This is a genomic window from Cedecea neteri, assembly GCF_000758325.1.
Lineage (GTDB): Bacteria > Pseudomonadota > Gammaproteobacteria > Enterobacterales > Enterobacteriaceae > Cedecea > Cedecea neteri_B.
The window spans coordinates 3,491,471-3,952,843 of record NZ_CP009459.1 but is presented as its reverse complement, the minus strand read 5'-3'; the positions used below and the strand labels follow the sequence as shown (position 1 = coordinate 3,952,843).

The following is a 461,373-nucleotide window of genomic DNA, read 5'->3' as shown; positions in this document are numbered from 1 at the left end:
TCTTGCGCTAAACGGGCGTGTACTGGGGCGGCTGGAAAACGGTTTCCGCCTGCTGGGTAAACCCGTGGAACGCCTTCGTCACTGGACGCGGCGTAATCACCGGGAGCAGGCGCGGGAAAACATCGCCGCACATTATGATTTGGGCAATACCTTTTACTCGCTATTTCTCGATCAAGAGCTGCTCTACTCCAGCGCGCTGTTTGCCTCTGAGGAGCAGGATCTTGTTCAGGCCCAGCGTGCAAAAATGGCGCGCCTGTGTGAACAGCTGACGTTAAAGGCAAGCGATCATCTGCTTGAGATTGGCACCGGTTGGGGAGCGATGGCGGAGTACGCCGCTTCTCACTATGGCTGCCGGGTTACCACCACCACGCTGTCCCAGGAGCAATATGACTGGGCGAAGGCACGTATCGCCCGAGCCGGACTGCAGGACAGGGTCGAGGTGCTGCTTTGCGACTACAGGGATTTGACCGGGCACTATGACAAGCTGGTTTCGATAGAAATGATTGAGGCCGTAGGCCAGCGCTATCTGCCTGCGTTCTTCCGCACCTGCCAGGCACGTCTGCGCCCGGGGGGAAAAATGGCGATACAGGCCATCACTATTCAGGACCAGCGCTACCGGGAATACAGCAAAAGCGTGGACTTTATTCAGCGCTATATATTCCCCGGCGGTTTCTTGCCGAGCGTGACGGTGATGAGCGACCTGATGACCCGCCACACCGACTTTGTTGTGCGTAACTTGTTTGATATGGGGCCCGATTATGCCCGCACGCTGGCGCACTGGCGGCAGCGTTTTGTTCATGCCTGGCAGGAAATTGAGGCGCTGGGATTTGACGACCGCTTCCGTCGCATGTGGCTCTATTACTTCGGCTACTGTGAGGCTGGGTTCAACGCCCGCACCATCAGCGTGGTGCAGTTGACCGCAGAGCGGGTATGAAACGTTATCTGCAAGTGTTCCTGCTGCTGTGCCTAAGCACGCTTTCGTCAGCCGCCCACGCTGCCGACTGGCTTAGCTGGCACAAAGTGGGGGACGCGACCCTGACCTGGGGGCCGTTTACCGTCTATACCTCTCAGTTGCGCACGCCGGACGGGCGCTATCAGGGGCTGACGCAAGATCAGGCGCTGATCATTACCTATAAGCGCGATATCGACCGACAGGCGCTGGTGGATGCCACCCGCGAGCAGTGGCAGGCGCAGGGCATCCTCAGTGAACCGCGAAGTGAGGCCTGGCTGCGGATGCTGCAAACGCTTTGGCCGGATGTCACGGCAGACACGCAACTGGCTTTTGTCCTGACTGACGGCCAGGGCCAGTTCTGGTATCGAGCTTCTGCGGCGCAAAAAAGCTTTACGCCATTAGGGTCACCCCAGACTGCAGATTTCAGCAGGTGTTTTCTGGCCATCTGGCTGGGGCCCCGGACGCAATATCCTGAGCTGCGTCAGCAGCTGACTGGAGGTGAAAAATGAAACGCATACTGTTACTCGCGCTGGGAGGGCTGATGCTGTTGGCTGGCTGCAGCACCGAGATTACTGATTATCGTCACCAGCAGCCCTCGCTGGACATCTTTCATTATTTCCAGGGCAAAACTGAGGCGTGGGGCATGGTGCAGGATCGCAGTGGGAAGCAGCTGCGCCGCTTTCACGTTGAGGTCGACGGCGATGTGGTGGGGGATACCCTGACGCTGAATGAGCACTTCATCTATGACGATGGCGAAAAGCAGCAGCGGGTGTGGCACATCCGCCGTCTTAGCGCGGAAAACTACGAAGGTACGGCCGGAGATATCGAAGGTGTGGCGACGGGCCAGGCCGCAGGCAACGCTTTTAACTGGCGCTACAGCATGAACGTCAAAGCCAACGGTAGCACCTGGCTGCTGCATTTTGACGACTGGATGTACCTCCAGGACGACAAACATATTTTCAATAAAACCGAGATGAAAAAATTCGGGGTTACCGTAGGCACCGTCACGCTTTTCTTCACCCGTAAAGCGTAGTCAGAGAGGATAAAACCATGAGCACCAAACCTGTGATTGGGATCAGCGGCTGTTTAACCGGTTCTGCCGTGCGATTTGATGGCGGGCACAAGCGCATGGCCTTTGTCATGGAAGAACTGGCGCAGAGTGTGACCTTCAAACCTGTTTGCCCGGAAATGGCGATTGGGCTGCCTGTCCCCCGGCCTGCACTGCGCCTGGTGAAACTGGGCGAAGGGGAGATCAGAATGCGTTTTAGCCAGGCGCCGCATGATGACGTCACGGAAAAAATGGCCGATTTCGCCACGAACTATGTCTCGGGGCTGGATGGGCTGGCTGGATTTATCGTTTGTGCTAAATCGCCGAGCTGCGGGATGGAACGCGTCAGGCTGTACGACGTGAAGGGCAATCCGGGCCGCAAGGAGGGCGTGGGGACGTTCACTAAAGCGTTGCTGGAAAAATTCCCCTGGCTGCCGGTCGAAGAAGATGGACGCCTGCACGATCCGATGCTGCGGGAGAACTTTGTGGAGCGTGTTTTCGCGCTGCATGAGCTGAACATGCTGCGGGCTAACGGCCTGAGCCGCCGCGCGTTACTCGATTTCCATAGCCGGTACAAACTTCAGCTGCTGGCCCATCATCAGGCGGGCTACCGCGAGATTGGGCCTTTTGTCGCCTCCTTGCATCAGTGGGACGATCTGGACAGCTTCTTTGTGGCCTACCGTGAGAAGCTGATGGCAATTCTTAAAACGCCCGCTTCTCGGAAAAATCACACCAATGTGTTGATGCATATTCAGGGGTATTTTCGTCCCAGGCTGAATGCTCGCCAGCGCGGTGAGCTGCGGGATGTGATCCTGCATTATCGGGATGGCTTGTTGCCGATTCTGGCCCCCCTGACGCTGCTGAAACATTATCTGGCGGAATACCCGGATCGCTATCTGCTGACGCAGAACTACTTCAACCCTTATCCGGATTATTTAGCGCTTCGGCTTGGCGTGAATTAACCGGCGAAATGGAGGAGACCGAGCTTGTTTTCGGTCTCCACTTAACGCTGCGGCTGCAGCTGATAAATCCAGGCGCTGACGGTGTGGCCATCATTCGTTGTGACCCCGACTTTTACACGATCGTACCCGTCTTCAAATTCGTCCAGCATGGGCCAGTGTTCTTTCAGGTTTTGGGATAAAAACAGATAGCCGTGAACCTCCGGGCCATTTTTATCCAGCACGATGCCGGGGAAGTCGGCGGCCGCTCCCCAGCCGCGTTCGTAAAAAGTGCCGTGCACATAGCCCGGCAGCCACTCGCCGCCAATATTTTCCATTATGTGGGCGTTGACGTGGCCGGGACGAAGTGTGCCGTAGACAAACAGTGATTCCATTTTTCCTCAACGCGTAAAGCCGCTAAATCAGGAGTAGAGCAGGGGATTCAACATACGGTGTATCGGGGCGGCTGGCAACGGGAAGGCAGGGGATTAATTCAAGGGATGCATGCTGATGAAAATCGTCGGCATCCCGGTACTGTTCAGTGGTTGTGTTCTGATAGCCACTCTGTTTATTTAACCCCTAGCCAAGAACATAAACATCACCCGTTGCCGGAGAGGCTGCTTCCGGCAACCACAAGCGGCCCCATTTACCAGTACAATGACAACCCAGTATTTTATCTGGTTTATGGAGGTGTAGAAATTGCCTTACCTTCCAGAGCTTAAGGGGTGACGCACAGCGTAGATGAAAACCACCGAAAATAGCATGAATATGATTTATCCCGGTTATATTCTGGCAGTGGCGTACGATATCAATCAACCCACGGTGACCACAGCCGATAAAAATGATCAGCCCAACGTCGGATTTATAAATTAAAACCCCTTCATCTTTTACATAATCCGTTTCCGTATTTTTACGACCGAGAACACCGTAGGCATGCGGTTTGGCTACAGGGATCTCTCCTGACCACATAAAACGTTCCCCGATATGTAGTGGGGTTCTGCTGTACTCCATGCGAAAACGCGAAAAATCATTATCCAATGATAATTTTTTTATTCTGGCGGTATAGCCTGAAAACCTTACTGCCGAGTAGCGCTCATTCGCCACCATTGGATGGCATATTATCCGGCATGCATCAGAGAGCCACGGAACACCGCCACAATGGTCATAGTGACCGTGGGAAAGTACAGCCGCGGTCAGGTTTGTCAAATCGACGCCCATTAAACCTGCGTTATGCATGAAGCTATCATCAGGGCCGGTATCAAACAGAATTGAATCATTTTCATCCTGTATCAACAGACTAAGTCCGGCCTTAGCACGCAGCAAATTTTTAGCTCCGGGCTTAAGTCGGTTTTCCAGCAGGACGCTGACGGTTATGGACATGTTCGCTCTTCCCTGAAGTGATTCGTTACCGCCCGGCGGCGATAACTCTGTGAGACGCAGTCAATAATACTTCATTCCTGGAGTGGAGCACGATTTATATACAGGCAGCTTTTGCTCATCTGAAAGCAATGTATGAGGAGGAAGAGATTACCTGACTAAAGCTGGGATGCTTCAATGACCACAAGTTTTTCCCGATTCCGAGACGTATGATAAGCAAAAAGCCCGCTTAAGTTTCCTTAAGCGGGCTTCTTAAATATGGCTCCTCTGACTGGACTCGAACCAGTGACATACGGATTAACAGTCCGCCGTTCTACCGACTGAACTACAGAGGAATCGTGTGAACGGGGCGAATATTAGCGTTAGCCATAAAACCTGTCAACAGTAAAAGTAACGTATTAATTCATATGGTTAAATTTACGCCTCGTTGACGATTTAATGCACCGTATTTCCGGCAGTGCCGGGGAAGTTTTCACGCTCAACCAGCCGTTGGAGTGGATCTTGCCCGTAGAACTGGCAAAAGCGCTGGTAAAGAGAGGCGAAACGCGGTGTGAAAAGCTGCGGCGCGCTGAAGAAATATTCGGAAAGCACGGCAAAGCATTCTGCCGGATCGGTGGCGGCATAGGCGTCTATACTGGCGGCATTTTCGCCCACCATGTCGATTTCATCCTGGATACTGTCCATCGCGGCGTGGAGGTCGTGCTCCCAGCCCGCCACGTCCCGCAGCGCAATTAACGGCACACCGCTGGCGCGGTCGCCGTTGCGGCTGTCCAGCTTGTGAGCTACTTCGTGAATAATCAGGTTAAAGCCGGAGGCGTCGAAGGAGTCCTGCACGTCCAGCCAGTTCAGAACGATAGGCCCCTGCTGCCAGCTTTGCCCGGACTGCACCACGCGCTGGCTGTGCACCAGGCCGAAGTCATCCTGCCATTCGTCATCCACAATAAACGGCGCGGGGTAGAGCAAGATTTCGTGGAAACCGTCCAGCCATTCAATGCCCAGTTCCAGCACCGGCAGGCAAAACAACAGCGCAATACGCGTGGATTTCAAATCATCCAGCTCAAAACCCTGCAGCGGCACCAGCCGTTTTTGCTGTAAAAAACGATCCGCAAGGCCAATTAATTTCTGCTGCTCGGTTTCACTGAGTGATGCCAGTACGGGAATGGCTAACGCTTGCTCCCACGGTAACGCGGGAGCGGCGCTTGAATCACTTGCTTTCCAGGGCCACTTAATCATGTTACTTGCTCGCAAAGTCATCGTTTGAACTGAAACGAAAGAACCCAGACTGTTAAAATGCCGCATAACCGGGCATGATGGCAACCACCAGAACGGAGAGATGCCGGAGCGGCTGAACGGACCGGTCTCGAAAACCGGAGTAGGGGCAACTCTACCGGGGGTTCAAATCCCCCTCTCTTCGCCAATTATTCAAGCACTTATCGCATTTCATTTCAGTGACCAATCTCTCGCTCCCGCAATACAGGTAACCCTATGTGTAACAGTAACGCCTGGCATCGGCTGCGATTTCCCTGTTGTTGAAATACCGCCGCGCATTAAGTTCTATACTCTCCCGAGGATTTTGTACAACGGGAAAAAATATGCTTAATACTTACGTTATCCTTGCCATCTCTATATGTGCAGAGACGCTGGCGACCACCATGATGAAAGCCTCTGACGGGTTCAGCCGTCTGGTTCCCAGCGTGGTGGTGGTTGTGGGCTATGCAATTTCATTCTATGGCCTCTCCCAAGTGGTGAAAACCATGAATATTGGTATCGCCTATGCGATCTGGGCGGGGATGGGAATCTTCCTGGTTTCGGTGATGTCATTTCTGTTTTATAAACAAAAACTCGATCTTCCGGCTATCGCAGGCATGTTGTTTATTGCCGTGGGCATCATGATTATTCAGCTTTTCTCAAAGTCTGTTACCCACTGACCGTCGTTAATAACGGCTATTCCCCGGCCTTACTGCTGTCGCGCCACTTGAAGGTGACGCGCTGATACCATGGCTCGGGGACAGGGTGAACGATGCTGCGTAGTGCTCTGGCGTAATCCATCACCAGCCCCGGAGTCCAGGCCATAGAAGTGGCACGTTTACGCACCTGGGCGGCTATCCAGAGCTCGGGCATGGCGAGCGTTCTGAGTATGGACAACCAGCTTCGCGTATGTTTTGAAAGCACGCCATCCAGCGACGCTTCAAGAGCGTAAGCAACGCTGCTCGAGCAATTACGGTAGGTGAGGTTGTAAGTTTTTGTCAGCTTGTAGGCACTCCAGAAACGCTGTAAGGCTTTGCCATTGTAATGATGGAAATAGATCTTGCGATCTGACTGGCACCACTCTGCGGATTCAGTGGCATAGTCAGGCTGATACGTTCCCGGCACATCATTGTCGCGTGTGGCCTTAAGCGTATTTAAAAACTCGGCAGGCGATCTATCAATGTCTTCTGCAGGATAAAGGCTGATGTAAAGATCAGGCGGGACTTCAAGCGCGGCGTGGCCCGTCGATATAACACCTTCGGAGTCTACTGCGGCGATATAGCGGTTGATGACCGGGCGTGGAATTGTTGACGCGCTGGCTGTACCTTCCGGGGTCCAGATATGTACGGTTAGCGGTTCACGAAAATCAACGTTCGCGGGTTCGGCGAGGTTAGGCTTGATATTCGTGCCTTTTTTCACTTCAACACCTATTCCTGCAGGCACTAAAAGGTCGAAGACCGAGGTACCTTCTCGCAGCCTTGCAACGCGAAGTGCAAGACGTACGGTATGGATCCCGCTGAAAATCATCAGCGTTCCCAGGAAGAACGATACCGTAGCTTTATAATGCGTAGGCCAGGGGCTGAACATAAAAAAGGCGAATACAATTTGCGCTAAACCGGTGGTCAGGGTGCCCTTCCAGTGGGGGAAACGTACAATCCACGCCGAGAAAATAACGAACAGGCCAATGACGAAATACGCAAAACCAAACACGATGGCCAGCAGCAAATTGCTGTAGGGCTGATTGGATAAGATAAGCAGCGAGACGAAACAAAAAATCCCCCCCTTAAAGTAAAGCACGGCTTTTTGCGCTCCGACTCCGCCGGAAGCGATGCTCAGCGTTACCAGACTTTCCAGCAGCAAAAGCAGGCCAAAAAAGCGCAACGGGAAATACGTCACGCCGTCCAGACCGTCCAGGAAAATAGCCAGTCCGAGCAGGCTCCAAAGACTCCCCAGCAGGATCAGATATTTAACCCTGGAGCGCATAAAGTCGACGCCGAACAGTAACAACGCAATCTGAATCACAAATTTGTCTCTCCTTAAAAAGTGCTCACGTCCGTGTTTAGATAGCCAGATCGTAATGGCTGACCTGCCAGTTTCCGACAATAATGCTGGTCCCGCCGTTGGACATAGCAACGCCGCCGCTGTCAACCAGCGTGAGCCATTCATCCTCATTCACCTTGATACGAAATATCAGGGGTTTGCTTTTGTTCGGAACAGAGGAGAGCCAGTGCTGCCGAAGTTTTTCCCGATCTGAGGGATGTACCTGCGCCAGGACTCGCTCGATGGTGTCGAACGCCTGGGAGGAAGTCGAACCCAGGAGTGAAGAGAGATCGTTTTCCCAGTTGAAAATACCGGTTTCAGGCTCCAGTCGATAAAGTATGCCGTTACCCGCCAGTCGGCCAGTGTCCGGATTGAAACGCGTCGTAGAGCGGCTTAACACTCGCACAAAGACGACCAGTAAGGCGGTCGCAGAGAGATAGCTCAGCGCCAGCAGCAGGGATTCGGTAAAGCTAAGGCCGTGGAGAAAGAAGGGCCCCTGATGCTGGTCGGTAAAGTGGATAACAATCGCCCCCAGTGTCAGCAGGCCAATGGAGCCTCCACGATTCCCCCAGACCAGGGAAAGCATTAGCGTCAGCACAATCGGTAAGCAAGAAAGGGCAAAATAGAGCGCGGCGGCCTCGGTTCTGAGCCAGGTCCCGCTGTAGTCGAAAATAAACACCGTTGCGGCACAAATCAGCAGTAACAGCGCCAGACCTGTCAGACGGGAAGACCAGGTAAGAGCGGCCTGGAGGCCACGCTTATTCACGAAGCCCATGACGACGGTCGTTGCGAAGAAAATCCCGGTCACGTCGGCAACGAACCCATTCCAGATGGTCTTTGTTATCGGCTGGTCGGTGAAATACGCGTAGCCTCCGCCGACGATTAGCGCATCGAACAGGCTGACAATAAAGGTGGCGCAGATCCACAGCAGGATGACGTGCAGATCGTCATTGGGCCGAGAGAAACGGCGTACCAGCCAGGCAATAAGCACGTTGGCAGGCATCGCCAGCAGCGAATAACTCAGCGTGGTTAAAAAAAGAGGCAGGCTGTGCCAGGCTTCGTCCTGCAGGATGCTTGTTACCGCGAAGATAAGGATAAGAGCAGGATAGTCACGCCAGCGGGCAGACAATAAAGCCGCTACGGCAACGCCCGATGGGAACCAGACAATCGCTATTGCGGAGTTCGGGTCGTCAAATTTTAGCGAGATAAGCCCGGACAGATAATAGACCAGCCCCCACAAAAGCAGGATAGCGGTTTGCTGCAGCCAGGAAGGGAAATACGTTTTCATTTCTCGTCCATTTTTGATTCAGGAAAGCGCGCAGCATTCCGCTGTCGGGCGTTATTTTACGTAAAGGCTAACAACCCTTGGCTGAAAACACAAAATAGGGCCATTTACTAGCCTTCAGACTGCATGCCGCGCATCGACTTTCTCTGCTGAGAAAATAGTCCTGATGTTAGCCGCTGAAGATTGAATTTGCCCTTCATGTTGTTGATTGTCTTCTATATCTTGCTCGTGGGTCTGCCCCTGCAACCCGGTTTCTGCCACGATGCTTTGCTTATAAAGATCGGGGCGTTCTTCGGCTCCCGGGCATACACAGTGGGGAGCGGGAGAGGGGATCAAAGCGGTACGCAGAGATTCCCGAAGTTCGCGTTGCACCCATTTCATGGCCTGATTTGGCATCGCTGAGACGGACATTTTCCCCGCCAAAAGACAGGGCTTCACGTTCCAGACCATCAATAAAATGTCCTTGCGGGTCCCTGTATCGGTCGAATGATATATTTTCGCGGACGTCAGGTGCGAGCTGGCCTGAGCTTCCCAGCTATAAACCAGCAGGGCAACAGTATCACTTCGGTCATTCAGCGGCTTTACCGTGGGTTTAAAAATGCCGATGACAATCAGTGCGGCCAGCATACTAAGCAGTAAGCCACTGCACAATAACAGCAGGCGTTGGCTGTTTTTATTAAGCAAAAATAAGCGTGTTTTGAACCCGGACATCCTAACCAACTCCAGGGCTGAATCGGTCGTTTCCAATAAGAAAATGCCACTCATCTAACCCGAATTTAATAAGCGAAACAGCAAAACCTTTATGTAAAAATTAGATTAATTTATTGTGAATAAAATGCTCTGAAAGCAGAGGGTTATTACTATTAATCCTCCACGATCATCCTCCTTAAGAGTAAATGATGGTTCAATGATAAGGAATAAACCCAGATTTATACTGGTTATTTGCCGCTGCCCTTTCCTTTTTTGGAGTTAATGATTTAAATGGTGATGTATTTAAGGGGGATATTCTGTTGGTTTACTGTTGGTGGGCATAAATTATCTGTTTTTTCCCTGCAGACGCTACGCAGCGATCAGACGCTCATCCACTGGCGCAGGTTTTCCAGCATCGCCATGCATTTTTGCAACTGTTCTTCGGCGACAAACTCATCGGGCTTGTGCCCTTGGTCCATGCTGCCGGGGCCACAAATCAGCGTGGCGATCCCGGCTTCGTCAAAAAGCCCGCCCTCGGTGCCAAACGCCACGGTGCTGAAGTCAGCGCTGCCGCACCACTGCGCCAGCCATCCGGCAAATTCGGACTGGGCGTCCGTCAGCAGGCCCGGGTACTGGCTCAGGGGAGTAAACCGGATGGTACTTGCCGGGGAAACACGTTGCATGGCGGGCACCAGGTTTTGCTGCGCATAGCCCTGAATGTCGGCGATCGCCGCGGTGGCCTCAACGCCCGGCAGGTAGCGGATTTCAAAATCAAACTGGCATTCCTGCGGGACAATGTTCAGCGCGTTGCCGCCGTGAATGGTGCCAACCTGGAGCGTACTGAACGGGGGATCAAAGCGGGTATCCGTTTTTTGGGTCAGCGCCTCGCGAACTTCTCCCAGTTTGCCGATAAGCCGGGCGGCATATTCAATGGCGTTCACGCCTTCTGGCGCATAGGCAGAATGGCAGGCGCGGCCGTGTACCTCGCAGCGCATGGCGATTTTGCCTTTGTGCCCGTAAACCGGGCGCATTTCGGTTGGCTCCCCGACAATGCAAAGCGCGGGTTTCTCTTTGGAAGCACGGAGGTGCTCCACCAGGCTACGCACGCCGAGGCAGCCGACCTCTTCGTCGTAGGAGAAGGCGAGGTGCAGCGGCATTCTCAGCGGCTGTGCAAGAAACGCCGGAACGGAGGCCAGCACGCAGGCGATAAAGCCCTTCATGTCCGCCGCGCCGCGCCCGTAGTAGCGGCCCTCCCGGTAAGTCATATCGAATGGAGGGACGCTCCACTGTTGCCCGTCCACCGGCACCACGTCCGTATGGCCAGACAACATCACGCCGCCACCACCTGCCGGGCCAAACACTGCATAAAGATTGGCTTTACGCCCGTCTTCACTGTGAAACAGCTCCGCACTGATACCCCATTCGGCGAGATAATCATGAATATCCTGGATCAGCGCCAGGTTCGACTCGCGGCTGGTGGTGTCCCGCGCCAGCAACTTCTGCAATAAAGGAATCAGTTGGCTATTCATCGCCTGGCACACCGTAGCTGGGGGCTTCGCGCGGATCGAGCGCGCGGATCAGGTAATCCTGCATTTGTGGTTTATAGGCCAGCCAGAGCGAATGCAGCGCGGCAATCGGGTTTTCGTCCACCCAGTCCACGCGCAGGTCGATAACCGGCCAGGCGACGGTGTCCACCACTTTTAACGCCGCCGAATGCACTGGTCCGGCTTCGCCACCTTTTTCCAGGGCCGTTTCAAGGGCGGCCATCAGTCTGTCCGCCAGCGGGCCGGGGCTTTGTTCGAAGCGGTAGATCATGGCGTTAATAACTGACTTATCGGCCAGCATATTGCCCGCCGCCACGCAGTTGTCTCCCTCCACTGCGTGGTAAATGCCCAGGGAATTAATGCCACTGTGGCAGGCGGTTTTACCGTTACTGTCGATGGCCGTCACCTGGCGGTAGTCGCCGTGCAAATGTTCACTGGCGACCAGCTTTAGCGCCTCCTGCGGCGTGACACCTTCGCCCAGCTTTGACAGCACCATCGGGCCCAGCGCGGGCAGGGTAATGTTCTGGCTCGACACCGCGCCCACGCCCGGCACCAGCCACGGGCAGCGAGCGCCCACCGCGATGCTGGATGAGCTAATGGCGATGCCAAGCTGGCCGGTTTCCCGGCAGCGTGCGGCGATGGAAAAGGTCATTTTTCCCCCTGAGTCTCGTCCGGGATCACCGCGATAACGTCGATTTCCATCAGCCACTGCGGCTGGCCGAGGGCAGAAACCACGAGGCCGGTGGAGATTGGAAATACGCCTTTCAGCCATTTGCCCACTTCCTGATACACCGGCTCGCGATAGCGCGGGTCGATAATATAGGTGGTGGTTTTGACGATGTGGGAAAGGTCGCTCCCGGCTTCCTCCAGCAGTTGCTTAACGTTCTTCATCGCCTGCTCAGCCTGTGCCTGCGGGTCGCCCAGTCCAATCAAATTGCCTTCAAAATCTGTCCCGACCTGGCCGCGCACATACACGGTGTTCCCGGCGCGCACCGCCTGGCAGAGATCGTTGTTCAGCGACTGGTTAGGGTAAGTCTCTTTGGTGTTAAACATGCGAATACGGGTATGCGTGGGCATCGGTTAATTCCTTGTTGGCAAAAAGGTTAGCGCTGGGAAGCGTCGAGATAGCGGCTGTATTTGCGCTGGGTTTCAATGTGGTCGGCGACGTATTTCGCGTCATGCCACACGCCCCAGATAAACGTTGAGCCCCGGCGGGAAAGCCACGGCAGGCCGAGGAAATAGACGCCCGGCTCGCTGGAAACGCCGCGCTGGTGGCGTGGTTTGCCCTGAGCATCAAAAGCATCCACCTGCAGCCAGCCATAGTCCGGGGCGTATCCTGTCGCCCAGATAATCGAGGTGATACCTGCTTCGGCCAGGTTCAGTTCAAGCGTGGGCTGGGTGACACAAAGAGGATCGGCCGGGAAGACACGAGCTTGCGGCTCTTCGGGGAGATCTATCCCATTGCGGGCAATCCACGCATCGGCGGCGTCCAGCAGGGCCAGATAGCTTTCGTCGCCCTGGCGGATGTTGTGCGCCAGGTTATCTTCAAAAAAGACTTTGCCATCGGCGAAGCGCTGGGTCAGGCCGACGAGGTGAATGCCCTGGTGTGCGAGAGCCCGGAAATCAACGGTGTGGCCGCCGCGAGCGCCGCTCACCGCAATGGTGACGTGTTCTTTGCCCGGCTGATTGGCCGCCGCATCCCACAGCCCAAGCACACCCAGCCACCAGCAGAAGTCCCGGTTACGGTAGGCGCGGGGAGGGCGATCGTGGGCACCCACGGACAGGTAAACCTGCTTGCCCGCGCGCTGTAGCTCATCGGCGATTTGCACCCCGGAAGAGCCTGCGCCCACGACAAGCACTGCACCAGCCGGAAGCTGAGCCGGGTTTTTGTAGGCGGCAGAATGAATCTGATGCAGCCCGTCATCTGCCGGAGCAATGGCCGGGACGATCGGGCGCTGGAAAGGCCCGGTGGCGGCCACGATATGCTTTGCTTCGACAATACCATCGCTGGTTTCCACCGTGAAACCCGGCCTGCCGTGATTGCGCGTCACGCTTTTCACTTCCACGCCCGTTTTGACCGGCGCTTCAAATTTCCGGGCGTAGTTTTCGAAGTAGTTCGCCACCTCGTCTTTGGGGATAAAACTGTCCGGATCGGCGGCGTCAAACTCAAGGCCAGGAAAGCGGTCGTGCCAGGCCGGGCCGTTGGCGACCAGCGAATCCCAGCGGCCGCTGCGCCAGGCTTCGGCAATGCGGTTTTTCTCCAGCACCAGATGGGGAATGCCGAGGCGCGTCAGGTGCTCGCTCATGGCGATCCCGGCCTGGCCGGCACCAATCACAAGGGTATCTGTCAGTGTTTTTATTTCGGTCATGTCTGTTTCCTTGGTGCTCGGGAAATAAGGTTCAGCGCAGCTTCGCTATGGCACAAGGTTATTAAGCGGCAGACATTCCGTAAAATATTATAAATCTAGGGATAAGGCATAAATAAAGTAGCCTCAATCTGGAGGCTATGAATTGCTTGTATGTTAAGCCCGCGGTCCTGTTTTTTTTAATCTTCTGCCAGCACCTCCGGCATTAGCTCAAAGGTGCGGCAGTAATCCATAAATAAACGCGTTGGCCGGGTCGGCTCGTTATTGCGTAAATAAGCCATCACCAGCGTGGAGTCCGCCATATCATCAATGATTTCCACCTGCTTAACGCGCTGGCCGTCGTAGGTTACGTCGGTGCAGGGGCGGGTCACCAGCACCGAGAACCCCATGCCCTGGCCGACCATGCAGCGCACCATTTCAATCGACGGCGAACTGTAGGCCACCTCCGGGTGCAGCCCTTTGTCGGTGAAAATGTTCATGAAGTAGCTTTTGCTGGGAATAACGTCCAGCAGGATCATCGGTTCACGGCTGAGTTCTTTGAGTGTCACGGATGTTTTCCCCGCCAGCGGATGCGCCGCCGGGAGCAGGGCGTAAGGCTTTTGTGGGGCGTTCAGTTTTTCGGTGTGCAGCGTGCTCTCTAACTCCAGGTTGTACATAAAGGCCAGGTCGAAGCGGCCGCGGTGCAGCCCGTGGGTCAGCTCGTTTTGCTCCCCGTCGTACAGCCGGATAGTAATGTCAGGATAAAGCTTGCGAAACCCGGCGATAAGCCTCGGCAGATAGAGCGGGGCCGCGGACTCGAAGCAGCCGATGGCGATAGTGCCGGAAACCAGGTCGTTATCCGCTTTGGCATTTTGCTCAAACTGGTATGAAAGCCGCAGCAGTTCGCGGGCTTTTTCATAAAACCGCAGCCCGCCGGGCGTGAGTGAAACGCCCTGGGCGTGGTGGCGAATAAAAAACTGCTGCTCAAAGGTATCTTCCAGGTTTTTGATGGCTATAGAAACGGAAGGCTGGGCGATATGCAGCTGCCTTGAGGCTTCGGCGATGCTCTGCGCCTCCACGACGGTGACAAAGTACTTGAGCTGCTTGAGCGTGAAATGTGTCATGGCGCTAACCCCGCTTTTTTATTGTCAATGCAGCCTCGAAGAGAGTTTCAGGCTATTCAGTCAATCTGCAGCAAGGCCCATGCCAGGTACCTGTGTGGTCGTCGCAAACGGTAAAAAACCTGCGCTGAAAAAATATTTTCGCTTTTATTGGCCACGAATTATCCCCAAAAAGTGGCAAGAGAAAATTAAACTGCACTTTTTTGGTGCGGGCGAATATTTCAATGTTCAATTATCTGCCTGAAATATGTCTTTATTGGCTTTCTTTTGGGGAATTAATGTTTTGCGCTTCGCTGGTGCAAAAAAAACGGCATTGCATTAAAACAATTTTTTATAGAGGTAAGGCATATTTTTCGTCCTTTATCCCGACGCGCTTCTCCTGCAGCATGGCCTCATCGCAAATGCTCATCGAGTGATTATCGTTCTGGCGAATATATTGCAAGACATTCCCTGGCGCGAAAATCATACGTTGTTAAAGGTGCCTCCATTTTGGCATCCATAAAAATGATTAACCACCTGCACTGGAGTCATCGCATGTTTACATCCTCACACAGCAAGGCGTTATTTACCTGCATGGCGGCGGCGCTGCCTTTACTGCTCAGCGGCGGGGCTCAGGCGGCCGTGATGACCCCCGGGCAGCTTACGGTGGGTAGCGACATTACCTTCCCGCCTTACGAATACCTCGACGGCAAAACCCCGGCGGGCTTCGATATTGAATTTATCAACGGCGTGGCCGAAGCGATGAAGCTGAAGCCTAATTACGTGGATACCCGTTTCACCAGCCTGATCCCCGGCCTGCAGGCGAAGCGCTTCGAGCTGATTGCGTCCGCGCTGTTTATCACCCCGGAGCGCCAGAAGGTGATCGACATGGTGCCGTACCTGAAAACCGGTGAATCGCTGCTGACGCTGAGCAACGCCAGCTTCAAGCCAACCAAGCCGGAGGAGTTGTGCGGGCATAAAGTCGGCTCGATGCAGGGTACTTACTGGCTGGAAAAACTGCACACGCTGTCGGCGGATTATTGCGTGAAGCAGGGACTGAAGCCGATTACGGTCAGCGAATTCTCAACCGACCCGCAAACCACGCAGGCGCTGCTTTCCCACGCGGTTGAAGTGCAGATGACCGACGCCGCCGTGGCAAGTCAGGTGGTGGATAAGATGAAAGGGCGGCTGGCGGTAACCTCGACTGAACTGCTGTACCCGGTGCTGGTAGGGCTTGGTGTGAGTAAAACCAACCCTGAATTGAAAAAAGCGCTGAACGACGGCATTGCGGCCTTTAAAGCGAGCGGCAAATACTCGGCCTTAGTGAAAAAGTATCACCTGGCGGAGCCGTCCGAAGCCGAAATTCAGGCCAGCAGTTTGTAATATTCATCGCCGGGGAGTACTGATATGTCTTTTGACTGGAACTATTTATTCAGCCTGTTTAGCAACGCCGATTTTTGGCAGGCAACCTGGACCGTGATTAAGCTGAGCCTGCTGAGCTGGGTAATCAGCATCGGGTTTGGTTTTCTTCTGGCGCTGGGCAAACAGGCGGCGTCTCCCTGGCTTTCTTTACCGGCGCGGGCTTATATCTGGCTGTTTCGCAGCCTGCCGCTGCTGGTGTTGCTGATTTTTGTCTACAACCTGCCTCAGGCGCTGCCCGGCAGCTCGGCTTTGCTGAGCGACCCGTTCTGGGCCGGGCTTATCGCGCTGGTGCTGAGTGAAACGGCCTACATTGCCGAGATTCACCGTGGCGGCCTGCTGGCTATCCCGCGCGGGCAGCGTGAAGCCGCCCATGCCCTAGGGCTGCGCTACGCGGGCATTCAATGGCTGGTTATCGTGCCGCAGGCGCTGCGGGTGGCGCTGCCGTCGCTGGCGAACGAATACATCTCCATCGTGAAACTTAGCTCGCTGGTTTCGGTGATTTCGCTGACCGAGATCCTTATGGTCGGGCAGCGGCTTTACTCGCAAAACTTCCTGGTGATGGAAACCATGGCGGCGGTGGCTTTCTATTATGTGTTTATCGTCACGGTCTTTGACTTCCTGCTGAAGCTGCTGGAAAAAAGGCTGGATGTTACCCAGCGTAAAACGACTCGCTTGCCGGAAGCCGAACTTGAGGCGATGGCGGCGCAGGAAAGCGGGCTGGTTGCTCGCCCGGCTCTGGCCGCGAATACGCCCGCCCTGCAGGCCCGCAAGCTGCACAAGGCCTATAACAACGTGGAGGTGCTTGGCGCTGTGAACCTGGATATCAAGCCCGGTGAAGTCGTGTCCGTCATTGGTCCGTCTGGCTCCGGTAAAACCACGCTTATCCGCCTGTTGAATGGCCTGGAGCAGTTGGATAACGGCGAGATCCTGATCAATGGCCAGCCGTTTATTCGCCTGGAAAAACATGGGGCCCAGAAGCCGCAGTATGTGGAAAACGCCGCGCACCGGCTGAACATCGGCATGGTGTTCCAGGGCTTTAACCTGTTCCCGCACTTAACGGTGATGAAAAACCTGATGCTGGCGCCGCATTATCATCGCCTGGCGACGGATGCAGAGCTGAAGCGCGAGGCCTGTGTATTGCTGCGTAAAGTCGGCATGCTCGAGCACGCTCACAAATACCCGCACCAGCTTTCCGGCGGGCAGCAACAAAGGGTGGCGATTGCGCGGGCTTTAATGATGCGTCCGCAAATCATGCTGTTCGATGAGCCTACCTCGGCGCTGGATCCCGAAAAGGTGAATGAGGTGCTGCAGGTGATTGAGAACCTGGCGGAGGAGGGCATCACAATGGTGATCGTCACCCACGAAATGAACTTCGCGTTCGGCGTGTCGGACAGAATTGTGTTTATGGAAAAAGGGCGAGTCGTTTGCGACGACTCTCCGCAGGCGCTACGCAGCGGTGAGAACCCACGTATTACCGAATTCCTGAAAGACGTAAACTTGGCACCGGTCGCGGCATGAAAAAACGGGCTGCGATAACATTTCCCAGCCGCAGCCCGGGTGGATTAAATCTCTATTACCTTCACGCCGGAACTGCGCGCCATTCGCACGCACTCTGCCGTGTCTTCTCCCCCGGGAAACGCCAGCAGCACGTCGGGGCGGCTGTCCTCCAGCATAAACAGATTACGGCGGGTTTCCGCGTATTTACCGTGCAGCGCCCAGTTGGCCGGGTAGCGAATAACGTGCACGTCGGTGCCGCGTGCCCAGGTTTCAATGGCCCCGCCGAGCGACTGATGCCCCCCGTGGATCAGCACATTCATTGTCTGCGTGCTGGCATATAAATCCAGCACGCGGGTGAGGGTGTGGGTGTCGGCATAAAACCGACCTGCGCAGATTAAAACTCTCACTTTTCTGTACCTTAACGTTGCTTTCCTTGAAAAGATGCTTCGTCCACCTTGCGGCGGTTATTGTTTTTTAAGCGTCCGGCGGCGTTTCGATAAAGCGCAGCGACTTATCGCCAAGTCGGTCGATCACCGGGTAGGCCACGGCCGCAATGTGGTGATGCACGCGGCGGTAGTCCCGCAGTACTCGCTGGAAAATGTCGCCGGATTCCGCCCAGGCATTTTTGTCCTCTCGCAGTTTTTTGAAGTGCTCGCGGCTGGCGGAAGCCTCGAGCTGACGAATGGTTTCTTTGCGCTGTACTAACTGATGGGCTGCGGATAAGTCTTCACGCATAAACGCGGCGATGCCGAGGCGCAGGCTGGTGAGGATCTCCGCGTGCAGCAGGCGAATATTGTGTAACTCAAAGTCGCTGAACAGTTCGCCCCGGCGCGCGCGGCGTGTCGCCAGTTGGGTCAGGTTGCTGGAAAGAATGTCTCCCGCATGCTCGAAGTTGATGATGAACATCAGGATCTCCTGGGCGCGATCGGCATCCGCGTCATTCAGCCCGTCATGGCTGATATCGGCCAGGTAAGCACGCACCGCCGCGCTGAGCAGATCCACCGACTGGTCAAGCTGGCGAATCTCATCAGCGGCCTGCTTTTCCTGGGTGACAAACAGCACCAGCAGGCGGTCCAGCATGATGGTCAGCATGTCGGCGGCGCGCAGCGATTCACGGACTGAGTTGGACAGGCCGATATAAGCCACCTCGAGGCCGGCATCGTCCAGATACATCGGCATCCCTGGGTCGCCCACGCGCTCTTCTTCCGGGAACAAACGCTCCAGGAAACGCGCCATCGGCGCGGTCAGGCCGATAAACAGCAGCGCGAGTACGGCACTAAACGCGGTGTGGAACGACACCACCAGCTGAGGCGTGCTCAGCCCGGACTTCTGCGCGAGATCCGTCAGTAGTGGAAGCAGTAACAGTGCCAGCGCACAGCCGGCGAGGCGAACCATAAGGTTGCCCACCGGCAGGCGACGAGCCACGGCAGAGCCTGCGTTTAGCACCGGCGGTAGCGCCCCGCCAATATTGGCCCCCATCACCAGGATCAGAGCTGTTTCTGGCCCCATCGCGCCGGTAGCCGCAAGGGAAGCGATCAGCAAAATGATTGCCACGCTGGAGTGGCACAGCAGCGTCAGGATCGCGGCCACCAGCAGGGCGATTAAGATATCGCCCTGCAACCCCTGCATGACGGCGTGAAACACCGGGGTGACTTCGATTTCCGCCAGCGTGCCGCTCAGTAAATGCAGGGCAAGCAGCATCAAACCGAGGCCAATCAGGGCGCATCCCACGCTCTCAAAGTTGGAATGGTCGCGCAGCTTAAAGACCACAAACCCTGCCAACAGCAGCAGCGGGATGGCCATTTCCATGTTGAAGCTCATCAGTTGCACCACCAGCGTGGAGCCGATGTTAGCGCCGAGCATCACCGCCAGGGCAGGGGCAAGGCTCAGCGTCCCGGCGGCGGTGAACGACGTCGCCATCATGCTCACCGCGGTGCTGCTTTGCAGAACGCCGGTAATGCCGATCCCGGCGAGCAGAGCCGTCCAGCGGCTGGTAAGGTGGCGTCCCATCCAGTTGCGCAGCGGCGTGCCGAAGCCGCGCTGCAGCGCAGTCGAAATCATATGGCTGCCCCAGAGCAGCAAAGCGATGGCGCCAGCCAGGTTAATTAACAGAGTAGTTCCGGACATAATCAATTCCCCCTCTTCAGGGCGGGTGGTGTAACAAAACGCAGTAACCTGATCGAAAAACGATGTATGGCGCTGGCGAGGTTCAGTAACGCTTTCGCGTGTTGGTAGTTGATTTTCCCTCCGGCGAACCAGGCCAGGGCGTGGACGCGAAGGGTGCGGGTTATTTTCATTAAAAATAAGACAACCAGTGCGATGGTCTTATTTTTAATCAGGAAAATAATGGAATGTTGCTTTTCCATAATGCTTTCCAGCTTGTGTTACTTGCCTGAAGGGTGCCGCCGAAGCGGCACCTTATGCAGTTTTTAACGCAGCGTTAGTGCCACTGCTTGAAGCGACGCATGTAGAACGTTTTCATGCCCTGAGCCACGCAGCAATAGGCCAGCAGGGTAGCGACCAGCCACGGGAAGTACTGCCACGGCAGCGCCTGCAGCCCAACCAACGGCCCGAGCGGAGAGAACGGGACGTAAATCCCAATCGCCATAATCAGCCCGGTCATCATCATCACCGGCCAGGCGGCGGTGCTCTGAATGAACGGAATTTTCTGGGTACGCAGCATGTGTACCACCAGAGTCTGCGACAGCAGGCCTTCAACGAACCAGCCGGACTGGAACAGGGTCTGCATGTGCTCGCTGTTGGCGCTGAACACAAACCACATCAGCGCGAAGGTGGTCATGTCAAAAATGGACGACGTCGGGCCAATCCAGACCATGAAGCGGCCAATGTTTTTGGCATCCCACTTGCGCGGCTTGCTCAGGAACTCTTTGTCCGTTTTGTCCCACGGCAGCGCGAGCTGGGAGATGTCGTACATCAGGTTTTGCAGCAGCAGCTGGATCGCAAGCATCGGCAGGAACGGGATGAATGCGCTGGCGACCAGCACCGAGAACACGTTGCCGAAGTTGGAGCTGGCGGTCATGTTCAGGTACTTCATGATGTTGCCAAAAGTCTCGCGGCCTTTGATGACGCCTTCTTCCAGCACCATCAGGCTCTTTTCCAGCAGGATGATGTCGGCGGATTCCTTGGCGATATCGGTGCCGCTGTCGACCGAGATACCCACGTCGGCATCGCGCAGGGCAGGGGCATCGTTAATTCCGTCGCCCAGGAAGCCCACGGTATGGCCGTTGGCCTGCAGCGCCTTCAGCACGCGGGATTTCTGCAGCGGAGTCAGCTTGGCAAACACGGTGCGCTCTTCCACCAGTTGCTGGAGGGAGGCGTCGCTCAGTTGCTCAATCTGCGGGCCGAGTACCGGCTCGCCCGGCTCCAGCCCGACCTGGCGGCAGATGCGGGTGGTGACGATGGCGTTATCGCCGGTCAGCACTTTTACCGCTACACCAATGTCCATCAGCGCAGCAATTGCCGGGCCTGCGCTCTCCTTCGGTGGATCGAGGAAGGTGAGGAAACCGCGGATAATCAGATCGTGCTCATCGTCGGTGCCGTACTGTTTTTTCGCCTCGGCTTTAGGAATGTCGCGAGTGGCTACCACCAGGACGCGGAAACCGTCTTTGTTGTAGTCATTGGTCATTGCCAGCATGGCGTCACGACGCTGATTATCCAGCGCGACAACCTTGCCGTTTTCTTCCATGTGGGTGGCAATGCTCAGCATCTCTTCCACGGCGCCTTTGCACACCAGCAGGTGGTTGCTCTGGCTGTCCTTCACCACAATCGACAGGCGGCGGCGGACGAAATCAAACGGCATCTCGTCGACTTTGCTGTAGCCCTGCGGTTTGACGAAATTGGGCTCATTGTCAGAGAAGTAAATGACCGCCTGATCCATCAGGTTTTTGATGCCGCTCTGGTGGTAGCTGTTAAGCCAGGCCAGCCCCAGCACTGACTCGTTTTTCTGGCCGTTGGTGCCCACGTGGTGCTCGAGGATGATCTTATCCTGCGTCAGCGTCCCGGTTTTGTCGGTGCACAGTACGTCCATTGCGCCCAGGTTCTGGATAGCGTTCAGACGCTTAACCACTACTTTGCGCTTCGCCATCGCTACCGCGCCTTTGGCGAGGTTGGCGCTGACGATCATTGGCAGCATTTCCGGCGTCAGGCCCACGGCCACCGCCAGAGCAAACAGCAGGGCATCCCACCATTCGCCTTTCAGCAGGCCGTTAATCAGGAACACCACCGGCACCATCACCAGCATAAAGCGGATCAGCAGCCAACTGACGCTGTTCACGCCGCGGTCGAAGGCCGTTTGTGCGCGGCTCCCGACAATCGCTTTAGCCAGCGAGCCAAAGTAAGTCCGTGGCCCGGTCGCGACCACTACAGCCTGCGCGGTACCGCTGACCACGTTGGTGCCCATAAAGCAGATGTTCGGGATATCCAGCAGGTTTTCGCTGTCGATCGCCTTATCGTGCGCGGACTTTTGCGCCACATCGCCCAGGGTGTCGTATTTCTCAATCGGCAGCGCTTCACCGGTCAGCACGGCCTGGCTGATAAACAGATCCCGGGACTCAATGAGACGCACGTCTGCCGGGATCATGTCCCCTGCATAAAGTTGCACGATATCGCCCACGACCAGCTCGCGCATCGGGATTTCACGCGGAGTTCCTTTTTGCCCAGCGTGTTCACGACGAACAACCGTGGCGGTGGTACGAACCATCGCTTTCAGCGCCTCGGCAGACTTCGCCGAACGGTGTTCCTGCCAGAAACGCACCAGGCCGCTGAGTGCTACCATGGTGCCGATGATAATCACCGTCGTCAGGTCACCGTCTTCGCCGTGGCTGGTGGGCAGCCAGTAATCGGTAAAGAAGCTGATCCCGGCGAGAATGCCGAGCACGTAGATAAACGGGTTATTAAATGCCATCAGCAGCTGAACCAGCGCGTGAGGCGGCTTGTCATGGGCAACTTCGTTCAGGCCATCCCGCTCCAGCCGGGCGCTGGCGTGGGCTTCCTGCAGCCCTTCCCGGGTGGTGTTCAGGTTGACCAGGGTTTCTGCGATGCCGTTTTTGGCTTCCTGGGCGGCACGCATAGACAGCGTGCTTTTTTTATTACGGTTCTTGGTTTGTACAGTCATGGTGGTGCTCCTGTCGCCGGACGGCAGCAGACTTTTTTGCGGCGGTCGCCAGATTAAGGGCGGCCGAAAATAGCCCGATGTCGCATGAGCGATCGGTTTTAAATTAATTTCGCACAGGGTTTCTCGCTATTTATTTATTAAAAATAAACAGGTGAGAAATTTATATTTTCTTTTCTTGGGACGTGTTTGTTCCTGCTGATAAATATGCCGGAAGGCATCAGCGAATAAACAGGTACCAACAGTGACGTAACTCAGCGTGGCGCACGGAAGCGGGCTGCGGCATAGCGCGCAGACGAACCTACGGCGTAACGGCTGAATCAGGCTACGAAGGGTCGACTTTGTGGGTCTTCGCCATCAGAGAAGCTGCAACGACGCTCCAGCTGGCCGGTGACAGGACTGACACGCCAGTTGGTGATGCGTTGATTCAACTCACTGATTTTCGAAGAGAAAATTGAGTTTGACTGTTTTTTACGTGCGGACAACACCCGATCGCGGGGCGGCCGGACACGCAGCGTTGATGTCACTGTTTTGACACCAGGAAAAAGGGTAGATTTGAAGTTCATAACACACCTCGGGACCGTGAAAACCCTGGTCGAGGTGGGACAACACGAGAGCATCAGGCTCCGGCGAGACACACCAAAACGAAGAAGTGATCACAATCGATTTCATGTTTACTTTCCCGAACCGCCATTAAGGCCATGTTCGGGCAGCTACTAAATTCAGTATCCATTAGTCTCTTATGTCAGGTTAGGAAAGGCCGCAACTTCGGCCCGTGAAATCTACCCATGGGCAATACTATTGTCAACCCGCCAGTGTAAATTAAATGTGTTCGTTTATATTTCAGTGAGGGAATATTGAGGGAAAGGAATAAAGAGTATTTTTTAGGGTGATTTCGGGGGGGAGCGTTTTGTCATGTTAGCACAATGAAATTCCATTCACTTTTAGTTCTTTGTCATATGCTGACACCATTCCAGTGAACGTGTCAGGGGGCATTGCGCCATGTCCCCTGACAACCCCCGGCGCCCGGCGAGCTCATCGCCGCTGAAGCGGTGAACCCACCGGCTATCACCCAAACATTCGGGGTCTTTGAAAAAGAACCGGAAACACTTCTTTCCCCTCACCCCGACCCTCTCCCCAAAGGGGCGAGGGGGAAAACAACAGGCATAACAGTACGCAATCTATTCCCTCTCCCTCTGGGAGAGGGTTAGGGTGAGGGTAATAAAACCTGAAGCGACATTGTGATTGAGGGACACGTTAGTCGTAAAGCGGGGCTCGGTTCCGGCTTAAATCGCCTCCGTTTTCTCTCCGACTGGCCAGGGTCCGGCCGTCGGGAACGGCCGGAGGCTGAGAGCGTCGGGAACGCATCTCAGCCGACCCAGGACTGGGAGATAAAACGGAGGTCTGCCGCTTCAGCGGTCGATTTATTTGGCCGGGAGTCCGGGGGCTCGGGGGAGTGACGGTGACTCCCCCGAGTCGTTCACCGGTAAAGTGGCTGTATATGAAACAAGACTAGAAGTGAACGGAATATTCGCCAGCCCGCATGAGTGCGGATATCTCTCCAGAGGCCTCACCGCGATTAAGAATTTTCCTTAAGCTAAATCAAACCCCACTGGCAAAGCCGATTTATGCCCCACAGGCTTTGATTTGAAACAAAATTTAACGCTTATAGCGGTTCGTCTAATGCGTTAGTGTGATAAAAATCACATTCAGGCGGCAGTGGAAATGCCGTCGACACCCGTTTTTGTTCCAGTTGAAAAGTTAGGTCGAACGTTATGGATGCGAAACCAACTCGCAGCCCCGGCGGAAAAATTGCGCTGTGGCTGTTTTATGCTTTTTGTTTGTACATCGTTTGGGCGATGGTGCGTTACTTTTGGGTCGTTAGCGGGGTAACCAGCGGCGATTTAGGCACCTTCAGCGGTAAACTCCTCGGGGCGCTGATGGGGTTGCTGGTGCTCGGGTCCGTGGCGGCAGTACTGGGCTGGATAGCGTGGTACACGAGGCCGCGTGCTTATCCCGTTCGTGCCAGAGAAAACCGGCTGCGTTGAATCCAGATTGCCCGATGAGCCACCTGCCTTTGTGTGGCTCAGGATGTATTCCTTCCCGCCTTAAAACTCTTCGCTGGTCTCAGCCTGTTTATTTCATTCTCTTCCCTGACATCATTTAATTTTTTTGTGTATTTCAATACTATTTATTCCTCATAAAAAAGAGGGTTTATTGTATTTATATAACTGTGCGTAAAGTCACGTTTGTTATTTTTCGAACTGTCTACACTGCGGGAAGGTTTATGGGGGAAACTATGTGCGTTTATATTGTTCGGATCATAACGCTTTTTCGCTTTATGTTGCTGATGCTCGGCAACAAGGCGCGCGTTTGGCTGAATAATAGCTGCTGGTTTAATAGCATGAGTGAACTGGAAAAAGACGACTCTGTTTATTCTGATTCGCTGGATAACGTCTGTGCCGTAAATTGGTCCCGGCTCTGGTGCAGCGCTGGAGCTCTATATCATTCACTTCGCTACTCACATTCTCCGTCATTAAAAAGAGGGCATAGCGTAGCACGCCCGCATCGTCTGGCTGTTCGCAAACGCTATGAACTCTCGTTCTTATGCCGTATTTCCAGCCTGCATCAGCTGATGATGTGTCTTCACGCCGGTGGTGATGCCGGAGACGCCGCGATGCTGGCCACTGTTCGTTCCCAAAGCACAATGCGCTTTTCAGCCATTGTGCTTTTTTATTGCCATTATTCAGCCAGATAAGGAGTTGTTATGTATATCGTTTGTGTTGCAGCTTGCCCTACGGGCGTCGCCCATACCTACATGGCTGCGGAAGCCCTGGCCCTGGTGGGCCAGCAGCGTGGGCATGAAGTGAAAGTCGAAACGCAGGGCAGCATGGGCGTTGAAAACGAAATTACCGCCGACGATCTTGCCCGGGCAGACGCAGCGATTCTCGCGGCGGATGTGGTGATTACCGGCAAAGAACGTTTTGACGGCATGATGAAACTGGAGTGCAGCGTGGCCGATCCTATCAAGTTTAGCGAGGCCGTATTTGAGGCGATAGAGGCGGAGATAGCAAATGGCTAAATTCAGGGCAGAGGCGGGGATGTCGACCGGTAAAGAGGTCAAAAATGCCATTATGACCGGGGTGTCATGGATGCTGCCGTTTGTCATTGCCGGGGCGGTGATCATGGGCATTGCACGCATCGGCGCTTCGCTCTACGGCATCGATAATATCTGGGATGCCAGCCACGCCCAGGCGGCGAGCATCATTGTGCAGATGTTACATAAATTTGACGGGTTTGGCGGCCTGGCGCTGTCGCTGATGCTGCCGGTGGTCGCCGGGTACATCAGCTTTGCTATCGCCAATAAGCCAGGTCTGGCGCCGGGAATGGTGGGCGGGCTGCTGGCCAGCAGCCTGGGAACCGGCTTTCTTGGGGCGCTCGCCGCCGGTTTTGTCGCGGGCTACATCGTGCGGGCGCTGGCAACCTGGATCAAACTGCCCGCTGCACTGGCCTCGGCTGGCCCTATTTTTATCCTGCCCGTGGGCGGCACGCTGCTGACCTGCATGGTGATGGCGTTTATTATCGGCGGCCCGCTGGCGGCGCTGAATCATGGAATGGAAACCTGGCTGCTGGCGATGTCCGGGACTAACAAAATCATTCTGGCGGCCGTCGTGGGCGGGATGGTGGGCTTTGATCTGGGCGGTCCGGTGAACAAGGCGGCGGTGACCACCGCGATGGCACTGCTAGCTTCCGGGATTTACGACCCCAACACCGCCGCACAGGTGGCGATTATCGTTCCGCCGATTGGCCTCGGCGTCGCAACGCTCATCTGGGCCAAACGCTTCCCGGTTTCGCTGCGTGAGGCGGGTAAAGCCTCGACGCTGATGGGCCTGATTGGCGTCTCCGAAGGGGCCATTCCCTTTGCGCTGGCAAACCCCAAAATTATCGTCATCAACGTGGTTGGCTCGGCCACCGGGGCCGCGCTCGCCGTCGGGCTGGGGGCGGTAAACCATGCACCGATTTCGGGTTTTTACGGCTGGCTGGCGGTAGATAAATGGCCCATTTACGTGCTGTCTATTGCTGTCGGTGCGGGGATTATTGCCGTGGGATCGTTATTAGTGTTTCGGGGTGAAACTGTCGTTGAAAATAAACCTTCGGCAGCCGTGCCTAAATTTAAAGTAGGGCGCTAGCCGCCCGGTTAATTTATTTCAGGCTGTATGGGTTGTGCTTTCACGGTATTTCATGCCGGGGATAGTCACGCCTTAAATATTTCTCCTCAGCCGTCAATAAGGTGATGTTATGAAGACTGTGCATTTAATTCAGCACACACACTGGGACAGAGAGTGGTATTTCACTGAGAACGACTCAAAAGTCTTGCTCTATTATTTCATGCTGGACTTAATTACCCGGCTGGAACAAAACGAAGCGCTGGGGCCGTTTATTTTAGATGGCCAAACGGTGATGCTGGAAGATTTTTTGCAGGTGGCGCCAGAGCACCGGGCACGCCTGCAAAAATTAATTACCGACGGGCGGGTACTGATTGGCCCGTGGTACACGCAAAGCGACTTTTTGGTCGTGGGCGCGGAGTCAATTACGCGCAATTTGCTGCTTGGGCTGGCGGATTGTAAAGCCTGGGGCAGCTATATGCCGGTGGGCTATGTGCCTGACTCTTTCGGGCAAAGCGCGCAGCTGCCGATGTTTCTTAGCGAGTTCGCTATCGACAGTGCGGTACTCTGGCGCGGGTGGAGCGAGCATGATGTGCCGACCAGTGAATTTAACTGGCTGGCGCAGGGCGGACAGCAGGTGCTCACCGCCGTGCTCCCCTGGGGCTATGGCTGTGCGAAGTGGCTGCCTGTCACCCCGCAGGAGCTGGCTGAAAAATTACCGCCGATTCTGGAAAAACAGGCGCGTTTTTCCGCCACGGATCACCTTTTGCTCCCCAACGGAAACGATCAGTCGCCGTTCGAATATGCGGTACCTGACGCGCTGGAAAAACTGAATGCCAGCCAGAGTGAATATGACTTCAGGCGTAGCAGCTTCAGCGATTTCTTCACCGCTCTGCGGAACGACGAGCACAAGCTGCCTGTTTTGCGCGGCGAGTTGCTCAGCCCCAAATACATGCGTATTCATCGCGGCATTTTCTCTACCCGAATGGATATCAAGCAGCTTAATGCCTCGCTGGAACAGTTTGTCAGCCAGACGCTGGAGCCTTTACTGGCGCTCAACTGGCGGCTGGGGTTGCCTTACCCGCAACAGGCGGTGGAGCACATTTGGCGGGAGGCGATGAAATCTCACGCTCATGACAGCATTGGCGGCTGCAATTCAGACCGGGTCAACCAGATGGTGAAGGGGCGTTTGCAGTCCGGTAAAGAGAGCGCCGGGCAGCTGTTTGAGCTGAACATGAAAATGCTTGCGGAAGGAATTACCGCGAGCCAGCAGGGGAAAAAAATCGTGGTCTTTAATCCGCTACCTGCGCGGCGCGATACGCAGGTGAGCCTCACGCTGTACACGCCGAAAGAGGACTTCCGCATCGTGGATGGCGAAGGTAATCCGTGCCGCTGGCAGCTGCTGCACGAAGAGCCGCAGGACATGTCGCTGGTGGTGCAGGAGCTGTCCAACAGCACCACAACCACCTGGTATCGTAAATGCCATATTTTGCTGGAGGCGAGGGCGCTGCCCGCCTGTGGCTACAAGACCTTTTACCTGCAGGAAGGCGAAGCCGCTGGGTTTGAGATCCCTGCGAGGGAGGGCGACTGTCTGGAAAACGCCTGGCTGCGGCTGGAGCATAAAGCCGGAGAGCTTACGCTGATCGATAAACGCACTGGCGAAGTCTACCCGCACATCCTGCGGCTGGTCGACGGCGAAGACGCGGGGGACAATTATAACTATTCGCCCCCGGCGGCTGACTGGAAGATTGACGGCGAAGGCTGCCTGCAGCAGGCCATGTTGACGCGCGGCGTGCTCAAAGACACCATGCAGCTAAGGCTGCATATTCCTGCCCCGGCTGATGCCGATGCACGCCAGGCCAGGCGGCTTGATGCCCGTCTGGACGTGGTGATGACCATCTCCCTGCCGCATGAAAGTGCCTGGCTGGATGTCGCCGTTGAAGTTAACAACACGCTGCGTGACCACCGTTTACAGATTGAACTGCCCACCGGCGTACATCAGGCGACCCATTTTGCCGATCAGCCTTTTGGCCTGATCGAGCGTGAAAATGTCCCTCGTGCGCTTGAGATCTGGCAGCAGGAAAACTGGACGGAAGCGCCCGCCTCGCTGTGGCCGATGCAGAGCCTGGTGATGATGCACCAGGCACGGCGCGGCCTGGGCGTGGTGACCGCCGGGCTGAGGGAGTACGAAATCCCCGAGGGGCAGCCGGATACGCTGGCGATTACCTTGTTCCGCAGCGTGGGCTGGCTTGGACAGCCCGCGCTGAAATGGCGGCCTGGACGGGCATCGGGCATGGTGCTGCCTTCTCCTGACTCGCAAATTCCCGGCCGCCACGCGTTTCATTTTGCCGTCATGCCAATGAACGACGGACAAAGCCCTGCGTTCTGGCAGGCCGTCGAACAGTGGCGTACCCCGGCATCGGGTTACCTGGATTCTGGCTGGTCGCGTTTTCGCACCAATCCGCATGGCAAATCCTTCCCGCCGCACTTCAGCGTCTTGAGCTGGGAAAGCCCCCTGCATTTCAGCACCCTGAAAAAAGCGCAAAACGAAGAGGCGCTGGTGCTCAGGGGCTGGAACCCAGGCCTGACGCCGCTCGAAAACGTTCCTCCGACAACAAACGGCACGCTGGAGCAGGTCACGCTGGCGGAAATACCGGGCAAGCCAACGGACTCCATCGCAGCAGGCACGCCGGTGTCCTGGCTAATCCGTTCATTTGAATAAGGCGCTATCCCTATGCAGACATTGTTATTTCGTTGCCCGCTGATGAACGGGCTTCACGCCAGACCGGCCAGCGCGCTTGAGCGGCAGGCTTCACGTTTTATTTCTTCGGTGACGCTAGTGAACCAGACCAAATCACGTCAGGGAGATGCAAAGAGCGTACTGGCGCTGGTGGGGGCAGATGTTGCCGGAGGCGATGAGTGCCGGTTGCTGATAGAGGGGCCAGACGAGCAGGCGGCCCGGCAGGCGCTCGGCCATTTTATTGAGCATGAATTTGCGCAAAGTGACACGCCGCTAGCCGCCGTTGAAGAAGAGCAACCGCTGCCGGTGTTCCTTTCCCGAAGTCTATCTCCTGTCTGGCAAGGGAAGAGCGTTAGCCCGGGGGCGGCGCTGGCAAAGGCCGTTTTTGTTGAGCAGATCGATCTCCACGCGCTGGCGCATCAGCACGAGGAGGAACCTTTTCCCCTGCAGCAACAGCGGTTGATCGTCGCCCTGCAGGCTGCGCGGCAGCGTTTACGGGAAGATATTAGCCAGCATGCGGGTGAAGTTGCACAGATCCTGGATGCGCAAAGCCAGCTTCTGGAGGATGAAACCATTGAAGAGTGTCTGCTGGAAGAGCATTACGCACGCAATACGCTCGCCGCGCTGGCGAAAGCGGTGGACGTACTGCGAGAGCCTTTCCGGCAAAGCGACAGTGAATATCTGCGTCAGCGGGAGCTGGATGTTTTTGACCTGGGCCTGCGGATTGCGGCTGAACTGACCGGTGACCCGCGGCTGGGGCTGCCGCAGCTGATTGATAACGCGCTGATAATTGGCGATGGCGTGCTGACGCCGGGCCAGTTACTCATGCTGCAGGGGCCATTTCTGCGGGGGATTGTGATGCCGACAGGCGGCGAAACGTCCCATACCGCAATACTCGCCCGGGCGTTTGCGACACCGCTATTATGCCTGTCCTCAACGCAGCCGCTTTTTGCCGCCGGAGAGGGGAAGTATTTGCTGGGGGCCGGGCACGGGTTTGTACTGGCGGCTCCCGATGGTATAGCGCAGCGCTGGTATGAGCTTGAGTGCGAAAAGCGGATTACTGTGGCTGCGGGCGAAGAAGAAGGCATGTTTAGCCCGGCCCTGGTATTTCTGGATGAAAAACTGGGTGATAAGCATGAGGTGATTAAGCGGCTGACGGATAACCTTGCCGTTCAGCGGCGAGCGCACTCCGCGACGCTTGCCGAACAGGCTATCTGGCAGCGTGAAGTGGTCTTTACCACCGCGCTGGGCTTTTCCATCGCCATTCCGCACTGCAAATCTGTTGCGATTTCCCGCAGCAGTATTTCCGTACTGCGCCTGGCAGATCCGCTGGACTGGGGAGATAGCGTTTCCGTGCAGTTGGTGATTATGCTCACGCTCAGCGAACAGGAGCAGGCACAGCATATGCGGATATTCTCAGTTTTAGCCCGACGACTGATGCATGAATCCTTCCGCGAGAAGCTGCTGGCTGCGGCGACGGCGCAGGCCGTGGTGGATGTGCTCCGCGAAGAGGTCATAATCCTGTCATAAATCTGGTTATACTCAGACTGGCGCTTTTCACGAGAAGAGGAGTACGTGTATGCCGATTGCCCGCTGGCAGCAGCAGTTTGAGCAGTATTTGATTGAGAACTGGGCGCAGGATGACAAAGCCCATGACGTGGCGCATTTTCGGCGCGTATGGAAAACCGCCCAGCATATTATGGAAGGGACGGAGGCGGACAGGCTGGTGGTGCTGACCGCCTGCTATTTCCATGACATCGTTAACCTGCCCAAGAACCACCCGGAGCGCCATCTGGCCTCAACGCAGGCCGCGCAGGAGACGCTGCGTATTCTGGAAACGCACTTCCCGGATTTCCCCCGCGAGCTGTATGACGCGGTAGCCCATGCGGTGCGGGCCCACAGTTTCAGCGCCGCTATCGCACCGCAGACGCTGGAGGCGAAAGTGGTGCAGGATGCGGACAGGCTGGAGTCTCTGGGGGCGATAGGTCTGGCGCGGGTGTTTTATGTCTCCGGCGCGTTAGGGCGTTCGCTGTTTGACAGCGACGATCCGCTGGCGGATCGTCGGGAGCTGGACGATACGCAGTATTCGGTGGACCATTTCCAGAAAAAGCTTCTGCGCCTGCCTGAATCAATGCAAACCGAAGCCGGGCGCGCGCTGGCGCGGCACAATGCGGATTTCCTCGTCGGCTATATGGCCAAACTGTGTGCCGAGCTGAAAGGTGACTACCTGCAGGTGGACGAGCAGGTCCTGCAGCGTTTTAAATCACAGGCTTAATCCTTCCGGCCCGCATTTGTGCGGGCTGTTTTCATTCTTTCTGGGTCAAATCAGTGATACAGTTTCACTCCCTTTTCCCATTTTTGGTTCACGATGAACGATCTTGACGCGATAGCAGAACACCTCTCCCTTCAGGCGCAGCGCCACAAACAAACTCAGCAAGAAGAAGACAATGCGCTGGTCAGCCGTTTACTTGAAATCTACGATCAAAAAACCGTTGCGCTCCGCCTGCGTCAGGTCGGAGGCGACTGGACGCGTGAGTCGCTGAACCGCTGGTATAACGGCAAGTCCGCGCCACGCGGTTTAACCGAAGTGGAAGTGCAGATGCTGCAAAGTATGCTGCCGTCACCACCGGCGCATCACGGGCGCTATGCTTTTCGTTTTATCGACCTGTTTGCCGGCATAGGTGGGATCCGCAGCGGCTTTGAGGCCATCGGCGGCCAGTGCGTGTTTACCAGCGAATGGAACAAATACGCGGTGAGGACCTACAAAGCAAACTGGTACTGTGACCCGGCAGAGCACCAGTTCAATGAAGATATCCGAGACGTGACGCTCAGCAACCGGGGCGACGTCACGGACGAGCAGGCGACGGCCCACATCCAGGCCACCTTGCCCGACCATGATGTGCTGTTGGCCGGTTTCCCCTGCCAGCCGTTTTCGCTGGCGGGCGTGTCGAAGAAAAACGCCCTTGGGCGCGCGCACGGTTTTGCCTGCGAAACGCAGGGCACGTTGTTCTTCGATGTGGCGCGGATCATTGCCGCCAAACGCCCTCCTGTTTTTGTGCTGGAGAACGTTAAGAACCTGAAGAGCCACGATAAAGGCAATACGTTCCGCATTATCATGCAGACGCTGGACGAGCTGGGTTACGACGTGGCCGATGCTGCTGTTTCCGGGCGTGACGATCCGAAAATTGTCGACGGTAAAAACTTCCTGCCGCAGCACCGGGAGCGCATTGTGCTGGTCGGCACGCGCCGCGATTTGAAACTGGATACGGCGGTGACGCTGGCGAAACTGAGCGATTTCTATCCGGCCCGCCGCCCGACCTTTGGTGAGCTGCTGGACGATGAGGTTGACGCGAAATATGTGCTGACCCCGACGCTGTGGAAATACCTCTATAACTACGCGAAAAAGCATCAGGCCAAGGGCAACGGCTTTGGTTACGGCCTGGTTGACCCGAAGAACCCGGCCAGCGTAGCAAGAACGCTGTCGGCTCGTTATTTCAAAGATGGCGCGGAGATTCTGGTCGATCGCGGCTGGGACATGGCGCTGGGCGAGGCTGATTTTAACCATCCTGATAATCAGGTGAACAGGCCGCGTCGCCTGACGCCGCGCGAGTGCGCCAGGCTGATGGGGTTTGAAGCGCCGAAAGGAAAAGCGTTCCGCATCCCGGTGTCTGACACTCAGGCTTATCGGCAGTTTGGCAACTCCGTCGTCGTTCCCGCGTTTGCCGCAGTGGCTAAGCTGCTGGAGCCGGTGATCAAGCAGGCGGTGAAAAAGCGCTAAGCGGAGAAAAAAATGGCGGATGTACACAGCAAAGCGATACGCAGTAAAAACATGCGGGCGATTGCCACGCGTGACACCGCCATTGAAAAACGTCTTGCCGGGCTGCTGGCCGAGTGCGGGTTTAGCTTTCGCGTGCAGGATGCCGCGCTGCCCGGCAAACCTGATTTTGTGGTGGATGAATACCGCTGCGTTATCTTTACCCACGGCTGTTTCTGGCATCATCACGACTGCCATCTGTTTAAAGTCCCGGCCACGCGCACCGAGTTCTGGCTGGAAAAGATAGGGCGCAACGTTGTGCGGGATAAGCGAGACACGGCGCTTTTACTGGCGCAGGGCTGGCGGGTTTTAATTGTCTGGGAATGCGCTCTGCGTGGCCGTGAGAAAATGAGCGGCCGGGCGGTATGTGAACGTTTGGAAGAGTGGATTTGCAGCGGCGGGCATAGCGCGGAAATTAACGTGACCGGGATTCATCAGCGAAACGATAGCGGCCAGCAAGGGCTGGCCGCTGAATAGCTATTTTTCTACTTCACATGCCTCAACCACCGGTTTGGCCGGGAACAGGTATTTCCCCAGCGTGACCAGCACCACGGCAAAAATAATGATCCCCAGCGCCAGCCATTCAATCGCCGACAGGTTTTCTCCCGCAAAGGTGGTGCCCAGCAGCACGGCCACCACCGGGTTAACGTAGGCATAGCTGGTAGCCACCGCCGGGGAGACGTTTCGAATCAGGTACATATAGGCGCTGATGGAGATCATCGAGCCAAACAGCGCGAGATAGCCCAGCGCCAGCCAGCCGGAGGTGTCCGGCATCGTTGTCAGCCGTTCGCCGGTGAGCGCCGCGAGGCTGAGCGCCACAATCCCGGCCGCCAGCATTTCCACCGCCCCGGCCATCATGCCTTCGGGCAGTTCAATGCGCGACCCGTAAACCGACCCAAACGCCCAGCTCAGGGAGCCAATCAGAATTAAAACAGCGCCGAAGGGATTGCCACTGAGATTACCGCCGCTGTTCAGCAGCACAATACCAGCAAGACCAATGGCAATGCCGAGCCACTCCAGCTTGCGCGTTTTAATGCCAAACAGGCGGCTGAAGCAGAGGGTAAACAGCGGCACTGTGGCGACCATGACGGCGGCAATGCCGGAAGGGACGTGCTGGTGCTCGGCCACCGTGACGCAGCCGTTGCCGACGGCCAGCAGAAGCACGCCGATCAGGGCGGCGTTAAGCGTCGGGCGTAGTTTGGGCAGCTTATGGCCGCGAAGCAGCAGAATGCCCATCAGCAGCGAACCAGCAAGCATAAATCGCGTTCCGGCGAGGATAAACGGCGGCCAGGTTTTTACCCCGATTGCCAGCGCCAAATAGGTTGAACCCCAGATGATGTACAACGCAAACAGCGCCGCTATCAGCGGCACTAATTGACCAGAACGAGCTCGCATAATCCCTCACCAGACACCAGTTTCAGGCCGACAGTTAACGCCAAAAGCGGGCGGATAGCGAGCTTTATACTTGTTGATGTAATGTTAATTTTTATTGACAAGCGCGGCGATTTTTCGCGGCGCGCTTTTTGCTTCATACTCTTGGGTATCGACATCAATAAGGACAGATATTTTGGCTGGAAGTAGCTTACTCACTTTGCTCGACGACATCGCCACGCTGCTGGACGACATTTCCGTTATGGGCAAACTCGCGGCAAAAAAAACGGCGGGCGTCCTGGGCGATGACCTCTCGCTGAATGCTCAGCAGGTTTCTGGCCTGCGCGCGAATCGGGAACTGCCCGTGGTCTGGAGCGTGGCAAAGGGCTCGTTTCTCAATAAGCTTATCCTGGTGCCGCTGGCGCTGGTGATCAGCGCCTTTGCGCCCTGGGCAATTACGCCGCTTTTGATGGTGGGCGGGGCGTTTCTCTGTTTTGAAGGTGTGGAAAAGGTGCTGCACAGCCTGCAGGCGAGAAAGCACAAAGAAAGCGCGGAGGAAAAGCAGGCGAGGCTGGAAGTCGTTGCCGCCCAGGACCCGATGGCCTTTGAAAAAGATAAGGTGAAAGGGGCGGTGCGCACGGACTTTATTCTTTCGGCGGAAATCGTCGCCATCACGCTTGGTATTGTGGCGGAAGCGCCGCTGCTGAATCAGGTACTCATCCTGGCGGGTATCGCCATTCTGGTGACTATCGGCGTGTACGGCCTGGTCGGGATGATCGTGAAAATTGACGATCTCGGATACTGGCTGGCGGATAAGCGTGCGGCGCTGGCACAGGCCGTGGGGAAAGGGCTGCTTATTCTTGCTCCCTGGCTAATGAAGATCCTCACGTTTGTCGGGACGCTGGCGATGTTCCTCGTCGGCGGCGGTATCCTGGTGCACGGCGTGCCGGTGCTGCATCACGGTATTGAGCAATGGATGGGGCAGTTTGGCGGCGTGGTTGAGTTTGCCGGCCCGACGCTTGCCAACCTGGTGCTCGGCTTTATTGCGGGCGGGATTGTGCTGCTGGTGGTGAACGGCATAAATCACCTTCGCGGCGGCACTTCACACTAAGTTCGAGATAAAAAATAACGCTTTAGCCAGGAAAAAACGCTGACCATTGGCTATACCTTTAGAGGTTTTCACCCCTAATGCCGGAGGCGGCTATGGTTTATGTGGTCAGCGATGAAGTCCGGCGTAAAAACGGTGGTCCGCGCATGATTGTCACGGGTTATTCCAGTGGCATGGTGGAGTGCCGTTGGTACGACGGGTACGGCGTAAAGCGCGAGGCGTTTCGTGAGGATGACCTTGCGCCAGCGGAAACCAGAGAGCATCAGCAGGCGTGATGTGTCTGGTTTTTTAACGGAACCCGGCTTTGCCGGGTTTTTTTACGCCCACGGCGTGGGCCAGCTTCGACAAAGCGCTGTCGAGGTGGCAAAATCTGCAAAGACTTCATTCTTCCGGGGTTTTTGGAAGGAACTGATAACCGCGGCCAGGGAGTATCCCCCTTGATCGGTAATACATTTGAGCGGTTTATAAGCCGCTATAAAAGACCGCAGCGGGTGGTAAACCTCTGTTTTATCGTCGTGTTTCTTTGCTCAACGCTGCTGACCTGGCGTGAGGTGGCGGTGCTGGAATCCGCCTATATCTCTAACCAGCGTAATAGTCTCGATAATATTGCCACCGCGCTGGACCGGCAGCTGCAGCACAGCATTGATAACCTGCTGTTTTATCGCAACACCATGCACTATGCGCTGCAGTCTCCTATTTCCACCGATATTTCACGTCAGACGGTGGCGGATTTCGCCGTCCAGCGAACGCAGCCTTACTGGCAAATAAAGCTGGATATTAATCGCGGGATGCCGATTAACGGCGTTTCCGACGAGTTTGTCAGCCACAGCCACGTGCTCGAGCGGGATGAGCGCTGGCTTTATCCTGAGCTGGAGGCGGCACTGGAATTCAGCTACATCATGCAGCTTGCCGACGACAAACGAGACTTGCAAAGGCGCGTGTTCTACGCTTCGCGAGCGGGCTTCTTCCTCTCAAGTACGCCGCCGGAAAACGATCCGGGCCTTGTGTCGCTCTATTATCGGCTCATTGCTCAGCCTTATTTTGGCGCCCAGTCGCCGCAAAACAACCCAGGCCGTGGTCTGCAGTGGACGCATACCTATAACCCAGGCAGCCCAAATGGGCAGATTATTACCGCCTCTGTTCCGCTGGATCTTAATCAGCGTTGGTACGGCGTGCTGGCGATGGATTTTCCTGTCAGCGGGATGCATGCATTCCTTCAGGAGCTGTCGCACGATCGCTATGAAGGCACAGTGATGCTGTTTGACAGGCATTTCTCGCTTATTGCCACCGCAGCGGACGGCGCGCCGCTGGGGCCTATGTTTAATGCCAAACAGCAGGCTGAGATTGCCCGATCCATGGAAAGCGGAGAAGAAGGCGAGCTGCGGATGGACAGCCGTTTCGTGACGTGGGCGAAGCTGATGAACTTTGACGGCGTGCTGATCAAAGTGCATACCCTCGGCGAGGGCGTGCAGGGGGAATTTGGTCGAATCAGCATTGTGCTGACGCTGCTCTGGCTACTCTTTACGCTGATGTTGTTCATCTCCTGGCGGGTGATTCGGCGGCTGGTGAGCAATATGTTGACGCTGCAGCAAACGTTAAGCTGGCGCGCAAATTACGATACCCTGACCCGGCTCTACAATCGCGGAGCCTTCTTCGATATCGCCCACGGCATGGCGCTGGACTGCCAGCGCGAGGATAAACCGTTCTCTGTGATCCAGATGGACCTCGATTTCTTCAAAGGCATTAACGATCGCTACGGGCATCACGCCGGCGACAAGGTGTTGTCTCATGCTGCTGCGCTGCTGGCTTCCTCCCTTCGGGAAGAGGATGTTGCCGGGCGCGTGGGCGGGGAAGAGTTCTGCGTGCTGCTGCCGGGCACGAAGCTTCCAGAGGCGGCAGCCGTTGCCGAGCGGATCCGGCACCGTATCAATACCAAAGAGCTGCTTTTGCAGGCCGGGCAGAGCCTTAAAATCAGCGCTTCGTTTGGCGTGAGCTGCGCCCATGAGCGCCATGATTATGATTTTGAACATTTGCAGTCCATTGCCGACCGACGGTTGTACAAGGCGAAGCAGAACGGACGCAACCAGGTTTGCACCCAGGACTGATTATCTCGTCGGGCGCGGCCGCTATATCATATAAGCGATGCTGATGTTTTATTCGATTGTCGAAGAAGGATCTCGCTCAAGCAGGCGTAATATTTCTGTTACGCAGTGGGCGAGGCAGAGACGCGTTTATTTTTTATTCATCCTGGACTGGCGAGTGAAAATAAGGCAGCTAATTTAGGATAAATCTCAATTTTTTCAGTGCTCAAATGGCTTTGTCATGCGGGCGTCAGGTTAAAAAAAACGATTTAACAAGGCATTGGATTCTAATTGATTGCGTAAATAGGTACAGTGGCAAACATTCTTGAAAAGAATATATCCTTGTATTCAATAAAATTTAAGGTAAGGTGGTCAACACATCAGATTTCCTGATGTAACGAATTTCAAGTGCTTCTTGCATTGGCAAGTTTTCATCCCGGCTCCCCGGCCGGGATGTTTTTCTTAGCGGTTAATTTCGTTCACGCTAAAATCCCGAATATCCAGCTCAAAAGCATCCGCCAGCTCCTTATAGCTATGCCAGTCTCGCCCATCCACGCTCACTCGCTGCGGGTGTTCCTCGCTGCTGGCATGCCGGATATCGCTTTCGCTAATTTCGTTGATGGCGGCAAGCAGTGCGTCAACATCCACTTCCGTTGTCTGATGCGCCGCGCTGCCGCTGATTTTCACGGTCTTCATCACTTTGCCCTCGCTGACTACCACCCTTAAGTATAGCCGTTTCAGATAATGCGCCAGGTGGCCCGGAGTAAGGGCGCTCAAGGGGTTTTTGATCTACAATGGCAGGCAATGTCTCTGGAGGAAATAACCATGAAAATCAATGATCGGGTGACCGTGAAGACCGATGGCGGCCCGCGGCGTTCGGGCGTCGTTCTGGCGGTGGAGCCGTTTAACGAAGGTACGATGTATCTTGTGTCGCTGGAGGATTATCCGCTGGGGATCTGGTTCTTTAATGAGTCAGGCCACCCGGACGGGATTTTTGTGGAGAGCGAGGAGTAGGCTTTTGGGGTCTGACCCTCACCCCGGCCCTCTCCCTGGAAGGGAGAGGGGGAAATCTAACAGTCTTGCTCTGGATAGTCCCCTCTCCCCTATGGGGAGAGGGTGAGTGGCAATCTTTACAGCACGCTTGGCACAATCACTGCCGCAAAAATCAGCGTAATCACCGAATATTTCATCGCGTAATACACCTTACGGTTTCGCTTTTTCAGGTGTTGCCCGCGGTCGCGCAACGCGTGAACATATTTGAAGATGCGGTTCAGCCCGCCGGTACGGTCGCTGTCGCTATTTGGCGAGCTGGCGGCTGACATCAGCGTGGTGCCTACCCAGTGGTTAACAGTCTGTGCCCAGCGCCATTTCATCGGGCGTTCAATATCGCAGAACAGAATGATTCGGGTCTGTTCGCTCTTGTTTTCTGCCCAGTGCACATAGGTTTCGTCAAAAATCACGGCTTCACCATCGCGCCAGCTGTGGCGCTGTCGGTCGACCTCAATAAAGCAGCGGTCGTCGTTGGGCGTGGCAAGGCCAAGATGATAACGCACCGAACCAGCATACGGGTCACGGTGCTTGCCCAGGTAAGATCCTGCCGGGAGTTCGGCGAACATCGCCGCTTTAACGGACGGAATTTCGCTAACCAGCTTGGTGGTGATTGGGCAAAGCTCATGCGCCGACGGGTGCGCATCGCTGTACCACTTCAGGTAAAAACGCTTCCAGCCCCGCTTGAAGAATGTGTTGAACCCGGCATCGTTGTGGCTTTCTGCCGCTTTGATGTGGCCCTGCAGGCGCAGCGCTTCCTCTCGAATGACTTCCCAGTTGTCCGTCAGCTTTTGCAGTTCCGGGAAGTCACTGGTCGGGAAATACGGCTGTTCAGGCGGCAGACGCGAGAAACGCGTCATGAACATATTGACCGGAGCCATAAAGGTCGAATGGTCAAAAAGCTGGCGGGAAAACTTCTGTTTTTCGACACCGCGGGAGTGGGCGTAGAAGACGCTGATAATAAAAATACCAAGAATAATAACGGCTACCATAGCAACAAATCTCTCCATGAATAATGGTAAGGCGTAAGTCTAGTGAGATTTATCTGCTTTTTTTGGCAAAGGTTGCGGTTTTGTTACGGAAAAGGGTGTCGTTTAACTTGTATTTAATCTCTGACGGGCGTCAGAGATTAAATACTGCGGCCAAAGCGGCGTAGGGATGCAGAGCGTAAGTCAGCTACCGGAGGTTAACAAAAATACCGTTGGTGACGTTGTCGGTGAGGCGGACTACATGATATATCACCTGCTTGTTGTGGGTCTTGATTTTGCGTTTTATATTTCCTTTATGCGACGAAACGGTTTTTGCCTTGATGTTCATTTGGTCGGAGATTTGAATCGTTCCTTGTCCTGACATCCACATTTTAAGCATGCTGGACTCTGTGCGACTAAGAGAAAGTGTCGGCAAATTAATATGTCCAATACATTGTGCATTTTTTGCTAAGTATTCCGATAAAATATCGTCTAAAGATTCTGGCTTGATGGATTTCGAGCTGATCAGCAGATTTTCTCTGACCAGAAGATATTCATCAAAGTGAATATTAGCAATTGCCATAAAGACTAAAAATAGCGTCCCTGGATGTTGATTAATGATCTGCTTAATTCGCTGACTGCTTTCCGGGTCATGAATAAAACAGTCTTCGTTTATAAACACCACGCTGGGTGCCTGAGACTGGCATGCCTGTGCCAGTTGTTCTACCGTTTCTACATCTGCAATATGCCGTTTTCTAACCCCGCGGCTGGCTAAGTAGCCGACAAGCCCCAGCCGGGTATAGCTGCATAAGTCCATAATAATCGTTGACATAGCAAACCCTCACTAAGCGCGTTATACCCGTAATAATCAGGAGCGCAGATTGAAAGCTGTACTGGTTTGACCACGAGTGACAATGTCAGTCCCAGGGCAAAGCCAGTCCGCCGCATTTTCCGCAGTTCTAATTATTTATGGGTAACCATTATTAATAATTTAAAAGGCGAAATCACTATCCCGGAAAGTTGCCTATAATTTGCCAGGAATGTTCTTAAAGTAAAGTGAATGTTGCGTATTGTGAGCAAGGTAAAAACTTATATTCCGCGCCAGATATATCTTGGCGGATGTTATTAACATATTTTTTTAGGAATATCCTCAGAGAGGCATTATAAAAATTATGGATATTAATTTGCGGGGATTTCACTGACTATATCCGCGAGCAGATCAAAAATCTCGCCGAATAAATGTTCGGTAAAGGGGGCGATAAGCGGCATCATTACCATAAAAATGAGCATGCCGATAGACAGGGTAACCGGAAAACCGATAACAAATACCGATAGCTGGGGTGCCATACGGTTTAACAGACCCAGCGCGATGTTAAGCGTCAGTAACAAAGTGATTAACGGCAGCGCCAGCATCAGGCCATTGAGAAAGATCAGGCCGCCTGCCCGGGTCAGCGCCATAAATGCGTTACTGTTTATCGGATTGCCGCCGATGGGCAGGGTATGAAAAGTATCGACCAGCATCGAAATCAGCCATAAATGACCGTTAAAGGTCAGGAACAGCAGCATCGCCAGAATATCAAGAAAACGGGCCAGCACCGGCATATTGAGGCGGCTACCGGGATCGAAGAAGGTCGCGAAAGAAAGCCCCATTTGCAGGCCGACAATTTCCCCGGCGGTACGCACGGCAGCAAAGGCAAACTGCATCGTAAAGCCCAGCGCCACACCGATAAGAATTTGTTGTATTGCAAGCCAGAAACCGGCGGCGGAAAAAATTGTTACCCCGGTTGCCGGTAAAGAAGGCGCGATGATGAAAGTGATCATCAACCCCAGCCCGAGCTTGACCCGCTTGGGAATCGAGCGCTCGCTCAGGATCGGGGCCGTCATGATCAGCGCCAGCACGCGCAGCAGCGGCCAAAAATAAAGGCTTAACCAGTGAAGCCACTGGGTGCTGTCAACGTGGATCATCCAATGGTGTTCGGCAGATTGGTCAGCAGGGAACGCATGTAATCCAGCAGCAGGTTAAGCATCCACGGCCCGGCAATAACGATAGTCACGAACACGGCCAGAATTTTTGGAATAAACGACAGCGTCATTTCGTTGATCTGCGTCGCTGCCTGCAGCAGGCTAATGACCAGGCCGCTTATCAGCGCAACCAGCAGCAGCGGGGCCGCAAGGGCAAGGGCCACCTTCATCGCTTCGGTGCCCATCATCATGACCGATTCTGGCGTCATTTTCTTTCTCCGCTAGCTGTAAAAACTTTGCGCTAATGAACCCACCAACAGCTGCCAGCCGTCGACCAGCACGAAAAGCATCAGCTTAAAGGGCAGGGCAATTGTCGCGGGGGGAACCATCATCATCCCGAGCGCCATCAGGACGCTGGCGATTACGAGGTCGATAATCAGGAACGGGATAAATACGGTAAAACCAATCTGGAACGCAGTTTTCAACTCGCTGGTGACATAGGCAGGCAGCAGGATACGCATTGGCACGGCTTCCGGCCCCTGCAGCGGTTGCGTATTCGCCAGGCGTGCAAACAGGGCCAGATCGGCTTCACGGGTCTGGCGCAGCATAAACTCGCGCAGCGGCTGAGCGCCTTTATCCATCGCCACTTCCATCGAGATCTTATCTTCGCTGAAAGGCTGGTAGGCGTCGGTATAAATTTTGTCGAACACCGGCGACATAATAAAAAAGGTCAAAAACAACGCCAGACCAACCAGCACCTGGTTAGGCGGTGCGGACGGCGTGCCCAGGGCGTTACGGAGCAGGCCAAAAACGATGATGATGCGCGTAAAGCTGGTCATCATCAGCAAAATGGCCGGCAGGAAGGTCAGGGAGGTAATAAAGACCAGCGTCTGCACCGGCAAGGACCAGCTTTGCCCGCCGTTAGCGAGAGGCTGGCTTATCAGGCCCGGTAATTGTGCGAAGGCGGCCGCAGGGAGGAGCAAAAATAGGCCCGGTAACGAGAGCGTCAGCAAACGTTTCATCAATCTTTCCCGTTACGTTTAAGCAGGTTCTTCATCAGTTTCTGGAAATCGGCGGGCGCAGGGGGTTTTTCAACCGCCTCCGAGACCGGCGCTGGAGGCAGCGTGTGCAGGTGCGTGATTTGGCTGGCGGTGACACCGAGGACCAGACGAGCGTCTTCGACGTCAACCACCACCACGCGCTCGCGCGGGCCTACGCTCACGCTGGCGCTAATGTTCAGCGACTTCTTTACGCCGACGCCCGCGCCGTGAAAACCAAAGCGCTTTGCCAGCCAGGCGGCCACCAGAATAAAAATAACAATGCCGGCCAATGCTCCGCTCACCTGAACTAGCGGTGAGCTGGCGTTGACGCTGGGCTGAGTGACGGTGGCCTGGGTTGTCATTTAGCGGCTCAGGCGACGCATACGTTCTGATGGGGTGATGATGTCGGTAATTCGCACGCCGTATTTGTCGGCGACGACAACCACTTCACCCTGGGCAATCAGGTAACCGTTGATCAGAATATCCAGCGGCTCGCCGGCCAGTCCGTCAAGCGCGACCACGGAACCCTGCGTCAGGCGCAGCAGCTCTTTGATGGTCATACGGGTACGGCCCAGTTCGACGGTCAGCTTGACCGGAATGTCCATGATCAGGTCGATATCCTGCACATTGCCGGCAATATCATTACCTTCCAGCGCGCGGAAGACGTTATCCGCGGTACTTTTCCCGGAACTTTTCTGCTCGTTTAACGCATCAGCCCACAGATCGTCCACTGAGCCTGCATTGTCATCGGACGGTTGATTAATATCACTCATTTGGGCTGTTCCTCATTCAGCGAATTCAATATCGGGTTGATCAAATGTTCTACGCGCAGGGCATACTGGCCGTTGATCGTACCGTACTGACTGGTCAGAACCGGTACGCCGTCTACGTGCGCGATAATACGATCTGGCTTTTCGATGGGCAGCACATCGCCAGGTTTCAGTTTTAGGATTTGGGACAACCGAAGCGGAATATCGGCGAAATTCGCCACCAATTCCAGCTCGGAATGCTGCACCTGGCGCACCAGGGTGTCGCGCCAGCTTTGATCTTCCTGACGGGAGTTCTCCAGCGGAGGGTTCACCAGCAGCTCGCGCAGCGGTTCAATCATGCTGAACGGCAGACAGATGTTGAACTCACCGGTCAGGTTGCCAATTTCGACGTGGAACGGGGTGTTAACCACGATGTCGTTAGGCGACGTGGTGATATTGGTAAATTTGACCTGCATTTCCGAACGAACGTATTCCACGTCCAGCGGATAAATCGCCTTCCACGCATCGCTGTAGGATTCCAGCGCCAGCTTCAGCATACGGTTGATCACGCGCTGTTCGGTGTGGGTAAACTCCCGGCCTTCCACTTTCGTTGGGAAGCGGCCATCCCCGCCAAACAGGTTGTCTACCGCAATAAACACAAGGCTGGGTGAAAACACGAACAGCCCGGTGCCGCGCAGCGGTTTCAGGTGGATCAGGTTCAGGTTAGTTGGCACCGGCAGGTTGCGGGCAAACTCATGGTAAGGCTGGATACGGATGGCCCCGACGGTGATGTCAGGGCTTCGACGCAGCAGGTTAAACAGCCCCATACGGAACTGACGAGAAAAACGCTCGTTAATAATTTCCAGCGCCTGCAGGCGCTCGCGCACTACGCGACGCTGGGTATTCGGGTCATAGGGACGAATATCGGATTCGCCCGGCGCCCTGGCCTTCGGCTCGTCGTTATTCTCACTGTCGCCGTTTAACAGCGCATCGATTTCGGCCTGAGAAAGAATACTGTCGCCCATGGACTTACCGCAAAATAAAGGCGGTATACAGCACGTCGCTGACTACCTGTTGAGGTTGCCCGGCGACCAGAGGCGGCGCCAGAGTAGTTTTAATCGCTTCCACCAGCTTCTGCTTACCGGCATCGGTGGCAAGCTGATTGGCGTCCTGGCGAGAGAACAGCAGCAACAGACGGCTGCGGACTTCCGGCAGGAATTCGCTCAGGCGCTGGCGGGTCGCTTCATCTTTCAAACGCAGCGTGACGCCGATGTACAGCACGCGATCCGCATCACCCAGATTGACGGTAAACGTATCCAGAGCGAAGAACACTGGCGCAGGCGGCGGCTCAGGCGTTTTTGCCTGGGCTGTGGCTGGCGTTTGCTGCATGCGCCAGTAGCTGTAGCCTGCGGTGGCGCACGCGGCGAGTGTGATAAGAACCAGTATCGGCACCCAGATGGCGCGCTTACGGCCTTTCGTGATAGCGGTATCAGTCATTGAACGCTTTATTCCTGTATCGGTACTGCTGAAGAGCAATTATCCCGTGTCTCCGGGCGGTCAAAGCCCGGAAAACACACGTTTATTGTCGCTAGCTCTGGCGTTTACCCTTGAACGGGGCTCAGGCGAAGATATCCACCGCGCCGTTGCTGCTTGCCAGACGCTGCAGGCTATCGGCCACCGGCAGCGGCTCGGCGTCGTTACCGCTCAGGGAGAAACGCTCTCCGCTGCGGGCGCTTTGCTGCTGTTGCTGCTGGCCGGACTGCTGCTGAGCGAAGCTTTCGCTGCTGATGTTGCTCTGGCCAAGCTGGATGCCGCTTTCAGCCAGCGCAGTGCGCAGTGAAGGCAGCGCTGCTTCAAGCGCAGCCCGTACGTGACTGTGCGGCGACATCATCTGCAGCTGTGCCTGGTTATCTTCTAGTTTTAGACTAATTTGCACCTGACCGAGATCTTCCGGGTGCAATCTCAGCTCGGCGCTGTGCTGGCCCTGACGGGTAAACAGCGTAACGTGCTGAGAAATCTGCTGTTGCCACTCATGGCTGCCCAACTGGGCGCTGATCATCGGCGCCGTTGGGGTGGCGATGTGCGTTGTCGTTGGGGTCGCAACTGTGGTGCTGCTGATGGCCGGAGTTATCTGCGCGGTGACAGGGGCGGTGTTATTTGCCTGTGGAGCCGCGTTGTCGCGACCGTCAGGCGTGTTGTTAGCGACCAGTTGCGCTTTGTCATCCACGTGCTGCTGGACCGCTGCCGGGCCGGTGGCTGCAACAGATTTACTGTCTGCAAGCGTCGCCCCCGCAGGCGTAGCTTTTTTGCCGCTGGCGTCAGCAGGCAGCAGGCTGTCCGCGGTGTTTTTGCCTGCGGTGTTGCCTGCTGCAGAGGTCAGGGCGGACAGCGATGCTGTGTCGGTTGCTGTTTTAGCTAGCGTCACGGGCTGCGCAGCGGTTACGGGCTGCGGCAACATAGCGAACAGCGCGCTAAGCGTTTGCAGCTCAGCGTCGCTCAGGGGCTTATCTGTTTTTGCGTCTTTCAGCGCCGCCTCGGGCTTATCACCCGTTTCTGTTTTGCCGATGGAGGCGAGCAGGGCGGAAAGCGCTTCAGGCTGTTCCGGCGAGTTTAGCAGCTCCGTCAGGGCCGCCTGGTCGTCTTTGGTCTCGCCTTTTGCCGCATTGGCTGCGGCAACTTTGCTTAATGCCGCGCCCAGAGGCAGCGATTTACCGTCTTCCAAAACGACGTTTCCCGGCAAAGCTTTGCCCAGCAGCGTCAGGAAGTCTTCACCGAAGCCTTTGCCGTCCGCGCCTTTTGCATCCCCGGCGGCAGCGGTGTCGGCCCCGGGGTTTAACAGAATTTTTGGCAATGTGATCATTCACCTTTCCTCAATGTGGCCCGCTGGGCGTATTCGTCCATCTGCTTCTGATCGAGTCTGTTCTCTGCGAGCAACAGCTCCGCTGCCTTTCTGTCCTGCAGGGTTTGCCATGCCTGCAGGCGCTTTTGTTTTTCCTGCCATGCGCCCAATGCCTGGTCAACTTTATTGCTCCACTGCATCAGCTGCTGGCGGTGCTGTTCGATGGCTTTTTCCAGCGTGCGTATAAACTGCTGGTAGTTCTGCCAGCGCGTGCTGGCGATCCCCTGGCTCATGTTGTCATTCAGGCTGTTGCTGTACTCAAACTGATAGTTAATCAGCATGTTGAGTTGCTCTTCCGCCTGCTGGCAACCCCGGCGCATCTCCCCTAAACGAATCGCTGCTTTTTCTACTTCCTGGGCGGCGAGTTCACGCAAAGTATCCAGTGCGCTGTTTTGGTTCATGGTCACCTCTCATCAAACGGTGGGGAAAAGCGTCTCCAGTGCGAGGCTGGCTTCTTCCCAGTTTGCGCGTTCAAAAATGCCTTGTTGCAGGAAGGCTTCAAGATGCGGCCACAGTTCAATGGCCTTATCGAGCATCGGATCGCTGCCTTTGGCGTAAGCCCCCACGCTCACCAAATCACGGTTGCGCTGGAAGCTGGATAACAACTGTTTGAAACGACGTACCCGGGCGTAATGCTGCTCGGTAATCAACGATGTCATGGCTCGGCTGATAGAAGCTTCGATGTCGATGGCCGGGTAGTGGCCCGCTTCTGCCAGGCGGCGTGACAGCACAATGTGGCCGTCAAGAATGGCTCGCGCGGAGTCGGCAATCGGGTCCTGCTGATCGTCGCCTTCGGTGAGTACGGTATAAAACGCGGTAATCGAGCCGCCGCCGTGAATGCCGTTCCCCGCACGCTCAACCAGCGCCGGGAGCTTGGCAAAGACCGAAGGCGGATAGCCTTTGGTCGCCGGAGGTTCGCCAATGGCGAGGGCGATTTCACGCTGGGCCATGGCATAACGCGTCAGAGAATCCATAATCAGCAGGACGTGCTGGCCGCGATCGCGGAAGTCTTCGGCGATTCTTGTCGCGTAGGCGGCACCCTGCATACGCAGCAGCGGAGAAACGTCCGCCGGGGCGGCAATCACCACCGAACGGGCACGGCCTTCGGCACCGAGAATATTCTCGATAAAGTCTTTTACTTCGCGACCACGCTCGCCAATCAGTCCCACGACGATCACGTCAGCCTGGGTGTAACGCGCCATCATGCCGAGCAGGACGCTTTTCCCCACGCCGGAACCGGCAAACAGGCCCATACGCTGCCCGCGACCTACCGTCAGCAGGGCATTAATCGGGCGAACGCCAACGTCAAGAACATGTTCAATCGCGGTACGCTGGAGTGGGTTAAACGGGGCTGCACCCAGCGCGCCCATCAGGTCGGAATCCGGCGAAGGCAGCCCGTCGAGCGGGCGGCCGCTGCCGTCAAGTACGCGGCCCAGCAAGGCCGGGCCAAGCGGCAATTTTTTACCGCTGTGCAGGCCTTCCGATGTCGCAGAGCGGGCATAAACCCGGGCGCCGGGAAGAATGCCTTCGACTTCTTCCAGCGGCATCAGAAACAGTTTGTGGCCGTTGAAGCCCACGACTTCACATTCGACTTCCCGGTCGTGCTGCTCAATGATGCAGGTCGCGCCCAGCGCCAGCTGCAGGCCGGTGGCCTCCAGGACCAGGCCGGTGGCGCGGGTCAGACGGCCGTAGCGGCGAACGGACGGCAGTTCGACCATCCGCGCTTCAAAATTGTCGAGCGTGGTCAGCCAGCGGGTCAGGCGCGCGGTCATCAGAGCACTCCCGGCGCGGCCAGGCGGCACAGCTCTTGCCAACGAGTGGCCACGCTGGCGTCAAGGTCGCCTTCATCGGCGGAGACTTTGCAGCCGCCCTGGTGCAGGCTTGGGTCGCCGCGCAAACGCCAGCCGTGCAGGCTCAGCGTGGCACCCAGCATCTCTTCAACTCGCTGTAAGTCATCCGGGTGTACGCGCAGCTGTGGCTTACCGCTGAACAGCGGTTCCTGCATCAGCAGGCCCTGAATCTGTTTGATCAGCGCGTTGTTATCCACGGCAGGCGTCTGGCCAATAACCTGCCGCGCGGCTTCCAGCGCCATTTGCATCAGGCGGGAGGCAATTACGCTGTCCAGCGCATCCAGCGTGTACTGGAATTCGCTCACCAGCTGCTGCATGCGGGCGTGCACCGGTGCCTGTTGCTGACGGGCTTCATTGATGCCCTGTTCAAGCCCTTGCTGGAAGCCCGCTTTACGGCCTTCTTCTACGCCCTGATCGTGCCCGGCGGCAAAGCCTGCGCTGTGACCCTGTTCACGGGCCTGGGCCTGCATCATCGCCAGCGTTTGCTGCAGGTCCGGCTCGTTTTCCGGCTCTTCCTGCTCCGCGGTGGTTTCCGGCATCAGAATCTCTTCGAACACCGGCGTAGGGAAGGCGAGATCTTCAGGCGTCCAGCGTTTCCATGGCAGCGTATTAGACATAGGTATCCTCGCTGGTGCCGATCACCATCTCGCCGGTCTCCGCCAGGCGACGCACGATAAGCAGGATAGCTTTCTGTTCGTTTTCCACCTGCGACAGACGCACCGGGCCACGGTTGGCGAGGTCGTCGCGCAGGATGTCCGCAGCACGCTGGGACATGTTGCGCAGGAACTTCTCGCGCAGCGCCTGCTCTGCACCTTTGAGGGCGATAAGCAGAGATTCGGACTCCACTTCCTGCAGAAGACGCTGAATGCTGCGGTCGTCCACGGCCACGAGGTTTTCGAACAGGAACATCTCGTCGATGATTTTCTGCGCCAGTTCGCCGTCGAAGTCGCGCACGGCGGTAATAACGGCTTCTTCCTGCTGAGTTTTCATCAGGTTGATGATTTCCGCCGCCGTTCTCACGCCGCCCATTTTGCTGCGCTTGAGGTTCTGGCCGTCGAGCAGGTTGTTCAGCACTTCGGTCAGTTCTGCCAGCGCGGCCGGCTGGACGCCGCCAAAGGTGGCGATACGCAGCATGACGTCGTTGCGCAGGCGCTCGTCGAACAGCGCCAGAATATCCGCCGCCTGGCCACGCTTGAGGTGAACCAGAATGGTGGCGATGATCTGCGGGTGCTCGTCGCGAATAAGATCGGCGGCGCTCTGCGGCTCCATAAAGTTGAGCGTTTCGATGCCGCTGGTGGTGTCGCGGGTTTCGAGAATATCTTCCAGCAGGCTGGAGGCACGCTCTTCGCCCAGCGCTTTGATAAGCACAGTGCGCAGGTAGTCGTTGGCGTTGATGCTCAGCGCCGCGAACTGTTCGGCCTCTTGTTCAAACTCGGCAAGCACTTCGGTCAGCAGTTTGTTTGAGATTTGATGGGTGTTCGCCATCGCCGCACTTAAATGCTGCACTTCACGCGGGCTGAGGTGTTTGAACACCTCGGCGGCGCGGTCTTCACCAATGGTCATCAGCAGGATGGCGCTCTTTTCGGTTCCGGTAATACTCATATTTCAGTACTCATCCATTGGCGGATCACCAGCGCAACTACGCGAGGATCGTTGTCGGACATATCACGAATACGCTGACTCATGACTTCGGCGCTCAGGCGCTGGTTAGCTTTACGCTGCTGTTGTTGCTCATCGCGGCTAAGCGTTACGGCGACGGCTTCTTCTTCGGCTTTTCGGTTCTCTTTCGCTTCGTTAGACGCTTTCAGAATTTCCGCGCGGCGGGTGAGCTGCGGACGAATCGCTTTCCGCCACAGCACCCAGGCCACAATCAGCACAATCAGCCAGCGACCCGCAGAGAGCAGCATGTCGAAGAAGGCCGGGGACTTCCAGAACGGCAGGCTGCTGCCAGCGTCGTCTTCGGTCGCGGTAAACTGCGAGTTCACCACATTCAGGGTGTCACCGCGGGTTTCGGAATAGCCCATCGCTTCACGCGTCAGGTTTTCAATCTGCTTCATCTGGTCGGCAGTGAGCGGCAGAGGTTTCCCGTCGGCCAGTGTGCGGTAGTTCACCACCACGGCAACGGACAGACGCTGAATATCCCCCACGTTCAGCTTGGTGTGACGAATGGTACGGTCCACTTCATAGTTGGTGGTTTCGTCACGCGAAGTGTTGCTGCTGCCGTTCTGACTGGTGGTGCTGGTCTGGTTCTGCTGGCCGTTGTTGGCCTGCTGATTCGCCTGGTTGTTCTGCGGCGGCGTCGAAATCGGTGCCGTGTTGGCCGGCGCTGGCTGGTTGGAGAGCGCGCCCGGCACGCCGCCCGGGAACTGGCCATTGACCTGAGAGGTCTGGTTCAGCTGGCGAGAACGGACTGCGGTCTGAGCCGGATCGCCATTAGGGCGATACTGCTCTTCGGTTTGTTCTTTGTTGGCAAAATCAATCTGCGCGGTGACCTGGGCATGCACGTTGCCGTTGCCCACAATCGGGCCAAGGATAGATTCAATGCGGCGCTGGTAGCGGCTCTCTACGTCGGTGGCGTACTTGAGCTGGGCGTCGTTAAGGTCGCGGCCTGCGTTGTTGGACTGCGTCAGCAGATGGCCACCCTGATCGACCAGCGTGACGTTACCCGGTGGTAAACCAGCCACGGCGCTGGAAACCATATGCACCACGGCATTAATTTGCCCTTCATCCAGCGCGCGGCCAGGCTCGAGGCTCAGGGTAACGGAGGCAGAAGGGGACTTTTGTTCACGCACAAACAGGGAAGGTTTTGGCATGGCGAGGTGTACGCGGGCGTTCTTCACCGGGCCAAGCGTTTCAATGGTGCGGGCCAGTTCGCCTTCCAGCGCACGCTGGTAGTTCACCTGCTCGCTAAACTGACTGATACCAAACTTTTCCTGATCCAGCAGCTCGAAGCCGACGGCACCGCCTTTAGGCAGGCCCTGCTGAGCCAGACGCAGACGCAGGTCGTAGACGTTGTCTGCCGGGACCATGATGGCGCTACCGTTGTCTGAGAAACGGTAGGGAATATTCATTTGTTGAAGCTGGGTAACAATCGCGCCGCCGTCCTGGTCGGCGAGGTTGCTGTAAAGCACGCGGTAATCAGGAGATTTTGCCCAAAGTACCAGGGCCACCAGCACGGCCACGGCGGCGGAGCCGCCCACAATCAGCGGGATCCTTGGATTAGCGCGAAGGCGATTTAACCACTCAAGTGTCTTGTTTTGCGGCGTTTGCGCCTGAGCAGCAGTGGTCATTCCACACCTCGCGGCTTAGCGTTGACAGAATTTTTAGAGTAATGAGTGAACAAGACTGACTCCCGGGTCGACAAACACGACAAAAGTTCCATATGGATGGCAGTGTCATTATTTTCGTTTCACGAAATTTCGATGGCTGAATTAGCTCTATTTTTTACGTCTATTTAACGCCTTTATCCTATTGACAGGGTGGTAATCTTCACTCGCTTAATCAATGTGAGGCGAAAAAATGGCAATTCAGGGTATCGAAGGCGTACTGCAACAACTTCAGACGACCGCGCTGGCGGCGACCAATCCTGCCGCGTCGGCTGCTGCGCCAACGGTGAGCTTTGCTGGAGAGCTGCAGGCCGCTTTAGGGCGGATTAGCGAGACGTCCAACAGCGCACGCGCTCAGGCGGAGAAATTTGCGCTTGGCACGCCAGGCGTTGCCCTGAACGATGTCATGGTAGATCTGCAGAAATCCTCCGTTTCCCTGGCGATGGGGATTCAGGTACGTAACAAGCTGGTTGCGGCTTACCAGGAAGTGATGAACATGCAGGTGTAGTTGATTAAGCTATTTGATTTAACTGAATAAATTAATCAAATCACTTTTGCGTGGGGCATGGATGGGGCAAATGACGATAATTTCTGGTTCAGAATGGCAAGTTGTTCACGGTCATTATCAGTCATCCATTTACCGTAAACCTGATAAACCATCTGGGCATTGGCGTGTCCCATTTGAGATGCGATGAAATTCGGGTTTGCTCCTGCGGTAAGTGACCAGCATGCGTATGTGTGTCTGGATTGATATGCTTTCCGGTATCTCAGTCCAGCTTTGCCCATGGCAGCTTCCCAGCTTTGGTTAACTGAACCGACTGCATAGTGATAACCTGATCGACCATTCTTTGCGTGTAAAGATGGGTTAAACACAAATGTGCATTTGTGGACTTCCTTCTTTTTGTACTCCCTCAAGACCACATCAATCTCATGCTGTTTTCCTAATCTGGTAAGTTCCGCCTGATCGCGAAGAACTTCCAGAGCAGCATCAATCAGTATTATCTCCCTGTCTGTTCCCGCATCGGTTTTTGGCGGGGTGAACTATGGCTTTTTTATTTGTATTTATTGCTAGTAGCCATGGAAAAAATATCGAACTTTTAGCCCGATAAATCTTAATGCAGGCCAGACATAATGCTTAGCTGCATACATGGATGGTAGGGTAACCACGACAGCAAAAATGCAGCAGATTCCGTACACTGCGCTGTTGGTCGCGATCTCTGAGTAGTCGATATCAAATGACCAATAGTGAATCCAACTGATGACGGAATTGCCGGTAAATCCAGCCCCGAATACAGACAAGAAGATGACGATAAGCCCATAAATTATATTAATAATTTTTTTTATCCAACTCATCTGTAACCTGTTTACATGGTTGTTAATTTATTCAAGAGGCTTAGATTAAGTGATACTTGGCAATAAATCTCATGATTTTATGCGCCATCCTCCAGGGTGGCTTTTTTATTTGCATGATTAGCTCAGATGGTAGAGCGTCTGGCTTTCAATCAGGAGATCTGGGGTTCGAATCCCTCGGTCTGCACCATATTCAAGCCCCTGCAGAAATGCCGGGGCTTTTTGTTTTATGGCTTGAAAATCTCAATTCTGTTAAATGACTGGTTCGTGAAGGTCATGTCTTCTTGCTCAAGAATGTGACCTACCAAACTGCTAATCATGGCCTTCCAGATTGCATCATCATAGTGGACGTTATTACTGTCTTCGAGAATTACATGTGTAGGATTTTCTTCAGGCAGTAGCTGCGTATAGAAGATATCCTTTGACTCAAATAAATCGCGGTACTTCTCAAGTATTCCTTCTGGCGCGACAATGCCAAATTCAAAGCTCATATGGCCTCCTTTGTTTAGGTCTTTAGCCAGCTCGCTAATCACCCACGGCATCATCGGCAAAGCCAAAGTACGAAAGTTGCAGCGTAACGAATCAGGCCAGATGACGCGAGAGTTTCACGCCATTGAGTACATTAACGTTCGGTATCTCGAAAGACGAAGCGATGAAGCTGACCATGACCGAGTTTCAGCTACTCCAGAACACCAAATACCCAGAGCAGAAAGGCTTCACGAAAGAAGAATATGGCACTGTTATCGATGACTATTTCGCGAAGAAGAAACGCAAGCTGGATAAGGCTGCATAATGGCTATTTTGCATTGCCTTGCGCACCTCTTCTGCTAACATTTCCTTACTTTTAATTGTGGGGATAGGGATGTGAAGAAGGTTTTATTGTTAGCTATGTTGTTGGCCTCCAGTACTGTGAAGGCTGGCAACATGGAAGCATCAGCGGAAAAATTGACAGGCTGTCTTTTCAGCTATGCTGACTCCCAGATCGGCACACAATCAGCGCCAAAGGATATATCTTCCAGGGCGTTTAATCATTGTGCTAATGAGCTAAAAGATTACCGAAACTCTATCGGCCCCGATGAATCTCAGTGGGACAGGCTTGATGAAGGACAAAAGCAAGCCATTGATAAAATTAGGGATAATACTACATCTGGACTTTCTGAAAACTTATCAAAGCAGATTGCGGATTACGTTATGGAGCAACGTAAAGGTAGTTGATTGCCGATACCGGATACTGCCTGGCCGAGTTGATATCAGTGCAGAAAATCCTGAGTGGCCGCAGCGACCTTGAAAATCCATGGGGCACTGATGGGACAAAAAACTAGCGCGAGATTGTGTGAACTTACCAACAGCCCAAACAGTCTCGCGCTAAATCTCTGTCTTGAATCGTGATGTTTCCCGTTCTTTCTCTATCTTACAATTAGACTCCTCATATGATGAACATGCAGGTGTAGTGCATGGGTCGACTGATTTCAGACTGGAGCAAGCTTTGTTTGCTCCAGTCTGGCATTTGGCCGTGCGTTGTGTTTTTGTCCCGCCTTTAATCTTTGACTCTTTTATTCATTCAACTCGCGTCTTACCTGCACGTTAATCTACGCACCTCTTAGTTTTCACGGCATTAGTATGTTAAGTAAAACAGCGTTTTAACGCTGATCTCTGGCTGATACCCTTATTTATTTGACGCCTAAAGTAATTTCACTGCACTATCAGGTCGATACCTTCAAGACCCCGGAAGGGATTTCCGGTCTAAACGGGAGCGTCCTGTCAGCCTATGACCCCGCAACAAAAGCTAGAAGAACATTACGAGACATTAACTCCCGAGCTGCAGCGGGCCGCAGAGTTGAGCCTGCATAATATGAAAGACTTAATTGCGCTTTCGATGAGGGCGTTTGCCGCGCGCATTGGCGTCAAGCCCGCCACGCTGCTGCGTCTGGCTCAGCGTCTGGGCTATGGCGGCTGGGGAGAGTTCAAAGCCGCCGTTATCCAGGAGTTTGGCCTGAATAATGAAACCCATCAGGCAAGGGCCGAAAAGCTGGTCGATAAGGGCAGCACGGCGTCGCTCTATCAGGAAGTGTTTGAGGCCCATGCGGGAAATCTTTCCCATACCGAGGCTGAAAATCCGCAGGCAATGGAACAGGCGGTTGATGTCCTGGATGCGGCCGAACATGTGTATGTGTGCGGTTTTCGGGCCAGCTATTCGGTGGCCTATACGCTGTTTTATATCTATCGCCTGTTTAATAAGAACGTGTCGCTCATCGACGGCCAGGCGAGCAATTACGAAATTTTTACCCGTGAGCTGACGCCAAAAGATGTGGTGTTGATGATTGGTTTTGCGCCGTATTCGCGTGAGTCGCTTGATGTGCTGGGCGCGGCCAGGCAGGCCGGGAGCAAAATTGTTGCGCTGACGGACTCCCCGCTCTCCCCACTTGCGGAACACGCCGCCAGCACGCTTTATTTCTCCGCGCACAGCCCGTCGTTCTTTCCTTCCGTCGTGTCGGCCATGGGCATTGCCGAGTGCTTGCTGGCGATGCTGGTGGCTAAACACGGGGACAGGGCGGTACAGAAAATTGCCAGCGCAGAACGTTTCCTGCTGGATTCCGGGGCGTGGGTAAAACCGGTTCGTTGATAAAAGGGGCTGTTTTGCCCCTTTCATGATTAGCGCTGGATAAGATAGCGAATGGTGGGGCCGTCCTGCTGAATATCCAGCACCGTGTAGCCGTGGTTTTTGGCGTCCAGCGGGATGTTATTGATGGACTGCGGGCAGTCGCTGACCACTTCCAGGATCTCGCCTTTTTTCAGCTGCGGCATTGCCTCCAGCGTGGCAACAGCCGGGTAAGGGCAGGGCTCACCTACCATGTCCAGCCGGTAATCCGGGACAATGTTCTGACTCATGCTGTTTCTCCTGTTGTGGTGCCGATAGCCTGGTTTTTACGGCGAAAGAAGCGTTTTTCCCAACCGACAATCAGCAGATAAGCGGCGAGCAGCATCAGGTAGGTCACCAGCAGCCCACCCAGCGGCCCAAAGGTATTCAGCAGGTTGACTTTGTCCCAGCTGGTGGCCAGGGAGGGGGAGATGTCATCCCAGAACCAGGCCAGCAGCGTAGAGCCAATCACGTTGCCAAGACCCACCCACCAGTAATGCACCTGGCCTTCAACTGCGCGGTACATCCAGCCCGTTTCGCAGCCCCCGGCTAGCACGATACCAAACCCGAACAACAGCCCGCCGATGACGGCGTTTGGCCCTGCCCACATGATTTTGGCTTCTACGCCCAGTTGCACATAGCTAAAGATGCCAATGGCGCTGACCGCCATGCCCAGAATAATCGCTTTGGCCATGTGGGTGCGGCCGGTGATCCACATGTCGCGGAAGGCGGAGGTGAAGCAGATCTGTGCGCGTTCGATCAGCAGGCCAAAGCCGACGCCAAACAGCATGGCGAGGCCAAGCTTAGGCTGGTTTATGGCGGTCAAACCGCCCCAGCCCAGCATGCCGATAAATACCAGCATTCCCATGCGGAAACGGCGCTTAGCGCGATCCGGCTGCTGGGTGAGTGGGGAGGCAGCGGAGACTTTTTGCAGTTTGACCGGAATGCGGAACATCGGCAGCAGCGTGAAGCGTGCGCCAAACCAGCAGCCGATGGCGGTGGCAAGGGCGAAGAACCAGGCGTGCAGAGAAAACTGTGGGATCCCGGTAAAGAACGCCGCGAGGTTACAGCCCATTGCCAGCCTCGCGCCGAAGCCAGCAATAATCCCGCCGAGTACGGCCTGAATGATGCGGATACGGTGCTGGGGCAGGCGAAGCTTGACGTTATTGGCCCACAGCGCGGCGGCGAAACAGCCGCCAAACATGCCGATGATCATCATGCCGTCGATACGGGTCAGCGGGCTGCCGTCAAGGTGAATCAGCTTGTAGTAACCCCATTCTTCGGCGTGTATGCCCATCAGCTGCAGGAGCTGGCCGCCCCAGCGGGTGAATTCGCCGGTCACGGCCCAGAAGGTGCCGGTAATGCCAAAGTAATAGGTGGAGAGGATCCCGGCCGCGATCACCGCGGGCATCGGTTTCCAGAAGGTTACCAGGTATTGGTGTTTAAAGGAGTGCCAGGTCATTGTTTTCGCCTCTGAACTCAGAAGAACGTGCCGCTATGGGCAAAAGAAGGCGCAATCATACGCCCATCGTTTAGGCTTAACAGGCTGAAAAGATGAAAAAATAATCTGGATCAATTTTTATGCCCCAGGCGGAATTGCTGGCAGGCATCGGGCTTTAATGCCAGAATTATTTTTTCTCCGCAGTCAGGATAGACGATGAAGAAGCTTTTAGTATTGGCGGCGCTGGTGGCACTGAGCGGCTGCACCGAGGTCAGAGATTATAAGCAGGTCGTGCGTACCGAAGCGCCGGCCGGTATGGCGGGCTACTGGCAGTCCAGCGGGCCGCAGAGCGAGCTGGTTAGCCCGGAGGCGATTGCTTCGCTGGTGGTCACGCCGCAGGGCGATACGCTGGACTGCCGACAGTGGCAGCGGGTAATTGGGGTACCGGGTAAGCTGACGCATTTGTCTGGCGATCTGCGCAACGTCACCGTTAAACGTGAGATTTACGACATTGAGCTGAGCGGTGACACGCTGGAGTACGCCGGGATGACGTTGAAGCGCGTTGACCGTTTGACGCCTGAATGCGCTGATTTTCTGGCTAAGAATCCTTTGGATAGCCAACTGTCGAAATAAGAAATCCCCTCACCCCGGCCCTCTCCCCAAAGGGGCGAGGGGGAAAACAGGTGCTGTGAACACGGTTTATTCCCTCTCCCTTTTAGGAAGAGGGTTAGGGTAAGAAGCGACGCTGCGTTTTAAGTCAGCGTTAAACATAAAGCGAGGCACGGTTCCGGCTTAAATCGCCTCCGTTTTCTCTCCGACCCAGGACTGGGAGATAAAACGGAGGTCTGCCGCTTCAGCGGTCGATTTATTTGGCCGGGAGTCCGGGGTCTCGGGGAAGTGACGGTGACTTCCCCGAGTCGTTAACAAGTTCTGTGGTGACATGTGAAGCAGGACTGGAAGTGAACGGAACCTTAGCCAGATCTACATATTCGTGGGCATTCAGGACTAAGAAGCAGCCTACGGGATAAAACTAAATCACAGCACATCCTCCAGCACCCAAACGCTAACGCTGCCGCCTTGACAGGTAAAGGTTGCGCTCCCTGCCGCGTCGGTGTGAATCGTTTCCTCGCGATTGCCGAGATAATCACGCCAGTTTTTCTCAGCGAAATTTTCCCCTAAGGTGACGTGCTTTTCGCCGTTATCGCCGTTGGACATGATAACCACGCAGCCTGGGGCTTCCGCCGTGCCGCTTCTGCTAAAGCCAATGCAGTTAGGATGATCGAACCACAAAGTCTGCACGCCGTGGGCAAAGCGTTCCCGGGCGTGGATCAGGTCATCCAGTTGTTCGATGACCGGCATATCAATGTGGTAGTTCTGCCCGTCGCCGCCTTCATCGTCGTAGCTTGCGCCGAAAAGGTCCGGGTAGAACACCGACGGTACGCCGTTTTCGCGCAGCAGAATTAGCGCATAGGCCAGCGGTTTAAACCAGGCTTCTACGGGGGCTTCGAGCGCCTGCAGCGGCTGGGTGTCGTGGTTAGCCACCAGCGTGACGGCGTGGAACGGGTCGGCCTCAACCAGCGTGCCGGTGAAAATCTGACTCATGTCGTAGTCACGCCCAAGCCGGGATGCCTCATGGAATTTCATTTGCAGAGGGGCATCAAACAGCATCGTTTTGCCCTCTACCAGGGCGATGTATTCCAGCAGTTTATCCACTTCATGGGACCAGTATTCCGCTACGATAAACAGCGGCGTTTCCGTCACGTCCTGGACGTGCTCAATCCACTCTTTATAAAACCAGGCGGGAATGTGTTTGACGGCATCGAGCCGGAAACCGTTACACTGCGTTTCCGCCATGACCCAGCGCGCCCAGTATTTAAGTTCTTCTGTCACCGCATGGTTGCGGAAGTCTATATTGGCACCCATCAGATAATCGAAGTTCCCCAGCTCGTCGTCCACCTGGTCGTTCCAGCCCTCGCCGGTGTAGTCATTGACGATTTTGAAGATGCCGTCTTCATCGGGGTTTTCTATATGATCCACGCCGCTGAAGCATTTGTAGTCCCAGATGAACTGTGAGTATTGCCCGGCGCGGGCAGGGAAGGTGTAGCGGGTCCAGGCCTCGCAGTCGATAACCTCAGGCGAGATCTCGTTGCGGTTATCGGCATTTACCCTGTTGACGCGGATGTGTTCTTTTTCGTCGGCGCCCATTTTATGGTTCACGACCACGTCCAGCAGCACTGAAACGCCGTTATCCCTTAAGGATTGTATGGCCGCCAGCAGCTGTGTTTTATCCCCATACTTGGTGGCGATGCTGCCTTTCTGATCAAATTCCCCGAGGTCGAAGAGATCGTAGCTGTCGTAGCCGACCGAATAACCGCCCGCGCTGCCTTTATACGCCGGGGGAAGCCAAACCATGTTGATGCCGATGTCGCTGAGGCTGGCCGCACGGTCGGCAACTTCTGACCAGAGCGTGCCGTTGCCTGGGGTGTACCAGTGGAAAAACTGTAACAGGGTGGGGTTCGTCATCTTGTCCGCGCTCCAGAAGTCATTTAGCTGACCTCTGGAGTATGGAATAAGATGTGAAATACGACAGGTTTACTGGTTCAAATCGCTTGGCGTTAAGACATTGCCGGAGAGAAAACCATAAGTATTGTTCAGTGATTTTTGGCGACCGCTTTGGTCAATCAGGTCGCGAAGCTCGCTCAGGCGACTGTTTAGCAGCCCTTTGATCTCATTTTCATTGGCGAGAATGATATCAAGCAGCGCCTTCGCTTCTTCCTGGCTACGCTGACCGGCTTGAGCAATAGGATTACTGGCAATCGCCTCTACCAGCTGAACGTATTTAACCTCATGATCAATCAACTCATCCCATTTTCCGCTATGGGCAAGGTCAAGCATGGTTTGACTGAGGGCGTGCAGGGCACGCCATCCATTGAGGGATGAGATGAAATCATTCATCAGATAGCATCCTGAAATGTAGGGGAAGTAGGGCCGATTTGCTTCCATGCATCCGCGATGTTTGCAAGTAATCTTTCGACTTCGGCGATGGCCTCTACGTCATTACGCAAATTAGCGTGCAGGAGACGCCTGACCATGTAGTCATAAAGATTCGCGAGGTTAACGGGCAAATCTCCTCCGACATCCATATTCAGGCCGGCTTTCAGTCCATTATCAATAATGTTAATGGCTTTTGAGAGCGCCTCGCCTTTTTGCGGCATTTGTTCCTGTTCAAGAAACAAGCGTGCACGAACCAGGGCACTGAGTGCCCCATCGAACAACATCACCACGAGCTGGTGTGGACTGGCACTCATAACGGCGCTTTCCAGACCGACCTGTTGATAGGCTTGTACACCAGAACTCTTGTACATACAAAATCCTTAGCTTTTGTTGAACTGCTGCGACAGATAGTTCCCCATGTTGGTCATCGAGCTAACAAGGCTTGCCAGAGAAGTAAACTGTGCCTTATAACGCGCCATGGTTTCGTCGATACTGTCACTCATCGCTTGTTTGCGATCGGCCACGGTTTTCAGCGTGGAAGTGATGCCGTCCTGCGCGTTCTTAATGACCCCAGCATTGATTGAGCTGGTACTCAACATATTGTTCAGTTTGGTATCCAGCTGCGTCGCAAACCCTGTCGTTTTACCGTCGCCTACAAAGTAGTTAATAACGCCCTGCGGGTTGTCGCTTAACGCTTTGGTTAATTGGGTATCATTGACTTTTAGCTGGCTGGAGCCATCCGGGGCCAGTACGGGATCCTGGGTAATGCCCAACTGCGCCATAATGCTGTAATCGCCGCCCTGTACCTGGGTCAGCATGCTACGGATATCAGCCTGGATACCGCGTACGGTACTGTCACCGACGAGTGCGCCGTTGTTTGGATCCTGGGCGGCGCCTGGGTCAACTTTTACATATTTGGTGACGGTAGCAATCGTTGACTGAAGGGTGTTGTAGGCTTTTACCCAGTCATTAATCACTTTCTTGCTGGCATCGCTGGTGCGCGACACGCTCAGCGTTTCATCCGCCGTGCTCTTCGCCTTCAGGTTCAACGTTACGCCCGGCATGGCATCAGAGATGGTGTTGCTCTGGCGCTCAATCATGACGCCGTTCACTTTCACCTGAGCATTTTGCGAAGCAGTTTGCTCTGTTAAAGCACCGGTCTTGCTCGTTGAGTTGTACCCAATCACGCCCTGGAGCTGGTCATCACCGGTGACGGTGATGGTCATATCTGACTGCGTGCCGGTGCTCTTTGAGGCAATCATCAGGCGATAGTCGCCGTCGTTAGCTTTAACAACGGATGCCGAGACGTTTCCGCCCGCGGCGTTAATCGCTTTTGCAATACCGTTTAATGAGGTATCGCCGTCGGCAAGCGTCACGCTCAGTGGCTTAGTGGTGCCAGGCTGAGTAATCGTTATCGTACGTGTACCACCAGTGGTCGCACCCTGCTGCGCTGTGTTGCTGCTGATGCTGCCGGTTGAGAGCACCTGAGCCTTCGCCATCTGCTGTACGTTAATTGTATAGTCAGCAAGGATAGCGTCACTGGTCGTGGTCGCGCTAAAAGCGGTATTGGTACTGGTGACGGAGGTAGACACCAGAGAACCCTTCGCTGTTAACGCAGCGGTAGCCGTTTCCAGTCCGGAAATCGCGGTTTTCAACTGACCAAAGGCGCTAAACTGGGCTTGATAAGTCTTTGTTTGTGTATCAAAGATGGTTAATTTTGTTTGTTCAGCCGTGTAAAGCTTATCGTAAGTATCCTGGAGGTTCAGGCTGGTACCTGCCCCGAGGCTTGAAATCGATGCCATTGATGTCTTCCTTTAAGTCGCTGGTAGTTTCATTCACTTATCGGCTGACTCAATGAAAAGTTTACAGCCGGGGAAAAAAAATAATCAGCCGAATAGCAGGCAGTGGATCGGCCTTATATGACGATTGTCGGAAAAGACGGTGACATTAATAGCGTGGCCGATGGCGTAAAGGGAGGCAAAGATATATTTGCTCAAATGCGATAAGCCGCGTTTGAAAGTGTAGGAAAGGTTAAGTTTAGCGCTGGTTGTAAATTTAATTTCTTTATAATTCAGTTATTTGATTTTTTTTTATCATTAATTCTAAAGTTGGCACAGAGGGCGTCGATAACCTTGTTGACGGTGAGAGACGCCGTGAGTGTTAGGCACCGAACCTAAACCCAATTTTTAAGGAATTAATACTATGTCCGTAATCAATACTAACCTGCTGTCCCTGACTACTCAGAACAACCTGAGCAAATCTCAGTCTTCCCTGGGTACCGCTATCGAGCGTCTGTCTTCCGGTATGCGTATCAACAGCGCGAAAGACGATGCTGCTGGTCAGGCGATTGCCAACCGTATGACTTCCCAGGTTAAGGGTATGACTCAGGCGGCTCGTAACGCTAACGACGGTATCTCTCTGGTTCAGACCGCTGAAGGTAACCTGAACGAGATCAACACCAACTTACAGCGTATCCGTGAACTGTCCCTGCAGGCTGCTACCGATACCAACGGCACCACTGACCTGAAATCCATCCAGACTGAAATCACCCAGCGTCTGTCTGAAATCGACCGCATCGCAGGCGGCGCTTCTTTCAACGGCAAAAACCTGCTGGATGGTTCCGTAAGCACCGGTCTGAACATTCAGGTTGGCGCTAACACCACCGCTAACGATACCATCGTTATCGGCAGCGACTCCCTGATCAACGCATCTTCCGGTAGCCTGAGCGCTGGCCTGAGCACTGCAATCGTTGACCACTCTACTGCACAGGCAGTTGTTTCTGCTGCTGATGCTGCTATCGCGAAAATCGATACTGCACGTTCTAACATGGGTGCGATTCAGAACCGTTTCGAATCTACCATCAACAACCTGAACAACTCCATCACCAACCTGTCTGCTGCTCAGTCCCGTATCCAGGACGCTGACTACGCGACCGAAGTTTCCAACATGAGCCGTGCGCAGATCCTGCAGCAGGCTGGTACTTCTGTACTGTCTCAGGCAAACCAGGTTCCACAGGCAATGCTGTCCCTGCTGCGTTAATTTCGCAGACTGCTACAAGAAAGGTTGCTGGAAACAGCAGCCTTTTTTTGTTTTTGCCGAAAGGTGAGGCGCAGAGCGATTTTAATATGAAGGTTAAGCCGTTAATTTCGGTTTTGTTCAGCGCATTATGCTTACTGGCCGGGTGCTAGCATCAGACAATCACCCGTCTGGCAAAATATCGCAACCTAAAGGACAGTTATGAACAGTTTCTCCCGCACTCGGGCAATGCATCAATACTATCGCGATCTGTTTACCCGAGCGATTCACCTGCCGGAGGCCGATGTTTTACCAGCCTGGCTGGTGACCGAAGTCCTTAATTTTGCCAATCCTGATTTTGCTGCCCTCGAAGATAAATTAAACCTGGCGCAGACGGGGTTGAATCCCGAGCAAGACAGAGCGTTAAAGCTGATAATGGGGGCGATTATTCTGGCCAATGCGGCGCTCTGCGGCCCGTCTGGAGAAAAGTCTAAGGCGATTGAGGCGGAGAACGTTGAGAAAATTACGCAATGTATCGTTGAAGCGCTTAAGCTTGACGGGAATAAAAATTACCTGGTTGTTGCCGTTCAGATCCTGTTCCGCATTAATGAAATAAATTCCGCCGTTTTCCTCATATCTAATAATCTTTCCGAGCTCAGTGAGTCACCCGTTGCGCTAAAAATTCTCTTGCTCATCTGCCTGATGGAAGAAGATTTTAATCAGGCATATGTCATTATTCAGCAGCTTACTGAGAACATGGCGCTTATCGGGGAAGATCCTATGGCGCTGTTGATGGTCGTCACGGCTATCTACAAGCTGGGTGGACGCCCGGATTCCTTTATCGATTTCAGCCCGCTTGACGTGCTTGACTGGCAGCCTGACGCTGGCCGTTATAGTTGGTTAATTGAGCCGGTGAACAACCATAAAACGACCGTGCTGGTTGCGTGCGGTCGCGCTGATTTTTCCGCTCATGGCCTGCCGCTGTTGCTTTCTCTCTTCGACACCAATTGCGACGAGCTTAACGTTCATTTCCATATTTATAACTGTGATGCTGGCCTGGCTCAGCAGATTGCAGGGCTTCGCAACGCGATGCCTGAGCTGCCTATTTCGTTAAGCAGCGAGGCCGTGGCTCCGGGAACGGCTGCGAATGCGCACTATGCCGGTCGCCGGCTGGTCTTTTTATCTCATGTGCTGGAAAAAATGACCACGTCTGTCCTGCTGCTTGAGGCTAACAGCCTCGTCAGGAAGTCGTGGGCGGGGATGAAAGGGCAGCCAGCGGTGAAAGACTTAGTGCTGGCCTGGGATGATACCGCGCCGTTCTGGGCGTCGATTCTGGCGACAGGTCTCTATTGTGAAGGGGGCGAGCTGTCGACGAAATATCTGGCAGCCGTGGCCCGGTTTATCGATCTCAATTTACAACACAACAATGCCGAACGGTTTCTCGATCAGGTGGCACTGGCCGCTGTCGAAAATGAGCTTAGTGCGCTGGACAAAATGGCGATAGGCCGCATTCAGGTAGACACGCTGGTGGATGCGGAGCACGGCGAGGATGCGTTTAGTTGGATACTGGCTCACTCCGGGGTTGAGAGTGAGGATTACCGTCGATACAAAGCGTCGCTGTTGGAAAAGTACAGCGCGTTAATCGGTTGAGTCTGCATTTTTTTCTTCAAAATAATGGATAAGCATAACGTGAGTCAGTATTACCCGGATCATCGTATTTCGCCCGTTGCTATTCAGTCTGCGGCCTGCGTCTACCATCTTTCTACGGTGGAGCCTGCGCACGCGCGCGTGCTGGAAATAGGGTGCGGCGAGGGAGGATGCATTACGGCCCACGCGCTGGCGTGCCCGGAAAGCCAGGTGATGGGGATTGATATTGATGAAAACTTGATTGCCGCAGGGCAGCGCCATACTCAGGCATTAGGGCTCAGCAATATTGAGCTGTTCACCGCCGGGCTGGGGGATATTCTCGCCACCGAAGGCGGGCAGTTTGACTACATCGTTATTCGCGGTGTTTTCTCTTTACTCGGCCGCCAGGAACGAGAGGCACTCTTGCTTTGGTGCCGCCAAAATCTTTCTGCCTCCGGCGTGGTCTGCCTGCACTGGTATCCCTCCACCGGCGAACCCGACACCACGGCCATTCGCGAGGCGCTTAGCTACCATGCAGCCCGTGACGCGAATGCCGATCCTGAGTCTCAGGTTAATGCAGCGCGAGGCATGCTGAGCTATCTGGCGATGACGCTACCGGCAGGGACACTTAAATCCCAGGTTGAAGAGGCTGAGAAAGAGAGCGATCTTGCCCTGACCCTGCGTTATCTCTCTCCGACCACGACAGCCTTGTCTTTTACTGAGTTTTGCCATCAGGTCAGCGACCTGGGATTGTACTATGTTGGCGATGCCGTGCCTCAGTATGAGCTGCCGCGCGCTTATGGTGAAAAGGTCGCAACGCTACACGCTCTCGTCGCCGGGCAGCAGCGCATCGCCGCCCAACAATATCTTGATTTTGCGGTATCGCGTACCGAACGCTTTAGTCTGCTCAGTGCGACCAGAGCCGAAGAGCACTTCCCGGCATTGCCTGACAGTTCGCGCCTCGAATCACTTCATTGGGCGGGAAACTTTAGCCGCAAAATGAACGAGAATGGGGCGATATACAACGGCCATATTGGCGGGGATGGGCAACAATCAAGTAGCGAGAATCCGATCACTTTACGCATTCTGGATCTGCTCGGGGCGGCCTGGCCATTCAGCCTAAGCGTTGAACAGTTGGTCATTAACTGCCGCAAGCCGGAAGACAATACCGACGTGCGGGAGGCTGTCCTGAAAGTGCTGGAAGACCTGTATCTCACGCAGCCTGCCGGTCTCTACTGGCGCTGTACGCGAGGTGCCTATGATCGGGCTGAAAATGACTCGCTACAGCCAATTTTATCGCTGAAAAACGGCGGGCCAGAAGGGAATGCCTTACAAGTCTACAGGAACCTCTGGGGCGACGAGTTTTCTGTCACGCCGGAAGAATGGCGCTATTTGCAACAGGGTTTAACCGGTGTGGATGCCGAGGCGTGGCAGTGTTTTATGTCGCTACGTAAAAAAGGCGCGTTAACGGGCTCTCCGGTGGCCTGGAAAAAGCACTACCAGCTTTTTTTACGCACGGGGAAAACTCAATTTTTGCTACCGCTGTTGAACAATTTGCTGCTGCTGAGTGTTTCGATATCGCGAGGTGGCTTGCTTAGCAAAGATGTTAATGACTTACCCCAGCGTGAATCAGAACACGGGGAAGACACTTACGACCGGATTAACCGTTTAATTCGTGAGAAAAAGATTCAGGATGCGAAAACCTGTGCTGAGACGCTGCTGAAAGAAAATCCGGAGGATATTGCCGCGCTGCGCTGTTATTCGCGAACGCTTGTGCTGTCCAATCGCTGGGATGAAGCTAAAGAAGTGCTTTGTCGGCTGATGGGACACTATTTCTCCAGTCTGGATATTTATTACGATCTGGCGACAGGGCTGCAGAAAACAAACCAGCATTATTACGCAATTCTTCTCCTGCAGGGGTTGTTAAGGCTGGAAGATAAAAACGTCAATTTCTGGCATAGCCTTGCGTACTCATATTATCAGCTGGGTGAAATGTCCCTGGCGGAAAAGTGTTCTCGTGTTTCGTTGCGCTGCGACGAGGTGAAAGCGGTTCACTATGCCACGATGGGCGTTATTCTCAGCGATAGCCAAAAACTTGACGAGGCCGCCTGGTTTCTTAACAAAGCGATTGCGCTGGAACCGAGTAATTTTGATTACTTTACCGCGCTGCTGTTTGCAATGACCCACGACCACAAGGTAACGGCAGAGCAGCTTTACCAAAAACATCTGCAATACGGTGAGACGGTAGGAGCATGGGCTGCGGCTTGTCATCTGCAGCTGCCTTATCGGGGTATAAAGAATCCTGATAAAAAACTGCGCGTGGGCTTTGTGTCGGGAGATTTACGCAAGCATCCCGTCAGCCACTTCTTAGCGCCGTTCTGGGATGGGCTGGACAGAAATCATTTCGAGCTGGTGGGTTACAGCACCTCTTATGTTCATGACGAGGTCACTGAACATTTTGCAGCCGGTTCCGTGCTATGGCGGCAGGTAGACAAGTTAAGCAACCAGCAGCTTGCCGAACAAGTTTATCATGACGGGATTGATATTCTGTTCGACCTCTCGGGCCACACTTCTGACAACCGTCTGCCGGCGTTTGCGCTTCGCCCTGCGCCGGTGCAAATCTCCTGGATTGGTTACCCCGGCACAACCGGTTTGAAAACAATGGATTACCGCATTGTGACCGCGACGCTCGCTGAGCCAGCCGATCTTGAGCAGCAGCTGACCGAAAGCATCATGTTTATTGAGATGCGTAAGTTCTTTGAGCCGGATCCGCAAAGCCCCGATATCGAACCTCTCCCGGCGCTTAAAAACGGTTACCTCACTTTCGGCAGCTTTAATCGTCCTAAAAAGATCAACGATGAAGTTCTTAGGGTGTGGGCCACTATCCTGGCGCAGTCTCCTGGAGCCAAATTTGTTATCGGTTTTATGAACGATGAAAAAATGGTGGCCGAGATGACGAGGAAACTCGAGCTGCTGGGTATTGAACCGTCGCGCCTGATATTCAAGAAAAGAGCACCGCTGCTTGATTATCTGGCTTATCACAATGAAATCGACATTTTACTGGATGCATTCCCTTACTCTGGTGGTACCACCAGTAACCACGCCTGCTGGATGGGCGTGCCAACGCTGACGCTGTGCGGTGCCACGATGGCTGCCCGACAGGGCGTCGATATTATGCGCATTCATGGGCTGGAAAACTTTATTGCCTACAGCGAAGAGGATTACATCCAGAAGGCGCTGAGCTGGTGCGACCGACTCCCTGAACTGAATGAAATACGCATGACAATGCGTGAAAGAATGCCGGCGGAAACCGCGGACGGCTTCAACGTGGCTGGCACTTTTGGACGAGCGTTGCGGGAAGCATGGCGAATTTACTGTGCCGGTGAAGCGCACCGTACGTTCACAGTATTGGAATAAGGCGCAGGCCGCGCCAACTGGTTTCACACCGAGGTGTACTATGAAAAATATTTTTGTCACCAGCCCTCTGCTTCCGCCTCTGGAGGAGTTTGTTCCTTACCTCGAGCAGATTTGGGGGAATAAATACCTGACCAACAACGGGCCATTTCATCAGCAGCTTGAGCAGGCGCTGGCCGATTATCTGGGCGTAAAATATCTTTCGCTGTTTTCTAACGGCACGTTGGCATTGCTGACGGCATTTCAGACGTTGCGATTGAGCGGGGAAGTGATAACCACGCCTTACTCTTTTGTGGCGACATCGCACAGCCTGTTGTGGAACGGCCTGACGCCGGTATTTGCCGACATTGATCCGCTGACATTCAATATTAATGCGGACGCCATTGAAGCGCTGATCACCCCGCAAACGACGGCCATTATGCCGGTGCACTGTTATGGTATTCCCTGCGACGTGGATAAAATTCAGCGTATCGCCGATACCTACGGGCTGAAGGTCATTTATGATGCCGCCCACGCGTTTGGCGTGAAGCAGAACGGCAGCAGCATCCTGAACTGTGGTGATTTGTCTATCCTGAGTTTCCACGCCACCAAAGTGTTTAATACCATCGAAGGCGGGGCGATTATCTGCCCGGATGCCAGAACCAAGAAGCGCATTGATTACCTGAAAAACTTTGGCTTTGCCGACGAAACGACGGTGATTGCGCCGGGCATTAACGCGAAAATGAATGAAGTGCAGGCGGCGTTTGGCCTGCTGCAGCTGCAGCATATTGACGGTGCCTTAAGCGCCCGGGCCGACATTTATCAGCGCTACTGTGAAGGTCTGGCCGATATTCCTGGTCTTGAGTTTTATACCCAGAAAAGCGATTACGAGTGGAACCACGCCTACTATCCCGTGCTGATAGATGAACGGTTCCCGGTGAGCCGCGACGCACTTTACGACGCGTTAAAAGAAGAGGGGATTTATTCCCGCCGCTATTTCTATCCGCTCATCAGCTCCTTCGCGATGTACCGGCATCTGCCGTCCTCCGCAGCGGAGCATTTACCGGTGGCCAATGACCTGGCCAACAAGGTGCTGTGTTTGCCGATATTCCCGGACCTTGAGGAAGAAGAGCAACTGCGTATTATCGCGGCAGTCAGGCGAATTGCTCAGGGGCAAAGCGTCGCTGCCTGACAGGGTGATTGCGGGAATAAAAAAGGGCTTTGTCTTGTGACAAGGCCCTTTTTACTATGTTGAACGTGCTGCTATAGCTCGGCGATACACATCAGGCGCTCGCTGCGCTCAAGGTAGCGCTGGCCGGACAATTTGAACATGCCGTTAATCAGCAGTGGATTATGCAGGCCGTGGCGTATCAGCCAGTCTTCGTGCGTTTTTTTTCCTTTGCCGACAGGGATGATGGTGACTTTGCGGGCGACTTTGCCGAGGATTTCCTGCATCTGTTCGACGGTAAAGAAACGGATGTTAAACAGCGAGTCGGTTTCTTTTTTCGAGTTGAAGTAATTAACGAACGACTGGTTATGGGCGTTATGCACCGTGACGATCATTCTGCCGCGAGTGATTCGGGCCTGCTCAAGCGCCATTTTTTGGATATCCTCATCCGCAAATAGCCCCCAAAACCCATTGTGGTAACTGATGTCAAAATGCTTGTCCGGGTACTGCAGCTCGAAGGCATTCATCACGGAAAAACGATCCTGCAGGGAGGGATAAAGCTTTTTTGCAAGACTCACGGATTCCGGCGAAAAGTCTATTCCGTGGCCCTCTGCGCCACGCTTTGTCAACTGGACGATATCGCGAAAGCTACCGGCAGCAATCTCCAGAACCCGCGTTTCACGGCTTTTTCTGACCGCATCAATATAGTAGGCGTGGCGAAGATCGTTTTGGTAATGGTCGAAAATACCCTGCCATTTATGGTCCCAGTCCTCGGCCGTGGTGAGCTTTTCAGGCCCTGTAGTTTGGCTCATATCTCTATCCTGTGAATGATTTCTCAGCGACGTAGTGGCGCGTAAAGACGGCGTTTTGTACGGCAACTGCGGGTTGTATAGGCTGGCGGGTGAAACAGTGAAGATGATTGATAATCATGTCGTAGCCTGCCATGACCGAAAATTCGACTCCGGCGGAGAAGCGGGGGTTTATGTCCATCAGGTAATCCCCGGTGGAATGGCGCATAAATTCAATATTGATGCAGCCGTTCAGGTCGAGGAGGCGGGCAACTTCCGCCGCTTTGGCGAGCAGCGCATCATCCTGAAGTATTTCAACGGTTAATCCGGCGCCGTTCGCGGTGCGCAACAGCTCTTTGCGGGTAACGCCTGCCCATTCGCCCGTCTCGCGCTGGCGGACAATATCAATGACGTGAACATCTCCCGGCAGATACGGCTGGACAATCCAGTCGTTGCCGTTCAGCCGCTCGCGTAATGCGTTAAGCTCGGATTCTGTCTCCACGCGGCGAAGCCCTTCGCTGCTACGGCCATTCCTCTGCTTGAGAATGACCGGGAAGCCAAATGAAAGCGTTTGGGACTCAGCGAGGGCGGCAGTGGGTAGCGAGAGAAACGCTTCGTTATGGGAAAATCGTTTGCTCCAGGCCAGCTTATCCCGGGCAAGCGCGATAGACTCTGCGGACATCAGCGCCAGCATGGAGGACGAACACAGTTCACCACGGGCATCAGAAAGCGTGTCAACTTCGACATCGGTTAGTGGAATGATGGCGTCAATGCGATGCTGGTCGCAAATCGCATTGATACTTTCGATAAAGGCCTGGCTATTCGTTGCACGCGGAACCTGAACAAAATTGTCGACCAGACGAGAGGCATACACCCATTGCTCGGGGTAGATATCACACCCGATGACGGTGTGGGAGGCGCGTTTCAGCGCATTTATCACGGCTGGCGCAGACATTGACCCTATAGCCGTAATTAAAATGTTCATGTAAATGACCTGTCTTGTAATCTGCTTCGCCTGACGGCGGGGGGAGTTTGCCGCAGAGAAACGACGCGTATATTTATCACTGTATGATAAACCCGCCAGAGATCAGGCCTGGAATAACAGATGATTTTATCCTTTTTTTGCAGGATAGATTCTCCGGCTTAATTTCTCCGGTTTCGCTATAGTATGTGACGTTAATATTTAACAACCAATTGATACTTTTAAGTAAGCCGAAACATGATTTGCCATACATTATGGTTAAAATTCGAGGGGTTTATTTCTTCATAACCTCCAAATAACCCCCCATTTCACCCACTATTCATCCGATTAAAACCCCTGCAGAAACGGATAATCATGCCGATAACTCAACTAACGCAGGGCTGTTTATCGTGAATTCACTGTATACCGCTGAAGGTGTAATGGATAAACACTCGCTGTGGCAGCGTTATGTACCGCTTGTGCGTCACGAAGCATTGCGCCTGCAGGTACGTCTGCCGGCGAGTGTGGAGCTCGACGATCTGCTACAGGCAGGCGGCATCGGGTTGTTGAATGCAGTCGAACGTTACGATGCCCTGCAGGGAACGGCATTTACTACCTACGCGGTGCAGCGCATCCGTGGGGCGATGCTTGATGAGTTGCGCAGCCGTGATTGGGTGCCGCGAAGCGTCAGGCGTAACGCTCGCGGTGTGGCACAGGCGATTGGTCAACTGGAGCAAGAGCTGGGGCGTAACGCTACCGAGACGGAAGTCGCGGAGCGGCTGGACATCCCGCTCGAAGAGTATCGCCAGATGTTGCTCGACACCAATAATAGCCAGCTCTTCTCTTATGACGAGTGGCGGGAAGAGCATGGCGATAGCATTGAACTGGTCACCGAGGAACACCAGCAGGTAAACCCGCTACAGCAATTACTGGACAGCAATCTTCGCCAGCGCGTAATGGAAGCTATTGAGGCTTTACCGGAACGTGAACAACTGGTGCTGACGCTCTATTACCAGGAAGAGCTGAATCTCAAAGAGATTGGCGCGGTGCTTGATGTGGGTGAGTCACGGGTTAGCCAGTTGCATAGCCAGGCGATCAAGCGTTTGCGCACCAAACTGGGTAAGTTGTAGGGAGTGCCGCACAATTATCTGACGACCTGGGAATTATCATGACGGTGCAGCAGTCAAAAAGACGGCCATTAAGCCGCTATCTCAAAGATTTCAAACACACCCAGACACATTGTGCACATTGCAGTAAGCTGCTCGACCGCATCACGCTCACGCGCAGCGGGGTGATTATTAATAAAGCCACCATCGCTCAATTAGATACGCTTATTGATGAGGCCACCTGGCTTATCGAGCAGAAAGAATGGATGGCGCTGTGTCGTTTTTGCGGTGATTTACACTGCAAAGAACAAAACAACTACTTCGATATTATTGGCTTCAAACAGTATCTGTTTGAGCAAACCGAAATGAGCCACGGCACGATCCGTGAGTACGTGGTTCGTCTGCGCCGCCTGGGTAACCATCTCAGTGAGCATAAAGTCCCGCTTCCCGGCTCGCTGCAAGGCCTGCTGGACGAGACGCTGGACGCCTGGCTGCCCCGCACCAGCACCAATAATTACCGCATTGCGTTACGCAAATATTGGCAATTCCAGGTGCAGGGACATGCGATCTCGAGCCAGGAAATTAGCGCAACCTCCGATATATACTAAATTTGCATAAGTTGTAGCGGACTGGTTTTGATATATCCCGAAGCCGCCCGCTACACTACAAAAAAACGTAAATAATCGGGGTAAACATGAAATTAAAAATGATCGGGCGTCAGGCGCTGATGGGCGTCCTGGCCGTTGCTCTGGTGGCCGGCGCAAGCGTGAAAACCTTCGCGGCAGAAAATCTTCTGAATAAAGTCAAAGAGCGCGGCACGCTGCTGGTGGGGCTGGAAGGCACTTATCCGCCGTTCAGCTTCCAGGGCGATGACGGCAAGCTGACCGGCTTTGAAGTCGAATTTGCCGAGCAGCTGGCTCAGCATCTGGGTGTTAAAGCCGCGCTGAAGCCGACCAAGTGGGACGGCATGCTGGCGTCTTTAGATTCTAAACGTATTGACGTGGTGATTAACCAGGTCACCATTTCCGACGAACGCAAGAAAAAATACGACTTCTCCACCCCTTACACCATCTCCGGTATTCAGGCACTGGTGAAAAAGGGCAATGAAGGTGGGATTAAAACCGCCGCCGACCTGAAGGGCAAAAAAGTTGGCGTAGGCCTCGGGACTAACTACGAGCAGTGGCTGCGTGAAAACGTACCGGGCGTAGATATCCGTACCTATGATGATGACCCGACTAAATATCAGGATCTGCGCGTGGGCCGTATTGACGCGATTCTGGTTGACCGCCTCGCCGCGCTGGACCTGGTGAAGAAAACCAACAATACGCTGGCGGTAGCGGGGGATGCGTTCTCCCGTCAGGAAGCAGGCGTTGCCGTGCGTAAAGGTAATGAAGATCTGCTGAAAGCTATCGACGCAGCCATCGCTGAGATGCAGAAAGACGGCTCTCTGACTAAGCTGTCCGATAAATGGTTCGGTGCGGACGTCACTAAGTAACCCGATATCACAGTGAAAAGGTGCTGATTTCAGCACCTTTTTTTATTTATCCCAGAGAATGAAGCCTTCTCTCTGGTGCATAATAAAACTGAATATTGATATCGGCTCAGGAGGCCCTATGTCACTGCATCATCTAACGCGTTTTCCTCGTCTGGAATTTATTGGCGCGCCGACGCCGCTGGAGTATTTACCGCGCTTTTCGGACTATCTTGGCCGTGAAATTTATATTAAACGTGATGATGTGACGCCGATGGCGATGGGCGGCAACAAGCTGCGCAAGCTTGAGTTTTTAGCCGCTGACGCGCTGCGAGAAGGCGCCGATACGCTGGTGACCGCGGGCGCTATCCAGTCTAACCACGTTCGCCAGACGGCGGCGGTGGCGGCAAAGCTTGGGCTACATTGCGTGGCGCTGCTTGAAAACCCTATCGGGACAAAAGCCGAAAACTACCTGACCAACGGCAACCGCCTGCTGGTTGATCTTTTCAATGTCGAAGTCGAGATGTGCGAGGCCCTGAACGCCCCGGATAAGCAGCTGGAAGCGGTGGCTACGCGCCTGGAAGCGCAGGGATTTCGGCCTTATGTTATTCCGGTCGGCGGCTCTAATGCGCTGGGTGCGCTGGGGTATGTTGAAAGCGCGCTGGAAATTGCCCAGCAGTGCGAGAACGCCGTGAACCTGTCGTCCGTTGTGGTTGCTTCCGGCAGCGCGGGGACGCATGCCGGTCTGGCTGTCGGCCTTGAGCAGTTAATGCCGGACGTGGAGCTGATTGGCGTCACTGTTTCCAGAACAGTGGCACAGCAAAAACCAAAAGTTGTCGCCCTGCAGCAGGCCGTGGCGAAGTCGCTTGAGGTTAGCGCGACCAGCGAAATTATCCTGTGGGATGATTATTTCGCGCCAGGCTACGGCACGCCGAATGAAGAGGGGATGGAAGCAGTGAAGCTGCTCGCCAGGCTTGAAGGCATCCTGCTTGACCCGGTGTACACCGGCAAAGCGATGGCCGGACTCATTGACGGCGTGGCACAAAAAAGATTTAAGGATCAGGGGCCCATTGCCTTTATTCATACCGGCGGAGCGCCGGCGCTGTTTGCCTACCACCCGCATCTGTAAGCTGTGGGTCAGGTCTTAATCATCGGGAATCACCATGCAAGAAAGTTTGCAACTGGTGCTGGATTCAGCACCGTATCTGCTTAAAGGGGCGGTTTTCACGCTCCAGTTGAGTATCGGCGGGATGTTTTTTGGCCTGATCCTCGGTTTTATGCTGGCGCTGATGCGCCTGTCGGCGTTTTGGCCTTTTTCGCTGCTGTCGCGTTTTTATGTTTCTATTTTTCGCGGGACGCCGCTTATCGCCCAGCTGTTTATGATTTATTACGGGCTGCCGCAGTTTGGCATTGAGCTGGATCCTATTCCGTCGGCGATGATTGGCCTGTCGTTGAACACCGCAGCTTATGCCTCTGAAACGCTGCGGGCGGCCATTGCCTCTATTGATAAAGGCCAGTGGGAAGCTGCGGCCAGTATCGGGATGACTCGCTGGCAAACGCTGCGCCGAGCGATTCTGCCGCAGTCTGCCCGCGTGGCGCTGCCGCCGCTGGGGAACAGCTTTATCAGCCTGGTGAAGGACACCTCGCTGGCGGCCACCATTCAGGTGCCGGAGCTGTTCCGCCAGGCGCAGCTGATCACCTCCCGCACGCTGGAAGTGTTCACCATGTATCTTGCCGCATCCCTGGTCTACTGGGTGATGGCGACGGTGCTCTCTACGCTGCAAAACTATTTTGAAAACCAGCTTAATCGCCAGGACAGGGAGCCGAAATGAGCGCCATTGACGTTAAAAAACTGGTGAAAAAATTCCACGGGCAGACGGTGCTGCACGGCATTGACCTGGACGTTAAACCCGGCGAAGTGGTGGCGATCATCGGCCCGAGCGGCTCGGGGAAAACCACGCTATTGCGCAGTATTAACCTGCTGGAAGAGCCGGACAGCGGCACGATTCAGGTGGGGAAAATCACGATTGATGCCGGACAGTCCCTGGCAAAGCAGAAAGAGAAAATTCGTGCGCTGCGCCAGCAAGTGGGGTTTGTCTTCCAGAGCTTCAATCTTTTTCCACACCGCACGGTGCTGGAAAATATTATTGAGGGCCCGGTCATCGTTAAGGGCGAGCCGAAAGCTGAAGCCATTGCCCGGGCGCGCGAGCTGCTGGAGAAGGTGGGCTTAAGTGGAAAAGAGAACAGCTACCCACGTCGTCTGTCTGGCGGCCAGCAGCAGCGGGTGGCGATTGCCCGTGCGCTGGCCATGCGGCCGGAAGTTATTTTGTTCGATGAACCGACTTCGGCGCTGGATCCTGAGCTGGTGGGAGAGGTGCTGAATACTATTCGCCAGCTGGCGAATGAGAAGCGCACCATGGTCATTGTGACGCACGAAATGAGCTTTGCTCGCGATGTTGCTGACCGGGCTATATTCATGGATCAGGGCAAGATTGTGGAACAGGGGCCAGCAAAAGCGCTTTTCGCCAGCCCACAGCAGCCACGCACGCGGCAATTTCTGGAGAAGTTTCTGACCCAGTAAGCCGCGCAGGTTACGCCGGTTTCACTCCCAGGCGGCTTTCGCGGAGCCGAGCGCCATCGGGGGTGTGCTCCAGATAACCGGCGTGCCTGCCAGCCTCAGCGGGAAGTTCAATCGGTTTCCCAGGCCAAAGGCAGACCACTCCATCATCGGCTGGTAATCATGCGGGCCGATAGCGGCAAGCGCGGATTGACCTCCAGCCTGGCAAGACATTAATAATGCCGCCGTTCGGGCGAGCGACAGGCGTGCGCTATAGCCTTGTTTTTGCAGATGCCGAACTTTCAGGCCTTTCAGCACGGCGGCTGCAAGCAGGTAACCCGTGGCGTGGTCCAGTGCCTGAACGGGGAGCGGGTGAGGCCGCACGGTATTTTGCCAGCGCATTCCCGCTTCGGCGATGCCGCTGGACATCTGGACCAGACTGTCGAAACCTCGGCGATTACGCCACGGTCCGTGCCATCCCCAGGCGTTGAGCGACACGTCTACCAGACCGGGAGAGATCTGCTGCCGGGTTTCGGCATTAAAGCCCAGGGCTTCCAGAGCATCCGCCCGGTAGCCATGGACCAGCACATCGGCGTCGGCGAGCAGGGCCTTGAACTGCTCTCTGCCTTCGGTAGATCTGAGGTCGAGCCTTGCGCATTTTTTCCCGAGGGTGACTTCCTCAACCAGCGTCGGCTCTTCCCATTTTGGGGGATCAAGGCGCAGCACCTGCGCCCCTAGCCCGGCCAAAAATCGGGTGGCAACCGGGCCGGCAATAATACGGGTGAGATCCAGCACCCGGATGCCTGCCAGCGGGCGGGCAGGTGACAATGCTAATGCTGTACGAGGAGCTTCGGCGTGGAACTGCTGCCAGAACAATGGCTCTGCCGCGACGGTTTTCCCATGTGGATGTTTCAGCCATTCGGCGTGGCTTAACATCGCGGCCGCGCATCCACCCGCGGCAACGATCGCCGCTTCAAGCTCAGTTTTTCCCCACGCGGTAACTCGCTGGGCGAGCGCTGATTTATCCTTGCTCACACCCAGGACGCTTTCCATGGCCTGGCGGTGATGCGGCGCGTTGGTATGCAGGCGGATCCAGCCGTCCCGCGTGGCGTAATCCCCGGCAAATTCATCCCACAGCGCGGCGGGAGCGCGGTTCACGGGGAAATGGCTGGTTGAAAACCAGTATGAGGTCAGCCGCTGGTCTATATAAAGCGGTGCATCCGGGCGAGCAAGCAGGGCTCTCAGGGCACAACCCGCCGTCGCCAGGCTGGCGGTGGCGAATTCGGTCACAGGAAAACGGGAACTGAGCTCTCCTTGACCCGTCACGGTCACTGACGGCTGAGCTATTTCCAACCCCAGATCCCGGGCCATTGCATCGAAGAGGAGGGGAAACGAAGATTTAACCATACAGAGCTCCAGTAAATTTTTCCTGACATATGTAAAAACCGAAGAATTGTGGCGGAAAAACCATAAATCACATTAATTACTTTAATAAATGTGTTAGCTTATTACATTCTATTAATGAAATACTTTTTAGCGCCAGGAGAGACGCCAGATATAATGCTGGAACGTAACTTTTTTAGCTGGCGACGGGAAGCGCTCGAACTTTTCCTGTCAATTACTGAAGCCAGCGAATTACAAACTTTAGTTCAACAACAAACTCAACACCTGGGCTTTGATTATTTTTCACTGTGTGTTCGGCACCCGGTGCCTTTCACGCGGCCTAAATTATCATTGCAGAGTTCTTATCCGCAAAAATGGCTAGAGTGGTACGTCACAGAAAACTATTTTGCTATTGACCCGGTATTGAAACAATCTAATTTCATGCGCGGTGAAATAATCTGGAGCGACGCCCTGTTTGCTGAATCTCGTGAGCTTTGGGATGCCGCGCGCGATCACGGTCTCGCATCAGGGCGGACTCATTGCGTCATGGCGCCTAACCGTACGGCTGGTTTTCTCTCCGTTTCACGCTCAAATGTTCGTACAGAAATTGTTGCGGAAGATGAGCTTGGGCTGCGGCTGAGTTACCTTGCCGAGCTGAGTATGGCGACGTTAAATCGGCTGGACGATCCGTCGGTCGAGATGATTGACATGAAACTCAGCAAGCGCGAGAGAGAGATTCTTCAGTGGACCGGAGAAGGGAAAACGTCGGCAGAAATTGCGATTATCCTGTCCATTTCTGAGAACACGGTGAACTTCCATCAGAAGAATATGCAGAAGAAATTCAACGCGCCAAACAAGACGCAGATAGCCTGCTATGCGGCGGCGATGGGGATTATCTGAACCTGGAGGGCAACTGCTGCGTCAGGTACTGACGGCTGGCGAACCCGGATTCTGCCAGCCGCCCCGGCTTATTGACGGTAAGCCTGTTTAATTTGCTTAACGGTATTGCTGAATACTTCCGCCTGAGTTGGGTCTTCCAGTTGAGCGATCTGCTTTTCCATTTTCAGGATAACGCGGCCCGCATCGGCCTGGCCCATAGCCTGCAGCATCAGGGTTAACAGCGTCTTCAGACAGGTGACTTCTTGTGCCAGTTCACGGGTGTTTTCGGCGGTGGAAAAATCTGGAGTGCTCATTTACTTTCCTCAATGCTTAGTTAGTACGCTGCCATTATGCACAGTGATATTCATAAGGCGGCGGAGTATACCATAACATTCATCAGAATTATTCATGTTCGATGGGTGAGAATGCGTTTGACTGTTTATGGTAATAAACAACCCCTGCGCAGGGTTATTCCCACAGGGAAAGCTGAGAATTAAAAACAAATTGTTTCGCTCTCGTTTAACTAACGTTAAATAAAGAGAGAGAATAAGGTTTTTATTCTTGATGCTGGTCGCATTTTGATAATTAGCTGTTTTTTAATCAGAGAATAATCGGCTGAACACGATGTTTAGAATGTTGAGGTATGCCGCAGAAACAAGCCTGAAAGTAAAGATATATTCTTCTTAAGTGTTAACAGAATGTGCTGACCGCAATTTGGATTTTAATGTTGCCGGAAAAACGTTAATATATGCTCAATTAGCTATCAGCAGCGTTATCCCTTTCTGGAGAATAGCCCTTTGATCAACGTTCTTCTTGTTGATGACCACGAACTGGTGCGCGCAGGGATACGACGCATTCTGGAAGAGATTAAAGGCATCAAAGTCTCGGGTGAAGTGAACTGCGGTGAGGATGCCATCAAATGGTGCCGCAGTAACCCGGTCGATGTCGTGTTAATGGATATGAATATGCCGGGGATCGGTGGCCTGGAAGCCACCCGCAAAATTGCCCGCTACTCTTCAGATATCAAAGTTATCATGTTGACTATCCACACCGAGAACCCGCTGCCTGCCAAAGTCATGCAGGCCGGTGCGGCCGGGTATTTAAGTAAGGGCGCAGCGCCTCAGGACGTGGTAAATGCCATTCGTTCCGTTAATGCGGGCCAGCGTTACATCGCCTCCGACATTGCTCAACAGATGGCCTTAAGCCAGATAGCACCAGAGGCTGAATCCCCTTTTGCCAGTTTGTCTGAGCGTGAATTACAGATTATGCTGATGATCACCAAAGGCCAGAAGGTCAATGAGATCTCTGAGCAGCTTAATCTCAGCCCTAAAACGGTGAACAGTTACCGCTACCGCATGTTTAGTAAACTGAATATCAGCGGGGACGTAGAGCTGACGCACCTGGCAATTCGCCACGGGTTATTCAATGCGGAGACGTTAATCAGCAGTGAGTGAACCTTTTGATTCCCGGGCTTTTCTCAAGACGGTAACCAGCCAGCCCGGCGTCTACCGCATGTACGATGCCGGCGGCACGGTTATCTATGTCGGCAAAGCTAAAGACCTGAAGAAACGCCTCTCCAGTTACTTCCGCACGAATCTTGCCAGCCGTAAAACTGAGGCGCTGGTGGCGTTGATCCAGCATATTGATGTCACGGTGACCCACACGGAAACCGAGGCTCTGCTGCTGGAGCACAACTACATCAAGCTCTATCAGCCGCGCTACAACGTGCTGCTGCGAGACGACAAATCCTATCCCTTTATATTCCTGAGCGCCGACAGCCATCCGCGGCTGGCGATGCACCGCGGCGCGAAGCACGCCAAGGGCGAATACTTTGGCCCGTTTCCTAACGGCTATGCGGTGCGGGAAACGCTGGCGCTGCTGCAAAAAGTCTTTCCGGTTCGCCAGTGTGAAAACAGCGTGTACCGTAACCGCTCGCGACCTTGCCTTCAGTATCAAATCGGCCGCTGCCTTGGGCCCTGTGTTTCAGGCCTGGTCACCGAAGAAGACTATGCCCGGCAGGTGGACTATGTTCGCCTGTTTTTAGCGGGGAAGGACGATCAGGTGCTGACGCAGCTTATTTCCCGTATGGAAGCGGCGAGCAAAAATCTTGAATTTGAAGAGGCCGCGAGGATCCGCGATCAAATTCAGGCGGTTCGACGTATTACCGAGAAGCAATTTGTCTCCAACACCGGGGACGATCTGGACGTGATTGGCGTCTCCTTTGATGCGGGCATGGCCTGCGTGCACGTCTTGTTCATTCGCCAGGGAAAAGTATTGGGCAGCCGCAGCTACTTCCCGAAAGTCCCGGCAGGCACCGGACTCAGCGAAGTGGTAGAGACCTTTGTCGGGCAGTTCTACCTGCAGGGCAGCCAGATGCGCACCCTGCCTTCTGAAATCCTGCTCGACTTCGCGCTGGCGGACAAATCTCTGCTGGCGGACTCGTTGAGCGAGCTGGCCGGGCGTAAAGTGAACGTGCAGACTAAACCTCGTGGAGACCGGGCGCGTTACCTGAAGCTTGCCCGTACCAATGCGGCCACGGCGCTGGTGACAAAGCTTTCACAGCAGTCCACCATTCACCAGCGCCTGAAAGCGCTGGCCGAAGTGTTAAAACTTCCGGAAGTGAAGCGGATGGAGTGTTTTGATATCAGCCATACCATGGGGGAGCAAACCGTCGCTTCCTGCGTGGTGTTCGACAGTAACGGCCCGCTTCGGTCGGAATACCGCCGCTACAATATTACCGGTATTACGCCGGGAGACGACTACGCCGCCATGAATCAGGTGCTGCACCGCCGCTACGGTAAAGCAATAGAAGAAAGCAAAATCCCGGATGTGATCCTGATTGACGGCGGGAAAGGGCAACTGGGGCAGGCGAAGGCGGTGTTTGCCGAGCTGGACGTGCCCTGGGATAAACACCATCCTTTATTGTTGGGCGTGGCCAAAGGCAGCGACCGCAAAGCCGGGCTGGAAACATTGTTCTTTGAGCCGGAAGGGGAGGGATTCTCTTTACCGCCGGACTCTCCAGCTCTGCATGTGATCCAACATATTCGCGATGATTCACACGATCATGCGATCTCCGGCCACCGTAAAAAACGGGCGAAGGTGAAAAGCACCAGTTCGCTGGAGACAATTGAAGGCATCGGGCCAAAACGCCGCCAGATGCTGCTGAAGTATATGGGCGGATTGCAACCGTTAATCAATGCCTCCATCGAGGAGATCGCAAAAGTGCCGGGCATCTCGCAGGCATTGGCAGAAAAGATCTACTACTCGTTGAAACATTAAGGGCTCTGTAGCAACATAGAGACAATTTCCACTTATGACAGATAGTTAACTGGCACTATGCGATTCAATATCCCAACACTGCTCACGCTGTTTCGTGTCATCCTTATCCCGTTCTTTGTGCTGGCGTTTTATCTGCCATTCAACTGGGCCCCGTTCCTTTGCGCTTTCATTTTTTGGCTGGCAGCCATAACCGACTGGTTTGACGGTTTTCTCGCGCGTCGCTGGAACCAAAGCACCCGCTTCGGTGCGTTTCTCGATCCCGTTGCCGATAAAGTCATGGTGGTTGTGGCGCTGGTGCTGGTGGCGGAACACTATCATGCCTGGTGGGTGACGTTGCCTGCGGCCACGATGATCGCCCGCGAGATTATTATTTCCGCGCTGCGTGAATGGATGGCGGAAATTGGTAAGCGCAGCCGCGTGGCGGTTTCCTGGATCGGTAAAACCAAAACAATGGCGCAAATGTTGGCGCTGATTGGCATGCTGTGGCGACCAAACATGTGGATCGAGTACACCGGTATCGCGCTTTTCTTCGTCGCGGCGGTACTAACGTTCTGGTCAATGTTCCAATATTTGGCCGCTGCACGCGGTGATTTGCTCGAACCGTGATCTATCCGGCGCAAAATTCAGCAAACGATTCGTGGTGTTAGAAAATTTCATTGACTCATTGCGTCAGGTAAGTAGAATGCAACGCATCGAAAGGCAGCAACGTTTGCCGGAAGATAATAAAATCAAGTGATTAGCTTAATAGCCACCAACAATCACTTGTACAAAAAGCGGGAATAGCTCAGTTGGTAGAGCACGACCTTGCCAAGGTCGGGGTCGCGAGTTCGAGTCTCGTTTCCCGCTCCAAATTCAGGTAATAGAATTTCTGTTGCCTGCCTGAAAAGGCAAAAGATTTTGGCGCGTTAGCAAAGCGGTTATGTAGCGGATTGCAAATCCGTCTAGTCCGGTTCGACTCCGGAACGCGCCTCCAATTTCTTCCCGAGCCCGGATGGTGAAATCGGTAGACACAAGGGATTTAAAATCCCTCGGCTTATGGCTGTGCGGGTTCAAGTCCCGCTCCGGGTACCATGGGAATAAAAAGAATAAAATCAATGATAAGCAGTGTCGTGTAAACCACCTTCGGGTGGTTTTTTATTGCCTGCGATTTGGCGTTGTGAACATTATCCTGTCTGTTCCCCTAAAAGAATGCCATGCTAAATCCTTCACTGGCATTCCATCAGGCAACCATGAACACTTCTTCCCGACACGCATTTGATGTCGCTTTTCAGGGCCGCAGGCTCAAGGCTGACAGTATTTTTGCCAGTAAAGGCCACGTCCTGATGATCCACGGAGGTTCAAAAGACCGCGAGGCGAGCCTTCGCTACCGACACTTAATGGCGGAGCTCGGTTTTGGCAGCACGGCTTTTGATTGCATCGGCCACGGGGAAACTGGCGGCGATCTCTCACACTCTTCTTTAATCAGCCGCACCGACCAGGCGCTGGCGGTTGCCGAGCATTTAGGTGCTCAGCTGACCGGCTGCATGGGCGTCAGCATGGGGGCGTACAACGCTTTGCAACTGAGCCAATCCGTGTCTCTGCGTTCCCTTATCCTGATGGTGCCGGGCGTGTATCATCCTTCGGCTTACCGGGTAAACTTCGGGCCTGAATTTTCCGCCATCATCCGCCAGCCGCGAAGCTGGGCTGAGAGTGACGCCTGGCAGGCCGTGGCTGAGTTTGGCGGTAATGTCCTGATCATCGCCGCGGCTGAAGACCGGGTGATCCCGGCGGAGATCCCACAGCGGCTTTATGATTCGGCGTCAGGGCAGGGCAAACATGCTTTGCTGACCGTGCCGGGTGCCGACCACAACAGCGTCTGGCAGGCGCTGCAACACGATCCCTCGCTCTACGACAAAACCTGTCAATTGTTGGTGGAATGCCTGACGAAAGCGGAATGAAAATGACTCGTCGCGCGTAGAACGGGTACACTACGCCAAATTTTATTCAAAACGCGAGACGAGGAAGCCAAAAATGACCCAGGGCCCGCTGAACGAAGACGAAATTATCTGGCTGGATGACATCCTGCTGAAGTATGGCACCGCGCATTCGGTGATCGATGTAGCCGAGCTGGATGGGCTGCTCACGGCGCTGCTGTCGGGGCTAACTGTGACCGAACCTGCTACCGTGCTGCGGGCGGTATGGGGCGGCGATGTCGAGCCAGAATGGGAAAGCAAAGAAGAGCTGACGCGCTTTAGCGTGCTGGTATTCCAGCATATGAACGACATTGCTGAACGCCTTGCGGAGTATCCGGGGCAGTTTGAGCCTCTGTTTGGTACCAGCGAAGTGGATAACCGCGAAATCACCATTGTGGAAGAGTGGTGCTACGGCTATATGCGCGGCGTGGCGCTGGAAAGCTGGCCTGCGCTGCCGGCAGAGCTTCAGCCAGAGCTGGAGGCGATTGCCCTGCATGGGCTGGAAGAGAATGAAGCGAAGTTTGAAAGCCTGACGCCGGAAGCATTTCTGGCAAGCATTGAAGCGATTAAACCTGCGGCACTGGCGCTATACGGGTACTGGCACAGCCAGCGAAACGGCGGGGCACTGCACTAAAATAAAAATAGCAGGCCGCAATGGCCTGCTACTTCACGGCAATTAAGCCTGAGCGTCCAGCGTGGCCAGCTCTTTATCGACAAAGTACAGGCCTTCACCACTTTTGCCCACCAGGCTGAGTTTATCCAGCACGGATTTAAACAGTTTCTCTTCTTCATGCTGCTCGGCAACATACCACTGCAGGAAATTAAAGGTTGGGTAATCCTGAGAGGTCATTGCGGAATGAACCAGAGCATTAATCTGATGGGTAATTAACTGCTCGTGCTCGTAGGTCGCTTTAAATAATTCGTCCAGTGAAGCGTATTCTAAATACGGGGACTGAATGGCGTTAATACGCGGCATGCTCCCGGTATCACTTAAATAGGCAAACAGACGCTGCATGTGCTCCATCTCTTCCTGAGCGTGGCGACGCAGGAACGCGGCAGCCCCTTCGAAGCTGTGATAGCTGCACCAGGCGCTCATCTGCTGGTAAAGCAGGGAGGAGTAGAGTTCAAGGTTCATCTGCTCGTTCAGTTTTTCAATCATTTCCGTCTTCAGCATCACAGGCTCCATATTTTTTGAGGGGCGTTAATATGGCGCTACTTTAATTATTAATTTTCCATAATGCAAAGAAATTGTTAATTATATTAGTGTAATGAGAATGGTTGTTACTATTATTTTATTTGTGACAAAATGGATTAATAATGAGAATTAATCTTGTTCCGCTTCGCTATTTTATTGCCAAATAAAGTGTCATGAATTAGTCATATTTAATTGCGTAAAATGGTAACCATGCTAAGAGTAAGTCTATGTTGTCATTGGAAAATCTTATGGCTAAATATTCTTATGTCCGCCATTTACCTGACGCGGGAGCTGTGGCTAAATACGTTTCTTTCAAAATTAGACTGCACATGAACATTCTTCATTTTCTTCTCGCACTTTTTGTCATCATGGGACTGGCGTGGCTGGTGAGCTTCGATCGTAAAACCATCCGCATCCGCTATTTGTTACAACTTATCGTCATTGAAGGCCTGCTGGCGTTCTTCTTCCTGCACTCCGACAGTGGGTTGTGGGTGATTAACGGCGTGTCCGGTTTCTTTGGCCATCTACTGACCTTCGCGGGACAGGGTAGCGACTTCGTCTTTGGCGGCATGAGCAAAGCGGGCCTGGCCTTTATCTTCCTCGGCGTACTGTGCCCGATAATCTTTATTTCGGCGCTGATCGGGATCCTGCAGCACTTCCGCATTCTGCCGATCATTATTCGCATCGTCGGCACATTGCTTTCTAAAGTGAACGGCCTGGGCAAGCTGGAATCATTCAACGCCGTGAGCTCGTTGATTCTGGGGCAGTCCGAAAACTTCATCGCCTACAAAGGCGTGCTGGGCGATCTTAGCTCTCGCCGCCTGTTCACCATGGCCGCGACGGCGATGTCCACGGTTTCGCTGTCCATCGTCGGGGCCTACATGACGATGCTGGAGCCGAAGTATGTGGTGGCGGCGCTGATCCTGAATATGTTCAGCACGTTCATTATCCTGTCTATCATTAACCCGACTCGTCCGGGCGCCGAGCCAGAAATCAAGCTTGAGAAGCTGCACGAATCTCAAAGCTTCTTTGAAATGCTGGGGGAATACATCCTCGCAGGCTTCAAAGTGGCGATGATTATTCTGGCGATGCTGATCGGTTTTATCGCGCTTATCAGCGCCATCAATGCGCTGTTCGCGACAGTCTTCGGCCTGAGCTTCCAGCAAATTCTGGGCTACGTTTTCTATCCGTTTGCCTGGCTGGTGGGTATTCCTCAGGCGGATGCGCTGAAAGCGGCCGGGATTATGGCTACCAAGCTGGTGGCGAACGAATTCGTGGCGATGATTGAGCTGCAGAAGATCATGGCGACGCTGTCGCCGCGCGGGCTGGGGATCCTGTCGGTCTTCCTGGTGTCGTTCGCTAACTTTGCTTCCATCGGGATTGTGGCCGGGGCTATCAAAGGATTGAACGAAAAGCAGGGGAACGTGGTTTCTCGCTTTGGTCTTCGCCTGGTGTACGGCGCGACGCTGGTCAGCCTGCTGTCCGCGGCGTTTGCCGGGCTGGTGCTGTAAAAACAAAAACGGCGGATTTCCCCGCCGTTTTTGTTGCTGACAAAGAGAGAAAAAGCGTGGTTTTCCCCTCTTGGTAGTTATCAGCCGAAAATCAATGAATTGATTTTCCTGTTTTTTTAAACGTACCGTCTGGTATTTTTTCTATCACCAGAGGTTTGTCAGTACTCTGAGACGGCGGGTTTCCCCGCCGTTTCTTTAAGGCAAAATCATCAGAACGCGGCGCAGACCGGCTGGTCAACGCGCATCACGGATTCCTGCGCAAAGCGAGTTTTATAGATAGAGCGCAGTTCGTCTACCTTTTTGCTGCTCTCCGCATCGCTGCCACGAATCAGCATGATCGCTTTACTCGGTTCGTGGGTCACTTCACCCTTAGCATTCAGCCACTGGCCTTTGGCATCATATTCAGTCAGCCCTTCGCGGAAACGTGGGGTCACGTCTTTATCCACAAAGCTACGCCATTCATTGGCGGTAATTTCCGCCCCGGATGGGCGGCTGATGCCGAAATAGAGCGTGGTTTGCGTCATCTGATCGCCAGCCTGGCACTGCTTAGCCGGGGCGGTTACTGCCGATGTGGTTTTCGCTGGCGCGACGCAGCCCGCCAGAGCCAGAGCCAATGCCCCGGCAAGTGTTGCTTTATAAAATCCCATTATCCACCTGTCTTACTGTCATCATCATTATTAAAATTAAATGCGGAATGATTCCGCCGCGATATCAAATTACAATTCCGTACTTTTCGCAAGTCACCGAGCATCAACAGGGCAAGAATAATCCCGCAGATGCCGCTGCCGGGCAGTACCCACTGCGCCGGGAAGTATCCGGCAATCATTCCCGTGACCAGCGGGGCGACTAACGTAATACCAAGCTGCAGTCGCCAGGTGGCTGCCATGGCGGCACCAACCTGCTGTCTGGGGAAACTGTCCATTACGTTGAGCGTGGCGACAAGATAGAACCAGTTACTGAACAAATGCGCGAGAACGATCAGCGGCGCGGCCAGCCACAAAGATCCCGAGTACGTTACGGCGAAATAACACAAAGTGAAAAGCAGCAGCGCCAGCATCAGCCGGAAGGTTTTGCCTGCCCGGTTGCGGACCTGTTTTTCGCTGAGCAGGAGCGGGGCGAGCAGTTGCCCAGCGCTGCGGGCAAACAGCAGCGCCAGGCCATTGGCCGCGTTATCGCCCGGCAACGCAGGGGCCAGAGCCGGGAGCAAAGCCATCACGGGCGCGCCGACCAGGGCAAGACTGGGCAGCAGCAACAGGCTGCGCTTCTGCACCGGGGTAACGTTCCGCCAGCTAAATGCTTCGCTTTCGCCGGGGGCATTGTCTTCTTCTCCCGAGACAACAAAAGCCGCCGAGGCGCGCCAGAGTAGCCCTATGGCAAAAATGAAACTAAGCGCATCCAGCAGCAGCATCAGCCAGAGGCTGACGTGGCCATATAATAATGTCCCCAGTCCCACGCCGAAGATAACGTTGGCGGCAAATACCAGCGTTTCAATGCCTGCGGCGGCGGGCATCAGCGCTTTGGATAAGCCTTGTTTGAACAGCTGGCTGAGCACCGGTACCGTGAGGCCGGTGCTAAAAGCGGCGGCGGCCTGGCTTAACAACAGCATCGCCGGGTGGTCACTCAGCAGCGCAAGGCCAGGCAGAACCAGACCCGTAAGGCCTAAAACTTCGCCGAGAAGCAGGACGGAAAACGCCGGCCAACGCTTTAATAACCACACGCCAACAAAGCTGGCGGGTAAGCCGGGGGCTAAGGCGAGGACATAAGCAAGAGAAAGCCAGGCGGGCGTAGCGTGGCTGTTTAGCAACTGACTGAAGACCAGAACGTAGGTCAGGCCGTTACCCACTGAAGAACACAGCAGCGCCAGCCCGAGCAGCGTGAACCAGCGGTGCTGGCGCAGGGCGCGCAGTAATAAAAGAAGCATATTAAGTTCCTGATGAACAAATAGAGTCAAGCCGCCGTGGGAAAACGGCAGCGCGAGATATTTATCGTCAGGAACGGGTTACATTGGCGTCAGGCTTCTCTTTGCGCAGATGTCTCTAAAAATAGAGAAGTATTCACAAATTACCAGTTACTGGTGACGCCCGCATACTGTGGCCCGGTCACGCCCCGGCACTGGTACTCCAGCACCACCTGCGTGTTCAGGCAAAGGGTGCCGCTATAAGTGGTACAGGTCTTGATATCGCTGCCGTAAGGGAGTGCGCTGGCATAGCCCCATTGCTGGCACTGACGTGAAGCCGTGGACTGGGCGAGGAATTTATCCACTTTGGCCGTTTGCAGCGGCGGCAGGCTATAGGCGAGGCGAACAACACCGGCAGGCTCATTGGCATTGAGCGGAACAGGGGTTTTGCTTACGGTGCATCCTCCCAGTAACAGGGTGAAAACGGCCAGAGAAATGCGCTTCATCTTTATTCATACCTCATACTTAACCGCTTTCATGGTAGCACGCGGGGCGGGCAGAAAAGCCTGTTCGATTAAGCGGGCCGTAAATTCCATAAATTTCGAATTTTAAATAATCCTTAATTCAAATTACGAAACAAAAACGTCTTACCTAACGTAAATTCCCCACAAAATGCGCGGCGATTTTTTGATCAAAAACGCGTCAAGTTTTGCTGAACCGTGCCGACAATAGCGCTACGGCGCGATTTAATTTCACTTATGCAGGTATACAAGGGAATAAATCAGGACGCGCGTCGCTAAAGCCGCACAGGAAGTGCATTTTGTTTTTTACCGGGGAACCAAAAAATGAACATTATTCGCAATATTAAAATTCGCGCGATGGTGGTGCTGATACAAATTTTTTCAACGCTGGCATGGATCTGCGTGGCGGGCGCGACGCTGTGGCTATTACATAATCTCAAACAGCAGCTTGCCCTGAGCCCGGATCAGCTGACGTGGATTAACACGGCTCAACTGATGCTGATGTTCTCCATCGCCATCAGCATCGCGATCGTCATTTTTACAGAGCGCTACCTGTGGTTTTGCCTGGTGAAACCGGTCAATACGATCCGCCACCACATGCATGTTCTGGCGCAGGGAGAACTGGCTGCCGCGCTGCCGGATTTGGGGCGTAACTGTATTGGCCTGATGGTGCCGCCGATTCAAAAAATGCAGGAAAACTGGCAAAGAGCGGTGAGCCGCATCCGCGACAGCGCTGAGGCTATTCGCACTAATGCCACCGAAGTGTCCGGGGTGAACACCGACCTGTCATCCCGTTCGGAACAGCAGGCCGCCGCGCTGGAGCAAACCAGCGCCAGCATGGCGCAGCTGAACAGCACGGTGAAACTGAATGCTGACAATGCGAATCACGCCAGCCACCTCGCGCAGAATGCCACCAATACAGCTGTAAACGGCGGGGATTCGGTCAAGCAGGTGGTGAAGACGATGGACGTGATTGCCAGCAGCGCGAATAAAATCGTCGATATCACCACGGTGATTAACAGCATCGCGTTCCAGACTAACATTCTGGCGCTAAACGCCGCGGTGGAGGCGGCAAGGGCGGGAGAGCAGGGCAAAGGCTTTGCGGTCGTCGCCAGCGAGGTTCGTAACCTGGCCAGTAGAAGCGCCGGGGCCGCCAAAGAGATTGAAACGCTGCTCAACGACTCGGTCAGTAATATTCACACCGGGTCTCAGCAGGTGCGCAAAGCGGGGGAGGCGATGGATGAGATCCTCCGCGCCGTGAAGCAGGTGAACGACATCATGGGGGAGATTGCCAGCGCCTCCCTCGAGCAAAGCCAGGGCATCGGTCAGGTCGGGATCGCCGTTCGGGAAATGGACAGCGTGACGCAGCAGAATGTGAACCTGGTCCAGAAGTCGGTGCTCTCCTCCGTTGAACTGGAGAAACAGGCGCACCATCTGCATGACGCGGTGGCAATGTTCCGCCTCAACGCAGTCTGAAAACCACGCATGTGACAAAGCAGCCTCCGGGCTGCTTTTTTTACGTCTTAAACAGGCGCGGAAACAAAAATTTGTGACGCAGCTTGGTTTAATAATATTCCCCGCAGGCATTGGCGTCAGGCTCCATGCGGATAGTTAAAAATCGGCTAAGCTTATGCTTTTTAGGCACATTTACAAGCGATCGCGAGTGTCGCACTATGCGGGCTCTTATTGAGTAAGGAGTTTCTGAAGCAATGCGTAAACCTCTGGTATTGTCGGCGCTGGTCGCCGCGCTGGCCCTGGCCTTAAGCGGCTGTGATGACGCTAAAAAAGAGACCGCGGCGGCACCCGCCCCGGCAAAAGAAGCGCAGCAGGGCGGCAGCCTGATAATTGGCATCACCTCCGGCGATCCGCTGGCCATGAACCCGCTGTACGCCAGCGATCGGACTACGTTAACCATCATGCAGGCGCTTTACTCGCCGCTGTACAGCTACAACGGCGACAAGATCGAATGGGGCCTGGCGGAAAGCCTGACGCCGTCAGCCGATAACCTCACCTGGACGCTGAAACTCAAGCCCGGCCTGAAATGGCAGGATGGGCAGCCAATTACCGCCGATGACGTGGTGTTCACCTTTAATAAACTGCTGGATGAAAAGCAGCACAGCTTCTTCCGCAGCATGTTTGTTTATGGCAACAAGCCCCTGAGCGTGAGCAAAGTAGATCCGCTGACGGTGAAATTTACGCTGCCGCAGGTCAGCGCTGCCTTTGCCGGTACGCTGGTGCAAATCTTCCCTATCCCACAGCATATTTTCGGCAGCGAAGCGGGCGATCTGGAAAAAAGCACCCGCAACGATGCGCCCGTCGGCTCCGGCCCGTTCAAGTTTAAAGAGTATCGGGCAGGCCAGTATTACGCCCTGACGCGGTTTGATGATTACTGGAACGGCAAACCGAAACTCGACTCGGTCACCTACCGCTTCGCGAAGGACGCCAACTCGGCTAACCTCGCGCTGCAGAACGGCGAAATCAATCTTAAGATGGTCGATCCGCAGGATGTTTCGCGCCTGAAAGCCACCGGCAAGTTTGATTTTGTTATTTACCCGGAAGGCCGCCTGGCCTACATGACGTTCAACCAGAACGTCGACAGCATGAAGAGCAAAGATCTGCGCCAGGCTATCGCCTACGCGCTGAATAAAGATGACCTTGTGCAAACGGCGTTCACCTCTCTCGATTACGCCAAACCTGCGGCATCTATTCTGACCCCGGATACCCTCTACCAGACCAGCGATGTGGAACCGTACAAGTTCGATCCCGAAAAAGCCAAAGCATTGTTTAAAGCGTCCGGGCAGCCGGAGGGCCTGAAGCTGCGCCTGGCTTACATCAACAGCAATAAAACCCAGGAAAGCATGGGGCTCTACATTCAGCAGCAGCTGAAGGCGATAAGCATCAACGTTGAACTGCTGCCTCTGGATGCGAACGCGATGTCTCAGCGCAGCCAGGACATGAAAAACACGGCCTATGAGCTAAGCCTGGGTGGTTACATTATGGGCTCTGAGCCGGACGGCTATAAGTCGCTGTATATGAGCAACGAAGCCTATAACTACGCGCACTATAAAAACCCGGCGTTTGATGCGCTGTGGGAACAGGGCGCAACGGAAACGGATGCGGCGAAACGCGCGGCTATCTACAAGCAGATCCAGCAAACCGTCGCCAGCGATATGGCCTGGTACCCGATTGCCTACACCAACGCGGTTGTGGCGGTGGACAAGCGTTTTGGCGGCACAAAAGAAGCCGAGCCTAAGCCTGTGTATATGTTCCAGGATCTGTCGAAGATTTATCAACAATAACAATGAGTGACCCTCCGCCCGGCCCGTTTTGTGCAGCCGGGCGGAGGAAGGCGAAAATATGAATAACCTTCTTTTCCGGCGCTTACTGCAGCTGCTCCCGATGCTGCTGTTTATCTCGCTGGTCTCTTTTTTACTGGTAAAGCTGGCCCCCGGCGATCCTGTGCAGGCGTATATCACCCCGCGGATGAGCCCGGAGGATATCGAGCGCATCCGCCAGAGCATGGGGCTGGATAAACCGCTGCCGGTGCAGTACCTACTGTGGCTGAAAAATCTGCTGCAGGGCGACCTCGGCTACTCCCTGATTTACCACCGCCCGGTGCTGACGATGATCGGCGAGCGTATCCCGGCCACGCTTGGCCTGATGGGCGCGTCCTTGTTGTTAGCTATTCTGCTGGCGATCCCGCTGGGGTTGCTGGCGGGGGCATTCAAACACCGCTGGCTCGACCATGTTCTGAACCTGTTCGCTTACGTCGGGATTTCGGTGCCGATCTTCTGGTTTGGCATCCTGTTGATTACCGTGTTCTCGGTGCAGCTGAACTGGCTGCCGAGCATGGGGATGCGAACCATCGGCGTGGAGGACTCCTGGCTCGATGTGATCCGTCACGGCATTCTGCCCTGCATCGCGTTGACGTTTTACAATCTCTCCAGCTACGTGCGCTACATTCGGTCGAACACCATTAGCCAGCTGTCCGCCGACTATGTACAAACCCAACTGGCCTACGGGGCAACCCGCCGCACTATTCTGTTCCGCCATGTGTTGAAGAACGTACTGCTGCCGGTGATCACGCTGTTTGGCCTCTCTTTTGGCGAGCTGGTGGTGGGCGCCTACGTGACGGAAAGCGTCTTTTCCTGGCCGGGGATGGGGCTGCTTGGGATCCAGGCCATTACCTCCCTCGACTATCCACTGATCATGGCCATTATTCTGCTCTCAGCGTTGATGCTGATTGTGGGGAATCTGCTGGCCGATCTTCTGTATCGCGTGGCGGACCCGCGTATTAAGGCGCTGAGGTAACCATGAGCAGAAGATGGAATCAGGTTAAACAAGGCCTGAAACACAGCCGCCCCGCGCAGCTTTCTCTGACGGTACTGGTGATTTTTGCGCTGGCCTCATTATCGTCCTTTTTAAGTCCGTGGGATCCCAATCAGATGTCGCTTCAGGGAAGAATGCTGCCGCCGGATGCAAGCCACTGGTTTGGCACGGATGAATATGGCCGGGACTACTTCACCCGCGCGCTTTACGGCGGACAAATTTCCCTGATGGTAGGGTTTTTAGCCATGCTGTTTTCCACGCTGATTGGCACGCTGGTGGGCACCGTCAGCGGCTACTTTGGCGGCAAAATAGATAACCTGCTGATGAGGCTGGTGGACATTTTGATGGCGATCCCGGCGTTTTTCCTGCTGCTGGTGCTCAATGCTTATCTGAAGCCCGGCATCGCTAACATCATTTTGATTATCAGCGCGCTGACCTGGATGAATATGTCGCGGCTGGTGCGGGCAGAAACGTTGACGCTGAAAGAGCGGGAATACGTGATTTATGCCCGGGCTTCGGGGGAGCATCCGCTGAGGATTATCGCCCGGCACATCATCCCGAATATTTTGCCGACGATTATTGTGGCGGCCACTTTGAATATCGCCTCGGCGATTTTAATGGAGTCTACATTGAGCTTTCTTGGTCTCGGCGTGCAGCAGCCGGATGCCTCCTGGGGCAGCATGCTGAATAACGCTCAGTCCTACATCGGAGAAGCCTCCTGGCTTGCCATGTTCCCCGGTGTGCTGATCCTGTTGACGGTGCTGAGCTTTAACGTGCTCGGCGATGTGTTCCGTACCGCTTTCGAGCCGGGGGCAAATCGCGATGCGTAATTTGCTGGAAATCGAAAACCTGAAAACTTCTTTCTTTACCCGCGAGGGTGAAGTTCAGGCGGTGCGCGGCGTCACCTTCAGCGTGCAGCGGGGGGAGGTCGTGGGCATTGTGGGTGAATCGGGCTGCGGTAAAAGCGTCACCTGTAAATCGGTAATCAATTTGCTGGGCAGTCACGGCAAGGTTGTGGGCGGTCATATTCGTTTTCAGGGAGAAGACCTGGCGCGTAAAACGGCTGAACAAATGCGCCACCTCCGCGGCAGCGAAATTGCGATGATTTTCCAGGACCCGATGACGGCGTTAAACCCGGTGCTGACCATCGGGCGGCAAATGAGCGAGATCCTTATTCGCCACCAGAGCCTGAGCAAAAAATTGGCGAAAGAGAAGGCCATAGCGATGCTCGGGCAGGTGGGTATCAGCCAGCCGGAGAAACGCTATTACCAGTATCCACACGAGTTTAGCGGCGGGATGCGCCAGCGGGTGATGATCGCCATCGCGCTGTCGTGTCATCCGTCCTTGCTGATTGCCGACGAGCCGACGACCGCGCTGGACGTGACGATTCAGGCGCAAATTCTGCGCCTGCTGATACACCTGCAACAGCAGACGGACACCGCCATATTACTGATCACTCACGACCTGGGCGTGGTGGCACAAGTCTGTTCCCGGGTGGTGGTGATGTACGGTGGGCTGGTGATGGAGCAGGGCAGCGTTGAGGCGATTTTTTATCGGCCAGCTCATCCCTACACGCGTGGTTTGCTGGCTTCGCTGCCTCGGCCTGACGGCAGCGCAACGCGCTTGTCGCCGATTGACGGCAGCCCGCCGGGTCTGCTCAATCCGCCGCCCGGCTGTCCTTTCGCCGCACGTTGTCCGCAGCGCATGGCCATTTGCAACACGGCGGCACCCAAACACACGCTCGCCGACGGGCATGAAGTCAACTGCTGGCTGTGGGACAAAGAGGCCGCTCATGCCTGACATTACTCCTTTGATTCGCGTGCGTAATCTGCACAAACATTTCACCGCCAATCGGGGCTGGTTCGGGCCCGGGACCACGGTAAAAGCCGTGGATGGCGTAAGCTTCGATATTTTTCCGGGGGAAACTTACGGCCTGGTGGGGGAGTCCGGCTGCGGAAAGTCGACGCTCGGGCGAAGCCTATTGCGGCTGTTTGAGGTGACCGACGGTGCAATCGAGTTCGACGGGCAAAATATTGCGGCGCTCAACGAGCGTCAGCTAAAACCCATCCGCCGCCGGATGCAGGCCGTTTTCCAGGATCCCTATTCGTCGTTAAATCCCGGCATGACGGTGGCACAGCTGATCGCTGAGCCAATGCGTATTCACGGTTATGATGCGGCACGGCGCAGAGCCCGCACTCTGGAGCTGCTCGGGCAGGTGGGATTAAATCAGGAGCATCTGGACCGCTTTCCCCATGAGTTCAGCGGCGGCCAGCGGCAGCGCATCAGCATTGCCCGGGCGCTGGCGGTGAATCCTGAATTTATTCTTTGCGATGAGCCGCTCTCGGCTCTCGATGTCTCTGTGCAGGCGCAGGTGGTGAATATCCTGCAGGATTTGCAGCAGACATTGGGGCTGACGTATTTGTTTATCGCCCACGATCTATCGATGGTTCGCCACATTTCTGACCGCATAGGAGTGATGTATCTTGGATCGCTGGTGGAGGAGGCGCCTGCGGAAACGCTGTATGACCAGCCCGCTCATCCTTACACTCGCGCGCTGCTTGCGTCTATTCCCATTGCCGACCCGCATGTTCAGATGCTGGAACAGGGTGGATTAAAAGGCGAAATCACCGGTGATACGGGGGAAAGCGTTGGCTGTAAGTTTGCCAGCCGCTGCCCGCGAGCAATGGGCCAGTGTCACCAGCAATCTCCCCGAATGCAGGAGATCTCACCGGGGCACCGGGTGGCCTGCTGGCAGTTTGAAAAATGAGTCGGTGGGGGCATTTTGCTCCCGCTTCTTCTCTCTACCAGCGAATGGGCTGTTGCCTCGTACGGAGGCGCGCAGGTAGACTGTCGCGCAAATAAAACAGGAGATTAAAATGGCCGAACAACTCTCTGCCGATCAGGAACTGGTTTCCGATGTCGTGGCGTGCCAGCTAGTGATTAAACAAATTCTCGACGTGATTGATGTGATTGCGCCCGTTGAAGTCCGCGACAAGATGGCGGAACAGCTGAAAACCATCGATTTTACTACCCACCCTGCGGCCGTTGACCCGGTCACGCGCCGGGCGATTCAAAAGGCCATCGCTCTGATTGAGCTAAAATTTACGCAACAGAAAGAAGCGCACTGAAGCTTTTATCCGCTGCCAGAAAGTAAAAGCACCGCCATTTGCGGTGCTTGAGACTGCTGACAAAGTTCATTGACCTTAAAAGATCTGAGCTTTGGTCTAATAAAAGCAATGAATTATGTTCTCTGGTTTGCCCCAAACACCCGAAAACCACGTTTTTCGGGTGTTTGTCATCAATCTGAAGCACCGCCATTTGCGGTGCTTTTTATCTGAGTCGATGCTTCTCAGTGATAGTCTCGTTCGACAAAGCTGAGTACGCGTCTGTCGGTCTGGCTCATGCACAGGCCTGCCTTGTTGGCATCACGCACCTCTTCGAGAATCGTTTTCAGCCGCTCTCCCTCCCGATCCTGTTCTAAGCCTAGCGCCATCAAAAAACTCACAACTCTACCGGCATTGACGGCTTTAGCTTCTTCCTTAAGCTCGATCAGCGTTTTATGCCTGAGATGGTAATCGTCCAGCGTTTGTTGAAACAGTTCTTCCAGCGTCAGGCAGTGGCAGTCAGGTGGAGACATAGTGCCGACGCTGGGCATGCCGCCGGACTGCTTCATAAAATTGAAGACCCGCATCATGTGGGTCACGTTATTTTGTGCCTGACTGCGCAAAAAATTCGCACTCCCTGTCAGGCTGTGTTTGGCGCACCAGGCGCTCAGGTGCAGACACAGATGGGAGGCATAGAATTCACGGTTAATTTGCGCATTAAGTTTCTGGATCATGCTGGCAGTAGGCATATAAATATCCTTATTTCATGAGCACTTTTATGAAGAGATGAAATAAACATACGCTGCTATCACGAACGGGAAAAGTCCTGATTCAGGCTATCTTTAATTTTTTTTGATTTTTTAAAGATAAAAAGATTATGAAGTTATCCATGTTTGTATTTTTCGTAACTCACTGTATTTGATATAAAATATATTTATCGCCTTTTTCTGGTTATCCCTGCTTTGCTTTATATCAGAAATGAGGCTTGTTCAGTCTGTGAATTGTTTTTAATGTGCATCATTTTTTGAGTTTTGGGTTTGTTTTAATTTTGTCGGTTTGACCGTGTCGAGGTCATGTTTGTGTTTTCTGTCTCTTGGGTGGGAATTTTTTTATCCGGCTTTAAAACAAAATTTGCGCTCGCTGAGCATGAGCGGTTTCTATGAACCAGGCCTCAGTTGTGCAAAAAAACACTTGGGCATAAAAAACAATCAAATTCAGGGGAGGGAATGTAGCAGGATCCGCTGATACGGCTAATGAATTGATTTTTTACCAGACGCGGCCAAATGTGGCGCTGTTGGAAATAATGTACGGTTAAAAGAAGCCGACATCCCCCCGGAGAGGTATCTCCAGCCAGAAACTGCGGAGCAGCAGGCACGGCGCAATGCGAAAATGCTGCTGCAGGCGTGAACGTATTCATTCTTAATTAAAGCGGTCGATAAAAAACAGGATAAAAAGTTGTTTTTTCAGAAACTGGCGTAATTAGTCACTAAGGAATAATCAAAAAAGTGGCTGAGTTGAGGCCGAAAAAGCGGAGCGGGCCCCGCTTTCTGACGGGAAGGTGATTAAAGTGGGACCAGCAGTACATCAACCTGGCTTGACGCCACGACAGCCTTGGCTGAACACATAACCTTGCCAAAGAAACTCTGATTATGATTGCCGCAAAGCACCAAATCAACGTCCTGCTTTTCACAGATATCCAGAATGTGCTCGCTTAGTTCCCCGGTGGAAATAATTACCTTTTCAATAGGATATTGCGCTTTCTCTTTCAGCTCAGTGAGAAAAAGATGGGTTTCTTCCAGCATCAGGTCGCGGAGGTTTTCCATCATTGGGGCGGCAAGCTGATTATACAGTTCGGGATCGGACGCGAGCGTAACCAGCGTAATTTTGCCGTTGACAGGTTTGACGATGGAGACGGCCTTTTGCACCAGACGATGGCTTTCAGGCGTGATAGCAACGGCAACCAGCACATGACGATAGCTCATATAACCCCTCCACACTTAGTATGAATTGTTAACATTTTCTTACACCAGTTGTGACTCAGGCGCAACGCGTGTCGCGGTACGAAATGTGAAGCCACTCATAGAAATTGTTTAGTTATTCTTATGAAACGAATTTGCAACATTGTTTCGTAGACGAAATGTGAAAATTTTCCATCAGACGAACGGATTAATTTGAGAACCTGGATCGAGTGATAACTTTCGGTAACTGACGCTTTTGAAATCATAACGCTCGGTTAAAATGCCGCTATAATTTCACTTAAGTCCATGAATAACAGCAGATTACTCTTAACGGTTTTCATAAAGTGTGATCGCTCAGGCATTCCTGGCCGCCAGTATCAGATAAAAAGCAATGACAACTCATGGAGTTGTGATCTTTCCGTGTCACTATTCGTCTGCCGGCTTCGGTAAAATTCTTAATCAGATGAAAAAGTAAGCAAATGAAAAGCGATTCTGATGCTTTTCACTCCGAAGGATGATGTATTTATGTGATCTGCGTCACATAAATTCCAAAATCGCAGGTGGCCGCATTGTATGTGCCAGGGGCTGCGAGTAGAGTTTGCCCGAATTAGGAAAAATCTTAGTTTTTTGTAATAAAATGATGAACGACAACAGGCGTTCGGGCTCTGTCAGGGAAATGGCTTCTACGTGGGATGCGGAGAGGTTTGGTCAGAGCTGAAGATTTATCCGTGCATTTTGGCCGTAACGATTGTTTTAATTTAACCGGGGCAACCCGGCGACATCGCGGGGTGCGGTAACAACCCCCTAATAGTTCAGAAAACAGTAATGGCGCGAAAGATGCGCTTCGGCTTCTTACAACTGTAAGTTTCTGGAGAATTTACTCGCGCTGACACGTTACTGTCATCCGACATATTTAGGCTGGGCCGCATACAATAATAGTTGGTTATTCGGGATGGAAAAAATGCATACTTCCGAGTTGCTAAAACATATTTACGACATCAATTTGTCGTACTTATTGCTTGCACAGCGTCTTATTAGTCAGGACAAAGCTTCGGCTATGTTTCGCTTAGGTATCGCTGAAGATATGGCAAATACGTTAGGGGAACTAACGTTGCCCCAAATGGTGAAATTGGCAGAAACTAACCAATTAGTTTGTCAGTTCCGTTTTAGCGAAAGTCAGGCAATTACTCGCTTAACACAAGACTCCCGTGTGGATGATTTACAGCAAATTCATACCGGTATTTTGTTATCTACCCGTTTATTGAGTGAGGTGTCGTCGCCTGCCGAGGCACCTAAGAAAAAAAGGGCATAACAAATGAGCGAGAAAAGTATTGTCCAGGAAGCTCGCGACATTCAGCTCGCTATGGAGCTGATAACACTGGGTGCCCGACTGCAAATGCTGGAAAGCGAAACGCAGTTGAGCCGTGGTCGCCTGATCAAACTCTACAAAGAACTCCGTGGAAGTCCTCCTCCAAAAGGGATGCTGCCTTTCTCTACTGATTGGTTTATGACCTGGGAGCAAAATATTCATGCTTCCATGTTCTGTAATGCCTGGCAGTTTTTACTCCGTAGTGGGCTCTGCACCGGCGTTGATGCGGTGATTAAGGCTTATCGACTCTACCTTGAACAATGTCCTTCCCAGTCAGACGGTCCGCTATTGGCGCTGACTCGCGCCTGGACACTGGTGCGTTTTGTTGAGAGCGGCATGCTCCAACTGAGCCAGTGTAACTGCTGTGGGGGCAATTTTATTACCCACGCACATCAGCCGGTCGGCAGCTTTGCCTGCAGTCTGTGCCAGCCGCCATCGAGGGCGGTAAAAAGACGTAAACTTTCCCAGAATGCTGCCGATATTATTCCACAACTGCTGGATGACCAGGTGGAACAGGCTGTGTAACAGATTCTGTGTTTGCGTATTCCAGCAGCGGTGAGTGATTACCGCTGCTTTTTTTATGCCCAAACACGACGCTGCACCTGCCTCCTGGGCATCCTCGCTACACTCAACGGCGTAAGGATGATCTCGTGCTGATTTTAATAGGTTACCTGGTTGTTTTAGGGACAGTGTTCGGCGGTTACATGTTGACCGGCGGCCACCTTGGCGCACTTTATCAACCTGCTGAATTTGTGATCATTGGTGGGGCGGGTATTGGGGCGTTCATCGTAGGGAATAACGGTAAGGCGATTAAGGGAACCTTAAAAGCGCTGCCGCTGCTCTTTCGACGTTCAAAATATACCAAAAGCATGTATATGGATTTGATGGCATTGCTTTATCGTCTGATGGCTAAGTCGCGTCAGCAGGGTATGTTTTCACTCGAAAGAGACATCGAAAACCCTAAAGAAAGTGAAATCTTCGCCAGCTACCCGCGTATTTTAGCGGACACCATGATGCTTGATTTTATTGTCGATTATTTGCGTTTAATCATCAGCGGAAATATGAATACCTTCGAAATTGAAGCGCTGATGGATGAAGAAATTGAGACCCATGAAAGCGAAGCGGAAATACCGGCCAATAGCCTTGCGTTAATGGGGGATTCATTACCAGCCTTCGGTATCGTTGCTGCGGTAATGGGTGTTGTGCACGCTCTGGCATCTGCCGACCGTCCCGCTGCGGAATTAGGCGCATTAATTGCGCACGCTATGGTGGGTACTTTCCTCGGTATTTTACTGGCCTATGGTTTTATTTCCCCATTAGCGAGCGTGCTGCGCCAAAAAAGTGCTGAAACGACTAAAATGATGCAGTGCGTGAAGGTGACTTTACTCTCCAGCCTCAACGGTTATGCCCCGCCAATCGCGGTGGAATTTGGCCGTAAAACGCTTTACTCCAGCGAGCGTCCATCGTTCATTGAACTGGAAGAGCACGTCAGAGCGGTACGTTCCCCGAACGCGCAGCGCGCGACGGAAGAAGAAGTATGAAAAATCAGTCCCATCCCATCGTTGTCGTAAAGCGCCGCAAGCACAAGGGACACGGCGGGGCGGCCCACGGCTCCTGGAAAATTGCCTACGCGGACTTTATGACCGCGATGATGGCTTTCTTCCTGGTTATGTGGCTGATTTCCATCTCCAGCCCGAAAGAGCTGGCGCAAATTGCTGACTACTTCCGCACCCCTCTGGCGCAGGCTATTACCGGGGGCCAGCGTATCGCCGACAGCGATAGTCCTATTCCGGGCGGGGGCGATGACGTCACCCAGCAGCAGGGCGAAGTGAAAAAACAGCCCAACATTGAAGAGCTGCGCAAGCGCATGGAAGCCAACCGCCTGAAGCGCATCAAAGGGGATTTGGACCAGCTGATTGAGTCTGACCCTAAGCTGCGTGCGCTACGCCCGCATCTGCAAATCGACCTGGTGCAGGAAGGGTTGCGTATTCAGATTATCGACAGCCAGAACCGCCCGATGTTTAAAAACGGCAGTGCCGAAGTGGAGCCTTACATGCGCGACATCCTGCGCAAAATTGCCCCGGTGCTGAATGGTATTCCTAACAAGATAAGTCTGTCCGGCCATACCGATGACCTGCCTTATGCCAACGGCGAGCGTGGCTACAGTAACTGGGAGCTTTCCGCCGACCGCGCGAATGCTTCCCGCCGTGAGCTGGTCGCCGGCGGCCTCGACGACGGCAAAGTGCTGCGCGTCATCGGGATGTCCTCGCAGATGAGCCTCTCCAAACGTGGAGGCGGGGACGCCATTAACCGTCGCATCAGTTTGCTGGTGCTTAATAAACAGACCGAAGACGCCATCATGCATGAGAACTCCGAGAGCGAGAACCAACCTCTCAGCGTTCTGCAGCAGGATCCTACGGCGGCTCCGGCGAATAACACAGTTGCGCCACAACCAGGCACGAGGTGATAGCGTGAGCATGGATATTAGCGATTTTTACCAGACATTTTTTGACGAAGCCGACGAGCTGTTGGCCGATATGGAGCAGCATCTCCTGGATTTGGTGCCCGAGGCGCCGGATTCTGAACAGTTGAACGCTATTTTCCGTGCGGCCCACTCCATTAAGGGCGGGGCCGGCACGTTTGGATTCTCCATCCTGCAGGAAACGACCCACCTGATGGAGAACCTGCTCGACGAAGCGCGGCGCGGTGAGATGCAGCTCAACACCGATATCATCAACCTGTTTTTGGAAACCAAGGATATTATGCAGGAACAGCTGGACGCCTATAAAAATTCTGAAGAGCCGGATGCCGCAAGCTTCGACTACATCTGCAAAGCGCTGCGTCAGCTGGCTCTGGAAGCCAAAGGCGAAGCGCCATCGGCGCCAGCCAAACTCTCCGTGGTAGAAACCGAACAGCCTGCGTCTGCCCCTGCCGACAACGGCGGCAAGCTGCGCGTGGTGATTGACGGCCTGAAAGACGCTGAACGTGACCTGATGCTCGAAGAGCTGGGGAACCTGGGCACCCTGAGCGAAGTGGTCAAAGACGCCGCATCTGTGGCGGCCACGCTGGAAACCAGCGTCAGCGAAGACGATATTACTGCCGTACTTTGCTTCGTGATTGAGCCCGAGCAAATCAGCTTTGTGCCGGTTACCGCAGCCAGTGCGCCAACGGTGGCAGAAACCACTTCGGTGGCGGTGCCGGAAGCACCCGCTCAAACGGCTGTCGCCGTGCAAAAAGCTGGCCTGCCTGAGCCGCTAACCCCTGCGACAGGTCGCGTTGAGCGCGATAAACCTGCCGCACGTGCATCTGAATCTACCAGCATCCGCGTGGCGGTAGAGAAAGTTGACCAACTGATCAACCTGGTCGGTGAACTGGTGATCACCCAGTCCATGCTGGCCCAGCGCTCTAACGAGCTTGACCCGGTCAACCACGGGGATTTGATCACCAGCATGGGGCAGCTGCAGCGTAACGCGCGCGACCTCCAGGAATCGGTGATGTCTATCCGTATGATGCCGATGGAATACGTTTTCAGCCGCTTCCCGCGTCTGGTTCGTGACTTGGCCGGGAAGCTTAACAAGCAGGTGGAACTGACGCTGATGGGCAGCTCCACCGAGCTGGATAAGAGCCTGATCGAGCGCATTATCGACCCGTTAACGCACCTGGTACGTAACAGCCTTGACCACGGTATCGAGTCGCCGGAAAAACGCCGTGCGGCCGGGAAGTCGGAAGTCGGCAACCTGATTCTGTCTGCGGAACATCAGGGCGGCAATATCTGTATCGAAGTGACCGATGACGGGGCAGGGCTTAACCGCGAGCGTATTCTGGCGAAGGCCATTTCCCAGGGGATGCCGGTCAGTGAAAGCATGACCGACGACGAAGTCGGAATGCTGATCTTCGCGCCGGGCTTCTCCACCGCTGAGCAAGTCACCGACGTGTCTGGCCGTGGCGTAGGTATGGACGTGGTGAAACGTAACATCCAGGAGATGGGCGGCCACGTCGAAATCCAGTCGAAAGCCGGGGCAGGGACGACCATTCGCATTCTGCTGCCGCTGACTCTCGCTATCCTCGATGGCATGTCGGTCAAAGTGAGCGACGAAGTCTTTATTCTGCCGCTGAACGCGGTGATGGAATCTCTCCAGCCGCAGGAAGAAGATCTGCACCCTCTGGCGGGCGGCGAGCGCGTACTGGAAGTACGTGGGGAATATCTGCCGCTGGTTGAGCTGTGGAAAGTCTTTGACGTCCAGGGCGCAAAAACCGAAGCCACGCAGGGCATTGTGGTGATCCTGCAAAGCGCCGGACGCCGCTACGCGCTGTTGGTCGACCAGCTGATTGGCCAGCATCAGGTGGTGGTGAAAAACCTTGAAAGCAACTACCGCAAGGTGCCGGGCATTTCTGCAGCCACCATTTTGGGGGACGGCAGCGTGGCGCTGATCGTCGATGTTTCTGCGCTGCAGGGGCTAAACCGTGAACAACGTCTGGCGCTAACCGTCGCCTGATTAACCGCTTAAAAGAATAGGTACGCAAATGACTGCACTAACGAATGTGACAAAACTGACCGGGGAAAACGTAGGCCAGGAGTTTCTGGTGTTCACCCTCGGCGCTGAAGAGTACGGCATTGATATCCTGAAGGTGCAGGAGATCCGCGGTTACGATCAGGTGACGCGCATCGCGAATACACCTGCCTTTATCAAAGGCGTCACCAACCTGCGCGGCGTGATTGTGCCGATCATCGACCTGCGCCTGAAGTTCGAGCAGGATGGCGTGGAATATAACGACAATACCGTGGTTATCGTGCTGAACCTGGAAAAACGCGTGGTCGGTATCGTGGTTGATGGCGTGTCCGATGTGCTGTCGCTGACCGCCGACCAGATTCGCCCTGCACCAGAGTTCGCTGTCACCCTGTCGACTGAATACCTGACAGGCCTTGGCGCGCTGGGCGAACGTATGCTGATTCTGGTCAACATCGAGAAGCTGCTGAACAGCGAAGAGATGGAGTTGCTGGATTCTGCGGTCGCTTAATCGAATTTAATCGAAAGGAAAGAAGAAGGGCTACCCGAGGGTAGCCCTTTTTTTTATGCCTTAACTTCTTCCCCCGGCACGGTGTCAGTTTCTTCCAGCATGCCTTCGTTCTTGGACAGCATCGCGGTTGCCACGCCGTTGCCCAGCACGTTGATCGCCGAGCGACCCATATCCAGGAAGTGGTCAATCCCCATCAACAGCAGGATACCCGCTACCGGAATATTGAAGCTTGGAATTGTTGCCGCCAGCACAACCAGCGCAGAGCGAGGCACGCCTGCAATCCCTTTGGACGCCAGCATCAGCGTCAGCATCAGCACGGCAATCTCAGAGAAGGAGAGGTGCACGTTGTAAGCCTGGGCAATAAACATGGACGCAAAGGAGCAGTAAACCATCGACCCGACCAGGTTAAAGGAGTAACCGATCGGCAGCACAAACGAGGCGATGTTACGGGAGCAGCCAAAGCGGGTCAGCTGATCCAGCGTTTTCGGATAGGCAGCTTCAGAGCTGCTGGTGGTAAAGGCCACCAGAACGGGATCTTTCAGCATCGCCAGCAGGCGGAACACATCGCGCTTCAGCACCATATAGCCCACGCTAATCAACACGACGCAGGTCAGCACGATAGCCACATAGTAGCCACCGATAAACGAAGCGTAGTTGAGCAAAATGCCCAGGCCCTGGGTGGCAATCACCGAAGAGATAGCGGCGAAGATAGCCAGCGGCGCGACATACATCACGTAGCCGGTCACTTTCAGCATGATGTGCGACACAACGTCCAGAGCGCTTACCAGCGGGGCGTTAAATTTCTCACCCAAAGAAGCGCCGGCAATCCCGAAGAACATAGAGAACACCACAATCTGCAGGATCTCGTTGTCCGACATCGCCCCGGCAATGCTGGTCGGGATGGTGTGGGAAATAAAGGCTTTCAGAGTCATCCCGCTGACGGCAAGGCCCGTCTGCACGGCTTCAGCCGGCACTTCCAGGTTCATGCCCGCCCCTGGATGCTCCAGGGTGACAATAAACAGGCCGACCAGAATAGACAGCACGGAAGAAGAGACGAACCAGACCATCGCCTTACCGCCTACGCGGCCAATGGTGGAGGTTTCGCCCAGCTTCATGATACCAACCGTCAGCGTGCTAAAGACCAATGGCGCAATCACCATCTTGATCAGTCGCAGGAAGATATCGGTAAACAGCGTGATGTTATCGGCGTAGCTTTTGATAACGTCGGCGGCGGCGTATTCATGGATGGCCGCGCCGGTGAAGATCCCCGCTATCATGAACAGAATGATGAATAGCGTGAGTTTGTTTGAACTTGCCACTGACTTAGTAACCCCGTAGTTGACTGTAGTTAATGTGTGTTTTTTTGTAACTTACTGACCCCTATATAATTATTGTTTCCGGGCCGTAAATGCGCGGAGCATAAATTGAATCAAACCGCGCCGATATACAACTCTTTTTTATAAATTCTGTTAATTGTTAATTAAGCAGCACTTAATCATTATTTGTGAATGATGTCACAAAATTGCGGATATATTCTTTGCACTTTGCAGGCCCCTGAGGTGTGTAGTGATTAACGACTTGTTTTGATTGGTAATAATGTGTCAATCGGCCGCTAAGGCGAATTTTGGGGGGGAGTCTGGTTATTTCCCATTCTCTAAACTAAATTTCAACTAAGTGATGGCGTAACGTACTGATTTTTTTCTTACCGAGAGGTCTATAAAGGGTGCGGTCAGACACTGTTTTGCCTGCTTGTGAAGTGAACGATTGGGATTAATTTGTGGGCAGAACCATGCTCCCCGCAGCATGAACGGTATTTAGAGGCAGCCATTTGGCTTCATGACGAATTATATAAACGACAAGTTATGGTGTCCGCCGTCTTTATTGGCGCGGAATACAGGCTAACGTTAAATCATCCCGTGCCGCTTCGCTGAATATTCGCGAAGCATGATTGAGTCATTTGAATGAGGGTAAGGATATGAATTCAGCCACTGCAGCACGCTTAATTCTCTCTTGTACTGCGTTTGCGATTATTCCATCGGCTAATGCGGCGGTGGCAAACGGTACATTTCAGGTCCTCATTACTATTACAAAGTCCTGTGCAGTAACGGCGGGTACGGCCTCGAATATTAACCTGGGTTCGGTTGCAGCTAGCGCAGTAAACACCTCGCAAAGTAATACTTTCACCGTTAACTGCTCCAAGGCAACGCCCTATTTTATTGGGCTTGCGCCTTCTGCGGCCAACGGCGGAACCACCACCGGTTCGGGGGCAATGTCGTCCGTGCTTAACGCCGCAACCAACACCGACAAAGTGCCTTATCAGTTGAACCAAACCTCGGCTACCGGGCCAGTTTGGGGTAACACTGCTACCACAACGACAGTGGGTAACGGCGTGGCGGGGGTGGGCACAGGGCTTGCTATCTCGTATACGGTTTATGCCACTGCGGCGAGCGCCAACTACACGCCAGACAGCTATGCGGATACTGTGACCGTCAACGTTAACTACTGATTTCAGGACAACGGATGAAAATGAAATTAGGCGGACGCCCGGCCTGCGCATGCCTGTTGCTGGCGCTGGCCGTGGGACAAAATGCGTTGGCCGGTGGCCTGCAAATATCGCCGGTTAACCTGACATTGACCGCCGGACAAAACGCGGACGGTATCTGGTTAAGTAATGAAGGGACTGCGCCGCTCAACGCGCAGGTACGTGTTTTCAACTGGCAGCAAAGCGGCAATGCCGACAAGCTGTCAACCTCTCAGGGGCTGGTCATTAGCCCACCGATGGTGACGCTGCCCGCCGGAGAGCGCCAGCTTGTCCGCGTGATCCGCACGACGCCTGCCACCAATCAGGTGGAACAGGCCTACCGTTTGTTTATTGATGAACTTCCGCCTGCCAAAGTGCAGAAAAATACCCTTCAATTTGTTATGCGCTATTCCGTCCCGGTGTTTTTGCAGCCTGTCGGGCAGGCTGAAAACACAGCGAAGCTAAAATGGGCATTGGTGCAAACCGATGGCAAAACATTTGTCGATGTGAGTAATCAGGGAAACAGCCACGCCCAGCTTTCTGCCATGACATTTATTCAGGCTAATGGGGCGCGAAAAACGATTACGCCAGGTCTGTTAGGTTATGTTCTTCCCGGTTCAACTATGCGGTGGATAATATCTTCGTCTGCCAGTGATGCTTATCACAGTGGAAAGGTTGAAGTCACTATCAATGGTCAAAAAACAGAACAAAATCTATGACTGGCCATATTCTTTGGTAAATATTGTATTGCTTAATGGTTTATTTTTCTCAGGCATGACAGCAGCACAAAATACTAATAATGACTTACCTCAGAATGCGGCCAGCAATGATACAGCTCAGCCTGTAGGCGTGGATTTATATCTGGACACGACGGTGAACGGGAATGCCGTGGGTCTGGTTCATCTTGGCTACGCGCAGGGAAAACTTTACGGCGACGCAATGGCCCTGCGTCAGTTGGGATTTCGCCTGCCGGAAAATGCAAAGCCGCCGTATTACCTGGATGACATTGCTCAGGTCAAAGTTGACTATAACGTCCAGCAACAAACCCTGGCCCTGACCGCACCGCTAAGCCTGTTAGATCTGAAAACCACCCAGCTCAACCAGTCCGACATGTCCGCGCCGAAGGCCGCCAATGCCTTTGGGGCATTGCTGAATTACGACCTCTACGGCGACAGTGGCAAGAGCAACAACTTCAATACGTTCAGTGAGTTCCGGGCGTTTAACTCGGCAGGTGTCCTGAGTTCGACCCAGCTTACCCGCTACAGCACGGAACAGAATAGCAATCAGTCTTTTAGCCGCCTGGACACCAGCTGGCGCTCCTCCTTTCCCGATAAAATGCTGGCGGTAACCCTCGGCGATACGCTCACCAGCTCGCTGTCATGGTCCCGCCAGACCCGCATTGCCGGGGTGAAAATTGGGACGGATTTTGGCCTCAACCCTTATATGCCAACGACGCCGCTGCCGGCGTTTCTGGGTTCGGCCACGCTGCCCTCAAGCGTTGAGCTGTATGTCAACGGGGTTAAATACTATAACGGCGAGGTTCCGGCGGGCAGTTTCCAGTTAAATACGCTGCCAAACATCACCGGCGCAGGGGATGCTCAGGTGATGATGACCGATGCCCTCGGCAGAACCAGCGTGCAGAACTTCTCTTTTTACAACGATCAGCTTCTGCTGAGGGAAGGATTGACGGACTGGTCGCTTGAGCTGGGCGTGGTCAGAAAAAACTACGGCTATTCCTCTTTCGATTACGCCAGCGAACCGGCGATCAGCGGCACCTGGCGACGCGGGTTCAGCAACAGCCTGACTGCAGGCGGCCATATGGAGGCCAGCGACAGCCTGGTCAACGGTGGTGTTAGCAGCGACTGGATCCCCTGGAGTCAGTCCGGGACGATTTCAACCTCGCTGGCGGCAAGCTCGGACGCCGGGGAGAGCGGCTATTTATATAGTCTCGGGTACCGCTGGTCCGGCGGGCGCTTCAACTTTAGCTCCAGCGCCACGGCTACCTCCGGCGACTATCACGATGTGGCGACGCGGTATGGTGCCCCGCCGGCTGCCTTCAGCGGCAGCGCGGTGGTGGGGTATAACTTTGGCGTAGGGGGGAATCTCAGTCTGAGTTACCTGCAGTTTCGCTACCCTGACCAAAGCGCTATTCGTTACGCCAACGCCAGCTGGTTTAAACCGATCACGGAAAACATCTCTTTAAGCGCCAGCTTTAACCAGAACATTGATGATACCCGCGACCGCAGCGTCTACCTGATGTTGACCGTCAGTACCAGCAATAGCCTGACGGCCGGCGCGACGGTGCAGCGCACCGGTGACAAGATGGGCTACCAGCTCAATGCCAGCCAGAATCCACCGTCCGAGGGCGGTGTCGGCTGGAACGTAGCTGCCAGCCAGCAAAGTTCCCAGCAAACCGGGCAGGGCGAAGTGGGTTACCTGGGGCGCTATGGCCGCGTATATACCGGCTTCCGCAGCATTCCTGACAACAATTATGGCTATGCGGGGGCGACGGGGTCGCTGGTGATGATGGGCGGCGGCGTGTTTGCCGCCCGGGAGATCAACAACGGGTTTGCCGTGGTCTCTACGGACGGGATCCCGAATGTCCCGGTCAAGCTGCAGCATAACCTGGTGGGCAACAGCGACAGCGGCGGACGGCTGCTGGTGACGCCGCTCAACAGCTACCAGAACAACCTGATCAGTATCGATCCGATGAACCTGCCGGCCAACATGCGGATCCGCAGCGTTAGCCTGAACGCGACCCCAGCCGACCGCTCCGGGACGCTGGTGAATTTTGATATCAAGCCGGTTCGCGCTGCCCAGATAAGTCTGGTTGACGCTAAAGGCAAAACTATCGCCGAAGGCAGCCCGGTCAGGCTGATGACGGGCATCGGGCAGGACTCGATTGTCGGGTTTGATGGCATGACCTATTTCGATGCGCTTGAGCTACATAATCAGCTCCGGGTGACGACAGGAAGCGGAATTTGTGTGGCTGAGTTTGACTATCCAGAGAATCAGAAAAACGTACCGACTATTGGCCCGGTCGTGTGCCGATAGCGTAACTGTGGACTTTGCTACAGGAGTGAACCGCATGAGATTAAAACAATTGTTGCTGCTGGCGGTGCTCTTGCTGTCCCCCGGGATTAGCCATGCGGTCGTGTGCTCGGTGAGTAACGTGCAAAACGTTAACTTTGGCACCCTCAACCCGCTGGCGACAGGCACGCCGAACACGTCGATGACCTTCGATTACAGCTGTACCAAGCAATTGGGCGATCTTCTTGCCGGGGTGACGCTCTGCTTCAATATCGACGGGGCCGGGGTAGGGAACCACAAAATGTCCTTTGCCGGGCCACCGGCCAGTACGCTGTCCTATGAGCTTTATCAGGGCACATTGAGCGGGGGGGCGTGGGGAAGCCAGTTCCAGTCGGGAACAACGTACCCGGTGGTGCAGCTCAATTTGCTTAACCTGACGCCCGTCACCGGCAGCCTGACGGTCTACGCCCAAATGACGCTGCCGCAAATATCCGCCGCGCCAGGCGGCTATCAAGATACTTACACCAGCGGCATGATGACAGTCACAATGAACACCGGCCTGTTGGCGCCGCCCGCAAGCTGCGGCACGGGCGTGACGGCAAACTTTCCCTTCAACGTGGTGGCGACAGTGGGCAAGCAGTGCAACGTCAGCTATGCCAATAACGTTAGCTTTGGGCCGGTGACGGCCACGCAAACCAATGTGGCTTCGAATAACACCATCGGGATTGCCTGCACCAACGGCACGCTTTACACCGTGGGCCTGACGCCATCGAACGGCAACACGGGCGGCACCGGGGTATTGTCAGGCACGGGAAGTAATACCGATCAGGTGCCTTATCAGCTAAGACAAGCCACCGGAACATCCGGGGCGGTGTGGGGCAACACGTCGCAGAACATGCCTTCCAGTACCGGCACCGGGGCTGCACAGCAGTTCCCGGTCTATGTCACAATTCCGAGCACCAATTACACGCCAGATAGCTATGCCGACACGGTGACTATCACCGTAACCTATTGATCGTTCCCCTGCCTGACAGATAGCCGGTTGCCATAGCGCAACCGGTTAATTTCCCTGTGACTTAACGTAAAGTTCCCGTGAGCGGTGCCGATAACCTCGGGAACAAGTCGTTAAAAGGGCGTCCTATGTTAAAGCGTATTCGCGTTGTCACCATGCTGATGATGGTGCTGGTGGTGTTCGCGCTGCTGCAAATCATTTCCGGTGGAATGTTCTTTAATTCGTTAAAAAACAACAATGATAACTTCAAAGTCTCCCGCGAGCTGCGGGTGCAGCAGGCCGAATTAAATCAGGCATGGATCCTGATGTTGCACACGCGTATTAACCTTAGCCGCTCTGCCGCGCGCATGATGATGGATCCGGCCAATAGCCAAAGCGCGGCCAAAACCGATCTGTTGAACAATGCGAAGAAATCCCTCGCCAGCGCCGAGCAGCACTACAACAACTTTAAACAGGTTGCGCCCATTTCCGCCGAAATGAACACCGTGGTGAAAGATATCGACGGTGATTACCAGACCTACCATCAGGCGCTGGCGGAGCTGATTGGCTACCTGGAAAGCGGCAACATGGATGCCTATTTCGGCCAGTCGACCCAGGGCATGCAGAATGCGCTTGAAAAAGCCTACGACGGTTACCTGGCGCTGAACGATCGCATGTACGAAGCCTCGTACGTCGACAGCCGCGACGGCTACACCTTTGCCATCTGGCAGCTTGGCATTTTAGCCCTGGCGCTGGCCGCAGTGATTCTGCTGGTCTGGGTCGGTATGCGTCAGATCCTGCTTAAGCCGCTGAACGTGGTGATTGGCCATATTCGCGAGATTGCGGCCGGTAACCTGACGGAAAAAATTAACGTTGAAGGGAAAAACGAGCTGACCCAGCTTGCCTCCAGCGTGCAGCACATGCAGCAGGAACTGATTACCACCGTCAGCAGCGTGCGCGAAGGATCGGATGCCATTTACAGCGGCACCACCGAAATTGCCGCAGGCAACAACGACCTTTCATCCCGCACCGAGCAACAGGCGGCGTCCCTGGAAGAAACCGCCGCCAGCATGGAACAGCTCACCGCCACCGTGAAGCAGAACGCCGAAAACGCGCGCCAGGCCTCTCAGCTGGCGCTGAATGCGTCCGAAACCGCCCAGCGCGGCGGCAAGGTTGTGGATGGCGTGGTGAAAACCATGCACGACATCGCGGGCTCCTCCAAGAAAATTGCCGACATCATTAGCGTGATAGACGGGATTGCTTTCCAGACCAACATCCTGGCGCTGAACGCGGCGGTAGAGGCCGCGCGTGCGGGTGAGCAAGGACGCGGCTTCGCGGTTGTCGCCGGGGAAGTGCGTAACTTAGCCAGCCGCAGCGCCCAGGCGGCGAAAGAAATTAAGTTGCTGATTGAAGATTCCGTTTCACGCGTGGATACGGGTTCCGTGCTGGTTGAAAGCGCCGGGGAAACCATGAGCGACATCGTGAACGCAGTGACGCGGGTGACGGACATCATGGGGGAAATAGCCTCCGCCTCTGACGAGCAAAGCCGGGGTATCGACCAGGTCGCCCTGGCCGTGTCTGAGATGGACAGAGTGACGCAGCAGAACGCCTCGCTGGTGGAAGAGTCTGCTGCCGCGGCCGCCGCGCTGGAGGAGCAGGCCAGCCGCCTGACTCAGTCAGTCGCGACGTTCCGTTTGCAAGGGAATGCGGGTAGTAAAAAACCTGCAGTGGCCGCGCCGGTAGCGCAAAGCCCTGTGGTTCATGCCCCGCGTACTCCGGCCCGGGCCGGGGATGACGATAACTGGGAAACTTTCTGATCAGATGAATACCGGCCTGCTGGCCGGCAGAGGGAAGCTTTGATGTTAAACCGTATCCGGATCTCGACCACGCTTTTCCTGATTTTGATTGTCTGCGGCGTTTTGCAGATTGGCAGTAATGGGTTGTCTTTCTGGGCTTTTCGTGACGATTTCCAGAACCTGAAAAGGGTTGAGGTTAGCAATCAGCAGCGCGATGCGTTAACCCAAAGCCGGGCCGCGTTACTGCAGGCCAGCAATGCCTTGAACCGGGCGGGCACGCTGACGGCGCTCAGCTATCCACCGGACGATATTAAGCGCCTGATGGCGGATGCGCGCAGCAGCCTGAAGCAGGCGGATATGCTGTTTAACCAGTTCCTTGAGATCCCGCCGAAAGAAGGTGAAGCCGAGACAATGCTGACGTCGACGAAAGAGAGCTACGCGGCGTTCAGAGACGATCTCCAGCATCAGGCGACGTGGCTCGAGAACAACCAGCTTTCCGACTTTATGACCGCGCCGGTACAGAAATCGCAGGGCGTTTTTGACGCGAACTTCAATGCCTGGCAGCAGAGCATTAATCAGATTGTGCAAACCGCGAGCGGTGACAGCCAGAAAAATTACCATATCTCCGCGGTGATTTTCACCGTGGTGACGATCGTTGCCGTGGTGCTGTTGCTTGGCTCCCTGGCCTGGTCGCGCAAGATGATTGTGCAGCCGCTGGCGATTGTGCGTAGCCACTTTGACAGCATTGCCGCCGGGGACCTGGCGAAGCCGATTTCGGTCTTCGGGCGCAATGAGATCTCGGAGATATTCGCCAGCCTGAAAAATATGCAGGCGGCGTTAAAAGAGACGGTCAGCCAGGTGCGCAGCGGCACCCGCTCTATGCACGCTGGTATCGGCGAGATCGCCGCAGGCAACAGCGACCTGTCGGCTCGCACTGAGCAGCAGGCGGCTTCCCTGGCAGAAACGGCGGCCAGCATGGAACAGCTCACGGCCACGGTGGGGCAGAACGCCGATAACGCTCGCCAGGCGGCACAGCTTTCCCGCAGCGCGGCCGATACCGCGAAGCAGGGCGGGCAGCAGGCAGCGAACGTGGCAAACACCATGCGCGACATCGCGGGAAGTTCGCAGAAAATTAGCGATATTACCAGCGTGATCGACGGGATTGCGTTCCAGACCAATATCCTCGCGCTGAACGCGGCGGTAGAAGCGGCACGTGCCGGGGAGCAGGGGCGTGGGTTTGCGGTGGTTGCCGGGGAAGTTCGTAACCTGGCCAGCCGCAGCGCGCAGGCGGCCAAAGAGATCAAAGTGTTAATTGAAGAGTCCGTTGACCGCGTCCAGCAGGGGTCGAAGCTGGTCGATACGGCGGCGACAACAATGGCTGAAATTGTCCGTTCGGTCACGCAGGTGAACGACATTATGGGCGAAATTGCCTCGGCGTCAGATGAACAGCGCCGTGGGATTGAGCAAGTCGCCCAGGCGGTCAGCCAGATGGATCAAGTCACGCAGCAAAACGCCGCGCTGGTGGAAGAAGCCGCCAGTGCCACCGATTCGCTGGCGGGTCAGGCTGAATATCTTTCCGGCGTGGTCGCGGTATTTAACCTGAGCGGTGCCGATGCTGAGCCCGCAGCCAGTGAATTCGCCGCGACCGGAGAATGGGTAACATCTTGAAGGGAATAAAGAAGGCGCTATGACATCATCTACGCCCACCGGGCAACAGTCATTAATGCTACAGATGACACAGCGTCTGCCGCTGTCCGACGCGCATTTTCGTCGGATATGCCAGTTGATCTATCAGCGCGCGGGTATCGTGCTGGCCGACCACAAACGGGACATGGTTTATAACCGTCTGGTTCGCCGCCTGCGTCTGCTGGGGCTGGATGATTTTGGCCGCTACTTAGGCATGCTGGAGGCCAACTCCAGCAGCGCCGAATGGCAGGCGTTTATCAACTCGCTGACCACTAACCTGACTGCTTTTTTTCGCGAAGGACACCATTTCCCGATCCTTGCGGAGCATGCCCGCAAACGCAGCGGGGACTATAAAGTCTGGAGCGCGGCGGCTTCGACCGGCGAAGAACCTTACTCCATCGCCATTACCCTGGCGGATGTGCTGGGGGCGGCGCGGGCCGATGGAAGGTTTTTGCCAGCGATATCGACACCCAGGTGCTGGAGAAAGCGCAAAGCGGCGTTTATCGCCAGGAAGAGCTGAAAACGCTTTCGCCGGTACAGATGCAGCGCTATTTCATGCGCGGCACGGGGCCGCATGAGGGGCTGGTCCGGGTGCGCAGTGAACTGTCGAATCATATTGATTTTGCGCCGATCAACCTGCTGGACAAGCAGGCACCGGTGCCGGGGCCATTTGATGCCATTTTTTGCCGCAATGTGATGATTTATTTCGATAAACCTACACAGCAGGCGATTTTGCAGCGCTTTGTTCCGCTGCTGAAACCCGGCGGGCTGCTGTTTGCCGGGCATTCGGAGAACTTCAGTAACCTCAGCCGTGACTTCTGGCTGCGTGGTCAGACGGTCTATGGCCTGAGTAAGGAAAGAACATGACGAAAATACGTGTCTTATCGGTCGATGACTCTGCGCTGATGCGGCAGATAATGACGGAAATTATCAACAGTCATAGCGATATGGAAATGGTTGCTACCGCCCCGGACCCGCTGGTGGCGCGCGATCTGATTAAAAAGTTCAATCCGGATGTGTTAACGCTGGATGTCGAAATGCCGCGAATGGACGGCCTCGACTTCCTTGAAAAGCTGATGCGCCTGCGGCCTATGCCGGTGGTGATGGTTTCTTCGCTGACCGGCAAAGGCTCAGAAGTGACGCTGCGCGCGCTGGAGCTGGGTGCGATCGACTTTGTGACCAAGCCGCAGCTTGGCATCCGCGAAGGGATGCTGGCCTACAGCGAAATGATTGCTGAAAAGGTGCGAACCGCCGCCAGGGCTAAGATTGCCGCACATGCGCCAGCCGCTGTGCCTGCGACGCTGAAGGCCGGGCCGCTGCTGAGCTCGGAAAAATTGATTGCCATTGGGGCTTCAACCGGCGGCACCGAAGCGATTCGCCATGTGCTGCAGCCGCTGCCGCTTTCCAGCCCGGCGCTGTTGATTACCCAGCATATGCCGCCTGGCTTCACCCGTTCGTTCGCCGAGCGGCTGAACAAGCTGTGTCAGATCAGCGTTAAAGAGGCCGAAGACGGCGAGCGCGTACTGCCAGGCCATGCCTATATCGCCCCGGGTGATAAGCACATGGAGCTGGCGCGCAGCGGCGCTAACTATCAAATCAAATTACATGACGGCCCACCCGTGAACCGGCATCGCCCGGCCGTGGATGTGCTGTTCCATTCGGTGGCGAAACACGCAGGGCGTAACGCCGTGGGCGTGATCCTCACCGGGATGGGTAATGACGGTGCCGCCGGGATGCTGGCGATGCATCAGGCAGGGGCGTGGACCATCGCCCAAAACGAAGCAAGTTGTGTGGTGTTCGGCATGCCGCGTGAGGCCATCAATTCCGGTGGCGTCAGCGAAGTGGTCGATTTAAGCCAGGTTAGCCAGCAGATGCTGGCGAAAATTAGTGCCGGACAGGCAATACGTATTTAACTGAAGGAGCCCGGATTTTATGGCGGACAAAGAACTCAAGTTTCTGGTCGTAGACGACTTTTCAACTATGCGCCGCATCGTGCGTAACCTGCTTAAAGAGCTGGGTTTTAATAACGTTGAAGAAGCGGAAGACGGCGTAGACGCGCTGAACAAACTGCAGGCCGGTGGTTTCGGCTTTGTGATTTCTGACTGGAACATGCCGAACATGGACGGTCTGGAATTGCTGAAAACCATTCGTGCCGACGGCGCAATGTCAGCGATGCCGGTGCTGATGGTTACGGCAGAAGCCAAAAAAGAAAACATCATTGCAGCCGCACAGGCCGGGGCAAGCGGCTACGTCGTTAAGCCATTCACTGCGGCAACACTGGAAGAGAAACTGGGCAAAATTTTCGAAAAGCTCGGCATGTAAGGAGGCGCAAATGCACTCATCAACAAACCCGGCAACAGAGATACACGAGCATTCACCGACCGATATCATTGCACGTATCGGCAGCCTGACCCGCATGCTGCGCGACAGCCTGCGTGAGCTGGGGCTCGACCAGGCTATTGCTGAAGCGGCTGAAGCTATTCCTGACGCCCGCGATCGCCTGGACTATGTCGTGCAGATGACCGCGCAGGCCGCCGAGCGCGCCCTGAACTGCGTGGAGCTGTCTCAGCCTCACCAGAACCAGCTGGAAAGCGAAGCGAAAGCGCTGAGCGGCCGCTGGGATGCATGGTTTGAAAATCCGATCGAGCTGAAAGATGCGCGCGAACTGGTGACCGACACCCGCAGCTACCTGTCAGACGTCCCGGAGCACACCAGCTTCACCAACGCCCAGTTGCTGGAAATCATGATGGCGCAGGATTTCCAGGACCTTACCGGCCAGGTTATCAAGCGCATGATGGACGTTATCCAGGAGATCGAACGCCAGCTGTTGATGGTGCTGCTGGAAAACATGCCGGAGCCGGACGCTCGCGCCAAGCGCGTGAACGAAGGCTTGCTGAACGGCCCGCAGCTTGATGCTACCGCCGCCGGCGTGGTGGCAAGTCAGGATCAGGTTGATGATTTGCTGGACAGCTTAGGCTTTTAAAATAGCGGCGGCCGCTCTCGCGTGCGTGGGGGAGGCCGCCCGTTAACGTTAAAATAAACGTACAAAAACGTTTGTAATTCCTCTATTAGCCCAACCGTGCTCTGGCATGCTGTCCTTGAAAATGCGGCCACGAGATTGTTGCGGTGTCTGAAGATAGCGATCAGGAAAAAACAGAAGCCCCCACGGCCCACCGACTTGAAAAGGCGCGTGAAGAGGGGCAGATCCCGCGTTCCCGTGAACTGACTTCCCTGCTGATGTTACTGGTGGGGCTGTGCATTATCTGGATGGGCGGGGCGTCGCTGGGCAAGATGCTCGGTGCAATGCTGTCTGACGGCCTGCATTTTGACCATAAAATCATTAACGACCCCAGCCTGATTGTGAATCAGATCAGCCATTTGATTAAGCTCGCCGTGATGGCGCTGCTGCCGCTGATCTCCGGTCTGGTTATTGTCGCGATCGCCGCGCCGATGCTGCTGGGAGGCGTGAACTTTAGCGCCAAGTCGATCAAGTTTAATCTCGGCAAGCTCAACCCGATTGCCGGCATTAAGCGGATGTTTTCCATGCAGACGGCGGCGGAATTGCTCAAGGCGCTGCTGAAAGCGGTGCTGGTGGGCTGCGTGGCCGCCTGGTATTTGTGGCACAACTGGCCGGCGATGATGCGCTTGATGAGTGAGTCCCCGGTGACCGCCCTTGCCAGCGCGCTCAACATGGTGGCGCTTTGCGCCCTGCTGGTGATTCTGGGCCTTATCCCGATGGTGGGATTTGACGTCTTCTTCCAGATTTACAGCCACATTAAAAAGTTACGCATGACTCGCCAGGACATTCGTGATGAGTACAAACAAAACGAGGGCGACCCGCACATTAAAGGGCGTATTCGCCAGCAGCAAAGAGCCATTGCGCGCCGCCGCATGATGGCCGATGTGCCAAAAGCTGACGTTATCGTGACTAACCCCACCCACTATGCGGTGGCTCTGCAGTACGACGAAAACAAAATGAGCGCGCCTAAAGTTCTGGCGAAAGGTGCCGGGCTGATCGCTCAGCGCATTAAAGAAATTGGCAATGAAAACCGCATCCCGATGCTGGAAGCCCCTCCGCTGGCACGTGCCCTGTACCGCCATGCGGAAATTGGGCAGCAGATCCCCGGCCAGCTTTATTCTGCCGTAGCGGAAGTGCTGGCCTGGGTCTGGCAGCTACGCCGCTGGCGCGTGGCGGGCGGCTTAATTCCGAAGAAACCTGAAAATCTGCCGGTGCCTGAGGCGCTGGACTTTGCAAACGAGAAGGACTCCGATGGCTAATCTGGCTGCGATGTTGCGCCTGCCGGGCAACATGAAATCTGGGCAATGGCAAATTCTTGCGGGACCAGTACTGATCCTGCTGATTCTGTCGATGATGGTGCTGCCGCTGCCGCCGTTTGTCCTCGACCTGCTGTTTACCTTTAACATCGCGCTGTCGATCATGGTGCTGCTGGTGGCGATGTTCACCCAGCGCACGCTGGACTTCGCGGCGTTTCCGACCATTCTGCTGTTTACCACTTTGCTGCGCCTCGCGCTGAACGTCGCCTCTACCCGTATCATCCTGCTGGAAGGACATACCGGTGCGGCGGCGGCGGGTAAAGTGGTTGAAGCCTTTGGCCACTTCCTGGTGGGTGGCAACTTCGCCATCGGTATCGTGGTGTTTATTATCCTCGTTATCATCAACTTTATGGTTATCACCAAGGGTGCAGGGCGTATCGCCGAAGTGGGCGCGCGTTTTGTGCTGGACGGGATGCCGGGGAAACAGATGGCTATCGATGCCGATCTGAACGCCGGGATCATTGGTGAAGAAGAAGCGAAAAAACGCCGCTCGGAAGTGACCCAGGAAGCGGACTTCTACGGCTCAATGGACGGGGCAAGTAAGTTTGTGCGCGGCGACGCCGTGGCCGGGCTTATCATCATGGTGATTAACGTGGTGGGCGGCCTGATGGTCGGCGTTATCCAGCACGATATGGCGATGGGCGCGGCGGCACAGAGCTACACGCTGTTGACCATCGGTGACGGCCTGGTCGCCCAGATCCCGGCGCTGGTGATTTCCACCGCAGCGGGTGTGATCGTGACCCGCGTGGCGACCGACCAGGACGTCGGTGAGCAGATGGTGACTCAGCTGTTCAACAACCCGCGCGTGATGCTGTTGGCCGCTGGCGTGCTAGGGCTGCTCGGCATGGTGCCGGGTATGCCGAACTTTGTGTTCCTGCTGTTTACCGCCGCACTGCTGGGCCTGGCCTGGTGGATGCGTGGCCGCCAGATGGCCGCGCCGGAAGCGCCTCAGCCGGTGAAGATGCCGGAAAATAATCAGGCCGTGGAAGCGACCTGGAATGACGTGCAGCTGGAAGATCCGCTGGGCATGGAAGTGGGCTATCGCCTGATTCCGATGGTGGATTTTCAGCAGGACGGTGAGCTGCTGGGCCGTATTCGCAGTATTCGTAAAAAATTCGCCCAGGAGATGGGGTTCCTGCCGCCGGTGGTGCATATCCGCGACAATATGGATCTGCCCCCTGCGCGCTACCGTATTTTGATGAAGGGCGTAGAAATCGGCAGTGGGGATGCATACCCAGGTCGCTGGCTGGCGATTAACCCCGGCACCGCCGCAGGGACGCTACCGGGCGAGGCGACCATTGATCCGGCCTTTGGCCTGGCCGCCATCTGGATTGAGAGCGCGCTGAAAGAGCAGGCGCAGATTCAGGGCTTTACCGTGGTTGAAGCGAGTACCGTGGTGGCAACGCACCTGAACCACCTTATCGGGCAGTTTGCGCCAGAGCTGTTTGGCCGCCAGGAGGCACAACAGTTGCTTGACCGCGTGACGCAGGAAATGCCTAAGCTGACGGAAGATCTTATCCCGGCGGTGGTGACGTTGACTACGCTGCATAAAGTGCTGCAAAACCTGCTGGAAGAGAAAGTGCCGATCCGCGATATGCGCACCATTCTCGAAACGCTGGCGGAGCATGCGCCTATTCAGAGCGATCCGCATGAATTAACCGCCGTGGTTCGCGTGGCGCTGGGCAGAGCTATCACGCAGCAATGGTTCCCTGGCACCGGTGAAGTGCAGGTTATTGGCCTGGATGCGTCTCTTGAGCGTCTGCTGCTGCAGGCGCTGCAGGGCGGGGGCGGCCTTGAGCCGGGGCTGGCGGATCGCCTGCTGGAACAGACTCAGGATGCGTTGCAGCGCCAGGAAATGCTGGGCGCACCGCCGGTGCTGTTGGTGAACCACGCCCTGCGTCCGCTGCTGGCGCGCTTCTTGCGCAGAACGCTGCCGCAGCTGGTGGTGCTCTCTAGCCTGGAGCTGTCCGACAACCGTAACATCCGCATGACGGCGACGATCGGAGCGAAATAAAGAATGAAAGCGTTACTTTTGATGCTGCTGGTGCCATTTGGTGCGCTGGCGTTGGGCGAGGGCTCGTGGCAGGACAGCGGCATTGGCGTTACCCTCAGTAACCGGGGCGTGTCGGCCTCCTCCCGGCCGTTGAAACCGATGCAGCCCGTCAGCGGCAGAATGACGCTGGTTGCCTGGACCTATTCGCTGGACGGCCCGACGCCTGCGGGACTGACCGTCAAACTGTGTTCGCCGACTAATTGCACCCCGCTTGAGGGGGAGAACGGCACCACGCGCGGGCTGACCAACACCGATGCGAATCAGCCGTTGCGCTTTGTCTGGGAAGTGCCGGGCGGCGGTTCGATGTACCCGCCACTGCGGGTGCGCAGTAATCAGGTCATCGTTAACTACGTGCAGTAAGCCGCTTTTTCCGCCATCCGGGATGTATGCGTGTTAATGCATTGTTCTCCGGACGACGTCTGATTCGCCTAAAAAACAAAACCCGGCACGGTGGCCGGGTTTGTTGTTTCTACGTCTGAGACTTACATACGTTCTACGGTGTTGATACCCAACGTATCCAGACCCAGCTTCAGGGTCTTCGCGGTCAGCAGGGCGAGCTTCAGGCGGCTGTTACGGGTGGTTTCGTCAGCTGCGCTCAGGATTGGGCAGTGCTCGTAGAAACTGGAGAACAGGCCGGCAACATCGTACAGGTAGGCGCACATCACATGTGGCGTACCGTCGCGAGCTACCACATTCAGCGTCTCTTCAAACTGCAGCAGGCGGGCGGCCAGCTGAGCTTCACGATCTTCGGTAATGACAACCTTCGCTTTCAGCAGTTCGGCTTCGTCGAGGTCGGCCTTACGGAACACGGACAGCACGCGAGTGTAAGCGTACTGCATGTACGGCGCGGTGTTCCCTTCGAAGGCCAGCATGTTGTCCCAGTCGAAGATGTAGTCGGTGGTACGGCTCTTGGACAGGTCGGCGTATTTCACCGCGCCAATGCCTACCGCTTTCGCCAGGTTTTCCAGTTCGTCCGCAGGCATGTCCGGGTTCTTCGCCGCAACCAGACCGCGGGCGCGTTCCATTGCCTCATCCAGCAGATCGGTCAGTTTCACGGTGCCCCCGGAGCGGGTTTTGAATGGCTTGCCGTCTTTGCCCAGCATCATGCCGAACATCTGATGCTCCAGGGTGACGGACTCCGGCACGTAGCCTGCTTTACGCACGATAGTCCACGCCTGCATCAGGTGCTGGTGCTGGCGGGAGTCGATGAAGTAAAGCACGCGGTCGGCGTGCAGAGTTTCGTAGCGGTATTTCGCACAGGCGATGTCGGTGGTGGTGTACAGGTAACCGCCATCTTTCTTCTGGATGATAACGCCCATCGGGTCGCCGTCTTTGTTCTTGAACTCGTCCAGGAACACCACGGTCGCGCCTTCGCTTTCTACCGCCAGGCCTTTTTCTTTCAGATCGGCCACAATGCCAGGCAGCATTGGGTTGTAGAGGCTTTCGCCCATCACGTCATCGCGGGTCAGGGTCACGTTGAGGCGTTCGTAGGTTTTCTGGTTCTGCGTCATGGTGATGTCGACCAGCTTACGCCACATCTCACGGCAGTATTCATCGCCGCCCTGCAGCTTAACCACGTAACCACGGGCGCGCTCGGCAAAGACTTCGTCTTCGTCGTAGTGCTTTTTGGCCGCACGGTAAAACTCTTCCAGGTCGGCCAGCGCCATTTCGCCCGCGTTTTCCTGCTGCTGTTTTTCCAGGAAGGCGATGAGCATGCCGAACTGAGTGCCCCAGTCGCCAACGTGGTTGGCACGGATGACCTTGTGTCCAAGGAACTCGAGGGTACGCACGGCCGCGTCACCGATGATGGTGGAGCGAATGTGGCCCACGTGCATTTCTTTAGCGACGTTTGGCGCAGAGTAGTCGACGACGATAGTTTGCGGTTCAGACACGCTCACGCCAACGCGATCGGACGCCACGGCGTCATCAATGTTTTTGGCCAAAAATGCCGGGTCGAGGAAAATGTTGATAAATCCTGGGCCGGCAATCTCAACTTTGCTGGCGATCCCGGTCAGATCGAGGTTAGCAATGACCTTCTCTGCAACCTGTCGCGGCGGCATGCCCAGCGTTTTAGCAACGGACATCACGCCATTGGCCTGATAGTCGCCGAACTGGACTTTTGCTGACTGACGAACCTGCGGTTCGCAGTCCGCTGGCGCACCTGCAGCAATCAGCGCCTGGCTGACTTTTTCTGAGAGAAGAGACTGAATATTCACCGGGATACCTTACAATTTGTACTGGGCCGCCACATCAAGGGCAGCCTAAAAATGAGGAAAGAAACAGGGCGAGAGTATAACGTTATTTGCGCTCTGACGTCAGCAAAAGCCTTGCTTGCGGGCGGCGCAATTATTATTAACGGCGCAATGAATAACCATTCATCGGCATTTGGCCCCGGTGGGGAGTTGGCGGCCTGCCAGGAACAGGGTAGATTACGCGGTTTCTAAAAAAGAGGATGGCGGCATGGCACACTGGCAGGCGGTAGATGAACTGCATGATATTTCGGCAGATCTGCCAGGGTTTACGAAAGCGTTAACAGAACTTGCCACCCGGCTTGGGCTGGAGATTGCGCCCCTGGATGCCGATCACATTTCTTTGCGCTGCCACCAGAACGCGACTGCCGAACGCTGGCGCGCAGGGCTGGAAAAATGCGGCACGTTGCTGAGTGAAAATATCATCAATGGCCGTCCGATTTGTTTATTCAAGCTCGATGAACCAGTATGCGTCGAGCACTGGCGGTTTACGGTTGTGGAACTGCCCTGGCCCGGTGAAAAACGTTACCCGCATGAAGGCTGGGAGCACGTTGAGATTGTACTCCCGGGCGCGCCGGAAACGCTTAACGCGCGGGCGCTGGACTTGTTGTCTGACGCCGGGCTGCGTGAAACGGGTATTTCAGTGAAAACCAGCTCCCCGAAAGGCGAGCGCGAAAGATTGCCTAACCCAACGCTCGCGGTCACCGACGGTAAAGTGACCATCAAATTCCATCCCTGGAGCATTGAGCAGATCGTCGCCAGCGAACAGGCCAACTGATTAGCGCTGCCGCACCGCGTTTTGCAGGCGACTGATAGCTTCATTGAGCACGGTGGCCGTGCAGCCAAAATTGATGCGGACAAATTGTTGCTCACCAAAATCTATGCCGGGAGAAAAGCCCAGCCCGGCATTGAGAAAGAATTCTGCCGGGTTCTCTACGCCTAATCCGCTCGCGTCAATCCAGCCGAGATAAGTCGCTTCCGGTGAGATCATTGTTAAACCCGGCGTGGCATTCACGGCCTGCGTCAGCCGATCCCGGTTAGCGCGCAGATAAACCAGCAGTGCCTGTAGCCACGCCTCGCCGTCTCGCCATGCAGCCTCCGCCGCCGTCAGGGCAAGAATATCCACCTCCGGAACAATACCGGCCCGCGCGGCTTTGAATTTGCGGCGCAGGTCAGGGTTGGGAATAACGGCCACCGAGGCGCCAAGCCCGGCAATATTAAAGGTTTTGGACGGGGAGAGTAGCGTCACTGAACGCTGTGCCGCATCTTCACTTAAGGTCGCGAAGGGGATGTGCGTTACGCCGGGCTCAAGCAATAAGTCGCAGTGGATTTCGTCGGAACAAACGACTAAATCGTGGCGTTGTGCAAAGGCCTGATGCTGTTCGAGTTCGTTACGGCGATAAACCGTGCCGCCTGGGTTCTGGGGATTACAGAGCATCAGCAGTTTTTCATTGCCCGTCATGCTGGCCGTTAATGCTTCAAGCTCGAGAATCCAGCGTTTTTCTTTCAGCCTGAGCGGCGCATTAATCTGCGCCCGCCGGGCAAGTTCGGAAGCTTTACGAAACGGCGGGTATATCGGCGTCGGGGCTATCGTCGATTCAGTGGCGGGGGTAAAGGCTCGAACGCAGAGATTCAGGCCGGAAACCACGCCAGGCAAAAAGACCAGCCATTCAGGTTTGATGCGCCACTGGTAGCGGCTGGCGAGTCTTGCGGTCAGGACATCTGTCAGTTCATGCGGGCGTTTGCCGTAGCCAAATACGCCGTGCTGGACGCGCGCCTGAAGTGCCTCAAGGATGCAGGGCGGGGAGCGATAATCCATATCAGCAACCCACATGGGCAGCACGTTTTCAGCAAATTTATTCCACTTCGAACTGTCGCTGTGACGTCTGTCGATCCATTCATCAAAATTGAATGCCATAGTACGCTACCTTTTTGTGAACCTCTTTTAAGATTATCATTCGGTGACAGGGACACAACCGGCGAACTGCAGGTTTTATCAGGAGTAATCAATGGCTTTGCTTGAAATATGCTGTTATGGAATAGATTGTGCTGTTACTGCAGAACAGGCCGGCGCGGACAGAATTGAACTCTGCTCGGGGCCTAAAGAAGGCGGGCTGACGCCGTCCGCTGGCGTGCTGCGTCAGGTGAGACAGAAAGTGTCGATTCCGGTGCATCCGATTATTCGCCCTCGCGGCGGTGATTTTTGCTACACCGACGGCGAATTTGCCACCATGCTTGAAGATATTGCGTTTGTGCGTGAACTCGGTTTCCCGGGGCTTGTTATCGGGATGCTGGATGCAGACGGCAATATTGATTTACCGCGAATGGAGCAGGTGATGCAGGCTGCTGAAGGCATGGCCGTGACGTTCCACCGGGCTTTTGATATGTGCCATCATCCGCTACAGGCGTTTGAGCAACTGGCGGCGTTAGGGGTAGCAAGGATCCTGACTTCAGGGCAGCAGCAAACGGCCGAAGCGGGAATCTCACTTCTTCGGGAACTAAAACAGCATTCCCGTGCTCCAATTATTATGGCTGGCGCAGGCGTGCGTCTTAGCAACCTCGATAAGTTTGTTGCAAACGGTATTGAGGAGCTTCACAGCTCGGCAGGGCGGTCGGTACCTTCTCCGATGCGCTATCGCAAAGCGGGCGTGTCGATGAGCGCCGATGCCGAAGCCGATGAGTTTAATCGCTACTGCGTGGATGCAGATGCAGTAGCGGCCATGAAAAACGCGCTGGTGGACGCAAACCCGCCGCGCTGAAAAGATTTCTACCGCGCATCATGTCGCCCAATATGATGCTTGCTCGTACCAGGCCCCGGCGTATTGCTGGGGCTTTTTTTATTTGTAACCGGCGATGCGTTGCGTAACTATTCCTTCACTTTTTGTACACATTGTTTAACTTCGTTTGCCAGTCACTTACGTTACAAAACACCCTGGGGTGAATAATCCTCTCCGACAACTATCCATGTTAGAGGGAATTAAAAATGAAAAAAATTACTGCAACTGTGATCCTGGCTCTGTCATCCGTCTTTGCATCTGCCGCTTTTGCCGCACCGCTGCCCGAAGTGCTTAACAGCAGCCCGGCAGGACAGGAACAAATTGGCGTTGTGTCCATTCGTGGCGTGTCCGGCAGCACCGATGATGCTATCAACCGACTGCAGGTAAAGGCGGAGAAAATCGGCGGCAGCAAAATTAACATTACTGGCCTGGGCACACCGGGCGACTCCAGCCTGTGGAGTGGCACCGCACAGGTTTATCGCTAAGCGATGGCGAAGATAAATAACCCGGCAATCAGCGCCGGGTTTTTTGTTTATGGGTTATGGCTTGCGGGCCACCAGAACGGCTCGAAGCGGAGCGGGATAACCTTCAATGGTTTTGCTGCTGTCGTTCGGGTTGAGGAAGTCGCCCAGCGATTCGGTGATCATCCACGACGTGCGGCGCTGTTCTTCCTGCGTGGTGACGCAATGGTCGACAATTTTCACGTCGACAAAACCGCATTTCTCCAGCCAGTTTTTCAATGCCAGCGCGGACGGGATGTAGTAAACGTTGCGCATCTGAGCATAGCGCTCGCCCGGCACTAATACGGTATTTTCATCGCCTTCCACCACCAGCGTTTCCAGCACCAGCTCGCCTTCTTTGACCAGCTGATTTTTCAACTGCCAGAGGTGATCCAGCGGCGAGCGGCGATGGTAAAGCACGCCCATCGAGAACACGGTATCAAAGGCGTTTAGCTCCGGAAGTTGCTCAATACCGAGCGGCAGAACGTGGGCGCGCTGATCGTTTCCAAGCAGTTTGCGCACCGCCTCGAACTGGCAAATAAACAGCTGCATAGGGTCAATGCCAACCGCCAGCTGCGCGCCTGCGCCAATCATGCGCCACAGGTGATAGCCGCTGCCGCAGCCCACGTCGAGAATGGTACGCCCGGCAAGTGGCGAAATATGCGGCAAGACGCGATCCCATTTAAGATCTGAGCGCCATTCGGTGTCGATATCCACGCCATACAGCGAGTAAGGGCCTTTGCGCCAGGGCATCAGGTTACGGAGCAGCTTTTCAATGCCAAGCTGCTGGCCTTCGCTCAGCGGCGTGGCGGATTCAGCGGTGACGCTGTGCAGGAGGTCCAGACGATGAGGCGTCATCTCCGGCAGATAGTTCACCGTGTTGTACCAATGCTTGAACTGGCCGTGCAGGGATTCACGCTGCCAGCTGGCAATTTGCGCGGGCAGGGTTTCCAGCCACGGGGCCAGGTGGTTTTTTGCAATCAGCTGATAAAAATTACCGAAATCAATCACGCGACTTCTCCGGATTTGACGGCTACCAGAGAGCCAAAGTTAAAGCACTGGAACCACAGTTCAGCGTGCTCAAAGCCCGCCTGCTTGAGGCGTTTTTTATGGGTTTCGACCGAGTCGGTCAGCATCACGTTTTCCAGCATGCTGCGCTTCTGGCTGATTTCCAGTTCGCTGTAGCCGTTGGCGCGCTTAAAGTCGTGGTGCATGTTAAACAGCAGTTCGCCGACTTCGGCATCTTCAAAGCTGAATTTCTCCGAAAGCACCAGCGCACCGCCGGGCTTCAGGCCCTGCCAGATTTTATTCAGCAACAGTTGACGGTCATCGGGCTCAAGGAATTGCAGCGTAAAGTTCAGCACCACCATTGAGGCATTTTCAATGGCGATATGGCGGATATCGCCTTCGATGACTTCGACGGGCGTTTGCGCCTTGAAGGCATCCAGATGGCGGCGGCAGCGTTCGACCATGGCCGGGGAATTGTCGACGGCAATGATTTTGCAGCCATCGTGATGAATGTTGCGTCGTACCGATAATGTCGCCGCGCCCAAAGAGCAGCCGAGGTCGTAAACCTGACTGTGGGGTTGCACGAAGCGCTCCGCCAGCATGCCAATCATAGAGATAATATTGGAGTAACCTGGCACCGAGCGCTGGATCATATCGGGGAAGACTTCGGCTACCCGTTCATCAAAGGTCCAGTCGCCCAGTTTGGCTATCGGGGCGGAAAACAGCGTATCGCGGTCAGACATAACGTTAAATCCGGAAATTCGAAAGGGGCGTATTTTGCGTTAATGGAGCGAGAAAACCAACTCCCACGGCATATACCATAAGTTGGCCAGCACCATCAGCATCAGCGCGCACCAGGTGGCGCTCATGCCAGAACGACGCCAGCGGATCAGACGATGATGGTATCCGTAGTAATGCAGCAGGCGTCCGGCCAGCAGCATGATACCGCAAATATGCACCATCCAGGTTTCGGCGCCGTCCATTTCCATCAGCAATAAAAGCAGCAGGGAAATGGGAATATATTCCACCGCATTACCGTGAATACGGATGGCGCTTTGGAGTTCACTAAAGCCGCCGTCGCCGTAGGAGACCCGGTACTGCATGCGCAGGCGAACAACGTCGAACGAAAACTTAATTAACAGCAGAGCAGCCAGCACCGCATACAGCGCGCTTACCATATTAACTCCATGTCGAAACAGTTACGGCTCAGGCTATGATAGCTTGCAAGCGGAGTGCTGTCGCTAGTGGTCAGAAAAGAGTGGCCTGCTGCGGGATGGCGGGCGGGGCACCTAATTCAGGGAAAGCGTGCTGCAGCGCGGGCCACAGGGTATGAACCAGCTCCGGCGCCTGGGCGATGTCCGGGGTGTGGAGAAAAAGGTATGGCGTTGTTTTTGTCGCCCATTCAGGCAGCTTTTTTAACCAGACTTCAAACAGCTCGGCATTTTGCGTCATGTCGTCGCTGCCGATAAATCGCACCAGAGGATTACCGGCTGTGACAATGGCATGCACCGGAACTTTGGGCTTTTTACGCTGGGCTTCCCGCACCGCCTCGTTGTGCGGCACTGCGCTGTGAATAGGGCGGCTGTCGAGAATGGCACGATTCACTTTCCGTTCATGCAGGCCACGGTTCAGTGCCTGTTCATCAGCACCTTTGTCGAAAAAGGCAGGGTGCCGCACTTCCACGCCATAGGTGAAGTCAGCGGGTAATCCATCCAGAAAATTCCACAACGCCGGGAGATCGCCAGGCCCGAAGGTGGCCGGTAATTGAAGCCAGTATTGGCCTATTCTGCCCGCCAGCGGCGACATACGGTCGAAAAACTCGGCGGTGAGGTCACCGCAGTTGTGAAGGGCGGCGGTATGGGAAATGGTGGCGGGAAATTTAAAACAGAAGCGAAAACTGTCGCCTGTCATTTCCCGCCAGCGCTGTACGATTTCCGCTTTTGGCAGAGCGTACAGCGTGGTGTTGCCTTCCACACAGTTAAAGTGCCGGGCATAGTCTTCCAGCGAAGTGATGCCCAGCCGGTTCCATTTCGGGTGCTGCCACTGGGGAAGGCCGATGTAAATCATAGCGAAGCGATTATCTCGTCGGTGCTGCGAACGAGGGCGATGCGCGGGAAGATAAACTTCAGGCTGTTATTATGCTGCTCGACGCTGGAGGCGCTGCAGGCATCCTCAGCCAGAACCAACGAGAATCCCATTTCCCAGGCGTTACGGGCGGTGGACTCGACGCCAATATTGGTAGAAATACCGCAAAGGACGATGGTGTCGATGCCGCGGCGGCGCAGCTGTAGCTCAAGGTCGGTGCCGTAAAACGCGCCCCACTGGCGTTTGGTGACTTCAATGTCGCTGTCTTTTTTACCGAGCGCGGCCGGGTAGCTCCACCAGTTTTCAGGCAGGGCATGGCCCGGAGGTGCGGCATCAACAGGTTGTTTGAGGGCTTCGGCGTAATCGGCTGACCAGCCCACTCGCACCATCACCACCGGCGAACCGTTGGCGCGGAATTTCTCAGCCAGGCGAGCTGCACGAGCCACGACGTCGCTGGCGCTGTGGGGACCACCGGCAAACGGTAAAATGCCGTCCTGCAGGTCAATCACCACCAGGGCAGTACGAGATGCGTTGAGTTGTGTCATTGTGACTCCGGTTAACATTGGGGTTTAGGGTCAATACCTTACGCTGGAAGCCAGGTTGCTGAGTTTACAAATTTTGTTAATTTTTGTGAGAATCTGCAATACCGGCGCTGTGATTCGCGCCAGTCGGCGGTTTCGGGGTTATCGCCAGCCATTATTTCCAGTATAATAGCCCCCTTTTTTCATCCAGTTGTGACAGTCGAAATAGCTGCCACCAAAGCGCCTGCCGTCGCAGGTGGCGGGTCGCGTGCAGCTGATTAAGGGATATCTCATGCGTACAGTATATTGCGGGCAGCTCAATCAATCCCATGTGGGACAGCAAGTAACGCTTAGTGGGTGGGTCAATCGTCGCCGTGACCTCGGTAGCCTTATCTTTATTGATATGCGCGATCGTGAAGGCATCGTGCAGGTGTTTTTCGACCCGGACCGTCAGGAAGCGTTCCAGCTCGCCTCTGAACTGCGTAATGAGTTCTGTATTCAGGTTGTTGGCACCGTGCGTGCTCGCGACGAGCGCAACGTTAATAAAGATATGGCGACCGGTGAAGTGGAGGTGTTTGCCACCGAACTGACCATCATCAACCGCTCTGACGTGCTGCCGCTGGACTCCAACCACGTTAATACCGAAGAAGCGCGCCTGAAGTACCGTTACCTGGATCTTCGCCGTCCAGAAATGGCTCAGCGCCTGAAAACTCGCGCAAAAATTACCAGCTTCGTGCGCCGCTTTATGGACGACCACGGTTTCCTAGACATCGAAACTCCGATGCTGACCAAAGCCACGCCAGAAGGCGCTCGTGACTATCTGGTGCCTTCCCGCGTCCACAAAGGCAAATTTTACGCGCTGCCGCAGTCTCCTCAGCTGTTCAAACAGCTGCTGATGATGTCCGGCTTTGACCGCTACTATCAGATCGTAAAATGTTTCCGCGACGAAGACTTACGCGCTGACCGTCAGCCAGAATTTACCCAGATCGACGTTGAAACGTCCTTCATGACCGCGCCACAGGTGCGTGAAGTGATGGAAGACCTGGTGCGCAAACTGTGGATCAACACCATTAACGTTGACCTGGGCGACTTCCCGGTGATGACTTTCGCCGAAGCTGAGCGCCGCTACGGTTCCGACAAGCCGGACCTGCGTAACCCGCTGGAGCTGGTGGATGTGGCTGACCTGGTCAAAGACGTTGAGTTTAAAGTTTTCTCCGGCCCGGCAAACGACGCAAAAGGCCGCGTTGCCGCGCTGCGTGTGCCGGGTGGCGCACAAATCAGCCGTAAACAGATTGACGACTACGGCAAGTTCATTGAAATTTACGGCGCTCGCGGCCTGGCGTACATCAAGGTTAACGAGCGTGCGAAAGGCATTGAAGGCATCACCAGCCCGGTCGCCAAGTTCCTGAACGCGGATATCGTGGAAGCTATCCTGGCACGTACCGGCGCAGCCGATGGTGACATGATCTTCTTCGGCGCGGACAGCAAAAAAGTGGTTGCCGACGCGCTGGGTGCGCTGCGCCTGAAAATCGGTAAAGACTTGCAGATTACCGATGAGAAAAAATGGGCGCCGCTGTGGGTGGTTGACTTCCCAATGTTTGAAGACAACGGTGAAGGCGGCCTGACCGCGATGCACCACCCGTTCACCGCGCCGAAAGACATGACGCCGGAAGAGCTGGCGGCTCAGCCGGAAACCGCGATTGCTAACGCCTACGATATGGTTATCAACGGCTACGAAGTGGGTGGTGGCTCCGTGCGTATTCACAACGGCCAGATGCAGCAGACCGTGTTCGGCATTCTGGGCATTAACGAGCAGGAACAGCGTGAAAAATTCGGCTTCCTGCTGGACGCGCTGAAATACGGTACGCCGCCTCATGCAGGCCTGGCGTTTGGTCTGGATCGCCTGACCATGCTGCTGACCGGCACCGACAACATCCGTGACGTTATCGCCTTCCCGAAAACCACGGCTGCAGCCTGCCTGATGACCGAAGCGCCAAGCTTCGCTAACCCGGCTTCGCTTGCCGAGCTGGGGATTGAAGTCATCAAAAAGGCAGAGAAAAACTGATGCCTTATAAGCGTCCCGTTTCGGTTCTGGTGGTGATTTACGCAGAAGATACGAAGCGGGTGCTGATGTTACAGCGGCGCGACGATCCTGATTTTTGGCAGTCGGTCACCGGCAGCCTTGAAGAAGGGGAAAGCGCGCTGCATGCCGCCCGGCGTGAAGTAAAGGAAGAGGTCGCTATCGACGTGCTCAATGAGCCGCTGCCGTTAGTTGACTGCCAGCGCCGGGTGGAGTTTGAGATATTTACTCATTTGCGTCATCGCTATGCGCCGGGGATCACGCGCAATACGGAATCGTGGTTCTGTCTTGCGCTGCCTCATGAACGCCAGATTACGATTACCGAACATCTGGCCTGGAAGTGGGTGCCCGCCGAAGAGGCGGCCCTGATGACCAAGTCATGGAGCAACCGGCAGGCGATTGAAGAGTTTGTAATTGATGCCGCCTGATACAGGCGCTTTTGGAGATTGTTATGGCAGGTCATAGTAAGTGGGCCAACACGAAACACCGCAAAGCGGCACAGGATGCCAAGCGCGGTAAGATTTTCACCAAAATTATTCGCGAGCTGGTAACGGCTGCCCGTCTGGGCGGCGGTGATGCAGGGTCTAACCCGCGTCTGCGCGCAGCTATCGATAAAGCGCTGTCTAACAACATGACGCGTGACACCCTGAACCGTGCGATTGCACGCGGCGTGGGCGGTGATGATGATGCGAACATGGAAACCATCATTTATGAAGGTTACGGCCCTGGCGGCTCTGCCGTGATGGTGGAATGCCTGAGCGACAACCGTAACCGTACCGTTGCCGAAGTGCGCCACGCGTTCAACAAATGCGGCGGGAACCTGGGCACCGACGGCTCCGTAGCCTATCTGTTCACCAAGAAAGGGGTTATCTCCTTCGAAGCGGGCGACGAAGATCAGATCATGGAAGCAGCGCTGGAAGCCGGTGCTGAAGACGTTGTGACCTTCGACGACGGCGCTATCGACGTTTACACCGCGTGGGAAGAAATGGGCGTTGTGAAAGATGCGCTGGAAGCGGCGGGCCTGAAGGCGGACAACGCAGAAGTTTCCATGATCCCTTCCACCAAAGCAGACATGGATGCGGACACCGCGCCTAAGCTGATGCGTCTGATCGACATGCTGGAAGATTGTGATGATGTGCAGGAGGTTTACCACAACGGTGAGATCTCCGACGAGGTGGCGGCTACCCTTTAATGGCGCAGCCAATATCTGACCTGTACTCAGGAGACGCGTGATGGCGATTATTCTCGGCATCGACCCGGGATCGCGCGTCACCGGTTACGGCGTTATTCGCCAGACCGGGCGGCAGTTGACCTATCTTGGCAGCGGCTGTATCCGAACGCAGGTTGCCGACTTACCCTCGCGTCTGAAGCTTATCTACGCGGGGGTGAGCGAAATTATTACCCAGTTCCAGCCCGAGTATTTTGCCATCGAGCAGGTGTTTATGGCGAAAAATGCGGATTCCGCGCTTAAGCTAGGGCAGGCGCGCGGCGCGGCCATTGTGGCAGCGGTGAATGCTGATCTGCCGGTGTTTGAGTACGCGGCACGTCAGGTAAAGCAAACCGTGGTGGGCATAGGCAGCGCGGAGAAAAGCCAGGTGCAGCACATGGTGCGCACGCTGCTTAAGCTCCCGGCTAATCCTCAGGCGGATGCGGCGGATGCCCTGGCTATCGCCATTACGCATTGCCACGTGACGCAAAACGCGGTTCAGATGAGCGAATCGCGGCTTAATCTGGCGCGGGGGCGATTAAAATAATTAAGGCTGGATATCTATCCAGCCTTTTTTATATCATAGCGTTACTTTTTCGCGCATCAACGTAAATACGCAGGAGCACAATGTGATAGGTCGACTCAGAGGCATCGTTCTGGAAAAGCAGCCCCCATTGGTATTGCTGGAAACCAACGGCGTGGGTTACGAAGTGTATATGCCGATGACCTGCTTCTATGAGCTGCCGGACATTGGCAAAGAGGCGGTGGTGTTTACTCAGTTCGTGGTGCGTGAAGACGCTCAGCTGCTTTACGGGTTTAACAATAAGCAGGAGCGGACGTTGTTCCGTGAGCTGATTAAAGTGAACGGCGTAGGGCCAAAACTGGCGCTGGCTATTCTGTCCGGGATGTCGGCTCAGCAGTTCGTGAATGCCGTCGAGCGCGAAGAAATTAGCTCCCTGATCAAACTGCCGGGCGTGGGGAAGAAAACCGCCGAACGCCTGATTGTGGAGATGAAAGACCGCTTCAAAGGCATGCATGGCGACCTGTTTACGCCGGCGGCCGATCTGGTGCTTACCTCGCCGGATAACGGCCAGACGGACGATGCCGAGCAGGAAGCCGTTGCCGCCCTCGTATCTCTGGGCTATAAACCACAGGAAGCCAGCCGTATGGTCAGCAAAGTGGGCCGTGCCGGTGCCGACAGCGAAACCCTGATCCGCGAAGCGCTCCGCGCGGCGCTATGAGGTAGAGGATGATTGAAGCAGACCGCCTGGTATCCCCAGGAAATATTACCCAGGACGAGTTAATCGATCGTGCCATTCGCCCGAAGCTGCTCGAAGAGTATGTCGGGCAGCCGCACGTGCGCTCGCAGATGGAAATCTTCATTCAGGCGGCCAAGCTGCGCGGCGATGCGCTCGATCATCTGCTGATTTTTGGCCCGCCGGGGCTGGGGAAAACAACCCTGGCGAACATTGTGGCCAACGAGATGGGCGTGAATTTGCGAACTACCTCCGGCCCGGTGTTAGAGAAAGCTGGCGATCTGGCGGCAATGCTAACCAATCTTGAGCCTCATGACGTGCTGTTTATCGATGAGATCCACCGCCTTTCCCCGGTGGTGGAAGAGGTGCTGTATCCGGCGATGGAAGACTATCAGCTGGATATCATGATTGGCGAAGGTCCGGCTGCACGCTCGATTAAAATCGATCTCCCTCCGTTCACCCTGATTGGCGCGACCACCCGCGCGGGCTCTCTGACTTCGCCGCTGCGCGACCGTTTCGGCATTGTGCAGCGCCTGGAGTTTTATCAGGTGGCCGACCTGCAGCATATTGTTGGGCGAAGCGCCAGCGTGCTTGGGCTGGAGATGAGCGAGGACGGCGCTCTGGAAGTTGCCCGCCGCGCACGTGGTACGCCGCGTATTGCCAACCGCTTGCTTCGCCGTGTGCGTGACTTTGCCGAAGTGAAGCATGACGGGGCGATTACTGCTGAGGTAGCAGCACAGGCGCTGGACATGCTGAATGTGGATAGCGAAGGTTTTGACTACATGGACCGCAAGCTGTTGCTGGCGGTAATTGATAAGTTCCTCGGCGGCCCGGTTGGGCTGGATAACCTTGCTGCCGCTATCGGCGAAGAGCGAGAAACCATTGAGGATGTGCTGGAGCCGTTCCTGATTCAGCAGGGCTTTCTGCAGCGAACGCCGCGCGGGCGTATTGCCACGCCGAGGGCCTGGACTCACTTTGGGATTGTTCCTCCGGCTCAGCCGTGAATATTCCACAAAAAAAAAGGCGCCTCAGGGCGCCTTTTTCGTGTCTACGCGAGCCTTAAGCCGGCTGCTTTTTTGCCATGCTCAGAATAAACAGCATAGCGGCGGCCAGTACTACGGATGGGCCTGCCGGGGTATCGTAAAGCGCCGAGAACGCCAGCCCGCCGGTGACGGCAATCATACCAATGAGAACCGCAAAGCCCGCCATTTGTTCAGGCGTGCGGGCGAAGCGCCGTGCGGTGGCGGCCGGAATTATCAGCAATGAGGTAATGATGAGCGCCCCGACGAACTTCATTGCAACGCCAATGGTGAGGGCGGTCACCAGCATCAACAGCATTTTCACGCGCTGAAGATTGACGCCGTCCACGTGGGCCAGATCCGGGCTGATGGTCATCGCCAGCAGGCTACGCCATTGCCATGCAAGCACGCTAAGCACGACGGCCACGCCAGCGGCAATGGAGATAATGTCCGGCGGCGTGACTGACAGTAAATCACCGAAGAGATATGCCATCAGGTCGACGCGGACGTTAGACATCAGGCTGACCACCACCAGACCGAGCGACAGGGCGCTGTGCGCCATAATACCCAGCAGAGTATCAATGGCGAGGTGAGGGCGTTTCTCCAGCCAGACGAGGCCAATAGCAAGCAGTAACGTCACCACGATAACGGCATAAAAGGGGTTCACGTTAAGCAGCAGGCCAAACGCGACGCCCAGCAGTGAGGCGTGAGCCAGCGTATCGCCAAAATAAGACATCCGACGCCAGACCACAAAAGAGCCCAGCGGCCCTGCGGCACAGGCGAGCAAAATCCCGGCCAGCCAGCCGGGCAATAACAATTCAAGCATTACTGTCCATTCCCTCTGCGCAGAACGATGCGACCCTGCAGATCGTGACGGTGGTTATGATGGTGGCGATAAATGCCCAGCTGTTCGGCACCGATGGGCCCAAACATCGAGATAAATTCCGGGTGGGTGGAGACGACTTCTGGCGTACCTGAGCAGCAAATATGGTGGTTCAGGCACAGCACTTCATCGGTTTTGGCCATGACCAGGTGCAGGTCATGAGAAACCATCAGCACCGCGCAGTTCAGCTCATGGCGAAGCTGGTCAATCAGATTGTAAAGCGCCAGCTGGCCGTTGACGTCCACGCCCTGGGTGGGTTCATCCAGCACCAGCAGATGAGGTTCATTAAGCAATGCGCGCGCTAACAGAACGCGCTGATTTTCTCCGCCGGAGAGCTTCTGCATTGGCGCATCTATCAAATGCGCGGCCTGTACACGTTTAAGTGCCGGGAGGATGTCAGCTTTTTTCACCCCAGGGCGCAGGCGCAAGAAACGACTAACCGTGAGCGGCAGCGTGGCGTCCAAATGAAGTTTTTGCGGAACGTAGCCAATACGCAGATGCTGATCGCGCTTGATGACGCCCTGGTCGGGTGTGACCAGCCCGAGCACGACGCGCACTAAGGTAGACTTACCGGCACCATTTGGCCCCAGTAACGTAAGAATACGGCCAGGTTTGAGCGCAAGTGAGATATCGGCCAGCACGCGTCGCTGGCCGAAAGAGACCGAGATATTTTCCAGTTCAACCAAATTTGTCATGACAATTTCAGGGGTTGCATAAGTTAGCGGATGTTATAATATCACAATTATTCTGGTTATCACGATGATAAGTTGCATTATGTTACATAAAAAGACACTTCTTTTCGCTGCATTTTCCGCTGCCCTCTGGGGCTCTGCCGTCACCGGCACCCACGCCGCCGTTGTGGCTTCCATCAAGCCTCTGGGCTTTATCGCTTCCGCCATTGCCGATGGGGTGACTAGCACAGAAGTATTACTGCCTGATGGCGCCTCTGAGCACGATTATGCTTTACGTCCATCAGATGTAAAACGCTTACAGGGCGCGGACTTAGTCGTTTGGGTTGGGCCTGAAATGGAAGCCTTCATGCAGAAGTCTGTGCGTCAGCTTCCCGAGCAAAAACAGCTTGAGCTGGCGGCGCTTGCTGGCGTGAAACCGCTGCTCATGAAAGGCGGTGACGACGACGACCATGAGCACGGCGATGAACACGATCATGGCGCAAAGAGTGACGCAGATCACCATCACGGTGAATACAACTTGCACATTTGGCTCTCCCCAGAGGTGGCGCGGCTGTCGGCGGTTGCAATCCACGATAAATTAGTGGAACTTATGCCCGAAAATCGAGCCAAACTTGACGCCAACCTGAAAGATTTCGAGTCAGGCTTAGCAGACGCCGATAAACAGGTGGGTTCCGTGCTGGCACCGCTGAAAGGAAAAGGGTATTTCGTTTTTCATGATGCCTATGGCTACTTTGAAAAACACTACGGTTTAACGCCGCTTGGCCACTTTACCGTTAACCCTGAAATACAGCCTGGTGCGCAGCGTTTACATGAAATCAGAACACAGTTGGTTGAGCATAAAGCGGTTTGCGTTTTTGCTGAGCCACAATTCAGGCCAGCGGTAATTAACGCCGTTGCCAGAGGCACTAATGTTCGCTCCGGCACCTTAGATCCTCTGGGAATTGAAGTCGCATTGGGTAAAAACAGCTATATGCAGTTTATGACCGGACTTGCGAACCAGTATGCGAGCTGCCTGAAAGGAGATTAACGAGGAAGTGAATACGTGCAACAGATAGCCCGCTCTGTCGCCATGGCATTTGACAATCTATCACGGCCCCATCGCGTTATGCTGGGGTCGCTTACGGTTCTCACTCTGGCGGTCGCGGTATGGCGACCGTCAATTTACCATCCGCAGTCCAGTCCGATAATCAAGACCATCGAACTTCAAAAAAGCGAAATACACTCGCTGCTGCCGGAAGCAAGCGAACCCCTCGATCAGTCCCCGGACGCCGAAGATGACACCCTGCCTCAGGATGAGCTGGATGATAAAACCTCCGGCGAAGCGGGCGTTCATGAATATGTCGTCTCCACCGGCGATACGTTAAGCAGCATTCTGAATCAGTACGGTATCGACATGGGTGACATCAGCCAGCTCGCCTCCGCTGATAAAGACCTGCGAAACATGAAAATTGGTCAGCAGCTTTCCTGGACGCTTAACGCAGACGGTGATTTACAGCGTCTGACCTGGGAAATGTCGCGCCGCGAAACGCGCACCTACGATCGCGCTGATAACGGTTTCAAAATGAGCAGCGAAACCCAGCAGGGCGATTGGGTTAACAGCGTACTGAAAGGTACCGTAGGCGCAAGTTTTGTTTCCAGCGCGCGTGATGCCGGTTTGACCAGCGCTGAAATCAGCTCCGTTATCAAGGCGATGCAGTGGCAGATGGACTTCCGCAAGCTGAAAAAGGGCGATGAGTTCTCCGTGTTAATGTCTCGCGAAATGCTGGACGGTAAGCGTGAGCAAAGCCAGCTGGTCGGCGTACGCCTGCGCAGCGACGGCAAAGATTACTACGCTATCCGCGCTGAAGATGGAAAGTTCTACGATCGTAACGGCTCTGGCCTGGCCAAAGGTTTTATGCGCTTCCCAACCGTGAAGCAGTTCCGCGTTTCCTCGAACTTCAATCCACGTCGGCTTAACCCGGTGACCGGCCGCGTCGCGCCGCACAAAGGCGTTGATTTTGCGATGCCGCAGGGGACGCCTGTGCTGGCCGTGGGCGATGGTGAAGTGGTAATGGCGAAGCGCAGTGGGGCCGCAGGATACTTCGTGGCTATCCGTCATGGACGGACTTATACCACCCGTTACATGCACCTTAAGAAGCTGCTGGTGAAACCTGGCCAGAAAGTGAAACGCGGCGACCGTATTGCACTGTCAGGCAATACCGGGCGTTCTACCGGCCCGCACCTGCACTATGAAGTGTGGATCAACCAGCAGGCGGTTAACCCGCTGACGGCCAAGCTGCCGCGTTCTGAGGGCCTGACCGGCTCCGATCGCAGTGATTACCTGGCGCAGGTTAAAGACGTACTGCCGCAGCTGCGCATCGACTGATTTTCCCCTTTGACGAAAAGCCGGTTCTTGTAACCGGCTTTTTCTTTTGTCTGCTGGCCGCTACCCCGCTAAAATAACGATAAATTTGTCTCGCCAGACCGCTGGCGAACTACTGAGAGCCGCATGGAAAAAGCAAAAAAAAACCACAGTGAGTTTATCCCTGAATTTCAAAGAGCCTTTTTGCACCCGCGTTACTGGGGGGCATGGCTTGGCGTTGGCGCTTTTGTGGGGCTGGCGCTTCTTCCCCCGGGACTCCGGGATCCTTTGCTGGGGAAAATTGGGCGCTTAGCGGGGCGTCTGGGCAAAAGCGCCAGACGCCGGGCGCAAATTAACCTGCTTTACTGCTTCCCGGATTTACCCGAAGCCGAGCGTGAAGCCATCATCGATCGCATGTTTGCCACGGCGCCGCAGGCAATGGTGCTGATGGCGGAATTGGGGCTGCGTGACCCGAAGAATGTCATGGCTCGAGTGGACTGGCACGGCAAAGAGATAGTCGACGAGATCCGGGCGAAAGGGGAAAACGTGATTTTCCTGGTGCCGCACGGCTGGGCCGTCGATATCCCGGCCATGCTGATGGCCTCTGAAGGCCAGAAAATGGCGGCGATGTTCCACAACCAGGGCAACCAGCTGTTCGACTATGTCTGGAATACGGTGCGTCGTCGTTTTGGCGGCCGGATGCATGCCCGCAACGACGGCATCAAACCGTTTATCAGTTCCGTTCGTCAGGGCTACTGGGGTTACTATCTTCCCGATCAGGATCATGGCCCAGAACACAGCGAATTTGTTGATTTCTTCGCGACCTACAAGGCTACGCTGCCGGCCATTGGCCGCCTGATGAAAGTCTGTCGTGCACGCGTGATCCCGCTGTTCCCGGTTTATAACAGCGACACTCACCGGCTGGATATTTTTATTCGCCCGCCGATGGACGACCTGCTCGAGGCCGATGACCATACCATCGCCCGCCGGATGAACGAAGAGGTGGAATTGCTGGTTGGCCCGCATCCGGATCAATATACATGGATCCTCAAGCTTCTGAAGACCCGTAAAGAGGGCGAGATAGAGCCGTACTGCCGGGATGAGCTGTACCCGAAAAAGAAAAAATAGCGCATATTGCGTCATGGAAAACCGCGCCACTGTCTTTCACTGGCGCGGTTTTTTTCACCCTTTCACCAGCACCGGATCTTTGTTCCACAGCGTTGGGAAGAGTTGTTTAAGCTGCTCGACTTTCGGGATGTCGTTGATCGCGATGTAAGGGTAGTTTGGGTTGTCGTTCAGGAAATTCTGGTGGTATTTCTCTGCCGGATAGAACTGGGCATGTTCTTCAATCGTGGTGACCAGCGGCGCACTAAACTTATGGCTGGCGTTAAGCTGCGCGATATACGCTTTTGCCACCTTCGCCTGTGATTCGCTGAGCGGAAAAACGGTAGAACGATATTGCGGCCCGTAATCTGGCCCCTGGCGGTTTAGCTCCGTGGGATTGTGCGCGACGGAAAAGAAGACCTGTAATAGCTGACCATAGGTCACTTTGGTCGGGTCAAAAATAACCTGCACGGATTCAGCGTGCCCGGTCATCCCCATGCTTACCGTCTCATAATTCGCCGTCCGTGCTTTACCGCCCGTATAGCCAGATATTGCGCTGGTCACTCCTTTAACATGCTGAAAGACTCCCTGAACACCCCAGAAACATCCCCCGGCAAAGACGGCGGTTTCAAGATGTTGGCCCGTGGGCGACTCATCCTGCAGTGGCGCAGGGATCGCCACCGCACGCTCGGCTTCGGACCAGGCCGTATTTTGAAAAACAAGTGCCGCGACGATAAGCGCAGGAGCGCTAAACCATGCTACCCGGCGTTTGGTGGACGAAAATAGTGACGGTTTCATCGTAATGCTCCCCGGTTAACCGAACGTGAAGGCATAGGCGTTCACGCCCGGATCTTCAAATTCAATACTGAATGTGTGCTCGCCGCTGCCGCTCGACTGGCGAATCAGCTGGTAAAGGCGTTGTTCCGTCACCGTGCCGCTGCCGTCCGGGTTAACGTCTGAACCGTGGACGCTGCCGGGGGCCTGGCCGTCGATCGTGACTTTAAAACGCACCGGCTTGCCTGCTGCACCCGGGCCAAGAACAAGGTGCAGATCGCGAGCATGGAACTGGTAAACAATGCGGCCATTCGGGCGATTAAGCGTGATGTTCTCCCCGCCGATGGTCCAGTTACCCTCGAGCCCCCAGCTGTCCAGCGGCAGTGCGGAAGGTTTTTTGTAGTCAGCCGGTTTATCCCCGGTGACTTCGCCAGAGGCAAAGTTCTGCGCCCGCATATAGCCCAGGTAGGTCTCTGGGGAGATATCATTCTGGCCACTGGCTGCCTGTTCTACGCCGCTGGCAGAAACGGTGCTGATGCCGTTGTTAACGTTTTTAGCACCCGCCTGACGGAGCAGTTCCTGAATAACGCGTTCGGATTGTGCATAATCGCCTTCGCCAAAGTGCTCGTAGCGAATATGGCCGCTGGCATCAATAAAGTAGTGCGCAGGCCAGTACTGGTTATTGAATGCCCGCCAGATGCTGTAATCGTTATCAATGGCGATGGGATATGTGACGCCTAGTTTCTTTGCCTCTTTGGTGACGTTATTGACGTCACGCTCAAAAGCGAACTCCGGCGCGTGCACGCCAATCACTACCAGGCCCTGATCGCGATATTTTTCGGCCCAGGCTTTCACATACGGCAAAGAGCGCAGGCAGTTAATGCATGAATAAGTCCAGAAATCGACGAGGACAACTTTGCCTTTCAGCGATTCAGCCGTCAGTGGTGGCGAGTTGAGCCACTGCGTCGCGCCGCTCAACGAAGGCATCGCGCCAGCATCGGTCAGCGTTGGAATGGCGTCATCATCTGACGTTTTCACCACGGAAGTGGGCGTGGGGGCATTGGCCGTGGTGCTGTCCGGTGAGAGGCGTTTCACCAGCGCTTGTTCGATGCCGCCGGTTGATGCTGTAGAAAGTCGGGCCAGTACGCCTGTATCCAGGCCAAAAGAAATAGCGACGACGCCAAGTAACATCCCTGCGCCCAGAATGCGACGGATCCATTCCCCTACGCCAAGAGAGCGTTTCATGGCGCTGAATACTTTGCCGCCTATCAAAAGCGCAAGTGCCAGCGAAGTAGCCGCGCCTGCGGCATAAGACAACAGCAGCAGCGTTGAGCCTACATTTGCCCCCTGCAGAGCCGCGCCGGTCAGGACCAGCCCCAGAATGGGGCCTGCGCAAGGCGCCCAAAGCAGCCCGGTTGCAATGCCGAGTAAAAATGAAGCGCCCGGACCTGCTGGCTGGCCCGGTGCCACGCGGTTGGACAGCGAGTTACCCGCGTTAACCAGAGGGTGCATGACGCGCTCAGCCAGGCGAGGGAATAGCAGCGTGATGCCAAAAACCGCCATCAACACTAATGCCACGCCGCGGCCATATTGGTTAGCCGCGACGACCCAACCACCGCCGACGGCAGCCAGAGTAGCGAATAACGTAAAAGTTAACGCCATGCCCGCCAGTAGCGGTAGCCCTGTGCGGACAAACGGCTGGTCGGATCGTGCAAAAACAAACGGCAGTACCGGCAGGATACAAGGGCTGGCAATGGTTAACAGGCCGCCCAGATAAGCAAGAATAATGACCAGCATCATGATGTTCCTGTGTCAGAGTGAGAACGGAGAGCCGGGCGGAATTGACGGGGCTCCTCATGGACATATGCCTGCACTTTATAAAAAGAATACTTACTAAATCCTCCTCAAGAGTTAACAATTTCGTGATAACTCCAGGGAGGATAAAAGGGCATGCGAACGCAGCGGCGAGTACCGTCAGGCACTCGCCGCTGATTTAAGGAGGGTGTCTCTGGGGAAAGCAGGCGGGGGACGCCTGCTAACGTTTACTCAACGCACAAGATACGCGTGGTGTTGGTGGTGCCAATGGTGCTCATCACGTCGCCCTGGGTAACGATGACGAGGTCGCCAGAAATCAGGTAGCCTTTATCACGCAGGAGGTTTACCGCGTCGTTAGCGGCAGCCACGCCTTCGCTTGCGCTGTCAAAGTAAACCGGCGTTACGCCGCGATACAGTGACGTCAGGTTCAGCGTGCGTTCGTGACGCGAGAGCGCAAAAATAGGCAAGCCAGAGCTGATGCGAGACGTCATCAGTGCGGTACGCCCGGACTCGGTCATCGAAATGATGGCGGTAACCCCTTTGAGGTGGTTAGCGGCATACATCGCGGACATCGCGATGGCTTCTTCAACGTTATCGAACTGCACGTCGAGACGGTGTTTGGAAACGTTAATGCTTGGGATTTTTTCTGCACCCAGACAAACGCGCGCCATTGCCGCGACGGTTTCTGCCGGGTACTGACCCGCCGCAGTTTCAGCAGACAGCATCACCGCGTCGGTGCCGTCGAGTACGGCGTTTGCCACGTCCATGACTTCCGCACGGGTTGGCATTGGGTTGGTGATCATCGACTCCATCATCTGCGTGGCAGTGATCACGGCACGATTCAGCTTACGTGCACGACGAATCAGCGTTTTCTGGATGCCAACCAGCTCCGGGTCGCCGATTTCTACGCCCAGGTCGCCGCGGGCAACCATCACCACGTCAGAGGCGAGAATAATATCGTCCATTGCGGCTTCGTCGCAGACGGCTTCCGCGCGTTCTACTTTGGCCACAATTTTCGCATCGCAACCCGCATCACGCGCCAGGCGACGTGCGTAGTTCAAATCTTCGCCGCAGCGCGGGAAAGACACGGCCAGGTAATCAACGCCAATTTTTGCAGCGGTCACGATATCGGCTTTGTCTTTATCGGTCAGCGCTTCGGCAGAGAGACCACCGCCCAGCTTGTTGATCCCTTTGTTGTTAGACAGCGGGCCACCTACGGTGACTTCGGTAAACACTTTCAGGCCCTGGACTTCCAGCACTTTGAGCTGAACGCGGCCATCGTCGAGTAGCAGGATGTCACCTGGGACAACGTCGGCCGGGAGGCCTTTATAGTCGATGCCCACTTTCTCTTTATCGCCTTCGCCTTTGCCGAGGTTGGCATCCAGCAGGAATTTGTCGCCCAGGTTAAGGAATACTTTGCCTTCTTTGAAGGTAGATACGCGAATTTTAGGGCCTTGCAAATCGCCGAGGATCGCCACATGACGCCCCAGTTTCGCGGCAATTTCACGCACTTTATCTGCACGCAGCTGATGGTCTTCAGCTGAACCGTGGGAGAAATTCATTCGCACCACGTTAGCGCCGGCGGCAATAATTTTTTCTAAATTATTATCGCGGTCGGTTGCCGGGCCTAAGGTGGTAACGATTTTGGTTCTACGTAGCCGTCTGGACATGTATTACTCCGTTGACTGAAACAACTTGGTGTTGCGTGAACAAAAACTCGGTAGGTCAGGATGTGCTGTGAACACCCATGACAACGTAACCGAAGAGCCTAATAAGTTACAGCTTTGTTATCAAAATTTAACGTTCATCGCCTGAGAGAAGGCGTTCTTTATCAAAGCGCGATTCTTTGAGCGCTTCCTTGACTCGCTTCAAGTTATCCCTGAATTTTGCCCCTCGGCGCAAAGTAAAGCCCGTTGCCAGGACGTCAATGACGGTCAACTGCGCCAGGCGAGACACCATCGGCATATAAATGTCAGTATCTTCTGGCACATCCAGCAGCAGAGAAAGCGTCGCCTCACGGGCCAGCGGGCTGCCTTCCGATGTGATGGCGAGCACAATGGCATCGTTTTCACGGGCTAACTGGGCCAGCTCAACCAGATTTTTAGTCCGGCCGGTGTGAGAGATAAGCACCACCACGTCCTGCTCGGTACAATTCATACAGCTCATACGTTGCATAACAACGTCATCCGAGTAAATCACCGGGACATTAAAGCGGAAAAACTTGTTGGTAGCGTCGTGCGCGACGGCAGCGGAAGATCCGAGCCCAAAAAAGGCAATTTTCTTTGCCTGGGTAAGCAAATCGACGGCCCGGTTCACTGCAGACATATCCAGCGACTGACGAACCCGATCAAGGCTTGCCATGGCGGATTCAAATATCTTGCCGGTATAGGACTCGACGCTATCATCTTCATCAACATTCCGGTTTACATACGGCGTGCCATTCGCCAGACTCTGAGCTAAATGCAGTTTAAAATCAGGGAAGCCCTTGGTTTCAAGGCGACGGCAAAAGCGGTTCACGGTGGGCTCGCTGACGTCCGCGCTGCGGGCAAGCGTCGCGATGCTGGAGTGAATGGCGTCTTGGGGTGCAGCAAGAATCACTTCTGCGACTTTGCGTTCCGATTTGCTAAGGTGTTCCAGCTGTGACTGGATTTTTTCCAGCATATTCATAAAGGCGGGCACTCATGGGTTTTAGCGATTTCAGCAACAGAAGAAATCGTGGGCCGATTTAGCAAGAATATACGCTTGCTAAAATGTGATAGGGGCGAGTTGCCCAGGTAATGTTGTTGTTTTTTTTCATTACATGATCGGTGTCTAACTTTGGCAACGGTTACATCGCACAAAAAAACGCCAGTAAATGACGCTTTAGTGCGGCATTGTGGGAAAAGTTAGCAATTGAGGCGGTCAAACCGGGGTTAACGGTTGTCCTCAATTCAGCAAAAGCAGTACATTGCAGCGTAATAAAATTACAAGACGTGCCTGGCTTAATGCTATCCGGGCCCCAAAGGGCCGGTAACAGCCGGGATATCCGAAACGAGGAGACAAACATGGCGGTAACGCAAACAGCCCAGGCGTGCGACCTGGTCATTTTCGGTGCAAAAGGCGACCTGGCGCGCCGGAAACTGTTGCCATCCCTGTATCAGCTGGAAAAAGCAGGTCAAATCCATCCGGAGACCCGTATTCTGGGTGTTGGCCGCGCAGAGTGGGATAAAGAGGCATACACCAAAGTTGTCCGCGAAGCCCTCGAAACCTTCATGAAAGAGAAGATTGACGAGAGCCTGTGGGACAAACTGAGCGGTCGTCTGGATTTCTGTAACCTGGACGTCAACGATACCTCTGCTTTTACCAAGTTGGGCAAAATGCTCGACCAGCAGAATCGCGTCACCATCAACTACTTTGCTATGCCGCCAAGCACCTTTGGCGCTATCTGCAAAGGGTTAGGTAAAGCGAAGCTTAACGCCAAGCCTGCTCGCGTCGTCATGGAAAAACCGCTGGGAACTTCCCTCGAAACCTCCCAGCAGATCAACGATCAGGTGGGTGAGTTCTTTGAAGAGTGCCAGGTTTACCGTATCGACCACTACCTGGGTAAAGAAACCGTTCTTAACCTGCTGGCGCTGCGTTTTGCCAACTCCCTGTTTGCTAACAACTGGGACAACCGCACTATCGATCACGTAGAAATCACCGTGGCCGAAGAAGTGGGCATTGAAGGCCGCTGGGGTTACTTCGATCAGGCCGGGCAGATGCGCGACATGATTCAAAACCACCTGCTGCAGATCCTGTGCATGATTGCCATGTCTCCGCCGTCTGACTTGACCGCGGACCACATTCGCGATGAGAAAGTGAAGGTTCTGCAGTCGCTGCGCCGCATTGACCGCACTAACGTGCGTGACAAAACCGTGCGCGGCCAGTACACCGCAGGCTTTGCGCAGGGCAAGAAAGTGCCTGGTTACCTGGAAGAAGAGGGGGCGAACAAATCCAGCGCCACCGAAACCTTCGTGGCTATCCGCGTAGATATCGACAACTGGCGTTGGGCCGGCGTGCCGTTCTACCTGCGTACCGGTAAACGTCTGCCAACCAAATGTTCTGAAGTCGTGGTTTACTTCAAAAACCCTGCGCTGAATCTGTTTAAAGATTCCTGGCAGGAATTGCCGCAGAACAAACTGACTATTCGTCTGCAGCCGGATGAAGGCGTGGATATTCAGATCCTGAACAAAGTTCCGGGCCTGGAGCACAAGCATAACCTGCAGACCACCAAGCTGGATCTGAGCTACTCCGAGACCTTCAATGAGTCTCACCTGGCGGATGCCTATGAACGCCTGCTGCTGGAAACCATGCGGGGCATTCAGGCGCTGTTTGTACGTCGTGATGAAGTAGAAGAGGCGTGGAAATGGGTTGACTCCATTACCGAAGCCTGGGCTGCAGATAACGATGCGCCGAAACCTTACCAGGCTGGAACCTGGGGGCCGGTGGCTTCCGTAGCAATGATTACCCGTGACGGGCACTCCTGGAACGAATTTGAATAACAGGCTGTGAACATGACCGGTAAAAAATTGCTAACAAATGGCCTTCATTTTACCGGTAACATGATCTAACACAGAAGTGGCATAGTTTTTTATGAATAATAGCCCCGCGTGGATTCACCCGCGGGGCTTTTTTATTTACACTAGCTGAAGCGTTTTTGCTCCCGACATCAAGTCTGATGGGCTACAAAGTTACTTTTATCAGCCCCGAACATGACGATATCAATGCGGGAGAACAGCCACTTTCTGAGGAACTTCTATGCATCCAAATTTGTTACGGGTAACATCGCGTATTATCGAACGCTCCCGCCCAACTCGCGAAGCCTACCTGGCACGCATTGAGAAAGCCCGGAGCAACACGGTTCACCGCTCGGAACTTGCCTGCGGTAACCTCGCGCATGGTTTCGCTGCCTGCCAGCCGGACGATAAGGCGGCGCTGAAAAGCATGTTGCGTAACAATATTGCGATCATCACGTCCTACAACGACATGCTCTCCGCCCATCAGCCGTATGAACATTATCCAGAGCAAATCCGCAAGGCGCTGCATTCTGTGGGCGCAGTGGGGCAGGTTGCAGGCGGTGTTCCGGCGATGTGTGACGGGGTGACTCAGGGCCAGGACGGCATGGAACTTTCGCTGTTGAGCCGCGAAGTGATTGCCATGTCTACCGCCGTTGGCCTTTCACATAACATGTTTGACGGCGCGCTCTATCTTGGCGTGTGCGACAAAATCGTGCCGGGGCTGACGATGGCCGCGCTGTCGTTCGGTCATTTACCTGCGCTCTTTGTGCCATCAGGCCCAATGGCTAGCGGCTTACCTAACAAAGAAAAAGTCCGCATTCGCCAGCTTTATGCGGAAGGTAAAGTTGACCGTCTTGCGCTGCTGGAAGCGGAAGCTGCCTCTTATCACGCGCCGGGGACCTGTACCTTCTACGGCACGGCGAACACCAACCAGATGGTGGTTGAGTTTATGGGCATGCAGCTGCCTGGTTCTTCGTTTGTTCAGCCTGATGCTGAGTTGCGTCACGCGCTGACGGACGCAGCGGCGCGCCAGGTCACTCGCCTGACCGGCAACGGCAACGAATGGATGCCTCTCGGGAAAATGATCGACGAGAAAGTGGTGGTGAACGGCATTGTTGCACTGCTGGCTACCGGCGGCTCGACTAACCACACAATGCACCTTGTTGCGATGGCTCGCGCTGCCGGGATCATTATTAACTGGGACGACTTCTCCGAGATCTCTGAAATTGTGCCGCTGCTGGCGCGCCTCTACCCGAATGGCCCCGCCGACATTAACCACTTCCAGGCGGCGGGCGGTGTGCCGGTGCTGATGCGTGAGCTGCTGAAAGGTGGCCTGCTGCACGAAGACGTTAACACCGTGGCCGGTTTTGGCCTGCATCACTACACCATGGAGCCGTGGCTCGATAATGGTCAGCTTGCCTGGCGTGAAGGCGCGAGCCAGCCGTTGGATAGCGACGTTATTGCCACGATGGAAAAACCGTTCTCCCGCCACGGTGGAACCAAAGTGCTGAGCGGGAATCTGGGCCGGGCGGTGATGAAAACCTCTGCGGTGCCGGTAGATAACCAGGTGATTGAAGCGCCGGCGGTTATTTTTGAAAGCCAGCATGACGTATTACCCGCCTTTGAAGCCGGCCAACTGGACCGCGATTGCGTTGTTGTCGTCCGCCATCAGGGGCCAAAAGCGAACGGCATGCCAGAATTGCATAAACTTATGCCGCCGCTTGGAGTATTATTGGACCGCTGTTTCAAAATTGCTCTGGTGACAGATGGAAGACTGTCCGGTGCCTCAGGGAAGGTGCCTTCCGCAATCCATGTTACCCCGGAAGCGTATGACGGCGGGCTGCTGGCGAAGGTGCAGGATGGCGACATTATTCGCGTCAATGGCCAAACGGGCGAGCTAACGTTGCTGGTCGATGAAGCCGTACTTGCGGCGCGCACTGCTTATCACCCGGATCTCAGCGCTGAGCGCGTAGGGACCGGTCGGGAGTTATTCGGCGCATTGCGCGAACAGCTTTCTGGCGCTGAACAAGGCGCAACCTGCATTAAATTTTAAACCCGCGGCAGCACTGCCCGGAACAGATTAAAAGTGGCTAAGAGGCGCTCAGATGAAAAATTGGAAAACTACAGCAGAACAGATCCTGAAAACCGGTCCGGTTGTGCCGGTTATTGTTGTTAACAAGCTGGAGCATGCGGTGCCGATGGCGAAAGCGCTGGTGGCCGGTGGCGTCCGCGTGCTGGAAGTCACGCTGCGTACAGCTTGTGCTATCGATGCCATTCGTGCGATTGCGAAAGAAGTGCCTGAAGCTATCATCGGCGCGGGTACCGTGCTGAACCCACAGCAGCTTGCGGAAGTGACTGAAGCGGGCGCGCAGTTCGCCATCAGCCCGGGCCTGACCGAGCCGCTGCTGAAAGCCGCGACCGAAGGCACTATTCCGTTGATCCCAGGCATCAGCACCGTTTCAGAACTGATGCTGGGGATGGACTACGGCCTGAAAGAGTTCAAATTCTTCCCGGCTGAAGCCAACGGCGGCACTAAAGCGCTGCAGGCCATTGCAGGGCCATTCTCTCAGGTGCGTTTCTGCCCAACCGGGGGGATCTCCCCGGCTAACTACCGCGATTACCTGGCGCTGAAAAGCGTGCTGTGCATCGGTGGTTCCTGGCTGGTTCCGGCCGATGCGCTGGAAGCGGGCGACTACGACCGTATCACTAAGCTTGCCCGCGAAGCGGTGGAAGGCGCTAAGCAGTAAGCCATAAAAAAGCCCGCAGTACGCGGGCCCAATGATTCAATCGCTCTCACTTGAGGGCGATTTTTTATCCTTCAACTTTCACCTGAGCGGCTGACGTCACGGCCCTTGTTACTGCCTCATCGACGCTGTTACCGGTTGCCAGCGCCACGCCCATACGGCGTTTACCCGCAATCTCCGGCTTACCAAACAGGCGAACCTGTAAACCACCGCCCAGCGCCGCGCCTACATTGCTGAACTTAACGTTGTCGCTATGCAGCTCTGGCAGGATCACCGCCGATGCGGCAGGGCCATACTGACGAATTTCGCCGACAGGCAGGCCGAGGAAGGCGCGAACGTGCAGTGCAAACTCAGACAGATCCTGAGAAATCAACGTCACCATGCCGGTGTCGTGCGGGCGAGGGGAGACTTCACTGAAAATCACCTCATCGCCGCAGACAAACAGCTCAACGCCGAACAGGCCGTGGCCGCCCAGAGCGGTAACCACTTTTTCAGCAATCTCTTTCGATTTTGCCAGCGCGATGTCGCTCATCTGCTGTGGCTGCCAGGATTCACGGTAGTCGCCATCCTCCTGACGGTGGCCGATAGGCGCGCAGAAATGCACGCCGTCAACGGCGCTGATGGTTAGCAGGGTGATTTCAAAATCAAAATTGACTACGCCTTCGACGATGACGCGGCCTTTCCCGGCCCGCCCGCCCAACTGGGCGTATTCCCAGGCTTTTGCCAACTGGTCGGCCGTGCGGATGAAGCTCTGGCCTTTGCCGGAGGAACTCATCACCGGTTTAACAATGCACGGCAAACCAATTTCCTGCACGGCCTGGTGGAAAGCGGCTTCACTGTCGGCGAAGCGGTAGCTGGAAGTGGGCAGTTCGAGTTCTTCTGCGGCCAGGCGGCGGATCCCTTCGCGGTTCATGGTGAGTTTGGTGGCGCGGGCGCACGGCACCACTCGCTGACCCTGGGCTTCAAGCTCCAGCAGGGCATCGGTGGCAATGGCTTCAATTTCAGGAACGATAAAATCGGGCATTTCGGCGGCGACAAGCGCTTTTAGCGCCGTGGCATCCAGCATGTTGATGACGTGGCTGCGGTGTGCGACGTGCATTGCCGGCGCATTTGCGTAGCGATCGACGGCGATAACTTCTACCCCGAGGCGCTGGCATTCAATGGCCACTTCTTTACCCAATTCACCGGAACCCAGCAGCATAACTCGCGTAGCTGCCGGGCGCAGAGCGGTTCCCAACGTTGACATGTGATTTAGCCTTAACAAAGAAAAAGACCGCTGCAGTATAAACGAAAACGTTTGCGTTGGCAGCGGCTTTCCGGCTTGTGTGATAAAATGAATGGCGATATACTGGATAAATAAACAGGTAAAACGGAGCTGCAAAATGGCGGTCGAGATTAAATATGTTGTAGTGAGAGAGGGACAAGAAAAAATGGCCTTTGCCAGTAAAAAGGATGCTGACGCTTACGACAAAATGCTGGATCTGGCTGAAGTCCTCGGCGACTGGCTGCAGCAAAGCCCGATTGCGCTGGATGAAGGGCAGAGCGACACCCTGGCGATGTGGATGGCGGAAAACAAGGATCTGCTGGCGGGCGTGCTGAAAAACGGCAAGCTGCCAGAGCCTGAAGTAAGCCAGTCTGAGCCAGACGCGGAGTCCTCAGCGCTTGAACAATCGCCAGCGGCAGAAGACAACGTCAGCGAGCACCCTGGACGCAAGCGCACCAAAGCCGCGTAATACGGTTCTGCGGTAAGCGCCGGGCAGCCGGCGCGATTCTTTTCCCATCTTTAGCGCTGTCCGACGTTTCTTGACGTCCTGTGGCCTACTCTCGACGAGTTAAGTCAACAGAGGATCTCCGTCATGAATAACTGGTTACAGCAGCTTCAGTCGCTCCTGGGGCAATCTAATTCCCCTCAATCTTCACAGCCTGCAGCCGGTCATGGTCCTGAAGGGATCGGTAAACTTCTGGTGCCGGGGGCGCTGGGTGGATTAGCCGGGTTACTGCTGGCGAGCAAATCTTCCCGCAAACTGTTAACAAAATACGGCACCAGTGCGCTTCTGGTCGGCGGCGGTGCCGTGGCGGGGAGCGTGTTATGGAACAAATACAAGGAGCGGGTTCGTCAGAACCAGCCCGCTTCCGCAGGCGGGAGCGAGCCGCACTCGTCGGTTGATGTTCGTACCGAAAGATTAATCACTGCGCTGGTTTTTGCGGCGAAAAGCGACGGCCATATTGATGCAAAAGAGCGTCAGTTTATTGAGCAACAGCTGCGTGAAGTCGGCATCGACGGCGAAGGCAAAGCGCTTGTCGAACGAGCTATCGACAGGCCTTTAGATCCTCACCAGCTCGCGCAAGGCGTGAGAAACGAGGAAGAAGCGCTCGAGCTTTATTACCTAAGCTGCACGGCTATCGATATCGATCACTTTATGGAACGTAGCTATTTAAACGCCCTGGGTGATGCACTAAACATCCCGCCGGATGTCCGCTCCGGCATTGAGCAAGACATTCAGCAGCAAAAACAGCCGCTCCCGGTTTAATCCTCCTGCCATTACTTTGTGCCGGGTCTGTCCCGGCATTTTCTTTTATCTTTCATGTTCCGCTTGCAAGCCCGGCTGAATTTGCCACCCTTACGGGGTGTTAAACGGAAAATGATGAAAGTGATGCCGCCAAAAGCCAAAAAAGTTCCTCACGCTATGACGTTGCATGGCGATACCCGCACGGATAACTATTACTGGCTGCGGGATGATGACCGCACCGATCCCGAAGTGCTGAAATACCTGGAGCAGGAAAACGATTACGGTAAAACGATCATGGAGAGCCAGCGCGCGCTGCAGGATCAGCTGCTCAAAGAGATGATCGCTCGCGTTCCACCTCGCGATGTTTCCGCCCCTTATGTGAAGAACGGCTATCGCTACCGTCAGGTTTATGACAAAGGGAATGAGTACGCGATTTATCAGCGGCAATCCGCGGTCAGAGAAGAGTGGGGCGAGTGGGACGTTTTGCTGGATGCCAACCAGCGTGCAGCCCATAGCGAGTTCTACACCATGGGCGGGTTTGCCATTACGCCGGACAATGCCGTGATGGCCCTGGCGGAGGACTATCTCTCCCGCCGTCAGTTCGGTATTCGCCTGCGTAATTTGAAAACCGGGAACTGGTATCCGGAGTTGCTGAATAACGTCTCGACCAGTTTTGTTTGGGCAAATGATTCCGTCACGCTTTACTACGTGCGCAAGCATCCGAAAACCTTACTGCCTTATCAGGTCTGGCGGCACACGCTGGGCCACCCGGTGGCCGATGACCAACTGGTGTATGAAGAAAAAGATGACGCTTTTTACGTCAGCGTGCATAAAACAACCTCCCAGCATTTTGTTGTCATTCATCTTGCCAGCGCGACGACGAGTGAGGCTTTGTTACTGGATGCCGAACTGGCGGACGCCGAGCCGCAAGTCTTTGCCCCGCGCCGGAAAGATCATGAGTACACGGTCGATCACTACCAGCATGGGTTCTACATTCGTTCCAACAAAGACGGTAAAAACTTCGGACTCTACCGCAGCGCCGTGCGGGACGAAAAACAATGGGAAACGCTGATTGCCGCACGGGAACAGGTCATGCTTGAAGACTTTACGCTGTTCCGCGACTGGCTGGTGGTTGCCGAGCGCCAGCAGGGATTGACCAGCCTGCGCCAGATTAATCGCCATACGCGTGAGTCTACGGGCATCGCTTTTGACGATCCGGCCTATGTCACCTGGCTTGGCTATAATCCTGAGCCGGAGACCTCCCACCTGCGCTACGGTTACTCTTCAATGACGACGCCGGATACGCTTTTCGAGCTGGATATGGACAGCGGTGAACGGCGGGTTATCAAGCAAACCCAGGTTGCCGGTTTTGATGCTAACAATTACCGCAGCGAGCATCTGTGGGTGACGGCGCGGGATGGCGTTCAGGTGCCGGTCTCACTGGTTTATCACCGGAAACACTTTCGCCGGGGTAAAAATCCGCTGCTGGTCTATGGCTATGGATCTTACGGCAGCAGTATGGATGCTGACTTTAGCAGCAGCCGTTTAAGTCTGCTGGACAGAGGGTTTGTCTTCGCCATTGCCCATGTACGCGGCGGTGGTGAGCTGGGCCAGCAATGGTATGAAGACGGTAAATACCTGAAAAAGATGAATACCTTTAACGACTATCTGGACGTATGCGACGAGCTGCTCAGGCAGGGATATGGCGATCCTAAACTGCTTTATGGGATGGGTGGCAGCGCGGGCGGGATGCTGATGGGAACGGCTATCAATCTGCGCCCTGAATTATTCCATGGCGTGGTGGCTCAGGTGCCGTTTGTTGACGTTGTAACCACGATGCTGGATGAGTCAATTCCGCTCACCACCGGAGAGTTTGAAGAGTGGGGCAACCCCCAGGACGAAGAGTATTACCGCTATATGAAGCAATACAGCCCCTACGATCAGGTTCGCGAGCAGGCTTATCCCCATTTGTTAGTGACCACCGGGCTGCATGATTCGCAGGTACAATATTGGGAGCCGGCTAAGTGGGTTGCCAAATTACGCGACTATAAGCGGGATGAGACCTTGCTGCTGCTTTGTACCGACATGGATTCCGGGCATGGCGGCAAGTCGGGGCGCTTCAAATCTTACGAAGGCGTAGCGCTGGAGTTTGCTTTCCTGATTGCCCTGACGCAGGGGACGCTGCCAGGGCGCGTGCATTAATCGGCCGCGCTGGCGGCCAGGTAATGTTTTATTGTCATGCGGAGATCCGGCGTTAGCTCCTTGATGTTGTTGAGCATCCAGCGAAGATAACCCGGATCGTCTTCGGCTATTTCGGCAATGCGTTTGCCCCGGTATTTGCCAAACATCATGGTGGTCACCAGCGCCGGACGCCCGGTAATTGTGACCATATCTTCTGCGGTCCAGCCGGACACATCCATAATTCTCAGCAGCAGGGCGGCGGTGATATAGCAGTCAAACAAGGCGCGGTGATGATGCAGCCCGGCAGGCGTATCCACATGCAGTTTTAGCGATTTATACAAGCCCATGTTGCTGTATTTGATGCCCGGCCACAGGCGCCGCGCCAGCTTCACCGTGCAAATCCAGTCGCCCTGCATTTCCGGCAGCATGCGGCTGTCGAAACTGGCATTGTGCGCCACGTAATAGGGGCTTCCGATATAGCGGGGGATGACGTCTTCAATCCAGGGTTTATCGGCCACCATCTCTTCGGTAATTTTATGGATAGCCATCGCCTGGTGGCTTATTGGCCGGTCAGGACGGACAAGATCGCTCATCGGGTTTACAATCTTGCCGTCGATGATGTCGACCGACGCCACTTCCACTACGCCTCCCTGTAATCCACAGGTTTCCGTATCAATAATGCGCAGCATCGCAGTCTCCGTTAACAGGCTTCAGGCGACTAGCGTAAAGGAATGACCTCGCCGTGCCAACCTCTCTCATCCCGGCGGCCAATCGCCAGCAATTCGCCCTGGTCGGCTCTGACGACGAGCTGGCCTAAATTATCCCAACATGCGCTGCGGCCTGCAGAGCGAAGTTCTGCCCCGGACCAGGCGTAATTGGCCTGCAGAATGGTGAGCCCATATTTATGCGCCCAGCGCTGCATATACATTTCGTCTTGCTGGTAGCTCAGTTCTGTCATCGCGGCGCCGGTAGCGTAAAGATCTGCCCCGATGTTAGCCGCACTTTGCGGCCAGGCTTCATCATCGCTCTGGGCGCAAACGGCCAGCGCGATATTGCGAAAGCGTTGCCCCAAAAGTGGGGGGACGGGAGGCTGCGCGTTGATATCTGCCGCCTCAGAGGGACGTTTACAACAGGCGATACGCGACCCGTCCGGCAGAAAACCTACCATACCGGCTGCGCTATGCGCCTCGTCACTGAGCGACATGCCGACGATCACGGTCATATGGTAGCTGCGAGCAGCCTCGCTGAGCGGGTCGAACAGTGGATCGGTAAACGCCGGAGGGTTATTGTCGAGGCGTAATCCGGATAAAGAGAGATGAGGGAAAACCAGTAGGTCGATGCCTTCTTCGGCGGCACAGCGAATGAAATCGAGGTGGTGGTCGATGTTGGCCTGATAATTTCCGGCAACGGCACCGTATTGCGCAGCGGCAACATTCCAGCGTGGCATAGGTTCTTCCTTAATCTTTCATCCAACGATTGCGTCCTGCAATCGTGAGGGATGAGCCAAAGCTTGTGGTCAACTGAACAAGGAAGAGGGTAGCACTAGTTTTGCATCAAAGAGAAAATTCTTAAGTTTTTATTTTTGCTTTGGTTCATACGGCAAACGGGAAAGATTAACCGAGGCCAGACGATAGGCAATCAGCTTTTCACGGAACCAGGTCCGCAGGTGTTCAGGTTGTTCACGTTCCACCATTTCGGCCACAACGGGCATGTTATAGCGCTCTTTAAACGCCACACCGGCAGCGGCAAGGTCGACGTTAACTTTATCCATTTCTTCCTGGGGTAAATCGGCGAGATTGTAGCTCATCATATCCTCCTGCAATGTCAGCGCAGAAGTTACTGTTTTGCGCCCCGGATGACAAGCAACAATAGCTTTTCCCGTCTCGACTTGGTATTGACGCGGGGGTATCCTTGCCGCCTCAACACATAACAAAAAGGAATAGTTAATATGGCGTTCATCTCCTCCCGCATCGCAACCGTGGCGGCATTTGTCGCTGCTATGGCCGTTTCTCCAGCCGTGTTTGCTCACGCGCACCTTAAGCAGCAGTCTCCTGCGGCAGATTCTGCCGTGACCGCATCGCCGCAGTCGCTGACCCTGAGCTTCTCTGAGGGCGTGGAGCCCGGCTTCAGCGGCGTGACCGTGACCGGCCCGCAGAAATCTGCCGTGAAGACCGGGAAAGTGAAGGTTGCTGAGACCGACAACAAACAGCTGATTGTGCCGGTTGAAGAAGCCCTGAAACCGGGTGATTACTCCGTAGACTGGCATGTTGTGTCGGTCGATGGGCACAAAACCAAAGGTAACTACCACTTCTCCGTGAAATAATCGCCATGCTGTCGGCGTTCTACATCGCGCTGCGTTTTATCCATTTCACTGCCTTGATGGTGCTGCTTGGCAGCGCCATCTGTTGTTCGCTCCTTGCCCCGCAGCAGTTTAAGCCCGTGCTTGTGCGTCGCCTCAGAGCACAGTGGCGGCCTGCCGTCTGGCTGTCGCTCATTAGCGCCGGCCTGCTATTCATGGCCCAGGCCGGGCAAATGGGTGACGGCTGGCGCGATACACTCTCGCCGGATATCTGGCAGGCGGTGTTAACGACTCGCTTTGGCTCGGTATGGATATGGCAGATATTGCTCGGCGTGGCTACGCTGGCCGCTGTGCTGATCGCTCCACGGGCAATGCCGGGTTTATTACTGCTGTTAGCCGCGGCTCAGCTCATTATGCTGGCAGGCGTCGGGCATGCAGCCATGCACGACGGCGCGCTGGGTGTCTTTCAGCGGATGAACCATGCGATTCATCTTCTGAGCGCGGGCTGGTGGGTAGGCGGACTTCTGCCTTTGCTGGTTTGTATGCATATGGCGCATAAGCCGCGCTGGCGTACTCCGGCGATTACGGCAATGATGCGTTTTTCGCGCTACGGGCATCTTGCAGTGGCTGCGGTACTGGTGACCGGCGTGGTGAATAGCTTGCTTATCCTGGGCTGGGCGCTGCCGCTGGAAAGTGGCTATGTTCGATTGCTGGCGCTGAAGGTTGCGCTGGTGCTCGTGATGGTTATGCTGGCGCTGATCAACCGCTATATACTGGTGCCGCGTTTCGACGCTGTTCAGGCCGATGCTCAGCGAAGATTTATTCAGCTTACGTGGCTGGAAGTGATTTTATCGGTAGGAGTACTGCTGCTTGTCAGCATCTATGCTACCTGGGAGCCGTTCTGACGGCGCAAACTGGTTATATGAGAGATTCATGAAAAAGAGCATTTTGACTTTACTGCTGCTGGCCTGCGCGGGTTCTGCGCTGGCTGCCCCGCAAATTATCACCGTGAGCCGGTTTGAGGTGGGTAAAGACAAATGGGCGTTCAACCGTGAAGAGGTGATGTTGAGCTGCAGAGCGGGGAATGCGTTGTTTGCCATCAATCCAAGTACGCTGATGCAGTACCCACTGAACGCCATTGCCGAGCAGCAGATTAAGAGCGGTAAAACGAGCGGGCAGCCCATCAGCGTTATTCAGGTGGACGATCCGCAGCATCCTGGCCAGAAGATGAGTCTCGAACCCTTCATTGAGCGTGCGCAAAAGCTTTGCGGTGAATAAAAAGCACGCATTTTTTGCCATAAAAAAACAGCAATAACCTCAACGGGATATTGCTGTTTTTGCATAAATAGTCACCTTTATTGCGCTTTTTTTCTGACCACTTTTGTTGCGGACTGGAAAACCTGCGCCGGTAATCTATTCTTAAGGGGCAAGGCGATTTAGCCTGCATTAATGCCAACTTTTAGCGCACGGCTCTCTCCCAAGAGCCATTTCCCTGGACCGAATACAGGAATCGTGTTCGGTCTTTTTTTTTATTCGGAAACTAGCCAGCCTGCTTGCGTAAGCGTTTCCCATAACGCTTCGGCTTGACCAGTGCGCTAAAACCATACCACACCTTGATAGCTTGCCGTCCAGCGTTTTTTACTCAATTTGTTAATTTTTTGTTGCGCAAACGAGAGTGCTGAGCAGGCGCGTCATCCAGACTAGTGATGTGAGTCACAAAAACTCGCATCACTGCCGGGACAACGCTACACTTTCGGCCTCGCTGACCGCATTCCTTGAGAAATGCGGCGTTCCTGATAATAAGCCTGCATCCCATTATGACAAATCAAACTGAACTGGCCGCGCAACATGCGCATGAGAATAGCCTGCGCGCCGTGCTTCGCTCACCCCGGCTCATCCAGCGTGAAGTGCTTGCCGGGGTCGTCACCGCGCTGGCCCTGATCCCCGAAGTGATTTCTTTTTCCCTGATTGCGGGCGTGGATCCGAAGGTCAGCCTGATTGCCTCGATCGTGCTTTGTTTTGCTATGTCGATTCTGGGTGGCCGTCCGGCAATGGTCACCGCGGCGGCCGGCTCGGTGGCGCTGGTGATTGCCCCGATGGTTCATCAGTACGGCGTAGGTTATATCCTGCCTGCGGTGGTGCTGGCGGGCGGGATCCAGATCCTGTTTGGCGTGAGCGGGCTGGCGCGAATGATGCGTTATATCCCGCTTTCGGTCATGACCGGGTTTGTGAATGCACTGGGTATTCTTATTTTCTTTGCTCAGGTGCCTCATGTCTGGGGGCAATCGCCTCTCGTTTGGGGCCTGTTCGCCGTGACGCTCGCCGTCGTTTTACTGTTACCGAAAGTGCTTAAATCAGTGCCTTCGCCGCTGGTGGCGATTGTTCTTGTGACCGGGCTGAGCATCGCCATGGGATGGATAATGCCCACGGTAGGTGACAGCGGGCCGATGAAAGCCGGCTTACCTGGATTAACGGAACTGATAGTGCCGCTTAACGTTGAGACGCTGCGTATTATCTGGCCCTGTGCGTTGAGTATTGCTTTTGTTGGCCTGATGGAGTCCTTACTGACGGCCAGGCTGGTGGACGATCTCACCGATACTCCTTCAAGCAAGCGGCGCGAATGCTGGGGGCTGGGTGTGTCGAATATCTTCGCCGGTTTTTATGGCGGCATCGCGGGCTGCGCCATGATTGGGCAAACCATCGTCAACGTTGAGCTGGGAAGAGGGCGTACGCGGCTGTCTACCGTGGCGGCTGCGCTGGTATTATTACTGCTGGTCACCGTGCTGAGTGAAGTGATGGCGAAAATTCCGATGGTGGTGCTGGCCGGGATCATGATGATTGTGGCGGTGAAAACGTTGAACTGGCATAGCATCTCTCCAGTTACACTTCGCCGTATGCCGGTGCCGGAAACGCTGGTGATGCTCACCACTGTCGCGATCACGGTTTATACCGATAACCTGGCGCTTGGCGTTTTGGGGGGCGTTATCTTCGCTATGATGTTATTCGCCCGTCGTATTGCGCATGTGGTGCGTGCTGAGCGGCAGTTGGCAGCGGACGGGAGTGAAGTGACGTACCGGGTTCGTGGGCCGCTGTTCTTTGCGAGCAGCAACGACCTTGTCGAGCATTTTCATTATGCTGACGACCCGGCACGGGTGGTGATCGATCTGAGCCAGGCGCAAATTTGGGATGCTTCCACGGTTGCCGTATTAGATGCCATTGAAACGCGGTATCAGCGTTATCAGACTCAGGTCGAAATTGTTGGTCTGGATACCCACAGCGCCGATTTCCATCAGCGTCTTAGCGGAAAACTGTAGCGATTCTACCGGCGGCGTTCAGCCGCCGGCTCTCCCCAAACATTCTCAGCACGAAATGCCATTTTTTGAGCGGCTGGTCACAATTTCCCACTATTTTTTGCTGCCCGGCTGACGGTTTAAACGACAAGCTGGGGAAATAAACATTTCAGTAACATTTCCGTTGCCAGCCAATACGGAATAACTTATTACTATTTAACCGCTTACTCAGCGTAAGCGGCCCCGCCTCCACTATAACGATAAATAACAGGACACTTTATGACGACAAACGATGCCGTCCGTGAGGACGCTGCGCGCGGTTTTTGGCCGACGGTCAAAACCTTCCCGGCCACGGTAATTGCGCTGCTGTTTTTTACCCTGGTGATTCGCTTTAGCTATTTTATGGCCTGGCCGTTTATGACGGTGATCATGACCCGTAATTATCATCTCTCCCCGATCTCAGTGGGCGTAGCAATGACCAGCAGCGCGCTTCTGGCGGTTGTGTTGGGGATGTATGGCGGGCAGCTGTCGGACAAGCTAGGTCGCCGGGGCGTGCTTTCCCTCGGCTGTGCGCTGTCGTTTGTTGGCTATGCTCTGCTTGGGCTGGCCACAGGAATGGCGTTATTTATCATTGGGCTAATGATTGTTGGTGTCTGTTTTGCGTGGGTAGAACCGCCTACGCGAGCGCTGATGAGTGACTTACTGGGCGATCGCCGTCGTCGCGCTCTGGCTCTGCAGATTCGTTATTATTTGGTGAATGTGGCGGCGGTCACCGGGCCACTGGTCGGTATTGCGTTCGGGCTGACTTCGCAGAAAGGCACCTTTGTGATCACCGCGGTGAGCTATTTGCCTCTGCTTATTTATACCTTACTGTTTATTCCCGCAGGCAAGCTGGTGGCCAACGAAAGCGAGCACAAAGCTGGGGTCAGATTACGCGATGTGATGCTGATCATCGCCCGGGACAAACTGTTTGTCGCGGCGCTGCTTTGCAGCACGTTGTGCGCCGTGGTTTTCGTACATTATGAGTCCGTGGTGCCGCTTTATTTGCTGACGCTGGACGCTGAGGCGGCCGTAAAGTTAATTACGCTGATTCTGGTGTCGAACGCCTGTACGGTACTTATTGCCCAACTTTTCCTGGTTCGCTTCCTGGCTCAGGTGAGTCTGTCTAATCGTATTTTGCTCGGGGGCGCTATCTTCGCGCTTTCGCAGCTTTTGTTCTGGTCCGTCCGTACGCCGGATGCGCTGTTGTGGGTGAGCGTGACGGTTATTTTCAGCATCGGCGAGGCAATTTTGATGCCGAACCTGAATATTTTGCTGGATCAGCTGGCACCGGATGAGCATCGTGGCGCGTACCTGGGGGCATCGACCCTGACGACGTTAGGCATTGCGCTGGGACCGTTGATTGGCGGCGTTATGCTGACCCTGACCGGCGCGGGCGTGTTTTTGGGGACTATGCTGTTTAGCCTGCTGCTCTGCGCTATCATTTACGCCTGCAAATCCGGCCTTAAACAACGACTACAAGAGTAATACTGAGCGGAGTCATGATGATTACTCAAGCCCCCCGTCTTGAAACGGGAACGCCTTATCCTGCGCCATTTTACGCTGGACGACTATGAGGCGCTGGTTGCCTGTTGGTCTGATCCGGAGATGGTGAAGTTTATCGGCGGCGGAAAACCGCAGGATGGTGAAATGAGCTGGGCGCGATTGATGCGTTATATTGGTCACTGGCAGGCGCTGGGCTACGGTTACTGGGCGCTGTTTGAAAAACAGAGCGGGCAATTCGTGGGGTCGTTTGGTTTCCAGGAAGCTAAGCGAAATCTCACCCCGGCTTTGGTACACCCGGAGGCAGGCTGGTCGCTTATTCCTGCGGTACACGGCAAAGGCTATGCGGCGTTATCAGCCCTGAATATTTTGAAAATCAGAATCTCGCTTAACGCCATGTCCACATTACGTGGGTAGAAACAGAAAATCTATTGGAGTCGCCTCAGTTTTAAGACCTTTGATGAGAGCTTCCACGAGGGCGCTGAGTTTCTTGCCACCCATAATTTGCCTGTTTTTGTAGTCAGGAGGTACATAACAAAAACAGGCAATGACAAAATTTTAATTACAATTTCTAGCGCAGACGAGCAAGATTAGTTTCTTGTTCATCAAGGTATTAGCGGCCGTCAGCAGATGTGCGACCTCGGCTACCACCATATCGAGACGAATCTGAGGTTGAGCCTGAATTTCCAAATCCATAGGCCCCACTACCACTTCCTTCGTTCGACAGATTATATGCAGCGCTCTGTATATCCCGACCTCCTCCGTTTCCGTTTGAATTGCTACCTGAACCGCCATTACTTGACGATCTTTTTCCGCTTCCATCTCGATCATTCCATCCGCCTGACACTGCATCCATTTGGTAGCTCAAAATTTCTTTCATTCAAAATCTCCTTTAAAAAGTATCGGTCCTAAAAACTCGCGAGCACTTTGCAAATTACATTACATAGCACCATTTATGCTGTGAAAATATTTTAAATGTGACGCTAAGCACATTGTTTTGTTTTTCGACGTTTTTATGAAATTCACTAAAGGTAGATATGGTTAGTTAAAAAATAAAAATAATTTTCGATTATTTTTTTTAAAATTGCAGCATGTAATATCGATAATTTGAGATGGTGTGGAATATTGCATCTTCAGTAGAAGGGGGGAGGGTTAGACGCTCCTGTCTTTCTTTTGCGGGTGGTTTGGGGATTGAAAAGAACAGTGCTGCAAAGACATTGCACAGAATGTCAGAGTTGCTGTTTTTGTTTTCTCTTCAGTTTCGTTACCCTTATAGTTTTTGATTTTCCACTACTGCTGATGCTCTCAGGTGGCCTAAGGCGCAGCCCGACTGCCATGTGACGTTAATGCTCGAAATTAAGTGCATTAACTACACTGGCAACCAACGGAAAGGCTATTGTAGGGCAATGGCGCAAGAGGTATTTGAGTGGAGTAATTATCATTAATAAAAAATTTACTTTTTTTTACATCTCAACAAATGATAGTGTATAAAGTGAGTAGTTGGATAAAGTGGGTCATAACTTTTAAGGAGAAAACGAATGAAAGAAATATTAAGCACCCAGTGTGATATTGTCTCAGGTGGCTGGGCTGACAAAGATGGAAGTGGGCATAGGTCAGCAGATAATGGCGGTTCTCGTTCTGGAGGGAATAACGGAACTTCTTCTCTGGACAGAGCGGTCTCTGCATATCACAACAGCCCATATGGTAGCGGCGCTGGCGCAAATGGCTTCTTTGGAGGTACTAATGGAATAGGCTCAACAGGCTATAAGTCTGATGGTAGACCCCGTACAGGTACTGATCGCTAAATGACATAGAGGCACAGACGAAATAGCTGTGCCTCTAAGTATAAAAATACAAAATTATCAACTATCTTATTTCATATCATGGAATGCATGTGAAATGAAAAAAAAATTATCTGAAGTTAATCTATCGTATAAAGAAAAAATAGCGGTTCCTGATGTTTTACATTTTGTATGGATAGGAGACCTTAATCTGGTTAATACCGACTATATTAATATATGGAAAAATGCCAATTGTGATAAGGAAATTTGTATCTGGCATCATGAAAATTCTTTTTTAATAAATATGTTTCACAAGGCCATCCATGATTATGCTTTAAAAGTTGATTTTAAAAATATGGATGAAGTTGAAAAAACAATAAAAAACGAAGCTTTTGAATATTTCTTTGCGAAATTAAAGCATGGGTTTAGTTTTGATGAGTTAATTGTGAGTTTTTTGAATGAAAAATGCATTCCTTATCCAGATACAAAGTTGAAATTAACCACGTGGTTTCATGAGAGTGATATAATAACTAGAAACATCATGCCACTTTTTGATCACGGATTTGATGACTTCTTTAAATATTATTGTTATGAAATTATTCTTAGAGGCAATCTGGCCAGCGCCAGTGATATAGTGAGGTTATTAATAATTTATAAGCACGGTGGCATTTATGTTGATGTTGACACTCTTCCATACACAGATCATATTTTCCACAGAACAAATCGATACTTGAAAGAAAACAATATTGGTGAAGATGATTTCCTGCTGCTATCAAAAACACAGGCCATTATAAATAAAATCAAAGCACTTGAGATAGCTTCAAATGAGATGGTGAGCTACAGTGTTTTTCAAAAAAATAAAGAAAATAAATATAAAGAGATTATTGAGCTTATCGAAACCGATATTTCTGAATTTTCCTCTCAACAGATCACTCCTCTTGGAAAAATTGTTGTTCCTAAAAATATTTTGTCGCTTGGTTCGCTAAAAAGACTTAAAGGAATATATTTTAATAATGTTATTTGTTCACATGAAGGCTCTAAAGCCATTCGAATAATTCTACGTGTTATGAGAAAACGATATATTTTCCTGGAAAAGAATAATTGCATATTCGAGTTTAACTCTAGTGAAAGCAACGACGTTTATCTGTCAAGGATACGAAATTGGCGTAGTGAATTAATTATCAAGAAATTTAGTATTACCCCTGTTCTTACTGGGCCCGGATTAATTGTTGAGGTTTTATTAGGGTTGGCGTACTCAATTTTTGAATTGGACGCATCAATAACCCCTCCATTTATTGCAGAGTATATGCAAGATGAATGTATGGGAATAGCTTTCTATCAGCACAATTTGGATACTCCAGATGGTATGCTATCTACATGGAGAAATTGAATCGACTGCTAATAAAACATCAATGAATATATTGTCGCAGAGTGCATTAAGGATGAGTGAATTATGTTCCGTCAGGAAGCAATTGAAAATAGAAAAAGAAAATGGCAGGGCAGGGCATTGCTTCTTCCTGGTGTTCCACTTTATGTCACAGCCGGAATGTGCCTTTTCTTTATTGCTGCATTCCTGATTTTTGTCATCACAGGAAGCTATACCCGACGCGTCAATGTTACAGGGGAAATTACAACCTATCCGCGTGCGGCTCATGTTTATTCAAGTGTTCAAGGGGTAGTAGTTAAACAATATGTAACGGAGGGACAGATTATCAGCGCTGGTGAACCTATTTATCAGATTGACGTTAGTAAAAGTACACGCAGTGGCGTTGTTAGTGATAATCAGCGCAGCGATATTGGTAAGCAGCTTGAACGTATATCGCAGATTATAAACCGAATTGAAAGCAGTAAGAAATCAACTCTCGATATGCTTGTAAAGCAAAAAATACAGTATACCGATGCGTTGACACGTTCAACAGATATTCTTCTGCATGCCCGTGAGGGACTCCGTATTATGAAAGAAAATATGGAAAATTACAGAAGTTATCAAACTAAAGGACTTATCAACAAGGATCAGCTTACTAACCAGGTAGCTCTTTATTATCAGCAGCAAAATAATCTTCTGGGTCTTTCCGGACAGAATGAACAAAATTCACTCCAGATTACTGCTCTGGAAAGCCAGATCCAAACTCAAGCTGCAAATTTCGATAACCAAATTTATCAAATGGAGTTACAGCGTTACGAATTACAAAAAGAACTACTTAGTATCGACGCTGGCGGGACCATTGTCATTAGAGCACTTGCTGATGGGCGTGTTGATTCATTGAGTGTTACGGTTGGCCAGATGGTTACTGTTGGTGACAGCTTATTTCAAATAATTCCCAAGCATATTGATCATTATTCGCTCGTGCTTTGGGTTCCTAATGACGCTATCCCCTATCTCTCAGTCAACGACAGAGTCAATATTCGCTATGAAGCCTTTCCTGCAGAAAAATTTGGTCAGTTTGCAGGTACCGTTTCAGTTATCTCTAAGGCACCTGCGTCACCACAGGAAATGTTGACCTATCAAGGTGCACCGAAAGCTGCGCCGTCAGTGTCGGTACCTTTTTATAAAATTGTCGTGAGACCAGAAAAACAAAGCCTCTTATATGACGGAAAATATATGAGTCTAGAAAATGGAATGAAAGCAGAAAGTACACTTTTCCTTGAAAACAGGAAAATATATCAATGGATGTTATCCCCTTTTTACGATATGAAATACAGCGCAACTGGACCTGTTAATGAATAAGTTGTCCGTTAAAAAACTGATCAACCAGCTTGATTTAAAGCTTCGCCACACAGTCCCGCTTGTTCATCAGACTGAGTCCGCTGAGTGCGGCATGGCCTGCTTGGCCATGATTTGCGGCCACTATGGAAAAAATATTGATCTGATTAGCCTGCGTCGTCAGTTTAACTTATCTGCACGAGGGACTACCCTTTCCGGGCTGATTAATATGGCCAGCGAACTGGGGCTAACCACGCGTGCTTTGTCGTTAGAACTGGATGAACTTAATGCACTCAAAATGCCCTGTGTATTACACTGGGAATTTAACCATTTTGTTGTTCTGGTTAGCGTCAGCAGAAACTATGCAGTGTTGCACGATCCAGCGCAAGGGCGGCGTTCAGTCAGTCTGAACGAACTGTCACAAAGTTTTACAGGTGTGGCGCTGGAACTCTGGCCGGGAGGTGGTTTTACAGCAACGAGCGTGAGTCAACGGATTAGCGTTGGTTCACTGATGAGGAATATTTACGGGCTTAAGAGCACCCTAGCCAAAATTTTCTGTTTGTCACTGGTTATCGAAACAATAAACCTCGTTATGCCGGTGGGAACGCAACTTGTGATGGATCACGCGATCCCCGCAAAAGATCATGGTCTTCTTACGTTAATATGTGTTGGCCTCATATTGTTTATATTGCTGCGTACCTCAGTGAATATAATACGAGCATGGTCTTCGCTTGTTCTCTCAACGTCAATCAATATCCAGTGGCAATCAGGGTTATTCAGCCATCTTCTCAAGCTACCACTTAGCTATTTTGAGCGGCGTAAGTTAGGGGATATACAATCTAGATTTGCTTCGCTGAATACGCTTCGGGAAACCTTTACAGGCAGCATTGTAGGGGGATTAATGGATGGTATCATGGTCATCGGTGTGTTGATAATGATGATACTGTACGGCGGATGGCTAACCTGGTTTGTTCTGGGATTTACCTTGGCATATGTCCTCGTCAGACTCTTGACATACAGGGCATACCGACAACTAACAGAAGAAGCCTTGGTACGGGATGCCAGAACCAAATCATATTTTATGGAAACGCTTTACGGTATCGCGACGGTAAAGATGCAGGGTATGGGGGAGCGTCGGGGAAGCCAATGGCTAAATCTGGAAATAGATACCGTAAACAGTGAAATAAAAGTAACCAAAATGGATCTCTTATTTGGTGGGATAAACGCCTTCATTGGGGCTTGTGACCAGATAGTCATATTATGGCTGGGTACAAACCTCGTTATTGATAATCAGATGACTATAGGCATGTTCATCGCTTTCGGGGCATTCAGAGAACAATTTGCAAGTCGGGTATCTTCACTCACAAACTTCCTTCTACAGCTTCGTATGATGAGTTTGCATAATGAACGTATATCAGATATTGCGTTAAACGAACAGGAGCCAAGAAAACCAGATCGTCCTGTCGGTCCTGCTATGCGTCCAGTCTCTCTCGAAACAGTCAATTTAAGTTATCGTTATGACAGCCAGTCCCCGCCAATTTTCAGTAAACTTTCAATTCACATTTTACCAGGGGAAAGTGTCGCCATTACAGGTCCCTCAGGTACGGGGAAAACGACCCTGATGCGGGTACTCTGTGGTTTGTTTAAACCAGATACAGGGAGCGTAATTGTAGATGGAACAGATATAACACAAATGGGCCTAAATAATTATCATAAAATGATTGGGTGTGTTATGCAGGATGACAAATTATTCTCAGGCTCTATACGGGAAAATATTTGTGGGTTTGATGAAAATGCAGATGAAATATGGATGACTGAGTGTGCGAAAGCTAGCTACATTCATGAGATCATAACAAAAATGCCAATGGGATACGACACATTGATTGGTGAGCTTGGCGAAGGACTGTCGGGCGGACAAAAACAACGCATTTTTATTGCTCGGGCTCTCTATCGTAAACCTGGTATTTTATTCATGGATGAAGCCACTAGCTCACTGGATCGTGAGAGTGAAAACTATGTCAACAAAGCAATCAAAATGTTAAATATAACTCGCGTTATCATTGCACACAGAGAAACCACGATTTTATCGGCGGATAGAGTCATTTCCCTGAACTTATTTGATACCCCTTCATAGAACGATGATTAAAGCGGAGATATTCTGAGGATAAACCATGCCTGCAACCAGTCAAACAGATTCAGTGCATGGTTTGGTCATCGCTATAATTTTATTTATTCAACGATAAAAAACAAATGCCAGCACTAAACCCACGACCAGGACAGCACAGTAGAAAAAGATGCTACCTGAAAACTGGGAGAGCTCATTCAGATGGTCGCGACCTTGTTTATTCAGCTTTTGAATGGCATCCTTTTCATTATCTGCTTCTATTTTATATGGGTATTTAGTATACCCCTTATCTTTCATATCTCTGGACAACTCACGAGTAACAAGATCAGCCATGAGCACTTTTGACTCATTATCTTTAATGAAAACAATATAATTATTCATATCCTTCCCCTTCCCCTAAAAAATGCCATCTCATCATATGTCTTTCAATACTACTACTTTTCTATATTAAAAGGATAGTAGCAGGTTAGTGGATGCGTGTTGGAGAGTTATTGGTTTTCGAAAGGAATCTAACCCATTAATTTAACTATACATTTTCTGAGGGAGTACTCTAAATAAGTAAGAGGCGGCGTGGTCATACCCCATGAAAGTCCTTATACTCATCAAAATAAGAATAACCATATCGTGATTTATTCCACAGTTCTAAAATTTTGTGTATTTTTCTGATTATATCAAAAGTGTAAGAACTAATGGGGAACATGTAAGCTGAGCTTACCCACAATTAGTGTCGACGAGAGTAGGTGAGTTGGACTGAGCCCATCCTGGTAGACGATCTTGCCCTATAGTTTGAGCATATGATCACACCATGATTTACTCCTGAATTTATGGAAGACGCAGTCCATTAAACACCGGAACACGGTTATTACATTGCCGAAAGATTTGACCAACTCATCGTTTCTGCACATAGCCTCTTTAAGTGGCCAGGTGTTATCAAACCAGGTGACTGCGAGCATGATGCCCGGGGTTTACTCGAAGCCAAAACCTAGATCCAGAAAATACGGTCGCAGCTGAAGTGTACCGAAGAAGAACGGGATATTCTGAAAAAGGTTGTGAGGTACTTTGTAAGGGTGAACGACTAAAGTGCCATTTTGACAATGAACACCGTACCGTATGGGGTCTGTTGACGATGTGTCGAGTACTGAATGTCGTCCGGGCCGCGTTATACGCATGGCTACATAGCCCGGTCTCTGCACGTGATAAAAGATAACCAGCGTCTGCTGATTCTTATCCGTGACTCCTGTTCACTGAGTAGAGGCGTATACGGGGAGCGACTGGTTCGTGCCGACCTGAATGAAATAGGGGAAACCTGCGGTAAAAAACGGGTGAGCCGTACATTACAACTGAACCGGATTAAAGGCGTACGCGGCTATAAAGCACCATCTCGTATCGCTGGCCGACCTTCAGTAGTTGCCCCAGGTTGCGTGCAGGGGCATTTTACCGTTGTTCGGGAAAATCAGGTCTGGGCTACCGACATTAACTATATCCGAACCTGACAGGGCTGGTTTTATCCAGCAATGATTTCCGTTCTCTTCGGCCGTAACGTGGTGGGCTGGTCGAGGAAAACCACTCTCTCACGCTAACTGGCGTTTGATGCGCTGATAATGGCGGTCTGGCAAAGTAAATCCGACAGATAGGTTATCGTGCACTCCGACCAGGGACACCACTACGGCAGCGATGGCTGGAAGCGCTACTGCCGGGCCGACAACCGGGCCACGAGCATGAGTCGACGTGGCAACTGCTGGGATAATGGCGTGGCCGAAACGTTCTTTAGTTTGCTGAAAAAAGAGCGAATCAGAAGACGTATATATAAAACCCGAGATCTGACCCGCGTCGATATCTTCGATTATATTGAAGTGCTCTACAACCGGTATTGGCACCACTATCATCCTGGCGGCATCAGTCCGGAGGCCTTCGGACAGACTTGGTTGTGAGGGCAGAATTTTTCTACGGGCATGAGGGCAGCCCACTGGCGCATATGCTTAACCGAGCGATAAAAGTTGGTGTGATCGACATTCACGCTGAGTGTTGTCAATATCTCCTGCAACTCACGATATCTGATGCCATATTTACAGCCCAGCCTGCTGCCAATAGACTGATGTCTCACTGAAAATGCTGGTCCTTAAAGACGTTAATGAGAAGTGTGACTTGTGAAAATGGGTGCAAAATTTTATTAATACGACGATCTTTACAACAGGGCGCTATCATTTACGCCTGCAAATCCGGCCTTAAACAACGACTACAAGAGTAATACTGAGCGGAGTCATGATGATTACTGAAGCCCCACGTCTTGAAACGGAACGCCTGATCCTGCGCCACTTTACGCTGGACGACTATGAGGCGCTGGTTGCCTGTTGGTCCGATCCGGAGATGGTGAAGTTTATCGGCGGCGGAAAACCGCAGGATGGTGAAATGAGCTGGGCGCGCCTGATGCGTTATATTGGTCACTGGCAGGCGCTGGGCTACGGTTACTGGGCGCTGTTTGAAAAACAGAGTGGGCGATTCGTGGGGTCGTTTGGTTTCCAGGAAGCTAAACGGAATCTCACCCCGGCTTTGGTACATCCGGAGGCAGGCTGGTCGCTTATTCCTGCGGTACACGGTAAAGGCTATGCGGCGGAGGCGCTCAGCGCGGTGTTAAGTTGGGCGGATGACAATTTCAGCGGGCCGGTATGCTGCATCATTGATGACGATAATCAGCGTTCTATTGGCCTGGCAGAGCGCTTCGGTTTTGCTTTCCAGCACTACGTTGAGTACCACGGGAAGCAAATAAGAATGTTCCTTCGCCCGAACAATCGCTAATCTCGCCAGGCCTTGCTCAGAAGTCGCTGTACTCCTGGGCAGGCCGCCAGAACCCATCGATAAATGCTTCCACCGGGTAACAGCCGCCGTGGCGCATCCGCTGTTCGCTCATTGCACTCAGACACTGACGTTCGCTGGTGAAGACTTCCAGCACCAGTTCGTCGCAGCCGCCGTCCAGGTAACAAATAAATAAAACCAAAGCAAACATTAGCGCCTCAGAACCGCTTCGTTTGGTTTAAGTGTAGGGGAGCATAAGGGATTGGGGGAAATAATTAACCCGTCTCAGGGACGGGTTCATCTTGAATTATGCAAGGCGCATAACCCAGGCATCGCGCTGGCGATCGTAATGCTGCAGGTAAAGTACGGAATGTTCGCCGTCCAGTACGGCGGGGATAGAAGTTGCCCCATCCCAGGCATCCAACTGCATGCACAGGTCAGGGTCGGACTTGCAGGGAATGCTTAACGTTCGATCCCCCTGTTGTTCACCGTGTAATTCGGCATCATCGATCTCGAAGATGCCGATCCGAACGTTGGTCTTTGTCATTTTTGGCTCCTTGTTATCTGCGGCAGGTGGTATGACCAGTGGGTCATTCCAATTTCAGCGTAGTCAAGGCAGCACAAATTGCCAACTTAAAAAGTGCTTATTTTTTTAGCCAGCCTGCGGGGCGGCGAAAAGCTTGCCGTCGCGCACTAATTCCCTTGGATAGCTGTTCTTAAGGCGTGAGCCAACTTTGCGCGCCAGGCCGAGCGGTTGCCCCTGAAAAGTGACAATCACTTCATCTCGTGACGGTGTCACTTCTGGATAGATATCCCGCCCACGATACCACTCCTCGGCTTCGGCCTCGGTCAGCGGGAAGCAAAGTGGGTTGTCACTTTTGACCAGAGAAACCACGGCTTCATGCTGCCAGCGGAAACCTTTGTTATGCTGTTCGGCGAGCTTCAGGCCAATGCGAGAAAAACGCACTTTACCGATAAGCGGCTCAATCTCAGTTGGGAACAGCCAGATTTCTTTGTCCCGCTGCCATAAGCTCAGCTCATTGCCCCAGGTCAGGCCCGATTTTGCCGCCGCGGCGGTCAGTTCGACAGCGGCTTTGCCTTTCATCGGCGCGAAGGGGAATTTCCCGACTTTATAGCCCGGAGCCGGCAGCGGTTCGATAGAGGCCGTTTTGCGCAAGCGCGCAACGAAGAAGCCTTCACAGTCATAAATCTGCGGGAATACGTGCAGGAAACCTTCCGGAGTCAGCGCACGATCGGCTTCCGGGAAAAGTTCATTCAGGGGGGCTATTTCTCCCGCGTCCGGCCAGGTATCCAGCAGCCATTGGCAGACATCCTGGTTTTCCTGGCGATTCAGCGTGCAGGTCGAGTAGACCAGCGTCCCGCCAGGTCTGAGTGCATGAAAAGCACTCTCGATCAATTCGCGCTGGGTTCCGGCAATTTCAGCTGTACTTTCAGGCGACCAGTTGCGCAGCGCATCAGGATCTTTTCGCACCACACCTTCACCGGAGCAGGGGGCGTCCAGCAGAATGGCGTCGAAGGATTCCGGCAGGGCGGCACCGAATACGCGTCCATCAAAATGCGTCAGCGCCACGTTGCTGATCCCACAGCGGCTGATGTTGGCATGCAGGACTTTTACCCGGCTGGCGGAATATTCATTGGCAAGAATTGCGCCGGCGTTATTCATGCGGGCGGCAATCTGGGTTGTTTTTGAGCCCGGTGCGGCGGCAACGTCCATCACTCGCTGCGGCTGGTTGCCGTCAGCAAACAGCGCGGCAACGGGCAGCATTGAACTGGCTTCCTGAATATAGAACAGGCCGCTCAAATGCTCTGCGGTGCTGCCCAGCGGCAGGCTTTCTTCATCTTCACGTTCAATCCAGAAACCCTCGTTGCACCACGGTACCGGCGTTAAACGCCAGTTATAAGGCGCGACGAGCGTCAGAAAGTCAGCCACGGATATCTTCAGCGTATTGACGCGCAGGCTGCGGCGCAGCGGCTGCTGGCAGTATTCGATAAAGCTTTCCAGTGTCTGGTCGGCGGGGAGTGCGTCACGAATCGCGTCGAGAAAAGGTTGAGGAAGATAAACGGCAGTCGATTGAGCCATGAAAAACGCCCCTGAAAAAATTAAGGGGCGCAGTTTAACACGGAATTACCCGGGCGACGTACCGCCCGGGCTCCTGGTTTAGCGAGGCAGGGCGGTGCCCCATTGACGCCACTCTTTCGGCTCACTTTCCAACAGCAGGAAGTGTTTTCCGGCCTCTGCTTTAGGGGAAAGCGGGATTCCCGGCGGCGTCGCAAACGCAATGCCACCGCGAATAAACTGATTAAAGGTCCCGGTTTTCACCACGCCGCCTGTTAAGCCAAAGTCGAGGCTGTAGCCGGAAGCCAGCCAGAAGACGGAGTTGTCCCGAACCAGATGCTGGTAACGCTTGCTGATGCGCAGGCCGACCATCACACGGTCAGAGAGATTGCCCAGCGTCATACCCGTAACCGTGCCGACTTCAATCCCACGGAAGAGAACCGGCGTGCCGATGCTCAGCGATCCGGCTTCAGGCACTTCCAGCACGATGTTCAGCCCGTCGGAGTAACGGGAGTCGGTAATTGACGCTTCCTGCAGCTCGAAGTCGCGGCGCGGGTCGCCTCTGCCCGGCTCAACGTTGATGTAAGGCTGGAGGATGGTATCCAGATGATCGACGCCCGCCGCAGAGATCTGCGGTGTGACAACGGAGAAGCGGGTGCCGGCGCGTGCGAAGGTAGACACATACTCAGGATAAAGTACTGCTTTCGCTTCCACTTCGTTGCGGGATTGCGTCAGGTTCAGCGACTCGAGCTGGCCGATATCAATGCCCAGATAACGAATTGGCATCCCGGCGGAAAGTTTCCCTGCATCGAACGTGTGCAGCGTTATCTGGCTGCCCACCGCTCTTGCCGCGGTTTCAGAGGCGTAAAGTACGCGTTTCTCACCTTTTACCTGCCCGACGCTGGCGCCGGTCATGTTGTCAAAGCTGATGGCTCCTTTGAGCGCACGAGAGAGCGGCGAGGCCTGCACCGTTAACCCGCTGCCGTTAAGCTGAACTTTCGCGCCGCCTTCAGCCCAAAATACGGTGTTTGGCGTCAGCAACTTGCGGTATTCCGGCTTGATGTGAACATCAATATCAAAGTTATCGGCGCGAGGGCGGATGGCGATGATTTCGCCTACCTGGAATTTGCGGTACAGCACCACGGAGCCGGTCTGGATATCAGGCAGGCTGGAGGCCGTCAGCGTCAGCGTGGTGGTCGGGATGTCGCTCAGGCTGTTTTCAATCGCTTTTTCCAGGTTGGCGTAGAGCGGATAACTGCTTTTCATCTCGCCTTTGCTGCCCGGCAGCACGCGTATACCACCGTTGACCCATTCGTTAGCGCTGGCACCCAGGAATTCCACGCCGTCCATGCCAAGCTTCACATCAATGCGGCTGTTGACCACGAATTTACTGTCGCCCTGAAGGAGATGGCGGTATTGCGGTTCAATGGCGACGGAGAACGTGACGCCTTTCGCTGAAAGTTCTCGCGCCACAACCTGGCCGATTTGTATCCCGTGCAGGATAATCGGTTGCCCGGCATCAATGCCGTAGCTTTCAGGGGCCGTCAGCGAAAGCGTTAGCACATTCGGCTGCTGGAGCGGAGTTTGATCGCTGGAGACCACGGTGAAGCGATCCTGCGGCTCGCCGTCACCCGGCACAAGTTCAAAGGTGCTGCCCGTCAGTAACGTGCTGATGCTCGGATTATCCAGCGAGATTTTTGGGCTACGGAGTTCTATACGCGTGCCGCTACGCATCAGGCTAACCACGCCGGGGTCAACGGTCATTTCCCCTGTGACGGCACCGCCTTGATTGAGGTTTAACTTAGTGAGAGAACCCACCTCCAGCCCCTGATACATCAACTTAGTTGATCCTGCTTTGAGGCCATCCCCGCTCGGGAGATCGAGGTTAATAATGACGCCGCGCTGGCTGTGTGCCAGGTCTTCGTACAGGCCGAATTCATCATCCGCTTTGGCCGGTTCTGAATCGTCAGGTGAATCGAAAGCAATAGCGCCATTAACCAGGGCCGCCAGGCTTTCTAGCTGAACTTTAGCTCCACTCAGGCCAACATCGGCCTTCACCCCGGACACATTCCAGAAACGACTGCCTTTTTTCACCAGGCTGGTAAAGCGGCGATCGATAAGCACGTCGACAGTGACGCCCTGCTTGTTCTTATTGATGGCATAGTCATACACGCGGCCAACCGGAATTTTGCGGAAATAGACCAGCGACCCGCTGTTAAGGGAGCCTAAATCCGGGGCGTGGAGGTGAATCATCAGCTCGCCGTTATCCAGACGATATTTAGGTTGGGTATCGAGGGCGGTAAAATGGTCTCGCGGCTCGCCTTTACCCGGCATCATGCCGATGTAGTTCCCGCCCACCAGGGCATCAAGCCCGGATACTCCGGCGAGGGAAGCCTTCGGCGTCACCAGCCAGAATTGCGTGTCTTCCCGCAGTGCATCCTTCATATCGCTTTTGATGCTGACTTTGACTTCGATTTTACGCAGGTCATCGCTCAGGCTGATGTTTTGCACGGTACCCACTTCAACGCCCTGGTAGCGCACGGGCGTGCGGCCAGCAACTATCCCGTCGGCGGAGATAAAGTCGATGGTCACGGTGTTACCGCGCTCCTGGTAAGTCGTCCAGATCAGCCAGCCGGCAATCAGTAACGCAATAACAGGTAATAACCAGAAAGGGGAAATCCGGCGTTTCGTTTTAATTCTCGCTTCAGTCGGTGAAGCGGGCGTTTCCTGACTCATGTGCGTCCCAAAGTAGTCGGCTATCCAGCCATTCGACGGCAAGAATAGTTAATATAACCGCCGCGCCAAAGAAGACCGCAGCGGGACCCATCGTAAAGGCTAACAGCTGGTCACGGTTAACCAGTGACATCATCAACGCGATGACAAACAGATCGAGCATAGACCAGCGGCCAATCCAGGTGACAAAGCGCAGCAATAATATGCGGGTTCGTAATCCCTGCTGGCATTTGAAATGAATACTGATCAGTAGCGTAATCAATACAATAACTTTAGTAAACGGCACCAGGATACTGGCAATAAACACCACGGCGGCAACGGCGATATTACTGTGCGCCAGGGAAATGATGCCCGAAAGAATGGTGTCTTCCTGGCGTGCCCCGTTCACGTAAATAATAGAGATCGGCAGCAGGTTAGCCGGAAGCAGAAAGACCAGGGAGGCAACCAGTGCTGCCCAGGATTTTTGTAAGCTTTGCTTACGACGATGGTACAGCGGGATGTGGCAGCGAGGGCAGCGCCCTCGTTCGTCAGGAACGCCGGTAAAATGGCAGCCCAGGCAAACCCGCAGCTGCGTGTTAAAGGCGCGAGCGGGGCGCTGAGGGTAAAAACGCTCCCATAGCTGTTCAATGTTCAGGTGGATCATGGTCAGCAGACTCAAGACCACCAACGCAATAAAAGCGATCAGTCCAGGGCCTGGCTGGATAAACGCGTACTCGCGAACCTTAATGCAGGCCACGCCAATGCCCACCAGATAGATATCCAGCATCACCCACTCTTTAAGCTTATCCAGCATCAGCAGCACCGGGCGGAGGTTCATGCCGAGAATGTTGCCGAAGCAGAGGTAGGCAATAGCCGCGACCAGCGTGGCCGGGGCGCCGACGACGCAAAAGAGCACGACGGCGGCGGTGAGCACATCCCCCTGACTTGCCATCTGCCAAATGCCCTGCATAACGTCGGCATCAATACTCGAACCCAGCAGATAAATACGCAGTAGCGGATCGGAAAAGGCGACGGGCATGAGCACCAGCATCGCCACGGCCATGGCCCCCAGGCGCGTCAATGACCAGTCACGGCCATGATGCACTCTTGCATCACAGCAAGGGCAGTAGGCACTTTGTGTTGATTTAACCTGGGGCAGAGAGAAAAGGGTATCGCATTGGGGACAACGCTGATAACGTGCCTGAGGCAATGCCTGACTGATGGCGTGTATTTTCATTGTGCGTCGTGAGCCGGGAGCGTTGTTATCTGAATGATGCATTTAGCCTATCGTAATTCATAAAATGATACACCTTGTGGCACCGTGCATTTAATGCTTATTTTAATATGCTACAAAGTAAAGCAAGACAACATAACGGTTATTTAATGAACAAAGAACAATTTTACGCGGATTTGAACCGCGATTTTAGTGCGTTAATGGCAGGTGAAACCAGCTTCCTCGCAACACTGGCGAATACCAGTGCTTTGCTCTTTGAACGCCTTGATGGCGTCAACTGGGCAGGATTCTACCTTCTCGAAGCCCAAACGCTAGTTCTGGGGCCCTTCCAGGGCAAAATTGCCTGCGTAAGAATCCCTGTCGGTAAGGGCGTATGCGGCACAGCCGTCGCAACAGGCACGGTTCAGCGTGTCGAAGATGTGCATGCTTTCGACGGGCACATTGCCTGCGATGCGGCCAGCAATTCTGAAATTGTGCTGCCGCTGACGGTTGACGGCCAGACGATTGGCGTCCTGGATATCGACAGCACCGAGTATGGCCGTTTTTCAGAAGAAGACGAAAAGGGTTTAAAAACCTTGGTTTCTCAGCTTTCAGACGTGCTGAGCGGCACTGATTTTAAAAAATTCTTCCCTCGATAGCATGATAAGCAACGGATAACGTGGCATTTAGCGATGGCGTCATTATAATGTCGCCTGTTCATGCCTGCGACTTATTGGCAATTCCGTTGTAATCAGGAAATTTCATGGAAAATCAACCTAAGTTGAATAGCAGTAAAGAAGTTATCGCATTTTTGGCCGAGCGTTTCCCTCAATGTTTTAGCGCTGAAGGTGAAGCTCGTCCGTTGAAGATTGGTATCTTCCAGGATTTAGTCTCTCGTGTTGAAGGCGAAATGAGCCTCAGCAAAACGCAGCTTCGTTCAGCATTACGTCTTTATACGTCAAGCTGGCGCTACCTGCACGGCATCAAAGCTGGCGCGACTCGCGTCGATCTTGATGGCAACCCTTGCGGTGAGTTGGACGAACAGCATGTCGAACATGCACGTCAGCAGCTGGATGAAGCAAAAGCCCGCGTTCAGGCGCAGCGCGCTGAGCAGCAGGCGAAGAAACGTGAAGCCGCGGCAGCCGCAGGCGTAACGGAAGAAGCTCCACGTCGCGAACGTAAACCTCGTCCGGCGGCAGCACCGCGTCGTAAAGAAGGGGCGGAGCGTAAACCTCGCGCTGAAAAACCGGCACCTAAGGCACCTCGCGAAGAGCGTCGTACGCCGGTGACCGATATTTCTGCTCTGCAGGTTGGACAGGCCATTAAAGTCAAAGCCGGTAACAACGCAATGGATGCTACCGTACTGGAAATTACCAAAGATGGCGTCCGTGTACAGCTGACTTCTGGTATGGCAATGATCGTACGCGCAGAACACTTGCAGTTCTGAAACGGAGGCCTGACTCAGGCATGAACAAACTCTTTAAGCTTACGGCCATCGCCAGCCTGCTGTTCGTGGCAGGCAGTGCCCTGGCCCTGGACAACATTACTCGTGCTGATCAAATTCCTCAATTAAAGGAAGAAGCTCAGCACGCCACGGTGAGTGAGCGCGTGACCTCGAGATTTACGCGCTCGCATTACCGCCAGTTCGATCTGGACGCCAACTTTTCGGCAAAAATCTTTGACCGCTACCTGAACTTGCTGGATTACAGCCATAACGTGCTGTTGGCCAGCGACGTCGCCCAGTTCGCTGCGAAGAAAGGGCAGATTGGCGACGAGCTGCGCAGCGGTAAGCTCGATGTTTTTTACGATCTTTATAATCTGGGTCAGAAGCGCCGTTTTGAACGCTACGAGTACGCCTTAAAGGTGCTGGCGAAGCCGATGGATTTCACCGGTAACGACACCATCAATCTGGATCGCAGCAAGGCGCCGTGGCCAACGAGTGTTGATGAGCTGGATAAGCTCTGGGATGCGAAAGTTAAATACGACGAGCTGAGCCTGAAGCTGACCGGTAAAACTGAGCAGGAAATTCGTGAAACCCTGACCAAGCGCTACCAGTTTGCCATCCGCCGTCTGGCGCAAAGCAACAGTGAAGATGTGTTCTCGCTGGCGATGACTGCGTTTGCTCATGAGATTGATCCGCATACGAACTATCTCTCTCCGCGCAGCACCGAGCAGTTCAACACCGAAATGAGCCTGTCTTTAGAAGGCATCGGGGCGGTACTGCAAATGGATGATGATTATACGCTGATCAACTCCATGGTTGCCGGTGGTCCGGCGGCGAAGAGCAAGGCGATTACCGTCGGCGATCGCATTGTTGGCGTCGGCCAAACGGGTAAACCGATGGTTGACGTTATCGGCTGGCGTCTGGACGACGTTGTGGCGCTGATTAAAGGGCCGAAAGGCAGCAAAGTTCGCCTTGAAATCCTGCCAGCGGGCAAAGGCACCAAAACGCGTACCGTGACGCTGACCCGCGAACGTATTCGCCTCGAAGACCGTGCGGTTAAAATGTCTGTGAAGACAGTCGGCAAAGACAAAGTTGGCGTGCTGGATATCCCTGGCTTCTACGTTGGCCTCACTGATGATGTGAAGGTTCAGCTGCAGAAGCTGGAAAAACAGAACGTGAAGAGCGTGATTATCGATCTGCGTTCTAACGGCGGCGGCGCACTGACTGAAGCGGTGTCTCTTTCCGGTCTGTTTATTCCTAGTGGCCCGGTCGTTCAGGTTCGCGACAACAACGGTAAGGTCCGTGAAGATAGCGATACTGACGGCGTGGTCTACTACAAAGGGCCGCTCGTGGTGCTGGTTGACCGCTTTAGCGCCTCGGCGTCTGAAATCTTTGCGGCGGCGATGCAGGACTATGGCCGCGCGCTGATTGTCGGCGAACCGACCTTCGGGAAAGGCACCGTGCAGCAGTACCGCTCGCTGAATCGCATTTACGATCAGATGCTGCGTCCGGAATGGCCTGCGCTGGGTTCGGTTCAGTACACCATTCAAAAGTTCTACCGCATCAACGGCGGCAGTACTCAGCGTAAAGGTGTGACTCCGGACATCATGATGCCGACCGGCACTGAGCAAACCGAGACCGGCGAGAAGTTCGAAGATAACGCGTTGCCCTGGGACAGCATCAACGCAGCGACCTATGTGAAAACCGGTGACCTTACGCCGTTCGAACCTGAGTTGCTGAAGCTGCATCAGGATCGCATCGCCAAAGATCCTGAATTCCAGTACATCATGAAGGACATTGCTCGCTTCAATGCCCTGAAGGAAAAGCGTAACGCTGTTTCTCTGAATTATGCGGTACGTGAAAAAGAGAATCAGGAAGACGACGCGACGCGCCTGGCCAGAATCAACGATCGCTTCAAGCGGGAAGGTAAAGCGCCGATTAAGAAACTCGACGATTTACCGAAGGATTACCAGGAGCCCGATCCGTATCTCGACGAGACGGTACACATTGCCATCGATCTTGCCGGTATGGAGCAAGACAGGCCGGCTGAACAACCGGCGGCAAAATAACCTCCCAGATGGGCACCAAAGCGGTGCCCATTTTTTTGCCTGTCTTTGGTGATGTAAGATAAATGCATACAAAATGTAAAGTTATGTATTATTAACCACTTGGGCGGGGCTGATGCTTGAAAATAGACGGCGCGCCCCTACGATGTGGGGGAGCGCAAAGAGCGTGTTTTTAACCGAGGTAAAAAGAAAATTATGATGCGTATCGGGCTTTTCCTGTTGACCAACCTTGCGGTAATGGTCGTTTTCGGGCTGGTGCTAAGCCTGACGGGGATCCAGTCGAGCAGCGTTCAGGGTCTGATGATCATGGCGGTGCTGTTTGGCTTTGGCGGCTCTTTTATTTCCCTGCTGATGTCAAAATGGATGGCATTGCGTTCAGTAGGCGGTGAGGTGATTGAGCAACCTCGTAATGAAACTGAGCACTGGTTGATGGAAACCGTGCAGCGGCAGTCACAGCAGGCGGGTATCGCCATGCCGCAGGTTGCGATTTACCATGCGCCGGATATCAATGCTTTCGCCACCGGCGCTCGCCGTGACGCCTCTCTGGTTGCGGTCAGCACAGGTCTGCTGCAAAACATGAGTCGTGACGAAGCGGAAGCGGTTATCGCGCACGAAATCAGCCATATCGCCAATGGCGATATGGTCACCATGACGCTGATTCAGGGCGTGGTGAACACCTTTGTTATCTTTATCTCCCGTATCATCGCTCAGGTGGCTTCCGGCTTCCTGTCCGGGAACCGTGATGATAACGAAAGCAGCAACGGCAACCCGCTGATTTACTTTGCGGTGGCGACGGTGCTTGAGCTGGTGTTTGGCATTCTGGCAAGCATCATCACCATGTGGTTCTCACGCCATCGTGAATTCCATGCTGACGCAGGTTCCGCGAAGCTTGTGGGCCGCGAGAAGATGATTGCTGCGCTGCAGCGCCTGAAAACCAGCTACGAGCCGCAGGAAGCCAGCAGCATGATGGCGTTTTGTATCAACGGTAAGGCCAGGTCAATGAGCGAATTGTTCATGACGCACCCGCCGCTGGACAAACGTATCGAAGCGCTGCGCAGCGGCGAATACCTGAAGTAACCGGAAGGTTGAAGTGAAAAAGCGTGCCCTCGCGGCACGCTTTTTTTATGCCTGAGCCCGAGGCTGGGACATTCGCAGTCCGCTGACGACGGCGGCAATGGTGGCAAATATGCCTGCAAGAATCAGCGAGGCATGCGTCCCGCTGTTACCAAACAAGTTAAACATTAGCGCGACCAGTGCGGCGCCGCAGCTTTGACCGAGCAGGCGAGCCGTCCCCAGCATTCCGCTTGCCCCTCCGCTACGGTGGCGAGGCGCCGAGGAGATAATGGTGTGGTTATTCGGGGACTGGAAGAGGCCGAATCCTGCCCCACACAGCACCATACGCCAGATAATATTCAGGTCGGACGGATCGTGCGGGAGCATGGCCAAAGCAAACAAGCCGCAGGCCATCACTAAAAGCCCTACGGCGCCCATCAGGCCAGCATGAACACGTTCGATAAGATAACCTGCCAGCGGTGCCATCACCATCGTTGCCAGCGGCCACGGCGTTAACAGCAGACCGGTTTCAACCTCACTGCGACCCACGACGGTTTGCAGGAAAAAGGGCAGTGAAACCAGCGCCAGCATTTGAGCGCCAAACGAACATATTGACGTGCCGATAGACAGAGAAAAAATCGGAATTCGCAGCAGGTCGACCGGCAGCAGAGGGAACGGCAAGCGAAGCTGGCGACGGATGAAGAAAAAGCCAATCACGATAAGCGCAACCAGTTCACCGATAATGACGAACCCCGGCTGGCCCTGTGAAAAACCACCGATCGCTGAAATAAGCAGGCCGAAGGTGAGGGCGTTCATCACCGCACTCGGGATATCAAAACGCTGACCCTGGGATTTTTGCTGATTAGGGGGTAAATAGCGCAGCGCCAGAATCAGCGAAACGATGCCAATCGGCACATTGATTAAAAACAGCCACTGCCAGGAGGCCACCGAAAGAATTGCGGCGGCAACGGTGGGGCCGGCTGCGGAAGAGACGGCAACGATAAATGAATTGACCCCCATTCCTCGGCCAAGAAAACGTTGAGGATAAATGAGGCGTATCAGGGCGGTATTTACGCTCATTAGCGCAGCACCGCCAAAGCCTTGCAGTACGCGGGCTAAGGTGAGCATCGGCAACGACGTTGAAACGGCACAAAACAGTGAGGTCAGGCAGAACAGGACCAGACCGCATTGATAGATACGGCGGTAGCCAAAAATATCGCCGAGAAACGAAAGCGACAGCAGCGAGACAATAATCGCTATTTGATAAGCGTTAACTACCCAAATAGATTCCGCCGGGCTGGCATTCAAATCGTGCGCAATGGTAGGCAGGGCAACGTTAGCAATAGCGCCGTCCAGCACGGCCATCATGATGCCGAGCGCGATGGTTAAAATGGCGCCATAACGCTGGGGCGTAGGCAAGCCGTCGGACACTGATTTATCCATACTTTGAAAAGGCTGTCTGAGGTCGTTAGGAGGGTAATGATTTTACCATTAATTAATCTCGCTGATGCCGCAGATTTGTAACGAATCAGCAGGCTTTGATTGCGACACTCACGGGGCATCAATATACTAAAAAGCAGTTCTGATTTTTATAAAACAATAACATCCGAGGTGAAGTATGGCACTCTCAGACTCCGACAAACAGCCCGATGCAGTCTCTTCCGTGCTGAAAGTTTTCGGCATCCTGCAGGCGCTTGGTGAAGAAAAAGAGATTGGGATAACCGAACTTTCTCAGCGTGTGATGATGTCCAAGAGTACCGTGTATCGCTTTCTGCAGACTATGAAGTCACTGGGCTATGTCTCTCAGGAAGACGAGTTAGAGAAATATGCGCTGACGCTTAAGCTTTTTGAGCTTGGCAGCAGTGCCCTGCAGAACGTTGACCTTATCCGCAGTGCAGACATACAGATGAGGGAGCTCTCGCGGCGGACCAAAGAGGCGATTCACCTCGGTGCGCTGGACGACAGCAGCATTGTCTATATTCATAAAATTGACTCGCTCTATAATTTACGCATGTATTCCCGCGTAGGACGTCGGAATCCTTTGTACAGCACTGCAATCGGGAAGGTTTTGCTGGCCTGGCGACCGCGCGAGGAGATTCTGGATATTCTCTCTGACGTAGAATATGTCCGCAGCACGGAACGTACTATCGTCAGTACTGAAGCGCTTCTCCCTGTGCTTGATCAGGTGCGTGAGCAGGGGTATGGCGAAGATAACGAGGAACAGGAAGAAGGCCTTCGCTGCGTGGCGGTGCCGGTGTTTGATCGTTTTGGTGTTGTCATTGCGGGAATGAGTATTTCATTTCCAACGCTTCGCTATTCGGATGAGGGGCTGTCTGAATACGTGAATATTCTTCATCAGGCAGCGCGTGCGCTGTCAGAGCAAATGGGCTATCACCACTATCCTTTCTGATTTTGTTAAAGTGGGCCGCGCAGAACACGCGGCCCTTGAGGCCTAACCATTATCAATAGGCGTGTCCACTTTACGCAGCAGCGGGCAGTCGGTCAGGCCAATAATCCCACTGTCGGTATGAATAAACTGTGCGGTCACGGTATTACGTGCCGTCAGGTACTTACATTGCAATCCAAGTCCGGCAGCATTTTCTTTGCTGCCAATCAAAACCCCATAGCCGGAAAGCAACAGGCCAATCCAGATAATGGCAATAACAACAATCGTACGAATAATCGCTCGCATAGTGCCCTCAAACATCAATTCAATCCTGCATCAACCCTACTATGAATAATTAACGGCACAATCTGATGATTCTGAAATGAAAAAGCAGGAAACGTTACTCATGGTTTAGTTGGTTAGTGTTAAATTAGCGAAATTCTATGGTCAAGAGGTGACGATGTAGTGAGAAAGTACAGATGGGTGATCGTTCTGGTGATTGTTGTTACCTGCCTGCTGCTATGGACTCAAATGATAAATGTGATGTGCGACCAGGATGTGCAATTTTTCAGCGGCATTTGTACCATTAATAAATTTATCCCCTGGTAGTGATTTTTCTCTCTCTGCCTCAGGTGTAGAATGCGTTTTTTTTGAGGTGGTAAGATGAACGAACTGGGTTTTAGTGCTTTAACTATCATGCCGCTGGCAATCTCGCTGGTGACGTTGATTGTCGGTCTTGTCCTGTGGTTTTTTGTCAATCGTTCCAGCTGCCGTGCAAACGAGCAGATTGCGCTGCTTGAAGAACTGGTTGATTTACAGAAACGTCAAAATGCCTTGCTGCGCCGTTTGTGCGAGGCGAACGAACCAGAGCCGGAACACAAACTGGCTGCGAAGGTTGAAGAAGAAAATGACGACGACTTTGTGCGTCTGGTAGCGGAACGCTAATCTGGCTGGAGGTGGGATGAGCTGGAAAAACCCCTGGTACAATCCGCAGTTATCCCACCATTTGCCCGATGGGTTTCGCAATATCGAGCCTGCGGTACGGCAGCCTGGTGACGTCCAAAAGTGGCGGCAGGAGCGCAAAGCGCAGAAGCTGCCGCATCCTCCCGGCGAAGGTTATTCCGCGTTTATTGAGCGCTGGTGGCAGCAGGCCGATCTGAGCGGCAGCGATGACCGCGTATGGTGGCTGGGACATGCCAGCCTGTTATTGCGGCTTAGTGGCTATTTTTTGCTGACCGACCCTGTATTTTCCCGTCGTGCATCCCCGGTTTCTTTTGCGGGTCCCGCCCGGCGAACCGAAGTCCCGCTCGACCTTAACCAACTGCCTCGACTTGATGCGGTACTCATCTCCCATAACCACTACGACCATCTGGACAAAAAAACTGTCCGTCGTTTGATCAAGCGTTTTCCCGACGTGCATTTTTTTGTGCCCCTGGGCCTGAAAGCATGGTTCAGCCAGCGCGGTATTGAGCAGGTAACAGAGCTGGACTGGTGGCAAAGCTTTAACTGGTGCGGCATGGTTTTCACCGCCGTACCTGCCCGGCACTGGAGTATGCGAACGTTTTGGGATCGTAACCGTTCGCTTTGGTGCGGCTGGGTTGTGGAGCAGGGGAATTTACGCTTCTGGTTTAGCGGTGATTCGGGTTATACCCCGTCTCTGGCGGAGATCGCGAAACGGTTGGGTCCATTTGATATGGCTGCATTGCCGATCGGAGCCTATGAGCCTCGCTGGTTTATGGGCGATCATCATATGGATCCTCAGCAGGCAGTGGCCTTATGGCAGGCAATCGGCAAACCCAGGATAATTCCTATCCACTGGGGCGTATTTGAGCTGGCCGATGAGTCTCTCGATAAACCGCCGCAGGAATTGCTGGCGGCTCTGCGTGAGAAAGGGGAAAACGATGAACTGTTTTCGCCGTTGCGTATTGGTCAAAGTTTGCCCTTAACAAAAAATAAGAATTAATTATTATTGCCCGTGCAGAGAGCTTTATTTCTATTTGGCTAAATTAACGCCTGATAATCACGCCTTAAATTCCATCGAAACGTTTTTATTGCCTTATCCTGGGGCAATCTGTCATTAAACTTTCATTATTTTGGTGCAAAATACGTGGTCTGTTGTACAGGCTTTATTCAGTGGGCGTAAAAAATATAGGGATGAAGTTCGGGTATCAATCGCGATGACTGGCTTTAGGTTGATTTGTGCATAGGTATGCATAAAAAATCATAAAGATATATCCTTAAAAAAGGATTTTATTGTTCGCATGTCTGGACGAAAAGTACACTTTACGCTAAGGTTCAGAAGTTGTCGGAATGTTGTTAAAACACAATCTGTTGCGACAATTTTGTGTAGTGAAAATATATATCAAAAAGCGCGGATTACTTTCTCAAAGTAATCGTGTAATTTTCTGAATCTGTGCGGCAGATCGACACATGCTTAAAAATGGCTTGCCATTGTTTACGTTGTGTGTGATAACACGTTGGGTTAAACGAGGTACAGTTCTGTTTATGTGTGGCATTTTCAGTAAAGAAGACCTGAGTAAACACGTTGTCGTTGAATACCGCTTCTCTGCCGAGCCTTATATTAGTGCCTCATGCAGTAATGTCTCTGTTTTATCTAAGTTATGCCTGCGGGCGAAGAATACAATCTAAGGAATTTGCAAAATGGCAAAGATTAAAGGTCAAGTTAAGTGGTTCAACGAGTCTAAAGGTTTTGGTTTCATTACTCCAGCAGACGGCAGCAAAGATGTATTCGTACACTTCTCTGCAATCCAGGGTAACGGCTTCAAAACTCTGGCTGAAGGCCAGAACGTTGAATTCGAAATCCAGGACGGCCAGAAAGGCCCTGCTGCAGTTAACGTGACTGCCATCTAATTCTTCTGGATTAGAGCTCAGGCGCGAATAACGCCGAATTGAGATAAAAGCCCCGTTTCGACGGGGCTTTTTCATTTCTGTTGCTAATCTACTGTTTTTCAAGCCGTTAACAAATTGAATCATTTGTTGCCTCTTGTTGCAAAGCTGCGAAGGTTTTAGCACTGTTCTCCCGGCAAAATGCCTGAGATCTGGTTAAATCTTTCAATCGCTTAGGCTGAGCAAGGAATAGTTGTGAAGAAGGGTGTCCCCGTATTAACCGGTAATTTTATCCAGTGGCGTTTTGGGCTTCTGTGTGTGGCCATCACCGGGAGTTTGGTATTCCTGCTAGGACGTATTGCCTGGCTACAAATTATCTCGCCGGATAACCTGGTTAAGCAGGAGGATATGCGTTCTCTGCGCGAGGAGCCGATTGAGGTGCCCCGTGGGATGATCGAAGATCGCAACGGGAAACCGCTGGCGGTCAGTGTGCCGGTCGAGGCTGTATGGGCCGATCCGAAAACGGTCATGGAGAAGGGCGGCGTACTGGTTAACAGCCGCTGGCAGGCGCTGGCCTCTGCGCTGCACGTCCCTTTGAGCGAGATTGCCGCACGCATTCACAGCAACGAACGCGGCCGTTTTATCTACCTGGCGCGCCAACTGGATCCCCAACAGGCACAATACATCGACAAACTCAATATCCCTGGTATTGCTCTACGCGATGAATCTCGCCGCTTTTATCCGGCGGGCCGGGTTGGAGCAAACCTGATCGGATTCACCAATATTGACGATCAGGGCATAGAAGGGATCGAGAAAAGCTTTAACCAGCAGCTCACCGGTAAAGAAGGTGAGCGTCTGGTACGTAAAGACCGTTACGGCCATGTCGTAGAGAATATTACTGAGAACCCCGCCAGCCCCGCGCATAATATCCAGCTCAGCATCGATGAACGGCTGCAAACTGTGACTGAAGATGCGCTCAGCAACGCCGTGTCCTGGAACAAAGCAGAGTCAGGCGCCGCGGTGGTCATTGATGTGCAGACCGGTGAAGTGCTGGCGATGGCTAATTACCCGACTTTTAATCCGAACAACCGTGATGACGCAAAGCTCGACGATTTCCGTAATCGTGCAATAAGCGACACCTTCGAACCCGGTTCGACGGTAAAACCGATGGTGGTAATGACCGCGCTGCAGCAGGGAATTGTCCGGCCTGACAGCGTGATAGATACTCATCCATTTACACTGGACGGGCACCACATCCGTGACGTTGGGTACTATCCGCAGCTTACTCTGACCGGGGTGCTGCAAAAATCGAGCGATACCGGTGTGTCCCGTCTTTCACTGGCGATGCCGATTCAGAATATTTGGGACACTTATCATAAGTTTGGCTTTGGTGTCCCCACCGCAATCGGCCTGACGGGTGAAAGCCGAGGCCTGTTACCGGTGCGCCAGCGCTGGGGAGAACTGGATCGAGCCACTTTCGCATTTGGCTATGGCCTGATGGTGACCCCGCTACAGTTGGCTCATGTTTACGCCACGATTGGTAGCTTTGGTATTTCACGTCCGCTGTCCATTACCCGCGTTGATCCGCCGGTGGAAGGGACAAGGGTGATGCCGGAAGAAATCGTGCATGAAGTGGAACATATGATGGAGAGCGTGGCGTTGCCCGGCGGCGGGGGTGTTAAGGCAGCAGTTCATGGTTACCGCGTGGCGGTAAAAACCGGTACAGCCAAAAAAATCGGGCCCGATGGCAAATATATAGATCAGTACATTGCCTACACGGCTGGCGTGGCGCCGGCCAGTAATCCTCGCTATGCGCTGGTGGTGGTGATTAACGATCCTTCCAACGGGAAGTATTACGGCGGTGCGGTTTCTGCCCCTGTTTTCAGCCAAATCATGGGTGATGTTTTACGTCTGGAAAATATTGAGCCGGACGGGTTGCCCGCCGGCGACAACAGCATGATGGTGCTGAACAAAATGGAGAATGACCGCGCCGCCATGTAGCGGTTTGGCAAAAGGGGCGCTAAACTTGCGCCCTTTGTTGTTTCCGGAGTTTTCTATGTCCTGGCTTTGCCCACTCTGCCATTCCGTGCTTAGCGCCAGCGCGAACAGCTATCGTTGCCCTCAGGGTCATCAATTTGATATTGCCAAAGAAGGCTACGTTAATTTGCTGCCCGTTCAGCATAAACGTTCGAAAGATCCGGGTGACAGCGCGGAAATGATGCAGGCTCGGCGGGCATTCCTTGATGCCGGACATTATCAGCCTCTACGCGATACCCTTTGCCAGCTGTTAAAAGAGATAGCGCCCTCGGCACTATTGGATATTGGCTGTGGGGAAGGGTATTACACGGCGGGGTTTGCGGCGGTTGCGGCAGATAACGGGGGTGAAACCTGGGGACTGGACGTTTCAAAAGTTGCGATTCGCTACGCGGCTAAACGCTACCGTGAAGTTAAATTTTGCGTAGCATCCAGCCACCGCCTGCCGTTTGCCGACGAGAGTATGGACTCGATTGTGCGCATTTTTGCCCCCTGTAAGGGCGAAGAGCTTGCGCGGGTCGTGAAGCGAGGCGGCGTAGTGGTGACTGCCACGCCTGGCCCACGCCATTTGATGCAGCTAAAAGGGCTGATTTATCAGGATATTGTCTTGCACAGTGAAGAGGTTGAAGCCATGCCTGGCTTTACGCTGCAACAGACGCTCCAGCCTGGCTGGATGATGACCCTGCGCGGGGATGAGGCTGCCGCTCTGCTGCAAATGACGCCGTTCGCCTGGCGTGCGCGCCCTGAAGTCTGGGACGCGCTGAAAACAGAAACGGCGTTTAGCTGTGAAACTGACTTTGTGGTGCGGGTCTGGCAGCGCGATTGATCAGTTAAATGGGGCGAAGTGGCTGTACATGATCTGGCAGCCGATGCCTATCAGCACGATACCGCCGAGGATCTCGGCGCGTTTGCCTAACATAGGTCCTATAAAGCGGCCTACCATCATCCCCAGCGTGGACATGATCGCGGTAGCGCAGCCGATGGCTAACGCAGTCTGAATAATATTGACCTGCAGGAAGGCAAGCCCTACGCCCACGGCCATTGCATCCAGACTGGTGGCGATCGCTGTGGTCACCAGCAGCCAAAAGCCGTGGCGATGAATTTTAGGCGCATCTTCCTGAGCCGCCCCGCGGAAGCCTTCCAGCACCATACGCCCGCCGAGGAACACCAGCAGAACAAAAGCCACCCAATGGTTCCATTCCAGCACAACCTTGCTAGCCAACAGGCCAAGGCCCCAGCCGATAAGCGGAGTAATGGCTTCAATGACGCCAAAGATCAAACCGGTACGGAGTGCTTCTGAGAATTTAGGTTTGTGCAGGGTGGCGCCTTTGCCGATAGAAGCGGCGAAAGCGTCCATGGACATGCCAAAAGCAAGCAGGATAGTTGCGGAGAGATTCATCGTTACGCCTCAGTTGGGAATATCCATATACACGCAAACCATCCCCAACTTTACGATGGCGCGTGCCTATGGTCTCGCCTACTCAGAACTCTGAGGCGTACATGCCACGTTAATCTCAGGAACGGATATAACGAGTATGTTGACATGTACATTTCTGCCTGTGGCAGAAATCGGCTACTCCCCAACGACGGGCGCAACCTTAACATATTTTTTTAAATTAAAACAATCTTTGAATTCTATTTTTCTGCTTGTTTATTGATAACGATTAGCATTTTAACTGGGTATGAAATGAAAAGGTTAAAATAAAGCCGTATAAATCTTATGAAATAGCAAAGGCTATGTTTCAGGTGGTGAAAAATAACCCACAAATATAGACTTTGCTATAATTGTAACTTACTGAGTTGAAACCATTAGTTTGTAGATTTTTTCGAGGTCATCAATATTCTTTACGCGGATCAATAAGCGCCGCTGTTCTAATTGCATCACCAGCACACCATCTTCCGATAAATTCATTTCTTTAATGCGGTTATATTCCACCCAAACATTGGCGAAGAAAAAACCATGGCTTTTGAAGATGATCTTCGGCTGTCTGAACCAGGAAAGATAAATGGCCATTAGCGCCAGAGCAGATAATAACCATGTGGTTAGCGGGGTCCCGTGCGAGGTCACGTTGTTATAGATCAGAATGCCGACGAGAAAGACAAAGATGGCGCTGTCCACGCGATTGCGGCGCAGCAGGGGGATTTTGAGCAAGGTGTTGCCCTTCAGCTTGTCCATCACAAACTCATCGTAAACGGCAAAAGCCAGCAGCAACGCGATAAACACAACCAGCACGACATCCGTTAACGTCATGAAACCTCCCCTTAGAGATAAAAAAACGGGGGCTAATGCCCCCGTTTGTCAGAACAAATTACAGACCCAGCAGGCCAATAGCGTAACCCACAATCCCGATCACGAAGAAGCCCATAATGATCCACAGCGCGTTGACTTTTTTGCGTAGCAGCCACATACAGGCAAATGTCAGCAGCAACGGCACGAGACCCGGCATCAGCTGGTCAAGGATCGTTTGCACGGTGGTCACTTTAACGGCCCCGGTCTGGTCGGTAATCTTTGACACCACCAGCGGGATGTTAACGTGCGTCCACTTGTTAACTAACGCCCCCATGACAAAGAGGCCGAGAATAGACGCCCCTTCCGTCAGTTTCTGCAGGAAGCCGCCGCCCATATCCTTAACGATATCGACGCCTTTACGGTAGCCGTAGGCCACGCCATAGTAGCGGGTCAGGAGGCGCACTGCGTTGAACAGAATAAAGAACAGAAGCGGGCCAAGCAGGCTCCCGCTCATGGCGATACCGGCACCCAGAGCCGCAAAGACCGGGCGGACGGTACCCCAGAAGATAGGGTCGCCTACGCCGGCCAGCGGCCCCATCAGGCCAACTTTGATGCCGTTAATCGCACCGTCATCAATTTCAGCGCCGTTAGCACGTTGTTCTTCCATCGCCAGCGTTACGCCAAGTACCGGGGCGGCAACGTAAGGGTGGGTGTTAAAGAATTCCAGATGGCGCTTGATAGCCTGGCGACGGGCATCGTTGTTCTCCGGGTACAGGCGTTTGATAACCGGCACCATACAGAAGCAGAAGCCTAACGCCTGCATACGTTCGAAGTTCCATGAGCCCTGGAACAGGTTAGAACGCAGGAATACGCCACGGATATCACTCTGGGTGATTTTCTTCTCAGTCGTTAATTTAGTGGAATCAACCATTTCGCTCACCTGTTAGTCCAGTTCGTTATCAAGATCGTTCGCGGCAGCAGCCTGGGCCGGAGCACCCGCGCTACGGTTATATTTCGGGCTGAGCTGAATGTAGAGAATGGCCATCACTGCGCCAATCACGCCCAGTGCCACCAGGTTGAAGTTGGTGAACGCTGCGGTAACGAAACCGAGGTAGAAGAACGGCATCAGGTAGCCCGCGCGCATCATGTTGATGACCATCGCGTAACCGACCACCACAATCATGCCGCCGGCGATGTTCAGGCCGCTGGTCACCACTTCAGGAATGGCATTCAGCATGTTCTGAACTTCACTGGTGCCTACGGAGATGGCGACGATAACCGCTGGAATAGCGATACGCATTGCCTGCAGGAACAGGGACGAGACGTGGATCCAGGAAAGCGCCGTCAGGTTGCCGTTATTGGCCGCCTTATCCGCCGCGTGCTGGAAGCCCACGGTAATAGTACGAACGATAATGGTCAGCACCTGGCCCGCAGCAGCCAGTGGGATAGCCAGCGCGATACCGGCGCCGATGCTTTGGTGTCCGGCGATGACCAGAATGGTCGAGATAATTGAAGCGAGGGCGGCATCCGGGGCCACGGCGGCACCGATATTCATCCAGCCCAGGGCGATCATTTCCAGCGTACCGCCGATGATGATGCCGGTTTTCATGTCGCCGAGAACGGCGCCGATTAACGTACAGGCGATAAGCGGACGGTGGAACTGAAATTCATCGAGCACCGACTCCATACCGGCGATACAGGCTACGACAAACACCAGCACAATCTGAAGAGTGGTAATCTCCATTGTACTTCTCCTATTGACGATGACTTATGTGTGAAATCTGAGCAATATTATTAGTGATGACAATCATTTAACTTTCGCGATCAGATCCATCATTTTCAGTTTTTGATCGGTAGACACTTTCCGCGCTTCAAGCTCAATACCGCGGTCATTCAGTTTTTTGAAGGCCTCAATATCTTTCTCATCTACGGAAATGGCGTTGTTAACCTGGGTTTTGCCCTGGCGGAAAGCCATGCCGCCGATGTTGACGGAGGTGATTTTTACGCCACCTTCAACAATGCGCTCAACGTCGGTTGGGTTGGTGAACAGGAGCATGACGCGTTCACCCGCGTATTTGGGGTTGTTGTAAACGCGGATCATTTTTGCGACATCCACCACGTGGGCGGTAACGCCCGGCGGTGCGACCTGGGTCAGCAGCGTTTTGCGAACGGTGTCTGCCGCCACTTCATCACTGACGACGATAATGCGGGTAACGTTGGTTTCTTTCGTCCAGCGGGTGGCGACCTGGCCATGAATTAAACGGTCGTCAATACGCGCCAGACCGATGTTCATGTAATCATTTGGCCCCATCGGTTTGGCTGGCGCTGCGGCTTTAGGCGCGGCGGCCACGGGGGCTGGTGTGGCTTTTTCAATCGGCTTAGCTTTCAGCGCTTTCACGCCTTCGCGGCCGGTTTCAACGGCGTGGGCAACCAGATCGTCGAAGGTGGGATTGTCGTCACGCGACATCAGGGTTTCGACCAGCATAGGGATATTCACCCCGGCGACCACTTCGTAAGGTTCCTTATCCACAACGATACGGCTTGCCGCATTGAATGGACTGCCACCCCAGGTATCCACGAGGAACAGCACGCCTTTGCTGGTATCCAGTTTCTCCAGCTGAGCGTTATATTTCTCGATCAGGGTTTCAGCATTTTCACCCGGGACGAAATCTATCCAGCCAACGTTCTCTTGTTCGCCTAATAGCATTTCGGCGGTCTTCAGCAATTGTTCCGCTGCCCAGCCATGTGTGCCTATGACAATAGCAATAGTCACTTGCTACCTCCTGTTTTTGTCATTACAACACCCCTCGAAGGGTGCGGTGGTGTATCGGGATCGTTTCAGCGAATCGATTCAGATAACACGTTCAAGAAAGAACAAACCATTTGCCGGAATTATTTTAGACAGTGAAAAAATAATTTATGTGATGAAGATCCGTAATTTAACGTTGCCATGATTTCATGGCATTACGCTGTAAAATATGGTCAGCGTAAGTTGCAAAAAAATTGCAAAGTCAGGTAAATCTTTGCCAAGCCCTGGTTTACTTTGATACTGTTAGCGTCCGATTCACTTTCAGGAGTAGCGGGCAGTAGCCCACCCTATGGACCGTCACCGACGTCTTTTCACTGCCGGGATGCCTAAATCCCACCCTCTCAGCGGCGTTTTATGCCCGCAAATACGATTAACCAGCCGCTTTGCGTCCGTAACCCACGGAATGCCGATTTGCTGCGTCTTTAACGGAGATCTGACATGGAACTGTTAATGGACCCGCAAATCTGGGCCGGTTTACTCACGCTTGTTGTGCTGGAAATCGTACTGGGTATTGATAACCTGGTGTTTATCGCCATTCTTGCGGATAAACTTCCGCCTAAGCAGCGGGATAAGGCCCGATTGATCGGCCTGTCGCTGGCGCTGATTATGCGCCTGGCGCTGCTGTCGCTGATTTCTTGGCTGGTCACGCTAACCGCGCCGCTGTTCAGCATCGCGGATTTCACCTTCTCAGGACGTGACCTGATTATGCTGGTGGGTGGTATCTTCCTGCTGTTTAAAGCGACCACGGAACTGCATGAACGCCTCGAAAACCGTCAGCATGACGACGGCCACGGTAAGGGCTATGCCAGCTTCTGGGTGGTGGTGCTGCAGATTGTGGTGCTTGATGCCGTCTTCTCGCTGGATGCGGTGATTACCGCAGTGGGGATGGTCAACCATCTGCCGGTGATGATGGCTGCGGTCATCATTGCGATGGGCGTGATGCTGCTTGCCTCCAAACCGCTAACGAATTTTGTTAACCAACATCCGACGGTGGTGGTGCTCTGTCTGAGCTTCCTGCTGATGATTGGCTTGAGCCTGGTGGCAGAAGGCTTCGGTTTCCATATTCCAAAAGGCTACCTGTACGCGGCCATTGGTTTCTCGATCATCATCGAACTGTTTAACCAGATCGCGCGTCGTAACTTTATTCGCCATCAGTCTCGCCAGCCGCTGCGTGCACGTACTGCCGATGCGATTCTGCGCATGATGAGCGGTAAGCGTCAGGAACGTGTCCAAAGCAGCGAAGACAGCAAAGCCATGACGCCAATTGAGGCGGAGTCCTTCGCGGAAGAAGAGCGCTACATGATTAACGGCGTGCTGACGCTGGCATCGCGCTCATTGCGCAGCATTATGACGCCGCGCGGTGAGATTTCGTGGGTTGATGCAATGAAAAGCGTGCCGGAGATCCGCGAACAGCTACTGGCGTCTCCCCATAGCCTGTTCCCGGTGTGTCGCGGTGAACTGGATGAAATTATTGGCGTTGTCCGTGCGAAAGAGCTGCTGGTTGCCCTGGATGAAGGTGTTGACGTGGCGGCCATTGCCGCGCAGTCACCGGCGATTGTTGTGCCGGAAACGCTGGACCCGATCAACCTGCTTGGCGTGCTGCGTCGCGCTCGCGGCAGCTTCGTTATCGTTAACAACGAGTTTGGCGTGGTGCAGGGGCTGGTCACGCCGCTGGACGTGCTGGAAGCGATTGCCGGTGAATTCCCGGATGCGGATGAAACGCCTGAAATCGTTCGTGACGGCGACGGCTGGCTGGTGAAAGGCTCAACGGATCTGCACGCGCTTCAGCAGCGTCTGGACATTCATCGCCTGATGCACAGCGAAGAAGACATTGCTTCTATCGCCGGCCTGGTGATTGCGGTGAATGGTCATATTCCTAAAGTTGGGGACGTGATCGAAGTCGCGCCGCTACGTATTCAGATAGTCGAAGCCAACGATTATCGCGTCGATTTAGTTCGCGTGGAGAAAGAACGCTCTCCACACGAGGACGAAGAAGAGTAAGTCAGCGCATAGGGAAGGCCGGGATAGCCCGGTCTTCATGGCGAGGGGGCGGCGGCGTGTTGCCCTCGAGCCAGCGAGAGAAATCCCTCAGCGGCATGGGTTTGGCGTACAAAAATCCCTGCAGCACATCGACACCGTTACGCCGTAAATATTCTGCCTGCTCTTGCGTTTCCACTCCTTCAGCCACCAAATCGATATCCAGCCTTTGCCCGAGCGCGATAATAATGTCCGTCACTGTAGAGTTAACCGCGTCGGTTCCGATGGCGGCGGTAAACGATTTATCGATTTTCAGCACATTGGGATTCAGCGTTTCAAGATAGGCAAGCGAGCTGTGGCCGGTGCCGAAATCATCAATAGCCAGATCGATACCGAGCCTGTGAAGCTCCTGAACGACGCGGTGATCCATTTCGGGCAGGGCGTTACGTTCGGTGAGTTCCAGCGTTAATTTTTGCTTAGGCGTGGCCGGGAACCAGTAACGTTTCAGGTCGCGAATAATTGCGCCGTCGTGGAAGTGGCTGGCGGCAACGTTAAGGCCGATATGAAACCCGGGCGTTTTGGGGAATATTTCCAGATGACGCACCGTTTCATCCAGCACAAAGCGGGTGAGCGGGGCGATTTGCTGCTGCTGTTCCGCCAGGGGGATAAACACTTCCGGTGAAATCCAGCCCTGTCTTGGGTTATTCCAGCGCAGCAGCAGCTCGACGCCAACGCACTCTAAGTTTCGGGCGCTGACCAGCGGCTGGCAGAAGACTTCAAATTCCCTGGCGGCAAGGCCGAGGTTGATCTCCCAGGAGAAGCTCATTCGATTGGCGGTCGCAAGCCAGGCAATATAGCCCACCAGCAGGCTGAGCAATAAAGCCAGCGGAAGCTGAGCCGGTAAATTTTGTAGCGTTAGCTGGTCGGCAGAAGGACCAATAGCGGTAATAGAATAAGGGTAAAGTTTAGAGGCTGTTTGTTTAGAAACATCATCTTCGTTTGTTTCTATCTTTCCTAGCAGACCGGCACCGTATTCAAGATGATCGTCGCCGACGTTCAGTACCGCTCGCGTCACCCAGGGATACTCCGGCTTAAGCAACAGACTGGTTAACATCTGAATATTAACGATCTGCATCACGCCATCGTGAGGCTGCCCCTGCTGCGGCCGCCAGAAAATCAGCACCGGGGTGCCTTTTAACAATGAGCTGTCGCGGGATAAAAACAGCAGCGGCTCGTCTGAAGGCAGGCGAGTATGGAGCTGATGAATACCCACGTTGCGGCTGCCGTAAATACTGGAGCAGTACAGCACGCCATCTTTGATTAAACCAATCGCGCGGACCGTTTGCATTTTGGCGGCGTGTTCGCGAATTTTTAATTGGGCGTCGTCGCAGGAGGTACCGATGAGCTGCATAATATCGTCGCTGACGGTATTCAGCGGAGCGAGGAGCGTATCGAGCGTGGTAATGATTCGCTGATTAAACTGGACGACGCGCTGCTCGTTAAGATTACGTTCTGTCACGTATCTGACGCTAAGCGTGACGATTAAAACTAAAATGGCGAGTACAGCGCAGACAATAACTCGCCTGCGGCGATAGTCAGAAATAATCCGCTGTGCCGTTTGCATCCCTGTTTCCCTGTTTCTCGCCGCAAGAAATGAGGCGTAACGTTATCATCAAAGTGTAGCGGGATATCAGAGTGCGAAAAAAATAAAAAAGATATGATAAAAAACGCCGCATAAACGGCGCGAGAAGACTGGCAAAGTTCACTGATTTAAAAGCCCTGCCACCAGTTTGATAAAACAATGGATACTGTTCTCTGGTTTACCCCAAACAATCGAAAACCATGTTTTTCGGCTGTTTGTCATCAATCAAACGCCGCATAAGCGGCGCTATATCTCTGGCTTAAGCCTTTATGAGGCGGAATATTGGCCATCCTGATGGCAACCTGGTTAGCCTTATTTTTGCCCATCGCTTAGATGGTCAGCGCCAAAATCAGGCACATCTTCGGTAAATCGTGCTGTCCTGGCATCTCGCTCGTAGCCCTGTGATTCGCCCAGGACACCATACAGCTCAGGCCGACGTCCATGAATCCACCTGCGGCCAGTAGACATCGGCAGCAACGCCAGATCGAGGTCGGCGTACACGATCGTATCCTCAAAGGAACCTGTTTCGCTCACGATCCTGCCGTAAGGGTCAATAATCATGGCATTCCCTGTCCGAACCTCTCCGTTATCCAGGCCGACGCCATTACTGAACAGAATGAAAAAGCCATTATCATGCGCGCGCGAAGGTAACCAGCGCATCAGCCAGCCCCGGCCGCTCTCACCGCGTAAGGCTGTCTCCAGCGTTTGAGGATCGTTATGTCTGTTTTCCCAGAGGCTCGGGGGAATGGGTTTCATACCGAAAGGACTTCGCGAATGGGTTCCTCCAGTCTGGTGCGGAGCGATAAGCACGTCAGCACCCAGCAATGCCGTAATGCGCGCGTTTTCCACGAGATTGTTATCCCAGCAGATAAGCACCCCAACACGCACTCCCCACGGGGTGTCAAAAACAGTAAAACTGTTGCCGGAGGCAATATCAGGGTGTTCAAAAGCGTGGAGCTTCCTGTGTACATGCCGCGTGCCATCCGGCATGCAGATGGCGTAGGCATTATACAAGCGCTCGTCGCTGCTCTTTTCAATGAACCCTGCGCCAATAGCCATCTGGTATTGTTCGGCAAGTGCTGCAATCCTGGCCAATGATGCGCTCTCGTCAGCCCGCTCAGACAACGCATCCAATGCCTGACGGCTGAGATCCGGCACATGCCAGTATCCAGTAATGCACATTTCAGGGAAGGCCAGAATCTTTACCTCCTCCTGGGCGGCCTGAATAATAAATTTCTCCATCACCGATAAATTGTACTGTTTGTCTCCCGCCCGGTGGCAGAACTGCACTGTGGCAGTACGAAGAGTGGTATCCATTTTTCGCTCCTTATTTAACGATTCGGAGGCTATTCCATCAGAGAGCACGTTCGCGTGTATAATCACGATTTCACCCCATACGATAACCAGACGGAATGGATATAAAACTGCTTCGCGCTTTCGTTACCCTCTCACAGTCAGGGTCATATCATTCAGCGGCTGAAAAACTGTGTGTCACGCAACCTGCACTAACCAAACAGATCCAGACGCTGGAGTCCCTTTCCGGCATCACGCTATTTCAGCGAGGTCGCCACGGGGCAAGGCTGACCGTGGCAGGAGAACTGTTGCTCCCGGGTGCCACTGCGGTACTAGAACGCCACGATCTTTTCTGTTCCGAAGTGGCCGGTATTCAGAAAGGGCGGGCAGGAAAACTGACCATGGGCTTTGGGATCTCCTCTTTCCAACTGGCCCCTCGACTGGTGGCCGTTTTTCGCAGCCAGTTTCCAGATGTGCAGGTATCCCTGAATGATATGTCCTCTGCGGAACAGTTTCGGCAGTTAACGGAAGGCAGCCTTCAGGTCGGGTTCGTGCGATTGCCTGTGCCTGAGCAACTGGAAGGTCGAGTCCTGGCGGAAGAGCAACTGGTTCTTGCCGTGGCTCAGGCTGTTAATACGAAAACATCTGCGGCAACAGAATTGCTGCAAATGAGCCAGCTGCTGCAGCTGTCTCGCAATCGGGGAGAAGGGCTCTCGGCTCAGGTAGCTCGCTTTCTGGCAGGAAATAATCTCGCTCCCCGTACCGTTTCAGCGGCAGATGATATTCAGACCTTGCTGGCGCTCGTTGCCGCCGGAGAGGGTGTAGCATTGCTGCCGGCGGGGGTAAGTCATATTCTGCCAGCTGGCGTCAGGCTTGTGGCACTTGAAGGTGAACATACCACCTGGCAAACGGGCATTGCCTGGAATGCTCAGCTAAACGATCCTGTGCGAGATCGCTTCCTGCAGATGGTGACCAGCTGAATGAATTTTAGGGAGTTAACGTCGGGGAAAGAACACGCGGATGTTCAGTAGAAAGAGATGAGCGGGAAATACCGTAAGATATTTCCCGCTCATTTTATATCGAACGCGGCTTAATCGCACTGAACCTTAATGGCCAGCCCGCCTCGCGATGTTTCGCGGTATTTAGCGTTCATGTCTTTACCGGTTTCGTACATGGTCTCAATGACCTTATCGAGCGAAACGCGCGGGGCGCTGGTACGACGCATCGCCATACGTGTGGCGTTGATAGCCTTCACCGAGGCAATCGCGTTACGCTCGATGCAAGGCACCTGTACCTGCCCGGCGACCGGGTCACAGGTCAGGCCGAGGTTATGTTCCATGCCAATTTCCGCCGCAACGCAAACCTGCTCCGGGCTGGCGCCCAGAATTTCAGCCAGGCCCGCCGCCGCCATCGAACAGGCAACGCCGACTTCACCCTGGCAGCCCACTTCTGCGCCGGAGATAGAGGCGTTCATTTTGTACAGCACGCCAATAGCACCGGAGGCCAGGAAGTAGCGAATCCAGGTATCCGGCGTGACAGGCTCGATAAAGTGATCGTAGTAGGCCAACACCGCTGGCACGATCCCGCAGGCGCCGTTGGTTGGCGCGGTTACTACGCGGCCACCTGCGGCGTTCTCTTCGTTCACCGCCAGGGCAAACATGTTCACCCAGTCAACCACGTTCATTGGATCGTTGGACAGCTTGTCGCTGGACACCAGCATCCTGCGCAGGGCAGAGGCACGACGCGGCACGCGCAGCGGACCAGGCAGCACGCCTTCGGTATTCATGCCGCGATCGATACAGGCGCGCATGGTTTGCCAGATGTTGGCGAAGTAGTCTTCGATTTCCTGGCGGCTATGCAGTGCCAGCTCGTTCTGCATTACCATGCCGGACACGGACAGCCCGGTGTCCTTGCAGTGCTGCAGCATTTCCTGTGCGGAATGGAACGGATAAGGCACGGTGACTTCGCTGGCCGCATCTTTCCCAAAGTGTTCTTCGTCGACGATGAAGCCGCCGCCGATGGAATAATAGGTTTTGCTGTAGATCTCTTTGTCGCCGTTATAGGCGTGGATCTGCATGCCGTTTTCGTGCAGCGGCAGGTTGTCGCTGCGAAAACGCATGCCGTTATCCTGCGGAAAATCGACTTCATGCCGACCCTGAGCAATTAGCAGACGACCGCGGGTTTCCACGTCGCGAATAAAAGCCGGAATAGCGTCGATATCGACGTTATCAGGCTGGTTGCCGGCCAGACCCATAATAATCGCGATATCGGTGTGGTGGCCTTTCCCCGTCAGGGAAAGAGAACCGTAAACGTCCACCGCGATGCGGGTGGTACTGTCCAGCAGTCCCTGTTCGATCAGTGCGTCGACAAACTGTTTCCCGGCCTTCATTGGCCCGACGGTATGGGAGCTGGAAGGCCCGATGCCGACTTTGAACATGTCGAATATGCTAATCACTCTAAAACTCCTCTGATAGCACCCTGTTTCATGGAACATGATGCTTTGAAATGGCTAAGCGCTAGTTTAAAAATTTATTGGTTCCACCAGGAAACTATTCACATGAATTAAACTAATGCTTAACCATAAATCACCTAATAGCAGATGATTTATGGTCTTTCTGTTGCTTAAATATAGCCATTTTCAGCGTTTTAAAGTGTCGCCTGGATCGCTATCTACCTGTAAAGAGAGTTCGCGAATAATCCCCGCCGTCATACCCCAAACAAAATAGCGTTGATACCAGGAAAGCCAGACACGATGCGCGTTGCCGCGGCGATGAATATCTAACGGATGGTAGCGCCCCAGACTCAGGGCCTCGGCGAGCGGCATTTCAAACACCGCAGAAACTTCATCTTCACTGGCGCGCCACGGTAAATCAGGGGGAATGATGCCGACAATCGGCGTTACCTGGAAACCCGTCACGCTGTCCACCGGCGGAAGCGTGCCGATAACCTCGACGGATTCTGGTGGAATAGCGACTTCTTCCTGTGCCTCGCGCAGCGCTGCGGCTATCAGCGAGCTGTCGGTGTCGTCTACCGCTCCACCGGGGAAGGCCACCTGACCGGCATGTTTGCGCAACATCAGCGAGCGTTGGGTGAGCAAAAGCCCTGGCTGAGGCCGGCGTACAATCGGCACTAGCACAGCCGCCTGACGTTTGTTACTGACCGGCGCGCTATCCGCCGGGCGTAACAGTTGAAACCGGGTAAGGAAATCGTTCAGCGTCAGGGACGAACCAGGCATGCATTAATTCTCCAGTAAGGGCAGGATACGATTAACTTTATCAAATGTTTCCTGATATTCCGCCGCCTCGTTACTGTCGGCGACGATCCCGCCGCCGGCAGAACAATATAATTTCCCGCCTTCAGCAGTAAGCGTGCGGATGGTGATGCTGGTATCCATCCTTCCGCAGAAGCTAATGTAGCCGATACTGCCGCACCATGCGTTACGCCGCTGAGGCTCCAGCTCTTCAATAATTTCCATTGCCCGCACTTTGGGGGCGCCGGTGATTGAACCGCCGGGGAAGGTGGCGCGCAGGAGATCGCAGGCGCTAAGCGTCTCAGGCAACCTGGCGGTAATTGTGCTCACCAGATGATGCACCGCAGGGAAAGGCTCCACCACAAACAACTCGGGCACTTTGACGCTGCCCGGCACCGCAACGCGGCCAATATCGTTGCGTAGCAAATCAACAATCATCAGATTCTCAGCGCGATCTTTCGGTGAGTTCGCCAGGCGCTCAGCTTGGGCTGCGTCGGCCTGCGGGTCGGCAAGGCGAGGCAGCGTGCCTTTGATCGGACGGGTTTGAATCTGCTTGTCTTCGAGCAGAACAAAACGCTCCGGAGAAAGACTGAGAATACAGCTGTCCGGCAGCCGCAAAAAAGCGCTGAACGGCGCGCGATTCGCCTGATTTAGCGTTTCGAAAGCCTGCCATTCATCCCCTTGATAGCGGGCGTTGAACCGCTGAGCCAGGTTGACCTGGTAGCAGTCGCCGCTGCTGAGATAAGCCTGGATCTGGCGGAACTTCTCACCGTACGTTTCGCGGGACATATTGGACTGCCATTGGCTGGTCAGCCGGAAAGGTTGGCCTCCCTGCCGGGGCGAAAGTGCATTCAGCCAGGCCAGACGAGCTTCAATGTCTCCCCGGCAAACCAGCGTCAGGCGCTGCAGATGATGGTCTGCAATCAGCGCCCAGTCATAAATACCGACGGCCATGTCCGGCGTGGTCAAATCCTGTTCTGCCGTCGCGGGGATTTTCTCAAAGCGGCGGCCCAGATCGTAGCTGAATAGCCCCAGCGCGCCGCCGCAGAACGGGATATCGTTAGTGGACGTGGTGGCAAGGCCAAAGCTGTCCAGCGTTTGCTGTAACAGTTCAAGCGGGCATTCTTTGTGTTGCGATGAAAGGCCGTCGCGTTCAATCACGGTTTCCTGACCGTGTGTGACCAGCGTCGCAAGCGGGCTGGCGACCATAATATCAAAACGATTATGCGGATGGTCGGCAAAGCCAGAGTGAAGCAGCATGGCCCAGGGTTGAGCGGAAACCGCGCGGAAATAGTGCTGAACGGCATCGGCCTGCCAGCTGAGTTCGCGAAAAGCGGGGGAGGTTGTAACATTCATCTTGGTAGCATCGTCAGGAGCAGAGTAAAATAGCGACTTCAGCACTGTAACAGGAGTTAAACATGATTTCAGGATTACCGGCGCTTAGCCACGAGCAGCAGCAGCAGGCCGTCGAGCGTATTCACGAACTGATGGCCGACGGCATGAGCAGCGGCGAAGCCATCGCCCTGGTAGCCAGTGAGATTCGTGCCTCGCATACCGGGGGTAACGTCGCCGTACGCTTTGAAGATGAAGACGGCGAAGAAGAAGACCCGCAGGACTAGCCGGGCCTCAGCGACTTAGCGTTACACCGCCGCGATGATTTTGATTTCCACTTTGTAGCGCGGGTTCATCAACTTAGCCTGTACGGTGCAGCGTACCGGCGCTTTACCCGCCACGACCCACTCATCCCACGCTTTATTCATTGCCGCAAAATCTTCACCATCCGGCAGGAAAATCGTTGCATCCAGAATGCGGGTCTTGTCGCTGCCGAGTTCAGCCAGCAGGGTGTCGATTTGCTGCAGGGTGTTTGCCGTCTGCTGGTAGGCGTCAGCATCCAGATTTTCCGGAACGCCGGTGTAGTACACGGTCTGGTTATGGATAACCGCGTCAGACCAGCGGGCTTCAGGTTTAATACGCGCAATACTCATGGCAACTCCTTAACAACAAACGATATGTGCGGCACAGACTGCCACAATCCGCTGCCTGGTGCCACCGCCTGGCTGGATAAACCTCGCCGGGGCTGACATAATCACTGGCAATTTAACCAGGGGGTAACGTGACGGACGATTTTGCAGCAGACGGCCAGCTGGCTAAGGTCATTCCCGGTTTCAGGCCGCGTGAAGCTCAGCGTGAAATGGCGGAGGCCGTAACCCGGGCGATCCAAGCCGGCGGTGAGCTGGTGGTCGAGGCCGGCACCGGTACAGGGAAAACATACGCTTATCTTGCCCCCGCGCTGCGTTCTGGCAAAAAAGTCATTATATCTACCGGCTCGAAAGCGCTGCAGGATCAGCTGTTTTCCCGCGATCTGCCAACTATCTCTCGCGCGCTGAAGTTTACCGGCCGTGTGGCATTGCTGAAAGGGCGCTCTAACTACCTTTGCCTGGAAAGACTCGAGCAGCAGTCGCTGGCTGGCGGTGATTTGCCCGTGCAGGCGTTAAGCGACGTGATGCATTTGCGCGGCTGGGCCAGTGAAACCGTGGATGGCGATATCAGCACCTGTGGGTCCGTCGCCGAAGATTCCACCGTCTGGCCGATGGTCACCAGCACCAACGACAACTGTCTGGGGCAGGACTGCCCGCAGTATCAGGACTGCTTTGTGGTCAAGGCGCGTAAAAAGGCGATGGACGCCGACGTGGTGGTGGTGAACCACCACTTGTATCTGGCCGACATGGTAGTGAAAGAGAGCGGCTTCGCGGAGCTTATTCCCGAGGCTCAGGTGACGATTTTCGATGAAGCCCACCAGATCCCGGATATCGCCAGCCAGTATTTTGGCCAGTCTATCTCCAGCCGACAGTTGCTCGACCTCGCCAAAGACATTTCCATTGCCTACCGCACGGAAGTTCGTGACGCGCAACAGTTGCAAAAAAGCGCCGACAGCCTTGCCCAGCGCACGCAGGATTTCCGCCTGCAAATAGGCGATCCGGGTTACCGGGGAAACCTGCGGGAGCTGCTTGCGGACACCAATATTCAGCGTTCACTGCTGCTGCTCGATGATGCCCTGGAGCTGTGTTATGACGTGGCGAAACTTTCTCTTGGCCGCTCGGCGCTGCTGGATGCCGCCTTTGAACGGGCGGTAATTTATCGCGGGCGGATCAAAAGGCTGAAAGAGATTAATCAGCCGGGCTACAGCTACTGGTATGAGTGCAACGCCCGCCACTTCACGCTGGCTCTGACGCCACTTTCCGTGGCCGACAAGTTTAAGGAAGTCATTCGTGAAAAAGCGGGCTGCTGGGTCTTTACCTCGGCCACGCTTGCGGTGAATGACAATATGAGCCATTTCACCGAGCGGCTGGGTATCGGCGAGGCGGAAACGCTGCTGCTTGCAAGCCCGTTTGATTACGCCAGGCAGGCGCTGCTGTGCGTGCCGAGAGGGCTGCCAACGCCCAATCAGCCCCATGCGGGCCGCCATCTGGCTAATTTGCTGCGTCCGCTGATTGAAGCGAACAACGGGCGATGCTTTATGCTTTGTACCTCCCACGCCATGATGCGTGACCTCGCCGAACAGTTCCGGGCCACCATGACGTTGCCTGTGCTGCTGCAGGGGGAAACCAGCAAAGGCCAACTGCTGCAGCAGTTTGTCGAGGCCGGTAACGCCCTGCTTGTGGCGACCAGCAGCTTCTGGGAAGGCGTAGACGTGCGCGGCGACACGCTCTCCCTGGTTATCATCGACAAACTTCCCTTTACCTCGCCGGACGATCCGCTGCTCAAGGCTCGCATGGAAGATTGCCGCCTTCGCGGGGGCGATCCGTTTGACGATGTCCAGTTGCCAGACGCGGTGATCACCCTTAAGCAGGGTGTCGGTCGCCTCATCCGCGATGTGGAAGATCGTGGGGTCCTGGTTATCTGCGATAATCGCCTGGTCATGCGTCCGTATGGCGCTGTTTTCCTTAACAGCCTGCCGCCCACGCCGCGCACCCGGGATATAAATCGGGCAGTTGAGTTCCTCAATGCCTCAGGCGCGCAGTAATTTGTGCCAGGCTATGGTATGATGCGCGCCGTTTTTTGACCTTATCTCCGCCAGAGGTTGGCAAGCCCATGCGAATTTTAGCCATCGATACCGCAACAGAAGCCTGTTCTGTTGCCCTGCAAAACGACGCGGCGTCCTACGCCCATTTCGAACTCTGCCCGCGCGAGCACACGCAAAGAATTTTACCGCTGGTCAAAGAGATCCTGAACCAGGGCGGAATTACTTTGTCTGAGGTGAACGCACTTGCCTACGGGCGTGGGCCGGGCAGTTTTACCGGCGTGCGCATTGGCATTGGTATTGCGCAGGGGCTGGCGCTGGGCGCTGAGCTGCCAATGATTGGTGTTTCAACGCTGGCAACGATGGCGCAGGGTGCATGGCGCAGAACGGGCGCCACCCGCGTTCTCGCCGCAATAGATGCCCGCATGGGCGAAGTTTATTGGGCTGAATATGAGCGTGACGAGCAGGGCGTGTGGCACGGTGAAGCAAGCGAAGCCGTCCTCAAGCCTGAAGACGTTGCCGGGCGGTTGAAGCATCTGAGCGGCACCTGGGCTACAGTCGGAACAGGCTGGCAGGCCTGGCCTGATATGGCGAAGGATAGCGGACTTTTGTTGCAGGACGGTGAAACTACGCTGCCCGAAGCTGAAGATATGCTTCCTCTGGCGGTGCAGGCGTTCAGCGCCGGCAAAACCGTCGCCGTCGAGCATGCGGAGCCTGTCTACCTGCGGAACGAAGTCACCTGGAAAAAGCTACCTGGCAGAGAGTAAGACCGACCCCGCTAAACGGCGGGAAGGTTAAGGAGATGAGGTATGGCTGTTTGTAATGTCAAAAAAATGCAGCTGGCTGCTGGCCGCCGCTGCGGCGCTGGTCCTGAGCGGCTGCGTGAGCGTGCCCGATGCTATCAAAGGGACTTCCGCGACCCCGCAGCAGGATCTGACTGCGGTGATGAGTGCGCCCCAGCTTTATGTCGGGCAGGAAGCGCGCTTTGGCGGGCGAGTGGTGAACGTGGACAACCTGAAGGGCAAAACTCGCCTGGAGATTGCCACCGTCAGCCTCGATGAAGGTGCCCGTCCGGCATTGAATGAGCCTTCGCAAGGGCGCATTTATGCCGACGTGAATGGCTTCCTTGATCCGGTCGATTTCCGCAATCAGTTGGTGACCGTCGTCGGGCCAATTACCGGCACGGCAGAAGGTAAGATTGGCCAGACGCCCTATAAATTCATGACTATGCAGGCGACGGGCTACAAGCGCTGGAACGTCGTCCAGCAGGTCGTCATGCCGCCACAGCCGATTGACCCGTGGTTCTGGGGCGGGCCTTACCCGTATCGCCACCATTACGATATGTGGGGCGGCGGCTGGTACAATCCGGGACCTGCACAGGTGCAAACCGTTGTAACCGAATAATCTGTTGTTTTTAAAATGTTTTCAAACAGCGGCCTGGCCGCTGTTTGTTTTTATCCAGGACGGATGAAAAAATTTAGTGATGTGCTTCGCAACCTTTAATCAGGCTAATTAATAAACTGGTACGCTGAGTTAATATTATGTTAACAAAATGTATTCCCTGGGGTTGTGATGACGACAAATAATAATTTCAGAGGTGGATCCTTGAATAAGGTTTGGCTTAACCGCTACCCGGCCGACGTTGCGGCTGAAATAAATCCCGACCGCTATCAATCCCTGGTTGATATGTTTGAGCAGGCTGTCACTCGCTACGCTGACAAACCCGCTTTTATCAACATGGGGGAGGTGATGACCTTCCGCAAACTGGAAGAGCGCAGCCGGGCATTTGCCGCGTACCTTCAGCAGGGGCTGGGCCTGAAAAAAGGCGACCGCGTGGCGCTGATGATGCCAAACCTGCTGCAGTATCCTGTCGCGCTGTTCGGCATTCTGCGCGCCGGTATGGTGGTGGTTAACGTTAACCCGCTTTATACCCCGCGCGAGCTGGAGCACCAGTTGAACGACAGCGGGGCCAGCGCGATTGTGATTGTGTCAAACTTTGCCCACACGCTGGAGAAAGTGGTCGAGAAAACCCAGGTGAAACACGTCATCCTGACTCGCCTGGGGGATCAGATCTCCGGCCCGAAGGGGACTCTGGTTAACTTCGTGGTGAAGTACATCAAGCGCCTGGTGCCGAAATACCATCTGCCGCACGCCATCTCTTTCCGTCGGGCGCTGCAAAGCGGTTACCGTATGCAGTACATCAAACCTGAAATTATCAACGGTGATTTAGCCTTCCTGCAGTACACCGGCGGCACCACCGGGGTAGCCAAAGGGGCTATGCTGACGCACCGTAATATGCTGGCCAACCTCGAACAGGTCAGGGCGGCGTACAGCCCGCTGCTGCATGAAGGTAAAGAGCTGGTGGTGACGCCGCTGCCGCTGTACCACATTTTTGCTCTGACCATTAACTGCCTGCTGTTTATCGACATGGGAGGCCAGAACCTGCTGATCACTAACCCACGCGACATTCCGGGGCTGGTAAAAGAGCTGGCAAAATATCCTTTCACCGCCATGACTGCTGTGAATACGTTGTTTAACGCGTTACTCAATAACAAAGAGTTCCAGCAGCTTGATTTCTCGAGCCTTCACCTCTCTGCGGGCGGCGGTATGCCCGTTCAGCACGCGGTTGCAGAACGCTGGGAAAAACTCACGGGCCGCTTCCTGCTCGAAGGTTACGGCCTGACGGAATGCGCGCCGCTGGTCAGCGCTAACCCGCATGATATGGATTACCACAGTGGCTCTATTGGCCTGCCGGTGCCGTCCACCGATGTGAAGCTGATAGACGATCAGGGTAATGAGGTGCCACCTGGTGAGCCCGGCGAGCTGTGCGTGAAAGGCCCGCAGGTGATGCTGGGCTACTGGCAGCGTCCGAAAGAAACGGATGAAATCCTTAAAGACGGCTGGCTGCGCACCGGGGACATTGCGGTGATGAACGAAGAAGGCTTCATGAACATCGTTGACCGCAAAAAAGACATGATCCTCGTTTCCGGCTTCAACGTTTATCCGAACGAAATTGAAGACGTGGTGATGCAGAACGAAGGCGTGCTTGAAGTCGCTGCGGTGGGGGTTCCTGCCGGGGTGACCGGTGAGCAGGTGAAAATCTTTGTGGTGAAAAAAGATCCCGCGCTAACGGAAGAGGCGCTTATCGCCTTCTGCCGTCGTCAGTTAACTGGCTACAAAGTGCCGAAACTGATTGAATTCCGCACGGAACTGCCAAAATCGAACGTCGGGAAAATTTTACGACGAGAACTGCGTGACGAAGCGGGCAAGACAGGCAACAATAACGCCTGAGCTCCAAGTCACTCGTCCTGATGCCGGTTCGCCGGCATTTTTTATGGGCGCAACCTAAGAGAACTGAATTTGACTTACCAGATGATCACTACCGATGAAGGGCTGGCCGCCGTTTGCCAGGCCGCCCGTCAATTCCCCGCGCTGGCGCTGGACACCGAGTTTGTTCGTACCCGTACCTACTACCCTCAACTGGGACTTATCCAGCTTTATGACGGTCAGCAGGTTTCGTTGATCGATCCTTTAACCATCAGCGACTGGTCGCCTTTCAAAGCCTTGCTGCAGGATCCGGATACAAGCAAATATCTGCACGCGGGCAGTGAAGATCTCGAAGTCTTCCTGAATGCCTTTGGCATGCTGCCAGATCCGTTTATTGATACGCAGATTCTGGCGTCCTTCACTGGCCGCCCGCTGTCTTGCGGCTTTGCCACCATTGTTGAGTCCTACACCGGCATTGCGCTGGATAAAAGCGAATCCCGTACCGACTGGCTGGCGCGTCCGCTCACCGAGCGGCAGTGTGAATATGCTGCGGCTGACGTACTTTATTTGCTGCCTATCGCTGAGAAACTGATGGCCGAAACGGAAGCGGCAGGCTGGATCAACGCGGCTCTCGATGAGTGCCATCTGATGTGCTCCCGCCGCCGCGATCAGCTTGATCCGGAAGAGGCCTGGCGCGAAATAGGCAACGCCTGGCAGCTGCGTACCCGACAGTTGGCCTGCCTCAAGAAGCTGGCGGCCTGGCGCTTGCGTAAAGCCCGCGAGCGCGACATGGCGGTGAACTTTGTCGTTCGCGAAGAAAACCTGTGGCAGGTAGCGAGATACATGCCCGGCTCGCTGGGCGAACTGGACTCGCTTGGCCTGAGCGGCAGTGAAATTCGCTTCCACGGTAAGACGCTTATCGCCCTGGTGGCCGAGGCGCAGGCGCTGCCGGAGAGCGAGCTGCCGCAGCCGCTGCAAAACCTGGTGGATATGCCGGGCTACCGCAAAGTGTTTAAGGCCATTAAAGCCCTGGTGCAGGAAGTGAGCGAGGCAAAAGGGCTGAGCGCCGAATTACTGGCCTCCCGGCGCCAAATCAATCAGCTGTTAAACTGGCACTGGAAATTGAAGCCGCAAAACGTCATGCCGGAATTAATTAGCGGCTGGCGGGCAGAATTAATGGCAGAAGCGTTAACGAAATTGCTGGCGGAATACTGATTGTTGATATGATCTGGGAATAATTACAGTATTGTTCTCAGGCTGAATTATATTTGCGGGCTGCAACGAGAAGGGTCTTAATACACGTTAAGTGGCCGCAGAAAAATAAAACCCCCTGACAAATGCAGGGGGTTTTTTATTCATGCCGACTTACTGGCTTCTTCCGCTTCCGGGAGCGTCACGTTCAGCTCCAGAATCGAAATATCCCCATCCCGCTGCTCAAGCTGGACGCTGACCATTTCCGGGTCGATTTGCACGTACTTGCAAATCACGTCGAGAATGTCCTTGCGCAGCTGCGGCAGGTAATGCGGTTCCGCATCGCTACGGCGACGCTCAGCTACGATGATCTGTAAACGCTCTTTCGCGATGTTGGCGGTGTTCTTTTTTCGTGACAGAAAAAAGTCGAGTAATGCCATAACTTATCCTCCGAACAGGCGTTTCAGGAAACCCTTCTTCTCTTCTTCAATGAAGCGGAAAGGGCGTTCTTCGCCGAGCAGGCGTTCCACGGTATCGGCGTAGGCTTTGCCTGCATCCGATTCACCGTCAAGAATCACCGGCTCGCCCTGGTTGGACGCACGCAGCACTGACTGGTCTTCCGGGATAACGCCAACCAGCGGAATGCGCAGAATTTCGAGCACATCTTCCATGCTCAGCATATCGCCTTTATTGACGCGACCTGGGTTGTAGCGGGTCAGCAATAAATGCTCTTTAATCGGCTCTTCACCGTTTTCAGCGCGGCGGGATTTGGACGACAGAATGCCGAGAATTCGGTCTGAGTCACGCACCGAGGAAACTTCCGGGTTGGTGGTGATCACTGCTTCATCCGCAAAGTACAGCGCCATCAGCGCGCCGGTTTCGATACCTGCCGGGGAATCACACACGATAAACTCGAAGTCCATGTTTTTCAGGTCTTCCAACACTTTGGCCACGCCTTCGCGGGTCAGTGCGTCTTTATCGCGGGTTTGTGAAGCAGGCAGGATATAGAGCTGTTCAGTGCGTTTATCGCGGATAAGCGCCTGATTCAGCGTGGCATCGCCCTGAATAACGTTAACGAAATCGTACACAACGCGGCGTTCGCAGCCCATGATCAGGTCAAGGTTACGCAGGCCAATGTCGAAATCAATAACGACGGTTTTTCTTCCCTTTTGGGCCAGCCCCGTAGCGATGGCCGCGCTGGACGTGGTCTTACCGACGCCCCCTTTACCCGATGTAACAACAATAATGCGTGCCATAAAGGATTTCCTTGTTAAAAGGGCTTAATTCAAAGATTGAACGGAGAGCGCACCACTCGCCAGATTCAGGCGAGCCGCTTTTCCATAATAATCGGCTGGGATCTGCTCGCTCAGCCAGTACTCGCCCGCAATAGAGACAAGCTCTGCTACCAGGTTAGTACAAAATATTTGTGCATCACGATCGCCGCTTGCACCAGCCAGCGCACGGCCACGCATCATGCCGTAAATATGAATATTACCATCTGCTATCAGTTCTGCACCGGCGCTGACGTGATTGGTCACAATCAAGTCACAGTTTGGCGCATAAATGCGCTGCCCGGAACGGACCGGAGCATCAATTAAACGCGTTTTTGTGATCGGTGTAACATCTGGCGCGGTGACCACCACGGGCTCAGCAGGCGCGGCTTTTGGCGTTCTTGCGACCTTTTCTTTCCCTTCAGTCAGCAAGGGCAGGCCAGCGCGTTCAATTTCAGCCTTTAAGGCCTCATCTTTACAGCCGCTGATACCCACCACGCGCAGGCCGGTTGCGGTGACGGCCTGTTGTACTTTCTTCCAGTTGACGGAACCATCGAGACTGGCGACGTTAACGACCACCGGGGCATTCTTTAAGAATGCGGGAGCCTGGGCGATTTTATCTTCCAGAGCCTGGCGAATAACCTCAGGTTGTGCATCATGCAAATGAACCACAGATAAGGTAAAACTGCTGCCCTTTAACTCGATTGGCGTGTTTGACATCCTGGCCTTACTCAATTCAGTTTCAATCCCCACTATTGTGGGACGATATTCCGAAGTACACCAGGCATGTTATAGTCCAGCTTATATTCAGGCAAGCCACTCGCTGGCGAAAATAGAGTAAAAAAAATGTTTTGTGTGATCTACCGAAGTACTAAGCGTGACCAGACATATCTTTATGTCGAAAAAAAAGACGATTTTTCCCGAGTGCCGGAAGAGCTGATGAAAGGCTTTGGCAAACCGGTACTGTCGATGCTGTTGCCGCTGGACGGCAGCAAAAAACTAGCCAATGCCGATTTGGATAAAGTGAAACAGGCGCTGGAAACTGAGGGCTATTATTTACAGATTCCGCCTCCGGTAGAAAGCTTGCTGACAATGCACCTGGAAAAGAGTCCTAAAAAATAACTTTCAGACTGAAGGTAAATCTTTTCTCTGTATTCACACGGAAAATGTGTGAAACACATTATTGAAGAAATGATGATGAAAAATGCAGCTTTGCGTTATACCTTCAGCGTCTTAATACTTGCCAGTGGGGCAGGTTATCTCCCCCATGTCGAGGCGGCTCCCGCAGCCGCCTCAGTTCCACAAAGCCGCACACCTGAAACCACCACGCTGGCTGAACAAGGGCGCAACCCCGCTGAATTCCCGGTTTACGTCGAAAAGTTAAAGCAACAAGCCAGAGCTGAGGGCATCAGCAATGCGACACTGGCAAAAGCCTTTGCCAATATTCATTTTGTTGATCGGGTCATTCAATCCGATCGCAATCAGCTGGAAAAGAAAATAACGCTCGATGACTATTTAAACCGCGTTATCACCCCCGCCAAAATCAAACAGGCGCGTAGCCTGGCCCGCCAGCATCGGGCAGAGCTGGAAAAGGTTAGTGCGAAAAGTGGCGTTCAAAGTCGCTACATCGTCGCCCTGTGGGCAATGGAAAGTCACTTCGGCAAGCTGCAGGGCAAAGAAGATGTCATTTCTGCCCTGGCGACGCTAGCTTTTGAGGGGCGCCGGGAAGCATTTTTTACCCATGAGCTGATGGCGGCGCTGAAAATCATTCAGCGGGGCGATGTCAGCGCGGCGCAGATGAAAGGTTCATGGGCCGGGGCGATGGGGCAGAACCAGTTTATGCCGAGTTCGCTGCTGCGCTACGGCAAAGACGGCGATGGCGACGGCAAAATTGATATCTGGAATAATACCCGCGACGTTTTCGCTTCCACGGCAAACTACCTGGCGGTAGAAGGCTGGCAGCGTGGCGGAGCGTGGGGCTATGAGGTGAAGTTGCCCGCTGGCTTTAATAGTTCACTGCCTGGAACACGTCCGGGGCAGGGCAAGTCCGTGGCCCAGTGGAAAAAACTAGGGGTAACGCTGCCTAAAGGAACACATCTCCCGGTGTCGTCACAAAAAGCCTGGCTGGTGAAGCCAGACGATGGCCTGGCACGCTCGTTCCTGGTCTATAACAATTTCCGCACCCTGATGCACTGGAACCGTTCTTACTACTTTGCCATTAGTATCGGCAAAATGGCGGATGCCATTGCCCGATAAAGCACGCTTAGAAACACTTCCCCGGTATTCAGCGGGGAATTTTTTATCTAGTATCAAAGGCAGTTAACACACACGACACAGAGGAAAGGCATGTATCAACATCATAACTGGCAGGGTGCGCTGCTGGATTTTCCGGTAAACAAGGTAGTCTGTGTTGGCAGCAACTATGCCAAACATATTAAAGAGATGGGCAGTGCGACGCCGGACGAGCCGGTGGTGTTTATCAAACCTGAAAGCGCCCTGTGCGATATTCGCCAGCCGCTGGCGTTACCACAGGAATTTGGCTCCGTGCATCATGAGGTAGAGCTGGCAATTCTGATTGGCTCAACCCTCAAACAGGCAAGCGAAGAACACGTGCAGAAAGCCATTGCCGGCTATGGCGTTGCGCTGGACCTCACGCTGCGGGATCTGCAGGCCAAACTGAAAAAAGCAGGCCAGCCGTGGGAAAAAGCCAAGGGCTTCGATAACTCTTGCCCAATCTCCGGGTTTATCCCTGCGGCACAGTTCACTCACGATCCGCAAAACACCCCGCTGGAGCTGAAGATCAACGGTGAAGTTCGTCAGCAGGGCAATACCGAAGACATGATCCACAAGATCGTGCCGTTGATTGCCTATATGAGCAAGTTCTTCACCCTGCGGGCGGGGGATGTGATCCTGACCGGTACACCGGAAGGCGTAGGCCCGTTGCTTAGCGGCGATGAGCTGGAAGTGAGCTTTGCCGGTCACAGCCTGACGACGCGCGTTTTATAAACAATTTGCCGCTTCAGGGCGGCAAAACTTGCATCCGGGTGTCAGACTGTTTATAAGGTGCAGCTTAATTTTAAATGCAGGAACCGCTATGACACCCACTCCTTTTTGGCAAAGTAAAACTCTCGACGAAATGAGCGACGCCGAGTGGGAATCCCTGTGCGATGGCTGCGGCCAGTGCTGCCTGCATAAGCTGATGGACGAAGACACCGACGAGATTTATTTCACCAACGTCGCGTGTAAGCAGCTCAACCTCAAAACCTGTCAGTGCAAAAATTACGCCCGCCGCTTTGAGTACGAGCCGGACTGCATCAAACTCACTCGCGACAATCTGCCGACTTTTGAGTGGCTGCCGCACACCTGCGCCTACCGTCTGTTAGCCGAAGGTAAACCGCTGCCAGAATGGCATCCGCTGATTACCGGCTCAAAAGCCGCCATGCACGGCGAACGCATTTCCGTGCGTCATATTGCGGTGAAAGAGTCTGAGGTCCGCGACTGGCAGGATCACATTCTCAACAAGCCAGAGTGGGCGGATTGATTCTTTGATTTGAAAGGGGATTTGCCTTACTGGGTTTGTGCCTGGGGCATGAGTGGGTCATCTTCAGTAAAATTAGCGCTCAAAACGCTCATCCGATCGCCGTTGTTCATCCATTTTACGTAAACGTTGTAAATCCTCTGCGCAAAGTATGCCCCATTTACGCTGCTATAAAGTTCGAATTCGTTCCCGCACTCAACAGGCCACTGGTTAACTCCGGTGGCTTTTTTGTTTGTGTTTGGTGGTTATTACGGTCCCACTATCTTAGTAAGTTAAACCCATAGCTTGCCCATGAGTTTTTGTTTTCAGGTCGCTGTAACCTACAATCAATACAATTCACTCAGCCCTGCCTAAAACCAATGGCTGGCAGAACTCTTTATTTGAATCTCTTTGCTTATGAAAAATACGGACATTAAATCATGGTAAAATGCCTCCCCTTGTTAATACTTTTTTTCTCTGATGTTTGCATGGCTAGCGCCCCCGCTGATGTCTGGCGATTGCGATATGATGAGCGAGGACTGCCATTAGCAGATGTCCGAATAAATAATAGATTTCATACGTTAATGTTGGATACCGGGAGTGGAGAGGGTTTACATCTTTATAAACATAATCTGGACACCCTGGTTGCTAATTTCGGACTAAAAGTTACTCAGAAAGCCCCTCGTCGGATGATCGATGTATCCGGTGGGGAAAGTATTACCCCGTCCTGGAAAATTCATCAATTAACTATTTCTGATGTTCCTTTCGATGACGTTGAGGCGGTAGCGCTCAAGCCATGGGGCTTCAACCTGGGTGGAGATGTGCCTACAAATGAAGTTTTGGGGCTTGGCATTTTTCACGACCGTCGGGTTTTAATCGACTTTAAAAATGACCGGTTGCAGGTGTTGGACTCACTTCCATCGGAAGTTAATAAGTGGTCGTTCTATCCGGTAGAGCAAACGGAATCGGGCTTACGTGTTACTGCATTTGTCGGAGCAACGCCTTTGCATTTGATTGTAGATACTGGTGCCAGCCACTCACTTCTCTTCTCAGACCGACTACCAGAAAACACACTTTTTTCAGGGTGCAAAACCCTTGAGCCAGAGGCATCCAACTTAGACTGCAGAGTAGCGGAACTCAGTATTACAGATAATGAAGGCAGGACTAGCAACAATTTGGCTATTGTTTCCAGTAGCCCGACTCCCGAAGAAATTGATTTCGACGGTTTGCTGGGAATGAATTTCATGCGGGAGCGTAAGGTGATTTTAGATATGATTGAGGGGCGACTTTATATCAATCCTTAGACGCTTAATCCTGGGCGAAAATTTTATCTACGCATAATAACCTCAGCGTTTTGCACGAAAGGTTTATTGCTTCCTTCGACTAAGAGTACGTAATAAAAAACTGAACGCACTTTTTGTCTTTCTGCGGTTTTTTTATCTCTCCGGCGTATACTTCACTTTTCAGAGGAGGAAAAATGAAAAAACTAGCAACTATCATGGGTATATTGCTACTCAGCGGCTGTGCGACGGCAGAGCGTGAGGCACCGAAGCCTCCGCATAGCGTGGGCATGGCGAATCCGGCTTCGGTTTATTGCCAGGCCAAAGGTGGGAAATCTGTCAGCGTGAAAACGCCTGAGGGCGAAAGAAGTGACTGCCTGCTGCCTGGCGGGGAAAGAATTGATGAATGGGCGTTGTACCGGCGCGATCATTCCTGAAAAAAATAACCCACCGAAAGGTGGGTTATTACTATCGGGCACTTGCTAACTTAGCGGCCAAACAGATCGCGACGCTTAGGTTTGAAGAACTGAGCAATCAACACCAGCACCGCAATAATCAGGAACACGGCGAAGATCCCGAGCAGCCACTGGACCATATCCAGCGACAGGAATTCCCACTGGCGAACGGAGCAGTCACCGCTCGCAACGAAAACCTGCGGCAGCCATTTATCCAGCGGCAGCCAGCTTGGGAAACGAGCGAAGAAATCACAGGTCACAAACGGAGAAGGGTGAAGCTGCAGCATGGTGTGCTCCCATGCCAGCTGTACGCCTTTCCCTGCGCTGTACAGCCAGATGGCCAGGGCGCCATAGCGCAGCGGGCTTTTAGGGGCTATCGCGCCCACGATACCAGCGCCCATCACGCCAAACAGCGCACAACGTTCATAAATGCACATCACACAAGGTTTCAGCCCCATAACGTGCTGGAACCACAATGCCACCATCTCAAGCGCAAATGCCGTAAAGGCCAAAAGCAGCCAGGCGGTGCGCCCAAGAGAGCATTGGTTTAAATATCGCAACATAATCAGTTTCCCTGCAGCATGCGTAGAATCGGCAGTGTAAACCAATTCCCTTTTTGCGCCAGTAGCGCAGATGAAAATAACGTAGTAATCGGATGTTTATAAGGAAAAAATTTGTAACGGGAAGCGGACTTCCCGTCAAATTGCCTTAGTGCGGTGCAAGCAGCGTATCAGGCGTCACTAGCCAGCCGCTGTCCAGCATCCATTGCGTAGCAGGCGTTAAGGTATATTCCACGCACAGCAGGCCCACAAGGGTCAGCACCAGCGTGTAGGGCAGCGCCATCACAACCATGCGGCCGTAAGAGAGGCGAATCAACGGTGCCAGTGCTGACGTCAGCAGGAACAGGAAGGCCGCCTGGCCGTTCGGCGTTGCCACCGAGGGCAGGTTAGTGCCGGTATTGATCGCCACCGCCAGCAGTTCAAACTGCTGCATATTGATGGCGCCATTCTGCAGCGCAGTTTTCGCCTCGTTGATATAAACAGTGCCGACAAAGACGTTGTCGGAAATCGAGGATAGCAGGCCGTTAAAGATATAAAACAGCGACAGCTGGGCGTGCGGAGAGGCATCGAGCACGTACTGAATTATCGGGCCGAACAGATGCTGGTCGATGATAACCGCCACGATGGTGAAGAAAACGGTCAGCAGGGCGGTAAACGGCAGCGCTTCGGTAAAGGCTTTGCCGATAGCATGCTCGTCGGTAACGCCACAAAGTGATGTCGCCAGAATAATCACCGACAGGCCAATCAGGCCGACTTCTGCCAGATGCAAGGCCAGAGCGATAATCAGCCAGACGCCAATCAGCGCCTGAATCAGCAGCTTCATCTTGTCCTGCTTCGTTCGTTTCTTCGTGCTCTGGGCGTCAAAGTCATACAGGATCCCGCGTACTTTTTCTGGCAGCGTTTGCCCGTAGCCGAATACTTTAAAACGCTCCAGCAGCACGCAGGTGAGCAGGCCACAAATCAGCACCGGCACGGTCACCGGCATCATGCGCAGGAAGAAATCGCCGAAGTGCCAGCCCGCATTTTTAGCAATGATCAGGTTCTGCGGCTCGCCAACCATGGTCATTACGCCGCCCAGCGCGGTGCCGACGCCAGCGTGCATCATCAGGCTGCGCAGGAAAGCGCGGAACTGCTCAAGAACCTCCCGGCTGTCGGTTCGAATATGGCTGTCGTCCTGAACGTTGCTGTCATCCTGCGATTCGGAGGCCACGCGGTGATAAATGCTGTAGAAGCCCACGGCCACGCTAATGACAACGGCCACAACCGTTAAGGCATCCAGGAAGGCGGAAAGAAACGCGGCGGCGACGCAGAAAGCCAGCGACAGCGCAATTTTGGACCGGATCCCCAGCAGCAGGCGGGTGAAAAGCAGCAGCAGAAGCTGCTTCATGAAGTAAATCCCGGCCACCATAAACATCAGCAGCAGCAGGACTTCGAGGTTTGAAGCGATCTCAGCGCGAACGTGATCGGGGCTGGTCATGCCGACCAGCACGGCTTCAATGGCCAGCAGGCCGCCCGGCAGCAGCGGGTAGCATTTCAGCGCCATCGCCAGCGCAAAAATAAACTCCACAACCAGCATCCACCCCGCGATAAACGGGCTGACGAACCAAAAGACCAGCGGATTAACCACTAAAAAGAGGATCAGCGTCAGTTTGTACCAGTCAGGTGATTGACCCAGAAAGTTGCGGTACAACGCCCGCCCAAAGGACATTTCCATCGTATAGTTACCATTATCCGTTGTATTATGTTGATGTTTAGAAAGATAACGCTTCAGGTTACTCGTTTATGGGGCATGCGATCAAGCCGAAGGAAATCCTGAGTTAAGGCGTTTATCGTCAAAATTCAACGCCGATCCCGCATTTGCGCGTCGCCCCCGCTATCTGGCGCGCATGGCATCTGGTATGATGAGTCCAATTTGCAAAACCTGAGTAATGGAAATCTTACTATGGTCATTAAGGCGCAGAGCCCAGCGGGTTTCGCGGAAGAATATATTATAGAAAGTATCTGGAACAGCCGTTTTCCGCCGGGTTCCATCCTGCCGGCAGAGCGTGAACTTTCAGAACTGATTGGCGTTACGCGTACCACATTACGTGAAGTGCTTCAGCGTCTTGCTCGTGACGGCTGGCTGACAATTCAGCACGGGAAGCCAACGCGGGTGAACAATTTCTGGGAAACCTCAGGCTTAAACATACTGGAAACGCTGGCCCGTCTCGATCACGACAGCGTGCCGCAGCTGATTGATAATCTGCTTTCGGTGCGAACCAATATCTCCACGATATTTATTCGTACGGCGATTCGTCAGTATCCAGATAAAGCGCAGGAAGTGCTGGCCACCGCTAACAAAGTTGAAGACCACGCGGACGCCTTTGCCGAGCTGGACTACAACATTTTCCGCGGCCTGGCGTTTGCGTCCGGTAACCCGATTTATGGGCTGATCCTGAACGGGATGAAAGGGCTGTACACCCGCATCGGGCGTCACTACTTCTCTAATCCTGAAGCTCGTAGCCTGGCGCTGGGTTTCTACCACCGCCTGGCCGAAATCTGCCAGCAGGGGCTTCACGAGCAGGTCTTTGATACCGTGCGTAACTACGGTCGCGAGAGCGGCGAGATTTGGCACCGTATGCAGAAAAATCTGCCCGGTGATTTGGCGATGCACAGTCGCTAGCCAGAATAAAAAACGCTTCCCGAGGGAAGCGTTTTTTTTACTCTTACAGCGGGTTCCGCTGCGGGCAGCGCTCCAGCAGTTCCACGCTGCCATCCGCATTTTGCTGCTCCAGCACGACGTCAAAGCCCCACAGGCGATGCACATGCTTGAGCACTTCCCGGCGGCCCTTGTCCAGCGGGGCGCGATTGTGCGGGATATAGCGCAGCGTTAGCGAACGATCCCCGCGCAAATCCACATCCCAGACCTGAATGTTCGGCTCGAGGTTGCTCAGGTTGTACTGGGCCGACAGCTGAGAACGTATTTCCCGGTAACCCTCTTCGTTGTGGATGGCCGAAATTTCCAGGTAATTATTGCGGTCATCGTCCAGCACGGTGAACAGGCGGAAGTCGCGCATCAGCTTAGGTGACAGGAACTGACTGATAAAGCTTTCATCCTTGAAGTCACGCATGGCGAAATGCAGCGTTTCCAGCCAGTCTTTACCGGCAATATCCGGGAACCAGTAGCGGTCTTCTTCGGTCGGTGACTGGCAAATTCGTTTGATATCCTGGAACATGGCAAACCCCAACGCGTAGGGGTTAATGCCGTTGTACCACGGGCTGTTATAGGGTGGCTGGAACACCACGTTGGTATGGCTGTGCAAAAACTCCAGCATAAAGCGGTCGCTGACTTTGCCCTCGTCATACAGATGATTGAGAATGGTGTAGTGCCAGAAAGTAGCCCAGCCCTCGTTCATCACCTGGGTCTGTTTTTGCGGGTAAAAATACTGGCTCACCTTGCGCACAATACGCAGGATCTCACGCTGCCACGGCTCCAGCAGCGGGGCATTCTTCTCCATAAAATACAGCAGATTTTCCTGCGGCTCCGAAGGGAAGCGATGGGCGGATTCTGCGGTTTTTTCCTCTTCCTTACGCGGCAGCGTGCGCCAGAGCGTATTCACCTGGCTCTGCAGATACTCTTCCCGGCTTTTCTGGCGCGCTTTCTCCTCCTGCAGGGATATCTTCTGCGGGCGTTTATAGCGGTCCACGCCGTAGTTCATCAGCGCGTGGCAGGAGTCCAGCAGGCGCTCCACCTCATCAACGCCGTAACGCTCTTCACACTGCGTAATGTAGTTTTTGGCGAAAATCAGGTAGTCGATTATCGAGCTGGCATCCGTCCAACTGCGGAACAGGTAGTTGTTTTTAAAGAAAGAGTTATGCCCGTAACAGGCATGCGCAATCACTAACGCCTGCATGGTGATGGTGTTCTCTTCCATCAAATAGGCAATGCAGGGATTAGAGTTGATGACAATTTCATACGCCAGCCCTTGCTGCCCGTGCTTGTACAGGCGCTCGGTTTCGATGAATTTTTTGCCAAAAGACCAGTGCGGATAGTTAATCGGCATCCCGACGCTGGAATACGCGTCCATCATCTGTTCTGAGGTAATGACCTCAATCTGGTGGGGATAGGTGTCCAGCCGGTAGAGCTTTGCTACCCGGTCAATCTCGGCCAGGTAGATGTCCAGTAGCTCAAACGTCCAGTCGGGCCCGTCACTCAGACGGGTGGGATCCTTTGTGGCGAAATCAGTTACGTTAGCCATCAGCGCGCCCTCATTGTTTTCGACTTTCTCTGGATGGAAAGCCTCACTCTCAAGAATAGACAACTCCTGAAAGATAGCGCCGACAAGTAAAATTTTTTCTTCGCGATTTATTGATCTCAATAGCGGGGTTTTAGCCCGTCACGCAGCATTTTATTTTGACGAAAATGTTTTCCCGTACAGGAGATGCTAATTATCCCGTTCCAGCACTGGCGGGCAGCTTTGTGAGTTTAGTCACCATAATAAAGCCATATGTTGAATAACATATTCAACTGAGTTATCAATATGTAATCAGAAGATTATTCTTTTAGCTAATTGCGGAGCAGATATGCGTGTTGTGGTGCTGGGAAGTGGTGTCGTCGGCGTGGCGAGCGCCTGGTATTTACGTCAGGCCGGGCATGAAGTCACCGTCATCGATCGCGAATCAGGGCCGGCGCAGGAAACCAGCGCTGCCAACGCCGGGCAGATCTCTCCGGGGTATGCTGCCCCGTGGGCGGCACCGGGCGTCCCGTTAAAAGCCATTAAGTGGATGTTCCAGCGCCACGCGCCGCTGGCCATCAGCCTCGACGGAACCCAGTTCCAGCTGAAGTGGATGTGGCAGATGCTGCGCAACTGCGATACCCGGCATTACATGGAAAACAAAGGCCGCATGGTGCGCCTGGCAGAATACAGCCGCGATTGCCTGAAAGAATTGCGCCACACCACCGGCATCCAGTATGAAGGCCGACAGGGTGGCACGCTGCAGCTGTTCCGTACCGAGCAGCAGTATGAAAGCGCGGCCAAAGACATCGCCGTATTGAAAGACGCGGGCGTACCGTATGAGCTGTTGGAAGCCAGCCAGCTCAATCGCGTTGAGCCCGCGTTGGCGGACGTGGCCCATAAGCTGACCGGTGGCCTGCGTTTACCGAACGATGAAACCGGTGACTGCCAGCTGTTTACCCAAAACCTGGCGCGGATGGCGGCGGAAGCGGGCGTTGAGTTCCGCTTCAATACGCCGGTGGACCGTCTGCTGTACGACAACCAGCAAATCTGCGGTGTACAGTGCGGCCAGGAAGTGGTGAAGGGCGATGCCTACGTCGTGGCATTCGGCTCTTATTCCACAGGCCTGCTCAAGGGTATCGCCGATATTCCGGTCTATCCTTTAAAAGGTTACTCCTTGACCATTCCTATTGCCGACGAACAGGGAGCGCCGGTTTCAACCATTCTGGATGAGACCTACAAGATCGCTATTACCCGCTTTGACAACCGCATCCGTGTGGGAGGCATGGCGGAAATCGTCGGCTTTAACACTGAACTGCTGCAGCCTCGCCGTGAAACGCTGGAAATGGTCGTCAGGGATCTCTATCCGCGCGGCGGGCACGTAGAGCAGGCAACGTTCTGGACCGGACTACGTCCGATGACCCCGGACGGGACGCCAATTGTGGGACGTACGCCGTTCAAAAATCTCTGGCTTAATACCGGGCACGGCACCCTGGGCTGGACAATGGCTTGCGGTTCAGGCCAGATGCTGAGCGACCTGATCTCAGGGCGGACTCCGGCTATCCCAAGCGAGGATTTAGGCATCGCACGCTACGCGCCTGGCTTTACGCCATTGAGCCCCCGCCACCTTCATGGCGCACATAACTAAAAGGAGCCGTCATGTCCCGTCCTGTGGTAGCGACGCTGGATCTCAGCGCGCTGCGCAATAATCTAGAAGTGGTGCGCAGAGCCGCCCCGTGTTCACGTGTCTGGTCGGTCGTTAAGGCCAATGCATACGGCCACGGTCTCGACCGTATCTGGTCGGCGTTAGGCGCGACAGATGGTTTTGCCATGCTGAATCTTGAAGAGGCCATTTTGCTGCGTGAGCGCGGCTGGAAAGGGCCGATTCTAATGCTGGAAGGGTTCTTCCATGCCGATGAGCTGGGGCTGTTCGACAAATACCGGCTGACCACAAGCCTGCACAGTAACTGGCAGGTGAAGGCGATAGCCAACGCGAAGCTGAGCGCGCCGCTGGATGTTTATCTCAAAATCAACAGCGGGATGAATCGCCTCGGGTTTACGCCCGATCGCGTGCACGGCATCTGGCAAAAACTTCGTTCCATCCCGAATGTGGGTGAACTAACCCTGATGGCGCATTTTGCCGATGCCGAGCAGCCAGAAGGCATTATTGAGCCTATGAAACGCATTGAACAGGCGGCGGAGGGCATTGATGCCCCTCGCTCTCTGTCAAACTCGGCGGCTACGCTATGGCACCCGGAAGCGCACTTTGACTGGGTTCGGCCAGGGATAATCCTGTACGGGGCTTCTCCGAGCGGGCAATGGCAGGATGTCGCTACCAGCGGCCTTCAGCCGGTAATGACGCTGAGCAGCGAAATTATCGGCATTCAGAACCTGAAGGCTGGCGATACCGTGGGCTATGGCAGCCGCTACACCGCCAGCGGCGAGCAGCGAATTGGGATTGTGGCTGGTGGTTATGCGGACGGCTACCCGCGCATTGCGCCAGACGGTACGCCTGTCATGGTGGATGGCGTCATGACCGGCCTGGTGGGTAAAGTGTCGATGGATATGATCGCTGTAGACCTGACGCCTTGCCCGCAGGCCGGTATCGGCAGTCCGGTTGAGCTGTGGGGCAAAAATGTCAAAATTGACGATGTCGCCAGCGCCGCCGGCACGGTTGGCTATGAGCTGATGTGCGCGTTAGCGCCGCGAGTGCCGGTGGTGGTGAGTTAATGTCCATGCTTCTCTCGAGAGGCAGTTTGGTTGTCACCTCGCAAACCGCAGTATAGGTTTTGTTTTTTTACCCTCACCCTAACCCTCTCCCAGAAGGAGAGGGAATAAAGAAGGTTTCCGTCATTTGTTTTCCCCCTCTCCCTCAGGGAGAGGGCCGGGGAGAGGGGAAACTACTCCTCTTCTTCCTCGGCCACCCGGACACCAATCTTACGCACCAGGTTGTCTTCTTTCTCGGCCACTGTCCAAATCATCCCGGCAAACTCCACCTGGTCGCCAACAACCGGTGCGCCGCCAAGCATCCCCAGCACAAAATCACCTAACGATTGCTGGGTATCCACTTCTTCATCCAGCGTCAGGCCGTATATGGTCGCCACGTCGGAGAACTGGGCGCTGGCTTCCAGAATAAAGTCGCCAAAGAAACGCTGATCTAAATCCACCGGTGGCGACTGGCTGAACAGTTTCCCCAGCGCAGGAAGATCGCGCTCCCGGCCAATAACGCAAAGTACATCGCCTTCTCTTAGGCGAGTGCTGCCCGTTGGGTGAAGCAGCGCGTTATCGCGGAACAGCGCAGCAATGCGCGTTTCTTCTGGCATATGCAGATCGCGCAGGGCGGCACCCACGCACCATTTCTCTTCGCTTAGCTGGTAGACAAACTGTTCCCACGGATTGTCAGGATGAATATCCAGGCCTACGCGGGAAACGGGCCAGCCGACAGGCGGCACCACGACTTTGGCTTTTTTGGCGGCCCAGCCCAGCGATGTGCCCTGGAGCAACAGAGACACTAGCACCACAAAGAAGGCCACGTTGAAGAACAGGCGGGCATTATCCAGCCCGGCCATCATCGGGAACACCGCCAGGATGATAGGCACTGCACCTCGCAGCCCAACCCAGCTGATAAATACGCGCTCGCGTAGGTTAAATCCACGGAATGGCAGCAGCCCGGCAAAAATCGACAGCGGACGGGCAAAGAAGATCATCCACGCGGAAAGCAGCAGAGCAGGCACCGCAATCGGCAGCAGATCGGATGGATTCACCAGTAAACCCAGCACCAGGAACATGCCGATTTGCGCCATCCAGGCCAGGCCGTCGAAGGTTTGCAGAATCCCGAAACGGTTGCGGATCGGGCGGTTGCCCATGACAAAGCCGCACAGATAAACCGCCAGAATACCGCTGCCGTCCAGCGCCGTCGTGACGCCAAATACCATAATCCCGCCGCTCAGGGCCAGCATCGGGTAAAGCCCGTGGGGGAGGGTTATCCGGTTAATCATTTGCAGCAGCAGATAGCCGCCGCCGAGACCAAGCGCAATCCCCAGGCCAAATTGCTGAATGATGTGCACGAGGAACAGCCAGCTCAGGCCGGTCTGGTGTTGCTGGATCATCTCAATCAGCGTAATGGTGAGAAACACCGCCATCGGGTCATTGCTGCCCGATTCAATTTCAAGCGTCGCGCCTACGCGTTCGTTCAGGCCTTTCCCACCGAGCAGGGAAAAGACCGCAGCGGCATCGGTCGAACCCACAATGGCGCCAATAAGCAGGCCGTCGATCAGGTTGAGGTTGAACAGCCAGGCGGCGGCAATTCCGGTCAGCCCGGAGGTAATTAATACGCCAACGGTTGCCAGCGAGAGCGCCGGGCCCAGCGCAACGCGAAACGAACTCGCCTGGGTTCGCATCCCGCCGTCAAGCAGGATCACCGCCAGCGCCAGGTTACTGATCAGGTAGGCAAAGGGATAATTATCAAACGGGATACCGCCGAGGCCATCGATCCCGGCCAGCATACCGATAGCCAAAAAGATAACCAGAATGGGAATACCCAGACGAGAGGAGAAAGAACTTAATAAGATACTGCAAGTTACCAGAACGGAACCCAAAATAAACAGACTGACAATCGCCCCTGCGTCCAAAATCATTCGTCTCCTTTGTCTATGTTGTCGAATTGTAACATGTCATCTGCTACCCAAACGCCCAAAAAGGGCGCTTAAATCGGGCTTCTTTAGCGAAGTACCGGGTGTCCACTTAACGTCAGTCGGGAGGTGACGCCGTCGTGGACCAACTCGCCATACGCGCCGAGGGGCAGCGTCACGGTTTGTGGTTCATGTCCAAAAGGCAGGCCGGAAAGGACAGGCACGTTCAGGCGCTGTTGCAACGTTTTACGCATTTCCTCAAAAGTATATCCTGCATCGTAATCCGTCGTGGTTGTACCGTTAAAACTTCCTAAAATAATCGCTTTCTGGCGTGACAGAATACCCGCATGGTAAAGCTGCAGCAGCATACGCTCAACGCGGAAGGGATGTTCGTTGATGTCCTCCACGACCAAAATACCGCCGTCTATTGGCGGCAAAAACGGCGTGCCGACCAGGGAGATCAGCATCGCGAGATTGCCGCCCCAAACCGTGCCGCTGGCCAGCATCGCGGGCGCATCGTTTTCCCAACTGAGCGTGAACGTCGGTTCGCTGAGCGCCTGCCAGAAGTGGCGCCAGGTATATTCATCCATATCCTCGGCACCAAAATTTCCGGCAAGCATTGGCCCGCTGAAAGTGATGGCTCCGCACTGTGCCAGCAGGGCCATCTGGAAAGCGGTGAAGTCGCTGTGACCGCAGATAATGTGTGGCCGGGCGCGAAGCGAAGCCCCAAGACGTGAGAAATCAATGTGCTCAAGCAGGCGGCTTACGCCGTAACCTCCGCGCACGGCCAGCACAATGTCCGTTTCCGGTGGCAGCGCCGCCAGCTGATTAAGTTCTGCCAGTCGCTCACTGTCGGTGCCAGCAAAACGCTGAAAACGCCGGGTCACTGCCTGCTGATTGACGACCTGATGCCCGTTCTCTTCCAGCCGACGAATGCCCCTGGCCGCGGCCTGTTGATTAACACAGTAGCCGGACGGGGCGATTAAATGAATCAGAGACATGGCATTTCCTTGCTGAATATGAATTGGTTATCATGCCGCTATCGAGGGCGCTTGTCATCGCCGTTATGGCCGGCCACATCAATAAGGATAGAGGCGTGAAATTAAGAGGGTTTATCATTCTGGTGCTATTCCTGGCCGGTTGCTCCAGCCATTCTCCGCAGCAGCAGGCGCCGTGGGATCCGACGATCCCCACCCAGCGGGCGCTGAACTGGATGCCGCTGACCGAACTCTCCGGGCAGCAATGGGGCGTTAGTCCGAGACTGATAACGGCGATCATTGCGGTAGAATCGGGCGGCAATCCACAGCTGGTTAGCGCCTCTAATGCCATCGGCCTGATGCAGATCAAAGGCTCCACTGCGGGCAAAGAGGTGTATCGCAATCAGGGCTTCAGAGGGCAACCATCTGACAGCGAACTGAGAGAGCCGGCGCGTAATATCGACATCGGCACGGCTTATCTGAGTATTCTGGAACACGGCATTTTACGGGGAATCAATGACCCGCAGGTGATGCAGTACGCGCTGATTGTTTCTTACGTGAACGGGGCGGGGGCGCTACTAAGAACCTTTGATTCCGACAGGCAGACCGCAATTGACAAAATTAATCGCCTGAGTCCGGATGAATTTTACCAGCATGTAGCGACCAACCATCCTGCGCCACAGGCACCGCGCTACCTGTATAAGGTCACGCGGGCCATGAACGCCATTTAAGCTATTTCACGCGGCTGGCCTTTTCCCGGGCCGACCGCTCCAGCGAGAAAATAATCTTTTGCAGTTCGCGCTCGACCGCCGGGTTGACGTTTAAGAAACGAAAACTCAGGCGCGGAGTAGAAATGGTCTCATTTTTACTGTCCACCACTTTTCGCTCTGAAACCATCACCAGCTGCATATCAAAGTAAAACTTGCCCCATTCCACGAGATCCATCTCTACGCGGCCAAAACGCAGGCCGGGCGCAAGGCCTGGCGGCAACGTGCCGTCCACCAGCGCGCCCATCCCACCAAGAGACAGGTCGCAGAGCCGGAAGGCAAACTGAGAACCGTCAGCAAGCTCGGTGCGGCAATAGTACTGGGGCTGCGTAGGCGCGGTAATGCGGAAATATTCCCGGCGCTGAACGAACCACAGCGATGGCGGCAGCGGCGTGGTAAACGCCGGCAGATTTTGATATTCCGTCGCTTTCAGGCCCGGCAGCGAGAATTCGACTTTTGCCCCCTGCGTTTCAGCGATGAAATCAATATCGTTGGCCTTCTGCACGGAAAGGTTTTCCTGCGCCTGGCTGCCAAAGTCCAGCACTAAACGCTCCGCCGAGACATCGAGAATTTTGCTGATGAACTGCCCGTTAGACCATTCCAGCCTGACGGGAACCTGCTGTCTGTGTAAATCACGTAACACACCTAATACTGCCAGAGGAGACTGCTTCAGGAACTGATCGTTATAGTGACTCAAGGCTCAAGTCCTTGTTGTGTTTTCAGGTTGTGGTAACGAAGCTTATCGGCAAAACAGCACAAAACTTAATACAAATTTCTGACTATTTTTTTGTGAAAATGCGCATAACCAGGTGAGATTCATCACGTTTTTTTGCAACCGAACTATACTCTTTTTGACAGCAGGCCGCTGGCCGCGGCGCAGACCGCCTCAGGCGAGCCTGCTAAAGCTCACAATGTAGAAGAGGACGTTCTAAAATGGGTATCCTGGCCTGGATTATTTTTGGTCTTATCGCGGGTGTGGTAGCTAAGTTAATTATGCCTGGCAAAGACGGCGGCGGTATTATCCTCACCTGTATTCTGGGGATCGTGGGCGCGGTTGTCGGCGGTTGGGTGGCGACGGCATTGCACCTTGGCGGACCGGTAACCGGTTTTAACTGGCCAAGTTTCTTTGTGGCGGTGATTGGCGCCATTATTGTGCTGGCTATTTTCAGGATGGTACGACGGTAGAAAGTCATTCATTACAAAAAACGGCCCTGCGGGGCCGTTTTTACATTTAGCTTTTTATGACGAGATTAAAAATCATACCCTACTGTCGCAATCACTGAACGTTCTGCGCCCCAATAGCAATAGCCCGTCCCGTAGCAGCCCGCCACATAATCGCGTCCGGTCAGGTTGGTGGCATTGAGCTGCACAAACGCACCTTTCAGCGTCGGTGTCCATGCGCCCATATCAGCCCGCACCATCGCATCCAGCAGCGTTACGGAGGGCACGCGCAGGGTATTTTCGTTGTCGGCCCATTGTTTGCCGATGTAGCGAATGCCCGCCCCAAAGCTGAGGCCGTAATCGGCTTTGAACGTGCTCCACAGGCTCGCCATTTGATTAGGCGTAACGTATGGCGTGTTGCCGTCATTACCGTCAATGGCGTCTTTGTAGCGTACCCGGTTGAGGGTATAGCTGGCGATGGTCGACAGGCGTGGCGTTAGCTGAGTACGGGCCTCCAGTTCAAGCCCCTGCGAATGCACTTTGCCTGCCGGTTCAAAATAGCCGCCCTGAACGTTACGGTTGCCCACATCTTTCTGGGTCAGATCGTACACGGCGGCGCTATACAGATCGCTTGTGCCGGCTGGCTGGTATTTCACCCCGGCTTCGTACTGTTCGGCGGTTGTCGGTTTCAGCAGCTTGCCTTCAGCATCGGAAAGCACCTGCGGCGTGACGGCCTGGCTATAGCTCACATACGGAGAAATACCGTTATCAAAGGCGTAAAGCAGGGAAGCGCGGCCGCTGAAGTGATTATCCGTGCGGTTATCCGTTACGTCGCTATCGATAGCCGTCGCCACCAGGTGGCTTTTGGTGATCAGATGGTCGTAGCGGCCAGACAGCGTCACATGCCAGCGGTCCCACTTCATCTCATCCTGCAGATAAGCCCCGGTTTGTTCGTACTGACGGCGGCCCGCTTTCACCAGCAGACCCTGATTAATTGTCGCGTAGCTTGGGTCACGTGGATCGTAATAATAGTAACCGCCAACGCCGCCAGAAACGCCGGTCCACGGGTTCAGGTTGGTGGTGTAGCCCGTTCCGTCCGTCAGATCGTTGGTGAACCGGTGATACTCACCGCCGAGCACCACTTTATGCTGCAGGTCGCCGGTCGCGAAGTCGGCTTCCAGCTGGTTATCAATGGCCCATGCATCCAGCGAGGAGTTTTCACGGCTGTAGTAGCGCGACAGTTCGTTATGCTCGGTATCTGCCCAACCAATTTGGTAAGCCTGGCGCAGTGCTACATTAGAGTGGGTATAGCTGGCGTTCGAGCGGAACGACCAGACATCGTTGAAGGCGTGCGCAAACTCGTAGCTGTAGATCTGCTGGTGGCGCTTAAAGGCGTCATCGCCTGGTTGTACGTCAGAAAATCCAGTATCCAGCTTGCGTCCCGTTGTGGTGTAAAGACTGCCGTCGCCCGGCACAGAACCGTGGTAGCCGCCGGACGGATCTTTTTCCAGATAGGCTCTTAGCACCAGAGACGTTGCATCATCCGGCTGCCAAAGCAGGGACGGCGAAATAGCGTAACGTTCGTCACGGGTGTTTTCATACTGTGTATCGCTATTTTTTGTCAGGCCGGTGATACGGAAGGCCCACTGGTCATTAATCGCGTTGGTGTAATCAAAGGCTGTCCCGTTGGTGTTGTGGTTGCCGTACATCGCCCGGACGTGGCCTTCTTCAACAAACTGCGGACGTTTCGACGTTTCCATCACCAGGCCGCCGGGCACGGTCTGGCCGTAAAGTGCGGAGGAGGGGCCTTTGATGACATCCAGCCGTTCGAGGAACCAGGGATCGACCTGGACCACGTTAAAGCTGCCCGCATCGCTCATCAACCGGAGGCCATCGAGAAAAATGTTATTCACGTCACCGCCATGAAAACCCCGTAATGCTACGGTATCGTAGCGGGTTGCACCGCCGGAGAATCCGGTAAACACGCCCGGGGTATAGTTCAGCGCGCTGTTAATGGTTTGCGAGCCCTGGTCTTCCATTTGCTGACGGGTCACGACGGAAATGCTTTGCCCGGTGGTAATCAGCGGTTCGTCGGTTTTGGTCGCGCCACGGGTTGTGGTGGCGGTGTAGCCCAGCGTAGGAGAGGTTGCGGTATCGGCAGGTTTAGCGGTGACCACCAGGGTTTCTTCGGCCGATGAAGAAAAGGGGGCGATGAGAGCAAGCGCGCAGAGTAAGGCGGAACGCTTGACGGTAAAAACCTTTATCATTTTTTTGATCCGGAAGTATTGAGGTCATCATCCTGATGGAAGTCCTCCGTCGGCATGCGACGGGAAATCATGGCTTAAATGAGATTTCGAATGCGAATTGTTATCGTTATTATTTATAAGTGCAAGATGTACGATGTTTTTTAATGCATGAAAGCCCATGAAATCACTGATGATTTCATGGGCTTGTTGTTTTAAATGAAATGATTAAGCGGCAATTATGCCGTGGTCTGTGCGGGCAGGTTACGGCGCTGGCTGGCTCGAGGCAGGTGAGCTCTCCGTTTTATCTGCTGCAGGTTTGGCCGTTTCCGTCACCGGGCCGGGCGTGGCCGAAGGCAGTTTATCCGGCGCGTTGTCGCAGGGTTTGTCTTTCGGACAAAGCAAATCCAGCATTTTCAACGTGACGCCGTTGGTCCAGCCGAAGCCATCCTGAAGTGGATATTCACCGCCGCCACCGCCCGTGCCACCGGTGGTCACATCGTATTTTTCAACCAGCTTTTGCTCTTTGTTGTAGAGATTCTGCACCGTGCTCAGGAAGCGAAAGCTGACTTCCAGGGCGAGATCTTTATGCCCGTAATTTTGCAGACCTTCGGTGGCTACCCACTGCAGCGGCGCCCAGCCGTTGGGAGCATCCCATTGCTGGCTGGTTTTTACGCTGGTCGTGGCAAGTCCACCCGCGCTGAGCAGATGCTGACGGGTGGCTTTTGCCATCTTGTCCGCTCTGTCTTGCGAAGCGGCATGAACATAGAGCGGGAACAGGGCTGCGGCGGTTAGCGGGTTTCGAACCGTGTTGCTTTTCAGATCGTAATCCGCGTACCAGCCTTCTTTGGCGTTCCACAGGTTTTGTTCAATAGCTTTCTGTCGATCGTCCGCTGCCTGCTTATAGCGCGCCGCTGCGGCGCTATCTTTTGCCAGTTCGCTGGCGTGCGCCAGGGTTTTCTCAAGCTGATAGAGCAGCGCATTAAGGTCCACGGGCACAATGCTTGTGGTGCGAATGGTGCCCAACTGGGCGGGATTATCCATCCAGCGGGAGCTGAAATCCCAGCCGGAAGCGGCGGCGGCTCGCAGGTCACGATAAATATCCGTGGCCGCACGCGACGGCGTGTTTTTCGCGGTGGCGACGTCGTCCAGGTAAGACTCGGTTCGCGGCGTGTCTTTCTCATCCCAGTAACGGTTGAGCAGGGCACCATTCTTGAGTCTCACCACGCGGGCATGGGCTTCGCCTGGTTTGAGGGCGTCGCTGCCTTCCATCCACCAGCTGTATTCCTGCTTCAGCTGCGGCAGGTAGGTTGTGTAAACGCTATCGCCTTGATTCTGCGCCAGCAGTTCCACCATCATGGCGAAGAACGGCGGCTGCGAACGGCCCAGGTAGTAGCTGCGGTTCCCGTTGGGAATGTAGCCCCAGGTATCGATTTCGTGAGCGAAGTTATCCACGATATTTTGCACCTCGTCCCAGCGCCCACTCTCCGCCAGCCCCAACAAGGTGAAATAACTGTCCCAATAGTAAAGTTCCTGGAAGCGCCCGCCGGGTACAACGTAAGGTTTTGGCAGCGGGAGTAGCGGGTCCCATTTGTTGTCGCTGTTAGCGGAGCGGGTCAGTTCTGGCCAGAGCCCGTTGATATGCTCCCGCAGGCTTTGTCCTTCCGGCGGCACATACTTTTTTGCTTCCTTTGGCAGGATAAAGTTCACATCAACAAAATGGCGTAAATCGAACCCCGAGAGCCGGCGCTGCATACGATAATCGGCAAGGATCATCAGCGGGTCGCCTTTGGGTACGGCATCCGCGAAGGTTTTCTGGTCGGGGAACAGCTTCGCCGTCTGAACATCAATAAACAAAGGCCCAAAAAGCTCGTCTGGCGATTGAGGTTCGGGTGGGCGTGGGGATTCGGTTTCCTGGGCTGCAAACGAAGCAAGCGGCGTGAGGCCAAATACAGCACCGGCAGCGGCCATTTGGGCCGCAAAGCAAAGCGCATAAGGCCGGCGCAAAACGGGTTTTATCATCTTTCCTTCTCCATCGACGGGACGCAACACGCTACGTTGCGATCAACTCCCTGAAAACCTTAGTTGAATTTTCCGAATTTCGAGCGCCGTTGGAGATAAAAAGAGAAAAACCGGATTATTTACCCCATAAAAAAGCCCCGCAAAGCGGGGCTGAAGTGCTCATTAAGACGGTAATCACCCCTGCGGGTTCACCAGCCACGTGCCGGAATTTGCAACTACAATGGTTTGCTTGCGGGGCGTTTCGCCGCCGCTCAGCGCCAACAAATATTTCCCTGCAGGAAGCTGAAGCGATGCAAAACCGTTGGCTGCGGGCGTCAGCTTTTGCGCTTTACCGTTGACCGCCAGCTGTTCGCCGTCGCTCATTCGAACATACACTCGGGCAAGCGTGCTTTCAGCCACGACTGCTGCAGGGGCAGCGCTTGCCTGCGCCGGGCTTTGATTAGCTGCAAGCGGCGCGAGAGCAGGCTCCGGCGAGCTCACTGAAGGACTTCCACGGCCAAAAAGTACCGCGCCAACAATCAGGCCCGCGACGGCGCCTGCGCCAATTTGCAGGGCAGGTTGATAGCGCTTCCAGAGCGGACGCGTCGCCGTGTTCTCTGGATCTTCTACCGGCACCAGTGCGGTACCCGTTTTTTTATTACCGATGAGTTCCCGCACCTCATCTGGCTGGATATTCAGCAGCGCCGCAAAAGCGTCAATGGATTGGGGACGATCTTCCGGCTTAAGCGACAGTGCTTTATCCACCGCCTGCAGTAAATTCAGGGAATAACCTTCGGGCTGGCTTTCCGCTAGCTGAATGCAGCTGTCCTGAATACTGCGGGCGACGCTGGCAGGCGGTGCATTACCGGTAATCAGCGTATAAAGCACGGCTCCGACGGCGTAGATATCTGTCCATGGCCCCAGCTGGCTTGCCAGGTCTCCGGTGTACTGCTCCAGCGGTGCAAAGCCAGGGTGGAGCAGGGTATTGCCTTCATCCAGTGAGCCTTGCCCCCGGCGTGGCGCGCCGGTATTGAGCAGGATGGGCAGCCCGTTATCCTGAATTTGAATGCTTTTCAGCGACAGGTTGCGGTGCAGATGTTCGGCCGCGTGAAGCGTTGCCAGCGCGCCGCAAAGCATTGGCAGCATCCGGCGGATCCACGTTTCATCCACCAGCGACGGCTGCTGCTTTTGCAATTCATCCAGCGTAATGCCGCTATAAAACAGCGTCACCACGTAAGCGGTATTATTGTCGCTCCAGATGCGCAGCACCTGGGGCAGATTCGGGTGATTAAAGTGCGCCAGCTGACGCGCTTCCTGCATAAAACTGTTCAGGCCGGTGGTGTAGACCAGATGATCGCGCTCGCTGTGCAGCACCAGCTCCATCACGTCATTGCGCATGACGTAAGCTTTAGGCATGTATTCGCGGATTGCCACCAGACGTTCGAGCTGATGATCCCATGCCCGGTAAAGAATACTGGTCATGCTGGCGTCGACGGCTTCCTGAATCTCAAATTCATCGAAGCGGTAGCCTGGCGGCAGAGCGTTGGGTACTTTTGGAATAAAATCGTTATCTATCATTATGTTCTCTGCGCGTATTTATTTTTGGGCTCGCCAGGCGCCCGCGGCCGGGTCGCGCAGCTGCGGGTGCAGGGACTCGACCAGCAGCAGCGTGATAGAGGTGCCTGGCGTCAGCCAGCCGGACCAGAGCTTGCGCACCTCGTTGAGCCGTGTCTGAAGGCGTTGTTCATCCAATGCCATATCGCGAGATACTTCCACGGCAACGGTGCCGCTGGTCTTCCAGCCATTGATTTCCGGGTGGTACGGCAAAATTAGCCAGCTTTGAGGTGCCTGTTCGTTACTGACCACCATACGCTCATTGTTCACGCTGGTGATAAGCAGGCTGTCTGCATCGGCTGCAGGGTTCAGTCCGCTGACCGGGAAACCGTGGACAAATGTCATCATAATGCGCTTTTCGCCGTTGGTGCCGCGCTGCACCACTTCGCTGGTGCCGTTCAGCCAGCCGCCTTTTTCACATTTGCCGTTCTCTTTACCCGGAATAAACAGGGAGCTGCTGGAGGCGTCGCCCTGCCAGAATGTGCGCAAGTGGCAGCCATCCTGTAGGGTAAATTCCAGCCACGGCGTGCGGTCGAGAGGCGTGGAAAGATCTTCCGGGCGCTCATTGCGGGTCGCGACCGAAGAAAGCGGGGACTCGATAGTCACTTCCCAGTCGCTGGTTTTGGTGGCAGACCCGCGAGCAAGGGAAGCCCCCTCGGGATCTTCAAGCTGCCAGTTGACGCGCTCAATCTCGCTGCACTGGTTTTCCAGAAGCGCGCCGAGTCGAGGCATGAACGTTTTCAGAATAAGGGGGTTTTTATCCCCGTTTGCCACAATGCGAACCGGCAGATCGCTGCCGCACCAGCTTTGCGGGGCATTGCTTTTGATGTTGTCTATCCACACGTCCAGCTTTTGGGAGGGCGACTGAACGATGCGGTAGTTCCCTGCCCAGACGGTAGTGGATGCCAGCAGCAACGCCATACCCGAAAGCCAGAGTTTCATAAAAATCCTTGTTAGCCTGTGTGTAAAGAGAGGACAACGTTAACGCCTGCACAGGTTGCCGGGTAAGTCGTTGCTACTCTCATACCAAAAACTTTGGTTAGAAAACCCCCGGGGGGGAAGTTTAATTAATGATCCACGTTCCGTTGTCGGCGTTCTGGCAGGCTTTGCTTTTATTATCTACCGCAACGCAGGTGGATTTTTTGGCCGCGCGACGAGGGCGAGGCCGGTCTTTTTTCAGCGTCTGGTTATACAGCTCGCTTTTTACCAGCGCCCTGAGCGGCACATAGCCCAGCAGCTCTTGTTTATCCTGTTCGGCGATAGCAAACCAGTGGTTTTCCACTTCGCCTAGCACGGTATAGCTTTGGCCATTCTCAAGCTGGCCCAGCACTTTGCCACCAAAATCGGGTTTGCTCATGATGGAACCCGGATAAAGTGCCCGATACTCGGCGTCAACAGGCGTGAATTCTTTCGGTACTTCAACGATATAGCGGTGAGTCAGGGTGACGCCGTTTACCGTGCTGGTCACAATGGTGTCGTCGGTCATCTTCGGCGGCGGCGCTTTACAGCCGACAACCGTAGTGACAACAAGGAGGACTAACAGGCTTCGCAATTTCATTGAGACGTTCCCTGAGAAAAAGGTTAAAACCCAACCGCCGCGGGAGCAAGGAGCGCCGCACAGGAAAATTATCCACGACGTGAGATACGCCCACGCAAAACGGCGCGGCGGCTTGAGTATCTCGCCGGTGCAAGGAATTCGCGTGGTTTCAGCATAGTAGCGTGATTTTACATAGCCCGGTTAACAATTCAATGGTGTTATAACAGTGGAATAACCTATTACGTACATGAAGGTTTAATGCCAGGTTAACGCAGCAAAAAATTAGGCTGATGTAAAAGTAATCGACGTGTCGCGTAAGTATAGTAAAAAGCATGAAGATAGCGTTAATTTTTTGAATTTGTTTGATAAATTCAGGCTTTTCAGCGAAGCGTTATTTTTATTCTGCGGTCAATGTGAGAGGGCTTTTTAGGTTTCCTTGAGGTTATTCTTAAAACAATAAAAAAACATCGGGCCGTCTTCAGGCTGCCCGATGTGAAGGCAAAGATTCAGGTGCCGCTCGATTGAGAAAACAGCCGCAAAGCGCGCTCACCTGTTTCATCAATCGGCAGGTAAACCAACAGTCTTGAACCGTCTCGCGGGGCAGAGTACCAGTTGACCTGTTGCATACCGAAGGTGCCGATCTGCGGATGCGTATACTGTTTTATATGATTTTCGATATTGCGGATTTCATAGCGCTGCTCCCAGAGCGTTTTAAACGCGGGTGAAGCGGTGAAAAACGATTCCAGCAGTGCTTCCCAGCGCGGGTCGCCTCGGTGCTCGGTGATCCCGGCGCGGAACCAGCCGACAAACTTGGGCAGTACATCTTCGTTACAGTCCACCCGGCTGCGCCAGGTCTCATTAGTCAGATACTGATAAATGCAGTTGCGGTGCTCCGGCGGTTCATTGTCGAGATCGACCCCCATGAGGTGGCAAAAATGTGAGTTGTAGCCGAGTATGTCGAAGTTCGGCTTCTGAATGCTGGCAGGGTTGGGCATCAGGGCGTCCAGCATCCGTCTGGCGGCGGGGCTGAGCCCCTCGCACTGCGCGGCGGCGGGCGCTTCGGATGGGGGCAGGCCGGCCAGAATAAACAAATGACGGGTTTCCGCCGGGGAGCACTGCAGCGCGCTGGCGATCGCCGCCATGGCGCTTGAGGATGGATTCACTTCTCGTCCCTGCTCCAGCCAGGTATACCAGGTCACGCCGATATCAGCCAGCAGCGCCACTTCTTCGCGGCGAAGGCCGGGCGTGCGGCGACGCCCGCTGCGCGGTAGCCCCAGCCGCTGCGGGTCCAGACTTTCACGCCGGGTGCGCAAAAACAGCGCCAGCATTTTACGGCTGTCGTCCAGCGGGCCATGGCGCAGTTCAGGCTGAGTGATGAGCATCACAAATACTCCAGAATAGTAGTGCCAGTACCAGTATAAGTAAGAACTGGTACCCGGTTAAATGTTCAGGGATCCTACGTCGGTATCCTGAACTATGCAATGGAGTCTCTGATGAATAATTCGCCTGTTTCACCCGGTCGTGCGGGCCTGGTGCTGCTGTTGACGGGCCAGATGTTGCCGTTAATCGACACCTCTATCACCAACGTGGCGCTGGACTCGATCACGCAGTCCCTCGGCACTACGGCAACCCAACTTGAACTTATTGTGGCACTTTACGGCGTTGCCTTTGCCGTCAGCCTGGCGGTGGGTAGCAAACTGGGGGATAACCACGGCCGCCGCAGAACGTTGCTCTGGGGCGTGGCCCTGTTCGGTATTGCTTCTTTTCTCTGCGGGATATCCGGCTCGGTCACCGAGCTGCTGGCGGCCCGTACCCTGCAAGGCGTTGGCGCTGCGCTGATCGTGCCGCAGATCCTTGCCACGCTGCACGTGACGCTCAAGGGCACCGCTCACGCCCGCGCCATTAGCCTGTACGGCGGCATTGGCGGGATTGCCTTTATCATCGGCCAGATGGGCGGCGGCTGGCTGGTGTCGGCGGATATTGCCGGGCTGGGCTGGCGAAACGCGTTCTTTATTAACGTGCCAATCTGCCTGTTGGTGCTGGTCCTGAGCCGGTTTTATATTCCTGAAACGCGCAGCGAAAGCCACTCGCGGATTGACTGGCAGGGAACCTTCACGCTCGCGCTGGTGCTGTGTTGCCTGCTGTTCCCGATGGCGCTGGGGCCAGAGCTACACTGGCCGTGGCCGATGCAGCTGATGCTGGTGGCCACGCTGCCGCTCGGCTATCTGATGCGCGTTGGCGCGCTTAACCAGCAGCAGCGTGGGCTACAGCCGCTACTGCCGCCAAGGCTGCTTAAGCTGGGCAGCATAAGGTTTGGCCTGTTGATTGCGCTGCTGTTCTTTACCTGCTGGTCGGGCTTTATGTTCTGCATGGCACTGACGCTGCAGTCGGGCATGGGGATGGCACCGTGGCAGTCCGGGAACAGTTTTATTGCCATGGGCATTTCATATTTTGTCTCCGCATGGTTTGCGCCGAGGCTTATCGTGCGCCATTCGCTGAGCACTATTTTACTGAGCGGAATTGCCATCCAGGTGGTGGGCCTGCTGGGGCTGATATTGACGCTTTACCACTTTGGCACTCACGCAGGCCCGCTGGCTATTGCCCCGGCGACGCTGGTGGTGGGTTACGGCCAGGCGCTGATTGTGAACAGTTTCTACCGCATCGGGATGCGCGATATCGACCTGAACGATGCCGGGGCGGCAAGCGCCATATTAAGCACTCTGCAGCAGTCTGCGCTGGGGCTTGGCCCGGCGGTCCTCGGCGCATTGTTCCTGCATTTGCAGCACCAGAGCGGGGATTATTCCGTGGCGATGATTGGGTTCCTGGCGGCTGAAATTGTGATGATGCTGGCGCTGGCGATCGCCGCCGTCACCCGCCGTCAGCTTTTATCCGGGGTGAAAGTCTCTTTAAGATAACGCCCCGGCGGCAGGCCGATAATTCGGGTAAAGGCAGTGGTAAAGCTGCTGGCGCTTTGATAGCCCATATCATACGCCACCTGAGTTATCGGCTCGCCGTTAACCAATTTTTCCACCGAGCTGATAATCCTCATTCTTTCCCGCCAGCGAGTAAAATTTATCCCGATTTCGCTTTCGAAGAGACGGCCTAATGTTCTGGGGCTAATGAAGGCGACAGCGGCCAGCTGCACCAGCGTTTTGCTACAGGCTGGATCTTCCCGCAGCAGGTTGGTGATTATCCTCAGCCGCTTATCTTTACCCTCAGGCACAAACAGATCGGTTTTCAAAACTTGTTTTCGCAGCTGGAAGTGCAGCAGTTGTGCAATGAGCTCAAGTTGTGCGCCCGGATCGTCGCTGTGTTGAATCGCTAAGGCTTCTTTGGCCAGCTCCGTCAGCAGATTTGAGGCGACGATAAGCGAGCTGTTTTCCGGCAAGTGCAGCTCAAACCCTTGTCGGAAACGCAGGTTAATCAGCCGCGAACGCTCGGTGTAAAGCGCCCGGTGTCGCAGGCCCGGCGGCACCCAAACGCCGTTACCGGGCGTAGCCAGCCACCAACCTGTTTCGGTTTGCAGCCGAAGGGTGCCTTCCAGCGTGACGCTTAACTGGCCGTGCATATGGCAGTGAAACGTCACGTCGTCCCCGCGGCGATGGGTCATGTCGGAAGCTGCGATTGCCACGGATAGGGCGTCTGGCATGTTGGCACTCCTGCGAAGGGTTTTGGCGGATTAGCGAAAGAATTATCACATTCTTTTTCTGATAATACCGGCATCGAGAAAATAAGAGGAGAACAAGATGAAAACATTACGCTTCGTAGGTATAGCCGGTAGCTTGCGGGTAGATTCCGCTTCCCGTGCATTGCTCAACAGCATTGGCGAAATGCTGCCTGAGCCGAGTCATTTTAGCGTGCTTGATATTGGCGCCATGGAACATTATTGCCAGGATCTGGAAAAGGGGGAATTACCTGAGCCGGTGGTAAGCGCCCGTCGGCTAGTGACTGAGGCCGATGCGGTGATCATTACGGTGCCGGAATACAATCACGGCATACCCGGCGTACTCAAGAATGCGCTCGACTGGCTGTCAAGGCCGGTCAGGGCCAGCTGTATGCTGGGAAAATATGTCTTTTTTGTTTCGCAGTCGACCGGCGCACTTGGCGGCGTCAGGGCGCAATACCAGCTGCGGGAAACGCTGGCCTCAATGCTGTGCAACATGGTGCCGCTGCCGGAGCTGGCGGTCAGCTTTGCTCAGCAGAAACTGGAGAACGGACGTTTAGTTGATTCCGCCACGGCGGCGTCTATTCGTACCCAGCTTGACGTCTTTATTAAGGCGGTAGAGCAAAATAGCACAAACCGTTAACGACGAATTTATCGCCTTTTGTGGCAACAAAATAAGGATAAAATCCATACCTGCGTGTGGATTTTTTTTACCAATAACATCCCGATAATTAAGTGAATTACCGCTAATAATACCAGGAATACAGGATGTATTATTCGGCGGTATTATTTTTATAATATCTGATTTTATTTGGTTTTTTTAATTAAAAAAATCATTGGCATTAATTGTATGGATTAATCAGGATGTGAATGAGATTTTAAAATATCGTGAAAGTGGGTTAACATAGATCTACTTCATTCACCTGCGATGCAATAGAATTATTATGCCTGCAATGAAAAAGACAATTATTTCTCTGACAACACTGGCGTTATTCGTAAGCTCTGCTAGCTACGCTAACGCGGATTCCACGCAAAAAACTGACTTCCTGCTGATTGGCGGCGGTATTATGAGCGCCTCTCTCGGGACGTGGCTCCAGGAGCTGCAGCCGGACTGGAAACAGGTCATGGTTGAGAAGCTTGACGGCGTGGCGCTTGAGTCCTCTAACGGCTGGAATAACGCCGGTACAGGGCACTCGGCAAATATGGAACTGAACTATACGCCGGAGCGCCCGGACGGTTCTATTGATGTCAGCAAAGCGCTGGAAATTAACGAACAGTTTATGATTTCCCGCCAGTTCTGGTCCGCACAAATTCAGCGCGGTATTTTGAACGATCCGCATTCGTTTATTAATTCCACGCCACACATGAGTTTTGTCTGGGGCGATAAAAACGTTGAGTATCTGACCAAACGCTATGATGCGCTGCAGAAAACCACGCTGTTCCAGGGCATGAAATTCTCCACTAACCACGAGCAAATTAAACAGTGGGCTCCGCTGGTGATGGAAGGGCGCGACCCGAATCAAAAAGTGGCAGCCACCTGGACGCCAGTAGGGACCGACGTTAACTACGGCGAAATTACCCGCCAGCTGATCGGCAGCCTGAAAAAAAGCCCGAACTTCTCCCTGCAAACATCTTCTGAAGTCACCGACTTCAAACGCAACGGTGATAATTCCTGGCACGTTACCATCAAAGACGTGACCAGCGGCAAAGAGCACGCCATAGATGCGAAATATGTCTTTATCGGGGCTGGCGGCGGCGCGCTGAAACTGCTGCAGGAAACCGGTATTCCAGAATCGAAAAACTACGCCGGTTTCCCGGTGGGTGGCTCCTTCCTGATGACCGAAAACCCGGCGGTAACCAGCCAGCATCTTGAAAAAGTGTATGGTCAGGCCTCCGTGGGTGCGCCTCCGATGTCCGTGCCGCACATTGACGCCCGCTTTATCGACGGTAAGCGCGTAGTGCTGTTTGGGCCGTTCGCGACCTTCTCTACCAAGTTCCTGAAAAACGGCTCTTTCTTCGATCTGCTGAGCACCACCACCACCAGCAACTTTATGCCGATGACCGACGTAGGTCTGGATAACTTTGACCTGGTGAAATACCTGATTGGTCAGGTGATGCTGAGTGATGAAGACCGCTTTGAGGCGCTGAAAGAGTACTACCCGCAGGCGCGTAAAGAAGACTGGAAACTGATTCAGGCCGGCCAACGCGTGCAGATCATCAAAAAAGATGAGAATAAAGGTGGCGTGCTGAAACTCGGTACCGAAGTGGTTGTTGACCAGCAGAAAACCATTTCTGCTCTGCTGGGCGCATCCCCAGGCGCATCTACCGCGGCACCTATCACGCTGAACGTGCTGAAGCAGATGTTCCCGCAGCAGTTCAACTCGCCTGAGTGGCAGAGCAAGATCCGCTCCGTTGTACCAAGCTACGGCCAGGAGATGAACGGCAACGCGGCGCTGACGCAGAAAGTTTGGGATGACACCGCAGCCACGCTGCAGCTGACCAAACCGCCGGTCATTCAAATGAACGACCAGAGCGCAACCCCGGTAGCAAAACCAGCTGAAGCGAAAGCGGAAGCGGCGACCCAGCACGATATGGCGCTGTAAGTTAACGCCTCAGCCAGCCTCTGTATTGCAGAGGCGGCAATAAAAAAAGCCAGCCGCAAGGCTGGCTTTTGCATTTCAGCGACCGTTACAGCCCGCGTTTATCCATCAGCAGGGCAAGGTCAACCAGGCGGTTAGAGAAGCCCCATTCGTTGTCGTACCAGGCCAGAATTTTCACCAGATTCCCGCCAATCACCAGAGTTGAAAGCCCGTCAATAATCGAAGAGCGCGGGTCGCCCTGGTAATCGCTGGAGACCAGCGGCTCATCGCTGTAGCCCAGAATGTCTTTCAGCGGGCCAGCTTCTGCGGCTTTACGGAACGCGGCGTTCACTTCTTCCGCCGTGACATCGCGTTTGAGCGTCACGGTTAAATCGACGATGGACACTACCGGCACCGGCACACGCAAAGAGTAGCCGGTCAGGCGGCCGTCAAGCTCCGGGATAACCTTGCCGAGGGCTTTAGCCGCGCCGCTGGAATACGGCACAATCGACAGCGCTGCCGCCCGTGCGCCACGCAGGTCTTTTTCCGGCTGGTCGTGCAGCGCCTGGCTGTTGGTGTAGGCGTGGGTGGTGTTCATCAGGCCGTGTTCAATGCCGAATGCCTGATGCAGCACCTGCGCGGCAGGGGCCAGGCCGTTGGTAGTACAGCTGCCGTTGCTGACCACAAAATGCTTCTGCGGATCGTAACTTTCGTGGTTCACGCCCAGTACGATGGTCAGATCGTCGTCTTTGCCTGGGGCCGAAATGATCACGCGTTTTGCGCCGCCGTGGGTGATGTGAACCTCGGCTTTTTCGCGACTGGTGAAAAAGCCGGTGGCCTCGATAACGATATCCACGCCAACGTCACGCCATGGGATCAGCGCCGGATCTCTTTCGCTGAAGACGCGAACCGGCTTGCCGTCAACGTGAAGCAGCCCTTCGGAAGCCTCCACCGGTGCAGGCAGTTTGCCCATCAGCGAGTCGTGTTTTAACAGGTGCGCAAGGGTTTTGCTGTCCGTCAGATCGTTGATGGCCACGATCTCAATATTGGGGTTACCCAGGGCAGCTCGCAGCACGTTACGTCCGATTCTGCCAAAACCATTAATCCCGACCTTAACCATGATTCACTCCTTCTCTTGAATGTCTGGGGTCAGAGTAGGCTCAGAGTGAAATGGCGTAAATGACAAAAAAGGATCAATTCATGCCAACTTCCGGCAGTGGAAACGTTCGCGGTATTCTCCCGGCGTGAGGTGAAGCTGGCGTTCAAAGACGCGGCGCAGGTTAATGGCGGTGCCAAAGCCCGAAGCGCAGGCGACCCGCTCCAGGGTGTCGTTCGACTGCTCAAGATGATGGCGGGCGGCGGCCAGTCGGGCTTCTTCCACATAGCGGGCGGGTGTGACGCCGGTTTCACGGGTAAAGACGCGGGTAAAATTACGTGGACTCATGGCGACCCGTTCCGCCAGTTTTTCTACCGACAAATCCTCTGCCAGGTTATCCAGCAGCCAGTCCTGAAGCTGGCTTATCGGCCCGGTATTGGCCGCCTGGCGCAGATGATAGCGGCTAAACTGCAGCTGGCCGCCGGGGCGATGGAGGTACATCACCAGATCCTGGGCCACATCCCGCGCGAGGGTGAAGCCGTAATCCGCCTCAACCAACGCCAGCGTAAGGTCAAAGCCGGAACTCACGCCGCCGGAGGTCCACACCGGGCCGTCCTGAATATACAGAGGGCCGCCTTCAACTTTGATTTGCGGCCACCTGGCCTGCATCTCTTCCAGCATTCGCCAGTGGGTGGTTGCCCGGCGGCCATCCAGCAGCCCGGCGCGGGCCAGCAGCATCGCGCCGCCGCACACGGAGGCAATGCGCTGAGTATTCGGCGCGGCGCGGCACAGCCAGTCGACCACCGCGCTGCCTTCGGGCTCGCTCTGGCCTTTGCCGGTTATCATGATGGTGTCGCGAGGCTCATTGGGATCGAGGTCGGCCAGCCGGTGATCGGCCAGCAGGTTCAGGCCGGACATGCCGTGCACGACGTGATGGGGTTGAGTGGTGGCGATACTGATGCGGTAGCGAGGCTCGGTCAGGGCTTCCGCATGCAGGCGGTTAGCCTGCATCAGAATATCGGCGATACCGGCGGCTTCGAACAGCATGCCGCCGTCAGGGACAATAACCAGAATAGTTTTCATGTCCTGAAAAGTACGCTTTTAACAAATTAAGTCAAGCGGACTAGCCGTAATGACGTTTTCCCCAATCGAGCGCGGTCCCAATCAATTGGGTCAGCAACTGCTGGAATTGCGCGCCCTTATCGTCTGACCAGGCAAAACTCTCTTCATCCATGTAGCAGCACTGCGCCACTTCCAGCTGTACCGCATGGATATTTTGCTGTGGCGCACCGTAATGGCGAGTGATGTACCCGCCCTTGAAGCGGCCATTCAGCACTTTGCTGTAGCCGTTGAAATGCTCGCTGGTTTTTAACAGTTCAGCGCTGAGTGCCGGATCGCAGCTGGCGCCGTCCGCAGTGCCGAAGTTAAGATCCGGCAGGCGGCCTTCGAACAGGCGAGGTACCACGGATTTGATGGAATGCGCATCCCATAGCAGCGCATAGCCAAAGATTTCTTTGAGCCTTGCCAGTTCCTGGGCAAGCGCCTGGTGATAGGGCTGCCAGATGTTGGTCAGGATATCTGCTCTGGCCTGCGCATCAGGGGATTTCCCCGCCTCGAACAGCGGTTCACCGTCGAAAAAAATGTCCGGGTAAAGCCCGGTGGTGGCCGTGGTGTACAGCGGCTTGTCGTCCGAGGGACGGTTTAAATCCACCACGTAGCGCGAGTAGTTGGCGCTGAGGATGCTGGCACCCATCTCGCGTACTGGCTGGTAAAGTTTGGGAATATGCCAGTCGGTATCTTCCAGTTTTTTGGCCCGCGCCGTCAGCCCGTCTGCCACTTCCGGCGTTAACTGCGTGCCGGGATGCGGCATGCTGATCAGCAGCGGCAGCTTGCCCTGGTGAAGCTCAAAGCCCTTAATCATTCCACACCTCTTTACCTTGATAGATAACCTGTTTGGAGAGCGTGCCGCCCAGCCAGTAGCTCAGTTCGGCGGGATGGTCTATTTCCCAGGCAACAAAGCTGGCTTCTTTACCTGCTTCCAGGGTGCCCGTTTTCTCGCTAATCCCGAGCGCGCGCGCCGCATTTAGCGTCACGCCAGCAAGTGCTTCTTCCGGCGTCAGGCCAAACAGCGTACAGGCCATGTTCATCATTAAACGCAGGGACTGCACCGGGGAAGTGCCTGGGTTCAGGTCGCTGGAAATGGCCATTGGCACGTGATGCTTACGCAGCAGCGCGACCGGCGGCTTCTGCGTTTCGCGCAGGAAGTAAAACGCGCCGGGCAGCAGCACGGCGGTCGTGCCGTGTTTTGCCATCAGCGTAATATCGTCTTCGCAGAGATATTCCAGATGGTCGGCGGAAAGTGCGTTGTGGCGGGCGGCAAGCCCCGCGCCGTGCAGCAGCGAAAGCTGTTCGGCATGAAGCTTAACCGGCAGCCCCAGTTCATGCGCTTTCACAAAGACGCGTTCGACCTGCGGCACGGAAAAGGCCAGGTGTTCACAGAAGGCATCGACGGCGTCAACCAGCCCTTCACGATGCAATTCAGGTAACCAACGTTCGCAAACGTCGGTGATAAAGTCGTCGCTGCGGTCTTTGTATTCCGGGGGCAGGGCGTGTGCAGCCAGGCAGGTACTGTAAATTGTCAGCGGCAGAGTTTGCGCCAACTGGCGGACCACGCGCAGCATTTTGCGCTCGTCGTCAAAGCTGAGGCCGTAGCCCGATTTCACTTCCAGGGTAGTCACGCCGTCTTTGCGTAATGCGTTGATACGGCGGCTGGCGCTTGCCAGCAGTTCGGCTTCGCTTGCCTGACGCGTGGCCTTCACCGTGCTGGCTATCCCGCCGCCTGCCGCGGCAATATCCGCGTAGGTGGCACCGTTCAGGCGCATCTCAAATTCCTGGCTGCGGTTGCCGCCGAACACGCTATGGGTGTGGCAGTCGATAAGGCCAGGGGTGACGAGTTTGCCCTGAAGATCGCGCTCTTCGTCATGGGGCTGATTTGGGCGCTGGCTTTCGGGGCCAATCCAGGCAATTTTGTTGCCTTCGGTCAGCATCGCCGCGCCTTCGATAATATTGTACTGGCCATTGACCATGGTGGTGATGCGGCAGTTACGCCATAAAATCCGCATAAGATCTCTCTCATCAGGACGGGGCACGGCGAAAGCCGCACCCCAGGGGAACTACTTCGCCAGCATTGGCAGGTTCAGGCCGTGCTCTTTGGCGCACTCAATAGCAATATCATAGCCCGCATCCGCGTGGCGCATCACGCCGGTGGCCGGATCGTTGTTCAGCACGCGAGCAATACGCTCTGCCGCTTCGTCGGTGCCGTCGCAGACAATAACCATGCCGGAGTGCTGTGAGAAGCCCATGCCGACGCCTCCACCATGGTGCAGGGAAACCCAGGTCGCGCCGCTGGCCGTGTTCAGCAGGGCGTTCAGCAGCGGCCAGTCGGACACGGCATCGGAGCCATCCTGCATTGATTCAGTTTCGCGGTTCGGGCTTGCCACCGAACCGGAATCAAGGTGATCGCGGCCAATGACGATAGGGGCAGACAGTTCGCCGCTTCTGACCATTTCGTTAAACGCCAGGCCCAGTTTTGCGCGCTGGCCGAGGCCGACCCAGCAGATACGCGCTGGCAGGCCCTGGAAGCTTATGCGCTCTTTGGCCATGTCCAGCCAGCGGTGCAGGTGCTTGTCGTCAGGAATAAGTTCTTTGACTTTGGCATCGGTGCGGTAGATATCTTCCGGGTTGCCGGACAGCGCGGCCCAGCGGAAAGGCCCGATCCCGCGGCAGAACAGCGGGCGAATATAAGCGGGCACAAAGCCCGGGAAATCAAAGGCGTTGCTGACGCCCATCTCTTTGGCCATCTGGCGGATGTTGTTGCCGTAATCAAAGGTAGGAATGCCCTGCTGCTGGAAGGCGAGCATTGCTTTAACGTGTTCTGCCATGGAGGCTTTCGCCGCCTGAGTGACCACCGCAGGCTCAACGGCTGCGCGCTCGCGGTACTCTTCCCAGCTCCAGCCAATTGGCAGGTAGCCGTTGAGCGGATCGTGGGCGCTGGTCTGGTCGGTGACCATGTCAGGGCGCACGCCGCGCTTCACCAGTTCAGGCAGAATTTCTGCCGCATTGCCGTGCAGGGCGATAGAAACGGCTTTCCCTTCGTCGGTGTAGCGTTTGAGGCGGGCGAGGGCGTCGTCCAGATCTTTGGCCTGCTCGTCGACATAACCGGTGCGCAGGCGGAAGTCGATGCGTGACTGCTGGCATTCAATGTTCAGTGAACAGGCCCCGGCAAGGGTAGCGGCCAGCGGCTGTGCGCCGCCCATGCCGCCGAGGCCCGCAGTGAGTACCCAGCGCCCGGCTAGCGAGCCATTGTAGTGCTGGCGGCCTGCTTCTACGAAGGTTTCATAGGTGCCCTGCACAATGCCCTGGCTGCCGATGTAGATCCACGACCCGGCGGTCATCTGGCCATACATCGCCAGGCCTTTTGCATCCAGCTCATTGAAGTGTTCCCAGTTAGCCCAGTGCGGCACCAGGTTAGAGTTGGCAATCAGCACGCGAGGGGCGTTGGCGTGGGTTTTAAAGACGCCAACCGGCTTGCCGGACTGCACCAGCAGGGTTTCATCTTCATTCAGGGCCTTAAGCGCTTCGACCATTTTGTCGTAGCACTCCCAGTTTCTCGCCGCCCGGCCAATGCCGCCATAAACCACCAGTTCTTTTGGGTTTTCAGCCACGTCCGGATCGAGATTATTCATCAGCATGCGCAGCGGGGCTTCCGTCAGCCAGCTTTTTGCATTCAGCTTCGTGCCGCGTGGCGCCCTGATTTCAACATCACGATAACGAGAAAACTCACTCTTCATGGGGTTCACCTTGTTTTGAGATAACGGGGAAAGTGCTCACGAAAAATACCATGTCATTTTTTCGTTTGCTTGTATATACATGATTAGCACATTTGATGCCAGGCGCGAAAAACATTTTATTGTTCTTTTAAATCAATTAATTAAATAAACACTGCTAAGTAGTTACATCATATATCGTTTCTTTTTCGACCTCTTACGCACCATTTTGGCGCTCTTTACAAAGAGATTGATCCTTTTTGGGGCAAAAATAGCAGTTCAGATAGCTGGAAAATCGCCCGGAAGGCACCGTTTAATCCTGATGAAAATCACGATTCGATCACACTTAAAATTTAATAAAATCATTATTTATTTGTTTTTAAACAATAAAATTCATTTTTTTCGATGTTGCGTACTTGTTATGGCACAGGCTTTGCAGATTGTACATACAATGCTATACATAGCTTTTTTACGCAGCCGTTCATTTCTTCGGCAGCCAGATGACCATGAGGCGTAGCGATGATTACTTTCAACAATGTGACCAAGTTTTATGACGACGGCACGGTCGTGGTGGATGGACTGAATCTCACCGCACCCGGCGGCAAGATCACCGTGCTGGTAGGCCCTTCCGGTTGTGGGAAAACAACGTCACTACGCATGATTAATCGGCTGATTGAGCCGTCCTCCGGCGACATCCTTCTTAACGGTGAATCCACCTCGGCTATGGACGTGGTGCAGCTGCGCCGCCGTATTGGCTACGTTATCCAGAATGCGGGCCTGTTCCCGCACCGAAACATCATCGACAACATTGCTACCACCGCAATCCTCAACGGCATGCCTAAGGCCAAAGCCCGTGCGAGAGCAGGGGAACTGCTGGAAGTTGTCGGCCTGGCCCCGCAGCTGGCAAAACGCTATCCGTGGCAACTTTCCGGTGGCCAGCAGCAGCGTGTAGGGGTTGCCAGAGCGCTGGCCGCTGACCCGGAGTTCATGCTGATGGATGAACCTTTTAGCGCCGTGGACCCGGTGGTGCGTGACCAGCTGCAAGAAGAGTTTCTCCGCATTCAAAAGGAAGTGAGTAAAACCATCATTATGGTGACCCACGATATCGATGAAGCCATGAAGCTGGGCGATCTGGTTGCGGTCCTGAAGCCCGGCGGCAAGCTGGGGCAGATGGCGTCCCCGGGTGAGCTGCTTAACGCCCCGCAGAGTGATTTTGTTGCCGACTTTATTGGCCGCGACCGCGGCTATCGCAAGCTGAGTTTCTACAATTCCGGGCCGCTGGCCTCAATGCAGACGGAGCCGACCGCCGAAGTGGGCACGCCTATTGATATGGCGCGCAACATTGCGGTGCAGCGCTGGCTGCTGGTGACCCGCGAAGGCAAAGCCTGCGGCTGGTTTGATACGCACCAGCAGGTTGAGGCGGTGGTGCCGGAGCACATTAATCTGGGCGCGACCTTCTTCCCCCAAACCGGCACGCTGCGCCAGATGCTTGACTCCGCGCTCAGCTCGCCGTGTCACCGGGCGGTGGTGATTGGCGAGCGGGCAGAAGTGCTGGGTACTCTGGGGCTGGATCACGTCCTGGATGCCTGCAAGTCGATGGCGCGGGAGGCGGTATGAGATTTGACTGGCTGTGGGCGCAGAGCGACAAAATTTTCCATTTGCTGCTGTGGCATCTCTACCTCTCTGTGACGCCGATCCTGATTGGCCTGCTGCTGGCGATTCCGGCTGGCTGGCTGGTGAGCAGCATGCCGCGCGTAAAGGGCGTGATTCTTAACCTGTTCGGGCTGCTCTATACCATCCCGTCCCTGGCGCTGTTTGTACTGCTACCGCCGCTGCTCGGCACGCAGATCCTCGACCCGATCAACGTGGTGGTGGCACTGACGATTTATAGCTTTGCGCTGCTGGTCAGAACCGTGTGTGACGGGCTGGATTCGGTGCCCACCGACACCCGGCAGTCTGCTTTTGCCCTCGGCTATAAGCCGATGCACCAGTTTTTCCAGGTTGATTTGCCGCTGGCGGTGCCGGTAATTGGCTCGGGGATGCGGGTTGCCGTGGTTTCTAACGTCAGCATTGTTTCCGTCGCCGCGCTGATCGGCGCCCCGCAGCTCGGGTCGCTGTTTACTCAGGGGTTTCAGCTGCAGTTTCTGACGCCAATTATTGCCGGCATCGTGCTGTGTATCGTGCTGGCTTTCGTGCTCGACTGCGTGGTTGTGGCCGTCACCCGCTCATTAAGCCGCTGGCAGCCAACAAGGGGATAAAGTATGTCTGACTGGTTCTTTACGCTCAGCCACTGGTATGGCGACGACGGTATTCTTCCGCTGCTGGCGCAGCATATCGGCTACAGCGCGGTGGCGCTGGCGATAGCGATAGCCATCGCGTTTCCGGTGGGCTGCTACACCGGCCATACCGGCAAAGGGGAAGCGCTGCTGATTGGCACCACCAACGCGCTGCGTTCCCTGCCGTCGTTTGGCCTGATTATCCTGCTGGTTATTCTGATGGCGGGCTACTTCGAGTCCGACATGGCCTTTATTCTGCCGTGCATTATCGTGCTGGTGGTATTAGCCCTGCCGCCAATAGCGCTGGGTGTGCATGCGGGGATTCGCTCCGTTGACCCCAGCGTGCACGATGCCGCCAAAGGCATCGGCCTGACGCCGTTCCAGGTGCTGACTCAGGTGGAGCTGCCCTGCGCCACGCCGTTGATTCTGTCCGGTATTCGCAGCGCCACGCTGCAAATTATCTCTACCGCCACCATTGCGGCCTACGTCTCGCTTGGCGGCCTGGGGCGGTTGATTATCGACGGTCGCGCGGCGAACGATTTTGCCCAGATGACCGCCGGTGCGGTACTGGTTGCCATTCTGGCGCTGCTCGTGGATGTGTTCTTTTCCCTTTCGGTGAAGTACGTGGTGTCCCACGGCATTTCCCGACGTATCAAAACCCAGTGATGTTGAGCCCGTTAATTACACAAGGTGAAAGCGATGAATATGAAGAAACGTTGTTTGACGCTGTTGAGTGCCGCGATGCTGTCCGTTGTTTCCTCCGCGTGGGCGGCAGATGCGGGGCAGAAGGTGATTATTGGCTCGGCTGATTTTCCGGAAAACCAGCTGCTGGCGACGATTTACGCCGGTGCGCTGGAAGCGCAGAACATCCCGGTGGAGAAGAAGCTCAACATCGGCAGCCGTGAGGTTTACATTCCGGCCCTGCTGGACGGATCCATTAACGTTATCCCGGAGTACAGCGGCGCGCTGCTGAGCTACCTGGATGCCAATAATAAAGCGCACAGCTCCGACGAAGTGGCGACCGCGCTGGCGGCGAAGCTGCCGGCCAAAGTGAAAATGCTGAATACCTCCGTGGCGCAAAACAGCGACGTTATCGCCGTTACCAAAAAAACGGCGGATAAGTACAACCTCAAAACCATTGAAGACCTGAAGCCTCATGCGGCAGAGCTTATTCTGGGCGGCCCGGCTGAATGGAAAACGCGTCACGAAGGCGTGCCGGGGCTGAAAGAAGTGTATGGCCTGAACTTCAAGAGCTTCAAAGTACTGGATGTCGCGGGCCCGCTGACGCTGACCGCGCTGAAAAATAACCAAATTCAGGCGGCGGATTTAACCTCCACCACGCCGGAAATTCAGAAAGACCATCTGGTGGCGCTGGCCGATCCGAAAAACCTGTTTGCGGCGCAAAACATCGTCCCGATTGTGGCCACTACTACGTTGAATCCGACCATTGAGGGCACGTTGAACAAAGTTTCGGCCCAGTTAACCACCGCAGACCTGATCGCCATGAACGGGCAGCTTGCGGAATTTGCCAGCATTGATGACGTTGCGCATCAGTGGCTGGTTAAACATGGTCTGAGCAAGTAAGGGCGTACGATGACAAGACAAACTGGCTCCACCGCGCGTTCCCATGAAACCGTTACCTTAGGCAGGGCGCAAACCACGATTGACGAGCTGGTGCGCATTGCCGACGGGGCGCCGGTCGAACTGGCCCCTGAGGCGCTGGCGAATATGGACCACGTTAGCGGGTATATTCGACGGGCAATAGATGAGGGGCAGGTGATCTACGGCCTGACCACCGGGGTAGGTGACCTGGTCACGGAGCGCCTTTCTGCCGACCAGATCGCCAGCGTGCAGCTCAATATGCTGCGCAGCCACGCCTGCGGGATGGGGCCAGATTTGTCGGTGCGTGAAGTGCGCGCCATGATGGCGGTGATGCTGAAGTCCCTGCTGCAGGGCTACAGCGGCGTCAGCGCTGAGCTGGCGAAGCGCATGGCCGAAATGCTTAACCGGCAGGTGACACCGTGGTCACCGGCCAGCGGCTCGGTCGGCTATTTAATTGCGACGGCGCATATCGGGCTGTCTCTGTTTGGCGAAGGGCAGTGCTGGTATCAGGGCGAGCTTCTGCCGTCTGCTGAGGTTTTGGCAAAAGCGGGGATCGCTCCCCGAGTGCCTGGCCCGCGCGAAGGCCATGCGCTGATCAGCGGCACCTACGAAATCACTGGCCTGGCGTGCCTTGCCGTGCATGATTTTGAGCGGCTGCTGCCGGTGGCGGACATGGCCGGCGGCATGTGCCTGGAAGCATTAAAGGGCAATACCCGGGGCTATGACGCCCGGCTGCATGCCCTCCGTCCGCATGACGGGCAGCAGAAAACCGCCGCGATTCTTCGCCGTCTGCTGAGCGGCAGCGAGATCTTTGCCCGTTACCGCGACCATCGGGTGCAGGATGCACTCAGCCTGCGCTGTATTCCGCAAATTCACGGCGCGGTGCGCGACCAGCTCGCCCATTGCCGCCAGATTGTGACTATCGAACTCAACTCGATGACCGATAACCCGGTCTTTCTCATCGAAGAAGACGCGCTGGTTATTCTGCCCGGCGGCAACGGGCACGGTGCCCCGCTGGCGCTGGCGCTGGATTCTCTGGCTGTCGCCATTGCCCAGGTCAGCACGGCGTCTCAGGCACGCTCGGATCGTATTACCAACGTGCATCTTAGCGGTCTGCCTGCGTTCCTGGTCGGCAGAAGCGGCGCGAACTCCGGGATGATGATCCCGCCTTACGTGGCCGCCGCGCTGGCGGGGGATAACCGCAGCCTGGCCGCGCCGTCGAGCGTGCACACCGTCACCACCTGTGCCGGGCAGGAAGACCATATCAGCATGGGCGTCTCTTCGGCGCGCAAAGCCATGCTGGCGGTGAGCAACGCGGTGGATATCGTTGCCATCGAACTGCTGTGCGCCAGCCAGGCGCTGGAGTTTCACCGCCCGCTTCGCGCCTCGGTTGGCGCGGAGTTAACGCTGGGCATGGTGCGCGCCCGCGTGCCGTTCCGTGAGACCGACACGGCGCTTTATCCGGATATGCATGCCGTGCGCGATTTGATTGCTGAAGGTGAGCTGAGCCAGCGGCTGCTCGCCCTGGCTGAGGAGTCCGAACATGAGTGAAGCTTTACAGCCGCTGAAAGGCGTCAGAGTGCTTGATTTATCCCGCGTGCTGGCCGGACCGTGGTGCGCCTCGCTGCTGAACGATCTCGGGGCGGACGTCATCAAGATTGAGATGCCGGGCAGCGGGGATGACTCGCGCAGTTTCACTCCGCATATCGGCGGGGAAAGCAGCTACTTCATGCAGCTTAACCATGGCAAGAAAAGCGTTACCCTGGATTTAAAGGCTCCGGAGGGGCTAGCTATTCTTAAGCAACTGGTGGCGCAGGCCGACGTGCTGGTGGAGAACTTCCGTCCGGGCGTAACCAAACGCCTCGGCATCGACTATGCGACGCTGCAGGAAATCAACCCGAGGCTGGTTTACGCCAGTATTTCCGGGTTTGGGCAGCACGGGGCGATGGCGCACAAAGCCGCCTACGACCATATCGTGCAGGCCTACGGCGGCATCATGCAGGTCACCGGCTGGGCAGAAGGGGAGCCAACCCGCGTCGGCGATGCCATTGGGGACGTTGTGGCCGGGCTGTACGGCAGCTGGGCGGTGCTCGCGGCACTGCTGCAGCGCGGGATCAGCGGCAAAGGGCAGCATCTTGATGTCTCAATGCTCGACACCATGGTGACGATGCAAATGGTTTCCCTGACTCAATGGATCGGCGGGCAGCCTTCCGCCGGGCGGCTGGGCAACGCGCACCCCATCAGCGCGCCGATGGACAGCTATCCGGCGCAGGATGGCCACATCGTCATTGCTGTCGCCAACGATAAGCTTTTCCGCCAGCTTTGCTCGGCGATGAATAAGCCCGAACTGGCAAGCGATCCGCTGTATCTCACCGACCCGCTGCGCCTGGCGAACCAGCGGCCCTTGCGGGAAGAAATTGAACGCTGGCTGGCGGATAAAACGGTGAACGATGCTCAGGCCATTCTGGACCACGCGGGCGTCCCGGCTTCAGCCGTGCTGCGTCTCGACCAGATTCTGACCAGCGACTATGCGAAAGAACGCGAACTCGTGAAGCAGGTGACGCACCCGACGGCAGGCACCATCTCTATTGTTCCGCAGCCGGTGAAAATGAGCGCCATGCAAGCCGAGCCTGCGCTGGTGCCGCCTGCGCTGGGTGAGCATACGGCCAGCGTGCTGCGAGAATTACTGGCTATCGACGAGGCAACGCTGGCGCAGCTCAAGGCGCAGGGCGTCATTTAACCGGCGGAGAACGCAAATGGTGCAAATAAAGAAAGTGGCGGTGATCGGGGCCGGAACAATGGGCGCGCGCATCGCCGTGGTGATGGCGCGTGCGGGCTACCGCGTTAGCCTGTGGTCGCGCTCTGAGTCGACGCTCGATAAAGCGCGAGCCATTGTGGCATCCCTCGGCGCTGGTGAAGCCGTAGAGTTCACCACCTCCTTTGAGGCTTGTCTGAGCGGTGCTGACCTGGTGTCCGAGAACGTTGCCGAAGACGTGGCGCTCAAGCAGCGTGTGCTGAAGGATGTCGAGCACCTGGTGGGCGAGCATTGCGTTATCACGACGAACACTTCAAGCGTGTCTATCACGCTGCTGGCCTCGGCCTTGAACCAGCCGCAGCGGCTGATCGGTATGCACTGGTTTAACCCGGCGGATACCATGCCGATGATCGAGATTGTGCGTGGGGAACAGACCGGAGATGACATCTGCCAGAACGTGCGGGACATCTGCCAGCAGCTGGGGAAAGAGACGATCGTCGTTAACCAGGATATACCGGGCTTTATTATCAACCGGCTGCAGTACGCGATGCTGCGCGAGGCGCTTTATCTGGTAGATGCCGGGATCGGCTCCGTGGAGGACGTAGACCGGGCGGTGCAACGCACGCTGGCTCCCCGCTGGGCGGCGATGGGGCCGATGAAGCTAATGGATTTTGCCGGGCTGGATACGGTAGAGAAAGTGGCCGGTATTTTATTGCCCGCGTTGGATAACAGCGGTGAACTCCCGGCGTGGCTGAAAGCCAAAGTGGCCGACGGAAAACTCGGCGCGAAAAGCGGGGAGGGCTTCTATGCGTGGACCGCAGAGACCGCCGCCGCCGGAATGCGCCATCGTGACGACATCGTCAGGCAACTGACCGGGGGAGAGAAGCATGAGTGATATCCTTTCTCACGTTGACGGTGCGGTTGCGGTGGTGACGCTCAACCGGCCACAGAAATACAACGCGCTCACGGCTGAGATGCTTGATGAGCTGCTTGGCACCTTAACCGAGCTGGACGGGCGACCGGACGTCAGGGCGATTGTTTTGCTTGGCTCCCCCAAAGCCTTTTCTGCCGGGGCGGATACCGGCACGCTGGCGTCTGCGTCGGCGACAACATTATGGCGCAGCGGGTTCAGCGAGAAGTGGGACCGGGTGGCGAGCATTGAAACGCCGCTGATTGCCGCCGTGTCTGGCTACGCCCTCGGTGGCGGCCTGGAGCTGGCGCTGCTGTGCGACATTATTATCGCCGATTCGAGCGCCGTCTTTGGCCTGCCGGAAAGCCACATCGGGATTATCCCCGGTGCGGGCGGGACGCAGCGGCTGGTGCGCGCCGTGGGCAAATCACTGGCGATGGACATGCTGTTAAGCGGCAGAAGAATCGACGCACAGGAAGCGCTATATGCAGGGCTTGTCAGCCGCGTGACGGATGCGCTGGAAGAGCAGGCTTTAGCGCTGGCAACTCAGGTGGCAAAAGCCGCGCCGCTTGCCGCGATGATGATAAAAAAAGCCGTGGCGGCCAGCTACGAAATGCCGCTTAGCGCGGGCGTGGCCTACGAGAGATCGCTCTCTGCGTTAATTGCCGACAGTGAAGACCGGGCCGCGGGGCTGGCGGCGTTTAAAAATAAGCAATCGCCCGAGTTTAAGGGGCGATGAAGTAAAATAGCGTTGTAACCGGCAGCCAGTCTGCCGGTTTTTTTATGCCGAAAGGGTAACGCGGGCGAAGAGGGAAGAGGCAGAGGAAACCACGCTGATCGTGGCCGGGGCGCTAATCAACAGGCTGTCGTAGTGCTGTAAAACCTGGCGTTCACCGTTGACCTCAAGCTCCAGAACGCCACCGGCATTAAACAGCAGCTGTGTACCCTGCTGGTGCGCCCAGGTGCCTTCCCGCAGCCAGCTTACCGTGGCTTGGGTGGTGTCTGCCTTATAGATGACGTTAAAGTCCAGCAGCGGCCCGCCGACAATCGTACAGCTGACTTCGCTGTCGCCGCTAAAATCCGTGGCCTGGAAAGGCGGAATAAGTGCGCTTTGTTCACCGTCGACGGTGAGAGTCATGCCTTCGCCTTCCAGCACGCTGATATTGCGCAGATAGCCTGAAAAAAGAGAAAAGGGGCCGTCCTGGCGGATGGTGGCCACCGAAATACGCCAGTCGTAGCAATCCGTGGCCGGAAAGCGATAAATCTCCCTCGTCACGCCCTGGCCGTTTTTCCAGGGCATTTCCGGGCACTGCTCATAGGGCAGAAGCTGGATCATTTGTGCATGCTTCCTTCGAGGCGGTAGCGCGAACCCGGGTAAACCAGACGCACGCTGGTGACGATTTTTTTATTCTGGCGGCCGGTCCAGGTGCGGCGATTGACCTGCAGGCAAGGCGTGTGTTCGTCGATTTCCAGATAAGCACACTCTTCGCGAGGCACGTTTACCGCCTCAATAATATGCTCGCCTTCAACGATGGGCGCGATGGACGAGAGATAGGCGTTGGGCGTGATGCGGGTAAAATCCTGCTGGAAGTAATCCGGCACGATCAGCGAGTTCACCAGGCGGTCTTCCAGCATCACCGGGACGCCGTTTTCGTAGTGGCAAATCAGCGAGTGGAACAGGCGGCTGCCTTTGGGTAAGTTGAAGGCCATGGCCTGCTGCGCATCGGCATAAACTTGAGTCAGTTCCAGCACGCGGGCGTGATGGCGATGGCCGCGGCTGGCAATTTCGTCGGCAATATTGTTGATTTCCAGCAGCGCGGACTGCCCGCGCACTTCGGCGACGAAAGTCCCGATACCCTGCATACGCACCAGCAGACCTTCAGCGGTCAGCTCGCGCAGGGCGCGGTTGATGGTCATGCGACTGTAGCCAAACTGATTCACCAGTTCGCTTTCGGAGGGAACGCGGTAGTTTACTGGCCACAATCCACTATGAATATTGGTCTTAATAATGATTTTGACCCTTTCATAATAGGGGGCCGGCTGGTCCAGATTGTCGGTCTCTGCCGCTGCTTTAAAAACGTCGTTTTGTGCCATTCATCATTCCTCGCCCGGGTATCCTTTAAAGTTTACTCTACCCCTATTTGGATGTATATATACATGCATGTATATACAATTGATTAACATCGAACCGGGGTGCTGATATGGCGGTATATTTTGCGGCAAAAGCGCTTCTGCCGCAGGGCTGGGCGGAAAATGTCAGAATGGGCGTTTCGCCCGAGGGCGTCATTCATTCAGTGGCAGCTGACTGCGTGCCGGATGAAGGTGATATCCGCCTGGGCGGCGTTGTCGTGCCGGGGATGCCGAACCTGCATTCGCACGCTTTTCAGCGGGCGATGGCGGGGCTAACGGAAGTGGTTGGCGACCCGGCAGACAGCTTCTGGACGTGGCGCGATCTCATGTATCGCCTGGTGGGCAAAATCACCCCGGAACAGCTGGAGACCATCGCCAGCTATCTGTATATCGAAATGTTGAAAGCCGGCTATACCTCGGTGGCCGAGTTTCACTATCTGCATCACAATGTGGACGGCAAAGCCTACGCACAGCCTGCGGAGCTGGCGCTGCGCGTGGCTCAGGCCGCAAAAAACGTCGGCATTGGCCTGACGCTGCTCCCGGTGCTGTATACGCATTCCGGGTTCGGGGGGCAGCCCGCTTCGGCGGGGCAGCGCCGCTTTATTAACGACACCGACAGCTACCTGAAACTGTACGACAGTATCACCACGGCGCTTGCTCCGGAACCGATGCAGCGCGCAGGGCTGTGCTTCCACTCGCTGCGCGCCGTGACGCCGGAACAAATGCATATTGTGCTGGCGAGCCAGACGCAACCCCAACCTGTGCACATTCATATTTCCGAGCAGCAGAAAGAGGTGGCGGACTGCCTCGCCTGGTCCGGGCTGCGTCCCGTCGAGTGGCTGTATGACAATATGCCCGTCGATGAACGCTGGTGCCTGATTCATGCCACGCACATCACCGAAAGCGAAACGCGGCTTATGGCTGATTCTGGCGCAGTCGCCGGGTTGTGTTTGACCACCGAAGCGAATCTCGGGGACGGCATTTTCCCTGGGCAGGCGTTTTTGCAGCAGGGCGGCAACTGGGGCATTGGCTCCGACAGCCATATCAGCGTCAGCGTGAGCGAGGATTTACGCTGGTTTGAATACGGCCAGCGGCTGAATAACCGCCGCCGCAATTTGCTTCACCTTGAGGCGGAGCCTTATGTCGGCAACGTGCTTTATCAGGGAGCGCTGCGCGGCGGGCGCATGGCGCTAGGGCAAAACATTGGTGAGCTGGCCGTAGGGGCGAGGGCCGACTGGTTGGTGCTGGACGGGGACGATCCGTTCCTGGCGACAGCGAAAGATAGCGAGCTGTTGAATCGCTGGATTTTTGCCTGCTCTTCTAACCCAATCAAAGACGTTATGACTGGCGGGAAATGGGTGATCCGTCAAGGGCGACATGAGAAAGACGCAGAGATCAAAGCGGACTTCGCGCAGGTTTTGAAGCAGCTAACGCGTTAGTTGCCCGGTGAAAATGCATATCCGCTATTGAGCTATCCGCCTCCGGGATTTCGGGTTGTAATGCTGGCCTGCAAGTTTACGAGGAGAAAATCATGGCCAGTGCACGTTATGCTATTTTGGGCGGCAGCTCTGGTATCGGGCTGGCGCTTGCCCGCAAGCTGACTTCTCGCGGAGACAGCGTGCTTATCGGCGGGCGGTCGGGGGAAAAACTGCAGGCGGCATTAGCCGAGCTTGGCAAAAATGCCGCCGGTAAAACGGTGGATGTCACCGACCGTTTGTCTCTCAGGGCTTTCTTTTCGGATGCCGGGCCGCTGAAGGGGTTGTTTACTCCGGCAGCCACTTATCAAACTGGCGATTTTCGCGATGGCGATGCCGTCACTTCCGAAGCGCTGTTTCAGGCCAAATTCTGGTCACAGTATTGGGCCGTTTATGAAGCGCTTCCCTATCTGTACGCTTCCTCTGCGGTGGTGCTGATGTCCGGTGCGGCATCTGCCCGTCCTATTGGGGCACCCGCCTATGCCGCCTGTAACGCGGCGCTTGAGGGACTGGCGCGGGGCCTGGCGGTGGAACTAAAGCCGGTTCGAGTCAACTGCCTGTCGCCGGGCACTACCGACAGCGAACTTTGGCGCAACCGCCCGGCGGAAGTGCGCGAATCGGCCTGGCAACACTGGAACAGCCTGGCGCTAAATGGTCGCCCGGGGCACGTAGATGAGCAGGCTGCAACGGCGCTTTTTCTGCTTGATAATCAAAATATTACCGGCAGCACTATCTATTGCGACGGCGGCTATACGCTGCGGTAGGCACGTTTGTCCCGAACCACCCACACTTCGGCGTGGTTTTTTCACCTTTGTCGGGGAACCTGCGCGCCAGCGCTACCACTCAGCCTCAATTACCCAACGAGTGGAATACCCTCCGATGAGAAATATCCTTAATACGTTCCGTCCTACACAGTCCGATCCTCGCCTGCAGGCGCAAAGTGGCCAGTCGAGCCGCACCACCAGAACGTCGGCCACGGCTTCGTCGTCCCGCAGCGTGAATAACCCGTCCACCCGCCTGGTGCAGGATTTCGCGAAGCTAAGCGGCAAAAACCTGAGGGCCAACGTGCTGCTTAACAGCGATGACAATTCGGTGCCGATTCACCATAAAAGTCCTTCGGCGCTGCTGAAAGCGATAGACGATAATATTTCCAATACGGCCAGAGAGTGGGGGATGCCTAAGCACGAAGTTGAGGCGATGCTGGGCAGCAGCAAGCGCATTAACGAGCCTGTTTGCGGCGTCACGGCGAATAACGTAATGAAGCTTTTCCTCGACACCGACCATTTCAGCTACGCTTTTGAACACGGTCGTACAATGTCGTTACCTCAGCTTCAGCAGCAGCTTGCCAGCTTACCCGCTCACAAACATTTTATTTTGCGTGTGAATGACGCAGGCATGGGCCATGCGTACGTCATTGATCTGCCGGCAAGCTCTAAGCCAAGGCGCGATGCGTTTCTGTATCAGTCCGATTTAGGCGACGGAGCGACACGCCCGCTGCGTCTTGATGACTGGATGAGCAAGAAAGCCTCGCATCCGGTATCGCTCAACGACATCAACACGCATTTTATGAATATGTCGCACGGACGAATCGATCCGGGGCATATTGCGAAGCTGTTCGACGTTGACAGTAACCCGAACATGCTGCGCCCGGAGCGCCTGGATCTACAGAGGAATCAAGGTTTTAATTTTCAATTAGCGGAATACGATCCGGCCAATCTTGAGAAAAACGTCTCGGCGATTAAAGCCCGATGCGGCTAAGTATTTGCCGCCGGTAGCAGGGAATAAATCCACGATTGATGTGGATTTATTCCGGCTTGTCGGCAGAGAAAAAGCGGCGTTGGGGCTGGACTAACTCAATGTGATCTCTATCATGTCGGAGTCACTACAGAACAAGAGAACGTGCTATGCAACATATCATCGAAGGCTTTCTTAACTTCCAGAAAGAGATTTTCCCGCAGCGCAAAGAGCTCTTTCGCAGCCTGGCGTCCAGCCAAAATCCTAAAGCGCTTTTTATTTCCTGCTCCGACAGCCGTCTGGTACCGGAGCTGGTAACGCAGCAAGAACCTGGGCAGCTCTTCGTTATTCGTAATGCCGGCAATATCGTGCCTTCTTTCGGTCCGGAGCCTGGCGGCGTTTCTGCGACCATCGAGTACGCGGTTGTTGCCCTTGGCGTGACCGATATTGTGATTTGCGGGCACTCTAACTGCGGCGCAATGAAAGCGATCGCCTCCTGCCAGTGCCTGGACCCGATGCCAGCCGTTGCGCACTGGCTGCACTATGCCGATGCGGCAAAAGCGGTGGTGGAAAAGAAAACCTGGAACAACGAGACCGACAAGGTCAACGCCATGGTAGAAGAAAACGTTATCGCCCAGCTGAACAACATTAAAACGCATCCTTCCGTCGCGGTAGGGCTGCGTAACAATGGCCTGCGCCTGCACGGCTGGGTTTACGATATCGAAAGCGGCGAAATTCGCACCCTGGATAAAAACAGCAAGTCGTTTATTTCCCTGGCGGATAACCCTGACGTTTGTTTCGAATAACCTCACGCCAGCGTTCTTGCAGACAATATAATCCACGCTTTGCGTGGATTTTTTACATCTATGGACAAATAAAGACGTCATCAGCGGGATTGTGGAGATTTCGCGGATTTACTTTCCCTATACGGAAAAGCCTGATGCGGCGGGATTATAATCGACATAAAGCGGGCTAAAGCTCGCGTTCAGCCGCAGGTCAGGAGAGTTCGAGATGAAAAAGTATCTGTATGTGTTGGCAATGTCTGCGCTGATTGTTGTGCCTTCCCTGGCGCAGGCGCGTCCTGGCCCCTGGTTTGGCCATGGCCCGGGGTTCTGGTCTGGCCCACGTTATTATCCGGGGCCACATTATTTCTATGGCGGGCCGCGTTTGACCGTCTTACCGGGGCTTGCCACGGCCATTATCGTGGGCGGCCTGACTTATTACGTGGTCAACGGGATTTACTACCAGCGTCAGGGGGCGGAATACATTCGCGTGGAGACGCCGTCCAGCATTAACACTGGCGTGAGTGTGCTGGATTACAACGGCAAACGCTATTACGTGCGTAATGGCAGCTATTATCAGAAGGATATTAACGGCAACTATTTCGAAGTGCCGCGCCCTGCCGGGCTGTAATCCCCATTTTTTCAGCCTGTATAGCAGGCAGCAAGGTAAGAAACCCACCGTCAGCGTGGGTTTCTTTTGATATTAACTGGCGCCTTAATTTACCTCTTTTCTCAACGTTAGCCCTCCTGTCAACGTTTGGACTGGTTTTCAATGCCACGCAACCATCAGTTTTTCATATTGGTACATCTGCACATCAATTTGGTTACATAAAATCTACAACTTAGTTCGCAAATTCATTATCAGCAGGGTGTGGTTTGCGTTCATTGCTTGTATATACATGAGTGATCATTTGATGTGCGATGGGTTTTCCGGCGTTTAATCAGGTTCAGCGAGGTCGTTATGTCTTCCTTTTCATCCACAGAAGAACAGTCAAAAAAGGGCTCACGTCTGAGCGAGACCCGATCTATCGATTACATCCCGGACGGGGAGCGTCACGGGCATCCGTTTAGCCAGTTTACCCTTTGGTTCGGCGGCAATTTGCAGATCACAGCGATTGTCACCGGCGCGCTGGCCGTGGTGCTGGGCGGCGATGTAGTCTGGTCGCTGGTGGGGTTGTTTGTAGGGCAGATTCTGGGGGCATCGATCATGTCCTTCCACGCTTTGCAGGGGCCGCGTCTTGGCCTGCCGCAGATGATCATCTCCCGGGCGCAGTTTGGTGTTTACGGGGCGGTGATTCCGCTGGTGCTGGTGTGCATTATGTATATCGGGTTTTCTGCCAGCGGCACCGTGCTGGCGGGGCAGGCGATGGCGCATTTGCTGTCGATCAGCGATGTCAGCGGGATGATCCTGTTTAGCGCCATTATTATCGTCATTGCCGTGCTTGGTTATCGGGTAATTCATAAGCTCGGGAAGGTCGCCAGTATTGTCGGCGTGCTGGCTTTTGCCTGGCTGTTTGGATCGCTGCTGTTCAACACCGATCTCGCGGCCATTTTGCAAAATAACCACTTCTCCATGCCAATGTTTTTGCTGGCTGTGTCGCTGTCCTCTTCCTGGCAAATTGCCTTTTGCCCCTATGTTTCCGATTACTCGCGCTATCTGCCGCGAGACGTGTCAGGCCCGAAGGTGTTTTTCTCGGTGTTTAGCGGCACCGTGCTGGGGACTCAGGCTTCGATGACGCTGGGGGTTATCACCGCTGCCATAGCCGGGAGTGCTTTTTCCGGCCACGAGGTTGGCTATATTGTGGGGCTGGGCAAAACCGAAACCATGGCGATGCTGATTTATTTTGCTATCTGCTTCGGCAAAATTACTTTTACCACGTTGAACGCGTACGGCAGCTTTATGTCGCTGACCACCATTGTGTCCGGATTCCGCAAGCAGGTGATCCTGAGCCAGAAGAACCGCATTCTGTTTGTGGTGCTGATGGTGGCGGCTTCCTGCATTATTGCGCTGCTGAGTGAACCGGCATTCCTGAAACACTTCACCCATTTCCTGCTTTTCCTGCTGGCCTTCTTTGTGCCGTGGAGCGCCATTAGCCTGACCGACTACTTCTTTATTTCATCCCGAGCCGTAGATATTCCCGCGCTGTTTGACGCCGATAAGCGCTATGGCCGCTGGAACCTGTTTGGCATAGGGGTTTATATCGTCGGGGTACTGATTCAACTGCCGTTCATTGAGAACCCGCTTTTCCACGGTTCGCTGACGTGGCTCTTCGACGGCAACGACGTGTCGTGGATCATCGGCTGGTTTGGCACCGCAGCACTCTATTACGGGTTACACCGACTGGATAAACGTGTTTTGCCGGCGGCGACGACTTACCCGAACAGCGCGGCTCGCTGATTTTTCTTTGTTTAAAAAAAATCCACGCCTGAGCGTGGATTTTTTATGGCCGGAGGGAACAGCTTAGACGTTGAACAGGAAGTTCATCACGTCGCCATCTTTCACTACGTAGTCTTTACCTTCGGCGCGCATTTTGCCGGCTTCTTTCGCGCCTTGCTCGCCTTTGTAGGTGATGAAGTCTTCATAGGCGATGGTTTGCGCACGAATGAAGCCTTTTTCGAAGTCGGTGTGGATTTTACCCGCCGCCTGTGGAGCGGTTGCGCCGACAGGGATGGTCCACGCGCGTACTTCTTTCACGCCAGCGGTGAAGTAGGTTTGCAGGCTCAGCAGCTCGTAGCCTGCGCGGATCACGCGGTTCAGGCCCGGCTCTTCCAGACCAAGCTCGGCCATGAACTCTTCACGGTCGGCGTCGTCCAGTTCGGCGATGTCGGATTCAACGGCGGCGCAGACGGCAACCACGACGGAACCTTCACCTGCGGCAATTTCGCGGACTTTATCGAGGTACGGGTTGTTTTCAAAACCGTCTTCGTTAACGTTGGCGATGTACATGGTTGGCTTCAGGGTCAGGAAGCTCAGGTATTTGATTGCCGCTTTATCTTCTTCAGTCAGATTTTTCAGCGCGCGCAGCATACCGGCGTTTTCCAGCTGCGGCAGGCATTTTTCCAGCGCTGCCAGCTCGGCTTTAGCGTCTTTGTCGCCGCCTTTGGCTTTCTTCTGCACGCGATGAATCGCGCGCTCGCAGGTGTCCAGGTCAGACAGCGCCAGCTCGGTATTGATGACTTCGATGTCGTCAGCCGGATCCACTTTATTGTTTACGTGGATGATGTTGTCGTTTTCGAAGCAGCGCACCACGTGGCCGATAGCTTCGGTTTCACGGATGTTGGTCAGGAACTGGTTGCCCAGGCCTTCGCCTTTAGACGCGCCTTTCACCAGACCAGCGATGTCCACGAACTCCATGGTGGTCGGCAGGATACGCTGCGGTTTAACGATTTCGGCCAGCTTGTCCAGACGCGGGTCCGGCATTGGCACCACGCCCGTGTTCGGTTCGATGGTACAGAACGGGAAGTTAGCCGCTTCGATACCTGCTTTGGTCAGGGCATTGAACAGCGTGGATTTACCCACGTTCGGCAAGCCGACGATACCGCATTTGAATCCCATGGTTTAAATCACCTTAATTGCTTGATTATCAATGAATTTTACTGTTTTCATTGAAAAAATGTAGATAACTTTGCGTATTATACACTGAAACCGCCGCCAGCGGGCGTGGAAATCCTTTCCCGGTGCGGGGAAGGCCGGTTTATTGTGCTTTAAAGGCGTGCAGACGATTAGTGGCTTTAGTCAGGCCTTCTTTCAGCCAGACTTCGGTGCAGCGCGCCGCTTCGTCTACCGCGTCGTCGATAAGCTTCTGTTCGCTGATCGGCGGTTTGCCGAGCACAAAGCCGACAACTTTGTTTTTATCGCCCGGATGGCCAATCCCCACGCGTAACCGGTGAAAGTTCGGGTTATTGCCGAGTTTGCTGATGATGTCCTTCAGGCCGTTGTGCCCGCCGTGCCCGCCACCCAGCTTAAATTTTGCCACGCCCGGCGGGAGATCCAGTTCATCGTGCGCCACCAGAATTTCGTCCGGGGCAATGCGGAAGAAGGTGGCCATGGCGGCAACCGCTTTCCCGCTGAGGTTCATAAACGTGGTCGGAACCAGCAGGCGAACGTCTTCTCCACCCAGATTAATGCGGGCGGTGTAGCCAAAGAATTTCGCTTCTTCTTTCAGCGACTGATTGTGGCGCTCGGCCAGTAAATCCACATACCAGGCCCCGGCATTATGGCGGGTCGCTGCATATTCAGCGCCTGGGTTAGCCAGGCCGACAATTAATTTAATGCTCACGTTTAAATTCCTGAAAACCGTTCACAGCCGCGTAGTTTACTGTGCGAGGGCGACGTTGACAAAGCGCAATCCCCGCGCAGACACATTCTTGAATAGTTGAGGATCTGAACCATTAGAATTTCAAGTAACTCAGGCGCTTATTTGTAAACTTTTGTAGGCCTTTCGTTCGTAATTGTGATCGCTCACGCACACGCGCTTTAGGGGCGTTGTCTATACTTTAGTCACAAGGATAGGGGATGTTCCCCACCGACCCGTAATCTTGCGGAGGTGACATATGAAACGCAGAAACGCTTCGTTACTCGGTAATGTCCTCATGGGATTGGGACTGGTTGTGATGGTGGTCGGCGTGGGCTATTCAATTCTGAACCAGCTCCCGCAGCTAAACCTGCCGCAGTTTTTCGCCCACGGTGCCGTGCTGAGCATTTTCGTTGGGGCCGTACTTTGGCTTGCAGGGGCGCGCATTGGCGGACGTGAACAGGTCTGCGACCGTTACTGGTGGGTACGCCATTACGACAAACGCTGCCGCCGGGATGAACATCATCGCCACAGCTAATATTTAGCAGATTTTGAGAAACGGCTCCTTTTCAGGGGCCGTTTTTTTTATGCTTAACGGATTGACCCTCACGTAACGTGAGGCTGCACACTCCCCCTCAGCAGAAGCCAAAAGGAGCAGGATATGTTGTTCAAAGTGGGTGAACTGGCAAAGCGTGCCGGGACTACGGTACGAACGCTACACCACTATGAAGCTATAGGTCTGTTGCTGCCTTCTGCCCGCACCGCCGCGGGTTATCGACTGTATAACCGGCAGGATATCGCCCGGCTGCATCATATTCAGGCGCTGAGCCGGATGGGAATGAGCCTGGGTGAGGTGCGCGACTGTCTCGATCGTCAGGCGCTGTCGCTCCCGGAGATCCTGGATTCACAGATCTCAGTGCTGGATGGCCAACTGGCTGAAATCGCCGTGCTGCGCCAGCGACTGGTTACGCTGCGTGAAACTTTGCGCAGCGGCGCAGAACCTGACCTCGAGGAATGGCTGACAACGCTGGAGTTAATGACGATGTACGATCGCTATTTTTCAAAAGAAGAGTTAGAGCGCCTGCCTTTTGCGCAGGCTGATAGCCGCCGCGACGAAGAGTGGAAACAACTGGTCGACGAGGTGGCCGGGCTTCATGCTCAGGGCGTTCCCCCGGCCGATGAACGCGCCCAGCGGCTGGCGGCGCACTGGATGAAAATCCTGGAGCGTGACACGGCGGGTGAACCGGATTTCCTGGTTCGCCTGAACAAAATGCATCAGGCTGAGCCGGATATGGCCCGCCAGACAGGGATTTCACCGGCGCTGACCGAATACGTAACTCGCGCATTTGGCCACAGCAAGCTGGAGATTTACCGGCGCTACCTCAACGATGAGGAGTTTGCTTTCACCAGCCGCCACTATTTCGACCGGATGCAGGAGTGGCCGCCGCTGGTGGCTGCGGTGAGGAAGGCCAATGCGGAAGGGGTGAAGCCTGAATCAAATCAGGCGCAACAGCTCTCTCGCCGCTGGCTGGAGCTGTTTCAGTCGTTCGCCGGGATATCGCCAGAAACGCAACAAAAATTCCGCACCGCAATGGCGAACGAACCAGAGCTTGCCAAAGGTACCTGGATGACGCCGGAGGTGCTGAGCTGGCTGCAGCAGGCCATTGGCGCTATGTTCCAAGCCGCTGGACTAAGAAATCAACCAGGCTCCTGACGCGTAAAGAGAGATGGCGGGCGTGCGGGTAGAGTAAAATAAACGGCCGGGAGGTGCCGCCGTACTCGGGCAGCACTTCAACCAGCGTCCCGTCGGCCACGTCCTGTTCCAGTATAAAACGGTAGGTCTGGATCAGGCCCGCGCCGCTTTTGGCAAGCGTCACAATCCCCAACACGTCTTCCGCACAGGTGAAGCCGCCATGGGTAAAAATGTCGGTATCTTTACCCTCGACGCTAAACGTCCAGGGCACTTTTCGTCCGGTGCTCGGCAGTTCAAACTGGATGCACTCGTGATGATTTAAGTCGTCCAGCGTTTTAGGTATTCCCGCCCGGGCTAAATAGGCCGGGGAAGCCACGGTGATCAGCTCCGCATCTTCGAGCTTGCGGGCAATAAGCGATGAGTCCTGGGGCGAGCGGCCGCGAATGGCGATGTCGTAACTTTCATCGGCAAAGTCGATGTTGCGGTTGCTGATGTGAACCTGCACCGATACGCGGGGGTAAAGCTGTCTGAATTCTGGCAGCAGCGGCAGCACGCGATAATGAGAATAGGGCGTGGGGAGGCTAATTCGCAGCACGCCTGCAGGTTCAATCTGCGCGCCGGTGACTTCTCGCTCCGCCTCTCTGAGCTGCTGCAGCGCCTGCTGGCATTGGCGGAAGTAGCGCTCACCGCTTTCTGTCAGCCTGATCTGGCGGGTTGTACGCACGAACAGGCGCACGCCCAGGCGCTCTTCCAGGCGGGCGATGGAGCGGCTGACCGCCGCGGGCGTGATCCCCATAAAATTGGCCGCCGCGCTGAAGCTCAGCTGTTCTGCGGCCTGGCAAAACAGCTCCAGCGTGCCGATCTGCATCTCTTCGAAGTGGCGTTTCATCCCGGCGTTCTCTTTCTATTTATTACATGAGGTATCTTGTCATGTTACGGATGGCTAATTTATCGGTCATTGTGTCATAAGTATAGTGAGCTCCACATTCACCGACAGGAGCAAAGCATGAACTCAACCCCAACCGTTATTGTGACCGGCGCCTCGAGCGGCATCGGCCTGGCTATCGCCCAGGCTTATCTGGCTCGTGGCTATAATGTTGTCGGCAATGGCCGCACGCTGAAGCGCTTAGAAACGGCGGCTGCAAGCCTGGGCAACCCGGCGAACTTCCTGGCAGTGGCCGGAGATATTGCGCTGAAGGCCACCGCAGAAGCACTGTTTAAGCAGGCGATAGCCGCTTTTGGCCGCGTGGATATTCTGATCAATAACGCCGGGATCTTTATCCCGAAACCGGCTAGCGATTATAGCGAGCAGGATATCGACGCGTTGATTAACACCAACCTGAAAGGGTTTTTGTTCCCGTCCCAGCTGGCTGCCAGCCATATGAGCAAAAATAAGTCGGGGCACATCGTGAACATCACGGCGAGCGTGGCCATGCAGCCTAACGTTAAGGTGCCTGCTTTGCTGCCGGTGATGGTGAAGGGCGGTTTGAACCAGGCGACCAGGGCGCTGGCTTTAGAACTGGCGGCGGATAATGTGCGGGTTAACGCCGTTGCACCCGGCATTATCGAGACGCCGCTTCATGCGGATTATTCAGGCTCGGTAGGTTTTCTCAGCTCTCTGTCTCCGAGCGGGAAGACAGGCACCGTGCAGGATGTGGTGAACGCCGTGTTGTACCTGACGGATTCACAGTTCGTCAGCGGCACGGTCATGGCCGTGGACGGCGGCAGCACCGCCGGGATCTGGTAACGGGAGAGCTGCTATGCCATACGTTAATATTCGCGTCACCCGGGAAGGGGTCAGCGCAGAGCAGAAGCTGGCGCTGATTGAGGGCGTCACCGATCTGCTGGAGCAGGTATTAAACAAAAAGCCCGCCGACACCTTTGTGGTTATCGACGAGGTTGAAACCGACAACTGGGGCGTGAACCGTGAAAGCGTGAGCGCCCGGCGGAGGCGGGAAGCCGGGCTGTAGGCGTGAAGCTGGCCGCTAACTGGCGGCCAGTGCGGCCTGAACATCCGGGAAGAACGTAAGGCGGCCGGGAATGGGCTTCACGCCAGCCCGCGCGAGCGTGCGCAGCGGCTGGAATTCAAGGTTCGTCACCCGCAGTTCGCAGCCTTCCGGCATTTTCTCTACAAAGCGCTGGAAGGCATCCAGACCCCCCGCGTCCAGCAGCGGCACCGCATCCCATTGCAGAACAACCACCCGATGCCCCGGCACCTGCTGGGCGAGCTGAATGAACAGCCCTTCGGCGGCGGCAAAGAACAGCGGCCCCGTGACGCGAAGCGCCAGCACATCCTCAGGCACATTCACATTGTTAAGCGGCGCGAGGCGGGTCATTCGGGCTATCCGGCGCATGAAAAGCAGCGACGCCAGCACAATGCCAACGCTGATGGCAATCACCATGTCAAACAGCACGGTCAACGACATGCAGATTAGCATCACGATGATGTCGTCTTTCGGTGCCCGGCGCAGCAGGTTGACGACTTTATGCGCCTCGCTCATATTCCACGCCACCATCAGCAGCAGGGCCGCCATCGCCGAAAGCGGCAGCCAGGAAAGCAGAGGGGCGAGCGCCAGCAGGGCCAGGATCACCAGCAGCGAGTGAATAATGGCGGCTACCGGCGAAGTTGCCCCGGCACGCACGTTAGCGGCGGAGCGGGCAATGGCCGCAGTGGCGGTAATACCGCCGAAGAACGGGGCAATAATATTTCCCAGCCCCTGGCCGACCAGCTCGCTGTTGGCGTTGTGTTTAGTGCCGGTCATGCCGTCCAGCACCACCGCGCAAAGCAGGGATTCGATGGCACCCAGCATGGCCATAGAGAACGCCGCGGGCAGCAGGGCGCTGAGCGAATCCCAGCTAAGCGTAAACTCCGAATTTGGCATCGCCCATGGGAGCATTAGCTGAGGCAGAAGCTGTGGAATGCCGTTGCCCTGGGTGCCGTCGGCCAGCACGTAGTGGAACCGGGAGCCAATCGTCGCGACTTCACCACCCAAAGAAGCAACAATCGCCATCACGGCGCAGCCCGCCAGCAGCGCAGGAAGATGCCCCGGCAGACGAAGCCCCAGGCGTGGCCAGAGAATCAGCACCGCCAGCGTCACGATGCCGATTGCAGCGTCGCCCATATTCACCGTGGGCATCGCCATCGCCAGCGCGGCCACTTTATTCAGGTAGTGCTCCGGCACGTGCTCCAGCGTCAGGCCGAAAAAGTCTTTCACCTGCATCGTCGCAATGGTGATGCCGATCCCGGAGGTAAAGCCCAGCGTCACCGACAGCGGAATGTATTCGATAAGCCGCCCAAAGCGCGCCAGCCCAAACAGGATCAGGAATATCCCGGACATCAGCGTGGCAACCAGCAGACCCGCAAGGCCAAACTGCTGTGCGACCGGGTAGAGGATCACCACGAAAGCCGCTGTCGGGCCGGAGACGCTGAAGCGCGAGCCGCCGCTAAGGGCGATGACAATCCCGGCGACGGCGGCAGTATACAAACCGTACTGCGGCGCAACGCCGCTGCCGATGGCCAGCGCCATAGCGAGAGGGATAGCGATGATCCCGACGGTCACGCCGGCGATGGCGTCGCGGCTAAAGCGAGACAGGGTGTACTTTTCGCGCCAGCAGGCATCAATCAGGGCGCGGAAAGGCATTACGTGAGAAGAAGATACGGTTTTCACTTGTGATTCCATCCGTGAGCGCATCATCTGTCGTTCAGGCAGGTGAAGGAGGCATTGAAAAAAGAGTAGTTCAAAAACGAAAAAACCCGCCGCAGCGGGTTTTAAAAGCAACGTCTATCAGTGCTCGAACATCGCAGAGATAGATTCTTCGTTGCTGATACGACGAATAGCTTCAGCCAGCATACCGGACAGGGTCAGGGTACGGACGTTTGGCAGGGCTTTGATTTCGTCAGACAGCGGGATGGTATCGCAGACAATCACTTCGTCGATCACCGAGTTGCGCAGGTTGTGCACCGCGTTGCCGGAGAAAATTGGGTGAGTGGCATAAGCGAATACGCGTTTAGCGCCGCGTTCTTTCAGCGCTTCAGCTGCTTTGCACAGGGTGCCGCCAGTATCAATCATGTCGTCAACCAGCACGCAATCACGGCCGGACACGTCACCGATGATATGCATAACCTGGGAAACGTTAGCGCGCGGACGGCGCTTGTCGATGATAGCCATATCGGTGTCGTTCAGCAGCTTAGCGATAGCACGGGCACGTACCACGCCGCCGATGTCCGGGGAAACCACGATTGGGTTTTCCAGACCGATTTGCAGCATATCTTCCAGCAGAATTGGGCTACCGAAGACGTTGTCTACCGGGACGTCAAAGAAGCCCTGGATTTGTTCAGCGTGCAGGTCCACGGTGAGAACACGGTCAACCCCTACGCTTGAGAGGAAGTCAGCAACGACTTTCGCAGTGATTGGCACACGAGCGGAGCGCACGCGGCGGTCCTGACGAGCGTAACCAAAGTAAGGGATAACAGCGGTGATACGACCTGCAGAAGCGCGGCGCAGGGCATCAACCATAACAACCAGTTCCATCAGGTTGTCGTTCGTTGGGGCACAGGTGGACTGGATGATGAAAATATCACCACCGCGTACATTTTCGTTGATTTGTACGCTTACTTCACCGTCGCTAAAGCGACCGACGGCGGCGTCACCAAGGGAGGTGTACAGGCGGTTGGCAATACGTTGTGCTAGTTCCGGGGTGGCGTTACCAGCAAAAAGCTTCATATCAGGCACGAGAAGAACCTCAGGCATGCGTCCAGTGGCGGATGGTTGCTACCGCATAATGTGCGGGCGGGGTAGCCCCCATCCAGGCGGTGTATTAAAGAGCACGATGCAACGTCTGAAACGAGGTGACGTTGTCACCAATGCCCAGCTTGCCCGGATATGGCCTGATGCAGCGGAGATCTATTAACGCCTCGCGCAACAAACCCATGCAGCCATTCCGGGGCTTGCTCAAGCACCTGCCGGGCGGCGTGCTCGGTGTTAAATTCAGCAAACACACAAGCGCCGGTGCCGGTCAGGCGCGACGGCGCGTATTCTAACAGCCAGGAAAGCGCGGCATCAACCTCGCGAAAACGTTTTCTTGCGATAACCTCACAATCGTTGCCAAATTCACATTTTAGCAACGTCGTAATTGACCTGACCGGGGTTTCGCGCGGGAGGTCAGGATCGCCAAAAATGACCGGCGTCGGAATGCTGACGCCTGGATGGGCAACCAGGTACCATTTTTCTTCAGGCTCAACCGGCGTCAGGATTTCGCCGACGCCTTCCGCGAAGGCGGCATGACCCCTGACAAACACCGGCACGTCGGCACCAAGACGAATGCCCAGCGCGGCCAGTTCGTCTTCGCTACAGCCGGTTTTCCAGAGATGGTTCAGCGCCACCAGCACGGTGGCCGCGTTGGAAGAGCCGCCGCCCAGTCCGCCGCCCATCGGAAGCCGCTTCTCAACGCCGAGATCGGCCCCTGCGCCCGCGGGCAGGGTGCCTTTTTCTGCCGCGTATTCCATCAGCATACGGGCGGCTCGCACAATCAGGTTTTCTTCATCAGGCACGCCGTCAATCGGGGTCACCAGCTGAATGACGCCGTCGTGACGCAGTTCGATGGCGAGCGTATCGCCATAATCAAGAAACTGAAACAGCGTCTGCAGGTTGTGATAGCCGTCGGCACGGCGGCCGGTGATGTACAAAAACAGGTTCAGTTTTGCAGGGGAAGGCCAGCGGGAGATCATTATTTCACCGTCCAGCTGTCCATTTTCAGCTTGATGCGCTGATCGCCTTCGCGCAGTTCCATGTTGGAAGGCAGAGAAGGTTGGGTTTTGCTGTCGTAATCGCTGTACACCACTTTCCAGGTTTTGCCACCCTGGGTGTAGTTTACTTCGCGCAGGCGATACTGGTCGTCCAGCTTGTAGTCTGTGGAGTCGCCCGGCAGGCCGAGCATCCACTGGCGCAGGCTGTTCAGCGGAATAGGCATTCCGGTCAGCTTGCCAATCATCTCTTCCGCATCTGTGGCGGTGTAGCGCTTGCCGTCGCGGTCGGTTAACTGAACCCGATCCGGCTGAGCGTTAAGCTCAAGTTCGGTGCTGCCGAGCGGGTTGGTCAGCAGCAGGCGGTAGCGGTCCGGCGCGGTTTGCTGCCAGTTAAAGCGGGCATATACCTTTTGGCTATCGGAGAGATAAGCAAAAGCGCCGCGCGTCTGATACTGGGTGATTTTTTGCACTTGTTGCTGGTGTTCTAACCACTGCGGCGAGTCAGGACTCTTGCCCGGGCCGCTCGGTTGGTTGACTGAACAGGCGGCCAGCACGAGGCTGGCAAGGGGCAGAAGGCGCATCAGGCGGGCTTTTGGCATCAACATGGCGGCAGCAAATCCTTAAATTCATTTTTGTGGTCAACCGTTCATGCTAGCGGGCGGGCGGCAGGGCGTCTACGGTCATGTTGTCTTAAATCATAAATCATCCACTTACTCCACAAGGGGAAGCTCTCTTTTATTGATTCGGCTCATCCTGTATGATGCGACCAGAAATCCTTATCAACATCGGTATTACTCAGACCGCTCCATGACCCTGTTAGCGTTAGGAATTAACCACAAAACCGCGCCAGTATCGCTGCGAGAACGTGTAACGTTTTCGCCAGACACGCTCGACCAGGCGCTGGGCAGCTTGCTGGAACAGCCTATGGTCCAGGGCGGGGTGGTACTGTCGACCTGTAACAGAACTGAGTTATATCTGAGCGTTGAGCAACAGGAAAACCTGCACGAAGGGCTGGTGCGCTGGCTGTGTGATTACCACAACCTCAACGAAGAGGAAGTGCGTAAAAGCCTATACTGGCACCACGATAACGACGCCGTCAGCCATCTGATGCGCGTGGCCAGCGGCCTGGATTCACTGGTGCTGGGCGAACCGCAGATCCTCGGGCAGGTGAAAAAAGCCTTTGCCGATTCCCAAAGAGGTCATTCGCTTTCCAGCGAGCTGGAGCGTATGTTCCAGAAGTCCTTCTCCGTTGCCAAGCGCGTGCGCACCGAAACCGACATTGGCGCCAGCGCCGTTTCCGTCGCGTTTGCCGCCTGCACCCTGGCACGGCAAATCTTTGAATCTCTTTCCTCGGTAACGGTCCTGCTGGTCGGTGCCGGGGAGACTATCGAACTGGTTGCCCGCCATCTGCGCGAGCATAAAGTTGAGAAGATGATTATCGCCAACCGTACCCGAGAACGCGCTCAGGTGCTGGCCGATGAGGTCGGCGCGGAAGTGATTAGCCTGAGTGAAATTGACGAACGTCTGGCGGATGCCGATATCATCATCAGTTCTACCGCCAGCCCGCTGCCTATCATCGGCAAAGGGATGATGGAACGCGCGCTTAAAGCCCGTCGTAACCAGCCGATGCTGCTGGTAGACATCGCCGTACCGCGTGATGTTGAACCAGAGGTGGGTAAGCTGGCGAACGCCTACCTTTACAGCGTGGACGACCTGCAGGCCATTATTCAGAGCAACCTCGCGCAGCGCAAAGCGGCGGCGGTTGAGGCTGAAACTATCGTGGCTCAGGAATGCAGTGAATTTATGGCCTGGCTGCGCGCGCAAAGCGCCTCCGAGACCATTCGAGAATACCGTAGTCAGGCAGAGCAGGTGAGAGACGACCTGGCTGCCAAAGCGCTGGCTGCCCTACAACAGGGCGGCGACGCGGAATCCGTACTGCAGGATCTGGCCTGGAAACTGACCAACCGCCTGATTCATGCTCCAACCAAATCGCTCACGCAGGCTGCCCGTGACGGGGACGACGAACGCCTGCAAATCCTGCGTAACAGCCTCGGGCTGGATTAGCACACACAACTCTTATTACAAGGTGAACCACCGCCCATGAAGCCTTCTATTGTTGCCAAACTGGAAGCCTTGCAGGAGCGCCATGAAGAAGTTCAGGCCCTGCTAGGCGATGCCTCGACCATTGCCGATCAGGACCGTTTCCGCGCCCTGTCTCGTGAATATGCCCAGTTAAGCGATGTATCGCGCTGTTTCCTGCAATGGCGTCAGGTACAGGAAGACATTGAAACCGCAGAAAGTATGCTCGGCGACCCGGAAATGCGCGAGATGGCGCAGGAAGAGCTGGCTGAAGCCAAAGCCAGCAGCGAAGAGCTGGAGCAGCAGCTTCAGGTTCTGCTGCTGCCAAAAGATCCCGACGATGAGCGCAATGCGTTTGTCGAAGTTCGTGCCGGCACCGGCGGGGACGAAGCCGCGCTGTTTGCCGGCGATCTGTTCCGCATGTACAGCCGCTATGCCGAATCCCGCCGCTGGCGCATTGAAATCATCAGCGCCAACGAAGGCGAGCACGGTGGTTTCAAAGAAGTGATCGCTAAAATCAGCGGCGAGGGCGTCTATGGTCGCCTGAAATTTGAGTCCGGCGGCCACCGCGTTCAGCGCGTCCCGGCCACTGAATCTCAGGGGCGTATTCATACTTCTGCGTGTACCGTGGCGGTGATGCCGGAAATTCCAGAGGCGGAACTGCCGGACATTAACCCAGCGGATCTGCGCATCGATACCTTCCGTTCCTCAGGTGCGGGCGGGCAGCACGTTAACACCACCGACTCCGCAATCCGTATTACCCACTTGCCGACCGGCATTGTGGTGGAGTGCCAGGACGAACGTTCCCAGCATAAAAACAAAGCCAAGGCGCTTTCCGTGCTTGGCGCGCGAATTCGCGCTGCCGAAGTCGCCAAACGTCAGCAGGAAGAGGCTTCTACTCGCCGTAACCTGCTGGGCTCCGGCGATCGCTCTGACCGCAACCGTACCTACAACTTCCCGCAGGGGCGCGTGACCGATCACCGCATTAACCTGACGCTTTACCGTCTGGATGAAGTGATGGAAGGGAAAATCGACGCCCTGATCGAGCCTATTGTGCAGGAGTTCCAGGCCGATCAGCTCGCGGCGCTGTCCGAGCAGGATTAATGGAGTTTCAGTCATGGCTTCGCCAGGCCGTTCAGCGCCTGGCGCAAAGCGAAAGCCCAAAGCGAGATGCGGAGATTTTATTGGGGTTTGTCACCGGCAAATCCCGCACGTTTATCCTCGCTTTTGGTGAAACCACGCTGACGGAAGCCCAGCAAGCCGAGCTTGATGGGCTGCTGGTTCGTCGGGAACGCGGGGAGCCGGTTGCGCACCTCGTGGGCGAACGTGAGTTCTGGTCGCTGCCGCTGCGCGTTTCTCCGGTGACGCTGATTCCTCGGCCTGATACCGAATGCCTCGTCGAACATGCGTTAACTAAGCTGCCGAATGCCCCGTGCGCAATTTTAGATCTTGGCACCGGAACGGGAGCTATTGCTCTGGCGCTGGCCAGCGAACGCCCTGACTGCGATGTTACCGCGCTGGACGTGGTGCCGGAAGCAGTGGTGCTGGCAAAAATGAACGCAGAAAACCTGGGTATAACCAACGTCAGAGTGCTGCAAAGTCACTGGTTTAGCGCCCTTGATGCCCAGCGTTTTGCGCTGATCGTCAGTAATCCACCGTATATCGACGAAGCCGATCCGCACCTCAGTGAAGGTGACGTTCGCTTTGAGCCGAAAAGCGCGCTGGTGGCGGAGAATCATGGCCTGGCCGATTTAGAAACTCTGGTTAACGATTCACGCCGTTTTCTTGAACCCGGTGGCTGGCTGGTGCTGGAGCACGGCTGGACGCAGGGCGAAAGCGTGCAGCGTTTGCTGCGGGACGCTGGTTTTACCGAGGTTGCAACCTACAAAGATTATGGCGATAACGATCGCCTGACGTCAGGACGCTATCTTTGACTTATTAAGGAACAGACATTTTGGCGACTTATTTTTCACTTAAATATCTGCATATTTTCACCGTCGTTATTTCGATCAGCCTGTTTGTTTTACGCTACTGGTGGCAATATCGCGGGTCTGTGATGTCCGGCAAACGCTGGGTGCGCATCGTACCGCACGTTAATGATACGTTGTTATTGATCAGTGGTTTTGCGCTGGTTATGGTTACGCATTTCTATCCTTTTACGCCGCAGGGAACGTGGCTGACTGAAAAGCTGTTTGGCGTTATCATCTATATCGCTTTAGGTTTTATCGCGCTGGGGAAACGCCCGCGCAGCCAGCAGGTTCGTTGGTTTGCTTTTCTGCTGGGGCTGGTGGTGCTTTACATCATCATAAAACTCGCCACCACTAAAATACCGATATTGGGGTAAGTATGAAGTCGTTAGCCGATTTCGAATTTAATCAGGCACCGCTCTGCGAGGGCATGATTCTGGTCTCGCAGCTGATTCGGGATGATTTCCCGACCGCAGAAGTTAAAGTGCAGCTCGGGGAGCTGCTGAAGCTGGCAAAAGAAGAGATTTGCCTGGGGGCTCATCCCGACCTGCAGCTGGAAAAACTGTTGGAACTCTTTTACGGTGAATGGGGCTTTAAGGACTCAGGCGGCGTGTATCGCCTGTCTGACGCCCTGTGGCTGGACAACGTTTTAAAAAGTCGTCAGGGGAGCGCTGTTTCCCTTGGGGCAATTCTGCTGTGGCTTGCCGAGCAGCTAGATATTCCGCTGATGCCGGTGATTTTCCCAACGCAGCTTATTCTGCGAGCCGACTGGATGGACGGCGAAATGTGGCTTATCAATCCGTTTAACGGCGATACGCTGGATGAGCACACGCTGGAAGTCTGGCTCAAGGGCAATATTAACCCGACGGCGGAGCTGTTCGACGAAGATCTGGACGAGTCCGACAACGCGGAGGTGATCCGCAAGCTGCTGGATACGCTCAAGTCCGCACTGATGGAGGAGCGGCAGATGGAGATGGCGCTGCGCGCCAGCGAAGTGCTGCTGCAGTTTAATCCTGAAGACCCGTACGAAATTCGCGACCGCGGCCTGATTTATGCGCAGCTGGACTGCGAACACGTGGCGCTCAACGACTTGAGCTATTTTGTTGAGCAGTGCCCGGAAGATCCGATTAGCGAAATGATTAAGGCGCAAATCAATTCGATTGCGCACAAGCAGATTACCCTGCATTAAGTTCACACCTGATAAGGCGAACATATGAAACAAAAAGTGGTTAACATTGGCGATATCAATGTCGCAAACGACCTGCCGTTTGTGCTGTTTGGCGGCATGAACGTGCTGGAGTCCCGCGACCTGGCGATGCGCATCTGCGAACACTACGTGACCGTGACCCAAAAACTGGGTATTCCGTACGTGTTCAAGGCCTCTTTTGATAAAGCTAACCGTTCATCCATTCACTCTTACCGTGGCCCGGGCCTGGAAGAGGGCATGAAGATTTTCCAGGAGCTGAAGCAAACCTTCGGCGTGAAAATCATCACCGACGTGCATGAATCTCACCAGGCACAGCCTGTGGCTGACGTGGTTGATGTGATTCAGCTGCCAGCTTTCCTGGCTCGCCAGACCGACCTGGTTGAAGCAATGGCCAAAACCGGCGCCGTGATTAACGTGAAGAAGCCACAGTTCGTCAGCCCTGGTCAGATGGGCAACATCGTGGATAAATTCGCCGAAGGCGGCAACGACAAAATCATCCTGTGCGATCGCGGCACGCAGTTCGGCTACGACAACCTGGTTGTCGACATGCTGGGCTTCAGCGTGATGAAGCAGGTCTCTAACGGCGCGCCGGTGATTTTCGATGTCACCCACGCACTGCAATGCCGTGACCCGTTTGGTGCAGCGTCAAGCGGCCGTCGTGCGCAGGTGACTGAACTGGCTCGCGCCGGGATGGCGACTGGCCTGGCTGGTCTGTTTATTGAAGCGCACCCGGACCCGGATAATGCCCGCTGCGACGGCCCATCTGCGCTGCCGCTGGCGAAGCTGGAAGCTTTCCTGACCCAGATTAAAGCGATTGACGATCTGGTGAAGAACTTCGAGCCGCTGGACACCAGCAAGTAATTGCTGCAAAAAAGAAAACCCGCTTCGGCGGGTTTTTTTATATTTGGAACTCTCTCTCACGGGGAGAGGGAGTAAACACTAGAGACTGCCCTTACGGGCAGTCTGCTGTTTAGGCAAAGATGGTCATCAGGTAGGCGGCAAACAGCGCCAGGTGCGCGGTACCGTTAAGCACGTTGGTGCGGCCGGTGGAGAACGAAATCTGACACAGGACCAGCGCCGCCATCATAACCACCATCTGCGGCATGCCGAGGGCGAAAATAAGGTCGTTGCCGGTGAGCCAGGCAATCAGCGTCACCGCCGGTACGGTCAGGGAAATGGTGGCGAGCACGGAACCGAAGAACAGGTTCATGGCGCGCTGTACCTGGTTGCTCAGCACCGCTTTTAACGCGCCCAACCCTTCCGGAGACAGAATCAGCAAGGCGACCAGGAAGCCGGTGAACTGGGCCGGGGCATCCATCGCATCCAGAAGATGCTCCAGCGGGTTGGCGTTCATCTTGGTGACGGCGATCACCGCAATCAGGTGGACGATAAGCCAGGCCGTATGCCATGCGGAGCTGTGCGCGGACGGCTTGCCGTGGTGCGGGTCATCGCTGTCGCCTTCATCTTCGTGCTCGTAAACAAACAGGCTCTGGTGCGTTTTCGTCTGAATCAGCAGGAACACACCGTACATCGCGGCAGAAATCAGCGCCACAAGCAGGGACTGGCCCAGCGAGAAGTTGCCGCCCGGCAGCGCCATCGGGAACACCAGCACGATCACCGCCAGCGGGAAGAGGGCGATCAGGTACTGTTTGATACCAAACAGGTTCATGTACTGCGTGGCAAATTTGCGGCCGCCCATCAGCAGGGAGAAGCCCACAAGGCCGCCGGTCACAATCATGATGATGGAATAGAGCGTGTCGCGCATCAGCGTTGGGGCGGCATCGCCGGTGGCCATCAGCGCGGAAATCAGGCTAACTTCAAGAATAACGACCGACAGGCTCAGAATCAGTGAGCCGTAGGGTTCACCCAGACGGTGCGCCAGCACGTCCGCGTGACGAACAACGCTAAAGGCACTGCTCAGGATGGCGACCAGCGCCAAAATATTGATGCCGACAACCACCGGCAGGGACTGGCTTGACCCCCACATTGCCAGTACCGCCAGTGCCAGTACCGGGAAAATGAGAGAACTCTCCTTGTGGCGGGTTTTTACCGCCTCATGTTGTGTTTTTGTCATTCAACTTCTCCATCTCTGCAGGCGATAACCTGTTTTGATCATTATAGTCAGGTTTTTGAAGTCATATAAACTAACAAAAAACCGTCACTTTTAGTTAAACATTTACTTATTTTTACGGCATTTATTTGAATTTAAGTCAAGCTCATCAAAATACCGTGTGTTCTTTATTTAATTTAAATAAAACATATTGATATGAATTTAATTCAATCAAACAACCACTATTTTTGATGGCGTTTGTCCGGGGTATTGGCATGAAAATCACAACCTGAGTGTGAAATCAGTATGTTAGAGATACAGTAACGGGCGAGTGCATTGTTTACCAACAGAGATGTCATGAAAATTAACCTTCTATTGTGTGTGGTTAATTATTTGGTGACAGAGTAGCACACGTCAGTCTGGCAAGAAAAAATGACAATTTATCTGTTTTGTGATCGTCATCATGCTTGCCAGCGCGCGGTGAATTGCTTATGGTCTTGATATATTGCTCTATTAGTAGGCAAAAGTTGTCAATAAATGCCGGGAAGGCGCAGCGTGTGCAGTCGCACGGAAGCAAGCAGTGGCGGAGGTATATCGTGTTAACGCGTGATTTCTTAATGAAAGCGGATTGTAAGACGGCTTTTGGTGCCATTGAGGAATCGTTACTGTGGTCCCCTGAGCAGCGCTCGGCGTCACTTGCCGCCACGCTCGCTTGTCGCCCAGACCAAAGTCCGGTATGGCTCTTTGGTTACGGTTCATTGATGTGGAACCCGGCTTTTGAATTTGAAGAGTCAGCCCCCGGCATGCTGGTGGGCTGGCATCGTGCATTTTGCCTGCGGTTGACGGCGGGGCGTGGAACCGCCTGCCGTCCCGGACGTATGCTCGCGCTTAAAGAGGGCGGCAGAACGACCGGGCTGGCTTATCGGCTGCCGGAGGCAGGCCTGGAAGACGAGCTGACGCTGGTCTGGAAGCGGGAGATGATCACCGGCTGCTATTTGCCCACCTGGTGTAAACTCGAGTTGGATGATGGGCGGACGGTCAACGCGCTGGTGTTCATTATGGACCCGCGTCACCCGCTGTATGAGGCGGATACCCGGGCAGAAACCATCGCGCCGCTGATCGCTTCTGCCAGCGGGCCGCTGGGCACCAATGCGCAGTACCTTTTCTCTCTCGAGCAGGAGATGAAAAAGCACGGTATGCAGGACGATCGTATGTCCGAACTGGCAAATCAGGTGCGAGCCTGGCTGAGCGGACATGAGGATGACAGCGGGCTGCAGCCCGGCTTCGCATAGAAAGAAGAAGGCCACCGAAAGGTGGCCTTAGTTTTTATGCCGGAACATAACTGATGGAGTGCTCCAGCGATTGCGTGTGGCTGTCGATCAGCACCTTCCAGGTCCCGCTATAGGGCACGGCAATATAGGCCGACTGGCGATTTTGCACGCTTAACACGTCGGCCTCCGGGCTACCGTGCTTGTCTGAGTCGCACATCAAATGGATATGACAGTTATTCGAACAGCGAACCACCACGGTATCGCCACCAAAAAGTTTTAAACTGGCTTTTACTACTGGCATTTTTCACTCCACTTCCGCATCAAACATGGCCTGCTGGCCCCCAAAGGTGATGTCCTGGTTCGTGATGTTGTTCACAAATCACTCGTGGCATCACACCAGAGCCGAGAGGGGTAAATGCTGATGCTGATCAAAAAATGCCGCAACGATTAAACAATAATTATATTGTGCCTGAAACCTTTCAGCTGGCGGGTGTTTCGTTGGCAAACGTCCGCCAGCGCATCATTAAATACGGAAATGCCCCGCGGTTTCCGCTAACTCTCCAGCCTGACTTTGCAATGCACCCGCCGCCGCCGCAGATTCCACTACCAGCTCAGCATTCTGCTGCACCATATTGTCCAGATGGGTCACCGCGTGATTAATTTCCTGAATCCCTTTCATCTGTTCGTCAGCGGAGAGGGTTATCTCGCGCATGATGACCAAAACGCTGCCGACGCTTTGTTCTATTTTGTCCATCGCTTCACCGGCCTGGCGTACGTAAAGCGATCCATCGGCAACGCTTGCGGTGGTGGAGTCGATCAGGCTTTTGATCTCCTTCGCCGCCTGCGCGCTGCGACTGGCGAGGTTACGCACTTCACCTGCCACTACGGCAAATCCCCGGCCTTGTTCTCCGGCGCGAGCAGCCTCAACGGCAGCGTTTAATGCCAGGATATTGGTCTGGAAAGCGATGCTGTCAATGACGCCGGTGATGTCGCCAATCTTGCCGGAGGCTTGCTCAATGGCCTGCATGGTGACTATCACCTTCGACACGACTTCTCCCCCGCGTTCGGCGGCTTCACCGGCGCTGTGGGCCTGAGTGTTGGCCTGAGCGGCAGAAGCTGTAGAGTTTGCGACGGAGGCGGTGATCTGCTCTACGGCGCTGGCTGTTTCTCTCAGGCTGGAGGCGGCCTGCTCGGTGCGGGCAGAAAGCTCCTGATTGCCTGCGGCAATTTCGTTGGCGGCGACTTTTACTGAGGCGCTGGAATCCCTGAGCTGGGTCATCACCAGGCCCAGCTTGTCGCTGAAGGCGTTAAAGGCATGGGCGATTTCCGTCACTTCATCGTGACCGGTTTCGGGTAAGCGCTGCGACAGGTCGTTTGTGCCGTTGCTGATGGCACGCATCCCGTCGCGGATCGTCCCGAGGCGGCTCATCACCTTGCTAATCAACAGATGCACAATCGCACCGGAAATCAGCACCAGCACCAGTAGGGCAATGGCGGAAGCCTTCAGTAAAGCGCGCATCCCCGAAGTGGCATCATGTTCGTCGAGGGCCACGACCAGATACCAATGCGTACCGGCGATCGGCGTGGCCATCAGCTGCTTATTTGCTCCGCTGATGATACCGGTAGAACGGTGAGTATCGCCGAGCAACTGAGGTAAATCAGCCTGTTGAACGGCATCAGAAAAGGCTTTCAGCGTCAGGGTCGGATCCTGAGCGGCAATCAACGTTCCATCGCTATTGATCAGCAGCCCGCTGCTGGCGGGCGTAGGGTGAATGCTGCGCACGTTAGCCACCACGCTGTCCATCGCCACATCCCCCGCGACAACGGCTTTAAGGCTGCCATTTTGCTTAATGGGCACGGCAAAAGTCACGACCAGCTTACCGGTACCGGCGTCCACGTAAGGGGCGGTGACGACAGGGCCATCGTCCTTCACCACCTGCTGATACCACGGGCGCCCGGTGGGGTCGAAGTCGGCCGGTACCCCCGTCGGGTCAGAAAATTTTGCAGTTTTATTCGCATAGCCCACGTAGATATTGGTGAAGCCGCCGGCTTTGGCCAGTTGAGTGAAGACCGGGATGGGATCTTCACTCAGCGCGGCGTTTTCCAGCGAGCTAACGATCGCCATTTTTCCGCTGACCCAGTCGCCGATAGCGACGGAATGGCTCAGGCTGGTGCTGGTTAGTGTGTCGGTGATGGCGCGCTGGTTATCGCGGCTGGTGACGGTGTAATTGATAAAGGTGTTAAGACATAAAGCTGAGACCAGGCAAATTGCCGTGACTAAAAGAAGACGTGTACGAAGAGATCTAACCATAATTATTATCCTGCTGCTGTGTTGTCCTAAGCAAAATATCGGCAACAATTGCAGGTAACTTGATGGCGCGGGAGAGGGTATAAGCAAATAATATTCCCGCGCTGAAATAATTAGAAGGTTAGGGTTTTGTCCGACGCTAGCGTCCATTCGGCCAGTTCAACGAGCGTGCCGATGGCAACGCCTTCAATGAGCGGCAGGCTGGTGATCCCGCGCCCGTCGGTACAGGTTTTACAGAGCTTCACTGGCACACCTTGCGCGGTGAGGATCTCGAGCATCTGCTGAATGTTGTATCCCTCGGCGGGCTTCTGACCGCGCAGGCCAGCGGTAACCGCATCGGACATCAGGAACAGTTTTACTTCTGGCTGCGGCTCCTGGTCTCGCAGGGCGCTGGCCAGCCGCAAACTGTTAAAAAGCGACTCGCTGCCGTACGCTGCCCCGTTGGCAATAATGACTATCTTCTGCATGGGTTTCTCCTTGATGGTAACGCTGAGCGTAAGAAGCAGTGTATCGCCCTGAGTTATCTCTGGGTATGATTTGTGCCCGGGAAAGCAGGATTAATCCTGGAGTCATACATGCGTGTGGTTCTGGCCGTTAAGAGCAAAACCAGTGTGTTATCATTAAGCAATGCGTAGATTTGCCGTTCCGCTTTTGACTTTGTGTTGTTTGCTCCCTCGCCCGGGAGGGGCAATGAGCACCTCAAACAACGTTGTTCCCACCGTCCGAAACCCTTTCTCTTCTCCCGCTGATGACCTGCCCAACATGGGGCTTGCGCCTGAGACCGATGCTGCCGCGCGCAGGATTGCCGCGATGGCGAAGAAGTTTGGCGAAGACAGCATGGTGGATAACGGGCTGGATACCGGCGAGCAGGCCCGATTGTTCGCCTTTACCAGCCTGAGAGATTTACTGGCCGACAAAGTGACTGATGAAACCCAGACATTGCTTTCGCCGTGGGGTAAAGCCAGCGTTAATTTGCAGGTGGATGAACACGGCAGCTGGAAGGGCAGCAATGGCTCACTGTTCACGCCCTGGCAGGACAACAGCCGCTATCTGACCTGGAGTCAGCTTGGCCTTAGTCAGCAAAAAGACGGCACCACTGGCAACCTTGGGCTGGGGCAGCGCTGGGTCGCCGGCAACTGGCTGCTGGGCTACAACTCGTTCTACGATAACCAACTGACAACGCAGCTCCAGCGCGCGGGATTTGGCGCCGAAGCCTGGGGGGAATACCTGCGGCTTTCGGCCAACTATTACCAACCGCTAAACAGTTGGCGTGGGCAAACCGACACGCTTGAGCAACGCCTGGCCCGAGGCTATGACGTCACCGCGCAGGCCTGGCTGCCGTTTTATCGACATATTTTTACCAGCCTCAGCTTCGAACAATATTTTGGTGACAACGTCACGCTCTTCGACAACGATAGCGGATACCGAAATCCTGTCGCGGTGACTATGGGGATCAACTACACGCCCGTGCCGCTGATTACGTTGACGGCCCAGCATAAGCAGGGGGAAAGCGGGATCGCACAGGAAAACCTGGGGCTTAAGCTGAATTATCGTTTCGGCGTGCCGCTGCAAAAGCAGCTCTCGGCGGACGAAGTGGCAGCGGCGAGCTCGCTACGCGGCAGCCGCTACGATAGCGTTGAACGGGAATCCGTCCCGGTGATGCAGTTTCGCCAGCGTAAAACGCTGTCGGTATTCCTGGCCACACCGCCGTGGCAGCTGCAGTCGGGAGAAACAGTGTTGCTTAAGCTGCAGGTGAAAGCGACTCACGGCATCCGGCAGCTGGCATGGCAGGGGGATACCCAGGCACTCAGCCTGACGCCACCGGCCCAGCCGCGCAGCGCCGACGGCTGGAGCATTATTTTGCCTGCGTGGCAGGCAGGTGCCGACAATGAATATCATCTGTCGGTCACCGTGGAAGATGAAAAGGGGCAGCGAGTCGCGTCGAATGAGATTGTGCTCAAGCCCGCGGCTCCGCTGCTGATTGCTCCCGAAAGTGACCCACGTTACTCCTTGCTACCCGGGGAGTAACCGGCGTTAGAAAATGCGATCCTGATGAACCCAAACGGCGGCTTCCACCCGGGATTTAAGCTTCATTTTTTTCAGCAGGTGTTTGACGTGCACCTTCACCGTGCTTTCGGTGATGTCCAGGCGACGGGCGATCATCTTGTTAGGCAGGCCCTGGGCTATCAGCTTCAGGATATCGCGTTCCCGCGGCGTAAGCTGATTGACGTCACGGTCTGAGGTGGCGCGGTTAGCCCGCAGGCTGGCCGCCAGCACAGGCGTCAGCGCTTCGCTAAGTACCATTTCTCCCGCCGCGGCCTGCTGCAGGGCTTTAAGCAAGTCCTCCGGCTCCATGTCTTTCAGCAAATAGCCATCCGCACCGCGCTTAAGGGCGGTGACCACATCTTCTTCATGATTCGAAACGGTAAACACCACAATGCGCCCTGACAGCGCTTTTTCGCGCAGGCAGTCGAGCGTTTCCAGCCCGTTCATGCCCGGCATGTTCAGGTCGAGCAGGATCAGGTCTGGATCGAGCGCTTCGGCAAGCTGCACGCCCTGTTCGCCGCTGCCGGCTTCACCGATGACGGCCAGCTCTGGCGCCATGCTAATGAGCTGCTTAACGCCGGTACGCATCATGGGATGATCGTCTATCAGCAAAATGGTTGCTGCTTCCTGATTACTCATTCTTCGCTCCTTGTTACGGAAGAAAGCGGTGCTTCGGGGATAAAATTGACGACCACTTCGGTGCCGCCGCAGGGGCGGGGGCGTACCTGGCAGTCACCCTGCAAGGTTTGAGCGCGGTCGCGCATGATAATAAGGCCGTAATGATTGCTGCGCTCGCCGCTGCCGGAAATACCGCGCCCGTTGTCCCACACCGCCAGGCGTACCTGATTTCCGTGAAGGGTGACGCTAATGCCGCAGGCGCTGGCTGCCGCGTGTTTCAGGCTGTTGTTCAGCGCCTCGCGCGCGATCTGCACCAAATGGATAGCCTGGTGAGAAGGGACTAAGCGCGGCGGGAGCTGGTAGTCCAGCGTCACCGGGAAGCCCAGTTTGTCGCTGAACTCCTGGCAACTGGCCTCAAGCGCCGGGCGGAGGCCAGGCTCTGTGAGCTTCAGGCGGAAGGTGGTCAGTAATTCTCTCAGCTGCCGCCAGGAAGTATTCAACTCACCGCGTATTTGCTCCAGCAGCGTCCGGCTCTCTTCCGGCAGCGCTTTGCCCTGCATTTGCAGGCAGCTGACCTGCATCTTCATACAGGAAAGCGACTGGGCGATGGAGTCATGCAGTTCCCTGGCGATGGCGGAGCGCTCCTCCATCACCACTAACTGCTGCTGGTGCTCATACTGGCGCTCCATAGCGAGCGTGGCGGTGAGCTGTTCCATCAGCGTGGCGATAAGTTGCTGCTGATCTTCGGTCAGCGTTTTGCCCGAAGGCAACTGGGCCAGCACCAGACCGTAGTGGATATGATTATCGGTAAGGCGCCATTTCAGCGTAGTGGTGTCCTGCGGCAGCGCGGCCCCGGCATCCGGGCACAGCTGGCAGCCCTGGGCATCGCAGTGCGAGTCCGGCTGGAAAGTGTACTCCTGATAATTCTCTTCATCTTCGTACTCGTACACCCGCAGCACGATGCCCAGCAGCGGGGTTAAAACCTGGAGTTCGCTCAGTACGGGGGAAATACGCTGGCACAGCGGGGCCTGCGCGTGCAGGCGGCGGTTTGCCTCGTAGAGGAAGGTGAGCATCTGGTTTTTTTGCTCAAGCCCGGCGGTTTTCTCCCTGACTCGCCGCTCAAGCACCGCGTAGCTTTGCGCCAGCTCGCTGGACATGCTGTTAAGCGCGCTCCCGAGCGTGGCCATTTCGTCGCGCCCGCGAACAGTCACCCGCTGGGTGAAGTCCCTCTGACCAATGGCGGTGGCCATCGCCAGCAACTGGCGCCACGGGCGGAGTAATCTTTTGCGTAACCAAATCAGGGTAAAGACAATCAATATCCCGAGTAGCACCGCCATACCCTGCTGCAGCAAAATCACGTGATGCAGGCGCATCTCCGTGGTGCGATCAAAGGAGCTGACCAGTTCATCGATGCTGGCAACGAAATGGACGACGGCGGGTTTTACCTGCTGCGGCGTTTGGGCAGCAATCAGCGCCGGTTCGAGCGTGCTGCGCCAGTAATCTTGTAGCTCGCGGAGTTTGGCCTGCTGCCCGTCGCGTTCGGCGGCAAGGTGCAGATCGTCGCTCCACGTGGTTTGCTCCATTTCTCGCAGCAGCATTTTGTCCTGTTCCTTCAATGGAATGGCCGCCAGCAGGCGGTAGCTCTGCATGCGCATCGAGCCCGTTTTATTGATTGCGTGGGCATTGCCCGAGATCCCCTGGGCCAGCCAGCCGGCCATCGCCATTCCCGCCACGCTTAACATCGCCAGCAGCATGACAACCAGCGCGAGCTGATTGACCAGCGAAAGGGGAGAAAACAGGCGTTTTAGCATTGGCAAACGGGCTCCTGAGCGGGAAAGGTGAAGAGTGGCGCTATTTTCAGTCAACAGCTGGAGTATACCCATACCCCCAAAGGATTACCCCCTAATTGCCAAAGGTGGCAGGGCGTTGGGAGCGGCCGACAGCAAGCTTCGCAGGGGTGTGATAAATCACGTTATTTTTTTGCCAGAAGATTACTCACAAAGAATGAGGGGTTTTTTTTGCCCGCCGGAGAGATAGATTATCCCTTGATTTACATCAACTAATCTCGACGCAGGAACCCTAAGGTTGCGGCATTTACTCACACGAAATGAGGTGTTTATGTCACAGTCTCCCGTTCCTGAGAAGTCGTCGGGCGCACTGATTACCGACTGGCGGCCGGAAGACCCGCAGTTCTGGCAGCAGAAGGGCCACCGGATCGCCAGCCGCAACCTGTGGATTTCCGTTCCAAGCCTGCTGCTGGCCTTCTGCGTCTGGATGCTGTTCAGCGCGGTAGCGGTAAATTTGAATAAGGTCGGCTTCACGTTCACCACCGATCAGCTGTTTATGCTCACGGCGTTACCTTCCGTTTCCGGCGCGCTGCTGCGCGTGCCGTATTCGTTCATGGTGCCGGTCTTTGGCGGCCGTCGCTGGACGGCGTTCAGCACGGGGATTTTGATTATTCCGTGCGTCTGGCTGGGCTTTGCCGTACAGGACACCAGCACCTCGTTTAACACCTTCATCTGTATCTCGCTGCTGTGCGGCTTTGCCGGGGCGAACTTTGCCTCCAGCATGGCAAACATCAGCTTCTTCTTCCCGAAGGCAAAGCAGGGCGGTGCGCTGGGGATTAACGGCGGGCTGGGGAATATGGGCGTGAGCGTGATGCAGCTGGTGGCCCCGCTGGCGATCTCCCTGTCGATGTTTGCCGTTTTTGGCGGCAAAGGCGTGGCACAGGGCGACGGCACGATGCTGTTCCTGGAAAATGCCGCGTGGATTTGGGTACCGTTTCTGGCGGTATTCACTTTAGCGGCCTGGTTCGGGATGAACGATCTTTCGGCGTCCAAAGCCTCCCTGCGTGAACAGCTGCCGGTGCTTAAGCGTGGCCATCTCTGGATTCTGGGGCTGCTCTACCTGGCGACATTTGGCTCGTTTATCGGTTTTTCCGCCGGGTTTGCGATGCTGTCTAAAACACAGTTCCCGGACGTCAATATTCTGCATTTCGCCTTCTTTGGGCCGCTGTTTGGCGCCCTGGCTCGTTCTGCCGGTGGGGCGATTTCCGACCGCTGGGGCGGCACCCGGGTTTCGCTGTATAACTTTATCCTGATGGCAATATTCAGCGCGCTGCTGTTCACCACGCTGCCATCTAATGGTCAGGGCGGGAACTTTATCGCCTTCTTCGGCGTGTTCCTGATGCTGTTCCTCACGGCCGGGCTGGGCAGTGGCTCGACTTTCCAGATGATTTCCGTGATTTTCCGCAAGCTGACAATGGACAGAGTTAAAGCCGCCGGTGGCAGCGATGAAGTCGCCCTGCGAGAGGCCGCCACGGATACCGCCGCAGCGCTGGGGTTTATTTCGGCCATTGGGGCTATCGGGGGGTTCTTTATCCCTAAGGCCTTCGGCACCTCTCTGGCGTTGACTGGTTCGCCTGCTGGGGCGATGAAGCTGTTCCTCGTCTTTTATATTGTGTGCGTGGTTATTACCTGGGCCGTTTATGGCCGGAAATCCTCACGCTAAAGCTTTGACCTCTTTGGTTATCCCTTTGCGCGGCTTTGTCCGCGCTTTTTTTTGCCCTTTACGTTTTCAGCGGTGGTTAATTCGCCGCCTACCCCTTAATACCCAAACCCGGCGTGCCGCTACCCCTTCTCTGATAAGTTTTGATTTTTTTGTATTTATATTCAGTTAGTTAGTGATTTTTCAAGCCTTACACTTTGGTGGTAGTGGCCGCCGGGCGACCAAAAACCACACCAGGAGCAGTTGATCGTTATCAAAAATCCCCTGCTTTCGAGGCGTTACCGTCTCGGGCATCAAGCAATGTCGATTTCACCAGAAGAGCCACCAGGCTCCACATCAGGAGTATCCCGATGAGCAAGTTCCTCGACCGGTTTCGTTATTTCAGGCAGAAGGGAGACACCTTCGCCAATGGACACGGCCAGCTACTCGATACCAATCGCGACTGGGAAGAAGGGTATCGCCAGCGCTGGCAGCATGACAAAGTGGTGCGCTCTACGCACGGCGTGAACTGCACCGGCTCCTGCAGCTGGAAGATTTATGTCAAAAGCGGCCTGGTGACCTGGGAAACCCAGCAAACTGACTACCCGCGTACCCGCCCGGATATGCCTAACCACGAACCTCGCGGCTGCCCGCGTGGCGCAAGCTATTCATGGTATCTCTACAGCGCCAACCGTCTGAAGTACCCGCAGATGCGTAAACGCCTGATCAAGCTGTGGCGCGAAGCGAAAACGCAGTATAACGATCCGGTTGAAGCCTGGGCATCGATCATCAACGATCCTGACAAAGCCAAAAGCTACAAACAGGCCCGTGGCCGCGGGGGATTTGTTCGTTCGAGCTGGGAAGAAGTTAACGAACTGATTGCAGCGGCGAACGTCTATACCGCAAAAACCTATGGCCCGGACCGTATCACCGGCTTCTCACCGATCCCGGCTATGTCGATGGTTTCTTACGCCGCAGGCACCCGCTATCTGTCGCTTATCGGCGGCACCTGCATGAGCTTCTATGACTGGTACTGCGACCTGCCGCCAGCGTCTCCGCAAACCTGGGGCGAACAGACTGACGTGCCTGAGTCCGCCGACTGGTACAACGCCGGTTACATCATCGCCTGGGGCTCCAACGTCCCGCAGACGCGTACCCCGGACGCCCACTTCTTCACCGAAGTTCGCTACAAAGGCACCAAAACGGTGGCCGTTACGCCGGACTATGCGGAAATCTCCAAGCTGTGCGACCAGTGGCTGGCACCGAAGCAGGGAACGGATGCCGCGATGGCGATGGCAATGGGCCACGTTATGCTGCGGGAGTTCCATCTCGACCAACCAAGCCAGTACTTCACCGACTACGTTCGCCGCTACACCGACATGCCAATGCTGGTGACGCTGGAACCGCGTGACGGTTTCTATGCGCCAGCTAATCTGCTGCGGGCGGCAGACCTGGTCGACAGTCTCGGCCAGGAAAATAACCCGCAGTGGAAAACCGTGGCGCTGGCTGACCACTCCGGTGAGCTGGTCGCACCGAACGGATCTATCGGCTTCCGCTGGGGTGAGAAAGGTAAGTGGAACCTGGAGCAGCGTGACGGCAGCACCGGAGAAGAAACCGCGCTGCGTCTGAGCCTGCTGGGCAGCCACGATGAAGTCGCCGAGGTGGGCTTCCCGTACTTTGGCGGTGAGAGCACCGAACATTTCGACAACGTCAAACTGAAAGACGTGCTGCTGCATAAGCTGCCGGTTAAACGCCTGCAGCTGGCGGACGGCTCAAGCGTGCTGGTGGCAACGGTTTACGATCTCACCCTGGCTAACTACGGCCTGGATCGTGGCCTGAACGATGATAACTGCGCCAGCAGCTACGATGAAATGAAGGCTTATACGCCCGCCTGGGCCGAGCAGATCACCGGCGTGCCTCGACAGGATATCGTGCGTATCGCCCGCGAGTTTGCGGATAACGCAGACAAAACTCATGGCCGCTCGATGATTATCGTGGGTGCGGGCGTGAACCACTGGTTCCATATGGATATGGCCTACCGCGGGCTGATCAATATGCTGATCTTCTGCGGCAGCATCGGGCAGAGCGGCGGTGGCTGGGGCCACTACGTTGGCCAGGAAAAACTGCGTCCGCAGACCGGCTGGATGCCGCTGGCGTTTGCCCTCGACTGGCAGCGCCCGCCTCGCCACATGAACAGCACCTCCTACTTCTATAACCACTCCAGCCAGTGGCGCTATGAGACGGTGACGGCGGACGAGTTCCTGTCGCCGCTGGCGGATAAGTCCCGCTACACCGGCCATCTGATCGACTTCAACGTGCGCGCCGAGCGTATGGGCTGGCTGCCGTCTGCCCCGCAGCTCGGCACTAACCCGCTGCGCATTGCTGACCGGGCGAAAGAGGCCGGAATGTCGCCGGTGGATTACACCGTTGAACAACTTAAATCCGGCGGTATCCGCTTCGCGGCGGAGCAGCCGGACTCCGGCTATAACCACCCGCGCAATATGTTTATCTGGCGTTCGAACCTGCTGGGCTCTTCCGGGAAGGGGCATGAATTTATGCTCAAATACCTGCTGGGCACCGAGCATGGCATTCAGGGGAAAGACCTGGGCCAGGAAGGTGGGCTGATGCCGGAAGAGGTGGAGTGGGTGGATAACGGCCTGGACGGCAAGCTGGATCTGGTGGTCACCCTGGATTTCCGCCTGTCGAGCACCTGCCTCTATTCCGACATTGTGCTGCCGACCGCCACCTGGTATGAGAAAGAAGATCTGAACACTTCGGATATGCATCCGTTTATTCACCCGTTCTCCGCCGCCGTGGATCCTTGTTGGGAGTCGAAGAGCGACTGGGAAATCTACAAAGGCATCGCGAAGAAATTCTCTGAAGTGTGCGTCGGCCACCTCGGGAAAGAGACCGATGTTGTGACGCTGCCGATTCAGCATGATTCCGCCGCCGAACTGGCTCAGCCGTATGGCGTCATGGACTGGAAGAAAGGCGAATGTGACCTGATCCCGGGCAAGACCGCGCCGCACATTATTGCCGTTGAGCGCGACTATCCGGCGACGTACGAACGCTTTACTTCCGTCGGGCCGCTGTTGGAGAAAATGGGCAACGGCGGGAAAGGCATTAGCTGGAATACCGAGAAAGAAGTCGAGTTCCTGCGCAAGCTCAACTACGTGAAGACCGACGGCCCGGCTAAAGGCCAGCCGATGATCAACACGGCCATTGATGCCGCCGAGGTTGTGCTCAGCCTGGCGCCGGAAACCAACGGTCAGGTGGCGGTGAAAGCCTGGGCTGCGCTCAGCGAATTTACCGGCCGCGACCACACTCACCTCGCACTGCCGAAAGAAGAAGAGAAGATTCGCTTCCGCGACATTCAGGTTCAGCCGCGCAAAATCATCTCCAGCCCGACCTGGTCCGGCCTGGAAGATGAACATGTCTCCTATAACGCGGGCTATACCAACGTGCACGAGCTGATCCCGTGGCGCACCCTGTCCGGCCGCCAGCAGCTTTATCAGGATCATCAGTGGATGCGCGACTTTGGCGAAAGCCTCGTGGTGTACCGTCCGCCGATTGATACCCGTTCCGTGGACGGCATGATGGGCCACAAGTCCAACGGCAACCCGGAAAAAGCGCTTAACTTCCTGACGCCGCACCAGAAATGGGGCATCCACTCCACCTACAGCGACAACCTGTTGATGCTGACGCTGGGGCGTGGTGGCCCGATTATCTGGCTGTGTGAAGCGGATGCGAAGGAAATCGGCATCGCCGATAACGACTGGGTTGAAGTGTTTAACAAAAACGGGGCGCTGACGGCGCGCGCGGTAGTGAGCCAGCGCGTTCCAGCCGGGATGACGATGATGTACCACGCGCAGGAACGCATCATGAACCTGCCGGGCTCTGAAATCACCGGCCAGCGCGGCGGCATTCATAACTCGGTGACCCGCATCACGCTGAAGCCAACCCACATGATTGGCGGCTACGCCCAGTTGGCCTACAGCTTTAACTATTACGGCACGGTCGGCTCTAACCGCGATGAGTTCGTGGTGGTTCGCAAGATGAAAGACATTAACTGGTTAGACGGCGAAGGCAATGACCAGGTACAGGAGAGCGTAAAATGAAAATTCGTTCACAAATTGGCATGGTGCTGAATCTGGACAAATGCATCGGCTGCCATACCTGCTCGGTGACCTGCAAAAACGTCTGGACCAGCCGCGAAGGAACGGAATACGCGTGGTTTAACAACGTGGAAACCAAGCCAGGCCTGGGCTACCCAAACGACTGGGAGAACCAGGAAAAATGGAAGGGCGGCTGGATCCGCAAAATCAACGGCAAGCTGCAGCCTCGCATGGGCAACCGCGCGATGCTGCTGGGTAAAATCTTCGCTAACCCGCATTTACCGGGCATCGATGATTATTACGAGCCGTTTGACTACGACTACCAGAACCTGCACACCGCGCCGGAGGGCAGCAAAGCGCAGCCCGTGGCCCGACCTCGCTCGCTGATTACCGGCCAGCGAATGAACAAAATCGAATCCGGCCCGAACTGGGAAGAGCTCCTCGGCGGCGAATTTGAAAAACGCGCGCAGGACCAGAACTTCGTCAATATGCAAAAGGCGATGTACGGCCAGTTCGAAAACACCTTCATGATGTACCTGCCGCGCCTGTGCGAGCACTGCCTGAACCCGGCCTGCGTCGCCACCTGCCCGAGCGGGGCTATCTACAAGCGCGAAGAAGACGGCATTGTCCTGATTGACCAGGATAAATGCCGCGGCTGGCGGATGTGCATCACCGGCTGCCCGTACAAAAAAATCTACTTCAACTGGAAAAGCGGCAAGTCCGAGAAGTGCATTTTCTGCTATCCGCGCATTGAAGCCGGGATGCCAACGGTTTGCTCCGAAACCTGCGTAGGGCGTATTCGCTACCTCGGCGTGCTGCTGTATGACGCCGATGCGATTGAGCAGGCGGCGAGCACGGAAGACGAGAAAGATCTGTATCAGCGCCAGCTGGACGTATTCCTCGATCCGAACGATCCGGCGGTCATTGCTCAAGCGCTGAAAGACGGGATCCCTCAGGGCGTGATTACGGCGGCTCAGCAGTCGCCGGTGTACAAAATGGCGATGGACTGGAAGCTGGCGCTGCCGTTGCACCCGGAATACCGCACGCTACCGATGGTCTGGTACGTGCCACCGCTGTCGCCGATTCAGTCCGCGAGCGATGCGGGACAGCTGCCGCATACCGGCATTCTACCTGACGTCGAAAGCCTGCGTATTCCGGTGGAGTATCTGGCGAATCTGCTGACTGCCGGAGACACCGCGCCGGTGCTGCTGGCGCTGAAGCGCATGATGGCGATGCGTCACTACAAACGGGCTGAAACCGTTGAAGGCGTGATCGACACTCGCGCGCTGGAAGAGGTGGGGTTAACCGAAGCTCAGGCGCAGGAGATGTACCGCTACCTGGCTATCGCTAACTACGAAGATCGCTTTGTGGTGCCGACCAGCCATCGCGAACTGGCGGAGAACTCTTTCCCTGAGCACAGCGGCTGCGGCTTTAGCTTCGGCGACGGTTGCCACGGCAGCGACACCAAATTCAATCTGTTCAATAGTCGCCGGATTGATGCCATCGACGTCTCAAGCAAAACGGAGCCGCATCCATGATTGAATTACTGATTATCTCCCGCCTGCTGGAGTACCCGGATGCCGCTCTGTGGCAGCATCATCAGGAGCTGCATGAGGCGCTGGCCCAGAGTGAGGCATTAACGGAAATGCAGCGCGCCAGTCTGGATGGATTTATCGATTCACTCTGCCAGCGGGAGCTGCTGGACGCGCAATCAAGCTACAGCGAGCTGTTCGATCGTGGCAGAGCCACTTCACTGCTGCTGTTCGAGCACGTTCACGGTGAATCGCGCGATCGTGGCCAGGCGATGGTTAACCTGATGAACCAGTATCAGCAGGCCGGGTTGGAAATAGACAGCCATGAGCTGCCGGACCATCTGCCGCTCTACCTGGAATACCTGTCCCAGCGCTCGCGGGCAGAAGCGCAGGGCGGGTTGCAGGATATTGCGCCGATCCTGGCTTTGCTCAGCGCCCGCCTAAAGCAGCGTGAGAGCGACTATGCGCTGCTGTTCGACCTGCTGATTGCTCTTGCTGAAAGCGACGTCAGCGTGGAAACCGTTCGCCAGCAAATTGCTAACGAAGCGCGCGACGACACGCCTCAGGCGCTGGATGCGGTGTGGGAAGAGGAGCAGGTGAAATTCATGGCCGATGACAGCTGCGGAGAGACTGAAATTACCGCGCACCAGCGTCGTTTTGCCGGGGCGGTGGCTCCGCAGTACCTGAATATTGCAGGAGGGAAATAATGCATTTTCTCAACGTTTTCTTCTTTGACATCTACCCGTACCTTTGCGGCGCCGTTTTCCTGATTGGCAGTTGGCTTCGCTATGACTACGGGCAATACACCTGGCGCGCCGCGTCCAGCCAGATGCTGGATCGCAAGGGCATGAATCTGGCCTCAAACCTGTTTCATTTTGGCATTCTTGGGATTTTTGCCGGGCACTTCCTCGGCATGCTGACGCCGCACTGGATGTACGAAGCGTTTTTGCCGCTGGAAATTAAACAGAAAATGGCCATGTTTGCCGGCGGAGCCAGCGGCGTGATGACGCTGGTGGGCGGCCTGTTGCTGCTGAAGCGTCGCCTGTTCAGCCCACGCATTCGTGCCACCACCACTGGGGCCGATATCCTGATCCTCAGCCTGCTGATGCTCCAGTGCGCGCTGGGGCTGGGCACGATTCCGTTCTCCGCCCAGCATATGGACGGCAGCGAAATGATGAAGCTGGTGAACTGGGCGCAGCACGTGGTGACCTTCCGCGGCGGAGCCTCGGAATACCTGGACGGCGTGGCGTTTATTTTCCGCGTCCATCTGGTGCTGGGCATGACGCTGTTCCTGCTGTTCCCGTTCTCGCGCCTGGTGCATATCTGGAGCGCGCCGGTGGAATACCTGACGCGTAAATACCAGATTGTTCGCGCTCGCCGCTAGTCGGTATGCATTATCAAAAACCCGGTTTCTACCGGGTTTTTTTCATTAAAAACAAATTCGAATATCCGAATATGATGATTGACTTTATCGCGATGAGGCTTACTATGGCAGCGCCTACTCAAGAGATCTCACCATGACTGCACTGACGCCTTTACAGCTTTTTAAACACCTGTCGGAAGAAACCCGCCTTTCCATCACCCTGCTGTTGAGGGCGAAAAGCGAGCTTTGCGTCTGCGAACTGACCGCTGTACTGAACCTGCCGCAGCCTAAGGTCTCCCGGCATTTGGCGATGCTACGTGAAGGCGGTTTGCTGCAGGACAGAAGAGAGGGGAAGTGGGTTTATTATCGCCTTTCGCCGCATATGCCCGCGTGGGCGGCGGCGGTCATTGAGCAGGCCTGGCAAAGCCATGGGCACGAAGTGCTGGAGCGTTTGAAACACATCGAGGCGAGTGGGGCTATGGCGCTTTGCCAGTAAAAAAAATTTAACTATACATATTCGTTTTTTCATATATGAATGCGCTGTTTTACTGAAGTGGGGTGAACATGTTTTTAGCAGGAACACTATTTCTTCTTACCCTGGGGCTGGTTATCTGGCAGCCGCGCGGGTTGGGCATTGGCTGGAGTGCCGCGCTGGGTGCTGGGTTGGCCCTGGTGACGGGCGTCGTTCAGATCGACGATATTCCCGTGGTGTGGGCGATTGTCTGGAACGCTACGGCGACCTTCATCGCGGTGATTATTATTAGTCTGCTGCTGGATGAGTCTGGCTTTTTTGAGTGGGCGGCACTGCACGTTGCCCGCTGGGGAAAAGGGCATGGGCGGCTGCTGTTCACCTGGATTGTGCTGCTTGGGGCAGCCGTGGCGGCGCTGTTTGCCAACGATGGCGCGGCGCTGATTCTGACGCCGATTGTTATCGCCATGCTGCTGGCCCTCGGCTTTAGCCCCGGTGCGACATTAGCCTTTGTGATGGCCGCGGGCTTTATCGCCGATACGGCAAGCTTGCCGCTGATTGTTTCTAACCTGGTGAATATCGTTTCTGCGGACTTCTTCCAGCTTGGGTTCAGCGAATACGCCTCGGTGATGGTGCCGGTCAACCTCGCCGCGATTGTGGCCACGCTTGTCATGCTGCATCTGTTTTTCCGCAGAGAAATTCCCCCGGTTTACGACCTTGAACTGTTGAAAACCCCGACCAGCGCCATCAGGGACCCGGCTACGTTCAGGGCGGGATGGGTTGTCCTTGTCCTGCTGCTGGTGGGCTTTTTTGCGCTGGAGCCGCTGGGGATCCCGGTCAGTGCGATAGCCGCCGTAGGGGCGTTGATTCTCCTGGCGGTAGCGAAAAAAGGGCAGGCGATCAATACCGGCAAAGTGCTGCGCGGCGCGCCCTGGCAGATCGTGATTTTCTCTCTCGGAATGTATCTGGTGGTTTATGGCCTGCGCAACGCCGGTTTAACTGATCAGCTTTCCGGCTTGCTCAACATGCTGGCACAGCATGGGCTTTGGACGGCAACGCTTGGGACGGGATTTATTACCGCCTTCCTGTCGTCCGTGATGAACAACATGCCCACGGTGCTGGTCGGTGCCTTGTCGATTGAGGGCAGCAGCGCGGGTGGCGTCATTAAAGAAGCGATGATTTACGCCAACGTTATCGGCTGCGATCTCGGGCCAAAAATTACGCCTATCGGCAGCCTTGCCACGCTGCTGTGGCTGCATGTGCTTGCCCAGAAGAAGCTGACTATCAGTTGGGGTTATTACTTCCGGACCGGCATTGTGATGACGCTGCCGGTGTTGTTCGTCACGCTCGCGGCGCTTGCTCTGCGCCTTTCTTTCTCTCACTGAGTGACCGTCTATGAGCAATATTACGATTTACCACAATCCTGAATGCGGCACGTCCCGCAACACGCTGGCGATGATCCGCAACAGCGGCACGGAGCCCACGATTATCTATTACCTCGAGACGCCGCCGTCCCCTGAAGAGCTTGCCGTGTTACTGGCCGACATGGCGATCGGCGCCCGCGAATTGCTGCGAAAAAACGTTGAGCCTTATGAAGCTTTAGGGCTGGAGGAAGGGCAGTTCAGCGAGGAACAACTTATTGAGTTGATGGTGCAGTACCCGCCGTTAATTAACCGCCCGATTGTGGTGACTGAGCGGGGGACGAGACTTTGCCGCCCTTCAGAGCGCGTGCTGGATATTCTGCCTGAAGTGCAGCAGGGCGCGTTCAGTAAAGAGGACGGCGAGCAGGTTGTGGATGAGCAGGGCCAGCGCCTGAAACCGTAAAACCTGCTTGAAACCCTGAGGGGAAGGGTTCACAATGCTCTGCAAGGTGATGGCGTTCCACCTTCCCCAACCGCCTCGTTCGGAGGCTGATGACGCCTGGTATGACTCTTTTAATCCAAGAGGCATGTCAGGCTGGTCAACGTTTACCCCCGGCTCTGCATGCTTCCCTTAACGGGGCTCGAGCCATGATACATGTCATTGGTCACCTTCATCCCGACAGCGATGCCGTTTGCAGCGCCGTGATGGTTGCTCGTTGGTTAACGCTGCGGGGACGCACGGCACAGGCGTGGCGCTGCGGTGAGGTTAACCGTGAAACTGAACTGATTTTCTCCCGCGCCGGGCTTCCTCTACCCGCGCTTCTCTCTTCTTCTCTTAGCAATAAAGACATCTGGCTGGTGGATTTTAACGAGCCAGGGCAAGGGCCAGACTCGCTTATCACCGGCAACATTGTCGGGATCATCGATCATCACCGTTTGGGCGGGCTGATAACCCGGCTGCCGCCAGAGGTGTGCATTAAACCTGTGGGCAGCACGGCCACGGTGCTCTGGCAGCTCATGGACTCCCGACTTCGGGCCGGGATCTCTGCCAGCGAAGCTATTCTGCTCCTCGGGGCGCTGATCAGTGACACCGTCGCGCTACGTTCGCCCACGACCACGCCTGAGGATCGGCTGGCAGCGGATGAACTGGCCGGGCGCATCGGTATCGATTATGAAGAGTTTATTGCCGACTTGCTGACGGCCAAGACCTCTGTGGCCGGGCTGGGCGCGAGGGAACTGTTGTACAAAGATCTCAAGCGTTTTGACATTAACGGTGTTCGGCTAAAAATTGCGCAGCTGGAGCTCTACTCTCTAACGCAACTTGCTCCTCTGCTGGATGCCCTGCTGGAAGAAATGAACCGGCATGCAGCCGACTCCGATGTCGATCTTATCGTGTTGATGGTGACCGACATTAATGCCGGGCTTTCCGAACTCTATTTCTCCACCTCTGCATTGATTCCCGGGGCGCAGCCCCGCGTGATGCACGGCATGATGAGCCGTAAAAAACAACTTCTCCCCTGGCTGCAAAGCCAACTCAACCCTGCCTGGAGCCCGCTATGAGTCTCTATTCCCACGTTCTCGTACTTATTCAGGGCAAGACCGACGGACTGGTGCTGATTCAACATGCCGCTCGTTTGGCCGGGGCGCTGCCTGTCCAAATCACCCTCGTCCACATTAGCGAAGACTATCGGGAGATGAATTATGTCTCCGATGCGCGAATGGATGACAACGTTTCTGCCGACCTGATTCAGGCGAAAGCGTTGTTTAGCGAGCTGGTGCGCTCCGTCAACGTGCCGGTAAAAACGTGGGAACTGGTCACGTTGAACCGCTTTGAAGACCTTGAAAAATGCATTTCTTCACTGGGAGTGGACCTGGTGCTGGCCGGGCACCGCAACCGCTGGCTGGGGCAGATCTCTTCTGACTCGATGGAATACGTCAATCACCTGAATGTTGACGTGCTGATTAAACATATCGATGGCAAAAAATGAGGTAATCACCATGAATTTTATGCTGGATAAAATTGTTGCTCGTGAAATTTTGGATTCTCGTGGGAACCCAACCGTTGAAGTTGATGCTTATACCGCAGAGGGCGTTATGGCCCGGGCCTCGGTTCCGTCCGGTGCCAGCACCGGCTCCAGGGAGGCCATTGAGCGAAGAGATGGCGATAAACAGCGCTACAACGGCAAGGGCGTGCAGAACGCGGTGCATTCGATCAACACCGAGATTCATCAGGCGCTTATGGGCGTTGATGCCCGCGAACAGCGGCGGGTGGATAACATTCTGCTTGATCTGGACGGCACGGAAAACAAGGCGCGTCTGGGGGCTAATGCCATTCTCGGTGTTTCTTTGGCCGTGGCGCGGCTTGCCGCTCAGGTGACTGACCAGCCGCTGTTTCGTTATCTCGGCGGGCTGAGGGCAAATCTCTTGCCGGTTCCCTGCATGAATATTGTTAACGGCGGGGTGCATGCCCGTGGGCAGGGGGCGGATTTTCAGGAGTTTATGATTGCGCCGCATGGGGCGGGCAGTCTGACCGAAGCCGTGCGCCAGGGGAGTGAAGTCTACCAGGCGCTTCGCCAGATCCTGCTGGATAACAATCTTTCCGCGGCCGTCGGGGATGAGGGCGGATTTGCCCCGGCGGTGTCCTCTAATAAACAACCTTTGCAGTTTATCGTGCAGGCGATTGAGAAAGCTGGCTACCGGCCTGGGGAAGATATCAGCATCTGTATAGACCCCGCCTCCAGCGAATTCTATACAGAGGGTAAATACCACTTAAGAACAGAAAGGAGCGCGCTTAGCGCCGCAGAGATGACGAGCTATTATGCCGAGCTGCTGGGCCAGTTTCCTATTGTGCTGCTGGAAGATGGACTGGCCGAGAATGACTGGGCAGGCTGGAAACACCTGAACCAAAAATTGGGCAACAGGGTCGAACTGGTTGGGGACGATCTCTTCGTGACTAACGTGAAATACATCCGACGTGGCATAGAAGAAAACCTGGCTAACTCGGCGCTGATCAAGCTGAACCAGATAGGCACCCTGAGCGAAACTTTAGACGCGGTGGCACTTTGCCAGCAGCACGGCTGGGGAACGTTTATTTCGCACCGCAGCGGTGAAACGACGGACAGCTTTATTGCCGACATGACGGTTGCCCTGCGTGCGGGGCACCTGAAAACCGGCGCGCCATGCCGGGGTGAAAGGGTAGAAAAATATAATCAGCTGATGCGAATTGAACAGGCGTTAGGTGCCGATGCGCATTTTGCCGGACGTGGCGCTTTTATTCACAAACGCTAAAAATAAAGTTCTTATTTAACAACATCGTATCGTTTAGATCTTTTTGAGGGAAATATGGTTAAACCACTGTTTGCAGTTATTATTGGCGGCTCGGCTGGGTGTGTGATTCGCTGGCTCCTTGCGTTACGCCTGAATGGCCTTTTCCCTCATTTGCCCCTCGGCACGCTGGCGGTCAACCTGCTCGCCGGATTGATCATTGGTGGCGCGCTGGCTTTCTTTCTGCGCCAGCCACATCTGGACCCGATGTGGAAACTGTTGATCACCACCGGCCTGTGCGGCGGCATGAGTACCTTCTCAACCTTTTCTGTTGAGCTATTTTCTCTGCTGCAGGGGGGAAATTATGCCTGGGCGATGGCGTCCGTTTTCGCTCATGTGCTGGGTTCAGTGTTAATGACCGCGGTCGGTTTTTTTGTCATAAATGCCGTGATGTAACTTCTGCGGACTCAGGTTGCCTGAGTCCGTTTTTTTTTAAAGCTTAGTTTCTCCCGCTCAGTTTCATCAGCCGTTCGATGCCCACCGGTTCTTCAGGCTGAAGCGGCGTAAGGGCTATGCGTCTGGCGTGTACGCTCTGAATCTCCTGAATAATCGGTATTTCTCTGCTGGCTCTGGCTGTCAGCAGCGGGGATGAGGGCTGCGCGGCGGCGATGCTGTTGTTGATGATCCACGCCCAGGGTTCAATCGCGGCCCGCCGCAGATCGTTTTGCAGATTAACAGCCTCCAGCATCGGGGTTGTTTCCGCCAGCGTGACGATAATCACCCTGGTTTGCTCCGGGTCCTGCAGCTGCATCATCGGCGTGAGATAGCGCTCTTCAGTATTGCCCATCTGGCGCACCATCTCTCTGTGGTAGTTGCCTGAGGCATCCAGCAGTAAAAGAGTATGTCCGGTGGGTGCGGTATCCATAATCACAAAATGGTCATCCGCCTCTTTGATGATGCGGGAGAACGCCTGGAACACCGCAATTTCCTCGGTGCAGGGGGATCGCAGATCCTCTTCCAGCACGGCTCGTCCGGCGTCATCAAGATCTTTGCCCTGATTGTCCATGACAAAGCGGCGGTAGCGCTCGGTTTCTGCTTTGGGATCAATTCGGCTCACCGTCAGGCCGGGCATGGCATCAGCAAGGGTATAGGAGAGATGCGCCGCCGGGTCGGACGTTGTCAGATGAACGTTATGCCCGCGACTGGCCAATGCGACGGCCAGCGAGGCAGCAAGCGTGGTTTTTCCTACGCCGCCTTTGCCCATCGTCATTACCAGGCCTTTGCCTGCGTGGCTTAATTCATCCACTAAAGTCGAAAGCGGAGGCAAAGATGGAGCATCGACCAGATCCGGGATATCAGCGGTTGAGGGCTGTTCATCCACGGGGTTAAGTAGCGCTCGCAGGGCATTCACCCCCACCAGATTGAATGATTTTAGCGGTAAGCGAGTTTGTGGGAGCCGCAGCAAATTATCAGGCATGTCCGTTAACGCTCTTTCTTCTCTCGCCATAATACTTAGTGCCAGCGGATCGCGCTCATCGGGCTGTGGCGTCAGCACCCCATTAATGGCGAGGTGCTGATGCTTCAAACCCAGGTGAGAAAGCTCGTCGTGGGTGTGTGAAACCTCTTTCAGCGTGGAAGTTTGTGCGCGGGCGACCAGCACCAGACGAGTCAGGTTTTCATCCGCCAGAGCGGCGACGGCATTCGCATATTGATGTTGCTGTTTTTCAAGCCCGACCAGCGGGCCAGGATTCGCGGCGGCATCCGGGTTAGCGTCCAGATAGCCGCTCCATGCGCCCGGCAGTTCAAGCATGCGGATAGTGTGACCGGTGGGGGCGGTGTCGAACACAATATGCTGATATTTCTCGCGTAATGGTTCGCTGGTCAATAGCGCGGTGAACTCGTCAAAGGCGGCGATTTCGGTCGTGCATGAGCCGGAAAGCTGCTCCTCTATGCTGCTCACCACGTCCGCCGGCATTTGATCCCGCACCGGGTTAAGAACCCTGTCACGGTAAGCCTGTGCGGCGGCGAGCGGGTCGACTTCCATCGCATCCAGGCCCGGGACTTGTTCCACAGTCACGATTCGATGTCCGATCTGCTGATTGAATACCTGCCCTACGTTAGACGCCGGGTCGGTGCTCACCAGCAGCGTACGTTTCCCGCTGTCGGCCAGCCAAACAGCCGTCGCGCAGGCCAGAGAGGTTTTGCCCACGCCGCCTTTGCCGGTAAAGAAAATAAACTGCGGGATGTCGGTGAAGAAAGACATTTGCATGATGTGCTCCTGAGATAAATTAAGGCAGGCGGGGGATGGTGCAGCAGCCGGGTTCAGCGCTGTGTTGTTCCCAGTCCTGGGTGAAGGGGACGTTGGCCCAACGGGCCAGATCCACGCGGTTCGGGCGTTTACCGGCCAGGGCTAATGCGCCATCGACCAGCACAATCGGCAGCACGCTGGAGCCAGACTCATTCAGGAGATGTTTCACCGTGGGGTTATTGATAAAGCTGGCGGGATTTTTAGCCAGATTGTACCGCTCAATAGCGATACCGTTTTGCTTCGCCCAGTCGAGATCGGCGCTCCACTGCAGATCGGCTTGCTGGACGTTTACGCTGCTCGTCGCGCAGCAGCCGGCTGCCTCATAAATTTCAATTCTGGCCATATTGTTTGCCTCAAAAGTAAGCCACGAAGTGTGGTATTGAGGTAAACGAACGAGGGAGGAAAAGGATGCAAAAATTAATGCATTTTTTTATGGCAGCAGACGGGGGAGTGTTCATCCGCTTCGATGTCACAAAGCTCAATCAGTTTTTGCTTCAGGCTCGATCTTGCACGCAACAACCTTGATTTCAGAGCGCTCAGCGTCAGGTTCAGTTCATTGGCAATGTCCTGCTGCGGGCGACGGTGAATATCACATTGCTCAATAAGCCAGGCTTCACCGGCAGGAAGTGACTGGAGAGTTTCCGGCAGGCATTGCGCCAGGGAGGAAACGGGTTCGGCCAGGGAGGCGTCGTGAATCAGTGACTCAGGGACTTCAACGAACGTTTTTCCCAGACGATGCTCGTCAATCAGCAGGTTTCTCGCTGCGCGATAGAGCCAGGCTAAGGGATAATCCATCTCGCAGAATGTTCCGGCGTGAGCCCGGGCCTTTAAAAACAGTTCCTGCAGCAGGTCTGAGGCTTTATCCGGATCGGCGGTTTTGGCTAACAGGAAGTGGTACAGCTCGGCCTGATGCTGACGCCAGAAAGGGGTCATGCAGCGATTGAAGGTTTTTATATCAGGCATCTTATTTCCTCTGAATGAATGCGGAAATAGCATAACGCAGTTCCGGGCGGGGCCGAAAGCGCTACGGATGACGTGGTTGATCTGATGCGGGGGAAGGATGACCGCGCCAGCGCGTTCTCACTGACGTGAGTCGAACCTTAATCGAAGCTTCTCGTCCTTCCCCAGCGGGGATCTGGAAGATTGTTCAAGTTTTGACGTTGAGATTTGTTCTGGAAGAGGGTGGCGGGGGAAGGATGACCGCGCAAGCGCGTTCTCACTGGCGTGAGTCGAACTTTAATCGAAGCTTCTCGTCCTTCCCCAGCGGGAATTTGGAAGATTGTGCGAATTTTGAAGTTAGGATTTGTTCTGAAAGATGGTGGCGGGGGAAGGATGACCGCGCAAGCGCGTTCTCACTGGCGTGAGTCGAACCTTAATCGAAGCTTCTCGTCCTTCCCCAACGGGGATCTGGAAGATTGTGCAGGTTTTTTGGGTTTGGATTTGTTCTGAAAGATGGTGGCGGGGGAAGGATTCGAACCTTCGAAGTCGATGACGGCAGATTTACAGTCTGCTCCCTTTGGCCGCTCGGGAACCCCGCCAGGGGTAATGCTTTGAATTTTGAGATGGTGGTGGGGGAAGGATTCGAACCTTCGAAGTCGATGACGGCAGATTTACAGTCTGCTCCCTTTGGCCGCTCGGGAACCCCACCACGGGGTAATGCTTGTTACTGGCCTGCTTCGCTGTGGAAGCGGGGCGCATCATATCAAATGAAGCGCCGCTGTAAAGCATTCACTTTAGGAAAACGAATCGTTTGCCGCTTTTTTACGCTTTGCGCCGCAAAGCTAACCAATTCATTTTCCGGGTGATTAGAGAATAATCGTGCGGTTGCCGTAAACGAAGACACGCTGGGCCAGCACTTCGTAGAGCGCCCGGCTCAGCACATTTTTTTCTACGTCACGCCCGGCACGCATCATGTCGTCGGCGGTGTAGGTGTGATCGACGTGAATCACGTCCTGCATGATGATCGGGCCTTCGTCCAGATTATCATTAACGTAATGCGCAGTGGCGCCGATAATCTTCACGCCTCGTTCGTAGGCCTGGTGATAAGGGCGGGCGCCGATAAACGCTGGCAGGAACGAGTGGTGAATGTTGATTATCTGGTTAGGGAAGCGGGCAACGAACTCAGGCGTCAATACGCGCATGTATTTTGCCAGCACGACGTAGTCTGGTTTATGCGCTTCGATGGCATCGGCCATTTGCATGTCGTGCTCTTCGCGCGTCATCCCTTCGTGGCTGACTAACTGGAACGGAATATCAAAACGCTCCACTAAGGTACGCAGGGTTTCGTGATTGCCGATGACGGCAGCGATTTCTACGTCCAGCCCGCCATAGGTAGATTTCATCAGCAAATCGCCCAGGCAGTGGGCTTCTTTGGTGACCAGAATAACAATGCGACGGCGGCCCGCAGGCGTCAGTTCACGAATTGAGCCTTCCGGCAGCGCGCTGTCCAGGTCGGCCATCAGCGTGGTGTCGTTAAAAATGCCTTCAAGTTCGGTACGCATAAAGAAGCGGCCGGTACGATGATCGACAAATTCGTTGTTCTGAACAATATTGAGTTCGTGTTTGTAGCAAATGTTAGTGATTCGCGCGATGAGACCCTTCTGATCGGGGCAGATTGTGCGGAGAACTTTACGTTGTAATGCCTGCATGAAGAGATAAATCCTGTTAAACGGTGTTTGCGAAACAATAATGCTGTTATGCGGTGAAGGCTATCATCCGCAGCATTTTTTATATTTTTTTCCAGAACCGCAAGGGCAGGGGTCATTACGACCGAACTGCGGGCGGAGGCCGTCGATATAGTACCATTGACCGCTTTCCCTGACGAAACGGGAACGTTCGATTATGGCGCTTTGCTTGCCGTTTTCCTGAAAACGGGCAACAAAGCTTACAAATCCTTCGTTGGTATCTTTGCCTTCGGCCTCTTCATATATTGTCAGGCCGAGCCATTCCGTGTCGCCGAAGCCGCTGGATATTTCTGATTTTAACGACGGGCGGCGGCAGCTCTCATGCCAGCTTGCAACAAGATAATCCGCATCCTGCTTCACAAAAGCGGTGTAACGAGAGCGCATAAGCTGTGACGGACGTTGCGGATGCTGGGCTGCGCTTAGGTAAGGCTGGCAACATAAGCTATACTCCAAACCGCTGCCACAGGGACAAAGTTGCAACATAATATCTCCAGGAAAAAATAAACGACGCCAATAATACGACGGCAGCACTTATGTTAACTGAGCGGTGGCGTTGGCGTCACGGAGTGATTACCGGGGAAGATTGACCGAGGCGTGATGAGACAGGTAAAAATCGGCCTGGCACTAGGGTCGGGTGCGGCCAAAGGATGGGCGCACATTGGCGTTATTAATGCGTTAAAAAAAGCAGGGATTCAGATTGATATCGTGGCAGGGTGTTCCGTCGGCGCGCTGGTCGGTGCCGCCTATGCCAGCCAGCGGTTGCCGGTGATGGAGCGATGGGTGCGCTCATTCAGCTACTGGGATGTCCTGCGCCTGATGGATCTTTCCTGGCGTCGAGGCGGGCTGCTCCGCGGTGAACGCGTGTTTAACAATGTTCGCAAGATCATTCCAGAAACCGCTATTGAGGGCTGTGGCATGAGATTTGGTGCCGTGGCCACCAACCTGAGTACCGGGCGAGAGCTGTGGTTTACCGACGGTGACCTGCATCAGGCTATTCGCGCTTCCTGCAGCATGCCGGGGCTGTTATCTCCCGTTGCGCACAACGGTTACTGGCTAGTGGATGGCGCTATCGTTAATCCTGTTCCGATTTCGCTCACCCGCGCGCTGGGTGCGGATATCGTTATCGCGGTGGACTTGCAGCACGATGCACACCTGATGCAGCAGGATCTGCTGTCGGTGAATATGACGCCAGCCGGGGAGGACAATCTGGCACAGCCTGCATCATGGCGCAGTCGTTTACGGGAGCGTTTAGGAAAAATGACCCACCGCCGGGCTAATGTTACGCCAACGGCGATGGAAATTATGACCACCTCGATTCAGGTGTTGGAAAACCGCCTCAAGCGTAACCGCATGGCGGGCGATCCCCCCGATATCCTTCTGCAGCCCTTTTGCCCGCAAATTTCGACCCTCGACTTTCATCGCGCGTCCGAAGCTATCGCGGCAGGCAGCCTTGCGGTTGAGAAAAAAATGGATGAGTTACTGCCGCTGGTTCGTACTCATGATTAAGTTAATACTTAACCCGTTTCTGACAGGCGCTCGTTGCGATACCGTGCCACTATTGAAATATTGCCAGGCAGAGGAAAGCGCATGAGTTACCCGCTGGAAGGAAAGCAGATCCTCATTGTTGAAGACGAGCCCGTTTTCCGCTCTCTGCTGGACAACTATTTGACGTCGCTTGGCGCAGGTACGCTGCTTGCCTGGGACGGAATGGATGCGCTTGAGAAGCTGGGGCAATTTACGCCGGATCTGCTGATTTGTGACCTGGCGATGCCACGAATGAATGGCCTTGAGCTGGTGGAGCATATCCGGAATGAAGGTAATCAAACCCCCATTTTAGTGATTTCGGCGACGGAAAATATGTCCGATATTGCCCAGGCCTTACGGCTTGGGGTGCAGGATGTGCTGCTGAAACCCATTAAAGATCTTAATCGATTAAAAGAGACCGTATTGTCCTGTATCTACCCCGCAATGTTTAATTCTCGGGTAGAGGAGGAGGAGCGGCTGTTTCAGGACTGGGATGCGTTGGCACGGGATCCTCAGGCTGCATCGAAGCTGTTGCAAGAGCTGCAGCCGCCGGTCCAGCAGGTTATGTCGCGCTGCCGAATAAATTATCGCCAGTTAATTTCTGCCGACCAGCCAGGGCTGGTGCTCGATATTGCGCCACTTTCAGATAATGACCTGGCTTTTTATTGTTTAGATGTTACCCGTGCCGGCGATAACGGTGTATTAGCGGCGCTGTTGCTCAGAGCGTTATTCAACGGTTTATTACAGGAACAACTTTCGCATCAGGGCCAGCGCTTACCTGAACTGGGTAATTTACTAAAACAGGTCAATCAGCTATTGCGCCAGGCAAATCTGAACGGACAGTTTCCGCTCATTGTGGGTTATTATCACAGCGGATTAAAAAACCTCATTCTGGTCTCCGCCGGGCTTAATGCCACATTAAATACCGGCGAGCACCAAATCCAGGTCAGCAATGGCGTGCCGTTGGGGACGCTGGGCAATGCCTACCTCAATCAAATCAGCCAGCGGTGCGAAGCCTGGCAATGTCAGGTGTGGGGCTCCGGTGGGCGTTTACGGCTGATGTTGTCTGCAGAATAAACAACGGAACAACTGATTACATTTAGCTTTTTTCCTGGAACCCGGGGCGGTGGTAATATCGCGACCAATCTAATCGTATTTGTCTTAAATTAGCCGTTGCCGGAGTAAACGGGGGCGGTTTTCGTTTTTAAGCTGATATACTCAACCGCGTTTTTAAATTGACGACAAGTGTGAAACTTGAACAGTCCTGGAGGTTTTTTCAATGGCTGCCATTAATTCTAAAGTAAGAAAAGCTGTTATCCCGGTTGCGGGGTTGGGAACGCGTATGTTGCCGGCAACAAAGGCAATTCCAAAAGAGATGCTGCCGCTGGTTGATAAGCCGCTGATTCAGTATGTCGTTAATGAGTGTATCGCCGCCGGTATTACCGAGATTGTGCTGGTTACCCACTCTTCTAAAAACTCTATCGAGAACCACTTCGACACCAGCTTTGAACTGGAAGCCATGCTTGAGAAGCGCGTTAAGCGTCAGCTTCTGGAAGAAGTGCAGTCTATTTGCCCGCCGCACGTCACCATCATGCAGGTGCGTCAGGGACTGGCTAAAGGGCTGGGCCACGCCGTTATGTGTGCGCATCCTGTCGTTGGTGATGAGCCGGTTGCGGTGATCCTGCCAGACGTGATTCTGGATGAGTTCGAATCCGACCTTTCTCAGGACAACCTGGCTGAAATGATCCGCCGCTTTGACGAGACCGGGCACAGCCAAATCATGGTTGAGCCTGTTGCGGATGTAACCGCTTATGGCGTGGTTGACTGCAAAGGTGCGGCGCTTTCTGCGGGCGACAGCGTGCCGATGGTCGGGATTGTTGAGAAACCTAAAGCTGACGTTGCGCCATCCAATCTGGCCGTTGTCGGACGTTATGTGCTGAGCGCGGATATCTGGCCACTGCTGGCGAAAACCCCTCCAGGTGCCGGGGATGAAATTCAGCTCACCGATTCTATCGCCATGCTGATGGAAAAAGAGACCGTTGAAGCCTACCACATGAAAGGCGTGAGCCACGACTGCGGCAACAAACTGGGCTATATGCAGGCGTTTGTTGAGTACGGTATTCGTCATAACACACTGGGTGCAGACTTTAAAACCTGGCTTGAAGCCACCGTTGGCGCGAAGAAATAAGTTAATTCAACGCAGGATGGTAAGATGAAAGTTACCGTATTTGGTATTGGCTATGTTGGTTTAGTCCAGGCCGCCGTGCTCGCTGATGTAGGGCATGACGTCATGTGTATCGACGTGGACGCAAAGAAAGTGGAAAACCTGAAAAAAGGTGAAATCCCTATCTTTGAGCCAGGCCTTGCGCCGTTGGTTAAGAAAAATTATGAAGAAGGGCGCCTGCAGTTCAGCACCAATGCTGAAGAGGGTGTCAACCATGGTGAAATGCACTATATCGCCGTGGGGACTCCGCCGGATGAAGACGGTTCCGCTGACCTGAAATATGTGACTTCCGTTGCGCGTACCATTGCGCAGTACATGGATTCACATAAAGTCGTCATCGATAAGTCAACAGTGCCCGTTGGCACGGCAGACAAAGTCCGTGCGGTGATGGAAGAAACCCTTAAATCTCGTGGTCTGGAGATTAACTTTGATGTGGTTTCTAACCCGGAGTTCCTGAAAGAAGGTGCCGCGGTTGCCGACTGCATGCGTCCTGAACGCATCGTCATCGGGACGGATAACGAAGAGGTTATTGAGCTGCTTCGCGAGCTGTACGAGCCGTTCAACCGTAATCACGATCGCATGATTCTGATGGATATCCGCAGCGCCGAGCTGACCAAATACGCCGCTAACTGTATGCTGGCGACTAAAATCAGCTTCATGAACGAAATTGCTAATCTGGCCGAACGTCTCGGGGCTGATATCGAGAAAGTGCGTATGGGCATCGGCTCTGACTCCCGGATTGGCTACAGCTTTATCTATCCTGGCTGTGGCTACGGCGGCTCCTGCTTCCCGAAAGATGTTCAGGCGCTGATTCGCACCGCAGAGCAGATTGGCTACACGCCAAAAATTCTGCAGGCGGTTGAAGAGGTTAACTATGCCCAGAAGCAAAAGCTGCCTGAATTTGTGACTCGCCACTTCGGCCAGGATCTGAAAGGCAAAACTTTTGCGCTTTGGGGACTTTCCTTCAAGCCAAATACAGACGATATGCGTGAAGCTTCCAGCCGTGTGCTGATCGAAGCACTTTGGGAGCGCGGTGCGCAGGTGCAGGCTTACGATCCTGAAGCTATGGATGAAACTCAGCGTATTTATGGCCACCGCAGTGATTTAAGGCTGATGGGAACCAAAGAAGCGGCCCTGCAGGGCGCTGATGCGCTTGTGGTTTGTACCGAGTGGCAGAGCTTTAAGGCCCCGGATTTCGATCTGATGAAGAAATCCCTGAAACAGCCGGTCATCTTTGATGGTCGTAATCTTTATGATCCAGATAGACTGAATAAGCGTGGTTTTGTTTATTACGCTATTGGTCGCGGTGCTTCCATTAATATCGTCTAAGAAATACCCATCTTTTGTTATTTAACGTGGCCGGCACGACAGCGCACCAGAGAGCCTGTACGCTGTCGGTCACGTTCTCCTTCTCGCACTACTCCTAAGATTTTAAATCCCCTCTATTAGGCTTCTACAGGGCTTTTCAGCCGTGTTCCTGCAATATTCTGCCGTTCTCGACGGACAAAACCCTTATACGGGTTAAAGTAAAGTGGGTGTGCTCGTTATTTGAACATCAGGGCGTATCTGAAGCAGAAAGATAAGCGTGAGATTAAACGCTGAGGGCCATGAGCCATGTAAATATGAGCGATAAAAGCAGCAGTAATATACTTCGCGGCGCGCTTATGTGGAGCGAACCTGTCTCGCTGTGAGAGAGATAAAAGCAACGTATGGGATACTCAATAATCTCTCGGTATGAGATCTTCAGGCTGGACTCTCCACTTTGTTCAGACCAGGATTCAACTATATGTAGTAATGCCACATTTTTAGTTGATAACGCTTATGGAGTATATCAGGCCGGGAAATGGATTACCTGAACGTCAGATAAATCCGCGTCAGGCTTAACCTGATGATTAGCGAGAGAAATTAACTGTACTAAAGGACAGGTATTGTATCTAAAGATATTAAATACGATTCATTAATAAAGAAACGTAAGCTGTTATAGGATTGTTTTACTAAAGTGATGCATGTTCCGGGCGTTAAAATGAAGTGCGTCACAAATAAAAAATCCCGCCGGAGCGGGATCTTAATAAGCAGCACTGAGGGGATTACAGCAGGAAGTCTTCCAGTTTCTTACCTTGCTCATCCATTGCTTTCTTGATTACTGCTGGAGTACGGCCCTGGCCAGTCCAGGTTTTAGTTTCGCCGTTTTCGTCGATGTACTGGTATTTAGCAGGACGCGCTGCGCGCTTCGCTTTACCTGCAGATTTAACAGCAGCAATGCTGTTCAGCAGTTCGTTAGGGTCGATGCCGTCAGCAATCAGCATTTCACGGTATTGCTGCAGTTTACGGGTGCGCTCTTCAACTTCAGCAGCCGCCGCGTTTTCTTCTTCACGACGTTCGTTAACGACAACTTCTAATTTCTCCAGCATCTCTTCCAGAGTTTCCAGGGTGCATTCTCTTGCCTGGGCACGAAGAGTACGGATGTTGTTCAGAATTTTAAGTGCTTCGCTCATTGTAGTAATCTCAAACTTATTATTGGGGGATGACGTTTGAGCTAATAATAGAGCGTTATATTAGGTTCTGCAATAGCCGTGAATGTAAGTAATTCAAAATTTGCTGATATATAAGTGGCAGTTTAAATACTGTTAACTTAATTCCTGGTCGCTAAACCACGTGAAATGGCACTTCAAGACTCAATTTTTAGACAACAACCCTGTCATCAAAAGGGTTTGTCATGATGAGGAAAAGATAAAAATTTCGCATTAATCATCAAATATCAAGCGCTGGTATTTAGGCATAGGATGGATACCGGTCGTTTACAATTTATAATAATTGAGCAGGTGAACCATTTCATTAGGGGCGATAACCCGTCTGGAACAGCGATCCGCCATAGCCGTTTCATGTATCCGGTATACCGCTATTACTCAATGTATAAGCGTGGTTTATTAATATATCGGGTACAATTAACCCTGATGTTTAGCAAGGTAATCCACCATCCACTGCAAGTTACAGTGTGGTACAATCCGCCGAAACATAATTTACACTTTTGACTCAGGCAACGGGTGCAATGGCTCAACTCTATTTTTACTACTCAGCAATGAATGCGGGAAAATCGACAGCGCTACTTCAGTCATCCTGGAATTACCAGGAAAGGGGGATGCGTACGCTGGTCTACACCGCCGAGATTGATAATCGCTTTGGTGTGGGTAAGGTCAGTTCGCGTATTGGTCTGTCTTCCCCGGCCAGGCTTTATAATCCGACTACGGACCTGCTGGCCGACATCCGTGCCGAACAGCAATCTGCACCGATACACTGCGTGCTGGTGGACGAAAGTCAGTTTTTATCTAAAGAGCAGGTTTATGCTTTATCTGATGTTGTCGATGAGCTGGATATTCCTGTTTTATGCTACGGGCTGCGAACGGATTTTCGCGGGGAGTTATTTAGCGGCAGCCAGTATCTTCTGGCGCTGTCAGACAAATTGGTTGAGCTGAAAACGATTTGTTTCTGTGGTCGTAAAGCCAGTATGGTGCTGCGTCTCGATCAGGAAGGTCGGCCTTATAATGAGGGCGAACAGGTAGTAATAGGCGGGAATGAACGCTATGTGTCGGTCTGCCGTAAGCATTATAAAGAAGCTTTGCTTAAAGGCTCTCTACAGGCCATTCAGGGCAACTGATTCACCGTTCTGGAACCCTGTAACGCTTCTACATTAAACGTGCTGTGCAGGCCTGAGTGACGTATTCAGACATAAAAAAACCCGCCAAAAGGCGGGTTTTGTTTTTTAGGGGCTACCGATTAAGCCGTTTTCTTGGCTTTTTTGTCAGTTTTTGCGGCCGGTGCAGCTTCTTTGGCCGCAGCACCTTCAACAAACGGACGGCCATAGTAGGTATCCAGCAGAATCTGTTTCAGTTCAGAAATCAGCGGATAGCGTGGGTTAGCGCCGGTGCACTGGTCATCAAACGCATCTTCAGACAGTTTATCCACGTGTGCCAGGAAGTCTGCTTCCTGCACGCCTGCTTCGCGGATGGACTTAGGAATACCCAGTTCAGCCTTGATTGATTCCAACCATGCCAGCAGTTTCTCAATCTTAGCCGCAGTACGGTCACCCGCTGCGGTCAGACCCAGGTGGTCGGCGATTTCAGCGTAGCGACGACGAGCCTGCGGGCGGTCGTACTGGCTGAAAGCCGTCTGCTTGGTTGGGTTGTCGTTCGCGTTATAGCGAATAACGTTGGAGATCAGCAGGGCATTAGCCAGACCGTGAGGAATGTGGAACTGAGAACCCAGTTTGTGGGCCATGGAGTGGCACACGCCCAGGAAGGCGTTAGCAAACGCGATACCGGCGATAGTCGCTGCGTTGTGAACACGTTCACGCGCAACCGGATTTTTAGACCCTTCATTATATGAAGCTGGCAGGTTTTCTTTCAGCAGTTTTAGTGCCTGTAGAGCCTGGCCGTCAGAGAATTCGCTTGCAAGGACGGAAACGTAAGCTTCCAGCGCGTGGGTTACAGCATCCAGACCACCGAAGGCGCAGAGCGACTTAGGCATATCCATCACCAGGTTGGCATCAACAATAGCCATGTCCGGGGTCAGTGCGTAGTCAGCCAGCGGGTATTTCTGGCCAGTTGCATCGTCGGTAACAACCGCAAACGGTGTGACTTCAGAGCCTGTACCGGACGTGGTGGTGACCGCAATCATCTTCGCTTTCACGCCCATTTTCGGGAACTTGTAGATACGTTTACGGATATCCATAAAGCGCAGCGCCAGTTCTTCGAAGTGGGTCTCTGGATGTTCGTACATTACCCACATGATTTTGGCTGCATCCATTGGGGAGCCGCCGCCCAGCGCGATGATCACGTCTGGTTTGAAGGAATTTGCCAGTTCAGCACCCTTGCGAACAACGGTCAGCGTAGGGTCAGCTTCTACTTCGAAGAAGACTTCGGTTTCTACGCCAGCGGCTTTCAGCACGGAGGTGATTTGATCGGCATAGCCATTATTGAACAGGAAACGGTCGGTCACAATCAGCGCACGTTTGTGGCCATCAGTAATCACTTCATCCAGCGCAATTGGCAGAGAGCCACGGCGGAAGTAGATAGATTTCGGAAGTTTATGCCACAGCATGTTCTCAGCTCGCTTAGCAACGGTTTTCTTGTTGATCAGGTGCTTAGGACCCACGTTTTCGGAGATGGAGTTACCGCCCCATGAACCACAACCCAGCGTCAGAGACGGCGCAAGTTTGAAGTTATACAGGTCACCGATACCACCCTGAGAAGCCGGGGTGTTAATCAGGATACGTGCGGTCTTCATTTTGTCGCCGAAGAACTTAACGCGTGCAGGCTGGTTGTCCTGGTCGGTATAAAGGCATGAGGTATGGCCGATACCGCCCATCTCAACCAGTTTTTCTGCTTTCACTACCGCGTCTTCAAAGTTTTTAGCTCGGTACATGGCAAGGGTAGGGGACAATTTTTCATGAGCAAATGGCTCGGACTCATCGACTACGGATACTTCACCGATCAGGATTTTGGTGTCTGCTGGTACGGTGAAGCCTGCCAGTTCTGCAATTTTGGCTGCCGGCTGGCCCACAATCGCGGCGTTAAGCGCGCCATTCTTCAGGATGATGTCCTGAACGGCTTTCAGCTCTTTACCCTGCAGCAGGTAACCGCCGTGGCTGGCGAAACGTTCGCGAACTGCGTTATATACCGAATCAACAACGATGACGGACTGTTCAGACGCACAGATAACGCCGTTGTCGAAGGTTTTTGACATCAAAATAGACGCAACTGCACGTTTAACGTCGGCAGTTTCGTCTACCACAACAGGTGTGTTACCTGCGCCTACGCCGATAGCCGGTTTGCCTGAGCTGTAGGCAGCTTTAACCATGCCTGGGCCACCGGTTGCCAGAATCATGTTGATGTCCGGGTGGTGCATCAGGGCGTTAGACAGCTCGACGGAAGGTTGATCAATCCAGCCAATCAGATCTTTTGGTGCACCTGCCGCAATTGCAGCCTGCAGAACAATGTCTGCTGCTTTGTTGGTTGCATCTTTAGCGCGTGGGTGCGGGGAGAAGATGATCGCGTTACGGGTTTTCAGGCTGATCAGCGATTTGAAAATGGCGGTTGATGTTGGGTTAGTGGTTGGCACAATACCGCAGATGATACCGACAGGCTCGGCAATCGTGATGGTACCGAAGGTATCGTCCTCAGACAGCACACCACAGGTTTTCTCATCTTTGTATGCGTTATAGATATATTCAGAAGCGAAGTGGTTTTTAATCACTTTATCTTCGACGATACCCATACCGGATTCAGCAACGGCTAATTTAGCCAGGGGGATTCGAGCGTCGGCAGCGGCCAGGGCGGCAGCACGGAAAATCTTATCGACTTGCTCTTGAGTAAAGTTGGCATATTCACGCTGGGCTTTCTTTACGCGCTCTACGAGGGCGTTCAGTTCCGCGACATTAGTTACAGCCATAATGCTCTCCTGATAATGTTAAACTCTTTTAGTAAATAAGCTGCGCGAGTCGACAGTATAGTCAGCAGCCACAGAATGCGTGTTTAAGACAAAAAACTGTCATAAAGATGACCTGGATTCATGCGCTGATTTACTAAAAGAGCCTCATCTGAATAAGCGGTGTTAGTGGAAAAACCTGCTTTTCAGATGTGTCCAAGAGTACTCACTTCTGAGTAGGTTTTTCGTGATCTAAATCACAACTAATTGATGCTGACACCATTCAGCAGGCACTATCCAGGTGATTGATAAATCTTTAAAAAATTAGTCACAGCGGTGTCAAAACAAAGTATCACAAATTCAACATTCGGGTAACAGTTCACCATGATGCTAAAATAAGTTGCTGCAGGCGTCGATTAAGCAGGGAAATAGCGTAGCGGCAGGGGTGTTTTTCCATTACATTACGCCTGCTTTTGCTTTGTTCATTTGCGGAGTTTTATGTGGCTCAATCCTTTTTCGACCTGCCAACCTATATTAAGTTCTTTATCGGGATGTTTGCCCTGGTCAACCCGGTAGGGATCATTCCCGTATTTATTAGTATGACCAGTTACCAGAGCGCCGCAGCAAGAAATAAAACCAACCTCACGGCCAACCTGTCGGTGGCGATTATTCTCTGGACCTCACTTTTTTTGGGTGACGGTATTCTGCAAGTTTTTGGTATTTCAATCGATTCATTCCGTATTGCCGGCGGTATTCTTGTGGTGACCATCGCTATGTCAATGATCAGCGGCAAGTTGGGTGAAGATAAACAGAACAAACAGGAGAAGTCGGAGAGCGCAATTCGCGAAAGTGTGGGGGTTGTTCCTCTCGCATTGCCGTTGATGGCGGGGCCGGGTGCAATCAGTTCAACGATTGTCTGGGGAAGTCGCTATCACAGCTGGGGCCATCTGCTGGGTTTCTCCCTTGCCATTGCGCTGTTTGCCTTTTGCTGTTGGCTGCTGTTCCGTATTGCACCGTGGCTGGTCCGCATGCTGGGGCAAACCGGGATCAACGTGATCACCCGTATCATGGGCCTGCTTCTGATGTCTCTGGGGATTGAGTTTATTGTCACCGGCGTCAGGGCTATCTTCCCAGGCTTGATAAGTTAATTCCGCTAGCGCCTTCAAATGAAAAAGCAGAATCTCTATTCTGCTTTTTTCTTTCCGTAGAAGAAAATTTTACCCGCCCGCTATCCTCATTATTGCAAAAGTAAATGCGAATCTTTCATAAGAAAATGCTTTGGAAAACCGTGCATTAGAGGTTGACGTTGTAACAAGCTGTACAGAAAAGTGGCGATCGAAATGATATTTAGCATCCGTTATGCAATCAGGCTTGCTGCGGGTTTATTGAGATGATATTAGTAATTCATGCCTTCCCGCAGAGGAATGTGCTAAAAAATAATCAATTGTTAATTTTTTGTGAGTGATGAAGCAGGCGATAGACCGACCTCCTCTCCAAGGCAGTGATAGTATGCTAACTCTATGATAACTAAGATTATGATTGGGTTCTTATAAACATCTTTCCTGCATGGCGCTCCCCACAATCTCTCCATAAAAGAGAAATGGTTAACAAATTTGCAAATTGTATTGGCGGGTATCTGAAGCTTTTGATACTTTCCGGGCAAAACAATTCGCTGAAAAATGTTTCTTTTTTAGATGAGAATGATTTCGCAGCGTAATCATGTCCTGCGAACAAGTAAATCATGGCCGTCGACCACGCAATCGGCGGCAGAAAGAATCGACGTAATGAGGCTGCCGAATCGAGCGGCCCGAAAATAAAGTCGGTGATAGCGAAGTAGTAAGGAAAGCAGTATCCCGTACGGACGTTTAACGCTCCTGCGCTGTAAGGGACCCCTGAGGGGAAGAGGCCGACTTTCGGGTCGGTAATTATAATGAGTGGAGTACCAACACAATGACAAATATCACTAAAAAAAGCCTGATTGCAGCGGGCATTTTAACTGCGCTGATTGCTGGCAATGTCGCGATGGCGGCAGATGTTCCGGCGGGTGTGCAATTGGCAGAGAAACAAGATCTGGTTCGTAACAACGGCTCAGAACCTCAATCTCTTGATCCGCACAAAATCGAAGGTGTGCCGGAGTCCAATATCAGCCGTGACCTGTTTGAAGGTCTGCTGGTAAGCGATCTGCAGGGCCACCCGTCTCCGGGCGTCGCAGAGTCCTGGGACAATAAAGATTTTAAAGTCTGGACTTTCCACCTGCGTAAAGACGCGAAATGGTCCAACGGCGAGCCTGTCACCGCGCAGGACTTTGTTTACAGCTGGCAGCGCCTGGCTGACCCGAAAACCGCCTCTCCTTATTCCAGCTACCTGCAGTACGGCCACCTGACCAATATCGACGATATCATTGCCGGTAAAAAACCGACCAGCGATCTGGGCGTGAAAGCCATCGATGACCACACTCTGGAAGTCACCCTGAGCGAGCCGGTGCCATACTTCTACAAACTGCTGGTTCACCCATCCGTTTCTCCGGTACCGAAAGCCACCGTTGAGAAATTCGGCGACAAGTGGACCCAGCCTGCCAACATCGTGACCAACGGTGCATACAAATTAAAAGATTGGGTGGTGAACGAGCGTATCGTTCTGGTGCGTAACACCAACTACTGGAATAACGCGAAAACCGTGATTAACCAGGTGACCTACCTGCCAATCTCTTCTGAAGTAACAGACGTTAACCGCTACCGCAGCGGTGAAATCGACATGACGTATAACAACCTGCCGATTGAACTGTTCCAGAAACTGAAAAAAGAAATTCCAACTGAAGTTCACGCCGATCCGTACCTGTGTACTTATTACTACGAGATCAACAACCAGAAAGCACCGTTTACCGATCCTCGCGTTCGTGCGGCTCTGAAACTGGGCCTGGATCGCGACATCATCGTGAACAAAGTGAAAAACCAGGGCGACCTGCCAGCTTATGGTTACACCCCGCCGTATACCGATGGCGCGAAGCTGACCCCGCCAGAGTGGTTCACCTGGTCTCAGGACAAGCGTAACGAAGAGGCCAGAAAACTGCTGGCTGAAGCAGGCTACACCAAAGACAAGCCGCTGACCTTCAACCTGCTGTACAACACTTCCGATCTGCACAAGAAGCTGGCTATCGCCGTGGCATCTATCTGGCAGAAAAACCTCGGCGTGAACGTCAAGCTGGAGAACCAGGAGTGGAAAACCTTCCTGGATACCCGTCACCAGGGGACCTTCGATGTGGCGCGTGCGGGCTGGTGTGCGGACTATAACGAACCGACTTCCTTCCTGAACACCATGCTGTCCGACAGCTCTAACAACACCGCGCACTATAAGAGCCCGGCGTTCGACAAGATTATTGCCGACACCCTGAAAGTGACCGACGAAGCCCAGCGTACCGCGCTGTATGAGAAAGCTGAGCAGCAGCTCGATAAAGACTCAGCCATTGTCCCGGTTTACTACTACGTTAACGCCCGTCTGGTTAAGCCGTGGGTGGGTGGTTACACCGGTAAAGACCCGATGGATAATGTCTACGTAAGAGACTTGTACATTATCAAACATTAATGGCAATTCGTGGGGCAGGGCCCACCGGTTTCGGCCGGTGGATAAATTCTGCCCCATCGTGTCTTATTTACATCGCACTGCAAAGGCACAGGCCAGAAGGTACGGGCAATGTTGAAATTTATTCTACGTCGTTGTCTGGAAGCAATTCCGACACTCTTTATTCTTATCACTATTTCCTTCTTTATGATGCGTCTTGCACCGGGAAGTCCATTTACCGGCGAACGTACGCTGCCGCCAGAAGTCATGGCGAACATCGAAGCGAAGTATCACCTTAACGATCCGATCACCACGCAGTACTTCAGCTATTTAAAACAGCTGGCGCACGGGGACTTTGGGCCGTCATTTAAATACAAAGACTATTCGGTCAATGACCTGGTGGCGTCCAGCTTCCCGGTATCCGCAAAATTAGGCGCAGCTGCCTTCATCTTTGCCATTGTGCTGGGTGTAACGGCGGGCGTGGTTGCGGCGCTGAATCAAAACACCAAATGGGATTACACGGTAATGGGCTTTGCCATGACGGGGGTGGTTATCCCCAGCTTCGTGGTGGCGCCGTTGCTGGTACTGATATTTGCTATCACCCTTAAATGGCTGCCCGGTGGCGGCTGGAACGGGGGCGCACCGAAGTACATGATACTGCCGATGATCGCCCTGTCTTTGGCGTACATCGCGAGCATCGCGCGTATTACCCGCGGCTCGATGATTGAAGTCCTGCACTCTAACTTTATCCGCACCGCTCGCGCCAAAGGCCTGCCGATGCGTCGTATTGTGCTGCGCCATGCTCTGAAACCTGCGCTGCTGCCGGTCCTGTCATACCTCGGGCCAGCGTTTGTGGGGATTATCACGGGCTCTATGGTGATTGAAACAATTTATGGCTTGCCGGGCATTGGTCAGCTGTTTGTTAACGGGGCGCTGAACCGTGACTACTCACTGGTTCTCAGCCTGACCATTCTGGTCGGTGCGCTGACGATTCTGTTCAACGCGGTGGTTGACGTGCTGTATGCCGTTATCGACCCGAAAATCCGTTACTAAGCTGGAGTGGCCATAATGTTGACTAAGAAAAACAGCGAGGCGCTGGAAAACTTCAGTGAAAAACTGGAAGTTGAAGGCCGTAGCCTGTGGCAGGATGCGCGTCGCCGTTTTATCCATAACCGTGCGGCGATCACCAGCCTGTTTGTTTTGGCGCTGATTGCACTGTTCGTGGCGTTTGCGCCCGTTCTGTCGCAGTTTACCTACTTTGATACCGACTGGGGCATGATGTCGGCAGCCCCTGACATGGCATCCGGTCACTATTTCGGTACCGATTCGTCGGGCCGTGACCTGCTGGTGCGCGTCGCCATCGGGGGACGTATTTCCCTGATGGTCGGTATTTCTGCTGCGCTGGTGGCGGTAATTGTCGGAACGCTTTACGGCTGTCTGGCCGGCTATCTCGGCGGTAGAATTGACTCCGTGATGATGCGTCTACTGGAGATCCTGAACTCCTTCCCGTTCATGTTCTTCGTCATTTTGCTGGTGACCTTCTTCGGGCAAAACATCCTGCTGATCTTCGTGGCGATCGGCATGGTGTCCTGGCTGGACATGGCGCGTATTGTGCGTGGCCAAACCCTGAGCCTGAAACGCAAAGAGTTCATCGAAGCGGCACACGTAGGCGGTGTTTCTACCCTTAACATCGTTCTGCGCCACATCGTGCCGAACGTCCTCGGCGTGGTGGTGGTTTACGCCTCGTTGCTGGTACCAAGCATGATCCTGTTCGAATCTTTCCTGAGCTTCCTGGGCCTCGGCACGCAGGAGCCTCTGAGCAGCTGGGGCGCACTGTTAAGCGACGGCGCAAACTCCATGGAGGTATCACCGTGGCTTCTGCTGTTCCCGGCAGGTTTCCTGGTGGTTACGCTGTTCTGTTTTAACTTTATCGGCGATGGCCTGCGTGATGCCCTCGACCCGAAAGATCGTTAAGGAGTCCTCCATGAGTACTATTGAAACCTCTCCGGTGGCCGCTCCACTGAACAAATCTGAAGTTCTGCTGGACGTTAAAGACCTGCGCGTGACCTTTGGCACGCCCGACGGTGACGTCACGGCAGTAAACGACCTCAACTTTAGCCTGCGTGCCGGTGAAACCCTCGGCATTGTTGGCGAGTCCGGCTCGGGCAAATCCCAAACGGCCTTTGCGCTGATGGGCCTGCTGGCGGCCAATGGCCGCATCGGCGGCTCGGCGAAATTCAACGGCAAAGAGATCCTGAACCTGCCGGAATCGCAGCTTAACCGCCTGCGCGCCGAGCAAATCTCGATGATTTTCCAGGATCCGATGACCTCGCTGAACCCGTACATGCGTGTGGGCGATCAGCTGATGGAAGTGCTGATGCTGCACAAAAAACTCGGGAAAGCGGAAGCGTTTGAAGAGTCCGTGCGTATGCTGGATGCGGTAAAAATGCCGGAAGCGCGTAAGCGCATGCGCATGTTCCCGCACGAGTTCTCTGGCGGGATGCGTCAGCGTGTGATGATTGCCATGGCGCTGCTGTGCCGGCCAAAACTGCTGATTGCTGACGAACCAACTACTGCGCTGGATGTGACCGTTCAGGCGCAGATCATGACGCTGCTGAACGAGCTGAAGCGTGAGTTCAACACGGCGATCATCATGATTACCCACGACCTGGGCGTGGTGGCCGGGATCTGCGATAAAGTGCTGGTGATGTACGCCGGGCGTACGATGGAATATGGCAACGCGCGCGACGTCTTCTACAAGCCGGTACACCCGTACTCAATCGGCCTGTTGAACGCGGTACCGCGTCTGGATGCGGAAGGTGAATCTCTGCTGACTATTCCTGGCAACCCGCCGAACTTGCTGCGCCTGCCGCAGGGTTGTCCGTTCCAGCCTCGCTGTCAGTTTGCGATGGAAGCGTGTAATAGTGCTCCGCCACTGGAGCAGTTTGGTGATGGCCGCCTGCGTGCCTGCTTTAGACCGGTGGAGGAATTAGCATGAGCACCGTTGCAGAAGAGAGAAAAGTTCTGTTAGAAATCGCCGATCTGAAGGTGCATTTTGACATCAAAGATGGCAAGCAGTGGTTCTGGCAGCCTTCCAAAACCCTGAAAGCCGTCGATGGCGTGACGCTGCGCCTGTACGAAGGGGAAACCCTCGGCGTGGTGGGCGAGTCCGGCTGCGGTAAATCGACCTTTGCCCGCGCCATCATTGGCCTGGTGAAAGCGACCGATGGCCGCGTAGCGTGGCTGGGGAAAGATCTTCTTGGCATGAAACAGGAAGAGTGGCGCGACGTGCGCAGCGATATTCAGATGATTTTCCAGGATCCTCTGGCATCGCTGAACCCGCGTATGAACATCGGCGATATCATCGCCGAGCCGCTGCTGACCTATCATCCAAAAATGCCAAAGCAGGAAGTACGCGACCGCGTGAAGGCAATGATGATGAAAGTCGGCCTGCTGCCAAACCTGGTCAACCGCTACCCGCACGAGTTTTCCGGCGGCCAGTGCCAGCGTATCGGCATCGCGCGCGCGCTGATCCTTGAGCCAAAACTCATCATCTGTGATGAGCCGGTCTCGGCGCTGGACGTGTCGATTCAGGCGCAGGTGGTTAACCTGCTGCAGAAACTGCAGCGCGAAATGGGGCTGTCGTTAATCTTTATCGCCCATGACCTCGCTGTCGTGAAACACATTTCGGATCGCGTGCTGGTGATGTATCTGGGCCATGCGGTGGAGTTGGGCACCTACGATGAGGTTTACCACAACCCGCTGCACCCTTATACCAAAGCGCTGATGTCGGCGGTGCCGATCCCCGACCCGGACCTGGAAAAGAATAAAACTATCCAGCTGCTGGAAGGGGAGCTGCCGTCGCCAATCAACCCGCCATCTGGCTGCGTGTTCCGCACCCGCTGCCCGATTGCCGGCCCGGAATGCTCCAAAACGCGGCCGGTGCTGGAAGGCAGTTTCCGCCATGCGGTTTCCTGTCTGAAGGTTGACCCGCTATAATCTCGCCTGGGGCCAGCACCGCGCTGGCCCTTTCTTTTTGCGAGGATTACCGTGCCAGGGAACATTTCATCACTTCGTGTGCTGCTGTACCGCTTTCTGTTCGATCAAAACACCCGTTCCGGGCGCCGTTTCGAGGCGTTTTGCGGCCTGCTGGCGCTGCTCAGCGTTGCCGTTGTTTTTACCGAATCCAGCGTCGGGAGCGATCCCCGGCTAACCTACGGCGAATGGCAGCTGTTTATCTGGCTGGAAATCATCTTCACGCTGCTGTTCACCTGTGAATATCTGCTGCGAGTCTCCACCTGGCCGCAGCCCATCCGCTACGTGTTTAGCTTCTGGGGCATTATTGATCTGGCGACCATGCTGCCACTCTATGTCCTGTGGCTGTGGCCAGAGTTTGCCATTCATTACTATTTTGCCTGGCGAGCAATGCGCGCCATCCGAGTGCTGCGCATCCTCAAACTCCTGCGCTATATGCCCGCGCTTAAAAGCCTGTGGCGCAGCCTGATCAACGCCAGCAATCAGCTGATCCTGTTCTACTCGTTTATTGCCATCGTGATGGTCGCGGCGGGGGCGCTGATGTACGGCATAGAAGGGAAGGCCAACGGTTTTACCAGCCTGGGCGTAGCGGTCTACTGGGCCGTTGTGACGGTGACAACCGTCGGCTATGGCGACATTGTGCCGCACACTGCACTGGGCCGTTTTGTTGCCTCGCTGCTGATTCTGATTGGTTATTCGGTGATAGCCATCCCTACCGGGATATTAACGGCGCAGATGTCACAGGATTTGCAAAGAAGGCGGTCAGTGAGGGAATGTACGCGCTGTCATCAGCAGGATCATGCCAGCAATGCGCATTACTGCAAAACTTGCGGGGAGCATCTTCCGCCCAATGAGAAGCAGTAACAGCGCGGCCTGAGGGCCGCGCAGAAAGGATTACTCACGCCACAGGATGTGGCAAAGTTTGTGGTCTTTCTCTCGGCACAGCAGGACGCGAGCAAAGATATCGTTCAGCTCGCCGCCGTCGGTATCCGCCAGCCCGATAACGACTTCTGCAAAGAAGTCAGGGTTCAGGTCGAAATCGACGTGCTCCTGCCAGTCTTCGGCCGGATCAAACAGCTCCGCACCGCCGCGTTCCTCGAACTGCAGATTGAAAAGAATAATGTCGGCAGGATCGAGGTTATCGCCCGCCAGCTCGAGAAAAATATCGTAAGCCTGTTCTAAAGTCTCGTCTTCGGTCAGGCGGTTATTCAGATCCATTTCCATCTCTACATCCACTTATCGAGTGCTGATGCGCCACGTTTTACAGCAACGGACTAAAGAAGTAAAACAGTCGCTCGGCCATTCGCTGCCAGAGCGGGCGTTTTAGCCACAAATGCGCGTCCAGCAGCCGTGAGCGAGAGATATAGTCGTCCTGCACGGCGGCCAAATCCCCGGCAAATCCTTCATCATCGATGACCAGCGTAATCTCAAAATTGAGCCACAGGCTGCGCATATCCAGGTTCACCGTGCCGACCAGACTTAATTGCCCATCGACCAGCACGCTCTTGGTGTGCAGCAGTCCGCCTTCAAACTGGTAAATCTTCACGCCCGCCGCCAGCAGTTCAGTGAAGAAGGCACGGCTTGCCCAGCCTACCAGCAGAGAATCGTTTTTACGCGGCACGATGATGCTCACGTCCACACCGCGCTGGGCTGCGGTGCAAATGGCATGAAGCAAATCATCGCTCGGCACGAAGTACGGGGTCGTCATGATCAGGTATTCACGTGCGGCATAAACGGAGGTCAGCAACGCCTGATGAATAAGATCTTCCGGGAAACCCGGCCCTGAAGCGATAGTGTGAATAGTGTGGCCGCTGGCCTCTTCGAACGGCATGATATTCTCATCCGGCGGCGGCGGGAGAATACGTTTCCCGGTCTCTATCTCCCAGTCGCAGGAGTATACGATACCCATGGCGGTGGCGACCGGACCTTCCATACGTGCCATCAAATCGATCCACTGACCCACATTCGCATCCTGCTTGAAGAAACGGGGGTCGACCATGTTCATGCTGCCGGTATAGGCAATATAGTTATCAATCATCACCATCTTGCGGTGCTGGCGCAGGTCCATCCGACGCAGGAAAACACGCATCAGGTTAACCTTCAGCGCTTCGACCACCTCAATGCCTGCATTTCGCATCATATTGGCCCACGGGCTGCGGAAGAACGCGACGCTGCCTGCGGAGTCGAGCATCAAGCGGCAATGAATACCGCGCCGTGCAGCAGCCATCAGCGATTCTGCCACCTGATCGGCCATGCCGCCGGGCTGCCAGATATAAAACACCATCTCGATGTTATGGCGCGCCAGTTGGATATCGCGGATCAGCGCCTGCATGGTGTCATCTGAACTGGTTAGCAGCTGGAGCTGATTGCCTTTCACACCGGCAATGCCCTGGCGGCGCTCGCAAAGCTGGAACAGCGAGCTGGCGACCTCGCTGGTTTCTGAGGCAAAAATATGCTTACAGTTTTTTAGCTCCTTGAGCCATTTAGCGGTAGAAGGCCACATGGCACGGGCGCGCTCTGCCCGGCGTTTACCGAGGTGAAGTTCCCCCACGGAGAGATAGGCAATAATCCCGACCAGCGGCAGAATATAGATGATCAATAGCCAGGCCATTGCCGAAGGGACGGCGCGGCGTTTCATCAATATACGCAGCGTAACGCCGGCGATAAGCAGCCAGTAGCCGAGAATGACCAGCCAGCTCACCACGGTATAGAAGGTTGTCATGCCTTAAAAATCCTTTTGAAACCGAAGAGTTGAGAGTGTACGCAGAACTTTCATTGCTTAATACTAAAAGTATACGCAAAACGGATGGTTTGCCCGGCAGAAGGTTCTATAATGGCGCGTATTTTTTGGAAAATTGAGTCGTAGACATGAGACGTAGCAGAACGGAAGTTGGGCGTTGGCGTATGCAGCGTCAAACGCAGAAGCGCAGGGCGCGTTGGCTGGAAAGCCAGTCACGGCGCAATATGCGCATTCATGCTATTCGTAAGTGCCTGGTTAACCAGCAGCGTAATTCATTGCTGTTTGCCATCCACGATCGTTGGGCATAAGCATCGGGCACCGCGTGCGGTGCCCATTAAATCCATGAGGAAATAAATCTTCCCTTTAGCCTGAATTTATATTTCCAAAGGGCGGAAGTTTGTTTTTAAAATGATCGCGATCATCATATAAGCCAAAAATAACGCCATAATTCTTACGAATTTTCTTATGTCGCCAGGATATCAAAATCAGTGATCAGTGATTTAATAAAAAAGGATTTTTCTTACACCAGAAGAATAAGCTTTCTGTTTGTCATTATTCTTGCCGTACTGGTGATGTTTAGTTCGGTGCTGGCCTGGATAAACTATAGTCATCAAAAAAGCACGTTGGATGATGAAAACGAAGGTTTTGTTCACAATATTGCGATGTTCTATATCGAGCAGCAGCTGAAAACTTTAGAGAATGCATTGTGGCAAAGCGCTACCCTATTAAATGATAAAAACGTTGATGCTCTGGTTAATGCTGAAAATGAAGTTTTGGAGATACAACTCACAACATCTATTGCGGTGTTGCCAGCTATTTCTGGTTATATCATTGCAACACGTGATGGATAGTATAATAGCATACCAAAATCCTATGTTGATAATAGCCTGGACCTGTCAGGACGAACCTGGTACGAAAGCCTCAGCGTAAAAAGCTCTTTTGTGAACTATTCGAATATTTATGCCAATGCAGTTGATAAATCACCGGTAGTGACCATTGCCAAACTGCTGCACGACGATAAAGGCGAGCGGTACGGGGTGTTCGCCATGGATCTGAATTTGATCAATATGAGCTACCCGCTACGACAGCTGGAGAGCCCGAGTCCAGGGCACTTCTCGATTGTTGACCGTCAGGGAAGAGCGGTGCTTGACGCAGACAGCGATACCATCGGCACGGAGATTGTCTCACCGGCGGTGGTGCATCGTATGACAAATGGCCTGGGGTCATTTCATGATAAAGCTAGTCACAAGCAGTATTACTACTACTCCTTTTCAAACCCGGACTGGTTTGTTGTTTTTGCTGTAAAAGACAGAATGATTGATGATGCCGTTTTATATTTTGTCTGGATCATCTTGGGTGGATTCATTTTTTGCCTGACAATTTATCTATTATTGTGGTTCTTTATGCATCAATCAATGAAGTCAATGGTTGTCGATATTATCTCGATGATGCGTTTTGGACGTCTGGACATGAAAGGCGGCGTCGATAAACAAATTATGAATGAAATAAATGAAAGCAGTCAGCAAATAAAAAGTGCAAAAAATGCCTCACTAACGGATGGCCTCACAGGGTTGCTTAATCGCCGTAGCTTTGATAATGACGTTAATTATCTATTAGCCCGGGAAGCACCTTTTAGTCTGGCCATTATAGATATTGATAACTTTAAAAAAATAAATGATGGTTACGGGCATCTGGTCGGTGATACGGTGTTAAAGGTTATTGCCGATATAGGCATGAGACTGCTGGACGATCGTGCCAAGCTTTATCGCTACGGTGGAGAGGAAATTGCCTTTATTTATTTCTCCGACAATCAGGTTAAAGCTATGGAAATAATGGAACGTTGGCGTAAATCGGTCGAAAGTAAAATCTGGCGTGAACAAGGATTAGTTGTCACTTTTAGCGGCGGTGTTTGCCCATGGCGGGGTGAAAATTATGAAGCGCTTATTGAGAAAGCCGACAGGTTGCTCTACAAGGCGAAATCCAGCGGAAAAAATAAAGTTGTGATTTCGACCAGCTAAGAAAGCCTGCCAAAAGGAGTAGTTACATGGAGAAAAGCGCTGAGTTCATCGTTAATCGGGTGATGAAGAATAACTTCAGCATGGCTTTTGAGTCGTTACTGCAGCCGATTTTCGACACATCAGGTTTTACCTGTGTCGGTGCAGAGATGCTCATTCGAGGCGTGCATCGGCGGGCACTCGTCTCCCCGGACGTGTTTATTAATCGACTGGAAGAAAACGGGGGGATTGTTTCGCTGGGCGAACATGTTATCTCCCTGGCATTTAGCTATATGACGGACGTCATCGTGCCGCATAACGGGAGTTATTTGTTGCACCTCAATCTTTCGCCAGTTCAATTGAATGATGCCGGTTTTGCTGACCGAATAGTTGAGCTTGTGGCTCGGCATTCGGTTCCTGTGCAACGCATTGTCTTTGAGATAACCGACAACAGCATTCTGCTGGATGATACCGGGCGTGAAAATGCCGTGCGTCTTCGTGACGCCGGATTTCTACTGGCGTGGGATGATATTCACAGCGTTGAACAGCTCCATAGCAGACTGGCTCAGGTAGAAACGGACTTCATCAAGCTCGATCGTGCCTGCTTCAGGACCACATCCGGCGAAGAAACGCTCAATATTATCCGCCGTGCTCAGGAGAAAGAGGTGGATGTCATTGCGGAAGGGGTAGAAACCTTTTCTCAGATGCAAGTGCTGTTCAATAACAATGTCAGGCTGGCGCAAGGTTATCTTTTCTCACGGCCTCTGAACCGGGACAGTTTTCGCCAGAAGCATTTACAGCAGACTGAGTAACATACTATGAGCCCGCAACCAGCAGGCTCGTCGGAAGGCAAATCAGAATACTTTTTTAAACGGTTTTACTTCAACTTTAGCGTACACGCCTGCGGCGATATACGGGTCTGCATCAGCCCAGGCCTTCGCCTCTTCCAGAGACGCAAACTCGGCAATCACCGTGGAACCGGTAAAGCCGGCGCTGCCAGGATCGTTGCTGTCAACCGCCGGCATCGGGCCTGCGGTCAGCAGGCGACCTTCGTCACGCAGCACCTGAAGGCGGGCCAGGTGGGCAGGGCGAACGGACAGGCGCTTTTCCAGTGAATCAGCAATATCTTCGGCATAAATGACGTACAGCACGGGCACACTTCCTTCTTGATGTTGGGTTGTCAACCACGGTAAGTGAACCGTGCGCAGACTGCAATTGAAAGATAAACAGGATGTTAAATCCTTGAGAAAATAGCGGGAAACTCGCGCAGACAGCAGGAAAAAGTGCGCCTTCGGGCAATGCGTTGTTGAATATGATTGTTATTTGCATTTAAAATTGTCGTCTCCTGAAAGACACTGAAACCATTATGACGTCAATGACCCTGGAATTACCTCGCCGCTTTCCGTGGCCGACTCTTCTCTCCGTCGGGATTCATGGTGCCGTTGTGGCCGGGTTGCTCTACACCTCGGTACATCAGGTTATTGAGTCCCCAGCACCTTCGCAGCCGATCAGCGTCACGATGGTTGCGCCCGCTGATCTTGAGCCTCCTCAGCCTCAGGTTGTTCAGCCTCCGCCGCAGCCGGTCGCGGAACCCGAACCGGAGCCAGAGCCGATACCCGAGCCGCCGAAAGAGGCACCCGTTGTTATTCACAAACCGGAGCCTAAACCCAAACCGAAGCCCAAGCCGGTGAAAAAGGTTGAGCAGCCGAAGCGTGACGTTAAGCCGGTTGAGCCTCGCCAGGCTTCTCCGTTTGAAAATAATGCGCCCGTGCAGCCTGCGCCAACGCCAGCAGTGAAACCTGCCCCTGCTGCGCCTGCGCCTGCGCCGTCGGTGAATACCGGGCCGCGCGCTCTCAGCCGCGACAGGCCGCAGTACCCAACGCGTGCTTTTGCACTGCGCATGGACGGCAACGTTCGCGTGAAGTTTGATGTGGATGCCGATGGCCGGGTGAATAACCTCGAGATACTCTCCGCCCAGCCGGCCAACATGTTCGAACGCGAAGTGAAGCAGGCGATGAAGAAGTGGCGCTATGAGAGCGGGAAGCCAGGGCAGGGCATTACCGTCAACTTCAAATTCCGCATTAGCGGCGGCGCAAGTATGGATTAAGCTTCGCCCGTCTTTTAACAAGGCCACGTATGAGAATACGCGGCCTTTTTTATTTCATGGCCTGGTTGGTTTACTGCTGCAGGTTGTTATTCGTTCAGTTGTTGGTTTTATTTATATATTAAATAAAACAATGCATTAGATATTTATTTGTTCCTTATCCTAAATTGGCTAATTACACTTAAAGTAAATTGACTACCAATATTAATAGGGCATTTATTTAAGACTTTTCTTATTTATTGCTGCACTGGCATACTAAAAAGAAATGACAGAAATAGACTCTTATTTTATGCGCCATTATTATACGGCCGCCTTTCTGTGCGCGCTGTTTTACACGGATCTAAGCCATGCCGCGCCGCTGACGCCTGCTGACAGGGACACTATTCTCCAGCAGCAGCAGGATTTGCTGTTGCAGAACAGGCAGCAGCGAGAGGAGATCCAGCGTAGCCTCCAGCCCCGACTGGCAAGCCCTGTGGCCCAACCTGACCAGGGACCTTGCTTCACCATTCGCCATATTGATATTGAAAATGCCACGCTGCTTTCCGACCCGGCCCGGAATCGCCTGATTACGCCCTATATTAATCAATGCCTCGGCATGGCGAAGATCAATCAGCTAACCCGGGATATTTCCGACTGGTATATTAGCCGCGGATATATCACCAGCCGGGCATTTTTGACCGAGCAGGATCTTTCGGGGGGAACGCTGCATATTGCGGTGCTGGAGGGCAGGCTGCAGGCTATTCGTATTGAAGGGGCTCCTTCACGCCAGCTAAAAATGGCGTTTCCGGGACTGGAAGGGAAAATACTTAACCTGCGCGATATTGAGCAGGGGATGGAGCAAATAAACCGGTTACGCACCACGCCGGTACAAATTGAAATATTACCGGGCGAGAAGGCCGGGGAATCGATTGTCAATCTCACGGCAACGCCTGAATTTCCGTTTTCCGCCGCCGTAGGGTTTGATAACAGTGGGCAAAAAAGCACCGGCACCGGGCAGCTCACCGCCTCGCTGACCGCCAATAATCCGCTGGGGCTGGCTGATAAATGGTTTATCAGCGGCGGACGTAGCAGCGATTTCGCCAGCGACCATGATGCCCAAAGCTTTCAGGCCGGGGTCAACGTGCCCTGGGGCTATAGCCTCGTCGATTACAGCTACAGCTGGAGCGACTATCTCACCACCCTGGATAACAAAGGTTATCTGTGGCGTTCGACCGGGCGAGCCGAAACACATCGTCTGAACTTCTCCCGCGTGCTTTACCGAAACGGTGACTTAAAAACCGCCGCCTCCATCGGCCTGACTCACCGGATCAGCCGCAACTACCTGAACGATGCACCGCTGCTTAGCAGTAGCCGGAAGCTCACCAGCCTGCAGTTCGGCCTTAACCACACGCAGAAAATCGCGGGCGGCGTGGCAACCCTGAACCCATCATTCAGCCACGGCGTGCCGTGGTTTGGGGCCGAAAACGATAACGGCAAGCGGGGCGACGTGCCAAAAGCAGAATTCAAAAAATGGAGCCTGAGCGGCAGTTTTCAGCGCCCGCTGACGCAAAAAATTTGGTGGTTAACCAGCGTCTACGGCCAATGGTCGCCCGATCGGCTTTACGGCAGCGAGCGCTTAACGATAGGCGGTGAAAGCTCGGTGCGTGGCTTTAAAGAGCAATACCTTTCCGGCGATAACGGGGGCTATCTTCGCAACGAACTGAACTATGCCCTGTTCAGCCTCCCTTATCTGGGTGAAGTCAGCCTGAACGCTGCCGTGGATGGCGGATGGCTGCGCAATGACAACGAAGATCGGCAGGCTTCCGGCACGCTTTGGGGCGCTTCAGCAGGCCTCTCCGTGGCCGGGCGCTACTCCTCCAGCCAGTTCACCGTTGGTACGCCGCTTCACTATCCGGGCTATCTGGCACCGGATCATCTCGTGATTTATTACCGCCTGGGCCTGGCGATTTAAGGTAAAAATATGGATAAGCACCCGGTTGGATTAGCGCAACGCCTGTTAAGTTACCTCATCATCTGCCTGATCGCCGGGCAGCCGGTCTTTCCGGCGGTGGCGGCGACCATCAACCCGGTCACGCCGGGTACGCAGATGGATCAGGCCGGAAACGGCGTCCCGGTAGTTAACATCGCCGCGCCCAACCAGGCGGGTATTTCCCATAACCAGTTCCAGGACTATAACGTCGGAAAAGAGGGACTGATTCTTAACAATGCCACCGGGCAGATGACGCAAACTCAGCTTGGGGGGCTGATTCAGAACAACCCTAACCTCCGGGCCGGGCAGGAAGCGACCGGCATCATCAATGAAGTCATCGGCGGCAATCGCTCACAGCTGCAGGGCTATACCGAAGTGGCGGGCAAGGCGGCCAACGTCATGGTCGCTAACCCCTACGGTATTACCTGTAACGGCTGCGGATTTATCAATACCCCCAATGCCACGCTGACCACGGGCAAACCTCAGTTTGATGCCGCAGGTAACCTGCTGGCGCTGGATGTCAGCAAAGGCACCATCACGGTTGAAGGCCAGGGCCTGGATGCCAGCAAAACCGACGCGCTGTCGATCATTGCCCGGGCAACGGAAGTCAACGCCGGTATTCACGCCAAAGATCTGAAGGTGACCGTGGGCGCCAACCGCGTGTCATCCACGGGTGCGGTCACGCCGATAGCCGGAGAAGGGGCCGCGCCCGTGGTTGCCGTGGATACCGGTGCGCTGGGCGGTATGTATGCCAACCGTATTCACCTTGTGTCCAGTGACAAAGGCGTGGGCGTCAACCTGGGGAACCTGAACGCGCGCCAGGGCGACATCACCCTGGATGCCAGCGGCAAGCTGGTGCTGAATAACAGCCTTGCGAGCGGGGATCTCACGGCTCAGGCGGATAACGTCGCCCTGAGCGGCGAGCATAAAAGCGGGGGCGCAACGCAGGTTAATAGCCGCTCTGACATCACCGTCGCCAACGGTAAGTTAGCCAGCGATCGGGACATCACGTTGAACGGCAGCGGAAAACTGGCGCTGAACAACGGCCAGCTCACCGCAGGCAATGACATTGCTCTCAATGCCGGGGCGGTAAGCACGGATGCGGCCAGCGAAGCCAACGCGGGCGGTGCGATTCGGGCCAGCGCGGCGGCAGGCATGGGCAACGCCGGTAAGCTGACGGCAGGGCGTGACATTGCATTATCCGCTGACCAGTTAAGCAACAGCGGCCAAATTACGGCCAACGGGGACCTGAACGCCAAAGCTGGCAGCTTCAACAACAGCGGTAATGTCCAGGCGCAGCACAATATCCAGCTCGACCTCGGCTCATTCACGCACAGCGGCCAGATGCTGGCTGGGGCAGGACTCACGGCCACGACCGGGGATGCCTGGATAGACGGCATGTTGAGCAGCGGCAACGACCAGGCGTGGACCAGCCGCAATGCCTTTACTGTTGGCCCCAATGGCCAGCTTTTGAGTAACGGTAAACTTGCACTCCAGGCTGGCAGCGTCAGCCATGCGGGTACGATTAACGGCAAGCAGGATGTGACGTTAAGCAGCCAACAGTTTTACGGCCAACAGGGAAGCTCGCTGGCAAGCGGGGGCAACCTTGAGCTGGTGACTCAGCAGCTACAAAGCGCCGGGCAAATCACCGCGCAAAAAGATCTGACGTTCAAGGGCGAGCGATTTGAAACCCTGGCCGGCGGGCAATTGCAATCTGAAGGCAATATGCTGCTGCAGGCCAATAATAGCGCCACGCTGAGAGGCACCCAGGCCGCAAAAGGTGCGCTCGTGATTAACACCGGCACGCTGACACACGGCGGAAGCACGAAAGGGAATACCGTTACGCTTGGAGCCCGACAGATCGACACCAGCGGGAATATTCAGGCTGATGACGCAATGTTGCTCACCGCAGACAATATTGTGCAACAGGCCGGTGGCGCCCTACTGGCACAAAACAACTTACAGCTTAATGCCCTGAACTTTACCAACCGGGGCTCGCTGGACAGCAATGCGCTAACGCTGGCTATTGCCGGGAATATCGACAACCAGACTGGCGGAAAAATCACCGCCCGCAACGGCCTGCACAGTACCTCTGGTAGCTTCAACAATGACGGTCAGGTCGCGGCCTCCGCGCTTGACGTAGCGGCGCAGACCGCCCTGACCAACACGGGCAGCCTGCTGGCTGAGAAAAACCTGAATGCCACGGCGGCGCAGCTAAAAAACACCGGGCAGTTGGGCGCAGCCTCCCTCGACCTGAAAACAACCTCTTTGGACAACGGCGGCCTGATTCAGGGCGGGCAGAATCTCACGTTAACGGCCGCGGACCTGGCTAACCGCAGCGGCGGCAAAATCATCAGCGGCAGCGGCCTGGCGCTCAGCATCCCGCAGCTCACCAATGCCGGCCTGATTTCCGTTCAGCAGGGGCTGGCCATTGAGAGTCTGATGCTGACGAATAGCGGCAATATTGAATCTCAGGCGATGACGCTGAAAGCTGGCCAGCAGGTAGACAACCAGGCCGGTGGTGCCCTGCTGGCGAAAGATGCGCTCTCGCTCTCGGCTGGCAGCTTCAATAACGCCGGGAGCCTGCAGGGAAAAAATCTCGCGATCGGCGCGGGGCAATGGAATAACAGCGGGCTGATCAGCGGCAGCGAGGGCTTAACGGCCAGCGTTAGCGGGGAGCTGAATAACGGCCCACAAGGAAAAATTATCGTCGGCCAGCCGGACGCTCAGGGCGTCATCTCCGGCGGTCAGTTTGATCTCAACGCCGGGAGCGTGACCAACCAGGGCTGGCTGCAAAGCGGCGGAGGGGCGAACGTGACCGTTCAGGCCCTGGTGAACGCGGGGGTAATTTCCGCTAACCAGGGCGCAACCCTCGAAGGGCTAACGCTTGATAACCGGGGTCGCATTGAAGCGCAGGATCTTCAGCTAAAACTGCGTGACAAAGTCACTAACTTTGCCGGCGCCGTGCTGGCAGCCAAACGCAACCTGCAGCTGTCTGCTCCTGAGTTAGATAACACCGGCCAGTTAATGGCCGACAGTACCGTTCTGGACGCACAAAACCTCTCTAACACGGGCTTGCTGCAAGGGGATTCCGCGCTCAAAGCCACAGGCGACACCTTCAACAACGCCACGGGGGGCACCGTCCTGGCTGAAAGGCAGCTGACGCTTACCGCTCGCCAGATGAGCAATGCGGGAGAGATTCAGGCCGACAGCGCGGCGCTAAACGCCAGCCAGATGAGCAACAGCGGCAAGCTGCTTGGCTTGTCCATCCTCAACCTGACCGCGACGGATAACCTTGTTAACACGGGTAAAATTCTCGGCAAGGACAAACTTGCACTGACCAGTGGCACCCTCGAAAACCAGGGCACGCTGGCGGCGGCCGACCTCAGCGTCGACAGTCAGCGTAACGTCAACGGTGGCCTGCTGCAGGGTGAAAAATCGCTGCGCCTGGGTGCCACGGGGCTGAACAACCTCGCGCAGGGGAAAATTCTCAGCGGCAGCGGATTGTCGCTGTCCATTCCTGAGCTGAACAACGCCGGGCTGATTTCCGTCGAACAAGGGCTGATGATCGACGGGGCCAGCCTCAGCAACAGTGGGAGCATTGAAGCCAGCGACCTGAACCTGGGGCTGACGCAGGGGCTGGATAATCAGGCCGGCGGCGTGCTCCTCGCCGACAACACGCTCTCGGTGACAACCCCCAAAGGCAGTAACGCCGGAAAACTGATTGCCAACAATACAGCCCTGACGGTTGACGACCTGACCAATAACGGATTGCTGCAGGGTAACCAGGCCATTAGCTCTCGGGGGAAAACGCTGACTAACGGTGGCACAGGCCAGCTATTAACTGACGGAAATATTGCCGTGAATGCTGCGCGTCTGGATAACGCCGGTCGGCTGCAGGGGAGAAATATTACGCTCACCGGCGGGCAAAGCGGCGGCGAAAACACGGGGCAGATCCTTGGCCGCGACGCGCTGAATATTTTATTCGGCGGGGCATTCAACAACGGCGGGCGGCTGATTAGCCAGAATGATCTCGGCCTGACGACCGGGCCACTCAGCAATACTGGGATTATCGCGGGTTCTACCCTGAGTATTGATGCCGGGCAAGCCCAGGCAAATAACAGCGGCCTGATTCAGGCTGACGGAAAACTCAAGTTAACTGCCGCTGCGCTGCGAAACGACAAAGGTGCCACGGTGGCTGGCGGGGATGACGTCACACTGACGCTGCCAGAACTCAACAACGAGGGCAGTCTTTCTGCCGGCAAACATCTGCAGCTCGACGGGGGAAGTTTAGATAACCTCGGTGCCATTGACGCCCAAAGCGTGGACCTGAACCTGAGCGGGCAGTTTAACAATCTGGCTGGGGCTTCACTGGTGGCGGACAACCGGCTGGCAATGACCGCTCACGGCTGGACTAACGCCGGGCAAATTATTGGTGACAACGTCACTTTGTCTGCTCAGCAAGGGCAAAACGATGGCCTGCTGCAGGGCGACAGCGGCCTGAAGCTCAACGCCACTCAGTTTGGCAACGGCGCGGCAGGCAAAGTGCTGACCGGGGGCTGGCTTGATCTTCGTGGCGGCCAGTGGAACAACACCGGGCTGCTTCAGGGACAAACCCTGACGCTACAAGGCGGCGATCTGCACAACACCGGCTCGCTGTCCGGCAAAGACGGGCTGTCGATTAACACCGATAAATCGGTCACTAACGACGGGCAGGTTCTGAGTCAGGGAGAGCTGCAGCTTGCCACCGGCCAGCTGGATAACAATGGCGTACTGGCCGCGACAAAGGTCGGTGTTCAGGCCGACACGCTTAACAACCGGGGAACGCTGCAGAGCAACAGCGGATTAGATCTCCATAGCGCCGCCGTGACAAACAGCGGCACGCTGCTGGCGAAGCAGGCGCTGAATATTGTCGGCGCCAGTCTCGACAACGGCGGCATCGTGCAGGGGGGCGCACTCACCCTTGCCTTGCAAAACGGGCTAACCAACCAGGCGACAGGGAAGCTGCTGGCAACCGGCACGCTTGATTTCAGCGGAGAGTCGCTGAGCAATAGCGGCGCGGTGGCAGCGGATAACGCGCGCCTGGCGGTCAACATTTTCAATAACGGCGGGCTGGTGCAGGGCAATAATGGCCTGTCGCTGTCCGGTGCAGGGGCAAACCGCCCTCATCTGATGCTGCTGAGAAGTTTTGCCGCAGCGCCACCTCCGGCCGTTCGCGTCCTGAATAACCTGAGCGGCGGGAAGCTGTTAAGCGGCGGCCAGCTCGACATTGCCGCTAATGATGTGAGCAACGCTGGCACCGTTCAGGCCCGCGACAATCTGACCTTTACCTCAGGCAGCCTGAATAATCAGGGCACGCTTTCGGCGGGCAATTTAGCGCTGGATATCGCCGGGCAGTTGAATAACCAGAGCGGCGGCAAATTACTGGCAGCAGACACGCTGCACACCCAGAACGAAACCCTGGCTAACAGCGGCGTGATTGCGGCAGGCAAGCTCGACCTCAGCAGCAACCGCATTGATAACCAGGGCGTGCTCCAGGGCGACAATGCGCTGGCGCTGAATACCCCGCAGCTCAACAACCTGGCCGGTGGGCAGATCGTGAGCGGCAGCTCGCTGAACCTGACCATTCCGCAGATGGTCAACCTGGGGCTGATCTCCGTGAAGGAGGCGCTCACGCTGTCAGGCGCGAGCCTGGATAACCAGGGCATGCTGCAGGGCGGCAGCCTGGCGCTGAACTTTACCGACAGCATCCTCAACCGCAACGCGGCCAAACTTCTGGCAGAGAAAGGCCTGTCTCTGCAAACGACCAGCCTGAACAATCAGGGCACGCTGGCAGGTGACGCCGTTGAGATTACGACGAATACCCTGAACAACGCGGGCTTGCTGCAGGGCAATACGGCGCTGACCCTGGCCTCAGGCACGCCATCCACGCTGACGGTCACGAACCAGAAAGACGGGAGAATGCTTACCGGCGGGGCGCTGGCGCTTAACTTGTCGACGCTCGCCAATCAGGGAACCCTGCTGGCGCAGCAGGGAATGACCGTCCATGCCGATACCGTGGACAACCAGGGCACGATGCAGGGGCAAGATCTGACGGTTAACGCTTCTGCGGTGAATAACCTGTCCGGCGGCAAACTGCTCACGGGCGGGCAGCTGGCGCTGAACGGCCAGCAGATTAGCAACGCCGGGATTATGCAGGGGCAGGCCCTGGACGTGAAGGCGACGAACTGGGACAACAGCGGCAGCGCGCTCGGGATCAACGGGCTGACGGCTCAGGTTGCTAACCAACTGACCAACGGTGGGCGTTTGCTCAGCCAGGGCGTGAGCCAGATAACCGCCGGAACGTTAAACAACACCGGCGCAGTGTTGAGCGAGGGGGATTTAACGCTCAGCGGCGGCGCGCTGCTGAACCGCGGCAATATTCAGGGCAGCAACCTCACGGCCAACAACGGGGCGATAGACAACGCGGGTTCGGTCATTGGCCTGAAGTCGCTGACCCTGCAGTCTCAGCAGGACATCAACAACCGGCAGGGCGGCGCCATGCAAACCCAGGGCACCATGCTGGTGGCCGGGCAAAACGTGACCAACGGCGGCCTGTGGCAGGCGCAGTATCTGAAGCTGAACGCTCAGCAACTGCAAAATAGCGGCACGCTGCAAAGTACCGGCAACCTCGATCTGGCGCTTGCATCCGGCCTGACGAATACCGGTGCCATCACGGCCAATAACGCGGCCACGGTCACGGCGCCGGGGCTAACAAACCAGGGGCAGATTCAGGCCAAAAATCTTACTCTCAGCGGCAACTCGCTCAATAACGGCGGCAACATCAGCGGCGTTGAAGGCCTGGGTCTCTCGCTGAGCGGCAATCTGGATGTGCAAAGTGGCGCCAGACTGCTGACCAATGGCTTACTGACCGTCGGGGCCAATATCATCACCAACCTGGGCCACGTTCAGGGCAATGCGGTCACGCTCAACGCCGCCGCACTGAACAACCAGGGGCGCGTAGAAGCGAATTCTGCCCTCACCGGTACGCTGAGCGGCAGCCTGGATAACGGACAAAACGCGGTCCTGCTAAGTCAGGGCAGCCTGGAGTTTGGGGCGCAGCAGCTAACCAACACCGGTACCGTTCAGGGCAACGGCAATACCCGGCTCGACCTGCGTGATCGCGGTAACAACCAGGGGCAGCTCCTGAGCGGCGGTACGCTGACGCTCAACGCGCCAGGGTTTACCAACGGTGGCTGGGTTCAGGGCTTTGCGCTGGCGCTTAATGCGGGCTCGCTGAGCAACAGCGGGACGGTGCTGGCGCAGCAACAGGGGACGATCGGCGGCAGCTATATCCTGAATAACGGCATGCTGCAGGGAGGCAGTTTAACCGTTAACCCAGGGCAACTGGACAACAACGGCACCGTGTACGCGACACAGAATCTGGGCATCACGGCCAGCCAGGTGAACAGCGCTGCCGGGGCGCGGCTGCTTAGCCAGGGCAATATGGGGATCAACGCCGGGAATACCAGCCTGCAGGGGCAGGTGGCGGCGCTGGGCAACCTGTCGCTTAACAGCCAGGGCAGCTACAACCAGCTGACCACGCTGGCGGCGGGCAATACGCTGGCGGTCAGCAGCCAGGGGGATATTAACGTCAATGGCCTGCTGCAGGGCCAGGGCGTGCAGCTCTCTGCCGCAGGCACGTTGAATAATAACGGGCAGGTTCGGGCGGGCTACGGCGAAAGCCACCTCAGTGCCGGGCAGCTTAATCTGAACGGCGCAGGCAGCGTACAGGCGGGCGGCACACTGCGCCTGACCAGCCAGAACGGCATCAACAACGCGGGCTTCGTCGGCACCGCCGGTGATTTAATCGCCAGCGCAGGCGGGACGCTGCTCAACAGTGCCCTGCTGTATGCGGGCAATAATATGAGCCTGTTTGCCAACAGCATCCGCAACTATCGCGGTGATATTCTGGCGGGTAACAGCCTGTGGATGCAGCGTGATGCGGCGGGCAACGCCAACGCGGAAGTGGTGAATACATCCGGAAGTATCGAGACGCAGAATGGCGATATTTCTATTCGCACCGGGCATTTATTGAATGAGCGGGACGGGTTGTCAGTTAAAACGACAACAACAGCACCTCCAAATATATCCGGACTTGGTGAGGCAACGCTGAAAGTTCATTACAGCACACTTGCCGAAGGAACGTATGGATACAATCTAACGTACGATCTCTGGGAAGCGTCAAACTGTGGTAACAGAAATGGGGGGTGCAGTTCACACCAGGTATCTGTATATACCTATGTCCCCTTTAAAGAGTATGCCACACAAAAATTTATTGGAAATGAAAAACAGGTAAGCGTGAGTAGTAATGGTGGCAGTGGACGTATTGCATCAGGAAATAATGCTTTTATCACGGCCAGTATTCTTGAGAATAATGCAAGTAATATTCTTGGGGTAAATAATATTATATTGCAAGGTGACCAGCTTAGTAATCAAAGTTGGCAAAATAGTACGGTCACTGAGTCTTTTGTTTATAAATATGGACAAGATAAAGATGATGATTATGCCCATTATTCCATTCCTGCAGGCGGACTCAAAAACAGAAATAATAATTTCGAAACTTATCAACAAAATATTACATATAAATATATTGGCCGAGATAAACAGACTACGCTTGGGCAGCTGTTTGGCTCTGTCATTCAGGCCGGTGGCGCAGTCGTCGCCAACTTTAGCAACAACATCAGCAATACGTCTGTCTCAGCGAATACGCCAGGGTATACCCCTGGGCGAAACGCGCCGGGGCTTAATTTAGCCGGTGGTCCTGGTGTAACTGGCGGCGCACAGGCCACCGATCTAAAAACGGGCACCAATAATAATGTGATCGCGCCGCAGGCAACGATCAATTTGCCTGAAACCGGGATTGGTAACATCGAAAACCCAATCGGAAGCGGCGGACTAGCTGCCGTGGATAGCCGACCGCAGAATGGCGCGGACTATGGTCAGGCCGGCGGTAAGATCGCCGATGTCAATCTAAGCCAGCAGGGCGGGTCTGATATTGATTTGGCGGGCAAGGCAACGAGCCTGGCGGATTCGAAGGCGAATGGCGGCAATCTCACGGCTATTAAAGGTGATGCCGTAGAACTGACTAAACAGCCATCGGGCGAGCCCTCTCGTCATAAAAATGATGATATTGCCGCCGCTGCCGCTCAGGTGATAGCGCAATCCAGCGGAGGTAAGACACCACCTCCGCCGGGCTATGATTATCGCCCCATTGAGCTGACGAACATCTCGGATATTACCTCGAAGCTGACGGCCAGCGGGTCGCCAGTTAAGCTCAGCGATTATCCGCTGCCCGCCAGCGATAACGGCTATTTTGTTGCGAATAAAGATCCGAAAAGCCCGTATCTGATCGTCACCAACCCCAAGCTGGATGGCCTTGGACAGCTGGACAATAGCCTGTTCAACGATATCTATAAGCTTGCCGGGATGGCCGGGCCAAGTGCACCACAGGAAACACGTGCCACTTATACCGATACTAATAAATTCCTGGGTTCGGATTATTTCCTCGCTCGCCTAAACCTGCGCCCGGACTATGACCATCGCTTCCTCGGGGATGCGGCCTTTGATACCCGCTATGTCAGCAATCAGATCCTGAATCAGACAGGCAACCGCTACGTGAACGGCGTCGGATCCGATCTGGAGCAGATGCAATACCTGATCGACCATGCCGCTCAGGCTCGTGACAAACTGGGCTTAAAGCTGGGCGTCAGCCTTTCCGCTGACCAGGTCGCGGCGCTGGATTCCAGCATCCTGTGGTGGGAAAACGCGGTAATCGACGGGCAAAACGTCCTCGTGCCTAAACTGTATATCTCTCCGAAGGACGTTGCGGTGAATAACGGCAGCGTGATAGCCGGGAATCAGACGATCCTCAATGCCGGGAATATTACCAATGACGGCAGCACGCTGCAGGGCAAAACGCTGCTGAGCGCCAGCAGCCAGAACGCCATCAGTAATATTAACGGCGGGGCAATTAACTCGGGCGGTGACCTGCAGCTCAGCGCGCTGGGGAATATCAACAATATTGGCTCCACCATCGCCGGGCAGAAGGTCAGCCTTGAGAGCGTAGGCGGCAGCATCATTAACCAGACGCTGACCCACCAATGGGATACGGGGGGCAAGGCCAGCGGGCGTAATAACCCGGTTCTGTCATTCTCGAATACGGAAGTGGGCCCACTGGCTTCCATTACAGCCACTGACAGCCTGAGCCTCAGCGCGGGTAAAGACATCCTCAATACCGGCGCTAACCTAAGCGCAGGTGGCGATATGCTGCTGAAGGCGCTGGATAACATTTCCCTTACGGGCAACCAGCTTGTGGAGCGCGATCAGCGCGGCCGCAACATCAACGAAACGGTTACCCATCAGGGAAGTAACGTCAACAGCGGGGGGAACCTGAACCTGCAGGCCGGGCGCGATCTGACCGTTACCGGCAGCAATCTCAATGCTGGCGGCAGCGCCGCGCTGTGGGCTGGGAACGACCTGACGCTGGACGTGGCGAAGAACAGCCGCCATAGCCAGACCAGCAACATGGACATCATTGATACCAGCAACACCCGCACGGCCATTAGCGCCGGGAAGGATCTCTCTCTGGCTGCCGGACGAGACCTGAACAGCATGGGTGCGGCGCTGGCAGCACAAGACAGCGTGGGGCTGCAGGCCGGGCGGGACGTTAACTTAGCGTCGGCGGAATCTACCCACAGCGATAAGTACACCGCGAAGAAAAAAGTCGATATCAACGAATCCGTGCGTCAACAAGGCACAGAAATCGCCAGCGGTGGGAACACCACAATTATTGCCGGGCGCGATGTTAACACCCAGGCCGCGCAGGTGACGGCTCACGGGGATATCGGGGTAGGTGCAGGGCGGGACATCAACCTCGCCACGGCGACCGACAGCGACTATCACTACGACGAAGAAACCAAAACCAAAAAAGGGTTCCTGAGCAGCAAAACGACCCACACCATCAACGAAACCAGCTCGACCCGCGAAGCCGGCACGTTGCTGAGCGGCGATAACGTGACGCTGAGAGCGGGTAACGATCTGCTGGTGAAAGGCTCGTCCGTAGTGGGCGACGGCAATGTGGCGCTGAACGCGGGTCATAACGTCGATATCGTGGCCGCGACGGACACGGACACCGCCTGGCACTTTAAGGAGACCAAAAAGAGCGGCCTGATGGGCACCGGCGGCATTGGCTTTACCATCGGCAGCAGCAAAAGTACCCACGATCTGCGTGAGCAAGGTACCACCCAGAGCCAGAGCATCAGCACCGTGGGATCTACAGGCGGCAACGTCAGCGTGAATGCCGGGGGAATGGCGCACATCGGCGGTGCCGATCTGGTCGCAGGCAAGGATCTGTCGGTCACTGGCGATAGCGTTCTCATTGAGCCGGGGCACGACAAGCGTACCCGCGATGAGAAATTTGAGCAGAAGAGCACCGGGCTGACCGTGGCGCTTTCCGGGGCGGTGGGAGACGCGGTCAACAGCGCGGTGACCACTGCGCAAGCGACGAAAAATGAAAGCGACGGCAGGCTGGCCGCGTTACAGGCTACCAAAACGGCGCTGGCCGGGAGCCAGGCATATCTGAACTCTCAGAAAGCAGGTGCGGACAAAGATCCTGATAACGGCATTCGGGTAAGCGTCTCCCTGACGACACAAAAATCGAAATCAGAGCAGCACGCCGAATCGGACGTAGTGAAAGGCTCGAGTCTCACGGCCGGGAATAACCTGAATGTCATCGCGACCGGGAAAGGAAACGGCGCGGAAAGCGGCAATATCCTGATTGGCGGCAGCCAGCTCAAAGCGGGAGGAGACACTTCTCTGGCGGCGAGCAACGACATTGTGCTGAGCGGGGCGGCCAACACGCAGCTGACCACCGGCAAAAACAGCAGCAGTGGCGGAGGCATTGGCGTCGGTTTCGGCGTGAACAGCGGTTCTGCGGGGCTCAGCGTCTTTGCCAACGTCAACGCCGCCAACGGTAAGGACAAAGGGAACGGCACGAGCTGGACGGAAACCACGCTCGACAGCGGCGGCACGGTGTCGCTCACCAGCGGCCGCGATGCCATCCTGAACGGGGCCCAGGTTAACGGCGATAAAGTTATCGCCGACATTGGCCGGGACCTGCTGATCAGCAGCCAGCAAGACTCGAATAGCTACGACAGCAAACAGACGAGTATGGCCGCAGGAGGCAGCTACACCTGGGGCACAGACGGTGGTGCTTCCGGCTATATCAGCCTCAGCCAGGACAAGATGAAAAGCACCTACGATTCGGTGCTGGAACAAAGCGGTATTTTTGCCGGCAACGGCGGCTTTGACATTACCGTGGGCAACCACACTCAGTTGAACGGGGCAGTGATCGCCAGCCGGGCCGGGGCGGATAAAAACAGCCTCGATACCGGGACGCTGGGCTTCTCTGACATCGGCAACAAAGCCGACTATAAAGTCAGCCACAGCGGCATCAGCCTGTCCGGCGGCACGAATATGTCCCCTGGATCAATGCTGGCCGCTAACGGCCTGGCGAACGTCGGCACGCTGCTGGCCGGGATGAACGGGAAAGGCCACGCCGATGGCACCACGCAATCCGCCTTGGCGGATGGTAATATCACAATTCGTGACAGGGCGAATCAGCAGCAGGACGTTGCTGCGCTGAGTCGCGACACCGAACATGCCAACGGCAGTATCGGGCAGATCTTTAACAAAGAGGAAGAGCAAAAACGCCTGCAGACGGCGCAGCTGGTGGGTGAAATCGGCGGCCAGATGACCAGTGTAGTGTCAACCTATGGCGACACAAAGGCGCTGGAGGCCGCGCGTGCGGAAGGCGGTAAATACGCCAACATGAGCGCTAAAGAGCTGCGTAATACGGAGGCCTACCAGAAAGCGTTTGGTGATTACGGCATCGGCGGTAAATACCAGATGATAGCGCAGTCGGTGAGCGGCATTCTGGCGGGCGCCGCCGGGGGCGATTTCAATAAAGCTCTGGCGGGCGGCCTGAACCCGGTGATGGCACAGGTTATTAAAGGGGCCACTACCAAGGGTGACGAAGTCAATGAACCTGCTAACCTGATGGCGCATGCGGTCTGGGGTGCTCTGGCGGCGCAGCTTTCAGGCGGCAATGCAGCAGCAGGCGCGGCGGGCGCATTCAGCGGTGAGCTGGCGGCAAGGCATATCGCCGCCGAGATGTTCCCGGATACAAAACCTGGGGATTTGAATCAGGACCAAAAACAGCTCGTCAGCCTGCTGGGCACCATGGCGGCAGGGATCGCCGGTGGCGTGGTGGGGAATAGCACCGCAGCAGCGACCACGGGCGCTCAGGCCGGGAAGAATGCGGTTGAGAATAACATGATGGCAGCACCTATGCCTCCCCCGGCGTTACCGGGGGAGGCAGGCGCAGCGGGTGCCGCCTCTGCAGGTGCAGTAGGCTACAATACCCAGGGTAGTGTCAGCCGTGACGGTGAATCTTGGGACGAAGTTGGTGGCGGCTGTGAAGGAACTCGCGAGCAGTGCGCGGTGCGAGATGGAACACGTGATGGAACTCGTGGGCCGGGCCATGTAATGAATGGTGCCGGAGATGATGAGGGTAAACAGCCTAATATTGCTAAAGATATGACGGCTGAAGAGAAAAAAGAAATAGGAGGAACCGGTTCATCAGGTGGAAATTCTCCTAAAAATGATGATGATGACAGGAATAAATTAGAATCCACAGGCTCTGGTGAGAAAAATAACTTTGTAAAAGATTATAAGGTTGATTTAGATAAAGGTGACAAAGTTAATTTGGAACTTTTCAATCAGAGAAAAAGTGTTTCTGGTGGTAAGGCTGATTTTGTGGATCCTAAAACTGGTTGGAGACTGTCCCCTGATAGGGCAGGAAACAATTCACATGGCGGTAGTGCTTGGAAGTTGCTAGATAAAAATGGCAATAGAATTGCTACATTAGACAAGAATGGGAATGTGTTAAGAAAATGAATAAGTTGCAGAAAATATTGAATGATATAGACTTTGATGATCAGAGTTCGATAAATGATCTATTTATTGAAATTATTGTCTCTCACTTTACACACTATTTGTCTGGGGGTGAATATCTTGCAGAAGAAATAATCAGCTTTGCTGATGTAGGAAATGATCCTGAAAAAATAAGGTGGTTCTTAAATGTCGAGAAGAAATTCTTATCTTTATATTCTGATTTATATGAGGCATCTCGAGGTCATGTTTCTTTAATATTAGATGGTATTGTTCATGAAAATATTGAATTTCTCACTTATTCTAAGGCAGTATCATCAGCCATGAGAGAAAAACCTCTATGTAATTTTTATTTTCATGATATAGGCTTATATGCTATGGCTGGTTATGATTTAACCCATTCATTTTATTTATTTAAAAGTGAAGAGGTGTATCTCACCTCAATAAAGTCCATGATAAAAAAAACAGGGTTGAATGTTTTATAATAGCGATAGTCTGATATCGACAGTGAAATTTCTGTAGATATGACGTGTTGGTTATTGGAGTAATGATATCGGATATTGATTTTATAAAAAATATTGTCATTAATGATTTTTATCATGATATTTTTTGTATGAATGAAAGATGGTGCTCTTCTTTGACTATCAATATTTATCTATACCTTTTCAGTTGCATGTGGTCAGCGACATGGAGGTGGTGAGACACCTTTATGTCGCGCTAATTGGTCATTAATTTTGTATGCAATATTTCTCTCTTCTGTAAGCTATATACTTCAACACCTGAACATTATATGATGCTGCACAAAAACACAGAGCCTGATTCACTGGCTATATACAATCTTCCGAGGTGTCTCCTAAAAATAACACGGTGGAATGTAACGTTGCATTGTTGATAAAGATTACGCTTTGACCATGTTGAAAAGGTTGATCGTTCTACTTATCCCCAATCGCTGACCAAACGAAAAAAGATATTATTGGTGCAATTACTAGCTCTACTGCATCTGAACTTACAGGGAAGGTTGCAAAAGATGAGTTAGATAAGATGGATAAAAAATAATGAAGCGTTTTAGTAAGGTTAGTATGTCTTGGTTTTTTTTCTTAGTGGCTTACTGTGCGGTTTTAATCTCTGCTGTACTTTTTATTTGCCAGCTTGTACTGTCAATGATTTCATACATCAATAATGACGTATTTATTTTTTCATGGAAAGAGTCATTATATATTGCCTTGAGAAAAGGAAGTGTTGCGGGAGCTACTTTGGGTGCAGGATTGTGGTTAAAAGATAAGTTGTATGACCTCCGCAAAAGAACATAGTGGTTTAACATTCGAGTAACTCCATACATGATAGTAAGATGGCATCTCTGTTTGGCTCTAATGAAAACCCGGCGTTGCCGGGCCTCTTTTAAGCATTAATCAATCTGAGGTATCGCGCGAGGCTTGCATTCTTTGTTCACTGCCACGTGGATAAAATGGCCTCTGTGGCTTTGTCGTGTTGGTCGATAGGTTCGGAAGAAACCTGTTTCACCTAAACTTTTATATTTATTATGAGCAGACGTTATCAAACATAACGTAGCAGGCGAATCAGCAGCAGGACGTTGCTGCGCTGAGTCGCGACACCGAACATGCCAACGGCAGTATCGGGCAGATCTTTAACAAAGAGGAAGAGCAAAAACGCCTGCAGACGGCGCAGCTGGTGGGTGAAATCGGCGGCCAGATGACCAGCGTAGTGTCGACGTATGGCGATCTGCAGGCGCTGGATGCGGTGCGCGCGGAAGGCGGTAAATACCAGATGATAGCGCAGTCGGTGAGCGGCATTCTGGCGGGCGCCGCCGGGGGCGATTTCAATAAAGCTCTGGCGGGCGGCCTGAACCCGGTGATGGCACAGGTTATTAAAGGGGCCACTACCAAGGGTGACGAAGTCAATGAACCTGCTAACCTGATGGCGCATGCGGTCTGGGGTGCTCTGGCGGCGCAGCTTTCAGGCGGCAATGCAGCAGCAGGCGCGGCGGGCGCATTCAGCGGCGAGCTGGCGGCAAGGCATATCGCCGCCGAAATGTTCCCGGATACAAAACCTGGGGATTTGAATCAGGACCAAAAACAGCTCGTTAGTCTGCTCGGCACCATGGCGGCAGGGATCGCCGGTGGCGTGGTAGGGAATAGCACCGCAGCGGCGACCACGGGCGCGCAGGCCGGGAAGAATGCGGTTGAGAATAATGCTGCATCACCCTGGGGAGCGTTGGTTCCGAGTACAACACAACAAGATGCATCGTTGGCTTTCAGTCTGGGAGATAAAGGTGTCGCCAGCGACAAAATAACCAAAGCAATAGAAAAATCAGATCTCAGCCCACCATTCGGAGATGTAGCAAAAATTAAAGGTGATGTGAAAGGACAAGTGGCGGCAGGTATGGGGGCAGGAGGGTATCTTGAAAGTGTTCTTTCCGAAGATAAATTCGCGATCAATGGGGGTGTGACAAAGGCCATCGGCTGGCGAGCTGATGCATCTGTAGGTTTGACTTTTGGGCCTTACCCGATTAAAGATTTCAGCCCTTCCTATGATTATGCAGGTTCCCTATCGGCTGGAATTATTTCTGTTGAGGGGTCTGTTGGTAAAGACGGTATTGGTGGTTCTTTGAGATTTGGCGCAGGAATTGGCGCAAGTTTCCGACAAAGTGAAAACCGCAATAATCAGCCCGAGCTTAATGGGTCCGGTAGTACCGAAATAATGTCGTGGCCTATCAAAAAGGACTAACTAAATGATGCTGTTGCTGTTAGGTATTGCTCTGATTGCGTTTGCTGTTGGAACAGTCATATTCTATCGGTTTGGTAAGATAACGGAGAGAAATCTTCAGTCTCCCGTAACAACAATGCATTTTTTTGATTCACTTTTTTTTGGACTTGGAAGAAAAAGCGAGATGAACATTGCTGCCTGTTCTTTCTTGATTTTTTTACTAAGCCTGTGGGGAATCTTTTATTTAAAATTGAAACCCCATTTTTGGGGGAGTCCCGAAAGTTATTTTGGCTTGGGGATCGCCGGAATTTTCTTTCTGATAATGCATTGTCGCTATAGTGCAAAGCATGTTGTTATCAAGCATGATGGCCTGGCACCGATGAGGGAGTTAACTAATATCAGAAGATCTGGATTCACCAGCCCATTTTTATGGCTAAGTCGGATTGGGTATCTGGGATGGTTGATCGGGATGATGCACTGACTTAGAATAATAACATCAATATATTTTCTGGTGTAAGTCCTGATCTCGGATTGAAAACATCCACAACCTCACATCAGAGTGAAAAAATTGAAATGAATGGCGATACGACTAAGGAAATCTATCACTATGATTTCAAATGATATTGTATTTAACATGCTGTCTGTGATGATGTTATTTTTCCTGATTATGTTCGCAGGATGTTTTTTCATTTTTGTTTATAAGGTGCTCGGTGGTCCAAGGATTGGACGCGATTCTTTTCTTTTTTTTAATTTCATCTTTTTCAGGCGTAATATTTTATCAGGACTGGCATTGATCTTTCTTGTGCTGGCCTATGCAGCTGAAGCTTTTGCTCAGTTGCGGGAAGGTGCAAGTATCATGTCACTGCTAGCGAATGTGTCCGGGAGTCTGTCAATTTTGCTTTTCGGCGTATACGGGAAGTATTTATATCGGGGAGTTATTGATGATAAAAATCCATTTTTTTTCATCAAGGTATTCCTGACTAAGGTTGGTTTTTCTTTTGCGGATGTGCTTCTCTGGCTATCGAGATTTACCTATATTGCCTGGATTGTAATAATTATTTATAACTGAATATTGCATGTTACCTGCAGTCTAAAGGCTTAGTGAATAAAAAAACGACATTTTTGCCGGGCTTCTCTTAAACGTTAATCTATCTGAGGTATCGCTCGAGGCTTGCCTTCTTTATCCACGGCGACATAGATAAATATTGACGCTGATAGATAATATTTTCCGGGCCGCAACTTAAGGCGTGTGGCCCGCTAGCCGCGGCTGCCGGAGGTATGAGTTCGGCAGTGATGGGCGACGGCCTGGCAATGGCGTTTTACGGCAAAAAAGCCGAAGAGCTTGAGGGCAAAGAGAGGGACTTCATCAGCAACCTTGCTACCGCTATAGGCGCAGTGGCAGGCGGTAGCGTGGGTGGCGATACGTTCTCAGCCGCCAGCGGTGCAAATGCTGCCCGGGTTGAGGTTGAGAATAATAATCTGGCAGCCGTCGTGCGTCTTGGCGTCACTGCATGCTCTAAGATCGCCTCATGCCGTAATATGGTTGTGGAGAAAGGGCTGGGGGCGTTGCTGGGCATCGGCGTGGCGAAAACGGCGATGGACAATCTCTCAGATGCAGACTGCACAATGTTACTGGCAGCGGCCATGACGGGTAAAGCCGATGCCATCGAGCGGCTGACCCCGGAGCAGCAGGCGGCGTATAAGGAAATGGTCGAGGGTCAGAAAGGCACTCTGCTTCCGTTGCCGGCGCTTGACCGGCCGCTGGTTGACAGTACGCTGACGAACCCCATCCCGGAGCAAAGCAAAGGCACGGCGCTGACCACACCGGATCAGCGCGATCGAAACGGCAGCAGCCATACCGGGAATACGGATGGAAAGCCGAATACGGGCGGGAGCATTTTAGTTAACCCAGGCGCAGATCCATTCACCAAAAAAGATGTTGTGTATCTGTCAGAAAATTCTAACAATAAGATCGACAGCATTATTAACGAAACTTTGTCAGGTAAGAAAAATTTCACTAGTTCGACAACCCTTACTTCAGATGAAGCATTAGCCGCTGGATTAAAGTTCTTCGGAGCCGGATATAAAGAGATCGGTAAGTCAGGGTCAGGTGTTTATCATAGTGTGACCTGCTCCCCGTTGATTAATACACCGCGATGTTAGTAATGTCTTCATAAGCCACATGAGGACATCCCCATGAAGAAGCGTTTTTCCGAAGAACAGATCATCAGTATTCTCCGAGAGGCCGAAGCCGGGGTTTCTGCCCGTGAGCTTTGCCGTAAGCACGCCATTTCCGACGCTACCTTTTACACCTGGCGTAAGAAGTATGGCGGTATGGAGGTGCCCGAGGTTAAGCGCCTTAAGTCGCTTGAGGAAGAGAACGCCAGACTCAAGAAGCTGCTTGCCGAAGCCATGCTGGATAAGGAGGCACTTCAGGTGGCTCTGGGGCGAAAGTACTGACGACAGACCAGAAGCGGGAAGCCGTTGAATTTATGTGTAATGTGACCGGTCTGTCGCAACGTCGTGCCTGCAGGCTTACAGGTTTGTCCCTGTCGACCTGCCGCTATGAGGCTCAGCGTCCGGCGGCTGATGCGCATTTATCAGGGCGCATCACTGAGCTGGCACTGGAGCGCAGGCGTTTTGGCTACCGACGCATCTGGCAGTTACTGCGCCGTGAAGGCCTTCATGTTAATCACAAGCGCGTGTACCGCCTTTACCACCTTAACGGGCTGGGCGTAAAACGCAGACGACGTCGTAAAGGGCTGGCAACAGAACGTCTGCCGCTGCTCCGCCCGGAGGCGCCCAACCTGACCTGGTCGATGGATTTTGTCATGGACGCGCTGGCCACCGGTCGCAGGATCAAGTGCCTGACCTGCGTGGACGACTTCACGAAGGAGTGTCTGACAATTACCACTGCATTCGGGATTTCAGGCGTGCAGGTCACGCGAATTCTGGACAGCATTGCACTGTTTCGCGGCTATCCGGCGACGATAAGAACGGACCAGGGGCCGGAGTTTACCTGCAGAGCACTTGACCAGTGGGCTTATGAGCATGGGGTGGAGCTGCGGCTTATCCAACCGGGCAAGCCAACACAGAACGGATTTATTGAAAGTTTTAACGGACGATTCAGGGATGAGTGTCTCAATGAGCACTGGTTCAGCGATATCGTTCACGCCCGGAAAAAGATTAATGACTGGCGACAGGATTATAACGAGTGTCGTCCACATTCATCGCTGAACTACCAGACTCCGGCTGAATTTGCAGCGGACTGGCGAAACGAGAAATATGAAGAAAAACCAACCGACATTACTAGCTGAAGGTTGTATCTAATCCTGGGGGCAGGTCAAGCGACATGGAGGTGGTGGTACACCTTTATGTCGCGCTAATTCATAATTAATTTCGTATGTCGTATTTCTCTTCTGTAAGCAATATTCTATAACACCTGAACACTATACCATGCTGTGCAAAAACACAGGGGCTGATTCACTGACTGAATACAATATTGCGAGGTGTCTTCTAAAAATAATACGGTGGAGTGTAACGTTGCATTGTTGATAAAGATTACGCTTATTTCAACTCTGAAGAATATCTGTTTGCTCAGTAAGTAAGGATACCTGCGGACAACGCGCCTTTCAGGCAAAAGGCGTATTGCTGCATAAATATAACGGTGGTCAATGAAATGAACGATATGGATAAATACTACACAATGAAATCATTTTCATATCCCGAACAGGCCTCACCGGCAGAGGGGGAATTCTCAACCAGCCATTGGTGGCGAATAAAGAAAATAAATGATTCCCAGTATGTGTTTTTCTGTTTATCAGGCGCTCAGGGAACTGCAGAGCAAAGAGTGGCAATAACAGAAGGCGAATATAATCAACTGATTAATGGTGATTTAACTGCGAATTATATCTGTCTGAAATATAAGATTGGTTAAATTATTCTCGTTTTCCCGGCACCTTATTTCAATGAATAAAAAACCCGGCATTGCCGGGCTTCTCTTCATCACTAATCAATCTGAGGTATCGCGCGAGGCTTGCCTTCTTTATCCACAGCGACATAGATAAATATCGCCTCGGTGGCTTTGTAGCGCTGGCCGATTGGCTCGGAAGAAACCTTTTTCACCCAGACTTCCACATTGATGGTGATGGAGGTTGTCCCGCGCTTAACGCAGCGGGCGTAGCAGCAGACCACATCGCCTACTGCCACCGGCTTCAGGAAGGTCATGCCGTCCACGCGCACCGTCACGACACGGCCATGAGCGATTTCTTTGGCCTGAATGGCGCCGCCCATGTCCATCTGCGACATCAGCCAGCCGCCAAAAATATCGCCGTTGGCGTTGGTGTCCGCTGGCATCGCCAGGGTGCGCAGCACTAATTCACCTTGCGGTAATTCGTTCGGCATTACTGCTCTTCCTTTGGCATATGACGGTAGATGTAGACGCCGCTCAGCAGGGTAAAGACCAGGGTGATAGCGGTCAGCCCGAAGACTTTAAAGTTAATCCAGATGCTTTCCGGGAGCCAGAACGCCACGTAAATATTCAATAAACCACAGGCGATAAAGAACAGCGCCCAGGCGATATTCAGGCGAGTCCACACCTCGGTTGGCAAGGTGATTTCTTTACCCAACATGCTTTGAATCAGCAGCTTGTTCATGCCGAACTGCATCACCAGCAGGGCCGCGGCGAACAGGCCGTAAATCAGCGTGACTTTCCACTTAATGAATTCGGCATTGTGGAAGTAAATCGTCAGGCCGCCAAAGACGGCAACCATCACAAAGGTCACCAGCGTGGTTTTTTCCAGCTTGCGGTATTTCACCCAGCTGTAAACCAGCGCGAGGGCGGTGGCGATGATCAGCGCCCAGGTGCCGACAAAAATGTCGTACATCTTGTAGAAGGCAAAAAAGACAATCAGGGGCAGGAAGTCGAGAAACTGCTTCATAATCTGTTCCGTAAAGAGGTGACTCCTGACTATAACGCGCGGCCAGGAGTCGGGGAAGGTTATTGACGTATCAACATGTACAGGCGGAATAAATAGATAAGCAGCACGGCAGAAATCAGGTTGCTTATGGTATTCGCAATCACGGCCCCGGCTTCCGGCGACAGCGCGGCAAAGCTGGATGCCAGCAGCAGTAACGCCGTTTTGGCCGCCAGCCAGGCGACGACCGCAGGGGCGACAAGGCGCATGTTCGCCCACACCAGGCGCAGGCTGCTGCGCATAGAGCGGAAAATTCCGGTTTTATCCTGCACCAGCATCACCGGGGCAAGCGACAGCAGGATTGCCAGCAGCACGCCAGGCACAACGACAAGCATAATGCCGATTTGCACCAGCAGTGTGGTCAGGAAAATCAGAATGAACATTTTTGGCAGCACGGGCGCGGAGGCACCAATCGCGCGCAGGGCGCTAACGCGCTGACCCGCAGAGACGATTTGCATCAGCACCATCATGCTGGCCGCCAGAATGGCGTTGCCAATCAGGCCGGAAAACGTGGAAGCCGCAGACGCTTTCAGTAACACTTGCTGCTGCTCCAGCGACATATTCTGCACTAAATCAAACAGCCCGACGCTGCCCGCCAGGTTATCTCCCTCACTCAGAATCGCCATTTGTTCTTCGCTGGGCGAGAACGCACGGCCAATAATCACCGAAATTAAGGCGCAAAGTAACGCAATCAGCAATATGGTAACAAACTGATTACGCAAAAAATTTCCCGTGTCACGGTATACGGAACCTGCCGTGATAGACATGCACTCTCCTTGATGTTGCTAACGGTTATCAATCTGGGGGCAATTGTACCCTGGATGAGGCTGCCGTGGCACCACAAAGACTTTCTATAAGCGGTTGAATAGCGTCAGTTCCGTACAGCGGTGCCAGGCCGTAGCGAGCTCGCGCCCGGTTGCAGGCATCGTTGGTTATGCCGTCTTCACCGGACATCGCAAACTCACGGCACGGCGAAGGGCGATTCTCATAGATGTTACAACTGACCCGCTGACCCGGCTCGCCCTGCAACGCAACGCAGCGGCTATTGCGCTGGTTGGTGCCGCTCATGCAGCGCAGAAAAGGGGTAACAGGCTCGGTTAAGTGTGAAGGGACCAGGCCACCGGCGTCGTCGGCTTCAGCCCAGTAGAAAGAGACACGAAAGTAAGCACAACAGGCACCACAAGTCATACAAGGGTTATCGCTCATCTTGCACCTGCAACTTCTGATTTCACGTTTCAATGGTTGAGAGGAACATCCAAATTAGCCAGGGCAGGATGTTTTGCAAGAGGCGGAGGGGGAAGAATTTTCAGTATGTGATTATTCACAAAGTTGATCTGGTTTCGGTTTGTTGTTTTTCACTGCGCTACCAAAAATTAATCCAGATCATTGAATGTTAAATTAGAGGATAAAGTGTGATCGGTGTTAGATCACTTTGTACTTCTTTCTGAGTATATTCAGCCCGCTGTTAAAAACCATAACAAGGGAAGGGCTATGAAAAAACTCACACTGGCATTACTGGCGATGGGATGTCTGTCCGGTGCGGCGTCGGCGCATCAGGCGGGGGAATTCTTTATGCGCGCGGGTACCGCGACGGTTCGGCCAACAGGTGGTTCGGATGACGTGCTCAAAATGGGCGGCTTTAAAGTTGATAACAATACGCAGCTGGGGCTGACCTTCGATTATATGGTCACCGATAACATCGGGATTGAGCTGCTGGCGGCGACACCGTTCCGTCACAAAGTCGGGCTTGGGCCAACCGGTGACCTGGCCACCGTGCACCAGCTGCCGCCTACGCTGATGGCGCAGTGGTACTTTGGCGATGCGGGCAGCAAAGTGCGGCCTTATGTTGGCGTAGGGGTGAACTACACGACTTTCTTTGACGCAAGTTTCAACGACACCGGCAAAAGCGCGGGCCTGAGCGATTTGAAGGTCAAAGATTCCTGGGGCGTAGCGGGTCAGGTTGGGCTGGATTATCTGGTGAACGAAAACTGGCTGCTGAACATGTCCGTCTGGTATATGGACATCGACACTACGGTGAAATTTAAAGCCGGGGAAGACCAGCAGAGTATCAAGACGCGTATCGATCCGTGGGTGTTTATGTTCTCTGCGGGTTACCGTTTTTAAGTCTCTCTTCATCGGAAACAAGCTGGCCATTTAATGGCCAGTTTCTTTGAGCGCATACATTAAATTTCAATTAGTCATATTCTGAAATGAGATGCTATTATTCCCCGTCTTCTTTTAATGGGTAGAAAAATGGCATACATCGATTCCAACTTAATTGGCAATGAAGAAGTTTTATATCGTGGGCAAGTAACCTTGTGGGCATGGCTGCCCTGGATCCTCTGGGGACTCGTTTTAGGATTCCTGACACTCGTTGGTTTTATCCTGATTCCATTGGGGTATTTTGTCGTGCGCTCCAATGAAGCGGCGATTACCAATAAGCGACTGATCGCTAAATCGGGCTTAATTAAACGTGATACCGTTGAAATCCCGATTAAGAAAATATCCAGCCTTCAGGTTCGACAAGGGATTATTGGTCGCATGCTGGGTTATGGCTCTCTGGTGATCAGTGACTCCGGGGCTGGTCATGCGCCGATTCGTTTTATTAAAGATCCAATGAGATTCAGACAGCGCTTTTTTGAATATCAGGAAGAGCTGGAAAATAAAGCAGCCAGTTAACATAACCACAATTTCTGTTAATACGGCGGCAGATCGGGGGACTAAACCGATCGGCCGCCGTTTTTGTTTACCTTAACCCCGCGTGGCGGCTTTCATGTTCTGCACGAACTGCTTCAGTTGGCTGAGCATCACTTCCGGCTGTGCCAGATTCTTTTCGATGATTTTCACCACCGCAGAACCTGAAATCGCACCTGCTGCGCCAGCGGCAATGGCATCGCGTACCTGAGAAGGTTCGGAGATACCAAAGCCTTGCAGAGGCGGTGCGGCCTGATATTCGCCCAGTTTCTCAATTAAATGATGCAGCGGAAGCTGAGCGCGCGTTTCGGTGCCGGTGACGCCTGCCCGAGAAAGCAGATAAGTGTAACCCCGGCCATGAGCCGAAATTTCGCGCAGCAGCGTTTCGTCGGCGTTTGGCGGGCAGATGAAAATTGGCGCGACGTTGTGGCGCATTGCGGCGTGGCGGAATTCAGCAGACTCTTCCACCGGCACGTCTGCAACCAGCACGGAATCCACGCCCACTTTGGCGCACAGCGCGTAAAACTCGTCGATACCACGGTTAAACACCAGGTTGGCATACATCAGCAGGCCAATTGGGATCTCCGGGTACTTTTGGCGGATCGTCGCCAGCATTTCAAAGCACTGGGTTGGCGTGACGTCAGAGGCAAAAGCCCGCAGCGCCGCGCCCTGGATGGTTGGCCCGTCCGCCAGCGGATCGGAGAACGGAATGCCCAGTTCGAGCGCATCCGCGCCGCCTTCAATCAGTGCATCAATAATCTTCAGCGAAAGCTCAGGGTTTGGGTCGCCCAGCGTCACAAAGGGAACGAATGCGCCTTCCTTGCGGGCCTGGAGCTGTTCAAACAGATGATGATAACGTTCCATTACATTTCCCCTCGTGCTTTCAGAATATCGTGGACGGTGAAGATGTCTTTGTCGCCGCGGCCAGAGAGGTTCACTACCAACAGCTGCTCTTTTTCAGGGTTCTCGCGCATCATTTTTAAGGCATGGGCGAGGGCGTGGGAGGACTCCAGCGCAGGAATAATCCCTTCGCTGCGGCACAGTGCTTTAAAGGCATCCAGCGCTTCGTCATCGGTAATAGAGACGTAATCGGCGCGGCCGGTGCTGTTCAGGTACGCGTGCTGCGGCCCTACGGACGGGAAGTCCAGCCCGGCAGAAATAGAGTAAGACTCTTCAATTTGCCCTTCGTCGGTTTGCATCATCGGCGACTTCATGCCGAAGTAGATCCCCACGCGGCCATGTTTCAGCGGCGCCCCGTGTTCACCGGTTTCGATCCCGTGCCCGGCTGGCTCAACGCCAATCAGGCCCACGCTGGTTTCGTCGATAAAGTCGGCAAACATACCGATGGCGTTAGAGCCCCCGCCCACGCAGGCGATCACCGCGTCAGGCAGACGACCTTCTTTTTCCAGGATCTGCGCTTTGGTTTCTTCGCCGATCATGCGCTGGAATTCACGCACGATGGTCGGGAACGGGTGCGGACCTGCGGCGGTGCCGAGCATGTAGTGCGCGGTTTCATAGCTTGCAGACCAGTCGCGCAGCGCCTCGTTACAGGCATCTTTCAGGGTAGATGAGCCGCTGTGCACCGGAATGACTTCGGCCCCCATCAGGCGCATACGGAAGACGTTTGGCGACTGGCGCTCGACGTCTTTGGCCCCCATATAAATGCGGCATTTCAGGCCGAGCAGGGCGCTGGCGAGAGCAGAAGCTACGCCGTGCTGACCCGCGCCGGTTTCGGCGATGATCTCGGTTTTGCCCATGCGCCTGGCAAGCAGCGCCTGGCCCAGCACCTGGTTAGTTTTGTGCGCGCCGCCGTGAAGCAGATCTTCACGTTTGAGATACAGCGTGGTGTTGGTGCCAGCTGTGAGGTTTTTGCATTTGGTCAGCGCCGTTGGGCGGCCCGCGTAGTTCTTCAGCAGGTCGGTAAACTCCGCCTGGAACTCAGCATCGCTTTGCGCCGCCACAAAAGCTTCTTCGAGCTGGCGCAAAGCAGGCATCAGGATCTGCGGTACGTACATACCGCCAAATTCACCAAAATAAGGGTTCAGTAAAGTCATGGTATCTCTTCCTTAGTAAGCCCGCAGGGTCCGGAAGACCGCAGCCAGCTTGTTAGCATCTTTTATTCCCGGCGCGCTTTCCACGCCAGAGTTGAAATCCAGTCCCGCGCAGCCGGCTTTAGCCGCTTCCACGCAGTTATCCGCTCCGAGGCCGCCCGCCAGAATCACGTTGTCCAGCTTTTGTCCGGCTAACAGTCGCCAGTCAAAGCTTTGCCCGGTGCCGCCCTGGCCGTTATCGAACACGTATTTGTCGACGTGCTGCAGATTCCTCTCTGGAAGCGTGTCGGCTACGCTCAACGCTTTCCAGATTTGTGTGTTCTCCGGCAGCAGCGCTCGCAGCTCAGTAATGTAGGCCTGGGTCTCAGCGCCGTGAAGCTGAACTGCGCTCAGTGAGAACGTCTCTACTTTCTGCACAACTTCTGTTACCGGCGTATTTCTGAATACACCCACGTAACGAAGCGGCGCAGAGGCAATGACTGCGGCAGCTTTTTCATCGCTGACGAAGCGCGGCGAAGTTGGGACGAAGATCAGGCCACCGTAAATAGCCCCGGCTTCCTGTGCTGCACGAGCATCTTCCCCCCGGGTCAGGCCGCAAACTTTATTTTCACCCAGCAACACGCGGCGTACCGCAGCGTTCAGGTCATCTTCACTCATCAACGCAGAGCCAATCAGGAACCCGTTGGCGAAGTGGCTCAGCTCACGAACCTGGGCGTAATTATTTATGCCCGATTCGCTGATAACCGTGACGCCGTGGGTCAGACGCGGGGCCAGTTGGCGGGTACGGTCCAGGTCAATGGACAAATCGCGCAGATCGCGGTTGTTGATGCCGACCACTTTGGCCCCGAGCGCGATGGCGCGCTCCAGCTCTTCTTCGTTGCTGACTTCCGTCAGCACGCCCATGTTCAGGCTGTGGGCCACGGCGGCCAGCTGGCGATACTGTTCATCGTCCAGCACCGAGAGCATCAGCAGGCAGGCATCCGCCTGGTAAAAACGCGCCAGATGGATCTGGTAGGCGTCGATAATAAAGTCTTTGCACAGCACCGGCTGGCTGACAATGCCGCTGACGATTGGCAGAAAATCGAAGCTGCCCTGGAAGTATTTCTCGTCGGTCAGAACCGATACGGCAGAGGCATAATGTTTATAAACACCGGCGATACGTGCCGGGTCGAAGTCATCGCGGATCACCCCTTTAGAGGGAGATGCCTTTTTGCATTCAAGAATAAAGACGGTGCGGGCACCCTGCAGCGCGTGATAGAAGTTCCGCGTGGCTGGCACAATCTCATTCTGGAAGCTCGCCAGCGGCTGCTGCTGTTTGCGGGCTTCAACCCACAGCACTTTATCAGCCACGATGCGGTTTAAAACGGTCTCCTGCATTCCCTTATCCTCTTCCTGCCAGCGCGGTGACGCGGTCATATGCGGCTCCGCTGCGCAATACATCCAGCACTTTTTTGGCGTTAGCCTTCAAGTCTTCATGGCCGTGCAATCTCATCAGCATCGCTACGTTGGCCGCGACGGCAGACTCGTGCGCGGTCTCGCCCTTACCTTGTAGCAGGCGGGTCAGAATGTCACGGTTTTCTTCCGGCGTACCGCCCGCTAGCGCTTCCTGGTGATAGGCCGGAAGGTCGAAATCGGCGGCGGTCAACTGATAGCTTTTGATTTCGCCGTTATTTAATTCAGCGACCAGCGTTGGCGCGTGGAGCGAAACTTCATCCATACCGCCGCTGTGAACCACCGCTGCACGCTTATAGCCGAGGACGCGAAGGGTTTCGGCAATCGGCAGTACCAGTTCCGGGCTGTAGACGCCGATCAGCGCCAGCGGCGGATGCGCCGGGTTAATCAGCGGCCCTAAAACGTTGAACAAGGTACGCGTTTTCAACTGCTGACGAACCGGCATCGCGTGGCGGAATCCGGTGTGGTACTTAGGCGCAAACAGGAAGCAAACGCCCAGCTCGTCCAGCGCTTTACGGGAAGCATCCGCGTTCATTTCCAGGTTGATGCCGAACGCTGCCAGCAGATCGGAGGAACCCGAACGGCTGGAAACGCTGCGGTTGCCGTGTTTGGCAACTTTTAGCCCTACCGCAGCGGCGACAAAGGCGCTGGCGGTTGAGATATTAATGCTGTTGCTGCCGTCGCCGCCGGTGCCGACGATATCGGCAAATTCGTAGCTCGGGCTTGGGAACGGCGCGGCGTGCTCAAGCAGGGCAGATGCGGCCCCGGCGATTTCGTTCGGGTGTTCACCGCGAACCTTCATGCTAACCAGCGCGGCGGCCAGCTGCTCAGGCTTCAGCTCGCCGCGAACGATGGCGGAAAACAGCTGGTGGCTCTCTTCGCGGCTCAGGGTTTGCGCCTGATAAAGCTTGTCGAGGATCGGCTGCAGCGTATTGGCCTGCTTCAGCTTCTGCAGCGCCCAGTCGAGGGTCTGCTCCAGCAGGCTAGCGCCGTGGCTGGTAAGGATGGATTCCGGGTGGAACTGGAAGCCCACAACCCGGTCAGCCTCGTGGCGAACGGCCATCACCATGCCGTCGAAATGCGCGTTGATGGTCAGGCCGGCAGGGATGTTGCTGCCCACCAGGGAGTGATAGCGCGCCACCGGCAGCGGGTTAGGCAGCCCGGCAAACATCGCTTCGCCGTCATGGGAAATGGAGGAGGCTTTGCCGTGCAGGATTTCGCCCGCCTGGCCGACGTAACCGCCGTACGCTTCCACAATGGCCTGGTGGCCGAGACAAATGCCGATAATCGGCAGTTTACCGCGCATACGCGTCAGTAATTCCGGCATGCAGCCCGCTTCGCTTGGGGCACCTGGCCCAGGGGACAGCATCAGCACCGGGTTATCCATGGTGGCCAGACGTTCGATCAGCGTTTGTGCCGGGACGTGATTACGGTAAATCACCACGTTGTGGCCGTTCGCGCGCAGCTGGTCTGCCAGGTTATAGGTGAATGAGTCAATATTATCGAGCAGCAGAATGTCAGCCATTAAAAAATCTCCTGGGCGTGATGCGCGGTAGCAATGGCGCGCAAAACAGCGCGGGCTTTGTTGCGGGTTTCGTCGGCTTCGGACTGCGGGTCTGAATCAAGCACAACACCGGCGCCAGCCTGCACGGTGGCAATGCCGTCTTCAACGTAGGCTGAGCGGATGACGATACAGGTATCGAGGTCGCCGTGGGCGGTGAAGTAGCCCACTGCGCCGCCGTAGCTGCCGCGACGGACGCCTTCGGCCCCGGCAATCAACTGCATCGCACGCACTTTCGGTGCGCCGCTCAGGGTGCCCATATTCATGCAGGCGCGGTAGGCGTGCAGCACGTCCAGGTCGTGACGCAGCTCGCCAACAACACGGGAAACCAGATGCATAACAAAGGAGTAACGGTCGACTTTGGTTAAATCCGCCACGTAGCGGCTGCCCGGCGTACAGATGCGGGCGAGATCGTTCCGCGCCAGGTCAACCAGCATTAAGTGCTCGGAAAGTTCCTTATGATCGGTACGCATTTCCAGCTCGATACGGCTGTCCAGGTCGCGATCCAGCGATCCGTCGGCGCGGCGGCCACGAGGGCGGGTGCCAGCTATCGGGTAGATCTCAATCTGGCGATTCGTCGCATCATATTTGAGTGAGCTTTCCGGGGAAGCGCCGAACAGCGTGAAATCGTTGTCCTGCATAAAGAACATGTATGGGCTTGGGTTGCTCTTCTTCAGCGTCTGGTATGCCGCTAGCGGTGACGGGCAAGGCAGCGAGAAGCGGCGGGACGGCACAACCTGGAAAATTTCACCGATGCGAATGGCTTTTTGCATCTGGCGAACAACCGCCCCGAACTCTTCGTCTGTCTGATTGACATCACAGCTCATGTGCTCAACTTTCTGCACTGGCAGAGCAGCGGGTTCTTCGCTGATTTGCTGACGCAGCTGTTCGGTGCGTTTCAGCAGGCGCTGTTTTTCGCTCCCGGAAGGCGTAAAGAGGCTGGCCTGAATGCGGGTTTGCTTTTTCTGGTGATCGATGGTCAATAAGGTTTCGGCCAGGTAGAAGCAGTAATCCGGGCAGCGGTTGTCCTGCTTCAGCTGCGGCAGGTCTTCGAACCCGGCCACCAGATCGTAGGCAAACAGACCGCCGAAGAACATCGCATGGCGTTCATCTGCAGGCACGCTGACCAGTTCCTGCATAATGCGGAATGCGTCAAAGACCGACAGCGAGCACAGGCGCGCGTCTTCATCTAATAACGTGCTGACTGTTGGGAAGCGAAGGGTGCGGCCATCCGGGAAGTGTTCGTTTTCGACACCAGCCGGCAGGGCGGCATCCAGCAGCGGCAGCAGGGAAGCACCGTTAGCCGACAAGGCCTGTAAGGTGACGGTGTCACCTAAAGCCGTAATGCGCATGGCGCTATCTACCAGCAGCAGGCTTTTTAAGTCGTCTTTACTGTCGATGTCTGCGGATTCCAGCAGCAGCGTCGCAGGGCGCGCGCCGCACAGCTGGTGGAAAAGGGCCGTTGGGTTTTCACGGTAGGCAGCTTCGCTGCTCAGGAGTTCAAGTGCCGGTTTTTGTGTTTGCATTTTAGTTCTCAAATTTTGTTCAAAAAAAAGCCCGCATCGTTGGCGGGCCTGGTATCTGTGCTGTTAAACAGCGTACGCGATCGCACCGCCCGAGTTCAGGGAGTACGCCACCAACCGTGCAGGGAATTCATCGCTTTCATTTCAGATACCTCGTTATGTGAACTTGCGTACTAGTAAACTGGTTCGCGGCTATATTGTCAATACTGATTTTTTAAAATAGCCGATTATCGTTATCATGGGCCGCTAAATTTCTGTCTATCCATTTCTGGAGCCATTTTGAGCGAGCCCACCCTGGCCACGATCCACGACCTGCACAGCCACACTACCGCCTCGGACGGCCTGTTGTCTCCTGAAGCTTTGGTTAATCGCGCCGTCGATATGCGCGTTACGGTACTGGCGATTACCGATCATGACACCGTGGCGGGCCTGCCTGCCGCAAGGACTGAAATTCAGCGTCTGAATTTACCGCTACAGTTAATTAGCGGCGTTGAAATTTCCACCGTCTGGGAAAATCACGAAATTCATATCGTTGGCCTGGGCATTGATGAACAGCATCCTGCGCTGAAGCTTTTTCTTGAACAGCAAAGTGAACGCCGCAGCCAGCGCGCGGAAATGATTGCTGAGCGTCTGGATAAAGCACGTATTCCCGGTGCGTTAGAAGGAGCGATGCGTCACGCAGGCAGCGGGGCCATTACCCGAGGGCATTTTGCCCGTTTTCTGGTCGAGCAGGGCAAAGCCAGCAATATGGCCGATGTTTTTAAAAAGTATCTGGCGAAGGGGAAAACCGGATACGTTCCGCCCCAGTGGTGTACAATAGAACAAGCTATTGATGTGATTCATCATTCTGGCGGGCAGGCGGTGCTGGCGCATCCAGGGCGCTACGGCCTGACCGCAAAATGGCTAAAACGACTGCTGGCGCACTTTGCCGAACACGGTGGCGATGCCATGGAAGTTGCGCAGTGCCAGCAGGCTCCCAACGAACGTACCCAGCTTGCGAGCTACGCTAAGCAATTTAATCTGCTGGCGTCGCAGGGGTCTGATTTTCATCTGCCCTGCGCGTGGATTGAACTGGGTCGTAAGCTGTGGCTACCGGCGGGCGTTGAGCCCGTCTGGCAGCACTGGGAGCAGAGCCACATCGCTAAAGAGAGGGCAGTATGAGTCAGTTTTTTTATATCCACCCGGATAACCCGCAGCCGCGTCTGATTAACCAGGCCGTCGATATTATTCGTAAAGGCGGGGTCATTGTTTACCCTACCGATTCCGGCTATGCGCTGGGCTGCAAGATTGAAGATAAGGGCGCCATGGAGCGCATTTGCCGTATTCGTCAACTCCCCGACGGCCATAATTTTACCCTGATGTGTCGGGATCTGTCGGAGCTGTCGACTTACGCCTTCGTCGACAACGTGGCGTTCCGCCTGATTAAAAACAACACGCCGGGGAATTACACCTTTATTCTGAAGGGCACCAAAGAGGTTCCCCGCCGTTTGCTGCAGGAAAAACGTAAAACCATCGGGCTGCGTGTGCCGTCGAACCCGATTGCGTTGGCGCTGCTTGAAGTGTTGAACGAGCCGATGCTGTCGACTTCGCTGATGCTGCCGGGCAGCGAGTTTACCGAGTCCGATCCCGAAGAGATCAAAGATCGCCTCGAGAAAGTGGTGGATCTGGTTATCCACGGCGGTTATCTGGGGCAGCAGCCCACTACGGTTATCGATCTGACGGAGGACGCACCGGTTGTGATGCGCGAGGGCGTCGGGGACGTTAAACCTTTCCTGTAAGGAAATCGCTATGGCCCGATTTAACATTGATGTTCTTGCTTCTCAATGCGGTGTGACGCCCGCCAATATTCGTAGCTGGCAGCGTTATGGGTTGATCAAGCCGCAGGTGGATGAGAACGGGCACCGTTTTTTTAATATTACCCACTGTTCCCAGGTAGCCGACATTGTTGGCTACCTGGGCAGGGGCGCTGCGTTACCGGATATGCTGGCGTTACTGAACGGCGAGGAAAGTCGTAATCCTTCCGGGTGGCTTGAGGTCCAGGAAACCCTGCTGGCGCAGTGCGAAGCGATGCAACCCACGAAGCTGAGGGCGCTTATCTGGCGCTATGGGCGAGAACTTCCCCCGGGCATTTTTATCGACGAGGTGATTCGTCCGCTACGACTGTGGATGAATTCCAGCGTGCGTCATGAAATGGCAATGAGTAGCGCCATGCTGGACAGTGCCCTTTTTGAATACGCGACGTTCGTGCTGGCCAGCGGCCGCAAACGCCCAGGCGGAAGCCTTGTGATGATTGCCTTGTCGCTAAAAGACCGGCTTGAGCTTTGGCTGGAAGCGATTCGCTATGCCAGCGATGGTTTCAGGGTTGAGCTGTTCGACAGCGTTGTGGCCGAGCCTGATTTAAGCCGAATCGATGCCGATCATATTCTTATCTGGTCTGATAAGGGACTGACCGCTAAGCAGCAAGCCGCATACGCCCGCTGGCTGCAGGACGGTCGGCCAGTATTTCTTGTGGGCCAAGCGCGAGATAAAAAACAATAAGCAGCCTGAATGCCCCTTTCTGATATGCCAACGTGCTGAACATAAATAACCATTAAAAAAAGAGGCCATTGGCCTCTTTTTTTATTTCTGAATGAGTTTTTTAAACACCCATCCTATTTAACCGCAATGTTATTAAGCCAATAAGCTGCTGATGATATAACCAGGAATAAATAATAAATATAATAAGAATTCACTATGAGAGCGTTTTCATTATTAAATTATTCTGCTGAAGATTATTGGTGTCATTTCTTTTAATGTGCTGAAAAATAATATTTTTAATAAATGATTACACTCTGAATTAGCTTGTTGATCATTAGCAGTCCTGAGTATAGAGCGCGCTCTCATTTATTTTGTGATATCGCAATTTTAATTTTATATAGCATTAAAATCTAACATATTGCGAAATTTGTGAATTTATTAACTGCTGATTGCATGAAGCAAGATATTTATCTGTATTGACGATAATTTACCGTCTGCGTAGCATCGCCGTCGCCAGGGTCGGAATTAATATTTCAATCCTTCTAACCACAAAAGTTAATGCTATAGGATTAATATGAAAAATATCAAAAAAGCTGTATTGATCTCTTTGTTGGCAATAACCGCATCCGGGGCTTACGCCGCCGATCCGGTAAAAGGTAAAACGCTGATTGTTGCTATTTCACCTAACTCACCACCGATGTTGTTTAAAGATCAAAACGGGAAGTTACAGGGCGTTGACCTGGAGATTTTCAACGGCTATTGCAAAGTCCGTGGTTGTAAAATTGAAACCAAAGAGTATGACTGGGACGGAATGTTAGGTGCCGTGGCCAGCAAACAGGCTGATGTCGCGTTCTCCGGCATTTCTATCACCGATAAGCGTAAAAAAGTGATGGATTTCTCTGACTCCTATTATGAGAACTCGTTTAACCTTGTGAGCCTGGCTTCCAAAAAGCTGAAAATAACCGACCTGGCGCAGCTTAAGAAATACAGCATCGGTTACCCACGCGGTATGGCGTATACCGATTTAATTAAAAGCGATCTGGAGCCTAAGGGCTTCTACAACGTTGCCGATGTAAAACTTTATCCGTCCTACAACGAAGCGGTGACCGATCTTAAAAACGGAAACCTGGACCTGGCCTTTATCGAAGAGCCGGTATACGACAACTACCGCTTCCATCAAAAAATGCCGCTGGCTATCAGCTACTCCTTCAAGGGGGTAGATCACCTCGGCTTCGCGTTCCAGCAGGGCTCCCCGGTACGCGATGACTTTAACGCTTACCTGAAACAACTGGGCCCGAAAAAGCTGGCTGCCATTATGGATAAATGGTTGAAATCATAATCTATGCTGGCCAGAGAGCTCTTCGATATTACGGGTCTTTTGCTTCATGGCGTGGTGTACACCTTCGTGATCACCCTGTCGTGTTTTGCAACGGCTGTTATTTCGGGGCTGGGAGTCGCCGCGCTGCGGCGGCTCACCGGCGGTCATGTGGCAAGCGTGCTTAATCTGCTCGTTTTCATTCTTCGGGCTATTCCGGTGCTGGTTCTGCTCTTCCTAATCTACTTCGGTCTGCCGGGATTTGGCCTTAACGTGCCTCCGCTGGTAGCAATGAATTTGAGTCTGGGGTTAATCGGAGGTGCTTATCTGTCTGAAGTGTTTCGCGGCGCTCTGGCATCGGTGGATGAGCAAGAAATAGCGGCCGCGCGCGCCAGCGGTTTTAGCGGCTGGCAGATTTTGTGCTGGATTGAATTTCCCCAAATGCTGCGTTTTTCCGTTCCCGGCGTGATGAACGAGCTTACGGCAATCCTGAAAAACACACCGTTTGCTTACACCGTGGGCGTCACGGAGATCCTTGGACAGGCAAAAGCGCTGACGGCATCCACCATGCTTGGTATGAGCATTTACATGTTGGCGGGCGTGCTTTACTTCCTCATTTATAAGTTTTTTCAAATTGTTTTGACGAAAATTAAGAACCGCTATGCGGTGGAATAAGTTACGAGGGCAGGATGTCGATACTCACGGTAAAAAATCTCAGCAAGCGCTACGGTGAGAACGTGGTGCTTAACGGTATCAATCTGGAAATAGAAACGGGGCGCACGCAGGTCATCATGGGCCCATCAGGCTGCGGAAAAACCACGTTAATTCGCTGCCTTAATTTGCTTGAACAGCCTGACTCCGGTGAAATCTGTTTTCATGGTGAAAGTGTTCTTGGTGATAAAAAGAGCGCTCAGCAACTGCGCAGCAAAATTGGTTTTGTGTTTCAGAGCTTTGCGTTATACCGCCATCTTAGCGTGCTCGATAACCTGACCCTGGCCCTGAGAAAGCTACAGGGAAAGAGCAGGGCGCAGGCGAATGCAATGGCACGAGAGGAACTGGCCTATTTTGATATGTCTGCCCATGAAGAAAAATTTCCTGCCCAGCTTTCCGGGGGGCAAAAACAGCGTGTAGCGCTGGCGCGTAGCCTGGTGATGCAACCTGAGATGATTATTCTGGACGAGCCGACTTCTGCATTGGATCCGTTGATGAGTCAGGAGGTTGCACAACTGATTAACCGGCTTTCACAGCGGAAGGTCACGACGGTCTGTGTGACCCACGATATTGCCTTTGCGGGGCAAATTAGCCAGCAGGTGGTGTTTATGTATGGCGGAGCTATCCTGGCACAGGGATCGGTAGAATATCTGGCGAATTGCGGCCTGCCGCAGGTGGAAAAATTTTTTGGAAACACAACTCATGAGTAGCAGCCTGCTCAGTTTCTACCATGACTTTTTAGACCAGTGGCCGCTGATTTTTCGGGGGATTGGCGCCACGATAGGCTTAACCGTGGCGATGTCGATAACGGGTTTTCTGCTGGGTATCGTCGTTTTTTACTTTGGCCTTAGCCGCCGACCAGGGGTGGCGCGTATCGTTGAGCGTTACAAATCTTTCTTCATCGGCACGCCGCTCATCTGCATCATCTATATCCTTTATTACGGGCTGCCGCAGTTGGACATCCGGCTGACGCCATTTGAAGTCACCCTGCTGGGGTTTACGCTGAATATTGCCGCCTACAATGCCGCTTATCTGCTCACGGCTTACAACGGTATGGACAAAACACAGATAGAAGCTGCCGCCGCACAAGGTTTTAGCCCGGTGCAAATCTATCTCTGGATCATTCTGCCTCAGGTTTTACGTACATCGATTCCGGCGCTGACCAATCAAGTCATCTATAATCTGAAAGACAGTTCGCTGGCCTTTTTGGTGCAGTATCCTGAGCTGTTTGCCCGCATGCAGGAACTGGCAGCAGGGAATTTTGAATTTTTTAAAACCTACTCCCTGACGGCACTCTTTTACGTGGCGATGGCGACGGTCATTTACGTGCTCTCAAAGCGTGTGGAAAAGCGCCTGCAAACGGCGAAAACAGCCGGTGATTAGCGGGTTACATGGTGGCAAAAGTCATGTATAATGCCTGACACTTCAATTAATTAAGTAATTGAAAAATATATTCTTTCCATCGACGCCTGTGAAGGCGACACCCGAGGAAGCTCAATGAGCGAAAAGTTACAAAAAGTGCTGGCTCGCGCTGGCCATGGTTCCCGTCGTGAGATTGAAACCATTATCTCTGCAGGTCGCGTAAGCGTTGATGGCAAAATCGCCACGCTGGGCGACCGTGTTGAAATTACCCCGGCCTTGAAAATTCGTATTGACGGTCATTTGATCTCAATTCGCGAATCTGCGGAACAAATTTGCCGCGTGCTGGCCTATTACAAGCCGGAAGGCGAGCTGTGTACCCGCAGCGACCCGGAAGGGCGCCCAACCGTGTTTGACCGTTTGCCAAAGCTACGTGGTGCACGTTGGATTGCCGTTGGGCGTCTGGACGTGAATACCTGTGGTTTACTGCTGTTCACCACCGACGGGGAACTGGCAAATCGCCTGATGCACCCAAGCCGTGAAGTGGAGCGTGAATACTCCGTGCGCGTGTTTGGCCAGGTGGATGACGACAAAGTAAGACAACTGTCTCGCGGCGTGCAGCTTGAAGATGGCCCGGCGGCCTTCAAAACCATCAAGTTCACCGGCGGCGAAGGCATTAACCAGTGGTACAACGTCACCCTGACCGAAGGCCGTAACCGTGAGGTTCGTCGCCTGTGGGAAGCGGTTGGCGTACAGGTTAGCCGCCTTATTCGCGTGCGTTACGGCGACATTAAATTGCCGAAAGGCCTTCCGCGCGGGGGTTATACCGAGCTTGACCTGGCGCAGACTAACTACCTGCGTACGCTGGTGGAACTGCCGGAAGAAACCAGCAGTAAAGTGGCGGTAGAAAAAGATCGCCGCCGCATGAAAGCGAACCAGATTCGCCGTGCCGTGAAGCGTCACACCCAGGTGACCGGCGGCAACCGCCGCGCCAGCAGCAGCCGTAATAACGGCAGCGGCAGCTAAATCTTAACCCCTCTCTTGAGGGGTTTTTTATTAGTAATCAATACCCATCTGCGCCTTCACCCCGGCGTCAAACGCATGCTTAACCGGGCGGAGTTCGCTGACCGTGTCGGCCATCTCCAGAATATCGCGGTGGCACCCGCGGCCTGTCACAATCACTGTCTGATTCGCCGGGCGGTTAGTCAGCGCGCTTAAGACGTCTTCCAGCGGCAAATAATCATAAGCCACCATGTAGGTCAGCTCGTCGAGGATCACCATATCCAGCGTGGCGTCTGCCAGCATCCGTTTGCCGTGCTCCCACACCGCAAGGCAGGCGGCGGTGTCCGTTTCCCGGTTCTGCGTTTCCCAGGTAAAGCCTGTCGCCATCACCTGAAATTCAACCCCGTGTGGCTCCAGCAAATTACGTTCGCCGTTCGGCCACTGGCCCTTGATAAACTGAATGACGCCGACTTTTTGGCCGTGGCCTACGGCGCGGGTAGCGGTGCCGAATGCGGCGGTCGTTTTACCTTTCCCGTTGCCGGTGAACACTATCAGGATCCCACGCTCCTGCTGGGCTTCTGCAATGCGCGCATCAACCTTTTCTTTCTGGCGCTGTTGGCGTTGCTGGTAACGCTCCTCACTCATTCTGAAATCCCCGGTTTACGGTTAGGCTGGGCATCAAAACTCATGCCGGTCTTACGGCGGCTGTCGTCGCCCATCAGCCAGAGATAAAGTGGCATTAAGTCCCGGGGCGTTTTCAGTTTAGCCGGATCTTCCGTAGGGAAGGCGCTGGCGCGCATTGCGGTGCGGGTGCCGCCTGGGTTGATGCAGTTTACGCGCAGGTTGTGCTGCTTATACTCTTCCGCCAGCACCTGCATCATGCCTTCCGTAGCAAACTTCGAGGCGGCGTAAGCCCCCCAGCCAGCGCGGCCCTGGCGACCCACGCTCGAGGTGGTAAACACCAGAGAGCCGGATTCGGATTGAAGTAATAAAGGAAGCAAAGCCTGAGTCAGGAAAAAGGTCGCATTGACGTTTACCTGCATGACGGCCTGCCAGGTGTCGGGATCCTGCTTGTCCATCGACACGACATCGCCAAGAATACCGGCATTATGCAGGACGCCATCGAGGCGGGGAACCAGCGCGCTAAGCTTGTTAGCCAGCGAGTGGCAATCTGCCGACGTGGCGGTAGCCAGGTCAAGCGTGAACCAGTGCGCCGGTAGCAAACCGTGAGACTGGATCTCACCGGCGACGGCGCGAAGCTTTTGCTCATTGCGCCCCAGCAAAATCACCGAAGCACCAAACCTGGCATAGGTGAGTGCGGCGACGCGGCCGATGCCATCGCTGGCCCCGGTCACCAAAATAATGCGATTTTTCAGTAAATTATCTTGCGGCTGATAGTGCACGGTTTTACTCCTCGCGTGATGCAATATGCTCACGTCTTATTTCTCATTGGGTTACCCGGCTTTATGCCTTAAAGACGGGCGTATTTCAATCAGCCAGCCGGAGACAATGTTGAGGATTAACATTTTGCAAAAATTTCTCCGTGCCAAATCTTTTAAGGAAGCCCTCTTGCTGCCTTTATAGTTACTTACAGACGAACGTGTACCTGCTCGGGTACACTGCGGAGATTAACAATGCTTAGTGATAAAGGCGGTAAATGTGGATCTGATTGCTGACTATGGACTTTTTTTAGCTAAAGCGGTGACCATCGTGGTGGCAATTGGTGCCGTTGCACTTATCCTGGTGAACGTTGCGCAACGTAAAAAACAGGGCCGGGGTGAACTAAGGCTGACGAATCTGAGCGAGCAGTATCAGGATGTACAGCAGGAGATGCAGGTCGCTATGCTCGACCCGCATCAGCAGAAGCTGTGGCTTAAAGAAGAAAAGAAAAAGCTTAAGCTCGAAGCGAAGCAGGCAAAGGCGCGGGCTAAACGTGGCGAAAAGGCCAGTTCAGGCAAGCCGACGCTTTACGTCCTCGACTTTAAAGGCAGCATGGATGCCCACGAAGTCAGCTCGCTCCGTGAAGAAATTACCGCCGTGTTATCGGTGGTTAAACCCAAGGATGAAGTTTTGCTGCGCCTGGAAAGCCCTGGCGGCGTGGTTCATGGCTACGGGCTCGCGGCATCCCAGCTCCAGCGCTTGCGGGACAAAGCAGTGCCTTTAACCATTGCGGTCGATAAAGTGGCGGCCAGCGGCGGTTATATGATGGCGTGTGTCGCCCAGCGCATTGTGGCTGCACCCTTCTCGATAATCGGCTCGATTGGCGTTGTCGCGCAAATCCCTAACTTCCACCGCCTGCTTAAGCGCAATGACATCGACGTTGAGCTGCATACCGCGGGGCAGTACAAGCGCACGTTGACCCTGCTGGGCGAGAACACTGAACAGGGGCGTGAGAAGTTCAGGGAAGATCTCAACGAAACGCATCACCTGTTCAAACAGTTTGTCAGCAGCATGCGTCCGGGCCTTGATATTGAATCAGTGGCCACGGGCGAGCACTGGTACGGTACCCAGGCGAAAGAAAAAGGTCTGGTGGATGACGTGGCGACCAGCGACGATCTGCTGCTGGGGATGATGAAAGATTTTGACGCTATTAATGTACGTTATCTGCAGCGTAAAAAAGTGATGGACCGTTTCACCGGTAGCGCGGCGAACAGCTTAGATCGCCTGCTGTTGCGCTGGTGGCAGCGTGGTGAAAAACCACTGCTGTAAAGCAAAAAAGCGAGGCGTTCAAGCCTCGCTTTTCGTTTAGCCCTGCAGCGTATACTTTTCTGACAGGACGTGGGCCAGGTGTTTAAACATATTAAACACCGCCGTGCTCTTCGGCGTGGGCAAACCTTGTTCGTCCAGGAAGTATTCTCCACTGAAGACCAGCACGCCGTTTTTCTGTTCCACGCCGGTGGCTTCCATCCCGTGCAGGAAATCCTCATGTTCACGAATGATTTTGTTCGCCTCTGCGAGGAGGGATTCGCGGTCAATAGGCTGAGTTGTCTCTTGCATGATGTTCTCCTTAAAAAACTGGCGCTAGTTTACGTCCGCTTGAGGGAAAAGGGCAAATTTTCCCTGTAAACCCTGTGGCCTTAAAAAAGTTAACCGTGCTGGCGGGATCCGGTATTGCATGCTAATAAAGTTGCGTAACATATTTTATCAGGTAGAGTGTGACGCTTTCGCAAATCTGGTAACAGAATTGCTTGACATTCGACCAAACTTCCGTCGTGCTATGCCACTTGCTTGAGACTTTTGGCCTTCAATACCCGATGAGTGAGCCGTGGGTATTGCAGGTTATTGAAAAAAAGAGTTGATCTCCTTCTACGCTGCCGCAATATAAAAAAGCGCGTCGCCAGTGGAAGGTGAAAATTTGCGACGTATTCCTGGAAGAATTAAATAGGTAAAGGTGAAAATGGGTAAAGCTCTCGTTATCGTTGAGTCCCCGGCAAAAGCCAAAACGATCAACAAATATCTCGGAAACGACTACGTGGTGAAGTCCAGCGTCGGTCACATCCGTGATTTGCCGACCAGTGGATCAACCACCAAGAAGAGCGCTGACTCTACCGCCGCCAAAGGGGCCAAAAAGGTCAAAAAGGATGAACGCGGAGCGCTCGTCAACCGTATGGGTGTCGATCCCTGGCATAACTGGGATGCTCATTACGAAGTGCTGCCGGGCAAGGAGAAAGTGGTCTCCGAGCTGAAATCCCTGGCAGAAAAAGCAGACCACATCTATCTCGCAACCGACCTTGACCGCGAAGGGGAAGCCATTGCCTGGCACCTGCGGGAAGTTATCGGCGGCGACGACACCCGCTACAGCCGCGTGGTGTTTAACGAAATCACTAAGAATGCGATTCGTCAGGCGTTTGAAAAGCCGGGTGAACTGAATATTGACCGTGTGAACGCCCAGCAGGCGCGCCGCTTTATGGACCGCGTCGTGGGCTACATGGTGTCTCCGCTGTTGTGGAAAAAGATTGCGCGTGGCCTGTCAGCCGGGCGCGTCCAGTCCGTGGCGGTTCGCCTTGTAGTTGAGCGTGAACGCGAAATTAAAGCGTTCGTCCCGGAAGAGTACTGGGAAATCGACGCCAACCTGTCGACGCCGAAGGGCGATGCGCTGCCGGTGCAGGTCAGTCACCATAAAGATAAACCTTTCCGTCCGGTTAACCGCGAACAGACCATGGCGGCCGTTAGCCTGCTTGAAAAAGCGCGCTACACCGTTCTGGATCGTGAAGACAAGCCAACCAGCAGCAAACCGGGGGCGCCGTTCATCACCTCCACGCTGCAGCAGGCTGCCAGCACCCGTCTTGGCTTCGGCGTCAAGAAAACCATGATGATGGCGCAGCGTCTTTACGAAGCGGGCCACATTACCTACATGCGTACTGACTCTACCAACCTGAGCCAGGACGCGGTGAGCATGGTACGCGGCTACATCGAAGAAAACTTCGGTAAGAAATACCTGCCAGCGGATGCCAATCAATACGCCAGCAAGGATAACTCTCAGGAAGCGCACGAAGCGATTCGTCCTTCTGATGTGTCCGTGCAGGCGGAAGCGTTAAAAGACATGGAGGCGGATGCCCAGAAGCTTTATCAGCTTATCTGGCGCCAGTTCGTCGCCTGCCAGATGACGCCAGCGAAATACGACTCCACCACGTTGACGGTGGAAGCCGGTGAGTACCGCCTGAAGGCGCGTGGTCGTACGCTGCGTTTTGATGGCTGGACGAAAGTGATGCCAGCGCTGCGCAAGGGCGATGAAGATCGCACCTTACCGGCGGTGAATCCGGGAGAATCCCTGACGCTGGTTGAGCTGCTTCCTGCGCAGCACTTTACCAAGCCGCCTGCGCGTTTCAGCGAAGCATCGCTGGTGAAAGAGTTGGAAAAACGCGGTATTGGCCGCCCGTCCACCTACGCTTCTATCATTTCGACCATTCAGGATCGTGGCTACGTGCGCGTTGAGAACCGCCGTTTCTACGCTGAAAAAATGGGTGAGATTGTTACCGATCGTCTGGAAGAGAACTTCCGCGAGCTGATGAATTACGACTTCACGGCGCAAATGGAAGACAGTCTTGACCAGGTGGCCAATAACCAGGCCGAATGGAAAGGCGTGCTGGACAATTTCTTCACTGATTTTAGCGGCCAGCTTGAGAAAGCCGAGCAGGATCCGGAAGAAGGCGGTATGCGCCCGAACCAGATGGTTCTGACCAGCATCGACTGCCCAACCTGCGGTCGTAAAATGGGGATCCGCACCGCGAGTACCGGCGTATTCCTCGGCTGCTCTGGCTATGCGTTACCGCCGAAAGAGCGCTGCAAAACCACCATCAATCTGGTGCCGGAGAACGAGGTTCTCAACGTGCTGGAAGGTGACGATGCGGAAACGAACGCCCTGCGCGCCAAGCGTCGCTGCCAGAAATGCGGTACGGCGATGGACAGCTACCTCATCGATCCGAAGCGCAAGCTGCACGTGTGCGGTAATAACCCGACCTGTGACGGCTACGAAATCGAAGAAGGTGAGTTCCGCATCAAGGGCTATGACGGCCCAATCGTTGAGTGTGAAAAATGTGGCTCCGAAATGCACCTGAAAATGGGGCGTTTTGGTAAGTACATGGCCTGTACCAATGACGAGTGTAAGAACACCCGTAAGATCCTGCGTAACGGCGAAGTAGCGCCACCGAAGGAAGATCCGGTTCCGCTGCCAGAGTTGCCGTGTGAGAAGTCTGACGCGTATTTCGTGCTGCGTGATGGCGCTGCCGGCGTCTTCCTGGCCGCGAACACTTTCCCGAAATCTCGTGAAACACGCGCCCCGCTGGTAGAAGAGCTGCATCGCTTCCGCGATCGCCTGCCGGAGAAGCTGCGCTATCTGGCCGACGCTCCTCAGGAAGATCCAGAGGGGAATAAAGCGTTCGTTCGCTTTAGTCGTAAAACGAAGCAGCAGTACGTGGCTTCTGATAAAGACGGTAAAGCGACCGGCTGGTCAGCGTTCTTCGTTGACGGCAAGTGGGTCGTTGGTAAGAAATAACGCCGCCTGAACCTATGAAAACCGGAGCCTGTCTCCGGTTTTTTTATGGCCCTTTATATAACTCGTTTATTATCTTTTTATCCCATCTATACAAAGTAGCTATAACTGATATAGTGAGTAAAGCAATGTCAATTTTCGTTTTTTCTGCGTCTTAACCCCGCCCATTGCGCCGGGGCCTTTGACCCTGGACGGTAAGCTATGAAATTACAGCAGCTGCGTTATATCGTTGAAGTCGTAAACCACAATCTTAATGTCTCCTCGACGGCGGAAGGGCTTTATACCTCTCAGCCGGGGATCAGTAAGCAAGTTCGTATGCTGGAAGACGAACTGGGGATACAAATATTTGCCCGTAGCGGGAAGCACCTGACTCAGGTCACCCCGGCGGGGCAGGAAATTATCCGTATCGCCCGTGAAGTGCTGTCGAAAGTCGATGCCATTAAATCCGTTGCCGGAGAACACACCTGGCCTGACAAAGGCTCGCTCTATGTGGCGACAACCCACACGCAGGCCCGTTATGCGCTACCAGGCGTGATTAAAGGCTTTATTGAGCGTTATCCTCGGGTTTCACTGCATATGCATCAGGGCTCGCCGACGCAGATTGCAGAGGCGGTTTCCAAAGGCAATGCCGATTTTGCTATCGCCACCGAGGCGCTTCATCTTTATGACGACCTGGTGATGCTACCTTGCTACCACTGGAACCGTTCCATTGTGGTCACGCCGGATCACCCATTAGCTTCGAAGGAGTCGGTTAGCATCGAAGAGCTGGCGCAGTATCCGCTGGTCACCTACACCTTTGGTTTTACCGGTCGTTCCGAGTTGGACACTGCTTTTAACCGTGCAGGGTTAACGCCGCGAATCGTCTTTACCGCCACCGATGCCGATGTGATTAAAACCTACGTTCGCTTAGGGCTGGGAGTAGGGGTTATTGCGAGCATGGCGGTGGATCCGATTTCAGACCCTGATTTAGTCCGTATCGAAGCCCAGGGCGTATTTAGCCACAGCACCACGAAAATAGGTTTCCGTCGGAGTACTTTCCTGCGTAGTTATATGTATGATTTTATTCAGCGTTTTGCGCCACATTTAACCCGTGACGTGGTGGACACCGCCGTAGCTTTGCGCTCTAACGAAGATATTGAAGCGATGTTTAAAGATATAAAATTACCTGCCAAATAATTCCCCAGGGTATCTTCGGGTGAATCCGGAGATGCCCGAGTCATTATTAAACAAGAATTAAACGCATTTCTTCGTCTATTCCCATTTCCGCAAATAAGCCACATCCTGTTAATGGTTATTGTGTCGCAATTAAGAGACACAGCTAGTAAATAATTCGTGGTTGCGCAAATCTGAGGTTTCGATTATTTATTTCAGGTCAAAAGATTAAATCTTTTCTCCTGCTTATTGCGCAATTTTTCTGGCTTTTGAGCTAGAGTTTCTTTAGGATTAATCCCAACTGGCGATTAGTTATACCGATTGTTTAGAAACGTTACGATAAGTGGTGTCGATTGTATGAGGCTAGCAATGTCATCAGGAAGTGAGGAACCGCAACAAGATCCGGCTCTGAAACGCAAGGCATGGATTGCGGTGTTTTTGGTTTCAGCCTTGTTCTGGCTGGTTGTGGCGCTGGTTGCCTGGCATTTTTGGGGGTAGCTATGTCTACTCGGGATAGGGCTTCTGCACCTAAGGTCGTGGCCCGCAACAGCGGCAAGCCACGAAAAGACGTTAAGAAAGAGGAAAGCACGCCACCTGAAGGCTGGAAGCTGACGAAACAGCAGCAGGCCTTTATTGATTTGTTTTCTGAAGACGACAGTAAAAAACAATAAAATCGTTATTGAATCGTTTATTTTCTCTGCGGGGTTTAAAGCACTTTTTATTTACCGCCGGGTAACCTGTTATTCACTAATAATTACACGCAGCAATACATTCTGGTGATTGCTTAAATAAGCAGTCTGGTTGCATATAGTCACATTGGGTTAACCCTATGAATAATCACAATGCTGTAAAATACTGGTCATGGATGGGCGCTTTTACGCTCTCTGCCTTGTTCTGGGTAGAAATACTTCGCGCCTTCGCCAATTAACCTTTGTTGTCAGTGGCTAAACGCCACGTCCTTAGTGCTTCGAATTATCCTCCCGGTTTTCCTCTCGCCCTGACGTTATCGTTGGGGCGTTCGTTTTATTACCGCTTCTCCATTACCGCCATTTATCAATTTGGGTTGTTATCAAATCGTTACGGCAGGTTTGTGTTATCTTTAATAGTGACCCTGCGAATAATCAGGGCACTCGCTATCCCTGTCATAAAGGAGGAGCTATGTCGTTAACCCTACGCGAAGCCAGTAAGGACACTCTACGGGCGCTAAATAAAACCTGGCATTACTACAGCTTGCCGCTGGCCGCAAAAGAGCTGGGGGATATCAGCCGGTTACCTAAGTCGCTAAAAGTTTTACTGGAGAACCTGCTGCGCTGGCAGGATGAGGACTCCGTTACCGGTGAAGATATTCATGCCCTGGCCGGCTGGCTGAAACATGCCCACGCTGATCGCGAAATTGCCTATCGTCCTGCCCGGGTACTGATGCAGGACTTCACCGGCGTACCGGCGGTGGTCGATCTTGCCGCAATGCGTGAGGCAGTTAAGCGCCTCGGCGGTGATGTGGCGAAAGTTAACCCGCTTTCCCCGGTCGATTTGGTGATTGACCACTCCGTGACCGTTGACCATTTCGGCGACAACGATGCCTTCGAAGAAAACGTTCGTCTTGAAATGGAGCGCAACCACGAGCGCTATGTCTTTTTACGCTGGGGCCAGCAGGCCTTTAGCCGTTTCAGCGTTGTGCCGCCCGGTACCGGCATTTGCCACCAGGTGAACCTTGAGTACCTGGGCAAAGCAGTCTGGAGCGAAGAACAGAACGGCGAACTTGTCGCTTACCCTGATACGCTGGTTGGCACCGACTCGCATACCACGATGATTAATGGCCTTGGCGTGCTGGGCTGGGGAGTGGGCGGCATCGAAGCTGAAGCGGCGATGCTGGGCCAACCCGTATCCATGCTAATCCCCGATGTGGTCGGCTTTAAGCTTGAGGGCAAACTACAGGAAGGGATCACCGCGACGGACCTTGTGCTGACCGTCACCCAGATGCTGCGTAAACACGGCGTCGTAGGCAAATTTGTTGAGTTTTATGGCGATGGCCTCGATTCGCTGCCGCTTGCCGACCGGGCAACTATCGCCAACATGTCTCCTGAATACGGTGCGACCTGCGGTTTCTTCCCGATTGACGGCGTAACGCTGGAGTATATGCGCCTCAGCGGGCGTAGCGAAGAGCAGGTGGCTCTGGTTGAAGCTTACGCTAAGGCGCAGGGCATGTGGCGTAATACGGGCGATGAACCCGTGTTTACCAGCACGCTCTCTTTAAACATGAATGACGTTGAGGCGAGTCTGGCCGGGCCAAAACGCCCGCAGGATCGTGTCCCGCTCGGTGGCGTGCCTAAAGCCTTCGCCGCCAGCAACGAGCTTGAAGTCAACGCTTCCCACAAAGATCGTCGTCCGGTCAGCTACGCGCTGGCGGGCGAAGAGCATCAATTGCCGGATGGTGCCGTGGTGATTGCCGCTATCACCTCCTGTACCAACACGTCAAACCCCAGCGTGCTGATGGCGGCCGGATTGCTGGCTAAAAAAGCCGTCAGTCTGGGGCTGAAGCCGCAGCCGTGGGTGAAGGCCTCGCTTGCGCCGGGATCTAAGGTTGTCTCGGATTATCTGGCGAAAGCCAAATTAACCCCATACCTTGATGAGCTGGGCTTTAATCTGGTGGGTTACGGCTGCACTACCTGTATCGGTAACTCAGGCCCGCTGCCCGATCCTATCGAGCAGGCGATTAAAAAAGGCGATCTTACCGTGGGCGCGGTGCTTTCCGGCAACCGCAACTTCGAAGGCCGTATTCACCCGCTGGTGAAAACGAACTGGCTGGCCTCACCGCCGCTTGTTGTCGCCTACGCGCTGGCTGGCAACATGAATATCGATCTGACTAAAGAGCCATTAGGGCAGGATAAGAATGGCGCTGACGTCTACCTGAAAGATATCTGGCCGGGCAGTCAGGAAATTGCTGCGGCTGTCGCGCAGGTGACTACCGAGATGTTCCACAAAGAATATGCCGAAGTGTTTGAAGGTACCGAAGAGTGGCGCAGCATTGAAGTGGCGCGGTCGGCAACCTACGGCTGGCAGGATGACTCAACCTATATTCGACTGTCGCCGTTCTTTGATGAAATGGGCGCTGAGCCAAAACCAGTGGAAGATATTCACGGGGCTAACGTGCTGGCGATGCTGGGGGATTCTGTGACTACCGACCATATTTCCCCGGCGGGGAGCATTAAACCTGACAGCCCGGCAGGGCGCTACCTGCAAGGGCATGGCGTAGAGCGCAGGGACTTTAACTCCTACGGTTCGCGTCGCGGTAACCATGAAGTAATGATGCGCGGGACGTTTGCCAACATCCGTATCCGCAACGAGATGGTGCCAGGCATTGAAGGCGGCATGACGCGCTTACTGCCTGGTGAAGAAGTTCTGTCTATTTATGATGCTGCAATGCGTTATAAAGAGCGGGGTATTCCGCTGGCGGTGATCGCCGGGAAAGAGTATGGCTCCGGTTCAAGCCGCGACTGGGCGGCCAAAGGACCTCGCTTGCTGGGCGTACGGGTGGTCATTGCCGAATCGTTCGAACGAATTCACCGTTCGAACCTTATCGGCATGGGCATTTTACCGCTGGAATTCCCTCAGGGCGTCACGCGAAAAACGCTGGGGCTCACGGGGGAGGAAAAGCTCGATATTAGCGGGTTAAACCAGCTGAAGCCAGGCGCTGTTGTGCCGGTTACGCTGACATTCGCCGACGGACGTCAGCAAGTCATTGACTGCCGCTGCCGCATTGATACCGGCAATGAGCTGACCTATTTCCGTCACGACGGCATCCTGCATTATGTGATCAGAAATATGCTGAAGTAAGAAACGACAAAGCCCCTGAAAAGGGGCTTTTTTATGAAGTGAGCACTTTTATTCCGACAGCAGGTGGCCCATTTTGGCGGCTTTGGTGTCAAGGTAATGCGCATTTTTTGGGTTGCGCCCGACGATGAGCGGGACGCGTTCAACAATGTTGATCCCGGCTTCAGTCAAAATTTCGACTTTTTTCGGGTTGTTGGTGAGTAAACGCACGGCATCAACGCCCAGCAGTTTGAACATGTCGGCACACAGCGTAAAGTCACGCTCATCGGCAGCAAAGCCGAGCTGGTGGTTAGCCTCTACCGTATCGTAGCCTTTATCCTGCAGAGCATAGGCCCGGATTTTATTCAGCAGCCCGATGTTACGGCCTTCCTGGCGATGGTAAAGCAGTACGCCACGGCCTTGTTCAGCAATGTGGGTTAACGCGGCTTCAAGCTGGAAGCCGCAGTCGCAGCGCAGGCTGAACAGCGCGTCACCGGTCAGACATTCGGAGTGAACGCGCGCGAGCACTGGCTCTTCACCGCTAATATCACCGAAAACCAGAGCTACATGATCCTGCCCCGTTGCCACTTCTTCAAAACCCACCATCAGGAAATCGCCCCAGGGGGTTGGCAGTTTGGCTTCTGCCACACGTTTAAGCTGCATGTGATTCTCCAGGTACTTATTTTGACACCTTGGTGTCTGCCAGAAGTCTGGCCTGTACGTTAATGTCGGATATTTTGCCATAACGCGCGGTCGTTCGCTTCATTGACAGATTAAAAAGCCATTTTTGCCAATGACGGCTTCGCGGTTTAACCTTCCTGGGCATTTTTCGGTTATTCTTTAAAGGCTTTCATTATCATGAGGTTTTCATGCAGGCAATAGCAAAACGCATCACCGCAGGCACAATGCTTCTGTTAATCATGCCGTTAATCGTCTGGTTGAGCGGCTGGGAATGGTCCCCTGGGGGCAATGAAAGCGTGTTAAAGATGCTTTATTGGGTCACTGAGACCGTGACGCAGCCCTGGGGAGTCATTACGCATGTTGTGCTTTTTGCCTGGTTTCTGTGGTGCCTGCGTTATCGCCTTAAGCCTGCGCTGATGTTATTTGCTATCCTCGCTGCCGCTATCCTTATAGGTCAGGGCATTAAGTCCGTTATCAAGAACAAAGTGCAGGAACCCCGGCCATTCGTCGTATGGCTTGAAAAAACTCACCATATCACTACCGAGCAGTTCTACACTTTAAAGCGTACTCAACGTGCGGAACTGGTGAAAGCACAGCTGGAAGGTCAGGATGAAATTCCCGACTGGTTACGCAAACACTGGCAGTTCGAAACCGGCTTCGCTTTTCCTTCTGGCCACACGATGTTCGCTGCCAGTTGGGCGCTGCTGGGCGTAGGATTACTTTGGCCGCGCAGGCGGACGTTTACGCTAGCGGTATTGTTGTTCTGGGCAACCGGCGTGATGGGGAGTCGATTGCTGCTGGGTATGCATTGGCCACGTGACCTGGTTGTGGCCACGATTATCTCTGGTTTGTTAGTTATTCTGGCAACCTGGCTGGCGCAGCGCTGGTGTGGGCCGCTGACTCCGCCGGCAGAAGAAGACCAGGAAATAGCCGAACGGCATGAAAAAAGTTGAGAATAGTGTTTTAACCCCCATTTCTTATGCATTCGGGGAGGTTAATGGATTCCCCGGTTTCGTCTGAAATGGTAGTTTATACCTCCGGGACTCATTTTTGGCATAGCTAAGCCAGCTGTGACCACATAACGGGATGTCATGTGAAATATTTACTCATTTTCTTACTGGTACTTGCCATCTTTGTGGTGTTTATTACTTTAGGGGCGCAAAACGATCAGGTTGTGAACTTTAATTACCTGCTAGCGCAAGGCGAGTACCGGGTGTCTACTTTGCTGGCGACGCTGTTTGCGGCAGGGTTTATTATTGGGTGGCTGATTTGCGGTCTGTTCTGGCTGCGCGTCCGTGTTTCCCTGGCCCGTGCTGAGCGAAAAATTAAACGTCTTGAGCAGCAGGTTACCCCTACTACTGATGTTTCGGCGCCCGTTGTGCCGGCCGTGAAGGAATAATCTTTTATGTTGGAACTGCTGTTTCTGCTGTTACCCGTTGCAGCCGCTTATGGCTGGTACATGGGGCGCAGAAGTGCGCTGCAAGACAAACAGCAGGAGGCCAGTCGCCTTTCTCGTGACTATGTCGCCGGGGTGAACTTCCTGTTGGCTAACCAGCAGGATAAAGCGGTAGATCTGTTCCTCGATATGCTTAAAGAGGACACAGGCACCGTTGAGGCTCACCTCACTCTAGGGAATCTCTTCCGCCAGCGTGGCGAGGTTGATCGGGCTATCCGTATCCACCAGTCGCTAATGGAAAGTGCGTCTCTGAACTACGACCAGCGGCTGCTTGCCGTTCAGCAACTAGGCAAAGACTACATGGCCGCCGGTCTTTATGACCGCGCTGAAGATATGTTCAGCCAGCTTATCGACGAGACCGATTTCCGCATCAGTGCGCTGCAGCAGCTGCTGCAAATTCACCAGGCAACAAGCGACTGGCAGAAAGCCATCGACGTGGCCGAACGGTTGGTTAAGCTCGGCAAAGACAAACAGCGGGTGGAAATCGCGCACTTCTACTGTGAGCTTGCGCTGCAAAACATTGGCAATGACGACACGGACAAGGCCATGTCACTGCTGAAAAAAGGTGCGGCTGCAGATAAAAATTGCGCCCGGGTCTCCATCATGATGGGGCGTATTTTCATGGAAAAAGGCGAGTATGCCAAAGCGGTAGACTCGTTAAAACGCGTGATTGAGCAAGACAGCGAACTGGTCAGCGAAACGCTGGAGATGCTGCAGGTGTGCTATCAACAGCTGGACAAACCTGACGAGTGGGAAACTTTCCTCAAGCGTTGCGTGGAAGAAAACAGCGGGGCGGTGGCAGAGCTTATGCTGGCGAGTATTCTCGAACAAAGAGAGGGGGCAGAAACGGCCCAGACTTATATAAATCGCCAGCTCCAGCGTCATCCAACAATGCGCGTGTTCCACCGCCTGATGGATTACCACCTGCATGAGGCGGAAGAGGGGCGAGCGAAAGAAAGCTTGATGGTACTGAGGGACATGGTTGGCGAGCAAATTCGCACCAAACCTCGCTATCGCTGTCAAAAATGCGGCTTTACCGCCTACACCATGTACTGGCATTGCCCGTCCTGCCGCGCCTGGTCAACGGTGAAACCAATTCGCGGGCTGGATGGGCAGTAAGCCCTCGATTTTTTAAAACCCTTCGTTTTAGTTACAACATACTAAAAGGTGCTTTGTTGCTCCTGATTTCAGCACCGTGCAACTTTCGCTTAGCAGAGGGCGATCGCGGCTGTAAATTTACCTGGCTGACGAGTAGAATGCTGCCGTTTAACTTTTTTGCGCCGCGCTGGTGCCCAACAGTCAGAAGGTTTTGCCATGAATTCAACTGCGTCATCCTCCTCCCGTGTTGCCACTGAATCGCCGATAGTCGTTGCTCTTGATTATGATAATCGCGATAGCGCCCTGGCCTTTGTCGACCGTATCGACCCGCGAGACTGTCGCCTGAAAGTTGGGAAGGAGATGTTTACCCTGTTTGGCCCACAACTGGTGGGCGACCTGCAACAGCGCGGGTTTGATGTCTTCCTCGATCTGAAATTCCACGATATCCCGAACACCACCGCGCGGGCCGTAGCTGCTGCTGCAGAAATGGGCGTGTGGATGGTTAACGTTCATGCTACGGGTGGAGCCCGCATGATGCGCGCCGCCAAAGAAGCGCTTGTTCCATTTGGGAAAGATGCGCCGTTGCTGATCGCCGTGACCGTTTTGACCAGCATGGAAGCCAGCGACCTGGCCGATCTGGGTATTACCGCCAGCCCGGCAGACTACGCTGAGCGCCTGGCGACGCTGACCAAAGAGTGTGGTCTGGACGGTGTAGTGTGCTCTGCACAGGAAGCAGTACGCTTTAAGGCGGCGCTAGGCCGAGAATTCAAGCTTATTACCCCAGGGATTCGCCCGGTTGGCAGTGATGCAGGCGATCAGCGCCGCATCATGACGCCTCAGCAGGCTCAGCAAGCGGGCGTAGACTTTATGGTTATTGGGCGTCCGATCACCCAATCTGCTGACCCGGCTCAGACTTTGCGCGATATCCGCGCTTCGCTGGTACAGGGGGCTTGATGAAAGACAATAACAGCCGGCTGGTCTACTCCACGGAAACCGGACGTATTGATGAACCGAAAGCCGAAGTCCAGCGCCCTAAAGGCGACGGTATTGTGCGCATTCAAAAGCAGACCAGCGGCCGCAAAGGGAAGGGCGTATGCCTGATCTCTGGTATTGATGTGGACGATGCGACGCTGGCGAGCATTGCCGCCGAGCTGAAAAAGAAATGTGGCTGCGGTGGCGCGGTCAAAGACGGTGTGATTGAAATTCAGGGCGATAAGCGTGATTTGATAAAATCATTGCTCGAAGCGAAAGGGATGAAAGTAAAACTCGCGGGTGGTTAATTCGGAATAACATTAATTATTGGGCCACGGAAAATACCGTGGCCTTTTATTTTTACTGCTGATAGTCAGACCTGAAAATTAACACGTAATAATTCGTCAAAGCGGGTTAGCTTTTGCTGGCGTCATGCCTTATTTGCCCACCTGGTGACCGATAATACCGCCTACTGCCGCACCGCCAAGCGTACCCAGCGTACTGCCATCGGTCAGGACTGCACCACCCAGCGCACCGGCACCTGCGCCGATTGCCGTGTTGCGGTCACGCTTAGACCAGTTAGAGCATGCACTCAGGGACATTGCGAGGGTAATAGCCAGCATTGCAGCGGCCACTTTTTTGTTATTTAAGGTCATCATACTTTCTCCAGAATAATTGATTCACGGAAGCCAGTCTCAGGTAAGTATAGTAAAAATTCACCACATTACCGGGCTGTTCGTGAAACGATGTCACGATATAAGCTTAAAAAAGGGCAGGTGCGTATATTACTCCCTGTTATATCGCTAAATTCTATTCTAATTTTTCCGCATGATTAACACAGGTAAAAACTCTTAATTACAACGTGGGAATATTCTGAGAGAGAAGAAGCCCGTGCGCGGCACGGGCAACGGAGACTTAGGCGGCGGCGTAAGGGTCAACAATATCCACCTGCAGGTGGGCTGCTTTCAGTTGCTCCAGCGTCTCCTGGCTAATCGATGCGTCGGTGATAACGCGGTTGAAACGTGAAATCGGGCCCAAAGTATACGGATGCACGTTGCCAAACTTGCTGCTGTCCGTCAGCACAATGGCCTCACTGCCTTTCTCCAGCACAGAATTCACCACGTCGGTACGCAGCATATCGCGCCCGGTAAAGCCGGTTTCTGGCAAGAAGCCGTCGATGCCGATAAAAGCCTTACTGAAATGCAGCTGCTGGATAAACTGGCGGGTAAGCGGCCCGACCATGCTTTCGCTTTTCTTCTGATAGATCCCGCCGACCAGAATCACTTCACAATCGGTGTCTTTCAGCAAATGGGCGATATAGCTGCTGACGGTGATCAGCGTGACTTTTTTCTGTTCCGCCAGCGTGCGGGCGAGAAGCGCGTTGCTGCTGCCGTTTTCGATAAACACCGTTTCACCATCATTCACCAGCGAAGCGGCATATTGCGCAAGCTGTAGTTTGAGGGTGTAGTTGTTCATCATGCGAGTTTCGACGTCATCGCTATCCAGCGGGACGGCGAAACCATGCGTGCGACGAAGGTAATTATTTTTTTCCAGCAGGTTTAAGTCCTGGCGGATGGTGACTTCTGAAACGCCGGTTGTTTTCGCCAGAGAGGCGACGCTAACCCGGCCCTGATCGATAACCATCTGCCAGAATAATTTGTTGTCTTGAGTTCATGTCAGCCAGTAGTCAGGCGGTGGGATTAACCACCGCCTTCTCGTCAAAGAGTATGTTCCGTGCGAGCTATAATATCATCCTGCGCGTCAGGAGATAAGGCCGTAAAGAAGGCCGAGTATCCTGCAACCCTTACCACCAAATCTCGATATTTATCAGGATTTTGTTTGGCCTCAAGCAGTGTTTCGCGGGAGACAATGTTGTACTGAACGTGCCAGCCCTTGTGTGATTCGAAGAAGGTACGCAGCATAAACATTAATTTTTCGCGATCGCGTGGATTATCTAACGTTGAGGGATTCAGTTTTTGGTTCAATAAAACGCCGCCGAGGATTTTATTGGTCGGCAGTTTGCCCACGGAACTGATGACCGCCGTAGGGCCAAGGTGATCGGTCCCGGACGCGGGGCTGGCTCCCTCTGCCAAAGGTGTATGCGCTTTACGGCCATCAGGTGTGGCCATCGTGGCTGCGCCAAACGGCACGTTTGCAGAGATAGAAGAGGTTCCCGCGTAGTATGTCCCGCCAACAGGGCCGCGGCCAAAGCGCGTGTTGTGATAGCGCTTAAGTTCATCGATGTAGGTTTGATAGGCGCGGGCGAGCAGCATATCGACTTCATCATCGTCGTTGCCGTATTTTGGTGCGCCATTAATCAGCCGCTGACGAAGCTGCTCGCCGTTCAGTCCGGCAAAGTCGTTGGCCAGGGCATCCGCCAGCTGCTGCTGCCCAATTATTCCCTGCTCGAAAACCAGTTTTTTCACGGCTGAAAGGCTATTCCCAAGGTTGGCTATCCCGACCTGAAGTCCTGAAACCCAGTCGTATTTGGCGCCCCCTTGCTTAATGCTTTTGCCCCGTTCAATGCAGTCATCCACCAGCGCCGAACAAAGAATATCGTGCGCGTTTTCCTCCAGTACGGTATCCACCACACATTCGATCTCGATCGATTTTTGCGTGTAATAACGAATTTGCTGGTCCCAGGCTGCCAGTATTTCGACAAACGAAGTGAAGTTGCCTTCGGACAGTGCCTTTTGCTGTGGGAGGAAGATGCTTCCGCTGGTAGCATCCCGGCCGTGTTCAAGGCTCGCCAGCATCACCCGGGCAAAATTAATAAAGCTCATGCCGGTGCAACGGTAGCCCCATTTCCCGCCGACGGCGGTTTCAATACAGCCGATAGCCGCATAGTCATAAGCATCTTCCCGGCTGACGCCGAGCTTAATGAATTCCTCGATAACAACTTCATCATTGTTAAATGCGGGCATGCCGAATCCGCAGCGAATCACCTGCACGCAGGCATCAAGGAAGTCATTGCTCATCCCGGCGTGATAGCGAACGCTGAGATTAGGCTGCGTTGAGCGCAGGCGTCCGCAGGATTCAAGAATGGCCCAGGAGAGCGGGTTAACGGCGTCCACCGCGACGCCGTGCACCAGCGTTTGTCCCCCGATGGTGACGTTCTGGTAAAGCGGGCTGCCGGCGGAGGCTTTTGAATGCGAACCGGAGCGAATTTTATTCACCTCTAGCAGCTTCAGCCAGCAGCTTTGCAGCAGCTCAATGGCCTGCTCCCGGCTGGTGGTTTGCTGTAATTCCACATCCCGGCGGTACCACGGATAAAGGTACTGATCGAGCCGACCAAAGGAGACGGAGTGCCCGTTGGATTCAATTTGCAGCACAAGCTGAACGAAATAGCTGAGCTGTAAAGCCTGCCAGAAAGTGACCGGCGGATTGCTGGCGATATGTTTACAGTTTTCAGCGATCGCCAACAGTTCATCCCGGCGTGCCTCTCGTTTTTCTTCGAAGGCCATTTTCTTCGCCAATTCTGCGTAGCGTAATATATGGTCGCTCAGGGCAGCAAAAGTCATATCAATGGCCTTCAGGAACTGCTCTTTGTGCAGGTCGTCCCAGTCGGTCAACTGCAAACGCCCGCGTCGCTCGGCGACTTTGTCACGCAATCCGCTAATACCCAATTCGAGCAGCAACGGGAAATTAACCGCCAGATGAGCGTCGCCGGAAGTCATATTGCCTTCGGCTTTTATGATCCCGGTCGCCAGCAGTGCCTTTTGCTCGTCGGTAAACATGCCATAGCAGCGATCCTGCACTGTCTGCCCGCGCCACCACGGGCAAATTTCATGCATGACCGCTTTGTCCTCGTCGGAAATTGAAAATCCGGCACCCGGACGATCGCCAAGCTCGTCGATTTCGCTCTCAATCCAGCCGACGGTGTATTCCGGGAAGAACGGCGCCCCGCGCACATGGCTTGCCTGGTTGCCGACGATCAGCTCGTCATGTCTGATCCAGATAGTTCGCTCCGCCAGATGATGGGCCAGCGCCATCGCGCGGCGAACCGGCAGCGGTTTATCCTGATGCTGCTGGTAAACGACAGTGTAGTGGCGGGCACGCTCGGTGCAGACCGGCGGCTTCACGATATGTATCAGCGCCTCTTTGTGTGCTTCTACACGTGGGCTGAGAAAATTCAGGTTCAGTTCGGTGGTCATGATGATTATCCTCTAATCCAGGCGGTCATGCCTTTTTGGCTGGCGTACTGTTCGGCGAAGTGCAGAAGTTCTGGTGCATCAAGTGGCCTGCTGCCGGCCAGGTAGGGCTGATCCAACAGGTTGTATTTGTTAATCCCTAAGGTGTGATAAGGCAGAAAATGGATGGATTTCGCGCCAATTTCGTCGGCGGCAAAATCGCTGATGGCGCGGATGGAACGCTCATCGGCATTAAAATCGGGAATTAACGGTACGCGGATGGTCATCTCTACGCCGCGAGCGGCCAGCTTACGAAAGTTATCCATCACGCGTTCGGCGTTGCCGTCGGTCCACTGCTGAAAGCGCGCTTTATCTACGTGCTTAAGATCCGCCAGCAGCAAATCCAAAAAAGGTAATGAAGGTTCAATGTATTTCCACGGCACATGCAGGCAGGATTCCACGGCAGTATGCAGGTCAGCTTCTTTGCTGCGCTGTAGAAGTTCACGCGCCAGCTCTGGCTGCATAAAAGGCTCTCCGCCGGAAAGCGTAATCCCACCTCCGCTGCGAGCATAAAAAGGCTTGTCGCGTAGCACGGTGGCCATAATAGAATCCGCCGTTTTTACTTCGCCACAAACGGTCAGTGCCTGGGTAGGGCAGCACTCTCTCAGTGCATTTATCGTGTCAGCATTGAGTTTGCCGCGCGCAATAACCAGTTCGCCGTCAACACGGGAAACCACGTCTGATGCAGCCTGCTGGCAAAGCTCGCACCCGGTCAGGCATAAACGGCGGTCCAGCAGAACATCGTATCCCCGATCGCGGCTTTCAGGATTCTGGCACCAGCGGCAGCCTAGCGAGCATCCTTTCAGGAAAACTACGGTGCGGATCCCTGGGCCATCGTGAGTGGAGTAACGCTGAATATTGAACAGCATGGCATCATCTCTTTTTGTTTCTTTCGTAAATTAAATTACTTTCGAATGAAAGTTATATTGATATTGATCAGCTAAACAATCGACAGTCGGGTTATGATGCCGCCAGTGAGAGATGACACTAATTCTGGAGAGCGTAATGGAACTGTATTTAGATACCGCAGATGTTGCCGCCGTTAAGCGTCTTGCCCGTGTTCTGCCGCTGCAGGGCGTAACCACCAATCCTTCCATCGTTGCCAAAGCGGGCATTTCCCTGTGGGAAGTGCTGCCTGCGCTACAGGACGCACTGGGGGGCGAAGGTAAGCTGTTTGCTCAGGTGATTGCGAACCAGGCTGATGAAATGGTGAAAGAGGCACAGCTGTTAACCACGCGCGTACCGGGGCTGGTTGTTAAAGTGCCCACTACGCCGGAAGGCCTGGCTGCACTCAAGCAACTTAAAGTCCTCGGGATCCCAACGCTGGGGACGGCTGTTTATGGCGCGACGCAAGGGTTATTGGCTGCGCTGGCGGGCGCTGAATACGTTGCGCCTTATGTGAACAGGCTGGATGCTCAGGGCGGGGACGGAATTCAGATGGTACAGGATCTCCAGCAGCTTCTGACGCTGCATGCCCCTGATGCGAAAGTGCTGGCGGCCAGTTTCCGCACGCCGCACCAGGCGATGTCATGTCTTTTGGCCGGCTGCGAAGCGATCACGCTGCCGCTTGATGTGGTCGAACAGATGTTGGTCACGCCTGCGGTGACGGCGGCAATAGGCGGCTTTGAAAAAGATTGGCAGGGCGCGTTTGGCTCATTAACGCTCTAATCATTTGTGGCCACCGTCCGCGGTGGCTTTCACATAAAGCTTATTTTATGTAGGAATCCAGCACCTTAAGGATCACATCCAGATCCTCCTCGCGCTTCACTTCGTCTACCTCATGCACAATATGCTCCGTCAAATGCCCTTTAATCACCTCACGCATTAACCCGTTCACCGCGCCTCGAATGGCGGCAATTTGCTGCAGGACTGCAGCACACTCATGCGGTTCATCAAGCATCTTTTTAAGCGCAATCACTTGTCCCTGGATTTTGCTGGTCCGGGCCTTGAGCTTTTGTCTGTCGCGAATGGTGTGTGACATGCGAATTTCCCTCTGAGAAGAACTTCATAATGATACTATTACAAATCTACTGGGGGGTAGTATTTTGTACTGGGGGGGAGTAGAATTTAGATCCCGCATCTCAGCAAGAATGATCCCAATGACTGAATTCACTACGCTTCTCCAGCAAGGCAATGCCTGGCTGTTTATCCCCAGTGCGATTTTGCTTGGTGCCCTGCATGGCCTTGAGCCCGGGCATTCGAAGACCATGATGGCGGCGTTTATCATCGCCATTAAAGGCACTGCCCGGCAGGCGATCATGCTTGGCCTTGCGGCAACGCTTTCCCATACGGCCATTGTCTGGCTCATCGCCTTTGGCGGGATGTATATCAGCCAGCGCTTTACCGCGGAGTCTGCCGAGCCGTGGCTGCAGCTAATTTCAGCCGTCATTGTTCTGGGCACCGCATTCTGGATGTTCTGGCGGACCTGGAGGGGAGAGCAAAACTGGCTGACAGAGTCTCAGGAAAACGGGCATCACCACGACGATGAAACCAAACGAATAGATACCGGCCACGGCCTGGTTGAGCTTTCGATCTTTGAGCAAGGGCAGCCCCCACGCTGGCGTTTACGCAATCTCAGCCGCAGAAAATGGGCTCCGGGGGAAATCTCGTTGGTGACGAAGCGCGAAGAAGAGGCATTCTCCCAGGTCTTCCAGTTTGTGGATTGCGGCGACTACATGGAGTCGACGGCGGTCATCCCGGAGCCTCATAACTTCAACGTCCGTGTTTCGTTTGGCCACCGTGGGCACAGCCACGATTACGATCTGGCGTTTCATGAACATGAGCACGATCATGCGGGAACCGAGGGGCTGGATGCGGGCACCAAAGAGTATCAGGATGCCCATGAGCTGGCGCATGCCAATGACATTAAGCGCCGTTTTACCAACAAAGACGTCACCAACGGGCAAATTTTACTGTTTGGCCTGACCGGTGGGCTGATCCCATGCCCGGCGGCCATCACGGTCTTGCTGATTTGTCTGCAGCTTAAGGCGTTGGTGCTGGGGGCTACGCTGGTACTCGGTTTTAGCATTGGCCTGGCATTGACGCTGGTGACCGTTGGCGTGAGCGCGGCGGTTGGCGTTCGTCAGGTGGCAAAACGTTGGCACGGCTTTAGCAACGCAGCCCGAAAGGCGCCTTACTTTTCCAGTATCCTGATTGCGGCGATGGGGATATATATGGCCATCCAGGGCTGGACCGGCCTGTTTCACTAAGCGTTTTCATTGTGATGGTATAAAAGAAAAGCAGCCTTTATTTTGGGCTGCTTTCGCTGGCATAAAATTTAAATTTCCCAGGGCGATTTTTTTTGCTCACCATCCTGCTTGTTTTCATCGTTATTTATGCGCAGTAATTCAGCTTTGAGGATCTCGAGGTTGTTTATCGCGGAGGCATAATCTTTGGCAACCAGAATATCCAGCACGGTATCAATACGTTTGGCAAGCTGCTGCGGATCCAGTGTTGGCATTGTTAATCCTGTCTGAGTTAGGGAATGAATCATTCGCCCATAATGCAAAAAATAGCCGGTAAAGAGAAGGGCACTCGGCGAATTCTTAGCATTATTCTTCAATAAATTATCGCACAACATATAAGCATTAATTATTAATCCTTACGCTGCATTCATCAAACTACAGCCGTGGATTAGTCTGATCCTGCGATGACCGCACATTCATTTAATGAGGATCTGGCTATGACAGTTATCAACCAACCAACCTGCAAACTCTTTACTGATACTGCACGTTTTACTCAACTGTCTGGATATTACGAAGAAGAACGCCGTACCGTCTGGATGATGCTTCGTGCCCGCCCGCGCCCCTGCTTCAATCACGGGCTTATCGAGGAAATAATGAACCTGGGATATATCGTCCAGAAGGCCGGATTCAAAGTTGATTTCTGGGTTACCGGCTCGCTGGTCCCCGGGATGTACAATACCGGCGGCGATTTAGGCTTTTTTGTGGAAACTATTCGCAATGGGCGTCGGGAAGCGCTCCGCGCCTATGCCCGCGCCTGTGTGGACTGCGTGCACGCTGCGTCTCGCGGTTTTGATACGGGGGCGATCAGCCTGGCGATGGTCGAGGGCAGTGCGCTTGGCGGTGGATTTGAGGCGGCGCTCGCGCATCATTTCCTGCTGGCACAGCGCGATGCCAGACTGGGGTTCCCGGAAATTGCGTTCAATCTGTTTCCCGGCATGGGCGCATACTCTTTGGTTGCGCGTCGCTCGGGCATGAAACTTGCCGAAGAGTTGATTTATAAAGGCGAGTCACACACGGCGGAATGGCACCAGCAGCACGGGCTGGTGGATCAGCTGTTTGAGCCAGGGCAGGGATACCTGGCCACGCGTACCTTCATCGATACCCTGCAGCCTAAGCTTAACGGTGTGAAGGCCATGCTGCGTGCGCGGCAGCGAGTGTTACAGCTGCCACGCTCAGAGCTGATGGACATCACCGAAGACTGGGTGGATGCCGCATTTTGCCTGGAGGACAAGGACATTGCCTACATGGAACGGCTGGTCATGCTGCAAAACCGCCATACATCGACGGCTCTGCGTAAAGCGGGCTAGCGCTTTGTTCTGGCCTGATAGCGCTTAAACCAACGCTCGAACACGGCAGCGGGCATTGGTTTGGCGAATAAGAACCCCTGCCGTTCGTTGACGCCGTTCTTGGTAAGAAAGGCGTCTTCTTTTTGGTTCTCTACGCCCTCTGCAATGACCTGTAAATTCAGTGCCTGCGCCACGGCCACAATCGCTCTCACCAGCGACTGAGACACCGAGTGTTTATGCACGTCGCGCACAAAGGACTGATCGAGCTTAATGGCGTCGATAGGGAAACGGGCCAGCTGTGATAAGGACGAATACCCCGTGCCGAAGTCATCCAGATGCACCTGCGCCCCTAGCTGACTAAACTGCTTGATAACCGACAGCGCCAGCTCTTCGTTTTCGATTAGACAGCTCTCGGTCAGCTCAACATCAATCGGGCAGTACTCAAAGTTCAGATCCTTCAGCGCCTGCTTGAGATCGCTAAAAATAGTCTGGTCGGCAAGCTGTCGGGCAGAGACATTGACTGCCACGCGTAAATTAATCCCTTTGTCCCGCCATTTCGCTACCTGCTGCACGACGCTAACCATCACCCAGCGCCCAAGCGGCACAATCAGGCCGGACTCTTCGGCGTAGGAGATAAAGCCCTGGGGAGGGATCAGCCCGCGCTCCGGCGATTGCCAGCGTACCAGTGCTTCCAGGCTACGGACTTCACCGCGCCAGGTCATTTTCGGCTGGTAATGAATCACCAGCTGATCGTTATCCAGCGCTTTCCGCAGATTGGTATCCAGCCATAAATACTCAAACACCCGCTGGTTCATCTCGGGCGAGAACACGCAAAACTTCCCGCGGCCGCTCTCTTTGGCGGTGTACATGGCGGTGTCGGCGTTACGAATCAGATTCTCTCGTTCATCCCCGTGTTGCGGGGCGAGAGAGATACCCAGCGAACAGCCGCTGTAGACCTCGATCAGGCCAATCCTGAAGGGCTGTTTCAGGCGGGTCAGAATGCGAGAAGACATCGCTTCCAGCGAGCCCTGAGAGGTGTTGGTTGCCAGCACGATAAATTCATCGCCTCCGAGGCGCGCCAGCACCTGGCCTTCTTCAAGGCAGCTTAAAATCGCCAGCGACACGGCCTGCAGCAGCTGATCGCCAAACATATGGCCGTAGGCATCGTTCACTTTTTTAAAGTTATCGAGATCCAGATAGACGATGCCAACCTGCGTGTCACCCCGTTTGGCGATGGCCTCGGTGATCAGGTCGTAAATGGCGTTGCGGTTAGGCAGCCCGGTAATGGTATCGGTATTGGCCAGCACCCGCAGTCGTTCCTGCGCGCGGCGCTCTTCGGTAATGTCGGTGCCGGAGCAAATCAGGTAGATTTCGTTTTTGCCGCTGCCGCTGTGGACAAACTTGTTGCGGAACAAAAACAGCCGCTGGCCTTTACGGGTTTTGACCCAACGCTCAACTTCATAGGAGCTGCCGTTGCGAAAAAATCCGCTGATATTGCGTCTGGAGGCGGCGGCTTCGCTGCGGCTCATAAACAGCTTAAAGACGTTCTGCCCGATGACCTCATGCTCTTTCATCCCGGTGTATTCTTCGCTTAGCCGGTTGAAGCGCTGAATGTTTCCCTGTTTATCAAGAATGACAATGACTGAATTCGCTTCAGAGACAACCTGCTCGGCAAAAGAGAGGCCCTGCACCAGATCGCGAGCCACCGAATGGGTGTCATGCCAGGCCGAGGCGGTGCCCGCCCACTCGCGTTTGGACACTTTGCGGCCGACCATATGCACCGGGACTTCTATGCCGAACAGCGACAATGTCATGGTCAGGCTGGACGTAATCACCGTCATCTGGCGAATTTCGTCGGCCTGTATCATGTCCAGCGCGACGACCTGGCCGGTGTCTGAATCTTCGCTGGCCGCAAGTTGAAGGGCGTTGCTGTCTGCCGGTAAACGCCAGTAGGGGCTGGTCGTCCCCAGATAACGATAAAGCAGGTTCTGCTCCAAATCGTCTTTCATTCGTGCTCCTGAGCCTCAGGGGAAAAATATCACCTAAATCTATTATTTATAGTAGCAACAGACGGCCGATGTTAAAGCCCCGGTAAAGAGGAAAAGATCTTGTTTTTGCAGAGGATGTGCAATATATCGGCACATTGCGATGACAGAAATGAAAAAGCCGGGCAGAGCGCCCGGCTTTATAGGGTGAAAATCAGGATCAGACCGCAGGGCGAGCGATAACGCTGCGCGTTTCCATGCGAACTTCCGCGATGGTCACATCGATAACGTCGGTCACTTTATAAACGACTTCGCCCTTAATCTGCACGGTGCCGTTTTCCTGGCTGCAAACCAGCTCATCACGTACCGCGTGGATGAACGGTGCAGGAATAAACGCCACGGCCCCGTTGTCCACAAGACGCACGCGCATCCCGCCGCGGCTGACATCGATAATCTCTGCTGCGAAGCGAGTATCGGTGCCGGCTTTCGGGTTCAGGAAACGAGCGTACAGCCAGTCGCCCACGTCACGTTCGGCCATTCGGTTAAGACGGCGACGTTCCGCCATCTGGACGGTGGTTTCTTCCGCCGGGCGCGTCGCCGCTTCGCCTTTAATAATCGCTTTCAGCAAACGGTGGTTAACCATATCGCCGAATTTACGGATTGGGGAAGTCCAGGTGGCATAGGCTTCGAGGCCAAGGCCGAAGTGCGGGCCAGGCTCGGTGCTGATCTCAGCGAACGACTGGTAACGGCGAATGCGGCTGTCCAGGAACCCGGTCGGCTGAGCGTCCAGTTCGCGGCGCAGCTTGCAGAAACCTTCCAGCGTCAGCACTTCCTGCGCGTCCACGGTGATGCCGTGGGTTTGCAGCATGGTGGCCAGCTGTTCAGTATTGGCCGGATCGAAACCGGTATGAACGTTATAAATTCCGAAGCCCAGCTTCTCGCGCAGCACGATGGCCGCACAAACGTTAGCCGCGATCATCGACTCTTCAACGATACGGTTTGCGATACGACGTGGCTCGGCCACAATATCCAGCACTTCGCCTTTCTCGCCCAAAACAAAGCGATAGTCCGGACGATCTTTAAAGACCAGCGCGTGGGTCTGACGCCATTCGCTGCGGGCCAGGCAAACGCGATGCAGCAGGCGAATTTGCCGTGCAATGGCGTCGCTCTGCGGCTGCCAGCCATTTTTCTCTTCCAGCCAGTCAGAGACTTCGTCATAAACCAGCTTGGCTTTGGACTCGATATTCGCGGCGAAGAAATGAATGTCGCTGGCGATAGCGCCGTCCTGCTCAATGGTCATGCGGCAGGCGAGGACAGGGCGGACAACGTTGGCGCGCAGGGAGCAGAGATCGTCTGACAGCTCGCGCGGCAGCATTGGGATGTTAAAGCCAGGCAGATAATTGGTAAAGGCACGAATTTTGGCGATGCCGTCGAGCTTGCTGCCTTCTGCGATCCAGGCGGTCGGATCGGCGATGGCCACTGTCAGCTGCAGTTTGCCGTCGGCAAGTTCTTCAACGTACAGCGCATCGTCCATATCTTCGGTGCTGGCGCTGTCGATGGTGACAAAATCCAGCGACGTTAAGTCTTCGCGCACCAGGCCATCGTCAAGCATCTCGGTAGCCACGCCGTCCGGCGCTTCGCGTTCAAGATTGTGACGTGACAGTGTCACCCACCACGGCGCCAGGTGATCGTCGCCGGAGGTGATGAATTGCGTTAACTCGGCATAGAAGCCACGGTCGCCCTTTAGCGGGTGACGGCGCATTTCAGCCACCGCCCAGTCACCGTTCTGGAAGTCATGGGTCACGTCGCGAGCCGCACGGCACTGAATCGCGTCTCTCAGCAGCGGATGATCCGGCACAATGGACAGGCGGTCGTCTTTTTTCTGAACGCGGCCAACAAAACGCGTCAGGAAAGGTTCGATAAGCGTTTCCGGCTCGGCGGACTCACGGTCTTTATCGGTGTGGATAACGGCGCTGATACGGTCGCCGTGCATCACTTTTTTCATCTGCGGCGGCGGAATAAAGTAGCTTTTATTCGCATCGACTTCGAGGAAGCCGAACCCTTTTTCCGTGCCTTTCACCACGCCTTCAGCGCGTGGAGTCTGAGAATGCAGTTGCTGTTTTAGCTGCGCGAGCAGCGGGTTATCCTGAAGCATATCGTTTCGTTTTCGTGGCCAAAAGAGCGGCTGACAGTTTTACGCGAAACCGTACCTTGCGGCAAGCGCTGATTGCCGTGAAGGCTTATGGATTCAGCGCTTGAGCGGTATTTCCCAGACCAATTTTCAGGCGGTTTATCCACCCGGCCAGCCCGGCACTAACCAGTAATTTCAGCACCTCTTGCTCGCTAAAACCTTGCTCATACAAAGGTTGAATCTGTGAGGCGCTAAATCTGTCCGGGACGCGGGTTAACAGCTGCACGGCCTGAATAATCGCTTTTTCACGAGGATGGTTGTGGCTCCAGGCGTTCAGCGCCCGTTCCCCGTTGCGCATCGCGTCCGGTAATCCGGCATCTCCCTGCCAGGCCGCCACGGCATCGCTAAAGCAGGCGGCGCTGCCGTTAATCCGTGACGTCAGCATCACCGCCAGCAGCGCATCGTCTGATTGCTGCGATGTGGTCTGCCAGAACAGACGGGTAAGCTGGCTGAGGTAAGACAGCGCCCGTTCATCGTGGGCAAGCAGCCAGGCAATATCACGCAGCGTTCGCAGCGGCTGGCTGATGCTCAGGACTTCCAGCTGTTCCGCACGGGCATAGCGCATTTCAACGGGAGCCAGCCCTGGAAGCCAGTTGACCGGGTATGGTGTAAACAGCGCGGGCTCCGCGTCCAGTTGCCCGGTAAGTCCCGGCAGCCAGCGAACGGGCAGCCCCTGCAGCGCTTGCCAGACGGCAATGGCGCGCGCCTGGAAGCCCACGAAGCCGATAATCTGGGTGAAAGAGACAATATCGTCCACAGACAGGCCACATTCATCCAGCTGCGCTAAAGCGCTATCGTCGATAAGCGTCGGCTGGCTGGCAAGCTGGCGGGCAAACTGGGTGATCTGGGTCAGGCGACGATTGCTTTCCCGGGATGAGTCAGGGCCGGGCTGTGGGGCCAGGCGAGCGGCATAGTGGTTACACAGGCGCTGGACGCCGTAGACCTGCGCGACGGTCAGCGCCGTGCTCAGGCGATCGTAACTGCTCAGGGTATGTAAACGCGTCACGTTAATACTTTCGGGCAGCAGCACATCGGCTGCCGCTCGGGCGGCATCAAGCCACGGGGCTTCAACAATCAATTGCGCTTCAGAAGGGACTACATCAAGCAGAAAGCGGTCTTCAAACTGCGCCGCTTCGGGAACTAAAGGCAGTACATCCGCCGGGCACAGACTGGACTGGGTTTCATGATACCAGTGGCTTTTACCAGAAAAGCGGCGTTGTTCCATGGTCGTTCCTTGGTCAAAAAGTTTGCAGACCCGGATACAACGTGAATGCCGGGCCTGGTTCGCTGTTTTATCCTGGCGCAAGCTCGGGAGGTGACAAAAGAATGATCGGTGATAATAAATATCGGAAAGGTATAACTAATTCGGATTCAGGCGGGGAATGCAGGGGGAAATAGCGAAACGGGCCGCAGCCCGCTTCGCTCAGGAACAGAAATTAGTCTTTCAGTTCCAGCTCGTTCATGGCTGCGATGCTGAAGCCGCCGTCAACGTGAACCACTTCACCGGAGATACCGGCAGACAGGTCGGAACACAGGAAGGCTGCGGAGTTACCCACGTCTTCGATGGTTACGGTGCGACGAATTGGGGTAACAGCTTCACAGTGGGCCAGCATTTTACGGAAGTCTTTGATGCCGGAAGCAGCCAGAGTACGGATTGGGCCAGCGGAGATGGCGTTCACACGCACGCCTTCTGGGCCCATGGCGTTAGCCATGTAGCGAACGTTAGCTTCCAGAGACGCCTTAGCCAGGCCCATAACGTTGTAGTTAGGGATAGCACGCTCTGCGCCCAGGTAGGACAGGGTCAGCAGGGCGGAACCTGGGTTCAGCATTTCACGGCAAACTTTTGCCATAGCAACGAAGCTGTATGCGCTGATGTCGTGGGCAATTTTAAAGCCTTCACGGGTAACGGCGTTCACATAGTCGCCATCCAGCTGGTCGCCTGGGGCGAAACCGATGGAGTGAACGAAACCGTCAAATTTCGGCCAGCTTTTCGCCAGTTCGGTAAACAGCGCTTCGATGCTCTCATCTTCAGCCACATCGCAAGGCAGCACGATGCTTGAACCCAGCTCGGCAGCAAAACCTTCCACACGGCCTTTCAGCTTCTCGTTCTGGTAGGTGAATGCCAGCTCGGCGCCTTCGCGGTGCATCGCCTGTGCAATCCCGTAGGCAATGGAGAGTTTACTGGCGACGCCAGTGATCAGAATGCGTTTACCGGTAAGAAAACCCATAGCTTTAATCCTTAATAGTCATTGTTGTTGCGGCCAGCAGGTGAATAAACAGGCAGGCCGACGTTAAGACCGGGCGATTCTAACATGACTCCTGCGTAAGCGTTAATCCGACCACTTTTCCGTTAGGAAAAGTGCGAATCAACGATCTCTACGCCAGGCGTCAGCGGTTAAAGCCTCGCCGAAGTGGCTGTTAATCAGCCGCTTAGTCAATTCATGCAGTGGGGAGGCGAGCACGTCGGCCGTGCTGCCGCGCTCCACCACTTCGCCTTCGTGCATCACCATCACCTGGTCGCTGATATGCTTCATCATGCCAATGTGTTGAGTCACGTAAATATAAGAAATCCCTTGTTTTTCCTGCAGCTCAAGCATCAGGTTGATCAGCTGTGAGCGCATGGACATGTCCAGCGACGCCAGCGCTTCATCGGCAATAATCACCTTTGGCCTGAGGATCAGCGCGCGGGCCAGGCCCAGACGCTGTTTTTGCCCCGGTGCCAGCATATGCGGGTAATAGCTGGCGTGGTCCGGCAGCAGGCCAACCATGCGTAAGGTGTCCAGAATGCGCTTTTGCCGCAGCTCCGGCTCCAGCTCAGTATTCAACCGCAGCGGGAAGTCCAGAATCTGCGAGATACGTTGGCGCGGGTTCAGGGACGTACTGGGATCCTGAAATATCATCCTGATCCGCTGACTGCGCCAGGAATAATCGCCGAAGTGGAGAGGGTGATCGTCGATCACTAACTCGCCGGTGGTCGGTTCAATCATCCCCGCCAGCATTTTTGCCAGCGTCGATTTGCCCGAGCCATTTTCCCCGATAATCGCCAGCGTCTGTTTCTCGCGCAGCGTAAAGTTGAGCGGCTTCACCGCTTCGACGTGCTGGCGGTGGAACAAACCGGTACGGTAGCGAAACGTCTTACTTAAATTGCGGACTTCCAGCAGCGTTTCGACCATTACTGACTCTCCATATTCAGCGGGAAATGACAGGCGTACAGGTGATTTTTCGCCCCTTCAAGCCTCGGCGCTTCAATGCATTTGCGCTGGGCATAAGGGCAGCGTGGCCCAAGGCGGCAGCCCATCGGCAATTGCTCCAGCAGTGGAATCGCGCCCGGCATGGTGTTTAACCGGCTCTTATGCGGCATTGGGCTACCAAAATCAGGGATAGCGCGGATCAGCGCCTGGGTATACGGGTGATGCGGCGTGGCAACCAGCTCTTCGCTCGTCGCGCTTTCCACGGTTTGCCCGCAGTACATCACGTTAATTTTATCCGCCCACTGGCTCAGCATCTGCAGGTCGTGGCTAATCAGCAGAATAGTGGTGTTGTTGTTCTGATTGAGCCGTGTTAATAAACGGAAGATCTGCGACTGTGTGGTCGGCTCCATGGCGTTGGTGGGCTCGTCCGCAATGAGCAGGCGTGGCTGGTTTGCCAGCGCGATGGCGATCATCACTTTCTGGCATTCACCCTCCGTCAGTTCGTACGGATAGCTGCTCATGGCGTCTTTGTGATCTTTAATCCCCACGCGGTGCAGCAGTTCTATAGCCCGGCGCTTGCGCCAGCCGAAGCGCTGCCACCAGCGGCCTTTATAAGTCCAGCCGGGAATGTTTTGGGTCAGCTGACGACCAATTCTTTCAGACGGATCCAGGCAGGATTGTGGCTCCTGGAAAATCATCGACACGTTGTGACCTACCAGGCGGCGGCGCTCACGCGGCGAGAGTCGCAGCAGGTCGATATCGTCAAAGCGCATACGGTCGGCGGTGACCCGCCAGTTATCTTTGGTGACGCCACAGATAGCTTTCGCGATGAGACTTTTCCCGGAGCCGGACTCGCCGACCAGACCGCGAATTTCCCCTTCGGCCAGCGTCATGCTCACGCGATCGACGGCTTTCACCCAGCCTTCGGCGGTCATAAATTCGATGGTCAGGTTGCGGATATCAAGTAGCGGCATTATTGCACCCCCGCGTTAATCGCGCGGCGCAGGCCGTCGCCAAGCAGGTTGATCAGCAGGACGCTTATCATGATGGCGGCGCCTGGCAGCATGACCGTCCAGGGCGCAACGTAAATCAGTTCCAGCGCATCGCCGAGCATCGCGCCCCATTCCGGGGAAGGGAGCTGTGCGCCCAGATCGAGAAAACCAAGCGCGGCAATGTCCAGAATCGCCATAGACAGCGCTCGCGTGATTTCTGTGACCAGCGTGGCGGTGATATTGGGCATGACGGCAAACCACAGAATGTTCAGGGTAGTAGCGCCATCCAGACGGGCGGCGACCACATACTCTTTCTCCAGTTCATCGTGCACCGCGCTGTAGACCGAGCGCACCATTCGCGGCAGCAGCGCCAGCCAGACGGCAAACATCGCATGGCTGAGATGTGGGCCAGCAAAGGCGACCACGATAATCGCCAGCAGCAGGGACGGAATCGACAGCAGCGTGTCGAGAATGTGGTTCAGCACCGCCGAGCGCAGACCGTGAGTCGACCCGGCAATCACGCCGAGCACGATGCCGCAAATTGTCGCTGCAAGCGTGACGACAAACGCCCCTCCTACGGTTGGCGCCGCGCCGCTAAGCAGGCGGCTCAGCACGTCACGGCCAAGATCGTCGGTACCGAGGAAGAACGAAACCTCGCCATAGCGGGACCATGACGGCGGCAAAAGCTGATAGCCCAAAAACTGTTGGTCAATTTGATACGGGGCAAAAAGACCGCCGAACAGACACAGAATAGCCAGGCCGCCGCAGCCGTAGAGGCCAATCATCGCGGTGGTATCGCCATAGAATTTTCGCCACGTCAGTCGCAGCGTACTTGGCGGTCGCTTTTCGCGGTAGACGCTATCGTAAGGCATACCATTCCTTATGCTTCAGTGGGTTGGCCATAGCGCCCAAAATATCGGAAATCACGTTAACAATAATCACCAGCGAGCCAATCACCATCACCCCGGCGGAAATCGCCATGTAATCCTGCTGGCGGATAGCGTTAATCAGCCAGCGGCCCAGGCCCGGCCAGCTAAAGACCACTTCGGTGATCATCGCCAGCGTCAGCATGGTTGAAAACTGCAGCCCCAGGCGAGGGATCACCGGCGGCAGCGCGTTGTGCAGCACATGGCGATGCAAAATAGTGAAGCGGGAAAGCCCTCGCGTGGCGGCGGCTTTGACGTAGTTTTGGTCGAACACCTCGATGGTGCTGATCCGCATCAGGCGAATCACTTCGGTGGTCGGCGCGACGGCGAGAGCGGCGACCGGCAGCACCATATGGCGCAGGGCGCTGACGATCATCTCGCTGCGATAAGGTGAGTCCGAGAGCCACGCATCCACCAGCGCAAAGCCGGTGACGGACTTGACCTCATAAAGCAGGTCAAAACGCCCGGAAACCGGGAACCAGCCCAGCGTCAGCGAGAAGAACAGCGTCAGCAGCAGCGCCAGCCAGAACACCGGAATCGAAAAGCCCACCAGCGCCAGAGCGCTGATCAGCTTATCCTGCCACTTATTGCGCATGATGCCTGCCAGCATCCCCACCGGAATACCAATCAGCAGCGCCAGGCCGAAGGCCAGAATGCACAGCTCCATGGTGGCCGGGAACACGTCGCGTAATTGCTCGTTAATCGACTGGCCGTTAATGCTGGAGACGCCAAAATCCCAGTGCAGCAGGCTGTCAAACCAGAACACCCAGGCGTTCCACAGCGAGGCACCCTGCAGCGGCGCGTGGGGCGTAAAATAGTTGAGGCTAAAGCCGACCACCGCCAGAAACAGCAGGGTGATCAGCAGCAGCAATAATCGCCGTAATGTGAAAATGATCATTATTTTTTCGCCTCTTCATTTTCCCTGGACACGCCCGCAAACGAGGCGTTGCCGAACGGGCTGAGCACCAGGCCTTTCATGTCGTAGCGGTAGGCCTGCAGCCTTAACGAAGAGGCCAGCGGCAGCACCGGCAGCTCCGCAGACAGAATATCCTGTGCTTCATTGTAGGCTTCAATACGGGCGGAAAGCTGCTGGGAAGAGAGCGCTTTTTGCAGAACGCTATCGAAATGCGGGTTACACCAGCGGGCATAGTTAGTTTGTGAGCCGATTGCCGCGCAGCTCAGCATCGGACGGAAGAAGCTGTCCGGGTCGTTACTGTCCGTTGCCCAGCCGGCAAGCGTCAAATCGTGATTCATGTCCATCAGCCTGGCTTCCTGGAATCGCCCCTCCATCGGCACGATAATCACCTTCACGCCAATCTGCGCCATATCCGCCTGAATAAGCTCGGCGGTTTTCAGCGGGCTTGGGTTCCAGGCCTGAGAGCTGGTCGGCACCCACAGACGGAGTTCCAGTTTATCCACGCCCAGGGCCTGTAACTGCTCACGGGCTTTCGCCGGGTTGTATTCGGTAATTTTTGCGTCGTTATCGTAGGCCCAGGAGGCGCGAGGCAAAATGGATGCGGCCGTTTCTGCCGTACCGTAATAAATAGACTGCATCAGGCGCTGATTATTAATAGCAAGGGACAGCGCATGCCGCACAGCCGGGTTATTCAGCGGCGGCTTGTTGGTGTTAAACGCCAGGTACGCGATATTCATGCCCGGGCGCAGCGTCAGGCGCAGACGCGGGTCGTCACGCAGAATAGTCAGCTGGCTTGCCGCAGGCCAGGCCAGCACGTCGCATTCACCGGTGAGTAATTTGGAAAGACGCCCGGTACCGCCGGAACCCAGATCGACCACCACCTGCGGCATCAGCGGTACGCCGCGCCAGAAGTGCTGGTTGCGCGCAAGGCGAATGTACTGCCCTGCGCGATATTCGCTAAGCAGGAAAGGGCCGGTGCCGACCGGCTGTCTGTCCATCAATTCCTGATGGTCAGATTTGGTCAACTGCGCGGCGTATTCGGCGGACATCACCGACGCGTAATGGGTCGCCAGGTGCCAGAGGAAGGAGGCGTCCGGCTTATTGAGGCGGAATTCAACGGTATTGTCATCCAGCTTGCGAACGCTTTTCACCGTTTCCGGGAACTGGAGGCTGTCGAAATAGGGGTAGCTGCCGCCGTTAACGTTATGCCACGGGTGGTTGCGGTCGAAGATACGCTCAAAGGTAAACACTACATCATCGGCGTTTAGCGCGCGGGTAGGCTTAAACCAGGCGGTAGTCTGGAACTGGACATTGTGGCGCAGGTGGAAACGGTAAGTCGCGCCGTTATCCAGCACTTCCCAGCTTTCCGCCAGCTCAGGCACCAGGCGATAGGTATAAGGGTCAACGTCCAGCAGGCGGTCATAAAGCTGCGCCGCCAGCGTGTCAACGGTCAGGCCGCCGCTGGTCATCTGCGGGTTAAAGGTGTTGACCTGCCCGTTGACGCAATAAACAAAGCCACTGCGGCGAATATCTGCCGGTTTTTCAGCGGGCGCAGCGGCACGTGCCGCGCCGCTCAGGCAGCATAAACCCAGTAACAGGGAGGAGAGCATTCCGCGCATAAGTTTTTGAGTTATCTCAAGTGATGGGCAAAGTGTATCGCACTCTTGCCTTCTCCCCAAAATTACTGGTGACGATCGGCAATTTTCTGCGCAGGACGATGAAAAAAACGCCGTTCAGTCCGGCGTCAGGCTGCTTAACTGGTGCTTTTTCAGCATCGCTCGTAGCTGATGATAACTCACGCCCAGCAGTTCTGCAGCCCGGCGCTGGTTAAAAGTTGCCTGCTTCAGGCTTTGTTCCAGCAGGTTTTTCTCCTGTTCGTTTTGCCAGCTTCGCAGATCGAGCGGCAGGCCGGGCAGGTTCGCCGGAGCCTCTTGTCTGGCCTGATGGAGCGGGGCAGGTTTATGAGTAAAAGGGTTAAGGATAATGTTATCCAGTGCTTCATCACTTGAGCCGTGGCGGTAAACCGAGCGCTCGACCACGTTTTTCAGCTCACGGATGTTGCCCGGCCAGCCATAGTTAAGCAGCGTCTCGCAGGCCCTCCCGGTAAAGCCGGGGAACAGCGGCAGATTAAGTTCCCGGCACATTTGAATGGCAAAGTGATCGGCCAGCAGCAGGATATCCGATCGCCGCTCGCGCAGGGGCGGGAGCATCACTACGTCAAACGCCAGTCTGTCGAGAAGGTCGGCGCGGAATTTCCCTTGTTCGGCCAACTCCGGCAAATCAGCGTTGGTGGCGCAGACCAGGCGAGTATTCACCTGCAGTGGCTGGCTGCCGCCCACGCGCTCAAGTTCGCCGTATTCCACCACCCGCAGCAGCTTCTCCTGCACCAGCATTGGGGCCGTGGCCAGTTCATCCAGAAACAACGTGCCGCCTTCCGCGCGCTCAAAGCGGCCCTGGTGGCGCTTCTGCGCGCCGGTAAACGCCCCTGCTTCGTGGCCAAACAGCTCGCTGTCGAGCAGGTTTTCGTTCAGCGCCGCACAGTTGAGGGAGATAAACGGCCCCTGCCAGCGCTGGGAGAGGAAATGCAGGCGGTTGGCGATAAGCTCTTTCCCGGTGCCGCGTTCGCCGATGACCAGCACGGGCTTATTCAGCGGGGCCAGACGGGAAACTTGCTCCATGACCTCCAGAAAGCTATTCGCCTCTCCGATCAGGCTGTCCTTATTTTCAGGCATGGTTAAATTCACTAATAGTTAGTTAATTTAACCACTATAGCGGCTTTTATGGGATCGTCAAATTTCCATGAATCCTTATTAATCAATGAAATAAAAAGTTGGCACGGATGCTGCAATATCCTGTCAGAGCAGAGTGCCTGGCACCTGAGATAATGACTAAGAGGATTGAATTATGGGTATTTTTTCTCGTTTTGCCGACATCGTGAATGCGAACATCAACTCCCTGCTGGAGAAAGCGGAAGATCCGCAGAAGCTTGTGCGCCTGATGATTCAGGAAATGGAAGACACGCTGGTGGAAGTGCGCTCCACTTCAGCCCGCGCTCTGGCCGAAAAGAAACAGTTGAGCCGCCGCGTGGAACAAGCTACCGCGCAGCAGGCCGAATGGCAGGAAAAAGCCGAACTGGCGCTGCGTAAAGAGAAAGAAGATCTGGCGCGTGCCGCACTGATTGAAAAACAGAAGCTGACTGACCTGATAGTCACGCTGGAAAATGAAGTCGTGCACGTGGATGAAACTCTGGCGCGCATGAAGAAAGAAATCGGCGAGCTGGAAAACAAGCTGAGCGAAACTCGCGCTCGCCAGCAGGCGTTGACCCTGCGTCATCAGGCGGCCTCTTCTTCACGCGATGTTCGCCGCCAGCTGGATAGCGGTAAACTGGATGAAGCGATGGCCCGATTCGAATCTTTCGAGCGCCGCATCGACCAGATGGAATCCGAGGCGGAAAGCCACGCCTTTGGCAAACAGAAGTCTCTGGACGCGCAGTTTGCCGAGCTGAAAGCGGATGATGAAATCAGCGCCCAGATTGCCGCGCTGAAAGCAAAAATGAACCAGGATCGTCAATAATAATCCAGGCCGCGATGCGCCCGGTGCATCGCGACTCAAGCCTGACCCGTAAGGAGTACACATGACTGCGCTTTTTCTTGCTATCCCGCTGACCATCTTTGTGCTGTTCGTGGCGCCGATTTGGCTGTGGCTTCACTACAGCAACCGTCCTGATGCAGGGCAGCTTTCACAGAGTGAGCAGCAGCGGCTCGCCCAGTTGACCGATGAGGCGCGACAGATGCGGGAGCGCATTCAGTCTCTGGAACAGATCCTCGATGCCGAACACCCGAACTGGAGAAACAACTAATGGTGAATTCATTTTCCGGTCGTAAGCTGTGGCGCATCCCTGAGAAAGGGATGGTGAAAGGGGTTTGCGCGGGTATTGCGCAATACCTTGATGTGCCGGTCAAGCTGGTTCGCGCCATTGCGATTTTATCGATATTCTTTGGCCTGTCGTTCTTTGTGCTGGTGGCCTACATCGTGATGACTTTCGTGCTCGACCCCATGCCCTACGGCGCAGATGAAAAAGATACGCAACCAACCAACCGCGATCTGCTGAACGCGGTGGATGCGGAGCTGGCTGCCGGTGAGCAACGTTTACGCTCGATGGAGCGTTATATTACGTCTGACACCTTTACGCTGCGCAGCCGTTTTCGTCAGCTGTAAAACAACCCTCACCCTAACCCTCTCCCTGAGGGAGAGGGGATAAACAGGTGCTTTTCCGCCATTGAGGGAGAGGGGATAGACAGGTGCTATTCTGCCATTGAGGGAAAAGGGATAAACAGAGGCGCTATTTTGCTATTGAGGGAGAAGGGATAAACAGGTTTTCTCCCTCTCCTGGGGGAGAGGGCCGGGGTGAGGGCGCCCAGGCTCAATGCCAACCGCGCACCGCAATTAACCGCTTTTGGAGAGACAATGACTACATTCCATTCCGTCAGCCAGAAAGCTAAACCAGGCCTGAAACTTGCCGGGAAGCTTGCTTTACTTGCCGCGCTGCGCTTCGGCCCGGCGGGTTTTGCGGCGTGGGCGATCAAATCGGTAGCCCGCCGTCCGTTGAAAATGATACTGGCCGTGGTGCTGGAGCCGTTACTGACCCGCATCCTGCGCAACGTCTCTGATCGTTACGACCGCCGCATGGCAAAATAACCTTCCTCCCGGCGGCGGGTTCCTCCGCGCCATGCTTTGATTCCTGGCAATCGCCCCCATTTGATATTATCAATGAAGGTATTTTCTGCAGCGGAAGGCAATCAGGACGCTTATGAACCGACTCAAAAACGAATTTAACGCCCTGGTAAACCGGGGCGTCGATCGTCATTTACGCCTCGCGGTAACCGGGTTGAGCCGCAGCGGTAAAACCGCATTTATCACCGCGATGGTCAACCAACTGCTGGGCATTCATACCGGTGCACGGCTGCCAATGCTTAGCGCCGCGCGTGAAGAGCGTTTGCTTGGCGTTAAACGTGTACCACAGCGCGATCTGGGCATTCAACGTTTCACCTATGATGAAGGTATGGCGCAGCTTTTTGGCACGCCTCCAGCCTGGCCGACGCCGACTCGCGGCGTAAGCGAAATGCGCCTGGCGCTACGATACCGTTCTAACGACTCGCTGCTGCGCCACTTCAAAGACACGTCCACGCTTTACCTGGAAATTGTGGATTACCCTGGTGAGTGGCTGCTCGACCTGCCCATGCTGGCACAGGATTACCTGAGCTGGTCGCGCCAGATGACCGGCCTGCTGCAGGGCCAGCGCGCCGAGTGGTCGGCGGAATGGCGCCGCCTTTGCGAAGGGTTAGATCCTCTCGCTCCCGCCGATGAAAACCGCCTGGCGGCGATTGCCGAAGCGTGGACCGACTACCTGATGCGCTGCAAAAAAGAAGGGCTGCATTTTATTCAGCCGGGGCGCTTTATCCTGCCCGGAGACATGGCGGGCGCACCCGCGCTGCAGTTCTTCCCGTGGCCAGATGTGGATGCTTTTGGTGAGTCGAAGCTGGCCCAGGCGGATAAGGGCAGCAACATCGGCATGCTGCGCGCGCGTTTTGATTACTACTGTGAAAAGGTGGTGAAGGGGTTCTACAAGAATCACTTCCTGCGCTTCGACCGTCAGATAGTGCTGGTGGATTGCCTGCAGCCGCTCAACAGCGGGCCTCAGGCGTTCAACGATATGCGGCTGGCGTTAACCCAGCTAATGCAAAGCTTCCACTACGGGCAGCGCACGCTGTTCCGCCGTCTGTTTTCCCCGGTGATCGATAAGCTGCTGTTTGCGGCCACCAAAGCCGACCATGTTACGGTAGATCAGCACGCCAACATGGTTTCTCTGCTGCAACAGCTCGTGCAGGACGCCTGGCAAAATGCGGCCTTCGAAGGCATCAGCATGGACTGCATGGGATTGGCTTCCGTGCAGGCAACGCAAAGCGGCATGGTGGACGTGCAGGGGGAACAAATCCCGGCACTGCGCGGCAATCGCCTGAGCGACGGTGCGCCGCTGACGGTGTATCCGGGGGAGGTGCCTTCGCGCCTGCCTGGCAATGCTTTCTGGCAAAATCAGGGCTTTCAGTTCGAACAGTTCCGGCCGCAGGTGATGGACGTTGACCGTCCGCTGCCGCACATCAGACTGGATGCGGCGCTGGAATTCTTAATTGGAGATAAATTGCGATGAGCGATCCTATTAAACCGCGCATCGATTTTGCGCAGCCGCTGGAAGTGGAAAAAGAGCAGGACTGGAAAGCGGCACACGCGTTCAGTGAACCGGAAGCGCAAAAGTTTACCCCGGTCACCGCCAGCGCTGAAACGCTTGCCGACGAAGAAGGGCAGGCTGAGGCGGTTATTGAGGCTGCTTTAAGGCCGAAACGCAGCCTGTGGCGCAAAATGGTGACCGCCGGGCTGGCGCTGTTCGGCGTCAGCGTCGTGGCTCAGGGCGTACAGTGGACCCACAACGCTTTTGTGACTCAGGACTGGATCGCGCTTGGCGGCGGCGTTGCCGGGGGGCTTATCGTCGCGGCTGGCGTTGGCTCGATTGCCAGCGAATGGCGGCGGTTGTGGCGTTTGCGCCAGCGTGCCGAAGAGCGTGACGAGGCGCGAGAGCTGCTCGCCAGCCATAGTACGGGCAGAGGGCGGGCGTTCTGCGAAAAACTGGCCGGCCAGGCCGGGCTGGATAAAGGCCATCCGGCGCTGCAGCGCTGGTATGCCTCGATCCATGAAACCCACAACGACCGGGAAGTCGTGGCGCTTTATGCTCAGCTTGTTCAGCCGGTGCTGGACGCGCAGGCCCGCCGTGAAATTAGCCGCTCGGCCGCTGAGTCCACGCTGATGATCGCCGTCAGCCCGCTGGCGCTGGTGGATATGGCTTTTATTGCCTGGCGTAACCTGCGCCTGATCAACCGCATCGCCACGCTGTACGGTATCGAACTGGGCTATTTCAGCCGCATTCGCCTGTTCCGCCTGGTGCTGCTGAATATCGCTTTCGCCGGGGCGAGCGAGCTGGTGCGTGAAGTCGGCATGGACTGGATGTCGCAGGACATTGCCGCCAGGCTTTCGGCTCGTGCCGCGCAGGGGATTGGGGCCGGGCTGTTAACTGCCCGTCTGGGTATTAAGGCGATGGAACTCTGTCGTCCGCTGCCGTGGCTGGAGGATGACAAGCCCCGGCTGGGGGATTTCCGTAAACAGCTTCTGGTTCAGCTGAAAGAGACGCTGGCCTCCGGGAAAAACAAACCGGCTAGCTGAATTTGTATCATTGACCCTAAGGGCGGCTTCGGCTGCCCTTTGTTGTTTACAGCGCAGGTATAAATTTCGTGCTTGTTGACCAGTGGTTTGTCTTTTAGTGTCAACATTTCATGACAGGTATCTTCTTGCCAACGGCTAACTGCGTTATTATCCCTGCAACTCTATGAGGTCCTTCAGCCCGGCTGAAGGTCGTATAGGCCGTTTTTCGTAACATAAGGTCACCTGCATGCGTCTGGAAGTCTTTTGTCAGGACCGCCTTGGTCTCACTCGTGAACTGCTCGATCTGTTAGTACTGCGCGGTATTGATTTGCGCGGTATCGAAATTGACCCGATCGGGCGTATTTACCTTAATTTCTCCTCCCTTGATTTTGAATCTTTCAGCAGCCTGATGGCGGAAATTCGCCGCATCCCTGACGTTACCGATGTGCGTAAAGTGCCGTGGATGCCATCCGAGCGTGAACATCGCGCCCTGAGCGCGCTACTTGAAGCTCTGCCGGAGCCGGTGCTGTCGCTGGATATGCGCAGTAAAGTTGAACTGGCTAACCCGGCAAGCTGCGCGCTGTTTGGGCAGAGCGAAGATCGTCTGCGTAACCATAATGCGGGCACGTTGATCAGCGGGTTTAACTTTACCCGCTGGCTGGAGAGCGAGCCGCACGACTCCCATACCGAACATGTTGTGATCCACGGGCAAAACTTCCTGCTGGAGATAACCCCGGTTCATCTGGATGGTGAAGATAATCAGCCGCTGCTGGTGGGCGCGGTGGTGATGCTGCGTTCTACCGTGCGCATGGGGCGCCAGCTGCAAAACCTCTCCAGCAGCGATTTCAGCGCCTTTGACCAGATTGTCGCTGTCAGCCAGAAAATGCGTCATGTGGTTGAACAGGCCCGTAAACTGTCGCTGCTGAATGCGCCGCTGCTGATTGTGGGCGATACCGGTACAGGCAAAGATCTTCTGGCCAACGCCTGCCACCTGAGCAGCCCGCGAGCGCAAAAACCTTACCTGGCGCTGAACTGCGGCTCTATTCCTGACGATGTGATCGAAAGCGAACTGTTTGGTCACGCGGCCGGGGCTTATGCCAACGCCGTCGAAGGTAAAAAAGGCTTCTTTGAGCAGGCCAACGGTGGTTCTGTGCTGCTGGATGAAATCGGCGAAATGTCGCCGCGTATGCAGACCAAACTGCTGCGCTTCCTGAACGACGGCACGTTCCGTCGCGTGGGCGAAGAACACGAGGTGCATGTTGATGTCCGCGTGATTTGCGCGACGCAAAAAAATCTGGTGGAGCTGGTGCAGAAAGGTGATTTCCGCGAGGATCTCTATTATCGCCTCAATGTCCTGACCCTGAACCTGCCGCCGCTGCGCGATCGCCCGCAGGACATCATGCCGCTGACGGAACTGTTTGTGGCGCGCTTTGCCGACGAGCAGGGCGTACCGCGGCCTAAGCTATCTCACGATTTAAGCAGCGTGCTGACGCGCTACGGCTGGCCGGGCAACGTGCGTCAGCTGAAAAACGCTATCTACCGCGCTTTAACCCAGCTGGAAGGCTACGAGCTGCGTCCGCAGGACATCCTGCTGCCGGACTTTGACTCGGCCAGCCTGGCCGTGGGGGAAGAGGCAATGGAAGGCTCGCTGGACGATATTACCAGCCGCTTTGAGCGTTCGGTGTTAACGCAGCTTTACCGCAGTTATCCAAGCACGCGCAAGCTGGCAAAACGGTTGGGCGTTTCCCATACCGCGATCGCCAACAAGCTGCGTGAGTACGGGCTGAGCCAGAAGAAGGGCGAAGAGTAAAAACAAAAAACCCCGGTCTCCCGGGGTTTTCTTTTCATACAGGCTTTAAGCTTAAGCCTTCAGCACTTCCAGTGCCGCAGCGTAATCCGGCTCGGTGGTGATTTCATTCACCAGCTCGCTGAAGATCACTTCATCGTTTTCATTGATAACCACTACCGCACGTGCGGTCAGGCCTTTCAGCGCGCCTTCGGCAATGCTGACGCCGTAAGTCTGTTGGAACTCAGGGTTACGCAGGGTGGACAGGGTGACAACGTTGTTCAGGCCTTCAGCGCCGCAGAAACGGGACTGAGCGAACGGCAGGTCGGCAGAAATACACAGCACAACGGTGTTATCCAGCTCGGTAGCCAGCTGGTTGAATTTGCGCACGGACGCGGCACACACACCGGTGTCGATGCTTGGGAAAATATTCAGCACTTTACGTTTGCCGGCAAACTGGCTCAGCGCAACGTCAGAAAGATCTTTCGCGACCAGAGAGAAGGCGGCGGCTTTGCTGCCCGTCTGTGGGATCTGACCTGCAACCTTGACCGGGTTGCCCTGGAAATGAACGGTTTGTGACATGTTTAATCTTCCTTTTACATAAAATTAACGCCGGGGACAGTGTATTCCAGGAAATCCGTGATGAACATAAAAAACTGAAAGTACATGCAAAAGCGCGGGCTCGCTATACTCAGGCGATAACCCCAAGGGAGACTGATGATGAGAACAGTGAAAGTTTACCAGGAAGCCTGGCCGCTCCATACGCCATTTGTGATATCGCGTGGAACCCGCAGTGAGGCGATAGTGGTGGTGGTGGAAATTGAAGAGAACGGCATAAAAGGCGTCGGCGAATGCACGCCATACCCGCGCTATGGCGAAAGCGATGCTTCGGTACTGGCCCAAATCACCACGGTACTTTCACAGCTTGAGCGCGGTATGACGCGCGCTGAATTACAGCAGGCTCTTCCGGCTGGGGCGGCGCGGAACGCCATTGACAGCGCGCTTTGGGACCTGGAAGCCCGCCTGAAACACACCACGATATCAGCCCTGAACGCCGTCGAATTGCCGGAAATGGTGACCACGGCGCAAACCGTGACGATTGCCGCCCCGGAACAAATGGCTGCCTCAGCGGCGTTGCTTTGGCAGAAGGGTGCGCGTTTGCTCAAGGTAAAACTGGACGATCGCCTTATCACCGAACGGATGGTGGCCATCCGGGCGGCGGTGCCGGAAGCCATTTTGATTGTGGATGCCAACGAGTCCTGGCGCAGCGATGGCCTGGCCGCCCGCTGCCAGCTGCTGGCCGATCTCAACGTGGCGATGCTGGAACAACCGCTGCCGGCGGGGGATGATGACGCGCTGGCGAATTTTATTCACCCGCTGCCGATTTGTGCCGACGAAAGCTGCCACACCCGCAGCAGCCTGCCAGCGCTTGTCGGACGCTACGACATGGTGAACGTTAAACTCGATAAAACCGGGGGCTTAACCGAGGCATTATTGCTGGCTCAGGCCGCGCGGGAACAGGGTTTTGATGTCATGCTCGGCTGTATGCTATGCACATCGCGCGCCATTGCCGCCGCTTTACCGCTGGCGGCTAAGGTGCGCTTTGCCGACCTCGATGGCCCCACCTGGCTTGCCGTCGACGTGGAGCCCTCGCTGCATTTTGAAACGGGCAAACTTTACCCTTAACGTTTACCTGTGCCAGTGCAAAAGGTCAGTCATCGCCCGCAGGTAGCGCTCGCTGGCCTCATCGGCTGAAATCGGTGGGAATTCAGCCGTAATACACGGCAGGCCTAAGTCGGCACACCAGCTGCCGAACGACCCCGGCGTTTCGTAACCAACGCTGGTCACCAGCGGGAGCGCAAAGGCTTCTGCCAGCCAGTGTCCCAGCGCGGAACTGTGCGGATCTTCGATACAGCCCAGCGGATCGTGAAAAGAGACTACCCAGGCGGGCTGCAGCTGATGAATAAGCTGACACAGCGCGGTGGTTTCCGGTTCGGATCCCGGCGTTTGCCCGGTAGAAAGCACCACATCACGCTTGTCCGCGCTGCTGTTCCAGCGGTAAACGGTATCGCCCGCTTTCCAGTTGGCCGCCGGGAAGTTGCGGTTCAGGTCGACGCCGTGCGCGTTGGCGCGCAGGCCAAGCTGGCAGCCGTCCGGGTTCACAGCCAGCACCACATGATGCCGCCTGAACTGCGGCTCAAGCGTTCTTAAGGCGCAGGAAAGCGCCACCATTGCGGCGTTTTCATCCCCGTGAGTACCGGCAATGATAAGCCCGCTGCGTTCTTCCGTTTGAGTCGCTGGGAAATAGAGCAGCGGCGCACCTAATACCGATTTGCCGTAGCGTTCACAGCCCGGCGGCAGATGGCCGCGCTGGGGCGAGGGCGGGTCGTGGGCATGATATTCCTCTCACTGAATAAAGCGGCTATTAGCGTCATTAATAGCAATGTTTTAGGGAAAACTCACCTTAATCCGCAGATGTGAGCTTTTTCCTGGAATCAAAAGAATAAATTACGCTACAGTAACTTACACCAATCTCCTGAATGCAAAAACACGGAAGGAAAGCGATGAAAAAAAGCCTCAGTTTTAGCTGTTGTGCGTTGGCCATGGCCACCATGCTGCAAAGCGCCTGGGCGGCGGATGTTCCTGCGGGAACGAAGCTGGCGAGCAGTCAGGAGTTAGTCAGACATATTAAAGATGAACCCGCGAGCCTGGACCCTATCAAAGCGGTTGGCCTGCCGGAAATTCAGGTGATTCGCGACCTGTTTGAAGGCCTGGTCAACCAAAACGAAAAGGGTGAGCTGGTGCCGGGTGTTGCCACCAAATGGCAAAGCAACGACAACCGCATCTGGACGTTTACGCTCCGCGACAACGCCCGCTGGTCCGATGGAACGCCTGTCACCGCCCAGGACTTTGTTTACAGCTGGCAACGCCTGGTTGACCCTAAAAATACCTCTTCGTTTGCCTGGTTTGCCGCGCTCGCGGGTATCACCAACGCCCAGGCGATTATCGACGGGAAATTGCCCGCAGACCAGCTAGGCGTTACCGCCGTGGATGCTAAAACGCTGCGCGTACAGCTTGATAAACCCGTGCCGTTCTTCCCAAGCCTGGCGGCAAACTTTGCCTTCTATCCCACGCCTAAAGCGGTTGTTGAAAAATTGGGTAATGAGTGGACGAAACCCGGCAATCTCGTGGGCAATGGCGCATTTACGCTGCAGGACCGCGTGGTGAACGAGAAGCTGGTTGTGGTGCCGAATAAAAACTACTGGGACAACGGAAAAACGGTGCTGACCAAAGTGACCTTTATTCCGATCAACCAGGAGTCGGCGGCCACCAAGCGCTACCTGGCCGGTGATATCGACATCACCGAATCTTTCCCGAAAAATCTCTACCAGAAACTGCTGAAAGACATTCCGGGGCAGGTTTACACACCGCCGCAGCTTGGCACTTATTATTATGCGTTTAATACGCAGAAAGGGCCTACGGCGGATGCTCGAGTGCGCCTTGCCCTGAGTATGACCATCGACCGCCGCCTGATGGCTGAAAAAGTGCTGGGTACTGGAGAGAAACCGGCGTGGCGCTTTACGCCTGACGTGACCGCGGGCTTTAAGCCGGACCGCTCTCCGTTCGAAGACATGAGCCAGCAGGAGCTGAACGCCCAGGCGAAAATGCTGCTGCGTGCCGCCGGCTATGGCGATGCCAAACCGCTGAAACTGACGCTGTTGTACAACACTTCCGAAAACCACCAGAAGATAGCGATTGCCATTGCATCGATGTGGAAGAAAAATCTGGGCGTTGACGTGAAGCTGCAAAATCAGGAATGGAAGACTTACATCGACAGCCGCAACACCGGCAATTTCGATGTCATTCGTGCGTCATGGGTAGGGGATTACAATGAACCTTCTACTTTCCTGTCGCTGTTAACGTCTACCCACAGCGGGAATATTTCACGCTTCAATTCCCCTGAATACGACAAGCTGCTGTCCCAGGCCGCGCAGGAAACCACCGACAAAGCACGGAACGCGGATTACAACGCCGCCGAAAAAATCATTCAGGAAAAAGCGCCCATCGCGCCAATCTACCAGTACACCAACGGTCGCCTGATTAAACCGTGGCTGAAAGGCTACCCGATCAACAACCCGGAAGACGTGGCCTACAGCCGCACGATGTATATTATTAAGCACTAAGCGCGGCTAAAATTTAGTCAAAAAAAGTGTTATTATAGTCACCTCAGGCATAGCGATTGCGGAGGTGACGAGATGGCATCAGGTTGGGCCAATGACGGCGCCGTTCAGGAGCAAATCGACAGTACCGTAGACGACGCCGTGGCCAGAGCGCGCAGCGAGCTACCGAAGGGCGAAAGCCTTGAGTACTGCGAAGAATGCGGCGAACGCATTCCGGAAGCACGGCGCAAAGCGATTCAGGGCGTGAGGTTATGTATTAACTGCCAGCAGGCGGAAGATGCGCACCGGGCCACGTTTTCAGGCTATAACCGACGCGGCTCCAAAGACAGCCAGTTACGCTAGTAAGAACCGGGCCATCGCCCGGTTTTTTTATCCCGCGACAGGCTCATCGGCTACGACGTTGCTTTCCACGCCATAGCGGTGCCAGCGGTTTCTCCCTTGTTCTTTAGCCGAATACAGCGCGGCATCTGCCTCTGCAATAAGTCGGGTCGTACTAATTTCTTTCGCCCAGCCCGCTATCCCCAGGCTCACCGTAACCGCTGGATTTACGGGCGAAGCGCTGTGCTCCAGCGCGGCCTGAGCCAGGTTACGTTGGATGCGCTGCGCAACCAGCACGGCCTCTTCGCTGTTGGCACCCGGCAGCAGAATAACAAACTCCTCGCCACCGAAACGCGCCACCAGATCCCGATGGTGGCGGACAGATGCCTCCAGAATATGGGCGACGCGAATCAGGCATTCGTCGCCAGCCAGATGACCATAGCGGTCGTTGTAGTTTTTGAAATGGTCCACGTCCACCATGATGAGCGACAGCGAAGCGTTCATCTGCTGCCCACGCTGCACGCTTTTATCCAGCAACAGCTGAAAGCTGCGGCGGTTGGCGATGCCGGTCAGTGGATCTCTGTTTGCCAGCGATTTTAGCTGATGAATCAATGTGTTGTTTTCCAGTTCCCGCTGCATGGCCAGCCGACACCAGCCGTGCAAAATACGTCGGCCCGATTCAAAAACAGCGGCGATAAGCAGGTAAATAAGGCTAAGGAATATAACGTCACCTGTCGGGTAGAAAAGATTCCCGGCAAACGCTACCAGCCAGACCGGAATCACAAAGGCATAGAGCGCCCTCGTGTCGGAATAGAGTGAAACAAGCGCGGAAAAAATCAGCAACGAGGCAAAAGGAAACACCGTTCTGACATCATGCTCCGACAGCAAAATAACAAAGCCCAATGCCCAGCAAGGGCTAAGCAGCACTATCACGCGGTGGGTAAAGACTCGCAGCGGCTCGCTTTGCTTATTGTCGATCATATTGACCATAAAAAGCGTGGCCGCACAAAGCACGGATATCACTATCATGGTGCCGTCGAGCAGATTCTGAAAACGAACGGTTCCCGTCGATTCGCGCAGTGGCGTGAAAATATCTCGCCCGAATATAAATGCAGAGAACAGCAGGTTGAGCCAGAGAAACCAACAGGTACTGATGGTGACGGAACGCTGGCGCATCATGGCCAGACGTAATTCCAGATCCGAGGTGGGCTTACGTCGCTCTGATAACATGCTGATCCTTATCCCTCCGGGCAGATATCGCTCTGTGTTTAACTTTAGCCCCTGACGGTGGGTTGTCTAATGATTAAGCGATTTTCCCAGCTAATTCAGACTGTTTCACGCCAACCAGCGGTTGCCTTCGTATCAGAGATGGCTAGACTGACAGAAAGAACTGACCCAGCTTGAGGATTGCGCAGTGGATGTAATTAAAGGCAGCGAGTTGCATGTGCCGGACGCGGTGTTTGCCTGGCAACTGGATGGCAAGGGCGGCGTGAAGCCGCTCGACAACAATGAAATTATCGACAGCGAGCATCCCTGCTGGCTACATCTGAATTACACCAACGCCGACAGCGCCGACTGGCTGGCCAACACGCCGCTACTGCCGAACTATGTCAGGGAGGCGTTAGCCGGTGAAAGCATGCGCCCCCGCGTTTCTCGCGTGGGTGACGGCACGCTAATCACGCTGCGTTGTATCAACGGCAACACCGATGAACGCCCGGACCAGCTGGTGGCCGTGCGGCTTTACATTGACGAACGGTTGATTGTCTCAACCCGCAGGCGGCAAGTTCTTGCGCTGGATGATGTGGTGAACGACCTGAATGAAGGCACCGGTCCAACCGACTGCGGCAGCTGGCTGGTGGATGCCTGCGATGCGCTCACCGACCACGCCAGTGAATTTATCGAACAGATGCACGATAAAATCATCGACCTTGAAGACAACCTGCTCGATCAGCAGGTACCGCCTCGTGGGGCTTTGGCGTTGTTGCGTAAACAACTGATTGTCATGCGTCGCTATATGTCTCCGCAGCGTGACGTCTACGCTCGCCTCGCCAGCGAACGGCTTAGCTGGATGAACGACGACCAGCGCCGCCGCATGCAGGATATTGCCGACAGGCTGGGCAGGGGGCTGGACGAAATCGATGCCTGCATCGCCCGCACCGGCGTGATGACAGATGAAATCTCCCAGGTCATGCAGGAATCCTTAAACCGCAGAACCTACACCATGTCGCTGATGGCGATGGTATTTTTACCCAGCACGTTTTTAACCGGGCTGTTCGGTGTAAACCTCGGCGGTATTCCCGGCGGCGGCTGGGCCTTCGGCTTCGCGCTGTTCTGCATAATGTTGGTGGTTATGATCGGCGGTGTTGCCTGGTGGTTACATCGCAGTAAATGGCTGTAAAGTTGCGGAATTTTAAGCGGGTTTGTGGGCGAAAACGGCGCTGTTATTGAGCAAAATCAAGAAACCGAAAGCCGCGCAGGCGCAAACTCTCTCTCGCAGGTGAATGCAACGTCAAGCGATGGGCGTTGCGCTCCATATTGTCTTACTTCCTTTTTTAGAATTACTGCATAGCACAATTGATTCATACAATGCCGACTTTTAAAGTCGGCTTTTTTTTGCCTGTGATTTGTGGACTATGCTTTAAAGGGCGATTCACCCACGCAGGAGATGACGATGCTGTATCGCAACAGCCTGATGATGAGCGACCCGGCTTTTCCCACCGAACCCGTACCGGTACCGGACCCGCTTCCGCGGCCGCAGCCGATACCCGATCCGCCGACCGACCCGGATCCAAGGCCGATAATCGACCCGCCGACACACCATTGAAGTTTTCCCTCTCCGGGCGGAGAGGGAATGGGGATTATTTAATTTCCAGAATATCCAGACGCTGCAGCGGGGCATCAGCGCTGTCTTCTTCCGGCTGCCAGCCAACGGGCTGCATAGGGATCTCTTCGCGATCGAACGCCAGGTCGCCGCCGTTCACCACGTCTGAACCGTGGGTAATGCCTGCAAAATCAAACAGCTCGGTATCGCAGAGATGCGACGGCACCACGTTCTGCATGGCGCTGAACATCGTCTCAATACGGCCCGGGTAGCGTTTATCCCAGTCGCGCAGCATGTCGGCAATCACCTGACGCTGCAGGTTTGGCTGCGAGCCGCACAGATTGCACGGAATAATTGGGTATTCGCGGGCGATGGCAAAACGCTCAATATCTTTCTCGCGGCAGTAGGCCAGTGGGCGGATAACAATATGTTTGCCGTCATCGCTCATCAGCTTCGGTGGCATGCCCTTCATCTTGCCGCCATAGAACATGTTCAGGAACAGCGTCTGCAGAATATCGTCGCGATGGTGGCCCAGTGCTATTTTGGTACAGCCCAGTTCGGTGGCGGTTCGGTAAAGAATGCCGCGGCGCAGGCGCGAACACAGAGAGCAGGTGGTTTTGCCTTCCGGGATCTTCTCTTTCACGATGCCGTAGGTGTTCTCTTCCACAATCTTGTATTCAACGCCGATGCTTTCCAGATAAGCGGGCAAAATGTGCTCAGGGAACCCCGGCTGTTTCTGGTCGAGGTTTACCGCCACGAGGCTAAAGCTGATTGGCGCGCTTTGCTGCAGGTTACGCAGGATTTCCAGCATGGTGTAGCTGTCTTTGCCGCCGGAAAGGCAAACCATAATACGGTCGCCGTCTTCAATCATGTTGTAATCGGCAATCGCTTCACCCACGTTGCGGCGCAGGCGTTTCTGTAACTTGTTCAGGTTGTACTGTTCTTTTTGAGTGGTCATGAAAGTCTCGGGCTCTGAATCCAACACGCACAGCGTGTCATGCTGGCGTGTATGGTACGGATTGCGGCGGCGAATGCCAGCAGGATTTACGGTCACGCCACGTCCATCGACTATGCTTTATCTGGTTAAACGTAATTCATAGCAGCAAGGAGTGAGGTTTATGACATTCGTAAAGACGAAAGATGGCGTTAATATCTTTTATAAAGACTGGGGGCCGAAAACGGCTCAACCGATTGTTTTTCATCACGGCTGGCCGCTAAGCGCCGATGACTGGGATAACCAGATGCTGTTTTTCTTAGGCGAAGGTTTCCGGGTTATTGCCTTCGACAGGCGCGGGCATGGCCGCTCTGATCAGGTTAGCGACGGGCACGATATGGATCATTATGCGGCGGATGCCTCTGCGGTGGTGGAACATCTGGATCTGAAAAATGCGGTGCACGTCGGCCATTCAACCGGCGGCGGGCAGGTGGCTCGCTATGTCGCCCAATACGGGCAGCCTCAGGGGCGCGTTGCGAAAGCCGTTTTAGTCAGTGCCGTTCCACCATTAATGGTGAAAACGGCGAGTAATCCGGGCGGGACGCCGCTTGAGGTGTTTGACGGCTTCCGTAAGGCGCTGGCGGCAAACCGCGCGCAGTTTTACCTTGATGTTGCCTCTGGCCCGTTCTATGGCTTTAACCGCCAGGGCGCTGACGTTTCTGAAGGAAGCATTCGGAACTGGTGGCGGCAGGGCATGGCCGGGAGCGCGAAAGCCCACTATGAAGGGATCAAAGCGTTTTCAGAAACCGACCAGACCGACGACCTGAAAGCCATCACAGTGCCGGTTCTGGTTCTGCAGGGCGATGACGACCAGGTTGTGCCGTACAAAAATGCGGCTATCCTGCAGGATAAACTGCTCAGCAACAGCACGCTGCACATCTACCCCGGCTATCCTCACGGGATGCATACCACGCATGCCGATACCATCAATGCGGACATCCTGAAATTTATCCGCAGCTGATAGCGCTGTTAAGGGGAGGCAAAAGCTTCCCCTTCTTATTTCCCGCTTATGCCTCGGATGCCAAAGATGACAAGGCCGACATGGCTGATTCGGTATCTGTATGCGCCACGAAAATATGGTCGTGATAATACCCAGCCACTACGTTACAGCTGATACCTTGCTTTGCCAGCGCGCGTGAAAATGCGGCGGTAAGCCCCACAGCGGCGAGGGATGAATGAATCTTCAGGGTGATCCAGCTGGCGACGTAGTCGTAGTTAACGGCATGTTTATCTGCCAGATCCTGCGGCAAAACCAGCGTGACACCTTCAACCTCCCGGACGGTCACAATGGCTGCATCTTTTAATTCCGCTGAAGGCGCGGGTAAAGTGCAAAAAACATATTTCCCTGGGTTAAGCTCCGGGGCAGCATTGCTCAGCAGGATTGCCAGGTTATTCTCGCCAGCCATTTATCGGTCTCCTTTTCATTGATTGAGGACGAATTAAATAGCTTTTGAGCGATAAATAAAAATTAAAAAATATGCTGTTGCATTAGATGTGCTAATGGCGAAGCGGCGCGCCTTTGACGCACCGCCCACGTTTATTTCCCGGTCAGCATCTGCCAGAGGAACTCTTCGATCATAGCCTGATGGGACGCCGTCTGGCTATTTTCCGGCGCGCTGCCGTGGCCAGCGTCCGTTTCCTCATACAGCCAGACGTTCGCGTGCCCTTGCTGCTGCATCCGTGCCACCATTCGGCGGGCATGAGCCGGGCTAACCCTGTCATCCTGGGTGCCGGTGGTGAACAGCGTAGGGGGATAATTCACATCGGCGGACACTTTATCGAACGGAGAATAGCGCCGCAGCCACTCTCGCTCTTCGGCAATGTCCGGGTCGCCATATTCGGCAATCCAGGACGCTCCCGCGAGCCAGCGATGATAGTTCAGCATATCCAGCAGCGGGACTTCACACACCAGCGCGCCAAATAATTCTGGGTAGTCGGTAAGCATATTGCCGATCAGCAGGCCGCCGTTGCTCCCGCCCTGAGCGGCAAGTTTTGCGGCACAGGTGACTTTCCGCGCCGCCAGATCGGTGGCAACAGCGGTAAAATCTTCCCAGGCGCGATGGCGATGCTGTTTGAGCGCAGCCTGGTGCCAGGCCGGGCCATATTCACCGCCGCCGCGAATATTCGCGACGACATAAACCCCGCCTTTTTGCAGCCACGTCGCGCCTTTGGCACCGAGATAATGCGGCGTTAAAGAGACCTCGAATCCACCGTAACCGTACAGCAGCGTTGGATTCTCACCGGACAGTGCCAGCGTTTTGGCGGCCACCTGGAAGTAGGGGACGCGGGTTCCGTCCAGCGAAAGGGCAAAGTGCTGGGTCACATTAAATTCCCCTGCGTCAAAGCAGGTCGGATCCTGCTTCACGAGGCTGAGCGTGCCGGTGTCGAGATCGCCATAGCTCAGGCTGTGGGGCTGCAGGAACCCGTGGCTGACCAGCCGGTAGCGGTTACTTTCATCGTCGATACCCCCGGCGGAGACGTTGGTGAAATCGGGTAGCTCAAGCGTTTTTATACAGTGTCGCTGCCCGTTGTCGATTTTCACAATTTCAACCTTCTCAACGGCGTCCTGGCTCAGATTAAGCAGGAGGTAATCGCGGGTTGAGCTGTAGCCTTGCAGCGTCGTGCGCGAGTTTGGCGTGAAGAGCGAAATAAAATTGCGCTCACCTCGCTGAAAATCAGCTAAATCAATAGCCAGCAGGGCACCTGCAGGCCAGGTTGTCTCAGCGATTGGCCAGTCGGAAGTCAGCGTTATCAGCAGCCAGTCTTTGAAAAATCCACAGGATGCGTCTTCGGGAATGGCGATAAGTGTCAGGGTGTTCTGGCCGCTCAACAGCCAGGTTTGTCCGTGGTAAAAGTCTTTGCTGCAGCGCACCACATCTCGCTCAAAACCAGGGGTGTCATCATGCCAGGCCGAAACGGCCATGTCCGTTGCTTCACCGGCGTAGATCAGCGGTGCATCCTGCGGCGATGTGCCCCGAGCCCAGCGATAGACGCGGCGTGGATAGCCGGAGGTGGTGAGCGTATCCTCCCCTGCATCGAGCGCCAGCAGCAGCGTGTTTTCATCCAGCCAACTGACCGAACTTTTGCTTTCCGGCAGGAAAAAGCCTTCGGGGATAAACGTTTTGCTCACCAGATCGAATTCACGAATTTCACAGGCATCGCCGCCGCTGGATAAAAAGATCAGCGCCCGGGAATAGTCCGGATGGAGGAGATCGGCGCCATGATAGCTCCAGTTCGCGCCTTCCTCTTCATTCAGGCGATCGACATCCAGCACCGTTTCCCATTCTGGCGCGGCGGTAAAATAAGAGCTTTCAGTGGTGCGGCGCCAGATGCCACGAGGGTGTTCGTCATCCTGCCAGAAGTTATACACCGCGTTGCGGTAATGACTCCCCCAGGGAATGTTGGTTTTATCGTCCAGCGACTGCAGGATCGCGCCCCGCATTTGCTGGAAACGCTCTCCCGTGGCAAACCTGTCCGTGGTGCGCTTATTTTGTTTTTCCACCCAGCTTAGCGCCGCGGCATCTTCCGGGGTTTCGAGCTGGCTAAGCAAATCCTGACTCACTGGCTGTGTCATCACGCGTCCTTTTGTTGGGTAACGGGCCTGCAATCGACCCTATCATTATGCTGATGCTCATTACACCTGAAGGTTTTTGTGGTTTCTGCCAGCACGCTCGAATTTTTTCGCTTGCAAAACGAAGGGCTTAGCAAAAGTACGTGTTTTCTTACTTGAAGTGTCTTTTTTACCTGATACTGTATATATAAACAGTATTTGTATTGGCGGTATCATGAACCTTCTCAAACCTGCGGCCTGTTGCCCTGACGCTTCTTTTCCTCTTTTTGCTGACCTGGTGCAGTGCGGGTTTCCGTCACCGGCTCAGGACTATGTTGAGCAACGTATCGATCTCAATAAACTGCTGGTGCGCAATCCCGGCGCGACCTATTTCGTAAAGGCGGCGGGGGATTCGATGGTGGAAGGGGGAATTGGCGAAGGGGACTTGCTGATTGTGGACAGCTCAAGAACGGCGTCACAGGGCGATATAGTCATTGCGGCGATTGACGGGGCGTTCACCGTGAAGCGCCTGCAGCTTCGCCCCACGGTGATGCTACTGCCGATGAATAGCGCCTGGGCACCGATTCCCGTCACCGATGAAGCCGAACTCGATATTTTCGGCATCGTCACTTTTATCATCAAAGCGGCGGGCTAAGCATGTTTGCGCTGGTGGACGTCAACAGCTTCTACGCCTCCTGCGAAACGGTATTCCGCCCGGATTTAGCCGGAAAGCCGGTGGTGGTCTTATCCAATAACGATGGCTGCGTCATCGCCCGCTCTGCGGAAGCCCGGTCCTTTGTCAAAATGGGGGAACCGTTCTTTAAACAGAAAGAGGCGCTCAGGCGGCACGGCGTGCTGACGTTTAGCAGCAACTACGAGCTGTATGCCGACATGAGCGAGCGGGTGATGGGCGTGCTTGAAGAGCTGCTGCCGAGGGTCGAGATTTACTCCATTGACGAAGCATTTTGTGACTTAACGGGCGTGAGCAATTGCTACAACCTGAAGGCCTTTGGCCAGACGATCCGTTCGACCATTCGCCAGCGCACCCGCCTGACGGTAGGCGTAGGCATCGCACCAACAAAAACGCTGGCTAAACTGGCAAACCTCGCGGCAAAAACCTGGCAGGAGCGAACCGGCGGTGTGGTTGATTTATCCCGACCGGCGCACCAGCGCTGGCTTATGGCACAGCTGCCCGTCGGGGAAGTCTGGGGCGTGGGGCGGCGGCTGTCGAAAAAGCTCGACGCCATGGGCATCAAAACGGTTTTACAGCTCGCCGATGCGGATATTCGTTTTATTCGGCGGCACTTTAGCGTGGTGCTGGAAAGAACGGTGCGCGAATTGCGCGGCGAGTCATGCCTTGAAATGGATGAGTTCTCCGCCGCCAAACAGGAGATTATCTGCAGCCGCTCGTTCGGAGAACGCATAACCGAGTATGAGGATATGCGCCAGGCGATCGGCAGCTACGCCAGCCGGGCGGCGGAAAAGCTGCGGGCTGAGCATCAATATTGCCGGGTGATCTCTGCCTTTGTGAAAAGCAGTCCGTTTGCCGTGAACGAACCCTATTACGGCAACTGCTCGTCCGTCTCGCTGCTCATTCCCACGCAGGACAGCCGGGATATTATCCAGGCCGCGCTGCAGAGCCTGGACGCTATCTGGCAGGCGGGGCATCGCTACCAGAAAGCCGGCGTTATGCTGGGGGATTTTTTTAGTCAGGGTGTGGCGCAATTCGATTTGTTCGACAACCATGTTCCACGCCCTAACGGCGAAAAATTAATGACCGTGCTGGACTTTCTGAATCAAAAACAGGGCAAAGGCACGATCTATTTTGCCGGGCAGGGTATACAGCAGTCGTGGGCGATGAAGCGCGATATGCTGTCGCCGCGCTATACCACTCGCTATGCCGATCTGCCGCAGGCGTGGGTGTGCTGAGTGTGCTGCCGTTACAAATTCACTTTTTCGGGATGCGGAACAGCGATCGGTTCTCCGCACACCGTGACGCGTGGGCCGCCAAGATCGTTCCAGCGGAATAAATTCAGGTGCCAGCCATCGGGAATACTTCTGGAACGGTCGATAATGCCATCGGCATTGGAGAAGCGAGCCAGGTCAGCGTTTTGCCAGGAAGGCGGTTCAATATTTTGCTGCAGAGCGCTGAGCCAGCAGTGATTAGACAGGTCGCGGTTGATGCCTAAAGCCAGACATGAATATTCATCTCGCTGGTCCAGCACTCGTGCGCCTTCGACATACAGTGGGACGAGCAGCCGCGGCTTGCCGTCTTTTTGCATATGGGCGGCAATCGCCAGCCTTGCCCACTCACGTACCGGGCTCATATAAAGAATTGTTTGCCCTGGCCGATGGTAACGCCCCGGGGAATCGGGCCGGGTGCGCGAAAGCACGCTGCTGAGAAACTCCGCCGGAACAGCGCGGAAAAAGAAACCGCTGACGTTTTTGAAATGAGGGTGGTTATCGGACACAATGGCACCTGGCTTGCTCAGAAAATTAGCAACCCAAGTTAACCAGAACGTTGTGACAGAATTGCCATCGTAAAGACCGAAGAGCCTGTGATGATCGTGCTACGGCCAGAATAGTTTCGCCGCTGAACTTTTTTTCAACCGGCCTGTCAATATCACAGCAAGTATCATGGGAGAGCGTTTCGAAGTGAAAGGATTGTTGACAGCATTAATACTCATTGCCAGCTTTCTGATTGGCTGTGCGATGTATTACAAAGTGGGCTGCTGGTTTGAAGATGACATCATCAATTTTTACGCCGGAGACGAAGGGTAAGGGTTGGGTAACTGCGCAAGGCATCATTACCCGGAGTGTTTAACCTTTAAAGACTGAAAACTTTTTTGTCAGCGGCTTGAGTTTCTCAGTTTCACCGTACAGCGCAATGCCAATAAAATCGAGTTCAGCGAAAGGCGTGTCGCGCGTATCTTTGATCTGCTGCTCAGAAGAGTGCGACAGCATGGTGGTGGTAAAGAAGTTATACAGCACGCCTTCTTCCCTGCATTTCTCCAGCGCTGTTGCCAGCTGGCCGCTGTTTTTAGACTGAAGTACAACCACTGGATAATGGTTCATCCAGGCGCTTAAGCCGCTATCCTGGTTAGGATAGTCATGAAATACAGGCTCATCGACTTTAAGCATAATACCGCCGCACAGGTGGCCCACGGCATTCATTTGCACGCTGACGTCGGCATTGCGGTTCACGATGACATACAGCTTATAGTCATTATCTTCGAACATTCTGGCTCCTTGTCTGTTTAAGCTTCTGCATTGGCTGCTGATTTAGCTTAGGGCGAGAAGCTTAAGCATAGTAATCGTTTTTTTATCCCCGTTCCTGTTGGCGATCAATCTTTAATGCACATGGAAAGTCATTCAAATATCAATCGTTATATATTATTTTATATAGCGATTAATAAGGAGAACAAATGGAACTTTACGTCTTTTATGTGGGCGGCAATGCCGGAAAATCCAATATTGAAGTGCATGATGTCCAGTTTGTGGCTGCCGGGAAGCCGGAGGACGCGTGGCCCGCGCTGCGAGCGGCATGGTTTGGTGACAAAGATAAAATCCATATCGACGGTTACGGCAAGCTACGCTGGGCCGACGGTTACCGCATTAGTCTTTCAGATAAACCCGCTGAACAAACGCCAAAGCTCTTTTTTGTGAACGTCGGCGGCTACAGCCCGAAAACGCTGGCGGAGCTGCATGACTTTGATTTCTTCGTGGCGGAAAATCCAGCCCAGGCAAAAGAGAAGGCGATTGCCAGCCTGCTGGTCGAAAGCTATCAGCAGCACAAAGACAACCTGAAAGATGTCGATGACTGCCTGCTGTTAGAAAGCGTGGGGGATTATTTTATCCATCTGGAAAAAGCGGAGCAGGGCGAACACTTCAGGCCAGAATGGCAGGGTTATTTGCCGATTAGCGAATAACTCTCTTGTCCTCTACGGAAAAACGGTGCCTTAGCGAAAGGTGCCGTTTTTACTGTTTCACTCGCTAACGCAGCAAAATTGATAAACTCACGCCTGAATCACGCGAATCTGCTAGCATACGCGCCTGCCCGTTATTATTAAGAGATGACCATTGTGACCGCTTTTTCCGCACTGAACGCTTTACCTGAAGCACAACTCGCCAACCTTAGCGAACTGGGGTATCACGAAATGACGCCCGTTCAGGAAGCGGCTTTGCCCGCCATTCTGGCCGGAAAAGACGTCCGTGCGCAGGCTAAAACCGGCAGCGGCAAAACCGCCGCTTTCGGGCTTGGCCTGCTGCAGCACATTGATGCCAGCCAGTTTTTAACCCAGTCGCTGGTGCTGTGCCCAACGCGCGAGCTGGCCGACCAGGTCGCCAAAGAGCTGCGTCGCCTGGCACGCTACATGCCAAATATTAAAATTTTAACCCTGTGTGGCGGCCAGCCCTTTGGCGTACAGCGCGACTCGTTGCAGCATGCGCCGCACATTATCGTGGCCACGCCGGGCCGCCTGTTAGATCACCTGAAAAAAGAAACGGTGAAGCTGGAGGCTCTGCAAACGCTGGTGCTGGACGAAGCTGACCGTATGCTGGACATGGGCTTTGCCGACGCCATCGATGAAGTTATTGCCCATGCGCCAGCCAGGCGCCAGACGCTGCTTTTCTCCGCCACCTGGCCTGCAGCCATTGCCGCTATCAGCGGGCGAATTCAGCGTGACCCGCAGACTATTGAGATTGATACCGTTGATGAGCTGCCGTCCGTTGAACAGCAGTTTTATGAAGTCTCCCGCGGGGGCAAAATCGGCCTGCTGCTGGCTTTGCTCAGCAAGCATCAGCCTGCCTCCTGCGTTGTTTTCTGTAACACCAAGAAAGATTGCCAGGCCGTTTGCGATGCGCTGAATGAACGTCATCAAAGTGCCCTGGCGCTGCACGGCGACATGGAACAGCGTGACCGTGACCAGACGCTGGTGCGTTTTGCCAACGGCAGCAGTCGCGTACTGGTGGCAACGGATGTTGCGGCGCGAGGGCTGGATATTAAAGCGCTGGAAATGGTCATTAACTACGAACTGTCGTGGGACCCGGAAGTGCACGTTCACCGCATTGGCCGCACCGCGCGAGCCGGGCAAAGCGGGCTGGCTATCAGCTTCTGCGCCCCGGAAGAAGCGCAGCGCGCGAGCGTGCTGGCGGAAATGCTGAATCTTTCGCTGAAATGGCAGCAGATCCCGTCAGGCGTTTCCGTGAAGCCGCTGGAGGCAGAAATGGCGACGCTTTGCATCGATGGCGGCAAGAAAGCCAAAATGCGTCCGGGTGATATTCTGGGGGCGTTAACCGGGGATATGGGACTGGAAGGTGCAGACATCGGCAAAATCGACGTCCACCCAATCCATGTCTACGTTGCGGTGCGTCAGTCCGTGGCGCGCCACGCGTGGAAGCAACTGCAGCAGGGCAAAATCAAAGGTAAGTCAGTGAAGGTTCGCCTGCTGAAGTAAACAAGCTTTCCCCTCATCCGAACCTTCTCCCCAAGGGGAGAAGGGATAAAAGAACGGCAATCTCTGTTTTCCTCATCCCCCTTCCGGGGAGAGGGGCGAACTAGCTCAGCCGATAATGTCGGTTCGGCTTCAGCGCCTCCGGTTTCTCCGTCTCATCGTTCATATCCCGTAAATCACGTTCAATTGCCACGCAAATGGCATCCAGCGGCAGGTCGTTATCCTCTGTACCAAACGGATCTTCCAGCTCTTCGGCCAGCGAATCCAGAGAGATAAAGGTATACGACACAAACACGGAAACAAATGGCGTCATGTAGTGCAGATCGGTCACCAGAGCAAACGGCAGCATGATGCAGAAGATATACACCGTGCGGTGCTGAATCAGGCTGTAAGCGAAGGGCATCGGCGTAGACATAATGCGTTCGCAGCCGCCGGACACAGCCGACAGCTCGTTAAGATGATTGTCCAGGCTGCGCCACAGCACATCGGAAATCACGCCGTTCTCGCGCTGTTGATTCAGCCAGCTTCCCATCAGCATCAAAATGCGGTTACACGGCGCGTGACTTTCGCTGACCCAGGCCAGATCCTGCGGGTTCAGGTAACGGCTAAGCATTTCCTGCTGCGGCTTTTTACGCAGCGTCATGCGCAGGCTGTTGCAGAAGGCAACCTGTAAGTTCACAAACCGCTGCACCGCCTCAGGCTGATCCCCCGCCAGCGTTTTCACCTCACGCAGCAAAGAGCGCGAGGTGATAGCCAGTTGCCCCCACAGCAAGCGCGCTTCGTTAAAACGTGCGTAGCAGGCGCTGTTGCGGAACCCGAGGAAAATGGCGATCGCCACGCCGAGAATGCTAAACGGTGCGATGGTGAGCTTGATCCCGAGGGTTTCATACCACGGCAGGAAGAAAATAACGCTAATAGAAAGCAGCAGATTCAGCAGCAGGCGGGAATAGATTTTTTCCAGTACCGAACCGTGCCAGACGAAGAGGCGAGCTAACCAGTGTTGAGGCGGGCGAACGATCATGATGAGTAACAGACTAGTAACAAGAGACTGTATTTAACGGCAGACCGTGACGCAGATCAATATTTATCGCTATAGAAGATAAACAAAGGCTACCCCAACGCGCGATGAGATAGCCGCAATGTGATCAGGCGAGTTTAAACACCGAAACGGCTTCATTGAGCCGGTGAGACTGATCTTTAAGCGAATGCGCGGCAGCGGAAGCCTGCTCAACCAGCGCGGCATTTTGCTGGGTGACCACGTCCATTTGCAGCACGGCCTGATTAATCTGCTCAATGCCGCGGCTTTGCTCGCCGGTAGAGACAGCAATCTCGGCCATCAGCGTGGTGACCTGAGTAATCGACGCGGAAATACGCTTCATGCTTTCCCCGGCACGGTTTACCAGCTCGCTGCCGTTGGTGACCTGCTGGCCGGACAGCTCAATCAACTCCTTAATTTCTTTTGCCGCCACGGAAGATCGCTGGGCGAGGTTGCGCACCTCGGCCGCGACCACCGCAAAACCTCGGCCTTGTTCACCGGCACGTGCGGCCTCAACCGCTGCGTTAAGGGCAAGAATATTGGTCTGGAAAGCGATGTCTTCAATGATGGAGATAATGCTGTCGATTTTGCCGGAGCTGGTTTCGATATTGCGCATGGAGCCAATGACCTGGTCGACGATTTGCTGACCTTCACTCGCCGCCGCGCGCATACCGTTAGCCAGCGTATTGGCCTGATGCGAGCTTTCTGACGTCCGCTTAACCGTGACGGTCAACTGCTCCATGCTGGCCGCCGTTTCACCCAGCGAGGCCGCCTGCTCTTCGGTGCGGGCGGACAGGTCGGTATTGCCCGCCGCAATCTCTTCTGATGCATAGCCGACGGTAGTGCTGGACTCGCGTACCTGGCTAATGATTTCGGTGAGCGACAGGCGCATTTGCTCGAGGCTGTGCATCATCTGGCCAATTTCATCATTGGATTTGATATCAATGGAGCGATGCAGCAGGCCGTTGGCAATTTCAGCACAGTGGGCCTTCGCGGTATCCAGCTCTTTCAGGACGCGCACTTTCAGCAAAACAAAGGCGGCGGCAAGAATCGCGATAAACAGCGCGGCAAACAGACCAATGGCGACAAAACTCGAATGAAAACCGGCCTGCGCGTCGTCGTTGAGCCGGTGCGCGTGCTCTTCCCGGAACGCCAGCAGCTTATCCAGCGTGATTTCGAACCCGCGATCGAGCGCCGGGATAGTGGCCGTGACCAGTTCAGCGCTGCGGACTTTGTCATTGGCTTTGGCAGCGTCCAGCAGGGGCTGTAGTCCACCGTCGCGGTAGGCGAGCCAGGCGGCTTTATATTCATCGGCGAGCGTTTGTTCCCCGGGTTGTTTGGCCGCAGCCAGGTAAGCCTGGAAGCTGGTGTCTGCTTTACCCAACGCTTCTTTTGCCCCTGCAAGGCTTTGGCTGGCCTGCACGGCGTTGCCGGATTCCATCTCCTGAATAGCCTGCATGGCGCGAACGCGCATCGTGCGACTGTGGTTAATGGGGTCGATCACGGATAACACGACGCGGATTTCGCTGTTAACGTCATTGAGGGCGTGGTTGCTGCGGGTAAGGGACCAAATGTTGGAGGCCGTGCTGGCGAGAAAAATAAGCAACAGCGTGCTGAAAACCAAAATCGAAAAACGCCTGACTGACATACTAAATCCTTAAATCGGTGAAATATTCTTATCCCAGACAGCGGATGAAGGGCATTCAACACTGCTGGCTGTAAGGTTATCGGCAGCGCGTAGAGGATATTTACCGGGCGGGGAATTAAGAGCACAAAGTGTAATCTTACTGTCATCTGGCTATTTTATAACTCCGGTACCTTAACCACCGATATGTATAAAAACCATGAAATTAAAAACACTTGCCTTACTTTGCAGTACCGTTTTCCCTCTGGCTGTTTACGCTGCGGATGCGCAGGTTGACCGTTACGTTGTCACGTTCCCGCAAGGAGACAGCGTGGCCTACAAAGGTGAATACGCCGCTAACTTCCCTCACGGACTGCCGGTAGGCGTTGGTTCGGGCCTGACCTTTATGGGCAAGCAGGGCGACGACCTGATCTTTACCACCGTGACGGATCGAGGCCCCAATGCGGACTCACCGAAAGCCGGGAAAAAGGAGTCCAAGATTTTTGCAAACCCTGACTTCACGCCTCTACTGATGACGATTCGCGTGAGCAATGGTAAAGCCGAAGCCATCGACGCGAAGCCGCTGCATGATGAGCAGGGGCCCATTAGCGGGCTGCCGCTGCCGGAAGGGCTGATCGGCGCCACCAATGAAATCGCCCTGAGCGATACGCTGCAACAGCTGAAGAGCGACAAGCGTGGGCTGGACACCGAAGGCGTCACGCCGGACGGCAAGGGCGGTTACTGGCTGTGTGACGAGTATGGCCCGTTCGTTATTCACGTCGATGCTGACGGTAAAATCCTGAAAAAATATGGCCCGCAGGCTGAGCACGGTGAACAGGGCGTGGCGGGCGGATTGCCGAATATCGTCAAATGGCGCCAGCCTAACCGTGGGTTCGAAGGCATAACCCGTATGCCGGATGGGCGGATTATTGCGGCGGTGCAAAGTACGCTGGATATTGACGGCAAAACCAAAAACAGCGCGCAGTTCACGCGTTTGGTCAGCCTCGACCCGGCGACCGGTAAAACCGAAATGTACGGCTACCCGATCGACGTGGACGTCTATAAAAAAGCCAAAGATGCCAAAATTGGCGATATCGTGGCGCTGGACAACCATCGCCTGCTGCTGATTGAGCAAGGCGGCGACAAAAACAAACAGATGCGCAACCTGGTCTACGTGGTCGATCTGAACGGCGCCACAGATCTGGCTGGGTTCGATAAAGAAAAAGCCCCAGAGTTTGACGATGCTGAACAACTGAAGGCGCGCGGCATCAAGCTGGCGAGCAAAAAAGAGGTTGTCGATCTGCGCAAGTTGGGCTGGCAGCAGGAAAAAGCCGAAGGCATGGCGCTGATTGATAACCAGACGATTGCCGTGATCAACGACAACGACTTTGGCCTGCAGGCCGTGCTGCCGAATGCCGATGACTACCGGGTGGACGGCAAAGGTCATCTGCTGAAAGACGGAGCGGAAGTGGCGACCAAAATCGAGCTGAAGCCGCTGGAAAAACCGGAATCACAGAACGATTTCTGGGTAATCAAGCTGCCCGAACCCCTGAAGTAATTTCTGCCCTTGCTCCTTTGTCGACTGCGGCAGAGGAGCAAGCCATTAAAAGCCAGGCCGGCCAGGAGCATTTTAGAGAAAGGAGTGGCAGGAAAATACGGTATACTGTATATAAAAACAGTTATTGTAAGAAAAGGGAATGCTGATGCAAAACTTCTTCTCCGCCACGGCGCAATGCCGCGTGCGCTATCTGGATTTACCCGGCGGGGGTGTGCCGCTGCTGTTCATTCACGGCCTTGGCTGTGCGTCCTCTTATGAATATCCCCGCGTCGTCAGCGATCCGGCCTGGAGTTCCCGGCGCAGTATTCTCATCGATTTACCCGGCAGCGGTTACAGCGAAAGGCCGCAGGAATACGGCTACAGCACCCACGAGCAGGCAACCGTGGTGGCTGAGCTGGTTGAGCATTTAGGATTAAATCGTTTCTTTTTATACGGGCATAGCATGGGCGGCAGTATCGCGATTGAAGTGGCCGCGGCCCTGCCGGGGAAAATTGCGGGGTTGATGGTGTCGGAACCCAATTTTCGTGCCGGCGGTGGGATGTACAGCCGCATGATTGCCGCACAGACCGTAGACGAATTTGTGGCGCATGGTTACCAAAAAGCAATCGCGGCTAACGAGGCAAATCCGTGGTCAGGCAGTTTGCAAAGCACCTGTCCCGAAGCGGCCTGGCGTGCCGCAGTAAGTCTGGTCAACGGCATTGAGCCGGACTGGTATCAGCTTTTTGCTCAGCTAAAAATCCCCAAAACGCTTATTTTCGGTGAGCTTTCGCTGCCGGATGAAGATTTTACCGCTTTCCAGCAGGCCGGGGTGACGACGGCCGTTGTGCCGAGTGCCGGGCATTCCATGTCCTGGGAGAACCCGGCCGGGCTGGCGAGAGTGCTGGCCGAGCAATGCAGAGCGTAAAAAACAAAGCCATCCCGAAGGATGGCTTTACGCTTAAATCGCTAACTTTTTATTTAACGCCTCAATCTCTTCCCGCCACTGTTTTTGCAGCGCCGGTTTCTGGTGCTTTTCCTTCCGCGCCACGTCCTCCGCCAGCTTTTCTTCCAGCTCGATAAGCCGTTCCAGCAGTGCATCGCTTTCACGCCAGGGCTGAGCCACGGTTTGCTTTGGCTGCGGCTTTGCGTCGGCCACCGGCTGCCCGGTTTCCTCGGCGGTCAGCAGGACATAGAGCGCGTCCAGGTCGTGCCATTCGCTTAACACGCCGTTATCCACCAGCCAGAAGCGGTTACAGCCTTTGGCGATCAATTCCCGATCGTGGGTCACTAACAGCACGCCACCTTCAAAGGTTTGCAGCGTTTCCGCCAGCGCCTCTTTGCCTTCCATGTCCAGGTGGTTGGTTGGCTCATCCAGCATCAGCAGGGAGTAGCGGGCCAGGGTCAGACCAACGAACAGCAGACGCGAACGTTCGCCGCCGCTCAGCGTACTGACGGTTTGCTGGTGCCGCAGCCACGGGAATCCGGCGCTGATTAACGCCATTTTCCGGTCCTGCTCGCTGAGCGGGGCAAAAGGCTCCAGCGCCGCCAGCAGCGAATCACCGTCGTTAAGCTGGTGTAGCGTCTGGTCGTAATACCCCATGTGCACGCGAGGATGCAGGCGAATAGCGTCCTCACGTTCCGGCTGCTGGTACTGCTGCCAAAGCAGGCGTAGCAGAGAAGACTTGCCGCAGCCGTTCCGGCCTATCACCGCCACGCGGTCGCCGCTTTTCACCCTTTGTAAGGGCAGGGTAAACAGCGGCTCACACTCCGGCGCGGGCCGAACGTTTAACGCTTCCAGCTCCAGCAGCCTGTCGGCAATCAGCGCTTCGCCTTTCAGCTTAAGCTGCCACTGGCTGCCCGCCGTGAGCTCAGTTTGCTCGTCCTTCAGCCGGTCAATGCGCTTCTCCATCTGCTTGGCTTTTCGGGAGAGATCTTCGTTGTCGTAGACCCGGCCCCAAATCGCCAGCCGTTTGGCGCTGGCGGTAATGCGATCAATTTCCTTTTGCTCCGCCTGATGACGGTGGGCATCGGTCTTGTCACGTTCTTCCAACGCGCTACGTGCCTGAGAACACGGCAGCGCAAAGAAATGCAGCGAGCGATCGCGCAGGATCCAGCTACCGTTGGTGACGTTATCCAGCAGGCTGCGGTCGTGCGAAACCAGCACGAAGCTGCCGCTCCAGCTGCGCAGGAACTGTTCCAGCCACAGCAGCGTGGGCAAGTCCAGGTGGTTACTGGGCTCATCCAGCAGCAGTAAATCTGGTTCACTGATCAGCGCTCGCGCCAGCAGCAGGCGAGTATGCTGCCCGCCGCTCAGCGTGCCGGAGGTCAGCCGCCAGTCCGTTTCGCTAAAGCCCATGCTTGCCAACAGGGCTTCTGCCCGCCAGCGTTCGCTATCTCGCTGGTTTTCCTCAATTTGCGCCAGCACGGCATCGAGCATGGTCATCGCGTTGAGGCTTTCCGGCAGATGCTGTTCAACCCTTGCCATCAGGCAGGTTGCCGCACGCGTCACCGAGCCAGTGGTAGGAGAAAGGGTGCCGTCCAGCAGTTTCAGCAGGGTGCTTTTGCCGCAGCCGTTGTGACCGATCAGGCCAATACGGTCGCCTTTTTTCAGGGTAAAAGTGATGGACTCCAGCAGCGAACCGAAAGCGGTGTCGAGGTGCAGAGATTGGGCGGTTAATAAAGTGCTCATATGTGCTTACTCAAGAGTTATGGCGTACAAACGCCTCGTCGTATAACGCTGACGATAACCCGGTAAGCCCGAGAGAAGGGATTCAGTAAGTTTCTTCGCTCAAGCCGAAGTTATCGCAGCACGGAACCGATAACGCTTGAGCAGAGACGATCGCCAAAAGTATGCGAACGGTTAAAGCGCTCACAAGACATCATGGGGATCCTCCTTATATATGTTGAGTGAATAGGTGAGCGGATTGTAGCGGGAAAGCTAATGGTTTACCACCTGCCAGAATTTGTTGTGTTCGCCTGTTTGATAACTACAGAGAATGCGGCAGTAAGGCCGGAGAGAATCTTCAGGGTGACCCAGCTGGCGACATGGTTTTCGTTAACTTTATTTTTGAAAAGTCAGATGAGACGAATAGTTTACCTCTTATTAATTAATCTATTTTATATTAAATGGTTTAATGTTATTGAATTGTTTTATATCAGTAAAGGTTTTAGGTTTCTTCATCTTGAAGGAATAGTCCTACATTCATGAAGGACTATTCTTTTCCTTGTATGAACTTATTGTTATTTGGTGTTGGAGCCAACTACATTATTAGGGTTTGGGATTTCTTATAAATTTGGTGTGAAATTAAGTGTTGCCATAACGAGTTATTTTAATGAATAAGTGTAATTCCATCTAAGTGAGTCGCTGTATTTTTTATTGAGTACCCAAAGGACTGTTTCATCTCTAATAAAGGACTGACTTCTATGTCTGATAAACCCATTGTTTTCGCTTCATTTCGTAAAAAACTGTTGGTCTGGTTTAATGTTGGTATCCAGATATTGTCTCCACTTGCAGTAGCATTCACACCTGCTGTAATAGGTGCGGGAAGTGATAAACAGTTTTTACAAAGTGCGTCGCATAATACAACCCGAAACCAGGTATATACGCTGTCGGCTGGTGAAACGGTTTCCAGTGTAGCGAAAAAATATAATATGACGCTGGACGAGTTACGTAAGCTGAACCAGTTCCGCACCTTTGCTAAAGGTTTCGACAACCTGCAAATGGGGGATGAACTCGACGTACCCGGGGGCCCTTCGTCTAAAATTCAGTGGGACAAAAAGCAGACTTCAGATGCGCAAGCGCATGAAGTTGCAGGCATAGCCTCGAAAGCCGGCGGTATACTGGCAAGTCGACCTAACGGTGATGCAGCCGCATCCATGGCCAGAGGAATAGCGACAGGGGCAGCGAACAGTGAAATTCAGCAGTGGATGAGTCGGTTCGGTACAGCCCGTGTACAACTTGATGCTAATAAGAACTTTTCGCTGAAAAACTCTCAGCTTGATCTGTTGGTTCCTTTTTATGAACAGGATCATCGTCTGGCCTTTACCCAGGGGAGTCTGCATCGAACCGATGACCGTGCCCAGTCAAATATAGGTATTGGATATCGCCAGTTTTATGAAGACTGGATGCTGGGTGGCAATGTTTTCCTGGACTACGACCTTTCCCGCGATTTCGCCCGTCTGGGGTTGGGAGTGGAATATTGGCGCGACTTTCTGAAACTGAGTGCCAATAGCTACCATCGTCTGACCGAATGGAAGAATTCACGTGATTTCGAGGACTATAAGGAACGGCCGGCAAACGGTTGGGATCTTCGGCTGCAGGCATGGCTGCCAGCGCTACCTCAACTGGGCGGAAAGCTGACCTATGAGCAATATTACGGCAAAGAAGTAGCGCTTTTCGGCAAGGGTACCCGCGAGCAAGATCCACATGCCTTTACCTTCGGGGTAAATTATACCCCTATACCGCTGCTGACGTTTAACGCTGAGCAACGCAAGGGGAAATCCGGTCAGAATGATACGCGATTCGGCGCGGATTTGAATTACCAGATTGGTGTGCCATGGCAGCGGCAGATCAAATTAGATGCCGCTGGCGCCCCGCGCAGTCTGCTCGGTAGCCGCTACGATTTAGTTGAACGTAATAATAATATCGTCCTGGAATATCGTAAGAAAGATGTTATTCATCTGCGTACAGCAGACTTGATCGCTGGGTATGCTGGTGAACAAAAAACGTTGGATGTTTCTGTAAACAGTAAATATGGGCTGGAGCGGATCGACTGGTCGATTTCCGGTTTGCTCTCTGCTGGAGGGAAAGTCGTTCAGAACGGTGTGGATTGGGCTGTTGTATTACCAAATATCCAGACGGGGCCAGATGCTGTCAATACCTATACCGTAAGTGCTGTAGCCGTGGATAAAAAAGGCAACGTTTCTCAACGCGCAGACACTCAAGTAACGGTTATTCAGGCCGCTATCGATAGCAATACGAGTACTTTATCACCTGCCAACGTAACCTTACCTGCTAATGGAAAAGCGCAGCAATTGCTGACGCTTTTAATTAGAGATCGTGAGAATAATCCGGTCGATATTGCTGCTGATGAAATCAGCGCAGAGGTAGCAACAGCCCTGAATTATGGCGATGCGCCTACCGTGACAGATTTTACCCGCACTGCTGCCGGCGAATATGTCGCCACATTGACGGCGGGTAACGTTTCTGGGCTGTTTACGGTGGCGGTTGTAACGCGAAATATGCGCTTCTCTACACAAGTGACAACGGTGGCAGACGATCTCACCGCATGGATTGAAACGCTGGAAGCTGTCGCGGATAACGCGATTGCCAATGGCCAAGCCGAAAACAAAATTAAAGTGAAGGTCGTTGACGCCAATAACATCCCTGTTCCTGCCCAGGCTGTCAGCTTAAAGGCTGACAATGAAGCTTTCGTTCCGGATACGGCGGAGACGGACGAGCAAGGAGAGGTTACCGTGCCGGTAACCAGCATTCGGGCTGGTGAAACGGCTGTTACTGCCAGTATTAATGGCAATGGAACTAAAGACGTGAAGCTGACCTTCCGTGCCGATTCTGCCACGGCATGGATAGCGGATAAAGATCTCACTGTGACGCCTGACATCTCCATGGCGGACGGCACAACACCGAAAACCATCAGCGTGAAAGTCATGGATGCGCAGGGCAATCCCGTGCCGGATATGCCGGTGGCGTTGAGTGCGGATAACGGGGCAAAACTTGCAGAAACAAGCGTTAAAACTGATGCTCAGGGGCAGGCAAACACCACGCTAACCAGCACGTTTGCCGGGATATCCTACGTAACGGCCAGCGTGAATCAGGCTGCAGTTACGCGGGAAACCACTTTTATTGGGCACACGGGATCTGCAACCATTGCTTCTGTCTATGGGATGGAAGCTTCCGGCATTGCCGATGGTATAACGCCCGCCGTGTTCCAGGCCGTTGTGACGGATAAGCACGGCAACCTGCTTTCAGATATGCCGGTTGACTGGACGTCTAACAAAGACGATAGCGTCGTCGTTATCGGTAAGACCCGGACTTATACTGATGAGAATGGGGTGGCTGAAACGCCAGTAACCAGCACAAAGAGCCACGCTGATGTGGTGATTACCGCATCCATTCAGTCTACATCGCAATCCGCATCCCCCTTTGCCTTTGTTGCTGATAAAGATCAGGGGCTGATTAAACAATTTACCAGCGATCGACAGACACTCACCGCCAACGGCGTTGATCCGGTACAACTGGTCGTACAGGTTCGCGACGTTCATGACAACCCTCTGGAAGGGGTTACTGTCATGTTAAGCAGCAAAGACGGTGCAGCTATCACGCCAGAGCAGCAACTTACCGATAAAAATGGCTTCGCTTTTGCCACGCTGATAACCACTAAGGCCGGAGAAGTTAACATTGATGCGAAGCTTAACAACGGAGCGAAAAATGCGTTGAAACTGAAGGCTGAGGCAGACGCGGCTACCGGCAGGGTAACAGTGACTGCAGATTCACAGAATACAATAGTCGGGCAGCCAACGCCGGTAATATTGACAGCAAAAGTGGTGGACGCGAATAGCAATCCGTTGTCGGGTGCGGCCATAGCCTGGAAGGCAGATCGCAACCAACTTGGTCATTCTGTATCCATGACCAATGCACAGGGCGACGCGGTTGTTGCACTGAAGGGCACCGAGGCCGTTACGACAACGGTCACGGCTATGCTTTATAACGGTAATGAAGGCAGCACGCAGGTCGATTTCGCTCCGGGAACGGTCGAGCATGGCAAGCTTTCAATATCACCGAATACAATAACGGCGGACGGAAATGCAGTTGCGATAGCCGAGTTAAGGCTGACAGATCGCTGGAATAACCCAGTGCCGGGACAGCACGTTGACTGGAGCAGTAATGAGGCAAGTATAGATTTTACTGCCGCTGAGAAAGGGCAAGGTATCTATCAGGCTAATGTCACTGGGACCAAAGAGGGGATCTGGGCCGTCATCGCGAAAAGTGGAAAAGCTGACCAGCAGGTCTCGCTTGGACTGCTTGCCAGTCAAAATACCGCACAAATTGACAGCGTTCAGGTTATTGGCAGTGATACCGCAAAAGCTAACGGCGTAGATACCGTTGCGATACGAGTGCAGGTCAAGGATCAAAATGGCAATAACAAGTTGCCCGGTGTGGCCGTGGGTTGGGATTCCGCATTTGGCAATACAGTTCCACGCCTTAGCTATACCAACGACCAGGGTATAGCGGACGTTAAATTGAGCAGCACGACAGCCGGTAAGGTGCGTGTCACCGCTATGTTGGGCGGCGGTGTACAGGTTGCAGCAGACAAAGATGCGATCTTTACCGCAGGGAGTGTCGATGCTGATACATCTTCCCTTAGCATTAGACCTGCCAATATTGTTGCGGAAAAAGAGAATACCGTTGTCACTGTTATCGCCAAAGATGCAGAGGGTAATCTTCTCCCGGGCCTGAAAAACAATATTGAACTCCACTTTACCCCTGACCTCAGCATGAGCATGAGTACGGCTTTCGATGAAATATCATCGGGCGTTTATGCTGCAAAGGTTACGGGCAGAAAGGCTGGTACAACCGATATTACCGCTGAGATAAATGGGGTGAAAGCCAGCCAGCATGCCAGTCTTACTATTATGGCGGACAAGCATTCGGCGGTATTAAAAGGCGCTATTACAGTAACGCCTGGGGCTGCCGTCGTGGGGCAAGTCGTAACCTACAGCGCCGTACTGGTTGATAATAACGGTAATGCTCTGGGTGCAGGGATCCCGGTCACCTGGAACGCGAATGAAGGAAGCAAACTGGCTGCGCAGGTCACCATAACGGACAGTGCGGGTAAAGCGAAAGTGACGTTGACGCGTGAGAAAACGGGTACAGCAGAGGTTAAGCTTATTTTGCCGTCAGGGAACACGTCAGCACCGGATGTAGCGTTCAGTGCCGAAGCCGTAGATGAAAGCCGCTCGGAGTTAACGCTCTCGCCGGCGACGATCGCAGCCGGGAAAGAAGTGGCTATATTGAATCTGTTTTTACGCGATAAATATGACAACCCGTTGACAGGTCAGGTCGTCAGCGGCCAGAAGACCTCAGGTACGGCTACGGTCACCGTAGAGCGAAGCGAGGAAGTTGTCGGTAAGCCGGGCCACTATGCAATGAACGTAAGCGGCACAACGACAGGGACAGCAACGCTTTCTGTCAAAGTGAATAACAAGACGTTCAGTAAAACCAAGGTTCTGACAGTTAAGGGGGACGTAAGCAGTTGGAAGATCACGCAAGTCCTGGCGAGTAAAAACAGCATCATTGCCGGCGATGTTAATGGCGTAACCTATAGTGCCACTGTTGTCGATGCGAATGGTAATAAATTACCGGATATGAACGTCTCCTGGCATCTGACGGGGCAGTCAGTAAGCTATGATCGGGCATCCAGGACGGACCAAAATGGTGTTGCAAAAACACAGGTACGCAGCAATACCGCAGGTGAGCTTCTGATGACTGCGTTGCTGGATGATAAAAACAGCAAAGCAGCAAGCAAGGTGATGGTATCACCGGCCGATGTGGATGACACGGCGTCCACCTTTGGCGCTGACAAAAAGCTTATTGGCTCGGATGGGAAAGAGAAGGTCACCTTTACCGTACATCTGAAAGATCAATACGGGAATGTCATTCCGGGCAAGGTGGTCGCTATCCAGAATGTTGGCACGCTGCCAGGATTAAAGCTAACTAAAGTTAATGATATGGGCGGTGGTAATTACGTCGCAGAAGGCAGCTCAAACGTAAAAGGAACGGCGATCCTGAGAGCTCAGGTAGATAAGAAAACCATCGGCAAAGATATTAGCGTGGATATCGGGGCTATTACGCCAGAACTGCGCTTTGCCAATAAAGATCTGAGCACAGTTTGGGCTAAAAGTTATACCGCTCAACAAGTAACCGGGGTGCCGGGCGGTGTGCGGCAAATGTGGTCAGTCTCAGATGAGAGTGTGGCAAGTGTCAACAACTCAGGGGGGCTCACGCTGCATAAATCAGGCAAAGTGACGGTGACAGTTCAGACATCCGGGAACACGCAGTATAACCCCGCTCAGGCAAGCTATGATCTGACGGTAGATAAAGCCTCACCAAAATTGACCGCAGTCAATAAACAGATAAATGCATCCTGGGCTGATGGCAAGGACCACCGCATCTTAGTTTCATTCAGTAATGCTGATGTTGATAACCTTAAGACCGAATATTTTTCAGATAATGGCAATGTGGTGGTGGTGAATAAGGATACGGGCGTACTTTCGGCCGTGAAACCAGGCGTCGCCTTATTGACTATCAGGTCACCGGCTACTGAGCGATTTAATGCGGAATCGGTGGATGTCTCCTACATCCTGAATAAGGGGACAGTTAATATCAAATTTAACGCCACAATAGTGGACATGTCGAATGAAAAGGCATTCGTAAGGCAAGATACGGTAGATAAACTACCGTCTGAGGGATCCTATCGCTGGTCGTCAAGTGACAGTACTGTTATTAACCTCACTGATTCAGGAGATCTACAAGGGAATTTAGGGAAGGGAATGACTCGCCTGACGTTATTCTCTGCGGCGAATGATTATTTTAATGCCAGCCACGGGTTCTATGATGCAAAAGTTTATGCAAAACCAGAAGTGGAGTTAAAGGTTCTTAAATATAAGAACAAAGGCGCAGAAATACACTTAGGTAATGGTGACTGGACTCCTGTATATACCGGTGACTCAATGTATATTCAGTGGGGTAACAGCGGGGATGAATACGTTTCAGCTAAACGCGTGACGGTAAAGGTAGTCGATGATTCCAATGTTGAGCATTTCAAAAAGGTGTATGACACGAATCCTGGACACCTGTATTTTGCGGATGTAACGCCAAAAAGCGAATTCTGGGGGAAAAAGCTGCAGGTGAGAATAGAGGCCGAAGGATTCGATGAGCTGAAAGACTCGAAGGATTGGACAGTGAGCGTAAAGAACCTCGAGCCGCACCAAATTTGGCAGCACTATTATTTCGAATCCAGGATTAGAATAAGCTCAAGCGCGGAGTGGGATGCGGCTTCTTGTCAGGATAGTGGGTTTGGCAGAGAACATCAGCTTAATGTCGATCGCGGGACATCCTCTATATCATTTAATGGCAATAAGCTTATAGCCCCAATGTCTATCAGGATGGATACGCGTATGGAGCGTGTCAGGGGCGGCAACGGCGCAACCGATGTTGGAACAGGCACGGGTAGTGTGGATGTTTCCGTTGATTCAGATCAGATGTTAGATAGTTTTCAGTCATGGTCGGGGCTTGTAACGTGTTTCAGGGGCGATACTGGTCTACAAAGGGATACTGCACATATTACTTATGCGGGAAAAACATATAAGTATGTGGGGAGTAATCATAATTGGGCAGCTCAGACAAACCTGGGTGGGACTAATGTTATCGGCCTGCGTAACTGGAAAAAAACTTATTTCTGACGCCGATTTTTACTGACTGGAACGACTCCCCGGTGTAATGGGGAGTCGAAGGGGAACGGCAGTTACTTTTGTTCCTTTAGTAACAACAGTTTTACCCGTTCAGCGAACCGAAAGCGGTGCCGGGGCGCAGATACTGGGCGGTTAATAACATACCGATCGCCCTCTCCCTTTGGAAGAGGGCCCCAAAAAACTCAACCCAGCAGCTTCACCAGCGTCTGCCGCTGCTTCTCGTTAATATCCAGCGGGTTTTGATAGCCGATATTCTCCGTTGCCCGGGTATACAGTGCGACCAGCCAGTCGTACACGTAGCTGGCGTTACCGCGAGTTGGCTGCTCGCCCAGCTTTGTCAGACGGCGGCTGATATCCGCCTGGGCGGGTGGTGCAAACACGGCCTGGCCTTTATTGACACGGCTTGCAGGGCGATCGGAAACCGGCACGCTGGCGTAGCCCAGCCAGGCAATAAAATCACCCAGTACCGTGCTGGCGCGGGAAATATCCAGCTCAAGCCCGGAATCGCCGTTTTGCATGCTGCGCTCCAGCCTCATCGGCACATCCAGCCGGTAGCTGGCGACGATCAGCCCATCGCACAGCGCCTGAAGCTGAACGCTGTCGAGGCCAAACTGGTGCGCGGCTTCCCGACGCTGGCCCAGCAGGCGCAGGTGGTTAACCCAAAGCTGGTGCACGGCGCGGGCGTAGCTGATGCCTTCGGTCTGAGGGGCAATATGGTCGGCCGCGTCGGCAAACAAGTCTATCTCCAGCGCAAAGCCTTCGGGTTTAGGCTGATGCTGCTGTTGGTGCTGCAGCCAGATCTGCTGCAGAGCATCCCGGGATGGCACCAGGCTTGCCAGTAAATCACCGTGCTGTGTCGCTCTGGCCTGCAGAGCACGCACCAGATCCTCCGCCTGCTGGCGAGCCTGTTGTGGGGTGGCCTGCTGCGCGTCAATAAAGCGCTGGAACAGTTCGACGATTTGCGTTTCCAGGTCACCGCGCAGGGCGGCGAGCCGCTGTTCCCGGCGGGTGCCATTCAGCGCATCAGTCAACCATTCCAGCAGGCGATGCATGTTTCTGCTGTCGAGCGCCTGCAGCGTGCCCCAGCGCTTGCCCGGGTTGCCGATCAGGCGCTGAACGCCGTCATCCAGGCTGGCACCCAGCGTAAAACGGGCGTCAAACGGCGTGATGGCCCAGACCAGACCCGGCAGCGCGCTGTGCCCCGGGCTTTGTGTGCTGTCGACCCACCATGCCAGCGCTTTCCCCGTCGCCTGAACTTCACTGCGCTCGCTGACGGCGTTACACACCAGCAGCGTGTCCGGCTGAAGCCGGGTGGTGTACCAGCTGAGCTGATTCGCCGGGATATCCAGTAAATCCACGTTGCTCAGCGCGGTCGGCTGGCTGAGGGTGAAAATAACTTCGGCGCACAGCTGCGCGAGGTCATTCTGCGGCAGGCTGAGGTGTGAACCCGGCTGATTTCCCACCAGCGGGCAAACCATCACATCCGCTTGTTCTGGTGCGTCTTCCGGGCCGAAAGGAATGAGAAAACCTTCGGCAGGCAGCAGGAAACTGTCCACCACGAGGCTTGCCGGGACCAGAACCTGTTCCACGCAGCCCAGGTGCTGCAAGGCCTGCGCCAGCCGCAGCCAGGTTTCCGTCAGGGCGCTATCTTCGCCCCACAGCAGGGCGAACAGCGAGGCGCGATCTTCTGTCGAAAGGCAAGGCGCAAGCTCTGCCATGCGGTAAACCAGGCGCTCATCCAGGTGATGCTGGCGGCGCTGGAGGCGGTGGTAGCCGTACAGCAGATCGGCCGTTTGCTCACGGGTTAAACCTGGCGCAGCCACAGACAGACGGCGGGATTCCAGTTCGGTCAGCCGCAGGGCAACCGCACTCGACGTTGCCAGGCGGGGCGCGTCAGAGGCGTGATAGCGGTTGATAAACTGCTGCGCCAGTTCGGCCTCGCTAAACAGCGTCAGCAGCAGCGGGTAATTATCCACTTCCGGCGGGTGCTGCGCGCTAAAACGCACCGCCATCGCCGCTGGAGTATGGCCAGGGTTGATGTGCGTCAGGTAGTCCAGCCGTTTATCGCCGAGCTGAATATCAATGCGGCCATTCGGGCTGCCCTGCAGGGTATTCAGCAGATGATTTTTGCCGTCCAGGGCGTGACCATAAATGCCCAGCGTCAGCGGGGCATCCTCCAGCGCGCTGATGCGACGGTGGCGCTCGCTGAGCTGTTGGAGGCGGGCCAAAAGGCTGTCCGCTTCGTTATCGAGCAGCGGAGAGAAAGTGCGGGTCATCTGAACCCAGTTCACCAGATGGCTGAGCGTGGTAGTTAACTGCTTCATTTTTGGTATACGCTCCCGCTGTCTATCCAGTAATGCGTCGCCCCGCTGTAGCTGCCTGCGAGAGTATTCAGTTTAAAACTCAGTTGTTCGAGGGGGACTTTGCTGCCGTCCGACAGCCAGGCTTCGGCAAGGCTGAATGATTCTGCCTCACGGGTCTGCTTCAGGCGCACGTTCAGCACGCCGTCTCCGGCAATAGATTTCGCCAGCTGGGGCGAGTTAATCGCCAGCGTGTAGAGCGGCGTGGCTGGCCAGCGGGCGTTATCCAGCTGACGAAAGCCCAGGCAGGCGTTGCCGCGCAGCGGGAAGTGGACTCGGGTGTCCAGGCTCGCCTGCGGGCTGTCGAGATCGATATCCCGGTACCAGACGTTGTCTTCCAGCAGGCGGTCGTTGCCGTCCAGCATGCCTAGATAGCGCACGGTGGAATAAGCCTGAATATCGGCGGCTTTAAAGTTAAAGCTCGGCAGGCGCAGATCCATCGCCAGGCTGCACAGCATCGCGCCCACCGCGGCGGTAGATTTCGGGTTACCGATGCGCCCCTGCTGGCTGAACGGATACCACTCGTGGGTCTGGTAGTTATCGAGCCAGACAATGCGGTTAACCGGCACCGGCTGCAGGTGGCGCAGCAGCGCCTGCACGCCAGGCAGGCAGCCAGGGCGACCGGTGACTAACAGCACGTCACAGCAATAATGGTTGATCACTTCGCACAGCGCCTGCAGCGGGGCGGTGAGGGTGAACTGGCCCGCCAGCAGCGCATCCTGCAGCGCGGCAATTTCCGCCTGCAGCGGTACGCTCATGATGTCAAACTGCGGCGCGTCGGCTGGCAGCTCGTGCTGCACCGCCTGCTGAATGTAATTGATCACGTTGCGGGTTGGCTGCTGGGTCAATAGCTCGCCGAAGGTCGCCTCCAGCACCGAATCCGGCTCTTCCGGATCGCTCTCTTCCCAGAAAGAAAGCACCGCATGGCCAAGCGGAATAAACAGCTGGAGCGCCGTTTGCTGGCGCAGGGTGGCTCGGGTGTCCATGCGGCCAGATTCCCCGAACAGCGTGGTCATCAGGCCTGGCGCATCGGCTACGCCCGCTTTATGGATATGCGCCTGCAAGGCAGGCAGGACGCAGCGCTGAATCACGTCCAGCAAAATATCGTCCCCGGCGACCTTAAAGCCTTCACGGAACAGTAGCCGCGGCGCGATTTTCACGTTGCTGCCCACGCCGTCGTCCAGTTGATACTGGGTGATCGCCATATCAGTTGTGCCGCCACCGATGTCAATCGACGCCACGCGCAGGGTTTTGCCGACGGGTTCGTCCGGCGTCAGGGCGCGGTCGGGGCGGGCGAGGCTTTCAAAGAAACGCCCGGTTTGCCCGGCGTAGTTAACCAGCGCCTCGTTATATAGCCAGACCAGCTGGCCGCAGGTGGCTTCGTCCCACTCCATCTGCACTTCCGGCACCGGCACGATACTTTTCTTTTTGTCGCGCTCGAGGGTGAAGCCTTCGTCGGTCGGGTGCCAGTCCATCGCTTTCCACACCAGGCCGACGGCCTCCTGCATACGCTGGCGGAACAGCTCGCGCTCCGGTTTTGGCATAGCGGAAGGTAAAGTCAGGATCAGGTTGCGCAACTGGCGAGGTGAGGTCGGGTGCCCCATGCTCTGGCGGGAGCCAATGCTGTTGATCTGCATCAGCGCCTGGGAGAGCAGCTCGCACAGCATCAGGGTCATCAGCGAGCTGCGGCTGTACTGCGGTGAAAACACCGGCAGGCGTTCGTCCATCGGCAGGGCGTACAGCGGCTGACCGTCGTCGTTCATCAGGTTCATCAGCGGGAACGCGGTCGCCAGCGGCTCGCGCTGGGTTTTCACGCCCATCTGGCTGAAGCGCCAGTCCTGGCTGGCTGGCGTGACGTCCCACAGGTAGCGGCGCGGGCTGGAGATCCCGCTGGCGCCTTCGGTGCCCAAACGGGCGCAGGCCATGCGGCGAGCCTCGTCGCCCACGCGGGCAATGGACGGCCAGACAAAGGCGTCATCGCGCCCGCTTTCAACGGAAAAGTGCTGCTTGCCGAACTTCGCCTCGCTGAACTCCAGGCGGCTGGTAAACATCGCGTCGTTGATTAGTTGCGGCTCACTCAGGGAGCGGATCTGCAGCTCGGCGGTCTGGCGCAGGCCATCGTTCTCCTCGCCGTGGTCTTCAATCAACACGCCGCAGGTGTGGGTGTTGCCCACATCCAGCACCAGATCTACGTCAATCGGCGGGGATTGCAGCGTGGCGGTGACGATCTTCACTTCCGGGACGGCGAGCTGGTTGCCGATAAGCTCCAGAATGTTCAGATAGTGAGCCTGATATTCAAAGGCTTTCATTGCGGCGGCGAGCTCACGCTCGGTGCGTTCTTCCACGCGGGTGGCAAACTGGGTGAAGGTTTCGCGCAGCCAGCCGTCTACCCAGGTCTGGTCGAGAAAATCTTTGATCTCGTGGTTGTGCCAGGCCAGCGCAAAACGGGCGCCGTTGCGGACGTCGTTTTCCGTCGGCGCCAGATGTGCGGCAGGATGATCGTCCGTGTAAATTTTACTGTCCAGCGCGATGCTGATACGCACCGTATTCCCTGCGGAATCCGGCGTCTCCAGAACGCGCACCTGCACGCGGGCCCAGTTATCCGGGCCGCCCACAAAGGTACGCGGCGGGTTAAAGCGCAGGAACGGCAGCGGCAGCCAGGTTTTGTCCATCACCCGCAGGGAGTGGCCAAGCGTAATGGTGCTTTCGGGTTTCACCACTTCTGGCGCGGTGCCGTTTTCGCCCGGCAGGGTAAATTTCCCGGGCACAACATCGTAATCAAGGCGTAACAGCGGGCCGTTGGCCGTCTGGCGCACAAAGCGCCCGGCGTGGGCGGCGTTAGTCTGCGGCGCAAGGCCAAAGTCCAGAAACTGAATGCCGCTGTCTTTGATGAGCGTGACGCTCGGCTTGTAGTGAAAAAGGGTCGCCAGCATGATCAGTTACTCACTTTTCGGAAGGTGATCGGTATGACTTTGTCGCCTTCATAGCGACCGGTGCAAACGGCGGCGCCGTTGCTGCCGGTTTTACAGGTCACTTCCGGCATCGGGTAGCGGCTGCCGTCGCTGCAGCGAGCGCTGCCGCGGGTTTTAATCATCAGCGCGCCGTTCTGATGCAGGCCAGAAAACATCTCTGCTTTACAGACAATGTTATCGCCGTGCACCAGGCGCACCGTGCCTTTGTTGTTCGCTATCTGGTAGCGCAGGCTTGGGGCTTTACCGGTGATTGGGTCACTGAAATCGATCTGTGCTCGCCAGGTGCCGTTGAGGAATTTAGTGGAGCCAATTTTCACGGCTTCTGCCGGGAGAATTAACGCATTTTTCGGTACGTCTACGGCCACGGTAATCGGCTCAGGATTTTCTTCCGGCGCGGCAACCGGCGCTGGCTCAGGCTTAGGTGGCACCACAACTTCGGCAGGCGTCAGCGGCAGGGTAGTTTTGGCTACGTCTACGGCCTGAATGGGCGCTGGCGCAATAGGTTTAGGCGGGACTTCGGCCTGGGCGGTTGCGACCGGTGCGGTCTGGCTCCCGCTAAGCAGCAGATAACCCACTGGAGCTGCAACGGCGACGGCAATCACCGCGGCGACCGGCAGCAGCCAGCGGCGGCGAGGTTTCGCGACTACGGCGACGGCTTCCGGGCTCGGGGCCGGTTTTTCTTCTTCGGATACGGTTTTTTTCACTGCGGCAAGGCTATAAACCGGAGAATCATCATCCACCTGAACCGCCATTGGGGCTTCAAGCAGCGGCTTTTCTGGCTCGCTAATTTCTACCGGCAGCGGCTCTGGCTCCGGGATTGCTTCTTCCGGGATAAACGCAATTTCAGGCTCGCGCGATTTCACCGCCCGCAGGCACTCCAGCACATCGTCCCGTGCGCCCTGGTTAAGATTCACGAACCCCCAGAAGGTAATCACCGGCTTGCCGTTCACCAGGTAGACGTGCTGACTGCCGGGGAACTGCAGGGCTTTTTCCAGTAGTGCGCCAAAGAGGCGAATCGAGGTTTTTTCCGCCTGCTGGCAGCGGGCGCTGAGCGAGGCCACGTTGGATAAGCAATTATCCAGATAGCGAAGGGCGGTGCGGCGCTCTTCATCGCTGGCGGCAGCCCAACTGGTGACGCTGCCTTCCTGAGGCGCATACCAGTCAACGCGGTCGCCTTCGTCGTTGGGCTGGGGAATGGCCAGCGCGTCGGCGACGGCCTGCTGTTTACGAAGGCGTAATGTTTCGCGTATCTGAAACGCGGAATCAAACACTGCCTGACCGTTTTCGCCCAGCGCGAGAAAGTCATCCAGGCATCCGCTGCGCAATAATGTTTTTGCCACGTCATCAATCCTGCTGTTAACGGCTCACCCGAGAGCCATCTTCACGCCTTACAGTTTAACGAAGCGGCCCTAAGTCAAACGGCAGAAGAGACGGCAAAATGGGTAAATTATCTGGCTATTAGACAAAATGGGGCGGTAATATGCGGGCGATACTTACCCGGAAGTAAGTCACTTACTGGCGGGTAACTTCTTGACCAGGAAGAAAAAGACAGACACGATGAACCCCGATTTTGCGGCCTTCTGGCCGGGGCTTTCCTTCTAACCATGTCGAGAAAAATTATGGCTAAAATCGCTGTTATTTACTTTTCCGGATACGGTCACACCAAACGTGTGGCAGAGCATGTTGCACAAGGGGCAAACGCCGACCTGATCGCCGTAGACAGCAACGGTGATATTCAGGAAGCGGACTGGCAAAAACTGAATGACGCCAAAGGCATTATCTTTGGGGCGCCGACCTACATGGGCAACGTGCCGTGGCAGTTCAAGAAGTTTGCCGATGCCTCCTCCAAAGTGTGGTTCACCCGTGGCTGGCAGGACAAAGTATTCGGTGGCTTCACCAACAGCGCCAGCCTGAACGGCGACAAGCAGGTTAGCCTGCAGTGGATGCAAACCCTGGCTTCTCAGCACGGCGGCATTTGGGTGAGCCTCGGCCAGTTACCGTCTAATACTCTGGCGGCGACCCGCGAAGACGCGAACAACCTGGGTGGCTCAGTCGGGCTGCTGGTGCAGTCTCCGGCTGACGCAGGCGCTGAGCAAATTGCCCAGGGCGACCTGGACACCGCGGTGAAATACGGTGCTCGCGTAGCGGATATTGCTGCCCGCCTGAGCTAACGTTTCTCCTCTTTTGTAAAGCGCCTGCGGGCGCTTTTGTCTTTGCCTCTTCCTCAGTAATTACCCCTGGTTATTGTCAGTTGTATTCACCAGATAAATACTTATCATGATAATTATCCTTGTGACTATTAATATGGGAACTACCCAATGCATGACGATAAGTACGACATTGTCGATTTTCCCGACCGCCCGCTGGGGATGCGCCTGGCGATGCTGGTGCGCCTGTGGCGCGGCATCGTGGATGATGCCGTGGCGTTTACCGGGCTGACGCAAAGCAGCTGGACGACGCTGATGCAGCTCAGTGTAGCGGGGGAGAAAATCACCGTCACGGATCTGGCCCGGGCGCAGGGTATCGACCTGCCGCCTCTGACGCGCACGCTGGCCCAGCTGGAAAAAGAGGGCTACGTCACCCGCACGCCGGATGAAAAAGACAGGCGGGTGAAATTTATTTCGCTGACGACTGCGGGCCAGAAAGCGATTAAGGCGGTAAGTGAAACGGTGGAGCACTGCCAGGCCCAGGTCGCACAAGGCATTCCGGCGGAGCAAATAGAGCAATTCAGCCAGACGGTAAACCTGCTGGCCGCCAACATGATCAAAATTCGGTAGTTCTTTCACGCCGGGCTTCCCGGCGTATTTCTCATTTAGCGAGTAGTTATGACCCCTGAACAACGATTTACCCGCTGGGTAAAAGTCACGCTGGCGCTGTTTGCCGCGATGTTTTGCTATTTTCTGGCCGCCGACATCTGGGTACCACAAACCCCGGACTCTACCGTGATGCGCGTGGTGACCCCGGTTTCATCCCGCGTTTCGGGCTACGTGACGCATATCTACGTCAGCAATAACAGCGTGGTGAAAAAAGGGGATGTGCTGTTCGAGATAGACAATAAGCCTTACCAGAATCAGCTCGAGCGTGCGGAAATTGCCTATCAGCAGGCGATGCTCGACAACCAACAAATTGACGCCCAAATCAGCGCCGCGCGGGCAAAAATTAAAGCTGCCCAACTGGATGCCGACAACGCCGGGCGCAGCTATCACCGCTTTAACGGGCTGAGCAGCGGCAACCTGATTTCTAAACAGGATCTGGATGCGGCTTTTACACGCTGGCAAAGCTCGGTGCAAAACGTCAACAACCTCCAGGCTGCGCTGGCGCAGTTGGTGATTTCGCGGGGTGAACGCGGGGATCAAAACGTCACGCTGCAAAAATACCGCAACCTGCTGAACGACGCGCAACTCAATCTGGATTACACCCGCGTGGTTGCCAGTAGCGACGGCGTTATCAGTAACTTGCAGCTAAAAGAGGGCTGGTATGCCGGGGCCGGTACTCCCGCGCTGGCGCTGGTCAACGACAAGCTCGATATCGTGGCCGACTTCCGGGAAAAAAGCCTGAGCAAAACTCGGCCAGAGACAACGGCCGATATCGTATTCGACGGGCTGCCGGGGCAGGTTTTCAAAGCCCGCGTCACCAGCAAAGATGCGGGCGTGTTGCAGGGGCAGCAGGCCATCAACGGGCAGCTTTCCGCCCCGGAGACCTCAAACCGCTGGGTGAGGGACGCGCAGCGCATGCGCATTCATTTGCTGCTTGAAGACGGGAAAACGCCAGATCTGCCAGCGGGGGCACGGGCCACGGTGCAGCTCTACAATTCGCCTTCCGCTTTCGCTTCGTTTATCGGCGGGATGCAAATCAGGCTGGTGAGCTACCTGCATTATGTTTATTAAATTTATTCTTGGCCCGCTGAAGCGCAACGCGCCGACGCCGTTCAGCGGCAATGATTTCCGCCATATGCTGCGAATCGTGATGGCGGGCTGTGTGGGGATGTTTGTCTACAGCTGGGTTAACACACAGTACGGGGTGTTCTACGTGGTTTACCCCATCATGCTCACCGGGCTGGTGCCCATTTTTAACGGCCATATTGCCCGGCAGATGATCGCCAACGCGCTGCTGAACTGCGTGGAAATGACGCTGCTGTTTGCGGTGCTGGCGAATTACCCGCTGCCGATGACGCTGATTGTGTTCCTGATGTACATGACGCGCTTCTACCTGATGAGCCGGGGGCCGCTCTTTCTGTTTGGCTCCATGGGCGTGGTCTGTTTAAGCGTGATGGCCAACTTCCTGAGCTACCCGACCACCGACATGAGCGACCTGATGTTTTCTAACATCATTGGCAGCCTTTTGGCCGTGGGACTGTCGGCGCTGAGTTGCTATTTGCTGCCGGACGTCGAGCCGCGCAAGCCGCCGCCTGCGATTCAAAAGGACGGGCCACGGGTGATGCATGAAACGCTTCTTGCCTCGTTAACGGCGACTATCTTATTCACCGTGTTTCAGGTCTACACGCTGAATGACTCTCTGGCCGCGCTGATGGCGGGCATTTTTGCCCTGTTTCCCATGCATTTTCGCGGGGCGATCCTTTCGTCCTGGTGGCGCATCGTCGGGGTGATTGCCGGATGCCTGTACGCGATTCTGGTGCAACTGGTGATCTACGATTTTAGCCGCCATCTGATCCTGCTGATGCCGCTGATTAGCCTCGGCCTGCTGCTGGCGGCGCGAATCCACGTGTTTGAGAAGGTCGGGCCAGGCGTGGGCTTTTCTATTCTGACCACGCTGGCGCTGATGTTCGGGCAATACATGCACCCTAATCAGGATATCGTTTTTAGCGCGCTGTACCGTATTTCATCGGTGTCGGTGGCGATTGTCGGCACCCTGGCCGTGACTTTTATTATCCATAAGATACTGAATAACTTTGCCTCCACGCGCTATATCGTGAAATGACGTTAGTCCTGCTCCGGCCAGTCGCGGGTAATGCCCGGCTGGACAGGGCGCTCAAGATAGGTGGACAACACAATATATGTCCTTGTCGCCACCACGCCGTTGATCTCATACAGATGTGCCAGCAGAGCCTCAAGCGCCCTTGAATCCTCGGTGCGGACCTTCAGCAGCATGGACGTGTCCCCGGCCACGGAATGGATCTCTTCCACTTCCGGATAGGCGGAAATTCGCAGCAGATCCGGCGTTTTTCCCCAACCTTTGGTATCAATGTGCACGAAGGCCAGCAGGGATTTGCTAATAGCTTTCGGGTCGAGCAAGGCCGCCGTCTGCTGGATCACCCCGGAACGCTTCAGGCGCTTGACCCTTTCGTGGACTGCCGGGGCCGAAAGCGCAACCTTTTCGCCGAGTACGGCGTAGCTGATGGTCGCATCCTCCACCAGCGCGCCTAATATTCTTCGGTCAGCGGCATCAAGATTTCGCTCTGCCGCACCGTTCTGCTTAATACTGTCTGTTTCTTTTTTCATATTGCCTCTGAGTAATGACGCTGAATTTCATTCGGATAAAATTGGTTTTTATCGAATGTAAGTCAAGTTTAATCATTGCCAGGAAGAAAAATGAAAAACAGCCAGTGTCTGGAACTGCATCCAGAGCCGTCTCTGTCTCCCGCCAAAGCCGTGTATGTGCTGACCGGCTGCGTCGGCGTTATCGGCGCTAACTCAATGGTGCTGGGGCCTATTGCGCCGGCAGTGGCGTCGTCTATCGGGGCTGGGGTGCCGACGGTGATGATGGCCGCGGCGGCTTTTGGCCTGGGGACGGCGGCGAGCGCACTTTTCCTGGCTCGTTTAATCGATTTAGTCGGTTCGGCGCGGATGCTCAAATTCACCATGCTACTGCTGGGCGCAGCGCTGCTGCTTTGCGCGGCTTCGCCTTCCGTGACGGTATTTATTGCCGCTCAACTGATAGCCGGGATGGCTTCCGGTATTGCGCTACCCGCGATTTATGCCAGCGCCGCCGCCATCGCGGAGCCAGGGCGTGAAAGCCGGACCATCGGCAAGGTGCTGACCGGCTGGACGCTGAGCATGATCGCTGGCGTGTCGTTTTCCGTGGTGCTGACCGAGTTGTTCAGCTGGCGCGCGGTGTATGTGTCCGTGAGCTGTCTGGCGGCCCTGGCGCTGATCGCGCTCGTCAGATTGAACATGCAGGATCGCCCGGCGGCGGGCATTGCGCCTTCACCGCTATCTGCCCTGGGGCTGCCGGGCATCAAGTCATTGCTGGTGGTTTGTGGTGCGTTTATGACAGCGTTTTACGGGATTTATGCCTATCTAGGCGATCACCTGCATCAGGATCTCGGCCTGCCGGTGACGGCCAACGGCGGGGTGGCGATTGCCTATGGGGCGGGGTTCGGCTGTGCCGCCTTGCTCAGTGGGATGGTGGATCGGTTTGGCCCTAAACGCCTGATGCCGCTTGTGCTTTTGGTGGCCGCCTTTGTTTATCTGGGCCTGGCGATGCTTGGCGGTTCGCTGATCGGGGTTATTGGCCTTCTGTTTGTGCTGGGCCTGGTGAACCACCTGGGCGTGAACTTACTGATCCAGCGCCTGACGGCCATCGACCCGGCTAAGCGCGGCACGCTGATGGGATTGAACAGCGCCGTCACCTATCTGGCAGTGTTTGCCGGCAGCAGCAGCTACGGGCCGCTTTATACCGAGCACGGGTTTACTACGATTTCGCTGGTCTCTCTGGCGCTGATGGTCGTGGCGGTGCTGACCTGCCTGTGGCGTGATTTTGCCGGGCAGGGCGTGAAGGTGGCGGGCTGAGCCACTCCGCTGAACGCCCACGTTAACCGCCACAATTGTATAGAAAGGAAGGGTTTGCCATTTGCTTGTCGCTAAGGGCTGTGCTGTTATTACAGTGAGAAATAATAAGTAGCTCAACCATTTGGCAAGCAAATAAAAGGCAAACACTATGTCTAAAGGGAAAACACTGCTCGGCCTGCTGCTGAGCGCGCTCCTCCCGGCAGGAAGCGCGATGGCGGCAGCGAACAGCACGCTGGTTTACTGCTCCGAAGCCTCTCCTGAATCCTTTAACCCGCAAATTGCCAGCTCCGGCCCAAGCTTTGTCGCCAGCTCGCAAACCCTGTACAACCGCCTGATTGATTTCAGCCTGACCGACAACACGCCGGTGCCGTCGCTGGCGACGGAATGGAAAATCAGTCCCGACGGTAAAACCTATACCT

Annotated in this window: 421 protein-coding genes, 7 tRNA genes, 7 pseudogenes, 2 riboswitches and 1 other annotated feature (2 of these 438 only partly in view); of the genes and pseudogenes, 254 read left to right on the top strand and 181 right to left on the bottom strand. The window is 54.5% G+C overall.

Features of this window, described 5'->3' with window-relative positions; translation table 11 throughout:
* The 4 genes in view from LH86_RS18500 to LH86_RS18485 are tightly spaced (at most 17 nt apart) and all read left to right on the top strand, a layout consistent with a single transcriptional unit that may run on beyond the window.
* Positions 1-934 carry the 3' portion of an SAM-dependent methyltransferase gene (locus LH86_RS18500; RefSeq protein ID WP_039304401.1) on the top strand. Its footprint begins 287 nt before the window's first position, so the window shows 934 of its 1,221 coding nt (coding positions 288-1,221); the start codon falls outside the window, past its left edge; the stop codon is at positions 932-934.
* Positions 931-1,461 carry a hypothetical protein gene (locus tag LH86_RS18495; protein WP_039304399.1) on the top strand — a complete coding sequence of 177 codons (531 nt, stop codon included), beginning with the start codon at positions 931-933 and terminating at the stop codon, positions 1,459-1,461. The genes LH86_RS18500 and LH86_RS18495 overlap by 4 nt, the downstream gene beginning before the upstream one ends.
* The gene (locus tag LH86_RS18490; RefSeq protein WP_039304395.1) at positions 1,458-1,985 is read left to right on the top strand and encodes a DUF3833 domain-containing protein; all 528 of its coding nucleotides are present in this window, start codon (positions 1,458-1,460) and stop codon (positions 1,983-1,985) included. The genes LH86_RS18495 and LH86_RS18490 overlap by 4 nt, the downstream gene beginning before the upstream one ends.
* A 17-nt stretch (positions 1,986-2,002) precedes the next feature.
* Complete coding sequence (locus LH86_RS18485; RefSeq protein WP_039304392.1) at positions 2,003-2,962, top strand: YbgA family protein; 960 nt, start codon at positions 2,003-2,005, stop codon at positions 2,960-2,962.
* Between the two features lie 41 nt (positions 2,963-3,003).
* On the opposite strand, the gene LH86_RS18480 is transcribed toward LH86_RS18485, so the two are convergent.
* The 4 genes from LH86_RS18480 to mtfA form a co-directional block, all read right to left on the bottom strand.
* Positions 3,004-3,333 carry a gamma-glutamylcyclotransferase family protein gene (locus tag LH86_RS18480; RefSeq protein ID WP_039304387.1) on the bottom strand — a complete coding sequence of 110 codons (330 nt, stop codon included), beginning with the start codon at positions 3,331-3,333 and terminating at the stop codon, positions 3,004-3,006.
* A gap of 184 nt (positions 3,334-3,517) precedes the next feature.
* A complete protein-coding gene (locus LH86_RS18475) occupies positions 3,518-4,318 on the bottom strand; it encodes an MBL fold metallo-hydrolase (RefSeq protein WP_039304385.1) in 801 nt (266 codons plus the stop codon).
* Between the two features lie 256 nt (positions 4,319-4,574).
* A tRNA-Asn gene (locus tag LH86_RS18470) sits at positions 4,575-4,650 on the bottom strand.
* 100 nt (positions 4,651-4,750) lie between these two features.
* Positions 4,751-5,548: a DgsA anti-repressor MtfA gene (gene mtfA, locus LH86_RS18465; RefSeq protein WP_039304381.1), complete on the bottom strand. Its 798-nt coding sequence runs from the start codon at positions 5,546-5,548 to the stop codon at positions 4,751-4,753.
* Positions 5,549-5,642: 94 nt separating this feature from the next.
* Between mtfA and LH86_RS18460 the strand changes: the two genes are divergently transcribed.
* Both LH86_RS18460 and LH86_RS18455 read left to right on the top strand, forming a co-directional pair.
* Positions 5,643-5,732, top strand: a tRNA-Ser gene (locus tag LH86_RS18460).
* Positions 5,733-5,907: 175 nt separating this feature from the next.
* The gene (locus tag LH86_RS18455) at positions 5,908-6,243 is read left to right on the top strand and encodes a DMT family transporter (RefSeq protein ID WP_008458053.1); all 336 of its coding nucleotides are present in this window, start codon (positions 5,908-5,910) and stop codon (positions 6,241-6,243) included.
* A 16-nt stretch (positions 6,244-6,259) separates the two neighbouring features.
* Here the strand turns inward: LH86_RS18455 and LH86_RS18450 are convergent, their stop codons facing one another.
* From LH86_RS18450 to LH86_RS18415, 8 genes are all read right to left on the bottom strand, one after another.
* On the bottom strand, positions 6,260-7,585 hold the full coding sequence (locus tag LH86_RS18450; protein ID WP_039304378.1) for an HdeD family acid-resistance protein: 1,326 nt from the start codon (positions 7,583-7,585) through the stop codon (positions 6,260-6,262).
* A 37-nt stretch (positions 7,586-7,622) separates the two neighbouring features.
* Positions 7,623-8,891: an MASE1 domain-containing protein gene (locus LH86_RS18445; RefSeq protein WP_039304375.1), complete on the bottom strand. Its 1,269-nt coding sequence runs from the start codon at positions 8,889-8,891 to the stop codon at positions 7,623-7,625.
* Positions 8,892-9,005: 114 nt separating this feature from the next.
* A complete protein-coding gene (locus LH86_RS18440; RefSeq protein WP_231562705.1) occupies positions 9,006-9,653 on the bottom strand; it encodes a hypothetical protein in 648 nt (215 codons plus the stop codon).
* Positions 9,654-9,958: 305 nt separating this feature from the next.
* Positions 9,959-11,107, bottom strand: coding sequence for an acetylornithine deacetylase (gene argE, locus LH86_RS18435; RefSeq protein ID WP_039304372.1), 1,149 nt, complete (start codon positions 11,105-11,107; stop codon positions 9,959-9,961).
* Positions 11,100-11,774, bottom strand: coding sequence for a DUF1028 domain-containing protein (locus LH86_RS18430; protein WP_039304371.1), 675 nt, complete (start codon positions 11,772-11,774; stop codon positions 11,100-11,102). Before LH86_RS18430 ends, argE begins: the two co-directional genes overlap by 8 nt.
* Positions 11,771-12,199 (bottom strand): RidA family protein, encoded by a 429-nt coding sequence (locus LH86_RS18425; RefSeq protein WP_039304368.1) that lies wholly within the window; start codon positions 12,197-12,199, stop codon positions 11,771-11,773. Before LH86_RS18425 ends, LH86_RS18430 begins: the two co-directional genes overlap by 4 nt.
* A gap of 26 nt (positions 12,200-12,225) precedes the next feature.
* Positions 12,226-13,491 carry a flavin-containing monooxygenase gene (locus tag LH86_RS18420; protein ID WP_039304365.1) on the bottom strand — a complete coding sequence of 422 codons (1,266 nt, stop codon included), beginning with the start codon at positions 13,489-13,491 and terminating at the stop codon, positions 12,226-12,228.
* A gap of 176 nt (positions 13,492-13,667) precedes the next feature.
* A complete protein-coding gene (locus LH86_RS18415) occupies positions 13,668-14,591 on the bottom strand; it encodes a LysR substrate-binding domain-containing protein (RefSeq protein WP_039304362.1) in 924 nt (307 codons plus the stop codon).
* Between LH86_RS18415 and LH86_RS22650 the strand changes: the two genes are divergently transcribed.
* From LH86_RS22650 to LH86_RS18405, 3 genes are all read left to right on the top strand, one after another.
* Positions 14,590-14,832 (top strand): hypothetical protein, encoded by a 243-nt coding sequence (locus LH86_RS22650; protein ID WP_156107041.1) that lies wholly within the window; start codon positions 14,590-14,592, stop codon positions 14,830-14,832. The two genes, LH86_RS18415 and LH86_RS22650, sit on opposite strands and share 2 nt — an antisense overlap.
* Positions 14,833-15,122: 290 nt before the next feature.
* Positions 15,123-15,950, top strand: a complete 828-nt coding sequence (locus LH86_RS18410; protein WP_081943033.1) for an ABC transporter substrate-binding protein — start codon at positions 15,123-15,125, stop codon at positions 15,948-15,950.
* Positions 15,951-15,974: 24 nt separating this feature from the next.
* Positions 15,975-17,507, top strand: a complete 1,533-nt coding sequence (locus LH86_RS18405) for an amino acid ABC transporter permease/ATP-binding protein (RefSeq protein ID WP_039304359.1) — start codon at positions 15,975-15,977, stop codon at positions 17,505-17,507.
* A gap of 44 nt (positions 17,508-17,551) precedes the next feature.
* Here LH86_RS18405 and LH86_RS18400 read toward each other — a convergent pair whose 3' ends face one another.
* From LH86_RS18400 to mgtA, 4 genes are all read right to left on the bottom strand, one after another.
* Positions 17,552-17,893 carry a DUF2493 domain-containing protein gene (locus LH86_RS18400; protein WP_008458076.1) on the bottom strand — a complete coding sequence of 114 codons (342 nt, stop codon included), beginning with the start codon at positions 17,891-17,893 and terminating at the stop codon, positions 17,552-17,554.
* Between the two features lie 67 nt (positions 17,894-17,960).
* A complete protein-coding gene (locus LH86_RS18395) occupies positions 17,961-19,613 on the bottom strand; it encodes a Na/Pi cotransporter family protein (RefSeq protein ID WP_039304356.1) in 1,653 nt (550 codons plus the stop codon).
* A gap of 2 nt (positions 19,614-19,615) precedes the next feature.
* Positions 19,616-19,852, bottom strand: coding sequence for a hypothetical protein (locus LH86_RS18390; protein ID WP_039304353.1), 237 nt, complete (start codon positions 19,850-19,852; stop codon positions 19,616-19,618).
* Positions 19,853-19,926: 74 nt separating this feature from the next.
* Positions 19,927-22,620: a magnesium-translocating P-type ATPase gene (gene mgtA / locus LH86_RS18385; RefSeq protein WP_039304350.1), complete on the bottom strand. Its 2,694-nt coding sequence runs from the start codon at positions 22,618-22,620 to the stop codon at positions 19,927-19,929.
* Positions 22,621-24,392: 1,772 nt separating this feature from the next.
* Here mgtA and drpB point away from each other — a divergent pair.
* The 9 genes from drpB to LH86_RS18340 all read left to right on the top strand — a co-directional run bounded on the left by drpB (position 24,393) and on the right by LH86_RS18340 (position 33,814).
* Positions 24,393-24,665, top strand: a complete 273-nt coding sequence (gene drpB, locus LH86_RS18380) for a cell division protein DrpB (protein WP_008458086.1) — start codon at positions 24,393-24,395, stop codon at positions 24,663-24,665.
* A 251-nt stretch (positions 24,666-24,916) separates the two neighbouring features.
* Positions 24,917-25,375 carry a hypothetical protein gene (locus LH86_RS18375; RefSeq protein ID WP_231562704.1) on the top strand — a complete coding sequence of 153 codons (459 nt, stop codon included), beginning with the start codon at positions 24,917-24,919 and terminating at the stop codon, positions 25,373-25,375.
* 9 nt (positions 25,376-25,384) lie between these two features.
* Entirely contained in the window at positions 25,385-25,699 is a 315-nt protein-coding gene (locus LH86_RS18370) for a PTS fructose transporter subunit IIB (protein ID WP_039304344.1), read from the top strand.
* On the top strand, positions 25,692-26,807 hold the full coding sequence (locus tag LH86_RS18365; RefSeq protein ID WP_039304342.1) for a PTS fructose transporter subunit IIC: 1,116 nt from the start codon (positions 25,692-25,694) through the stop codon (positions 26,805-26,807). Before LH86_RS18370 ends, LH86_RS18365 begins: the two co-directional genes overlap by 8 nt.
* 109 nt (positions 26,808-26,916) lie before the next feature.
* Positions 26,917-29,505 (top strand): glycoside hydrolase family 38 C-terminal domain-containing protein, encoded by a 2,589-nt coding sequence (locus tag LH86_RS18360; RefSeq protein WP_039304339.1) that lies wholly within the window; start codon positions 26,917-26,919, stop codon positions 29,503-29,505.
* 12 nt (positions 29,506-29,517) lie between these two features.
* Positions 29,518-31,053, top strand: coding sequence for a PTS sugar transporter subunit IIA (locus LH86_RS18355; RefSeq protein ID WP_039304336.1), 1,536 nt, complete (start codon positions 29,518-29,520; stop codon positions 31,051-31,053).
* 49 nt (positions 31,054-31,102) lie between these two features.
* Positions 31,103-31,798, top strand: coding sequence for a phosphohydrolase (locus tag LH86_RS18350; protein ID WP_039304333.1), 696 nt, complete (start codon positions 31,103-31,105; stop codon positions 31,796-31,798).
* A gap of 93 nt (positions 31,799-31,891) precedes the next feature.
* On the top strand, positions 31,892-33,301 hold the full coding sequence (locus LH86_RS18345) for a DNA cytosine methyltransferase (RefSeq protein ID WP_039304330.1): 1,410 nt from the start codon (positions 31,892-31,894) through the stop codon (positions 33,299-33,301).
* A gap of 12 nt (positions 33,302-33,313) precedes the next feature.
* Positions 33,314-33,814 (top strand): very short patch repair endonuclease, encoded by a 501-nt coding sequence (locus LH86_RS18340; RefSeq protein WP_039304328.1) that lies wholly within the window; start codon positions 33,314-33,316, stop codon positions 33,812-33,814.
* Here the strand turns inward: LH86_RS18340 and yedA are convergent, their stop codons facing one another.
* Entirely contained in the window at positions 33,815-34,732 is a 918-nt protein-coding gene (gene yedA / locus LH86_RS18335) for a drug/metabolite exporter YedA (protein ID WP_039304326.1), read from the bottom strand.
* Positions 34,733-34,901: 169 nt separating this feature from the next.
* Between yedA and LH86_RS18330 the strand changes: the two genes are divergently transcribed.
* From LH86_RS18330 to dgcQ, 3 genes are all read left to right on the top strand, one after another.
* Entirely contained in the window at positions 34,902-35,819 is a 918-nt protein-coding gene (locus tag LH86_RS18330) for a DUF808 domain-containing protein (protein ID WP_197061719.1), read from the top strand.
* A gap of 92 nt (positions 35,820-35,911) precedes the next feature.
* Positions 35,912-36,091 carry a YodC family protein gene (locus LH86_RS18325; RefSeq protein WP_008458110.1) on the top strand — a complete coding sequence of 60 codons (180 nt, stop codon included), beginning with the start codon at positions 35,912-35,914 and terminating at the stop codon, positions 36,089-36,091.
* A 162-nt stretch (positions 36,092-36,253) separates the two neighbouring features.
* Positions 36,254-37,921, top strand: coding sequence for a cellulose biosynthesis regulator diguanylate cyclase DgcQ (gene dgcQ / locus LH86_RS18320; RefSeq protein WP_039304320.1), 1,668 nt, complete (start codon positions 36,254-36,256; stop codon positions 37,919-37,921).
* Between the two features lie 438 nt (positions 37,922-38,359).
* Here the strand turns inward: dgcQ and yodD are convergent, their stop codons facing one another.
* The gene (gene yodD / locus LH86_RS18315) at positions 38,360-38,593 is read right to left on the bottom strand and encodes a YodD family peroxide/acid resistance protein (protein WP_039304316.1); all 234 of its coding nucleotides are present in this window, start codon (positions 38,591-38,593) and stop codon (positions 38,360-38,362) included.
* Between the two features lie 129 nt (positions 38,594-38,722).
* Between yodD and dsrB the strand changes: the two genes are divergently transcribed.
* Positions 38,723-38,911, top strand: a complete 189-nt coding sequence (gene dsrB / locus LH86_RS18310) for a protein DsrB (protein ID WP_039294781.1) — start codon at positions 38,723-38,725, stop codon at positions 38,909-38,911.
* Positions 38,912-39,027: 116 nt separating this feature from the next.
* On the opposite strand, the gene lpxO is transcribed toward dsrB, so the two are convergent.
* The 15 genes from lpxO to fliF all read right to left on the bottom strand — a co-directional run bounded on the left by lpxO (position 39,028) and on the right by fliF (position 51,702).
* Positions 39,028-39,936, bottom strand: a complete 909-nt coding sequence (gene lpxO, locus LH86_RS18305; protein WP_039304313.1) for a lipid A hydroxylase LpxO — start codon at positions 39,934-39,936, stop codon at positions 39,028-39,030.
* A 184-nt stretch (positions 39,937-40,120) separates the two neighbouring features.
* Positions 40,121-40,744, bottom strand: a complete 624-nt coding sequence (gene rcsA, locus LH86_RS18300; RefSeq protein ID WP_039294777.1) for a transcriptional regulator RcsA — start codon at positions 40,742-40,744, stop codon at positions 40,121-40,123.
* A 347-nt stretch (positions 40,745-41,091) separates the two neighbouring features.
* Positions 41,092-41,877 carry a flagellar biosynthetic protein FliR gene (fliR, locus tag LH86_RS18295; protein WP_039304310.1) on the bottom strand — a complete coding sequence of 262 codons (786 nt, stop codon included), beginning with the start codon at positions 41,875-41,877 and terminating at the stop codon, positions 41,092-41,094.
* Positions 41,874-42,143, bottom strand: coding sequence for a flagellar biosynthesis protein FliQ (fliQ, locus tag LH86_RS18290; RefSeq protein ID WP_008458124.1), 270 nt, complete (start codon positions 42,141-42,143; stop codon positions 41,874-41,876). Before fliQ ends, fliR begins: the two co-directional genes overlap by 4 nt.
* A gap of 12 nt (positions 42,144-42,155) precedes the next feature.
* Positions 42,156-42,896 (bottom strand): flagellar type III secretion system pore protein FliP, encoded by a 741-nt coding sequence (gene fliP / locus LH86_RS18285; protein WP_008458126.1) that lies wholly within the window; start codon positions 42,894-42,896, stop codon positions 42,156-42,158.
* Positions 42,896-43,276: a flagellar biosynthetic protein FliO gene (gene fliO / locus LH86_RS18280; protein ID WP_039304307.1), complete on the bottom strand. Its 381-nt coding sequence runs from the start codon at positions 43,274-43,276 to the stop codon at positions 42,896-42,898. Before fliO ends, fliP begins: the two co-directional genes overlap by 1 nt.
* Positions 43,277-43,687: a flagellar motor switch protein FliN gene (fliN, locus tag LH86_RS18275; RefSeq protein ID WP_008458131.1), complete on the bottom strand. Its 411-nt coding sequence runs from the start codon at positions 43,685-43,687 to the stop codon at positions 43,277-43,279. It lies immediately after the preceding gene.
* Positions 43,684-44,688, bottom strand: a complete 1,005-nt coding sequence (fliM, locus tag LH86_RS18270) for a flagellar motor switch protein FliM (protein WP_039294764.1) — start codon at positions 44,686-44,688, stop codon at positions 43,684-43,686. Before fliM ends, fliN begins: the two co-directional genes overlap by 4 nt.
* A 4-nt stretch (positions 44,689-44,692) precedes the next feature.
* The gene (gene fliL / locus LH86_RS18265; RefSeq protein WP_008458135.1) at positions 44,693-45,160 is read right to left on the bottom strand and encodes a flagellar basal body-associated protein FliL; all 468 of its coding nucleotides are present in this window, start codon (positions 45,158-45,160) and stop codon (positions 44,693-44,695) included.
* 121 nt (positions 45,161-45,281) lie between these two features.
* Positions 45,282-46,523 carry a flagellar hook-length control protein FliK gene (locus LH86_RS18260; RefSeq protein WP_039304305.1) on the bottom strand — a complete coding sequence of 414 codons (1,242 nt, stop codon included), beginning with the start codon at positions 46,521-46,523 and terminating at the stop codon, positions 45,282-45,284.
* Positions 46,520-46,963, bottom strand: a complete 444-nt coding sequence (gene fliJ, locus LH86_RS18255) for a flagellar export protein FliJ (RefSeq protein WP_008458139.1) — start codon at positions 46,961-46,963, stop codon at positions 46,520-46,522. The genes LH86_RS18260 and fliJ overlap by 4 nt, the downstream gene beginning before the upstream one ends.
* A 12-nt stretch (positions 46,964-46,975) precedes the next feature.
* Positions 46,976-48,334, bottom strand: a complete 1,359-nt coding sequence (fliI, locus tag LH86_RS18250) for a flagellar protein export ATPase FliI (RefSeq protein WP_039304301.1) — start codon at positions 48,332-48,334, stop codon at positions 46,976-46,978.
* On the bottom strand, positions 48,334-49,029 hold the full coding sequence (gene fliH, locus LH86_RS18245; RefSeq protein WP_039304299.1) for a flagellar assembly protein FliH: 696 nt from the start codon (positions 49,027-49,029) through the stop codon (positions 48,334-48,336). Before fliH ends, fliI begins: the two co-directional genes overlap by 1 nt.
* On the bottom strand, positions 49,022-50,014 hold the full coding sequence (gene fliG, locus LH86_RS18240) for a flagellar motor switch protein FliG (RefSeq protein WP_008458144.1): 993 nt from the start codon (positions 50,012-50,014) through the stop codon (positions 49,022-49,024). The genes fliH and fliG overlap by 8 nt, the downstream gene beginning before the upstream one ends.
* Entirely contained in the window at positions 50,011-51,702 is a 1,692-nt protein-coding gene (fliF, locus tag LH86_RS18235; RefSeq protein ID WP_039304295.1) for a flagellar basal-body MS-ring/collar protein FliF, read from the bottom strand. The genes fliG and fliF overlap by 4 nt, the downstream gene beginning before the upstream one ends.
* Positions 51,703-51,931: 229 nt before the next feature.
* Between fliF and fliE the strand changes: the two genes are divergently transcribed.
* Positions 51,932-52,246 (top strand): flagellar hook-basal body complex protein FliE, encoded by a 315-nt coding sequence (gene fliE / locus LH86_RS18230; protein WP_039304292.1) that lies wholly within the window; start codon positions 51,932-51,934, stop codon positions 52,244-52,246.
* Positions 52,247-52,281: 35 nt separating this feature from the next.
* Here fliE and LH86_RS22645 read toward each other — a convergent pair.
* Together LH86_RS22645 and LH86_RS18210 are read right to left on the bottom strand one after the other, a co-directional pair.
* A pseudogene (locus LH86_RS22645) lies at positions 52,282-52,779 on the bottom strand (tyrosine-type recombinase/integrase); the annotation flags it as partial.
* 536 nt (positions 52,780-53,315) lie between these two features.
* A complete protein-coding gene (locus LH86_RS18210; protein WP_039304285.1) occupies positions 53,316-53,579 on the bottom strand; it encodes a hypothetical protein in 264 nt (87 codons plus the stop codon).
* Between the two features lie 22 nt (positions 53,580-53,601).
* On the opposite strand from LH86_RS18210, the pseudogene LH86_RS22870 reads away from it, so the two are divergent.
* From LH86_RS22870 to LH86_RS18195, 3 genes and pseudogenes are all read left to right on the top strand, one after another.
* A pseudogene (locus LH86_RS22870) lies at positions 53,602-53,881 on the top strand (DUF6246 family protein); the annotation flags it as partial.
* 71 nt (positions 53,882-53,952) lie between these two features.
* A complete protein-coding gene (locus LH86_RS18200) occupies positions 53,953-54,303 on the top strand; it encodes a hypothetical protein (RefSeq protein ID WP_156107040.1) in 351 nt (116 codons plus the stop codon).
* Between the two features lie 553 nt (positions 54,304-54,856).
* Positions 54,857-55,711 carry a MurR/RpiR family transcriptional regulator gene (locus LH86_RS18195; protein ID WP_039304280.1) on the top strand — a complete coding sequence of 285 codons (855 nt, stop codon included), beginning with the start codon at positions 54,857-54,859 and terminating at the stop codon, positions 55,709-55,711.
* Positions 55,712-55,740: 29 nt separating this feature from the next.
* Here the strand turns inward: LH86_RS18195 and yedF are convergent, their stop codons facing one another.
* Positions 55,741-55,977: a sulfurtransferase-like selenium metabolism protein YedF gene (yedF, locus tag LH86_RS18190; RefSeq protein WP_016537040.1), complete on the bottom strand. Its 237-nt coding sequence runs from the start codon at positions 55,975-55,977 to the stop codon at positions 55,741-55,743.
* Positions 55,974-57,188 (bottom strand): selenium metabolism membrane protein YedE/FdhT, encoded by a 1,215-nt coding sequence (gene yedE / locus LH86_RS18185; protein WP_039304278.1) that lies wholly within the window; start codon positions 57,186-57,188, stop codon positions 55,974-55,976. The genes yedF and yedE overlap by 4 nt, the downstream gene beginning before the upstream one ends.
* A 195-nt stretch (positions 57,189-57,383) precedes the next feature.
* Here yedE and yedD point away from each other — a divergent pair, with 195 nt between their 5' ends.
* Positions 57,384-57,800, top strand: a complete 417-nt coding sequence (gene yedD / locus LH86_RS18180; protein WP_039304275.1) for a lipoprotein YedD — start codon at positions 57,384-57,386, stop codon at positions 57,798-57,800.
* Between the two features lie 402 nt (positions 57,801-58,202).
* Here yedD and amyA read toward each other — a convergent pair whose 3' ends face one another.
* The 4 genes from amyA to fliD form a co-directional block, all read right to left on the bottom strand.
* The gene (gene amyA, locus LH86_RS18175) at positions 58,203-59,690 is read right to left on the bottom strand and encodes an alpha-amylase (protein WP_039304272.1); all 1,488 of its coding nucleotides are present in this window, start codon (positions 59,688-59,690) and stop codon (positions 58,203-58,205) included.
* 69 nt (positions 59,691-59,759) lie between these two features.
* The gene (fliT, locus tag LH86_RS18170; RefSeq protein ID WP_039304268.1) at positions 59,760-60,122 is read right to left on the bottom strand and encodes a flagella biosynthesis regulatory protein FliT; all 363 of its coding nucleotides are present in this window, start codon (positions 60,120-60,122) and stop codon (positions 59,760-59,762) included.
* Positions 60,122-60,532, bottom strand: coding sequence for a flagellar export chaperone FliS (fliS, locus tag LH86_RS18165; RefSeq protein WP_039304265.1), 411 nt, complete (start codon positions 60,530-60,532; stop codon positions 60,122-60,124). Before fliS ends, fliT begins: the two co-directional genes overlap by 1 nt.
* A gap of 9 nt (positions 60,533-60,541) precedes the next feature.
* Positions 60,542-61,963, bottom strand: coding sequence for a flagellar filament capping protein FliD (gene fliD, locus LH86_RS18160; protein ID WP_039304262.1), 1,422 nt, complete (start codon positions 61,961-61,963; stop codon positions 60,542-60,544).
* 400 nt (positions 61,964-62,363) lie between these two features.
* Here fliD and LH86_RS18155 point away from each other — a divergent pair, with 400 nt between their 5' ends.
* The 4 genes from LH86_RS18155 (at position 62,364) to LH86_RS18140 (ending at position 69,387) form a co-directional block, all read left to right on the top strand.
* Positions 62,364-63,200 (top strand): flagellin, encoded by an 837-nt coding sequence (locus LH86_RS18155; RefSeq protein ID WP_039304259.1) that lies wholly within the window; start codon positions 62,364-62,366, stop codon positions 63,198-63,200.
* 198 nt (positions 63,201-63,398) lie between these two features.
* Positions 63,399-64,826, top strand: coding sequence for a hypothetical protein (locus tag LH86_RS18150; protein WP_039304256.1), 1,428 nt, complete (start codon positions 63,399-63,401; stop codon positions 64,824-64,826).
* Positions 64,827-64,865: 39 nt separating this feature from the next.
* The gene (locus tag LH86_RS18145) at positions 64,866-68,219 is read left to right on the top strand and encodes a methyltransferase domain-containing protein (RefSeq protein WP_081943050.1); all 3,354 of its coding nucleotides are present in this window, start codon (positions 64,866-64,868) and stop codon (positions 68,217-68,219) included.
* Positions 68,220-68,259: 40 nt separating this feature from the next.
* Positions 68,260-69,387 (top strand): DegT/DnrJ/EryC1/StrS family aminotransferase, encoded by a 1,128-nt coding sequence (locus LH86_RS18140; protein WP_039304250.1) that lies wholly within the window; start codon positions 68,260-68,262, stop codon positions 69,385-69,387.
* A 71-nt stretch (positions 69,388-69,458) separates the two neighbouring features.
* Here the strand turns inward: LH86_RS18140 and LH86_RS18135 are convergent, their stop codons facing one another.
* Both LH86_RS18135 and LH86_RS18130 read right to left on the bottom strand, forming a co-directional pair.
* Positions 69,459-70,175 (bottom strand): class I SAM-dependent methyltransferase, encoded by a 717-nt coding sequence (locus LH86_RS18135; protein ID WP_039304247.1) that lies wholly within the window; start codon positions 70,173-70,175, stop codon positions 69,459-69,461.
* 4 nt (positions 70,176-70,179) lie between these two features.
* Positions 70,180-71,136 carry an ATP-grasp domain-containing protein gene (locus LH86_RS18130; protein WP_039304243.1) on the bottom strand — a complete coding sequence of 319 codons (957 nt, stop codon included), beginning with the start codon at positions 71,134-71,136 and terminating at the stop codon, positions 70,180-70,182.
* A gap of 386 nt (positions 71,137-71,522) precedes the next feature.
* On the opposite strand from LH86_RS18130, the gene fliA reads away from it, so the two are divergent.
* From fliA to tcyN, 6 genes are all read left to right on the top strand, one after another.
* On the top strand, positions 71,523-72,242 hold the full coding sequence (gene fliA, locus LH86_RS18125) for an RNA polymerase sigma factor FliA (RefSeq protein ID WP_039304240.1): 720 nt from the start codon (positions 71,523-71,525) through the stop codon (positions 72,240-72,242).
* Between the two features lie 38 nt (positions 72,243-72,280).
* Positions 72,281-72,826: a flagella biosynthesis regulatory protein FliZ gene (gene fliZ, locus LH86_RS18120; protein WP_039304236.1), complete on the top strand. Its 546-nt coding sequence runs from the start codon at positions 72,281-72,283 to the stop codon at positions 72,824-72,826.
* A gap of 86 nt (positions 72,827-72,912) precedes the next feature.
* Entirely contained in the window at positions 72,913-73,713 is an 801-nt protein-coding gene (tcyJ, locus tag LH86_RS18115) for a cystine ABC transporter substrate-binding protein (RefSeq protein WP_039304233.1), read from the top strand.
* A gap of 118 nt (positions 73,714-73,831) precedes the next feature.
* Positions 73,832-74,818, top strand: coding sequence for a D-cysteine desulfhydrase (gene dcyD / locus LH86_RS18110; protein WP_008453823.1), 987 nt, complete (start codon positions 73,832-73,834; stop codon positions 74,816-74,818).
* 34 nt (positions 74,819-74,852) lie between these two features.
* Complete coding sequence (gene tcyL / locus LH86_RS18105) at positions 74,853-75,521, top strand: cystine ABC transporter permease (RefSeq protein WP_008453825.1); 669 nt, start codon at positions 74,853-74,855, stop codon at positions 75,519-75,521.
* Complete coding sequence (gene tcyN / locus LH86_RS18100) at positions 75,518-76,270, top strand: L-cystine ABC transporter ATP-binding protein TcyN (protein WP_039304230.1); 753 nt, start codon at positions 75,518-75,520, stop codon at positions 76,268-76,270. Before tcyL ends, tcyN begins: the two co-directional genes overlap by 4 nt.
* 21 nt (positions 76,271-76,291) lie before the next feature.
* On the opposite strand, the gene LH86_RS18095 is transcribed toward tcyN, so the two are convergent.
* Positions 76,292-77,653, bottom strand: a complete 1,362-nt coding sequence (locus LH86_RS18095; protein ID WP_081943032.1) for a CoA transferase — start codon at positions 77,651-77,653, stop codon at positions 76,292-76,294.
* Positions 77,654-77,806: 153 nt separating this feature from the next.
* Here LH86_RS18095 and sdiA point away from each other — a divergent pair, with 153 nt between their 5' ends.
* Positions 77,807-78,529 (top strand): transcriptional regulator SdiA, encoded by a 723-nt coding sequence (gene sdiA, locus LH86_RS18090; RefSeq protein WP_039304227.1) that lies wholly within the window; start codon positions 77,807-77,809, stop codon positions 78,527-78,529.
* A 68-nt stretch (positions 78,530-78,597) separates the two neighbouring features.
* On the opposite strand, the gene LH86_RS18085 is transcribed toward sdiA, so the two are convergent.
* Positions 78,598-78,822, bottom strand: a complete 225-nt coding sequence (locus tag LH86_RS18085; protein WP_008453834.1) for a DUF2594 family protein — start codon at positions 78,820-78,822, stop codon at positions 78,598-78,600.
* Positions 78,823-79,305: 483 nt separating this feature from the next.
* Here LH86_RS18085 and uvrY point away from each other — a divergent pair, with 483 nt between their 5' ends.
* The 8 genes from uvrY to LH86_RS18045 all read left to right on the top strand — a co-directional run bounded on the left by uvrY (position 79,306) and on the right by LH86_RS18045 (position 84,373).
* Positions 79,306-79,962 carry a UvrY/SirA/GacA family response regulator transcription factor gene (uvrY, locus tag LH86_RS18080; protein WP_008453836.1) on the top strand — a complete coding sequence of 219 codons (657 nt, stop codon included), beginning with the start codon at positions 79,306-79,308 and terminating at the stop codon, positions 79,960-79,962.
* The gene (uvrC, locus tag LH86_RS18075; protein ID WP_039304224.1) at positions 79,955-81,787 is read left to right on the top strand and encodes an excinuclease ABC subunit UvrC; all 1,833 of its coding nucleotides are present in this window, start codon (positions 79,955-79,957) and stop codon (positions 81,785-81,787) included. The genes uvrY and uvrC overlap by 8 nt, the downstream gene beginning before the upstream one ends.
* A gap of 57 nt (positions 81,788-81,844) precedes the next feature.
* Positions 81,845-82,393: a CDP-diacylglycerol--glycerol-3-phosphate 3-phosphatidyltransferase gene (pgsA, locus tag LH86_RS18070; RefSeq protein ID WP_039294681.1), complete on the top strand. Its 549-nt coding sequence runs from the start codon at positions 81,845-81,847 to the stop codon at positions 82,391-82,393.
* A gap of 167 nt (positions 82,394-82,560) precedes the next feature.
* Positions 82,561-82,636: transfer RNA gene (locus tag LH86_RS18065), tRNA-Gly, on the top strand.
* Positions 82,637-82,686: 50 nt separating this feature from the next.
* Positions 82,687-82,760: transfer RNA gene (locus LH86_RS18060), tRNA-Cys, on the top strand.
* 12 nt (positions 82,761-82,772) lie between these two features.
* A tRNA-Leu gene (locus LH86_RS18055) sits at positions 82,773-82,858 on the top strand.
* A 122-nt stretch (positions 82,859-82,980) separates the two neighbouring features.
* Positions 82,981-83,724: an alpha/beta hydrolase gene (locus LH86_RS18050; RefSeq protein ID WP_081943031.1), complete on the top strand. Its 744-nt coding sequence runs from the start codon at positions 82,981-82,983 to the stop codon at positions 83,722-83,724.
* Positions 83,725-83,797: 73 nt separating this feature from the next.
* Entirely contained in the window at positions 83,798-84,373 is a 576-nt protein-coding gene (locus tag LH86_RS18045; protein ID WP_052045614.1) for a UPF0149 family protein, read from the top strand.
* 42 nt (positions 84,374-84,415) lie between these two features.
* Here LH86_RS18045 and ftnA read toward each other — a convergent pair whose 3' ends face one another.
* Positions 84,416-84,913, bottom strand: a complete 498-nt coding sequence (gene ftnA / locus LH86_RS18040; protein ID WP_039304221.1) for a non-heme ferritin — start codon at positions 84,911-84,913, stop codon at positions 84,416-84,418.
* Positions 84,914-85,263: 350 nt separating this feature from the next.
* On the opposite strand from ftnA, the gene LH86_RS18035 reads away from it, so the two are divergent.
* Complete coding sequence (locus LH86_RS18035; protein ID WP_039306371.1) at positions 85,264-86,445, top strand: NupC/NupG family nucleoside CNT transporter; 1,182 nt, start codon at positions 85,264-85,266, stop codon at positions 86,443-86,445.
* Positions 86,446-86,654: 209 nt separating this feature from the next.
* Here LH86_RS18035 and LH86_RS18030 read toward each other — a convergent pair whose 3' ends face one another.
* The 3 genes from LH86_RS18030 to yecR all read right to left on the bottom strand — a co-directional run bounded on the left by LH86_RS18030 (position 86,655) and on the right by yecR (position 88,848).
* On the bottom strand, positions 86,655-87,092 hold the full coding sequence (locus LH86_RS18030; protein ID WP_052045613.1) for a DUF3574 domain-containing protein: 438 nt from the start codon (positions 87,090-87,092) through the stop codon (positions 86,655-86,657).
* Positions 87,092-88,366, bottom strand: coding sequence for a hypothetical protein (locus LH86_RS18025; RefSeq protein ID WP_039304218.1), 1,275 nt, complete (start codon positions 88,364-88,366; stop codon positions 87,092-87,094). Before LH86_RS18025 ends, LH86_RS18030 begins: the two co-directional genes overlap by 1 nt.
* Before the next feature lie 140 nt (positions 88,367-88,506).
* A complete protein-coding gene (gene yecR, locus LH86_RS18020) occupies positions 88,507-88,848 on the bottom strand; it encodes a YecR family lipoprotein (RefSeq protein WP_039304215.1) in 342 nt (113 codons plus the stop codon).
* Between the two features lie 339 nt (positions 88,849-89,187).
* Here yecR and LH86_RS18015 point away from each other — a divergent pair, with 339 nt between their 5' ends.
* From LH86_RS18015 to LH86_RS17985, 7 genes are all read left to right on the top strand, one after another.
* Entirely contained in the window at positions 89,188-90,339 is a 1,152-nt protein-coding gene (locus LH86_RS18015; protein WP_039304212.1) for a methyl-accepting chemotaxis protein, read from the top strand.
* A gap of 233 nt (positions 90,340-90,572) precedes the next feature.
* Positions 90,573-92,162 carry an ABC transporter substrate-binding protein gene (locus tag LH86_RS18010; protein ID WP_039304210.1) on the top strand — a complete coding sequence of 530 codons (1,590 nt, stop codon included), beginning with the start codon at positions 90,573-90,575 and terminating at the stop codon, positions 92,160-92,162.
* A gap of 58 nt (positions 92,163-92,220) precedes the next feature.
* Positions 92,221-93,174: an ABC transporter permease gene (locus tag LH86_RS18005; RefSeq protein ID WP_039304207.1), complete on the top strand. Its 954-nt coding sequence runs from the start codon at positions 92,221-92,223 to the stop codon at positions 93,172-93,174.
* A 2-nt stretch (positions 93,175-93,176) separates the two neighbouring features.
* Positions 93,177-94,022 (top strand): ABC transporter permease, encoded by an 846-nt coding sequence (locus LH86_RS18000; RefSeq protein ID WP_039304203.1) that lies wholly within the window; start codon positions 93,177-93,179, stop codon positions 94,020-94,022.
* Positions 94,015-94,992: an ABC transporter ATP-binding protein gene (locus tag LH86_RS17995; RefSeq protein ID WP_039304200.1), complete on the top strand. Its 978-nt coding sequence runs from the start codon at positions 94,015-94,017 to the stop codon at positions 94,990-94,992. Before LH86_RS18000 ends, LH86_RS17995 begins: the two co-directional genes overlap by 8 nt.
* Positions 94,985-95,959 (top strand): ABC transporter ATP-binding protein, encoded by a 975-nt coding sequence (locus LH86_RS17990; RefSeq protein ID WP_039304197.1) that lies wholly within the window; start codon positions 94,985-94,987, stop codon positions 95,957-95,959. The genes LH86_RS17995 and LH86_RS17990 overlap by 8 nt, the downstream gene beginning before the upstream one ends.
* A gap of 109 nt (positions 95,960-96,068) precedes the next feature.
* Positions 96,069-96,320: a DUF2766 family protein gene (locus LH86_RS17985; RefSeq protein ID WP_008453864.1), complete on the top strand. Its 252-nt coding sequence runs from the start codon at positions 96,069-96,071 to the stop codon at positions 96,318-96,320.
* 221 nt (positions 96,321-96,541) lie between these two features.
* Here LH86_RS17985 and LH86_RS17980 read toward each other — a convergent pair whose 3' ends face one another.
* Positions 96,542-97,045 (bottom strand): non-heme ferritin-like protein, encoded by a 504-nt coding sequence (locus LH86_RS17980; RefSeq protein WP_039304194.1) that lies wholly within the window; start codon positions 97,043-97,045, stop codon positions 96,542-96,544.
* Positions 97,046-97,858: 813 nt separating this feature from the next.
* The gene (gene uspC, locus LH86_RS17975; RefSeq protein ID WP_039304191.1) at positions 97,859-98,278 is read right to left on the bottom strand and encodes a universal stress protein UspC; all 420 of its coding nucleotides are present in this window, start codon (positions 98,276-98,278) and stop codon (positions 97,859-97,861) included.
* Positions 98,279-99,215: 937 nt separating this feature from the next.
* Between uspC and flhD the strand changes: the two genes are divergently transcribed.
* The 6 genes from flhD to cheW all read left to right on the top strand — a co-directional run bounded on the left by flhD (position 99,216) and on the right by cheW (position 104,642).
* Positions 99,216-99,566: a flagellar transcriptional regulator FlhD gene (gene flhD, locus LH86_RS17970; RefSeq protein WP_008453867.1), complete on the top strand. Its 351-nt coding sequence runs from the start codon at positions 99,216-99,218 to the stop codon at positions 99,564-99,566.
* A 3-nt stretch (positions 99,567-99,569) separates the two neighbouring features.
* Entirely contained in the window at positions 99,570-100,148 is a 579-nt protein-coding gene (gene flhC, locus LH86_RS17965) for a flagellar transcriptional regulator FlhC (protein WP_039294634.1), read from the top strand.
* A gap of 125 nt (positions 100,149-100,273) precedes the next feature.
* On the top strand, positions 100,274-101,164 hold the full coding sequence (gene motA / locus LH86_RS17960) for a flagellar motor stator protein MotA (protein ID WP_008453872.1): 891 nt from the start codon (positions 100,274-100,276) through the stop codon (positions 101,162-101,164).
* Positions 101,161-102,090, top strand: a complete 930-nt coding sequence (motB, locus tag LH86_RS17955; RefSeq protein ID WP_039304188.1) for a flagellar motor protein MotB — start codon at positions 101,161-101,163, stop codon at positions 102,088-102,090. Before motA ends, motB begins: the two co-directional genes overlap by 4 nt.
* A gap of 10 nt (positions 102,091-102,100) precedes the next feature.
* Positions 102,101-104,119: a chemotaxis protein CheA gene (gene cheA / locus LH86_RS17950; protein WP_039304186.1), complete on the top strand. Its 2,019-nt coding sequence runs from the start codon at positions 102,101-102,103 to the stop codon at positions 104,117-104,119.
* 28 nt (positions 104,120-104,147) lie between these two features.
* Positions 104,148-104,642: a chemotaxis protein CheW gene (gene cheW, locus LH86_RS17945; protein WP_008453882.1), complete on the top strand. Its 495-nt coding sequence runs from the start codon at positions 104,148-104,150 to the stop codon at positions 104,640-104,642.
* Between the two features lie 53 nt (positions 104,643-104,695).
* Here the strand turns inward: cheW and LH86_RS17940 are convergent, their stop codons facing one another.
* Positions 104,696-105,961, bottom strand: a complete 1,266-nt coding sequence (locus LH86_RS17940) for a dicarboxylate/amino acid:cation symporter (RefSeq protein ID WP_039304183.1) — start codon at positions 105,959-105,961, stop codon at positions 104,696-104,698.
* A 656-nt stretch (positions 105,962-106,617) separates the two neighbouring features.
* On the opposite strand from LH86_RS17940, the gene LH86_RS17935 reads away from it, so the two are divergent.
* The 13 genes and pseudogenes from LH86_RS17935 to flhE all read left to right on the top strand — a co-directional run bounded on the left by LH86_RS17935 (position 106,618) and on the right by flhE (position 121,414).
* The gene (locus tag LH86_RS17935) at positions 106,618-107,148 is read left to right on the top strand and encodes a spore coat U domain-containing protein (protein ID WP_039294621.1); all 531 of its coding nucleotides are present in this window, start codon (positions 106,618-106,620) and stop codon (positions 107,146-107,148) included.
* 14 nt (positions 107,149-107,162) lie between these two features.
* A complete protein-coding gene (locus LH86_RS17930; RefSeq protein WP_039304179.1) occupies positions 107,163-107,882 on the top strand; it encodes a molecular chaperone in 720 nt (239 codons plus the stop codon).
* 55 nt (positions 107,883-107,937) lie between these two features.
* Entirely contained in the window at positions 107,938-110,217 is a 2,280-nt protein-coding gene (locus LH86_RS17925) for a fimbria/pilus outer membrane usher protein (protein ID WP_039306365.1), read from the top strand.
* A 34-nt stretch (positions 110,218-110,251) separates the two neighbouring features.
* Positions 110,252-111,208 carry a spore coat U domain-containing protein gene (locus LH86_RS17920; RefSeq protein ID WP_039304176.1) on the top strand — a complete coding sequence of 319 codons (957 nt, stop codon included), beginning with the start codon at positions 110,252-110,254 and terminating at the stop codon, positions 111,206-111,208.
* Between the two features lie 125 nt (positions 111,209-111,333).
* Positions 111,334-113,001, top strand: coding sequence for a methyl-accepting chemotaxis protein II (gene tar / locus LH86_RS17915; RefSeq protein ID WP_039304173.1), 1,668 nt, complete (start codon positions 111,334-111,336; stop codon positions 112,999-113,001).
* Positions 113,002-113,043: 42 nt separating this feature from the next.
* A complete protein-coding gene (locus tag LH86_RS17910) occupies positions 113,044-114,648 on the top strand; it encodes a methyl-accepting chemotaxis protein (protein WP_039304170.1) in 1,605 nt (534 codons plus the stop codon).
* Positions 114,649-114,667: 19 nt separating this feature from the next.
* Positions 114,668-115,533: pseudogene (gene cheR / locus LH86_RS17905) on the top strand (protein-glutamate O-methyltransferase CheR).
* Positions 115,530-116,579: a protein-glutamate methylesterase/protein-glutamine glutaminase gene (locus tag LH86_RS17900; RefSeq protein ID WP_039294605.1), complete on the top strand. Its 1,050-nt coding sequence runs from the start codon at positions 115,530-115,532 to the stop codon at positions 116,577-116,579. Before cheR ends, LH86_RS17900 begins: the two are co-directional and overlap by 4 nt.
* A 19-nt stretch (positions 116,580-116,598) precedes the next feature.
* Positions 116,599-116,988 (top strand): chemotaxis response regulator CheY, encoded by a 390-nt coding sequence (gene cheY, locus LH86_RS17895; protein WP_008453900.1) that lies wholly within the window; start codon positions 116,599-116,601, stop codon positions 116,986-116,988.
* 10 nt (positions 116,989-116,998) lie between these two features.
* The gene (gene cheZ, locus LH86_RS17890; protein WP_039304167.1) at positions 116,999-117,649 is read left to right on the top strand and encodes a protein phosphatase CheZ; all 651 of its coding nucleotides are present in this window, start codon (positions 116,999-117,001) and stop codon (positions 117,647-117,649) included.
* Between the two features lie 143 nt (positions 117,650-117,792).
* Positions 117,793-118,944 carry a flagellar biosynthesis protein FlhB gene (gene flhB, locus LH86_RS17885; RefSeq protein WP_008453902.1) on the top strand — a complete coding sequence of 384 codons (1,152 nt, stop codon included), beginning with the start codon at positions 117,793-117,795 and terminating at the stop codon, positions 118,942-118,944.
* The gene (gene flhA, locus LH86_RS17880) at positions 118,937-121,015 is read left to right on the top strand and encodes a flagellar biosynthesis protein FlhA (RefSeq protein ID WP_039304164.1); all 2,079 of its coding nucleotides are present in this window, start codon (positions 118,937-118,939) and stop codon (positions 121,013-121,015) included. Before flhB ends, flhA begins: the two co-directional genes overlap by 8 nt.
* Positions 121,016-121,018: 3 nt before the next feature.
* On the top strand, positions 121,019-121,414 hold the full coding sequence (gene flhE, locus LH86_RS17875) for a flagellar protein FlhE (RefSeq protein ID WP_039304161.1): 396 nt from the start codon (positions 121,019-121,021) through the stop codon (positions 121,412-121,414).
* 122 nt (positions 121,415-121,536) lie between these two features.
* Here the strand turns inward: flhE and argS are convergent, their stop codons facing one another.
* The gene (gene argS / locus LH86_RS17870; RefSeq protein ID WP_039304158.1) at positions 121,537-123,270 is read right to left on the bottom strand and encodes an arginine--tRNA ligase; all 1,734 of its coding nucleotides are present in this window, start codon (positions 123,268-123,270) and stop codon (positions 121,537-121,539) included.
* Positions 123,271-123,514: 244 nt separating this feature from the next.
* Here argS and LH86_RS17865 point away from each other — a divergent pair, with 244 nt between their 5' ends.
* The gene (locus LH86_RS17865; RefSeq protein WP_039304155.1) at positions 123,515-124,081 is read left to right on the top strand and encodes a VOC family protein; all 567 of its coding nucleotides are present in this window, start codon (positions 123,515-123,517) and stop codon (positions 124,079-124,081) included.
* Here the strand turns inward: LH86_RS17865 and LH86_RS17860 are convergent, their stop codons facing one another.
* On the bottom strand, positions 124,082-125,221 hold the full coding sequence (locus LH86_RS17860; protein WP_039304153.1) for a MalY/PatB family protein: 1,140 nt from the start codon (positions 125,219-125,221) through the stop codon (positions 124,082-124,084).
* 91 nt (positions 125,222-125,312) lie between these two features.
* Between LH86_RS17860 and cutC the strand changes: the two genes are divergently transcribed.
* A complete protein-coding gene (gene cutC, locus LH86_RS17855) occupies positions 125,313-126,062 on the top strand; it encodes a copper homeostasis protein CutC (protein ID WP_039304150.1) in 750 nt (249 codons plus the stop codon).
* A gap of 224 nt (positions 126,063-126,286) precedes the next feature.
* The gene (locus tag LH86_RS17850; RefSeq protein WP_008453915.1) at positions 126,287-126,565 is read left to right on the top strand and encodes a DUF1471 domain-containing protein; all 279 of its coding nucleotides are present in this window, start codon (positions 126,287-126,289) and stop codon (positions 126,563-126,565) included.
* A gap of 54 nt (positions 126,566-126,619) precedes the next feature.
* Here LH86_RS17850 and cmoB read toward each other — a convergent pair whose 3' ends face one another.
* From cmoB to LH86_RS17825, 5 genes are all read right to left on the bottom strand, one after another.
* Positions 126,620-127,591 carry a tRNA 5-methoxyuridine(34)/uridine 5-oxyacetic acid(34) synthase CmoB gene (gene cmoB / locus LH86_RS17845; RefSeq protein ID WP_039304146.1) on the bottom strand — a complete coding sequence of 324 codons (972 nt, stop codon included), beginning with the start codon at positions 127,589-127,591 and terminating at the stop codon, positions 126,620-126,622.
* Positions 127,588-128,331, bottom strand: coding sequence for a carboxy-S-adenosyl-L-methionine synthase CmoA (cmoA, locus tag LH86_RS17840; RefSeq protein WP_039304143.1), 744 nt, complete (start codon positions 128,329-128,331; stop codon positions 127,588-127,590). Before cmoA ends, cmoB begins: the two co-directional genes overlap by 4 nt.
* Before the next feature lie 39 nt (positions 128,332-128,370).
* The gene (locus LH86_RS17835) at positions 128,371-128,766 is read right to left on the bottom strand and encodes an MAPEG family protein (protein ID WP_008453920.1); all 396 of its coding nucleotides are present in this window, start codon (positions 128,764-128,766) and stop codon (positions 128,371-128,373) included.
* A 70-nt stretch (positions 128,767-128,836) separates the two neighbouring features.
* Entirely contained in the window at positions 128,837-129,655 is an 819-nt protein-coding gene (locus LH86_RS17830; protein ID WP_039304139.1) for a DUF72 domain-containing protein, read from the bottom strand.
* Positions 129,652-130,218: a hydrolase gene (locus LH86_RS17825; protein WP_039304136.1), complete on the bottom strand. Its 567-nt coding sequence runs from the start codon at positions 130,216-130,218 to the stop codon at positions 129,652-129,654. The genes LH86_RS17830 and LH86_RS17825 overlap by 4 nt, the downstream gene beginning before the upstream one ends.
* Positions 130,219-130,486: 268 nt before the next feature.
* Between LH86_RS17825 and aspS the strand changes: the two genes are divergently transcribed.
* The 6 genes from aspS to ruvB all read left to right on the top strand — a co-directional run bounded on the left by aspS (position 130,487) and on the right by ruvB (position 135,741).
* Positions 130,487-132,259: an aspartate--tRNA ligase gene (gene aspS / locus LH86_RS17820; protein ID WP_039294575.1), complete on the top strand. Its 1,773-nt coding sequence runs from the start codon at positions 130,487-130,489 to the stop codon at positions 132,257-132,259.
* Complete coding sequence (gene nudB / locus LH86_RS17815) at positions 132,259-132,702, top strand: dihydroneopterin triphosphate diphosphatase (protein ID WP_008453929.1); 444 nt, start codon at positions 132,259-132,261, stop codon at positions 132,700-132,702. The genes aspS and nudB overlap by 1 nt, the downstream gene beginning before the upstream one ends.
* A gap of 23 nt (positions 132,703-132,725) precedes the next feature.
* Positions 132,726-133,466, top strand: a complete 741-nt coding sequence (locus LH86_RS17810; protein ID WP_039304133.1) for a YebC/PmpR family DNA-binding transcriptional regulator — start codon at positions 132,726-132,728, stop codon at positions 133,464-133,466.
* Between the two features lie 40 nt (positions 133,467-133,506).
* Positions 133,507-134,028: a crossover junction endodeoxyribonuclease RuvC gene (gene ruvC, locus LH86_RS17805; protein WP_039304129.1), complete on the top strand. Its 522-nt coding sequence runs from the start codon at positions 133,507-133,509 to the stop codon at positions 134,026-134,028.
* Positions 134,029-134,110: 82 nt separating this feature from the next.
* Positions 134,111-134,722, top strand: coding sequence for a Holliday junction branch migration protein RuvA (gene ruvA, locus LH86_RS17800; RefSeq protein ID WP_039304127.1), 612 nt, complete (start codon positions 134,111-134,113; stop codon positions 134,720-134,722).
* A gap of 8 nt (positions 134,723-134,730) precedes the next feature.
* Entirely contained in the window at positions 134,731-135,741 is a 1,011-nt protein-coding gene (ruvB, locus tag LH86_RS17795) for a Holliday junction branch migration DNA helicase RuvB (protein ID WP_039304124.1), read from the top strand.
* Positions 135,742-135,796: 55 nt separating this feature from the next.
* Here the strand turns inward: ruvB and znuB are convergent, their stop codons facing one another.
* The gene (znuB, locus tag LH86_RS17790) at positions 135,797-136,582 is read right to left on the bottom strand and encodes a zinc ABC transporter permease subunit ZnuB (protein WP_039304119.1); all 786 of its coding nucleotides are present in this window, start codon (positions 136,580-136,582) and stop codon (positions 135,797-135,799) included.
* On the bottom strand, positions 136,582-137,334 hold the full coding sequence (gene znuC / locus LH86_RS17785) for a zinc ABC transporter ATP-binding protein ZnuC (RefSeq protein WP_008453942.1): 753 nt from the start codon (positions 137,332-137,334) through the stop codon (positions 136,582-136,584). Before znuC ends, znuB begins: the two co-directional genes overlap by 1 nt.
* A gap of 79 nt (positions 137,335-137,413) precedes the next feature.
* Here znuC and znuA point away from each other — a divergent pair, with 79 nt between their 5' ends.
* The 3 genes from znuA to lpxM all read left to right on the top strand — a co-directional run bounded on the left by znuA (position 137,414) and on the right by lpxM (position 140,800).
* Complete coding sequence (gene znuA / locus LH86_RS17780; protein WP_039304115.1) at positions 137,414-138,358, top strand: zinc ABC transporter substrate-binding protein ZnuA; 945 nt, start codon at positions 137,414-137,416, stop codon at positions 138,356-138,358.
* A 15-nt stretch (positions 138,359-138,373) separates the two neighbouring features.
* Positions 138,374-139,696 (top strand): murein DD-endopeptidase MepM, encoded by a 1,323-nt coding sequence (gene mepM / locus LH86_RS17775; protein WP_039304112.1) that lies wholly within the window; start codon positions 138,374-138,376, stop codon positions 139,694-139,696.
* A gap of 123 nt (positions 139,697-139,819) precedes the next feature.
* Positions 139,820-140,800 carry a lauroyl-Kdo(2)-lipid IV(A) myristoyltransferase gene (gene lpxM / locus LH86_RS17770; RefSeq protein WP_039304109.1) on the top strand — a complete coding sequence of 327 codons (981 nt, stop codon included), beginning with the start codon at positions 139,820-139,822 and terminating at the stop codon, positions 140,798-140,800.
* Positions 140,801-140,854: 54 nt separating this feature from the next.
* On the opposite strand, the gene msrA is transcribed toward lpxM, so the two are convergent.
* The 4 genes from msrA to LH86_RS17750 all read right to left on the bottom strand — a co-directional run bounded on the left by msrA (position 140,855) and on the right by LH86_RS17750 (position 146,032).
* Positions 140,855-141,574, bottom strand: coding sequence for a peptide-methionine (S)-S-oxide reductase MsrA (msrA, locus tag LH86_RS17765; protein ID WP_039304106.1), 720 nt, complete (start codon positions 141,572-141,574; stop codon positions 140,855-140,857).
* A gap of 15 nt (positions 141,575-141,589) precedes the next feature.
* The gene (locus tag LH86_RS17760) at positions 141,590-143,350 is read right to left on the bottom strand and encodes a cytochrome c biogenesis protein DipZ (RefSeq protein ID WP_231562702.1); all 1,761 of its coding nucleotides are present in this window, start codon (positions 143,348-143,350) and stop codon (positions 141,590-141,592) included.
* Positions 143,351-143,592: 242 nt separating this feature from the next.
* Positions 143,593-145,035 (bottom strand): pyruvate kinase, encoded by a 1,443-nt coding sequence (gene pyk / locus LH86_RS17755; protein WP_008453961.1) that lies wholly within the window; start codon positions 145,033-145,035, stop codon positions 143,593-143,595.
* Between the two features lie 127 nt (positions 145,036-145,162).
* Positions 145,163-146,032 (bottom strand): MurR/RpiR family transcriptional regulator, encoded by an 870-nt coding sequence (locus tag LH86_RS17750; protein WP_008453963.1) that lies wholly within the window; start codon positions 146,030-146,032, stop codon positions 145,163-145,165.
* A 377-nt stretch (positions 146,033-146,409) separates the two neighbouring features.
* Here LH86_RS17750 and zwf point away from each other — a divergent pair, with 377 nt between their 5' ends.
* The 3 genes from zwf (at position 146,410) to kdgA (ending at position 150,647) form a co-directional block, all read left to right on the top strand.
* On the top strand, positions 146,410-147,885 hold the full coding sequence (zwf, locus tag LH86_RS17745) for a glucose-6-phosphate dehydrogenase (RefSeq protein ID WP_008453964.1): 1,476 nt from the start codon (positions 146,410-146,412) through the stop codon (positions 147,883-147,885).
* A 256-nt stretch (positions 147,886-148,141) separates the two neighbouring features.
* Complete coding sequence (edd, locus tag LH86_RS17740) at positions 148,142-149,953, top strand: phosphogluconate dehydratase (protein WP_039304104.1); 1,812 nt, start codon at positions 148,142-148,144, stop codon at positions 149,951-149,953.
* A 52-nt stretch (positions 149,954-150,005) separates the two neighbouring features.
* The gene (gene kdgA / locus LH86_RS17735) at positions 150,006-150,647 is read left to right on the top strand and encodes a bifunctional 4-hydroxy-2-oxoglutarate aldolase/2-dehydro-3-deoxy-phosphogluconate aldolase (RefSeq protein ID WP_039304103.1); all 642 of its coding nucleotides are present in this window, start codon (positions 150,006-150,008) and stop codon (positions 150,645-150,647) included.
* Positions 150,648-150,711: 64 nt separating this feature from the next.
* On the opposite strand, the gene purT is transcribed toward kdgA, so the two are convergent.
* Positions 150,712-151,890 (bottom strand): formate-dependent phosphoribosylglycinamide formyltransferase, encoded by a 1,179-nt coding sequence (gene purT, locus LH86_RS17730; protein ID WP_039304101.1) that lies wholly within the window; start codon positions 151,888-151,890, stop codon positions 150,712-150,714.
* A gap of 136 nt (positions 151,891-152,026) precedes the next feature.
* On the opposite strand from purT, the gene LH86_RS17725 reads away from it, so the two are divergent.
* From LH86_RS17725 to ptrB, 3 genes are all read left to right on the top strand, one after another.
* Complete coding sequence (locus LH86_RS17725; RefSeq protein ID WP_039304098.1) at positions 152,027-152,377, top strand: YebG family protein; 351 nt, start codon at positions 152,027-152,029, stop codon at positions 152,375-152,377.
* A gap of 123 nt (positions 152,378-152,500) precedes the next feature.
* The gene (locus LH86_RS17720; RefSeq protein WP_039304095.1) at positions 152,501-153,175 is read left to right on the top strand and encodes a tellurite resistance TerB family protein; all 675 of its coding nucleotides are present in this window, start codon (positions 152,501-152,503) and stop codon (positions 153,173-153,175) included.
* A gap of 123 nt (positions 153,176-153,298) precedes the next feature.
* On the top strand, positions 153,299-155,356 hold the full coding sequence (gene ptrB, locus LH86_RS17715; RefSeq protein ID WP_039306359.1) for an oligopeptidase B: 2,058 nt from the start codon (positions 153,299-153,301) through the stop codon (positions 155,354-155,356).
* On the opposite strand, the gene exoX is transcribed toward ptrB, so the two are convergent.
* The 3 genes from exoX to LH86_RS17700 all read right to left on the bottom strand — a co-directional run bounded on the left by exoX (position 155,353) and on the right by LH86_RS17700 (position 157,142).
* A complete protein-coding gene (gene exoX / locus LH86_RS17710) occupies positions 155,353-156,024 on the bottom strand; it encodes an exodeoxyribonuclease X (protein ID WP_039304092.1) in 672 nt (223 codons plus the stop codon). The genes ptrB and exoX overlap by 4 nt on opposite strands.
* 29 nt (positions 156,025-156,053) lie before the next feature.
* Complete coding sequence (locus tag LH86_RS17705) at positions 156,054-156,782, bottom strand: carbon-nitrogen hydrolase family protein (protein ID WP_039304090.1); 729 nt, start codon at positions 156,780-156,782, stop codon at positions 156,054-156,056.
* 129 nt (positions 156,783-156,911) lie between these two features.
* On the bottom strand, positions 156,912-157,142 hold the full coding sequence (locus tag LH86_RS17700) for a DNA polymerase III subunit theta (protein WP_008453979.1): 231 nt from the start codon (positions 157,140-157,142) through the stop codon (positions 156,912-156,914).
* A 141-nt stretch (positions 157,143-157,283) separates the two neighbouring features.
* Here LH86_RS17700 and yobA point away from each other — a divergent pair, with 141 nt between their 5' ends.
* From yobA to LH86_RS17670, 6 genes and pseudogenes are all read left to right on the top strand, one after another.
* Entirely contained in the window at positions 157,284-157,658 is a 375-nt protein-coding gene (gene yobA, locus LH86_RS17695; protein WP_039304087.1) for a CopC domain-containing protein YobA, read from the top strand.
* A 5-nt stretch (positions 157,659-157,663) separates the two neighbouring features.
* Positions 157,664-158,539, top strand: a complete 876-nt coding sequence (gene copD, locus LH86_RS17690) for a copper homeostasis membrane protein CopD (RefSeq protein ID WP_039304084.1) — start codon at positions 157,664-157,666, stop codon at positions 158,537-158,539.
* 28 nt (positions 158,540-158,567) lie between these two features.
* Positions 158,568-158,912: a YebY family protein gene (locus LH86_RS17685; RefSeq protein ID WP_039304081.1), complete on the top strand. Its 345-nt coding sequence runs from the start codon at positions 158,568-158,570 to the stop codon at positions 158,910-158,912.
* 539 nt (positions 158,913-159,451) lie between these two features.
* Positions 159,452-160,948, top strand: a complete 1,497-nt coding sequence (locus LH86_RS17680; RefSeq protein ID WP_039304078.1) for a SulP family inorganic anion transporter — start codon at positions 159,452-159,454, stop codon at positions 160,946-160,948.
* 255 nt (positions 160,949-161,203) lie between these two features.
* The gene (locus tag LH86_RS17675) at positions 161,204-162,451 is read left to right on the top strand and encodes an MFS transporter (protein ID WP_039304074.1); all 1,248 of its coding nucleotides are present in this window, start codon (positions 161,204-161,206) and stop codon (positions 162,449-162,451) included.
* Positions 162,452-162,468: 17 nt separating this feature from the next.
* Positions 162,469-162,829: pseudogene (locus LH86_RS17670) on the top strand (GNAT family N-acetyltransferase); the annotation flags it as partial.
* A gap of 195 nt (positions 162,830-163,024) precedes the next feature.
* On the opposite strand, the gene LH86_RS17665 reads toward LH86_RS17670, so the two are convergent.
* The gene (locus LH86_RS17665; RefSeq protein WP_039304071.1) at positions 163,025-163,297 is read right to left on the bottom strand and encodes a hypothetical protein; all 273 of its coding nucleotides are present in this window, start codon (positions 163,295-163,297) and stop codon (positions 163,025-163,027) included.
* Positions 163,298-164,365: 1,068 nt separating this feature from the next.
* Here LH86_RS17665 and LH86_RS17655 point away from each other — a divergent pair.
* The 3 genes from LH86_RS17655 (at position 164,366) to LH86_RS17645 (ending at position 169,085) form a co-directional block, all read left to right on the top strand.
* A complete protein-coding gene (locus LH86_RS17655) occupies positions 164,366-165,637 on the top strand; it encodes a TcdA/TcdB catalytic glycosyltransferase domain-containing protein (protein WP_039304065.1) in 1,272 nt (423 codons plus the stop codon).
* A 63-nt stretch (positions 165,638-165,700) separates the two neighbouring features.
* Positions 165,701-166,975, top strand: a complete 1,275-nt coding sequence (locus LH86_RS17650) for an HlyD family secretion protein (RefSeq protein WP_039304062.1) — start codon at positions 165,701-165,703, stop codon at positions 166,973-166,975.
* Complete coding sequence (locus tag LH86_RS17645) at positions 166,968-169,085, top strand: peptidase domain-containing ABC transporter (RefSeq protein WP_039304058.1); 2,118 nt, start codon at positions 166,968-166,970, stop codon at positions 169,083-169,085. Before LH86_RS17650 ends, LH86_RS17645 begins: the two co-directional genes overlap by 8 nt.
* Before the next feature lie 99 nt (positions 169,086-169,184).
* Here the strand turns inward: LH86_RS17645 and LH86_RS17640 are convergent, their stop codons facing one another.
* Positions 169,185-169,457 (bottom strand): hypothetical protein, encoded by a 273-nt coding sequence (locus tag LH86_RS17640; protein WP_039304056.1) that lies wholly within the window; start codon positions 169,455-169,457, stop codon positions 169,185-169,187.
* A gap of 443 nt (positions 169,458-169,900) precedes the next feature.
* Between LH86_RS17640 and LH86_RS22280 the strand changes: the two are divergent.
* A pseudogene (locus tag LH86_RS22280) lies at positions 169,901-171,007 on the top strand (IS3 family transposase).
* A 331-nt stretch (positions 171,008-171,338) separates the two neighbouring features.
* Positions 171,339-171,872, top strand: a complete 534-nt coding sequence (locus tag LH86_RS17630) for a GNAT family N-acetyltransferase (RefSeq protein WP_197061687.1) — start codon at positions 171,339-171,341, stop codon at positions 171,870-171,872.
* A 16-nt stretch (positions 171,873-171,888) separates the two neighbouring features.
* Here LH86_RS17630 and LH86_RS17625 read toward each other — a convergent pair whose 3' ends face one another.
* From LH86_RS17625 to yebS, 5 genes are all read right to left on the bottom strand, one after another.
* Positions 171,889-172,080 (bottom strand): YebW family protein, encoded by a 192-nt coding sequence (locus LH86_RS17625; RefSeq protein WP_039304048.1) that lies wholly within the window; start codon positions 172,078-172,080, stop codon positions 171,889-171,891.
* Between the two features lie 96 nt (positions 172,081-172,176).
* A complete protein-coding gene (locus tag LH86_RS17620) occupies positions 172,177-172,416 on the bottom strand; it encodes a YebV family protein (RefSeq protein ID WP_008453991.1) in 240 nt (79 codons plus the stop codon).
* A 105-nt stretch (positions 172,417-172,521) separates the two neighbouring features.
* Positions 172,522-173,970: a 16S rRNA (cytosine(1407)-C(5))-methyltransferase RsmF gene (gene rsmF / locus LH86_RS17615; protein WP_039304046.1), complete on the bottom strand. Its 1,449-nt coding sequence runs from the start codon at positions 173,968-173,970 to the stop codon at positions 172,522-172,524.
* 78 nt (positions 173,971-174,048) lie between these two features.
* The gene (locus tag LH86_RS17610) at positions 174,049-176,682 is read right to left on the bottom strand and encodes a PqiB family protein (protein WP_039304043.1); all 2,634 of its coding nucleotides are present in this window, start codon (positions 176,680-176,682) and stop codon (positions 174,049-174,051) included.
* Positions 176,651-177,895 carry a membrane integrity lipid transport subunit YebS gene (gene yebS / locus LH86_RS17605; protein ID WP_419655959.1) on the bottom strand — a complete coding sequence of 415 codons (1,245 nt, stop codon included), beginning with the start codon at positions 177,893-177,895 and terminating at the stop codon, positions 176,651-176,653. Before yebS ends, LH86_RS17610 begins: the two co-directional genes overlap by 32 nt.
* Before the next feature lie 146 nt (positions 177,896-178,041).
* On the opposite strand from yebS, the gene LH86_RS17600 reads away from it, so the two are divergent.
* The 4 genes from LH86_RS17600 to htpX all read left to right on the top strand — a co-directional run bounded on the left by LH86_RS17600 (position 178,042) and on the right by htpX (position 182,458).
* Complete coding sequence (locus LH86_RS17600; RefSeq protein ID WP_039304037.1) at positions 178,042-178,530, top strand: GAF domain-containing protein; 489 nt, start codon at positions 178,042-178,044, stop codon at positions 178,528-178,530.
* 104 nt (positions 178,531-178,634) lie between these two features.
* Complete coding sequence (proQ, locus tag LH86_RS17595; protein WP_039304033.1) at positions 178,635-179,318, top strand: RNA chaperone ProQ; 684 nt, start codon at positions 178,635-178,637, stop codon at positions 179,316-179,318.
* A gap of 20 nt (positions 179,319-179,338) precedes the next feature.
* Positions 179,339-181,384, top strand: coding sequence for a carboxy terminal-processing peptidase (gene prc, locus LH86_RS17590; protein ID WP_039304030.1), 2,046 nt, complete (start codon positions 179,339-179,341; stop codon positions 181,382-181,384).
* Between the two features lie 192 nt (positions 181,385-181,576).
* Positions 181,577-182,458, top strand: a complete 882-nt coding sequence (gene htpX / locus LH86_RS17585) for a protease HtpX (RefSeq protein WP_039306354.1) — start codon at positions 181,577-181,579, stop codon at positions 182,456-182,458.
* 45 nt (positions 182,459-182,503) lie between these two features.
* On the opposite strand, the gene LH86_RS17580 is transcribed toward htpX, so the two are convergent.
* Entirely contained in the window at positions 182,504-183,877 is a 1,374-nt protein-coding gene (locus tag LH86_RS17580; protein ID WP_039304027.1) for an MFS transporter, read from the bottom strand.
* 175 nt (positions 183,878-184,052) lie between these two features.
* Between LH86_RS17580 and kdgR the strand changes: the two genes are divergently transcribed.
* A complete protein-coding gene (gene kdgR, locus LH86_RS17575; RefSeq protein WP_039304025.1) occupies positions 184,053-184,844 on the top strand; it encodes a DNA-binding transcriptional regulator KdgR in 792 nt (263 codons plus the stop codon).
* 42 nt (positions 184,845-184,886) lie between these two features.
* Here the strand turns inward: kdgR and LH86_RS17570 are convergent, their stop codons facing one another.
* Positions 184,887-185,126, bottom strand: a complete 240-nt coding sequence (locus LH86_RS17570) for a YobH family protein (protein WP_039306351.1) — start codon at positions 185,124-185,126, stop codon at positions 184,887-184,889.
* A 159-nt stretch (positions 185,127-185,285) separates the two neighbouring features.
* On the opposite strand from LH86_RS17570, the gene mgrB reads away from it, so the two are divergent.
* From mgrB to rlmA, 7 genes are all read left to right on the top strand, one after another.
* Positions 185,286-185,429, top strand: a complete 144-nt coding sequence (gene mgrB, locus LH86_RS22275) for a PhoP/PhoQ regulator MgrB (protein ID WP_008454016.1) — start codon at positions 185,286-185,288, stop codon at positions 185,427-185,429.
* Between the two features lie 54 nt (positions 185,430-185,483).
* Positions 185,484-185,765 carry a YebO family protein gene (locus LH86_RS17565; RefSeq protein ID WP_039304023.1) on the top strand — a complete coding sequence of 94 codons (282 nt, stop codon included), beginning with the start codon at positions 185,484-185,486 and terminating at the stop codon, positions 185,763-185,765.
* 16 nt (positions 185,766-185,781) lie between these two features.
* The gene (locus tag LH86_RS17560; protein WP_039304020.1) at positions 185,782-186,783 is read left to right on the top strand and encodes an MBL fold metallo-hydrolase; all 1,002 of its coding nucleotides are present in this window, start codon (positions 185,782-185,784) and stop codon (positions 186,781-186,783) included.
* A 542-nt stretch (positions 186,784-187,325) separates the two neighbouring features.
* Positions 187,326-187,469, top strand: coding sequence for a DUF2627 domain-containing protein (locus LH86_RS22270; RefSeq protein ID WP_008454022.1), 144 nt, complete (start codon positions 187,326-187,328; stop codon positions 187,467-187,469).
* A 12-nt stretch (positions 187,470-187,481) separates the two neighbouring features.
* Entirely contained in the window at positions 187,482-187,691 is a 210-nt protein-coding gene (cspE, locus tag LH86_RS17555) for a transcription antiterminator/RNA stability regulator CspE (RefSeq protein ID WP_001062678.1), read from the top strand.
* Between the two features lie 231 nt (positions 187,692-187,922).
* Positions 187,923-189,668, top strand: coding sequence for a peptidoglycan glycosyltransferase FtsI (gene ftsI, locus LH86_RS17550; protein WP_039304017.1), 1,746 nt, complete (start codon positions 187,923-187,925; stop codon positions 189,666-189,668).
* Positions 189,669-189,723: 55 nt separating this feature from the next.
* Positions 189,724-190,527, top strand: a complete 804-nt coding sequence (rlmA, locus tag LH86_RS17545; RefSeq protein ID WP_039304013.1) for a 23S rRNA (guanine(745)-N(1))-methyltransferase — start codon at positions 189,724-189,726, stop codon at positions 190,525-190,527.
* Here rlmA and mntP read toward each other — a convergent pair whose 3' ends face one another.
* The 5 genes from mntP to manX form a co-directional block, all read right to left on the bottom strand.
* A complete protein-coding gene (mntP, locus tag LH86_RS17540) occupies positions 190,528-191,100 on the bottom strand; it encodes a manganese efflux pump MntP (protein ID WP_039304010.1) in 573 nt (190 codons plus the stop codon). It abuts the gene before it with no gap.
* A 6-nt stretch (positions 191,101-191,106) separates the two neighbouring features.
* Positions 191,107-191,295: riboswitch (yybP-ykoY riboswitch) on the bottom strand.
* 198 nt (positions 191,296-191,493) lie between these two features.
* A complete protein-coding gene (locus tag LH86_RS17535; RefSeq protein ID WP_039304007.1) occupies positions 191,494-191,952 on the bottom strand; it encodes a DUF986 family protein in 459 nt (152 codons plus the stop codon).
* Between the two features lie 58 nt (positions 191,953-192,010).
* Entirely contained in the window at positions 192,011-192,862 is an 852-nt protein-coding gene (locus LH86_RS17530; RefSeq protein WP_008454033.1) for a PTS mannose transporter subunit IID, read from the bottom strand.
* Between the two features lie 12 nt (positions 192,863-192,874).
* Positions 192,875-193,675, bottom strand: coding sequence for a PTS mannose/fructose/sorbose transporter subunit IIC (locus LH86_RS17525; RefSeq protein ID WP_008454035.1), 801 nt, complete (start codon positions 193,673-193,675; stop codon positions 192,875-192,877).
* Between the two features lie 63 nt (positions 193,676-193,738).
* Entirely contained in the window at positions 193,739-194,704 is a 966-nt protein-coding gene (gene manX, locus LH86_RS17520) for a PTS mannose transporter subunit IIAB (protein WP_039304004.1), read from the bottom strand.
* 474 nt (positions 194,705-195,178) lie between these two features.
* On the opposite strand from manX, the gene yoaE reads away from it, so the two are divergent.
* Positions 195,179-196,741, top strand: a complete 1,563-nt coding sequence (gene yoaE, locus LH86_RS17515; protein WP_039304001.1) for a CNNM family cation transport protein YoaE — start codon at positions 195,179-195,181, stop codon at positions 196,739-196,741.
* Between the two features lies 1 nt (position 196,742).
* On the opposite strand, the gene LH86_RS17510 is transcribed toward yoaE, so the two are convergent.
* Together LH86_RS17510 and LH86_RS17505 are read right to left on the bottom strand one after the other, a co-directional pair.
* Positions 196,743-198,341 (bottom strand): EAL domain-containing protein, encoded by a 1,599-nt coding sequence (locus tag LH86_RS17510; RefSeq protein ID WP_039303996.1) that lies wholly within the window; start codon positions 198,339-198,341, stop codon positions 196,743-196,745.
* 330 nt (positions 198,342-198,671) lie between these two features.
* A complete protein-coding gene (locus LH86_RS17505; protein WP_039303984.1) occupies positions 198,672-199,676 on the bottom strand; it encodes a nitrilase family protein in 1,005 nt (334 codons plus the stop codon).
* 95 nt (positions 199,677-199,771) lie between these two features.
* On the opposite strand from LH86_RS17505, the gene LH86_RS17500 reads away from it, so the two are divergent.
* Positions 199,772-200,632, top strand: a complete 861-nt coding sequence (locus LH86_RS17500) for a LysR family transcriptional regulator (RefSeq protein WP_039303981.1) — start codon at positions 199,772-199,774, stop codon at positions 200,630-200,632.
* Between the two features lie 110 nt (positions 200,633-200,742).
* On the opposite strand, the gene sdaA is transcribed toward LH86_RS17500, so the two are convergent.
* The 3 genes from sdaA to pabB form a co-directional block, all read right to left on the bottom strand.
* Positions 200,743-202,107 carry an L-serine ammonia-lyase gene (gene sdaA / locus LH86_RS17495; protein ID WP_039303980.1) on the bottom strand — a complete coding sequence of 455 codons (1,365 nt, stop codon included), beginning with the start codon at positions 202,105-202,107 and terminating at the stop codon, positions 200,743-200,745.
* Positions 202,108-202,290: 183 nt separating this feature from the next.
* Entirely contained in the window at positions 202,291-202,887 is a 597-nt protein-coding gene (locus LH86_RS17490) for a CoA pyrophosphatase (protein WP_039303977.1), read from the bottom strand.
* A 3-nt stretch (positions 202,888-202,890) separates the two neighbouring features.
* Positions 202,891-204,258 (bottom strand): aminodeoxychorismate synthase component 1, encoded by a 1,368-nt coding sequence (pabB, locus tag LH86_RS17485; RefSeq protein WP_039303974.1) that lies wholly within the window; start codon positions 204,256-204,258, stop codon positions 202,891-202,893.
* A gap of 62 nt (positions 204,259-204,320) precedes the next feature.
* Between pabB and LH86_RS17480 the strand changes: the two genes are divergently transcribed.
* The gene (locus tag LH86_RS17480; protein ID WP_008454053.1) at positions 204,321-204,521 is read left to right on the top strand and encodes a YoaH family protein; all 201 of its coding nucleotides are present in this window, start codon (positions 204,321-204,323) and stop codon (positions 204,519-204,521) included.
* Positions 204,522-204,542: 21 nt separating this feature from the next.
* Here the strand turns inward: LH86_RS17480 and LH86_RS17475 are convergent, their stop codons facing one another.
* On the bottom strand, positions 204,543-204,887 hold the full coding sequence (locus tag LH86_RS17475) for a RidA family protein (protein ID WP_039294440.1): 345 nt from the start codon (positions 204,885-204,887) through the stop codon (positions 204,543-204,545).
* 128 nt (positions 204,888-205,015) lie between these two features.
* Between LH86_RS17475 and LH86_RS17470 the strand changes: the two genes are divergently transcribed.
* The 5 genes from LH86_RS17470 (at position 205,016) to rnd (ending at position 211,405) form a co-directional block, all read left to right on the top strand.
* Complete coding sequence (locus tag LH86_RS17470; RefSeq protein ID WP_039303973.1) at positions 205,016-206,926, top strand: ATP-dependent DNA helicase; 1,911 nt, start codon at positions 205,016-205,018, stop codon at positions 206,924-206,926.
* Between the two features lie 68 nt (positions 206,927-206,994).
* The gene (gene tsaB, locus LH86_RS17465) at positions 206,995-207,690 is read left to right on the top strand and encodes a tRNA (adenosine(37)-N6)-threonylcarbamoyltransferase complex dimerization subunit type 1 TsaB (RefSeq protein WP_039303970.1); all 696 of its coding nucleotides are present in this window, start codon (positions 206,995-206,997) and stop codon (positions 207,688-207,690) included.
* 55 nt (positions 207,691-207,745) lie between these two features.
* Positions 207,746-208,327 carry a Slp family lipoprotein gene (locus tag LH86_RS17460; RefSeq protein WP_039303968.1) on the top strand — a complete coding sequence of 194 codons (582 nt, stop codon included), beginning with the start codon at positions 207,746-207,748 and terminating at the stop codon, positions 208,325-208,327.
* A 201-nt stretch (positions 208,328-208,528) separates the two neighbouring features.
* Positions 208,529-210,214, top strand: a complete 1,686-nt coding sequence (gene fadD, locus LH86_RS17455; RefSeq protein WP_156107039.1) for a long-chain-fatty-acid--CoA ligase FadD — start codon at positions 208,529-208,531, stop codon at positions 210,212-210,214.
* Between the two features lie 69 nt (positions 210,215-210,283).
* Positions 210,284-211,405 (top strand): ribonuclease D, encoded by a 1,122-nt coding sequence (gene rnd, locus LH86_RS17450; RefSeq protein ID WP_156107038.1) that lies wholly within the window; start codon positions 210,284-210,286, stop codon positions 211,403-211,405.
* 140 nt (positions 211,406-211,545) lie between these two features.
* Here rnd and minE read toward each other — a convergent pair whose 3' ends face one another.
* From minE to minC, 3 genes are read right to left on the bottom strand one after another with little or no spacing between them, the layout of a single operon-like run.
* Positions 211,546-211,821: a cell division topological specificity factor MinE gene (minE, locus tag LH86_RS17445; protein ID WP_008454068.1), complete on the bottom strand. Its 276-nt coding sequence runs from the start codon at positions 211,819-211,821 to the stop codon at positions 211,546-211,548.
* A gap of 3 nt (positions 211,822-211,824) precedes the next feature.
* Positions 211,825-212,637: a septum site-determining protein MinD gene (gene minD / locus LH86_RS17440; protein ID WP_008454070.1), complete on the bottom strand. Its 813-nt coding sequence runs from the start codon at positions 212,635-212,637 to the stop codon at positions 211,825-211,827.
* A gap of 24 nt (positions 212,638-212,661) precedes the next feature.
* Positions 212,662-213,372 (bottom strand): septum site-determining protein MinC, encoded by a 711-nt coding sequence (gene minC, locus LH86_RS17435; RefSeq protein ID WP_039303958.1) that lies wholly within the window; start codon positions 213,370-213,372, stop codon positions 212,662-212,664.
* A 126-nt stretch (positions 213,373-213,498) separates the two neighbouring features.
* Between minC and LH86_RS17430 the strand changes: the two genes are divergently transcribed.
* The 6 genes from LH86_RS17430 (at position 213,499) to LH86_RS17405 (ending at position 217,886) form a co-directional block, all read left to right on the top strand.
* Complete coding sequence (locus LH86_RS17430) at positions 213,499-213,774, top strand: YcgL domain-containing protein (protein ID WP_008454073.1); 276 nt, start codon at positions 213,499-213,501, stop codon at positions 213,772-213,774.
* 75 nt (positions 213,775-213,849) lie between these two features.
* Positions 213,850-214,908, top strand: a complete 1,059-nt coding sequence (locus LH86_RS17425; protein ID WP_039306347.1) for a lytic murein transglycosylase — start codon at positions 213,850-213,852, stop codon at positions 214,906-214,908.
* A gap of 90 nt (positions 214,909-214,998) precedes the next feature.
* On the top strand, positions 214,999-215,658 hold the full coding sequence (locus tag LH86_RS17420; protein WP_039294414.1) for a fumarylacetoacetate hydrolase family protein: 660 nt from the start codon (positions 214,999-215,001) through the stop codon (positions 215,656-215,658).
* An 88-nt stretch (positions 215,659-215,746) separates the two neighbouring features.
* On the top strand, positions 215,747-216,193 hold the full coding sequence (locus LH86_RS17415; protein ID WP_039303954.1) for a YcgN family cysteine cluster protein: 447 nt from the start codon (positions 215,747-215,749) through the stop codon (positions 216,191-216,193).
* Positions 216,194-216,657: 464 nt separating this feature from the next.
* Positions 216,658-217,473, top strand: coding sequence for an aspartyl protease family protein (locus LH86_RS17410; RefSeq protein ID WP_231562701.1), 816 nt, complete (start codon positions 216,658-216,660; stop codon positions 217,471-217,473).
* A 173-nt stretch (positions 217,474-217,646) separates the two neighbouring features.
* Entirely contained in the window at positions 217,647-217,886 is a 240-nt protein-coding gene (locus tag LH86_RS17405; RefSeq protein WP_039303948.1) for a DUF333 domain-containing protein, read from the top strand.
* 50 nt (positions 217,887-217,936) lie between these two features.
* Here LH86_RS17405 and dsbB read toward each other — a convergent pair whose 3' ends face one another.
* Positions 217,937-218,467: a disulfide bond formation protein DsbB gene (dsbB, locus tag LH86_RS17400; RefSeq protein ID WP_039294405.1), complete on the bottom strand. Its 531-nt coding sequence runs from the start codon at positions 218,465-218,467 to the stop codon at positions 217,937-217,939.
* Between the two features lie 145 nt (positions 218,468-218,612).
* The gene (nhaB, locus tag LH86_RS17395; protein ID WP_039303945.1) at positions 218,613-220,178 is read right to left on the bottom strand and encodes a sodium/proton antiporter NhaB; all 1,566 of its coding nucleotides are present in this window, start codon (positions 220,176-220,178) and stop codon (positions 218,613-218,615) included.
* A gap of 228 nt (positions 220,179-220,406) precedes the next feature.
* On the opposite strand from nhaB, the gene fadR reads away from it, so the two are divergent.
* Complete coding sequence (gene fadR / locus LH86_RS17390; protein ID WP_039303942.1) at positions 220,407-221,126, top strand: fatty acid metabolism transcriptional regulator FadR; 720 nt, start codon at positions 220,407-220,409, stop codon at positions 221,124-221,126.
* A gap of 43 nt (positions 221,127-221,169) precedes the next feature.
* Here fadR and LH86_RS17385 read toward each other — a convergent pair whose 3' ends face one another.
* On the bottom strand, positions 221,170-222,702 hold the full coding sequence (locus tag LH86_RS17385) for a SpoVR family protein (RefSeq protein ID WP_039306344.1): 1,533 nt from the start codon (positions 222,700-222,702) through the stop codon (positions 221,170-221,172).
* Positions 222,703-223,027: 325 nt separating this feature from the next.
* On the opposite strand from LH86_RS17385, the gene LH86_RS17380 reads away from it, so the two are divergent.
* The 3 genes and pseudogenes from LH86_RS17380 to LH86_RS23055 all read left to right on the top strand — a co-directional run.
* The gene (locus tag LH86_RS17380; RefSeq protein WP_039303938.1) at positions 223,028-224,326 is read left to right on the top strand and encodes a D-amino acid dehydrogenase; all 1,299 of its coding nucleotides are present in this window, start codon (positions 223,028-223,030) and stop codon (positions 224,324-224,326) included.
* A gap of 11 nt (positions 224,327-224,337) precedes the next feature.
* Positions 224,338-225,408, top strand: coding sequence for a catabolic alanine racemase DadX (dadX, locus tag LH86_RS17375; RefSeq protein WP_039303935.1), 1,071 nt, complete (start codon positions 224,338-224,340; stop codon positions 225,406-225,408).
* Between the two features lie 59 nt (positions 225,409-225,467).
* Positions 225,468-225,647: pseudogene (locus LH86_RS23055) on the top strand (hypothetical protein); the annotation flags it as partial.
* Here LH86_RS23055 and LH86_RS17370 read toward each other — a convergent pair.
* On the bottom strand, positions 225,579-227,309 hold the full coding sequence (locus tag LH86_RS17370) for a potassium/proton antiporter (RefSeq protein WP_039306341.1): 1,731 nt from the start codon (positions 227,307-227,309) through the stop codon (positions 225,579-225,581). The pseudogene LH86_RS23055 and the gene LH86_RS17370 sit on opposite strands and share 69 nt — an antisense overlap.
* 89 nt (positions 227,310-227,398) lie before the next feature.
* On the bottom strand, positions 227,399-228,310 hold the full coding sequence (gene ldcA, locus LH86_RS17365) for a muramoyltetrapeptide carboxypeptidase (RefSeq protein WP_039303933.1): 912 nt from the start codon (positions 228,308-228,310) through the stop codon (positions 227,399-227,401).
* Between the two features lie 95 nt (positions 228,311-228,405).
* On the opposite strand from ldcA, the gene emtA reads away from it, so the two are divergent.
* A complete protein-coding gene (emtA, locus tag LH86_RS17360) occupies positions 228,406-229,017 on the top strand; it encodes a membrane-bound lytic murein transglycosylase EmtA (RefSeq protein WP_008454102.1) in 612 nt (203 codons plus the stop codon).
* 1 nt (position 229,018) lies between these two features.
* Here emtA and ycgR read toward each other — a convergent pair whose 3' ends face one another.
* Positions 229,019-229,750, bottom strand: coding sequence for a flagellar brake protein YcgR (ycgR, locus tag LH86_RS17355; protein ID WP_039303931.1), 732 nt, complete (start codon positions 229,748-229,750; stop codon positions 229,019-229,021).
* Positions 229,751-229,986: 236 nt separating this feature from the next.
* Here ycgR and LH86_RS17350 point away from each other — a divergent pair, with 236 nt between their 5' ends.
* Positions 229,987-230,238 carry a GlsB/YeaQ/YmgE family stress response membrane protein gene (locus LH86_RS17350; RefSeq protein WP_016536859.1) on the top strand — a complete coding sequence of 84 codons (252 nt, stop codon included), beginning with the start codon at positions 229,987-229,989 and terminating at the stop codon, positions 230,236-230,238.
* A gap of 65 nt (positions 230,239-230,303) precedes the next feature.
* On the opposite strand, the gene LH86_RS17345 is transcribed toward LH86_RS17350, so the two are convergent.
* The 6 genes from LH86_RS17345 to LH86_RS17320 all read right to left on the bottom strand — a co-directional run bounded on the left by LH86_RS17345 (position 230,304) and on the right by LH86_RS17320 (position 238,991).
* Positions 230,304-232,481, bottom strand: a complete 2,178-nt coding sequence (locus tag LH86_RS17345; RefSeq protein ID WP_039303926.1) for a TonB-dependent siderophore receptor — start codon at positions 232,479-232,481, stop codon at positions 230,304-230,306.
* A 240-nt stretch (positions 232,482-232,721) separates the two neighbouring features.
* Positions 232,722-234,479: an alpha,alpha-trehalase TreA gene (treA, locus tag LH86_RS17340; protein WP_039303924.1), complete on the bottom strand. Its 1,758-nt coding sequence runs from the start codon at positions 234,477-234,479 to the stop codon at positions 232,722-232,724.
* A gap of 174 nt (positions 234,480-234,653) precedes the next feature.
* Entirely contained in the window at positions 234,654-236,036 is a 1,383-nt protein-coding gene (locus tag LH86_RS17335; RefSeq protein ID WP_039303922.1) for a serine/threonine protein kinase, read from the bottom strand.
* 18 nt (positions 236,037-236,054) lie between these two features.
* Positions 236,055-237,014, bottom strand: coding sequence for a hypothetical protein (locus LH86_RS17330; RefSeq protein WP_039303916.1), 960 nt, complete (start codon positions 237,012-237,014; stop codon positions 236,055-236,057).
* Positions 237,015-237,135: 121 nt separating this feature from the next.
* Positions 237,136-237,630, bottom strand: coding sequence for an SH3 domain-containing protein (locus LH86_RS17325; RefSeq protein ID WP_039303914.1), 495 nt, complete (start codon positions 237,628-237,630; stop codon positions 237,136-237,138).
* A 485-nt stretch (positions 237,631-238,115) separates the two neighbouring features.
* Complete coding sequence (locus LH86_RS17320; RefSeq protein WP_081943028.1) at positions 238,116-238,991, bottom strand: helix-turn-helix transcriptional regulator; 876 nt, start codon at positions 238,989-238,991, stop codon at positions 238,116-238,118.
* Positions 238,992-239,102: 111 nt separating this feature from the next.
* Between LH86_RS17320 and LH86_RS17315 the strand changes: the two genes are divergently transcribed.
* Positions 239,103-240,524, top strand: a complete 1,422-nt coding sequence (locus LH86_RS17315) for an MFS transporter (RefSeq protein ID WP_039303912.1) — start codon at positions 239,103-239,105, stop codon at positions 240,522-240,524.
* On the opposite strand, the gene LH86_RS17310 is transcribed toward LH86_RS17315, so the two are convergent.
* The gene (locus LH86_RS17310) at positions 240,488-241,258 is read right to left on the bottom strand and encodes a helix-turn-helix domain-containing protein (protein ID WP_052045611.1); all 771 of its coding nucleotides are present in this window, start codon (positions 241,256-241,258) and stop codon (positions 240,488-240,490) included. The genes LH86_RS17315 and LH86_RS17310 overlap by 37 nt on opposite strands.
* 97 nt (positions 241,259-241,355) lie before the next feature.
* Between LH86_RS17310 and LH86_RS17305 the strand changes: the two genes are divergently transcribed.
* Both LH86_RS17305 and mqo read left to right on the top strand, forming a co-directional pair.
* Positions 241,356-241,916 (top strand): NADPH-dependent FMN reductase, encoded by a 561-nt coding sequence (locus LH86_RS17305; protein WP_039303911.1) that lies wholly within the window; start codon positions 241,356-241,358, stop codon positions 241,914-241,916.
* A 301-nt stretch (positions 241,917-242,217) separates the two neighbouring features.
* Entirely contained in the window at positions 242,218-243,876 is a 1,659-nt protein-coding gene (gene mqo, locus LH86_RS17300; protein ID WP_156107037.1) for a malate dehydrogenase (quinone), read from the top strand.
* 85 nt (positions 243,877-243,961) lie between these two features.
* On the opposite strand, the gene gap is transcribed toward mqo, so the two are convergent.
* From gap to hutU, 5 genes are all read right to left on the bottom strand, one after another.
* Positions 243,962-244,972: a type I glyceraldehyde-3-phosphate dehydrogenase gene (gene gap, locus LH86_RS17295; RefSeq protein WP_039303904.1), complete on the bottom strand. Its 1,011-nt coding sequence runs from the start codon at positions 244,970-244,972 to the stop codon at positions 243,962-243,964.
* Between the two features lie 78 nt (positions 244,973-245,050).
* Positions 245,051-246,031: a GlxA family transcriptional regulator gene (locus LH86_RS17290; protein WP_039303902.1), complete on the bottom strand. Its 981-nt coding sequence runs from the start codon at positions 246,029-246,031 to the stop codon at positions 245,051-245,053.
* Between the two features lie 40 nt (positions 246,032-246,071).
* A complete protein-coding gene (gene hutG / locus LH86_RS17285; RefSeq protein WP_039303900.1) occupies positions 246,072-246,869 on the bottom strand; it encodes an N-formylglutamate deformylase in 798 nt (265 codons plus the stop codon).
* The gene (gene hutI, locus LH86_RS17280) at positions 246,862-248,070 is read right to left on the bottom strand and encodes an imidazolonepropionase (protein WP_039303898.1); all 1,209 of its coding nucleotides are present in this window, start codon (positions 248,068-248,070) and stop codon (positions 246,862-246,864) included. The genes hutG and hutI overlap by 8 nt, the downstream gene beginning before the upstream one ends.
* 51 nt (positions 248,071-248,121) lie before the next feature.
* A complete protein-coding gene (hutU, locus tag LH86_RS17275) occupies positions 248,122-249,798 on the bottom strand; it encodes a urocanate hydratase (RefSeq protein WP_039303897.1) in 1,677 nt (558 codons plus the stop codon).
* A 495-nt stretch (positions 249,799-250,293) separates the two neighbouring features.
* Between hutU and LH86_RS17270 the strand changes: the two genes are divergently transcribed.
* From LH86_RS17270 to LH86_RS17235, 8 genes are read left to right on the top strand one after another with little or no spacing between them, the layout of a single operon-like run.
* On the top strand, positions 250,294-251,391 hold the full coding sequence (locus LH86_RS17270) for an ABC transporter ATP-binding protein (RefSeq protein ID WP_039303885.1): 1,098 nt from the start codon (positions 250,294-250,296) through the stop codon (positions 251,389-251,391).
* A complete protein-coding gene (locus LH86_RS17265; protein WP_039303882.1) occupies positions 251,388-252,032 on the top strand; it encodes an ABC transporter permease in 645 nt (214 codons plus the stop codon). Before LH86_RS17270 ends, LH86_RS17265 begins: the two co-directional genes overlap by 4 nt.
* A 3-nt stretch (positions 252,033-252,035) precedes the next feature.
* Complete coding sequence (locus LH86_RS17260) at positions 252,036-252,716, top strand: ABC transporter permease (RefSeq protein ID WP_039303879.1); 681 nt, start codon at positions 252,036-252,038, stop codon at positions 252,714-252,716.
* 33 nt (positions 252,717-252,749) lie between these two features.
* Positions 252,750-253,634 carry an ABC transporter substrate-binding protein gene (locus LH86_RS17255; protein WP_039294335.1) on the top strand — a complete coding sequence of 295 codons (885 nt, stop codon included), beginning with the start codon at positions 252,750-252,752 and terminating at the stop codon, positions 253,632-253,634.
* Between the two features lie 9 nt (positions 253,635-253,643).
* Positions 253,644-255,203: an HAL/PAL/TAL family ammonia-lyase gene (locus tag LH86_RS17250; protein WP_039303877.1), complete on the top strand. Its 1,560-nt coding sequence runs from the start codon at positions 253,644-253,646 to the stop codon at positions 255,201-255,203.
* Entirely contained in the window at positions 255,196-256,392 is a 1,197-nt protein-coding gene (locus tag LH86_RS17245; protein ID WP_039303875.1) for a CaiB/BaiF CoA transferase family protein, read from the top strand. Before LH86_RS17250 ends, LH86_RS17245 begins: the two co-directional genes overlap by 8 nt.
* Positions 256,393-256,408: 16 nt before the next feature.
* On the top strand, positions 256,409-257,302 hold the full coding sequence (locus LH86_RS17240; protein ID WP_039303872.1) for a 3-hydroxyacyl-CoA dehydrogenase family protein: 894 nt from the start codon (positions 256,409-256,411) through the stop codon (positions 257,300-257,302).
* A complete protein-coding gene (locus LH86_RS17235) occupies positions 257,295-258,056 on the top strand; it encodes an enoyl-CoA hydratase-related protein (RefSeq protein ID WP_039303868.1) in 762 nt (253 codons plus the stop codon). The genes LH86_RS17240 and LH86_RS17235 overlap by 8 nt, the downstream gene beginning before the upstream one ends.
* Positions 258,057-258,098: 42 nt before the next feature.
* Here LH86_RS17235 and LH86_RS17230 read toward each other — a convergent pair whose 3' ends face one another.
* Positions 258,099-258,653, bottom strand: coding sequence for a HutD family protein (locus LH86_RS17230; protein ID WP_039303859.1), 555 nt, complete (start codon positions 258,651-258,653; stop codon positions 258,099-258,101).
* The gene (gene hutC, locus LH86_RS17225; RefSeq protein ID WP_008454147.1) at positions 258,650-259,411 is read right to left on the bottom strand and encodes a histidine utilization repressor; all 762 of its coding nucleotides are present in this window, start codon (positions 259,409-259,411) and stop codon (positions 258,650-258,652) included. Before hutC ends, LH86_RS17230 begins: the two co-directional genes overlap by 4 nt.
* Positions 259,412-259,518: 107 nt before the next feature.
* Between hutC and LH86_RS17220 the strand changes: the two genes are divergently transcribed.
* The 6 genes from LH86_RS17220 (at position 259,519) to LH86_RS17195 (ending at position 265,836) form a co-directional block, all read left to right on the top strand.
* Entirely contained in the window at positions 259,519-260,886 is a 1,368-nt protein-coding gene (locus tag LH86_RS17220) for a formimidoylglutamate deiminase (protein WP_039303856.1), read from the top strand.
* Positions 260,887-260,978: 92 nt separating this feature from the next.
* Positions 260,979-261,686, top strand: coding sequence for an SDR family oxidoreductase (locus tag LH86_RS17215; protein ID WP_039303854.1), 708 nt, complete (start codon positions 260,979-260,981; stop codon positions 261,684-261,686).
* A gap of 115 nt (positions 261,687-261,801) precedes the next feature.
* Complete coding sequence (locus LH86_RS17210; protein ID WP_039303851.1) at positions 261,802-262,680, top strand: cycle-inhibiting factor; 879 nt, start codon at positions 261,802-261,804, stop codon at positions 262,678-262,680.
* Positions 262,681-262,826: 146 nt separating this feature from the next.
* The gene (locus LH86_RS17205) at positions 262,827-263,462 is read left to right on the top strand and encodes a carbonic anhydrase (RefSeq protein ID WP_039303849.1); all 636 of its coding nucleotides are present in this window, start codon (positions 262,827-262,829) and stop codon (positions 263,460-263,462) included.
* Positions 263,463-263,667: 205 nt separating this feature from the next.
* Positions 263,668-264,069 (top strand): DUF6515 family protein, encoded by a 402-nt coding sequence (locus tag LH86_RS17200; RefSeq protein ID WP_039303846.1) that lies wholly within the window; start codon positions 263,668-263,670, stop codon positions 264,067-264,069.
* A gap of 378 nt (positions 264,070-264,447) precedes the next feature.
* The gene (locus LH86_RS17195) at positions 264,448-265,836 is read left to right on the top strand and encodes a purine-cytosine permease family protein (protein WP_039306334.1); all 1,389 of its coding nucleotides are present in this window, start codon (positions 264,448-264,450) and stop codon (positions 265,834-265,836) included.
* 63 nt (positions 265,837-265,899) lie between these two features.
* On the opposite strand, the gene ychF is transcribed toward LH86_RS17195, so the two are convergent.
* Both ychF and pth read right to left on the bottom strand, forming a co-directional pair.
* Positions 265,900-266,994: a redox-regulated ATPase YchF gene (gene ychF / locus LH86_RS17190; RefSeq protein WP_039303845.1), complete on the bottom strand. Its 1,095-nt coding sequence runs from the start codon at positions 266,992-266,994 to the stop codon at positions 265,900-265,902.
* A 139-nt stretch (positions 266,995-267,133) separates the two neighbouring features.
* Positions 267,134-267,718, bottom strand: coding sequence for an aminoacyl-tRNA hydrolase (pth, locus tag LH86_RS17185; protein WP_039303842.1), 585 nt, complete (start codon positions 267,716-267,718; stop codon positions 267,134-267,136).
* A gap of 274 nt (positions 267,719-267,992) precedes the next feature.
* Here pth and ychH point away from each other — a divergent pair, with 274 nt between their 5' ends.
* Together ychH and LH86_RS17175 are read left to right on the top strand one after the other, a co-directional pair.
* Positions 267,993-268,271, top strand: coding sequence for a stress-induced protein YchH (gene ychH, locus LH86_RS17180; RefSeq protein ID WP_008454166.1), 279 nt, complete (start codon positions 267,993-267,995; stop codon positions 268,269-268,271).
* A gap of 123 nt (positions 268,272-268,394) precedes the next feature.
* Complete coding sequence (locus tag LH86_RS17175; protein WP_039303836.1) at positions 268,395-269,447, top strand: MerR family transcriptional regulator; 1,053 nt, start codon at positions 268,395-268,397, stop codon at positions 269,445-269,447.
* On the opposite strand, the gene LH86_RS17170 is transcribed toward LH86_RS17175, so the two are convergent.
* Positions 269,404-270,315 (bottom strand): LysR family transcriptional regulator, encoded by a 912-nt coding sequence (locus tag LH86_RS17170; RefSeq protein ID WP_039303834.1) that lies wholly within the window; start codon positions 270,313-270,315, stop codon positions 269,404-269,406. The genes LH86_RS17175 and LH86_RS17170 overlap by 44 nt on opposite strands.
* 117 nt (positions 270,316-270,432) lie before the next feature.
* Here LH86_RS17170 and LH86_RS17165 point away from each other — a divergent pair, with 117 nt between their 5' ends.
* Both LH86_RS17165 and LH86_RS17160 read left to right on the top strand, forming a co-directional pair.
* Positions 270,433-271,173 carry an SDR family NAD(P)-dependent oxidoreductase gene (locus LH86_RS17165; RefSeq protein ID WP_039303831.1) on the top strand — a complete coding sequence of 247 codons (741 nt, stop codon included), beginning with the start codon at positions 270,433-270,435 and terminating at the stop codon, positions 271,171-271,173.
* Positions 271,174-271,186: 13 nt separating this feature from the next.
* Entirely contained in the window at positions 271,187-271,396 is a 210-nt protein-coding gene (locus LH86_RS17160; protein WP_039303829.1) for a tautomerase family protein, read from the top strand.
* Positions 271,397-271,411: 15 nt separating this feature from the next.
* Here the strand turns inward: LH86_RS17160 and dauA are convergent, their stop codons facing one another.
* The 4 genes from dauA to lolB form a co-directional block, all read right to left on the bottom strand.
* Positions 271,412-273,106, bottom strand: a complete 1,695-nt coding sequence (dauA, locus tag LH86_RS17155; RefSeq protein ID WP_071842844.1) for a C4-dicarboxylic acid transporter DauA — start codon at positions 273,104-273,106, stop codon at positions 271,412-271,414.
* Between the two features lie 105 nt (positions 273,107-273,211).
* Positions 273,212-274,159 (bottom strand): ribose-phosphate diphosphokinase, encoded by a 948-nt coding sequence (prs, locus tag LH86_RS17150; protein ID WP_008454180.1) that lies wholly within the window; start codon positions 274,157-274,159, stop codon positions 273,212-273,214.
* 125 nt (positions 274,160-274,284) lie between these two features.
* Entirely contained in the window at positions 274,285-275,151 is an 867-nt protein-coding gene (gene ispE, locus LH86_RS17145) for a 4-(cytidine 5'-diphospho)-2-C-methyl-D-erythritol kinase (RefSeq protein WP_197061718.1), read from the bottom strand.
* A gap of 2 nt (positions 275,152-275,153) precedes the next feature.
* Complete coding sequence (lolB, locus tag LH86_RS17140) at positions 275,154-275,777, bottom strand: lipoprotein insertase outer membrane protein LolB (RefSeq protein ID WP_039294240.1); 624 nt, start codon at positions 275,775-275,777, stop codon at positions 275,154-275,156.
* A gap of 202 nt (positions 275,778-275,979) precedes the next feature.
* Between lolB and hemA the strand changes: the two genes are divergently transcribed.
* Genes hemA through kdsA form a run of 6 tightly spaced genes read left to right on the top strand, consistent with a single transcriptional unit; the run spans position 275,980 to position 281,286 of the window.
* Entirely contained in the window at positions 275,980-277,236 is a 1,257-nt protein-coding gene (hemA, locus tag LH86_RS17135; RefSeq protein ID WP_039303817.1) for a glutamyl-tRNA reductase, read from the top strand.
* 36 nt (positions 277,237-277,272) lie between these two features.
* Positions 277,273-278,355 carry a peptide chain release factor 1 gene (gene prfA, locus LH86_RS17130; protein ID WP_039303815.1) on the top strand — a complete coding sequence of 361 codons (1,083 nt, stop codon included), beginning with the start codon at positions 277,273-277,275 and terminating at the stop codon, positions 278,353-278,355.
* Positions 278,355-279,185 carry a peptide chain release factor N(5)-glutamine methyltransferase gene (gene prmC, locus LH86_RS17125; protein ID WP_039303813.1) on the top strand — a complete coding sequence of 277 codons (831 nt, stop codon included), beginning with the start codon at positions 278,355-278,357 and terminating at the stop codon, positions 279,183-279,185. The genes prfA and prmC overlap by 1 nt, the downstream gene beginning before the upstream one ends.
* 20 nt (positions 279,186-279,205) lie before the next feature.
* Positions 279,206-279,595, top strand: coding sequence for a SirB2 family protein (locus LH86_RS17120; protein ID WP_008454190.1), 390 nt, complete (start codon positions 279,206-279,208; stop codon positions 279,593-279,595).
* Between the two features lie 2 nt (positions 279,596-279,597).
* The gene (gene sirB1, locus LH86_RS17115) at positions 279,598-280,407 is read left to right on the top strand and encodes an invasion regulator SirB1 (protein ID WP_039303811.1); all 810 of its coding nucleotides are present in this window, start codon (positions 279,598-279,600) and stop codon (positions 280,405-280,407) included.
* Between the two features lie 24 nt (positions 280,408-280,431).
* A complete protein-coding gene (gene kdsA, locus LH86_RS17110) occupies positions 280,432-281,286 on the top strand; it encodes a 3-deoxy-8-phosphooctulonate synthase (protein ID WP_039303808.1) in 855 nt (284 codons plus the stop codon).
* 109 nt (positions 281,287-281,395) lie between these two features.
* Here kdsA and chaA read toward each other — a convergent pair whose 3' ends face one another.
* The gene (chaA, locus tag LH86_RS17105; protein WP_039303806.1) at positions 281,396-282,499 is read right to left on the bottom strand and encodes a sodium-potassium/proton antiporter ChaA; all 1,104 of its coding nucleotides are present in this window, start codon (positions 282,497-282,499) and stop codon (positions 281,396-281,398) included.
* 572 nt (positions 282,500-283,071) lie between these two features.
* Here chaA and LH86_RS17100 point away from each other — a divergent pair.
* On the top strand, positions 283,072-283,767 hold the full coding sequence (locus LH86_RS17100) for a gamma-glutamylcyclotransferase (RefSeq protein ID WP_039303804.1): 696 nt from the start codon (positions 283,072-283,074) through the stop codon (positions 283,765-283,767).
* 34 nt (positions 283,768-283,801) lie between these two features.
* On the opposite strand, the gene LH86_RS17095 is transcribed toward LH86_RS17100, so the two are convergent.
* From LH86_RS17095 to LH86_RS17085, 3 genes are all read right to left on the bottom strand, one after another.
* Entirely contained in the window at positions 283,802-284,047 is a 246-nt protein-coding gene (locus LH86_RS17095) for a DUF1883 domain-containing protein (protein ID WP_039303802.1), read from the bottom strand.
* A gap of 222 nt (positions 284,048-284,269) precedes the next feature.
* A complete protein-coding gene (locus tag LH86_RS17090) occupies positions 284,270-286,057 on the bottom strand; it encodes a methyl-accepting chemotaxis protein (protein WP_039303799.1) in 1,788 nt (595 codons plus the stop codon).
* 110 nt (positions 286,058-286,167) lie between these two features.
* The gene (locus tag LH86_RS17085) at positions 286,168-286,521 is read right to left on the bottom strand and encodes a DsrE/DsrF/TusD sulfur relay family protein (RefSeq protein WP_039303797.1); all 354 of its coding nucleotides are present in this window, start codon (positions 286,519-286,521) and stop codon (positions 286,168-286,170) included.
* Between the two features lie 160 nt (positions 286,522-286,681).
* Here LH86_RS17085 and LH86_RS17080 point away from each other — a divergent pair, with 160 nt between their 5' ends.
* Complete coding sequence (locus tag LH86_RS17080) at positions 286,682-288,082, top strand: YchO/YchP family invasin (protein WP_039303795.1); 1,401 nt, start codon at positions 286,682-286,684, stop codon at positions 288,080-288,082.
* Between the two features lie 6 nt (positions 288,083-288,088).
* Here LH86_RS17080 and narL read toward each other — a convergent pair whose 3' ends face one another.
* Together narL and narX are read right to left on the bottom strand one after the other, a co-directional pair.
* A complete protein-coding gene (gene narL, locus LH86_RS17075) occupies positions 288,089-288,739 on the bottom strand; it encodes a two-component system response regulator NarL (RefSeq protein ID WP_039303793.1) in 651 nt (216 codons plus the stop codon).
* Positions 288,736-290,529 (bottom strand): nitrate/nitrite two-component system sensor histidine kinase NarX, encoded by a 1,794-nt coding sequence (gene narX, locus LH86_RS17070; RefSeq protein WP_039303790.1) that lies wholly within the window; start codon positions 290,527-290,529, stop codon positions 288,736-288,738. The genes narL and narX overlap by 4 nt, the downstream gene beginning before the upstream one ends.
* Positions 290,530-290,836: 307 nt before the next feature.
* On the opposite strand from narX, the gene LH86_RS17065 reads away from it, so the two are divergent.
* The 12 genes from LH86_RS17065 to crcB all read left to right on the top strand — a co-directional run bounded on the left by LH86_RS17065 (position 290,837) and on the right by crcB (position 304,764).
* Positions 290,837-292,228, top strand: a complete 1,392-nt coding sequence (locus LH86_RS17065) for a NarK family nitrate/nitrite MFS transporter (RefSeq protein ID WP_039303786.1) — start codon at positions 290,837-290,839, stop codon at positions 292,226-292,228.
* Between the two features lie 347 nt (positions 292,229-292,575).
* Positions 292,576-296,322 carry a nitrate reductase subunit alpha gene (locus LH86_RS17060; protein WP_039303782.1) on the top strand — a complete coding sequence of 1,249 codons (3,747 nt, stop codon included), beginning with the start codon at positions 292,576-292,578 and terminating at the stop codon, positions 296,320-296,322.
* Positions 296,319-297,857: a nitrate reductase subunit beta gene (narH, locus tag LH86_RS17055; RefSeq protein WP_039303778.1), complete on the top strand. Its 1,539-nt coding sequence runs from the start codon at positions 296,319-296,321 to the stop codon at positions 297,855-297,857. Before LH86_RS17060 ends, narH begins: the two co-directional genes overlap by 4 nt.
* The gene (gene narJ / locus LH86_RS17050) at positions 297,854-298,558 is read left to right on the top strand and encodes a nitrate reductase molybdenum cofactor assembly chaperone (RefSeq protein WP_039303776.1); all 705 of its coding nucleotides are present in this window, start codon (positions 297,854-297,856) and stop codon (positions 298,556-298,558) included. Before narH ends, narJ begins: the two co-directional genes overlap by 4 nt.
* The gene (gene narI / locus LH86_RS17045) at positions 298,558-299,235 is read left to right on the top strand and encodes a respiratory nitrate reductase subunit gamma (protein ID WP_039303774.1); all 678 of its coding nucleotides are present in this window, start codon (positions 298,558-298,560) and stop codon (positions 299,233-299,235) included. The genes narJ and narI overlap by 1 nt, the downstream gene beginning before the upstream one ends.
* Positions 299,236-299,368: 133 nt before the next feature.
* Positions 299,369-299,710 (top strand): metalloregulator ArsR/SmtB family transcription factor, encoded by a 342-nt coding sequence (locus LH86_RS17040; RefSeq protein ID WP_039303771.1) that lies wholly within the window; start codon positions 299,369-299,371, stop codon positions 299,708-299,710.
* A 68-nt stretch (positions 299,711-299,778) separates the two neighbouring features.
* Positions 299,779-301,068, top strand: a complete 1,290-nt coding sequence (locus LH86_RS17035; protein ID WP_039303768.1) for an arsenic transporter — start codon at positions 299,779-299,781, stop codon at positions 301,066-301,068.
* 10 nt (positions 301,069-301,078) lie between these two features.
* Positions 301,079-301,507, top strand: a complete 429-nt coding sequence (gene arsC / locus LH86_RS17030) for a glutaredoxin-dependent arsenate reductase (RefSeq protein ID WP_039303765.1) — start codon at positions 301,079-301,081, stop codon at positions 301,505-301,507.
* Positions 301,508-301,543: 36 nt separating this feature from the next.
* Positions 301,544-301,613: riboswitch (Fluoride riboswitch) on the top strand.
* Positions 301,614-301,692: 79 nt separating this feature from the next.
* On the top strand, positions 301,693-302,604 hold the full coding sequence (locus LH86_RS17025; RefSeq protein WP_039303762.1) for a DHHA2 domain-containing protein: 912 nt from the start codon (positions 301,693-301,695) through the stop codon (positions 302,602-302,604).
* The gene (locus LH86_RS17020) at positions 302,601-303,032 is read left to right on the top strand and encodes a universal stress protein (protein WP_039303760.1); all 432 of its coding nucleotides are present in this window, start codon (positions 302,601-302,603) and stop codon (positions 303,030-303,032) included. The genes LH86_RS17025 and LH86_RS17020 overlap by 4 nt, the downstream gene beginning before the upstream one ends.
* Before the next feature lie 10 nt (positions 303,033-303,042).
* On the top strand, positions 303,043-304,332 hold the full coding sequence (eno, locus tag LH86_RS17015) for a phosphopyruvate hydratase (protein WP_039303757.1): 1,290 nt from the start codon (positions 303,043-303,045) through the stop codon (positions 304,330-304,332).
* A 54-nt stretch (positions 304,333-304,386) separates the two neighbouring features.
* The gene (gene crcB, locus LH86_RS17010) at positions 304,387-304,764 is read left to right on the top strand and encodes a fluoride efflux transporter CrcB (RefSeq protein ID WP_039303754.1); all 378 of its coding nucleotides are present in this window, start codon (positions 304,387-304,389) and stop codon (positions 304,762-304,764) included.
* A gap of 43 nt (positions 304,765-304,807) precedes the next feature.
* On the opposite strand, the gene arsA is transcribed toward crcB, so the two are convergent.
* From arsA to LH86_RS16975, 7 genes are all read right to left on the bottom strand, one after another.
* Positions 304,808-306,577, bottom strand: coding sequence for an arsenical pump-driving ATPase (arsA, locus tag LH86_RS17005; protein WP_039303751.1), 1,770 nt, complete (start codon positions 306,575-306,577; stop codon positions 304,808-304,810).
* Positions 306,578-306,596: 19 nt separating this feature from the next.
* Positions 306,597-306,959, bottom strand: coding sequence for an arsenic metallochaperone ArsD family protein (locus LH86_RS17000; protein ID WP_039303748.1), 363 nt, complete (start codon positions 306,957-306,959; stop codon positions 306,597-306,599).
* 74 nt (positions 306,960-307,033) lie between these two features.
* Complete coding sequence (locus tag LH86_RS16995; RefSeq protein ID WP_039303745.1) at positions 307,034-307,579, bottom strand: sigma-70 family RNA polymerase sigma factor; 546 nt, start codon at positions 307,577-307,579, stop codon at positions 307,034-307,036.
* A 490-nt stretch (positions 307,580-308,069) separates the two neighbouring features.
* A tRNA-Tyr gene (locus LH86_RS16990) sits at positions 308,070-308,154 on the bottom strand.
* 25 nt (positions 308,155-308,179) lie between these two features.
* Positions 308,180-308,264, bottom strand: a tRNA-Tyr gene (locus LH86_RS16985).
* Between the two features lie 157 nt (positions 308,265-308,421).
* A complete protein-coding gene (gene purU, locus LH86_RS16980; RefSeq protein ID WP_008454230.1) occupies positions 308,422-309,264 on the bottom strand; it encodes a formyltetrahydrofolate deformylase in 843 nt (280 codons plus the stop codon).
* A 63-nt stretch (positions 309,265-309,327) separates the two neighbouring features.
* Entirely contained in the window at positions 309,328-309,783 is a 456-nt protein-coding gene (locus LH86_RS16975; protein ID WP_052045609.1) for a YchJ family protein, read from the bottom strand.
* A 114-nt stretch (positions 309,784-309,897) separates the two neighbouring features.
* Here LH86_RS16975 and rssA point away from each other — a divergent pair, with 114 nt between their 5' ends.
* From rssA to LH86_RS16955, 4 genes are all read left to right on the top strand, one after another.
* A complete protein-coding gene (rssA, locus tag LH86_RS16970; RefSeq protein ID WP_039303739.1) occupies positions 309,898-310,806 on the top strand; it encodes a patatin-like phospholipase RssA in 909 nt (302 codons plus the stop codon).
* A gap of 81 nt (positions 310,807-310,887) precedes the next feature.
* Positions 310,888-311,901, top strand: coding sequence for a two-component system response regulator RssB (gene rssB / locus LH86_RS16965; protein ID WP_039303736.1), 1,014 nt, complete (start codon positions 310,888-310,890; stop codon positions 311,899-311,901).
* 202 nt (positions 311,902-312,103) lie between these two features.
* The gene (gene galU, locus LH86_RS16960; protein WP_008454237.1) at positions 312,104-313,012 is read left to right on the top strand and encodes a UTP--glucose-1-phosphate uridylyltransferase GalU; all 909 of its coding nucleotides are present in this window, start codon (positions 312,104-312,106) and stop codon (positions 313,010-313,012) included.
* A 24-nt stretch (positions 313,013-313,036) separates the two neighbouring features.
* Positions 313,037-314,377, top strand: a complete 1,341-nt coding sequence (locus tag LH86_RS16955; RefSeq protein ID WP_039303733.1) for a UDP-glucose dehydrogenase family protein — start codon at positions 313,037-313,039, stop codon at positions 314,375-314,377.
* 758 nt (positions 314,378-315,135) lie between these two features.
* Here the strand turns inward: LH86_RS16955 and hns are convergent.
* On the bottom strand, positions 315,136-315,543 hold the full coding sequence (gene hns, locus LH86_RS16950) for a histone-like nucleoid-structuring protein H-NS (RefSeq protein WP_008454242.1): 408 nt from the start codon (positions 315,541-315,543) through the stop codon (positions 315,136-315,138).
* Positions 315,544-316,097: 554 nt separating this feature from the next.
* Between hns and tdk the strand changes: the two genes are divergently transcribed.
* Entirely contained in the window at positions 316,098-316,703 is a 606-nt protein-coding gene (gene tdk / locus LH86_RS16945) for a thymidine kinase (protein WP_039303730.1), read from the top strand.
* A gap of 119 nt (positions 316,704-316,822) precedes the next feature.
* Here the strand turns inward: tdk and adhE are convergent, their stop codons facing one another.
* Positions 316,823-319,495: a bifunctional acetaldehyde-CoA/alcohol dehydrogenase gene (adhE, locus tag LH86_RS16940; RefSeq protein WP_039303728.1), complete on the bottom strand. Its 2,673-nt coding sequence runs from the start codon at positions 319,493-319,495 to the stop codon at positions 316,823-316,825.
* Positions 319,496-319,971: 476 nt separating this feature from the next.
* On the opposite strand from adhE, the gene LH86_RS16935 reads away from it, so the two are divergent.
* The 7 genes from LH86_RS16935 to LH86_RS16905 all read left to right on the top strand — a co-directional run bounded on the left by LH86_RS16935 (position 319,972) and on the right by LH86_RS16905 (position 327,928).
* On the top strand, positions 319,972-320,619 hold the full coding sequence (locus LH86_RS16935) for a YchE family NAAT transporter (protein WP_039303725.1): 648 nt from the start codon (positions 319,972-319,974) through the stop codon (positions 320,617-320,619).
* A gap of 802 nt (positions 320,620-321,421) precedes the next feature.
* A complete protein-coding gene (oppA, locus tag LH86_RS16930) occupies positions 321,422-323,053 on the top strand; it encodes an oligopeptide ABC transporter substrate-binding protein OppA (RefSeq protein WP_039303723.1) in 1,632 nt (543 codons plus the stop codon).
* 108 nt (positions 323,054-323,161) lie between these two features.
* Positions 323,162-324,082, top strand: coding sequence for an oligopeptide ABC transporter permease OppB (gene oppB / locus LH86_RS16925; RefSeq protein WP_008454251.1), 921 nt, complete (start codon positions 323,162-323,164; stop codon positions 324,080-324,082).
* Between the two features lie 12 nt (positions 324,083-324,094).
* Complete coding sequence (gene oppC / locus LH86_RS16920; protein WP_039306331.1) at positions 324,095-325,003, top strand: oligopeptide ABC transporter permease OppC; 909 nt, start codon at positions 324,095-324,097, stop codon at positions 325,001-325,003.
* A 10-nt stretch (positions 325,004-325,013) separates the two neighbouring features.
* Entirely contained in the window at positions 325,014-326,027 is a 1,014-nt protein-coding gene (locus LH86_RS16915; RefSeq protein ID WP_039303721.1) for an ABC transporter ATP-binding protein, read from the top strand.
* On the top strand, positions 326,024-327,028 hold the full coding sequence (oppF, locus tag LH86_RS16910) for a murein tripeptide/oligopeptide ABC transporter ATP binding protein OppF (RefSeq protein ID WP_039303719.1): 1,005 nt from the start codon (positions 326,024-326,026) through the stop codon (positions 327,026-327,028). Before LH86_RS16915 ends, oppF begins: the two co-directional genes overlap by 4 nt.
* A 51-nt stretch (positions 327,029-327,079) precedes the next feature.
* On the top strand, positions 327,080-327,928 hold the full coding sequence (locus LH86_RS16905; protein ID WP_039303717.1) for an ion transporter: 849 nt from the start codon (positions 327,080-327,082) through the stop codon (positions 327,926-327,928).
* Positions 327,929-327,958: 30 nt separating this feature from the next.
* On the opposite strand, the gene LH86_RS16900 is transcribed toward LH86_RS16905, so the two are convergent.
* Together LH86_RS16900 and cls are read right to left on the bottom strand one after the other, a co-directional pair.
* Positions 327,959-328,288 carry an HI1450 family dsDNA-mimic protein gene (locus LH86_RS16900; RefSeq protein WP_008454257.1) on the bottom strand — a complete coding sequence of 110 codons (330 nt, stop codon included), beginning with the start codon at positions 328,286-328,288 and terminating at the stop codon, positions 327,959-327,961.
* Between the two features lie 37 nt (positions 328,289-328,325).
* Complete coding sequence (gene cls / locus LH86_RS16895; protein WP_039303714.1) at positions 328,326-329,786, bottom strand: cardiolipin synthase; 1,461 nt, start codon at positions 329,784-329,786, stop codon at positions 328,326-328,328.
* Between the two features lie 146 nt (positions 329,787-329,932).
* Between cls and LH86_RS16890 the strand changes: the two genes are divergently transcribed.
* The 4 genes from LH86_RS16890 (at position 329,933) to LH86_RS16880 (ending at position 332,610) form a co-directional block, all read left to right on the top strand.
* Positions 329,933-330,112 (top strand): YciY family protein, encoded by a 180-nt coding sequence (locus LH86_RS16890; RefSeq protein WP_008454259.1) that lies wholly within the window; start codon positions 329,933-329,935, stop codon positions 330,110-330,112.
* A gap of 180 nt (positions 330,113-330,292) precedes the next feature.
* Positions 330,293-330,655, top strand: a complete 363-nt coding sequence (locus tag LH86_RS22860) for a hypothetical protein (protein ID WP_231562700.1) — start codon at positions 330,293-330,295, stop codon at positions 330,653-330,655.
* 9 nt (positions 330,656-330,664) lie between these two features.
* Positions 330,665-331,822, top strand: coding sequence for a diguanylate cyclase (locus tag LH86_RS16885; protein ID WP_331280747.1), 1,158 nt, complete (start codon positions 330,665-330,667; stop codon positions 331,820-331,822).
* A gap of 26 nt (positions 331,823-331,848) precedes the next feature.
* Positions 331,849-332,610 carry an EAL domain-containing protein gene (locus LH86_RS16880; protein ID WP_039303711.1) on the top strand — a complete coding sequence of 254 codons (762 nt, stop codon included), beginning with the start codon at positions 331,849-331,851 and terminating at the stop codon, positions 332,608-332,610.
* 42 nt (positions 332,611-332,652) lie between these two features.
* On the opposite strand, the gene LH86_RS16875 is transcribed toward LH86_RS16880, so the two are convergent.
* Positions 332,653-332,949 (bottom strand): YciI family protein, encoded by a 297-nt coding sequence (locus LH86_RS16875; protein WP_039303708.1) that lies wholly within the window; start codon positions 332,947-332,949, stop codon positions 332,653-332,655.
* 215 nt (positions 332,950-333,164) lie between these two features.
* On the opposite strand from LH86_RS16875, the gene tonB reads away from it, so the two are divergent.
* The 12 genes from tonB to LH86_RS16815 all read left to right on the top strand — a co-directional run bounded on the left by tonB (position 333,165) and on the right by LH86_RS16815 (position 356,524).
* Positions 333,165-333,905 carry a TonB system transport protein TonB gene (tonB, locus tag LH86_RS16870; protein WP_071842843.1) on the top strand — a complete coding sequence of 247 codons (741 nt, stop codon included), beginning with the start codon at positions 333,165-333,167 and terminating at the stop codon, positions 333,903-333,905.
* Positions 333,906-334,191: 286 nt separating this feature from the next.
* On the top strand, positions 334,192-335,853 hold the full coding sequence (locus LH86_RS16865) for a ShlB/FhaC/HecB family hemolysin secretion/activation protein (RefSeq protein ID WP_039303705.1): 1,662 nt from the start codon (positions 334,192-334,194) through the stop codon (positions 335,851-335,853).
* Positions 335,854-335,862: 9 nt separating this feature from the next.
* A complete protein-coding gene (locus tag LH86_RS22475) occupies positions 335,863-349,869 on the top strand; it encodes a hemagglutinin repeat-containing protein (RefSeq protein WP_039303703.1) in 14,007 nt (4,668 codons plus the stop codon).
* Positions 349,866-350,348: a hypothetical protein gene (locus LH86_RS16855; RefSeq protein ID WP_039303700.1), complete on the top strand. Its 483-nt coding sequence runs from the start codon at positions 349,866-349,868 to the stop codon at positions 350,346-350,348. Before LH86_RS22475 ends, LH86_RS16855 begins: the two co-directional genes overlap by 4 nt.
* A 570-nt stretch (positions 350,349-350,918) precedes the next feature.
* Entirely contained in the window at positions 350,919-351,173 is a 255-nt protein-coding gene (locus LH86_RS16850; RefSeq protein WP_039303697.1) for a hypothetical protein, read from the top strand.
* Positions 351,174-351,573: 400 nt separating this feature from the next.
* A complete protein-coding gene (locus LH86_RS22855) occupies positions 351,574-352,608 on the top strand; it encodes a polymorphic toxin type 25 domain-containing protein (RefSeq protein ID WP_231562699.1) in 1,035 nt (344 codons plus the stop codon).
* A 4-nt stretch (positions 352,609-352,612) separates the two neighbouring features.
* The gene (locus LH86_RS16840; protein ID WP_039303694.1) at positions 352,613-353,068 is read left to right on the top strand and encodes a hypothetical protein; all 456 of its coding nucleotides are present in this window, start codon (positions 352,613-352,615) and stop codon (positions 353,066-353,068) included.
* Between the two features lie 50 nt (positions 353,069-353,118).
* On the top strand, positions 353,119-353,208 hold the full coding sequence (locus tag LH86_RS23050) for a polymorphic toxin type 25 domain-containing protein (RefSeq protein WP_197061686.1): 90 nt from the start codon (positions 353,119-353,121) through the stop codon (positions 353,206-353,208).
* Positions 353,195-353,656, top strand: coding sequence for a hypothetical protein (locus LH86_RS16835; protein ID WP_039303691.1), 462 nt, complete (start codon positions 353,195-353,197; stop codon positions 353,654-353,656). Before LH86_RS23050 ends, LH86_RS16835 begins: the two co-directional genes overlap by 14 nt.
* A gap of 209 nt (positions 353,657-353,865) precedes the next feature.
* Positions 353,866-354,750 carry a VENN motif pre-toxin domain-containing protein gene (locus LH86_RS22850; RefSeq protein WP_081943026.1) on the top strand — a complete coding sequence of 295 codons (885 nt, stop codon included), beginning with the start codon at positions 353,866-353,868 and terminating at the stop codon, positions 354,748-354,750.
* A 33-nt stretch (positions 354,751-354,783) separates the two neighbouring features.
* A protein-coding gene (locus tag LH86_RS16820; protein WP_156107014.1) for an IS3 family transposase occupies positions 354,784-355,904 on the top strand; the annotation gives its coding sequence in 2 pieces (ribosomal slippage) (positions 354,784-355,042 and positions 355,042-355,904; 1,122 coding nt in all).
* A gap of 362 nt (positions 355,905-356,266) precedes the next feature.
* A complete protein-coding gene (locus LH86_RS16815) occupies positions 356,267-356,524 on the top strand; it encodes a hypothetical protein (protein WP_039303688.1) in 258 nt (85 codons plus the stop codon).
* A 71-nt stretch (positions 356,525-356,595) separates the two neighbouring features.
* On the opposite strand, the gene yciA is transcribed toward LH86_RS16815, so the two are convergent.
* The 4 genes from yciA to LH86_RS22190 are packed head-to-tail and all read right to left on the bottom strand — an operon-like array spanning position 356,596 to position 358,769.
* Complete coding sequence (gene yciA, locus LH86_RS16810; RefSeq protein WP_039294112.1) at positions 356,596-356,991, bottom strand: acyl-CoA thioester hydrolase YciA; 396 nt, start codon at positions 356,989-356,991, stop codon at positions 356,596-356,598.
* Complete coding sequence (locus LH86_RS16805; protein WP_039294111.1) at positions 356,991-357,527, bottom strand: septation protein A; 537 nt, start codon at positions 357,525-357,527, stop codon at positions 356,991-356,993. The genes yciA and LH86_RS16805 overlap by 1 nt, the downstream gene beginning before the upstream one ends.
* A 59-nt stretch (positions 357,528-357,586) precedes the next feature.
* Positions 357,587-358,330: a YciC family protein gene (locus tag LH86_RS16800; RefSeq protein WP_039303684.1), complete on the bottom strand. Its 744-nt coding sequence runs from the start codon at positions 358,328-358,330 to the stop codon at positions 357,587-357,589.
* A gap of 28 nt (positions 358,331-358,358) precedes the next feature.
* Entirely contained in the window at positions 358,359-358,769 is a 411-nt protein-coding gene (locus LH86_RS22190; RefSeq protein WP_071842842.1) for a YkgJ family cysteine cluster protein, read from the bottom strand.
* A 285-nt stretch (positions 358,770-359,054) separates the two neighbouring features.
* Here LH86_RS22190 and ompW point away from each other — a divergent pair, with 285 nt between their 5' ends.
* A complete protein-coding gene (gene ompW, locus LH86_RS16795) occupies positions 359,055-359,687 on the top strand; it encodes an outer membrane protein OmpW (protein WP_039303681.1) in 633 nt (210 codons plus the stop codon).
* A 129-nt stretch (positions 359,688-359,816) separates the two neighbouring features.
* The gene (locus LH86_RS16790) at positions 359,817-360,242 is read left to right on the top strand and encodes a PH domain-containing protein (protein WP_052045608.1); all 426 of its coding nucleotides are present in this window, start codon (positions 359,817-359,819) and stop codon (positions 360,240-360,242) included.
* 72 nt (positions 360,243-360,314) lie between these two features.
* On the opposite strand, the gene trpA is transcribed toward LH86_RS16790, so the two are convergent.
* The 5 genes from trpA to LH86_RS16765 are packed head-to-tail and all read right to left on the bottom strand — an operon-like array spanning position 360,315 to position 366,847.
* On the bottom strand, positions 360,315-361,121 hold the full coding sequence (gene trpA, locus LH86_RS16785) for a tryptophan synthase subunit alpha (RefSeq protein ID WP_039303675.1): 807 nt from the start codon (positions 361,119-361,121) through the stop codon (positions 360,315-360,317).
* Positions 361,121-362,311, bottom strand: coding sequence for a tryptophan synthase subunit beta (gene trpB, locus LH86_RS16780; RefSeq protein ID WP_039303672.1), 1,191 nt, complete (start codon positions 362,309-362,311; stop codon positions 361,121-361,123). The genes trpA and trpB overlap by 1 nt, the downstream gene beginning before the upstream one ends.
* 12 nt (positions 362,312-362,323) lie before the next feature.
* A complete protein-coding gene (trpCF, locus tag LH86_RS16775) occupies positions 362,324-363,685 on the bottom strand; it encodes a bifunctional indole-3-glycerol-phosphate synthase TrpC/phosphoribosylanthranilate isomerase TrpF (RefSeq protein ID WP_039306320.1) in 1,362 nt (453 codons plus the stop codon).
* Between the two features lie 4 nt (positions 363,686-363,689).
* Entirely contained in the window at positions 363,690-365,285 is a 1,596-nt protein-coding gene (trpD, locus tag LH86_RS16770; protein ID WP_039303670.1) for a bifunctional anthranilate synthase glutamate amidotransferase component TrpG/anthranilate phosphoribosyltransferase TrpD, read from the bottom strand.
* Positions 365,285-366,847 (bottom strand): anthranilate synthase component 1, encoded by a 1,563-nt coding sequence (locus LH86_RS16765; protein ID WP_039303666.1) that lies wholly within the window; start codon positions 366,845-366,847, stop codon positions 365,285-365,287. Before LH86_RS16765 ends, trpD begins: the two co-directional genes overlap by 1 nt.
* Before the next feature lie 21 nt (positions 366,848-366,868).
* Positions 366,869-366,966, bottom strand: a sequence feature (Trp leader region).
* Positions 366,967-367,108: 142 nt separating this feature from the next.
* Here LH86_RS16765 and rnm point away from each other — a divergent pair.
* The 8 genes from rnm (at position 367,109) to rluB (ending at position 373,772) form a co-directional block, all read left to right on the top strand.
* A complete protein-coding gene (gene rnm, locus LH86_RS16760) occupies positions 367,109-368,005 on the top strand; it encodes an RNase RNM (RefSeq protein WP_197061717.1) in 897 nt (298 codons plus the stop codon).
* Positions 368,002-368,622 (top strand): L-threonylcarbamoyladenylate synthase, encoded by a 621-nt coding sequence (locus LH86_RS16755; RefSeq protein WP_008461305.1) that lies wholly within the window; start codon positions 368,002-368,004, stop codon positions 368,620-368,622. Before rnm ends, LH86_RS16755 begins: the two co-directional genes overlap by 4 nt.
* Positions 368,623-368,632: 10 nt before the next feature.
* Positions 368,633-369,382, top strand: coding sequence for a MerR family DNA-binding transcriptional regulator (locus tag LH86_RS16750; RefSeq protein ID WP_039303660.1), 750 nt, complete (start codon positions 368,633-368,635; stop codon positions 369,380-369,382).
* A gap of 553 nt (positions 369,383-369,935) precedes the next feature.
* Positions 369,936-370,700 carry a transporter substrate-binding domain-containing protein gene (locus tag LH86_RS16745; RefSeq protein WP_039303658.1) on the top strand — a complete coding sequence of 255 codons (765 nt, stop codon included), beginning with the start codon at positions 369,936-369,938 and terminating at the stop codon, positions 370,698-370,700.
* 3 nt (positions 370,701-370,703) lie between these two features.
* Positions 370,704-371,351 carry an amino acid ABC transporter permease gene (locus tag LH86_RS16740; RefSeq protein WP_039303655.1) on the top strand — a complete coding sequence of 216 codons (648 nt, stop codon included), beginning with the start codon at positions 370,704-370,706 and terminating at the stop codon, positions 371,349-371,351.
* A 14-nt stretch (positions 371,352-371,365) separates the two neighbouring features.
* Positions 371,366-372,097 (top strand): amino acid ABC transporter ATP-binding protein, encoded by a 732-nt coding sequence (locus LH86_RS16735; RefSeq protein ID WP_039303652.1) that lies wholly within the window; start codon positions 371,366-371,368, stop codon positions 372,095-372,097.
* Positions 372,090-372,770, top strand: a complete 681-nt coding sequence (locus LH86_RS16730) for an amino acid ABC transporter permease (protein ID WP_039303647.1) — start codon at positions 372,090-372,092, stop codon at positions 372,768-372,770. The genes LH86_RS16735 and LH86_RS16730 overlap by 8 nt, the downstream gene beginning before the upstream one ends.
* Before the next feature lie 114 nt (positions 372,771-372,884).
* Entirely contained in the window at positions 372,885-373,772 is an 888-nt protein-coding gene (gene rluB / locus LH86_RS16725) for a 23S rRNA pseudouridine(2605) synthase RluB (protein WP_039303645.1), read from the top strand.
* Between the two features lie 30 nt (positions 373,773-373,802).
* Here the strand turns inward: rluB and cobO are convergent, their stop codons facing one another.
* Positions 373,803-374,393 carry a cob(I)yrinic acid a,c-diamide adenosyltransferase gene (cobO, locus tag LH86_RS16720; protein WP_039303642.1) on the bottom strand — a complete coding sequence of 197 codons (591 nt, stop codon included), beginning with the start codon at positions 374,391-374,393 and terminating at the stop codon, positions 373,803-373,805.
* Positions 374,390-375,151, bottom strand: coding sequence for a YciK family oxidoreductase (locus LH86_RS16715; RefSeq protein WP_039303639.1), 762 nt, complete (start codon positions 375,149-375,151; stop codon positions 374,390-374,392). The genes cobO and LH86_RS16715 overlap by 4 nt, the downstream gene beginning before the upstream one ends.
* A 256-nt stretch (positions 375,152-375,407) precedes the next feature.
* On the opposite strand from LH86_RS16715, the gene sohB reads away from it, so the two are divergent.
* The gene (gene sohB / locus LH86_RS16710) at positions 375,408-376,457 is read left to right on the top strand and encodes a protease SohB (protein WP_039303636.1); all 1,050 of its coding nucleotides are present in this window, start codon (positions 375,408-375,410) and stop codon (positions 376,455-376,457) included.
* Between the two features lie 36 nt (positions 376,458-376,493).
* On the opposite strand, the gene LH86_RS16705 is transcribed toward sohB, so the two are convergent.
* Positions 376,494-376,745, bottom strand: coding sequence for a YciN family protein (locus LH86_RS16705; RefSeq protein WP_008461316.1), 252 nt, complete (start codon positions 376,743-376,745; stop codon positions 376,494-376,496).
* Between the two features lie 400 nt (positions 376,746-377,145).
* Here LH86_RS16705 and topA point away from each other — a divergent pair, with 400 nt between their 5' ends.
* The 6 genes from topA (at position 377,146) to acnA (ending at position 384,726) form a co-directional block, all read left to right on the top strand.
* Entirely contained in the window at positions 377,146-379,743 is a 2,598-nt protein-coding gene (gene topA, locus LH86_RS16700; RefSeq protein WP_039303632.1) for a type I DNA topoisomerase, read from the top strand.
* A 198-nt stretch (positions 379,744-379,941) separates the two neighbouring features.
* Positions 379,942-380,916, top strand: a complete 975-nt coding sequence (cysB, locus tag LH86_RS16695; RefSeq protein ID WP_008461319.1) for an HTH-type transcriptional regulator CysB — start codon at positions 379,942-379,944, stop codon at positions 380,914-380,916.
* Positions 380,917-381,261: 345 nt separating this feature from the next.
* Positions 381,262-381,390, top strand: coding sequence for a YmiA family putative membrane protein (locus tag LH86_RS22185; protein WP_071842743.1), 129 nt, complete (start codon positions 381,262-381,264; stop codon positions 381,388-381,390).
* A gap of 2 nt (positions 381,391-381,392) precedes the next feature.
* Positions 381,393-381,563, top strand: a complete 171-nt coding sequence (locus LH86_RS22630; RefSeq protein ID WP_156107035.1) for a hypothetical protein — start codon at positions 381,393-381,395, stop codon at positions 381,561-381,563.
* Between the two features lie 158 nt (positions 381,564-381,721).
* On the top strand, positions 381,722-381,820 hold the full coding sequence (gene ymiC, locus LH86_RS22845) for a small membrane protein YmiC (RefSeq protein ID WP_231560145.1): 99 nt from the start codon (positions 381,722-381,724) through the stop codon (positions 381,818-381,820).
* 230 nt (positions 381,821-382,050) lie between these two features.
* On the top strand, positions 382,051-384,726 hold the full coding sequence (acnA, locus tag LH86_RS16690; protein WP_039303629.1) for an aconitate hydratase AcnA: 2,676 nt from the start codon (positions 382,051-382,053) through the stop codon (positions 384,724-384,726).
* Between the two features lie 48 nt (positions 384,727-384,774).
* Here acnA and ribA read toward each other — a convergent pair whose 3' ends face one another.
* On the bottom strand, positions 384,775-385,365 hold the full coding sequence (gene ribA / locus LH86_RS16685) for a GTP cyclohydrolase II (protein ID WP_008461322.1): 591 nt from the start codon (positions 385,363-385,365) through the stop codon (positions 384,775-384,777).
* 206 nt (positions 385,366-385,571) lie between these two features.
* Here ribA and pgpB point away from each other — a divergent pair, with 206 nt between their 5' ends.
* From pgpB to yciH, 5 genes are all read left to right on the top strand, one after another.
* A complete protein-coding gene (pgpB, locus tag LH86_RS16680) occupies positions 385,572-386,336 on the top strand; it encodes a phosphatidylglycerophosphatase B (protein WP_039303626.1) in 765 nt (254 codons plus the stop codon).
* 140 nt (positions 386,337-386,476) lie between these two features.
* On the top strand, positions 386,477-386,782 hold the full coding sequence (locus LH86_RS16675; protein WP_039303623.1) for a LapA family protein: 306 nt from the start codon (positions 386,477-386,479) through the stop codon (positions 386,780-386,782).
* A gap of 6 nt (positions 386,783-386,788) precedes the next feature.
* Positions 386,789-387,958 carry a lipopolysaccharide assembly protein LapB gene (gene lapB, locus LH86_RS16670; protein ID WP_039303619.1) on the top strand — a complete coding sequence of 390 codons (1,170 nt, stop codon included), beginning with the start codon at positions 386,789-386,791 and terminating at the stop codon, positions 387,956-387,958.
* A gap of 195 nt (positions 387,959-388,153) precedes the next feature.
* Positions 388,154-388,891, top strand: coding sequence for an orotidine-5'-phosphate decarboxylase (gene pyrF / locus LH86_RS16665; protein ID WP_039303616.1), 738 nt, complete (start codon positions 388,154-388,156; stop codon positions 388,889-388,891).
* Positions 388,891-389,217, top strand: a complete 327-nt coding sequence (yciH, locus tag LH86_RS16660) for a stress response translation initiation inhibitor YciH (protein WP_039303613.1) — start codon at positions 388,891-388,893, stop codon at positions 389,215-389,217. The genes pyrF and yciH overlap by 1 nt, the downstream gene beginning before the upstream one ends.
* A 129-nt stretch (positions 389,218-389,346) precedes the next feature.
* On the opposite strand, the gene osmB is transcribed toward yciH, so the two are convergent.
* The 4 genes and pseudogenes from osmB to LH86_RS16640 form a co-directional block, all read right to left on the bottom strand.
* Positions 389,347-389,565, bottom strand: coding sequence for an osmotically-inducible lipoprotein OsmB (gene osmB, locus LH86_RS16655; protein ID WP_008461331.1), 219 nt, complete (start codon positions 389,563-389,565; stop codon positions 389,347-389,349).
* Between the two features lie 259 nt (positions 389,566-389,824).
* Positions 389,825-390,584, bottom strand: a pseudogene (locus tag LH86_RS16650) (DNA-binding transcriptional regulator YciT).
* Between the two features lie 43 nt (positions 390,585-390,627).
* Positions 390,628-393,063, bottom strand: coding sequence for a formate C-acetyltransferase/glycerol dehydratase family glycyl radical enzyme (locus tag LH86_RS16645; RefSeq protein ID WP_039303609.1), 2,436 nt, complete (start codon positions 393,061-393,063; stop codon positions 390,628-390,630).
* Between the two features lie 5 nt (positions 393,064-393,068).
* On the bottom strand, positions 393,069-393,968 hold the full coding sequence (locus tag LH86_RS16640; protein ID WP_039303607.1) for a glycyl-radical enzyme activating protein: 900 nt from the start codon (positions 393,966-393,968) through the stop codon (positions 393,069-393,071).
* A gap of 136 nt (positions 393,969-394,104) precedes the next feature.
* On the opposite strand from LH86_RS16640, the gene fsa reads away from it, so the two are divergent.
* The gene (gene fsa, locus LH86_RS16635; protein WP_039303604.1) at positions 394,105-394,767 is read left to right on the top strand and encodes a fructose-6-phosphate aldolase; all 663 of its coding nucleotides are present in this window, start codon (positions 394,105-394,107) and stop codon (positions 394,765-394,767) included.
* Positions 394,768-394,807: 40 nt separating this feature from the next.
* On the opposite strand, the gene rcnR is transcribed toward fsa, so the two are convergent.
* Positions 394,808-395,080: a Ni(II)/Co(II)-binding transcriptional repressor RcnR gene (gene rcnR, locus LH86_RS16630; RefSeq protein WP_039294041.1), complete on the bottom strand. Its 273-nt coding sequence runs from the start codon at positions 395,078-395,080 to the stop codon at positions 394,808-394,810.
* Between the two features lie 118 nt (positions 395,081-395,198).
* On the opposite strand from rcnR, the gene LH86_RS16625 reads away from it, so the two are divergent.
* On the top strand, positions 395,199-396,308 hold the full coding sequence (locus LH86_RS16625) for a nickel/cobalt efflux protein RcnA (RefSeq protein ID WP_039303601.1): 1,110 nt from the start codon (positions 395,199-395,201) through the stop codon (positions 396,306-396,308).
* Between the two features lie 68 nt (positions 396,309-396,376).
* Here LH86_RS16625 and LH86_RS16620 read toward each other — a convergent pair whose 3' ends face one another.
* Positions 396,377-396,559: a hypothetical protein gene (locus LH86_RS16620; protein ID WP_039303598.1), complete on the bottom strand. Its 183-nt coding sequence runs from the start codon at positions 396,557-396,559 to the stop codon at positions 396,377-396,379.
* Positions 396,560-396,781: 222 nt separating this feature from the next.
* Between LH86_RS16620 and LH86_RS16615 the strand changes: the two genes are divergently transcribed.
* Positions 396,782-397,651 carry a crotonase/enoyl-CoA hydratase family protein gene (locus LH86_RS16615; protein ID WP_039303595.1) on the top strand — a complete coding sequence of 290 codons (870 nt, stop codon included), beginning with the start codon at positions 396,782-396,784 and terminating at the stop codon, positions 397,649-397,651.
* Here LH86_RS16615 and pdeR read toward each other — a convergent pair.
* From pdeR to pspF, 10 genes are all read right to left on the bottom strand, one after another.
* Positions 397,648-399,639, bottom strand: a complete 1,992-nt coding sequence (pdeR, locus tag LH86_RS16610; protein ID WP_039303592.1) for a cyclic di-GMP phosphodiesterase — start codon at positions 399,637-399,639, stop codon at positions 397,648-397,650. The genes LH86_RS16615 and pdeR overlap by 4 nt on opposite strands.
* A gap of 196 nt (positions 399,640-399,835) precedes the next feature.
* Entirely contained in the window at positions 399,836-401,770 is a 1,935-nt protein-coding gene (locus LH86_RS16605) for an exoribonuclease II (RefSeq protein WP_039303589.1), read from the bottom strand.
* 85 nt (positions 401,771-401,855) lie between these two features.
* Complete coding sequence (locus LH86_RS16600) at positions 401,856-403,031, bottom strand: CMD domain-containing protein (RefSeq protein ID WP_039303586.1); 1,176 nt, start codon at positions 403,029-403,031, stop codon at positions 401,856-401,858.
* A gap of 211 nt (positions 403,032-403,242) precedes the next feature.
* Complete coding sequence (fabI, locus tag LH86_RS16595; protein ID WP_039294025.1) at positions 403,243-404,034, bottom strand: enoyl-ACP reductase FabI; 792 nt, start codon at positions 404,032-404,034, stop codon at positions 403,243-403,245.
* Between the two features lie 138 nt (positions 404,035-404,172).
* Positions 404,173-404,979 carry a putrescine export ABC transporter ATP-binding protein SapF gene (gene sapF, locus LH86_RS16590; protein WP_008461344.1) on the bottom strand — a complete coding sequence of 269 codons (807 nt, stop codon included), beginning with the start codon at positions 404,977-404,979 and terminating at the stop codon, positions 404,173-404,175.
* A complete protein-coding gene (gene sapD / locus LH86_RS16585) occupies positions 404,979-405,971 on the bottom strand; it encodes a putrescine export ABC transporter ATP-binding protein SapD (protein ID WP_039303583.1) in 993 nt (330 codons plus the stop codon). Before sapD ends, sapF begins: the two co-directional genes overlap by 1 nt.
* Entirely contained in the window at positions 405,971-406,861 is an 891-nt protein-coding gene (gene sapC / locus LH86_RS16580) for a putrescine export ABC transporter permease SapC (RefSeq protein WP_039303579.1), read from the bottom strand. Before sapC ends, sapD begins: the two co-directional genes overlap by 1 nt.
* Positions 406,848-407,813, bottom strand: a complete 966-nt coding sequence (gene sapB, locus LH86_RS16575) for a putrescine export ABC transporter permease SapB (RefSeq protein ID WP_039303576.1) — start codon at positions 407,811-407,813, stop codon at positions 406,848-406,850. The genes sapC and sapB overlap by 14 nt, the downstream gene beginning before the upstream one ends.
* Positions 407,813-409,450, bottom strand: coding sequence for an ABC transporter substrate-binding protein SapA (sapA, locus tag LH86_RS16570; RefSeq protein ID WP_039303573.1), 1,638 nt, complete (start codon positions 409,448-409,450; stop codon positions 407,813-407,815). Before sapA ends, sapB begins: the two co-directional genes overlap by 1 nt.
* Before the next feature lie 114 nt (positions 409,451-409,564).
* The gene (gene pspF, locus LH86_RS16565; protein ID WP_039303570.1) at positions 409,565-410,563 is read right to left on the bottom strand and encodes a phage shock protein operon transcriptional activator; all 999 of its coding nucleotides are present in this window, start codon (positions 410,561-410,563) and stop codon (positions 409,565-409,567) included.
* 172 nt (positions 410,564-410,735) lie between these two features.
* Here pspF and pspA point away from each other — a divergent pair, with 172 nt between their 5' ends.
* The 7 genes from pspA (at position 410,736) to tyrR (ending at position 416,892) form a co-directional block, all read left to right on the top strand.
* Positions 410,736-411,404, top strand: a complete 669-nt coding sequence (pspA, locus tag LH86_RS16560) for a phage shock protein PspA (protein ID WP_008461354.1) — start codon at positions 410,736-410,738, stop codon at positions 411,402-411,404.
* A 61-nt stretch (positions 411,405-411,465) separates the two neighbouring features.
* Complete coding sequence (gene pspB / locus LH86_RS16555; RefSeq protein ID WP_008461355.1) at positions 411,466-411,690, top strand: envelope stress response membrane protein PspB; 225 nt, start codon at positions 411,466-411,468, stop codon at positions 411,688-411,690.
* Complete coding sequence (gene pspC, locus LH86_RS16550) at positions 411,690-412,049, top strand: envelope stress response membrane protein PspC (protein ID WP_039303566.1); 360 nt, start codon at positions 411,690-411,692, stop codon at positions 412,047-412,049. The genes pspB and pspC overlap by 1 nt, the downstream gene beginning before the upstream one ends.
* Positions 412,050-412,298: 249 nt before the next feature.
* Complete coding sequence (gene pspD, locus LH86_RS16545) at positions 412,299-412,529, top strand: phage shock protein PspD (RefSeq protein WP_008461357.1); 231 nt, start codon at positions 412,299-412,301, stop codon at positions 412,527-412,529.
* 112 nt (positions 412,530-412,641) lie between these two features.
* Positions 412,642-414,039 (top strand): YcjX family protein, encoded by a 1,398-nt coding sequence (locus LH86_RS16540; RefSeq protein WP_039303563.1) that lies wholly within the window; start codon positions 412,642-412,644, stop codon positions 414,037-414,039.
* On the top strand, positions 414,036-415,103 hold the full coding sequence (locus tag LH86_RS16535) for a YcjF family protein (protein ID WP_039303560.1): 1,068 nt from the start codon (positions 414,036-414,038) through the stop codon (positions 415,101-415,103). The genes LH86_RS16540 and LH86_RS16535 overlap by 4 nt, the downstream gene beginning before the upstream one ends.
* A gap of 226 nt (positions 415,104-415,329) precedes the next feature.
* Entirely contained in the window at positions 415,330-416,892 is a 1,563-nt protein-coding gene (tyrR, locus tag LH86_RS16530) for a transcriptional regulator TyrR (protein ID WP_039303557.1), read from the top strand.
* Between the two features lie 51 nt (positions 416,893-416,943).
* Here the strand turns inward: tyrR and tpx are convergent, their stop codons facing one another.
* Entirely contained in the window at positions 416,944-417,450 is a 507-nt protein-coding gene (gene tpx, locus LH86_RS16525; protein WP_039303554.1) for a thiol peroxidase, read from the bottom strand.
* A gap of 138 nt (positions 417,451-417,588) precedes the next feature.
* Here tpx and ycjG point away from each other — a divergent pair, with 138 nt between their 5' ends.
* Positions 417,589-418,554 carry an L-Ala-D/L-Glu epimerase gene (gene ycjG, locus LH86_RS16520; protein WP_039306316.1) on the top strand — a complete coding sequence of 322 codons (966 nt, stop codon included), beginning with the start codon at positions 417,589-417,591 and terminating at the stop codon, positions 418,552-418,554.
* A gap of 3 nt (positions 418,555-418,557) precedes the next feature.
* On the opposite strand, the gene mpaA is transcribed toward ycjG, so the two are convergent.
* Positions 418,558-419,229 carry a murein tripeptide amidase MpaA gene (gene mpaA, locus LH86_RS16515; RefSeq protein ID WP_052045607.1) on the bottom strand — a complete coding sequence of 224 codons (672 nt, stop codon included), beginning with the start codon at positions 419,227-419,229 and terminating at the stop codon, positions 418,558-418,560.
* A 203-nt stretch (positions 419,230-419,432) separates the two neighbouring features.
* On the opposite strand from mpaA, the gene LH86_RS16510 reads away from it, so the two are divergent.
* Positions 419,433-421,052, top strand: a complete 1,620-nt coding sequence (locus tag LH86_RS16510; RefSeq protein ID WP_039303551.1) for a peptide ABC transporter substrate-binding protein — start codon at positions 419,433-419,435, stop codon at positions 421,050-421,052.
* 72 nt (positions 421,053-421,124) lie between these two features.
* A complete protein-coding gene (locus LH86_RS16505) occupies positions 421,125-421,391 on the top strand; it encodes a DksA/TraR family C4-type zinc finger protein (RefSeq protein WP_039303548.1) in 267 nt (88 codons plus the stop codon).
* A 27-nt stretch (positions 421,392-421,418) separates the two neighbouring features.
* Here LH86_RS16505 and LH86_RS16500 read toward each other — a convergent pair whose 3' ends face one another.
* On the bottom strand, positions 421,419-422,597 hold the full coding sequence (locus tag LH86_RS16500; protein ID WP_052045606.1) for a GGDEF domain-containing protein: 1,179 nt from the start codon (positions 422,595-422,597) through the stop codon (positions 421,419-421,421).
* Positions 422,598-422,781: 184 nt separating this feature from the next.
* Here LH86_RS16500 and zntB point away from each other — a divergent pair, with 184 nt between their 5' ends.
* Positions 422,782-423,765, top strand: coding sequence for a zinc transporter ZntB (gene zntB / locus LH86_RS16495; protein ID WP_039303546.1), 984 nt, complete (start codon positions 422,782-422,784; stop codon positions 423,763-423,765).
* Between the two features lie 460 nt (positions 423,766-424,225).
* Here the strand turns inward: zntB and ttcA are convergent, their stop codons facing one another.
* Entirely contained in the window at positions 424,226-425,146 is a 921-nt protein-coding gene (gene ttcA / locus LH86_RS16490) for a tRNA 2-thiocytidine(32) synthetase TtcA (protein ID WP_039306307.1), read from the bottom strand.
* A 160-nt stretch (positions 425,147-425,306) separates the two neighbouring features.
* Here ttcA and LH86_RS16485 point away from each other — a divergent pair, with 160 nt between their 5' ends.
* Positions 425,307-426,143, top strand: a complete 837-nt coding sequence (locus tag LH86_RS16485) for an alpha/beta fold hydrolase (RefSeq protein WP_039303542.1) — start codon at positions 425,307-425,309, stop codon at positions 426,141-426,143.
* 46 nt (positions 426,144-426,189) lie between these two features.
* Here the strand turns inward: LH86_RS16485 and LH86_RS16480 are convergent, their stop codons facing one another.
* Both LH86_RS16480 and LH86_RS16475 read right to left on the bottom strand, forming a co-directional pair.
* Positions 426,190-426,588 (bottom strand): ACT domain-containing protein, encoded by a 399-nt coding sequence (locus tag LH86_RS16480; RefSeq protein ID WP_039303539.1) that lies wholly within the window; start codon positions 426,586-426,588, stop codon positions 426,190-426,192.
* A 131-nt stretch (positions 426,589-426,719) separates the two neighbouring features.
* Positions 426,720-428,756, bottom strand: coding sequence for a prolyl oligopeptidase family serine peptidase (locus LH86_RS16475; RefSeq protein WP_039303536.1), 2,037 nt, complete (start codon positions 428,754-428,756; stop codon positions 426,720-426,722).
* Positions 428,757-428,967: 211 nt separating this feature from the next.
* On the opposite strand from LH86_RS16475, the gene umuD reads away from it, so the two are divergent.
* Together umuD and umuC are read left to right on the top strand one after the other, a co-directional pair.
* Entirely contained in the window at positions 428,968-429,387 is a 420-nt protein-coding gene (umuD, locus tag LH86_RS16470) for a translesion error-prone DNA polymerase V autoproteolytic subunit (protein WP_039293957.1), read from the top strand.
* Between the two features lie 2 nt (positions 429,388-429,389).
* Positions 429,390-430,661, top strand: coding sequence for a translesion error-prone DNA polymerase V subunit UmuC (gene umuC, locus LH86_RS16465; RefSeq protein ID WP_039303533.1), 1,272 nt, complete (start codon positions 429,390-429,392; stop codon positions 430,659-430,661).
* Positions 430,662-430,672: 11 nt separating this feature from the next.
* Here the strand turns inward: umuC and LH86_RS16460 are convergent, their stop codons facing one another.
* Positions 430,673-431,203 carry an RES domain-containing protein gene (locus tag LH86_RS16460; RefSeq protein WP_039303530.1) on the bottom strand — a complete coding sequence of 177 codons (531 nt, stop codon included), beginning with the start codon at positions 431,201-431,203 and terminating at the stop codon, positions 430,673-430,675.
* A 166-nt stretch (positions 431,204-431,369) separates the two neighbouring features.
* Here LH86_RS16460 and LH86_RS22625 point away from each other — a divergent pair, with 166 nt between their 5' ends.
* Entirely contained in the window at positions 431,370-431,513 is a 144-nt protein-coding gene (locus tag LH86_RS22625) for a hypothetical protein (protein ID WP_156107034.1), read from the top strand.
* Positions 431,514-431,552: 39 nt separating this feature from the next.
* Here the strand turns inward: LH86_RS22625 and LH86_RS16455 are convergent, their stop codons facing one another.
* Positions 431,553-431,972 carry a DUF2000 domain-containing protein gene (locus tag LH86_RS16455; protein ID WP_039303527.1) on the bottom strand — a complete coding sequence of 140 codons (420 nt, stop codon included), beginning with the start codon at positions 431,970-431,972 and terminating at the stop codon, positions 431,553-431,555.
* A gap of 185 nt (positions 431,973-432,157) precedes the next feature.
* On the opposite strand from LH86_RS16455, the gene LH86_RS16450 reads away from it, so the two are divergent.
* Positions 432,158-432,661: a DUF1543 domain-containing protein gene (locus LH86_RS16450; protein ID WP_039303524.1), complete on the top strand. Its 504-nt coding sequence runs from the start codon at positions 432,158-432,160 to the stop codon at positions 432,659-432,661.
* 153 nt (positions 432,662-432,814) lie between these two features.
* Positions 432,815-434,188, top strand: a complete 1,374-nt coding sequence (gene dbpA, locus LH86_RS16445; RefSeq protein WP_039306304.1) for an ATP-dependent RNA helicase DbpA — start codon at positions 432,815-432,817, stop codon at positions 434,186-434,188.
* A 100-nt stretch (positions 434,189-434,288) separates the two neighbouring features.
* Here the strand turns inward: dbpA and LH86_RS16440 are convergent, their stop codons facing one another.
* The gene (locus tag LH86_RS16440; protein ID WP_039303521.1) at positions 434,289-435,206 is read right to left on the bottom strand and encodes a bestrophin family protein; all 918 of its coding nucleotides are present in this window, start codon (positions 435,204-435,206) and stop codon (positions 434,289-434,291) included.
* Between the two features lie 124 nt (positions 435,207-435,330).
* Complete coding sequence (locus LH86_RS16435; RefSeq protein ID WP_039303518.1) at positions 435,331-436,869, bottom strand: methyl-accepting chemotaxis protein; 1,539 nt, start codon at positions 436,867-436,869, stop codon at positions 435,331-435,333.
* A 196-nt stretch (positions 436,870-437,065) separates the two neighbouring features.
* On the opposite strand from LH86_RS16435, the gene LH86_RS16430 reads away from it, so the two are divergent.
* Both LH86_RS16430 and LH86_RS16425 read left to right on the top strand, forming a co-directional pair.
* Entirely contained in the window at positions 437,066-438,403 is a 1,338-nt protein-coding gene (locus LH86_RS16430) for an esterase-like activity of phytase family protein (protein ID WP_039303515.1), read from the top strand.
* Between the two features lie 145 nt (positions 438,404-438,548).
* The gene (locus tag LH86_RS16425; RefSeq protein WP_039306299.1) at positions 438,549-439,307 is read left to right on the top strand and encodes an alpha/beta fold hydrolase; all 759 of its coding nucleotides are present in this window, start codon (positions 438,549-438,551) and stop codon (positions 439,305-439,307) included.
* A 33-nt stretch (positions 439,308-439,340) separates the two neighbouring features.
* On the opposite strand, the gene LH86_RS16420 is transcribed toward LH86_RS16425, so the two are convergent.
* Positions 439,341-441,071, bottom strand: a complete 1,731-nt coding sequence (locus LH86_RS16420; protein ID WP_039303513.1) for an ABC-F family ATP-binding cassette domain-containing protein — start codon at positions 441,069-441,071, stop codon at positions 439,341-439,343.
* 734 nt (positions 441,072-441,805) lie between these two features.
* On the opposite strand from LH86_RS16420, the gene LH86_RS21735 reads away from it, so the two are divergent.
* Positions 441,806-448,864, top strand: a complete 7,059-nt coding sequence (locus tag LH86_RS21735) for an inverse autotransporter beta-barrel domain-containing protein (protein WP_052045604.1) — start codon at positions 441,806-441,808, stop codon at positions 448,862-448,864.
* Between the two features lie 191 nt (positions 448,865-449,055).
* Here the strand turns inward: LH86_RS21735 and LH86_RS16405 are convergent, their stop codons facing one another.
* The 3 genes from LH86_RS16405 to LH86_RS16395 are packed head-to-tail and all read right to left on the bottom strand — an operon-like array spanning position 449,056 to position 455,545.
* Complete coding sequence (locus tag LH86_RS16405) at positions 449,056-451,197, bottom strand: virulence factor SrfC family protein (RefSeq protein ID WP_039303507.1); 2,142 nt, start codon at positions 451,195-451,197, stop codon at positions 449,056-449,058.
* The gene (locus LH86_RS16400) at positions 451,194-454,166 is read right to left on the bottom strand and encodes a virulence factor SrfB (RefSeq protein WP_039303504.1); all 2,973 of its coding nucleotides are present in this window, start codon (positions 454,164-454,166) and stop codon (positions 451,194-451,196) included. Before LH86_RS16400 ends, LH86_RS16405 begins: the two co-directional genes overlap by 4 nt.
* A 2-nt stretch (positions 454,167-454,168) precedes the next feature.
* The gene (locus LH86_RS16395; RefSeq protein WP_039303501.1) at positions 454,169-455,545 is read right to left on the bottom strand and encodes an SrfA family protein; all 1,377 of its coding nucleotides are present in this window, start codon (positions 455,543-455,545) and stop codon (positions 454,169-454,171) included.
* A 279-nt stretch (positions 455,546-455,824) separates the two neighbouring features.
* Between LH86_RS16395 and LH86_RS16390 the strand changes: the two genes are divergently transcribed.
* The 4 genes from LH86_RS16390 to LH86_RS16375 all read left to right on the top strand — a co-directional run bounded on the left by LH86_RS16390 (position 455,825) and on the right by LH86_RS16375 (position 459,143).
* Positions 455,825-456,376: a flavodoxin family protein gene (locus LH86_RS16390; protein WP_039303498.1), complete on the top strand. Its 552-nt coding sequence runs from the start codon at positions 455,825-455,827 to the stop codon at positions 456,374-456,376.
* Between the two features lie 147 nt (positions 456,377-456,523).
* Complete coding sequence (locus LH86_RS16385; RefSeq protein ID WP_039303495.1) at positions 456,524-456,982, top strand: MarR family winged helix-turn-helix transcriptional regulator; 459 nt, start codon at positions 456,524-456,526, stop codon at positions 456,980-456,982.
* A gap of 48 nt (positions 456,983-457,030) precedes the next feature.
* On the top strand, positions 457,031-458,092 hold the full coding sequence (locus LH86_RS16380) for an HlyD family secretion protein (protein ID WP_039303492.1): 1,062 nt from the start codon (positions 457,031-457,033) through the stop codon (positions 458,090-458,092).
* On the top strand, positions 458,082-459,143 hold the full coding sequence (locus LH86_RS16375; protein WP_052045603.1) for a DUF2955 domain-containing protein: 1,062 nt from the start codon (positions 458,082-458,084) through the stop codon (positions 459,141-459,143). The genes LH86_RS16380 and LH86_RS16375 overlap by 11 nt, the downstream gene beginning before the upstream one ends.
* 2 nt (positions 459,144-459,145) lie before the next feature.
* Here LH86_RS16375 and LH86_RS16370 read toward each other — a convergent pair whose 3' ends face one another.
* The gene (locus LH86_RS16370) at positions 459,146-459,664 is read right to left on the bottom strand and encodes an Lrp/AsnC family transcriptional regulator (RefSeq protein WP_039303490.1); all 519 of its coding nucleotides are present in this window, start codon (positions 459,662-459,664) and stop codon (positions 459,146-459,148) included.
* 90 nt (positions 459,665-459,754) lie between these two features.
* Here LH86_RS16370 and LH86_RS16365 point away from each other — a divergent pair, with 90 nt between their 5' ends.
* Positions 459,755-460,954: an MFS transporter gene (locus tag LH86_RS16365; protein WP_039303487.1), complete on the top strand. Its 1,200-nt coding sequence runs from the start codon at positions 459,755-459,757 to the stop codon at positions 460,952-460,954.
* A 148-nt stretch (positions 460,955-461,102) separates the two neighbouring features.
* Positions 461,103-461,373, top strand: partial view of an ABC transporter substrate-binding protein gene (locus LH86_RS16360; RefSeq protein WP_039303484.1) — the 5' end (the start) only. The gene runs 1,328 nt beyond the window's last position; only the first 271 of its 1,599 coding nucleotides appear in the window; it begins with the start codon at positions 461,103-461,105; its stop codon lies off the right edge, out of view.

Excerpts from the sequence above, each read along its gene's own strand:
- LH86_RS17930 (WP_039304179.1), top strand. The coding sequence starts at position 107,163 with ATGAAAATGAAATTAGGCGGACGCCCGGCCTGCGCATGCCTGTTGCTG.
- fliD (WP_039304262.1), bottom strand. The coding sequence starts at position 61,963 with ATGGCATCGATTTCAAGCCTCGGGGCAGGTACCAGCCTGAACCTCCAG.
- LH86_RS16390 (WP_039303498.1), top strand. The coding sequence starts at position 455,825 with ATGGCTAAAATCGCTGTTATTTACTTTTCCGGATACGGTCACACCAAA.
- pspC (WP_039303566.1), top strand. The coding sequence starts at position 411,690 with ATGGTGAATTCATTTTCCGGTCGTAAGCTGTGGCGCATCCCTGAGAAA.
- LH86_RS17290 (WP_039303902.1), bottom strand. The coding sequence starts at position 246,031 with ATGAAAACTATTCTGGTTATTGTCCCTGACGGCGGCATGCTGTTCGAA.
- LH86_RS18150 (WP_039304256.1), top strand. The coding sequence starts at position 63,399 with ATGAACAGTTTCTCCCGCACTCGGGCAATGCATCAATACTATCGCGAT.
- LH86_RS16740 (WP_039303655.1), top strand. The coding sequence starts at position 370,704 with ATGCTGGCCAGAGAGCTCTTCGATATTACGGGTCTTTTGCTTCATGGC.
- LH86_RS17060 (WP_039303782.1), top strand. The coding sequence starts at position 292,576 with ATGAGCAAGTTCCTCGACCGGTTTCGTTATTTCAGGCAGAAGGGAGAC.
- yedA (WP_039304326.1), bottom strand. The coding sequence starts at position 34,732 with ATGCGAGCTCGTTCTGGTCAATTAGTGCCGCTGATAGCGGCGCTGTTT.
- LH86_RS17420 (WP_039294414.1), top strand. The coding sequence starts at position 214,999 with ATGTATCAACATCATAACTGGCAGGGTGCGCTGCTGGATTTTCCGGTA.
- LH86_RS17825 (WP_039304136.1), bottom strand. The coding sequence starts at position 130,218 with ATGACACAACTCAACGCATCTCGTACTGCCCTGGTGGTGATTGACCTG.
- LH86_RS16880 (WP_039303711.1), top strand. The coding sequence starts at position 331,849 with ATGGAGAAAAGCGCTGAGTTCATCGTTAATCGGGTGATGAAGAATAAC.
- LH86_RS22630 (WP_156107035.1), top strand. The coding sequence starts at position 381,393 with ATGTCTACTCGGGATAGGGCTTCTGCACCTAAGGTCGTGGCCCGCAAC.
- pabB (WP_039303974.1), bottom strand. The coding sequence starts at position 204,258 with ATGAATGTTACAACCTCCCCCGCTTTTCGCGAACTCAGCTGGCAGGCC.
- LH86_RS18085 (WP_008453834.1), bottom strand. The coding sequence starts at position 78,822 with ATGAGCACTCCAGATTTTTCCACCGCCGAAAACACCCGTGAACTGGCA.
- LH86_RS17900 (WP_039294605.1), top strand. The coding sequence starts at position 115,530 with ATGACGAAAATACGTGTCTTATCGGTCGATGACTCTGCGCTGATGCGG.
- LH86_RS17925 (WP_039306365.1), top strand. The coding sequence starts at position 107,938 with ATGACAGCAGCACAAAATACTAATAATGACTTACCTCAGAATGCGGCC.
- flhC (WP_039294634.1), top strand. The coding sequence starts at position 99,570 with ATGAGCGAGAAAAGTATTGTCCAGGAAGCTCGCGACATTCAGCTCGCT.
- LH86_RS17215 (WP_039303854.1), top strand. The coding sequence starts at position 260,979 with ATGGCCAGTGCACGTTATGCTATTTTGGGCGGCAGCTCTGGTATCGGG.
- lapB (WP_039303619.1), top strand. The coding sequence starts at position 386,789 with ATGTTGGAACTGCTGTTTCTGCTGTTACCCGTTGCAGCCGCTTATGGC.
- LH86_RS17160 (WP_039303829.1), top strand. The coding sequence starts at position 271,187 with ATGCCATACGTTAATATTCGCGTCACCCGGGAAGGGGTCAGCGCAGAG.
- kdgR (WP_039304025.1), top strand. The coding sequence starts at position 184,053 with ATGGCACTCTCAGACTCCGACAAACAGCCCGATGCAGTCTCTTCCGTG.
- yedE (WP_039304278.1), bottom strand. The coding sequence starts at position 57,188 with ATGACCTGGCACTCCTTTAAACACCAATACCTGGTAACCTTCTGGAAA.
- fliM (WP_039294764.1), bottom strand. The coding sequence starts at position 44,688 with ATGGGCGACAGTATTCTTTCTCAGGCCGAAATCGATGCGCTGTTAAAC.
- LH86_RS18095 (WP_081943032.1), bottom strand. The coding sequence starts at position 77,653 with ATGGTTAAATCTTCGTTTCCCCTCCTCTTCGATGCAATGGCCCGGGAT.
- LH86_RS17460 (WP_039303968.1), top strand. The coding sequence starts at position 207,746 with ATGTCAAAAAAATGCAGCTGGCTGCTGGCCGCCGCTGCGGCGCTGGTC.
- LH86_RS17835 (WP_008453920.1), bottom strand. The coding sequence starts at position 128,766 with ATGGTAAGCGCGCTGTATGCGGTGCTGGCTGCTCTGCTGTTAATTAAG.
- rssB (WP_039303736.1), top strand. The coding sequence starts at position 310,888 with ATGAGTTACCCGCTGGAAGGAAAGCAGATCCTCATTGTTGAAGACGAG.
- edd (WP_039304104.1), top strand. The coding sequence starts at position 148,142 with ATGCATCCAAATTTGTTACGGGTAACATCGCGTATTATCGAACGCTCC.
- LH86_RS17665 (WP_039304071.1), bottom strand. The coding sequence starts at position 163,297 with ATGATCGAGATGGAAGCGGAAAAAGATCGTCAAGTAATGGCGGTTCAG.
- cheY (WP_008453900.1), top strand. The coding sequence starts at position 116,599 with ATGGCGGACAAAGAACTCAAGTTTCTGGTCGTAGACGACTTTTCAACT.
- fsa (WP_039303604.1), top strand. The coding sequence starts at position 394,105 with ATGGAACTGTATTTAGATACCGCAGATGTTGCCGCCGTTAAGCGTCTT.
- fliE (WP_039304292.1), top strand. The coding sequence starts at position 51,932 with ATGGCAATTCAGGGTATCGAAGGCGTACTGCAACAACTTCAGACGACC.
- ruvC (WP_039304129.1), top strand. The coding sequence starts at position 133,507 with ATGGCGATTATTCTCGGCATCGACCCGGGATCGCGCGTCACCGGTTAC.
- cutC (WP_039304150.1), top strand. The coding sequence starts at position 125,313 with ATGGCTTTGCTTGAAATATGCTGTTATGGAATAGATTGTGCTGTTACT.
- fliJ (WP_008458139.1), bottom strand. The coding sequence starts at position 46,963 with ATGAACCAAAACAGCGCACTGGATACTTTGCGTGAACTCGCCGCCCAG.
- flhD (WP_008453867.1), top strand. The coding sequence starts at position 99,216 with ATGCATACTTCCGAGTTGCTAAAACATATTTACGACATCAATTTGTCG.
- cheA (WP_039304186.1), top strand. The coding sequence starts at position 102,101 with ATGGATATTAGCGATTTTTACCAGACATTTTTTGACGAAGCCGACGAG.
- LH86_RS22855 (WP_231562699.1), top strand. The coding sequence starts at position 351,574 with ATGACCAGCGTAGTGTCGACGTATGGCGATCTGCAGGCGCTGGATGCG.
- LH86_RS17655 (WP_039304065.1), top strand. The coding sequence starts at position 164,366 with ATGAAAAAAAAATTATCTGAAGTTAATCTATCGTATAAAGAAAAAATA.
- LH86_RS16730 (WP_039303647.1), top strand. The coding sequence starts at position 372,090 with ATGAGTAGCAGCCTGCTCAGTTTCTACCATGACTTTTTAGACCAGTGG.
- htpX (WP_039306354.1), top strand. The coding sequence starts at position 181,577 with ATGATGCGTATCGGGCTTTTCCTGTTGACCAACCTTGCGGTAATGGTC.
- LH86_RS17425 (WP_039306347.1), top strand. The coding sequence starts at position 213,850 with ATGAAAAATGCAGCTTTGCGTTATACCTTCAGCGTCTTAATACTTGCC.
- chaA (WP_039303806.1), bottom strand. The coding sequence starts at position 282,499 with ATGACAAAAACACAACATGAGGCGGTAAAAACCCGCCACAAGGAGAGT.
- LH86_RS16370 (WP_039303490.1), bottom strand. The coding sequence starts at position 459,664 with ATGAAAAAAGAAACAGACAGTATTAAGCAGAACGGTGCGGCAGAGCGA.
- LH86_RS17200 (WP_039303846.1), top strand. The coding sequence starts at position 263,668 with ATGAAAAAGTATCTGTATGTGTTGGCAATGTCTGCGCTGATTGTTGTG.
- arsA (WP_039303751.1), bottom strand. The coding sequence starts at position 306,577 with ATGCAAATGTCTTTCTTCACCGACATCCCGCAGTTTATTTTCTTTACC.
- tcyN (WP_039304230.1), top strand. The coding sequence starts at position 75,518 with ATGAGCGCCATTGACGTTAAAAAACTGGTGAAAAAATTCCACGGGCAG.
- LH86_RS17240 (WP_039303872.1), top strand. The coding sequence starts at position 256,409 with ATGGTGCAAATAAAGAAAGTGGCGGTGATCGGGGCCGGAACAATGGGC.
- ribA (WP_008461322.1), bottom strand. The coding sequence starts at position 385,365 with ATGCAGCTTAAACGTGTGGCAGAAGCCAAACTGCCAACCCCCTGGGGC.
- LH86_RS18390 (WP_039304353.1), bottom strand. The coding sequence starts at position 19,852 with ATGGAAAAGCAACATTCCATTATTTTCCTGATTAAAAATAAGACCATC.
- hutG (WP_039303900.1), bottom strand. The coding sequence starts at position 246,869 with ATGATTAAGGGCTTTGAGCTTCACCAGGGCAAGCTGCCGCTGCTGATC.
- yedF (WP_016537040.1), bottom strand. The coding sequence starts at position 55,977 with ATGAGTCAGAACATTGTCCCGGATTACCGGCTGGACATGGTAGGTGAG.
- tar (WP_039304173.1), top strand. The coding sequence starts at position 111,334 with ATGTTAAAGCGTATTCGCGTTGTCACCATGCTGATGATGGTGCTGGTG.
- lpxO (WP_039304313.1), bottom strand. The coding sequence starts at position 39,936 with ATGGTAGCCGTTATTATTCTTGGTATTTTTATTATCAGCGTCTTCTAC.
- LH86_RS17170 (WP_039303834.1), bottom strand. The coding sequence starts at position 270,315 with ATGAAACGCCACTTCGAAGAGATGCAGATCGGCACGCTGGAGCTGTTT.
- LH86_RS16380 (WP_039303492.1), top strand. The coding sequence starts at position 457,031 with ATGACCCCTGAACAACGATTTACCCGCTGGGTAAAAGTCACGCTGGCG.
- kdsA (WP_039303808.1), top strand. The coding sequence starts at position 280,432 with ATGAAACAAAAAGTGGTTAACATTGGCGATATCAATGTCGCAAACGAC.
- prmC (WP_039303813.1), top strand. The coding sequence starts at position 278,355 with ATGGAGTTTCAGTCATGGCTTCGCCAGGCCGTTCAGCGCCTGGCGCAA.
- fliH (WP_039304299.1), bottom strand. The coding sequence starts at position 49,029 with ATGTCTAATACGCTGCCATGGAAACGCTGGACGCCTGAAGATCTCGCC.
- LH86_RS18495 (WP_039304399.1), top strand. The coding sequence starts at position 931 with ATGAAACGTTATCTGCAAGTGTTCCTGCTGCTGTGCCTAAGCACGCTT.
- arsC (WP_039303765.1), top strand. The coding sequence starts at position 301,079 with ATGAGCAATATTACGATTTACCACAATCCTGAATGCGGCACGTCCCGC.
- LH86_RS17480 (WP_008454053.1), top strand. The coding sequence starts at position 204,321 with ATGATTTCAGGATTACCGGCGCTTAGCCACGAGCAGCAGCAGCAGGCC.
- LH86_RS18490 (WP_039304395.1), top strand. The coding sequence starts at position 1,458 with ATGAAACGCATACTGTTACTCGCGCTGGGAGGGCTGATGCTGTTGGCT.
- mtfA (WP_039304381.1), bottom strand. The coding sequence starts at position 5,548 with ATGATTAAGTGGCCCTGGAAAGCAAGTGATTCAAGCGCCGCTCCCGCG.
- adhE (WP_039303728.1), bottom strand. The coding sequence starts at position 319,495 with ATGGCTGTAACTAATGTCGCGGAACTGAACGCCCTCGTAGAGCGCGTA.
- LH86_RS17645 (WP_039304058.1), top strand. The coding sequence starts at position 166,968 with ATGAATAAGTTGTCCGTTAAAAAACTGATCAACCAGCTTGATTTAAAG.
- LH86_RS17000 (WP_039303748.1), bottom strand. The coding sequence starts at position 306,959 with ATGGCCAGAATTGAAATTTATGAGGCAGCCGGCTGCTGCGCGACGAGC.
- LH86_RS17935 (WP_039294621.1), top strand. The coding sequence starts at position 106,618 with ATGAATTCAGCCACTGCAGCACGCTTAATTCTCTCTTGTACTGCGTTT.
- yecR (WP_039304215.1), bottom strand. The coding sequence starts at position 88,848 with ATGAAGCGCATTTCTCTGGCCGTTTTCACCCTGTTACTGGGAGGATGC.
- LH86_RS16400 (WP_039303504.1), bottom strand. The coding sequence starts at position 454,166 with ATGCTGGCGACCCTTTTTCACTACAAGCCGAGCGTCACGCTCATCAAA.
- LH86_RS18375 (WP_231562704.1), top strand. The coding sequence starts at position 24,917 with ATGTGCGTTTATATTGTTCGGATCATAACGCTTTTTCGCTTTATGTTG.
- LH86_RS16450 (WP_039303524.1), top strand. The coding sequence starts at position 432,158 with ATGGAACTTTACGTCTTTTATGTGGGCGGCAATGCCGGAAAATCCAAT.
- ychF (WP_039303845.1), bottom strand. The coding sequence starts at position 266,994 with ATGGGATTCAAATGCGGTATCGTCGGCTTGCCGAACGTGGGTAAATCC.
- LH86_RS17035 (WP_039303768.1), top strand. The coding sequence starts at position 299,779 with ATGTTTTTAGCAGGAACACTATTTCTTCTTACCCTGGGGCTGGTTATC.
- mqo (WP_156107037.1), top strand. The coding sequence starts at position 242,218 with ATGCCTGCAATGAAAAAGACAATTATTTCTCTGACAACACTGGCGTTA.
- LH86_RS17580 (WP_039304027.1), bottom strand. The coding sequence starts at position 183,877 with ATGGATAAATCAGTGTCCGACGGCTTGCCTACGCCCCAGCGTTATGGC.
- LH86_RS17095 (WP_039303802.1), bottom strand. The coding sequence starts at position 284,047 with ATGCCAGTAGTAAAAGCCAGTTTAAAACTTTTTGGTGGCGATACCGTG.
- LH86_RS18015 (WP_039304212.1), top strand. The coding sequence starts at position 89,188 with ATGAACATTATTCGCAATATTAAAATTCGCGCGATGGTGGTGCTGATA.
- LH86_RS17085 (WP_039303797.1), bottom strand. The coding sequence starts at position 286,521 with ATGCAGAAGATAGTCATTATTGCCAACGGGGCAGCGTACGGCAGCGAG.
- LH86_RS22270 (WP_008454022.1), top strand. The coding sequence starts at position 187,326 with ATGTGTGGCATTTTCAGTAAAGAAGACCTGAGTAAACACGTTGTCGTT.
- dsrB (WP_039294781.1), top strand. The coding sequence starts at position 38,723 with ATGAAAATCAATGATCGGGTGACCGTGAAGACCGATGGCGGCCCGCGG.
- LH86_RS16995 (WP_039303745.1), bottom strand. The coding sequence starts at position 307,579 with ATGCCTGATATAAAAACCTTCAATCGCTGCATGACCCCTTTCTGGCGT.
- sapC (WP_039303579.1), bottom strand. The coding sequence starts at position 406,861 with ATGCCTTACGATAGCGTCTACCGCGAAAAGCGACCGCCAAGTACGCTG.
- LH86_RS17680 (WP_039304078.1), top strand. The coding sequence starts at position 159,452 with ATGACAAATCAAACTGAACTGGCCGCGCAACATGCGCATGAGAATAGC.
- LH86_RS17700 (WP_008453979.1), bottom strand. The coding sequence starts at position 157,142 with ATGAGCTACAATCTCGCCGATTTACCCCAGGAAGAAATGGATAAAGTT.
- pgsA (WP_039294681.1), top strand. The coding sequence starts at position 81,845 with ATGCGATTCAATATCCCAACACTGCTCACGCTGTTTCGTGTCATCCTT.
- LH86_RS17020 (WP_039303760.1), top strand. The coding sequence starts at position 302,601 with ATGAGTCTCTATTCCCACGTTCTCGTACTTATTCAGGGCAAGACCGAC.
- nudB (WP_008453929.1), top strand. The coding sequence starts at position 132,259 with ATGCCTTATAAGCGTCCCGTTTCGGTTCTGGTGGTGATTTACGCAGAA.
- cheW (WP_008453882.1), top strand. The coding sequence starts at position 104,148 with ATGACTGCACTAACGAATGTGACAAAACTGACCGGGGAAAACGTAGGC.
- LH86_RS22190 (WP_071842842.1), bottom strand. The coding sequence starts at position 358,769 with ATGAGCGATAACCCTTGTATGACTTGTGGTGCCTGTTGTGCTTACTTT.
- yciH (WP_039303613.1), top strand. The coding sequence starts at position 388,891 with ATGAAAGACAATAACAGCCGGCTGGTCTACTCCACGGAAACCGGACGT.
- LH86_RS17250 (WP_039303877.1), top strand. The coding sequence starts at position 253,644 with ATGACAAGACAAACTGGCTCCACCGCGCGTTCCCATGAAACCGTTACC.
- LH86_RS18135 (WP_039304247.1), bottom strand. The coding sequence starts at position 70,175 with ATGAGCCAAACTACAGGGCCTGAAAAGCTCACCACGGCCGAGGACTGG.
- LH86_RS17600 (WP_039304037.1), top strand. The coding sequence starts at position 178,042 with ATGAACAAAGAACAATTTTACGCGGATTTGAACCGCGATTTTAGTGCG.
- trpCF (WP_039306320.1), bottom strand. The coding sequence starts at position 363,685 with ATGCAGGAGACCGTTTTAAACCGCATCGTGGCTGATAAAGTGCTGTGG.
- argE (WP_039304372.1), bottom strand. The coding sequence starts at position 11,107 with ATGAATAGCCAACTGATTCCTTTATTGCAGAAGTTGCTGGCGCGGGAC.
- lolB (WP_039294240.1), bottom strand. The coding sequence starts at position 275,777 with ATGTTGATGCCAAAAGCCCGCCTGATGCGCCTTCTGCCCCTTGCCAGC.
- cls (WP_039303714.1), bottom strand. The coding sequence starts at position 329,786 with ATGACAACCTTCTATACCGTGGTGAGCTGGCTGGTCATTCTCGGCTAC.
- LH86_RS18410 (WP_081943033.1), top strand. The coding sequence starts at position 15,123 with ATGTTTACATCCTCACACAGCAAGGCGTTATTTACCTGCATGGCGGCG.
- trpD (WP_039303670.1), bottom strand. The coding sequence starts at position 365,285 with ATGGCTGACATTCTGCTGCTCGATAATATTGACTCATTCACCTATAAC.
- LH86_RS18340 (WP_039304328.1), top strand. The coding sequence starts at position 33,314 with ATGGCGGATGTACACAGCAAAGCGATACGCAGTAAAAACATGCGGGCG.
- LH86_RS18420 (WP_039304365.1), bottom strand. The coding sequence starts at position 13,491 with ATGACCGAAATAAAAACACTGACAGATACCCTTGTGATTGGTGCCGGC.
- purU (WP_008454230.1), bottom strand. The coding sequence starts at position 309,264 with ATGCAGGCATTACAACGTAAAGTTCTCCGCACAATCTGCCCCGATCAG.
- LH86_RS18350 (WP_039304333.1), top strand. The coding sequence starts at position 31,103 with ATGCCGATTGCCCGCTGGCAGCAGCAGTTTGAGCAGTATTTGATTGAG.
- uspC (WP_039304191.1), bottom strand. The coding sequence starts at position 98,278 with ATGAGCTATCGTCATGTGCTGGTTGCCGTTGCTATCACGCCTGAAAGC.
- LH86_RS17090 (WP_039303799.1), bottom strand. The coding sequence starts at position 286,057 with ATGGTTAGATCTCTTCGTACACGTCTTCTTTTAGTCACGGCAATTTGC.
- LH86_RS22850 (WP_081943026.1), top strand. The coding sequence starts at position 353,866 with ATGAGTTCGGCAGTGATGGGCGACGGCCTGGCAATGGCGTTTTACGGC.
- LH86_RS18355 (WP_039304336.1), top strand. The coding sequence starts at position 29,518 with ATGCAGACATTGTTATTTCGTTGCCCGCTGATGAACGGGCTTCACGCC.
- flhA (WP_039304164.1), top strand. The coding sequence starts at position 118,937 with ATGGCTAATCTGGCTGCGATGTTGCGCCTGCCGGGCAACATGAAATCT.
- ompW (WP_039303681.1), top strand. The coding sequence starts at position 359,055 with ATGAAAAAACTCACACTGGCATTACTGGCGATGGGATGTCTGTCCGGT.
- fliG (WP_008458144.1), bottom strand. The coding sequence starts at position 50,014 with ATGAGTATTACCGGAACCGAAAAGAGCGCCATCCTGCTGATGACCATT.
- LH86_RS18370 (WP_039304344.1), top strand. The coding sequence starts at position 25,385 with ATGTATATCGTTTGTGTTGCAGCTTGCCCTACGGGCGTCGCCCATACC.
- rssA (WP_039303739.1), top strand. The coding sequence starts at position 309,898 with ATGAGACAGGTAAAAATCGGCCTGGCACTAGGGTCGGGTGCGGCCAAA.
- tcyL (WP_008453825.1), top strand. The coding sequence starts at position 74,853 with ATGCAAGAAAGTTTGCAACTGGTGCTGGATTCAGCACCGTATCTGCTT.
- sapA (WP_039303573.1), bottom strand. The coding sequence starts at position 409,450 with ATGCGCGGAATGCTCTCCTCCCTGTTACTGGGTTTATGCTGCCTGAGC.
- oppF (WP_039303719.1), top strand. The coding sequence starts at position 326,024 with ATGAGCACCGTTGCAGAAGAGAGAAAAGTTCTGTTAGAAATCGCCGAT.
- pspB (WP_008461355.1), top strand. The coding sequence starts at position 411,466 with ATGACTGCGCTTTTTCTTGCTATCCCGCTGACCATCTTTGTGCTGTTC.
- hutU (WP_039303897.1), bottom strand. The coding sequence starts at position 249,798 with ATGAAGAGTGAGTTTTCTCGTTATCGTGATGTTGAAATCAGGGCGCCA.
- LH86_RS17245 (WP_039303875.1), top strand. The coding sequence starts at position 255,196 with ATGAGTGAAGCTTTACAGCCGCTGAAAGGCGTCAGAGTGCTTGATTTA.
- znuB (WP_039304119.1), bottom strand. The coding sequence starts at position 136,582 with ATGCTTGAATTGTTATTGCCCGGCTGGCTGGCCGGGATTTTGCTCGCC.
- LH86_RS18425 (WP_039304368.1), bottom strand. The coding sequence starts at position 12,199 with ATGCCCACGCATACCCGTATTCGCATGTTTAACACCAAAGAGACTTAC.
- LH86_RS17725 (WP_039304098.1), top strand. The coding sequence starts at position 152,027 with ATGGCGGTCGAGATTAAATATGTTGTAGTGAGAGAGGGACAAGAAAAA.
- LH86_RS17230 (WP_039303859.1), bottom strand. The coding sequence starts at position 258,653 with ATGATCCAGCTTCTGCCCTATGAGCAGTGCCCGGAAATGCCCTGGAAA.
- LH86_RS16755 (WP_008461305.1), top strand. The coding sequence starts at position 368,002 with ATGAGTCAGTTTTTTTATATCCACCCGGATAACCCGCAGCCGCGTCTG.
- LH86_RS17750 (WP_008453963.1), bottom strand. The coding sequence starts at position 146,032 with ATGAATATGCTGGAAAAAATCCAGTCACAGCTGGAACACCTTAGCAAA.
- pyk (WP_008453961.1), bottom strand. The coding sequence starts at position 145,035 with ATGTCCAGACGGCTACGTAGAACCAAAATCGTTACCACCTTAGGCCCG.
- LH86_RS16645 (WP_039303609.1), bottom strand. The coding sequence starts at position 393,063 with ATGACCACCGAACTGAACCTGAATTTTCTCAGCCCACGTGTAGAAGCA.
- minC (WP_039303958.1), bottom strand. The coding sequence starts at position 213,372 with ATGTCAAACACGCCAATCGAGTTAAAGGGCAGCAGTTTTACCTTATCT.
- LH86_RS16440 (WP_039303521.1), bottom strand. The coding sequence starts at position 435,206 with ATGATCGTTCGCCCGCCTCAACACTGGTTAGCTCGCCTCTTCGTCTGG.
- LH86_RS16790 (WP_052045608.1), top strand. The coding sequence starts at position 359,817 with ATGGCATACATCGATTCCAACTTAATTGGCAATGAAGAAGTTTTATAT.
- tdk (WP_039303730.1), top strand. The coding sequence starts at position 316,098 with ATGGCTCAACTCTATTTTTACTACTCAGCAATGAATGCGGGAAAATCG.
- LH86_RS17410 (WP_231562701.1), top strand. The coding sequence starts at position 216,658 with ATGGCTAGCGCCCCCGCTGATGTCTGGCGATTGCGATATGATGAGCGA.
- LH86_RS17040 (WP_039303771.1), top strand. The coding sequence starts at position 299,369 with ATGACTGCACTGACGCCTTTACAGCTTTTTAAACACCTGTCGGAAGAA.
- LH86_RS18475 (WP_039304385.1), bottom strand. The coding sequence starts at position 4,318 with ATGTCCATAACCGTCAGCGTCCTGCTGGAAAACCGACTTAAGCCCGGA.
- LH86_RS18155 (WP_039304259.1), top strand. The coding sequence starts at position 62,364 with ATGTCCGTAATCAATACTAACCTGCTGTCCCTGACTACTCAGAACAAC.
- LH86_RS16475 (WP_039303536.1), bottom strand. The coding sequence starts at position 428,756 with ATGACACAGCCAGTGAGTCAGGATTTGCTTAGCCAGCTCGAAACCCCG.
- LH86_RS16765 (WP_039303666.1), bottom strand. The coding sequence starts at position 366,847 with ATGCAAACACAAAAACCGGCACTTGAACTCCTGAGCAGCGAAGCTGCC.
- LH86_RS17175 (WP_039303836.1), top strand. The coding sequence starts at position 268,395 with ATGTTGTTCAAAGTGGGTGAACTGGCAAAGCGTGCCGGGACTACGGTA.
- LH86_RS18415 (WP_039304362.1), bottom strand. The coding sequence starts at position 14,591 with ATGACACATTTCACGCTCAAGCAGCTCAAGTACTTTGTCACCGTCGTG.
- LH86_RS18360 (WP_039304339.1), top strand. The coding sequence starts at position 26,917 with ATGAAGACTGTGCATTTAATTCAGCACACACACTGGGACAGAGAGTGG.
- LH86_RS17640 (WP_039304056.1), bottom strand. The coding sequence starts at position 169,457 with ATGAATAATTATATTGTTTTCATTAAAGATAATGAGTCAAAAGTGCTC.
- pspD (WP_008461357.1), top strand. The coding sequence starts at position 412,299 with ATGACTACATTCCATTCCGTCAGCCAGAAAGCTAAACCAGGCCTGAAA.
- cmoA (WP_039304143.1), bottom strand. The coding sequence starts at position 128,331 with ATGTCTGACCGCGATACGCTGTTTTCCGCCCCGATAGCCAAACTGGGC.
- minD (WP_008454070.1), bottom strand. The coding sequence starts at position 212,637 with ATGGCACGCATTATTGTTGTTACATCGGGTAAAGGGGGCGTCGGTAAG.
- LH86_RS17980 (WP_039304194.1), bottom strand. The coding sequence starts at position 97,045 with ATGCCTACTGCCAGCATGATCCAGAAACTTAATGCGCAAATTAACCGT.
- LH86_RS17210 (WP_039303851.1), top strand. The coding sequence starts at position 261,802 with ATGAGAAATATCCTTAATACGTTCCGTCCTACACAGTCCGATCCTCGC.
- fabI (WP_039294025.1), bottom strand. The coding sequence starts at position 404,034 with ATGGGTTTTCTTACCGGTAAACGCATTCTGATCACTGGCGTCGCCAGT.
- LH86_RS16805 (WP_039294111.1), bottom strand. The coding sequence starts at position 357,527 with ATGAAGCAGTTTCTCGACTTCCTGCCCCTGATTGTCTTTTTTGCCTTC.
- LH86_RS16855 (WP_039303700.1), top strand. The coding sequence starts at position 349,866 with ATGAATAAGTTGCAGAAAATATTGAATGATATAGACTTTGATGATCAG.
- fliP (WP_008458126.1), bottom strand. The coding sequence starts at position 42,896 with ATGAAACGTTTGCTGACGCTCTCGTTACCGGGCCTATTTTTGCTCCTC.
- LH86_RS16480 (WP_039303539.1), bottom strand. The coding sequence starts at position 426,588 with ATGGCTGGCGAGAATAACCTGGCAATCCTGCTGAGCAATGCTGCCCCG.
- msrA (WP_039304106.1), bottom strand. The coding sequence starts at position 141,574 with ATGAAACCGTCACTATTTTCGTCCACCAAACGCCGGGTAGCATGGTTT.
- sirB1 (WP_039303811.1), top strand. The coding sequence starts at position 279,598 with ATGAAGTCGTTAGCCGATTTCGAATTTAATCAGGCACCGCTCTGCGAG.
- LH86_RS17985 (WP_008453864.1), top strand. The coding sequence starts at position 96,069 with ATGGCCGAACAACTCTCTGCCGATCAGGAACTGGTTTCCGATGTCGTG.
- mntP (WP_039304010.1), bottom strand. The coding sequence starts at position 191,100 with ATGAATCTCTCCGCAACTATCCTGCTTGCTTTTGGCATGTCCATGGAC.
- gap (WP_039303904.1), bottom strand. The coding sequence starts at position 244,972 with ATGGTTAAGGTCGGGATTAATGGTTTTGGCAGAATCGGACGTAACGTG.
- LH86_RS17165 (WP_039303831.1), top strand. The coding sequence starts at position 270,433 with ATGAACTCAACCCCAACCGTTATTGTGACCGGCGCCTCGAGCGGCATC.
- tpx (WP_039303554.1), bottom strand. The coding sequence starts at position 417,450 with ATGTCACAAACCGTTCATTTCCAGGGCAACCCGGTCAAGGTTGCAGGT.
- tsaB (WP_039303970.1), top strand. The coding sequence starts at position 206,995 with ATGCGAATTTTAGCCATCGATACCGCAACAGAAGCCTGTTCTGTTGCC.
- LH86_RS17510 (WP_039303996.1), bottom strand. The coding sequence starts at position 198,341 with ATGCAAACGGCACAGCGGATTATTTCTGACTATCGCCGCAGGCGAGTT.
- LH86_RS18325 (WP_008458110.1), top strand. The coding sequence starts at position 35,912 with ATGGTTTATGTGGTCAGCGATGAAGTCCGGCGTAAAAACGGTGGTCCG.
- LH86_RS17525 (WP_008454035.1), bottom strand. The coding sequence starts at position 193,675 with ATGGAGATTACCACTCTTCAGATTGTGCTGGTGTTTGTCGTAGCCTGT.
- LH86_RS18035 (WP_039306371.1), top strand. The coding sequence starts at position 85,264 with ATGAACATTCTTCATTTTCTTCTCGCACTTTTTGTCATCATGGGACTG.
- LH86_RS17860 (WP_039304153.1), bottom strand. The coding sequence starts at position 125,221 with ATGGCATTCAATTTTGATGAATGGATCGACAGACGTCACAGCGACAGT.
- LH86_RS16735 (WP_039303652.1), top strand. The coding sequence starts at position 371,366 with ATGTCGATACTCACGGTAAAAAATCTCAGCAAGCGCTACGGTGAGAAC.
- eno (WP_039303757.1), top strand. The coding sequence starts at position 303,043 with ATGAATTTTATGCTGGATAAAATTGTTGCTCGTGAAATTTTGGATTCT.
- trpB (WP_039303672.1), bottom strand. The coding sequence starts at position 362,311 with ATGACTTTACTGAACCCTTATTTTGGTGAATTTGGCGGTATGTACGTA.
- LH86_RS16385 (WP_039303495.1), top strand. The coding sequence starts at position 456,524 with ATGCATGACGATAAGTACGACATTGTCGATTTTCCCGACCGCCCGCTG.
- LH86_RS16900 (WP_008454257.1), bottom strand. The coding sequence starts at position 328,288 with ATGGAAATGGATCTGAATAACCGCCTGACCGAAGACGAGACTTTAGAA.
- fliO (WP_039304307.1), bottom strand. The coding sequence starts at position 43,276 with ATGACAACCCAGGCCACCGTCACTCAGCCCAGCGTCAACGCCAGCTCA.
- LH86_RS17315 (WP_039303912.1), top strand. The coding sequence starts at position 239,103 with ATGAATAATTCGCCTGTTTCACCCGGTCGTGCGGGCCTGGTGCTGCTG.
- LH86_RS21735 (WP_052045604.1), top strand. The coding sequence starts at position 441,806 with ATGTCTGATAAACCCATTGTTTTCGCTTCATTTCGTAAAAAACTGTTG.
- tcyJ (WP_039304233.1), top strand. The coding sequence starts at position 72,913 with ATGAAATTAAAAATGATCGGGCGTCAGGCGCTGATGGGCGTCCTGGCC.
- galU (WP_008454237.1), top strand. The coding sequence starts at position 312,104 with ATGGCTGCCATTAATTCTAAAGTAAGAAAAGCTGTTATCCCGGTTGCG.
- LH86_RS16955 (WP_039303733.1), top strand. The coding sequence starts at position 313,037 with ATGAAAGTTACCGTATTTGGTATTGGCTATGTTGGTTTAGTCCAGGCC.
- LH86_RS17415 (WP_039303954.1), top strand. The coding sequence starts at position 215,747 with ATGACACCCACTCCTTTTTGGCAAAGTAAAACTCTCGACGAAATGAGC.
- sapB (WP_039303576.1), bottom strand. The coding sequence starts at position 407,813 with ATGATCATTTTCACATTACGGCGATTATTGCTGCTGCTGATCACCCTG.
- LH86_RS17025 (WP_039303762.1), top strand. The coding sequence starts at position 301,693 with ATGATACATGTCATTGGTCACCTTCATCCCGACAGCGATGCCGTTTGC.
- ychH (WP_008454166.1), top strand. The coding sequence starts at position 267,993 with ATGAAACGCAGAAACGCTTCGTTACTCGGTAATGTCCTCATGGGATTG.
- ttcA (WP_039306307.1), bottom strand. The coding sequence starts at position 425,146 with ATGACCACTCAAAAAGAACAGTACAACCTGAACAAGTTACAGAAACGC.
- yedD (WP_039304275.1), top strand. The coding sequence starts at position 57,384 with ATGAAGAAGCTTTTAGTATTGGCGGCGCTGGTGGCACTGAGCGGCTGC.
- LH86_RS16435 (WP_039303518.1), bottom strand. The coding sequence starts at position 436,869 with ATGTCAGTCAGGCGTTTTTCGATTTTGGTTTTCAGCACGCTGTTGCTT.
- LH86_RS17630 (WP_197061687.1), top strand. The coding sequence starts at position 171,339 with ATGATGATTACTGAAGCCCCACGTCTTGAAACGGAACGCCTGATCCTG.
- hutC (WP_008454147.1), bottom strand. The coding sequence starts at position 259,411 with ATGGCACAAAACGACGTTTTTAAAGCAGCGGCAGAGACCGACAATCTG.
- cysB (WP_008461319.1), top strand. The coding sequence starts at position 379,942 with ATGAAATTACAGCAGCTGCGTTATATCGTTGAAGTCGTAAACCACAAT.
- copD (WP_039304084.1), top strand. The coding sequence starts at position 157,664 with ATGCTGTCGGCGTTCTACATCGCGCTGCGTTTTATCCATTTCACTGCC.
- proQ (WP_039304033.1), top strand. The coding sequence starts at position 178,635 with ATGGAAAATCAACCTAAGTTGAATAGCAGTAAAGAAGTTATCGCATTT.
- LH86_RS16505 (WP_039303548.1), top strand. The coding sequence starts at position 421,125 with ATGGCATCAGGTTGGGCCAATGACGGCGCCGTTCAGGAGCAAATCGAC.
- LH86_RS17530 (WP_008454033.1), bottom strand. The coding sequence starts at position 192,862 with ATGGTTGATTCCACTAAATTAACGACTGAGAAGAAAATCACCCAGAGT.
- LH86_RS16455 (WP_039303527.1), bottom strand. The coding sequence starts at position 431,972 with ATGTTCGAAGATAATGACTATAAGCTGTATGTCATCGTGAACCGCAAT.
- ftnA (WP_039304221.1), bottom strand. The coding sequence starts at position 84,913 with ATGCTGAAGACGGAAATGATTGAAAAACTGAACGAGCAGATGAACCTT.
- LH86_RS17490 (WP_039303977.1), bottom strand. The coding sequence starts at position 202,887 with ATGCCTGGTTCGTCCCTGACGCTGAACGATTTCCTTACCCGGTTTCAA.
- fliQ (WP_008458124.1), bottom strand. The coding sequence starts at position 42,143 with ATGACGCCAGAATCGGTCATGATGATGGGCACCGAAGCGATGAAGGTG.
- LH86_RS17810 (WP_039304133.1), top strand. The coding sequence starts at position 132,726 with ATGGCAGGTCATAGTAAGTGGGCCAACACGAAACACCGCAAAGCGGCA.
- pyrF (WP_039303616.1), top strand. The coding sequence starts at position 388,154 with ATGAATTCAACTGCGTCATCCTCCTCCCGTGTTGCCACTGAATCGCCG.
- LH86_RS16535 (WP_039303560.1), top strand. The coding sequence starts at position 414,036 with ATGAGCGATCCTATTAAACCGCGCATCGATTTTGCGCAGCCGCTGGAA.
- LH86_RS17350 (WP_016536859.1), top strand. The coding sequence starts at position 229,987 with ATGGGTATCCTGGCCTGGATTATTTTTGGTCTTATCGCGGGTGTGGTA.
- narX (WP_039303790.1), bottom strand. The coding sequence starts at position 290,529 with ATGCTAAAACGCCTGTTTTCTCCCCTTTCGCTGGTCAATCAGCTCGCG.
- LH86_RS17705 (WP_039304090.1), bottom strand. The coding sequence starts at position 156,782 with ATGCCACGCTGGAATGTTGCCGCTGCGCAATACGGTGCCGTTGCCGGA.
- trpA (WP_039303675.1), bottom strand. The coding sequence starts at position 361,121 with ATGGAACGTTATCATCATCTGTTTGAACAGCTCCAGGCCCGCAAGGAA.
- LH86_RS18210 (WP_039304285.1), bottom strand. The coding sequence starts at position 53,579 with ATGAGCTTTGAATTTGGCATTGTCGCGCCAGAAGGAATACTTGAGAAG.
- LH86_RS18345 (WP_039304330.1), top strand. The coding sequence starts at position 31,892 with ATGAACGATCTTGACGCGATAGCAGAACACCTCTCCCTTCAGGCGCAG.
- narH (WP_039303778.1), top strand. The coding sequence starts at position 296,319 with ATGAAAATTCGTTCACAAATTGGCATGGTGCTGAATCTGGACAAATGC.
- rluB (WP_039303645.1), top strand. The coding sequence starts at position 372,885 with ATGAGCGAAAAGTTACAAAAAGTGCTGGCTCGCGCTGGCCATGGTTCC.
- LH86_RS17720 (WP_039304095.1), top strand. The coding sequence starts at position 152,501 with ATGAATAACTGGTTACAGCAGCTTCAGTCGCTCCTGGGGCAATCTAAT.
- topA (WP_039303632.1), top strand. The coding sequence starts at position 377,146 with ATGGGTAAAGCTCTCGTTATCGTTGAGTCCCCGGCAAAAGCCAAAACG.
- LH86_RS17505 (WP_039303984.1), bottom strand. The coding sequence starts at position 199,676 with ATGGATACCACTCTTCGTACTGCCACAGTGCAGTTCTGCCACCGGGCG.
- LH86_RS17990 (WP_039304197.1), top strand. The coding sequence starts at position 94,985 with ATGCCTGACATTACTCCTTTGATTCGCGTGCGTAATCTGCACAAACAT.
- LH86_RS18045 (WP_052045614.1), top strand. The coding sequence starts at position 83,798 with ATGACCCAGGGCCCGCTGAACGAAGACGAAATTATCTGGCTGGATGAC.
- LH86_RS22475 (WP_039303703.1), top strand. The coding sequence starts at position 335,863 with ATGGATAAGCACCCGGTTGGATTAGCGCAACGCCTGTTAAGTTACCTC.
- LH86_RS18140 (WP_039304250.1), top strand. The coding sequence starts at position 68,260 with ATGAAAAATATTTTTGTCACCAGCCCTCTGCTTCCGCCTCTGGAGGAG.
- dauA (WP_071842844.1), bottom strand. The coding sequence starts at position 273,106 with ATGGAATCACAAGTGAAAACCGTATCTTCTTCTCACGTAATGCCTTTC.
- LH86_RS18455 (WP_008458053.1), top strand. The coding sequence starts at position 5,908 with ATGCTTAATACTTACGTTATCCTTGCCATCTCTATATGTGCAGAGACG.
- LH86_RS17560 (WP_039304020.1), top strand. The coding sequence starts at position 185,782 with ATGAGCTGGAAAAACCCCTGGTACAATCCGCAGTTATCCCACCATTTG.
- LH86_RS17475 (WP_039294440.1), bottom strand. The coding sequence starts at position 204,887 with ATGAGTATTGCGCGTATTAAACCTGAAGCCCGCTGGTCTGACGCGGTT.
- amyA (WP_039304272.1), bottom strand. The coding sequence starts at position 59,690 with ATGACGAACCCCACCCTGTTACAGTTTTTCCACTGGTACACCCCAGGC.
- crcB (WP_039303754.1), top strand. The coding sequence starts at position 304,387 with ATGGTTAAACCACTGTTTGCAGTTATTATTGGCGGCTCGGCTGGGTGT.
- LH86_RS16375 (WP_052045603.1), top strand. The coding sequence starts at position 458,082 with ATGTTTATTAAATTTATTCTTGGCCCGCTGAAGCGCAACGCGCCGACG.
- LH86_RS17910 (WP_039304170.1), top strand. The coding sequence starts at position 113,044 with ATGTTAAACCGTATCCGGATCTCGACCACGCTTTTCCTGATTTTGATT.
- LH86_RS17065 (WP_039303786.1), top strand. The coding sequence starts at position 290,837 with ATGTCACAGTCTCCCGTTCCTGAGAAGTCGTCGGGCGCACTGATTACC.
- fliR (WP_039304310.1), bottom strand. The coding sequence starts at position 41,877 with ATGATCCACGTTGACAGCACCCAGTGGCTTCACTGGTTAAGCCTTTAT.
- LH86_RS16620 (WP_039303598.1), bottom strand. The coding sequence starts at position 396,559 with ATGCCAACACTGGATCCGCAGCAGCTTGCCAAACGTATTGATACCGTG.
- nhaB (WP_039303945.1), bottom strand. The coding sequence starts at position 220,178 with ATGGAAATGTCCTTTGGGCGGGCGTTGTACCGCAACTTTCTGGGTCAA.
- LH86_RS17385 (WP_039306344.1), bottom strand. The coding sequence starts at position 222,702 with ATGGCTAACGTAACTGATTTCGCCACAAAGGATCCCACCCGTCTGAGT.
- oppB (WP_008454251.1), top strand. The coding sequence starts at position 323,162 with ATGTTGAAATTTATTCTACGTCGTTGTCTGGAAGCAATTCCGACACTC.
- LH86_RS17675 (WP_039304074.1), top strand. The coding sequence starts at position 161,204 with ATGACGACAAACGATGCCGTCCGTGAGGACGCTGCGCGCGGTTTTTGG.
- cspE (WP_001062678.1), top strand. The coding sequence starts at position 187,482 with ATGGCAAAGATTAAAGGTCAAGTTAAGTGGTTCAACGAGTCTAAAGGT.
- LH86_RS18260 (WP_039304305.1), bottom strand. The coding sequence starts at position 46,523 with ATGATCACATTGCCAAAAATTCTGTTAAACCCCGGGGCCGACACCGCT.
- tyrR (WP_039303557.1), top strand. The coding sequence starts at position 415,330 with ATGCGTCTGGAAGTCTTTTGTCAGGACCGCCTTGGTCTCACTCGTGAA.
- ymiC (WP_231560145.1), top strand. The coding sequence starts at position 381,722 with ATGAATAATCACAATGCTGTAAAATACTGGTCATGGATGGGCGCTTTT.
- LH86_RS16605 (WP_039303589.1), bottom strand. The coding sequence starts at position 401,770 with ATGCTTCAGGATAACCCGCTGCTCGCGCAGCTAAAACAGCAACTGCAT.
- LH86_RS16420 (WP_039303513.1), bottom strand. The coding sequence starts at position 441,071 with ATGAGCACTTTATTAACCGCCCAATCTCTGCACCTCGACACCGCTTTC.
- fliN (WP_008458131.1), bottom strand. The coding sequence starts at position 43,687 with ATGAGTGATATTAATCAACCGTCCGATGACAATGCAGGCTCAGTGGAC.
- LH86_RS17430 (WP_008454073.1), top strand. The coding sequence starts at position 213,499 with ATGTTTTGTGTGATCTACCGAAGTACTAAGCGTGACCAGACATATCTT.
- yobA (WP_039304087.1), top strand. The coding sequence starts at position 157,284 with ATGGCGTTCATCTCCTCCCGCATCGCAACCGTGGCGGCATTTGTCGCT.
- LH86_RS16600 (WP_039303586.1), bottom strand. The coding sequence starts at position 403,031 with ATGGAACAACGCCGCTTTTCTGGTAAAAGCCACTGGTATCATGAAACC.
- LH86_RS17335 (WP_039303922.1), bottom strand. The coding sequence starts at position 236,036 with ATGATAGATAACGATTTTATTCCAAAAGTACCCAACGCTCTGCCGCCA.
- yoaE (WP_039304001.1), top strand. The coding sequence starts at position 195,179 with ATGGAACTGTTAATGGACCCGCAAATCTGGGCCGGTTTACTCACGCTT.
- LH86_RS16890 (WP_008454259.1), top strand. The coding sequence starts at position 329,933 with ATGAGACGTAGCAGAACGGAAGTTGGGCGTTGGCGTATGCAGCGTCAA.
- LH86_RS16975 (WP_052045609.1), bottom strand. The coding sequence starts at position 309,783 with ATGTTGCAACTTTGTCCCTGTGGCAGCGGTTTGGAGTATAGCTTATGT.
- cheZ (WP_039304167.1), top strand. The coding sequence starts at position 116,999 with ATGCACTCATCAACAAACCCGGCAACAGAGATACACGAGCATTCACCG.
- LH86_RS17500 (WP_039303981.1), top strand. The coding sequence starts at position 199,772 with ATGGATATAAAACTGCTTCGCGCTTTCGTTACCCTCTCACAGTCAGGG.
- sdiA (WP_039304227.1), top strand. The coding sequence starts at position 77,807 with ATGCTGGAACGTAACTTTTTTAGCTGGCGACGGGAAGCGCTCGAACTT.
- LH86_RS17620 (WP_008453991.1), bottom strand. The coding sequence starts at position 172,416 with ATGACAAAGACCAACGTTCGGATCGGCATCTTCGAGATCGATGATGCC.
- LH86_RS17325 (WP_039303914.1), bottom strand. The coding sequence starts at position 237,630 with ATGAAATTGCGAAGCCTGTTAGTCCTCCTTGTTGTCACTACGGTTGTC.
- LH86_RS17080 (WP_039303795.1), top strand. The coding sequence starts at position 286,682 with ATGCGTAGATTTGCCGTTCCGCTTTTGACTTTGTGTTGTTTGCTCCCT.
- LH86_RS22625 (WP_156107034.1), top strand. The coding sequence starts at position 431,370 with ATGGGAGAGCGTTTCGAAGTGAAAGGATTGTTGACAGCATTAATACTC.
- LH86_RS17995 (WP_039304200.1), top strand. The coding sequence starts at position 94,015 with ATGCGTAATTTGCTGGAAATCGAAAACCTGAAAACTTCTTTCTTTACC.
- LH86_RS16500 (WP_052045606.1), bottom strand. The coding sequence starts at position 422,597 with ATGTTATCAGAGCGACGTAAGCCCACCTCGGATCTGGAATTACGTCTG.
- LH86_RS16915 (WP_039303721.1), top strand. The coding sequence starts at position 325,014 with ATGAGTACTATTGAAACCTCTCCGGTGGCCGCTCCACTGAACAAATCT.
- LH86_RS17330 (WP_039303916.1), bottom strand. The coding sequence starts at position 237,014 with ATGAAACTCTGGCTTTCGGGTATGGCGTTGCTGCTGGCATCCACTACC.
- LH86_RS16540 (WP_039303563.1), top strand. The coding sequence starts at position 412,642 with ATGAACCGACTCAAAAACGAATTTAACGCCCTGGTAAACCGGGGCGTC.
- prfA (WP_039303815.1), top strand. The coding sequence starts at position 277,273 with ATGAAGCCTTCTATTGTTGCCAAACTGGAAGCCTTGCAGGAGCGCCAT.
- LH86_RS17345 (WP_039303926.1), bottom strand. The coding sequence starts at position 232,481 with ATGATAAAGGTTTTTACCGTCAAGCGTTCCGCCTTACTCTGCGCGCTT.
- LH86_RS17270 (WP_039303885.1), top strand. The coding sequence starts at position 250,294 with ATGATTACTTTCAACAATGTGACCAAGTTTTATGACGACGGCACGGTC.
- LH86_RS17830 (WP_039304139.1), bottom strand. The coding sequence starts at position 129,655 with ATGATTTACATCGGCCTTCCCCAGTGGCAGCACCCGAAATGGAACCGG.
- fliL (WP_008458135.1), bottom strand. The coding sequence starts at position 45,160 with ATGACTGATACCGCTATCACGAAAGGCCGTAAGCGCGCCATCTGGGTG.
- tonB (WP_071842843.1), top strand. The coding sequence starts at position 333,165 with ATGACGTCAATGACCCTGGAATTACCTCGCCGCTTTCCGTGGCCGACT.
- lpxM (WP_039304109.1), top strand. The coding sequence starts at position 139,820 with ATGGAAAAAGCAAAAAAAAACCACAGTGAGTTTATCCCTGAATTTCAA.
- LH86_RS16615 (WP_039303595.1), top strand. The coding sequence starts at position 396,782 with ATGACAGTTATCAACCAACCAACCTGCAAACTCTTTACTGATACTGCA.
- dcyD (WP_008453823.1), top strand. The coding sequence starts at position 73,832 with ATGTCACTGCATCATCTAACGCGTTTTCCTCGTCTGGAATTTATTGGC.
- LH86_RS18010 (WP_039304210.1), top strand. The coding sequence starts at position 90,573 with ATGCGTAAACCTCTGGTATTGTCGGCGCTGGTCGCCGCGCTGGCCCTG.
- LH86_RS17865 (WP_039304155.1), top strand. The coding sequence starts at position 123,515 with ATGGCACACTGGCAGGCGGTAGATGAACTGCATGATATTTCGGCAGAT.
- purT (WP_039304101.1), bottom strand. The coding sequence starts at position 151,890 with ATGTCAACGTTGGGAACCGCTCTGCGCCCGGCAGCTACGCGAGTTATG.
- LH86_RS18445 (WP_039304375.1), bottom strand. The coding sequence starts at position 8,891 with ATGAAAACGTATTTCCCTTCCTGGCTGCAGCAAACCGCTATCCTGCTT.
- LH86_RS18005 (WP_039304207.1), top strand. The coding sequence starts at position 92,221 with ATGAATAACCTTCTTTTCCGGCGCTTACTGCAGCTGCTCCCGATGCTG.
- LH86_RS17535 (WP_039304007.1), bottom strand. The coding sequence starts at position 191,952 with ATGACGTTAACGGATGTCGTGCTGGTTGTGTTTATCGCGTTGCTGCTG.
- ldcA (WP_039303933.1), bottom strand. The coding sequence starts at position 228,310 with ATGTCTCTGATTCATTTAATCGCCCCGTCCGGCTACTGTGTTAATCAA.
- fliS (WP_039304265.1), bottom strand. The coding sequence starts at position 60,532 with ATGTACAAGAGTTCTGGTGTACAAGCCTATCAACAGGTCGGTCTGGAA.
- LH86_RS17625 (WP_039304048.1), bottom strand. The coding sequence starts at position 172,080 with ATGTTTGCTTTGGTTTTATTTATTTGTTACCTGGACGGCGGCTGCGAC.
- fadR (WP_039303942.1), top strand. The coding sequence starts at position 220,407 with ATGGTCATTAAGGCGCAGAGCCCAGCGGGTTTCGCGGAAGAATATATT.
- LH86_RS18430 (WP_039304371.1), bottom strand. The coding sequence starts at position 11,774 with ATGACCTTTTCCATCGCCGCACGCTGCCGGGAAACCGGCCAGCTTGGC.
- LH86_RS16745 (WP_039303658.1), top strand. The coding sequence starts at position 369,936 with ATGAAAAATATCAAAAAAGCTGTATTGATCTCTTTGTTGGCAATAACC.
- ruvB (WP_039304124.1), top strand. The coding sequence starts at position 134,731 with ATGATTGAAGCAGACCGCCTGGTATCCCCAGGAAATATTACCCAGGAC.
- narI (WP_039303774.1), top strand. The coding sequence starts at position 298,558 with ATGCATTTTCTCAACGTTTTCTTCTTTGACATCTACCCGTACCTTTGC.
- LH86_RS18130 (WP_039304243.1), bottom strand. The coding sequence starts at position 71,136 with ATGAACATTTTAATTACGGCTATAGGGTCAATGTCTGCGCCAGCCGTG.
- ptrB (WP_039306359.1), top strand. The coding sequence starts at position 153,299 with ATGCCGCCAAAAGCCAAAAAAGTTCCTCACGCTATGACGTTGCATGGC.
- fliT (WP_039304268.1), bottom strand. The coding sequence starts at position 60,122 with ATGAATGATTTCATCTCATCCCTCAATGGATGGCGTGCCCTGCACGCC.
- LH86_RS16850 (WP_039303697.1), top strand. The coding sequence starts at position 350,919 with ATGAAGCGTTTTAGTAAGGTTAGTATGTCTTGGTTTTTTTTCTTAGTG.
- narL (WP_039303793.1), bottom strand. The coding sequence starts at position 288,739 with ATGAGTAATCAGGAAGCAGCAACCATTTTGCTGATAGACGATCATCCC.
- motB (WP_039304188.1), top strand. The coding sequence starts at position 101,161 with ATGAAAAATCAGTCCCATCCCATCGTTGTCGTAAAGCGCCGCAAGCAC.
- LH86_RS17220 (WP_039303856.1), top strand. The coding sequence starts at position 259,519 with ATGGCGGTATATTTTGCGGCAAAAGCGCTTCTGCCGCAGGGCTGGGCG.
- dsbB (WP_039294405.1), bottom strand. The coding sequence starts at position 218,467 with ATGTTGCGATATTTAAACCAATGCTCTCTTGGGCGCACCGCCTGGCTG.
- rsmF (WP_039304046.1), bottom strand. The coding sequence starts at position 173,970 with ATGGCTCAATCGACTGCCGTTTATCTTCCTCAACCTTTTCTCGACGCG.
- pgpB (WP_039303626.1), top strand. The coding sequence starts at position 385,572 with ATGCAGGCAATAGCAAAACGCATCACCGCAGGCACAATGCTTCTGTTA.
- LH86_RS16815 (WP_039303688.1), top strand. The coding sequence starts at position 356,267 with ATGAACGATATGGATAAATACTACACAATGAAATCATTTTCATATCCC.
- fliZ (WP_039304236.1), top strand. The coding sequence starts at position 72,281 with ATGACGGTGCAGCAGTCAAAAAGACGGCCATTAAGCCGCTATCTCAAA.
- dadX (WP_039303935.1), top strand. The coding sequence starts at position 224,338 with ATGTCCCGTCCTGTGGTAGCGACGCTGGATCTCAGCGCGCTGCGCAAT.
- rcsA (WP_039294777.1), bottom strand. The coding sequence starts at position 40,744 with ATGTCAACGATTATTATGGACTTATGCAGCTATACCCGGCTGGGGCTT.
- flhE (WP_039304161.1), top strand. The coding sequence starts at position 121,019 with ATGAAAGCGTTACTTTTGATGCTGCTGGTGCCATTTGGTGCGCTGGCG.
- hemA (WP_039303817.1), top strand. The coding sequence starts at position 275,980 with ATGACCCTGTTAGCGTTAGGAATTAACCACAAAACCGCGCCAGTATCG.
- acnA (WP_039303629.1), top strand. The coding sequence starts at position 382,051 with ATGTCGTTAACCCTACGCGAAGCCAGTAAGGACACTCTACGGGCGCTA.
- LH86_RS17235 (WP_039303868.1), top strand. The coding sequence starts at position 257,295 with ATGAGTGATATCCTTTCTCACGTTGACGGTGCGGTTGCGGTGGTGACG.
- LH86_RS17255 (WP_039294335.1), top strand. The coding sequence starts at position 252,750 with ATGAATATGAAGAAACGTTGTTTGACGCTGTTGAGTGCCGCGATGCTG.
- LH86_RS18050 (WP_081943031.1), top strand. The coding sequence starts at position 82,981 with ATGCTAAATCCTTCACTGGCATTCCATCAGGCAACCATGAACACTTCT.
- LH86_RS16750 (WP_039303660.1), top strand. The coding sequence starts at position 368,633 with ATGGCCCGATTTAACATTGATGTTCTTGCTTCTCAATGCGGTGTGACG.
- sapF (WP_008461344.1), bottom strand. The coding sequence starts at position 404,979 with ATGGTCGAAACGCTGCTGGAAGTCCGCAATTTAAGTAAGACGTTTCGC.
- drpB (WP_008458086.1), top strand. The coding sequence starts at position 24,393 with ATGGATGCGAAACCAACTCGCAGCCCCGGCGGAAAAATTGCGCTGTGG.
- fliI (WP_039304301.1), bottom strand. The coding sequence starts at position 48,334 with ATGACCGCGCGCCTGACCCGCTGGCTGACCACGCTCGACAATTTTGAA.
- LH86_RS16430 (WP_039303515.1), top strand. The coding sequence starts at position 437,066 with ATGAAATTAAAAACACTTGCCTTACTTTGCAGTACCGTTTTCCCTCTG.
- LH86_RS18000 (WP_039304203.1), top strand. The coding sequence starts at position 93,177 with ATGAGCAGAAGATGGAATCAGGTTAAACAAGGCCTGAAACACAGCCGC.
- kdgA (WP_039304103.1), top strand. The coding sequence starts at position 150,006 with ATGAAAAATTGGAAAACTACAGCAGAACAGATCCTGAAAACCGGTCCG.
- LH86_RS17610 (WP_039304043.1), bottom strand. The coding sequence starts at position 176,682 with ATGAGTCAGGAAACGCCCGCTTCACCGACTGAAGCGAGAATTAAAACG.
- LH86_RS18485 (WP_039304392.1), top strand. The coding sequence starts at position 2,003 with ATGAGCACCAAACCTGTGATTGGGATCAGCGGCTGTTTAACCGGTTCT.
- LH86_RS18395 (WP_039304356.1), bottom strand. The coding sequence starts at position 19,613 with ATGTCCGGAACTACTCTGTTAATTAACCTGGCTGGCGCCATCGCTTTG.
- LH86_RS18195 (WP_039304280.1), top strand. The coding sequence starts at position 54,857 with ATGACCCCGCAACAAAAGCTAGAAGAACATTACGAGACATTAACTCCC.
- pspA (WP_008461354.1), top strand. The coding sequence starts at position 410,736 with ATGGGTATTTTTTCTCGTTTTGCCGACATCGTGAATGCGAACATCAAC.
- pspF (WP_039303570.1), bottom strand. The coding sequence starts at position 410,563 with ATGCCTGAAAATAAGGACAGCCTGATCGGAGAGGCGAATAGCTTTCTG.
- LH86_RS17305 (WP_039303911.1), top strand. The coding sequence starts at position 241,356 with ATGAAAACATTACGCTTCGTAGGTATAGCCGGTAGCTTGCGGGTAGAT.
- aspS (WP_039294575.1), top strand. The coding sequence starts at position 130,487 with ATGCGTACAGTATATTGCGGGCAGCTCAATCAATCCCATGTGGGACAG.
- LH86_RS16865 (WP_039303705.1), top strand. The coding sequence starts at position 334,192 with ATGCGCCATTATTATACGGCCGCCTTTCTGTGCGCGCTGTTTTACACG.
- LH86_RS22185 (WP_071842743.1), top strand. The coding sequence starts at position 381,262 with ATGTCATCAGGAAGTGAGGAACCGCAACAAGATCCGGCTCTGAAACGC.
- LH86_RS17310 (WP_052045611.1), bottom strand. The coding sequence starts at position 241,258 with ATGCCAGACGCCCTATCCGTGGCAATCGCAGCTTCCGACATGACCCAT.
- yebS (WP_419655959.1), bottom strand. The coding sequence starts at position 177,895 with ATGAAAATACACGCCATCAGTCAGGCATTGCCTCAGGCACGTTATCAG.
- LH86_RS18030 (WP_052045613.1), bottom strand. The coding sequence starts at position 87,092 with ATGGGATTTTATAAAGCAACACTTGCCGGGGCATTGGCTCTGGCTCTG.
- zwf (WP_008453964.1), top strand. The coding sequence starts at position 146,410 with ATGGCGGTAACGCAAACAGCCCAGGCGTGCGACCTGGTCATTTTCGGT.
- yodD (WP_039304316.1), bottom strand. The coding sequence starts at position 38,593 with ATGAAGACCGTGAAAATCAGCGGCAGCGCGGCGCATCAGACAACGGAA.
- LH86_RS17570 (WP_039306351.1), bottom strand. The coding sequence starts at position 185,126 with ATGCGAGCGATTATTCGTACGATTGTTGTTATTGCCATTATCTGGATT.
- prc (WP_039304030.1), top strand. The coding sequence starts at position 179,339 with ATGAACAAACTCTTTAAGCTTACGGCCATCGCCAGCCTGCTGTTCGTG.
- LH86_RS18440 (WP_231562705.1), bottom strand. The coding sequence starts at position 9,653 with ATGAGTGGCATTTTCTTATTGGAAACGACCGATTCAGCCCTGGAGTTG.
- LH86_RS16365 (WP_039303487.1), top strand. The coding sequence starts at position 459,755 with ATGAAAAACAGCCAGTGTCTGGAACTGCATCCAGAGCCGTCTCTGTCT.
- pdeR (WP_039303592.1), bottom strand. The coding sequence starts at position 399,639 with ATGAAAGACGATTTGGAGCAGAACCTGCTTTATCGTTATCTGGGGACG.
- ycjG (WP_039306316.1), top strand. The coding sequence starts at position 417,589 with ATGAGAACAGTGAAAGTTTACCAGGAAGCCTGGCCGCTCCATACGCCA.
- LH86_RS16640 (WP_039303607.1), bottom strand. The coding sequence starts at position 393,968 with ATGCTGTTCAATATTCAGCGTTACTCCACTCACGATGGCCCAGGGATC.
- rlmA (WP_039304013.1), top strand. The coding sequence starts at position 189,724 with ATGTCCTGGCTTTGCCCACTCTGCCATTCCGTGCTTAGCGCCAGCGCG.
- LH86_RS17380 (WP_039303938.1), top strand. The coding sequence starts at position 223,028 with ATGCGTGTTGTGGTGCTGGGAAGTGGTGTCGTCGGCGTGGCGAGCGCC.
- LH86_RS17405 (WP_039303948.1), top strand. The coding sequence starts at position 217,647 with ATGAAAAAACTAGCAACTATCATGGGTATATTGCTACTCAGCGGCTGT.
- LH86_RS17205 (WP_039303849.1), top strand. The coding sequence starts at position 262,827 with ATGCAACATATCATCGAAGGCTTTCTTAACTTCCAGAAAGAGATTTTC.
- LH86_RS16405 (WP_039303507.1), bottom strand. The coding sequence starts at position 451,197 with ATGAAGCAGTTAACTACCACGCTCAGCCATCTGGTGAACTGGGTTCAG.
- znuC (WP_008453942.1), bottom strand. The coding sequence starts at position 137,334 with ATGACAAATTTGGTTGAACTGGAAAATATCTCGGTCTCTTTCGGCCAG.
- LH86_RS17320 (WP_081943028.1), bottom strand. The coding sequence starts at position 238,991 with ATGCTCATCACTCAGCCTGAACTGCGCCATGGCCCGCTGGACGACAGC.
- LH86_RS18405 (WP_039304359.1), top strand. The coding sequence starts at position 15,975 with ATGTCTTTTGACTGGAACTATTTATTCAGCCTGTTTAGCAACGCCGAT.
- LH86_RS18365 (WP_039304342.1), top strand. The coding sequence starts at position 25,692 with ATGGCTAAATTCAGGGCAGAGGCGGGGATGTCGACCGGTAAAGAGGTC.
- osmB (WP_008461331.1), bottom strand. The coding sequence starts at position 389,565 with ATGACCTTAAATAACAAAAAAGTGGCCGCTGCAATGCTGGCTATTACC.
- LH86_RS17685 (WP_039304081.1), top strand. The coding sequence starts at position 158,568 with ATGAAAAAGAGCATTTTGACTTTACTGCTGCTGGCCTGCGCGGGTTCT.
- yciA (WP_039294112.1), bottom strand. The coding sequence starts at position 356,991 with ATGCCGAACGAATTACCGCAAGGTGAATTAGTGCTGCGCACCCTGGCG.
- LH86_RS17650 (WP_039304062.1), top strand. The coding sequence starts at position 165,701 with ATGTTCCGTCAGGAAGCAATTGAAAATAGAAAAAGAAAATGGCAGGGC.
- LH86_RS22650 (WP_156107041.1), top strand. The coding sequence starts at position 14,590 with ATGGCGCTAACCCCGCTTTTTTATTGTCAATGCAGCCTCGAAGAGAGT.
- LH86_RS16425 (WP_039306299.1), top strand. The coding sequence starts at position 438,549 with ATGCAAAACTTCTTCTCCGCCACGGCGCAATGCCGCGTGCGCTATCTG.
- oppA (WP_039303723.1), top strand. The coding sequence starts at position 321,422 with ATGACAAATATCACTAAAAAAAGCCTGATTGCAGCGGGCATTTTAACT.
- LH86_RS17920 (WP_039304176.1), top strand. The coding sequence starts at position 110,252 with ATGAGATTAAAACAATTGTTGCTGCTGGCGGTGCTCTTGCTGTCCCCC.
- LH86_RS18480 (WP_039304387.1), bottom strand. The coding sequence starts at position 3,333 with ATGGAATCACTGTTTGTCTACGGCACACTTCGTCCCGGCCACGTCAAC.
- znuA (WP_039304115.1), top strand. The coding sequence starts at position 137,414 with ATGTTACATAAAAAGACACTTCTTTTCGCTGCATTTTCCGCTGCCCTC.
- hutI (WP_039303898.1), bottom strand. The coding sequence starts at position 248,070 with ATGCGGATTTTATGGCGTAACTGCCGCATCACCACCATGGTCAATGGC.
- rcnR (WP_039294041.1), bottom strand. The coding sequence starts at position 395,080 with ATGTCACACACCATTCGCGACAGACAAAAGCTCAAGGCCCGGACCAGC.
- cobO (WP_039303642.1), bottom strand. The coding sequence starts at position 374,393 with ATGAGTGAGGAGCGTTACCAGCAACGCCAACAGCGCCAGAAAGAAAAG.
- LH86_RS16840 (WP_039303694.1), top strand. The coding sequence starts at position 352,613 with ATGATGCTGTTGCTGTTAGGTATTGCTCTGATTGCGTTTGCTGTTGGA.
- LH86_RS16625 (WP_039303601.1), top strand. The coding sequence starts at position 395,199 with ATGACTGAATTCACTACGCTTCTCCAGCAAGGCAATGCCTGGCTGTTT.
- mgtA (WP_039304350.1), bottom strand. The coding sequence starts at position 22,620 with ATGACTGTACAAACCAAGAACCGTAATAAAAAAAGCACGCTGTCTATG.
- minE (WP_008454068.1), bottom strand. The coding sequence starts at position 211,821 with ATGGCATTACTCGACTTTTTTCTGTCACGAAAAAAGAACACCGCCAAC.
- LH86_RS18025 (WP_039304218.1), bottom strand. The coding sequence starts at position 88,366 with ATGCTTCTTTTATTACTGCGCGCCCTGCGCCAGCACCGCTGGTTCACG.
- LH86_RS17260 (WP_039303879.1), top strand. The coding sequence starts at position 252,036 with ATGTCTGACTGGTTCTTTACGCTCAGCCACTGGTATGGCGACGACGGT.
- LH86_RS17565 (WP_039304023.1), top strand. The coding sequence starts at position 185,484 with ATGAACGAACTGGGTTTTAGTGCTTTAACTATCATGCCGCTGGCAATC.
- umuD (WP_039293957.1), top strand. The coding sequence starts at position 428,968 with ATGAACCTTCTCAAACCTGCGGCCTGTTGCCCTGACGCTTCTTTTCCT.
- LH86_RS16485 (WP_039303542.1), top strand. The coding sequence starts at position 425,307 with ATGACATTCGTAAAGACGAAAGATGGCGTTAATATCTTTTATAAAGAC.
- narJ (WP_039303776.1), top strand. The coding sequence starts at position 297,854 with ATGATTGAATTACTGATTATCTCCCGCCTGCTGGAGTACCCGGATGCC.
- sapD (WP_039303583.1), bottom strand. The coding sequence starts at position 405,971 with ATGCCGCTACTTGATATCCGCAACCTGACCATCGAATTTATGACCGCC.
- fliF (WP_039304295.1), bottom strand. The coding sequence starts at position 51,702 with ATGACCACTGCTGCTCAGGCGCAAACGCCGCAAAACAAGACACTTGAG.
- LH86_RS16800 (WP_039303684.1), bottom strand. The coding sequence starts at position 358,330 with ATGTCTATCACGGCAGGTTCCGTATACCGTGACACGGGAAATTTTTTG.
- LH86_RS17265 (WP_039303882.1), top strand. The coding sequence starts at position 251,388 with ATGAGATTTGACTGGCTGTGGGCGCAGAGCGACAAAATTTTCCATTTG.
- LH86_RS16835 (WP_039303691.1), top strand. The coding sequence starts at position 353,195 with ATGATTTCAAATGATATTGTATTTAACATGCTGTCTGTGATGATGTTA.
- LH86_RS16510 (WP_039303551.1), top strand. The coding sequence starts at position 419,433 with ATGAAAAAAAGCCTCAGTTTTAGCTGTTGTGCGTTGGCCATGGCCACC.
- treA (WP_039303924.1), bottom strand. The coding sequence starts at position 234,479 with ATGATAAAACCCGTTTTGCGCCGGCCTTATGCGCTTTGCTTTGCGGCC.
- LH86_RS17760 (WP_231562702.1), bottom strand. The coding sequence starts at position 143,350 with ATGATGCTGGTCATTATTCTTGCTTATCTGGGCGGCCTGTTAACCATT.
- hns (WP_008454242.1), bottom strand. The coding sequence starts at position 315,543 with ATGAGCGAAGCACTTAAAATTCTGAACAACATCCGTACTCTTCGTGCC.
- LH86_RS17850 (WP_008453915.1), top strand. The coding sequence starts at position 126,287 with ATGAAAAAAATTACTGCAACTGTGATCCTGGCTCTGTCATCCGTCTTT.
- LH86_RS16705 (WP_008461316.1), bottom strand. The coding sequence starts at position 376,745 with ATGCAAGAGACAACTCAGCCTATTGACCGCGAATCCCTCCTCGCAGAG.
- exoX (WP_039304092.1), bottom strand. The coding sequence starts at position 156,024 with ATGCTGCGCATTATTGATACGGAAACCTGTGGATTACAGGGAGGCGTA.
- umuC (WP_039303533.1), top strand. The coding sequence starts at position 429,390 with ATGTTTGCGCTGGTGGACGTCAACAGCTTCTACGCCTCCTGCGAAACG.